The sequence below is a fragment of the Aeromonas sp. S18(2024) genome (genome assembly GCF_041402525.1).
Lineage (GTDB): Bacteria > Pseudomonadota > Gammaproteobacteria > Enterobacterales > Aeromonadaceae > Aeromonas > Aeromonas enteropelogenes.
This window is the reverse complement of sequence record NZ_JBGLQV010000003.1, coordinates 173,015-509,797: the sequence shown is the minus strand read 5'-3', so window position 1 is coordinate 509,797 and position 336,783 is coordinate 173,015. Positions and strand designations below refer to the sequence as shown.

The window sequence follows — 336,783 nt, the reverse complement described above, 5'->3', positions numbered from 1 at the left end:
GGTAACGGTGACCCAGTATGCGACGCTGGAGCACGGGGTGGATGGCAGCAGTGCCGCGGCCCATGACGACAGCGTCTCGCTGGCAGCGGCCGCAGCGATCAAGGTGGTGCAAACCGTGACGGACGGTGATGGGGACAGCACGAGCGCGACCAGTGCGAGCGGTCTGGACATCGTGTTCAAGGACGATGGTCCGAGTATGATTACCCCTAATACTGCCGTAATAATGAATGGTGTAGGCAGTGCTTCTTTCCTGCTCGATCTTGATGGCTCAGTGGCTAACAACTATGGGGCAGATGGCGGCAGTCTGCGCTTTAGCACAAGTCTTAATGGTGCCAATAGTGGCATGACAGCAGGCGGGTTGCCGATCACCTATTCCCTTTCGGAAGATGGATTAACCCTAACTGCTGCAACGGGAGCTGGCACTGTCTTTACCGTTGTACTGAACCCAGCCAACAGTACTTACGCAGTTAATATGGTGGGTTCGGTGGATGGTGGTAATACCACTGTTGATTTTAATAACGTGGGTTATGACTTTGTCGGTGGCAATACAGCATGGGCGGGATTTGTTACCGCTGCTAATGATGACAGTAAAGATCTCCTGCTGACCCCCATGGGGGATGGCACTGTCAATACCACGGCATCGACCGGTGGGATCGGCGGAGGTGCATCGGTCGGCACCGGTGAAGCAATGAGAGTGGACTTTGTCATCGACTTGGCAGGTTCACCTAGTAGTGGTGGTAGTGGCTACTTCAATCCAGCAACCCATAACCACAGTTTTGATGGCCACTATAACGTTAATGGTGGCTCAGCCCTGTTTACCTCTATCAAGGCGGAGGGCAGCTTGGTTAAGGTGATTGCTCGCCAGGATACCAGTTCGTCAAGCTCGGTAGATAATGTGATTGGTGACGGGGTTATGGAGTCATTGACGGCCATTGCTATCGCCTATGGGACAGGCACTAGAATTGTGAGTCTCTCCGGAGGTTTGATTCAGACCGTTTCTGTCGGAGGTCACAACTTTACCGTGACCTTTAGTGATGCAGATCCGGGGGCAGGGGTAACTTATGTGGCTACAGTGAGCGGCGTTGTGGATAACACCCGTATCTCGGCTTATACGGCAGATGGTTATAATAGCCTCGAGTTCCACTATGCGGGTGGCAGTGACTTTAAAATCGGTGATTTTGGCACCTCAATACCTACCCCGGGTGTGCCTGTAAACTTCGATCTTGACGTTACTCTGACCGATGGGGATGGTGATACTGCTAACTCGAACCTCAATATTAGCCTGATGCCGGATGTACCCTACACAGTCGATATGCACAGTGCAGGGAGTGATACGTTGATTACTTTGACAGCTGAACAGCTCAATGCCATCGGGTCTGCCCATAATGATACCCTGACAGGAAATTCGCTCAACAATATACTTTTTGGTGGTGATGGTGACGATGTTCTCTATGGCATGGGGGGGGCAGACAAGCTGGTTGGCGGTTCAGGTAATGACACCCTGATAGGTGGTATAGGTGCGGATATCCTGATTGGTGACAGTGGTAGTGATACTTTCAAGTGGCTTTCAAGTGATGCTGATAGTAGCACCGACACCATTACCGACTTCACGCTGGGTAGCACGGCTAGTGGTGGCGATGTACTGGATTTGTCAGATTTGTTGGTTGGCGTACCTACTGGCGGCACCAACGAGGATCTGGCGACGGTATTGGACAACTACCTGCAGTTTGATACTGCTGCCAACAAGCTGACCATAGATACTGATGGAACACCTGGTGGTGCCCAGTTGACCATCCAATTCCAGGGAGGATTGGACTTGGATCAAGGTGGCACGCTCACAACCAACCACGACATCATCAAGCAAATGCTGGATGACGGTAACCTCAAGGTTGATCCGTAGCCAGGAGTCGGGGCCAAGCTATGCTTGGCCCCTGTTTTTTATGACAGAGGATGGATAAGATAGCGGCGGTATAAAGGAGATACACCATGCAGTCATTCAACTGGGTCGACATTGATGGCATCCGCTATAGCTGGGATGGACAGGGTCAGATTACCTGTGCCGGCCAGTTTGGCTATCAAGCCTCGATCGCAGGTGATCGGCTGGATGCGGTGGAGATAGAGAATGATGCCGGTGATGTCGCAGGGACGCTTCATGTCGACTTTGCGGCTGCATCGATCAGCTACATCCCCGTCATGGATGCAGAAGCTTCCCATAACATGATTTTGGTTGGTCATGAGTTGGGTCAGCAGGAGTATCTATTGAATAGCTTTCATCCTGCATCCTTGCAGGAGTTGTTGGGGCCTTCTGAAACAATCGCTTGGACTGTAGTCGCAGATGACTTCAGTTCTCTCGGAACGGAATTACCTCCTCAAGGACATATCCTGTCGTGGGATTCATTCCATTTCGATGATGAGGTGTTGCTCGACAGTTCATTGCCGACGACAGCGCATGCAGAGATTCTTCCCGCTGCTGATGCGACAATCAGCATCAGTCTCGATTTGACCAATCAGGTACTGGATCAGATCCCGCCATTGCACGATATATAAATTCCCGTTTGCCAGGGGCATAATGACCTCAACTTTTCGATTGAGGTTTTTTATATGTGGCGTCCGCTTCTTACCCTTTCTGCGCTGGTTGTCAGTGTCTCCCTGTATGCTCTGGAAGTGCCTCAGGCACCCCATCTGGTGGTGAGTGGTTACGCCGAGCAGAAAGCGGAACCCGATATGCTGACCCTCAATGTGTCGGTCACCGCGTTGGAAAAACAGGGGTTCAAGGCCAAGCAACAGGTTGATACCAGAGTGGCTGCATTCTTTGGCCAGCTGGAAGGACTGGGTATCAAGCGCAGTGATGTGGAGGCGGGAAATCTGGTCATCTCTCCCGAGTATCAATATGGCGAGAACAAGAAGCCGACCTTGCTGGGGTATCGTGCCCAGCGTCAACTGGCGGTGAAGCTGTATCAACTCGACAAGCTGAGCCAGTTGATGGATACCGCACTCAAGGCAGGACTCGAGTCGGTGTCACATATCGAATATGGTCTGAAATCTCCGCAAACCATCAAGGAACAGGCACGCCTGGCTGCGGTCGAGGATGCGAAAAGCAAGGCCGAATCTCTGGCCAAGGCATTTGGCATGAAGCTTGGCAAGGTATACAGCGCTGAATATCGAAATTCATCGCCAGTTCCCGTCTATAGCCGCAATCTCAAGGCGCTGGCCATGTCCGCCGCACCTGCCGCAGATATGGTGGAAAACAGCTATCAACAGCAACAGATCACCATCACCGACAACATCGAGGCGGTTTTCCTCCTGGAATGATGGATAGCCAGTCTACTGCGCATTGATAATGCCAAAACCCGCTCTCGCAACGGGTTTTTAATGTCCAGCGCAACATCAGAATGAAAAAAGCCGACTCGAGAGAGTCGGCTTTTGTTTACTTGAATGGCGTTCAGACTGTGACGGCGTCAGCCTTGGCTGCTTCTGGTGCCGGATTACGGATGAGGTAATCGAAGGCCCCGAGTGCGGCGGTTGCACCAGCACCCATGGAGATGATGATCTGCTTGAACGGCACAGTAGTGGCGTCCCCTGCGGCGTACACGCCGGGCAGGGAGGTGGCGCCCTTGGTATCGATCTCGATCTCGCCGAAGCGGGTCATCGCTACCTCGCTCCCCTTGAGGAACTCGGTATTGGGCACCAGGCCGATCTGGACGAAGATACCCGCGACAGCCAGATGCTTGATTTCCCCGGTGGTGCGATCTTCGTAATCCATGCCGGTTACCTTGCTGCCATCACCGATCACTTCAGTGGTGCGGGCGCTCATGATGATGTCGATGTTGGCCATGGAGCGGGCCTTCTGCTGCAGCACTTCGTCGGCGCGCAGGGTGTCGGCGAACTCCACCACGGTAACGTGCTCGACGATGCCGGCCAGGTCGATGGCCGCCTCGATGCCGGAGTTACCGCCACCGATCACCGCCACCCGCTTGCCTTTGAAGAAGGGGCCGTCACAGTGCGGGCAGTAGGCCACGCCCTTGGTGCGGTACTCAAGCTCACCCGGCACGTTCAGGTCGCGCCAGCGGGCACCGGTTGCCAGGATCACGGAACGACTCTTCAGGGTTGCACCGGATGCAAGATCTACGTTGACATAGCCATCCTTGCTGATGGCGGCGGCGCGCTGCTCGGTGATCACTTCCACGCCGTATTGCTTGACGTGCTGCTCCAGGCTTGCAGCGAGCTTGGGGCCCTCGGTGTAGGGCACGGAGATAAAGTTCTCGATGCCGACGGTGTCCATCACCTGACCACCGAAACGCTCGGCGACGATGGCGGTGCGGATCCCCTTGCGGGCTGCATAGATGGCTGCCGCAGCGCCAGCCGGGCCACCACCCACCACCAGCACGTCGTAGGGATCTTTCTCATTCAGCTCAGCGGCTTTGCGTTCGGCAGCGCCGGTGTCGAGCTTGGCGACGATCTCTTCGAGCGAGATGCGACCCTGGCTGAACGACTGGCCATTCAGGTAGACGTTCGGTACCGCCATGATCTGGCGCTCGTTGACCTCGTCCTGGAACAGGGCGCCGTCGATCATGGTGTGGGTGATCCCCGGGTTCAGGGTAGCCATCAGGTTCAGTGCCTGAACCACGTCCGGACAGTTATGGCAGGAGAGGGAGATATAGGTCTCAAAGTGGAACTCACCCTTGAGGTTGCGGATCTGCTCCTGCACGGCTGCATCGGCCTTGGAGGGGTGACCGCCGCTTTGCAGCAGGGCCAGTACCAAAGAAGTAAATTCATGACCCATGGGAATGCCGGCAAAGTGAATGCGCGGAGTCTGGCCCTGGGTGGCCACACTCATGGAAGGCTTGCGAGCGGCAGTGCCAGAAGTCAGAGTAATCTTGGGTGACATCTCGCTGATCTCGGTGGCCAGTGCCAGCAGCTCTGCGGATTTGTCACTGTCATTGCCGGACACGCTGATCTCGATGGGATTGACGATGTACTGCAGATAGGTGTTCAGCTGTTGTTTGAGGTTGGTATCCAACATCTTCGAATTCCTTCTTGTGATTGCGGGTCGGCGCTATGCGTGGGCCAGAAAGCAGACCGGCCCTGAATCGGGCCGGTCTTTGGAGTGGGGAGGCTTAGATTTTGCCTACCAGATCCAGGGACGGGGCCAGAGTGGCTTCGCCTTCTTTCCATTTGGCCGGGCATACTTCACCCGGGTGAGCGGCAACGTACTGGGCAGCTTTGACTTTGCGCAGCAGCTCCAGCGCGTCACGGCCGATACCGCCGGCGTTGATCTCAACGATCTGGATGATGCCCTGCGGGTCGATAACGAAGGTGCCGCGGTCAGCCAGGCCAGCTTCTTCGATCATCACGCCGAAGTTGCGGGTGATGGTGCCGGTCGGGTCGCCGATCATCGGGTACTGGATTTTCTGGATGGTGTCAGAAGTGTCGTGCCAGGCTTTGTGGGTGAAGTGAGTGTCGGTAGAGACGGAGTAGATCTCGACACCCAGCTTCTGGAATTCGGCGTAGTTGTCAGCCAAGTCGCCCAGTTCGGTTGGGCAGACGAAGGTGAAATCAGCCGGGTAGAAGAAAACAACGGACCACTTGCCTTTCAGGTCAGCGTCAGACACCTGAACGAATTTGCCATTGTGGTAGGCGGTGGCGTTGAACGGCTTGATTTCAGTGTTGATGTAGGTAGACATGTATTGGCTCCTTGGTGATGTACATATGCCTGTCTGGTGTTGGTGAGTCGAGCCGGACAAGGCGTTTAACTTTCGATGGATTCATCTTAGGGTCTTTCGCTAATCGATAAAAGCCGCAATTTTGAATCGCTTAAATCTAATAATTAGATACTACTTCTCTGCTGTACCTAACATGAACATGGCGACCTAGATGCGCTAACTCCTTGTCTGAATTCCATATCTGTGGTGTTGCTCCCCTTGTGCGAGGGGAATGTGCGATCAAGCGAGAGGCCTGGAATAGAAACGTGGGGGGAGTAAATGGCGGTAAGGCGAGAGGGGAACGTGCAGATAAAAAAATCCCGGCGCTATCGTGAGACAGGGCCGGGTCATCAAACAAGGAATGGCTATATAAACAAATGCTTTACAGCAAAGACTAACTACGGGGTGTGCAAACTTGCAGACAAATGAGAGGAAGAAGGTGGGTGCACAATCCCTCGTCTCCCCCTCGGCAATCATTGCATGGGGGAGATAATAGTGTGATGAAGATCACAAAGCAAGTTTTTGGTGTAAGTTTTCATTCAAAATGAAAACCTTTCATTTTTATAGGCTCTTTTATCGCCTAAAAACGCTTTCGTTGTAATTTAATTACAAATCGGTGGTCAGAAATCGGTAGGGGGATCCTGCTCTTCCATCAACTCCAGCAGGTTGATGGCCACCGCGATAAAGTCAGACTCTGTCACTATGCCCACCAGTTTGCGCCCCTTGAGTACCGGCAAGCAGCCATATTTGTGGCGTTGCAAATAGAGGGCCGCCTCCTTGATGCCGGCGTGGGGATCCACGCTTGCCACCTGACGGGTCATGATCTCGTCGAGCTGGACACTATCGGTGAATTCGGCCTCCCGCTCCGGACTGATGAGCAGCAGTTTGGACTCGCGAGTCGCCAGAATGTCGGTGAGGGTGACCAGGCCCAGCAGATGATGATGCTCATCGACGATGGGGATATGACGGATCCGCTCCTGCTGCATCAGATCCATCGCCTGTTTGACGCTGTTCTCCGGACCCAGGGTGAAGGGCTGTTCTGTCATGATTTCGGCTAGGGTCATCATGGTGGGCCTCCTTATGTACCTGCTTTCACCCTAGCCCACCCCCATCGGGCAAGACATGATCAGGGTCAATACAGATCATTAAAGAATCATTAACCCATTGTCTGTCACAAAAATGGCCGCTATCCCTTGTCTCTCTTGGGTTTTTGGTCTTTTGGGTTGCCTTGCAAGAGGGGGATAACTAGACTAGCCGCCGATTCCCCCGAGGTGAAAGATGCAAGTATCCGATTTTCATTTTGATCTGCCAGACGAGCTGATTGCCCGCTACCCAATGGCAGAGCGTACCGCCAGCCGCCTGTTGCAGCTTGACGGTCAGACTGGTGCGCTGCGCCATGGTCAATTTGTCGATGTGCTGGACCAGCTCAACCCCGGTGATCTGCTGGTATTCAACAACACTCGCGTCATTCCTGCGCGCATGTTTGGCCAGAAGGCCAGCGGCGGCAAGCTGGAAGTGCTGGTCGAACGCATTCTGGACGAGCACAGCGTACTGGCGCACGTCCGTTCTTCCAAGTCGCCCAAGCCCGGTACCCGCCTTATCCTGGATGGCGGCCCAGATGGCGAGAAGGTCGAGGCCGAGATGCGGGCCCGCCACGACGCCCTGTTCGAGATCCACTTCCTTGATGCGCGCCCAGTGCTGGAGATCCTGGAGGCCATCGGTCACATGCCGCTGCCACCTTATATAGATCGTCCCGATGAAGATGCTGACAAGGAGCGTTACCAGACCGTCTACAACGCCAAACCGGGCGCGGTGGCGGCCCCAACTGCCGGTCTGCACTTCGATGAGCCTCTGCTCGAGAAGATCCGCGCCAAGGGGGTGGAAACGGCTTTCGTCACCCTGCACGTGGGGGCGGGGACCTTCCAGCCGGTGCGGGTGGACAAGATTGAAGATCACCACATGCACTCCGAATATGCCGAGGTGCCGCAGGAGGTGGTGGATGCTATCGCGGCAACCCGAGCTCGTGGCGGTCGCGTCATTGCGGTGGGTACCACCTCGGTGCGTTCTCTGGAGAGTGCCGCCAAGGTGACCCTGGCCCAGGGCAAGCCGCTGGCGCCGTTTTTCAGCGACACCGACATCTTCATCTTCCCGGGTTACGAGTTCCAGGTGGTGGATGCCATGGTCACCAACTTCCATCTACCGGAGTCGACCCTGATCATGCTGGTCAGCGCCTTTGCCGGGTATGACAACGTGATGGCGGCCTATCAGGCAGCCGTGGCCGAGCAGTACCGTTTCTTCAGCTACGGGGACGCCATGTTCGTCAGCCGTCGCCGGACGCAGGCTTAAGCTTCGTCCTTCAGGCGCCGTTCACGAGTTTGATGTGAGAATCGTGGGCGGCCCCAAAAATCGGGCCCATGAGGGCCTTCCATTGTCAGACTGTTTCTCTGACTGAAACCGAGGTAGCAATGAAATTTGAATTGAAAACCACTGACGGCCGTGCCCGTCGCGGTCAGCTGGTATTCGAACGCGGTACCGTACAGACTCCGGCCTTCATGCCGGTCGGTACCTATGGCACCGTCAAGGGGATGACCCCGGAAGAGGTAGCCGAGACCGGTGCCCAGATCCTGCTTGGCAATACCTTCCACCTCTGGCTGCGTCCGGGTCAGGAAGTGATGCGCGCTCACGGCGATCTGCACGACTTCATGAACTGGCAGGGACCGATCCTGACCGACTCCGGTGGTTTTCAGGTATTCAGCCTGGGGGATATTCGCAAGATCACCGAGGCGGGCGTGCATTTCCGTCACCCCATCAATGGCGAGAAGATCTTCCTCGACCCCGAGAAATCCATGGAAATCCAGTACGATCTGGGCTCCGACATCGTGATGATCTTCGACGAGTGCACCCCGTATCCGGCCACCTATGAAGAGGCGCGCAAGTCCATGGAGATGTCCCTGCGCTGGGCCAAACGTTCCCGTGACAAGTTCGATGCCCTCGGCAACAAGAACGCCCTGTTCGGCATCATCCAGGGTTCCGTCTACGAGCCGCTGCGGGATGTGTCGCTGGATGGCCTGCTGGAGATCGGCTTCGACGGTTATGCGGTCGGCGGTCTGGCAGTGGGTGAACCCAAAGAGGACATGCACCGCATCCTCGAGCACGTCTGCCCGAAAATCCCGGCTGACAAGCCGCGCTACCTGATGGGGGTGGGCAAGCCGGAAGATTTGGTGGAAGGGGTGCGCCGCGGTATCGACATGTTTGACTGCGTGATGCCGACCCGCAATGCCCGCAACGGCCATCTGTTCACTACCGATGGGGTGGTCAAGATCCGCAACGCCAAGCACCGTGACGACACCAGCACCCTGGATGCCGATTGCGATTGCTACACCTGCAAAAACTACAGCCGCAGCTATCTGCACCATCTGGACAAGTGCAACGAGATCCTCGGCGCCCGTCTGAATACCATCCATAACCTGCGTTATTACCAGCGTGTCATGCAGGGTTTGCGGGACGCGATCGAGCAGGGTAAATTAGACGACTTTGTAACTGAGTTTTACCGTCGGCAAGGGAAGCCTGTGCCTCCGCTCGCTGAAAATGACGTGAAATAACAACAGCGTATCAGCTCGTTATCTTTGTGAATCTACATCAATAAGAGGTTGTTAAATGAGCATTATCTCCAAGGCATATGCAGAAGGCGCAGCTCCGGCAGCACAGGGTGGTGGTATGGAAATGATCATCATGCTGGCCGTATTTGGTCTCATCTTCTACTTCATGATCTATCGTCCCCAGGCCAAGCGCGCCAAGGATCATCGCAACCTGATGAGCTCTCTCTCCAAGGGTGATGAAGTGCTGACTTCCGGTGGCCTGGTTGGCAAGATTGCCAAAGTGGCAGCTGACAGCGATTACCTGGTGATCGCCCTGAACGACCAGACTCAAGTCACCATCAAGAAGGACTTCGTTTCTGCCGTTCTGCCCAAGGGCTCTATCCAGTCCCTTTAATCTCCCGAGGAGCACAGCGTGTTAAATCGCTATCCGCTGTGGAAATACCTGATGGTGATCGTGGTGATCGCCATCGGTTTTCTATATGCAGCCCCCAATCTTTACGGCGAAGACCCGGCCTTGCAGGTTTCTGCCAGCCGTGGTGCCGAAGTCAAGCTGGAAACTCTTGACCTGGTGAAAGAGACGCTCGAGGCGGCCAAGATCCCGGTCAAACATGCGGCGTTCGAGCACGGGCTGATCCTGGTACGTTTCAAGAACACCGAAGATCAGCTCAAGGCGCGTGATATCGTCGCCAATAAATTGGGCGATGACTTCATTACCGCGCTCAACCTGGCCCCTTCCACTCCCGCCTGGCTCGAAGCTATCGGCGCGGCGCCACTGAAACTCGGTCTTGATTTGCGCGGTGGTGTGCACTTCCTGATGGAAGTGGACATGGCCGAGGCGCTGGCCAAGCAGCAAGAGCAGATGGTGCAGGATTTTCGCACCGAACTGCGTACCCAGAAGATCCGCTACTCCGGCGTGCGCCGGGTCGGTGATCAGGTACAAGTGGTGTTCCGCGATGAAGCGGATCAGGAGCGTGCCGTTTCCCACCTGCGTCGCCAGAACCCTGATTTGACCTTCACCACACAGCAGAAAGGGGATGAGTACATCCTGCTGGCTGGCTTGAGTGAAGCCAAGATCAAGGAGGTGAAGAAGTACGCGCTTGAGCAGAACATCACCATCATCCGCAACCGGGTGAACGAGCTGGGTGTGGCCGAGCCGCTGGTGCAACAGCAGGGTGCCGAGCGCATCGTGGTGGAGCTGCCTGGTATCCAGGACACTGCCCGTGCCAAGGAGATCTTGGGGGCGACTGCGACCCTGGAATTCCACATGGTCGACGAGACAGCTGATATCCAGGCTGCCGCCGCCGGTCGTGTCCCGCCGAGCTCCAAGGTGTATACCGATCGCAATGGTCGCCCGGTGGTATTGCACAAGCGGGTCATCCTGACCGGTGATCACATCGTGGGTGCCCAGTCCGGTTTCGATGAGTACAGTCGTCCCCAGGTCAACATCAAGCTTGATGGCCAGGGTGGCAACAAGATGGCCAACTTTACCAAGGACAACGTAGGTAAAGGCATGGCGACCGTCTTCATCGAGTACAAGCCGGTGGGTCAGCCCGGTCCGGATGGCAAGCGCAAGTTCCGCAAGCAGGAGGAGGTGATCAACGTTGCCACCATCCAGTCGCGCCTTGGCAGCCAGTTCCGCATCACAGGGATCGACAACGCCAACGAAGCCCATAACCTGGCGCTGCTGTTGCGTGCCGGTGCCCTGATCGCGCCCATCCAGATCGTCGAAGAGCGCACCATTGGTCCGAGCCTGGGTCAACAGAACATCGACAGCGGTATGGAAGCCATCGGCTGGGCCATGCTGGTTATCGTGCTGTTCATGGGGATCTACTACCGAGCCTTCGGTTGGGTTGCCAACCTGGCGCTGTGCATGAACCTGGTGCTGATCGTCGGCATCATGTCGATGATCCCGGGGGCCACCATGACCCTGCCAGGCATCGCCGGTATCGTGTTGACGCTCGGTATGGCGGTGGATGCCAACGTGCTGATCTACGAACGTATCCGGGAAGAGCTGCGCAACGGGCGCGGGGTTCAACAGGCTATCCACCTGGGCTTTGATCGTGCTTTCTCGACCATTGCCGACTCCAACGTCACCTCGCTCATCACCTGTGTGATCCTGTTCGGTATCGGCACTGGCCCCATCAAGGGCTTTGCCCTGACGCTGGGCATCGGTCTGACTGCCTCCATGTTTACTGCCATCACGGTATCTCGCGCCATTATCAACCTGGTATGGGGTGGACGGCGTATCGACAAGCTGCCCATCTGAGGAAGAGACATGTTTCAGATCCTACATTTTGAAAAACCCATCCCCTTTATGCGTTTCGCCAAACCGGGTGTGGTGTTCTCTTCCCTGCTGATGGTGATCTCCCTGTTCTTCCTGTTTGATCGTGGGTTGAACTGGGGTCTGGACTTCACCGGTGGTACCACCATAGAGGTGGGGTTCCAGCAGTCGATGAGCCTGGAGAAGATCCACGACGTTCTGGCCGAGCAGAAGATTGAAGGGGCAACCCTGCAACACTTCGGCTCCAGCCGTGACGTGCTGTTCCGCCTGACCCCGCAAGAGGGGGTCAAGGTCGAGCAGCAGGGTAACGAGGTGTTGGCTGCCGCCAAGCTGATCGACAAGGATGCCGTGCTCAAGCGCGTCGAGTTTGTCGGCCCTTCGGTGGGTGACGAGTTGGCGACGGATGGTGCGCTGGCGATGCTGGCCTCCATCCTCTGTATCCTTGCCTATGTGGCGGTACGTTTCGAATGGCGTCTGGCCATGGGGGGCATTCTCTCCCTGGTGCACGACGTGGTGATCACCCTCGGCGTCTTTGCCTACTTCCAGTACGAGTTTGACCTGACCGTGCTGGCAGCCCTGATGACGCTCGTGGGTTACTCCCTGAACGATACCATCGTCGTGTTCGACCGCCTGCGGGAGAACTTTCGCAAGGTGCGCAAGGGGGATACCGAGTACATCCTGGATCTCTCCATGACCGAGACCCTGAGCCGTACCATCATCACCTCCGGCCTCACCTTCGTGGTGGTGCTGGCGCTGTTGCTCAAGGGCGGCGCGCTGATCCACGGTTTTGCCGTGGCCATGGTGATCGGTGTGGCGTTCGGTACCTACTCTTCCATCTATGTGGCGAGTGCGTTTGCCATGTTCCTCGGCGTCAAGCGCGAGCACATGCTGCCAACCCAGGTAGAGAAAGAGGGAGCGGATCAACAGGAGATCCTGCCGTAACCGTGAAAAAGAGCGCCGCTGGCGCTCTTTTCTTTTGTCTGCCTGTCGTATGCTGACGCAGATGATTCAAGTCAGAGGAGTTTGCCATGCAACACAATCCCCGTTTTCTGGCGCTGGTTGAAGGGATACGCGCCCGGGTAGAGGAGACAGACGTTCACCAGATCCGGCGTTGGCAGGAGGAGGGACGTACCTTCATCCTGGTCGATGTGCGCGAGGAGAGCGAATGGGCCAACGGCCATTTGCCGGGGGCCGTCTATCTGGGGCGAGGGGTGATAGAGCGAGATATCGAGACTCGTTACCCGGATCCGGCGACCGAACTCTACCTCTATTGCGGGGGCGGATTTCGCTCGATCCTGGCGGCCGATAATTTGCGCCAGATGGGGTACAGTCGGGTTGTCAGTGTCGATGGCGGTTTTCGGGGATGGAAGGATGCCGGATACCCTGTCGAATCCTGATTTATTTGATGGAGAGGGGCTCAGCCACATGACAAAGTGGTTGTTGCCCTTTACCATATGCGAGGTCAAGAAGCGTCAGCGTCGGAGTGTTCATTGAACGTCAGGAAAGGGATTGGATGCCTCCTTGGTATCCTGTTGTTGCTTCCTATGTGGGGTTGCAGCAGTAGCAGTCAGATCAACACCCCGAAAGAGCCCAAGCCGCAGCCCGCGTCACTGGTTTTGGCGACCCCTCTGCAGGTCTCCTACCAGAGCGAGCTGGCACTGGCGCGCCTCGGGCAGATGCTGAGTGAAATGGAGCTTACCACAGAGCAGCGAGCAGAACTCTTCTATGAGCGTGCCGTCGTTTTCGATCGGGTGGGGCTGCGCTCCCTCGCGCGACTGGATTTCAACCGTGCCCTGCGGGAGAAACCGGATTTTGCCGAAGCCTACAACTTCATCGGTGTCTATTTGGTGCAGCAGCAGAACTATGACGAAGCCTACGAGGCATTTGATTCCGCCCTCGAACTGGCTCCCGATTATGATTATGCCTACCTCAACCGCGGCATCGCGCTCTATTACGGCAACCGCCCCGATCTCTCCGCCGCCGACATGAAGCGCTTCTATGAGGCGCAGCCGGAAGATCCCTATCGGGTGATCTGGCTCTATCTGGCCGAGCAGAAGCTCGATCCCGCCGCCGCCATGAGCCGGATGCGCGAGCGCCTGAACAAATATGACGACGATGCCTGGAACTGGGATCTGGTTCGCCTCTATACCGGCGAGATCAATGCCAGCAAACTGATGGCCAACGTGGTCAAAGGGGTGAAGGACAATCGCGAACTCGCCGAGCGCCTGTGCGAGACCTACTTCTATCTGGGCAAATTCGAACTGGGCAAGGGCAACCGCAAGGAGGCCATCAGCTACTTCAAGCTGGCGCTCTCCAACAACGTTTATGACTTCATCGAACACCGCTACGCCCTGCTCGAGCTGGAGCTGATGGCGCGCAAACCCTTGCCGCCGGGAGCCCAGAGTGCTCGCAGCAAAAGCGATCAACCATCCTGAGCTGGTGTCATCAGCTGTAAAAAAGGCCTCGCAATGAGGCCTTTTTGCTGGGCGAGAGCCGGCGTTATACCACCAGACTCATGCCGGGGATCTGGCGCCAGTACCCGTTGCAGTCACGGTCCTGCTGCAGGGGCAGGGGGGCCTCTCCCTGCTGGTTGGCCTTGAAGCGGGCCAGCATGTCCAGGGTATCCATGCCCTGGGGAGAGAGCCTGACCACATCCACCAGCTCCGCCATGCTCGCCAGATCGTTGCCCAAGTTGTAGCAGTAGCCGGACTGGGTCTGGATCCCGTTGAGGTTGAACACCCGCTGCCCCTCGCGACTGTTGGCCAGACGACCGGTAGGGTAGTGAATGCAGGCGAGCTCGCAGTTGTCCTTGGGTTTGTCGAGGGAGCGGGCGGTGAAGCAGCGAGCCGAGTAGGCCAGTGGCAGATGGCCGTAGGCAAACACCTCTACCTCAAACTGCTGGCGCATGGCGCCCAGATCCTGGTTGAGTTGCACCAGCCAGTCGCGCGACAGCTCCACCGGCATCACCCAGCGTTTCATCCCCTGTTTGAGCAGCATGCCGAGCACATCTGCGTTGTAGGCGTTGATGGCCGGACCGCATACAAACGGCAGACCCGCTTCCCGGGCAAGCTGGACAGTGCCGAGATCGTTGGCCTCGACCATCAGGCCGCCATTGTCGACCAGCCGCTTGACCTCTTTGAGCTCGGAAGGGGCCGAAATGAGCGCCAGGGTAGAGAGCACCACCTGCTTGCCAGAATCAGCCACCTGATGGGCAAGCGCGATCCAGTCATCCACCTTGAGTTCGCGACGCTTGCTGCAGACGGTTTCTCCCAGATAGATGATATCGGCGTCGCTCCTGGCCGCAGCCTGATAAAAAGCTTCGGTGTCGGCCTTGGGCCAGTAAAAGAGCAGGGGCCCTAAAGAGAATTGCATTAGTTGAGCTCCTTGTTGCCGCAAGAGAAAAGCAGGAAAGAGAAGGACATAGGGGACTCCTTATTGCCACTGGCGGTGATAGGCACCGAGCGTGGTCTGGCTTCCCTCGGAGACGCGGGCGAGCTGGGTATCCCATTCGCTCTTGACCTGGTAGGCATCTGGATTGGCCTGGTAGGCATCAATGGCGGCGCGCCAGACCCGGGTCACCTGCTCTACATAGGCAGGGCTGCGCTGGCGTCCCTCAATCTTGACCGACTGGATCCCGGTCTTGAAGAGCTCGGGCAAGAGGCCGAGGGTGTTGAGGCTGGTCGGCTCCTCCAGGGCGTGGTAAGTCTGGCCGTCCACCTCGAAGCGCCCCTTGCACAGGGTCGGATAGCCGGCGTTTTCACCCGGGCCGTAGCGGTCGATCAACACCTCGTTGAGGCGCGATTCGAGGCCGTTTGGTGTTTCTTCCCAACGCACAAACTTGGCCGGTGAGCAGGCGCCGACCGTGTTGGGACTCTCGCCCGTCATGTAGGAAGAGAGGTAGCAACGCCCTTCGGCCATGATGCAGAGACTGCCGAAGGCAAAGACTTCGAGGCCGACATCGGTCTCGCGGGCCAGTTGCTTGACCTGATGCATGGAGAGCACCCGGGGCAGAACGACCCGTTTGGCATTGAACTGTTGCTGATAGAAGCGGATGGCAGCGGCATTGGTGGCGCTGGCCTGTACCGAGACATGCAGTTCCATCTCCGGGTAGCGACGGCTGGCATAATCAAGCACAGCCAGATCGGCGATGATCAGGGCATCGGCGCCAAGCGCCACGCCGCGATCCACCGCCTGCTTCCACCTAGCATCGGCCCCCGGGTGGGCGAAGGTATTGATGGCGATATGCAGTTTCCGACCATGCTGGTGCACATAATCAACCGCCTTCTCAAGTTTGCTATCGGTGAAGTTCAGACCGGCAAAGTGGCGGGCATTGGTGTCGTCCTTGAAGCCGATATAAACGGCATCAGCCCCGTTATCTACGGCTGTTTTCAGTGCCGGCAAGCTGCCTGCCGGACAGAGTAATTCCATTAGTACGCTCCGAGGGTGCATATGAAGGGCAAATAGGCCCTGATTGTATTCATCGGCTAGGCGCTGCTTTTTGACCTGAGGCAGTTTTCGGTGGCTTTACCCTTCTAGAGGTAACTCGGCAGAAGTTTGATTTCCCACAGGATCTGATTGGGAGGCATATGGTTGAATGCGCAAAAAAGGGAGTCCATCGTGTTTCAAAAATTGCATCTTGGTCTGGTAGAGCAGGCCCCCCGTTTCTTGCGTCATCCCCTCAAACTGGTGCCCTTCAATCTGCAAAAGCAGGTAATGGAGAGCCTGTTGGCTCGGGTATTCAAGGAGGCCATTGAGGATGGCGACTTCGAATTTCTGGCTGGCAAGTGGCTTAAGGTGGAAGTATCCGATCTCGAGCTGTGCTGGTTCATCAGTGAGCAGAAGGGTCAACTGGTTGTGGCGCGCGACTGCGAAAAAGTGGATGTCTGCTTCAGCGGCACTACCAATGACCTCATCCTGATCGCCGGACGCAAGGAAGACCCGGATTCGCTCTTCTTTCAGCGCAAGCTGAAAATTGAAGGTGATACGGAATTGGGTCTGGAAGTGAAAAACCTGATGGATAGTCTGGATCTCGATGGTCTGCCGAGCCTGATGAAGTATCCTTTGATGGACTTGGCGACCTTTATCGAGCGAGCCCGCAACGGGTCAGTTCAGACTGCGATGCAGGCGACGCCGGGCGGGATCCCGTCTTAAGTGGGCTGTCGCCCCGCAGACGTGATGACGGTAGCGGTGCCGGGCCCAAAGACAACGGCATGCCCACAGACAGGGGAGTAATGCAAGCGGGGCAAAGGGGGCGGGTTGCTGCGATATCAGCAGCCCCAAGGCCAGCCAGATAAAGGGTTGTGCCTCGTAGAGCCACTCCGGTTGCAACCAGCGTTTGTCTGGAAAGATGATGAGATCGGTACGGCGATAGCTGGAGCGCATCATCCAGGTGATCGCCCCGACGATAAACAGCAGGCAACCTGCAAACCACAGCAGAGGCTGCTCGCTCAAAGTGATCATGGCAATGGCCATCAGCAAATAGAGGCTGGGCAGTCTCTCATAGATATACGGGGGCAGCATGGCTGTGGCACTCCTGCGCTGTTAATCGCTTATCCTTCAAGTTTAGTCATCTCTCACGTTTGCCTCATGCTGGTTTGTTATACAAACTGTCGCGTTAGTGCTGAAATGGCGTTCCTTTAACGGTGCCAAAATAGCGCTCTCTTATGTTATAATTGCGCGCCATTTTTCACCGAAGATTGACTGGGCATGTTGGATCAGATTCGTATTGTTTTGGTAAACACCTCTCATACCGGCAACATGGGCTCTGCGGCACGCGCCATGAAGACCATGGGGTTGACCCAGATGGTGCTGGTTGATCCGCAAACCTTGCCGGATGGCAATGCCAATGCATTGGCTGCCGGTGCCAGCGATATACTCGCCAATGCCCGAGTCGTCTCTACCCTGGATGAAGCCATCGCCGATTGTGGTCTGGTCATCGGTACCAGTGCCCGTTCTCGCACCCTGAGTTGGCCCATGCTGGACCCTCGCGAGGCGGGTGAAAAAACCGTGGCGGAAGGGGTTAGGCATCCGGTGGCGCTGGTATTTGGCCGTGAACGCACCGGCTTGACCAACGATGAGTTGCAAAAGTGTCACTACCATGTGGCGATCCCGGCCAACCCAGAGTACAGCTCCCTCAACCTGGCCATGGCGGTGCAGACCCTCTGCTATGAGGTGCGTATGCACTGGCTGCAGTCGCAGGAACAAGTCGCTGAAACTGACGGTGTGCAAGATTACCCGAGTGCGGCCCAGCTCGAAGGTTTCTACCAGCATCTGGAGCAGACCCTGCTCAAGACCGGCTTTATCACCGAAGATCACCCGGGGCACGTGATGAGCAAGTTGCGTCGTCTTTTCAATCGGGCCCGACCGGAAGCGGTGGAACTCAATATCCTGCGGGGAATTTTGACCTCGGTTCAGAAATCGGGCGTCATCGATTAATCCTGACTAATTTACTCAACCATATACTTGACTGATTTGGTCGGGTATGTGACCATGTGCCCATTAATTGCTTCGCAAGACGGTAAGGCACATGAGACTGACTTCAAAAGGACGTTACGCTGTAACCGCCATGCTCGACGTGGCGCTGCATGCTGAGCAGGGGCCCGTTCCCCTTGCCGATATTTCCGAGCGCCAGGGCATCTCCTTGTCCTATCTCGAGCAACTGTTTGCCCGCCTGCGCAAGCATGGCCTGGTGAGCAGCGTGCGTGGCCCGGGGGGCGGTTATCGCCTCGGTCTGTCGCCAGACGAGATCTCGGTTGGCCAGGTGATCACCGCAGTTGACGAGTCGGTCGACGCGACCAAATGCCTGGGCAAGGGTGGCTGCCACGGTGGTACCCAGTGCCTGACTCACTCCCTGTGGCGGGACTTGAGCGAGCGGATCTCCAGTTTCCTTGGGGATATCACCCTGGCTGAACTGGTTTGCCAGGCCGATGTGCGCCGGATTGCCGGCAAGCAAGATGAACAGATGAAAACTGCGTTGTCCCTGGTTGAACGGGCGGAACGCGGCGATGTGAGCTTGAAAGTCCAACTATAAACGTGCTTTCCACAGCGGGGCGATGTATGACCCGAACTGTGACGGAGAAAAACATGAAATTGCCTATTTACCTTGATTATTCGGCAACCTGTCCGGTGGACCCGCGTGTCGCAGAAAAAATGATGCAGTGTCTGACCATGGATGGCCTGTTTGGCAATCCGGCTTCCCGTTCTCACCGTTTTGGCTGGCAGGCCGAAGAGGCTGTGGATCTGGCCCGTAATCAAGTGGCAGAGCTGATCGGCGCCGACCCGCGCGAAATCGTCTTCACTTCCGGTGCGACCGAGTCTGACAACCTGGCCATCAAGGGCGTCGCCCACTTCTATGCCAGCAAGGGCAAGCACATCATCACCTCCAAGACCGAACACAAGGCGGTGCTGGACACCTGCCGCCAGCTGGAGCGCGAAGGGTTCGAGGTCACCTACCTCGAGCCGATGCCGAACGGCCTGTTCACCCTCGAGATGATCGAAAATGCCATGCGCGACGACACCATTCTGGTCAGCATGATGCACGTGAACAACGAGATTGGCGTCATCCAGGACATCAAGGGGCTGGGTGAGCTGTGCCGCTCCCGCAAGATCCTGCTGCATGTAGATGCCGCCCAGAGCGTGGGCAAGGTCGAGATCGACGTCGAAGCGATGAAGATCGATCTGCTCTCTCTCTCCGCTCACAAGATCTATGGCCCGAAAGGGATCGGTGCTCTGTACGTGCGCCGCAAGCCGCGTGTGCGTATCGAAGCCCAGATGCACGGTGGTGGTCACGAGCGTGGCATGCGTTCCGGCACCCTGGCAACTCACCAGATTGTCGGCATGGGCGAAGCCTTCCGTATCGCCAAGGAAGAGATGGCCAGCGAAGGTCAGCGTGTGATGGCTCTGCGTCAGCGCCTGTGGGATGGCCTCAAGGACATCGAAGCCGTCTACCCGAATGGTGATCTGGAGCAGCGTGTTTCCGGCAACCTTAACGTCAGCTTTGCCTATGTGGAAGGGGAATCCCTCATCATGGCGCTGAAAGATCTGGCGGTCTCTTCCGGTTCTGCCTGTACTTCCGCCAGCCTGGAGCCCTCCTATGTGCTGCGTGCCCTGGGTCTGAACGACGAGCTGGCTCACAGCTCCATCCGCTTCAGCATTGGTCGCTTCACCACAGAAGAAGAGATCGACTACGCGGTCAAGCTTATTCGTGACTCCATCGGTCGCCTGCGCGAGATGTCTCCCCTGTGGGAGATGTACAAGGACGGCGTCGATCTGAACACGGTCGAATGGGCTCATCACTGATCTCGATGATCGGTGAACAACAGAATTAGCAGGAGTGAGATATGGCTTACAGTGAAAAAGTAATCGACCACTACGAAAATCCCCGCAACGTAGGTGGCTTCGACAAGAACGACCCCAGCATCGCCACCGGCATGGTCGGTGCGCCGGCCTGTGGTGACGTGATGAAACTGCAGCTGAAGATCAGCGACGATGGCATCATCGAAGATGCCAAGTTCAAGACCTACGGTTGTGGCTCCGCTATCGCCTCCAGCTCCCTGGTGACCGAATGGGTTAAGGGCAAGACTCTGGACGAAGCGGCCGGCATCAAGAATACCGACATCGCGGAAGAGCTGGCCCTGCCGCCGGTGAAGATCCACTGCTCCATCTTGGCTGAGGACGCCATCAAGGCGGCCATCGCCGATTACAAGCAGAAGAAAGGTCTTTAAGCGCCGGAGAGCAGTATGGCTATTACCATGACAGATGCCGCAGCGGCACGGGTTTCTTCTTTCTTGGCAAACCGGGGCAAGGGCATTGGCCTGCGCCTCGGCGTCAAGACCACCGGCTGCTCCGGCCTTGCCTACGTGCTCGAGTTTGTTGATGAACTAGCTGATGAAGATCAGGTATTCGAGCAGCATGGCGTCAAGATTATTGTCGATGCCAAGAGCTTGATCCATCTGGATGGCACCGAGCTGGATTTCGTCAAGGAAGGCCTCAACGAAGGCTTCAAGTTCAACAACCCCAACGTCAAGGGCGAGTGTGGTTGTGGCGAAAGCTTCAGTGTCTAAGAGGTTGGCATGAACCATTTCGAGCTGTTTGGGCTGGTTGAAGGCTTCGAGCTCGATACCCGCCAGCTGGCAGACACCTATCGTCAGCTGCAAACCCAGTTTCACCCCGATCGTTTTGCCACTGCTCCCGAGCGGGAGCAGCTGGCTGCGGTGCAGCGTGCCGCCCAGATCAACGATGCCTTCACGACCCTCAAGACGCCTCTACGCCGTGCAGAATATCTGCTCTCCCTGCGTGGCACCGATATTCGCGGCGAACAGCAAACCCTGCAAGACACTGCCTTCCTGATGCAACAGCTGGAGTGGCGCGAGCGCCTGGCCGATCTGAAAGGCGAGGCCGACCCTGAGCGCGCCATCAAGGATTTTAGCCACGAGATCAGGCATGATCACCAGCTGCTGATGCAGCAGCTGACCCGCATGCTCGCCGATGGCGAGGATCTCGGGGCCGCAGATTGCGTTCGCAAACTCAAGTTTGTCGACAAGCTCCTTGAAGAGCTGGAACGATTCGAAGACTCGCTGCTCGAGTCTTGATCCCTTAACGCTGGAAGTTTGATTACCCATGGCATTACTGCAAATCGCCGAGCCCGGCCAGAGCGCCGTTCCTCATCAGCACAAGCGTGCCGTCGGCATCGACCTTGGAACCACGAACTCGCTGGTCGCCGCCGTGCGCAGCGGCCACGCCGATACCCTCAGTGACGAGCAAGGTCGCGATCTGCTCCCGTCCGTTGTGCACTATCAGGCCGACGGGATCCGGGTTGGCTTCGACGCCAAGCGCGAAGCGGCCCTCGATCCCCACAACACCATCGTCTCGGTCAAGCGGATGATGGGTAAGGCGCTGGCTGACATCGACACCCGCCAGCAGCCTTATGAATTTGTGGCTGCCGACAACGGCATGCCCCAGTTGCAGACCCGTCAGGGGTTGGTCAATCCGGTGCAGGTGTCGGCCGAGATCCTGAAAAAACTGGCCGAGCGCGGCGCCCAAACCCTGGGCGGCGATCTGGATGGGGTGGTGATCACTGTGCCCGCCTATTTCGACGATGCCCAGCGCCAGGGTACCAAGGATGCGGCCAGACTGGCCGGTCTGCACGTGTTGCGCCTGCTCAACGAGCCGACTGCGGCAGCCATTGCCTATGGCCTTGACTCCGGTCAGGAAGGGGTGATCGCCGTGTACGATCTCGGGGGCGGTACTTTCGATATCTCCATCCTGCGCTTGCACCGCGGCGTGTTTGAAGTGATGGCCACCGGTGGTGACTCTGCCCTCGGCGGCGATGACTTCGACCACCTGCTTGCTGACTGGATCAAGGGGCAGGCCGGTTTGTCCGGCGAGCTGGATGCCCGTTTGCAGCGGGAGCTGCTGGATGTGGCCGCTGCCGTCAAGCACGGTCTGACCGATGCTGATGCCGTGCCTTGCTCCTTTGCCGGCTGGCAGGGGGAGGTGACGCGCAGCCAGTTTGACGCGCTCATCACCCCGCTGGTCAAACGGACCCTGCTGGCCTGCCGCCGCGCGTTGCGCGATGCGGGGCTTGAGCAGGTGGAAGTGCTGGAGGTGGTGATGGTGGGGGGCTCCACCCGGGTTCCGCTGGTGCGCGAACTGGTGGGCGAGTTCTTCGAGCGTACCCCGCTGACCAGCATCGATCCTGACAAGGTGGTGGCCATCGGTGCCGCCATCCAGGCCGATATTCTGGTGGGCAACAAGCCGGATGCCGAGATGCTGCTGCTGGACGTCATCCCGCTATCTCTCGGTCTTGAGACCATGGGCGGCCTTGCCGAGAAGGTGATCCCGCGCAATACCACCATTCCGGTGGCACGCGCCCAGGAGTTCACCACCTTCAAGGATGGCCAGACCGCGATGGCAATTCACGTGGTGCAAGGGGAGCGCGAGCTGGTTGCCGATTGCCGCTCCCTGGCCCGTTTCACCCTGACCGGTATTCCGCCGATGGCGGCGGGGGCCGCCCACATTCGCGTCACCTTCCAGGTGGATGCGGATGGCCTGCTCTCGGTCAGCGCCATGGAGAAATCCTCCGGTGTGCAGGCCGAGATCCAGGTCAAGCCCTCCTACGGGCTGGCGGAAGAGGACATTCTCTCCATGCTGAGCGCCTCCATCGAGAATGCCCAGCAGGACATGGAAGCCCGCATGCTGGCCGAGCAGCAGGTTGAGGCAGATCGCGTTGTCGAGAGCCTCAATGCTGCCCTGGTTGCCGATGGTGAGGCGTTGCTGAACGCGGACGAGCGTGCCGATATCGACGGGGCCATTGCCCATCTGCTGGCCATGCGCCAGTCGGGTACCACCAATCAAATCAAAGAGGCCATTGAGGCGGCAGACGCTGCCAGTGGCGAATTTGCAGCCCGCCGGATGGATGCCTCCATCCGCAAGGTGCTGACCGGACAAAACGTCAACAAGGTGTAATATGCCAAAACTGATCATTCTTCCTCACCCCGTGCTCTGTCCGGATGGCGCTGCCCTCGAGGGGCAAAGCGGCGAGACCATCCTGGACGTGGCGCTGCGCAACGGCATCGAGATCGAGCACGCCTGCGAGAAATCCTGTGCCTGCACCACTTGCCACTGCGTGGTGCGGGAAGGTTTTGACTCCCTCGAGCCGAGTGACGAGCTGGAAGACGACATGCTGGACAAGGCGTGGGGACTGGAGCCGGAATCCCGTCTCAGTTGCCAGGCCAAGCTGGCGGACGAGGATCTGGTGGTAGAGCTGCCCAAGTACACCCTGAACCTCGCCTCTGAACGTCATTAATCGGACATGAGTGAATTGCACATGCAGCAACCTGTGGTGCATCAGTGATATGGTGAAGGTCGTGACCCGTGAGGGCACGGCCTTTTTTGTATTCGTGATTTCCCTTTGGCCATGACAAGCGCCAATAAAAACAGTGCCAGTGAAGAAGGAAGCAAGAAAAGATGGCTGACATGATGAAGGTAGGGTTGTCCACCCAGGCTGCGGCCGCTCACTGGGGCGAGGGTGCCCTGCTCAGTTTCAACGGTGATGGTGCGTTGATCCATCTCGATCCTGTGTGCCAGGAAAACGAGGTGCTGCGTGCCATTCAACGTGCCGCACGCCGCCTTGAATCGACCGGGATCAAGCGCATCACACTGGCCGGCGGTGGCTGGGATCTGGAACGTCGTTACGCGTTTGCCCAGGGTTTCTACGCCGCCAAGGGGGAGCGTGAGCTCGACTTTGGTGAGCAACCATCAGAAGAGGCTCGTGATCTGGAGGCCCTGCAGAAGGCGACCCGCTGGGTGCGTGACGTCACCAATGGCTGCCCGGAGGAGATCTATCCCATGAGCCTGGCGGAGTCGGCGCTGCTGCTCATTCGCGGCCTGGCTGGGGACAAGGTAACCGCGCGTCTCACTGCTGGCGAGGCATTGAAAGAGTCGGGTCATATCGGGATCTGGTCGGTGGGCCGTGGCAGCGAGCGGGAACCCGTGTTGCTCGAGCTCGACTATAACCCGACCGGTCGTGACGATGCACCAGTGGCAGCGGCCCTGGTGGGCAAGGGGATCACCTTTGACTCCGGCGGCTACTCCATGAAGTCCTCCGACAACATGTTGCCGATGAAATCCGACATGGGCGGCGCCGCCATGGTCACAGGGGCGCTGGCACTGGCCATCAGCCGGGGGCTCGACAAGCGGGTCAAACTCATCCTCTGCTGCGCCGAGAACCTGGTTTCCGGCCACGCCTTCAAGCTCGGTGACATCCTCACTTACCGCAACGGTGTCTCGGTCGAGATCCAGAACACAGATGCGGAAGGCCGCCTGGTGCTGGCCGACGGGTTGCTGGCCGCCAGCGAGAGCGGCGCCGCTCACATTCTCGATGCCGCTACCCTGACCGGCGCCGCCAAGATGGCGCTGGGCCGTGATTACAACGCCGTGTTTGCCCTGGACGAGGCCGAGCAGCTGCGTGCGCTGGCCGCCGCCAAAGCTGAAAACGAGAAGGCCTGGCCGTTGCCGCTGGAGTCCTGGCATGCAGGCCAGCTCACCTCGGCGTTTGCCGATCTGGGCAATGTCGCCTCGGCCGAAGGAACGGCCGGCGCCACCACGGCGGCGGCGTTTTTGTCGCGTTTCGTGCGTGACGAAGGCAAGGGTTGGGTGCACCTGGATCTGGCCGCCTCCTATCAAAAAGCGGGCAACGATCTCTGGGCAACCGGTGCCAAGGGGCATGGTCTGCGCACCATCGCCCGCTGGTTGCAGGAGGTGAGTGTATGAACGTCTGGTTATGCCGTGACTTTGCCCCGGCCGAATGGGGGGAGGGGGCACTGCTCTCCCACCGTGCCGATGGCATGGTGATCCACCTGGTGAGCACGAGCCCTCTGCTTGATATCCAGCAGGCGGCGCGCCGCCTCTGCCAGCAGGGGATCCAGAAAGTGGCTCTGGCCGGTCACTGGGAACGCGAACAGCAGTGGGCCTTTGCCCAGGGTTTGCAGACCCCCAAGGCCGAGGTGCAACTGCAGTGGGCCATGTCGTCGGAAGAGGACAGAGAGGAACTGGAGGCGCGCTGGCTGTGTGGTCGCTGGGTGCGCGAGATGACCAATGCTACCCCCGAGCAGCTGGGGCCACTGGAACTGGCGGTGGAGGCTGCAGCCTTCATCACCGAGCTGGCGCCGGACAAGGTGAGCCACCGGATCCTCAAGGGGGCCGCCTTGCAGCAGGCGGGCTGGGTTGGCCTTTATCAGGTGGGTCGTGGCAGCGAGCGCGAACCCGTGTTGCTCGAACTCGACTTCAACCCGGGTCGGGATCCCAAAGCGCCGGTGGCGGCGGCCCTAGTGGGCAAGGGGATCACCTTCGACTCCGGTGGCTACTCCATGAAGAGCTCCGAGGGGATGCTCACCATGAAGTGCGACATGGGCGGGGCGGCCATCGTCACCGGTGCCCTGGCGCTGGCCATGCTGCGTGGACTCGACAAGCGGGTGAAGCTGATCCTCTGCTGCGCCGAAAACCTGGTGTCGGGGCATGCCTACAAGCTGGGGGATATCCTCACCTACAAGAACGGCACCACGGTGGAAATCGTCAATACCGATGCCGAAGGGCGGCTGGTGCTGGCCGATGGCCTGCAGCTCGCGAGCGAGTCTGGAGCCCCGCTCATCATCGATGCGGCCACCCTGACCGGCGCCGCCGTGATGGCGCTGGGTGGGCGTTATAACGCCCTGTTTGGCCTGGACAAGCCGCTGGTGAGCCGGGCCATGGCCTATGCAGAGGCTGAACAGGAACCGGCCTGGCCGCTGCCGCTCGAGCCCTGGCATCGCCAGCAGTGTCCGTCTCATTACGCCGATACGGCCAACAGTCGTCCGGTCAAGGGGGGCGGGCCGGGTGGCGCCTCCAACGCGGCGGGTTTCCTCTCCCGCTTCGTGGCCAACGAGGGGACTGGCTGGCTCCATATCGATCTGGCCGCCTGCTTCAGCGACAACGGCGACGCCCTCTGGGCGCCGGGGGCCAATACTCTGGGGATGCGCACCATAGCGCACACCTTGCTGGCAGAGGCTGGCTAAACGAAAAGGGCGCCTTGGGCGCCCTTTTTCATGGTGCTGGAATAATGAGCAAAAGATGGCTTTTTAAGCGCTTCATAGGATTATCGTGCACAAGCGCACATATTTTCTGGCCTGGCTCGGCCAATATGGCCCTGATGTTGACTGCAAGAATGCTATTTTTAATAAAAAGTTGCCAAACTGTGTGTTTTTTGGGTTTTTGTTTACGTATAATCGCCAGCGAACATGGATTCTAACAATAAACCTCTGTAGTTAAGGAAAGATCTCAATGGCCATCGAACGTACTTTCTCTATCGTCAAGCCGGATGCTGTCAGCAAGAACTTGATCGGTGCCATCTACAACCGCTTCGAGAGCGCAGGCCTGAAAGTGGTTGCCGCCAAGATGCTGCATATGAGCAGCGAACAGGCCGCCGGTTTTTATGCCGAGCACCAGGGCAAGCCCTTCTATGACGGCCTGGTCAGCTTCATGACCTCGGGTCCTGTCATGGTGCAGGTGCTGGAAGGCGAAGATGCCATCCGCCGTCACCGTGAAATCATGGGCGCGACCAACCCGAAAGAGGCCCTGGCCGGTACCCTGCGTGCCTGCTATGCCGAAAGCATCGATCGCAACGCCGTTCACGGCTCCGATGCCCCGGCCTCTGCCGCCCGTGAAATTGCCTACTTCTTTTCCGATGACGAGATCTGCCCGCGCGGCTGACAAGGTCCGGGTGATATGACAAAGGGAGCCTCGGCTCCCTTTGTTGTTTTCGCCTCCGGCGCAATATCCCTCTATTCTCCAGGTAGAAAGCCAGACCCATAATTTGTACAATGCCGCCCCCTGACATCGTCAGCCAATAATTGATGAAGTGTTTGAACCGAGGCCATTGATGAGCGAAACAAAAATCAACCTGCTGGATCTTGATCGGGATGCCATGCGCGCTTTTTTCGTCGAACTGGGCGAGAAGCCATTCCGGGCAGATCAGGTCATGAAGTGGATCTATCACTTTGGTTGTGATGATTTCGATCAGATGACCAACGTCAACAAGGTGCTCAAGGAGCGCCTCAAGGCCATCGCCGAGATCAAGGCCCCCGAGATCAGCCGTGAGCAACGCTCCTCTGATGGCACCATCAAGTGGGCGCTGCAGGTAGGGGATCAGGAAGTGGAGACCGTCTACATTCCCGAAGACGATCGCGCCACCCTGTGTGTCTCCTCCCAGGTCGGTTGTGCGCTGGAATGCAAGTTCTGCTCCACCGCCCAGCAAGGCTTCAACCGCAACCTGAAAGTCTCCGAGATCATCGGCCAGGTGTGGCGTGCCGCCCGGGTTGTCGGTGGCAAACGCCCCATCACCAATGTGGTAATGATGGGGATGGGCGAGCCGCTGCTGAACCTGGCCAACGTGGTGCCCGCCATGCGTCTGATGATGGACGACTACGGCTTTGGCATCTCCAAGCGCCGGGTGACCATCTCCACTTCCGGTGTGGTGCCGGCGCTGGACATGCTGGGTGATCAGATCGACGTGGCCCTGGCCATCTCCCTGCATGCGCCCAATGACAAGCTGCGTTCCGAGATCATGCCGATCAACGACAAGTACAACATCGAAGACTTCCTCGCCGGGGTGCGCCGTTATCTGGCCAAATCCAATGCCAACGGCGGTCGGGTGACCGTGGAGTATGTGTTGCTCGATCATATCAATGACGACATGCAGCACGCCCACGAGCTGGCCAAGGTGCTGAAAGACACCCCGAGCAAGATCAACCTGATCCCGTTCAACCCCTTCCCTGGCAACCCCTACGGCAAGCCAAGCAACAGCCGTATCGATCGCTTCTCCAAGGTGCTGATGGAGTACGGTTTCACCGTGATCGTCCGCAAGACCCGGGGTGATGACATCGATGCCGCCTGTGGTCAGCTGGTGGGGGATGTGATCGACCGCACCAAGCGCACCATCAAAAATCGGATGCAACAGGATGGGATTTCCGTCAAAATGGTTTAATTGCTAAGCCATTGTATAGACAGGGAATGGATACACGTACATTGATCGTAGTGGCAGCGCTCTGTGCGCTGCCAGGCTGTGTGACCGAGACCACTTACGCTGGCCAGAATTCGACCCAGCGTGAAGTGGGCCCCGACCTCAAGGCGGCTGCCCAGACTCGCCTGGATTTGGGTATTCAATATCTGCGGCAAGGCAATGCCGAACAGGCCAAGTTCAACCTTGACCGCGCCCTCCAGTACGACCCCTCCAATCCCCAGGTTCAGATCGGCTTTGCCTACTTCTACCAGAAGGTGGGAGATTTCAAGGCGGCCGAAACCAGTTACAAGAATGCCCTGGCCATGGATCCGTCCAATGCTGACGCAATGAACAACTATGGCGCCTTCCTGTGCAACCGGGGGCGCTATGATGAGGCGGACAAGGCGTTCAACCAGGCGGTCACCCAGCCCGGGTACGTGAAAATAGCCGATACGTACGAGAATGCGGCGCTTTGTGCCCTGCAAAATCGCAGAAATGATAAAGCCGGCGAGTACTATCGTCTGGCCTTGGGGTATAATCCCCGCGATCCAAGGTTATTGCTGGACTTGGCCGAACTTTCCATGAAAGATGGCAAGCTACCTGACGTGCAGTCCTACCTCGCCCGTTTTGCCGATGTATCGGACGAAAACGAAGCGAGTCTCTGGTTGAGATTGCGGCTGGCGCAGGCCATGGACAAACCGGCATTACTTCACCAATTCGGGACTGAGCTGGTAAGGCAATATCCCACTTCGCAACAAGCCAAGCGTTACTTAGCCAATGACTACTGAACAGCAACACGATTTCCAAGACGATTCCCAGGCAGTGGGCCCAGGCCAGCTGCTGCGCAACGCCCGTGAACAGCTCGGATGGACACGAGAGCAGGTTGCGTCTCGCATTCATCTTCGTCTGACCCTGATTGCCGCCATTGAATCGGATACTTACGACAAGCACACGTCCCATACCTTTATCCGTGGCTATCTGCGTACCTATGCCAAGCTGGTCGGGATCCCCGAAGAGACCATATTGGCGGCTTACGACAAGCTGGGTCTGACGCCCCCCGACAACATCGACATGCAGAGCTTCTCCCGCCGTTCCCGCCAGCAAGCCAACGACAGTCGGCTCAAGGTGGTGACCTGGCTGGTGATCCTGGTGCTGATCGGCCTCTCCGTCGCCTGGTGGTGGCAGAGTACGGCCCGTCGCTCCGCAGGTGACGAAGCCCTCGCTGCTACCGAGATGAGCGCCTCAACCTCCGTCGCAGCCACGGACTCTGTGCCGGGAACCGAGAGCCTGGCGCCGGTGACCGATGCAACTGAGCCTGCCATCGACGCTGCAGCGCCCGCTGCCGTCTCCGATGCGACTGGCACCCTGGCGCCGGAGGCGGCGGTCCTGCCTGAGGAAAATCCCAGCGCCGCCGTCAGCACCCAGGCTGAGAGCAGCACATCTGATGTGGCCGCGACCGACGAGAGCGCTGCGAGCGAGCCGGCCAGCGCGCCCCAGCTCAAGATGAGTTTTACCGCCGATTGCTGGCTGGATGTCAAGGATGCCAATGGCAAGACCCTGTATAGCGGTCTGAAGAAGGCAAACGACGAACTGGTGCTGGAAGGTGCCGAGCCGCTGAAATTGATCATTGGCGCGCCCATGGCCGTCAAGCTCGAATACAAGGGCCAGTCGTTTGATATGAGTCGTTACAACAACGGCCGTACTGCCCGCTTCTCACTGCCGCAGGAGTAATCTCTCAGTCATGTCCGCTCACGAATCTCCCATTATTCGTCGTCAATCCCGGCAGATCATGGTCGGCAATGTGCCGGTTGGGGGCGATGCCCCCATCACGGTGCAGACCATGACCAACACCAAAACCACGGACGTGGCCGCCACCGTCGAGCAGATCCAGCGGATCGAACGGGTCGGTGCCGACATCGTCCGGGTCTCCGTGCCCACCATGGAGGCGGCGGAAGCCTTCAAACTCATCAAGCAGCAGACCCGCATTCCCATCGTTGCCGATATCCACTTCGACTACCGCATCGCCTTGAAAGTGGCCGAGTACGGTGCCGACTGCCTGCGTATCAACCCGGGCAACATCGGTAACGAGCAGCGGGTGCGCGCCGTGGTCGACTGCGCCCGCGACCTCAACATCCCGATCCGCATCGGGGTCAATGGCGGGTCGCTGGAGAAGGATATCCAGGAGAAGTACGGCGAACCGACCCCGGAGGCGCTGGTGGAATCCGCCATGCGTCACGTGGATTATCTGACCCGTCTCGACTTCCAGAATTTCAAGGTGAGCGTCAAGGCCTCCGATGTGTTCCTCGCGGTCGGCGCCTATCGTCTGCTGGCCAAGCAGATCGAGCAGCCGCTGCACCTTGGCATCACTGAGGCGGGCGGTTTCCGTGCCGGTGCGGTCAAATCCGCCATCGGCCTTGGCATGCTGCTGAGCGAGGGCATTGGCGATACCCTGCGCATCTCGCTTGCCGCCGATCCGGTGGAAGAGATCAAGGTGGGCTTCGATATCCTGAAATCCCTGCGTATCCGCTCCCGTGGCATCAACTTTATCGCCTGTCCCTCCTGCTCCCGCCAGGAGTTCGACGTCATCGGCACGGTCAACGAGCTCGAGCAGCGTCTCGAGGACATCATCACTCCGATGGATGTCTCCATCATCGGCTGCGTGGTGAATGGTCCGGGGGAGGCGCTGGTCTCCGATCTGGGGCTGGCCGGGGCGGCCAACAAGAGCGCCTTCTACGAGGGGGGCCAACGGGTCGATCGGCTCGACAACAAGGATCTGATCCCGACCCTTGAGCGTCGCATTCGCGCCCGGGCGGCCATGCTGGATCCCGCCAACCAGATCCTGCTGGACAAGGATTGAGCGAAACGGGGCCACATTCGGTGGCCCCGTGTCCAGGTGACTGATTTTACATCCCGCATCCGGATTCCCTGATTTTACCTCGGGGGTGAAAATCCCTATAATGCGGCCAAATTTTACCTCTTTTTCTCGAGTATCAACGTGGCAAAACAGATCCAAGCTATTCGCGGTATGAATGATTGCCTGCCGGAGCAGAGCCCGGTATGGCAGAAAGTTGAACAGATCCTGCGCCAGGTCGTTGCCAGTTATGGTTACAGCGAAGTGCGCATGCCCATCGTCGAGCAGACGCATTTGTTCAAGCGCGCCATCGGTGAAGTGACCGACGTGGTCGAAAAAGAGATGTACACCTTTGAAGATCGCAACGGCGACAGCCTGAGCCTGCGTCCGGAAGGGACCGCCAGCTGTGTGCGCGCCGGTATCGAACACGGCCTGCTCTACAACCAGGAACGCCGCATGTGGTACATGGGCCCCATGTTCCGCCACGAGCGCCCCCAGAAGGGCCGTTACCGTCAGTTCCACCAGTTTGGTGTCGAGCTGTTTGGCATAAACGGGCCGGATATCGACGCCGAGCTCATCATGTTGACTCACCGCCTGTGGCGTCTGTTCGGCATCCAGGATCACGTCACCCTGCAGCTCAATACCCTGGGCCAGAGCAGTGAGCGTGCGGCTTACCGTGATGCCCTGGTGGCCTACCTGGAGCAGTACAAGGATCAGCTGGACGAAGACAGCCAGCGTCGCATGTACAGCAACCCGCTGCGGGTGCTCGACTCCAAGGATGAAAAAGTCCAGGCTATCCTGGTCAATGCCCCGCGTCTGTTCGATCACCTGGGCGAGGAGAGCCTGGCTCACTTCGAGGGGCTCAAGCGCCTGCTCGAGTCTGCCGGTATCCAGTATGAAGTGAACGAGCGCCTGGTACGTGGTCTCGATTACTACAACCTCACCGTATTCGAGTGGGTGACCAACAGTCTGGGTGCCCAGGGCACCGTCTGTGCCGGTGGCCGTTACGACGGTCTGGTAGAGCAGCTGGGCGGCCAGCCGACCCCGGCCGTGGGCTTTGCCATGGGCATGGAGCGTCTGGTGCTGATGCTGGAAACGCTCGAGCTCAACGCCGATATCCGCCCGGCGGTGGATGTCTACCTCTGCATGGTGGGCGAGGGGACCGAGCAGGCTGGCTTCCAGCTGGCCGAGCGTCTGCGCGATGCGCTGCCAGATCTTCGCCTGATGAGCCACTGCGGCGGCGGCAACTTCAAGAAACAACTCAAGCGTGCCGACAAAAGCGGCGCGGCGATCGCCCTGATCCTCGGTGAAACCGAGGTGCAAAACGGGGAGATCACCATCAAATATCTGCGTGGTCAGGCCGAGCAACAGACCGTCACGGTCGATGCCGCCATTGCCCTGCTGGCAGCCAAAGGAGAGTAAGCTGTGGAAGTCTATACCACCGAAGAACAACAGGTTGAGGTTATCAAGGAGTGGTGGAAAGAGAACGGAACCTCGGTGATCGCCGGGACCGTGATCGGTCTGGTTGGTCTGTTCGGCTGGCGCTATTACAACCAGCATCAGCAAGAGACCATGGAGGCCGCTTCCCGCTCTTACAACCAGGTGCTGGAGCAGCTGGCAAAGGGCGAAGCTGCCGATCTTGAGCAGGCGCAGCAGTTTGTCACCGCCAACAAGGGCGATGCCTACGGCGATATGGCTGCACTGCAACTGGCCTCAGCCGCTGTGAAGGCGGGCAAGCTGGACCTGGCTGCCGAGCAGCTTGCGCTGGTGGCCTCCTCAGGTGACGAGAGCATTCGTCCGTTTGCTTCCCTGCGTCTGGCCCGGGTGCTGAACGGTCAGGGCAAGGCCGACGAGGCGCTGGCCCAGCTTGGCAAGATCAACAACGACGCTTTCAAGGCCCAGGTGGCGGAAGTGCGCGGCGATATCCTGCTGGGGCAGGGCAAGCTGGAAGAGGCGCGGGATGCCTATCAGGCGGCGGCGGATGCCGGCGGCCTGCAGGGCAGCCAGGAACTCAAATTGAAGATGGACGATCTGGCCTTGCCGGCCACGACCACAGGTGAGGCAGCGGATGCGTAATCTATTCAAGATGATGGCGTTGGGGGCGGCAGTCTCCTTCGCTTTGCAGGGGTGTTCCCTGTTCAGTTCGGAAGAGGATCTCACCCCGATGGCGCCCCTGCCGCAGGTGACCTCTTCCTTCACGGCGGATACCGTCTGGTCCTCCACCGTGGGTGACGGGATCGGCAACTTCTACTCCCAGCTCAAGCCGGTGGTGGAAGAGGAGCGTATCTATGCCGCCGCCCGTGACGGCGACGTCACCGCCTTCGACCGCGCCAGCGGCAAGGAGCTGTGGAGCGTCGATCTGGCGGATCTGCCGATCAATGCCGACAAGCGCAGCGCTCGTCTCTCCGGCGGTCTGGTTGCCCGTTATGGCAAGCTGTTCCTCGGCTCCGAGAACGGGGTGGTCTACGCCCTGAACGAGGAGAACGGCGAGGTGCTGTGGCAGACCTCGGTGCCCGGTGAAGTGGTGGCGAGCCCTGCGGTGGAAGATGGCCGTGTGGTGGTGCTGACCACCTCCGGTCGCCTGGTGGCGCTCGATACCGATGAAGGCAAGCTGCAGTGGTCGCTCTCCGAAGAGCAGCCGCCGCTGACCTTGCGCAGTACCGGTGCCCCCATCATCACCAACGGCGCCGTCATTTACGGCCGTGCCGATGGCAAGGTGGGTATTGCGCTGCTGAGCAACGGCCAGCCGGTGCGCCAGTCCAAGGTGGCCGACCCGCGCGGCGCCACCGAGCTGGATCGCATGGTGGACGTGGATGCCAGCCCGCTCATCGCCGGTGATGAACTCTATGCCATCGCCTACAACGGCCAGCTGATGGCCCGCAAGCTGATGAGCGGCGACGAAGTGTGGAAGCGCAAGTATTCCGGCTACCGCGATCTGGCGCTGACCGGCAATGCCATCGTGCTGACCGACAGCCGCAGCCATCTGTTTGCCATCGACCGTCGCAATGGTCTGGAGCTGTGGTCCAATACCCAGCTGGAGAATCGTACCGTTACCGCACCTGTCATCCTGGGTGACTATGTGGTGGTGGGTGATGTGGAAGGATACCTGTACTGGCTGGATCGTACCGACGGTACCATCCAGGCGATGCAGCAGCTCGACAGCAGTGGTCTCTATTCCGCCCCCCTGGTGGATGGTGACACCCTGTATGTGCAGAGCCGTGACGGCAAGTTGTACGCCATCAAGCGTCCCTGATCGTCCGAAAATGTGAATATCCGGCTCCTGGTCTTCGGACCCGGAGCCTTTGTCGTCTTGAGAATGAGGCTTTTATGACTCCTGTAGTAGCCCTGGTGGGCCGCCCCAATGTGGGGAAATCCACCCTGTTTAACCGCTTGACCCGTACTCGGGATGCCCTGGTTGCCGACTTCCCCGGTCTGACCCGGGACCGCAAATACGGTCAGGCGAAGTTGGGCGAGCTGGAATTTATCGTGGTCGATACCGGCGGTATCGATGGCACCGAAGAGGGCATCGAGCTGAAGATGGCCGAGCAGTCCCTGCTGGCCATCGATGAAGCGGACGTGGTGCTGTTCATGGTGGATGCCCGCGCCGGTCTGACCGCCGCGGATCAGGCCATCGCCGAGCACCTGCGCAAGTCCCACAAGAAGGTGTTCCTGGTGGCCAACAAGACCGACGGCATCGACGGTGATTCCGCCGTGTCCGAGTTCTACGGTCTGGCCCTGGGCGAGGTGTACCAGATGGCGGCGGCCCACGGCCGTGGTGTATTGAGCCTGCTTGAGCTGGCTCTGGCGCCCCACCTGGAGGAGCTGGTCGGTGCGGTAGCCGGGGAAGAAGCGCAGGATGAAGAGGAGGAGGACTTCGACGAAGAAGCCCTGCTGCGCATGGTGGCTGCCGGTGACCTGGATACCAAGGAAGACACCAAGGAGACCCCGTTTGCCGACCTGCCCATCAAGTTTGCCATCGTCGGTCGCCCCAACGTCGGCAAGTCGACCCTGACCAACCGCATGCTGGGTGAAGATCGGGTCATCGTCTATGACATGCCGGGCACCACCCGCGACTCCGTCTACATCCCGATGGAGCGCGACGATCAGAAGTACGTCATCATCGACACCGCCGGTGTGCGTCGTCGTGGCAAGGTGCACGAGACGGTGGAGAAGTTCTCCGTCATCAAGACCCTGAAGGCCATCGAGGATGCCAACGTCTGCCTGCTGGTGATCGACGCCCAGGAGACCATCACCGATCAGGACTTGAGCATCCTCGGTTTCGTGCTCAACACCGGCCGCTCCGTGGTACTGGTGGTGAACAAGTGGGACGGTCTGGATCAGAAGGTGAAAGAGGACGTCAAGAACGAGCTCGACCGTCGTCTGGGCTTCATCGACTTCGCCCGCGTGCACTTCATCTCAGCCCTGCACGGCAGCGGTGTCGGCCACCTGTTCGAATCCATTCAGGAGGCGTACCAGTCGGCGACCCGCCGTACCAGCACCGCCATGCTGACCCGCATCATGCAGATGGCCCAGGAAGATCACCAGCCGCCCATGGTGAACGGTCGCCGGGTCAAGCTGAAGTACGCCCACGCCGGTGGTTACAACCCGCCGCGCATCGTGATCCACGGCAACCAGCTCAACGACTTGCCGGATTCGTACAAGCGCTACCTCATCAACTACTTCCGCAAGTCCCTCAAGATCATGGGCACCCCGATCCGGGTCGAGTTCCAGGAATCGGTCAACCCGTTCGAGGGCAAGAAGAATACCCTGACCCTGAGTCAGGAGCGTCAGCGCAAACGCCTGTTGAAGATGAAGAAGAAATAAGCCATGGCGGCTGCCCTCACCGGCAGCCGCTTTGTTATGCTCTCCCGGATCCGCAAGGGAAGGGGAACCAGCCATGGGCCACCCCATGGCTGGTTCACTTTACGAGGAGTCGAAAATGGAAACCCCGCTTTGTCCATCCTGCCAGGCCGAACTGGATACCCGCAGCAAGGAACAGACCTGCGGCCAGTGTCAGGCCAACGTGCGCATCACGGCGCTATGCCCCGCCTGCCAGCAGGAGCTGGAGCGGCTGAAGGCGTGCGGCGCGGTGGATTACTTCTGCAACCACTGCAACAGTCTGGTCTCGAAACGCTCGGTGCAGTTCCAGGCGACCCTGTTGCCATGATGGTTGGTCAGCGAAAGAAGCGATAAAAAAACCCGGCAAATGCCGGGTTTATGCTGTGTGCTCAGCGATGAGCAGGGTAAATGAGCGGTTTCTGCGCCATATTTTGCGCTTCATGTCATTAAGCTTGAGTTTGCGTCTGGGGCTCCAGCTGCTCTTTGCTTTTCTGACCAGACTGATTTTTCTACGTTTTTGCATCTTGGTCTCCTCCCAATTGGGTGGCCATCCCGGCCTTGGGTCATTGGCGGAGCCCATCGGAAATTGCTGTTAGTGCATATCTCAACGCTATGAAAAACAATGCGATTTCAGATAGGCTCCGATGTGATCAGATGGTAGCAGAGAAATTTGGCCGAAAACAGCGGGATCCGCAGGTTAACTCTGGGTGATCCGGCTCACTACCTCGGCGATAATGGTCGGCCGCTCTACCGGCTCTGACGGACTGTCGTCATCCCGATCGAGACTTTCCCGCTGCTGATCCTTCTGCTGTTCGTTGTCGAGCCACAGCAGGCTCTGGTAATACTGGCGCACGTTGTTGACGTAGTTACGCGCCTCGCCGCCACGGGCATAGCCATAGCGTACCTTGCGATGCCAGCGCGCCTGCTGCAGCAGCGGCAGCACCTCTTTCACGTCGCCCCAGGCATCCGGGTTCTTGCCGAGTTCCTTGGTCAGGCGACGGGCATCCATCATGTGGCCGTAGCCGATGTTGTAGGCAGTGAGGGCAAACCACACCTTCTCATCCTCGGGCACAGAGTCGGGCACCTTCTCCATCATGTGTTGCAGATAGAGGGCGCCCCCCTTGATGCTCTCCTCCGGATGGGTCCGGTCGTTGACCCCCATCGCCTTGGCGGTGGGTTCGGTCAGCATCATCATGCCGCGCACCCCGGTATAGGAGCGGGCCTGGGGATCCCAGTGGGATTCCTGGTAGCTGATGGCGGCCAGCAAACGCCAGTCGATGTTCTTGGCATAGGCCTGGAACAGAGGCTGGTATTTCGGCAGCAGGCTCTTGGCGCGCTTCAGGAAGGTGCGGGTATCGACGAAGTCGAAGTTCTGCACGTGGCCGAAGTACTTCTCGTCCAGCTTGGCGATGGCGCCATCCATGAAACGCTGGCCGAAGAAGTCGATGACGCTGGCATAGAGGCTGTCATCGGGCAGCTTGGTCATGGCCCAGGCCACGGTTTGCTGCTGGGCCAGGGTCAGGCCATCGGTGAGTTCGGGGTAGTAGCGCTGGGTGCGAGCCAGCACGGTATCCTGCACTATCGTGTAGTCGATCTCTTCTTTTACGACCTGTTTGAGCAGATCTTCCACATCGGCATCGGTGCGGGTGCTCCAGTTGAGGTTGGGATAGTCCTTGCTGAGCTCCTTGAGCAGATCTTCGCCGCTGGAGCCTGCGGCCACCACTAGTTTGCCCTTGATGTCGTTCAGGGAAGCAGGCTTGGGCTTGCCGTTGCGATAAACCAGCTTGGGGGAGACCTGATAAAAGCCGGGACCAAAGCGCAGCAGTGCGCGCCGCTCCGGGGTGACCATGATGGCGGCGGCGGCGAGATCCAGCTTGTCTTTTTGCAGCAGGGCTACCAGCTCGTCGGCGGTGTTGACCGGTACTATGGTGAGCTTGACCCCCAGCCAGTCGGCATAATTCTTGGCCAGTTCGTAATCGAAGCCCTGGGCGATGTCGTCCCGCTGGTAATAGGAGGTGGGGCCGTAGAGGGTGCCAACCCGGATCTCGCCCCGTTGGCGGATCTGCTCCAGCTGGCTGGAGGGGGTATAGAAGTCACAGCCACCCAGGGCCAGCGTCAACATCAACCCGATAAACAGTCGAAAAATGCAGCGCAAGTAGGTGAGTACCTTTGTTGAAAAAATCGGCATTTGTCAAAAAAGAGGCACCTTTATACCAGAGAGTGTGCGTCGAGTCACACTGCATCAAATTAGAAAAACGTTTGTCCGCTGTGAGCCAGATCCCTATAATACGCGCGTCTCAATTCCCCCCCACTTTAAAACTTGGTGAGAAAGGTCATATGGATATCTTGCGTGGTGCCCCTGCACTGTCTGAGTTTCGAGTCCAAAAACTGCTGCAACGCTTCGCGCAGATAGCGGCAGAGAGTGAACCGGAGAGAGGAGTAGAGATAGAAGGGATCTATGCCGAATATGTGCACTTTGCCGAGCTGACCAGCCCGCTGTCGCCCCCCGAGCGAGCGACCTTGGGCCAGCTGCTGCGCTACGGCCCTACCATCCCCGAACACACCCCCAGCGGTCAGCTGTTTCTCGTTACCCCCCGCCCCGGCACTATCTCCCCCTGGTCTTCCAAAGCAACCGACATCGCCCACAACTGCGGCCTGACCCAGGTCAAGCGGCTCGAGCGCGGCATCGCCTATTACGTGCAGGCCAAGGGTGAACTGAGCGCCGCCCAGCGTGCCGACGTAGCGGCCGTGCTGCATGATCGCATGATGGAAGTGGTGTTTGGCGAGATGGAGCAGGCTGCAGCCCTGTTTGCCCATCACGAGCCGCGCCCCTTTACCCAGGTAGATGTGCTGGCCGGTGGCCGCGCGGCCCTGGTGGAGGCCAATGTGGCCCTGGGTCTGGCCCTGGCCGATGACGAAATCGACTATCTGGTGGAGAACTTCACCAGGCTTGGCCGCAACCCCAACGACATCGAGCTCTACATGTTTGCCCAGGCAAACTCGGAGCACTGCCGCCACAAGATCTTCAACGCCGACTGGACCATAGATGGTGAGCAGCAGCCCAAGTCGCTGTTCAAGATGATCAAGAACACCTTCGAGCAGACGCCGGATCATGTCCTGTCTGCCTATAAAGACAACGCTGCCGTGATGGAAGGGAGCCAGGCCGGCCGCTTCTTCCCGAGCCCGGCCAACGGTGAGTACCAGTACCATCAGGAGCAGGTCGACATCCTGATGAAGGTGGAGACCCACAACCACCCGACCGCCATCTCTCCGTTCCCGGGCGCTGCCACCGGTTCTGGCGGCGAAATTCGCGACGAGGGCGCCACCGGCCGCGGTGCCAAGCCCAAGGCGGGTCTGGTCGGCTTCTCCGTCTCCAACCTGCGCATCCCCGGCTTCGAGCAGCCCTGGGAGCAGGACTTCGGCAAGCCGAGCCGCATCGTCAGCGCCTTTGACATCATGCAGGAAGGGCCGCTCGGCGGGGCGGCGTTTAACAACGAGTTCGGTCGTCCAGCCATTCTCGGTTATTTCCGTACCTTCGAAGAGGAGGTGCCGAGCCACAATGGCGTCGAGGTGCGTGGCTACCACAAACCCATCATGCTGGCGGGCGGTATCGGCAACATCCGTACCGAGCACGTCCAGAAAGGGGAGATCCCGGTGGGGGCCGCCCTCATCGTGCTGGGTGGACCGGCCATGAACATCGGCCTGGGCGGCGGAGCGGCCTCTTCAATGGCCTCTGGTCAGTCGGCAGAAGATCTCGACTTTGCCTCGGTGCAGCGCGACAACCCCGAGATGGAGCGCCGTTGCCAGGAGGTGATCGACCGCTGCTGGCAACTGGGTGATGACAACCCCATTGTCTTTATTCACGACGTGGGCGCCGGTGGCCTCTCCAACGCCATGCCGGAGCTGGTGAGCGACGGCGATCGCGGTGGTCGCTTCGATTTGCGTGCCATCCCGAACGACGAGCCGGGCATGAGTCCGCTGGAGATCTGGTGCAACGAATCCCAGGAGCGTTACGTACTGGCCGTCGCCCAGGACAAGCTGCCGCTGTTCAAGGCCCTGTGCGAGCGCGAGCGCGCTCCCTATGCCGTCATCGGTACCGCCACTGAAGAGAAGCACCTGACTCTCTCCGATCAGCACTTTGACAACCACCCCATCGATCTGCCGCTCGATGTGCTGCTCGGCAAGACCCCCAAGATGCACCGCGAGGTGCAGAGTCTGCCCGCCCAGGGCAAGCCGCTGCAACTGGATGGCATCACCCTCGGCGACGCCGCCGAGCGGGTATTGCGTCTGCCCACCGTGGCGGAGAAATCCTTCCTCATCACCATCGGCGATCGCACTGTGACCGGTCTGGTCAACCGCGACCAGATGGTCGGCCCCTGGCAGATCCCGGTGGCCGACTGCGCCGTCACCGCCGCCACCTACGACAGCTACCATGGTGAAGCCATGTCCATGGGCGAGCGCACCCCGGTGGCGCTGCTGTCTCATGCGGCTTCCGCCCGTATGGCGGTGGCCGAGGCCCTGACCAACCTGGCGCCGGCCCACATCGGTTCGCTCAAGCGGGTCAAGCTCTCCGCCAACTGGATGGCCGCTGCTGGTCACCCGGGGGAAGATGCCGGTCTCTACGAGGCGGTCAAGGCAGTGGGTGAAGAGCTCTGCCCGGCCCTTGGCATCACCATTCCGGTGGGCAAGGATTCCATGTCCATGAAGACCCGCTGGCAGCAGGATGGCAAGGAGCAAAGCGTCACCTCGCCGCTCTCCCTGCTCATCTCCGCCTTTGCCCGGGTCGAAGACGTGCGCAACACCGTCACCCCGCAACTGCGTACCGATCTCGGTGAAACCGACCTTATCCTCATCGACCTTGGCAACGGCAAGCAGCGCCTCGGCGCCTCCGCCCTGGCTCAGGTCTATCGCCAGCTGGGTGACAAGGCGCCGGATCTGGACAACCCGGTCCAGCTCAAGGGCTTCTTCAACGCCATCCAGGCGCTGGTGGCCGATCGCAAGCTGATTGCCTACCACGATCGCTCCGATGGCGGCCTGTTCGTCACCCTGGTGGAGATGGCCTTCGCCGGTCACTGCGGCCTCGACCTGCAACTGGATCGCATCGGTGGCGACTTGCTGCCGGCCCTGTTCAACGAGGAGCTGGGTGCCGTCATCCAGGTGCGCCGTGAAGACAAGGAAGCGGTGATGACCCTGCTGGCCGGTCACGGTCTGGCGGCCTGCTCCCACGTGCTCGGCACGGTGCGTGAGGGGGATCTCATCACCCTGCAGCGGGCCGGTCAGGAGGTCTATCGCGCCAGCCGCACCGCCCTTCGCACCATCTGGGGCGAGACCAGCTGGCAGATGCAGCGCCTGCGCGACAACCCCGAGTGCGCGGATCAGGAGAATGCCGCCCGTCAGGACGCCACCGATCCTGGCCTGCAGGCCAGGCTTTGCTACAACCCGGTCGACGATGTGGCGGCGCCCTATATCGCCAAAGGTGTCTCGCCCCGTCTGGCGGTGCTGCGCGAGCAGGGGGTCAACTCCCACGTGGAGATGGCGGCGGCGTTTGACCGCGCCGGCTTCACCGCCGTCGACGTACATATGAGCGATATCCTCTCCGGTCGTATCAAGTTGGAGCAGTTCCAGACCCTGGTGGCCTGTGGTGGCTTCTCCTATGGCGACGTGCTGGGGGCGGGCGAGGGCTGGGCCAAGTCCATCCTGTTCAACGAGGGCGCCCGCGAGCAGTTCCAGCGCTTCTTCGAGCGCGGCGATACCCTGTCGCTCGGTGTCTGCAACGGCTGTCAGATGATGTCCAACCTGCGCGAGCTCATCCCGGGGGCCGATCTGTGGCCGCGCTTCGTGCGCAACCGCTCCGAGCGCTTCGAGGCCCGCTTCAGCCTGGTGGAAGTACAGGACTCTCCGTCCGCCTTCTTCGCAGGCATGGCAGGCTCGGTGATGCCGATCGCCGTCTCCCACGGGGAAGGGCGGGTGGAGGTGCGTGATGCCGCTCACCTGGCGGCGCTGCAAGCCAGCGGTCTGGTGGGGCTGCGTTTCGTGGATAACCGCGGTAACGTGACCGAACAGTACCCGGCCAACCCGAACGGTTCGCCGAACGGCATCACCGCCGTGACCACCACGGATGGTCGCGCCACCATCATGATGCCGCACCCGGAGCGGGTGTTCCGCACCGTGGCCAACTCCTGGCACCCGGACAACTGGGGCGAGGATGGCGCCTGGATGCGGATGTTCCGCAATGCCCGGGTTCGTCTGGGTTAATCCCGACACTGCCCATCAAAAGGCCGCTCAATGAGCGGCCTTTTTTTATCTTGATCGGGGGAGCTGCCATAAGGCTGGTAGTGCGGGATCGAAGGTGCTTTGTTGGCAACGGATTTACCCTGTGGTTGTCGTCGGGCTGGCAACGGCAAGAAAGGGAATAAGGAGAAGGGGCGCTTGTGACCTCAACGAGCGAGCGACAAGAGAAACAAGAGAAGAGGAACATAAAGAGATGCGGGGGGCCAGCTTGTCTGTTCCCCTGACATGAGGCAAAGCCTGAGTGTGCGGGCACTCTTCCATTAGTAGTCGGCGGCAGGCAGTAAAAAGGCGACCCCGAGGTCGCCTTTTGCATCTCTTTATCCAACCGGATATCTCGCGCTTAGAGCACCATGGCGGCAATCCAGCCGAAGATGATGAGCGGGATATTGTAGTGGATAAAGGTGGGCACCACGCTGTCCCAGATATGGTCGTGCTGACCATCGGCATTGAGGCCCGAGGTCGGGCCCAGGGTAGAGTCCGAGGCGGGGGAGCCTGCGTCGCCCAGCGCGCCGGCGGTGCCGACCAGGGCGATGATCGCCATGGGGGAGAAGCCCAGCTGCAGGCAGAGGGGCACATAAATGGTGGCGATGATGGGCACGGTGGAGAAGGAGGAGCCAATCCCCATGGTGATAAGCAGACCCACCAGCAACATCAGGAAGGCGGCGATGCCTTTGTGCTGGCCGATGCTGGAGGCAACGACCTGCACCAGGCTTTCGACCCCGTGGGTGGCCTTCATCACGGCGGCAAACCCGGCGGCGGAGATCATGATGAAGCCAATCAGCGACATCATGCGCACCCCCTGGGTGAAGGCATCCTGGCTCTCGCGGAACTTGATGACGCCACCACAGGTGAAGATGACGAAACCGGCCAGGGCACCCAGGACGATGCTGTTGGTCATCAGCTGCAGGCCGAGGGCCACGGCGATGGCCAGTAAGGCAACCCAGATGTGGGTGAGGTTGAGCTCGACGGCTTCCGGCTCGGCATCCAGGATCTTGGCCAGATCATACTGACGGGGCTTGCGGTAGCTAATAAAGACGGCCACCAGCAGACCCAGCACCATGCCGCCGACCGGGATGGCCATGGCAATCGGGATCTGGCTGGTGGTGATGGCGACGCCGTTGTCGATCAGGTTCTTGGCCAGAATGTTGTTCAGGAAGATGCCGCCAAAGCCGACCGGTAACAGCATATAGGTCGCGGTCAGGCCGAAGGTGATGACGCAAGCTACCTGGCGACGGTCTATCCGCATCTGTGCCATCACGTGCAACAGGGGCGGGATCAGGATCGGAATGAAGGCGATATGAACCGGGATCAGGTTCTGGGAAGAGATGGCGACGGCCAGGATGGAGCAAAGCAGCAGAGCCTTGACCCAGAGGATACGGGAGCTGCTGGCATCCTTGCCCAGTTGGCTGATCACCTTGCGCGCCAGCAGGTCGGTGATCCCGGAGCGGGAGATGGCGACGGCGAAGGCACCCAGCATGGCGTAGGAGAGGGCGATTTCGGCACCGCCACCCAGACCACCGCTGAAGGTGCTGAGGGTGTCGGTCAGCGAGAGCCCGCCGACCAGGCCGCCGGCAATGGCGCCCAGGGCGAGGGAGACCACCACATTGATCCGCAGCAGGCTGAGCACCAGCATCAGCCCCACTGCGACAACAACAGGATTCATTTGATTTCCTTATAGTTTGTGATTGCTGTCTGTCATATGAAAGAGAGCTAGTTTGCGAAAAATGTGACAAATGTCGAGAAAAAAATCAGGAGAGAGCGGCATCTGGCACAAAGTTGATCCTGTACGGGATTTATCTCCGCGGTTCGTCTCTGTGCTGGTCAGAATGGGGCCAGGAAGAGGCCCCGGCCTCATGGCCAAAAAGCAAAAAGGCTGCCCATGGCAGCCTTTGGTTTATGCATCCTGCGCATCGTCGTTGGCAGGGGCATCAGTGGTCTCTTCATCCACCTGGGCGGGAGGCCAGCCCCCCATGCTCTTCCAGCGGTTGACAATATGGCAGAAGAGATCCGTGGTGCGCTCCGTGTCATAGAGGGCGGAGTGGGCCTCTTTGTTGTCGAACGGGATGCGGGCCGCCTGACACGCCTTGGCCAGCACTGTCTGGCCGAGGGCCAGCCCGGACAGGGCGGCGGTATCGAAGGTGGCAAACGGGTGGAACGGATTGCGCTTGAGCCCGGCCCGCTCGGCGGCGGCCATGACGAAGCCATGATCGAAGGTGGCGTTGTGGGCCACTATGATGGCGCGGCCGCAATCCTGCTCCTTCATCCCCTTGCGAATGCCCTTGAAGATCTCGGTCAGCGCCTCTTTCTCTGAGACGGCCCCGCGCAGCGGGTTGTAGGGGTCGATGCCGGTGAACTCCAGTGCGGCCTTCTCCAGATTGGCCCCTTCGAACGGCTCGACATGAAAGTGGAAGATTTGGTCGGGCACGAGCCAGCCCTGCTCATCCATTTTCAGGGTATAAGCGGCGATTTCGAGCAGGGCATCGGTTTTGGCATTGAAACCTGCGGTCTCAACATCGATGACGACGGGGTAAAAACCACGAAAACGGCCCTTGAGGGTATGAACTGCGTCGGTCATGGGATCTCGGTCGGCGTAAAACAGGGCGGCATTATGGCAAAAAAGCCGGTGCTTGTCCCCCCGTCTGGCCAGAGGGGGCGACCTAGTAGCGGCGCAGCCACCAGCGCGCCGCAATGAGGGCGATGAAGGCGCCAAGCAGGGCGCTGGCCAGCACGTCAATGGGCCAGTGCATGCCGAGCAGCATCCGAGACAGACCAATTCCCAGTGCCCACAGGGGGAGCAGCCAGACTCCCTCGGGGGCTCGGGCCAGCCAGATCAGGCCGAAAAACTGGGCCAGCGCGATGGCGGCGATGCTGTGGCCGGAGGGGAAGGCGTAGTTCACCTCTGCCTGCCAGTGATGACCCAGCCAGTCGGGCAGGGCCAGCAACTGACTGGCGGCATGGACCTGTTCGCTGCGCAGCTCGGTGGCGCTGGTGTAGAAGGTCTTGATCGCCGGGATGAGGGATTGGCTCTCGAGCCAGAGCAGATAGGGCCTGGGCTCCTCGGTCAGGTGCTTGATGAGGCTCTTGAGGAGCCAGTCACAGGCCAGCAGGGCAAACAGGGCGCCGGCGAGGGCCACGAAGGCGGCGTGATCCAACTTGAGCTTGTGGCGGGTCAGCAGCAGCAACACAGCGCCTGTTACCGCGATACCGGGGAGATCGACCGTACGGGTAAGGGCGTAGAGCCACCATAGCCAGTCCTCATGCAGCAGCGCGGGAATAAAAGGTTGCCAGGGCAGGCAGACGAGCAGCAGCAGGGGAAGGATCAGCAGGGCGCTGAAACCGGCTACCTGACGGCGAGTGAGGGCGGTGGCGTGAAGCTGTGGCGACATAAAGAAAAGAAACAAGGGCGATGGCAAAAGAGGGTCATTGTGCCAGCGGGCAACCGGGAGGGCAAAGTCTGTTGCCTCCTTGTTACCTCTGCTTACACAATCGGCCACATAGCGCCCTCCATCTGGTTGTTGTGTGTACCGCCGCGCTGAAATCGGGACGCGCTGGCACTGTTATTGCGTAACGGGCTGAAATCCTGACTGGCTTTGGGCTAGAATGGCGCGCGCTGGCGGTATTGACCAAAGAGAGCCCGATGAAAATAGTCGTTGATGAGAATATGCCCCACGCCGTGGAGCTGTTTGCCGAATTCGGTGAGGTCGTCCCCCTGCCAGGGCGGCAGATGCAGGCGCAGGATCTGCAGGATGCCGACGTCCTCCTGGTGCGCTCCGTCACCCGGGTCGATGCCGCCCTGCTGGCGGATTGTCCCAAATTGCGCTTCGTCGGTACCGCCACCATAGGGACGGATCATGTGGACAAGGCGCTCCTGGCGAGTCGCCACATCCCCTTTTTCAGTGCCCCCGGCTGCAACAAGTATTCGGTCGGTGACTATGTGCTGAGCGCCTTGCTGGTGCTGGCCGAGCGCTACGAACTGGTGCTCGCCAACCTGACCCTGGCGGTGATCGGTGCCGGCAACACGGGCGAGTGCGTGGCCACCAAGGCCGAGGCGCTCGGCATGAAGGTGCTGCGCTGCGATCCGCCCAAGGCCCGCAGTGGCGCGGCGGGGGAGTATGTGGATTACCAGAGCGCCCTTGGCGCCGATATCATCAGCTTCCACGTGCCCATCACCCGCGAGGGGCCGGATGCCACCTTCCATTTGCTGGGGGAGCAGGAGATTGCCAGGCGGCCCGCAGGCCAGATCCTTATCAACGCCTCCCGCGGCGAGGTGTGGGACAACCGGGCGCTGCTTGCCCGCCAACAGGGGCCTGAACCGCTGCGGCTGGTAATGGATGTGTGGGAAGGGGAGCCCGAGCCGTTGCAGGCGCTGGTGCCTCATACCGAGATCGCCACGCCCCATATTGCGGGCTACAGCCTGGAGGGCAAGGCCCGTGGCACCTGGATGCTCTATGAGGCGCTCTGCCGCCAGCTGGGGCGCGAGCCGCGCCAGGATCTGCGCCGCCTCCTGCCGCCGCCCGATGTGCGGCTGGTCGAGCCGGGCCGGGCGCCGGATCAGGCGTTGATCAAGCAGCTGGTGCACCTTATTTATGACGTGCGCCGCGATGATGCCCGTTTTCGCAACCGGCTGGGGCAGCCCGGCAGTTTCGATGCCCAGCGCAAGCACTACCCGGAGCGCCGTGAACTATCCTCCCTGCAGATCGGGGGGGAGCATGCCAGCGCGGCGTTGGGGGCCTTGGGATTCGATATCTCCCGGCCCTGATCGGGTGGCCCAAAGCGGCCATTCGCGCGTGATTGCCAAGTTATTACCGAACCGGTGCCGAGTTCCTTGCACCGGTTCGGACGTTTCAGGCAGACATCAGTCTGCCGACCATGGCGCCTGTCGGCGCCATCGCACCTTTCTAGAGGAGAACAGAATGAGCCAGCAGTTTAACGTAGCGGTATTGGGCGCAAGCGGCGCCGTGGGTCAGGCGATGATCGAGATCCTGGAGGAGCGCGAGTTCCCGGTGGCGACCCTCTATCCGCTGGCCTCCAGCCGCAGCGCCGGGGAAACCGTGCGCTTTGATGGCAAGAACCTCGAGATCCAGGATGTCGAGGAGTTTGACTGGAGCCAGGTGCAGATCGCCCTTTTCTCCGCCGGTGCCGAGGCATCCGCCAAGTGGGCGCCGGTTGCCGCCGAGCACGGCTGCATCGTCATCGACAATACCTCCTGCTTCCGTTACGACGAAGATATTCCGCTGGTGATCCCGGAAGTGAACCCGGACGCCCTGGCGGATTTTCGCAACCGCAACATCATCGCCAACCCGAACTGCTCCACCATCCAGATGCTGGTGGCGCTCAAGCCCCTGCACGACGAGGTGGGCATCGCCCGCATCAACGTGGCGACCTACCAGTCCGTCTCCGGTTCCGGCAAGGAGGGGGTGAGCGAGCTGGCCGGCCAGACCGCCCAGCTGCTCAACGGCCGTCCGGTGGAACCGAGTCTCTATCCGCAGCAGATCGCCTTCAACCTCATTCCGCAGATCGACAGCTTCACCGACAATGGCTACACCCGTGAAGAGATGAAGATGGTATGGGAGACCCAGAAGATCCTGGGGGATGCCAGCATCGCCGTGAACCCTACCTGCGTGCGGGTGCCGGTGTTCTACGGCCATGCCGAGGCGGTCCACGTCGAGCTGCACCAGCCGCTGGATGCCGAGCAGGTCAAGGATCTGCTGCGCCATGCTCCCGGCGTGACCCTGTTTGACGAGGAAGAGGATTATCCGACCCCGGTGCGCGACGCAACCGGCAAGGATGAGGTGCTGGTGGGCCGGATCCGCCAGGATATTTCTCACCCTTGTGGTGTAAATATGTGGATCGTGGCCGATAACGTTCGTAAGGGCGCCGCCACCAACAGCGTACAGATTGCCGAATTGCTGGTGCGCGACTATCTGTAAGGGCTGAAGGCAGTATGGGGACGCGGCAGGGAGCGCCGCGTACCTGGGCACCCGATACCGGCGCTGGTGCACCTGATCCGGGTGTGACCGGGGCCGCACTACGTTGCATCCAGATTCTGTTGTGATATCAACTGATTAAGTTTTTTCCTACACTCAGGAACAAGTTGGGTGCTAAATGTGTCGGACTGCTGGCTTGCGATGCAAGCCTGATTTATATTGAACCGATTGTTTTGGGGTAACTATCCAGATTTTTCAATGTGATAGGGCCGTCATACGAAGGAACGAATATGGGACATTCCCGCATAACGTTGGCAACGCTACTCGCACTGGGCCTGCTGGGCCCGGCCCAGGCCGAAGATCCTGCGCGCGCGCCTTTTTTTGTCGAGCTGAAAGGCCCTGATCAGCCTGAAGCGCCTGCCGTCAATACCCAGCAGCAGGCCGAGCCGGCAGCAAGACCCGTGGCACAACCGGTGCGTGCCACCGCCCAGCCCGTGGTTCGTCAGGTCGCCACCGCCAATGCGGGCAGCTATGGCCCGATCCGTCCGACCGATACCCTCTGGAGCCTGGCGAACAAGTACCGCCCCTCCAGCCGGGTCAGCGTCTACCAGACCATGGTTGCCATCTACGAGAAAAACCCTCGCAGCTTCGCCGATGGCAACATCAACCATATCCTGGTGGGGTCCCGCATCTTGCTGCCCACTACGGCAGAAGCGAGTGTCATCACGGATGCCGAGGCCCGCGCCAAGTTCCGCAGTGACAACGCCAGCTGGAAGGGGCTGAGCCCCAAATATCTGGCTGACAAGCAGGCTCATACCGCCAAGCCCGTGGTGGCCAAGGCGGCCCCTGCCAAGCCTGAGCCGGTCAAACCCGAATCCGTGAAAGCGCCTGTGGCTCCCGCTCCGGTCGTCAAGCCGGCGCCCATTCCTGCACCTGTCGTCGAACCCAAGGCACAACCGCAGGAAGTGGCCAAGGTAAGCGAACCCGCCCCGAAAGAGGCGGTGGCCCCGGCCCCGAGTGCGGCAGCCGAAACGGCACCGACCCCGTTGCCGTCCGATCTCGACAAGCCGGTGGGCCAACCGGCGACCGAGATGGCGCTGGCGCTGGAAGATGCCAATGCCCAGCTCGGCCAGATGACCGAGATGAACCACAGGCTCAAGCTGCGTCTGCAATCCTTGACCGAGGAGGTGGAAACCCTCAAGGCCCAGTTGCAGGATCAGACCGCACTGCAAAAAGAGATTGCCGAACTCAAGGCCAAACCGGTACCGCCGGTGGCGGCCGAACCAGAACCCAAGCAGAACTGGCTGATGGACTTGCTCTCTTCGCCGCTCAACCTGGCCATGATCATCCTGCTGCCGGTCTTGCTGGTATTGGCGATGGTGACCCTGTGGTTGCGTGCTCGTGCCCGCCGTGAGCTGGAAGAGCAGGAGAAGAGCCTCTCCGAATCCACCGCCATGATGATGGATCAGGATCGCAACGAGTTTGACGACCTGCTCAGCGTCGATGTGACCGACAACGAACCGGTGCGCCCAGTGGTGCCGGATCTCAACACCCCGGACGGCTTTGCACCGGACGAGCCGGAAAAAGCGGATGTGGATCTGGTGTTCAGCGATGAGGGCGAGATGGAGCTGCAAGGCTTCGAGCCTGAGCGGATGCCGGCCCAGAGTGCGAGCCGCGATCCGGATCTGGTGCCCGACCTCGATCTGGAGCATGACGAACCGGTGGCGCTGGACAGTGAACCCGCCATGGATCTGGCCGGTGAGTTCAATCCCAAGCCGGATGCCGCCGACGAGATCATGAGCGAAGAGGAGCTGCAAGCGGCCCTGTTTGCCGAGCTGGATGCCGATCTTGCTGCAGATATCGAACCCGAACTGAACCAGCACGCCACCGATAAAGAGGCGGATGATGAGCTGGCAAGCTTCGATCTCAGCGATTTCGAGAGTGCCTTCGACGCTCCCGCCGATGAGGTGAAGAGTGAAGAGGCGAAGGGTGATGAGGCGATCGAACTGAGCGCCGACAGCAGTGCCGACGAGATGCTGGCCGAGCTTGGTCTGGAGCCTACCGGTGCCCAGGATGCCAAACCGGATCTGGAGTGGGATCCCAACGAACTGGCACTGGCCGATTTCGAAGATGCATTCACCGAGGTGGAGTCTCATCCGAGCGATGTGCAGCCGCGCGAGCAGGCCGAGGAGAACGGCTACGTCGAGATTGACAAGCTGCTGGCCGAAGCCGATGCCGGTGTGCCCGAGCAGGAGCCTTACCAGAACTTCTCCTTGGACGTGGGGCTGGACGGTTTCCCCGAAGTGTTGCCGGAGTCCACCGGGTTTGACGTGGACGCCGACGATGGCGGCGTGGGGGCCAAGCTGGATCTGGCCCGCGCCTACCTCGAGATCGACGACAAGGATAGCGCCCGCGAGCTGCTGCAAGAGGCGGTGGAGCAGGGAAGCGATCACCAGCGCGCCGAAGCCGAGAAGCTGCTCAAGCGCCTTGGCTAGACCAGCGCCTGCAAGACAATGACGACAGGGGCAGCCGGCAGGCTGCCCCTTTTCTTTCGGCTTTTTGGGATTTTTGAGACGAGGCGCGTATAATCCGCCAGTTTTCTTTCACCGTCCTTTTACAACAAGACAAGTTTATCCATGCGAATTGCCCTAGGTATTGAATATGACGGCAGCCGGTATTTTGGCTGGCAGCGTCAGCGCGAAGTGATCAGCGTGCAGGAAGAGCTGGAAAAAGCCCTCAGCCGCATCGCCAATCATCCGGTCTCCATCCAGTGTGCGGGCCGAACCGATGCCGGAGTCCATGCTACCGGTCAGGTGATCCACTTCGATACCCACGCGATCCGCAGCGAGTCCGCCTGGACCCTGGGGCTCAACTCCAACCTGCCGCCGGATATCGCCGTGCGCTGGGTCAAGGAGGTGGACGAGGCGTTCCACGCCCGCTTCAGCGCCACTGCCCGCCGCTACCGTTATGTCATCTACAACCACAACTATCGCCCGGCGATCCTCGGTAGCGGCGTCAGCCACTACCACGAGACCATCGATGCCGAGCTGATGCACCAGGCCGGCCAATATCTGCTTGGTGAGCAGGATTTCAGCTCGTTTCGGGCCATCGGTTGCCAGTCCAAGACCCCGTGGCGCAATGTGACCCACCTGTGCGTCAGCCGTCAGGGGCCCTATGTGGTGCTCGATATCCGCGCCAACGCCTTCTTGCACCACATGGTTCGCAACATCACAGGTTCACTGCTGCTGGTGGGGCAGGGACTCAAACCTGTGGAGTGGATCGCCGAGGTGTTGGCGGCTAAAGATCGCAACCTGGCAGGGCCGACCGCCAAGGCCGGTGGTCTCTATCTGGTGGACGTGGATTACCCGGCAGAGCTTGCCCTGCCGCGGGTGCCGCTCGGTCCACTGTGGCTGCCGGACTCGGCACCGGGTACGACCAGTTTTTAGTAACTGCGCCCGAAAAATTGTGGTTTAATGACCCGTCATTTGTTGCCATCGAGCTATTAAGTCATTGAACAACCAAGGCTCGATGCGTGTTGTCAGGCACAAAAGCATTAAGGAATTCCATGAGCTGGCTTGAGAAGATTCTTCCCAAGAGCAAGATCACTGCCCCTCGTCGTCACAACATTCCGGAAGGGGTGTGGACCAAGTGCAGTGCTTGTGAACAGGTGCTCTACCGGGCAGAACTGGAGCGCAACCTCGAAGTGTGCCCCAAGTGTGATCATCATATGCGCATCAGCGCCCGTGCCCGTCTCGAGAGCTTCCTCGACGAGCAGGATCGGACCGAAGTCGGTGCCGAGCTGGAGCCCCATGACGTATTGAAATTCAAGGATTCCAAGCGCTACAAGGATCGTTTGTCTGCCGCTCAGAAAGAGACGGGAGAGAAAGATGCGCTGGTGGTAATGAAAGGGACCCTCAAAGGGGTGCCGGTCGTTGCCTGTTCATTCGAATTCTCCTTCATCGGCGGCTCCATGTCCTCCGTGGTCGGTGCCCGTTTCGTGCGCGCCGTCGAGGAGTGCCTGAAGGATGGTCGCGGCCTGGTCTGCTTCTCCGCCTCTGGCGGTGCCCGCATGCAGGAGGCCCTGTTCTCCCTGATGCAGATGGCCAAGACCAGCGCGGCGCTGGATCGCCTCTCCAAGGCGGGCCTGCCCTATATCTCTGTATTGACCGACCCCACCATGGGTGGCGTTTCCGCCAGTCTCGCCATGCTGGGTGACGTCAACGTGGGCGAACCCAAGGCGTTGATCGGCTTTGCCGGTCCGCGAGTCATCGAGCAGACCGTGCGCGAGAAGTTGCCGGAAGGCTTCCAGCGCTCCGAGTTCCTGCTGGAGAAGGGCGCCATCGACCTCATCATCGACCGTCGCGAGATGCGCAATCGTCTGGCCAGCCTGCTTGCCAAACTGATGAATACGCACGTCATCGAAGAGTAAAGATGAGCTCAAACATGCAACAATCCCAAAGCCGGTCGCTGGTCGACTGGCTTTCTTATTTGGAGCAGATCCACCCGGTCAATATCGACATGGGGCTGGATCGGGTCGGTCTCGTCGCCCGTCGTATGGGGCTCACCGAGCTGCCGTTCAAGGTGATCACTGTGGCGGGCACCAACGGCAAGGGCTCCAGCTGCGCCATGGCGGCCAGCATCCTGATGGCGGCGGGCTATAAGGTCGGCGTCTACTCCTCCCCTCATCTGTTGCGTTTCACCGAGCGGGTGCGGATCAACGGTGAAGAGCTGGCCGATAACGATCACTGCGCCGCGTTTGCCGAAGTGGAAGCGGCCCGTGGCGAGACGGCCCTCACCTTCTTCGAGTTTGCCACCCTGGCTGGGCTCTGGCTGTTTCGCCGCGCCGCGCCGGACGTACTGCTGCTGGAAGTGGGGCTGGGCGGCCGGCTCGATGCCACCAATGTGGTGGAATCCGATGTGGCCCTGATCACCTCCATTGCGCTCGATCACTGCGACTGGCTGGGGGATACCCGGGAGGCGGTGGCCGTGGAAAAAGCGGGCGTCTATCGCGCCGGCAAACCCGCCATCAGCGGTGAGCCCAATCCGCCAGCCACCATTGCCAGCGAAGCACAGCGCATCGGTGCCAATTTGCGTCAGGTCGGCATCGACTTTCGTGGTGATGAGCACGACAGCGGTTGGGATTATCACGGTCTCAACCACTGGTGCGATCTGCCCAAACCGGCCCTGCCGCTGATGAACGCGGTGACCGTGCTGGCTGCGCTGGAATCCCTGGGTCTGCCGCTGCCGGAGTCTGCCATCCGCGAAGGGTTGGCGAATGCCCGCCTGGCCGGGCGGATGCAACAGCTGCAAACAGCGCCGTTGGTCATCGTCGATGTGGCCCACAATCCCCATTCGGCGACCTATCTGGCCAGCCAGCTGCGCCAGATCCCTTGCAAAGGCGTGCGCCGGGCCGTGGTCGGCATGCTCAAAGACAAGGACATGGCGGGGTCGCTGGCCGAGCTAGATGGCCTCATCGGCGAGTGGTATCTGGCGAGCTTGAGCGGCCCGCGGGCTGCGAGTGCGGCCCAGCTGGCGGCGGCCCTTGGCTACGAGCGGGGGCCGGCGACCCCCTTTGACGATGTGGGGCAGGCCTATGCTGCCGCGTTGGCCGCATCGAGTCCTGATGATATGGTCATTGTGTTTGGTTCGTTTTACACTGTCGCCGACATTCTGGCGGGTGTCGCCGTCTAGGTCACACCCCGGCTCCCCGGCCCTTTGGCGGGGAGCCAGATCGCATATTGAGTTACGCAAAGGTAGGATTCAACTTGGCCTCTAAGTTTCAAAACCGTCTGGTGGGTACCGTCATCCTGGTGGCCCTGGTCGTCATTTTCCTGCCGGATCTGCTGGATGGGCAGAAGCTGGCGCAAAAGGAGGAGGCATTCGCCAAGATCCCGCTGCGCCCTGAACTGGAGCCCGCTCGTCCCGAGCTGCAGGTTTCTGCGGCCAGCACCCTGCCTGCCGAGCATCAGGCCAGCCAGCAGCAGGCCTCGGCGGCCCAGCAGTGGCAGGTGGAAGAGATCGCCGATCCCATGACCCTGGCAAACCAGGGGCAGGGCAGCGCCGCTCAGCCAACGGCACCTGCACCAGTCGAACAACCCAAACCGCAACCCAAGCCCGAGGTGGTCGCCAAGAAACCGGTCGAGCCACCCAAGCCGGTGGTCAAGCCCGAGCCTGCCAAGCCGGCCGAAGTGGTCAAGACGCCGCCCAAGCCACAGGCTGGCCAGATCAAGTCCCTCGACGATTTGATCGAGAGCAAGATGAACACGCCGACCCAGCCAGCCCCCGCGCCGGCACAGGGCAGCTGGATCCTCCAGCTCGGGGCTTTCAAGAATGTCGACAGCGTCAATGCGCTGGTGAGCAAGCTGCGGGCGGCGGGCTACTCGGCCCACACCTCGCCGCGCACGCCGGTGCAGGGCCAACTCAACCGGGTCTTTATCGGTCCGGATGTCTCCAAGGCCAAGCTGCAGGGGATGCAGGGACGGATCGCCCAGATGACGGGCCTCAGTGGCTCGGTCGTCTCCTACAATCCGTAACGCCGGCCAACGACAAACACACCGCGCCCCGTGCGCGGTGTTTTTTTATCCGCAAGTGTGCGGCTGGCGTGCGGGTTGGGATTTGCGGCCACTTGGGGTAGGCTGGCTCCTCCGTTACCTGCAGGAGTACAAGATGATCCTCTCCACCACCCCCACCCTGGAAGGCAAGAGCATACGTGAATACCGCGGCATCGTAGTTGGCGAAGCCATTCTCGGGGCCAACGTGTTCAAGGATCTGTTCGCCGGGATCCGCGACATCATCGGCGGCCGCTCCGGTGCCTATGAAAAGGAGCTGGCCCGGGCCCGGGAGATCGCCTTTGATGAGCTCAAGGAGCGCGCCGCGGCGCTCGGCGCCAACGCCGTGGTCGGGATCGATATCGACTACGAAGTGGTGGGCCAGAGTGGCAGCATGCTGATGGTCAGCATCAGCGGTACCGCCGTGGTGGTGTAAGCGAGTGATGCTCCAGTCAATGCCGGAGCAATAGATCGCCGTTTTATGAAAGAGGCCGCAACTGCGGCCTCTTGTGTATTCAGCTGAAGGAGACTCAGGGCAGGGCGTCTGGCCGGAAACTGGCACGGATCTGGGGCACCAGGGGGGATACCTCGAACCCCTTCTCTTCTCCCAGTACCGGGTGGAGCAGGGGCCGGTCGGTGATGGGGGTGATATCCCCTGCCAGCAGCTGGCGGGTGGCCTGGCCCATCTGGTAAAGCTGGCGCACCGGGGCAAACTGCTGAGCCAACGAAAGGGGATCGTCGGCCCGGGCAAAGGCCATCATGGGGATCTGGTAGCTGGCATCGCGCGGCGGCTTGTCGCCGTGAATGCCCTTGCCCGCCGACATCAGGAAGGGCTGGTGATCGCCAAAGGCCACCACCAGGTAGCGCTTGCCCGATTGATCCAGGGTCTTGATCAGTCGCTCCAGGGATGCCATGGCATCCACCACCCCGGTGTAGTAGGTGTTGAGCAGCTGTTTGTCTGACTCGCTCTGGGTCGGGCAGGCGCCATTGAGTTCCTGTCCCTGATAGCGGGGGCCATCGAAGGGGCCGTGCCCCTGCATGGTGACCGCATAGGCAAACAGGGGTTGGCTGTCCTGCTCGCTGCGCTTGAGCAGATGGTCGATCAGCGCATCATCCGAGATATAGAGTCCCTTGTGCTCCAGGGTGGTGAAGCGGGTATCGAACCAGCGCTCCTCATAGCCAAGGGCCGGAATGGCCTTGGCGCGGCCCCAGAACTTCTCCACATAGGGGTGGGCGAACAGGGTTTTGTAACCGCTTTGCCTGGCGCTTTGGGCCAGCCCGGGCACCTGCTCAGAGAGGTAGTAGTAGGGCACCACCCCCTGTTTGAACAGGCCCACCGGCAGACCGGTATTCATCTCGAACTCCGCCAGCACCGTCATGCCCCCTGTGGTGGGGGAGTGGATGGTCTTGCGCCACTGCTGCACGCTGGCGGGCAGGTGCAAGGTGGGGGCAGGGGCGCAGATCCGTCCCTGCCAGTCGAGCATCAGTGATTCATATTGCAGCACGATCACCAGATCCCAGCGCGGCGCGATTCCTTGGGGAGGGTGGCTCAACTGCGGCGTCAGCTCGTTGATCTGCAGCGGATAGCGAAACACGCTGCCGCTTTGCAGCATCTCGTCCACCAGGTTGAACAGATAGAGGCCGGGGCCGGAGCGGATGATGTCCCTGTGATAGTTGACCGCCCTGTCCACGTAGCGAATGTTGGCTCCCAGCAGCTTGTTGCCGGTCTGGGTGGCAAATACGCACAGGGCAAAAAATGCGGCGGTGGCGGCGGCGGTGCGCAGCACCCAGCGTGACAGGGCGAAGCGCCAGCACAGAAACAGCGCCAGCAAAGTGGCTAATATTGGCAACACCGGGTGCTGATCGAGCAGGATCCGCACCAGGGCCAGCAGGTTGCCAAGGTCATCCCCGCCAAGGGGTACCCCATAGATGGCAATCTTCATGAAGTTGGCCAAGAGGCCGATGCCGGAGAGGGCGGTGAAGACCAGCCCCATATAGAGGTTGAACCCCGCCAGGGCGCACAGGCCCCAGCCCAGCACCATGCTGGCCCAGGCCAGATAGTAGTGTTCCGGTCGAAAACCGGACCAGAGCAGAAATTCCCCCAGCTTGAACACCACGAAGCCGTGCAGCAGCACGAAGGTGAGGTTGCCGAGCAGCAGGCTGCCGAGCACCCGCCAGCGCATGTTGCGCCTGAGTCTGGGCATCAGTACCCTGAGCACGACGGCGCTTAAGGCCAGCACCAGCACCAGGCTGGTGAACAGATAGGTGAGATTGAATCCCCGTTCCGGCAGGGTTTGCAGGATCTGGCTGAACTCGGCGCTCTCGGGGCGGTCTGCCAGCAGCAGGCCGATACGCAGCTGATAGCGGCTGGCGAGGGCATCGTCCGGTGCCCGCAAGGTACTGTTGAGGTCAAGGGTGCAGCGGGCCTGTCGGCAACGCTGACGCTTGTCGACCCGCTGGCTCAGCTGGTCGATCCGCTCCCCCTTGTCATTGAGCAGCTCGACCCGCACCCTGTCCTCGGGTTGCAGCGGTTTGAGCAGTTGCCACTGGCTGCGTACCACCAGATAGAGGCCACGGCTGTCGCTTTTATAGAGCAGCGAGTGGCGGGTGAGGGTCGCCAGGGGCTGATCGGCGGGCCCCAGCACCAGCGGTTGGCCACGGCCGAGCCAGCTGCCCGGATTGAGGAGGGGTAACACCAGGGTAAACAGCAGCAGTGCGCACAGCAGAGCGAGCAGCAGGGTGGGCAGACTCAGGATGCGGCCCGTCGGGCGGCCTGAGGAGGAGACGTTCATATGAGCTCGTCCTTTGAGCGAGTGAGAGAGAAAGCGTGTATCCGCATACTGTTTGACCCGATGGTGCTGACCTTGTTCCTGCTTGTCAATTTAATGACGGCTTGATGAATATTGGGTGACGATACATCCCTGCAAATTGTGATCCTGATCGAGAGGCTGCACGGATTCTGTGATGAAAGCGTCATCATGATGTTTTGCCGCTGGTTTGGGGAGAGTGGGCTGTTTAGTCTCTCAATAGAGCCGGGAGGTACATATATGAATCCTAAAGTGATGGCGCGTCAGGCCAGATTGCTGCGCATGCTGGAGAGCAAGGAAGAGGTGCGGATCGGGCGCGAGCGCGATTGCCCGCTGCCCGTGGGGCAACTGGTCAATCTCAAGGAGACGCATCCCGCCGTGCTCAAGGTCTATCGCCACGGCCTGACGGCCGAGGTGTTCCACCTCAAGGTCGATGGCCATCACTGGTGCCTGAAGCGGCGCCGCCAGGATTCACTGGTCGCCAATCTCGATGGCAAGACCGCCTTTCTGACTGAGCTGGAGCGCCGCCGGGAAATAGAAGCGCTGCGTGAGCTCCATCCCACCATCCTCTCCCACGTGGTCTGCACCAGCTATGGCTCGGCCCGGGCCGGCATCCTGGTCTCTCCCTGGCTGCGTGGCGTGCCGGTGCATAGCCTCAACGAGCGCAATCTGGCCCAGATGCTGGAGGTGGAGGGGGAGCTGGCTCGCTGGGGCTGGTTTGACTGGGATCCGAGCCCCGGCAACCTGCTCGATGACGGTGAGCAGATCAGCGTCTTCGATTTTGGCTACATGTGGACCTTCGATCCCCGCTTCGAATACAACTCCAACGGGCTGGTCGACCCCCAGTTTCATGTGCCGGAGCGGCTGGAGACCCGCACCCTCTCCGGACTCTGGCTCGATGAGCCCGATCCCTTGCCGCAGTTTCGCTACTGGCGCGAGCTCTGCCTTGCCTGGGTGAAGCAGGAGATCCTCCATCTCGGTCGCCAGGGGGCGAGCGCCCCCGTGCTGGCGCGGCTGCATGCCCTGCAGGGGGAGTGGAGCGCGGCGCTGGCCAGTGACGAGGCGCTTGCCGCCAACTGGTGGCGCGACATGTATCGCAGCCACAAGCTCGATGTAGCGGACGATCTGAGCGGCCAGAGCTGCGGCCCGCTCACCCTGCGCCGTCTCGACTGGCTGGAGCAGGCGGTCACCGATCACTATCCCCTGCTGGTGGATAACCTGCCTGGGCAGGAAGAGGGCACCAGCCGGGATGACATGCTGGCGCGCTTGCAGCGACAGCGCCGCGAGGCCATGGCCTGCCAGCTGCCGGTGGCGACGCCGGCCTGAAACAGGGTCAACCGTGAAGGCAAAAAAGAGGGCACCCCAAGGTGCCCTCTGCTATGGAAGCTGCTTAATCCAGCAGCTCCTGATGGAGGCAGTTGACTATGTTGCCGGCGTCCGACTCCTGTACCAGGAAGCAGAGGTTGTGGGCGCTGGCGCCGTAGCAGATCATCCGGATGTTGTGATCCCGCAGGGTCGAGAAGACCTGGCTGCCAACCCCGTTCACCTCGCTCATGCGGTTGCCGATGAGGGCTACCAGCGCAAGCCCCGTCTCCACTTCCACCTTGCACAGCTGCCCCAGCTCCGCCAGTACCTTGTCACTCAAGACGGGCTCGCCGTTGCTCTGGCTGCCGGTGTGATCCAGGGTGAGCGATACGCTCACCTCCGAGGTGGTGATGAGATCCACCGAGATGCGGTGGCGGGCCAGGATGCCAAACACCTCGGCCAGAAAGCCATAGGCGTGGAACATGTTGAGGCTGTGCAGGGTCACCAGCACCTGGTTGCGGCGCAGGGCCACGGCGCGAAACAGCGGGCTCGAATCCGTGCTGGAGCGGATCCAGGTTCCCCCCGCCGCCGGATCCTTGCTGGAGCCGACAAACACCGGAATGTTCTGGCGCACCGCAGGTTGCAGGGTCGCCGGATGCAGCACCTTGGCACCGAAGGTGGCCATCTCGGCCGCCTCGACGAAGCTGATCTCCGGGATGGGACGGGCGCGGGTGACGAGGCGCGGATCCGTGGTGTAGATGCCGGGCACGTCGGTCCAGATCTCTATGCTGCCAGCGTCCAGCGCCTCGGCGAGCAGGGCAGCGCTGTAATCGGAGCCGCCGCGACCCAGGGTAGTGGTGCGACCGTCGCCATCGGCGCCGATGAAGCCCTGGGTGATGACGAGGGTGTCCCCAAGCATAGGGGCCAGGGCTTGCTGGCAGAGGGTGCGGGTGGCAGCGATATCCACGGTGGCCTTGCCAAAGCGACTGTCGGTGCGCATCAGCTGGCGCACATCCTGCCAGTGGGCCTTGACGCCGCGCTGGTGCAACAGCTCGGTAAAGAGGCGGGTGGAGATGATCTCACCACAGGCGATGAGGCGATCGGCCAGCTCGGCGTCGGTCTGCTGGTTGGCCTGGCGCGCCATGGTGCGGATCTCGCCAAGCTGGGCCCGGATGAACTCGCTCACGTCGTCCGGGTTGCCCAGATCGGCCAAAATGGCGTGCTGGATCTCCGCCAGCTTGCCCAGTTGCGCCTCTTGGCCCGTCTCATCCAGCTCGCCCTGGGCCAGCGCTACCAAGAGATTGGTGACGCCGGCACTGGCGCTCAGCACCACCACCCGGGTGGTGGGGTTGGCCAGCACGATATCGGCGCAGTTGTTCATGGCCGCGGCGTTGGCGACACTGGTTCCGCCAAACTTGGCGACATTGATCGGGCTCATTGCGTACTCCTGTCTTAATATAAAAATCCGGTTCCATCGGGCAAAAAGAGAGGAGGAGGCTGAAAATGGCAGGAATGATCGAAGCTATCCCGGCCAGAAGCACTCCATCCGCAGAGCCCATCCCGTACCCGCCCTGTGAGAGCTCGGTGGGGGATGACCACTACCGATGACAACCCGGGGGATTCAGCCCCCGCAGCCGACAGCGAGGCATCCAGTTACCTCGTCCATCTCGGCGCTGCTCCCCCTGACCCAAGTTCACCGGACTCTGGCGTCCTCCCTTGGGCTGCCTGGGCAGCGCTCCTCTTCTGGCTCCACCGTGGCGGTGGAGTACAATTAGAAATAACCTGCGTTGGATTACACTGTCAATCGAGTTTGTGAAAAAGTTCAAATTAGTCTTCAACTAAACGCAGAATCAACAAGTTACGCAATGCTCTTTGACAAAACCTTGGAGCGGCGCTGCCAGTTGTAGAGGCGCTGGCGTGCCACCGGCAGCTCTTCCACCTCCAGCGGCTCGAAACCCCGTTCCCGGAACCAGTGGATGGAGCGGGTAGTGAGCACGAACAGGCTGCGGATCCCGAGCCGCTTGGCCCGCTCGGCCACCTTGGCCACCAGCTGATCCCCACGATTGGAGTTGCGGTAGTCGGGGTGGATAGCGACGCAGGCCATCTCGGCCATCGCCTCCTCGTGGAAGCAGTAGAGGGCGGCGCAGCCGATGATGAGGCCATCGCGATCTATGATGGTGAACTTGTCGATCTCCATCTCCAGCTGCTCGCGGGAGCGGCGCACCAGGATCCCTTCCTCCTCCAGCGGGCGGATGAGGTCGAGAATGCCGCCGATATCCTCTATGGTGGCGGCGCGGGCCTGCTCGGCGCTTTCGCGCACTATCTGGGTACCGAGACCGTCGCGGCTGAACAGCTCCTGCAACATGGCGCCGTCCTCCTTGTAGCTCACCAGGTGGGAGCGGGGCACGCCGCCACGGCAGGAGGCAATCGCCGCGCGCAGATAACGGGCGGTGCCGGACATCTCGGCCCCCGCCTGCTCCAGCTCCACCAATAGTTCCTCGGCCTGTTCGGGGAAGAGCTCCGAGATGGCCTCACCGTGTCTGTCCATCACCCCCTGGGTGCTGCTAAAACAGATGAGCTTGTCCGCTTTCAAATCCACTGCCACCCGGCGCGCCACCTCCTCGGAGCTGAGGTTAAAGCTCTCGCCGGTGACCGAGCAGCCGATGGGGGAAATGAGCACCAGGCTTTTCTGATCCAGCTGGCGGGAGATCCCCTCCACGTCGATGCGGCGTACCCGGCCGCTGTGGCAAAAATCGATGCCGTCATCCACTCCGAGCGGCTGGGCGGTGACGAAGTTGCCGCTCACCACGCTGATGCGGGCCCCCTGCATGGGGGTGTTGGCCAGTCCCATGGAGAGCTGGGCCGTGATGTCGTATTGCAGGCCGCCGCACACCTGTTTGATGAGGGCGAAGCTTTCGTCATCGGTAACCCGGGTTCGCTTGTGGTACTGGGCGTCGATGCCGGCGCGGGCCAGTGCCTCGTCATTTTGCGGACGTGAACCGAACACCAGCACCAGGCGTATCCCTAAGGTCTGCAGCAGGGCGATATCGCTGACGATATTGGCAAAGTTGGGGTGGGCGATGGCCTCGCCCCCGATCATCAAGACAAAGGTGGCACCCCGATGCACGTTGACGTAGGGGGTGGATTGCCGGAAAGCATTGACCAGACTGGGTTCGCGTTCACGCACTTGAGGGATCTTCCATAAAAAAACAGCGACTCGCTCAATATATGAAAATAAATTCACAAATCAAGACTAAATATTGATTTGTGGGGTTTCTGGTCCCGCCGTTGTTTCCCTTGTTCAGTTGCCTTGGCGACTGGTGTAGAGGAGGGGAGTGAGCCATCACAGGATTATGCAGGGGAGCTCTGGTTGATCCGGGGCGATAAACTGTTATCTTCGATATTCCTTTTCGTCAGCTGTGCGATGACACAGGGTTTTATACAAGGACAGGGTTCATGGAACAGATTATTTCGCCGGCAGATGCGCTGCCGGGCCGCCGCGAGGCGATGGTGATTGGCCAGCAACATGCGGTGAACGGTCACCCGACTCAGGGCCCCTGGCCTGAAGGGATGGAGATCGCCTGGTTTGGCATGGGGTGCTTCTGGGGTGTCGAGCGTCTGTTCTGGCAGCAGCCGGGAGTCTATTCCACTGCCGCCGGCTATCAGGGCGGGTTGACCCCCAATCCCACCTATAAAGAGGTCTGCAGCGGCCTGACCGGCCACGCCGAGACGGTGCAGGTGGTGTTTGATCCCAAGGTGATTAGCTACGGCGACCTGCTCAAGCTCTTTTGGGAGCAGCATGATCCGGCCCAGGGGATGCGCCAGGGGGGCGATATCGGTACCCAGTACCGGTCGGTTATCTTCCATGGTGACGAGAGCCAGCAGGCCATCGCCCAGCAGAGCCTGGCGGCGTTCCAGCAGGCCATGGTGGCCAGCGGCGACAGTCGCGCCATTACCACCCGCATCCTGCCCTATGCTCCCTTCTATTACGCCGAGGATTATCACCAGCAGTACCTGGAGAAGAACCCGGATGGCTATTGTGGCCTGGGGGGAATTGGGGTTTGCCTGCCGCCGTCGCTCAATCGTTGAGGCGAGCGGTAGCTGGTTTTTAAAAAAAGTAAAAATATCAGATCAAAGTCTGGAACTTACTGCGACGACCGCTGACTAACTGATTAGCGTCCAGGGATCGGATGCAAAGTCCAGACACATTTCATGCCTTGAGAACCACTCGATAAGTGAACGGTCGGGTGGGTTGAAAATGATAGCAAGCAGGGCTGCCTGACAAGGCGGCCCTTTTCATTTTCTGGCGAAGGAGAGTGAAACAGGCGCGGATCAGGCGATCGCGCTGTCAAACAGGTTCTTGATGAGATCGATGAACTCTTCGAGGAAGGCTTGCTGTTCCGGGGTCGGGGCGCGCAGCCAGACGGCAGAGAGGACCTCTTCCAGATCCGCTACCACGGCATCCGCTTCCTGCATGATGACGAAACGCACCTTGGGATCGAGCTCGGGATGCTGCTCGCAGATGGCCATCAGGTTGCTGGCCACGCGGCCGCTGACCAGATCCTCGATGGTCTCGCCCCCTTCACTCTGTTGTTGGGTCTCGAACAGTCCCAAACGCTCTACCAGATACTCGATCAGCGAGATATAGCCATCACTTTCTACCACCATGGGTGCAGCCTCAATACAGTAACAATACGAAAATCAGGCGTATTTTAGTGGCTTGACCTAGCTTGGCAAGCGGCAGAACAGGCGATATCGGGTAAAACTGACCCCGCCACGCTCCACACACTCCATCCCGGTCAGGGTAAAACCATGTCGTAAAAATAGCCCATAACTGAAGGCGCTGGCTTCGGTGGTCACCGCTTTGAGCCCGAGCAGGGGGGCGTTTGCCAACGCCGTGGTCAGCAGCAGGTTGCCAAGTCCCTGGCGCTGATGCTCGGCGCTCACATAAAGAAGGCTCAGCTGTCCGTCCTGGCTCAAGGTGACGAAACCCAGGGGCGTGTCGCCCCAGCAGGCGACCCAGCCGTGGTGCTCGCGAAGCTGATTGGCAAAGCCGGGATGATGGGCACCCAAAGCCCACTGCTCCACCTGCTCCGGGCTGTAGTGCTCGGGGCCTGCGCGGCGCACCGCCTGTTCGAACAGGGCGATGAGGGCGGGGATATGCTGCTCGCTCAGCGGGACGATATGAAGTTGCGACGTCATGACTTGGCCTGAGGAGTCTGCGGGCGTTTTGCCTTGGGCAAGCCGGCGACGACCCTCTCATAGGAGTGGTGCACCCAGCCCTGCCAGAGATCCTCGGCCAGGGTGTCGCTCAGGGTGACCGTGTTCCAGTGCTGTTTGTTCATGTGCCAGCCCGGTTTGACCTCGGGGTGAAGTTCTCGCAGCAGCAGAGCCAGCTCGGGCTCGCATTTGAGGTTGATGGAGAGGGGCTCCGCCTGCCAGTCCACCAGCGCAAACATCTTGCCGGCGATGCGGTAGACCAGGATCTCCGGACCAAAGGGCGTGTCTTCGGTGGCACCCGGCAGGGTGAGCAGAAACTGGCGCAAGTGAGTCAGATCCATGGTGGGTTCTCGCGTAAGGGGTGATCCTGGTCATGGTTTGCGCATATCTATCAGGGGCTTGCTTCTGTTACTATGCGCGCTGCCGAGTATACCCCCCATCACAGAAGGAGCCCATTGGATGTTGTACCACAAGACCTTCGAGCTGGGTCCCGAACGGGATTGGGTTGTGTTCGTGCACGGGGCGGGTGGCAGCTCTTCCATCTGGTTCAGACAGCTGCGTGCCTATCGCGAGCACTTCAACGTGCTGCTGCTGGATCTGCGCGGCCACGGTCAGTCCCACAAGCTGCAGCAGGTGATCCAGGGCCACTACAGCTTTCGCGCCGTGACCGAGGACATCGTTCGTCTGCTCGATCATCTGAATATCCGCCGTGCCCACTTCGTCGGCATCTCTCTGGGCACCATCCTTATTCGCCATCTGGCGGAGCTCTGCCCCGAGCGGGTCAAGAGCATGGTGCTGGGGGGCGCCATCCTGCGCCTCGACATCCGCTCCCGGGTGCTGGTGCAGCTCGGTCGCCTCGGCCAGCACATCCTGCCCTACATGTGGCTCTACCGCTTGTTCGCCTTCATCATCATGCCGCGCCAGCATCATCAGGAGTCCCGCAATCTCTTCGTGCGCGAGGCGCGCAAGCTCTGCCAGAAAGAGTTCAAGCGCTGGTTTCGCCTCGCCACCGAGGTCAATCCCCTGATGCGCTATTTTCGCGAGCGCGCCCTGCCCATTCCCACCCTCTATGTGATGGGGGAGGAGGATCACATGTTCTTGGCGCCGGTGCGCGAACAGGTGGCCCGCGATGCCAGCGCCTCCCTGATGGTGATCGAGCAGTGCGGTCACGTCTGCAACGTGGAGCAGCCCGAGCAGTTCAACCGCACCACCCTGGCCTTTCTCACCGCCCAGCGCCCCTGAATCGGGCGCCTTGCGGTTGCCGACCGCTGTGGTACTCCGCTACTACCCGGCGCGCCGTGCGCTTCGCTACCCTGTGGCTCCCATTGATAAGGAGCCAACATGACCAAACTCATCCACACCATGATCCGGGTTCGCGATCTGGATGCCTCCACCCGTTTCTACCGCGATGCCCTCGAACTGGAGGTGCGGGATCACTTCCCCTTCGACGGTTTCTCCCTCACCTATCTTGCCAATGCAAAGAGCGGCTTCGAGCTCGAACTCACCCACAATCACGGACAGGCCGAGCCCTACAGCCACGGCAGCGGCTACGGCCATCTGGCGGTAGCGGTGGAGGATATAGAGGCGGCCCATCAACGGCTGACGGCGCTTGGGCTCACGCCCGCGCCGGTCAAGGCGATGCAGCACGAGGGCAACCTGCTGGCCCGGTTCTTCTTCGTGACCGACCCTGACGGTTACAAGATTGAATTTATCGAGCGCAGCGGGCGCTTCGCCTGACGCTGAACTGGCAGCATGTACTTGACGGCCATAGGGGATCCTTCGGCCGTTTTTTCAGGCGGCGTTCCGAGCGGTCGCGGGGTTGGATTCGAGATAGATGAGGCAGGAGCAGCGCAGCAGGGAGGCAAAGTTGCCCATCTCCATGCCGTTGCCCTGCGCCTCCTGATAGAGCTCGGAGAGAAACTGTCCCATGGAGCGCCCCTGGGCGTGGCAGAGCTGCTCGAGAATATCCCAGAACTTGTTTTCCAGCCGGATGCTGGTGCTATGGCCGCAGATCCGCACCGAACGGGTGGTGCTGGTGTAGTTGTAGGGATCCTGGCCGGAGAAAACGGTGCACATGGGGCGCCTCTTGGGTAAACGGGGAGGCCATGGTAAGCAAGGCCTCCCGTCAGGTCAAAGTCGCCAACCCGTTCGCTCACACGAAGTAGTGGGCAATGTCGAGGTAGCGCTGGCGGATATGCTCGATCAGCAGCCTTATCTTGCGCGGCGGCTGGCGGGTGAAGGGGTAGACCGCGTAGATGCCGAGCTTCTTGCCCACCCGGTCCGGAAACAAGTCCACCAGCTCGCCGTTCATCAGGTCGTGATAGACGAGACAGCGCGGCACATAGACGATGCCGCGCCCCCCCAGTGCCGCCTTGCGCAGGGCGCTGGCGTTGTCGGTGGAGAAGTTCCCCGATACCGACAAGAGATAGTCCCCCTGTTCCCCCTTGAAGGCCCACTCCGAGGCCCCCGTACTCTGGTAGGCGTAGCGCAGGCAGTTGTGCTCAAGCAAGTCTGACGGCTCGCGCGGCGCCCCGAAGCGGCGCACGTAGGCGGGGGCAGCGCAGATCACCCACTGGGAGTCGAGGATGTGGCGGGCAATCAGGCTCGAGTCATCCAGATAGCCGGTGCGAATGACCAGGTCGAACCCCTCTTCCACCAGATTGACGAAGCGATTGTCGAGGGACATCTCCACCGTGAGCCCGGGGTGCTGCTGGCAAAAATCGGCCACGGCGTCGGCGAGCAGCAGCTCCCCCGAGATGGTGGGCACCGACATGCGCACATGACCGCTCACCTTTTCACCAAATCCCGCCACTGCATCGAAGGCGTCTAGTGCGGCGGCCTTCACATTTTTGGCACCCTGATAGAGCTCCTTGCCCGCCTCGCTCAGGGTGAGCCGGCGGGTGGTGCGATAGAGCAGCTGCACCCCGAGCTCCTCTTCCAGGCGCCCAATCCGCTTGCTAACCACTGAATTTGTCAGGGAATTTTGTTCGGCCACCTTGCTGAAGGAGCCGGCCTCCACCACCTGAGCGAAGAGAATGAGGTCGTCGGTACTGGCCATATTTGTCGATTTTAGGAATGAATGTTGTTCATTATTTCCATATATCGCGAAAAAGGAACAGGGTAAGGTCACGTTCGCTTAACAAAACAACAACAAGGTGCGCCCGTCGCACGACCTCTGGACAAGGATGCAATGATGACAGACACCCTGTTGGCCCTGGTGGCCTTCTCGCCGATCGTGGTGGCCGCCGTGCTGCTGGTCGGCCTCAACTGGCCCGCCAAGCGCGCCATGCCCATCGCCTTTATCCTGACCGTATTCATCGCCCTCTGGGGCTGGCAGATGAGCCCGACCCGGGTGCTCGCCTCCAGCCTGCAGGGGCTCATCATCACGGTGACCGTGCTCTGGATCGTGTTCGGCGCCATCCTGATGCTCAACACCCTCAAGCACACCGGCGCCATCAGCGCCATTCGCGGCGGCTTTACCAACATCTCGCCGGATCGGCGCATCCAGGCCATCATCATCGCCTGGTGCTTCGGCGCCTTTATCGAGGGAGCCTCAGGGTTTGGCACCCCGGCGGCCATCGCCGCCCCCCTGCTGGTGGCCATCGGCTTTCCGGCGCTCGCCGCCGTGCTGCTCGGCATGATGATCCAGTCCACTCCGGTATCCTTCGGCGCGGTGGGTACCCCCATCCTGGTGGGCATCAACAAGGGGCTGGATAACCAGGCCATCGGCCATACCCTGAGCGCCGGCGGCAGCAGCTGGGACATCTACCTGCAGCAGGTGACCACCAACGTGGCCCTCATTCACGCCGTGGTCGGCACCCTGATGCCGGTGCTGATGGTGATGATGCTGACCCGCTTCTTCGGCCGCAACCGCAGCTGGACCGAGGGGCTCTCCATCCTGCCCTTCGCGATTTTCGCCGGGCTCGCCTTCACCGTGCCCTATGCCCTGACCGGCATGCTGCTTGGTCCTGAGTTCCCGTCCCTCATCGGCGGGCTGGTGGGGCTGGCCCTGGTGGTGACGGCGGCGCGCCATGGTTTTCTGGTGCCCAAGAACTCCTGGGATTTCGCCCCCGAGAACGAGTGGCCCGCCGAGTGGCTGGGCTCCCTGAAGCTCGATCTCAAAGAGGCCGCCGGCCGTCCCATGTCCCTTCTGCTGGCCTGGCTCCCCTATGTGGCGCTGGCCCTCCTGCTGGTGGCGAGCCGGGTGAGCCCGGAGTTCAAGGCAAGCCTCCTGTCGGTGAGCCTCGCCTTCACCGATCTACTGGGGGAGAAGGGGGTGAGTGCCTCCATTGAGCCGCTCTACCTGCCGGGGGGCCTGCTGGTGCTCTGCGCCCTGATCGCCACCCTCATTCAGGCCCGCGCCCTGGCGCCCCTCGGCCGCGCCGTGAGCGAGTCGAGCCGCACCCTGATCGGCGCCGGCTTCGTGCTGATTTTCACCGTGCCCATGGTGCGCATCTTCATCAACTCCGGCGTCAACGGGGCGGATCTCGCCAGCATGCCGGTGACCACCGCGAATTTTGCCGCCGGCCTGGTGGGGGAGTTCTTCCCGGCCCTGAGCGCCACTATCGGCGCGCTGGGGGCCTTTATCGCCGGCTCCAACACGGTGTCGAACATGATGTTCAGCCAGTTCCAGTTCGAGGTGGCCCAGACCCTCGGCGTCTCCACCGCCGCCATGCTGGCACTGCAGGCGGTCGGCGCCGCGGCCGGCAACATGATTGCCATTCACAACGTGGTGGCGGCCTCGGCCACCGTGGGTCTCTTGGGCCGCGAGGGGGCGACGCTGCGCAAGACGGCGCTGCCGACCCTCTACTACCTGCTGGCCACCGGCCTTATCGGGTTGGCGCTCATGTACAGCTTCCACGTCTCGGACGCACTGCTGCAGTTGAAGTAAAGGAGAGCAAGTGATGAAGGTAATGCGGGTCTATCCGGCCAAGCCGGCCGATGTCTATCTCTACGCCACCTGTCTGGTGGACCTGTTCGACCCGGTGGCGGGGCTCGATGCCATCGCCCTGATCGAGCGGGAGGGGATAAGGGTGCACTTTGTCGAGAAGCAGACCTGCTGCGGCCAGCCGGCCTACACCTCGGGTCACGAGGAGGAAGCGCGCAAGGTGGCGAAAAGCCAGATGGCGCTCTTCCCCGAGCCCTGGCCCGTGGTGGTGCTGTCGGGCTCCTGCGGCGGCATGATGCACCATCACTATGCTCGCCTCTTCCCGGACAGCCCCGAGGTGACAGCGTTTTGCGAGCGGGTGTTCGAGCTGACCGAGTTTCTGGCCCGGGTCTGCCGGGTGCGCTGGCGCGCCGTGGGGGAGGCGAGCATCGTCATGCACACCTCCTGCTCGGCCCGGCGCGAGATGCAGGTGCACACCACGGCTCGCAGCCTGCTGGGGCAGCTCGAGGGCGTGACCCTGAACGAGCAGGCCTACGAGAGCGAGTGCTGCGGCTTTGGCGGCACCTTCTCGGTGCGCCACCCCCACATCAGTCAGGCCATGGTCGAAGACAAGACCCGCCATCTGCTGGCCACCGGCGCCGATACCCTGGTGAGCGCCGACTGGGGGTGCCTATTGAACATCAAGGGATCCCTGGCCTATCAGGGCAAAATCTTGCCCGCCACCCATCTGGCCAGCTTCCTGCTCGCCCATAGCGAGCCGGTGGCTCAGGGCTTACAAGCGCAAAAACAGGGGGCCCATCATGAGTGATCACGCCAAGTATTCGCCGCGCCGCTTCCACCCCCAGGCCGAGGCGGCCCTGGCCGACCCCGTGCTGCGCCAGAACTTTCGTGGCGCCATGGATTACCTGCGAGGCAAGCGGCGGGACGCCTTCGCCGATCCGCAGGAAGAAGCGGCGGTGCGCGATGCGGTGGAGCAGATCCGCCAGCGCTGCCTCTCGCGCCTGCCGGAGCTGCTGGAGCAGCTCGAAGCCAACTGTGAGCGCAACGGCATCAAGGTGCACTGGGCCCAGACGCCGGCCGAGGCCAACGCCATCATCCTCGGCATCGCCCAGCAACACGGGGTGAGCAGCATCGTCAAGGGCAAGTCCATGGTGAGCGAGGAGGTGGGCTTCAACCACGAGATGGCGCGCCACGGCATCCGTTGCCTTGAGAGCGACATGGGGGAGTTTATCGTCCAGCTCGACGGCGACACTCCGTCCCACATCATCATGCCCGCCATCCACAAGAACAAGCAGGAGGTGAGCGATACCTTCGCAAGCAACCTCGAAGGCTTTACCCCCACCACCGACGTGGACGCCCTGATCCAGACCGGGCGGCGGGCCCTGCGCGAAGAGTTTCGCCGCGCCGGCATGGGGCTCTCCGGCGTCAACTTCGCGGTGGCGGAGACCGGCAGCCTGTGCCTCGTCGAGAACGAGGGCAACGGGCGCATGTGCACGACTGTGCCCAAGGTCCACGTGGCCATCACCGGCATCGAGAAGGTGGTGGAGTTCCTCTCCGACGTGCCGCCCCTCTACAGTGCCCTGACCCGCTCGGCCACCGGCCAGGCCATCACCACCTATTTCAACGTCATCAGCGGCCCGCGCCGGGCAGGGGAGCTGGACGGCCCCGACGAGGTGCACCTGGTGCTGCTCGACAACGGTCGCAGCCAGGCCTATCGGGACGAAGAGCTGCGCAAGACCCTGCAGTGCATCCGCTGCGGCGCCTGCATGAACCACTGCCCGGTCTACACCCGCATCGGCGGCCACGCCTACGGCACCATCTACCCGGGCCCCATCGGCAAGATCATCTCCCCCCATCTGCTGGGGCTGGAAAGCACCCAGGATCTGGTGACGGCGTCCAGCCTGTGCGGCGCCTGCGGCGAGGTGTGCCCGGTGCGCATCCCCATTCCCGACATGTTGCAGCGCCTGCGCCGGGAGGCCAAACACGACGCAGAACCCGGCCACGAACCGCTGGCGGGGCAGGGAGCGGCCAGGAGCCGGCTCGAGACGCTTGCCATTCAAGGCTTTGCCTTCGCCGCCACCCACCCGCGCCTCTACCACGCCGCGACCGGTGTGGCCGGTCGCCTGCGGGGGCTGATGCCCAAACATCTGGGCCCCTGGACCCAGTGCCGCGAAGCCCCCAAACCCGCTCCCCAGAGCCTGCACGCCCTGCTGCGCCAGAAAAAGAAGGAGTCCTGAGATGTCGAGCAAAGAGGCTATCTTGAACCGCCTGCGCGGCGCCGCCACCCCCATTGCCCAGGCTCCCCATGGCTGGCAGCCCTGGCGCGGGGTAGATGACAACGCGCGGCGCGAGCGCTTTCTTGGCATGATCACCGCCAGCCACGCCGAGATCCTCACCGTCAAGGAGGCGACCCTTGCCCGGGATCTGACCGCCTGGCTGGATGAGGAAGGTGTGACGCATCTGGCCTGTGGCCAGGGCGGCCGCTGGCAAGATGAAGTCGCTGCTGCCTGCGCCGGGCGCTCGGTGCTGACCCCGGCGGGGGAGTTCGCCGGCTGGAAAGACGATCTGTTCGACGTCTGTCAGGCGGGCATCACCCACTGCGCGGGGGCCATCGCCGATACCGGCACCCTGGTGTTGCTGCCCGATGGCGGCGAGCCGCGCACCTTATCCCTGGTGCCTCCCTGCCATATCGCCCTGCTGGCGGCCTCCACCATCGCCGACAACCTGGCGGGGTTGGTGGAGGCCGGGCGCTGGCAGCAGGTCATGCCCACCAATCTGCTGCTGGTCTCCGGCCCCTCCAAGACCGCCGACATCCAGCAGACCCTGGCCTACGGCGCCCACGGCCCGAGCCGCCTCTTGGTGGTGCTGGTGGAGGATTGCTGATGCGCTGGAACCAGTTTGATGCCGCCGTGCTCTCGCGCATCCCACGCGAGCGGCTGGTGAGCGATCCGGATTTGCGCCTCGCCCACGGCACGGATGCCAGCTTCTACCGGCTGGTGCCAGAGCGCATCGTACGCCTCGACTCCTTGGATGAGGTGCGCTTCGTGCTGGGGGTGTGCCGCGAATTGCACCTGCCGTGCACCTTTCGCGCCGCCGGTACCAGCCTCTCGGGTCAGGCCCTGAGCGATTCGGTGCTCATTACCCTGACCGACAGCTGGCGCGGCCACCGCATTCTGGACAATGGCGCCCGCATTGCCCTGCAACCCGGGGTGATCGGCGCCGATGCCAACCGCTATCTGGCGCCTCTGGGGCGCAAGATTGGGCCGGATCCGGCCTCCATCAACGCCTGCAAGCTGGGCGGCATCGCCGCCAACAACGCGAGCGGCATGTGCTGCGGCACCGCCCACAACAGCTATCACACCCTGCACGCCATGACCCTGCTGCTGGCCGATGGCACCGTGCTGGACAGCGGCGATCCGCATAGTCGCGCCGCCTTGGCGGCCAGGCGCCCGGAGCTGATCACGGGGCTCGCCGCCCTGCGCGCCGAGGTGCTGGCCAATACCGAGCTTGCCGCCAAAATTCGCCACAAGTACCGGCTCAAGAATACCACGGGCTACGCCATCAATGCCCTGCTCGACCATGAGGAGCCCATCGATATCCTCACCCACCTGATGATCGGCTCGGAGGGGACCCTCGGCTTTATCGCCGAGGTGGTGCTCGATACCGTGCCTGAATACCCCCACAAGGCCTCGGCCCTGCTGGTGTTCCGGGATGCCGAACAGGCGTGTCTGGCCACCTCGCGCCTTAAAAGTGCGCCGGTGGCGGCGGTGGAGCTGATGGATGGACGCTCCCTTCGCTCGGTCGCGGACAAGCCCGGCCTGCCGGACTTTATCAAAGAGCTGGACCTGGCCGCCTGCGCCCTGCTTGTCGAGGTGCATGGGGAGTCGAAAGAGGAGCTGGTCGATCGTTGTGAGCAGGTGACGGCCATGGCCGCCGGGTTCGCTCAGGTCGCCTCTGTGCCCTTTACCGGCGACAGCGCCGGCCTCTGGGCTATTCGCAAGGGGCTCTTCCCGGCGGTGGGGGCGGTGCGCACCACCGGTACCACCGTCATCATCGAGGATGTCGCCTTTCCCATCGAACGTCTGGCGGAGGGGGTGGCGGGGCTGCAGCAACTGTTTGATCGCTTCGAATACGGTGAAGCCATCATCTTTGGCCACGCGCTGGAGGGGAACCTGCACTTCGTCTTTACCCAGGGCTTTGAGGATCCGGCCCAGGTGGCCCGCTACGGCGCCTTTATGGATGCGGTGGCGGAGCTGGTCGCCGTGCGCTTTGGCGGGTCCCTCAAGGCCGAGCACGGCACCGGCCGCAACATGGCCCCCTATGTGGAACTGGAGTGGGGGCCGGAGGGGATGGCGCTGATGCGCCGCATCAAGGCGCTGCTGGACCCCCATGGTCTGCTCAATCCCGGCGTCATCATCAACGACGACCCCAAGGCCCACCTGGCCCACCTCAAGCCCATGCCGGCGAGCGATGCCATCGTCGATCCGTGCATCGAGTGCGGCTTTTGCGAGGCGGTCTGCCCCTCGCGCACCCTGTCGCTCTCGCCGCGCCAACGCATCGTGCTTTACCGCGAACTGGCCCGCCGCAATCGTGCCGATGAGCCCTCCAACCAGCTGGCCCGGCTGTTTGACTATCAGGGTATCGACACCTGCGCCGCCACCGGGCTCTGCGCCGATCGCTGCCCGGTCGGCATCAATACCGGAGCGCTCATCAAGAAGCTGCGCACTGACAAGTACCAGCGCTTCGTGCCCATCGCCCGCTGGAGCGCCGATCACTTCGCCGGTGTCACCCGCACGGCGCGCAGTGCGCTGGGCCTCAAAGGGATTGCCGGCAAGCTGCTCGGAGACAAGGCGCTGGCAGGATTGGTGAACGGGGTTCGCCATCTGAGCGGCCAGCGCCCGCCCGCCTGGTTGCCGACCCTGCCGGGGCCAAGCCGCTACCAATTGCCGCCAGGGGAGGGGAGCAATGACGAAGCAAGGGATCGCGCTGTTGTTTATCTGCCCTCCTGCGCCAGCCGGGTATTCGGTCAGCAAGAGGATGCCCCGTCACTGCCGGACGTAGTGCTATCCCTGCTCAAGAAGGCAGGTTGCCGGGTAATCGTGCCGGCGAGAGTTGAGGGGCTCTGCTGCGGCATGCCCTATGACAGCAAAGGGATGGCCGAGGTGGCTGCCGCCAAGCGTATTGAGCTAGCCGAGGCATTGTGGCAGGCAAGCGAGCTGGGGCGCTGGCCCGTGCTGCTCGACACCAGCCCCTGCGTGCAGCGACTGCTCTCGGGGGCGCTTGGCAAGGGCCTTCGGGTGTTCGAACCCTCCGCCTTTGTGCTGGAACACCTGCTACCCCACCTTGAGCTGACCCCCATCGATGAGACAGTGATGCTCCATATCACCTGCAGCAGCCGGCGCATGGGGTTGGGGGATAAGATGCTGGCGGTGGCCCGCGCCTGCGCCCGCGAGGTGATCGTGCCAGAGCATATCCAGTGCTGCGGCTTTGCTGGCGACAAGGGGCTGATGACCCCGGAGCTCAACGCCGCCGCGCTCGCCAGCCTGCCCGCTCAGGTCCCCGCCAATTGCCGTCAGGGGTTCAGCAATAGCCGCACCTGCGAAATGGGGCTCAGCCAGCACGCCGGCATTCCCTATCACAGCATCCTCTATCTGGTGGATCAGGCGGCGAAATAAATAAAACCCCGGCAAATAATTATGCTGGGGTTACAGGTTGGTTTAATCGGTCAGAACTTATATTCTATTAATATATTTTTTATTATAACTCATCACGAACATTTTTAATCGCGCATATCATAAGCTTTCATAATGCTTAATAACTTTTACTATAGGGTCCAGTAATGGTTTTAGACTTCTAAAATCGATTTCTTTTTTTCGTTCCTTTATGATATGAGTTGCAAAGGCGTCTTTGCTGAGATCAGATTTCGCATCTCTTTTTTCAATGGTATTAAAACATTTCCCATTCACATGTTTCATCATTCTTGTTTTTCTATCAAAAAAGTGTTCTATATCAGTATCTTCATCATTTATTCCTCGAGGGGTAAATATTACATATAGATTTTTTATGATATGTATGAACTCTGATTTTCGAATTTCATTTGACTTGTCTAGACTGGATGGAAATAGATTTATCTTATCTTTAAAGTTTTTGCTTTGTAATAAGTATACGATATTGTTTGGCCCAGTATCATTATCCAAGAAAATTATAACTGGATTTTTAGGCTTTACATTTTCATACAGTTTCATATTTTTTTCGAAACTTTCAATGAACCCTTTCAGATAGTCTGTTCCACCATACAACCCTAATAAAAACCTTGTTCTTTTGGTATATTCAACAAATCGTACTAATAAATCATAATGCTCTCCTTTAGTGTCAACCAGTAAAGGATAATCAATTTTCAATTGACTAATTGCTGATTTTAAATAGATGTTGTCAGTTTTCCCTTCACAAAGAATAGTTGGCTTCTCATTTCCACAAAAGAGACGGTAATATAAAAACTGGCTAAATGTTTTTTCTCTTCCAGAGAGCAGTGTTTTTGTGTTTTTTCCAATATCTTTCAACGCATATTCAGGAACTAATGGTGATTTTTGTCTTAAGCGATTGTAGTGGTCTATATGATCAATAAAATTTAGTTGGCCTTCTAATTCGTTTAGATTGCCAGCAACCTCCACATTATCTTTAACAGATGTAAATGAACCGGTCTTGAATAGCGTATTACATTTAGCTCTGGCTAATCGCCAATATTCTTTTCTTGTATTAGGTTTCTTGTTGGCTACAAGCCCTGTAACATCATGACGAGAATCTTTTAATTGAACTCTTGTTTTACTGTCATTAATTGAAAACCCTGAACTTTTAATCGCTTGTAGCAGCCTATTTCCTAAAATGTAATTATTTCCGTCCATTGTTATTAATTGAGAGGGGAGTTTAGAACTTCTTGTAGAAAAAGTTATATCGTCAGCGTACCTTGTATATGTACATTTGTATTTCTTGGATAAAGATGCCAATTTGATATCTAAGCTGTGGGTTATTAAATTAGATAATACGGGTGAGCAGGGGCTTCCTTGAGGAAGAGCATTCTCATGACAAGCTATTTGTGCAATTACAGTTGCAATATGCTCATTCAATTTGAAATTTTCGTTTTTGATAAAAAAACCACGAATTCGCCCGAAGTTAAAACTATCAAAGAAATTTTCTAAATCAATGTTTAGAATGTTTTTCTTTCCAATATGCATCATTGCATTAGTTATAATCGAGCGATCTCTTGCAAATCCATGAGACAAAGATGGTTGCTTGGATTCTGATGTGGGAATTTTGACTTTTAAAACCTCTGCAGCATAGTCATTTTCTTTATTTTTTCTGAGCTTTGGTTTTGTTGATTGGGATGTAGGAAATTTCTTTGAGTTTATTTCATCAATGCAATCCAATAACAAAATAGATAGTCTTTTTTGTAAGCTTTTTAGCTCGTCTGATGGTGCATTTATGATTCTTATACCACCTGATTTTTTCTTTATAGTAAACTGATGATATTGTTTTTCAGGGCGAACGATATAAAGCGTTCTTGTTAAAAAAGCCGCATCTACGCCCAACAATTCAGCTAAATCAGGTTTGGTTGATATCTGTTTTAAAACATCAAGTTTTGACATATATACTTCCGTACATAAAGTGGCTTATGGGCACTCCTACGCACTTATCATATCCTGTAACACAGTGATACACTACCATAGGGCAATCCGAATGGACGATTTTTTCACTGCTCGCGAAACGCGAGCGAATAATCTGCCCATAAGCCAAGGCTGAATCTAATATGATAAAACAAATAAGTCAACTAGATTTTTAATTGTTCTATCGTCAATTTTTAAAATTTCTTCTTAGCTTTTTATATTTAAAACGGACATATAACACATTTAATGCCATTGACATGACAGAATTTAATATTTTTTAAAATAAAACAATAATATGTATTAATTATATATTCTCAATTCTGATAGCTACCGTACGGATTTCAGCTTCCGTTGTGCTGCCTTCAAGCTGAATTGAAGATGATTGAACCATCGCTACTCCATGGCTACCTTTGGGGCTCTGAGGTCCGGATGAGTAGCCTATCAAAGGCTGACCTCTCTGTTGAGTAAAAACACAGAAAATCCGTGGGATTTGAATGAAATCTTGATGGCGGTCAGATTTTGACGGGGATAGTCAGGATGGGGACGTGCAGATGGATAAGAATGTGACAGCTGAGGCGGCCGCTCAAATGTTGGTGATCAATAGCCGGTCATCTCCAGATAGCCGACGCCGTTGGCGTCCCCCGAGACGGAGACTGCCCCCTCCCAGTAGTCAAAGCGGCCCGTCATGGCCTGATTGGGCTGGCGTGCCTGGATGGTGAGTTTCATATCGGCGGCGTCAAGCTGCCACTCGATAGGGTAGGGCTGCCCCTTGGGGCCGCGCCAGGTCTTGCTGGGGGTGAGGCGGATCTGCGCAGGATTCAGCACCCGGCTGCTGCCATCGCGCTCAATCAGGATACCGTAGCGGTTTTCTGGCTTGTTTTCGGAATTGGCGCGTCCCGATTTGGTGCGCAGGCGAAACAGCATCAGCTCGCGGCCATCTTCAAATTGCAGCGAAAACCAGTCCCAGCCCGCTTGCCACTCGGCCAATATCGAGCTGCTCCATTCGTGATCAAACCAGCCCTCACCGCTGACGTTGCGGGTCTCGCCATCTAGGGTCAAGGTGCCGCTGATGGTCAGGCGCGGGTAGGAGTAGTAGAAGGAGGCGTTGCCCGGGCTCTTCTCGCTGTAACCCTGTTGGCCCTGCAGCACCGCCGGCTTGGCGGCGATCACCTTCAAATCAAGATTCCCCGCCTTGCTCTGAACCTTGAGGGTGGCGGGAAAGAGGGATTCCCCTTGGGAGGCCAACACCCACTCTTTCAGCCAATACTGGCCGCCGCTGGCGCCGGCCAGCCCCGGCCCCTGGCGGCTGGTGCGCTCATCCTGCTGGTGGCTGCCTTTACTCAAATCCGTGATGGCGAACTGGGCCAGCCAGAGCTGGGGAGTGAGCCAGGGGTTATCCGATTTGATGTTTTGCTCGATACCCTGGCGAAACAGGGTCCACTGCATGCCGTAGTCACGCCCCTGTTCGTCTTTCAGGTTGCCGGTGAGATACCACCACTCGGAGCGGTAGTCGGGGTGGGCACCGTGATCGGCGGGCAGCTGGATGGACTGACCAGGCAGAGCCTTTTTGAAGTGATCGCTGCCACCGCCGAGGATGGCCCCCAGATCGCTGGCACCGACAGCCCCGCCATACAGCGCCCAGAGCACCCCCAGTGCCAGCGGCCACGCGTTGATTTTTTTCATACCACTCTCCTTGCGGCGTACCAGGAGGCGAGCGCGCCACAGACGGGGGCGAGCAGGAGCGCCGTGACGGCGTGCAAGGGGGCGGCCTCGAAGGCCAGCCGCCAGCCGAAGGCGCGGGGGTTGACCACCTCAATCAGCACCCAGGCGAGGCCATAGCCCACCGGCAGGGCCAGGAGCGCCGTGAGCAGCCCCAATCCCGCCCCCTGCCACACCAGCAACCGGCGGCAGTGGCGGGGGCTTAGCCCCAAGCTCTGCAGGGTCTGCAGTTCGCCGCGTCGGGCCAACCCCAGCACCATAAAGGCCGAGCCGATACCGACAAAGGCGATCCCCAGGATCAGCAATTTCAATAGCTCGGTCACCACAAAGGTCTGGTCGAACACCTTGAGGGCTGCGGCGTGGATGGCGGGGGCGGGCAAGAGGTTCACCCGCTCGCCAAACTGCGCCCGCAGGCGATCGGCGAGGCGCTCCGGTTGGTTGCTAAAGAGGGCGAGGGATTGCACGGCCCCGCCCTCGAAGGCGTGCAGTATCTGCCCCTTGTCGCTGCCGTAATCCTGATAGATGCCGGTGACGGTAAGCCGCCTTGGCCCCTGCTCGCCCGTCACCTCGAGGCTCTGGCCCACTTTGACCCCGAGGCGCACCGTCAGCGGTTCGCTCGCCAGCACCTCGTCGGGGGTGGCGGGCCAGCGTCCGGCCAGCAGCGGGTAGGCGGCTTTAAGCTCGGGGATAAAGTCCATCTGCGCCCACTCGATGGGCTGACCCTGCCAGCGGGCGGGGCGCACCGAGCGGCGCGAGACGGCGCTCACGTCTGGCTGGGCGAGAATGGTGTTGAGGGGCTGCTCGCTCAGGGCGCCCTTGCTGCCTGCCACCCCTTTGGGGGCGGTGACGTAGAGATCGGCGGCCAGGCGCTGGCCGAGCCAGATCTCCACGCTTGAGCGAAAACTCGACACCATGACTCCGATGCCGATGGCCGCGGCGATGGCAAGTTGCAGCGCCATCACAGCGATGGTGGTGCGATCCAGGTGGTAGCGGGTCTCGGCTACCGCCAGTCGGGTGGTGAGGGAGCCGCCCGGCCGTGATCGCAGCCATCCCAGCACGGCGCGAAGGAGATCGGGCAGCCAGAGTGCCATGGCGAGCAGCCAGCCGCCGGCGATAAAGAGGGCGCCGGTGAGGCCGGTTTCTGGCCGCCACAGACAGAGCGCGCAGAGCAGCAGGATGGCGATGGCCAAGATGCGCCGGCGCCAGGGGTGGGTCGGCGGGCGGCTGTTGCCGTCCCGCAGTTCAAGGGGGGATTGGCGCAGCAGTTGCCACCAGCCGGGCAGGTTGGCGGTAAGCGTCCCCAGAAGGCCAATCACCAGCGCCTTGCCAAGGCTGGCGGGGGAGAGGCGCAGCAGATCGATGGGGTTGGGGCCATAGAGATCGGCTAGCGCCTGGGTGAGCTGCCCCATCAGGGCGAGGGCCAACAGGCTTCCCAGCAGCAGCCCGAGCAGGGTGCCGATGCTGGCGAGGATCAGGATCTCCAGGGTCAGCCAGCGCAGCAGCCGGCGTGGCGGCATGCCGAGGATGATGAGCTGGACCAGCTGGGGGCGGCGCACGCTCTGCACGAAGCGTTGGGCGTTGAACACCAGAAAGAGCCCCACCGCCATGGCGAGCAGGGAGAGGGCCGTGAGGTTGAGGGCCAGCGCATCGCCGAGCTGGCTGGCATCCAGCGCCGGGCTGATGGGGTCGAGCCAGAGGGGCTGCTTAGGGGCATAGGCTTGCAGGGCTGTTTGCAGGGTGTGAGCTTGCGTCTCGCTTAGCTTGAAGACGATACGATCGAGCCGCCCTTCCTTGCCAAGCAGGGGCTGGGCGAGGCCGATGTCGGTGACCAGCAGCCGCTCCATGGGCACGGCGCCGGGTTCGAAGGTGCCGGCCAGGGTGAGGGTCAGCGCTCGCTCACCCCGTTGGCCATGAGGCGAGGTTTCGCTTAGGAGAAACGTGCGGGGCTGACCCGGCTGCCAGCCAAGCCGTCTGGCCTCGGGGGCCGCCAGCCAGACGCTGTCGGCGCGGCTCAACGAGAAATCGGGTTGGCTGTCTTGCTCTGCGTCAAAGAGGCGGCGCAAGGGGCCGGGGTTGAAGAGATCCATCCCGAGCAGCTGGAAGCTGCGCCCCTGCTCGTCCTTGAGCCAGGCGTGCAGCTCTGGCATGGCGTTGAGGTCGGGCTGGCTTCGCACCAGCTTGACGTAGAGCTGCTCATCCAGCCCGCCGTCCGGCGCCAGCCGGTAGTTCGCTTCCCCCGCCAGCTGGCTGCGGGCGGCGACGAAGTTGGTGCGGGCGCTGTGGTTAAGAAGCTCGATGGCCACCACCAGAGAGACCCCCAACACCAGCCCGGTCAGGCTCATCAACAGCAGCCAGGGGTGAGTGCGATAGAGGCGCAGCAGCGCCTTTAGCGGCAGCATGGCAAGTCCTCGCTCACGGGGCGGACGTCACCCATGGGGAGCTCCGGTGCTGGGTGCACGCTTTAGCTCGACCAGCTGGCCCCCTTCGAGGCGCAGCACCCGATCCGCCAGGGCGCTGTAGGCTGGGTTGTGGCTCACCAGCAAGAGGCCGGCGCCGGTGCCCCGCACCGCCGTCATCATCAGTGCCATCACCTGCTCGGCGTTGTGTTCATCAAGACTGCCGGTGGGTTCGTCCGCGAGCAGCCACCGGGGCTTGTGAATGAGGGCGCGGGCCAGGGCGACCCGCTGGCGCTGGCCGCCGGAGAGCTGCTCCGGCCAGGCGTGGCGCTTGTGGGTGAGATCGAGCCGTGCCAGCAGGGTGTCAACCTCTGACTGCTGGCGCGGGATCTGGTTGATGGCGAGCGGCAGGCAGAGGTTCTCCTCCACCGTCAGTGTCGGCAGCAGGTTGAAGTCCTGATAGACGATGCCAAAATGGCGGCCGCGCAATCGGGCCCGCTCGTCCGCCGGCAATGTGTCGAGGCGGGTCTCCCCCAGCCAGATCTCCCCCTCATCAGGGGGAAGCAGGCCGGCGATAAGGCTCAGCAGGGTCGATTTGCCGCAGCCGCTTTGCCCCAGCAGCAGGGTGATCTCGCCGGGGGGGAGGGCAAGATCCAGGCGCTGGAACAGCGGAAGCCGTTCGCTGCCGTTATCGAAGCTCTTGCAGAGGTTGCGCAGGGTCAGCATGGGATAACCGGTTGATGGTCAATGGCTTTCAGTATGCCCGCTACTATGCCAGTTAGTGATCACGGCTGCAAAAGCGAAGCGGATCCTGGCTGGATCCTGCTCGCAAGAGGTGGTTAGAATAGAGGCTTCCATGGGTCACAGGATGCGCAAGGATGTTACACAAGCAAGTCAGTTTTATCGTCGACAGCAAGGGCAACAAGCAGGCTGCCGTGGTCCCCATCGATATCTACAACGAGCTGATGACCCTGCAAAAGGCGCTCTCCGACAACAAGCCGGGGGAGCGCGAGCTCTACCACTTCAACGGTAAGGGGGCTGAAGCCCACGGTTATCCGGTGGGCAAGCGGCAGAATCCCGGCTTCATGGTGCTGGCGGGCTCCACCGCCAACGGCGAGGACGCGGCATCCCTGCGCGAGGCGGTGATCGAGCTGCGCCAGGAGCTGCTGGGCAAGGGGATCCTTTCCCCCCGCAGCGAAGGGGGCTTCGTGTTTGTGGCCGATCAGCTGTTCAACAGCCCGAGCCTGGCCGCCAGCCTGGTGGCGGGCAACAACCGCAGCGGCCTCGATGCCTGGCAGAACAGTGCCGGCTACACCCTCAAGCAGTCGGGGTTTGGCAAGAAATAACGGTGAGTTCTCGTTGCCGATCAATTGATAATTGATTGACCTGGATGAAATTATTTTTTCATCCAGGTGCTAGCATGAAAGCCAGACGGTTCCCAAAGGAAGAGGCTCCATGTCTACGTTATCCCGCTTTGTCCCTCTGTTTTTGTTCTGTGTGTTTCCCGCCGAGGCCAGCAGTGGCCCCATTCCAATGACCTTCTCCACGGTCGGCCTGTTTTGTGTCGCCCTGTTCACCCTGGCCTATGCCCTGGTGATGGCAGAGGAGTATCTGCAACTGCGCAAGTCCAAACCCGTGCTGGTGGCTGCCGGGGTGATCTGGATCCTGATCGGCATCGTCTATGCCCAGGGGGGCATGAGTTCGGCTGCGGAGCAGGCATTTCGCCACAACCTGCTCGAATACGCCGAGCTGATGCTGTTTCTGCTGGTGGCGATGACTTACATCAATGCCATGGAGGACAGGATGCTGTTCGATGCGCTGCGGGCCTGGCTCATCCGCTCCGGCTTTCAGCTGCGCACCCTGTTCTGGCTGACCGGCGTGCTGGCGTTCTTCATCTCGCCGGTGGCGGACAACCTCACCACGGCGCTCCTGATGTGCGCCGTGGTGCTGAAGGTGGCCAACGGCGATCGGCGGTTCGTCAACCTCGCCTGCATCAATATCGTGGTGGCGGCCAACGCCGGCGGCGCCTTCAGCCCCTTTGGCGACATCACCACCCTGATGGTGTGGCAGGCCGGCAAGGTAGCGTTTGGCCAGTTTTTCGCGCTCTTTATCCCCTCTGTGCTCAACTTTCTGGTGCCGGCCCTGCTGATGAGCTTCATGGTGCCCAAGCATGCCCCCAAGGCGGTCAACGAGGTGGTGGATCTCAAACGCGGGGCCTTTGGCATAGTCGCGCTCTTTATCCTGACCATATTGACGGCGGTCGCCTGCCATAACTTCCTCCATCTTCCCCCTGTGCTCGGCATGATGATGGGGCTTGGCTATCTGCAGTTTTTCGGTTTCTATCTGCGCAAGACCCTGCCCACATCACTTGCCCGCAAGCGCGCCCTCTACGAGCGCAACGGCGATCAGGCACGTCTCAGACAGCTTGGCTCCGTGGTGCCCTTTGATGTGTTCAACAAGGTGGCGAAAGCGGAGTGGGATACCCTGCTGTTTTTCTACGGGGTGGTGATGTGCGTCGGCGGGCTGGGCTTTATGGGCTATCTGGAGCTGGTCTCCGCCTGGCTCTATGAAGGGGGTAATGCCACCCAGGCCAACATCGCCATCGGCCTGCTCTCCGCCATTGTCGACAACATCCCGGTGATGTTTGCGGTGCTCTCGATGAATCCGGACATGGCGCTCGGTCAGTGGCTGCTGGTCACCTTGACGGCCGGGGTGGGGGGCAGTCTGCTCTCCATCGGGTCGGCGGCCGGGGTGGCGCTGATGGGGCAGGCCCACGGCATGTATACCTTCTTCGGCCACCTCAAGTGGCTGCCCGCCATTCTGCTTGGCTATCTGGTGAGCATAGGGGCACATCTGTGGCTCAATAGCGCCCAGTTCTAAGGGCGATGAACATCCAGGGAAGGAAAGATGGGACAACTGTTCGAGGCGCTCTCGCCACAACATGTGGCTTTTATCGCGGCACAGAAGATCTACTTCGTCGCCACGGCGGCGGATCAGGGGACGGTCAACCTCTCCCCCAAGGGGGGCGACTCCTTGAGAGTCATCGATGCCCATACCCTGGCCTGGCTCAATCTGACCGGCAGCGGCAACGAGTCGGCGGCCCATGTGCTGCACAATCCGCGCATGACGGTGATGTTCTGTGCCTTCGAGGGGGCGCCGCTGATCCTGCGAGCCTATGGTCAGGCACGGGTGCTGCACCGTGGCGACACGGGGTGGGAGGCCGCGCTGGCCCGCTTTCCCGCAAGTATCGCGGCCCGCCAGATCTTCTTGCTGGATATCGAGCGGGTGCAGGCCTCCTGCGGTATGTCGGTGCCCCTGTTCGACTACCAAGGAGACAGGGAGGATCTGGCCAACTGGTCCGAGCGTCAGGGCAGGGAAGGGATCGAGGCCTACTGGCGCAAGAAGAACCAGCTGAGCCTGGATGGCCTGGAGAGCGAGATCCTGGCTCGCAGCGGGCTGGAGGCCACACCTTAGAGAAGGCGCGACGGTGAAAGAGGGAACTATGCCCCGTGATACACAAAGCCCTGCTGATACAAGCAGGGCTTTTTCATATGTCTCATGCGTGATGGCGACAAAAGCGTCAGGAGGCGGTGCGTTTGCCTGCCAGCAACCAGTAGCTCAGGGCCGATCCCGCCCCACAGCTGGCGATGGCGATAGCCATGGGCAGCGGTGATGCTGGCGGGTTGAGGTTCACCAGTATGCCCACCAGGGCGCCGATACCAAAACGCAGGGTGCCCGCCAGTGCCGAGGCGGTGCCTGCGGACTGCGGGAAGTGGCCCATCAGGCCGGTCATGGCGTTGGCCCCCACCAGGCTGATATGGCCGACGAACAGCACCACGGGGATGACGATGCCCCACAGACCCCCGGTCTGGCTCCAGGCGTTGTAGATGAGCAGGGCCCCGGCGCAGGGCAGCACCAGCAGGCCGTATTGCAGCATCCGCTCGGCGCCCACCCCCTTCACCAGCCGGCTGTTGACGAAGGTGACCACCATCATCAGCAGGATATTGAGGCCAAACAGCCAGCCGTAGTGCTCGGTCGGCACCTTGAAATACTCGATATAGACGTAAGGGGAACCGCTTAAGAAGGCGAACATGCCGGAGCTTGAGAGCGCCCCGCACAGCACATAACCCATGGCGCCACGATGGGTGAGCACCCCCCAGTAGTTGCGCAGCACCTGGCCTATCTTCAGGGGCTGCTTGTGCTCGGGCTTGAGGGTCTCCTGAATTTTCCACTGCATCACCACGCAGATAAGCAGGCTGATGACCACCAGCAGCCAGAAGATCACCCGCCAGTCGCTGTGGGCGCTGATGTAGCCGCCCACCACGGGGGCTACCAGGGGAGCGAGCGTCATCACCAGGATGACGAAGGACATGGCGCGGGAAAACGCATCCTTCTCGAAAAGATCCCGCAGCAAGGCGTTGACCACCACCGAGCCCGCCGCGCCACCGGCGGCCTGCAGCATCCGCCAAGCCAGCAGCTCGGGCAGCGAATCCGCCATGGCGCAGCCCACCGAGGCCACGGCGAACATCATCAATCCCGCCAGGATCACCGGTTTGCGGCCAAAACTGTCGGCGAGCGGCCCGTAGAACAGCTGGCCGATGGCAAAGCCGCCGAGAAAGGCGCTGATGGTGAGCTGGGCTCCGTCGATGCTGGTGGCCAGATCCCGGGCGATGGCCGGAATGGCGGGCAGGTACATGTCCACCGCGAGCGGCGTCAGGCCCGCCAGGGCACCGAGCAGAATAAAGAGAAAACGGGGAGAGAGGGCGGCGGCTTGGGGAACTGGGGCGTGGGGCATAGGGTGTCCGGTTGTCGACCTTGGTTGCGAATAAGAGGAAATAACGAGTCTACCAGCTTTAACCACGCCGGGCATGGCGTTCCTGTGCCAGCGGTTTGTCATGGTGACGGGCCGTGTCGGGCGATTGGTAACGGGTCTTGATGAAGGTGCCTGCCAGGGCCAGCCACCAGGCAAGCCAGGTCACCAGCGACAGGCCATAGCCGAGGCGCTCAGGCCAGCGGGCACTCAGGGTCACGGTCAGTCGGTAGTCGCCGGCGGGCACCTGAACCTGCAGCAGTCCGTTCTGGGTACTGCTGACGGGCAACTCGGTGCCATCGTCGCGCCAGGCCTGCCAGCCCGGATAGTAATACTGGTGCATCACCAGGGTGGCCGGGGTCTTGGCGTTCACGGTCAGCACTATGTTGCGGGGACGCCAGCCCTGGATCTGCCACTGGATGCCCGGCCGCTGTGTGGTGATCTCGGGCTGGAACTCATCCTTCCAGGCCAGCAGGGTGGGCGAGAAGTTGCCGCGGGGCACCTGCCTTGGCCGGTATTCCCGGGCGCTGCGCTTGCTGTCAAAGAGTGTATCGATCGCTGCCTTGTCAGGGCTCTGGGTGAGGGGGGATTCACGCACATAGAGCGCCTGCGAGGCCATGATAAGGGCGAGCAGCCCCCACCAGAGCCACTGCCATAACCGATGGACGGGAGGCGCCAGGGCCACCACGGCCACGGTGGCGATGACCAGGATCAGGTTGAAGCGCCAGGGAAATTGCACCAGTTGCAGCGGCGTGAGGAGCTGCCAGAGCGGCTCGCTCACGGAGAGGGTCATGAGAAAACAGAGGGTACCGATCACCCCCCAGCGCCGCAGTTCGGGATGATGGGGCTCGCGGGTGGCGGCCCAGGCCACCAGCAGCAGGGCGAGGGTCAGTATGGTCAGCCAGGTGAGGTGACCACGAAAACGCCAGTCATCCAGGCTCTGGGGCAGGCGATCGAGAAAATTGCGCTGGAATTCGAAGATGCCGGTGCGCATCTGCTCCATGGAGATGCCCCCCTGATCCAGCAGGGCGGGCAACAGCAGCAGACTCGCCATGGCCAGCCCCCATCCCTGTGCCAACAAGGTGGGCCAGATGGCGTCGCTTGTCTGGTTGCGCCAGGCCAGCAGCAGGCTGCGTACCGTCAGTAGCGCCAGGATGAGCAGCAGACTCGGCAGGTTGGAGAGGGCCAGCATGGCCACGGCAAACGCGAGCAGGAGCAGGCCGAAGGGGGCCTGTTTGCTGAGCCTGTCCTGCCCCAGCAGCGCCAGTGGTGCCCAGACGAAGGCCCAGCTTTCTGCCAGGGCGAAGCGGGCATAGATGTCGATAGCCAGATGATAGGGGAGCGCCATATAGAGCAGGCTGGCCCCCAGGGCCCGGCGGGGAGAGGCGAAGGTACGCAGCCACAGATAGGCAAACAGACCCGAGAGCCAGAGCGCCAGACTGCTGCTCCAGAGCAGGGGCGTCATGGCCTCGTGAGCGAGGGGCGTGGGGCCGGCGAAGAGGGCGTTGGCATAGTAGGGGAGCGGTGGGTAGAAGAAAAAAACCGGGCTGCCGAAGGAGCCATTCATGGCCATCAGCCAGCGGGGATAGAGTTCCCCCTGCCACAGTTGCACCGCAAAAAAGTGGCTGGAGAGCAGATGGTGAAAAAGATCATGCCCCTGACTGCCGCCGCGCAGCCAGAAGGGCAACAACATAATCGCTGTGGCTATCAGCAATACCAGAGGAATGCTGTAGCGCGTCCGCAATCCAACCATGTCGGGACTCGCTGGTTATGGCCGCAAGGAGAGTCTGGTCGAGTTGCCGGCTCCCTCTGCGTCCTGATCCTGCCGTCAGGGCCCAGCATCCGCTTGCCTGTCGGGAATGGCAAGCCAGAGGCCGGGCTCGGCGCGAAAGCGCGGAGCAAACCACCACTGTCGGTAGGGCGCGGGCAGGCTGCTCGCGTCGATAGGGCGCCGACTGAGACGACAGGCGCCCTGCGTCAGGACCAGACGCGCATCCCCCCCATACCAGCCATCGGTGATCGGAAGCTGCGTGGTCTCGCGCAGCAGCCTGACGCCCCATTGGGTGACCAGCGCAGAACAGCGCTGCTCTGCCAGGGTGGCCGCCTGAACCATGGCAGGTGGTCGGGGTGAAGTGAGGGTCGAACCAAGCAGCAGGAGCGCCGCCAGCACGGCGAGCGTCTCCCCCCGGTGCGGCAGCCTGCCTGCCAGCAGCACCAGACCGAGCAGGGTAAGCGGCGCCAGATGACGGGGATTGTCCGGGTTCTGGCCAAACAGGGTCCAGAGCAGCAGGGCGAGCCAACCCAGCGTCCAGACCAGCCTGCTCCCTCTCTCTTTTCGCCAGAGCGGCATCAGCAGCAGCCCGCATGCCAGGGGCCAGAGTGGCGTGAGCTGGGCGTGCAGGGTCTTGGCCCAGCTAAGCAACCGATCCCCGTGGGCCGCTGCCGTGTTGCCCCACAAGGTAAAGTGGCCGTTGGTAAAGCGCCGCCCTTCGCTGAAATAGGCCCAGCCATCGGCCTGCCAGACGAAGAGCAGGCAGGCGAATCCCACCAGGGCGATAGGGAGCACAAACCTGAGCCGCTCGCCTCGGTGTTGCAACCCCAGAGCGATCGGCAGCAGGGCCAGCACGAAATAGGAGGGGCGCAGGGCCAGCATGAGGCCCAGCAGCAGACCGGCCAGCGCCGGGTGGCGAGCCTGATGTCCGGATGCGGATTGAGTGGGTGACAGCGCCAGCAGGGCGCCAAGCCAGGCGGCGAGTGCCGGTCCGTCAGAGAGGCCGGAGAGGGCGAGCGTCGGGGTGAGCGGCAGGGCCAGCACCAGCAGCCAGACGGGGGCCAGGAGGCTTGGACGCTGCCACAGTCTGACTGCAAGCAAGGCTGCGAGCGGCGCCAGCAGGCCGGTGCCCAGCAGGCTGGCATACTGCACCGCGGCGGCGGGACTATCCACCACCAGATTGACAAGGCGGGCCAGCCAGATAAAGGCGGGATAACCCGGAAAGTGGGGCGCGAACTCCAGCACGCTAAAGCGCGTCACCCCGTGGGCAAAGTTCAGGGCATCGTCTGAATCGAGCGCCACCGGGAAAGCCAGCAGCCAGCCCAGCCAGGCCAACTGCAGCAGGATCAGCAGGTAGGGTCGATTAGCAAAGCGTAATCGGCCGTGGTGACCCCTCCCTTCTCCCACAAGAGAAGAAGGGGGCAAACCGGTGTCCGGGTGCATCTATCGGCAGGCCGTGCGTAGGGTGGGTAGAGCGAAGCGAAACCCACCGTTTGTCACTAGATGGAGCAATGATTGGCTGGTGGTCATCAGAGCGGTGCCAGCACGGCCATCAGCGCTTTTTCCGCCTCGGCAAAGGCGGTGGCATCGGCAGGCTTGGCGCCCACCCCGAATACCCCCGGGTTGCCGATGGCGTCGAGCACTCGGGTCAGCGCCTGATCCGCGGCCTGGCGATCCCCTTCACTCAGGGAGGGAAGGATCACATCCAGAAAGCGCTTGCTCTTGACCACCAGCACCTTGGCGGTCTGGTAGTCACCAAGGTTTTGCTTTGCCCCATCGAGGCGGCGCTCGATCTCCGCCTTGTAGGCGCGATTGAGCAGGGCGGCGGTGGCGGCAGCATCCTTGCTCTTGATAGCAGCGGCCAGCGGCGCCTGCAGTTCCACCTTGTGGTGCTGCTCCAGATAGCCGAGCTCATCGGCGAGCCCCTTGAGGGGCTCGCTGGCATCCTGGCCTTCACTGGCAGCCGTCAGCAGCTGCTCGCGGGCGTCGATCAGCGGCTCCTTGCCGGCCGCTGCATAGGAGTAAGCCTGAGCCTGTCCCATGCCAGTCAACACGGGGCCTGCCAGCAGGGTGAGGGCAATAAAACCGTGGCGTATGGTCATCCTGTTCTCCTTGGTTTGCTTATAGCGCGGACGTTACGCCACGCTCTGGGTCTCGATCACGGTATTTTCGTTGCGATGATTGAAGATGGCGTGGCGTCTGTCCACCCCGTCGATGACCATGTCGGCGGCCATCAGCCCCATCTCCATGGCGGTGTCGGTGAAGATGTAGCGAAACGTCCCCTGGCGGCCGGTCATGATGAGGTTGGTGATCGGCATCAGCGCCTGGATGGCGGCGTTGCGCCGGGCCTGATAGCCGAGATCCATCAGCGGATAGGCGTACTCGCTTCGCGCCTCAAACGTCTCGTCACCCAGCTTGGCGGTATCGACCCCCAGGCTCGCCAGATCCTGAGTGACCCGGCCGCGCAGATCGGCGAGCGGTGCCTGCCAGGTGGTATCCCCCGGATCGCAGGGGATCTCCAACATCACGGATGTTTGCCCCATCGGCGCCATAAAGGGGCTGCGCCGGCGCGGCTCCTGCAAACGGGTGGCCAGGATATGGGGATCGGAGAGGTACTGCCAGGTGTTGTCCGACAGGTTCTCCTGCTTGAGCGGCATATTGACGAAGCGCAGCGAACGGTAGTGCAGATCGCACGGCAAGCCCAGATGCTGGCAGGTGAGCGGCAGCGGCAGGGTGGAGATCACCTGATCGAAGCGTTCGCTTTGCTCAACGCCATTCTGACGCCAGTAGACCCGCTCAATCCGGCCATCGACCTGCTCGAGGCGAGTGATGGTGGCGCCGGTCTTGAGCGCCACCCCTTCTGCCAGCAGTCGCTCGCCCAGGGTGGTGAAGATCTGGCCGAAGCCATATTTGGGGTAGCGGTACTTGCGGGCGTAAGTGCGCACAGAAATGCTGCCGTTACGCCTTGGCAGCAGGCGGCGCGCCACATCTTTGAGGTCAATCAGGCTGATGCGCTGGCCGGCCCAGTCGGCGGAGAGCTTGTCCGGGTTGATGCCCCACAGCTTGGCGGTGTAGCCCTCGAAAAACTGGCGATAGAGGGTGCGGCCAAAGTGGCTCTGGATCCACTCGGCAAAGCTTGCCCTGGCAAAATCGGTGGGTTTCTTGGCAAAGGGCAACAGCAGCAGATCCTTCATCGCCCCGGCCATCAGGGACAGCGGCGCCGTCTTGAGCAGGTTCGGCAGGTTCAAGGGGTAGTCATAGGTGCGCCCGCCGAAGCGGATCACGCTCTTGCGCATCGCGTGGAGCAGATCGTCCCCCATCAGCTCGTCGATAAAGGCGAGCAGCTCGGGGTTCTTGGTGATGAAGCGGTGGCCACCGTAGTCGAAGCGATACTCGCCATCGCGCCCCTTGAAGGTCTGGGTGGCGCACATGCCGCCCACCACGCTCTCCTGCTCGAACAGGGTGACCGCAAAACCGGCCTGACGCAGGCGCCAGGCGGCCATCAGACCGGCAGGGCCGGCGCCCAGCACTGCAATGTTGTTCTTGTTGTTGTCGCTCATGACGGTGTTCCAAAACGGCTGGCAAAAGAGAAAAGGGACGGATGAACAAGCGGCTCACCCCGGTGAGCCGCCTTGCCATGTCGGGCCCTCAGCATATCAGGGCTTGGCGCCGGATCCCGCTGGCTGTGGCTGGGGGCGGTAGCTGCGTTGCCAGAGAGTAACGAAGACCACCAGATAAGCGGCCCAGGTCAGCAGCTGCAGGCCGGCCGGCGAGGCATTGTAGCCAAACAGGGCGCGCAGGAAGGTGCCGAAGATCCCCTGATCGTCGAGAATGTGGCTGATGTTGAACACCGGCTCGGTCCAGAGGGTAATGACCCCCGCCGCCTGTAGCATGTTGACGGCAGAGGAGAGCAATCCGGCGGCGATGATGATGATAAGCAGGCTGGTCCAGCGAAAGAAAGGGGCCAGGGCCACCTTGCGGGTGGAGCGCAGCAGCCCCCACACCAGCGCCACCGATACCAGCAGGCCTGCCAGCGCGCCGACAAGGCCGGATTGCAGATCGACTCCCTGACCCGAGTAGAGCAGGGCGGAGAAGAAGAGCACGGTTTCAAACCCTTCACGCATCACGGCGAGGAAGGCGAGCAGGGCCAGGCCAAACAGGTTGCCACTATCGAGCGCCGCGTCGATGCGCGCCGTCATGGCCCCCACCTGGGACTTGGCCTGCTTTTGCATCCAGATGGCCATGTAGCTCAGCACCAGAGTGGCAAAAATCAGGATCCCCGCCATCAAGAGGTGGTTGTAGCGCTCGCTCTCGAACTGGCTCACCACCACCTGGAACAGAAAGGCCACCACCAGCGAGGTGACGAGCCCAAGCCCGACCCCCAGATAGATGAACTTGTTGTAGCGGCTCGCCCCCAGCTTGGCGAGGTAGGAGAGGCAGATGCCCACCAGCAGAAAGGCTTCCAGCCCCTCGCGCAGGGTAATGAGAAAACTTGCAAACATCAGGTTTGAGGCTCCGTATCGGGCATGTTTGGGGTGGGCTGCAAGGTGAGTTGCAGCCGATTGAGTTGTAGCCGAGTGAGCAGCACTATGGGTGGCTCCGGCAAGCTCGGCTCGGCGGCGCGCACCGCATCACTGACCCACTTGGGGTAGGTGCGGAAATTGAGTTTGATATCGGCCTTGAATGGCCCTTTGGCATCCGTCGGCAGCGGCCAGGCTTCATCGCGCCAACCATCGGCCGGGATGCGGGTGTCTTCCAGCAGCTTGGCGTAGCGCCAGAACTTGAGCCCCACCGGCTTGCCCTCGGCATCGCCGAACACCTTCCTGAACAAGCGGGCATCCTCGGGCACGGCGCCATCCACCGGCTGGCCGCTTTTGAGCACGATTTTACCGGTGACATCGGTGACGATCAGCTCCAGCCAGAGCTCGCGAAAATCGGCGACCCCGGTGGGCAGGGCATGGCCCGCGCCGGTATTGGCGACCCGCACCACCAGCTCGGGCTGCTGGCCTGTCTTGGTTTCGATGCGGGCAGACAGCGTCGCGCTGGAGCGCAAGAGCGCCAGGCTCTCCTGCTCAAGCTCGGGACTGCGTAGCCCCACCAGCTGGTGCTGGGCACCGGTGAAGTTGTGGCGATAGAGGCGTTCTTTCACTGTGCCGTTCTCGGTAGACTGGCCGGCCACCGGCGCGCCGCCGTTACCGGGCTCCGGGTTCATATGGCAGTCGATGCAGGTGCGCCGTTTAGCGGGGTCCTCTGCTTTGGCGAAGCTGGAGTTCTCCCACTCGTCCCAGGTGTTGACGATATTGGCGCCGGTGCCCGGGGCGAACTCGTTGTGGCAGGATTTGCACAGGGCCGCATCCCGATAGAAATCCTTCTGGTAGGAGGCTTTGTGCATGGCGGGGCGGGCATTGATCTGCCGCTCGGCCAGCCAGTGCTGGAGGCTGCCGCCCGGGGCATCCTCGAACACATAGCTCTCGCGGTCTTTCAAATTCACGGTAAAGGCGCTGTTGCCGCCGGCATCTTCCACCTTGGTGATGCGATGGCAGAGCACGCAGCCGGTGCCTTCTTCCACCACTGGCTCGCTTTTCTGGTGGGCGGCAATCAGCGAGGCGCCCCCCTGCTCGAACATATTCGAACCCTTGGGCAGTTCCGTCTGGCCGGTCAGCACCTGCTGGGGCATGTGGCAGCCCTGGCACCACTGGCCGAATGCTTCCCCTTCGGTCTCCCGTGCCAGCGCCTGTACCACCTTGTAGTAGGGGTGGGAGTTGCCCATCAGTCGGTGATTGCTCTCGCTCCAATCTTTGAACGCCTGTTGGTGGCAGTTCTGGCAGGAGGCGGAGTTGAGCCACTCTTTCGGGTGGGTGGTCGGCGCTTTGGCGGGATCCGTGCGCGGGGCGTCGAGCCGCAGCCAGTTGGCGAGATAGGGGAGGTTGCCATCGGCGGTCACGAAGGCGTGCAGATCCTCCATCATCGCCTTTACCTCGGGTTGGGGTTTGACGGGATCGACTGTCTCGGCCCCATCGCGGGTGTCATGGCCCATGCCCCCCTGGGTCTGCTGGGTCATGCGCAGGTATTCGCCGACAAAATCCCCCGCCACCATGTTGGCGAGGTTGGCGTGGCCGTTGATGGCGTTGTCGCGGCTTTTCTGGCGATGGGCCGCCATCAGATAGCGGTTGGTGAAGTTGAACCCGTCCAGATGGCAGGAGTTGCAGCTCATCCAGTTGTCCCCCGCCATGGGGAAGCGGCTATTTGCCGCGGTGTTGCCGAGATTGAACAGCCGCTCGCCACGTTTGAGGGGCTCGGGGCGGGGATCGACTGCCACCAGTTTGGCGAAGTGGGGCACATCGACGGTGACCCGGGCGAAGGGGCCGCTGCCGCCGGTGTTGAGGCGGGTGAGATCTTGCCCCATGACGTTGTGCACCAGGATCTGGTCGCCGTCGATCAAAAGATCGCGCGGATTCTGGCCCGGCAGGTGGCGCAGCAGCTGGGTTGCCTTGGCGCCGCCCTGAAACTTCTTGCGGCGGTGGCGATTGCTGTTGGACTTGCCGCTGCGCGACAGATCAAACACCAGCAAGTCCTCGGAACCCGCCAGGGTCAGGTAGACCCGCTTGCCATCGGCGGCGAAGCGCGCTGCGAAGGGATTGGAGACGATTTGGCTGCGGTTGCCGACATTGGGCAAGTTGATCTGCAAGAAGAGCTGTTTGCGCTCGTCGACCTTTTCTTTCTCTTCCTCGAGATCGATGATGGAGACCGCCGGGAAAACGGTGCTCTGAAACTGGAAGGGATGGCTGAAGCTCCACAGCACATGGGGCAGCCAGGCTTCGCTGCCATCGGGGGAGAGGGCGATGCCGTCCAGCAGGCGCGGCAAGCCTTGAGAGTCGCTTGGGGTGGCGCTCTGGGTCTCGGCCAGGGTGATCAGGCGCGGTGTGGGCAGGGCAGCTTTTTTGGCGCCGCCCTCCAGCTTGGCGAGATCGTAGATGGCGAGCTGGCCGGTCATGGCGTGGGTGAGCAACAGGCGATCATCGTCGGTCAAGGCAAGTCCGCGCGGGGTTTCGGCGGTGACCATATCCAGCAGCAGCTTGCCATCCGTGTCATAGGCCTGCAGGCGGCCCGCCTCGAACAGGGTGACCCAGAACCAGCGCCGCTTGGGATCGTAGATGACGCCGTAGGGTTTATGGCCGGTGGGGATCGCCTTTTTTAGGTCGAGATCATCATCCAGCAGCAGCAGGCGATCGCCGCTGTAGTCGGTCACCAGCAGATTGCCACCCTCTGCGCGGGCCAGCTGGCGCAGATCGCCGCCAAAGCGGGCCTCCTTGAGACGCTTGCCACTTTCTCGCTCAAGCAGAGTGACCGAGCCTGCGCCCTGGTTGGCTACCAGCAGGTGAGGGGTTTTCCCCTCGTCATAGGCAATCATGGCCGCCCCCATCTCTTGGGCCGAGGCGTTCCCCGGCAACAGTATGGTGGCGAGCAGGGCCGAAAAGAGCGAAGAGAGAAGCAACTTCAACATGGGATCAGGAACGCCATCTGAGAATGGTCCAGCGCCAGGCGTGGCGCAGTACCAGGGGAGTCAATGCTAGAGCGCTCAGCCAGTGGGCCCAGCTGGCGAGGTTGCCAGTGGTATCGCCCGGGGTGCCGTGCAATACCAGCAGCAGCCCGCTGGCCAGACACACCAGCAGTAAGCCCTCAATGATACGCCCCGTGGTGCGCAAGAAGGGTTTGCGGCTTCTCTTCAGCAGGCTGCGATGGGAGAGCCAGAACGCCCCGAACAGCAACGGAAACAGGGTCAAGGAGAGCACTACATGGAGAAACAGGTTCCAGCGCGCCAGCGACCAGAGCGGAGTCAGAGGCTCCCACAGCAGCAGGCCTGAGAAGAACATCAGGTAGAGGGTGCCCTCGGCGGCCTGATGGTGATAGGCCAGCCATTGCCAGAAGGGGCGTGTTGAGAGGGAAAGGCTTGTCATGAATGCTCCGGCACCGATGGTCGGTTTGGGTGAAGCAGTCTATAACGCAGAAAAGGCAATGAAAAGAGTTATCAATTCCATTGGTGATGAATAAAGGCTGAATGATGTGTAGAACGGAAAAAGGATGAACGACAGATGTTGGGGATATCAACAAGTGCTGAACCGAAGCCGGAGAGGTGGGGGGCGTCAGGGGCTTGGGTTGCCGCGATGTGGTGGCGTACGGGATAAACCGGGAGGTATAAAACCAAAAAGCCCGGTCGATTGACCGGGCTTTTTGGTTTTGAAAATGGCTCCCCCGACAGGACTTGAACCTGTGACATACGGATTAACAGTCCGCCGTTCTACCGACTGAACTACGGGGGAATTGGCTCCTCCTACTGGACTTGAACCAGTGACATACGGATTAACAGTCCGCCGTTCTACCGACTGAACTAAGGAGGAATTGCCTGTCTCGTCGAGACGGGGCGGATATTAATGGCCAGGGTGGCGGGTGTCAACCCGCGATCTTTGTTAAAAACGGATTTTCGACCTGTTTGCCCAAAACTTGGTCTTTGCCGCTTATTTTGAGCACAATCAGTCTCTTGCACTTGCTTCACTGGTCACAAAGAGGGGCTAGAGGGGGTGTGCTGATGAGGGAAACTTCCCTTTATCGGCTGCGAACGTGCAAAATTGATGCAATGTCTCAAATGGCAATCTTTGCGGCTAACTGGGCTGGAGTCCGGATAAATATCGGGGATTTGGTGGCGAATGGGCAAAATGGTGGGCGAGTGTGTCATTCATTGATCCTGACCATCGAAAAAACGGCGCGGCAGGAGTAAGGTTACGCAGGATACCATCGCCGCGTCGACAGTTCTGCCGGCCCTTGATGATGATCGGGCGCCGGATTTATCCGGCCTTTATCTCCCTCTTCTGGTATTACGATATACATGCACAAGCAAGCACCTTTGAATAGCGTGAAGCTGGCCGTTGCTTTACGCCAATCCTGTATCGATGAACCCTATAATGTTGCCCGCTTTGGCCGCGATCTGATCGCCGGCATTACCGTGGGCATTATTGCCATTCCGCTGGCCATGGCGCTGGCGATTGCCAGTGGCGTGCCGCCACAACATGGCCTCTACACCGCAATTATCGCCGGTATCGTGATCGCGGTGACCGGTGGCTCCCGTTACTCCATCTCGGGGCCGACCGCCGCTTTTGTGGTGATCCTCTATCCGGTGGCCCAGCAATTTGGCGTGGGTGGCCTGTTGATGGCGACCCTGCTCTCCGGCTTCTTCCTGCTGGCCATGGGGATGGCGCGGCTCGGCCGCCTTATCGAGTACATCCCCCCCTCAGTGACTCTGGGCTTCACCGGTGGTATCGCCATCGTGATCGCGACCCTGCAGATCAAGGATTTCTTCGGCTTGCACGTGGCCGAGATGCCGGAAACCTATGTTGGCAAGGTGGAGGCGCTGGTACATGCCCTGCCCAGCTGGCAGTGGGGAGACACCCTCGTCGGGGTCGCGACCCTGGCGGTACTGCTGCTCTGGCCGCGACTGCGCCTGCCAGTGCCGGGCCATCTGCCTGCCGTGCTGGTGGGGGTGGGTCTGGGCTTTGGTCTGCATCAGTTCGGGGTGGATGTGGCCACCATCGGCAGCAAGTTCAGCTATACCCTGGCCGACGGGACCCAGGGGATGGGGATCCCGCCCATCGCGCCTAGCCTGGTGATGCCATGGGCCCTGCCCGGACCGGATGGTGCTCTTGTCGAATGGAACCTTGCCGCCATCGAGCGCCTGCTGCCGGCTGCGTTTTCCATGGCGATGCTGGGGGCCATTGAATCCCTGCTGTGCGCCGTGGTGCTGGATGGCATGACAGGTCGCAAGCACAGCTCCAACGCCGAACTGGTGGGGCAGGGGCTTGGCAATATACTGGCGCCCTTCTTTGGCGGTATCACCGCCACTGCCGCCATCGCCCGCTCTGCCGCCAACGTACGGGCGGGAGCGACCTCGCCTGTTTCCGGCATCGTCCATGCCCTGGTAGTGCTGGCGGCCATTCTGGTGCTGGCGCCCTGGCTCTCCTGGTTACCGCTGTCGGCCATGGCCGCGCTGCTGCTCATCGTCGCCTGGAACATGAGCGAAGCTCACAAGGTGGTGGAGCTGGTGCGCCGTGCCCCCAAATCCGATGTGCTGGTGCTGCTGGTCTGTCTGTCGCTCACCGTCATCTTCGACATGGTGATTGCCATTACCTTCGGGGTGATCCTGGCTTCCCTGCTCTTTATGCGCGAGATCGCCAAGATGACCCGTTTGCACGATTTGGCCGAGCATAAGCGCTATGTCAAGGAGCTGCCGGATAACAGTCTGGTCTACAAGATCAACGGCCCGCTCTTCTTCGCTGCGGCCGAGCGGGTCTTTGGTGAGCTGGAAGCCCAGGTGAAGGGGCATCGTCTGCTGGTGTTGCAGATGGAGGCGGTCTCCATCCTGGATGCGGGCGGGCTGTCGGCCTTCCTGCACTTTGGCAAGCAGATGGCCACCGCCGGGGTCGAGGTGCGTGTCGCCGAGCTGCAGTTCCAGCCGCTCAAGACGCTTGCCCGTGCCAAGGTGCGTCCTCAGCCCGGCAAGCTGGAATTCTACGGTTCGCTGGAAGAGGCCCTCAAAGGGGAACACTTGCACGAAGCGGCGGAAAATTGAGTAAAAGGGATACAAAACGGCATGTTTTTGGTCATTTTGTTCGACTATCAAGCGAACGAACGCAAAAAGTAAAAAATTGCATTGACCAAATGCCTGCGTATCCCGTACATTACGCCCCGTTCCAGCGCAACGGCGCAACGAACAGCGTGTTGGCTGAACACGTTAAACAACAGACCAAAATTTGGTGAGGTGTCCGAGTGGCTGAAGGAGCACGCCTGGAAAGTGTGTATACGGCAACGTATCGAGGGTTCGAATCCCTCCCTCACCGCCAAATTGCAAAGCCCGACCTGATGGTCGGGCTTTTTGCTTTTCCGGGCTTTCTCATTATCAATGACTGATGTGATCCCGGCATCCTCCTTCTCCCTGCCTGCGCCAGTGATCTTTCACTCCCGATAAGGGACCCAAGGCTCCCAGTTCCTTTATCCAATCAATGGTGGGAGGAGGGGAGATGGAACATCTTTTCATGGCGCTGTTTCAGGCGCCCCAACCAGATCCCCAGGCCTGCCGTCAGGCAGAGCACCAGCTCGATCCCCACCACCAGGCCCTCGAGCCTGCCTTGTTCCCAGAACGGGTGGAGGTAGAGCCCCCCGAGGCTGGCCCCCAGATAGTAGGTCACAAGATAGAGGGAGGAGGCGAGCGCCCGGTTGTGTTCGACGTGTTGACCCACCCAGGCGCTGGCGCAGGCGTGAGCCAGGAAAAAACCGAAGCTGGAGACAAGCAGGGCGGTGAGGATCCCGGAAAGGGTGCCCAGCAGCAGGCAGATACTCCCCAGCGCCATCAGGGCAATCCCCGCCAGCAACATGCGTTGGGCTCCCCAGCGATTGGCGCAGCGCCCGCTTAAGGAGGAGGCGACGGTGCCGGAGAGGTAGGTCAGAAACAGCATGCCAAGCCACTGGGTCGGCAGGGAAAATGGGGGGGCTGCCAGCAGGAAGGTGAGATAGCTGAACTGGTTCAGAAAGACCATGAAGTTGAGCCCGCCAATCAGATAGGCACCCACCAGCAGCGGATTGCTTAGATGTTGTTGCAAGGCGTGGGCAAACTGGCCCGGCACAGGGGAGGCCGCGACAAAGCGCGTTTGATGAGGCAGCAGCCAGAACACCAGCGGCAGCAAGGCAAGGCTGATCGCGCCAATGCCGAGGAAGGTGTGCTGCCAGTCGCCAAACCAGCCTGCCAGCAAGCCACCGACCACCCGACCCGCGATCCCCCCGAGGGAGTTGGCGGCGATATAGACCCCGACCGCCGAGAGCAGCGCCCGCTTGCTGAACTCCTCGCCCATGTAGGCGATGGCTGTGGCGGGCAGACCCGCCAACAGGGCGCCCTGCAGGATCCGCAGCAGCAGCAGGGCTTCAAATTGCTCGACCAGCGGAATGAGCAGGGAGAGTAGGATCGCCAGCGTGAGGGTACCCAGCATCACCTGGCGACGGCCATGGCGATCGGCCAGTCTGGCGCACAGGAGCAGGGAGGCGGCCAGCCCGGCGGTGCAGCCAGCCAGAGTCCAGCTGGCCGAGAGAGAGTTGACCGAGAACACCTCGGCGATCAGCGGCAACAGGGGATGGGTCTGGTAGAGATTGAGAAAGACCAGAAAAGAACCCAGGCTGAGCGCCAGGGTGGCGCGTATCCATTCGCGACTTCCAACTTCGATCATGCTTGCAATGTCCTGACAACTTTTCATCAGGGTAGAGCGCCATGACACATAAATATAATATATTTAAGTTATCTGTCTTATAAGATTAATTGATATGGATTTGAAACAGCTCACTTATCTGCTGGCGGTCAGGGATGCCGGTTCATTCACCAAGGCGGCCAGCGGGCTGCATGTTGCGCAGCCTGCCATCAGCATGGCCATCGCCAAGTTGGAGCAGCAACTGGAGCTGCGTCTGTTCGACAGGCAGGATCGGGCGGTGCGTCTCACCCCGGAGGGGGAGGTGCTCTGCCGCCATGCCGAGCGACTGCTGTTGCAGATGCACCAGGCCGAGGCTGAGATGGCCGAGCTAAAAGGGTTGGAGCGGGGGGAGGTGCGGATCGGCATTCCCTACATGATGGGCTCCTACTATTTTCCGCCGAGGTTGATGGCCTTCAAGCACCGCTATCCCGGGCTCAAGATCCGGGTGGAGGAGGCGGGAACCCGCGAGCTGCTTAGCCGCATGATGGACGGTACCCTGGATCTGGCCATCCTCATCACCAGCGATCTGCCCCCCACCATCGAGGGGGCTCACCTGCTGACCGAGGAGATGCTGATGGTGGTAGGGGAGGAACACCCGCTCCACGGCGCGCCCGGGGTGACGCTCGAGCAGTTCTTCCAGCAGGAGCTGGCCCTGTTTCGCCGCGGTTTTTACCACAGGGAGCATATGGAGGCCCTGGCCCAGACTCTGGGTGTCGAGCCCAATATCGCGTTTGAGAGCAACCTGATCCCCCTGCTCAAGGCGGTAGTGCGCCAGGGTTTTGCGGTGACCACCTTCCTGCGAATGGTGCTGGAAGAGGACGCCGATCTGGGGGGCGTGTCGTTTCAGCCCCCCATCTTCCTCGATCTTTGCGTGGCCTGGCGGCGTGGGGATCCGCTCTCCATGGCCAACCGTGCCCTGCGGGACTTTTTGCTGAGTGAACGTTCAGGGGCGCAGGACACCCAGGCCTAATTCGGGACTCGATGCGAGATTTGCCGAGGCCTGGTGGGGGATGCGCTCATGGAGAAATTGGCCTGGTGTCTGCTGGCTGGATGCAAGAAAGGGCATAGCGCCTGACTGCCGTGATGGAGACATAAAAAAACGCCTCATGGGAGGCGTTTTCATCAGCTGAAAAGTAGCAGACTCACTTTTTCAGCATGTGATCCAGCTTGTTGGCCTTGGTCGAGAGGTAAAACTCGTTGTGGGGATTGCGCCCCTCCTGCAGGGGAACCCGCTCGGCCACCGGAATGCCAAAACTCTCCATCGCCTTCATCTTGCGCGGGTTGTTGGTCATCAACTTGAGAGATTGAACCTCGAGCAGCTTGAGCATGTCGGCACAGATGGTGTAATCACGCATGTCGGCGGCAAAGCCCAGGGCCACGTTGGCCTCGACGGTATCGGCCCCCTGATCCTGCAGATGATAGGCCCGGATCTTGTTGAGCAGACCGATGCCACGCCCTTCCTGACGCACATACAACAAAACGCCGCGGCCCGCCTTGGCGATATTCTCGAGGGCGGCCTGCAACTGGAAGCCGCAATCACAACGCAGACTGAACAAGGCATCGCCGGTCAGGCATTCCGAGTGGATCCGGCCCAAAACGGGTTCCGTGCCGGTTATGTCGCCCATGACCAGGGCGGCGTGATCCTTACCCGTGCCGGTTTCCTGAAAACCTACCAGCGTGAAAGTGCCCCAGGGGGTTGGCAATTTGGATCTGGCCACGAGGGTAACGCTGCTCATAGGTTGCTCCTTACTACAACTGCTCAAAAAAAGGGGGCCAGTTTAGCGCGCCTTGTCGGTAACGACCATAAGAACAAGTCCCTGCATTGATTAATGAAATGTACCGACGGCAAATGGCGGAGCAGAGCGGGCTTTTGCGCCATTGTATGTATTGGTGACTGCCAGTGGCAGCACATTTGGGTATAATCGGCGCCCATTAACCCATTCCTTCGGGATGGGCGCAACACAGTGCAGGAGAGAAGTTATGCCTCAGATGGCCCCCGTAATGACAATTGATGGCCCCAGTGGTGCCGGCAAGGGCACCTTGTGTCTGTTGCTCGCCGAGAAGCTGGGTTGGCACTTGCTGGATTCGGGCGCCATCTACCGGGTGTTGTCCCTGGCCGCCTTGCATCATGATGTGGAGCTGGACAGTGAAGCTGCGCTGGTGCCCCTGGCCGCCCACCTGGACGTGCAATTTCAGGTTGAAGGGGAGCTGGTCAAGGTGATCCTGGAAGGGGAGGATGTCTCCCGTACCATCCGCACCGAAGAGGTTGGCAATGCTGCCAGTAAAATCGCAGCCTTCCCGCGGGTTCGGGAAGCCTTGTTGCGTCGTCAGCGTGCATTTCGTCAGGCCCCTGGTCTCATCGCCGATGGTCGTGACATGGGAACCGTGGTTTTCCCGGAGGCCGAGGTGAAGATTTTCCTCGACGCCAGCGCCGAAGAACGGGCCCAACGTCGCTATAAGCAGTTGCAAGATAAAGGCTTTGATGTTAACTTTGAGCGTCTTTTAACCGAGATTCGGGAGCGTGATGATCGCGATAGAAATCGCGCCACCGCCCCCCTGAAACCGGCAGAAGATGCTCTCGTGGTGGATTCAACCGCCATGACCATAGATGAAGTGCTGGCAACAGTGCTCGCCTATGCGGAGCAACAACTCGGAGATGCCAGCGCAAGCTGACATCCGGTCGTCTGCACCAAGGATGGCGCAGATTATTTAAAACAACCCCGCTTGTGCTGGATGACAAGTGGATGTTTCATTTGTGACATAAACAATGATCGAATCTTTTGCTCAACTCTTTGAAGAGTCCCTGAATGCCGTTGAAACCCGTCAAGGTTCCATCGTCAAGGGTACTGTCGTTGCTATCGAGAACGGTTTCGTACTGGTTGACGCCGGTCTGAAATCCGAGTCCGCTATCCCGGCTGAAGAATTTAAAAACGCCATGGGCGAGCTGGAAATCAACGTAGGTGACTCCGTTGACGTGGCTCTGGACTCTATCGAAGATGGTTTCGGCGAAACCAAGCTGTCCCGCGAAAAAGCCAAGCGCCACGAAGCCTGGCTGCAGCTTGAGAAAGCTTACGAAGAGCAAGCTACCGTTATCGGTATCATCAACGGCAAGGTCAAGGGTGGTTTCACCGTTGAACTGAACGGCATCCGTGCCTTCCTGCCGGGTTCTCTGGTTGACGTGCGTCCGATCCGTGACACCGCTCACCTGGAAAACAAAGAACTCGAGTTCAAAGTCATCAAGCTGGACCAGAAGCGCAACAACGTTGTTGTTTCCCGTCGTGCCGTGATCGAGACCGAGAACACCTCCGAGCGCGAAAGCCTGCTGGCTAACCTGCAAGAAGGTCAAGAAGTTAAGGGTATCGTCAAGAACCTGACCGACTACGGTGCATTCGTAGATCTGGGCGGTGTTGACGGCCTGCTGCACATCACCGACATGGCGTGGAAGCGCGTTAAGCATCCTTCCGAAATCGTCAACGTTGGCGACGAGATCTCCGTCAAGGTTCTGAAGTTCGACCGCGAGCGTACCCGTGTATCCCTGGGTCTGAAGCAGCTGGGCGAAGATCCGTGGGTTGCTATCGCCAAGCGTTACCCGGAGACCACCCGTCTGTCTGGCCGCGTGACCAACCTGACCGACTACGGCTGCTTCGTTGAAATCGAAGAAGGCGTTGAAGGCCTGGTACACGTATCCGAGATGGATTGGACCAACAAGAACATCCACCCGTCCAAAGTTGTTAACGTTGGCGACGTGGTTGACGTGATGGTTCTGGACATCGACGAAGAGCGTCGTCGTATCTCCCTGGGTCTGAAGCAGTGCAAATCCAACCCGTGGCAGCTGTTTGCCGAAACTCACGCCAAAGGCGACCGTGTTTCCGGCAAGATCAAGTCCATCACTGACTTCGGTATCTTCATCGGTCTGGATGGCGGCATCGACGGTCTGGTTCACCTGTCTGACATCTCCTGGAACAACCAGGGCGAAGAAGCCGTGCGTGAATTCAAGAAAGGCGACGAGATCGAAGCCGTTGTTCTGCAAGTGGATCCGGAGCGTGAGCGCATCTCCCTGGGCGTCAAGCAGATCGAAGAAGACCCGTTCAACAAGTACCTGGCTGACAACAAGAAAGGTGCTATCGTGAAGGGTAAGGTTACCGAGGTTGATGCCAAAGGTGCCGTTATCGAACTGGCTGACGGCGTAGAAGGCTACCTGCGTGCCTCCGACGCTGCGCGTGACCGCGTAGAAGACGCCACTCTGGTGCTGTCTGTTGGTGACGAAGTTGAAGCCAAATTCATGGGCGTTGATCGTAAGAACCGCACCGTAAGCCTGTCTGTCCGCGCTAAGGACGAGGCTGACGAGCGTGTCGCTATCGACAACCTGAACCAGCAAGAAGAAGTTGTGTTCAGCAACGCTATGGCTGAAGCGTTCAAAGCCGCCAAGGGTGAGTAATCCTTGATGCAAGAAAAGGGCGGCATTGCGCCGCCCTTTTTTATCCTGGCAAAATGAATATTGCATGTGATCGGGGAAGGAGATTTAACGTTATGACCAAATCAGATCTCATCGAACAACTGGCAGCCAGCCGCATGCATATGCCGGCCAAGGATGTCGAAGCGGCCATCAAGGAGATCCTTGAACAAATGGCATCGACCTTGCAAAACGGCGACCGGATTGAAATTCGCGGATTTGGCAGTTTTTCACTGCACTATCGTGCCCCCCGCGTGGGCCGTAACCCCAAGACCGGGGACAAGGTTGAACTGACCGGGAAATATGTCCCGCACTTCAAACCTGGCAAAGAGTTGCGCGAGCGCGTCAACACCATTGAATAATGCAAAAATGGGCATACTCGGGTATGCCTTTTTTGTTTTTGGCCTTTGAACCTGTGCCAATCATCTTGTTTCTTAAACTCTTTTCCCATTCACTCTAGAGTCTGCCTGTGATTTTAAGGATAATCAGCCTCTCACTCGATACTGACAGGGAGCTCTTATGAAGCGTATTTTGGCCCTTATCCCGCTGGTGCTGGTCTTTATTCTGACCCTGGCGCTGGGTTCACAAAACGGTCAGCTGGTTCAGTTCAACTACCTGATTGCGCAAGGAGAGTTCTCGCTCGCCATGCTGCTCGGGTTCTTCTTCGCTGGTGGCTTCCTCCTTGGTTGGCTGGTTTTCGGCCTGCTGTTCCTGCGTTTGAAGATGCAAAACCGCACCCTCAATCGCACCATGCGTCGTCAATCCCGCGAATTGGAGCTGGCCCGTACGGCGGGTAAGGAATAATGCTCCTCAATGCTTGAACTGCTTTTCCTGCTGTTGCCCATCGCCGCCGGTTATGGCTGGTACATGGGCCGCAGGAGTGTTCGCCAGGACACCCAAAAACAGAGTAACCAGTTTTCCCGCCAGTACGTGGCGGGTCTCAATTATTTGCTGTCCGATGAATCCGACAAGGCGGTGGATCTCTTTATCCAGCTGCTGGAGGTGGACAGCGAAACCATCGAAACTCACCTCTCCCTCGGCAACCTGTTTCGCCAGCGCGGCGAGGTCGATCGTGCCATCAAGATCCACCAGAATCTGGTCGCCCGCCAGTTGACCCGTGAGCAGCGCCAGCTGGCATTGCAGGAGCTGGCCCGCGATTTTCTCGCCGCCGGCTTGCTGGATCGCGCCGAAGCCATCTGGAAAGAGCTGTGCGAAGACAGCGATTTCGAAGAGACGGCGCTCGCCCAGTTGCTCATCATCCACCAGCAGTTGCGAGAGTGGGACAAGGCCATTGATGTGGCGGTGCGCCTGCAACAGTTCCAGGGCAAGAAGCTGGCCGAGCCCATCTCCCATTTTTATTGCGAGCAGGCTGAAAACGCCCTGCGCGAAGGCAATCAAGGGGAGGCGCTGGCCAAATTCAAACGGGCCCTTGGCATCAACCCCGCTTGTGCCCGTGCCAGTCTGCGGCTGGCTGAGCTGGCCATGGCCGAAGGGGAATATGAGCGGGCAAGCAAGGAGCTGCTGCGGGTATTTGAACAGGATATGGATTTTGCCTCCGAAGCCATCCCCAAATTGTTGCAGTGCTACCAGCAACTGGGGCGCAGCCAGGCGCTGATCCCCATCCTCGAGAAGGCGGTAGAGGAGCATGCCGGTGTCAGCGTGACCCTGGCACTTGCCAAGCTGGTGGAGGAGCGCAATGGCCTGAGCAAGGCCCGCGAACTGGTGTTGCGTCAGCTGCGTCGCCATCCCTCCATGAAGGGGTTCTATCAGCTGGTGGGATTTCAGCTGGCCAGTGCGGAGGAGGGGCCTGCCAAGGAGAGCCTCGAGCTGCTGCAGCAGCTGGTGGGCGAGCAGATAAAAATCAAATCGACCCACAAGTGCCGCCAGTGTGGTTTTGCTACGCACTCGCTGTTCTGGCAGTGCCCATCCTGCCGCCAGTGGGGCTCCATCAAGCCAATACGTGGCCTGGATGGGGAATAAAAGAAGCAATTGAACATCTGATGTGGCGCGAATTGAGCGCCACATCTATGTCAGCAAACGGAACCTGGATCAAGGCGATGAACGCGATCCAGGAGGGTGAATAACAACTAATAGGAAGTGAGATGCTAGATCCCAAAGTACTGGTAGCGCTGGATTATCAACACGAGGCAGATGCCTTGGCGTTCGTTGACCGTATCTCTCCGGCCCAGTGCCGTCTCAAGGTGGGCAAGGAGATGTTCACCCTGTTTGGCCCGCAGTTTGTGCGCCAACTGGTGGCCAAGGGGTTCGATGTCTTTCTGGATCTGAAATTTCACGATATTCCCAACACCGTTGCCAAGGCCGTGGCCGCCAGTGCCGAGTTGGGCGTCTGGATGGTCAACGTGCATGCCAGTGGGGGCGAACGCATGATGCGTGCCGCCGTCGAGGCGCTGGCACCTTATGGTGACAAGGCGCCGCTGCTGATCGGGGTGACCGTACTAACCAGCATGGAGCAGTCCGACATGGCGTCCATGGGGCTGGATGTGACGCCAGCCGAGCAGGTGATCCGCCTGGCCAAGCTGACCAAGGCGGCAGGGCTCGATGGTGTGGTGTGCTCCGCCAATGAAGCGCATGAGCTGAAAGCTTTGCTGGGGGCAGATTTCAAGCTGGTGACACCGGGGATCCGCCCAAGCGGCGCCGATGCCGGGGATCAGCGCCGGGTGATGACGCCGCGAGCGGCCGTCGAGGCGGGCTCCGATTATCTGGTCATCGGCCGTCCCATCACCCAGGCCGCCGATCCGGCAGCCATGCTGGCCAGCATCAATGCCGAGTTGAGTGCGTAATGGATACCGGGTGCAGGCCGAGCAAAAGGCCTGCACCTGCTCCTATCAGATGGGATTCTATATGGACTCTGGCACCGATCAGCGTGGCGATCGGGCTCTCGCCGGCATTGTAGAAGTCCACCGCCAGTTTGATCCCCATTCCTGCCAGCATCAGCCAGCCCGAGATCCGGCGCCCGTGCCGCAGATCCTGCATGGCGCCCCACATAAACAGACCATGCAGTGAGCCGGATAGCCCCATGTACCAGTGGGTCTGCGGGCACAACCACCAGATCCCCAATCCGACGGCGCACCAGAGCAACAGCATCAGCACAGGGAGTCTGGCGTACCCCAGGTAGTCGCGAAACAGGCTATACAGGATTGTGAGTCCACCCAGGTTGAGCAACAGGTGCCATTGATTGGTATGAACCAGATTGCCTGTTATGATCCGCCACCCTTCGCCCTGGGCGATCAGATCCCTGTCGAACGACAGCTGGAGATTGGGGACGGTAAAAAAGAGCAGCAAGCTGGCGAGAGAGAGTGTGATAACCCAGAGCCATCCGGATTTTTCTGACAACATGACACAGCCCAACAACAAGAAGAGTCGATACTGTACACGCTGCACCCGGGCCCTTAAAGCGTGCCTGTGCGATTATATCGTGCCGGTTGAAAACCAGACGCCGCTCTATATCCTGCAACACCCCAATGAAGTGGCGCATCCCAAGGGCACGGCTTCCCTGCTGGCGGCCTCTCTCAAAGGCGCCGAGCTGCATGTTGGCGAAGATTATTCGCAAGTGGATTGGCTCAATGAGTTGCTGGCCGATCCCGCACGCCGCTGCTATCTGTTGTGGCCGGATGAGGAGGCGTTGTCACTGGCTCAAGTGCGCCAGCAGTGCGAATCCGCATCGGGAGCGCATGTGCCGATTGCCTTTATCCTGCTCGATGGCACCTGGCGCAAGGCGTATCGCATGTTGCAGAGTAACCCCATGCTGGCCCGGCTGCCCCGCATCGGCCTGGAGGCGGTGGCAGGCCAGTACGCCATTCGCAAGAAACCCTTTCCCGACGCGTTGTCGACCCTGGAGGCGGGCTATCACCTCCTCGCCCAATGGGAAGGCACGCCCGAGCGCTATGCCCCACTGCTCACCCTGTTCCATCAGCTCAACAGCCAGTGGCTGGCTTTTGCCGAAGGGCGCCGTCGTTAAATATTCCGAGGAGTCATCAAGATGAAAAAAGCAGTTGTGGTTTTCAGCGGTGGGCAGGACAGCACCACCTGCCTGGTGCAGGCACTGGCCCGATATGACGAGGTGCACGCCATCACGTTTGACTATGGCCAGCGCCATCGGGAAGAGATCGACACGGCCCGTCGTCTGGCCAGCCAGTTGGGCGTCGCGGCCCACAAGGTGATGGATGTGACGCTACTCAACGAACTGGCCGTCTCGGCCCTGACTCGTGACGACATTCCGGTGAGCGGCGAGCTGCAGGATAACGGCCTGCCCAATACCTTCGTGCCGGGTCGCAACATCCTGTTTCTGACTCTGGCTTCCATCTATGCCTACCAGGTGGGAGCCGAGGCGGTGATCACCGGGGTGTGCGAGACCGATTTCTCCGGCTACCCGGATTGCCGTGACGAGTTCGTCAGGGCGCTCAATCAGGCGGTGTCCCTGGGGCTGGATCGCGGCATCCGCTTTGAAACTCCGCTGATGTGGCTCGACAAGGCCGAGACCTGGGCGCTGGCGGATCACTACGGCCATCTGGAGACGGTGCGCCAGCAGACGCTCACCTGCTACAACGGCATCCCCGGCGATGGGTGCGGCAGTTGCCCGGCTTGCGAATTGCGCAGCCGCGGGCTGAACCACTATCTCGCCGACAAGGCCGGCGTAACGACTCGCCTGCGCGAGAAAACCGGATTGTAAACCTGCCTCTTGCCTGTGCTTGAGGTATAATCCGCGACTTTTGCAACCAGCAGTGATCAAGATGCACTACCCAATCAACGAGATTTTCCAGACCATCCAGGGGGAGGGCATCTTCACCGGCCTGCCCGCCATCTTCGTACGCCTACAAGGCTGCCCCGTGGGCTGCCCTTGGTGCGATACCCGTCATACCTGGATTGTCGATCCCGAACGTGAGGTGGGTATGCAGGCGGTGCTGGATTGCTCCAACGAGTCGGATGGCTGGAGCAAGATGAGCACGGCAGAGATCCTGGCGAGTTTTCAGCAACTTGGCTATCAGGCTCGCCATGTGGTGATCACCGGGGGCGAGCCCTGCCTCTATGATCTGCATGAGCTCTCCACCGCCTTGCTGACGGCGGGTTATCAGGTGCAAATCGAAACCAGTGGCACCAGCGAGATCAAGACCCATGACGATACCTGGGTGACAGTGTCTCCCAAGATTGGCATGAAAGGGGGGCTACCCGTGCTGGTATCGGCGCTGGAGCGTGCCAACGAGATAAAGCATCCGGTGGCTACCGAACACCATATCGAAGAGCTGGATGAGCTGCTGGCCACTGCACACCTGCGGACCGATGTGGTGATTGCGCTGCAGCCTATCAGCCAGAAGCCCAGAGCCACCCAGTTGGCGATGACGACCTGTATTGCCCGTAATTGGCGACTCTCCATCCAGACCCATAAATATCTGGATATCGATTAATATGGAGTGGCTGTCCGACGAGCGGGCGCTGCTGACGCTGGCCAATAAAATGCCCTATGGCAAATATCAGGGGCGGCGGATCATTGATATTCCGGAACCTTATCTGGTGTGGCTGGCCCGCAATGGTTTTCCGGCCGGTAAATTGGGTCAGACACTGGCCCTGGCCTACGAGATCAAGCTAAACGGGCTGGAGTCCATGATTATTCCCATTATTAACAGGATGTCGGTATGAGAATATATACGAGGCAGGGCGACAAGGGCATGACTCGCCTGGCAGATGGTGTTCGTCTGGCCAAGGATCATTTGCGAGTCGAAACTTATGGTTATATCGATGAACTCAATTCCCATATCGGGGTATTGATTTGCGAGGTACCCGCGCAAGAGACAGCCTTATTGGCCGATTTGCAGTTGCTGCAGCAGGAGTTATTCGATTTGGGCGGCGAACTGGCATTTTCCAGTGCCGCCCAGAATGCTGCTATCTGGCAAGTCAATGCTGCCTGGACTGCCCGTCTGGAGCAACAGATAGACGCTTACAGCGAGCAGCTGACCCCGCTGCGTCAATTTATACTGCCCGGGGGATCGCGCGCTGCAGCCCAGGCCCATGTGGTGCGAACCCTAGTGCGCCATTGTGAACGGCTGCTGCTGACCCTGAGCAAGGAAGAGGCCATCAACCCCGAGACCCTGCCTTATCTGAACCGGATGAGCGACTGGTTCTTTACCATCGCCCGTTACCTCTTGAGCCGGGAAGGCAAGGGGGAGGTAGTGTGGCTCAAAGCTGCCGATCGCCAGCCCTCGAATGTTTGATGGGAAAATAATAAAAAACCTCGCCTTGGCGAGGTTTTTTTATTGGATGGGCATGTCATCAAATAGCGAAATCTTCCAGCGATTGGCCTGCTGCAATGGCATTGGCAATCACCGACGGCATGCGTCCCTGGCCAGTCCAGGTTTTCTCTACGCCGTTATCCTGATAACGATATTTGGCAGGACGGGGTGCCCGCTTGGTTTTTTCGGATTTAGCCGGGCTGGCTGCGACAACTTTGACCAAGTCGGCAGGATCAATACCGGCCGCTTTGAGCATTTCACTGTATTCTTCAATTTTCCGTTGATGCTCTTCGCGAGCCTGACGTTCAGCGGCCTCATCCTGCTGGCGTTCGGCTACGATAATCGAAAGTTTTTCCAAGCCCTCTTCCAGTTGTGCCAGGGATAGCTCGCGGCAAGTCGCGCGCAGGCTGCGGATATTAAGCAGTACTTTCAAGAAATCATGCATAGGATTTACCATGTAGCGTCACAAGGAAATATATATGTCGACTCTGATTCTTGCGTCTCAAATTAAATATGTCAAGGCAGTGGAAATATAACAGGAGCCTTATCCGGATAATGCTGGCAGCAATAATTGGTAGTCGGGACATTGTTCAACGGGATATCAATGGCGCCTGACTAGTTGAAAATAGCGCCAAAAAATTCAATAGCGCATCATTTGACTACCTTTTTGATGCTTGGTGATGTGTTTGTTATGGTTATTTAATCAAAAAACTTGCTATAAGCTGATGGCTGGATAAAATGTCCTGCGAATACCTTTAAGTAGAGGCGCGCTGCCTATGACTACTTGTGCGGAGGGTGATGCCGATGATGCACAAGGAAAGGAGTCAGCGCCGAAGTGGCCAGGCCATCATACCGGGCTGCTGGTTCTGCATCTAATAGGTGCAGGACTGCCATAGTCATCCACTATGGAGCGCTACCTGAAGGGGCTGAGGAGTATGACCTCCCCATGGGTTTTGTTTCTTTAGATCCTCTCGGTAGATCTCCACCTGTATCTTTAGGTGCAAAGAGATCATGGACATTAGTCATTTCGCCGACTCCGGTTGGTCTGTCGTTCCCCCCTTATTGGCTGTCGCCCTGGCGATCCTGACCCGCCGCGTCCTGCTGTCGCTCGGGGTCGGTATCCTGGCCGGCAGCCTGCTGCTCAACCAGTTTTCACCGCTCGATTCCCTGCACTACCTGCTAAACACAGTGCTCAAGATTTTCTGGGTTGATGGTGCCCTCAATAGCGACAACATTAATATGCTGTTGTTCATGCTGCTGCTGGGTGGCCTCATCAGCCTGATGAGCGTCTCCGGCGCGACCCGGGCCTTTGCCGAGTGGGCCGAACGTCGTGCCAAAACCCGCAAGGGGGCCAAGGCGCTCACCGGCATGATGGTCTTTGCCTTCTTCATCGACGACTTCTTCCACAGTCTGTCTGTGGGGGCCATCTGCCGTCCGGTGACCGACCGTTTCCAGATCTCCCGTGCCAAGCTGGCCTATCTGCTCGACTCCACCGCGGCGCCGGTGTGCGTGCTGATGCCCATCTCCTCCTGGGGGGCCTACATCATTGCCCTGGTGGGCGGCATTATGGCGGCCCATGGCCTGACCGAACAGAGCCCCATCGCCGCCTTTGTCGAGATGATCCCGATGAACCTCTATGCTGTCTTCACCCTGGTGATGGTGCTGGTGGTGATCGCATTCCAGCTCGATATCGGCCCGATGCGCCAGCATGAAGAGTGGGCGCTGGAAGGCAAGCTGTGGGATGAGTCCAAGGGCCGCCCCATCGGTCTGGACATGGAGAGCCCGGAAGAGAGCAACGGCGGCATGATCGACATGGTGCTGCCGATCCTGACCCTGACCGCCGCCACCATCTACTTCATGATTGACTCAGGTGCCGCCGTGCTGAGCGAGCAAGGGTTGCCGTTCAGCGTGCTCGGTTCGTTCGAGAACACCAACGTGGGCTCCTCCCTGGTGTACGGCGCCCTGTGCAGCCTGGTGGTCTCCATCGGTCTGGCCATGCGCCTCAAGCTGGGTGCCAAGAACTGGATCAAGGCCGCGCCGCAAGGGGTGATGGCCATGCTACCGGCCATCAACATCCTGCTGTTTGCCTGGACCATCGGCGCCGTGGTGCGCGACGTGGAGACCGGCAAGTACCTGGCTTCCCTGGCCAACGGCAACCTGCCTGTCGAAGTGCTGCCTGCCGTGGTGTTCGTGCTCTCCTGCGCCATGGCGTTTGCCACCGGTACCAGCTGGGGCACCTTTGGCATCATGCTGCCGCTGGCCGGCGACATGGCCGCAGCCAGCGATGCGGCGCTGATGCTGCCGATGCTGGCGGCGGTACTGGCCGGTTCTGTGTTCGGCGATCACAGCTCGCCCATCTCCAGCACCAGTATCCTCTCTGCAACCGGTGCCGGTTGCCATCACATCGATCACGTGATGACCCAGCTGCCCTATGCTCTTTCCATCGCGTTTGGCGCGGCGCTGGGTTACCTGGCCATGGGGTTCATGCACTCCGCCCTGGCCGGTTTCAGCATCAGTGCTCTCTGGTTTGCACTCTTTACCAGCTATCACTTGAGAAAGGCGAAAGCGCGGCCGGTGCTTGCCACTGCGTAACGTCAATAGTGCAAGGGGCCTGCGGGCCCCTTGGTTTTGTCTGGGGCTTTGGTTAGCATGCGCCCCATCAATTTAGTTTCGGAACAGTAACATGGCTTCATTGCACTACAAATTTGCCACCATGAATTCAGGCAAATCGACCCAGCTCATCCAGGCGCATTTCAACTATCTGGAGCGGGGCATGCATCCTCTGGCCATGACACCGGCGATCGACGATCGATTCGGGGTGGGCGTGATCAGCGCCCGGGTAGGGCTCGAATTGAAAGTGGAGGTGTTCAGCGATACCTGCGATCTGTTCGAGATGGTCAAGGCGCGCCATGCCGAGAAACGGATCGACGTCTTCATCGTCGACGAGGCCCAGTTCCTGACCAAGGAGCAAGTTTATCAGCTGGCGCGCATCGTCGATGAGCAGGATATTCCGGTCATCGCCTACGGCCTCAAGACCGATTTTCGCGGGGAGCTCTTCCCAGGCTCCTACCATTTGCTCTGCCTGGCGGACAAGTTTGAAGAGCTCAAAAGCATCTGCTGGTGCGGCAACAAGGCCCACATGAACTCGCGAGTGAGTGAGGCAGGGCAGGTGATGCGCGATGGCGAGCAGGTGGAGATCGGCGGCAACGATCGCTATGTGTCACTGTGCCGCAAGCACTATCTGGAAGGGCGGGCATTCAAGTAACCCCGCCTTGCGGATCCTTTGACAACAAACAGGGCGCCATGTCGGCGCCCTTTTGTTTGCCCGGAGCTCAGTCAATCTCGATATCCACCGGCGCTATGATGGGATCGGCCACCGGCAGGCGGTGGAACAGCTGGCGAAAATGATGCTGTACCCGGCCGATATCCACCAGCGACATGCCGGAGGCGAAGCCGAACCAGACGTAGAGGCCGGTGAGATCGCGAAACATGGGGGGCAGGTAGCGGGGGGCGGCGATCAGCCCCTCCAGATAGTGCTGGTAGAGCACGGGGATATCATCCAGGGTCACCTTGCCGACAAACAGCATGGGCAGGATCTCGGGGACCCCCTCCAGCACGGCGCTGCGGATGAAGTTGACCGTCTCCACATAACCGCGCACGTAGGAGAGATCCTTGGTAAAGCAGGCGCCCCCTTCGACCATGCCGCCGCGAAACACCCGCTGGGTGATCTTGTAGGCGTCGTGCTCGCTGGCCCCCCGTTGCACGAAATGCTGGAACACCTCGAGGAAGTTGGCTCCCCGCTCGGCCATGTCGATGGCCATCACCCGATCCGAGATGCGCTTGGCCCGATCCGGGAAGGAGCTGAAGGTGAGGGTCTCGATAAGCACGGCCAACCCCTCCTGGCAGGCGGTGATGCGGGGGGAGCCGGCGCTCAGCCAGGTGGCATAGGGTTGCTGACGGCCGTTGAGGGTGGTACCGACGTGCACCCAGCCCTCGTGGACCTCCAGTACCTGCAGATCGAGCTCCGAGAAACGGGCATGGGAGTTGAGCTTGATGTAATCCCCGCCAGCGGCGGCGTCCGAGACGATGCCATCGCTCAGCTTGACCTGCACGGTGCCGTCGCTGAAATAACTTGAGAGCTTGCCCTGCAGCCTGGCAACCGCGATGTCCCCCTCAAACTCCTTGGGGTAGGGGCGCACCAGATGGCGGGCGCCGGGCAGGGAGAAGATGTCGCACAACCGCTCCCCCAGCTCGCGCAGGGTCTTGCGATCCCCGCGCAGGTGATCGCTGGCCGAGCCATAGAGCAGCTGGCTGTAGCGCAGAAAGTCCGGTTGCCCGCGCTGGCGCAGCATCTCGATCACCACCATGTATTGATCGACGGTCTCCTGCAAAATGCGCCCGAGATCGTCCTGGGGCCCCAGCTTTCTGCGGATCCGGTCCCTGAGCTCTTTGAGCTCCAGATACTTGTTGCGGGGATCAAAGCCGAGGGGAAGCCCCTCGTAGAAGTGCCTGTCGATAGCAGGAAGCTGCCGGCCGCCACTGGCCAGAAAGCGCTCCTGCATCTGCCGTGGCCACTTGATGGCATCCAGAATGCGGATGGGCCTTTGCAGGGCGAGCAGCTCGTCCGACAGGGATTTCAGATGCAGTCGATATTTTTCTTGGATGGTCATAGGGCCCCCTGTGGGGCAAGCGTGGCCGTGGATTGGGCTGAGTATATGCATAGCACTTGCCAAAAAGAAGCCGGCCCCGCGCCGATTGGGCAGGTGCGCTTTTGGTTGCTGGCAAATTGGTTTAGACTGCGCCCCTCGATCCCAATCTTGTCGTGGAAATAATGAATATCCCCAGCTCTGAAATGATAATGCGTTGGTTGCAGCAGGCTCGTATCGAGCACTATGTGTGTGACCAATGCCATGGCATCCATATTGTCTCCCTGCAGTCCGTCGACGGTATTCAGGAGAGCCGGATCTTTGTCGAAGAGGAAGGGCTGCTGTTTTCATCCGAACTGGAAGTTCGTCCCTCGGCACTGCTGCCGCTGGTGGCTGAACTGGGGCGTCTCAACATGCAGTATCCCTCGCTCAAGGTGTTTCTCGATATCATCGACGACAACTTGCCACGGCTGGTGGTCGGTCACACCGTCTTCACCAAGGCGGGGCTCAGCGTCGAGCAGTTCCTCTTGTTCGTGCAGAGCACGATCGCGGCGACCCATGAACTGGTATCCGAATGCGAGCGTTCCGGCTTCCTCAACCTGCCGGAAATCCAGGTTGCACCGGAATCTGTTCATTAATTCCGCGAACGATTCGTTTTGCAAAAAAAGCCGTTGACGCGGGCGGGGCTTTCCCCTAAATTACGCCCCGTTCCAGCGCAACGGCGCAACGAACAAGGTGTTGGCTGAACACGTTAAACAACAGACCAAAATTTGGTGAGGTGTCCGAGTGGCTGAAGGAGCACGCCTGGAAAGTGTGTATACGGCAACGTATCGAGGGTTCGAATCCCTCCCTCACCGCCAAATTGCAAAGCCCGACCTGATGGTCGGGCTTTTTGCTTTCTGGCGTTTCTCGTACTGCGCAAATCCTGGCGGGAAAACGGACAGGTGCCGGTGAGTGCATGTCATCAGGCAACCCGCCTAGCCTCGACCAGTGAAGGGGCCTGTTCACCGGCGCGTCTGAGCTTGATAAAGACCCGCGCGGTGAGCCGGGTCAGCAGCTCGTAGGGGATAGTGCCTATCTTCTCGGCCACCTGTTCCACCGGCAGTCCTTCCCCCCACAAGGTTACCTCGTCACCACTCTTGTCGCGGGCCCCGGGGCCAAGATCGACCGTGACCATGTCCATGGAGACACGACCGACAACGGGCACCCGACGATCATTGACCAGCACAGGGGTGCCCTCGGGCGCCATGCGCGGATAACCGTCCCCATAGCCGACAGCGACCACACCAAGGATGGTGTCATGAGGGGCCACCCAGTGGCCGCCATAGCCGACGTTTTCTCCCTGCTTGCATGCCCGGGTGGCGATAAGCTGACTCTTGAGGGTCATCACCGGGCGCAGATCGTGCTCGCTGGCCAGTTGCCCACCAAACGGAGAGGCGCCATAGAGCATGAGTCCGGGTCGGATCCAGTCACTGCGTGAATCCGGCCAGGCCAGGATCCCTGCCGAGTTGGCCATGGCCCGCTCGCCCGGCAGATGGGCGGTGAGGCGGTTGAACTCCGCTATCTGCAACTGGGTGGCCGGCCCATCCTGCTCATCGGACTGGCTGAAGTGGGTCATGAGATTGAAAGGCTGTACCACATTCTTGCAACGGGTGAGCCGCTCGATAAAGGCGGGCAGCTCTTCGGCGCGCAGCCCCAGCCGGTTCATCCCGGTATCGAGCTTGAGCCAGACCTTGATGGGAGCGGGCAGGTGGGCCTGCTCGAGCAGCGCCAGCTGCTCGCGGGTGTGGATGGTGGTTTGCAGATCGTGGGCCGCCAGCAGGGGAAGTGCCTCTGCCGAGAAGAATCCCCCCAGCACCAGGATGGGCTTGGTGAAGCCGTTGGCGCGCAGTACCAGCGCCTCCTCGACCCTGGCCACCGCATAGGCATCGGCCTGAGCGAGGGCATGGGCGACCGGCAGCAGGCCATGGCCATAGGCATTGGCCTTGAGGACCGCGATGATCTTGCTGTGGGGGGCATGGCGCCGTACCACGGCAAAGTTGTGTTGCAAGGCATCCAGATCGATGCTGGCGGTAACAGTGTTCATGATGAGCCATTTCTTCCGTGAAATAGAGAAAAAGGGTTGCCCTCTATCAAGGGGCAAGGTCATTTGGCATCCCACATCCAGGGGATGTCCTGCGTGAATCTTAGTGTCGGGATAACATCCTTATTGGCAGCCGATAGCAACTTGGATACTGATCGGCGCCTGCTGTGATAAAGGGGTCTGTCTATCCAGGTCGGCCTGCGAGCCTTTATTTCCTCAGTCTCTTTTGCCAGTTCAGATAGCCATGAATGTCATTGCTGGTTTATCTGACTGCCTGTGTTTTATTTATGTTATCAGTTGGTCTATTGGTGGTAAATAAAGTGAGATATTAAATCGATCTTTATGGGTTTTACGGTTTTAAACTCCGCGTAAATTTCTCGATTGGTGGTTTGTGTCATGTTTAATGACATTGGCAGCGATTTCTATCCAGCGTATCGGGTTTATCCCAGCCAGCCTGATGGCGCTGTCGGTCTATGGCGTGACAACGTGCGCCATCGACCGCGCTACGACCCGGAATTAAAGTACGAATAACAAATACTGAATATCGGCGGCTGACTGACAAGAGCTGCGGGCATCACATGCTGACGAGCCGGCCCCCGCGCTCCGGTTCGGGGCGTTGCGCAGAGAGTTGGCACAGAGTGCTGCGCAAGGAGAGACTACGGCCAGGGCAATGGAGGCCAGAAGGTCATTGGCGCTCGGAGCCGGCTCGGGTATAGTCCTGCGCCAACAAGATTGGTTCGGCCGGGTAGTCAGGCTCCCTCGGGAGCAGAGCACAGCATCTCCAGCCGATACAGCCTCAAAGGATACTTAGCCCATGAAATTCAGTCCCCTGCTCGATGAGATGATGAAAGCCCTGCAGGTGCTCCCCGGGGTGGGCCCCAAGTCCGCCCAGCGCATGGCGTTCACCCTGCTCGAGCGCGAGCGCAGCGGTGGCTTGCGCTTGGCCCAGCTGCTCAGTCGGGCGCTGACCGAGATCGGGCACTGCAGCCACTGCCGCACCTTTACCGAAAATGATCGCTGCGATATCTGCGCCAATCCCAAGCGTGAAGAGAATGGTCTGCTGTGCGTGGTGGAGAGCCCGGCGGACGTCGCAGCCATCGAGCAGACCGGTCAGTTTTCCGGTCGCTACTTCGTGCTGATGGGCCACCTCTCGCCACTGGACGGCATTGGCCCCGAGGAGCTAGGGCTGGAGATCCTGGAGCGACGGTTGAAAGACGAGGCCATCAGCGAGCTTATCCTCGCCACCAACCCCACCATCGAAGGGGATGCCACCGCCTGGTATATCGCCGACATGGCTCGTGCGGCCGGTGTCGAGGTGAGCCGCATCGCCCACGGGGTGCCGGTGGGGGGCGAACTGGAGCTGGTGGATGGCACCACGCTCTCCCACTCCCTGATGGGGCGCCAGCGCCTGACTTAAGCCCGCTGGCCGCCTGTTGATGGCGACACGCATTGGCCGAAAAATCGGCAGTCGAACGGAAAAAGAGGGGCGAGTGAGGCAGATTGCACATTCGCCCCTTGATATTTGATCGGCCGTCCCCATCTAGGTTGGGCGTATGTTCAACCCGATGTTTCTGAGGATTGGTCCATGACCCAAAGTGTTCATGCCGAAACCCACGGCTTTCAAACTGAAGTCAAACAACTGCTGAGCCTGATGGCTCACAGCCTCTACTCCAACAAAGAAGTATTCCTGCGCGAGCTGATCTCCAACGCATCCGATGCGGCGGACAAGCTGCGATTCAAGGCGCTCTCCGATGCCTCTTTGTTCGAAAACGACGGCCAGTTGCGTGTGCGCCTGGTGGTGGACAAAGAGAAGCGTACCCTGACCATCTCCGATAACGGGATCGGCATGACCCGGGATCAGGTGATTGAGCACCTGGGTACCATCGCGAAATCCGGCACCGCCGAATTTTTCAAGAACCTCTCCGGTGATCAGGGCAAGGATTCCCAACTGATCGGTCAGTTCGGGGTGGGCTTCTACTCCGCCTTCATCGTCGCCGACAAGGTGACCGTGGTCTCTCGTGCCGCCGGCACCGAGCCGAGCCAGGGCGTACAGTGGGAATCGGAAGGGGAAGGCTCCTTTACCGTGGCTGACGTGGCCAAAGAGGGTCGCGGTACCGACGTCATCCTGCACCTGCGCGCCGAAGAGGACGAGTTCCTCGACGACTGGCGCCTGCGCTCCGTGGTAGGCAAGTATTCTGACCACATCAGCGTGCCGGTGGAGATGTATAAAGAGGGCACCCCGGATCGGGAAGAAGATGGCGAGACCATCGTCGGTACCCCGGGCGAATGGGAGCAGGTCAACCGTGCCACCGCTCTGTGGACTCGCAACCCGAAAGACATCAAGGATGAGGAGTATCAGGAGTTCTACAAGCACGTCGCCCACGACTTCGAAGATCCGCTGCTGTGGGGTCACAACCGGGTGGAAGGGGCCCAGGAGTACACCAGCCTGCTTTACGTGCCGGCCCGCGCACCGTTCGATCTTTACAACCGCGAGCAGAAGCATGGCTTGAAGCTCTACGTGCAGCGCGTCTTCATCATGGACGACGCCGAGCAGTTCATGCCGACCTACCTGCGCTTCGTCAAAGGGGTGCTGGATTCCAACGATCTGCCGCTCAACGTCAGCCGTGAAATTCTGCAGGACAACAAGGTGACCGCCTCCCTGCGCAAGGCCTGCTCCAAGCGGGTGCTGACCATGCTCTCCAAGCTGGCCAAGGATGATGCCGAGAAGTACGCCAAGTTCTGGAAAGAGTTCGGCAACGTGCTCAAAGAGGGCCCGGCCGAGGATTACGCCAACCGCGAAGAGATCGCCAAGCTGTTGCGCTTTGCCAGCACCGCCGGTGAAGGTGAAGCCCAGACCGTGTCCCTTGAGGATTACGTTGGCCGCATGAAGGAAGGCCAGCAGAAGATCTACTACATCACCGCCGACTCCTATGCCGCGGCCAAGAACAGCCCGCACCTCGAGATCTTCCGCAAGAAGGGCGTCGAAGTGCTGCTGATGTGGGAGCGGGTCGACGAGTGGCTGATGAGCCACCTGACCGAGTTCGACGGCAAGCAACTCATCTCCGTCACCCGTGGCGAGCTGGATCTGGGGGATCTGGAAGACGAAGCCTCCAAGCAGGCGCAGGAGGAGGCCGAGAAGGCCAACGCCGGCCTGGTTGAGCGGGTCAAGAAGAGCCTCGGGGATGCGGTGAAAGAGGTGCGTGTCACCCACCGTCTGACCGACTCCCCCTCCTGCATCGTTACCGACGCCTACGGCATGAGCACCCAGATGATCAAGCTGATGCGCGCGGCCGGTCAGCCGGTGCCGGAACAGAAGTACATTCTGGAGCTCAACCCCGACCACGCTCTGGTGAAGAAGCTCGACACCATCGAAGACGAGGCGCTGTTTGGCGAGTGGGTCACCCTGCTGCACGAACAGGCCCAGCTGGCCGAGCAGGGCGGACTGAACGATCCGGCGAGCTTCGTCTCCCGCGTCAACCGCCTGCTGCTGCAAGCCTAAGCGGCAAGCATCAACAAAAAGCCCACTGCATGCAGTGGGCTTTTTTTATCCGCAAGGGAAAAGGCTATCGACGGTATTCGTTGTCGTAGTTCTGAATGAGGCGGCGAGTCACCTCGTGCTGGGGATCGGCGAATACCTTGAGGGTCTTGCCACGCTCCACCACGCGTCCCTCGTGCATCACCAGCACCTCGTCACTGATGTGGCTCACCACCCCCAGATCGTTGGCCACCAGCACATAGCTGAGCCCCATGGTCTCCTGCATCTCCAGCAGCAGGTTGATGATCTGGGAGCGCACCGAGATATCCAGGGTGGAGAGCGCCTCGTCCGCCACCACGATTTTGGGGTTGAGGATGAGGGCCCGCGCCAGCGCCACTCGCTGCTGCTGACCGGCGGAGAGCATCTGGGGGTAGAAGAGGGCGTGATCCGGCAGCATGCCCACCATGCGCAGGGTCTGGATCACCTTGTCGCGGCGCTCCTCCTCGGTCATCTCGGTGTTGAGACGCAGCGGGGTCTCCAGGATCTGGCCGACCCGGATCTTGCGGTTGAGGGAGGAGTTGGGGTCCTGGAAGATCATCCGCAGCAGCTTGCAGCGGGTCTGGTAATCGCCGTGCACCATCCGCTGGCCATTGATGGCGATCTCGCCGCCGCTGGGTTCGATCATGCCCGCCAGAATGCGCGCCAGGGTGCTCTTGCCGGAGCCGGCCTCGCCGACGATGGCCAGGGTCTGGCCCACTTCAAGGTCAAACGAGAGGGGCTTGATGGCTTCCACCGCCTGGCGCCGGAACAGGCCGGTGCGGTTCTGATAGGTCTTGCACAGGCCCCTGACCTGCAGCAGGGAGGGTTCGAGTTCCTGTTGGGCCGCTTGCGGGGGAAGGTTGACGGTCAGGCTCATTTCTTGGGTTCTTCCATATTCAGCGGGAAGTGGCAACTGAACTGATGGCCCTTGATCTTGCTCATCAGCGGGGTCTGCACGCACTGCTTCTGGGCGTGGGGACAGCGGGGGCCGAGGCGACAGCCGATGGGCAGGTGCTGCAGCGGCGGAATGACCCCGGGCAGGGTTTCGAGTCGCGACTTGTGGCGCACCAGCTTGTCAAAGTCCGGGATGGATTTGAGCAGGGCGTCGGTATAGGGGTGGTGGGGGGTTTCCAGGATCTGCTCCCGGGTGCCCACCTCCACCATCTGGCCGCAGTACATCACGTTGATGGTGTCGGTCAGGTTGGCGATGGCGGCGATGTCGTTGCTGATGATAAGGATGGTGGTGTTGCCCAGCTTGTTCATCTTGTCCAGCAGCCGCAGGATCTGGGAGTGGGTGGTGGACTCCATGGCGCTGGTGGGCTCGTCGGCCACCAGCAGGCGCGGCTGGTTGGCAATCGCCATGGCGATCATCACCTTCTGGCACATGCCATCCGACAATTCGTGGGGGTAGGCGCGCATCACCTTACGGTGATCCTTGACGCCGACCCGGTGGAGCAAGGCGATGGCCTTCTTCTTGCGCCACTGGAAGCGCTGCCAGAACTGCCCCTCGAACGAGTCGGTCGGGATCGCCTCCTCAAGCTGGGTGCCTATCTCTTCGGAAGGATCGAGACAACTGATGGGGTCCTGGAAGATCATGGCTATTTCACGGCCCATGATGCGGCGCCGTTCCCGCGGGGCCATGGTCAGCAAGTCCATGTCGTTGAAGCGCATCCGGTCGGCGCGCACCGTCCAGTTGTCCTTCTGGATACCGACGATCACCTTGGCCACCAGACTCTTGCCGGAGCCGGATTCTCCCACCAGGCCGCGGATCTCCCCCTCGGCCAGAGTCAGGCTCACCTTGTCCACCGCCTTGACCTTGCCCTGAGGGGTGTCAATTTCGATGGTGAGATTGCGAATATCGAGCAGGGGCATCAGTGACCTTCCTCATGACGATGTGGCACTGGGCGCGCCATGGCGCCGGTGCTGATATTGGCTTTGTCGTACAGGGGCTGCATCAGTCATTCCCCTCCTTGAGTGCCTCACGAATGCCTTCTCCCACCAGGTTGGTCACCAGCACGCTGAACAGGATGGCGATGCCGGGCAGGGTCACGGTCCAGGGGGCGAGGTAGATGAGATCCCCCGAGTCGCCGAGCATGGCGCCCCATTCGGGTTGCGGCGACTGGGCGCCGAGACCGAGAAAGCCCACCGCCGAGATGTCGAGGATGGCGGCCGACAGGGTACGTGTGGTCTGGGTCACCAGGGTTTCGACGATATTGGGCAGGATGGCGAGGCGCATGATCCGGAAAGGGGGCGAACCATCGAGGCGGCTTGCGGTGATGTACTCCTTTTGCATCTCGGCGTGCACCGCGTTGTAGGTGGCGCGAATGAAAGGGGGGATCAGCGCCAGCGTGATGGCGATCAGGGTGTTGAACAGGCCCGGCCCCAGGATGGCGACCACCAGGATCGCCAGCAGCAGGGAGGGGATGGAGAGCAGGGTATCGAGCAGGTGGTGCAGTACGCTCGATTTGAGCCCCTTGCTCATGCCCCCCAGGATGCCGATGGCCGAGCCAACCACCAGGGCGATGACCACCACCACCAGCGCATAACCGAAGGTGAGGCGTGCGCCCACCACCAGGCGGGAGAGCATGTCACGGCCCAGATCGTCGGTGCCGAGGAAGTAGTCGATGTTGCCGTTGTTGGACCAGGAGGGGGCCAGCAACAGGTGGGTGGGGTGCTGCTCGTCAATGCCGTAGGGTACCAGCAGCGGCCCGAACAGGGTGATGGCGATCAGCAGCAGGAAGCACCAGAGCCCCGCCATCGCCAGGGGATTGCGGCGATAGGCAGCCCAGGTCTGCTCCATGGGGGAGAGGATCTTGAGCTCGGGATAGATGTTCGATTTATCTTGCATAGGATACCTGGCTCCGGGTTACGCCATGAGCGCGTTCAATCTTGTCTGGCATATAACTCTTTGCGCCTTGCCGGATAGATAAGGGTGGTCAGCAACTCGGTGCTGACGCTGATGAAAATCACGAAACTGGCCACTACCAGGGTGGCGCCGCGAATGGCGGCGTAGTCCTGCAGGGCGATGCTGCTGATGAGCCAGCGGCCAATGCCGTGCCACTCGAACACCACCTCGGTGATCATGGCAGAGGTGAGCACGCTGCCAAGCTGCAGGCCGAGCAGGGGCAGCACCGGGGGCAAGGCATTCTTCAGACCATGGCGCCAGACGATCTGGGCCCGGGAGAGGCCGCGGCTCGCCGCCGCCTTGATGTAGTTCTGCTTCATCACGTCGATGAGGGAGCTGCGCACGTGGCGGATCACCTCGGTGGTGGGCACTACCGCCAGCACCAGGGAGGGGAGGATGAGGTGGCGCAGGGCATCGTGCAGCGCCGCCTCCCGCCAGGGTTCGTGGCTCAGCAGCACATCGATCAGGGCGATGCCGGTGATGGTGGGCACGTCATAAAGCAGGCTGATCTGGCCGGAGGCAGGCAACCAGCCGAGATCCAGCGAGAAGAGCATCACCACCAAGAGGGCCAGCCAGAACACGGGGACGGCATAGCCGATCAGTCCCGCCGTCATGATGGAGAGATCGAGCCCCCGTCCCTGATAGAGGGCGGCCAGGGTACCAAGGGGAATCCCTACCAGCAGCGAGATGGCAAAGGCCGCGAAGCAGAGGATCAGGGTGGCGGGGAAGTAGTGGCGGATCTCATCCAGCACCGGCAGCCCGGAGACGCTGGAGAGCCCCAGATCGCCGGCCAGGATGCGGCGCAGGAAGTCGGTGTAACCGCGCCAGAAACTGAGCTCGTGGCCGATGAGGCGATACTCCAGCAGATAGGCGACCAGGGTTAGCGCCAGCAGGGTGATGAGCAGCAGGTTGATGCGACGCAAGGTGTAGAGAAACATGCTTACTCCCTGTAGGCCTGATTGAAGACGGTGCCACCAAAGGGCATCAGCTGCAGCCCTTCGATATCGCTGCGGCTGATCTGGGTGCGCAGGGCATGGGCCAGCGGAATGAGCGGCAACTGCTCGTTGAGCAGGGTCTGGGCGTAATAGTAGTTGCGCAGCCGAAACGCCAACTGGGGTGTGGTGACCGCATCGTCAAGCAACTGATCGAAGGCCGGGTTGCACCAGCGGCTGTAGTTATTGCCCCGCTCCACCGCCGAGCAGCTCAGCAGCTGGCGAAAGAAGTTGTCCGGGTCGGCGTTGTCGGCAATCCAGCCAGACAGCAGGCTGTCATACTGCCCCTTCATGAGGCGGCGCTCGATAACGGGCCAGGCCTGCTGCACTATCTTGAGCCTGATCCCCACCCTAGCGAGATCATTGCGCATCAGTTGGGCGGTCTTGATGGCATCCGGGTTGTAGGGGCGGGCGTCCGGCTGCACCAGCACCTGCATCTCGAAACCCTGCTCCAGACCCGCCTGTTTGAGCAGTAGGCGGGCCCGTTTCAGGTCCTGCTTGCGCTGGGGCAGGCTCGGGTTGTAACCCCAGGAGAGGGGCGGCAGCAGACTGTTGGCGGGCAAGCCTGTATCGAAATAGACCGCCTGCAGCAGATTGTCGACATTGATGGCGCTGGCGATGGCCTGGCGCACCTTGATGTCGTTGAACGGCGGCTTGCGGGTATTGAGGGCCAGGAAGGCGACGTTCATCCCGGACTGGACCGACAGGTTGAGATCCGGGTGCTGTTTGATCACTGACAGCTGGCTGGCAACCGGGGTGCTCATCACGTCGCACTCGCCGGTCAGCAGTTTGGCCAGTCGCTTGGAGGACCTGGGAGTGATGTCGTAGACCAGCTGTTCAATCCTGGCCTCGCCGCCCCAGTAGCCGGGGTGGCGCAGGTAGCGGATGAACTCGTTGTGGCGGTACTCCTTGAAGCGGAAGGGGCCAGTGCCGATGGGGCGGCTGTCGAGCAGCGCCGGGGTACCGGCTTTGAGCATCTGATCGGCATATTCGGCGGAGAGGATCACCGCATAGTCGCTGGCCAGAGTGGCGAGGAAGGAGGCATTGGGCTGGTTGAGCTCGAACACCACTGTCTGCGGATCTTTCGCGTAGACCCGCTTGATCAGCTGATCCTGCCCCAGGCTGTAGAAATAGGGATAGTCGCCGCCGGAAACCTGGTGATAGGGATGAAGGAGATCGAGCTGGCGCGCGTAGGTGAAGACCACATCCTCGGCGTTGAGGGTGCGGGTCGGCGTAAACCAGGGGGTCTGGTGAAACGTGACGCCCTGGCGCAGGGTCAGGGTATAGGTGAGGCCATCCTCGCTTATCTGCCACTTGCTCGCCAGGGCCGGCTCCAGCGTCAGGGTATTGGGGTTGACCTCCAGCAGGCGGTCATAGAGCGGACGGGCACTGGCATCCAGCGTCACCCCCGAATTGGAGACATGGGGATTGAAGGAGAGGGGAGAGCCCTCGGCGCAGTAAATGAGCCCGGTTTTTGAGGCCTCGGACTGCTTCTGGCAGCCGGTGACCAGCACCAGCAGGCCGAGCAGCAAGGGTTTGAGCATTCTCATTGTCTAACCATGTTTTTATACGAAGGTGCCAGCGTCGTGGCTGGCGTGTCGCGGGAGCCGGTCTCAACCGATCTCCGTCTGGTCCTGTTCTGCATCATTGTCACCATCTTGCAGCTGATACTTGCGTAGCATGCCACGGAACTGGTGATAGCTTAAGGCCAGCAGTTGGGCGGCTTTGCGCTGATTATACTGGGATTGCTGCATCGCTTGCTTGAGTAAATTAATCTCGTACTCCGCCACCGCCAGCTTCAGATCGAGCGGCAGGGCCTGGGGGGGCGTCATCCCGCCCGCAGGAACAGAGCGCTCTTCCGGCATGACTGGCGTTGTGGCGACCGCCGTCTGGCGGGGCCGCCAGGGGGAGTCGAAGGGATTGATCACCAGATCCGACAGCGGCAACTGGGGATTGCCCTGACGGTAGATGCTGCGCTCCACCACGTTTTTCAGCTCCCGCACATTGCCGGGCCAGGGGTAGTCCAGCAGCAGCTGGGTCGCTTTTCGCGAGAACCCGGCGAACAGCGGATAACCCAGCTCCCGGGTCATGCCGTGGGCAAAATGCTCCGCCAGCATCAGGATGTCTTCCCGGCGCTCGCGCAGCGGGGGGAGGGTGATGACGTCAAAGGCGAGCCGGTCCAGCAGATCGTGGCGAAATTGCCCCTTGGCCGCCAGCGCCGGTAGATCCTCGTTGGTGGCGCACACCAGCCGCACATCCACCTTGAGGGGCTTGGCACCACCGACCCGCTCGAACTCGCCATATTCGATGACCCGCAGCAGTTTCTCCTGCACCCGGGCGCTGGTGGTGGCCAGCTCGTCGAGAAACAGGGTGCCGCCGTCGGCCCGCTCGAAGCGCCCCTGGTGGCGCTTGGCCGCCCCGGTGAAGGAGCCCGCCTCGTGACCGAACAGCTCGGTTTCCAGCAGACTCTCGCTCAAGGTGGCGCAGTTGACGGTGACAAAGCTTTGATCCCAGCGCGTCGAGAGATAATGTAGACGGTGGGCGATGAGTTCCTTGCCCGTACCCCGCTCACCGATGATCAGCACGGGTTTGCGCAGCGGGGCGAGGCGTGAGGCCTGCTCAATGATCTCGAGAAACGCGTTGGATTCTCCCAGCAGGCTTTCCGTGGCCGTGGTCATAGTGATCCCTGTCGGTTATAAAAGCTGGTCAATCTTACCAAAAGTTGGTGATTTTTATCACCACTTGTACCGGACACCTTGAAACGCGATCATTCTGCCCCCATATAAATCAAAGAGTTAAATTTCGTTCCAGATTGGCACACAAGTTGCCATTGTCAATGGAGAAACAACGCCATGCCAATAACAGGAGTGCAATCATGAGTATTTTTTCCCGTCTGGCCGACATCATCAATTCCAACCTGACGGCCCTGCTCGACAAGGCAGAAGATCCCCAGAAGATGGTGCGCCTGATCATCCAGGAGATGGAAGACGAATTGGTGAAGGAGCGCTCCAACCTGGCCCGCTTCCTCGCCAGCCAGAAAGAGATCGGCCGCCAGGTCGCCCGTCATCAGGAGCGGGTGGACGAGTGGCAGGCCAAGGCCGAACTGGCCCTGACCAAGGGACGTGAGGATCTGGCCCGCGCCGCCCTCATCGAGAAGAAAAAGCAGACCGAGCTGGCCGACGCGCTCCTGCGCGAGCAGCAGGCGGTGGACAGCGGCATCGAGAAGCTGGGGGAGGAGATCCGTCAGCTGGAAGCCAAGCTTGAAGATGCCCGCGCCCGCCAAAAAGCGATGGCCATTCGCAGCGAAGCGGCCAGCAGCCGTCTCAACGTGCAGAGCCAGGTGGCCCGTGGTGACAGCCAGGCGGTGGTCAGCAAGTTCGAGCGCATGGAGCGTCGCATCGACGAGATGGAGGCCCGCGCCGATCTGGGACAGTCCGACAAGGCGCTGGATCAACAGTTTGCCGAGCTGGAGGTAGACGATCAGATAAGCCGCGAACTTGAGGCCATGCGTCAGAAGCTGGGCCAGGGCGACAGTGCGCCGAAACAGGGGGAGTAACAGATGGAAGATCTGCTGGGTGTATTGATGGTTCCCATGGTGGTCTTCATGGTGGTGGTGGCTCCCATCTGGCTGGTGCTGCACTACCGGGCAAAGGGACGGATCGGCGCCGGGTTGGCCGATAGCGAGCGGGAGCAGCTGCAAGGGCTGCTGGCCCGCGCCGAGAAGATGCAGGAGCGGGTCGGGGCACTCGAGTCGATTCTGGACGCTGAAGTCCCGGGCTGGAGGAACAAGGTATGAACAGCGCGTATCGTGAGGGACGCAATCTCTATCGCGATCCCCGCCAGGGCAAGATAGCGGGGGTCTGCGCCGGTCTTGCCGACTATTTCGGGGTGGAGACCTGGATCGTGCGCCTGCTGGCCATCAGTGGCCTCATCTTCGCCGGCTTCATCACCTTCACCGCCTATATGGCGGCCTGGTTCCTGCTCGACAAGAAGCCGGTCACCCTCTATGAGCAGGAGGAAGAGGCCTTTGCCGAGGTACGAATGAAGGCGCGCAGCTGGCAGGCGGGGATCACCCCCCATCAGGCTCTGGGGCGGATCAATCGCGAGCTCGATGCGCTGGAGCCCAGGTTGCAGCAGATCGAGAAGCTGGTGACCTCCAAGGAGTTCACCCTGCAGCGGGAGTTTCGCAAGCTGTAAGCCAGCCACCGGCCCTGTGCGAACCTCTCACCCCACAGACAGGCACCTGCAGCCACCAAGGTGGCGGCAGGTGCCCATCGGCAGAGGCGAGTGTTTGGACGGGGAGACTATCCAAGCCAATCAGCAACACCATCACCAACCCAATCACCAAGCTAGGGAGAACGGGATCAGCCTTGATACTCAATAAACTGGAACAGAAGTTGAATCGCCTGCAACACAAGGCGAACGACGTGGTGAACCGGGTTCGGGATCGCCACATCCGGCTGGCGGTGACCGGCCTCTCCCGCAGCGGCAAGACCGCCTTCATTACCGCCCTGGTCAACCAGCTGGAACATGCGGCCATCGACGGTCGTCTGCCCCTGTGGGATGCCCTGCGCCAGGGGCGCATTCTCGGTGCCCGCCGGGTGCCGCAGCAAAATCCCCATATTCCCACCTTTGCTTACGAGCGCGGCCTCGACTCCCTGTTTGGCGATCCGCCGGCCTGGCCCGAACCCACCCGCGGGGTAGCCGAGGTGCGCCTCGAAATCCGTTATCGCACCCGTCACCCCCTGCGCAAGCACCTAGGGGAGATCTCCACCCTCTACGTGGATCTGGTGGACTATCCGGGGGAGTGGCTGCTCGATCTGCCGTTACTCGAGATGAGTTATGAGCAGTGGAGCGAGCAAGTGCGTGATCAGCTGCGCCGCCCCGAGTTGCAAACCCTTGCCGCCGGCTGGCTGACGCCCGCCTGGCAAGCGGATCAAGGCTTCGAGGAGCGGCCGGTCGCCCAGCTTGCCGAGCGCTATACCGACTATCTGCACGCCTGCAAGCGGGAGCTGGGACTGCACCTTATCCAGCCCGGTCGCTTCGTGTTGCCGGGGGAGTATGCTGGTGCCCCCATGCTGCAGTTTGTGCCCTGGGTGTGGGACAAGCCTGCCGGCGAACCCGTTGATGGCACCCTCTACGCCACCCTCAAGCAGCGTTTTGAGCAGTACAAGCAGCACCTGGTGCAGGGTTTTTATGAGCAGCACTTCGCGGGCTTTGATCGCCAGATCGTGCTGGTGGACTGTTTGCAGCCCCTTAATGCCGGCGCCGCCAGCTTTGGCGACATGCAACAGGCCATTGCTCGCATCATGGAGAGCTTTGCCTACGGCAAGAGCAACTGGTGGCGCCGGCTCTTCTCGCCGCGTATCGACAAATTGCTGTTTGTGGCGAGCAAGGCGGATCACGTGACGCCGGAGCAGCACGGTCCCCTGGTCTCCCTGCTTCAGCATCTGGTGCGTAGTGGTCGCGGTCAGGCCCGCTTTGAGGGGATCGCCACAGAGTGCCTGGCGCTGGCCGCCATCAAGGCGACCGAAGTGGGCAAGGGGGTGGCCAATGGCCGCGAGTTTCCCGCTATCCGTGGCACCAGCCTCTCGGGTGAGCCGCTCTTGCTGTTCCCGGGCGAGGTGCCCTCCCATATTCCGCCCGCGCAATGGTGGAACACCCAGGGCTTTGATTTTCAGGCGTTTCGCCCCATGCCCATGAGTGCCCATCAGGCGCTGCCCCATATCCGGCTCGATGCGGCGCTGGAGTTTTTGCTCGGGGATCATCTCGAATGAGTCGTGCGCGCTGTCGTGCCGTACCGACACGCCGCGCACAGGAGAAAAAGTGATGAACGATCAGAGAAAACAGCACGGGGATGCCAATGCATCGCTGCAGGGCAAGGTGATCCTGGAGCCAGCCCTCAAAGTGGCGAGCGAGGAGCGACCGCCAGCCCCCGCCCAGCGTCTCGATGAGACCAGCTTCGAGCGCCTCGACGATCTCGATGCCCTCACCGAGGTGGAACCGGCTCTGACCCTGCGGCCGCGCCGGCGTCATCGGCTGCTCGCCTGGGGGCTGGGGGCGGTCGGCTTGCTCTCCCTGGGGCAGTATGGTGCCTTCCTCTACGATCAATTTCTCACCACTCCGCTCTGGGGCAGCGCCTGGCTGCTGGCCTCCGGTCTGGTGGCGGTGGGCACCGCCGGGGTGGTGGGGCGCGAGTGGTTGCGGCTGCGCACCCTCAAGAAGCGCCAGGATGTGCGCTCGCGGGCCGAAGACTTGCTGGCCCATCAGGGGGTCGGGCAGGGGCAGGCGTTCTGCGAACAGCTGGCCGAGCGCAGCGGTGACAAGGGGCGCGAAGGGTACCAGAGCTGGCTTGGCCAGCTCGACGAGAGCCACAGCGATCGGGAGGTGCTGACCCTCTACAGCCAGCTGGTGCTCGGCGAGCGCGACAAGCTGGCCCAGGCGCGGGTGGCCAAGTGGTCGGGGGAGGCCGCCGTGCTGGTGGCCCTGAGCCCGCTTGCCACCGTCGACATGATGCTGATGCTGTGGCGCAACCTGCGGATGATCGAGGACATCGCCGATGTCTACGCCATCGAGCTCGGTTACTGGAGCCGCATCCGTCTCATTCGCCAGGTGTTTCGCAACATGCTCTACGCCGGTGCCACCGAGCTGGTGACCGAGGTGGGGATGGACTTGCTGGGGGCCGAGCTCACCGCCAAGCTTTCGGCCCGCGCCGCGCAAGGGGTGGGGGCAGGGTTGCTCACTGCCCGCCTTGGTCTGCGCACCATAGAGGCGTGCCGCCCGCTGCCCTGGTGCGCGGATGAGAAACCCAAACTCGGTGAGCTGCGCAAGCGGCTGATCGGCCAGCTGGCGGGCTATCTCAACAAAGGCTGATCCTGCCTTTCGATGACATGAGGAGCATCGCATCCCCGCCGATCCTGTTTAAGGGTGGCGGGGATGCGTCGTGTTGGCCCTCCGGTTCGGCAACTGTGATCCCTGTGTGCATTGTTGTCCGGCGAGCATTGCGGGTAAGCTGGCCATTCGACCGATGCTCTACGGCAAGGATGCCAGATGAACTTTACCTTTCGCCAGATCCGCTATTTTGTGGCGGTGGCCGACAGCTTCTCAGTGAGCCGCGCCGCCGCCGAGTTGCATATTTCCCAGTCGGCTGTCACCAGCGCCATCCGCGAGCTGGAGACCGAGCTCGGTGCCCCCCTGTTCGATCGCAACCCGCGTGGGGTCAGCCTCACCACCCAAGGCCACCAGTTTTTACTGCACGCTCGCCGCATCCTCGGCGCCATGACCGAAGCCAGCCACTCCCTCAAGGCGGTGGCCCAGCAGGATCAGGGGCGGCTCACTATCGGCGTGACGACCTTGGTGGCCGGTTACTACCTGTCGGAGGCGCTCGGCCGCTTTCGCCGCGCCTTTCCGGCGGTGCAGATCGAGGTGAAGGAGGATGAGCAGCCTTATCTCGAGCACCAGATCGTCAACGGCGAGGTGGACGTGGGGATCCTGATGACCAACCGCACCATCCGCCAGGAGGCGTTCGATACCGAGCTGCTGACCCGCTCGCCGCTGCGGCTCTGGCTTGCCGCCAACCATCCGTTCTGCGCCGAGTCGACCCTTTCTCTCAAGGCGCTGGGGGAGGAGCCCATGATCTCCCTGACCGCCGACCAGCTGGATCAGATCATCGGCGGCGGGCTGCGTCGCTACGGCGTTGCGCCGCGCACCGTATTGCGCACTGCCTCGGTGGAAGCGGTGCGCAGCCTGGTGGCGAGCCAGCTCGGCGTCGCCCTGCTGCCGGATTTTGCCTATCGCCCCTGGTCGCTGGAGCAGGAGCGGGTCGAGGCTCGTGCCATCAAGGAGCCGATCCCCGCCATCGACATCGGCCTGGTGTGGCGACGTGGTTCCCGGCTGGAGTGGACCGCCCGCGAGTTTATCGATATCGCGCGGGATCAGAGCCGGCTGCGGGCTCGCCAGCAGGCTTCCCGCTAACCGAAGGGATGGGTCAACCATCAGGCGGGGTTGTCGCTAAAAATCAGATTCATCTGCACTCGATATCGATTTTTCAGATACCCAAGCCGTTAAAAATTGAAATTCTCATTGCTCCCGGCTTCTCCTACGCTCATGACTGGTTAACAGGATGTTAATGCCTACTGTGGCGCCGCCACGATTGCCAATCATGCAAGGAGAGCAAGATGAAATTGACCCCTCTGACCCTGGCCCTGATCCCCGCGCTGCTGGCTGGCCAGACTCAGGCCGCCCCCACCTCACTCGGCAAGGGGGAAGGCCAGCTCAACATTGTGGCCTGGGCTGGCTACGTGGAGCGTGGCGAGACCGACAAGAATTACGACTGGGTCACTGGATTTGAAAAAGAGACCGGCTGCAAGGTCAACGTCAAGACGGCCGCCACCTCGGACGAGATGGTGGCGCTGATGAACGAGGGGGGCTTCGATCTGGTGACCGCCTCGGGCGATGCCAGCCTGCGCCTCATCGCCGGTGGCAAGGTGCAGGCGCTCAATCTGGCGCTCATCCCGAGCTACAACAGGATAGATCCCCGCCTGCAAAATGCCCCCTGGCACACGGTGGATGGCAAGCACTACGGTGTGCCCTACCAGTGGGGCGGCAATATCCTGATGTACAACACCAAGGTGTTCCCCAAGGCGCCCGACTCCTGGAGCGTGGTGTTTGAGGAGCAGACTCTGGCGGACGGCAAGTCCAACAAGGGGAGGGTGCAGGCGTTTGACGGCCCCATCCACATCGCTGATGCGGCCCTCTATCTGATGACCCATCAGCCGGCCCTCGGTATCAAGGATCCGTATGAACTGAACGAGGATCAGTACAAGGCCTCCCTCGACCTGCTGCGCCAGCAACGCCAGCTGGTGGGGCGTTACTGGCACGACGCCTTCGTCCAGATCGATGACTTCAAGAACGAGGGGGTCGTGGCCTCCGGCTCCTGGCCGTTCCAGGCCAATACCCTGATCGCCGACAAGCAGCCCATCGCCACCACAGTGCCCAAGGAAGGGGTCACCGGCTGGGCCGACACCAGCATGGTGCACAGCGACGCCAAGAACCTCACTTGTGCCTATAAGTGGCTGGAGCACTCCCTCAACAACAAGCTGCAGGGGGATCTCGCCTCCTGGTTCGGCTCCGTGCCCGTGGTGCCGGCCGCCTGCGAGGGCAACGCCCTGCTGGGGAAGGAGGGGTGCAAGACCAACGGCATCGATAACTTCGATCGGGTGCACTTCTGGCGTACCCCCGTCTCCCAGTGCAAGAGCCAGGGGACCTGTGTGCCGTATTACCGCTGGGTCTCCGACTATATCGCCATCCTGGGTGGTCGCTAAGGCCGGCTAACCACAGGGCCGGACAGGAGTCCGGCCCGCTTCCCACGCAGACAAGGACGCCCCATGAACGCCGTACAATTTGACCGGGTCAGCCGCCACTATGGCGAGGTGGCCGCGGTTGACGACATCTCCTTCCAGATCCCGGCCGGCGAGTTCTTCACCCTGCTGGGGCCGAGCGGTTCCGGCAAGACCACCTGCCTGCGGATGATCGCGGGTTTCGAATACCCGAGCGAGGGGGAGATCCGCCTGTTCGGTGAACCCTGCTCGACGGTGCCGCCCTACGATCGCAACCTCAATACGGTGTTTCAGGACTACGCCCTGTTCCCCAACATGGATGTGCGCGACAACATCGGTTACGGCCTGATGCTCAAGGGCGTGGGCAAGGCGGAGCGCTACCGCAAGGTGGACGAGATGCTGGAGCTTGTACGCCTGCCCGGTGTCGGCAACCGCAAGCCCGGCCAGCTCTCCGGCGGCCAGCGCCAGCGCATCGCCATTGCCCGCGCGCTGATCAACCAGCCGCGTATCCTCTTGCTGGACGAGCCGCTGGGTGCGCTCGATCTCAAGCTGCGCGAGCAGATGCAGCTTGAGCTCAAAGCGCTGCAGCGCCAGCTCGGCATCACCTTCATCTTCGTCACCCACGATCAGCAGGAGGCGCTCTCCATGAGCGACCGCATCTGCATCTTCAATCAGGGCAAGATCGAGCAGATCGCCGCGCCGGACACCATCTACGACGCCCCCGCCACCCCCTTCGTCGCCCGCTTCGTCGGCACCGTCAACCTGTTCGAGGGGGAGCAGGCCAGGCGTCTGTGTGGCGATGCGCGTCAGATGATGGTGCGCCCGGAGCGGATCCGCCTCGCCGAAGCTGGCAGCCCCGGCTGGTCCGGGGAGGTGCGCGAGGTGGAGTACCTCGGTCCCTTCGTGCGCTACCGGGTCGATCTCGGCGAGCAGCTCGAGCTTATCGTCAACCACCCCAACGAGGGCCAGGCCCGCCTGCCCCGTGGCACTCGGGTCAGCCTCAGCTGGCCGGAGCAGGCGATCCACCGTCTGCACACCGCCCACCAGGGAGCTCAACCATGAGCGCCCCTCACAGTGCGAGCCTTGCCATGAGCCACGCTACCGACTCCGTTCGCGTCAGGCCGCTGCGGCGCCTCTCCACTCTGCTCTACGGCCGCTCCGGCCTGCTGCTGGCCATCCTGCTGGGGCCGCCGCTGCTCTGGCTCGGCATCATCTATGTCGGCTCCCTGCTGATGCTGCTCTCCAACGCCTTCTTCGGGCTGGACGAGTTCAGCGGCCAGATCCGCCACGAGCTGGGCCTGCAAAACTTCGTCGCCCTGCTGCGGGCGGAGAATCTGGACGTGATCCTGCGCACCGTCGGCATGTCCCTGCTGGTGACTTTGGCCTGCGCCCTGCTCGGTTTCCCGGTGGCCTACTACATGGCGCGCTACACCAGCGGCAAGACCCGGGCCCTGTTCTACGTCGGCATCATGTTGCCGCTCTGGTCCAGCTATCTGGTGCGGGTCTACGCCTGGAAGCTGATCCTGGCCAAGGAGGGGGTCATCAGCTGGCTGGCAGACACTCTGGGGCTGGACTGGCTGCTCGACGCCATCCTCTCGCTGCCGGTGATCGGCGGGCCGTCGCTGTCGTTCTCCCGCATCGGCACCTTCATCGTGTTCGTTTACGTCTGGCTGCCCTTCATGATCCTGCCCATCCAGGCGGCGGTGGAGCGGATCCCGCGCTCCCTGCTGGAGGCGAGCAGCGATCTCGGCGCCACCCCGGCCCAGACCTTTCGCACCCTGATCCTGCCGCTGGCTCTGCCCGGCGTGGTGGCGGGCTCCATCTTCACCTTCTCCCTGACGCTGGGGGACTACATCATCCCCGGCATCATCGGCAACTCCACCATGTACATCGGTCAGGTGGTCTACATGCAGCAGGGCACGGCGGGCAACCTGCCCTTTGCCGCCGCCTTCTCGCTGGTGCCGATCCTCATCATCGCCATCTATCTCACCATCGCGAAACGCCTGGGGGCCTTCGATGCGCTCTAATCCCTCTACGAATCAGCCTTCCGGTCTGCTCAAGTACGCAGCCATCGGCGGCCTCCTGTTCCTGCACTTTCCGATCCTGTTCATCTTCCTCTACGCCTTCACCAGCGAGAGCAAGAGCTACCAGTTCCCGCCGCCCGGGCTCACCCTCAAGTGGTTCGAGGTGACCCTCAACCGCCCCGACGTGTGGCGCGCCATTCAGCTGTCGCTGGAGGTGGCCGGGCTTGCCACCCTGGTGGCCATGGTGCTCGGCACCCTGGCGGCGGGGGCCATCGCCCGCAGCCGCTTTTTCGGCCAGGAGGTGGTGTCGCTCTTGCTGGTGCTGCCCATCGCCCTGCCCGGCATCGTCACCGGCATCGCGCTGCGCTCCGCCTATGGGGTGATGGAGATCCCCTTCAGCTTCTGGACCATCGTCATCGGTCACGCCACCTTCTGCGTGGTGGTGGTCTACAACAATGCCCTGGCGCGCTTTCGCCGTACCAACCAGAGCCTCATCGAGGCGTCGATGGATCTCGGCGCCGACGGCTTCCAGACCCTGCGCTACGTGATCCTGCCCAACCTCGCCACCGCCCTGCTGGCGGGTGGCATGCTGGCGTTCGCCCTCAGCTTTGACGAGGTGATCGTCACCACCTTCACCGCCGGCCAGCAGACCACGCTGCCGATCTGGATGTATCAGGAGCTGATCCGCCCTCGTGACAGACCGGTCACCAACGTGGTGGCACTCATCATAGTGGCCTTCACCACCATTCCCATTCTGCTTGCCTACTACCTCACCCGCGATGGCCAGGACGTCGCCGGCAGTGGCAAATAATGACTCAACGCGCGCGCAAGGATGCAACCATGAAACTCTCTACCCAACTCTTGATCGACGGCCAGTTCGTCACCGGTGACGGCCAGGCCGAGCCTATCCTCAACCCAGCCACCGGGGAACTGATCGCCTCGGTACCCGAAGCCTCGTTCGAACAGGTAAACCGGGCGGTGAACGGCGCCCAGCGCGCCTTCGCCCAGTGGAGCCGCACCACCCCGGCGAGCCGCAGTACCCTGCTGCTGCGCCTGGCCGATGCCATCGAGCGCCACGCCGAGGAGTTTGCGGCGCTCGAATCCCTCAACTGCGGCAAGCCCTATCTGGCGGTGCTCAATGACGAGCTGCCGGCGGTGGTGGACTGCTTCCGCTTCTTCGCCGGCGCGGCCCGCTGCCTGCAGGGGCCACTCGCCGGGGAGTATATCGAGGGGCACACCAGCATGATCCGCCGCGACCCCATCGGGGTGGTGGGCAGCATTGCCCCCTGGAACTACCCGTTGATGATGGCGGCCTGGAAGATGGCCCCCGTGCTCGCCGCCGGCAATACGGTGGTGCTCAAACCCTCAGAGCAGACCCCGCTCACCGCCCTGCGCCTGGCGGAACTCGCCAGCGAGCTCTTCCCCCGCGGCGTCATCAACATCGTCTGCGGCCGGGGCGAGAGTGTCGGGGCGCCGCTGGTGGAGCACCCGCTGGTGCGCATGGTGTCGCTCACCGGTGACATCGCCACCGGCCAGAAGATCCTGCAGAGCGCCGCCCGTACCATGAAGCGCACCCACCTGGAGCTGGGCGGCAAGGCGCCGGTCATTATCTTCGACGATGCAGATCTGGAAGCCGTGGTGGCGGGCATCCGCACCTTTGGCTTCTACAACGCCGGCCAGGACTGCACCGCCGCCTGCCGTATCTATGCCCAGGGCAAGATCTACGACAAGTTTGTCGCCGCCATGACCGAGGCGGTGGCCTCCATCAAGGTGGGCGGCCCACGCGAGGAGGGGGTGGAGATGGGGCCGCTCATCTCTGACCGGCAGCGCAACCGGGTGGCCAGCTTCGTGGAACGGGCCCAGAGCAGCGGTCACGTGGAGGTGACGGCGGGGGGCAAGATCCGCCCCGGCAACGGCTTCTTCTTCGAGCCGACCCTGATCGCCCATGCCCGCCAGGAGGATGAGATCGTGCGCCGGGAGGTGTTCGGCCCCGTGGTGTCGGTGACCCGCTTCAGCGACGCCGAGCAGGTGGTACAGTGGGCCAACGACTCGGACTACGGCCTCGCCAGCTCGGTCTGGACCCGGGATCTCGGCCTGGCCAGCAAGGTGGCCAGCCACCTGCAGTACGGTTGCACCTGGATCAACACCCACTTCATGCTCACCTCCGAGATGCCCCACGGCGGCATGAAGATGTCCGGCTACGGCAAGGATCTCTCCCTCTACGCCCTGGAGGACTACACTGTGCCGCGTCACATCATGGTCAAGCTCTAGCAGCCTAGTCAGAACGGTTGTCACAATTTATTTACATTTATTGCCGCCAGCCGACCCTCGGGTCGGCTGCTTTTTTGCGGGGCGAAACGTTACAGTGATCCAGAGAGTGTCAGGGAGCCCGCACCGGGCCGAGGGATGGAACCGCTATGACAACGCTTTACACCGCATATCAGCCGGATGCCCGGGGCGTCATTCACTACCCGGATGAAGATCATGGCACCTGGCAGATCCTGATCGACCGCCAACTCGGGGCGCTGGAGGGGAGGGCTTGCGATGAGTACCTGGCGGGGCTGGCCCGCCTCGGCCTGCCCCGGGATCGCATCCCCCAGCTGGCAGAGATCAACGCCGTGTTGCAAGAGGCCACCGGCTGGTCGGTGGCCGCGGTACCTGCCCTCATCTCGTTCGATCGCTTCTTCGCCCTGCTGGCCAATCGCCAGTTTCCGGTGGCGACCTTCATTCGCCATCGGGACGAGCTCGATTACCTGCAGGAGCCGGATATCTTTCACGAGATCTTCGGTCACTGCGCCATGCTGACCAATCCCGCTTTTGCTCACTTCACTCATCTCTATGGCCAGCTGGGGCAGAAGGCAAGCAAGGAGGAGCGGGTCTTTCTGGCGCGCCTTTACTGGTTCACCGTGGAGTTTGGCCTGATCGAAAGCCCGGCGGGGCTTAGGATCTACGGCGGCGGCATTCTCTCTTCCATCGGCGAGACCGCCTATGCCCTCTCGGGCCAGCCGCTGTTGCAACCCTTCGACCTGCTCGAGGTACTGCGCACCCCTTATCGCATCGATATCATGCAGCCCACCTATTTTGTGCTGCCAAGCCTCGATACCCTCTACCGGCTGACCGGGGAGGAGATCATGGCTGCGCTGGCCGAGGCCAAGCGCCTTGGCTTGCGTCCGCCACGCTTTGCCCCCGCCACGGGCAAGCAAGCGAGCTGAACGTCACCGGTTTTTCGTGATCCCCATCAAGAGAGCAACAAGGAGAGTCCCATGTCCGAACTGGCGAGCCAGCAGTGTGAAGCGTGCCGCGCCGATGCCCCCAAAGTCAGCGATCAGGAGCTGGCCGAGCTGATGCATCTCATCCCCGACTGGCAGCCGCTGGTCGTGGAGGGGGCGCTGCAGCTGAGGCGCGAATTCGTCTTTCGCAACTTCAAGGAGGCGCTGGCCTTCACCAACCGGCTCGGCGAGCTGGCGGAGGCGGAGTTTCACCATCCGGCCATTCTGACCGAGTGGGGCAAGGTCACCGTCAGCTGGTGGACCCACAAGATCGGCGGGTTGCACCGTAACGACTTCATCATGGCGGCACGCACGGATGAGCTGCTGAAATGAAGACGCCACCACTCATCGAGTGGGCGATATGGTGACCGTGAGTTGGTGGACCCACAAAATTGGGGGGGGGCTGCACCGCAACGATTTCATCATGGCGGCGCGTACCGATCAGCTGCTCAAATAAGCGTCATGGGTTGACCTGGGCCTGCCCGGCGAAAGCGGGGTAGGCCCGCATTTTTATGGGCTGGCGCTCGCACTGGGGGGGGCGAGTCTGTATTATCCCGTCATTCATAGAGTTAGCTAGGAAGTGTGTCCCGAATGCGTCTTGAAGTCAGCTGTGAAGACCGCCTGGGCCTGACCCGGGAACTGCTCGACCGCCTGGTGGAGCACAATATCGATCTGCGCGGCATCGAAATCGATACCTCAGGCATCATCTATCTCAACTTCCCCGAGCTGGAGTTTCGCGATTTCCAGCACCTGATGCCGGAGATCCGCCGCATTCCCGGCGTCTATGACGTCAAGACCATCCCCTACATGCCCTCCGAACGGGAACACCACGAGATCGAGGCGCTGCTCAAGGCGTTGCCGGATCTGGTCTTCTCCCTCGACAGCAAGGGCAAGGTGACCCAGGCCAACCAGTCGGCGCTCACCACCCTCGGCCTGCCGGTGGAGGAGGTGCGCGGCGTGGCGCTGGGCTCCCTGGTCAAGGGCTTCTCCTTCGGTCGCTGGCTGGAGGCGAGCGAGATCAAGCCCCAGACCTGCAAACTCACCATCCATGGCGAGGAGTATCTGGCGGATCTGATGCCGCTGTTCGTGGCCGAGGAGAAGGGCAAACAGGCCCTGGCCGGCGCCGTGGTAGTGCTCAAGTCCGCCCGTCGGGTCGGCATGCATTTCAGCGCCCTTCATGCGGTGGAGGTGGGGGGTTTTGAGCATCTGCAGGCCGAGAGCCCCAAGATGAAAGAGGTGCTGGCCCAGGCCCGCAAGCTGGCGATGCAGGATGCCCCGCTGCTCATCGTTGGCGAGACCGGCACCGGCAAAGAATTGTTGGCTCGCGCCTGTCACGGTGCCAGCCTGCGCTCCAGCCACCCCTTCATGGCCCTCAACTGTGCCGCCATGCCGGACAACGTGGCCGAGAGCGAGCTGTTTGGCTATGCCCCCGGTGCCTTTGGCAACAACACCGAGGGCAAGCGCGGCGTGCTGGAGCTGGCGAGCGGCGGCACCCTGATGCTGGACGAGATCGGCGACATGTCTCCCCATTTGCAGACCAAGTTTCTGCGGGTGCTGCAGGACGGGGTATTTCGCCGGGTGGGCGACGAGCAGGAGGTGAAGGTCAACGTGCGCTTCATCTGCACCACCCAAAAGCAACTGCTGGATCTGGTGCATGAAGGCAAGTTCCGGGAAGATCTCTACTATCGCCTCAACGTGCTGAGTCTGGGTCTGCCTCCCCTGCGCGAGCGCAAGGCGGACATCATGGCGCTGGCCCAGCAGTTTGTCTCCCGCTTTGCCAGCGAGTTGCAGCGCCCGCGTCCGCGCTTTACCCGCAACATGGCCGATTACCTGACCGCCTATCGCTGGCCCGGCAACGTGCGCCAGCTGCGCAACTGTCTTTATCGGGCCATGACCTTGCTGGAAGGGGATGAGCTGGGTCCCGAGCAGATCGATCTGCCGGTGGCCGCCGAGGCCATGCCGCTCATCGACGAGTGGTTCGAGGGGGATCTCGACGATGCGGTGAAGCGCTTCGAGAGCCAGTTGCTGGCACGGCTCTATCCAGCCTTCCCGTCGACCCGCCAGCTCGCCAAACGACTGGGTGTGTCGCATACCGCCATCGCCAACAAGTTGCGGGAATACGGGATCGGCAAGAAGTAATCTCCTCCCGCCCCTTGCATCCAACGGAGTCCATTGAAATATGGGCTCCGTTTTTATTTGTGCGACCTGACCATCGGGACCGGATCCGGACTTGTCAAGGGGTTGCCGGGCCCCTTACTCTCTCCAGTTCATGTACCGAAACCGCACGATGGCGGTGATAGAGAGAGGCGGTTTTATCCTGATGTTATTTCCTTCCCCCGGCGTTGTTGTCCGCCTGTCACTCCTGTTGCTGGTACTGGGGCTGGTGTTTCCTTCGGGGACCATCGCCGCGGCGAAGACGGCTGCCGAGGTGCGGGCGAGTGCCGTCAAGGAGCTGGTGCTCGATATCATGAGCTACACCCGCTGGCCGGTAGAGCCCGAGGTGCTGCGTCTGTGTGTGGTGGCGCCGACCGAATATGCCGGCGCTCTCTTCTCCATCACGGGGCAGAGCAATGGGAGAGCGGTAAGCGTCAATCGTTACGGGGTGACGGATCCTGCCATCCGCGATCACTGTGATGTCCTCTATCTGGGAGTGGTGGATGAGGCGACCCGGCTCGACCTCTTTTCCCGCCTGAAAGGCCGGGCCGTGCTCAGCATCAGTGAACAGAATGCCGAGTGCAGTGCCAGTGCGGTCTTCTGTTTACAGCCGGATCCCGCGAGCGAGCGGGTTCGCTTCGACGTCAACCTGGATGCGTTGGCCCTGAGCGGTGTGCGGGTCCATCCCGCCGTCCTCAAGCTTGCCAAGGCGAATAGGGGGGCTCCATGACGGCCTGGCCAGGCTCCCGTGATCAACGACTGACCCTGCACCAAAACCTCAGACGTACCCACCTGATGGCAGCCTTCACCTCGGCCTGCGTAGTGGGGATCTTCCTCACCCTGATCGCCTTGCTGGCCATGAGGTTCCATGCGGAGCACAATCTGGAGCTGGTGGCCCGAGCCATCAGCTATACCGCAGAGGCGGCTGTGGTGTTCCGGGATGAGGAGGCGGCCAATGAGGCGCTCAGAACCATCGCCGAGCGTGAAGAGGTTGCCGAAGCGCAGATCTATCTGCCCGATGGCACCCTGCTGGCAAACTGGCGTCGAGCCACGAATACCCCCCTGGCGGGGCTGGAGAACTACCTGGCCGAATGGATACTGCCGGGGCCTGCCCGGGAGTCCATGATGCGGGGCAAGGAAGTGATCGCCGAAGTGCGGGTCAGGGGACACGGACAGTCGCTGTTGCTGTTTTTGCTGGCGGTGTTGCTGGTGATGCTGGTCTGCCTGCTGCTCAGTGCCATGGGGGCGCTCTATGTGGCAGGACGAATGCAGGTGTCGATCATCGGGCCGCTGAGGGATCTGGCGCAGGTTGCCCACTCGGTGCGCCGCCAGCGCACCCTTGGGATGCGCGCCAGCCCCGCTGCCATCGTTGAGCTCAACGAGTTGGGGGAGGATTTCAACTCCCTGCTCGACGAGTTGCAGGAATGGCAGCAGCATCAGGCTCGCGAGAATGCCAGCCTGCTGCATCAGGCGACTCACGATGCCTTGACGGGGCTGCCCAATCGGGCACTGTTCGAGGCTCGTCTGGAGCAGGCCATTATAGAGGTGGAGCAGGAGGGTAGCTCCTTTGCACTGCTTTACCTTGATTGTGATCGCTTCAAGCAGATCAATGATTCCCTCGGGCACAATGCCGGCGATGATGTGCTGGTGACCTTGGCCAAGCGTGTGCAGCACCAGCTGCGGCCGCGGGATCTGGTGTGCCGCCTCGGGGGAGACGAATTCGCCATACTGTTGAGTCCCGCCCATCAGGCTATGGATGTGGAAGAGGTGATCACTCGTATTCAGCAGGCGATGAAGGATCCTGTGGTATTGCGGGATGGGCAGCAGCTGGTCGCCGGGATCAGCATAGGGTTTGCCATCCATCAGCCCGGGACAAGTGCCAGCGAGCTTTGTGCGCTGGCTGACAGTGCCATGTATCTGGCAAAACGCGCCCGTCGAGAGGAGGTTGATGCCGCCAGGACGGCGTGAATGGAAGTCGTTAAGGAGTCGTAACAATGAAGATGTCCCTCTCCCTCAAGGCCGCCGTGCTTGGCCTGCTGTTTTCCCTGCTGGCTGGCTGTCAGAGTCCGCCCAGGGGATTGACCGAAGAACAAGTGACGGTATTGAAGGAGCAAGGTTTTCATCTGACCGATGAAGGCTGGACGCTGGATTTTGCCAACCGGGTGTTGTTTGCCAACAACGTCGGGAAGCTTACACCACAGACCCGCCAGGCGGTGGAAACGCTGGGCAACTCCCTGCTGGAGGTGGGCCTCGACAAGGCCAGGATAGACGGTCATACCGACAACACGGGTAACGCCGCCTATAACCGCCAACTCTCGGTGAAACGGGCCCAGTCGGTGGCGGATGTGCTGGTCTCGGTGGGCATGAAGCCGGCCAACCTCGAGGTCCGCGGGCGTGGTGACACGGCCCCGGTAGCCGACAATCGCACCTCGGCCGGACGGGCAGACAATCGTCGGGTCGCCATCGTGATTGCCAACGAATAAGGCAAGAGCCAGCCAGACATGTCGTGTACATAGCAAAAGAGCGCCCCGGGAGGCGCTCTTTTTGATCCTGCGATCGTGATGGCTATTTCTGCCCGTTGGCAGCCGTGTGGCTGCGCAGGCGAATGTTGATCATCTCCACCACCAGCGAGAAGGCCATGGCGAAGTAGATGTACCCCTTCGGAATGTGCACATCCAGTCCTTCCGCCATCAGGGCGAAGCCCACCAGGGTGAGGAAGGAGAGCGCCAGCATCTTGATGGTGGGGTGGCTGTCGACAAAATCGCCGATGGCCTTGGCGGCGAACATCATGATGAAGACGGCGATCATGATGGCCAGTACCATGACGGGCACGTGATCCGCCATGCCGACCGCTGTGATGACGGAATCCAGGCTGAACACGATATCGAGGATGGCGATCTGGAGCAGGGTGCTGACAAAGCCGGAGGCGACGGCTGTCGTGTTCTCCGGCTCGGCCGCGCCCTCCAGAGTGGCGTGGATCTCGTGGGCGCTCTTGCCGATGAGAAACAGGCCCCCCAGCAACAGGATCAGATCGCGCCCCGAGATGGCCTCGCCCAGCACGGTGAAGAGCGGGCTGGTGAGGCGCATCACCCAGGCCAGGGAGAGCAGCAGCAGGATGCGGGTGCCCATGGCGAGCGCCAGTCCCAGAATGCGCGCCTTCTGGCGCTGGGCTTCGGGCAGGCGGCCGACCAGGATGGAGATGAAGATGATATTGTCAATGCCAAGTACGATTTCGAGCAGGGTAAGAGTAGCGAGAGCGACCCAGGCTGAGGGGTCAAGAACCCATTCCAACATAATTGCACCTTGATAGGGAAAAACGAAACGGAACATTTTAACAGGGGGAGACCGCTTGTCCCAGTGTGGCGAAAAGATAAGAATGGTCGCCATCGCAAGGGAGGGACACATGTTTCGATTAGGACTCATCATTAATCCGGTTGCCGGCATTGGCGGGGCAGTTGGTCTCAAGGGCAGTGATGGCGTGGTGGAAGAGGCGCTTGCTCGTGGCGCCGTGCCCAAGGCTCAAGAGCGGGTACGGCAGGCCCTGTTGCCGCTGTGCGAGCTGGCTGAGCGGTTCGAGTTGCTGACGGTCGCCGGCGAGATGGGGGAGGCGCTGGCCTATTCTCTTGGCTTGCCCTGCCGGATTGTCTACCACCCCGAAGGGGAGGCCACCAGCGCCACCGACACCCGTCAGGCGGCCGAGCGGATGCGTGACGCCGGGGTCGATTTGCTGCTGTTTGCCGGCGGCGATGGCACGGCGCGGGATATCTGTGCGGCGGTGGGGGAGTCGTGCCATGTGCTCGGCATTCCGGCGGGCTGCAAGATCCACTCGGGGGTCTACGGGGTGACCCCTGCCGCGACGGGCAGGGTGGCGGCACGGATGATCGCAGGGGAGCTGCTCAGCCTTATCGATGCCGAGGTGATGGACATAGATGAAGAGGCATTTCGAGCGGGCAAGGTGCGTGCCCGTCACTATGGCCAGCTGCTGGTGCCCGGCGATCTGCGTTACGTACAGGCGGTCAAGCAGGGGGGCAAGGAGTCCGAAGAGTTGGTGCTGGCGGATCTGGCCGCCGGTTTTGTGGAGCAAATGGAACCCGATATTCTCTACCTGATGGGGTCTGGCAGCACGGTGGCCGCCTGCATGGCGGAGCTTGGCCTGGAAAATACCTTGCTCGGTGTGGATCTGGTGGAAAATGGCCGGCTTATCGGGCAGGATCTGTCCGCCGCCGAGATCCTGACCCGGATCCGCGGCCGTCGCTGCCGTCTGATCATTACCCTGATAGGCGGTCAGGGACATTTGTTCGGGCGCGGAAATCAGCAATTGAGTCCAGAGGTGATTCGGTGTGTCGGGCTGGAAAATATCCAGGTGCTGGCGACCAAGAGCAAGTTGGCCGCGCTTGAGGGCCGACCGCTGCTGGTGGATACCGATGATCCCGAATTGAACCGGGCGTTGAGTGGTTATCTGCGGATCACCACGGGATACAAGGATCAGGTCATCTACCCGGTGGCCAACCCGGAATAGGACGTCAAGGAAGCCGCTGGCCTGGCGCCAGAGAGCCGCAATCAACCGGATTGCGGTTCCATACCCCCGAATTATTTTGCCGGCAACCCCGGAAATGAGGCTGCGTTACATGACGATTCACGATTTTGAGCACAAGTTGTTGGGACTGATCGACGACATGGTTGCCACCGCGACAGACGATGAGCTGTTTGCCGGAGGATACTTGCGGGGGCATATCTCGCTGGCGGTGGCCCGGGCCGAGCTGGAAGGCAAGACCCTGGTGCGCGACGTCAAGAGCTATGTGCTGCGCAGTCTCAACGAGGCCATCTTGCAGGGGGAGCTCTCCGAGCAGGATGAAGAGCTGGTGCAGACCATGTGGAAACGCCTGCAGCAACAAGCGGAAGCTTGATCAAAAACAAATTTCAAACGGAAGTATGAGTTTCTGCTTCCCTGATAGTTATCAAAAGGTTAATAATAAGTATCGCCTTTTGTTTCAGGGATTAAACTATGGCTTCCACATCACATATTGCCAAGAAACTGCCGCTCGAGATGCTCTATCACTGGGAGCGGCAGTGTCCTGATCGGATTTATCTGCGACAAACCATCAACCGCGAATATGTCGACTTCACCTGGGGTGAAGTAGCGGAAGAGGCGCGGCGCATGGTGACGGCCCTGCGTCATCTGGGGCTGGTTTCTGGTGACAAGGTGGCGCTGCTCTCCAAGAACTGCGCCCAGTGGTTCATCGCCGATCTCGCCATGCAGATGGGGCAGTATGTGAGTGTGCCCATCTATCCCACCGCCAACGTCGATACCATCGAATATGTGCTGCGCCACAGCGAAGCCAAGGCCATCTTCGTCGGCAAGCTGGATGACTGGAAGAGTCAGGAGGCCGGCGTCCCCACCGATCTGCTGCGTATCGCCTTTCCCTATGACACCATGCCGGCCAGCCACCAGTGGGACGACCTGCTGGAGGTGCACGAGCCCATTCCCGACAGCCCGGTGCAGGCGCCGGACGCCTTGCTGAGCCTGGTCTACACCTCTGGCAGCACCGGCAAGCCGAAAGGGGCCATGCTGAGCGTCGAGCGCTACGCCTGGTCCTGCGAGAAGCTGGTGGAAACGGTCGGCCTGACTCAGGCCGATCGCGGCTTCTCCTATCTGCCGCTCGCTCACATCACAGAGCGGGTCTACATCTATGGCGGTAGCCTGTTTGGCGGTGCCACCATCGCTTTCCCCGAATCCCTCGACACCTTTATTGAGGACGTCAAGCGCTGCCGTCCCACCGTGTTCATCTCGGTGCCGCGCCTGTGGGCCATGTTCCGCATCAAGATCCTCGAGAAACTGCCCCAGAAGAAACTGGATCTGCTGCTCAAAATCCCACTGGTTTCCAGCCTCATCAAGAGCAAGCTGCAAAAGGGGCTGGGGCTGGATCAGGCGCGTGTGCTGGGCTGTGGCTCGGCGCCAGTGTCACCGGCCCTGCTTGAGTGGTACCTGAGCATCGGCCTGAATGTCACCGAAGCCTGGGGCATGACCGAAAACCATGCCTACTCCACCATCAACTATCCGTTCAGGGCAGACAAGATTGGCACCGTCGGCAAGGCGGGGCTTGGCGTGACCATCAAGATCTCCGATGAAGGGGAGATCCTTTGTCGCTGCGAAGGCATGATGTTGGGCTACTACAAGGATCCCGAGCACAGCGCCGAGGCCATCGATGCGGATGGCTGGCTCCATACCGGCGACATGGGCAAGCTGGACAGGGAGGGGTATCTCACCATCACGGGGCGGATGAAGGATGTGTTCAAGACCGCCAAGGGCAAGTATGTGGCGCCTGTCCCCATCGAAGGGCTGCTTGGGCAGGAGTCCATCATAGAACAGCTGTGCGTGATTGGTTACGGCATGCCACAACCCATCGCCCTGGTGCAGCTCGCCGAAAGCGCCATGAAGGGGGACAGGGGAGCGGTCGAGGCCCAGCTGGAGGCGGCCCGCAACCGGGTCAACGATCAGCTGGAGGCTCATGCCAAGTTGCGTGGCATCCTGGTGGTGAAGACACCCTGGAATATCGAGAACGGCGTGCTCACTCCCACCATGAAGATCCGCCGCCACCTGCTGGAGCAAAAATATGCCGATATCGGCGAGCAGTGGCCTTCACGCTCCATCGTGTGGGAAGAGTAATGTCAGACATCGCCTGATCGCGTTGTGAAAACGGCGGCCATGATGGCCGCCGTTTTTGTGTTAGGTAAAAGAGTTAAAGGAGGGCGAGCGCCGCCGCCAGATCGGCGATGAGATCGTCCGCGTCCTCCACCCCTATGCTGAAGCGGATGAGATCGTCATTGACCCCGGCGGCGAGGCGGCTCGCCTCGTCCATGGCGGCATGGGTAGTGCTGGCCGGATGGCAGGCCAGGCTCTCGAGATCGCCGAGGCTCACCGCCTGCACGAACAGCTGCAAGTTGTCGAGCAAGGTGGCGCAGCGCTCAAACCCTCCTTCCAGCTCTATGCTCACCATGCCACCAAAGCCGCTGGCGAAGGCGCCAAGGGCAGGGTGGCCCGGATGGCTGGTCAGCCCCGGGTAGATCACCTTCTTCACCGCCGGGTGGGCGGCCAGGAAGTCGGCCACCTTCTGGGCATTGTACAGATGGGCATCCATGCGCAAGGGCAGGGTCTTGACCCCGCGCTGCAGCAGGTAGGCCTCCTGTGGGCCGATCGGGGAGCCGATATGTTTGAGTGCCACGGTGCGGATGGATTTCATCAGTGCGTGAGAGCCCGCCACCACCCCGGCGATGATGTCGCCGTGGCCGCCCAGGTACTTGGTGCCGCTGTGCATCACGATATCGACACCGAGCTCCAGTGGGCGCAGCAGATAGGGGGTGAGGAAGGTGTTGTCACACACACTGATGGCGCCCACCTTGCGGGCCGCCTCGACCACCACTCGCGGGTCCACCACTTTGAGGGTGGGGTTGGTCAGGGTTTCGAACAGTACCACCTTGGTGGCGGGGCGGATGTTGGCCAGCAGATCCTGATCGCTCTCGTAGGCGGTGACCTTGATGCCAGCGCGGCTGAAGGTCTGTTTGAGGAACGCATCTGTGCCACCGTAGAGAGGACCAACATAGGCCACTTCATCGCCGCTATCGGCCAGGGCATACATGATGGCGCTCACCGCCGCCATACCGCTTGCCACCACCAGCGCCTCGTCGGCTCCTTCGAGGGCTGCCAGCTTCTGCTCCAGCTCGGCGGTCGTGGGGTTGCCAAAGCGGCTGTAAATGAACCCGGGAGCCTGGCCGGCAAAGCGCTCCTTGCCCGCCTGGGCATTGAAGTAGCTGAAGGTACTGCTCTGGTAGAGCGGAGTGGTCAGTGCCCCGGTCTGGGGATCGATCCGCTGGCCGCTGTGCACGCTCATGGTCTTGAATTTCATTGTGTTACTCCGTGGTCGCCAGAAACTGGCACAGATATTCAGGTGTGATTATGGTTGGCAAGCCAAGTTGCTCGAAGTCCGTCTATGGTGGTTTGCTCCTCGCTCTATCCTGATTGGCAAGGTCAAGGACAACCAGTGCGGTTGGGCATAGTCATGGGGCTTGAATGCCTGGCCTTGATTGCGTGATGTTGCGAACTGCAGGAACATCAGTGCAGGTTCATGGGCTGCAGCAGTGCAGTTAGCGACGGGATAGCGAGTCCGGTAATAGGAAGTGGGTGAGAATGGGAGAGGTTACCGTTTGGCGTAATAAAACATAAACAACAAATTATTCTGAGTTATAAGCAAAAACGAAACAAGGTTCAGAGTATTGATGATTTTGTGTCTTTATGAGGTGGAATACATAGAGCAAAGAACGGGCTTAGTCCTTTGATTTTGCAGAAGGGCAAAAACAAAAAAACCGGCATAGGCCGGTTTTTTTGTTTCACTCTGGAGAGTGTTCTGCTCGCTATGAATTGCGAGAGCAGAGAGATAATGGGGTGGCTGATGGGGCTCGAACCCACGACAACCGGAATCACAATCCGGGACTCTACCAACTGAGCTACAGCCACCACTAAAACAGTCATTGATTTCCATTTATCTGATAAGAGAGGGAATCAATGGCGCGCCCTGCAGGATTCGAACCTGCGACCCACGGCTTAGAAGGCCGTTGCTCTATCCGACTGAGCTAAGGGCGCGTATCTCAACCCGCCATGCAGGCAAGTTGACAAACCTGGTCGGTGATAAAGGATTCGAACCTTTGACCCTCTGGTCCCAAACCAGATGCGCTACCGGGCTGCGCTAATCACCGAAATACCGCGTCCAGCATACTCGACAAGAGTCGTACTGGGCAACGGGCGGGCATCATACCCAAGCGTTGGAGCCAGCGTCAACGACTTTTTCCCCCAGTAAATTCAAGTGCCTACTTATTGCCCTCTGGTCATGCGACCTATCTGTGCCGCTAACATCCCGGCTAAAAAAATGCGACAATGCGCGGCAGTTGAACACATGGTGAGTGGAGTACGATGTCTGCCAAAATCATAGATGGAAAACAGGTTGCGCAAACGATTCGCAGCCAGGTCGCGGCGCAGGTCCAACAGCGGTTGGCAGCAGGGAAACGGGCGCCGGGGCTGGCCGTCATTCTGGTGGGGGCGGATCCTGCCTCTCAGGTCTATGTCGGCAGCAAGCGCCGGGCATGTGAAGAAGTCGGGTTTCTCTCCCGCTCTTATGACTTGAGTGCGACGGCCACTCAGGAAGAGTTGCTGGCGCTGATCGACCAACTGAATGACGATACTCATGTCGATGGCATTCTGGTTCAGTTGCCACTGCCGGCCCACTTCGATACGACCCTGGTACTGGAGCGGATCCGCCCCGACAAGGATGTCGATGGTTTTCACCCCTATAATGTCGGACGTCTGGCACAGCGTATTCCGGCACTGCGCCCCTGCACGCCGAAGGGGATCATGACGCTGATTGAAACCACAGGAGTTAAGACTCATGGTCTGCATGCGGTGGTGGTCGGAGCATCCAACATAGTGGGACGCCCCATGACCCTGGAGCTGCTGCTGGCGGGGTGCACGACCACCACTTGTCACCGTTTTACCCGCGATCTGGAAGAGCAGGTGCGCCGCGCTGATTTGCTGGTGGTAGCGGTCGGCAAGCCCAATTTCATTCCGGGGGAGTGGGTCAAGCCGGGGGCGCTGGTGATCGATGTGGGCATCAATCGTCTGGCGGATGGCTCTCTGGTAGGGGACGTTGAGTTTGAAACGGCGCGCAGTCATGCCTCTTTTATCACGCCTGTGCCAGGTGGTGTCGGACCGATGACAGTCGCCAGCCTGATGGAGAACACCCTGATCGCCTGTAACGACTATCACGACTGAAGGCAGCCGATGAGGTGTCCGTGATCAGAGCACTAGGCAGTCGTGGAGCACAGAAGTCGCAGGTATAGATAATAAAAAACCGGTTTCTCTGGGAGAAACCGGTTTTTTATTTATCCAACGCATGGTTTTAAATATTTTGTGCTTCGTTTGGCACAATAACAGAGGCATGATTTCCTTTCGGCCCCTGTTGCAGTTCAAAATTGACGGCCTGACCCGCTTTCAGGGTCTTGTAGCCCTCCATTTGAATCGTGGAGTAGTGCGCGAAGATATCTTCACCACCTCCTTCCGGACAGATAAACCCAAATCCTTTTGCGTTGTTGAACCACTTAACTGTGCCGGTTGCCATACTTCTACATCCTTTTATTGATTACCCAGAAGTCGTTGAGTAACCTGCGCCAGCCCATTATAACTAGGACATAAGCCCGTAGCAGACGGGCACAGATTAGCAAGTAACCAATCTAGTCCAACTTTTGAGCGAGTCAAGAAGTTGTTAACAGCTGATGTGATCTGGTTAACAAGTCTATTGACAAGCTTGTGTTAGACGGTAGTAATCTAGAGGTACCAAAGCGCGATTATGAGCAAGCAGAAAGAACTCTTTGCTAATGAAGAGATTGCAGAAGCAGAGAAGACAAAGCTGCAGTCGCCCCCCATGTACAAGGTCGTGTTGAACAATGATGACTACACACCGATGGAATTCGTGGTGGAGGTGCTGCAAAAGTTCTTTGGTATGGATTTGGACAAGGCGACTCAGGTCATGCTGAGCGTGCATTATAGTGGTAAGGGGATCTGTGGCACGTTTACCGCAGAGATCGCTGAAACCAAAGTAGTCCAGGTCAACACCTATTCACGTAACCACGAACATCCACTGCTATGTACTATGGAAAAGGCTTGAATCTGATGACTTGATGGCGAGTGTGACACCACATTGTAGCTGTACTAGGGGAGGTGCCTATGTTGAATAAAGATCTGGAAAAGACGCTGAACGAGGCGTTTAAACTGGCCCGTGACGAGCGCCACGAATTCATGACCGTCGAGCACCTGTTGTTAGCCCTGTTGGATAACAGCTCAGCCCATGAGGCGCTGAGTTCTTGTGGTGCCGATGTCGAGCAGATGCGCAAAGAGATCCGCGCATTCATCAATCAAACAACCCCTCTTATTCCCCGTGACGATGAAGATCGTGAAACCCAGCCGACGCTGGGATTCCAGCGAGTGCTTCAGCGTGCGGTATTCCATGTGCAATCTTCGGGCAACACCGAAGTCAGTGGTGCCAATGTCCTGGTCGCCATTTTCAGCGAGCAGGAGTCGCAAGCGGCTTACTTCCTGAAAAAAGCCGAGATCAGTCGCCTCGACGTGGTCAACTTCCTCTCCCATGGCGTACGTAAGGAGAGCAAGCCGGATTTGGGCAGCAATAGCAATCCGGAGTCTGATGACGACGTCTCTGCCGCCCAGATCGAGAGCTTTGCGACTAATTTGAACCAGCTGGTGCTGGAGGGGCGCATTGACCCTCTGATCGGTCGTGATCAGGAGTTGAATCGCACCATCCAGGTGTTGTGTCGTCGTCGCAAGAACAATCCTCTGCTGGTGGGGGAGGCCGGTGTCGGCAAGACCGCCATCGCCGAGGGGCTGGCCTACCGGATCGTCAAGGGGGATGTGCCCGAGGTGATTGCCGGTAGCACCATTTACTCGCTTGATATGGGCTCTTTGCTGGCGGGAACCAAATACCGCGGCGATTTCGAGAAACGCCTCAAAGTGCTACTCAAGCAGATTGAACGCCAGGAAGGGGCCATCCTGTTCATCGACGAGATCCACACAATCATAGGTGCCGGTGCAGCCTCCGGTGGCCAGCTGGATGCGGCCAACCTCATCAAACCGCTGCTCTCCAACGGTTTGCTGCGCTGTGTTGGTTCAACCACCTATCAGGAATATGCCCAGATCTTCGAGAAAGACCGTGCTCTGGCACGCCGCTTCCAGAAGATCGATATCGTCGAGCCGAGCGTTGACGATACCACACGTATCCTGATGGGGCTCAAGAGTCGTTACGAGGCACACCACGGGGTGCGTTATACCGTCAAAGCGATCCGTGCTGCGGTTGAGCTGTCGGCCAAATACATCAACGATCGTCATTTGCCGGATAAAGCCATCGATGTGATCGACGAGGCGGGGGCCGGGCAGCGGTTGTTGCCGGCGAGCAAGCGCAAGAAAGTGATCAATGTGCAGGAAATAGAAGCCATCGTGGCCAAGATTGCCCGTATCCCGGAAAAATCAGTCTCCTCCTCCGACAAGGAGGTGCTGAAAAATCTGGAGCGTAATCTCAAGATGGTGGTCTTCGGCCAGGACAAAGCCATCGAGGTGCTGACGGATGCGATCCGTTTGTCCCGTTCGGGATTGGGTAACGAGCGTCGCCCAGTGGGTTGTTTCCTCTTTGCCGGTCCGACCGGGGTGGGCAAGACAGAGGTGACCCAGCAACTGGGCAAGGCCCTCGGGGTGGAAATGCTGCGCTTTGACATGTCCGAATACATGGAGCGCCACACAGTCTCCCGTCTGATCGGTGCCCCTCCCGGCTATGTCGGGTTTGAGCAAGGTGGCCTGTTGACCGATGCGGTGATCAAGCACCCTCACTCAGTGGTGTTGCTCGACGAGATTGAGAAGGCACACCCGGATGTCTTCAACCTGTTGCTGCAGGTGATGGACAACGGGACCCTGACCGATAACAACGGGCGCAAGGCTGATTTTCGCAATGTGATCCTGGTGATGACCACCAATGCCGGGGTGCAGGAAACCCAACGCAAGTCCATCGGTTTCCAGCAGCAGGATCTGAGCCACGATGCCATGGCGGTGATCAACAAGACATTCAGCCCGGAGTTTCGCAACCGTCTCGACCACATCATTTGGTTCAACCATCTGGATATGACGGTGATCCACCAGGTCGTCGACAAGTTTATTGTCGAGTTGCAGGTTCAGCTGGATGCGAAAGGAGTCTCTCTCGAGGTGTCAGAACGTGCTCGTCACTGGTTGGCCGAGAAGGGATATGACAGAGCCATGGGGGCCAGACCGATGGGGAGGGTGATCCAGGAACACCTCAAGAAACCCCTGGCCAACGAGATCCTGTTTGGCTCATTGGTCGATGGTGGGGTTGTGAAGGTTGAGCTGGTTGATGACAGCCTCAGCTTTGACTTTCAGGTCGATGTTGAAGCTGTTTCCCACTAAGCATCTGTGATTAGAGAACGACAAAAAACCCCAACCGAAAGGTTGGGGTTTTTTGCTGAATTCCTGGCTTAGCGAGAGCGGAAAACAATACGTCCCTTGGAGAGATCGTAGGGAGTCAGTGCTACCGTTACTTTGTCTCCAGTCAGGATACGAATGTAGTTTTTGCGCATCTTGCCGGAAATATGAGCGATAACCACGTGACCATTCTCCAGTTCCACACGGAACATGGTATTGGGCAGGGTTTCGAGAATAGTGCCCTGCATCTCAATACTGTCTTCTTTAGCCATTGAATCCTCTTGATAAGCCACAACAAAAAACCGCTGGATCATGCCGGATTTAAGGCTATGTGTAAAGTTTACTCGGGCTTGCTGTCGATATTTTTCCATTCTCCCTGGATTAGCACCTCATGGGGCAGATAATTGCGCTTGTAATTCATCTTGCGACACGCTTCTACCAGATAGCCGAGATAGAGCCAGTTACGCCCCGTGCGTCTGGCGAGATCGAGCTGGCTCAGGATGGCAAAGGTGCCCAGAGAGCGGTCGGCGTAATCGGGGTCGAAAAAGGTATACATGGCGCTCAGGGAGTGAGGCAGCAGATCCGTAGTGGCTACCCCGATGAGCCGCCCTTCCTTGCGCATTTCCAGAAAAAGAGGGGGCATCCAGTCGCAGTGGAGAAAACCGCGATACTGGTTGCGATTGGGGGGATACATACTGCCATCGCGGTGGCGCTCCCGGATGTAGCGCTCGTAGAGCAGGTAATATTCGGGTTTGTCATCGTAGCTCAACACGATGTCGATATCCCTGTTGAGCTGGCGGATCCGCTTTTGCCCGCGGCTGGGGCGAAACAGCTCGCTGTGAATGCGAAGAGATTGGCAGGCATGGCAAGCGGGGCAGTGGGGGCGATAGATGTCGTTGCCACTGCGGCGAAATCCTGCGGTCAGCAGGCGTTCATAGCCGCTGGCATTGAGCAGGGAGTGGTCCATCAGCACCAGCAACTGTTCCTGTTCCTTGTCCAGATAACTGCAAGGGTGTTTCGGGGTGAGCCCTACTTTGAGGATCACTTCTTCCGTCATAGGCTGATCTCCCCCTTGTGCCAGCATGTCGCCGCCAATGTTTGTTGCCCCAGTACTGCCAGTGCTTTCAGAAAGCGGGCTCTTGGCCACTCTTCAATACCCAGGGTGGCGAGAAACGGGTTCTGCATCTGGCAATCGACAAGTTCACCCCCATGACGAGCAAAGTGACGACAGAGGGCCACCATGGCCAGTTTGGCGCCATTGTCGATGTGGCTGAACATGGACTCGCCACAGAACAGTCGGCCAATCGAGAGCCCGTACAATCCCGCCTGCAACCGTCCTTCTTGCCAGATCTCGATGGAGTGGGCATGACCCAGGCGATGGAGTTGCTGATAAGCCTCGATCATGGGCCTGCTGATCCAGGTCTCATCGGCAGTGCGCCGCGGTGCGGCGCAGGCGGTGATTACCTCATTAAAGGCGCGATTGACGGAAATATCGAATGACGTGCGGCGCAGCACTTTTTGCAGGGTGCGTCCTATGTGCAGTTGCTCTGGCCGGATCACCCCCCGGGGATCAGGTGACCACCAGAGCGTCGGCTGGTGGGGCTCATTCCAGGGGAAGATCCCCTTGTGGTAAGCTGCCAGCAAGCGCGTCGGGGAGAGATCGCCCCCAATCGCCAGCAGGCCGTTGGGCTCTTCCAGGGCATGCTTTGGGTCGGGAAACCAGCAGAGCTCATCATCCAGTTGGGTAAGATAGCGAGACATTAGGCAACGAGGTTCACAGATGAAGGGCATTATCCTGATAGTATCCAGCTTGATCTGGTTTGTCACTGCGCCAGCCTGGGCTGCTGTGTATGAGCGCAATACCGCCAGGCCCGTGAATCAGGTGGTATTTGGCGAAGTGGATACGGTGCGCAACATTACCCAGCGTCAGATCCTGGAATCCGCGCACTCCGGCTGGAAAACTCTGGGGGGCGCCGTGCTGGGTGGGCTGCTTGGCAACCAGTTTGGCGGCGGCCATGGCCGGGAAATTGCGACTGCAATGGGGGCGCTGGCGGGGGCCGCCATGGCGCAGCAGTATCAGTCGTCCGATGGCAGCGTGGTGGAAAACAAGCTGGTGGAGCTGCTCATTCGCAATGAACAGAATGGGCTGGTCAACGTGATCCAGGATTATGATCCCGCCATGGTGTTCATGAAGGGGGACAAGGTCCGCATTCTCTATTTCGATGACGGTGTGCGGGTCGACAAGACGTTTTGAGAGAGGGGCTGAAAAACAACCGACAGATTTTCGGGGTGAAAATCTGTCGGGCGGTAACACACGGGACTCACTGCTTGCCGGTCAGGCAGCTGGGTCCTGAGACACGATTTTATCGCGACCGGTATTTTTCGCCTGGTACAGCAGGCGATCCGCTTCGCTCAGTGCCTCGTCCATGGAACCCCGCCCGACATTGATCACGCCGTAACTGGCGCGAACGAACAGGGGATGCTCCTTGGAAAGGGGTTGTTGGCGTAATTGCTGACGCAGCCCTTCCAGCCGTTTGTTAAGGACGCTCACGGTGCAGTGCGGGACCATCAGAGCAAACTCTTCCCCCCCGAAACGGGCAATCATGGCATCGGGGAAGAACTGGGTCATCAAGCGGGTGAGGTGACAGAGCAGTTGATCGCCGATGGCATGGCCCCAGTGATCATTGACCTGTTTGAAGTGATCCACATCGAGTACACAGAGCGCGAGCTGGGTTTGTTGGCGCTGATGCTCTTCGAACCATTTCTGCCCTTCATTGAACCAGTAACGCCGGTTGTACAGGCCGGTCAGGTAGTCGCGATTGGCTGACTCCTGAATGCTGTTGAACTGCTCAAGCGCCTCCAGATTGTGGCTGACCCGGCACTGCAGCTCTTCAGGCTCGAACGGCTGGTTGAGGAAATCGTTGGCGCCCTGCTTGAGGTAGCGGGCTGACAGCCCCCGCTTGTCGGAGACCGAGATCCCTATGATGGCCAGTTGCTGCTTGCTGTAGCGCTCGCGCAGCATACGTACCAGGCTGATCCCGTCGATATCCGGCATATAGTAGTCAACCAGCGCCAAGCGAATGCCTGGGTGTTGCTCCAGCATGGTCAGCGCTTCACGGGCGTGGCTCGCCTCATGAACCTGCAGTAACTGTTTGCGCAGCTGAGTCATGGTGCGATGGCGGGAGGTGCGCGAATCATCGACGACCAGTACCTCGATGGCCTGGTTGAGATAGAGGCGATGCACCAGGCTGACCGCATATTGCAGCGAGTGGCGCGAATCCTTCATCACATAATCCAGCACCCCGGTTTCCAGCCAGGCGCTGCGTTTGTCCTCGCTGATGTCGGCGGTGAGGATCACCACCGGCAGGCCACGGGCCAGCAGTGCGCTGACGGCTTCTCCGCTTGGGGCATCCGGCAGCGTCAAGTCCACCAACGCCACCACATACTCTTCTCCCCGGCAATGACGGGCGCCTTCCAGGGTGTCGAAGGCATCAATCTCAAGACCGGTTTGCTGGGCAATGGCTTGAGTCAGCATGCGACGTATGGTCAGGCTGTCTTCGACTATCAATATCTTCTGCTTCATTAGACTCCTACATATGAAAAAGGCATACCCGAGGGTATGCCTTATATCACATCTGGAGCGCGTTTATTGTGCGTCGAGATAGCGTTCTGCATCGAGGGCTGCCATACAGCCGGTACCGGCGGAGGTGATGGCCTGACGGTAGTTATGGTCGGCCACGTCACCGGCGGCAAAGACCCCTTCGATGCTGGTCTGGGTGGCAAAGCCGTCTAGGCCGCCACGAACCTTGAGATAGCCGTTTTGCATCTCCAGCTGGCCGTCGAAGATCTGGGTGTTGGGCTGGTGACCGATGGCGATGAAGACGCCCATCAGTGCCAGTTCGGAAGTGGTGTCGTCCTGGGTGTTGCGCAGGCGCACGCCGGTGACCCCCATCTGATCGCCCAGCACTTCGTCCAGGGTCTGGTGGGTGTGCAGTACGATATTACCGCTGGCTACCTTGTCATGCAGGCGCTTGATCAGGATCTTCTCGGCACGGAACTCGTCGCGGCGGTGAATGAGGTGCACCTTCTTGGCGATGTTGGCCAGATAGAGCGCCTCTTCCACGGCAGTGTTGCCACCCCCGATCACCGCCACTTCCTGATTGCGATAGAAGAAACCGTCACAGGTGGCGCAAGCAGAGACGCCGCGCCCCTTGAACGCCTCTTCGGAGGGCAGGCCCAGATACTTGGCGGAGGCACCGGTGGCGATGATCAGGGCATCGCAGGTGTACTCGCCGTTGTCACCCTTGAGACGGAACGGGCGCTGGGTCAGCTCCACCTCGTTGATGTGATCAAACAGGATGCGGGTATCAAACTTCTCCGCATGCTCTTTCATGCGCTCCATCAGGGCAGGGCCAGTGAGGCCTTCGGGATCACCAGGCCAGTTCTCCACTTCTGTGGTGGTGGTCAGCTGACCGCCTTGCTGCATGCCGGTGATGAGCAGGGGATTGAGATTAGCGCGGGCGGCATAGACGGCAGCGGTGTAACCGGCCGGGCCGGAGCCCAGGATCAGCAGTTTGCTGTGAGTGACTTGGCTCATGATGTAATTTCCGAGACGTAATGAGTTTGCGCGATTGTAGGTAATTCGTGATAAGGGGTCAAAGGCCAGTGAGTCGATTGTTTTAATCGTGTACGTGTTAGTGGCGGGGCGGGTTTGGGAAATAAAAAAAACCGCCCATCGCGGGCGGATTCTCACTCATCGTCTCTTGGGCAAATCGAGCAGATCAGTTCAGCAGGGTCAGGGGATCCGTGTAGACAAGGCCATGGGCCATGGCGACCTCCTTGCAGGTCAGCTTGCCTTCCATCACGTTGAGACCATGCAGCAGATTGGAGTCTGCCAGCAGCGCTTGGCGATATCCTTGTTGCGCCAGCTTGATGATGAAGGGCAGGGTGGCATTGTTGAGGGCCACGGTCGAGGTTCGCGCCACGGCGCCCGGCATGTTGGCCACGCAGTAGTGCACCACGTCATCGACGATAAAGGTGGGATCTTCGTGAGTGGTGGGGTGGGAGGTCTCCACGCAGCCGCCCTGATCGATGGCCACGTCGACGATGGCCGAGCCAGGCTTCATGCGCGCAATGTGGTCACGGTTGACAAGTTTTGGCGCAGTAGCACCCGGCACCAACACGCCGCCAATGACCAGATCGGCGGCCAGCAGGTGACGTTCCAGGGTTTCGCTGTTGGAGTAGACCACCTTGGCTGATCCCTGGAACTCGTTGTCGAGTCGGCGCAGGGCATCAATGTTGTTGTCAAGAATGGTGACATCCGCGCGCAGGCCGATGGCCATGCGGGCTGCATTGGAACCCACCACGCCACCCCCGATGATCACCACCTTGGCCGGTTCTACGCCGGGCACGCCACCGAGCAGCACGCCGCTACCACCGCGGGATTTCTCCAGTGCCTGGGCACCCGCCTGAATGGACATGCGACCCGCGACTTCCGACATGGGGGCCAGCAGGGGCAAGCCACCACGACCATCGGTGACCGTCTCGTAAGCGATGCAGATGGCACCACTTTTCAGCAAGGCTTCGGTCTGTGGCAGATCCGGCGCCAGATGCAGGTAGGTAAAGAGGGTCTGACCCGGGCGCAACATGGCGCACTCGATTGGCTGGGGCTCCTTGACCTTGACGATCATCTCGGCCTTGGCGAAAACCTCGGCGGCAGTGGCCAAAATATCGGCGCCGGCAGCCATATAATCTGCATCGCTGAAGCCAATGCCGTTTCCGGCACCGCTTTGGACGAAAACAGTGTGGTTTCGTGCTGTCAGTTCACGTACACTGGCCGGAACCATGCCTACGCGATATTCATGGTTTTTTATCTCTTTCGGTACACCGATAATCATGCTATCCCTCGTCTATCGATTGGTGTTTTATGTTGCTTAAATGTTAATAACATTTGCGCCTAGTATATTCAGGTATTGACAGGATTTGTGACCATAATTATAAAATGACTGGTGATTCTTACCAAAAAATAGCCAAAGGATGGAATAAAATGATGGAAGCTAAGAGTCGGCTAAAGGATTTGGACAGGATTGACCGCAACATTCTGAATGAACTGCAAAAGGATGGCAGGATTTCGAACGTTGAGTTGTCCAAACGAGTTGGCCTGAGTCCCACACCGTGTCTGGAACGGGTTCGTCGCCTCGAGCGACAGGGTTATATCGAAGGATATGCCGCCATTCTGAACCCTCACTACCTGGATGCCTCTTTGCTGGTCTTCGTCGAGATCACCCTTAACCGCGGGGCGCCCGATGTATTCGAACAGTTCAACAAGGCCGTTCAGGTGCTCGAAGAGATCCAGGAGTGTCACCTGGTATCCGGTGATTTCGATTATCTGCTCAAGACCCGGGTGAGCGACATGTCGGCCTACCGCCGGCTGCTGGGGGAGACCCTGCTGCGCTTGCCCGGTGTCAACGACACCCGCACCTACGTGGTGATGGAAGAGGTCAAACAGAGCAGTCGTCTGGTGATCAGCACCCGATAAAGCAGGTTATGCCGTGGTATCTTGTCCATATGAGACACCATGACAGTCAGAAACGAGCGGCCGGTCCGCTCGTTTCTTCTTGTTGCGCGGCGTGCAAAGATGGCGTGCCCATAGCAGACACGGGCTGACAATCGGTGGGCTTTTCGGGGATACTAGCCCCCCTTATTTCCTGCATTACATGTTTTCAGAAAGGAGCCGGAGTTTGGCCGATAAAAAGCTGTTTACTCCTTTATCAGGTACACAACGGATCTTCGAAGCCGTCTTGATCGCCATCACCCTGATGGCTGCCTATCTTCTGCTTGCCCTGTTGTCCTACCACCCCGCCGATCCCGGCTGGTCCCAAACCTCCTGGCAAGGGGAGGTTAAAAACCTCGCCGGTAGCGCCGGGGCCTGGCTGGCCGATATCACCATGTTCACCTTCGGGGCCTTTTCCTACCTGGTTCCTCCTCTGGTTGTGCTGCTGGGCTGGAGCCTGTTGTGGCGCCCGAGTCGTCTGCTCGATGTGGATTACCTCACCCTGGGGGTGCGAGTCATCGGTTTCATCCTCACCGTGCTCGGCATGTCGGCCATTGCCAGCATGAATTTCAATGACATGCAGAATTTCTCCGCCGGTGGTCTGGTGGGGGATGTGATCGCCACCGCTGTGGTGCCGCTGTTTGGCGGCGTCGGGGCCAACCTGCTGTTGCTCTGTTTCGTGGCGACCGGCATCACCCTGTTTACCGGCTGGTCCTGGCTCACCATCGTGGAGCGGATCGGTGCCGCCTGCACCGGGTCGGTCGGCGCCATCTATCACTTCCCGACGACCCTGGGTCGCTGGTTGACCGGCGGCTGGCGCCAGCCTCGCAACGAGGGGCCGGATCCCCTGCTGGAAGGGAATGTCGGCAACATCGCCTTTGATGAGGAGGACGACGCCGAGCCGCACAGCAACTGGGGTCGCCGTCCCAAGGGGAAAAACCAGAAGGCGTCACAGGAAGAGTGGCTGCCGGAGCTCGATGACGACACCTTCGAGTTCGAACCCCGGTTTGATGATGAAGATGAACTTGCACCCAAGCCCAAGCGTAGCGTCGCCGCCAATGCCCGTCGTCAGCCCGCGCTGGCAATGGCCGATGGCGATGATGATCTCGACCTGCCCTGGGCGGAAGGGGATGACGAGGAGCCGGCCGCGCCGGTTGCCGCCACGCCCGGCAAAGCCAAGCGCCGCGTGCAGGCCAACCTGCCGCCGCTGCCGAGTCTCGAGCTGCTGGATCGTCCCCCGGCCAGAACCCAGATGATGAGCAAGGACGAGCTGGAGCGCATGGGCCGTCTGGTGGAGGCGAAACTCGCCGACTACAACGTCCAGGCCAAGGTGGTCGGCGTCTATCCGGGCCCCGTCATCACCCGTTTCGAACTGGATCTGGCCCCTGGCATGAAGGCGAGCAAGATCACCAACCTGTCTCGCGATCTGGCCCGCTCTCTGTCGGCCAGCAGCGTGCGGGTGGTCGAGGTGATCCCGGGCAAGACCTATGTGGGGATCGAACTGCCCAACCGGGTACGCCAGACCGTATACCTGCGCGAGACCCTCGATTGCGAAGCCTTCCGCGACAGCCACAATCCGCTGACCATGGGTCTTGGCCAGGACATCGCCGGCTCCCCCGTGGTGGTGAACCTTGCCAAGATGCCGCACCTGCTGGTGGCCGGTACTACCGGCTCGGGCAAGTCGGTGGGGGTGAACACCATGATCATCTCCATGCTCTACAAGTCATCGCCTGAAGATCTGCGTTTCATCATGATCGACCCCAAGATGCTGGAGCTGTCGGTCTACGAAGGCATTCCCCATCTGTTGACCGAAGTGGTCACCGACATGAAGGATGCCGCCAACGCCCTGCGCTGGTGCGTGGGCGAGATGGAGCGTCGCTACAAGCTGATGTCGGCGGTCGGGGTGCGCAACCTCAAGGGTTACAATGACAAGGTACTGGCGGCCATCGAGGCGGGCGATCCCCTGCTGGATCCGCTGTGGCGCCCGGGTGACTCCATGGACGAAACCCCGCCCGAGCTTGAAAAATTGCCCCATATCGTGGTGGTGGTGGACGAGTTTGCCGACATGATGATGATCGTCGGCAAGAAGGTGGAAGAGCTCATTGCCCGTATTGCCCAGAAGGCGCGGGCGGCCGGTATTCACCTCATCCTCGCGACCCAGCGTCCATCGGTGGATGTGATCACCGGTCTTATCAAGGCCAACATTCCGACCCGCATCTCGTTCCAGGTATCGAGCAAAATTGACTCGCGCACCATCCTGGATCAGGGGGGCGCCGAATCCCTGCTGGGCATGGGCGACATGCTCTACATGCCGGCAGGTACCTCCAACCCGACCCGGGTTCACGGCGCTTTCGTCGATGACCACGAGGTGCACAAGGTGGTGGCGGACTGGAAACTGCGCGGCGAGCCGGATTATATCGACGAGATCCTCTCCGGAGAGTCGGGCGGCGAGGGCGGCAGCGGCGAATATGGCGGTGGTGGCGACGAAGAGCTCGATCCCCTGTTCGACGAGGCGGTGGCCTTCGTGGTGGAGTCGCGTCGCGGTTCCACCTCCAGCGTGCAGCGCAAGTTCAAGATTGGTTACAACCGGGCGGCCCGTCTCATCGAGCAGATGGAGAACCAGGGCATCGTCAGCTCGCCGGGCGGCAATGGTCAGCGCGACGTGTTGGCGCCACCACCGGTGCGTGACTGAGTCTCATCCTACTATCCTGGCCATGCCCTCACCGGGCGTGGCCTTTTATCGAGAGCGTTTTATGAAAAGCCTGATGAAAAAACAACTGTTGATGGGAACCGTGCTGCTGGTGGCCAGCAGCCAGGCGTGGGCCGATGCGGCCAGCGATCTCAAGCAGAAACTGGCGGGGGTGAGCCTCTTCTCCGCCAAGTTTGCCCAGACCGTCTACGACAGCAAGGGCAAGGAGCTGCAAAAGGTCAGCGGCACCCTGCTGGTGCAGCGCCCCAATCGCTTCAACTGGCACACCACCTCACCGGACGAGAGCCTGATCGTGGCTGACGGCAAGGATGTGTGGGTCTATGACCCCTTCGTCGAGCAGGTCACCGCCCTCAAATTGCAAGATGCGGTGCTCAATACCCCCTTCATCCTGATCGCGGGCAATGACGACAAATTCTGGAAGAACTATGACGTGACCCGGCAGGGGGATGTCTATACCGTCACCAGCCGCAACCAGGATGAGCTGATCGCCTCCTTCCGCGTCACTTTCGATCGCCAGGACAACATCAGCCGCTTCGACGTGAAAGAGGCCCAGGGGCAGTGGAGCGAGTTCACTTTGAGCAGCTTCAACCGCAAGCCGGTGCTCAAGGGCAGCGAGTTCGTGTTCAAGATCCCGAAGGGGGTCGAGCTGGACGATCAACGCTGATGAGCAATCTGTCGCTGGATTTCTCGTCGGATTTTCGTCCGCTGGCGGCCCGGATGCGGCCGCAAAACCTCGACCAGTATATCGGCCAGCAGCATATCCTCGGGCCCGACAAGCCCCTGCGCAAGGCGATCCTGGCGGGCCACTGCCACTCCATGATCCTGTGGGGGCCGCCCGGGACCGGCAAGACCACGCTGGCGGAGCTGGTGGCCCACTACTGCCAGGCCGAGGTGGAGCGGGTTTCGGCCGTCACCTCCGGCATCAAGGAGATCCGCGCCGCCATCGACAAGGCGAAGGAGAACAGCTGGCGTGGCGTGCGTACCATCCTGTTTGTGGACGAGGTGCACCGCTTCAACAAGAGCCAGCAGGATGTGTTCCTGCCTCATATTGAAGATGGCACCATCACCTTCATCGGTGCCACCACCGAAAACCCCTCGTTCGAACTCAACAACGCACTGCTCTCCCGGGCCCGGGTCTATCTGCTCAAAAGGCTGGAAGAGGATGACATCCTCGCCATGATTGATCAGGCGATGACGGATCCCCGTGGCCTCAATGATCCGGCGCTCACCTTCGCCCCCGGGGTGAAGGAGGCACTGGCCAAGGCGGTGGATGGGGACGGGCGCAAGTCCCTCAACTATCTGGAGCTGTTGGCCGACATGGCCGAACAGGACGCTAGCGGCCACAAGCAGATCGACAGCGCTCTGCTCGCCGCCGTGGTGGGGGAGCACGTAGCGCGCTTTGACAACAAGGGCGACCACTTCTACGACCTCATCTCAGCGGTGCACAAATCGATCCGCGGTTCGGCCCCCGATGCGGCCCTCTACTGGTATGCCCGCATGGTGAGCGCCGGTTGCGATCCCCTCTACATCGCCCGCCGCCTGCTGGCGATTGCCTCAGAAGACGTGGGCAATGCCGATCCGCGCGCCATGCAGGTGGCCCTGTCCGCCTGGGATTGTTTTCATCGCGTGGGACCGGCGGAAGGGGAGCGGGCCATCGCCCAGGCGATCGTCTACCTCGCCTGCGCGCCCAAGAGCAATGCGGTCTACACCGCCTGGAAGGCGGCGCTGGTGGATGCCAGGAATCTGCCCGATTTCGAGGTGCCGGTGCACCTTCGCAACGCCCCGACCAAGCTGATGAGCGAGCTCGGCTATGGCGCCGAGTACCGTTATGCCCACGACGAGCCCGGTGCCTATGCCGCCGGCGAGGAGTATTTCCCGCCCGAGCTTGCCGGCAAACGGTACTATCAGCCCACCGATCGCGGCCTTGAGAAGCAGATCGCCCAGAAGCTCGATTATCTCCATGATCTGGACCGACAGAGTCCCAATAAACGGCGCCCCTGACCCCTGCGGGAGCATATTGCCTGAAAATTGGCCAACCCCTTGAATAATCTGGGTCCCTTGGCGTGATCCGTCGCGAAAACGAGGCAAATAGTCCCTGTTCGGGCAGGGGGGCGGTCTGCTACACTGCCCCTCTGACCCCGTTTGTCTTGGCCTGGTGCCATCTTCCTGATTTCGACGACCCGATCCTCCGGGTCCGATTCTGAAGACGATTGGGGTATGCCAACCGATGTTAACTTCCGGATCTGTTTCCAAGCCCGTCATGATGACTCAGGCCCAGATCCCATTTTAAAAAAGTAGGTAAACCATGCTGGATCCCAAATATCTGCGCAGCGACATTGAAGAAGCTGCCGCTCGTCTGGCGACACGTGGCTACGTTCTGGACGTAGCGGCTGTCAATGCTCTGGAAGAGAAACGCAAGGATCTGCAGTCCCGTACCCAGGAGCTGCAGGCCGAGCGCAATGCCCGCTCCAAATCCATCGGTGAAGCTGCCCGTCGTGGTGAAGATGTTGCCCCCCTCAAGGCCGAAGTGACCAAGATCAACGAAGAGCTGGAAACCAGCAAGGTCGAGCTGGAGGCCCTGCTGGCCGAGCTCAAGACCATCGCCGACATGATCCCCAACCTGCCGAGCGAGACCACCCCGGTCGGTCGCGACGAGAACGACAACGTGGAAGTGCGCCGTTGGGGCACCCCGCGCGAGTTTGATTTCCCGGTGCGCGATCATGTGGATTTGGGCGAAGCGGCCAAGGGCGTCGACTTCAAGAACGGCGTCAAGCTCTCCGGTGCCCGTTTCGTGGTGATGAAGGGGCAGATTGCCCGTCTGCACCGCGCCCTGGCCCAGTTCATGCTGGACTTGCATACCCAGCAGCACGGTTACACCGAGTGCTACGTGCCCTATCTGGTCAACCCGGACAGCCTGTACGGCACCGGTCAGCTGCCCAAGTTCTCCGAAGATCTGTTCAACACTGGCATCGGTGGGGAAGGGGAAGAAGAGGGCAAGGTGCGCAAGTTCTCCCTGATCCCGACCTCCGAAGTGCCGCTCACCAACATGGCCCGCGACGAGATCTTCGACGAGCAGGAACTGCCCATCAAAATGACCGCCCACAGCCCCTGCTTCCGCTCCGAAGCGGGCTCCTACGGTCGTGACACCCGCGGCCTCATCCGCATGCACCAGTTCGACAAGGTCGAGATGGTCCAGCTGGTTCACCCGGAAAAATCCTGGGATGCACTGGAAGAGATGGTCGGCCACGCCGAGAAGGTACTGCAGCTGCTGGAGCTGCCGTATCGCGTGATGGCTCTTTCCACCGGTGACATGGGCTTCTGCGCCGCCAAGACTTACGATCTGGAAGTGTGGCTGCCGGCCCAGAATACCTACCGTGAGATCTCCTCCGTCTCCAACTGCACCGACTTCCAGGCGCGCCGCATGCAGGCTCGCGTGCGTGTCGATGGCAAGCCGCAGCTGATCCACACCCTGAACGGCTCCGGCCTCGCGGTGGGCCGTACCCTGGTGGCGGTGCTCGAGAACTATCAGCAGGAAGACGGTCGCATCGCCATCCCGGCAGCGCTGCAATCCTACATGGGCGGTCTGACCCATATAGGTTAAGTTCACGCTGGTAACGACAACGCCATGGCCATGCCATGGCGTTGTGCATTTTGGCGCCGGTCAACCGTTTTTATCGTGAATAAATCTGCGCAACCGGCGCTTCTTTGAACATGTAACACAATTTTATCAAGCATTGCGCAATCGTTTTTGTTAGACTGCGCCGCAATTTCGCAGGACATCTTTTTCTATGGTCTGGATTGATTACGCCATCGTCGGTATCGTCGGTTTCTCTGCCCTCATCAGCCTGGTGCGCGGCTTCGTCAAGGAGGCCATGTCACTCGTCACCTGGTTTGTCGCCTTCTTCATTGCCAGCCATTTCTATCCTGATCTCGCCGTTTATTTCACCTCCTTTTCCGATGCCCTGGTGCGCAACGGTCTGGCCATCGCCGCCCTGTTCGTGGCGACCCTGATCCTCGGCAGCGTGGTGAACTATGTGGTGGGCCTGCTGGTGGACAAGACCGGCCTCTCGGGTACCGATCGGGTGCTGGGGGTCTGCTTCGGTGCAATTCGCGGGGTACTGATCGTCAGTGCCCTGCTTTTTTTCATGGATACCTTCACCAGCCTCTCCCAGAGCGACTGGTGGCAGGCCTCCAAACTGGTGCCCGAGTTCAAGCCGGTCATCCAGTGGTTTTTCGGGTTCATGCTGAACTCATCGAGTTTTCTTAAACAGGTATAGTGACTTCGAGGTAGCAAAGACATGTGTGGTATTGTCGGTATAGTAGGCACCACTCCGGTCAATCAGGCCCTCTACGACGCCTTGACGGTGTTGCAGCACAGGGGACAGGATGCCGCCGGGATCGTAACCATTGACAGTGGAAACTTCCGGCAACGCAAGGCCAATGGCCTGGTGAAGGACGTGTTTGAAGTGCGCCACATGCAGCGTCTGCAAGGGAACATCGGCATCGGTCATGTCAGATATCCCACCGCAGGCAGCTCCAGTGCGGCAGAAGCCCAACCTTTCTATGTGAACTCCCCCTATGGCATGGTGCTGGCCCATAACGGCAACCTCACCAATGCCAAGGAGCTCAAGGAGCAGCAGTTCAAGGTGGCCCGTCGCCACATCAACACCACCTCGGATTCCGAAGTGCTGCTGAACGTGCTGGCCCACGAGCTGGATCTGTGTGACAAGATGGCGCTGGCCCCGGCGGACATCTTCGCCGCGGTACGCAAGACCCATCAGCAGATCCGCGGTGCCTATGCGGTGGTCTCCCTGGTGATTGGCCACGGTCTCATCGGTTTTCGCGATCCGAACGGCATCCGCCCGCTGATCCTCGGCCGTCGTCAGGACGAACAGGGTCAGGTGGAGTACATGCTCGCCTCCGAGAGTGTGGCGCTCGACGCCATCGGTTTTGAAACCGTGCGTGACGTCGCCCCGGGCGAAGCCATCTACATCACCGAGCAGGGTCAGCTCTTCTCCGAGCAGTGCGCTGACAACCCGCAGATGAGCTCCTGCATCTTCGAATATGTCTACTTCGCCCGTCCCGACTCCTTCATCGACAAGGTCTCGGTCTACGCCGCCCGCCTCAACATGGGTCACAAGCTGGGCCAGAAGATTGCCCGCGAGTGGGAAGATCTCGACATCGATGTGGTCATCCCCATCCCCGAGACCTCCTGCGACGTGGCGCTGGAGATCGCCCACACCCTGGATCTGCCGTACCGTCAGGGCTTCGTGAAGAACCGCTATATCGGCCGTACCTTCATCATGCCGGGCCAGACCCAGCGCAAGAAGTCGGTGCGTCGCAAGCTCAATGCTATCAGCTCCGAGTTCAAGGGCAAGAAGGTGCTGCTGGTGGATGATTCCATCGTGCGGGGCACCACCTCCGAGCAGATCATCCAGATGGCGCGAGAAGCCGGTGCCGCCAAGGTTTACTTTGCCTCCGCCGCCCCCGAGATCCGCTTCCCCAACGTCTATGGCATCGACATGCCCACCGCCAACGAACTGATCGCCCATGGTCGGGAAGTGGAAGAGGTGTGTGCCCTGATCGGTGCTGACGGTCTGATTTTCCAGGATCTGGAAGATCTGGAAGCCGCGGTACGGGAGATCAACCCGGAGCTGCGCCACTTCGAGACCTCGGTGTTCAATGGCCACTATGTCACCGCCGACGTGGATCAATCCTATCTGGACCACCTGAACGCCCTGCGCAACGACGACAGCAAGGCGGTACGCGAGTGGCACGAAGGCACCAGCAACCTGGAAATTTTTAACGAAGGCAGTTAAACGTTTTCTCCGTTGCTAAAGATGATGATATGGGGGCCCTGGCCCCCATTGTTGTTTCCGTATGTGAGGAGGGCAGGGGATATCTGTTTGAAAAAGCGGCGCTTATGCGTGCAGGGGTGGGCTGTGACGGCGGGATCCGCTAGCATAGGCGCCTGCCATGTTTTCCGATCAGATGAGAGTTCAGATGGATGATCTGCTAGCCCCCGTGCGCCAGTTTTTGCACTGTGAGACCCCGGATGAGTGGGTGGAGATGGCGCGGGATCCCGCCCACCTGCCGACCCTGCTCATCGATCATGCCAACTGCGAGAACAAGGCTGCGCTCACCGCTCACAGCCTGGTGCGCCGCTACTGCCTGCCCAAGGGCAAGCGCCACCTGCTGCCCAAGCTGGAATTCTACCGCGAGCTGGACGCCATCCCCGAGAAGGCGGAGATCCTTGGCAAGCGTACTATGGGGGAGTCCGATCGCACCGTGTTCGAGGAGCTGGCGCGCAATCCGCTGCTGTTTCCCATGGTGCGCCTCATCCAGGAGGAGCTGCACCACTTCGAGCAGGTGCTGGAGATCATGGCGGCCCGCGACATCCCCTACGGGCCCGTGACCGCCTCCCGCTATGCCCGCAGCCTGATGCAACACGTGCGCACCCACGAGCCTGCCACCATAGTCGACAAAATGATCATCGGCGCCTACATAGAGGCCCGTTCCTGCGAGCGTTTCGCCAAGCTGGCCCCCCATCTGGACGAGGAGCTGGGTCGCTTCTATGTCTCCTTGCTGCGCTCCGAGGCGCGCCACTATCAGGATTATCTGGCGCTGGCCGAGCTCTATGCAGGAGAGGACATCAGCGAGCGGGTGGCCTTTTTCGGCAGGCTGGAGGCCGACCTTATCTGCTCTCCGGATCCCCAGTTCCGGTTTCATAGCGGTCTTCCTGTCACTTCTGACAGTTGTTGACGCAACGGGGGCCAACTACTATTGCCTCGTTCCTACTACGAGCGACAAGTAGTATTCTTTGAGCGCAATTCCCGGCCCCCTAGCCGGGATTTTTTTATCTGTTTTTTGCCTCTCCATCCAGCACCCATGGTGAATGTTTAATCACTTACCTTTCGGCCTACGGTTCAGCCTGGCGGCGTATGCCCTGCATTTTTAAGGCGATTAATTACTCATTCAGGCGGGGCACCCTTGTAGAAGCGGGCGAAACCGTGTACTTTTTTGCCTTCGCAAGATTTGAATAACCAATCAATAGGAGCGTGTATGCGCATTGTTCTGTTGGGGGCTCCGGGCGCCGGCAAAGGTACCCAGGCTCAATTCATCATGGAAAAACACGGTATTCCGCAGATCTCCACTGGCGACATGCTGCGTGCCGCAATCAAGGCGGGCACCGAGCTCGGCTTGAAAGCCAAGGCTGTGATGGATGCAGGTCAACTGGTCTCTGACGACATCATCATCGGTCTGGTCAAAGAGCGTATCGCCCAGGCCGATTGTGCCAAAGGCTTCCTGTTGGACGGTTTCCCGCGCACCATTCCTCAGGCGCAAGCCATGAAGGATGCCGGTGTGTCCGTTGATTTCGTGCTGGAGTTCGACGTGCCGGACGAAGAGATCGTCAAGCGCATGAGCGGTCGTCGCGTTCACTCCGGCTCCGGCCGTACTTACCACGTGGTGTTCAACCCGCCGAAAGTGGAAGGCAAGGATGACGTGACCGGCGAAGATCTGGTGATCCGTGCTGACGATGAAGAGACCACAGTGCGCAAGCGTCTGGATGTATACCATCAGCAGACTGCACCGCTCATCGGTTTCTACGGCAAAGAAGCGGAAGCGGGCAACACCCGTTACGTCAAGATCGACGGCACCCAGCCGGTTGATCTGGTGAGCCAGCAGCTCGCCGCCATCCTGGGCTGAGCCCGGTCGATGACACCCTGTACCATCAGGTAATTTAAGAGAAGGGCCCTGATGGGCCCTTTTTGCATCACGACAGATAGACAGGAAGCCAATGTGACCACGAAAACAGGCATCTTGCTGGTCAATCTGGGCACCCCAGCCGCCCCCACTACCGCCGCCGTCAAAGCTTTTCTCAGCCAGTTTCTCCATGACCCCAGGGTTGTCGATTTGCCTCGCTACCTCTGGTGCCCGCTGCTCCATTGCATCATCTTGCCGACCCGTTCGCCCAAGGTGGCCAAGTTGTACCAGCAGGTGTGGACCGATCAGGGCTCACCCCTGATGGTCATCAGCCAGCAGCAGCGCACCGCGCTGGAGCAGGAGCTCAAGCGGGAAGGGGTGGATGTACCGGTGGAGCTGGCCATGACCTATGGTTCTCCCTCCATGACGGATGGCTGGCAGGCGCTCAAGGCCAAGGGGGTCAACCGGGTGATCCTGTTGCCGCTCTATCCGCAATATTCGGTGAGCACCACGGCTTCCGTGTTCGATGCCTGGGCCAAGGCGATGAAAAAAGAACGCAACCTGCCGGTGGTGCGGCTCATCCGCGATTACCACGCCCACCCGGAATACATCCAGGCGCTGGCCATGAGCGTGCGCCGTCACTGGGAGCAGCACGGTCAGGGGGAACATCTGCTGATGTCCTTCCACGGCATCCCCGAGCGCTACGAGCAGGAAGGGGACCCTTACGGCCAGCAGTGCCGCACCACGGCCGCCCTGCTGGCGGAGGCGCTCGGGTTGGAGCAGGGGCAGTGGACGGCCAGCTTCCAGTCCCGTTTTGGCAAGGAGGAGTGGCTCAAGCCCTACACGGACGAAACCGTCGCCAGCCTGCCGGGTCGCGGCATCAAGCGGCTGGATGTGATCTGTCCGGCCTTTGCCGCCGACTGTCTCGAAACCCTGGAGGAGATCCAGGTGCAAAACCACGAGGCTTTCATGGAAGCCGGTGGCGAGCAGTTTGCCTATATTCCTGCCCTTAACAGTGATCAGGCCCATATCCGCATGATGGTCTCCCTCATCTGTCGCGAGCTGGCATAAGGAAGGTTGGTATTAGGATGCATCAACGAGGAGCGATCGCATGATCCATATCACTCTGCTCTATGCAGGCTTGCTGGGGCTCTTGTTTCTGCTGCTCTCCTTCTGGGTGGTCAAACGCCGGGCCCAGTTCAAGGTGATGATAGGGGAAGGGGAGGCGCCAGAGCTCCTGGCGGCGATCCGCACCCACGGCAATTTTGCCGAGTATGTTCCTTTGACCCTGCTGTTGATGGCCCTCTGCGAGCTGGCCGGGGCGGGGGCCTTGTGGCTTCATCTTGGCGGCGGCATGCTGCTGGCGGGTCGGGTGCTCCATGCCATCGGCATGCAGATCCCCAAGGCCCCCAATCTGCCGCGGTTGTTTGGCACCCTGCTGTTCTGGCTGTCCCTGGGACTCTTCTCGGTGCTGGCACTGCTGCTGTCGGCGGGTTGAAAAGAGCCTCCTTGGGTACACAAAAACCACCTCCCGGCGAGGTGGTTTTTTGTTGGGCGAAGAATAAACGTTTTCCCCTGCAGCCCTTGTCTATACTGACCCCATAATTTAATCAGAGCGACTTTTCGGGACGGCTGATTGTGTTAAAATCCCGCCCCTCTTTTCCCCAGAGCACAGAACATTGCCATGAAATTTCCCGGTCAGCGCAAGTCCAAACACTACTTCCCTGTCGATCGCCGTGATCCCCTGATCTCGCAAAGCGCCCAACTCACCGAACTGGGCAAAGCCTATGTCGTGGGTATCGATCAGACCCTGGTTGACATCGAAGCCCATGTGGATGATGACTTTCTGGCTCGCTATGGTCTGAGCAAGGGCCACTCTGTGGTGATCACCGACGAGGTGGCCGAGCGCATCTACGACGAGCTCAAGGCCAACAACATGGTGGTGAGCGAATTTGCCGGCGGTACCATCGGCAACACGGTCCACAACTACTCGGTACTGGCCGACTCCCACTCCATCCTGCTGGGGGTAATGAGCCAGGATATCCGGATCGGTTGCTATGCCTACCGTTATCTGTGCAACACCTCTTCTCGCGTCAACCTCGACTATCTGCAGCCGGTGGACGGCCCCATCGGTCGTTGCTTCACCTTCATCACCGAGTGTGGCGAGCGCAGCTTCGGCATCAATGCCGGCAAGATGAATCAGCTGGACGTGCGCCACATCCCCGAAGAGGTGATCAAGGGGGCCTCAGCTCTGGTGATCACTGCCTATCTGGTACGCGGTGACGATGGCGACCCCATGAAGGAAGCAGCCATGACGGCGGTGCGTTATGCCCGTGAGGCTGACATCCCCGTGGTACTGACCCTGGGTACCCGCTTCGTCATCGACGAGAATCCCCAGTGGTGGCGCGAATTCATCGCCGAGAACGTGACCGTGCTGGCGATGAACGAGGACGAGGGCGAGGCCCTGACCGGCATCGCCGATCCCCTTGGTGCCGCCGACAAGGCCCTCGACTGGGCTGACATGGTGCTCTGCACCGCCGGCCCCATCGGCCTCTACATGGCGAGCTACACCGACGAGGACTACAAGCGCGAGACCACTCATACCCTGCTGCCGGGGGTGATCCCCGAGTTCAACATGTATGAGTTCAGCCGCCCGATGGCACGCAGCAAATGCCGCAAGCCGATGCGGATCTACTCCCACATCTCCCCCTACATGGGTGGCCCGGAGAAGATCAAGAACACCAACGGTGCGGGGGACGGTGCCCTTTCCGCCGTGTTGCACGACATGGTAGCCAACTCCTACCACCGGATGAACGTGCCCAACTCCGCCAAGCACATCTCCGAGTTTCTCACCTACTCCTCCCTGGCCCAGGTGTGCAAATACGCCAACCGGGTCAGCTACGAGGTGCTTGCCCAGAGCAGCCCCCGTCTCTCCCGCGGTCTGCCGGAGAAAGAGGACAGTCTGGAAGAGGTGTACTGGGAGCGTTGATTTTCCCACCGTATTGAATGCAAAGGCGCCATCAGGCGCCTTTTGTTTTTTCGAGATGGATCAAGTTTTTAGATGTCGTTTGGTGATGACCATGGACATGGATGAAGCCGTCAGCATACCTTGTTAACAAAATGTATTTTGTCAGGATGACGATATGTTGAGGCAATGGAGTATTGGCCATCGCTTGATGCTGATGGTGTTGATGGTGGTCGCCGTGCTGGGCTTATTGCTGTTCGCTTGCCTGCGCGTCTATTACCAGGGGCTGATGGCGGAGAAGAGCAACCAGGCGCGTTCACAGGTGGAGACGGCCTATAGCCTGGTCGCCAGCTATGAAGAGCAGGTGCGCCAGGGCAGGCTGGACGAACAGAACGCCAAGCTACTGGCGCTGACCGCCGTACAAAAACTGCGTTATGGCCAGAACGACTATTTCTGGATCAATGACAGCCATCCCACCATGGTGATGCACCCCATGAAGCCCGAGCTCGATGGTCAGGATCTCTCGGGGGTGGAGGACAAGCAGGGGCTCAAGCTGTTTGTCGCCTTCGTCGAGCGGGTCAAGCAGCAAAACGGGAGCGGCGAGGTGGCCTACTACTGGCCCAAACCCGGCGTCGATGAGCCGGTGCGCAAGATCTCCTACGTCAAGCAGTTTGCCCCCTGGGACTGGATCATCGGCACCGGCATCTATGTGGATGATGTGGAGGCACAATACCAGCAGGTACTGCGTACCCTGATGGGCATAGGCGCCCTGCTGGCGGTGCTGCTGCTCGCGGCCGCGACCCTGATCCGGCGCAGCATAGTGATGCCCCTATCCCAGTCGGTGTCTGCCCTGGGTGACATGGCCAGGGGAGAGGGGGACCTGCGTTTTCGCCTGCCCGAGAGCGGTCGTGATGAACTCAGTCTGCTTTCGGCCAACTTCAATCAGTTTGCCAACCAGATGGCCCAGCTGATCGGTCGTGCCCAGCAGATCACCAGCCATAACAAGGATGCGGCCCGGCAGCTTGAGCAAGTAGTGGCACGCACCAGTGCCATCGTGACCGATCAGGAACAGGACACCCAGCGGGTGGCGGCGGCCATGGTGCAGATCACCGGCAGCAGCCGCGCCATCGGCCTCAATGCCGAGCAAGCAGCACAGGCGGCAGAATCGGCACGCCAGCTGGCCCAGCATGGCCGCGAGATTGTGGCCCAGACCATCACCACCATAGGACAGCTGGCGGACGAGATGGAGGAGACGGTACAGGCCGTGGCCCGCCTTGAGCAGGACTCGCAGCAGATTGGCTCCGTGCTTGACGTGATCCGCGGGGTGGCCGAGCAGACCAATCTGCTGGCCCTCAACGCGGCCATCGAGGCGGCCCGCGCCGGTGAGCAGGGAAGGGGCTTTGCGGTGGTGGCCGATGAGGTGCGTACCCTGGCCACTCGCACCCACAGCTCTACCGACGAGATCCGGCAGATGATCCAGCGCTTGCAGGAGGGTGCCGGCAAGGTGGCGACCGGCATCGAACAGTTGCAGCGACTGTCGCGCTCGACGGCACAGAAAGCCGGGGATGCGGAAGGAGCCATCGGCAATATTGACGAGGCAGTGAGCACCATATTGGCGATGAACAGCGAAATTGCCGGGGCGGCCGGTGAGCAGAGCAGTTCGACCGAGGAGATCACCCAGCGCCTGTCAGCCATTACCCAACTGGCCAGCGAGGCCCTGGTGGAGAACCGGCGTACCGGTCAGGCGGCCGGCTCCTTGTCGCAAACCAGCGATGAGTTGAGTACCCTGGTGGTGCGATATCGTACTTGATGGGGGTATCCCCCGTCTTTTTAGGGATTTGACTTGAGTCTGGGGGGCTTTTGCGACACCATCTGCCCCATTCTTGGTCCGTATTGGCCAGCCGCCTGTAAGAGAGAGCCCCATGAGCAAATTAACTGACAATCTTGACGCCAATTTCCAGCTGTTTGTTGAACAAGTCCGCGAGTCGGGTCAGGTCTGGGGTCTGCGCTACGGTGAAGACTGGGTGGTCTGCCGCTCTGCCGAATTCGAAGATGCCGATGTGATGCCGCTCTGGTCCGCCGAGGAAGATGCCCGTCTGCACTGTGTGGACGAGTGGGCCGACTATGAGCCGGAAGTGATCGACCTGGAAGAGTTTCTCGACATCTGGATCAACGATCTGGACGATGACGATGTGCTGGTGGGCCCGAACTGGAATGCCGATCTGGAAGGCCAGGAGTTGGAGCCCATCGAACTGGCCAAGGCGCTGGTTGAACTGGACGCCTGAAGGCGCCTCTATTGACGACGCCGACATCCGGTGTCGTAGCAAAGCAATGATGAGACCGGTATCCGCGAGGATGCCGGTCTTTTTTATGATCCTGTGGGCATAATGAGGGCCAAAGGGGGATTTGCCTTTGCACCCGCGCAGGCGATGGTCCATCATCAACCTTTTGCCAGGGGGGGATAGCCATGTTTTTGTTCGACGTCACAGGCATAGAGGGTGGGCGGGCCAGCATCCGGATACAGGCGCTGGACTGGACACAGACCGGGCCGGTGACGTTCCAGTGCGATGACGATCAGCTGGCACTGGTGCTGTTGAGAGATTGCCGCTGCGATGCAGTGGGCTTCTTTACCCTGCTCTCCGGATGCAAGCCCCTCCATCTCGAACAATGGCTCAGCTATTTGCAGGAGAGCGGCCGCATCGGCAAGTGGAGTCATCAGATTGAGAGCCCGGCCGATGACGACTATCTTGCCCGGGCCGGGCTACCCAGCGAGGAGCTCAATGCCCTGCTGGGCCAGGTCTATCATGTGGCGGGTTTCAATCGGCTGCAGATCAACCGGTACCTCAAGCACCGCCATAACCCCTCAAGCCTGGCGACCCGTTATGATCAGAAGGAGCTGGAGCGCTACCGCCAGCTCAACGACATCATTCTGACCCTTCTGAAGCTGAAGCATCCTCACTGAACAGGCCCAACTGGCTGATATCCGGTCGCAAAGGTTGCGGCCGGGCGATCAGATAACCCTGCAGGCCATCCACATACATCCCTTGCAACAGCTGCTTCTGGCCCAGCTGTTCTACCCCTTCCGCGATCACCTGGCACCCCATCCGGTGTGACACGTCGACAATCATCCGCACAAACTGCTGGTTGGTCTGATCCTGCTCCAGCCCGGTGATGAGAGCGGGATCGAGCTTGATGTAATCGGGTTTGAGCTCGCGAAACAGGCTGAAGGAGCCGATGCCCTTGCCAAAGTTGGCGATGGCAGAGCGGCTGCCATTGCGGCGCAGCAGCTCGAATACCCGCTTGGCACCGGTCGGATTGCGCTCCAGATGCTCCTCGTCCAGCTCGAACACCAGGTTGGCGCTGGTGTTGGGATCCTTGAGCAGCTGCCTGTCCAGCCAGATCAGCAGGGCGCTGTTTTGCAGCAGATTGGGGGAGAGGTTGATCCCCCAGCGACTCTGGTTGGAGCCAAATGCCCGGTACTGGCGCATCACGTGGACGATCACCAGCTGCTCCAGCCGCATCACCATATCGAGCCGCTGGGCCATGGCAAACAGGGTGTCTGTCGGCAGGGCCGTACCATCGCTGCCGCAAAAGCGGGTGTAGATCTCGTTGTAGGCCATCATGCTGCGATGCAGAGGCTGGATGGGTTGATAGGTAAAGGTGAGACGCTCCTGGGCCAGTACTTCCCCCAGCACCTCGCGCCAGTGGTGCTGGCCCTGCAGATCGGTGATGTTGTCCTCATGCTGGATGGCCCAGCCATTGATGGTTTCGGTCTGGGCCCGCGCCAGCGCCAGATCGGCTCTGGCAAGCACGGTTTCGATCTTCTGGCCGCTGCTAAGCCGGGTAAGGCCCGAGTAGGCGGCACTCTCCAGCTCGTGCTGCTCCTGGTAATTGTCGAAGGCCACCTTCAAATCCTGCCCCAGCAGGTGAGGCGGAATATTGACCACGGGTTGCACCAGTACGGCAAAGTCGGCCCCCGAGATGCGATAGACCTGGTTGCCTGGAAAGCGGCTCACCACCTGCTTGATGAGGTTCGCCATGTCCTTGATGTAGGCATCACCGGACTGAAAGCCGCGCTGGGTATTGATCTTGCCAAGTTCGGTGGCACGGATCAGCACCAGGGTGGCGGTCTGGGTGTCCTGATCCCGTTGCAGCAGCTCCGTCACGTCACGGCGAAAGGCGTGGCGATTGAGCAGCTGGGTCAGCTCATCCGTGGTGGCCAGATTGCTCAGCTCGGTCAGCTGGCGATGGGCATGCTGCGAATCACTCTCAAACTGGAGCAGTAACTGTTGCAGGGCTTCCCGGGAGGCGGGATCGTCCAGCAGTTCGGGGTCCCGCTCCGTGAGCGCCTTGACCCAGACCAGCTCCTGGTGTTGTTGCATGCCGGTCAGGGTACGCAATGCCAGCAGCAACAGCAGCCCCATGCCAAGCAGGGTGGTCGACAAAATGATGACCAGAGTCACCGGTGTGCTTTGAAGTGCCAACCAAAACCCTTGCAGGAGCAGCAAGGGTATGCTCACTATGGTGGCAATGAGAAAGAGGGAGCGTCCAAGCTTTTGAACCATCTTGTCATCCTTGAGGTGGCTGCGGTCACTTGGGGATTCTAACCGACCCCGTTCGGCAAACCATGCTGTTCCTCGCAACTTGGTGCAAATGTGTCGTTCGGGATTGAATAAATTGTGAGTGAAACCACTTTCACGGGCTTGAAATCCGGCGAAGATGAATTCGAAATGGATCAAACGAGGCAGAGGTGAATCATGTTGTTAGAGCCAGGGAATAGTGCCAAAGCACGGCAGTTGTTGAATCAGAGTATGGCGCTGGTACTGGCGGGAGGACGTGGCAGCCGCCTGAAGCAGCTGACCGACAACCGGGCCAAGCCTGCGGTGCATTTCGGAGGAAAGTTCCGGATCATCGATTTTGTGCTTTCCAACTGCATCAATTCGGGGATCCGTCGGGTGGGGGTGGTGACGCAATACAAATCCCACAGCCTGCTGCGACACCTGCAATCGGGTTGGTCTTTTTTGCGCTACCAGATGAACGAGTTTATCGACTTGCTGCCCGCTCAGCAGCGGGTGGACGAGGTGCACTGGTATCGCGGTACTGCCGACGCCATCTATCAGAACGTCGACATCATTCGTGACTATGGTCCCAAGTACATAGTGGTGCTGGCGGGGGATCACATCTACAAGATGGACTATGCCGCCATGTTGCTCGATCACGTGCGCCTTGGCGCCAAGGTGACGGTAGCCTGTATCGAGGTGCCCCGCTCGGAGGCCTCGGCCTTCGGCGTCATGGATATCGACGAGCAGCGCAAGATCCGCGCCTTCGTGGAGAAACCCGCCAATCCGCCGGCCATGCCGGGCTGCGAAGACAAGTCCCTTGCATCCATGGGGATCTATATCTTCGAGGCGGAGTATCTCTATCAGCTGCTGGAAGAGGACATCCTCAACCAGGAGTCCAAGCACGACTTCGGCATGGACGTCATTCCCCGCATCGTGGGGGAGGGCAAGGCGTTTGCCCACCCCTTCAGCATGTCCTGCGTCGGAGCCAAGGAGGGGCAGAAACCTTACTGGCGTGATGTGGGGACCCTGGACTCCTTCTGGGAGGCCAACATGGATCTCGCCTCCGTGGTACCGGAGCTCGACATCTATGACGAAAACTGGCCCATCTGGACCAGTCAGACCCTGACACCGCCCGCCAAGTTCGTGCAGGACCGAAACGGCCAGCATGGCATGACCATCAACTCCATGTTTTCCGGCGGAACCATCGTCAGCGGGTCGTTTGTGCTCAACTCTGTGCTGTTTACCAATGTGCGGGTTCACTCCTTCTGCACCCTGGATCAGGCGGTGATCTTCCCCGGGGTGGAAGTGGGGGCGGGCTGCCGTTTGCGCCGGGTGGTGGTGGACAAGGGGTGTGTGCTGCCCGATGGGCTGGTGGTGGGAGAGAATGCCGACGAGGATAGCCGTCGCTTCTACCGCTCAGAACAGGGCATAGTGCTGGTTACCAAGGGAATGCTGGAGAAGCTGGCGTAAGCCCGTACCTTGCCGACGTAATAATGAAAAGGGAGCCGTTGAGGCTCCCTTTTGCATGATGTGACCTGTGGCTTATTCGCTGATGGCGGCCTTGCCGGCCATCACCATGGCGGTGCCGTGCTTGCCACCGGCGGCGGTGACCTGCGGGACGCCATCTTCATCGGTATCGCTGCCGGCGCCGGCGATGATGTTCTCACCGGAGTCACCGATCCACTCGGCCATCTGCATGCCGCCGTTGACGGTGCCACGGAACCAGCTGACGTACTGGGTGGTCAGCTTGGCCAGCTCCAGTTCGGGCGCCTTCTCGGCCCCTTCGTTGCGCAGGTTCAGCATGGCAGAGCGCAGGGCGCCGGAGATGGCAGCCTGGGTCCAGGGAGTGTATTCAGCCTGCTTGCCAGCAAGCCAGGTACCTGCCTTCTGGTTGAAGTAGGCCTTGTCGGTGGCGATGAAGAGCTCGCGCGCAGCGGTGCGGTACTTCACGTCCTGAGTCGCCAGGAAGGCGGCGGTCAGGCCGCGAATGGCGGCAAACTGGGTCTCGACAGACTGGCCAGCGTCAACGGATCCACCCAGGGTCAGACCGTCGTGCACCAGACCATTGCTGCCTTTGAGTTTGGCGAGGATGAAGTCGGCCTGTTTGGTGATAAGCGCGAGCGCCTCCTGCCCTTGCTGGGTCTTGAGGTTCAGCTCGCCATTGTCACCGGCGGCGTAGCCCACTGGCAGGGCGTCCTGGGCGCGCTGGAAGATCTGCAGGGCGACCAGGGTGTAGGCGGCGTCGAAGGTGGTGACGTGCTTGGCCTGTTTGCCATCCTGCCAGCTGTCGACCAGGGTGCCGGCCTTGGGCTCGAAGTGCAGGGCGGCCAGGTTCTTGAAGGTCAGGTTGGAGAGGTTCAGGGCCAGGGAGAAGGCGTCGTCGCTTGCCACGGCTTTGGTCAGATCATTGGCCTTGTTGGCAGCCGGCGCGGCGGCAAACGGCGCACCGTCAAACACGGCGTGGAAGGCCGGGTTCTGGTTGGTGTTGGCGCTACGCTGATCGCTGAAGGCGTAGAACTCGGAGAGCGGCCACAGCATCATCCAGGCGTCGCGCAGCTGGGCCGAACCGTCGACCACTTCCAGCTTGCCGATGGCACCGACTTCGTTCTTGCTGGTCTCGGTCACCTTCACCTGATGGGGGAAGTAAATCACGCCCTTGGCCGGATCGTATTGTGGGGTGATCTTGGCGCCCAGGGCCTTGCCGTCAAAGCCGAGCTGGCTTTGCAGGATGGCCAGCTTGTCGATGGACTGTTCGGTCAGCATCATGCCATTGAAGCCATCGGCGGCGGAGACCCCCAGCTTGTGCTTGCCGTCCTGATCCATGGTGGCGGAGGCGGCCTCCACCTCTTCATCGCTCTCGGCCACGTGCATGCCGCCGAGGAAGTCCTGGGACCACATCACTTCCTTGAGCAGGATGCCACCCACGGCCGCCGGTACCAGCAGGTTGTCGCTGCCGCTCCAGCGCAGGGTGGCGTAGTCGCGGAAGTAGGCCGGCACCTGGGTCTTGACGGTTTTCTCGTTGCCCTTGGCGGTCTTGATGATGATCTCGTCGCCGTTGACCGGGGTAGTGTTGACGGCCTGGGCAAACTCCGGATTGGCAGAGGCATAGGGGAAGGAGAGGGGATACATGCCCTGGGGCACTTCATCGGCCGGGAAGCCGACGGCGTCGGCCATGGCCAGCACTCGCTTGCCGAGATCTGCCAAGGTGCCACCACGAGCCAGGTTCTGCGGCCCGTTCACCAGGTGCGGGCCCATGCCGGACTGGTAGTTGAGGGCGTACATCGCCTCTTCGGAGTATTCATAGGATTCGATGCCGGCGGCGAAGTCGAACGGAGTTGGCTCGTCGGCGCGGTTGGCGTCGAGTACGTCCAGATCCAGACCCAGGGCCTCGGCCAGCGGTTCGCCGGAGAGCTCGAATTCGGTGTAGGCCAGCATGTTGGCGGCGGTGTTGAATGTCTTGTCTTCCACCTTGACGGCAGCGTGCGCGGCGCTACCCAGCAGTGCGCAGGCGATTGCCTGTACCAGTACGGTTTTTCTCATGTCCCTTCTCACCATTGGTTTTATTATCAGGTTTATTGTGACGCTTCTCATGACGAATCTAAATGAGAATGGTGCGCATTATGTGTGATTTGAACGGCGTTGAGAAGTGAAAACCGCCCCGACCAGTGCAAACGACACAAGGCGGGACGGTGGGGGTGGTGATCACGGTTATCGCGCAGAGGGCGATGGCAAGGAGCGGGCTTAGAACACCTTGAAGGGGATCACCAGGCGGCCAGGCTCTACCTTGAGGGCCTCGACTTTCTCCTTGATCCTCGCCTCATTCTGGCGGCTTGCATCGAGCCGGTAGACGGGGGTCTGGGACAGGAACAGGGAGAGCGACTGGTTGAAGGTGGGCAGCAGCGGCGTGAGCGCCGCGCCTATGTCGGCAGGTTCGGTCTTGACCGAGAGCAGCTCCAGATCGCGCAGATAGATGGCACCCTGATCCGCCAGGTATTCCGGACGGGCCCGCAGAGCAAAGCGAACCTTCATCTGCTGGTTGCCAAGGGGGCTCAGCACCTGCAGATCGCCGGCGGCATCCAGCTCAATGCGATCCGGCTGGCTGCGGCCGATGCGGCTTTGCATCTCATCGAGGCGGATCTTGCTCGACATGATGCCGGGGATCCCCAGCTGTTTTTCAAAGGAGACCTGATCCTTGAGGTATTGGTTGATTTCGGCCTCGCTGACGTTGTACTGGGTGAGCGAGCAGGCACCCAGCAGCAGGACGAGGGGGAGCAATAACAACTGTTTCAACATGAAGGGATCCGCTTGGTAAAAAGATGTCGTTATCTTACGCGATAATCCGTGCTGGGCGGGAGCCCTGCTTACCCTTGTATTCGGGTGGGGCGAGGGGCCATCATCAGCAAAGATCAGGCTGCCATAGTGAAAGCGAGAGATGCGGGAGCGAGGAGAGAGCAATGAACAAGATGGACAAAGGCGGTCGCTGGCTGGGGATGCTGCTCTGCACTCTGGTCTGGCTCTGGAGTGGGCTGCTTCGCGCCGAAGTGAAGGTGATCCCGGTCTTTGATGCCGGCGCTGCGGTGCAGACTCTCAGGGAGATCTACCCGGCTCTCGGGGTAAGCGCCATGGGCAACCAGCTGGTGCTGAGTGGTACCCCGGCCCAGTTGCAGGAGGCCGAGACGACCCTGGCCCAGCTCAACAAGCCGCCCCAGAGCCTGCTCATCGAATGGCGGGTCGATGGCGCGTCCAGCGGCCAGCAGCTGGGTGTCGGGGTTGGCCGCGATGAGGTCAAACGGCAATGGTTGCTGGATGGTAACGCCCGGCAATACCAGCAGAGCCAAAACGACAACTGGCAGGTGCGCGGCCTGTCGGGGCGACCCGTATTGCTGCAGATGGGATCCTATCAACCAGTGACCTTCTATCAGTGGCGTGGCGGCCAGGTGGTGGGGCTGATGCCGCTGGTCAACGGCCTCTATGCCACCGCCACTATGATTGGAGACAGGGTGCAGATAGCGCTCAGCAGCGAGCAGGCCAGGCTGGAGCAGGGCATCATCAACAGAGGGCAGAGCGCCACCGAGGTGAGCGGTGCCCCGGGCCAGTGGCTGACGGTGGGGGAGCTTTCGACCAGCTCGGCCCGGCAAGGCAGTAGCCTGGGTACCCAACTGCAGGCCGGGGGTGGCAACCAGCACGATCGCCAGACCCTGCAGATCCGGGTCACCCGCCAATAGGCAGGAGCACTCCCTTAATGGGGCTGGTCGGCGGCGTATTCACGTAGCTGGCGACTGCGCAGCAGATACCAGAGGCTCCACAGGCTGGCGATCAGCACCAGGGCGGTGGGCCAGCTGAAGCTCCACTTCTGCAGATTGAGGCTGTGCAGCTGCATCACCAGGCCGCTTGCGGCAGAGCAGAGCAAGAGGCCCCGGCTGTGGCGCCTGAGCCATGCCCGTGCACTCTTGGTCTGTTGATAGGTGCCGCCACAGGCTAGCAGCGCCAGCATGGCGGGCACGTCGGTCAGCAGACTGAGATAGAGGCTGATCTTGTCCGGATAGAAGAGGGCGAGAATGTCGCTGCCGCTCTCCCGGCTGACCCCCGCCATCAGAAACAGCCAGACCGAGCGGGCCAGCAACAGGGCAATGGGCCAAAACCAGAGCGGGGGGCGCAATTGGCCGTGATCGTCATATCTGTGTTCGGGGTAGAGGGTCATAAGGCCCGTGATCCGCTTGGATGAAGGATGTGGCAGATATGGGGCGGGACAGGGCCCTTTGCAAGGTGCGGGGGAGAGAGGAATTAATCGGGGGGCCATGCCCCCCAATCCGCGTTTGTCATTCAAGGTGGCGTTACAGCCAGCCCTTGCGCTTGAAGAAGAGGCCGGTGCCGAGCGATGACATCACCATCAGCACTAGGGAGAGGGGATAGCCGTACTCCCAGGCGAGCTCCGGCATGCGGCCGAAGTTCATGCCGTAGATGCTGGCGATAAGCGTCGGTGGCAGGAAGATCACTGCTGCTACCGAGAAGATTTTGATCACCTTGTTCTGCTCCAGATTGGTCACCCCCATGGAGGCCTCCAGCTGGAAGTTGATCTTGTCGAACAGGAACTGGGTGTGGGGCAACAGAGACTCCACGTCGTGCAGCATCTCGTCGATCCACTTGTTCTGCTCCAGGCTCATGCGCTGGCGCAGGCTGCGCTTCAAAAAACGCAGGGCGCGCCGGGTATCGTGCAGGGAGAGACGGATCTGGCCGTTGGCCTCTTCCTGCGCCATCAACTCTTTAAGCATGGGGTTGATCTGATCCGGCTCGAAGATCTGGTCGGCGGTGTTTTCCAAGGTTTTGTAACCATCCTCGATAAGGTCGGAGAGGTACTCAACTTTCAGGTTCTGCACCTCCAGCAGGATGTCGAGGGCATCCTCCACCTCCAGCCTGTCCTGGCGCATATAGTGGCGCAGCAGGCGCACCAGACCGATATCATCCTCGCGGATGCTGATCAGCAGGTTGTTGCGCAGGGTAAAGGAGACGTGGACACCCTTGGTGTCACGACCGATCCGCTGGGGAAACAGGGAGTGAATGTGCAGACCGTCGGTGTCCCAGTAGAAACGGGCCGATGCCTCGATGTCGTCCAGCTCCTCCTTGTCGGGCACCTCTTCCAGGAACAGGCCCGTCAACCATTCTCGCTCCGCCGTGTCCGGTTTGTAGGCATCCAGCCAGACCGTGTTGTCAGGCACTATGTCGTCAGGCCCGAGCGTGACTATGTCCAGTACCTTGTTATTGAGAATGTAGGCGGTGATCATCTGTCCCCCCTTAAAAAGTCATGGGTAATCAGGGATGGTTGCACAGGTCATGCGGCCTTAGAGCGCGTAGAAAGCGATCCCGTGGACAAGCTGAACGGGCCGATGGAAAACCTGAATGCGGCGAACTATACAGGGGTGGGCCGCGCTTGTCAGGGCTTATTCATGCTGGGTTCAGCCTGTTCGCTCAAAAAAACAGCGAGGTCGGATCATCGGATCTGGCTGGAAAGTGGTCAGCCCGGAGGCATCTGCTTTGCCGCTTCCCGGGATGAGGGATAAGCCTCTTTCACCTGATGGGCAGTTGGGGCCATTTCCCCCTTGGGCAACAGCCGGGGGAGATGTTGAGGGGCTGGTTAGCCATGCCATCTCGGGTCTGCATGGCAATGATCCTGAACATCATGTCCCTCAAACATAAGGCTCCATCGTATAAAACCCTGTCACATATTGGGGTAGTTGGGCCCACTGCCCCCCTGCGGCGGTGTCCAGGTGATGTTCTGGCTGGGATCCTTGATGTCGCAGGTCTTGCAGTGAATGCAGTTGGCGGCGTTGATCTGCAGCCGTGGCTCGCGTTCAGCCTCAATGATCTCAAAGACGCCGGCCGGACAGTAACGCTGGGCGGGTTCGGCCCAGGTGGCCAGATTGACTTCGACCGGGATCTGTTCGTCCTGCAGTTTGAGGTGGCAGGGCTGATCCTCATCGTGGCTGGTGTTGGCCAGATAGACGGAAGAGAGCTTGTCGAAGCTGAGCTTGCCATCCGGCTTGGGATAGTCGATAGGCTCACAACGACTGGCCATGCGCAGCTGACGGTAGTCGGGCTCCCTGTCCAGCAGGGTAAAGGGCGAACCTTCCCTGAAGAGGCGGGAGTGAAAGAGTCGCTGCTCCAGCCAGTTGAAGGCGCCACCGAGCCAGGGGCCATAGCGATGCAGGGCTGCGCCGAAATTGCGCGCCGTTTTCAGCTCATGGGCCAGCCAGCTTTGCTGCAACGCATCGCCAAACTCGGCCAGATCCCGTCCCCCTTCATCCCCGCCCTTGAGACTCATGGCGACGGTCTTGGCCGCCAGCATCCCTGACTTCATGGCGGTGTGGATGCCCTTGATGCGGGAAAAATCCAGGGTGCCGGCATCGCAGCCAATCAGCAGACCGCCGGGGAAATGCATGTGGGGCAGGGAGTGCCAGCCCCCCTTGGTGATGGCGCGGGCGCCATAACTGATGCGCTCGCCTCCCTTGAGCACTTCGGCGATCAGCGGGTGGTGCTTGAGGCGCTGGAACTCGTCAAACGGGCTGAGCCAGGGGTTCTGGTAGTTGAGATCGACGATAAGGCCGACTGCCACCTGATCCCCTTCCATATGATAGAGGTAGAAGCCACCGTGGCTGTGATTGCTCCCTTCCTTGCCAAGGGGCCAGCCGCTGCCATGCAACACTCGGCCAGCACGGCTCTGGCCGGACGGCAGTTGCCACAGTTCCTTGAAGCCGATGGCGTAGTGTTGCGGCTGGGCGCTGTTTTCCAGCCCGAACTGGGTGATGAGCTGCTTGCCAAGATGGCCGCGGGCCCCTTCGGCAAACAGGGTGTAGCGACCGAGCAGTGCCATGCCGGGGACGTGATCCGCCTTGGGGTTACCGGCCCGATCCAGCCCGAGATCGCCGGTGAGCACGCCCTTGACCCGGCCATTTTCCATGATAAGTTCACTGGCGGTGAAGCCCGGGTATATTTCGACTCCCAGTGTTTCCGCCTGCCGGGCGAGCCAGCGGCAGAGGTTGCCAAGACTCAGGATATGGCAACCCGTGTTGTGCATCCGTGGCGGCACCGCCCAGTGGGGCAGTTGCAGCGCCCGGCTGTCGTTTTGCAGCAGGTGCACCTGATCGTCGCTGACAGGTACGCCGAGGGGAGCCTCCTGCCAGCTATCCGGCAGCAACTCCTTGAGGGCAACGGGATCGAACAGGGCGCCGGAGAGCAGGTGGGCGCCAATTTCGGCTCCCTTCTCCAACAAACAGACCGACAGGTCGGCGTTGTGCTGCTTCAGGGCGATGGCTGCGCTGAGCCCCGCCGGGCCGCCACCCACGATGACGACATCAAATTCCATTGCTTCCCGTTCCATCTTGCCTCTGCGCTCTAGTTGGCCTAGGGTAGTGCTGGTAGTTTACGTAAACGTAAAGCTCTTGTAAGTAAAAAATCAAACAAAAAAAGTGCAAGGACTGGTCAATGAATTCAACCCAAACAGATGAGGCATGACCCCATGAAGCTGCTGGTCGCGATCAAACGGGTAGTAGATTACAACGTCAAGATCCGGGTCAAGGGAGACGGCTCGGATGTTGAGCTCGCCAACGTGAAGATGGGTATCAACCCGTTTTGTGAAATAGCGGTGGAGGAGGGCGTCAGACTGCGGGAAGCCGGGGTGGCAAGCGAGCTGGTGGTGGTGACGTTCGGGCCAGAGGCCGCTGCCGAACAGCTGCGCCATACCCTGGCGCTGGGAGCGGATCGGGCCCGCCACTATGTGACGGACGAGACGCTCACGCCGCTCACCGTGGCCCGTGCCCTGCAACAGGTGCGCGAGCTGGAGCAACCGGATCTGGTGCTCCTTGGCAAGCAGTCCATCGATTCAGACAACAACCAGGTAGCCCAGATGCTGGCGGCCCTCAATGACTGGCCGCTGGCTACCTGTGCCAGCGCGATCAAGCTTGAGGGGGGGGAGCTGCTGGTGACCCGCGAGATAGACAGCGGCCTTGAGACCCTCGGCATGCCATTGCCCGCTGTCGTCAGTGTCGATCTGCGGCTCAACGAACCGCGCTTTGCTTCGCTCCCCAACATCATGAAGGCCAAGCGCAAACCGATCGAGAGCGCACCGTTTGCCGCCCTTGCCGTCGAGCCTGCCGGTCAGACCCGACTGCTCGGGGTGATGGCTCCCCCGGCGCGTACCGCCGGGATCCGGGTCGGCTCGGTGGACGAGCTGGTGGACAAACTCAAGAACGAAGCGAAGGTGCTGCCATGAGCGTGCTGATCATTGCCGAACATCATCAGGGCCACTTGGCCGACAACGCCGCACAGCTGGTCACGGCCGCAGGGCAACTGGGGAGCGACATCCATCTGCTGCTCTTCGGGCAGGGGCTGAGCGAGGCGGCGGCGCAGGCTGCGCAACTGGAAGGGGTCGACAAGGTATTGCTGGCCGAGCATCCCATGCTGGCAGACGGCTTGCTGGATGGGGTCGACAAGCTGCTGGCCACTCATGCCCGAGGGTATGAACACTGCCTGATGGCGGCCAGCAGCACGGGCAAGGCGCTGCTGCCCCAGGTGGCGGCCCGGCTCGGGGTGGAGATGATTGCCGAGGTGATCGGCATCGAGAGCGGCGATACCTTCCTGCGCCCCATCTATGCCGGCAATGCCATCGCCAGGGTGGCAAGCTCGGCCCCCGTCAAGGTGATGACGGTCCGTCCGACCGCCTTTGCCAAGGCGGGGCAGCAGGGGGCGTCCGCGCCCGTCGAAGCCTTGTCGGTGCCCGAGTTCAAGTGCCGTACCCGTCTGGTAGAGCGCCAGGCCATCCGTTCGGCCAGGCCCGATCTCGCGGCGGCGCGAGTGGTGGTATCCGGCGGGCGGGCACTGGGCTCCAAGGCGCAGTTTGCCCTCATTGAGGCGCTGGCGGACAAGCTGGGTGGCGCCGTGGGGGCATCGCGCGCCGCGGTGGATGCGGGGTTTGTGGCCAACGATCTGCAAGTGGGGCAGACCGGCAAGGTGGTCGCCCCCGAGCTCTACATCGCGGTCGGCATCTCGGGGGCCATCCAGCATCTGGCGGGGATGAAGGAGTCGAAGGTGATCGTGGCCATCAACAAGGATAGCGAGGCCCCCATCTTCCAGGTGGCGGACTATGGTCTGGTGGGGGATCTCTTCACCCTGCTGCCGGAACTTACCGCCAAGGTGTAAATTTGTCAGAAAAGGCGGTGACTCGCGTTTTATGCGGACTCGCGACCATTTCTGCGCATGTTCTCAGCAAGCCCTGACCCGTTCAGGGCTTTTTCTCTTCTGTCTGACGTTTCATCATGACCGAAAAGAGTGCGCCAGATCCCAAAAAGCCTTTGATCAGCAAGCCTCTCTTGTGTAAAACCTGACAAGTCATCGATCACTCTCATCCATTCACGGAAAGCGTCATGAGCAAACAGATTTACAACTTCTGCGCCGGCCCCGCCATGTTGCCGGTCGAAGTCATGGAGCGCGCCCAGCGCGAATTTTGTAATTTTCAGGGGCTGGGAGCCTCGGTCATGGAGCTGTCCCACCGCGGCAAGCCCTACATGGCGGTCGCCGAGAAGGCCGAAGCAGACTTGCGCGAGCTGCTGGCGGTGCCTGACAACTACAAGGTGCTGTTCATGCACGGCGGCGGTCGCGGTCAGTTCTCCGCCGTGCCCATGAATCTCTTGGGTGGTGCCAACAAGAAGGCTGACTTTCTGCTGACCGGCGTCTGGTCCCAGAGCGCCGTGGATGAGGCCAAAAAGTATGGCGACATCCAGACCTATCAAGGGGTTGCCAAGAATGAGCAGGGGATTAGCCAGCTGCTGCCGACCCCGGCGTTTCGCACCGATGCGGCCTATGTGCACTACTGCCCGAACGAAACCATCGATGGCATCGAGATGTTCGACATCCCGGCCACCGGCGACGTGCCCCTGGTAGCGGATCTCTCCTCCACCATCCTCTCCCGTCCTCTCAATGTGAGCCGTTTTGGCATCATCTATGCCGGCGCGCAGAAGAACATTGGCCCCTCTGGCCTGGCGATTGCCATCGTGCGCGACGATCTGCTGAGCCAGGCGCGCGCCGATGTGCCTTCGATTTTCGACTACCAGCTCACCGCCAAGAACGACTCCATGTTCAACACGCCACCCACCTATGCCTGGTATCTGGCCGGTCTGGTGTTCGAGTGGCTGAAAGAGCAGGGCGGCCTGGCGGCCATGGAAGCACGCAACAAGGAGAAGGCCGATTTCCTCTACGGCTATCTCGATCAGTCGAGCTTCTATGGCAACCAGGTGGATGCCAGCTGCCGCTCCCGCATGAACATCCCGTTCCAGCTGAAAAATGCCGAGCTGGACAAGCTGTTCCTGGCCGAATCGGAAGAGGCCGGTCTGCTGGCGCTCAAGGGGCACCGCATCGTCGGCGGCATGCGCGCCAGCCTCTACAACGCCATGCCGCTGGAAGGGGTCAAGGCGCTGGTCAGCTTTATGGACGGCTTTGCCAAGCGCCACGGCTGAGTTTTTCCCTGCTGATGTCAGACGCCGGGCCGAGCCCGGCGTCTTTTTCTGCTTGTCCTGAATGCGGCGCCCGCCGCCATATTTACCCCGAAAGTACCCTTGCCGAGCTGGGCGCGGGCTGTTAACGTCCGGACAGGTGTTTTTTTGAGATAGTACAGGAAGTCTATGAATTCGTTGCGTCTGGAACCCATTTCCCGTGTGGCTGGCGAGGTCAATCTGCCCGGCTCCAAGAGTGTCTCCAACCGGGCCCTGTTGCTGGCGGCGCTGGCTCGCGGCACCACCCGTCTGACCAATCTGCTCGACAGCGATGATATCCGCCACATGCTGGCGGCGCTGACCCAGCTCGGCGTCAAATACAAGCTCTCTGCCGACAAGACCGAGTGCACCGTACATGGTTTGGGTCGCAGCTTTGCGGTGAAGGAGCCGGTCAATCTGTTCCTCGGCAATGCAGGCACCGCCATGCGTCCCTTGTGTGCGGCCTTGTGCCTCGGTTCCGGTGAGTACACCCTGGGGGGCGAGCCGCGCATGGAAGAGCGTCCCATCGGCCATCTGGTGGATGCCCTGCGCGAGGCGGGCGCCCATATCCAGTACCTGAAAAAAGATGGCTATCCGCCCCTGGTGGTGGATGCCAAGGGACTCTGGGGCGGTGACGTGCACGTGGATGGCTCCGTCTCCAGTCAGTTCCTGACCGCCTTTTTGATGGCGGCGCCCATGGCGGCCGGCGACACCCGCATCCACATCAAGGGGGAGCTGGTCTCCAAACCCTACATCGACATCACCCTGCACATCATGAAGCAGTTCGGGGTGGTCATCGAACACGACAACTACAAGGTGTTCTACATCAAGGGCAACCAGACCTATGTCAGCCCGGGCGACTTCCTGGTGGAAGGGGATGCCTCCAGCGCCTCCTACTTCCTCGCGGCAGGCGCCATCAAGGGTAAGGTTCGGGTCACCGGCATCGGCAAGCACAGCATCCAGGGCGACATTCATTTTGCCGACGTGCTGGAGAAGATGGGGGCCCGCATCACCTGGGGTGATGACTTCATTGAGGCCGAGCAGGGGACGTTGCACGGGGTCGACATGGACATGAACCACATCCCGGATGCGGCCATGACCATCGCCGTGGCGGCGCTGTTTGCCGAGGGGCCCACTTCTATTCGCAACATCTACAACTGGCGGGTGAAGGAGACCGACCGTCTGCACGCCATGGCGACCGAGCTGCGTAAGCTGGGTGTCGATGTGGAGGAAGGGCACGACTTCATCACGGTGACCCCGGCGGCCCAACTCAACCATGCGGCGATCGATACCTACAACGATCACCGCATCGCCATGTGCTTCTCCCTGGTGGCGCTATCGGATACGCCGGTGACCATCAATGATCCCAAGTGCACCTCGAAGACCTTCCCGGATTACTTCGACAAGCTGGCCAGCATCAGTCAGCATGACTGATTGATTTGTACCCGTGAGGCCCGCCATTGTGCGGGCCTTGTTGTCTTTGGTACTCGCAATAGCATCATCTCAGTAACTTGCAAGATTGCTTGGTGAAATAGTTTTGCTGTCTATGTAATTTTCTATTTACACCGTCTCTATCGAGGGCTAGATTGAAGTTTCATTATCGCAGTCATCTAGCAGGAAGCCTTGTCATGCAGCATCAAACCGACGACGTTCGTATCAGTGAAATCAAAGAGTTATTGCCCCCGGTTGCGGTGCTTGAGAAGTTTCCGGCCACCGAGACCGCATCAAATACGGTGTTTGAATCCCGCCAGGCCATTCACCGCATTCTGACCGGTGACGATGATCGCCTGCTGGTGGTGATCGGTCCCTGCTCCATCCACGATCCGGTCGCGGCGCTGGAATACGGCAAGCGCCTCAAGGCGCTGCGTGACGAGCTCAAAGATCAGCTGGAGATCGTGATGCGGGTCTATTTCGAGAAGCCGCGCACCACTGTGGGCTGGAAGGGGCTGATCAACGACCCCTACCTCGACAACAGCTGCCAGATCAACGACGGCCTGCGCCTGGGGCGCAAGTTGCTGCTGGATCTCAACGACATGGGGCTGCCGACCGCCTCCGAGTTCCTCGACATGATCACTCCGCAATACGTGGCCGATCTGATGAGCTGGGGCGCCATCGGGGCGCGCACCACCGAATCCCAGGTGCACCGCGAGCTGGCCTCCGGGCTCTCCTGTCCGGTGGGCTTCAAGAACGGCACTGACGGCACCATCAAGGTGGCTATCGACGCCATCGGCGCCGCCAGTGCGCCGCACCACTTCCTGTCGGTGACCAAGTACGGTCACTCCGCCATCGTGGCGACCGCCGGTAACCCTGATTGCCACATCATTCTGCGTGGTGGCCGCGAGCCGAACTACAGCGCCGCCCACGTCAGCGAGGTAGTGAAGGGGCTGGAGAAGGCCGGTCTGCCGCAGAAGGTGATGATCGACTTCAGCCACGCCAACAGCAGCAAGCAGTTCAAGAACCAGATGCTGGTGGCCGAGGACGTGGCCGGTCAGCTGCGCGCCGGCAGCAAGGCGGTGTTCGGCGTCATGGTGGAGAGCCATCTGGTGGAAGGGCGCCAGGATCTGGTGGACGGGTGCGAGCTCACCTTCGGCCAGAGCATCACGGACGCCTGTATCGGCTGGGCCGACACCGAGAGCCTGTTGCGCAACCTGGCCGATGCGGTAGCCACCCGCAATGCAGGCTGATCTGTACCTCTGGCGCTTGCCGGCTCTATCCTGGCAAGCACCAAGGCAATAAAAAAGCGCGACCCGGGTCGCGCTTTTTGCTGCCTGCCATCGGGCTACCAGCGGTAGGTCTTGAGTAACTGCTCCAGCGTCTTGCACTGCTCGACCAGCTGGCGGCTGGCCAGGTTGGCGGCATGGGCCTGGCCCAGGGTATCGTTGGCGCTGTTGCGAATGTCACTCACCGAGCGATCGACCTCGCTGCAGACCCTGTCCTGCTCTTCGGCGGATTGCGCCATCTGGGCATTGAGATCATTGATGCTGGCGATGCGCCCAATGATGTTCTGCATGGCCGCCAGGGTGGCCTCGGTCTTGTGAATGCTCTCGTCTGCCTTGGCTTTTGCATCCCCGATCACCACAACGGCGCTCTGCGCCTCTTTTTGCAGGGCGGCGATCATCTGGGAGATCTCCTCGCTGGCGGCGCGGCTGCGGTTGGAGAGGGCCCGCACCTCGTCCGCCACCACCGCAAAGCCGCGACCCTGCTCGCCGGCACGGGCCGCCTCGATGGCGGCGTTGAGGGCCAGCAGATTGGTCTGATCGGCGATCCCTTTGATCACCTCCAGCACGCCGTCGACGGCGAGGCAGCGGTTGTCGAGCTGCTGGATCACTTTGTCGACCCGCTCTATCTCCTCCGACATCTCGTCCATATCGGTGATGGAGCGCTGGGCGAGACGGCTGGTCTCGGCGGCATCCTGATTGGTGAGGGCGGAGAGCTCGGCGCTCTTGCGGGCATGTTCGCGTACCTCATGGGAGCTGGCGGCCAGCTCGCTCACGGCGGCGGCTACCTGGGTGGTCATGCTCTCCTGCTGACGAGCCGCTCCTTCGGTGCGGGTCGCGACCTCACTTATCTGGTTTGACTCCTGATAGAGCTGATGGGTGGCACTCTCGACAGATTGCAGGCTGTGGCGAAACCCCTGCACCATGTCGCTGACGGCACGTGTCATTTGGCCCAGCTCATCCTGGCTGCGATTGATGAGGGGGAGGGAGAGATCCCGCTCCTTGGCCATTCGGGTCATATTGAGCTGCAGATGACGAACCGGGCGCTTGATGTAGCGCTGCAGCACCCACCAGAGCAGGCCAAAGCCGAGGCTGAACACGGCGGCCAGGCTGCCGCTCAGGATCAGGTTGTTGCGATGGATTTCACTGAAGGTATGACTGAGATCGTAACTGATCCGCACCGCCCCCATGACGGTTCCCTCCGCCACCTGGTGGCAGGTGGTGCACTGGGTACCGCGATACTCCTTGTAGGCCTTGAAGGGTTTTATCAGGGTGAGCTGGTTGCCCTGTTGCTCGAAGATGACCTCGCCCTGCTTGATGGCGCGCTCATCCAGCGCATCCGCGATTTTCTGATCCGGATGACCCGCCCCGAACAGATCGCTCACGGCGGGGGCGCGAATGACCCTGGCCTCGACGATACCCTGTTCGCTCTTGAGCTTGGTCTGCACTATTTGCCGGTTGGCCATGCCTCCCGTCATCATCAGGACGTTGAGCTGATCCATGTAGGTGTTGGCGGCGCTCTCCACCTTTTCGCCCGCCAGCCGGATGGCGAGATCCCGCTGCAACCAGGCGGAGAGTTCAAAACTGAGGGCAAATGTGCAGCCGATGACCAGGGTGAGGGGGAGGAACATTTTCCAGTTGAGAGACAGGTTTTGCATCGTTGGCAGAGTCCATGCACAGGTAAGCGATCGTCAATGATTGGCATCTTTCCCCGATGAATCATGGTCGAGAGGGGGAGATGACTTTCTATCGGCACACCCTACCTCATCTTGAGTAACTTATCTGTTAATTAGATCGACATTAGCAGTTAATGACAGGTAGCAAATCAGGGCTCTCTGACCCTGATTTGATCCAGCACAAACCCGAAGTTAATTGATAGTGGTTATCATTTGCGTTATTTCAGATGGTAATCCTGCAACGATGACAAGCGATCTGACGCCGACCATGATCGGCATGACGACTCCCGATCCCCTTAAATTTGCCTTCAGTGGCAAAACCTCGGCCCATGCCAGCCGGGGCGGTGTGCGCCCCCTGTCCCTCGACGAAGCCGCCTGGCAAGCCTGGTGGCAGCAAGAGAGCGAAGCCGACGAGCGGGCCCTTTACATCCACATCCCCTTTTGTCGCAAGCGCTGCAGCTTCTGCAATTTTTTTGAAAATGGCGCTAATCCGGCGCGCATGAGCCGTTACATGGAGGCCCTGTGTGCCAACCTGAACGCGGCTGCCGAGACCCCGTTGGGCCAAAGCAAACCCTTCTCTGCCGTCTATGTGGGCGGGGGAACCCCCACCGATATGGCGGTAGAGGATCTGGCCCGGCTGGCCAATGCCATTGGGCACTTTCCGTTGACCCCGGATGTGGAGGTGACCCTGGAGGGGCGTCTCAACGGGTTTGACGAGGCCAAGTGGCAGACCGCCCTGGCAGGGGGCTTCAACCGTTTCTCGTTTGGCGTACAGAGTTTTGATACCGGCGTGCGCCAGCAGGCTGCCCGTTTTGATGACAGGGAGACCCTGCTGACCCGGCTGGGGGAGCTGACTCGTCACAACGACGCCGTGATCGTGGCCGACCTTATCTTCGGCCTGCCCGGGCAGGATGATGCAGTGTGGCGTCAGGACATCACGGATGTGATGGCGAGTGGAGTGCACGGGGTGGATCTCTATCAGCTCATCGCCATGACGGGCACCAATCTCGAGCGAGCCGAGGCGAAGGGCAAGCTGGGCTGGTCGGCCGATGGCCAGCAGCGGGCCGCCATGTACGCCTATGGTGCCAGCCAACTGGAGCAACAGGGGGGGGAGCGCCTCTCCTGCAGCCACTGGCGACGCAGTAACGCAGAGCAGAGCCGCTACAACCAGATGGCCAAGCGCGGGGCCGAGATCCTCCCCTTTGGCGCGGGTGCGGGGGGCAGCATTCATGGTCACGGGGTGATGAATGGCCGCGATCTTGACGGTTGGCACGACGCACTGGCCAAGGGAGTGCGGGTCCCCGGCATGGTGATGAGCCGCAACCCCGACGCCCGGATAGACGGATTGCTGCGAGGCGCCCTCGACCGCGGTTGGCTGGCCCTGGCGAGCCTGCCTGCGCCGCTGCGTGCACATCTGCAGCCGCTGTTTGAGGGGTGGCAGCGAAACGGGCTGGCCAGCCTGACGGACGAGCGGTTGGCGCTGACTCTGGCCGGGCGCTTCTGGAACGTCAATTTGCAGGCGGGGCTGTTCGAGTTTTTGCAGCATCGCCCGCTCGATGGCGGCCAGCTTGCACGTCATCCTGGCAAGCATCCCGGTAGCGTACGCCATTCCCTGGTGTAGGGGCCTTTGCCCGATCGCCAGAAAGCACAAAGGGAGCCGCAATGGCTCCCTTTGATTGACTCAGCAGCATGGCAACGCGGAACGAATTATTCGTCGTCGCTCTCCTGATAGCTGTCCCGCTGGGCTTTGGGCAGGCGGCGCATGGGGGCGAACCCGACGTCCTCGCCCACAACTTCCCGCTTGCGAGACTTGTTTTGAGGAGACTGAGCCGGCTTCTTGTTGCCATCGCCCTTGGCTTTGCCTGCGGCGGGTTTGCCCTTGCCACCCTTGGCATTGGCGCCGCCACGGGCACGCGGCGGGTTTTGTACCGGCTTGCTGCCGGGCAGGGTCTGGCGGCTTGGTTTGCCACTGGGCTCATACCCGTCGAGGATTTCTACCGGCAGGGACTGGCCAATCAGGGATTCGATGGCCTTGAGCTGGCCCAGCTCGTCCTGGCTCACCAGAGAGATGGCCTCGCCGCCGCGACCGGCACGGCCGGTGCGACCGATGCGGTGGATGTAGTCCTCCGCCATCTGGGGCAGTTCAAAGTTGATCACATGGGGCAGTTGATCGATGTCGAGGCCACGGGCGGCGATGTCGGTGGCGACCAGCACCCGCACCTTGCCTTCACGAAAATCGGCCAGTGCCCGGTTACGGGCCCCCTGGCTCTTGTCGCCGTGGATGGCGACCGTATCCAGGCCATCTTTTTGCATCTGGTGGGCCAGGCGATCGGCGATCTGCTTGGTGCGCACGAACACCAGCACCCGCTGCCAGTTGCCACGACCGATCATGTGGGAGAGCAGCTCGCGGCGCCGTTCCCGGTCGACCTGGATAATGCGCTGGGTCACCTGCTCGGCGGCGGTGTTGCTGGGGTCGACCTCGATCAGGGTCGGGTCGTTCAACAGATCGTCTGCCAGCGCCTTGATGTCATCCGAGAAGGTGGCGGAGAAGAGCAGGGTCTGCCGCTCGGCGGGCAGTGCCTTCATGATGCGGCGGATGTCGTGGATAAAGCCCATGTCGAGCATGCGATCCGCTTCATCCAGCACCAGCACCTCCAGCTCGTTCAGAGTCAGAGCGCCCTGGGTCAGCAGATCCAGCAAGCGGCCCGGGGTAGCCACCAGAATATCGATGCCAAGCTTGATGGCGTCCAGATTGGGCTTGATGCTGACACCGCCGTAGGCGATCAGGGTACGAAACGGCAGGTGATGGGCATATTTGATGATGCTCTCGCCCACCTGGGCGGCGAGCTCGCGAGTCGGGGTCAGCACCAGGGCGCGTACCTGACGGCGGCCACGACCATGATTGGCCAGCAGGCGCTGGAGCATGGGCAGGGTGAAGCCGGCCGTTTTGCCTGTGCCTGTCTGGGCGCCGCCGAGAACATCCTGACCGGCCAGAATGGCCGGAATGGCTTGCTGCTGGATGGGGGTTGGCTGTTCGTAACCCAGCTCCTTGACGGCCCGCAGGATGTGCGGAGACAGACCCAGTTCATTGAATGACATGTTCGAGAGAAACTCCTCTGGTGAGCACCTGGCTCAACGGATGGCCGGTGCCTTGGCACCCGCCACAAGATAGAAACGATAACGGGGGCGCAATATAGCAGAAGTGCGGCCGCTGCGCAGTAGCTGTCGCACCGGCCGTCATGCCAAGCAGGCAGGTAGGCGTCAGAGCAGAGCGCGGATTTGCTCGGTCAGGCTCTCCGGCTTGGTGGTGGGGGCGAATCGCTCCACCACGTTTCCATCCCGGTCGATCAGGAACTTGGTGAAGTTCCACTTGATGTTTTCCAGCCCGAGCAAGCCCGGCTTTTCTTTCTTCAACCACTGGTAGAAGGGGTGGGCCTGCTCGCCGTTGACCTCGCACTTGGCCATGATGGGGAAGGTGACCGGATAGTCGAGAGAACAGAAGCGGGCGATCTCCTCGGCATCTCCCGGCTCCTGCTGGCCAAACTGGTTGCAGGGAAAGCCCAGGATCTCCAACCCGGCCGGGCCCAGATCCAGATAGAGGGCCTCGAGCCCGGTGTACTGGGGGGTAAAGCCGCAGCGACTGGCGACATTGACCACCAGGATCACCTTGCCCGCCAGCTGTGACAGCGGGTAGGGGCTGCCGTCGAGGCGTTGCAGAGTAAGGTCGGGCAGGGGCATGGCATCTTCCTTGTGTGGATTGCAAACCGGAATGGGGATTACGGTATCGGGCGACTCTGTCTGGGGCAAGTGGCTGCACCGGGCGGCGCCGAGGCATGCGGCCGTTATCACATTTTTGGCACTGGCTTTGGGTCAAGGCGGGGCGGGATCACAACCGGCGCGAAAAAGGCGCGCGAAATCCGGCAGATCACGTATTGATGATGGGACTTCTCAAGATAAGCAAACCGGTTTGTGCGCCAGCCGGGAAGTCGCTAAAAAGCGCTCTCTTTTCCACTTGTTGCGAGTCAATCTTGGACTATCAAGCCGTCATGGATGCCATTTACACCCGGGGGTGGGTGATAGTGGATGATTTTTTAACCGCCGCCGAGGTGGATGCCCTCAGGGCCTGTCTGCCAGACGAGTGGCAACCGGCGGGTATAGGGCGCGAGGCGCAGCATCAGGGCAACCGGGACATTCGCCGGGATCAGATCCACTGGCTGGAGTCTTCCCTTGGCGCGCCCGTGGCCGATTACCTCGCCCGGATGGAGTCCTTGCGTCTGGCTGCCAATCGCATGCTGATGCTGGGGCTGTTCGATTACGAGGCCCACTTTGCCCGCTATCGCAGCGGCGACTTCTATACCACCCATCGCGACGCCTTTGCCGGTCGCTCCAACCGGCGGCTCACCTCCGTCTTCTATCTCAACAACGACTGGCAGCCAGAGGCGGGCGGGGTACTGCGAATGTATGACAACGACGAGCAGTTGCTGATGGATGTCTCGCCCAAGGGGGGGCGGCTGGTGCTGTTTTTATCCGAAGAGTTCCCCCACGAGGTGCTGCCCGCCAATCGCGAGCGCTTCAGTATCGCTGGCTGGTTTCGGGTCAATGGCAACGGCGTGGGCCGGGTCGACCCGCCGCGTTGAGCTCTTTTTCCCCATTTTTGACATATGGTCGCTTTTTTGCGGCCAGAAAGGGGGCCGTGACGGCCCCATCAGCTGACAAGGCTTTGTCTCCCTTGTTACACTGGCGCGCACTTATGTTCGTATCTGGCTTCGTCCGGTTTTTAATGCGACTGGATTTTAAATGGTGATGGCGAAGCCGCTTTTCCCAAGGGATCACATCTAATGAAGAACATGCATGTCTTGCTGCTGTGCGGCGGCGGTGGCTCAGAGCACGAAGTCTCTCTGCGCAGCGCCAATTTCCTCGAAAAACAACTCGGCCTGTTGCCCGGTGTCGAAGTGACCCGGGTCGAGATGTTTGCCGACCGCTGGCTCAGCGCCGACGGTCGCGAGTGCAAGCTGGGGCTGGACAAGCTGCTCTCGTTTGACAGCGTGGCCCGTCCGGTGGATTACGTAGTGCCCTGCATTCACGGCTATCCTGGCGAGACCGGTGATCTGCAATCCTTCCTGGAGCTGGCTGGCCTCCCTTATCTGGGTTGCGATGCCGAGGCGAGCAAGATCTGCTTCAACAAGATCAGCACCAAGCTGTGGCTCTCCGCTCTCGGTATCCCCAATACCCCCTATCTGTTCCTGACCGAACAGAACGAGGCGAGCCTGGCCGAGGCCAAGGCAGCCCTGGCCAAGTGGGGCAAGGTCTTTATCAAGGCCGCTTCCCAAGGCTCTTCCGTGGGGTGCTACTCCGCCAGCAACGAAGCCGACCTGGTGCAGGGCATCAAGGACGCCTTCGGTTACTCCGAGCAGGTATTGATTGAAAAAGCGGTCAAGCCGCGGGAGTTGGAAGTGGCGGTGTACCAGTACGGTGACGAGCTGGTGGCCACCTATCCTGGCGAGATCTGCGTGCCGCAGGACAAGTTCTACACCTATGAAGAGAAGTACAGCAACGCGAGCCACACCGAGACGGCCCTGCGTGCCGAAGGGTTGACCCAGGCGCAGGCTGACGCCATCCACGAGTACGCCCTCAAGGCATTCCGTCAGCTCAACCTGACCCACCTCTCTCGCGTCGACTTCTTCCTGACCGAAGAGGGGGAGATCCTGCTCAACGAGATCAACACCTTCCCGGGCATGACCTCCATCTCCATGTTCCCGAAACTGCTGGAGCATCACGGTCACAATTTTGCCCACTACCTTGAGCAGATCCTGCGCAAGGCCGGCTAAGGCAAACGCCACGCTCACCAAAATAAAAATCCCCGCCAACCGGCGGGGATTTTTTTATCTGATAGCTGACGGTGCAAGCTTCGCGCGTAAATCTCGTCAGTGGCGAGGATTACCCCTCTATCTTTTCAACCAACACCTGCAAGCGGCCTTGTGCCAGGGTGGTGACCAGGCTATCCCCTGCGCTCACCTGGGCGGCGTTGCTAATCACCTCGCCGCGTGGGGTGCGGGTGATGGAGTAGCCGCGCCCCAGGGTGGCGAGCGGGCTCACCCCGTCGAGACGGGCAGTGAGCATGGCGAGGCGATGGCTCGCAAGATCCTGGCGCTTGGCGATCAGCGCATGGAGGCGTTCCTCGGCCAACTGGTGGCGGCGCTTGCCGGCGGCCAGCAGCCGCTCCGGGCTCTTGGCCTGCAGGCGCAGCTCGAGGCTGGCAAGCCGCCGTTCCCCCTGATGCAGCCGCTGGCGCAGCTGTTGCTGCAAACGGGCGGAGAGCTCGTCGAGGTGCTGGGATTGCTGCTCCAGCCGCCGCTTGGGATCCTGATGGTCGAGCCGCTTTTGCAGCAACACAAAACCGTGACGGGCCGCAGTCTGATGGCGGTTCATGGCCTGCAGCAGCCGCTGCCTGAGATGAACGAGGCGCTGGGCGCGGGCACTGTGATCGGGCGCCACCAGTTCGGCGGCGGCCGACGGAGTGGGGGCACGCAGGTCGGCGGCAAAGTCGCTGATGGTCACATCCACCTCGTGACCCACTGCGCTGATAACGGGAATGGTTGAGCGGGCGATCGCCCGGGCGACGGCTTCTTCGTTGAAGCACCAGAGATCTTCAAGGGATCCGCCGCCGCGACCGACGATCAGCACATCCACCTCGGCGCGGCGATTGGCCTGGGCAATCGCAGAGACGATCTGGCTGGTAGCGGCGCTCCCCTGAACCTGTGTCGGGTAGATAAAGACCGGCAGATCCGGCGCGCGGCGCTTCAAGACCGTCAGCATGTCGTGCAGGGCGGCGCCGGTGGCAGAGGTAACCAGCCCCACGGCGCGCGGCTCGCGGGGGAGTGACCGTTTGCGGCCCTCGTCAAACAGCCCCTCGGCGCCAAGGCGGCGCTTGAGCTCTTCAAAGCGCAGAGCCAGCACGCCATCTCCGGCGGGTTGCATCGATTCGATGATAAGCTGGTAGTCGCCGCGCGGCTCATAGAGGGAGACCCGTGCCTGCACCAGCACCTGCATGCCGTCTTGCGGGCGAAACGCCACCCGGCGGTTGTTGCCCTTGAACATGGCGCAGCGCACCTGGGCACTGAGATCCTTCAATGAAAAATACCAGTGGCCCGAGCTTGGCATCGCCAGGTTGGAGAGCTCCCCGGTCAGCCACACCAGCCCCAGATCCTGCTCCAGGATCATGCGCACGGCGCTGTTGAGGCGGGTAACGGTAAAGACCTGCTGCTCGCGGCCATTGGCCGCACTGGATGGGCTAAATCGGTTCAAGGGGGATCCTGTGATTGTCTCAGGCCGGGCCAGAGGGAAAACAATGGTGGCTATCTTAACCTGAAACGGCCGCCGGGAGGAGCAAGAGGGGCCTGGTGCCGTGCAAATCAAGGGGGATTGGTCGCCTGTTTGCCACTTGTTGAGCAAGGGGCATCGTGAACCATATTGGTAAACACGGCGCTGCGAAAGGTGGGAACAGGGTTTACCTCAGTGGGGGAGGGGGCAGAAGAGTTGAAGCGGCGTGTCAGCAGAGGCTGGCCACGCCGCCGGGTCTGGTGGCTCTTATATCGCCTCTGCAGTTTCACCCTGATGGTCGGGTACGCGCCATTTCAGCACTTCGTCCAGCGACATGGGCTTGGCAAACACATAACCCTGGATCAGATAGACTCCATGCTCGGTGAGATAGTCCAGTTGCGCCTGATTCTCGACCCCCTCGGCGATCATCTCCATTTTGGATTGATGGCCAAAGGCGATGATGGCGTCGAGCACATTGCGCTTGAGGTCCGAGGTGCCGATGGTATCGATAAACATCTTGTCTATCTTGATGCTGCGGATACCCAGTTGCTGCAAATAGGCAAAGCCGCCATAACCGGTGCCGAAATCATCGATCTTGAAGTGATACCCCCGCAGCCCCAGATTGGCCATTTCACGAGCCGCATGCTTGACGTCCGAAATGGGCAGGCGTTCGGTGAGCTCGAAGGTCAGGCGGTCTGGATCGGGCCAGCGCAATTGTTTGAGCATGTCCTGCAGATGGGTCTGCTGCTCGACATGAGCGGCAACCAGATTGACGCTGACCCAGTGGGAGTCGGGCAGTTTTTTGAGATCCTCCACGATCTGGCGCACCATCTGGGTCGTCATCGGCAGGATCAGCCCCTGGTTTTCCGAATATTCGATAAACATCCCGGGGGAAATAAAGGTATCGCCCCGGCGCCAGCGCAATAATGCCTCATAACCCACGACTTCATTATTCCGGCTATCGACGATGGGTTGATAGAAAGGAATAAATTCTCCTCTGGTCAGCCCCATTTTCAGCAATCCGTCGAGAGAGTTTCGATAATTTCTCAGGGTCCAGTAGCCACCTACCAGCAGAAGGCCAAAGAGCAACGAAAATATCAGGCCATAATAGTAAACCTGCTGGCTGGCATAATAACGAAGTTCGTTGCCCCCCCAGATAGTCTGTTTGACTTTGTTGTATTCGTCGTAATCGGTCAGCGAGAGCGGATTGGGCTGCTGGGTGATGGCTTTATTACCGCGAGGCAATAACAGCTGCTCCATTATTGCGTCATTATCGCGGCGAAATTCCACATAGAAGCAATCCTCGCAGGGGATTGCCAATAATTCATTGGCCCAGCTGTTGTTCAGAACCCAATAAGCCAGATTGCCGGCCTGCCTGGAATAGATCAGCACCTCGGGTTCACTGTTGGCAGAATGTTGGGTCGTTGCAAAATGAAGCGTTGCAGCCTGATCACTCTCCTGGACGTCGGTCAGCACGGGCAAATCAAACCCCAGGGTCGAACAGCCACCTCCCTGGCTCGGATGCAGGCCGGCGAGGCGGATATGGCGACTGTAATAATCAGGATTGCGCAGCAGGGCGACATCTTCCGGTCCACAGTCAAACTTGAAGTGGGAAAGCTGGGCCAGAATGTTCTGCTCCAGGTTCTTGTTGCGCTCCAGCTGGTATTCCAATAGCTCCTGGCTCTTGGTCTTCAGCAGATGATAGGAGACGAAGGAGGTCAACAGGGGATTGAGTAGCAATACGAGCAGGACCGGGGTGAGCAAGAGTCCAAGGCATATCCAGACAGACGTGAATCGCGACATACATAACCTTCCTGGTAATCGAGCCAAAACGAGATGGCACAGCAGTCATCACAGACCTAGTTGTATCACGTTGGATCATCGCCCGGCAGCGAATTTTTCCTGTGAATGTGATGCCGGGCGAAGAGAGAGTGGAAGCGCCGTAACGTAAGACTTTTTACCGCATGTTTATGTTGGTCCAATGAGGCTTAAAGGCCATCAAACTCATCGCTATTATGTTTATTGTCATATAGCGCCGTCGCCTATTTACTGCCTGACGAGCGCCATCTCGTTGAATGAAGTGATGTTGTGTCATTGGGGTTGGGAAGAGGGGGAGGGGCAACAATGGCAATTTGCATAAAACAGCAAACTGATCGCTCTTTTGTCCCGGGATGGTCATTTCCAGAGTGATAATCTTGGTTTTTTGGCCTCTTGGCGCACCAAAAGAGGGCTACGCCATAAAAAATTCAAAAAACTTCTTTACCAGTGACCAATCCGTGAGTAAACTTCGTCGGCAATATTTTACACCCCCACTTCCCTAACGGTGAGATATTGCCATGCTCAGGATTGCCAAAGAAGCGTTAACCTTCGACGATGTATTGTTGGTTCCCGCCCACTCCGAAGTTCTTCCCAATACTGCCGATCTGCGTACCAAGCTGACCTCTGCCATCAGCTTGAACATTCCCATGATCTCCGCTGCCATGGACACAGTGACCGAAGCCCGTCTGGCTATCGCACTGGCCCAGGAAGGCGGTATCGGCTTTATCCACAAGAACATGTCCATCGAGCAGCAGGCTGCCGAAGTGCGCAAGGTCAAGAAGTACGAGAGCGGTGTGGTCTCCGACCCCGTGACCGTGCGCCCCGACATGACCATCGCCCAGATCAAGGAGCTGAGCCACAAGAACGGTTTCGCCGGTTACCCCGTGGTGACTGACGGCAACCAGCTGGTGGGTATCATCACAGGTCGTGACGTGCGTTTTGTCACCGATCTCTCCCTGACCGTCGAACAGATCATGACCCAGAAAGAGCGCCTGGTGACCGTGCGTGAAGGAGCCCCTCGCGAAGAGGTGGTTGCCCTGATGCAAAAGCACCGTATCGAGAAGGTGCTGGTGGTCAACGCCGATTTCAAACTCAAGGGCATGATCACCGTCAAAGACTTCCAGAAAGCCGAGCGCAAGCCCAATGCCTGTAAAGACGACAAGGGTCGCCTGCGGGTCGGTGCCGCCGTCGGTGCCGGTGCCGGTAACGAAGAGCGCGTCGCCGCCCTGGTGGAAGCCGGTGTCGACGTGCTGCTGATCGACTCCTCCCACGGTCACTCCCAGGGCGTGCTTGAGCGCATCAAGGCGACCCGTGAAGCCTATCCTGATCTGCAAATCATCGGTGGCAACGTAGCGACCGCCGCTGGCGCCAAGGCGCTGGTCGCCGCCGGCGTCAACGCCGTCAAGGTCGGTATCGGCCCGGGCTCCATCTGTACTACCCGTATCGTGACCGGTGTGGGCGTGCCCCAGATCACCGCCATCTCCGACGCCGTTGACGCACTGGAAGGCACTGGCGTTCCGGTGATTGCCGATGGCGGTATCCGTTTCTCCGGCGATATCGCCAAGGCCATCGCCGCTGGCGCCAGCTGTGTCATGGTGGGCTCCATGTTCGCCGGTACCGAAGAGGCGCCGGGCGAGATCGAGCTCTATCAGGGCCGCTCCTTCAAATCCTACCGCGGCATGGGCTCTTTGGGCGCCATGTCCAAGGGCTCCAGCGATCGCTACTTCCAGACCGACAACGCCGCCGACAAGCTTGTGCCGGAAGGGATCGAAGGGCGCGTACCTTACAAGGGCCGCCTCAAAGAGATCATTCACCAGCAGATGGGCGGTCTGCGCTCCTCCATGGGCCTGACCGGCAGCGCCACCATCGACGATATGCGCACCAAGGCCGAATTCGTGCGCATCTCCGGCGCCGGGATGAAAGAGTCCCACGTCCACGACGTGACCATTACCAAAGAAGCCCCCAACTACCGGATGGGCTGATAAAAGACGGGGCTGCGGCCCCGTTTTGTCACCGTTTTTTATCCCCACACCAGCATGATGCAGGAATAAAATGACTAAAAATATTCACGCTCACCGTATCCTTATCCTGGATTTCGGTTCCCAGTACACCCAGCTGATCGCCCGCCGCGTGCGCGAGATCGGTGTCTACTGCGAACTGTGGGCCTGGGATGTGACCGAAGAGCAGATCCGCGAATTCAATCCGAACGGCATCATCCTCTCCGGCGGTCCCGAGTCCGTGACCGAAGCGGGCAGCCCGCGCGCCCCCGAGTACGTGTTCAATGCCGGCGTGCCGGTATTCGGTATCTGCTACGGCATGCAGACTATGGCCGAGCAGCTGGGTGGCAAGGTGCAATCCTCCAACCTGCGTGAATTCGGTTATGCCAAGGTGGAAGTGCTGGGCAACGCCGGCAAGACCAGCGCCCTGCTGCGCAATATCGAAGATGCCATTGCCGACAACGGTAACGCCCTGCTGGATGTCTGGATGAGCCACGGCGACAAGGTCAGCGAGATCCCGGCGGATTTCGTCACCATCGCCCAGACCGCGACCTGCCCCCACGCCGCCATGGCCAACGAGGCCAAGCGTTTCTACGGCGTCCAGTTCCACCCGGAAGTGACCCACACCCGTCAGGGTGCCCGCATGCTGGAGCACTTCGTCAAAGACATCTGCGGCTGCGAGTGCCTGTGGACCCCGGCCACCATCATCGACGACGCCGTTGCCCGCATCCGCGAGCAGGTAGGTGACGACGAGGTGATCCTGGGTCTCTCCGGCGGTGTCGACTCCTCCGTGGTGGCCATGCTGGTCCACCGCGCCATCGGCGATCGCCTCACCTGCGTCTTCGTTGACAACGGCCTGTTGCGCCTGAACGAAGGCGAGCAGGTGATGGAGATGTTTGGCGATCACTTTGGTCTGAACATCATCAAGGTGGATGCCGAAGAGCGCTTCCTCTCCGCCCTGGCCGGTGAAGACGAGCCGGAAGCCAAGCGCAAGATCATCGGCCGTGTCTTCGTCGAGGTGTTTGACGATGAAGCCAAGAAGCTGAAAAACGCCAAGTGGCTGGCGCAAGGCACCATCTATCCGGATGTGATCGAATCTGCCGCCAGCAAGACCGGCAAGGCCCACGTTATCAAGTCCCACCACAACGTCGGCGGCCTGCCGGAAGAGATGAAGATGGGTCTGGTCGAGCCGCTGCGCGAACTGTTCAAAGACGAAGTGCGCCGCGTTGGCCTCGAGCTGGGTCTGCCTTACGACATGCTCTACCGTCACCCGTTCCCGGGCCCGGGTCTGGGTGTGCGCGTGCTTGGCGAAGTGAAGAAAGAGTACTGCGATCTGCTGCGCAAGGCCGATGCCATCTTTATCGAAGAGCTGCGAAAGGCCGATCTCTACAACCAGGTCAGCCAGGCATTCGCCGTCTTCCTGCCGGTGCGCTCCGTTGGCGTGATGGGCGATGGTCGCAAATATGACTGGGTCATTGCGCTGCGCGCCGTCGAAACCATCGACTTTATGACCGCCCACTGGGCCCACCTGCCGTACGACTTCCTCGGCCACGTGTCGAATCGCATCATCAACGAGATCAACGGTATCTCCCGCGTGGTGTACGACGTTTCCGGCAAGCCGCCCGCAACCATCGAATGGGAATAAGCGGCGCGCGCCCTTCTGCCCTTCGAGTATAAAAATGAAGAAAAGACGCCCTTGCGGCGTCTTTTCTTTTTTTAATCGTTTGCGCTGCAATTTTCTGCCGCTAGCAGCTTTGGCCGGGCTCGCTCCTGTCACATCTAACAGGAGGCGATTTCTGGCATCGGCACTAGGCTCTTTCATGCCCATTGCGACCGGCCTCTTAGTGATAAAGCGCTAGCAAGCCTTATCAGACAATGCGGGTCTCAACAGGGCCGCGATTCGGCAAAGGGGAATCAGCGTGCCAACCGGCTGCTGCCCCCGGTGGAGACCGGAAACCACTTGAATCAACGGGGCGCAGCCCGAACAGCCAAACGAGTCGGGACCATAGAGCACGGAGAGTTTGATATGTCAGAACAAGCAGTGTTGGTGGGTGGATGGACCGCATATCACAAGCTGACCGCCGAGGATCAGGCGGTATTTGACCAGGCGCTGAAAGGATTTGTCGGGGTGCAGTACGTACCCTTTGAAGTCTCCACCCAGGTGGTGGCTGGCACCAACTACCGCTTCAAGTGCAAGAGCACAGTGCCACTTGCCAAACCGATCCACGGCGAAGCCGTGGTGCAGATCTTCAAATCACTGGACGGGGATGCCCATATCACCTCCATTACCCCGATCTGATCAGGTTGTGGGGGTAGGCGGGGGAAGGGAAATCTCCTAACCGATTGGCTCCAACAACCTGCAATAAGAAAGACGCCTGAGGGCGTCTTTTCTTTATCTACGATTCGGCACCGTTGATATGTGACCAGCATTGGTATTTATTTGTTGATCTTGCTCAGGAGACTAACATCATTCTCTTTTTCTTATCTGTCTCGCTCGTTAATCTCGTTGAGATTGCCGATTGGCAATCCCTCTCTTTGAATCACATATGTATCAGAGCAGAAAAGCATATAGTAGCGGCAAAAAGTAGAAGAGATGAAGTTGTTATCTAGGGGCAATGATAAGGGGGGAGCCATTCCATCTAATTACGCTAGGTGACACAGCCGAGTTCATAGTGAATGGAGATTAGATATGTCACGAAAGCAAAAAATTCTTGGTGTTGATGGTAAGTACCACAAGAAGGGATCGGTGCTTGGTGTAGATGGAAAGTACCATCCACAAGGCTCAGTGCTTGGTATGGACGGACAATATCATCCGCAGGGACACTTTCTTGGCGTTGATGGCCAGTACCATCCGTCAGGGAGCGTGTTGGGCGTTGACGGCAAGTATCATCCTCCTGGGTATTTTCTCGGAGTAGATGGGAAATATCACTCTCCTGGGGCAGAGTTTGGTATTGATGGGAAGTATCACTAGGTGGGAGCTACCGAACAAAATTTTATTTGTCATAGAGGGAAATATGCCAGACCCTAAACCATATAGGTACCTAAACACCCTGCTGGCGAAAGCCGAATATGGTGATACTGATTTCAGAGAGTTCCTGAGTACAGATGCTCGAGTCATTCCGTTAGAAGTTTCGGATCAACACGGTTTTGAAGGTATTTTATATATAAAAATTACGCAAGAGAAACGCCCATACTGGGCACCGCTGGCAGATGCAATTGTCGGTAGGGCAATAGACCAGTTGTCGAATAAATCTAGCTCTGCAGTTCTTCTTATTCGCGTAAATAGTAAGGTGCTTGCATTCACCTTTGGGTATGGTCGGTTTCTTCTTAATACTGGGTGTTTTTAACAGGATTTTGGTCTAAAAACGGCATTAAATACACTTAATCATCAGAGCTTACGCAGTGTTGAGCTTCATACACTTGAAGATCAACCTATCCAAAAGAAATCCCAAGCTACCCGAGATTCTGACGCCAGCGTTTTTGGAATTGATATATTTCGGGATGTACTCCGTGCTGTCACAGGTTCACCTAGAGTTGGTATCGGGTACAAGAACATTTCTGGTGGTGATGCGATTTATTCTTTTGGTATAGAAATGCTGGTGGAAGATATACCTGAAATCGCTGCAGACCTTCTTGGTTACTATAATCTAGACCTTTATAAAAAATCGTTCAGTTGGGTGGATAACATTAGGCGTGTAAAAGACACAGCGTCGATTTCAGCTTTAGACGATTTATTACTTGCAGCTGTGAAGGGGCGAGATGAGTCTATTGTTGTTACATTACCGGAGATCATTGAGTGGGATTCCGTGCTTGGTTTCAGTTTCACTCGGTCTAAACGCGATCTTTCGCCAACAATTGACACTGGTAAGTATCTTGATAATATTGTTCCTGACTCCATATCTGTTGAATCCATTCGTCGAGACCGACTTTACATCACTGATATACATGACAACGAATTTGCTCACTCACTCTACGAGTGCCTGTACTTCGAGTTAGATGGTATAAATTCAAAAAAAGTAATTTTCGGTGGTAATTGGTATGAGATCGATAAATCTTTCATGAATGGTATCGATGCCACGTTAGCTTTGATAGAACTCAGTGATATCCCATTCCCCTGTATTGAAGTTTGGGATGAAGGGGAGAAGAAAAAAATCGAGGCGGAGGGTGATTACAACGAGCGCGTAGCTGTTAGCTTAGATTGCTATTTATTGGATAAGAAACTTGTTAAATGTTCGAAGACTACGTCCCCTATCGAACTATGTGACCTTTTGACAAAAGACAAAAAACTAATTCATGTTAAGCACCGAAAAGGTGGTTCAGCTGGCCTAAGCCACTTATTCGCACAAGGTAGCGTATCGGCAGAGGTTATGCTCGGTGATAGGGCATTTAGGAAAGAAGCACGGAAAGTGTTACGTCGTATTTCCCATTCTGCACATGAACTCATTCCTATCGATGGATTGAAAAGTTCAGACTATGAGGTTGTATTTTTGATCTTGGGTGATACTAATTTAAGTGTCAAAGAGAACCTTCCTTTTTTCAGTAAGGTTAATTTAACCCTTGTATTCGAAAACCTTTCACAGAGAGGCTACGAGGTGAAGATTGCTGGAGCCGAAAAGGTTGTTCGAGATGGAACATAATAACATGTGCTTCAGAATTTATAGCATGATTAGTATTTATCTCGTGAAATACCTATCACCTCAAACGCACATGACATAAAAGTTTGTTATTAGGGAGTTTATGAAACATCCAAAATTTAAAGGAACAGGCACTTTAGATGCTGAGTTAGATATGTTTCAGAAAGATCTGTTAAGTAAGGAAATTGAATTTAACTGGATAGTCAATGAGTTAAAGAATGCAGATCCATCTGTTGATAATATTAACAAGCTCAGGCAGAAACTTAGAAGTAAGGAAAAACAGGTTATAAAGGCCCGACGACAGGTAAAAGCTATAAAAGATCAGCGAATTCGTAAAGTCAATGAGCGTCAGCATAGTAAGTTAGGTGGCCAAGCTAAGAAAAAGGAGCGATTAGCTTTAAATCGTGCAATCAATGAAGAAATGAAGAAGCAGGAGAATATTTTGTCACAGTTAAATAATGTGAGTATCAATTTCCCATCTCAAAAAAAGGAGCAACAGACTGGGACTGAGTTATTCATTTCACACGCATCAGAAGATAAGGCTGACTTTGTAAAACCACTCGCAGATGAGTTGATAGAACTTGGCGTGTCAGTATGGTATGACGAATATACATTGCGAATAGGTGACAGTTTACGTCGTTCAATTGATAAAGGTTTGGCAGAGTCTAAATATGGTTTGATTATTCTTTCGAAAGCCTTTTTTGAAAAGAACTGGACTCAATACGAGTTGAATGGACTTGTGGTGAAGGAAATGGAAGGGAGTAAGGTCATCTTACCTATTTGGCACAATATTACTAAAAATGAGATTATGCGTTTAAGTCCTTCTCTAGTTGATAAAGTAGCTCTAAATTCAGCAACGCTTACGGTGAGGGAAATTGCTGAGAAAATAGCAGATGCAGTGAAGCATGACTAATAATACCTCTAAAGAGAGGTTATGAAAGTCCGTAGGGTGCAATGAACAGCGTGAATTGCACCACTAATTTCGAGCATCTTACAATGCCAAAATCCTCTTTGAAAATGGTGCAATGCGCTGCGCTTATTGCACCCTACGTGGCTTCGTCAATCCGCTGGGGGGACGCTGAGCGCCATGCCTCGCCAAAGCAACAAAAAGGGCGATCTGCGCCCCGAATTCTTTATAATGCCCCCCTTTAAAACCGCTGGACGAAGGTCCGGCGCGATCTGATGGCCGGTTTGAGCCGTCAGACAGATCACCAGGATTGAGAAACGGTTATGCATACTCTGGAACAGCTGCGCTCAGGAGCCTTAAGCGGCGCTCGCCATCTGAAAATCTCTGAAAACCTCGCGGTTTTCCCACCCGAGATCCTGAGCCTGAAAGAGACGCTGGAGGTGCTGGATCTCACCGGCAACCAGCTAAGTACACTTCCGGACGAGCTGGCCGGGTTCAGCAAGCTGCGCATCATTTTCTGCTCAGAGAACCGCTTTACCGAGTTGCCCGAGGTGCTTGGGCGCTGCCCGGCGCTCACCATGGTGGGCTTCAAGGCCAACCGGATTGCTCGCGTGTCGGCCAAATCGCTGCCGGCGAGTTTGCGCTGGCTGATCCTGACCGACAACGCAATTGAAAGCCTGCCCGATGAGCTGGGCCAGTGCGACGGCCTGCGAAAGCTGATGCTGGCGGGCAATCGCCTTACTGCGCTCCCCGAGACCCTTGCCAACTGCCGCCGTCTGGAGCTGCTGCGTATCGCAGCCAACCGGCTCGAGGCGCTTCCCGAATGGCTGCTGTCGCTGCCGCGCCTCACCTGGCTCGCCTATTCCGGCAACCCCTTTAGCGATGCGCTGGAGTCGCGCATGGCGGCGAGTGCGCAGGTGGCAGATATCCGCTGGCATGAGCTGGCGCTGGGTGAGCCGTTAGGGCAGGGGGCCTCCGGCGTCATCCATGGTGCGAGCTGGAACGGGGGCGAGTGTCAGGCGGTGGCGGTCAAGCTCTTCAAGGGGGCCGTGACCAGCGATGGTTTGCCGCGCTGTGAGATGACGGCATCCCTGGCGGCGGGCAATCATCCCAATCTGGTCGAGGTGGTGGGGCGGGTGGCGGATCACCCCTCCGGCATTCCGGCGCTGGTGATGGGGCTTATCGATCCCGCGTTTGCCAATCTGGCGGGGCCGCCGAGCCTGGAATCCTGTACTCGCGATATCTATGCCGCCGACTTGCGTTTTACCTTGCCCGGGATGATGGCACTGCTGCGGGGGATCGCCTCGGTGGCGCGCCATCTGCACGGCATCGGCATCATGCACGGGGACCTCTATGGCCACAATATGCTCTATGCCGCAGGGCCATGTGGGGAGGTGCGGGTATTGCTCTCCGATTTTGGCGCGGCCTCTTTTTATGAGCGTGCCGAGCAGGCGCGGGCCTTCGGGCTGGAGCGGCTCGAGGTGCGGGCCTTTGGTTGCCTGCTCGAAGAGCTGCTCGCGCGCTGCGAGGCCGATGAGGCGAAGCTTGCCTCCCTGCATCGCCTCAAGGCCGCCTGTCTGGCAGAACAACCCCAGGTCAGGCCGGATTTTGCCCACATCTGTACCGTGCTGGATGAGGTTGAGCTCTAACGGGAAAAGGCGAGAGGATAAGCGCTGCGCCGACGGGAATATCGCCACAGGCGCTGTGCTTGTCATCTTCTCCCGGGTTTGCATTCCGGCGCCGCCAAACATCATGAAAACGTTGAAAAAGGGGCCTTGTTGCCTCTTTTGGTTTGGCGGCCGGCTATCAGGCAAAAAGGGGCGAGCAACCGTGCCCGGGCTTGCACCGCGCCGGTTAAGTTGTGATATTGAAGCATCTTTAAGTAACAAGGGTAATGAGGATGGAAGCTGCGTTTTGGCATCAACGTTGGGAAGAAAACCGGATTGGCTTTCATCAGGCAGATTTCAACCGCTGGCTGCAATCCTGGTGGTCGGCCCAGCAACCGGATGAGCCCGTGCTGGTTCCTTTGTGCGGCAAGTCCCGCGACATGCTCTGGCTCAAGGGGCAGGGGCACCCGGTCGATGGTTTCGAGCTCTCGGAGCTGGCCATCAGCCAGTTTTTCAGTGAAAACGGGCTTGCCGAAACGGTGAGTGAGGTGGGGCCCTATCAGTGCCATCAGCACGACACCCTGCGCATCTATCAGGGGGATTTTTTCGCCGCTCCGGAGCTCGGTCGCCGCTATCGGCTGGTCTATGACAGGGCGGCGCTGATCGCCCTGCCGACGGCCATGCGCCGCCAATATGCGGCCCTGATGAGCCGACTGGTGGAGGCAGGGGGCCAGATCCTGCTGGTGACTCTGGAGTATCAGCCCGAGCAGCAGGTGCAGCCACCCTTCTCGGTGGGGGAGCTGGAAGTGCGCTCCCTCTTTGAGCGGGAATTCAGGGTGGAGGTGCTGGGGCGGGCCGCCGAGCTGGATCACCCGCGGGTGCTCAGTGGCCAGCTCTCTTACTTCGATGAGGTGGCTTACCGGTTGATCCGTCGCGATTGAGGGTAAAAAAGAGGGGATGTGCGCCAACAAGGGAGACGGAGTTGGACTCTTTGATACCTCCTTTGACGTAGATCAACGTGAGCATGAGGGTGAGTGCCTAATATGAGGCTGTTTCTCAATCACTGTTGGCATTGCAAGGCGAGCCGAGGTTGATCCCGCTTGCCGACCATCAACTCAGTGTCTGATTTTCACGCTCATGTTCACTTTTGGCGGCTTTGGTCGCAATTGTTATGGTTTTTCCAGCCGACCCTGATGGGTCGGCTTTTTATTGCCCGCGATCTTGTCTGCAGGTGGGGGAGGAGGCCTGCTCAGGCCTCGAAGGTGGCGGCGTTGAGGCGAAATGCCTTGGGGTCGTCGATGAACTGGCCCGTGATGCGCTCGTCATGTTCGTGCCCCTGGCCATAGCTGCAGAGGATCAGTCGATCCGAGGTACGAGAGCGCAGCTGGGTGATAAAGCGCACCAGATCGGCGCGGCTTAACCTTCCCACCTCCTGACAGACCCGCTCCCGCTGATCAAAGCCGAGATCCTTGTTGCCGATGCTGACCCAGAGCCGCTGGCCGCGACTGCGCAGATTGGCATCTCGCTCGCTGAGTTGGGCCTGCAGCCCCGCCTTGCTGTCCTGCCACTGCTGCTCGGTGAGTTCGAGCATGGCGAGCGGGAAGAGATCGATAAACTCCTCCACCGCATCGAGCAGGATCTGCGGCCCCGCCACCGGCGACTGGATATAAAAGATGAGGCCGGGATGACGGTTGAGAGGCAGGTTGCCGGCGCCCACCACATAGCCCAGTTGCTGGCGGGTGCGCAGCTCGTGGAAGAAGGTGGAGGACATGATGTGGTTGGCCAGGGTAAAGCAGGCGAGATCCTGCGCCCGGGTGGTGCGGGACTGGTAGTAAACCAGCAGCGCCGAGTCTTCGTGTTCGCACCCCTGCTCGCGAATGAGGGAGCCCCTGTCCTGGATGGAGATAAGCGGGCGGCGGGTCTCGCTGCCGGGCTGGCTGTGGGGCGCCAGGTGGCGTTCCAGCAGGGCAGCCAGCGCCAAGGCTTCGGCCGCGGTCCAGTCACCGTGTACCAAGGTCTCCACATGGACTTCGCCAAACAGCCGGGCCACGAAATCCGGCATCTCGGTGAGCTCTACCGTGCGCAGATGGCGCAGCAGCTGCTCGAACGGCGGGTTGTTGGGCTGCAGCAAGCTGGTGAGCTGGTTGAATAGCTGGGAGATGGGGCGCGCCTTGGACTGGTTCTCCCAGTTGCGGATGAGCTGCTCTTTTATCTCGGCAAAGCGGCGCGGATCCGGGTACCCCAGGGTGCGGTTGCCGAGGATCATATCGAGCAGCAGGGGCTGTTTGTCGGCAAAGCCGCTCAGGTTGATGGTAAAGCCCCCCTGATGGGCATAAATCTGGTAGCCGAGCCCCGCCAGCTCCGCCGGATAGGTGAGGGCGTTGAGGTGATCCGTGAGCAGCTCTACTGCCAGACGTGCCATGGCGATGTTGCGCGGGTTTTTCACCGCATGCTCGCTGTCGATGGAGATATAGATGTTGCCCTTGGGCACACTGAACTGGTGCTCATGCAGGTGCCAGAGGCGAAAACCCGGCCGATCGATAAGGCAGGCCGGCATGTCGGCGGCAAGCTCGGGTGTGCGGGGATCGAGCCGCTCTGTGATAAAGGGGTTCGGTTTGGGCAGGGCGAGGGCCGGATCCGGCTCGCTCTGCTGCCAGTGCACTTTTTCTGATTCTGTAATGGTGGCGACGCTGTAAGGGGTCTGGTACCAGCGGGCCAGCCGATCGGTGGACTGCTCCGGCGCCGTGATGGTGATGCGCAGATTGTGGGGGGTGAGTTTGGCCAGCAGACGGCGGATCAGCCCCTCGTCATACTCGCGCATCATGTAATCGCCGTAGAGCAGATCCTCCGGGGCATAACTGAACAGGTTCAACACCAGCCCGGAGACGGTATCGAGCGCCCGGCCTCGCTCCTGAAAGCGAAACGCCGATTCGAGCACTGTGCGCTTCTCGTCGTAACGCCAGGCCTCCAGCCCCTCCCGTGCGATCAGCTTGAGGTAGCCAAACAGGGCGGCGACTATCTCGTCTACATGGGCCAGCCCGAGAGGCGTCAGGCCGAAGTTGACCCCGAAATCCTTGAAGTTGGCGCCACTGATGCCACCGCCGGCGGAGAGCTGATTGACCCAGCCCTTGCCCTTGAGCAGAGAGAGCAGGCTGCCATCCCCCTCATAACCGATGAGGTGGCTCAGGAAGGTGAGGGGCTTTTTGTCGTAGAACTCGTCCACATTGGGCAAAGGGAAGGTGAGCGCCAGTTTGCGCGTCTCCTTGACCGGCTTGATGCGGATGCGGATCCCCAGATCGTCGAGTCGGTAGAGGGGAGCCTCCAGAGTCGGTGTTCCCAGATTGCGATTCAAAATGGGAGCGAAATAGCGACGGCACCAGGCCAGCTGGGTGTCGATGGATTCGGGCGACATCATGACCAGGGCCATGCGATCTGCACTGTAATGGCTTTCGTAGAACTGGATAAGGTCGGATCGCAGATCCCGACCGGGCAGGTCGGCCAGGGTATCCAGGTTGCCCACCGAAAATTTGGAGAAGGGGTGTGCCTGGTTGACTGTCTCCTTGTGCACCTGATAGCTGCGCCTGATATCGTCTTGCAGCTTGAGCCGGTATTCGGAGTCGACCGCGTTGCGCTCCTTGTCCACCCACTCGGGATCGAAGGTGGGGCAGATGAAAAACTGGGAGAAGCGATCCAGCCCCGCTTCAAAGAAACCGTTGTCGATCTCGAAGAAGAAGTTGGTGAATTCGGTGCCGGTCCAGGCGTTGTTGCTGCCGCCGTGACGGCTCATGAACTGCTGGTACTCACCGGGTCTTGGGTAGGTGCAGGTACCAAGAAACAGCATGTGTTCGAGGAAGTGAGCCATCCCCTGCCGGTCCACCGGATCGTCAAAATGACCGGTGTTGACCGCCAGCGATGCTGCCGATTTGTCGGTTTCGGGATCGCAAATCAACAAGACCCTGAGCCGGTTTTCCAGCTCCAGATAGTGGTATTGCCGGTGGTCGTTGGGACTGGCATATGGGCTCATTAGGGTCGACTCTTGTAGGATTTATTTGAATTTAAACATGATTATCGACCTCGCTATCCCGTCAGGCAAACCCTTTTCTGAGAGGTCGCGCAATTGTTTCCCCCGGCACGGCGGGGTAAGATCCTCCGGCTATTAAAACAGGCCCGTTGGGCGAGGTAGTAATGAAGATCTATATCATGCGTCATGGCCAGGCTGGCATGAATGCGAAAACAGATGAACAGCGTCCATTGACCGAGCAGGGGATCGAAGAGTCACTTCAGATGGCTCGTTGGTTGTCGCCTCAGCTGGCCGGTCCGTTCGATCGGGTGATCCACAGCAACTACCTGCGTGCTCGTCAAACTTGGCAGACCATATGCAGTGAATTACCAGACGCCAAGGTGGTGGAAGAGAGTGGCGATATCACCCCCTACGGGGATCCCGCTTTCGTCGCCAGCTACCTGACCGCGCTGGCCGAACAGCATGAGCAGATCTTGCTGGTCAGCCACCTGCCGCTGGTGGGGTATCTGGTGCAGAGTCTCTCTCCGGCTGCGGGGGCGCCCATGTTTGCCACCTCGGGCATTGCCTGTATCGAATGGCGCGAGGGCAAAGGAAACTTGCTCTGGCTCGAAGGGCCGCATACAATACGCTAAAAGTTAACAAATAATTAACGAATGAATTTTTAGGGAAGAGAGAAGCGATTTTTCCGGATTTTTATAGTTAGTTAACGGAATTATTTCGCAGAAGCTGCTGTCATACGGATACAACTGCAAGAGGTTGCAAACGATGAGAGTGTTCAAGAAGTACCTGCCACTGATGGTGGCAAAGCACGTCAAAACCTTCTTTAAAGGTCGGATTTACATCCATGGTCGGGGGCGGTTTGATTTCCAGTCGGGGTTGTTGTTGATGCCGAGCCAGGCTGACATTCCCCATCGCCAGACTGTGACTGAAGTCAACGAGCTCATCTCCAGACTTCACATGGATGCGGCGTGACCCGCTTCTGAATAGGTTTCTGTGATCCCATGCCCGCACTCCTGCGGGCATGTTCGTTTTCGGGCCTTGCTTATCCCTTGTCGCACCCTATACTCCACACCCGACTTATCATCTCCATCCCGCCATTTCTGGATATTGTGATGCCCCTTGCCTTTGTATTTCCGTTCTCCTGCATTGCCATCTGGGCTGGCAATGGCATTGTCAGCAAACTGGCGGTTGGCGTGCTCTCGCCGGCTGCACTTGCCTGGTCTCGCTGGGTGGTGGCCGCCTGCATTTTGACGCCTTTTCTGGCGCGTCGGGTGTGGCGTGTCCGGGACCGCCTGCGCGCCGGTTGGTTGCAACTGGCGACGTTGGCTCTGCTTGGCATGGTGCTCAACCAGACCTTCGGCTACTACGCAGCGCAGACCCTGGGGGCCACCGAGATCGGCCTGATGATGGGATTGACCCCCTTGCTCACCGTATTGCTCAGCATCTGGCTGCTGCGCGAGCGTCCAACCTGGGGCGCGGTGCTGGGGGGAGTGCTCTCCCTCCTGGGCCTGGCGATCCTGCTGGGACACGGGGATCCTGCCCGGCTGTTTACCCAGGGCATCCATATCGGTTCCCTCTATATGTTGCTCTCGGCGGGCACCTATGCCCTTTACAGCGTGCTGCTGAAGAAGTGGGATCTGGGACTCGACAACTGGTCCATGCTTTACGGCCAGGTGCTCTGCAGCGTGGCGCTCCTGACGCCTTTCTATCTGCTGGTGGATGGCCAGTGGCCGGACAGTCAGGCCCTGTGGCTCATTCTCTACGCCGGTATCCCCACTTCGGCACTCTCGCCCTGGCTCTGGATGCAGGGGATCTCCCTGCTGGGGGCCAGCCGTACCGCCATCTTCATGAACCTGTTGCCCGTGATGACCGCGGGGCTTGCCATCACTCTGCTGGGGGAACACCTGACCAGTTATCACCTGATCGGCGGTGGTCTCACCCTGCTCGGGGTCTTGCTGGCGCAATTGTTGCTCAAACCCGTGGTGTTGAGGCGACGTGCTCCGCTGGCCATGGCGGCCTGTCAGGAAGATTGATCGTCAGGGCAAACACAGACTAAAAAAGAAACGCCTGCACAGCTGCAGGCGTTTTTGTCAGAAGAGAGATTACTGGGCTACCAGGTAGATATCCTTGCTGTAGACGATATCTTGCGGGTTCTGGTAGGGGTAGCCCTTGACGAACGGCTTGAGCAGCCGGGATTTGACGTAGAAGTAGACGGGCGCCAAGGGGGCCTCTGCCTCGATCAGGGCTTCTGCCTGCTGATAGAGACGGTTACGCTCGGCGCCATCCTGTGAGTCGTGCGCCTTGGCCAGCAGGGCGTCATACTCCTTGTTGACCCACTTGCCGCTATTGGCACTGCTGCTGGACGTCATGATGTCGAGGAAGGTCGAGGCATCGTTGTAATCCCCGTTCCACGAATAGCGGCTGACCCCGAAATCCCCCTCATTGAGCACCGACACCATGGTCTTCCACTCCATGTTGTTGAGCTTGGCCGTGACTCCCAGATTGTGTTTCCACATGGAGGAGATGGCCAGGGCAATCTTTTTGTGTCCCTCGTTGGTGTTGTAGAGGATATCCACCTCCAGCGGTTTGTCCGGTCCATAACCCGCTTCGGTCAGCAGTGTCTTGGCCTGCTTGATCCGCTCTTCCTTGCTCATCAGCTCGCTGGCCGGTTTTTTCAGCTCGAAGCCATCGACGATGGGGGGCGTCAGGCTAAAAGCCGGCAGCTGGCCCTGACCCAGGATCTTGTCGGTGATGGTCTCCCGATCGATGGCAAGGGACAGCGCCTTGCGTACTTTGGGGTTATCAAACGGTTTACGCTGGGTATTGAACACATAGTAATAGGTCGCGAGGATCGGGACGTTGACCAGCTCCTCCGGGCTCTGGCTCTTGATGTGCTTGTACTGTTCCAGCGGGTAGGTGGTGTAGTGCAACTCACCGGTGCGATAGCGGTTGTAGGCGGCGGTCTCCGAGACGATCTCCAGATAGATCACCTTGTTAAGGACGGTGTGCTGGTTGTCCCAGTAGTGGGGATTGCGCTCGGCGGTCAGGCGCTCGTTGGGGGTCCACTCCTTGAGCACGAATGCGCCGTTGGAGACGATATTGCTAGGTTTGACCCACTCCTTGCCATATTTGTCGATGGTGGCCCTGGGGGCCGGGAAGGTGGTGTAGTGGGAGAGGGTTTTCAGGAAGAAAGGAACCGGATTTTTCAGGGTAATTTGCAGGGTATGGGGATCCAGGGCCTTGATCCCCAGGGCGTCCGGCGTCTTCTTGCCCTGGATCACTTCGCTGGAGTTGGTGACACCGGTCAGCTCGATAAACCAGGCGTAGTTGGAGGCGGTCTTGGGATCCGCCGCCCGTTGCCAGCCATAGACATAGTCGGCCGCGGTGACGGGCTCGCCGTTGGACCATTTGGCTTCGGGCCTTAGCTGGAAGGTGTAGACAGTCCCCGTGCTGTCGAGCTCGTAGCCGAGCGCGCCAGCAGGCTGGGGTTTACCGTCGCCATCCAGGGTGTAGAGCCCCTCGAACAGATCGTTGACGATGGCACTGCCCGCACTCTCTTCCACCAGTTGGGGGTCTATGGTGGTGGGTTCGGTACCGATATTTGTCACGTAGATCTGCTGGGCATCGGGCAGCAGTTTGGTGCTGGCCGGGACGTGTGCAGCCAGCACAGGCTGGACCGCCAGGGTGAACAGACCGGCAACCATGCCGGCAATGAGAGTCCTTTTCATTGAATATCCTTATGTTTTTTGCTTCCAAAGCGCAGCCAGTGTGCGGGATTGAAGACGGGATCTCAAGAGGCAGGCCGATACGAGGCGCCATGATGGGAGTGAGTCAAAAGAGCCCTGCTTTATCGCGCCTGTGACGCGCACACTGACGGTTTTCTATCACGAATTAAGAGGCCGAAATTGGTCAGTTGACCTGGCTTTTTCGCACTTGCGACACTACTTCCTGTCAAGTTCTGGCGTTTTAATAGCCCGCTTAATTCGCTGCAAAAACAAAAAACAGACGTTACATTAGGTTACAAAACAACACGGCCGAGGATCGGCTTCTTTTTTTCTGATCTTTGCAAACGTTTTCAACGCCAACGGGAACGACCTTAAAGGACCAACAATGCGAAACATGATCACCATGGGCGAGTTCATCGTCAAAAAGCAGGCGGATTACCCAACCGCAACCGGCGAGCTGACGTCATTGCTCAGCTCCATCCGCCTGGCGGCCAAGGTGGTGAACCGGGAGATCAACAAGGCGGGGCTGGCGGATATCATTGGCTCCGTGGGTTCCGAGAACGTGCAGGGCGAGGTGCAGCAGAAGCTGGACGTGTATGCCAACGAGCGCTTCAAGGCTGCCCTCGAAGCCCGTGGCGAGGTGTGCGGCATGGCGTCGGAAGAAGAAGAGGACTTCGTCGCCTTCGATTCGCCGCTCTCCAAGAACTCCAAATATGTGGTGCTGATTGACCCGCTCGACGGCTCTTCCAACATTGATGTCAACGTCTCGGTCGGGACCATCTTCTCCATCTACCGTCGTGTCAGCCCGCAGGGCGGCCCGGTGACCCTGGAAGATTTCCTGCAGCCGGGCAACCGTCAAGTCGCTGCCGGTTACGTAGTCTACGGCTCCTCCACCATGCTGGTCTACACCACCGGTTTTGGTGTCAACGGCTTTACCTATGATCCCTCCATCGGTTGCTTCTGCCTCTCCCACGAGAACATTCGCATTCCGCAGGAAGGCAAGATCTACTCCATCAACGAGGGCAACTACATCAAGTTCCCGGACGGGGTGAAGAAGTACCTCAAATATTGCCAGGAACGGGACGAGGCGACCCACAGACCCTACACCTCCCGCTACATCGGCTCCCTGGTTTCCGATTTTCATCGTAACCTGCTCAAGGGCGGCATCTACATCTATCCGTCCGGCACCAACTCCCCGAACGGCAAGCTGCGCCTGCTCTATGAGTGCAACCCTATGGCGTTTCTGGTGGAGCAGGCCGGTGGCAAGGCCTCCGACGGTTTTGGCCGGATCATGGACATCAAGCCTACCGAGCTGCACCAGCGCACCCCTTATTTCGTCGGGTCCACCAAGATGGTTGAGCGGGCTGAGGCCTTCATGCGGGAGTTTTCCGCCCACGAGGATCCTGCCAATCAGGGCTGATGCGAGGCAAAGCGCAGATAATAAAAACGGGAGCCGCAAGGGCTCCCGTTTTTATTGGCCGAGTGGCCAGGTTACTGGCTGTGGCTGGCGAGATCGGCCAGCAAGCCATCCACCAGTTTTAGTCGCATGGCGCGATCCTGGGTCGGCACCTGGAAGCGCAGCCGGGTCGGTCCATCCATCTTGTAGATGCGTGGTTGCTCGGAGAGGAGTTTGACCAGATAGGTCGGGTTGACTCGGGTCTCCTGGGTGAAGTCGAGATAACCGCCGCGCTCGCTCATCTCCACCCGGCGAATGCCAAGGGCGGTGGCGCGCTGGCGGAAGGCCGCCAGCTCCATCAGGGTTTTGGTCGCCTCCGGCAACAGGCCAAAGCGGTCGATGATCTCCACCTTCAACTCCCGCAGCTCCTGTTCGTCCGCCGCGCTGGCGATGCGCTTGTACATGGAGAGGCGCATGTTGACGTCCGGGATGTAGTCGTCCGGCAACAGCGCAGGCAGGCGCAACTCTACCTCGGTGTGCTGGCTCATCAGTTGCTCGAGGGACGGCTCCTTGCCATTTTTCAGTGCCTCGACCGCCTGCTCCAGCATCTCCATGTAGAGAGTAAAGCCCACCGATTCTATCTGGCCGCTCTGATCGTCCCCCAAGAGCTCGCCGGCGCCGCGGATCTCCAGATCGTGGGTGGCCAGGGCAAAGCCGGCGCCGAGATCTTCCAGCGACGCGATGGCTTCGAGCCGCTTGGCCGCATCCTTGGTCATCAGCTTTGGATGGGGGGTGAGCAGATAGGCATAAGCCTGGTGGTGGGAACGCCCGACCCGGCCGCGCAGCTGGTGCAACTGGGCAAGCCCCAGATAGTCGGCTCTGTCCATGATGATGGTGTTGGCGCTCGGCACGTCGATGCCGGTCTCGATGATGGTGGTGCACACCAGCAGGTTGAAACGCTGGTGGTAGAAGTCAGACATCACCCGCTCGAGTTCGCGCTCTCGCATCTGGCCGTGGGCGATGCCGATGCGCGCCTCCGGCACCAGCTCGGCGAGATCCGCCGCGCACTTCTCGATGCTCTCCACGTCGTTGTGCAGGTAGTAGACTTGGCCGCCGCGTTTTAACTCCCGCAGCACAGCCTCACGCACCACCGCCGGCTCGTGTTGGCGCACGAAGGTCTTGATGGCGAGGCGCTTGGCGGGCGGGGTGGCAATGATCGAGAGATCCCGCATGCCGGACATGGCCATGTTGAGGGTGCGCGGAATGGGGGTCGCGGTGAGAGTGAGGATATCCACGTCCGCGCGCAGCGCCTTGATCTTCTCCTTCTGACGCACCCCGAAGCGATGCTCCTCGTCGACGATGAGCAGCCCCAGATCCTTGAAGGTGAGATCGGAGCCCAGTAGCTTGTGGGTGCCGATGATGATGTCCACCTTGCCGTCGGCCAGTTCCTTCATGACGGCGTTTTGCTCCTTGGCGGAGCGAAAGCGGCTCAACACCTCCACCCGCACCGGCCAGTTGGCGAAGCGATCGCGGAAGTTGTCGTAGTGCTGCTGGGCGAGCAGGGTGGTGGGCACCAGCACCGCCACCTGCTTGCCACCGTGCACGGCGACAAAGGCGGCGCGCATCGCGACTTCGGTTTTACCAAAGCCCACGTCGCCGCACACCAGTCGGTCCATGCTCTTGGCCTGGCACATGTCGCCAAGCACCGCATTGATGGCATTGAGCTGATCGTCGGTCTCCTCGAACGGGAAACCGGCGGCAAACTGGCGATAGGCCTCTTTATCGTGCTTGAAGGCAAAACCGGCGCGCGCGGCGCGATGGGCATAGACGTCGAGCAGTTCGGCGGCGACGTCGCGCACCTTCTCGGCGGCCTTGCGCCGCGCCTTGCTCCAGGCCTCTCCACCCAATTTATGGCTGGGCGGGTTATCCGATCCGGTATAACGGCTGATAAGGTGCAGGCTGGTGACCGGCACGAACAGCTTGTCGCCGCCGGCGTATTCCAGGGTCAAAAACTCGGTGGGCAGGCCGCCGGCATCGATGGTCTCCAGCCCCAGATAACGGCCGACACCGTGATCAAGATGCACCACCGGTTGGCCCTGGGTCAGCTCGCCCAGGTTTCGGATCACCGCATCCGAGCTTAAATTCTTGTTCTTCTCCCGCGCCCGTTTGCTGCGCACCTTGCCGCCCAGCAGCTCGCTCTCTGTGATAAGGGCCAGCTCTTCCTGGCCAGCTTCGCTGAGCAGGAAGCCACGCTCGAGTGGGGCCACCAGCAGGCCGTGGTGCTCCCGGCTCGCCACAAAGGAATCCAGAGACGCAAACTCTTTGGGCTGCGCATTGATGCGGGCCAGCAAGTCCCCCAGCACCTCACGCCGTCCCTCGGACTCCACCGCAAACAGGGTGCGACCGGCAAACCCTTGCAGGAACTGGCTGAGCGCCAGCAGGGGCTGCTCCTTGCTGTGATCGAGTTGCAGGTCGGGCAGGGGGGCGATGGGCAGATCCCGCTGGCCGGCTTCCCCACCGGTGGCAGCCTCCTGCAGCCGCACCGCGCCATATTGACCCAGCTCGGCGAACAGCTGCTCCACCGGCAGATAGATCTGCTGGGGGGGCAACAGGGGGCGGGTGTTGTCCCAGCGCCGCTCCTCATAACGCTGGCCGATGTCGTTCCAGAAGCGCTGGGCGGCGGGGTAAATATCCCCCACGGTGAGCAGCAAGGTGCTCTGTGGCAGGTAATCGAACAGGCTGGCGGTTTCCTGGAAAAAGAGCGGCAGATAGTATTCGATGCCGGCGGGCCAGCGTCCCTTGCTCACCTCCTGATAGACGGAGCCCTCGGCGCGGGAGATCTCGAACTGTTCGCGATAGTGACCGCGAAAGAGCTCGATGGCGCTCTCGTCGGTGGGGAACTCCCGGGCCGGCAACAGGCTGACCGATTTGACCGGCTCGCTGGAGCGCTGGGTCTCGGGATCAAACGGGCGGATGGAGTCCACCTCGTCATCGAAAAAGTCGATGCGATAGGGGGTGTTGCTGCCCATGGGGAAGAGATCGAGCAATGAGCCGCGGGCGGCAAACGCGCCGTGTTCCAGCACCTGATCCACCGCCACGTAGCCCGCCTCGGCAAGACGTCCGCGCAGCTGCTGCAGGTTGAGGCGCTGGCCGCTTGTCACCATCAGGCTGTACTTGTCGAGATAGGCGCGGGGCGCGCAGCGCAGCATCAGGGTCGAGATGGGCACGATCAGCACCCCCTTGCTCATCTGCGGCAGCTTGTAGAGGGTCTCGAGGCGCTGGGAGATGATGTCCTGATGGGGAGAGAAGGTGTCGTAGGGCAGGGTTTCCCAGTCGGGAAACAGCAGCACGGGACATCCCTCATCTGCCAGCAGGTATTGCAGTTCCTGTTCGAGGCGCAGGGCACTCGGGGTATCGGCGGTGACCAGCAGGACGGGACGGTCTGCCGCCCCCGTGATGCGGGCGGCGAACAGCGAGAGGCTGCTGCCGACCAGCTGGCCAAGCGTGATTTTTTGGCCCGCTTTGGCGGGCAAGGCGGGTAGAGTCATTGGCATCATTCGATTCTTTTAACGTTGGCGGTTGTTAGCGCTGACGTTCGTTGTGGTTAACGCTGACGCTCCTGAGCGCGCAGCTTGAGTTGTTTTGATTGCACATGCAGGCTGGCGCGTACCAGCAGCTCACGGTCATCTTCACGGATCCGCACATAGTCGAGCACCACATGGTTGCCGTGCTCGCCCCCCTCGACCTGCTTGACCTGACCATAGCAGTAGATGGCGGCCGCCTCGTCGCGCAAGAAGATCTTGAGGCGCACTATCTGGTGTGGCTGAGGGACATCGCCATGGCCGTGGTAGGGGTGCAGATAGGTGAGCTGGCCGGCACCGAAACGCAGGGTGTGGAAGCGCTGCTCGGGATGATCCTGCAAGGAGAGGACATAGCTCATGATCATGTCGATCTTGCGGGATTGCTGATTGACGATCTCGAGGAGGTCGTGCATCGAATCATTCTGGTTGCGCAGCAAGCGGGTGGTCACCAGATCGATGGAGGTGATGGCCGAGGCGATCCGAAAGGGCTCCGGCAGCTCAGCGTCCAGCTCCTCCAGTGAAGGCAGCTGAAAGTCGGCCGGCATGGGGATCACATTGACCGGCGTGGCATGAGTGACGCTGAAGAACTGTTCCTGCATGGAGGCTATCCCTTGTTGTCATAGACGGTTTCCCTTTATTATCCGGTATCTTATTTTGTTGGCAACGTACATATCCTTGAAGACCGGACTTTTTCAGCCCCTTTCGCTGGCCATCGGCCTGCGTTATGCAGGCTCGAAGCGCAGCAACCGCTTCGTCTCATTTATCTCCCTGTTTTCCACCTTTGGCATCGCCATCGGAGTCGCGGCTCTGATGGTGGTTATTTCGGTGATGAACGGTTTCGAAGGCCAGCTCAAGGGGCGCATCCTCGGGGTGATCCCCCACGTGGTGGTCACCAATCAGGCCGGCCGCATCGATGCAGCGCCCCAGGGCCTGCCGGATCTCGCCAAGCTGCCCCATGTGGTGGCCACGGCCCCCATGCTCGACAGCGAAGGGATGCTGCAAAGCCCCGGCCAGTTGACCGGGGTGAGTGTGCAGGGGATCGATCCCGCCCGCTGGCCCAAGGGGGATATCCTTCACAGCCAGATGCTGGGGGGGCGCCTCGATACCCTGCAGGCCGGTCAATACCGGATCGTGCTGGGGCAGGGGGTGGCTCGTCGCCTCAACGTCTCCATCGGTGACCAGGTTCGTCTGATCCTGACCGAGGGAACCCGCTTCACCCCGTTTGGTCGTGTCCCGGCCCAGCGCCTCTTCACCGTCTCCGGTATCTTCGGGGTCGGGGCCGACGTGGACAACCAGATCGCCCTGATCGCGCTGGGGGATGCCCAGCGCCTGTTGCGGCTGCCGATAGAAACGGTCGGTGGCATTCGCCTCTGGCTCGATGATCCTTTCGCTGCCGATCAGGTGATCAAGACCCCGCTGCCCGACGGTCTGCAGTGGCAGGATTGGCGCCGTGAGCGGGGCGAGCTGTTCCAGGCGGTAGCTATGGAAAAACGGATGATGGGGCTGATGCTGGTGCTGATCATCGCGGTCGCCACCTTCAACATCCTCTCCGCCCTGGTGATGGTGGTCACCGACAAGGAAGGGGAGGTGGCCATTTTGCGCACCATGGGCATGAGCGAGACAGGGATAGTCAAGATCTTCATGGTGCTTGGCGCCTCCAGCGGGGTGATCGGCGCCCTGTTTGGCGCGCTGGCTGGATTGGCCCTGACCCTGGGACTCAACCCGCTGCTCAATGCCCTCGGGCTCAACCTCTATATGGCGGCGGGCGGCAGTGGCCTGCCGGTGATCGTGGAGCCTGCCCAGGTCATCACTATTTTGCTTGGGGCTGTACTGCTCAGTTTCAGCGCCACCCTCTATCCTGCAGCCCGTGCGGCCAGAGTGAAGCCGGCCGAGGCGCTGCGTTATGAATGATTCATCTTCTATTGTGATTGCCGGTGTGGTCACTGGTGTAAGTGGAGCCCCGTTTATGAATGAAGCCCTGTCCTGTGAGCCTCTGCTGCGTTGCCAGGCCCTCAACCATGTCTATAAAGAGGGCGAGCTGGAGACCCAGGTCCTCAAAGGGATTGATCTCTGTGTTGCCCCCGGCGAGATGCTGGCGGTGGTGGGCAGCTCGGGGTCGGGCAAGACCACCTTGCTGCATTTGATGGGAGCGCTCGACAACCCCTCCAGCGGCGCCGTGCTGTTCAAGGGGGAGGATATTCACCGCTGGGACAGCCGTACCCAGGCGAGATTTCGCAACCGCGAGCTGGGGTTCGTCTATCAGTTCCACCACCTGCTCTCCGAATTCAGCGCGCTGGAAAATGCCGCCATGCCGCTGCTCATCGCCGGCGAGTCGGTGGCGGTGGCCACCGAAAAAGCGACCCGCATGCTGGGTCGGGTGGGGCTCTCCCACCGTCTGCACCATCGCCCCTCCGAGCTCTCCGGCGGCGAGCGCCAGCGGGTGGCCATAGCCCGCGCCCTGGTCAACGAACCGAGTCTGGTGTTGGCGGACGAGCCCACCGGCAACCTAGATCACGCCAGTGCCACCGCCGTTTATGAGTTGCTCTGTGAACTCAACCGCGAGCTTGGCACCGCGTTTGTGGTGGTGACCCACGATTTGAGCCTGGCGGCCAAACTCCATCGCCGGGTGACCCTGGTGAGCGGCGTGATGGCGGAGGTTGCCTGATGTTCAAACCGCTGCCCCTCTTTCTGGGCCTGCGCTACAGTCGCTCCCGTCGTCGCAACGGGTTTATCGCCTTTATTTCGGCCTCGTCTCTCATCGGTATCGCCCTCGGGGTGATGGCGCTGATCCTGGGGCTCTCGGCCATGAACGGTTTCGAGCGCGAGCTCAAGAACCGGGTGCTCTCCGTGGTGCCGCAGGGGGAGCTGGATGCCGTCGAGCGGCCGTTGCCGGACTGGCCCCGTCTGCGCGATTACCTGCTGGCTCAGCCAGGCGTCGAGGCTGCGGCACCGGTGATCCGCATGAACGGCCTGCTGGAGCACGGCACTGCCCTTAAAGGGGTGCAACTGCGCGCCGTGCTGCCGGAGCTTGAGGCCAATTTGTCGGATGCGGGCAAATACATGACGGGACGAGGCCTTCGCGATCTGCAGCCCGGCGAGCGAGGGGTCATTCTCGGCAAGACCATCGCCGACAAGCTGGGGGTTAACATTGGTGACTCGGTCGCCCTGCTGTTGCCCCAGGGCGGGGATGATGCGGGCATCAAGAATCCCAGACGGGAAGCCCTGACGGTGGTGGGACTGCTCGAAATCGGCGGCCAGCTCGATGGCCTGCTCGGTTTCATGCATCTGGAAGATGCCCAGGCCATCACCGACATGGGGAGCGGCGTGGAGGGGTTCAGCCTGCGGGTGAGCGACGTGCTCAAGGCGCAGTCCATCACGGTGGCCGCCGCCCAGCAGTTCCCCTACCACGTCTACATTCGCAGCTGGATGAACAGCCAGGGTTACCTCTATCAGGACATCCAGATGGTGCGCACCGTCATGTATGTGGTGATGCTGATGGTAGTGGCGGTGGCCTGCTTCAATATCGTCTCCACCCTGGTGATGGCGGTGAACGAGAAGCGCAGCGAAATCGCCATCCTGAAGACCATGGGGGCCAGTCCCGGTCAGATCCGGCTCACCTTCGTGATTCAGGGCATGGTCAATGGGGTGGCGGGGGCCTTGCTGGGGGCACTGCTTGGCGGCCTGCTCTCCAGCAAGCTGACCCAGATCATGAGGGTCATCGAGAGCGTGATCGGCCATCGTTTCCTCAACCCCGACATCTACTTCATCGACTTCCTGCCCACCGAGCTGCATATGCAGGATCTGGTGATCGTGACCAGTGCCGCCATTCTGATGAGCCTGGTGGCGACCCTCTATCCCGCCTGGCGGGCGAGTGGACTGGTGCCGTCCCGCGAGCTGGGCCACTGATCCCAAGCCTGTGTGAACGAAAGTGAAAAGAGAAGGGCCCGCCGGTGCAAACCGGCGGGCCCTTTGTCTATCGGGGTGTTTGATGCTCAGTGGGCGTTCAGCTCATCGAGCGGCAGGGAAAAGCTGGCCACGAAGGTGTCGATAAAGTAGCGCATCTCCTCGCTCATCCGCGCCTCCAGCATGGCCTCGAGGCGTTTTCTGGCCGGTTCGAACTCCCGGTTGCCAGCGTTGATCTCCTCCAGACACTTGGTATAGGCGCAGAGGGTATCGGCATCTTTCACCAGTCTGGTAAGCTCGCCGTCCTGGGCACCCGAGTCCAGCAGGGGGCGAAAATCCTCCACCAGTTCCGGGGGCAGCATGGCGAGCAGGCGCTGTTCGGCGGCCAGTTCTATCTTCTTGTATTCGCGGGCGATCTCGGGATTGAAATATTTGACCGGGGTGGGCAGATCGCCGGTCAACACCTCGCTGCTATCGTGATAGAGCGCCATCACTGCGGCGCGATCCGCATCCACCTGGCCGCCAAACAGGCGGTTTTTGATGAGCCCCAGGGCGTGGGCCACCATGGCCACCTGCAGGCTGTGCTCGGCGATATTTTCGGACTGGATATTGCGCATCAATGGCCAGCGGTAGATGAGCTTCATGCGGGCGAGATTGGCGAAAAAATGGCTGGGTAACATGATGAGCCTCGGCAACGGACAATGAAAAAGGGCAGACCCTAGTCTGCCCTTTTTTTCGCTGGCAGGCATCGCCTGCTCCTGCTTTTTACCAGCTTCAGCGGATATAACGGCCCGATTCGGCCTCCTGGTTGGTCACTATCATCTGGCCGATGGGGGCCAGGCTGATCAGGGCCAGCTTGAGGTGCTGGATCCCGAACGGGATGCCGATGATGGTGACGAAACAGGCCAGCGCCGAGGCGATGTGGCCGATGGCCAACCAGACGCCGATCAGCACGAACCAAAGGATGTTGCCAATCAGGCCCATGGTCCCGGTACCGATGTCACTTAGTCCCGTCATGGTCTTGCGGTTGACCGCCTGCTTGCCAAACGGGAAGAAGGTGAAGGTGCCGATGACGAAACAGGCGCGTCCCCAGGGGATACCGATGAGCGATACGAAACAGAGCAATCCGGCCAGCCACCAGGCCAGTCCCATAAAGATGCCCCCCAGTACAAACCAGAGCAGATTGAACAAGAAGCGGAAAAAGGCCATGTGGTCACTCCAGATACATCAATTTGGCAGCCACCATAGCGAGGGAGGGCAGGGGACGCAATCATTGATTGGTTTCATCCTTATTTGACCGGACAATCCGGGTCGTGACTGTGGCAATCATCGGTTGGCGGTTTTCTATTTCCTAGAAAATGTGCAACAAATCGGCATTCGAATGAAAAAAGGTGAGCAAACGCAAAATTATTGCCACTTGCCGGTTGAAGTCGGGCCAGGTTCTCCCCATATAAAGGGCAGTTTTGCACGAATTGTGCTTGCACTCAGCCCAATCCGGGGGATGTGTGGCTCGACTCGACCAAAGTGCGCCGCTATAATGCCGCGTCATATTTTCTCATCACAAAGACATATCGTTGTCTTTATAAACAGGAAGACTCCGGGCTTTGCCCAGGGGCAATAAAGGGTCAGCACACAGTGCTGAGTTGAACGAGGTAGAAGAATGCAAGTTTCTGTAGAGACAACCCAGGGTCTGGAACGCCGTCTTACCATCACCGTACCGGCCGCTACCGTTGACGCCGCCGTGCGCAAAGAATTGAATGGCCTGGCCAAAACTCGTCGCATCGACGGTTTCCGTCCTGGCAAGGCTCCGGTTGCCATCATCAAGAAGATGTTTGGCGCCATGGCTAACGCCCGCGTTGCCGATGAAATGATGCAGAGCAACTTCATCAAGGCCATCATCGAGAACAAACTGAGCCCGGCCGGTGCCCCGACCATGGATCCGAAAGAGATCAAAGAAGGTCAGGATTTCGAGTTCACCGCCACTTTCGAAGTGTACCCGGAGTTTGAAGTTGCAGGCCTCGAGTCCATCAAGGTAGAGAAGCCGGTTGCCTCCGTGAAGGATGAAGATCTGGCCAACATGATCGATACCCTGCGCAAGCAGCACGCCACCTGGTCCGAAGTTGATGCCGCTGCCGCCAACGGCATGCGTGTCACCATGGACTTCGTGGGCTCCATTGACGGTGAAGAATTCGACGGCGGCAAGGCCGAAGGCTTCAACCTGGTACTGGGCGCCGGTCGCATGATCCCAGGCTTCGAAGACGCCATCATGGGCAAGAAAGCGGGCGACGAGTTCACCATCGACGTGACCTTCCCGGCTGACTACCACGCCGAAAACCTGAAAGGCAAGGCCGCCAAGTTCGCGTCCAAGCTGCACAAGGTTGAAGAGCAGATCCTGCCCGAGCTGACCGAAGAGTTCGTCAAGCGTTTCGGCATCGAAAGCGGCAACGTTGAAGAGCTGAAAGCCGAAGTGCGCAAGAACATGGAGCGCGAACTGGCTCAGGCTCTGAAAAACAGCGTGAAAGAGCAGGTACTGAACGGTCTGGTTGAAGCCAACCAAATCGATCTGCCGAAAGCTGCCGTTGCCCAGGAAATCGACACCCTGCGTCAACAAGCTCTGCAGCGTTTCGGTGGCTTCCAGGGCGGCAACGCGCCGGAACTGCCGGCCGAGCTGTTCCAGGCTCAGGCCGAGCGTCGTGTACGCGTAGGCCTGCTGCTGGGTGACGTGATCCGCACCAACGAGATCAAGGCTGACGACGCTCGCGTCAACAGCATCATCGAATCCATGGCGACCGCCTACGAAGATCCGAAGGAAGTGATCGAGTACTACCAGAAGAACGAGCAGATGCTGAACGGCGTTCGTAACCTGGCTATCGAAGATCAAGCCATCGACCTGATCCTGTCCAAAGCGCAAGTGACCGAGAAAGAAGTTGCCTTTGACGAAGTGATCAACAAGTCTGGTGCCGCTGCCTAAGAACATTTGACTTAAGGTCAAGACTGTTAAGTATAATGGCTCGTGTGATCTCCACTCGGGCCATTTTATTTTAGGGACAATGCCTTATGTACAAGAACTATAACGATGTGACCGATTCTCCCAGCAATGCGCTGGTGCCCATCGTGGTCGAACAGACCGCCAAGGGTGAACGTTCCTACGATATTTACTCCCGTCTGTTGAAAGAGCGGGTGATCTTCCTGACCGGTCAGGTCGAAGATCAGATGGCCAATCTGGTGGTGGCGCAGTTGTTGTTCCTTGAGTCCGAAAATCCGGACAAGGATATCTACATCTACATCAACTCTCCGGGTGGCTCGGTGACTGCCGGCATGTCCATCTATGACACCATGCAGTTCATCAAACCGGACGTCAGCACTGTCTGCATGGGCCAGGCCTGCTCCATGGGGGCCTTCCTGCTGGCAGGTGGTGCCAAGGGCAAACGCTTCTGTCTGCCCAACGCCCGCGTGATGATCCACCAACCGCTCGGCGGCTTCCAGGGCCAGGCGTCTGACATTCAGATCCATGCCCAGGAGATCCTGAAGATCAAGAATACCCTGAACGAACGACTGGCCTTCCATACCGGTCAGGACATGGCTACCATCGAACGTGACACCGATCGTGACAACTTCATGTCTGCCGAGCAGGCGGTGGCCTACGGTCTGGTTGACGGTGTCCTGAGCCAGCGCGGCTGAGCAGGGAATTCCGGTATGTTGTAAACTCAACAGGCCGTCCTCTATTGATAAAACGAGGTTGCTGAATGACAGAGAAACGCAAGGGTGAGGGTGATAAGCTGCTCTACTGCTCTTTTTGCGGCAAAAGCCAGCATGAAGTGCGCAAGCTGATCGCTGGCCCTTCCGTCTATATATGTGATGAGTGTGTCGAGTTGTGCAACGACATCATCCGCGAGGAGATCCGCGAGATCTCTCCCAAGCGCGATGGTAACGAGCTGCCAACCCCTCATCAGATCCGTGCTCATCTCGATGACTATGTGATCGGGCAGGAGTACGCCAAGAAGGTGTTGGCAGTTGCCGTCTACAACCACTACAAGCGTCTGCGCAACAGCGGCGAAAACAGTGGTGTAGAGCTTGGCAAGTCCAACATCCTGCTGATCGGCCCGACCGGTAGCGGCAAGACCCTGCTGGCTGAAACCCTGGCTCGTCTGCTGGATGTCCCCTTCACCATGGCCGATGCCACCACCTTGACCGAAGCCGGTTACGTGGGTGAGGACGTGGAGAACATCATCCAGAAGCTGCTGCAAAAGTGCGACTACGATGTGGAAAAAGCCCAGCGTGGCATCGTCTACATCGACGAGATCGACAAGATCTCCCGCAAGTCAGACAACCCCTCCATTACCCGCGACGTGTCCGGGGAAGGGGTACAGCAGGCCCTGCTCAAGCTGATCGAAGGGACCATCGCTTCCGTGCCGCCCCAGGGTGGTCGCAAGCATCCGCAGCAGGAGTTCTTGCAGGTCGATACCTCCAAGATCCTCTTCATCTGCGGCGGTGCCTTTGCCGGTCTGGACAAGGTGATCGAGCAGCGCTCCGTCAAGGGAACCGGGATCGGTTTTGGTGCCGAGGTGAAATCCAAGGATGCCAAGGCTACTTTAAGCGAGACCTTTGCCAAGGTGGAGCCGGAAGATCTGATCAAGTATGGTCTGATCCCCGAGTTCATCGGCCGTCTGCCGGTGGTCGCGACCCTGACCGAGCTGGACGAGGCTGCCCTCATCCAAATCCTGCAGGAGCCGAAGAACGCGTTGACCAAGCAGTACGCAGCCCTGTTCGATCTGGAAGGGGTCGAGCTCGAGTTCCGTGAAGATGCACTCCACGCCATTGCCCGCAAGGCGATGGAGCGCAAAACCGGTGCCCGTGGTCTGCGTTCCATCGTGGAAGCCGTGCTGCTCGATACCATGTATGACCTGCCTTCCCTGGAAGGGGTCAGCAAGGTGGTCATCGACGAGACCGTGATCAAGGGGGATTCTGCGCCCCTGATGATCTACGAAAATCCCGAGACCCAGGCAGCCGCATCAGAATAACTGTCTGATTTTTAATCAAATGAAAGGGGCTTTTTGCCCCTTTCATGCTTTTTACGGTTTCGGCGATTGAATCTCGTCTAAGCGCCCCCATATACTCAGCCAAGCGCTTTGCCAACGGTATAACAAGCCGAGAGGACATATATGAACCTAGAGCGTTCAGAACGCATCGAGATTCCCGTCCTGCCTCTTCGTGACGTGGTGGTTTACCCCCACATGGTCATTCCACTCTTTGTGGGGCGGGAAAAATCCATTCGCTGTCTGGAAGCGGCCATGGAGCAGGACAAGAAAGTCCTGCTGGTGGCCCAGAAGGATGCGTCAACCGATGAGCCGACGGTGGAGGAGATTTTCTCCGTCGGGACAGTGGCCAATATTCTGCAGATGCTCAAGCTGCCCGACGGCACCGTCAAGGTGCTGGTAGAGGGGGGCCAGCGTGCTCGCCTGGAGCGGATGATCGACGACAAGAATTTCTTTGTCTGCGAGGCCCAGTACATTCCCTCAAAAGCCATTGACGACAAGGATCAGGAAGTCCTGGTTCGCTCGGCCATCGGTCAGTTTGAAGGTTATATCAAGCTCAACAAGAAGATCCCGCCCGAGGTGCTCACCTCGATTTCGGCGATCGATGATGCGGCGCGCCTGGCTGATACCATGGCCGCCCACATGCCGCTCAAGCTCGAAGACAAGCAGAAGGTGCTGGAAATCGTCTCCGTCTCCGAGCGCATCGAATTCCTGATGGCGATGATGGAGTCGGAGATTGACCTCTTGCAGGTCGAGAAACGCATCCGTACCCGCGTCAAGAAGCAGATGGAGAAGAGCCAGCGAGAGTACTATCTCAACGAGCAGATGAAGGCCATCCAGAAAGAGCTGGGTGAGCTGGAAGACAGCCCGGATGAATTCGAAGCCCTCAATCGCAAGATTGAAGAGGCCGGCATGCCCGCCGACGCCCGCGAGAAGGCTCAGGCCGAGCTTGCCAAGCTGAAGATGATGTCACCCATGTCGGCGGAAGCCACCGTCGTGCGTAGCTACGTCGACTGGATGGTGCAGGTGCCCTGGAAGGCGCGCTCCAAGGTCAAAAAAGATCTTGGCAAGGCGCAGGAGGTGCTGGACGCCGATCACTATGGCCTTGAGAAGGTCAAGGATCGGATCCTCGAGTATCTGGCGGTACAGGCGCGGGTGAACAAGCTCAAGGGCCCGATCCTCTGTCTGGTTGGCCCTCCCGGTGTCGGCAAGACCTCCCTGGGTCAGTCCATCGCCAAGGCGACCGGTCGCAAATACGTGCGTATGGCCTTAGGGGGCGTGCGTGACGAGGCGGAGATCCGCGGTCACCGTCGTACCTACATCGGCTCCATGCCCGGCAAGCTCATCCAGAAAATGGCAAAAGTTGGCGTGAAGAACCCGCTGTTCCTGCTCGACGAGATCGACAAGATGAGCTCGGACATGCGCGGCGATCCCGCCTCTGCGCTGCTGGAAGTGCTGGATCCGGAGCAGAACAACAGCTTCAACGATCACTATCTGGAAGTGGATTATGACCTGTCGGACGTGATGTTCGTGGCCACCTCCAACTCCATGAACATCCCGGGTCCGCTGCTGGACCGGATGGAGGTGATCCGTCTCTCCGGTTACACCGAAGACGAGAAGCTCAACATCGCCAAGCAGCACCTGGTGGCCAAGCAGATCCAGCGCAACGGCCTGAAAGAGTCCGAGATTACCATCGAGGATTCCGCTCTGATTGGCGTTATTCGTTATTACACCCGCGAGGCGGGGGTACGTAGCCTGGAGCGCGAAATCTCCAAGATCTGTCGCAAGGCGGTCAAACGCATCCTGCTGGACAAGAGCATCAAACATGTTCTGGTCAACCAGGAGAACCTCAAGGAGTTCCTCGGGGTTCAGCGCTTTGACTACGGCAAGGCGACCGATCAGAACCAGATTGGTCAAGTCTGTGGCTTGGCGTGGACTGAAGTGGGGGGCGATCTGCTCACCATCGAAACCACCAATATGCCGGGCAAGGGCAAGCTCACCTACACGGGGTCTCTTGGGGACGTGATGCAGGAGTCCATCCAGGCGGCCATGACGGTGGTGCGGGCTCGCGCCGAGAAGCTCCGCATCAATGCAGACTTCTACGAGAAGCGCGACATCCACGTGCACGTGCCAGAAGGGGCGACCCCGAAAGATGGCCCGAGCGCAGGTATCGCCATGTGTACCGCCCTGGTCTCCAGCTTGACCGGCAATCCGGTTCGTGCCGATGTGGCCATGACTGGGGAGATCACCCTGCGGGGTGAGGTACTGCCTATCGGTGGTCTCAAGGAGAAGCTGCTGGCAGCCCATCGTGGTGGCATCAAGCGCGTGCTGATCCCCAAAGAGAACGAACGGGACCTCGAGGAGATCCCGGCAAACGTCAAACAAGACCTTGAAATTTATCCGGTTCGCTGGATTGACGAGGTGTTGGAACTGGCATTGCAGGACAATCCGCAAGGGTTTGAACGGGTTTCTACCCTGTAAATGTTGATGCGCCGCAAATTTGGCGCATTCAGGCGGTGGTTAAGGCTTGCATGCGTCCGGCAACGGAAGTAGCCTTGACCACCGATCGGGTACTCGTGATGAGTCGCAATGCGTTATGTGGCGCGGGTTTGCGCCAGATTGTCACTTGCAACTGGTCAGGAGGCTTGCTATAAAACCTCCACTTGTTGTGGCCAGGGAAATCAGCGCCGCAGCGGTGTTCGATAATAGGGGAAAATAAGAGTGAATAAATCTCAACTGATTGACAAGATTGCAGACGGTGCCGATATCTCCAAAGCTGCTGCTGGCCGTGCGTTGGATGCCTTCATTGATGCTGTTGGTGAAGCCCTGAAAGAGGGTGACCAGGTTGCCCTGGTTGGCTTCGGTACTTTTGCTGTTCGCGAGCGTGCTGCCCGTTCCGGCCGTAACCCGCAAACTGGCGCGACCATCGAAATCGCTGCTGGTAAAGTTCCTGCCTTCAAAGCCGGTAAGGCACTGAAAGACGCTGTTAACTAAGCCGGACGCTGATATACGTCGGCTACCGTCCTTGGTCGCAGACCAGACAAGTTAGAGAGTCTTCTCTCATACTGATTGACCAAGGCGCATCGCAATCGGTGCGCCTTTTTATTATTTACGCCCATCGAGTTCGGGAGCATAAGTACAAACATGATGTTGGATAAACTACGCGAAGGGGCGCAGGGCAAGGTAGCCAAGGTTATCTTGGGCCTGATCATTCTCTCCTTTGCCTTGGCTGGTGTAGGCAGCTACCTGAACGGCCCGGCCCGTACCGCCCCCGCTACCGTCAATGGCACGGATATCAGTGCTGCCGCACTGGAAAATGCCTACCGCAACGAGCGCGCCCGCATGGAATCCCAGATGGGAGAAGCCTTCAGCCAGCTGGCCGCCAACCCCGAGTACATGAAACAGTTCCGCCGCGGCGTGCTGGACCGTCTGATCGATCAGGCGCTGCTGGACAGCAAGGCCCATGAACTGGGTCTGCGAGTCAGTGACGAGCAGATCAAGCAGGCTATCGTCGCCATGCCCGAGTTTGCCGAAGATGGCAAGTTCAACAATGACCGCTACCTGCAACTCATCCGCCGCGCCGGCATGACCCCGGAGATGTTCAGCGAGTCCCTGCGCCAGGACATGGTGCGCCAACAGTTGATGGGTGCCCTGGTCGGGACCGAATTTACCCTCAAGGGGGAAGCCGAGCAGATCGACAAGCTCTACAACCAGACCCGTGATCTGCGTCTGGTGCGTCTGGCTGCCGCCAACTACATGGGTGATGTCCAGGTCTCCGACAACGAGCTGGAGCAGTTCTACAAGACCAATAGCGCCCGTTTCATGAACGACGAGCAGGTCAAGGTGGACTATTTGCTGCTGGATGCTGCCAACCTCGGCAAAAACATCAAAGTGTCCGAGCAGGATGCCCAGGATTACTACGATCAGCACCAGGATCTGTTCCAGCGTCCCGAGCGTCGCCAGGTTGCCCACATCCTGATCCCGTTTGGCAAGGATGAGAAGGCGGCCGAGAAGCAGGCCGACGAGCTCCTGGCCAAGGCCAAGAGTGGAGAAGACTTTGCCGCGCTGGCCAAGGCCAACTCCTCCGACACCTTCTCCGCCAAGAAGGGCGGTGAACTGGACTGGTTCGAAAAAGGGGTGATGGATCCGGCGTTTGAACAGGCTGCCTTTGCGCTGACCAAGGCAGGCGATCTCTCTGGCGTGGTGAAGAGCCCGTTCGGTTTCCACATCATCAAGCTGCTGGCGGTTGAACCGGCCCAGACCAAGCCGTTTGCCGATGTGAAAGAAGAGACCATCGCCCGTCTGCAAACCGACAAGGCCAAGGAGCAGTTCTTCGCCGAGCAGCAGAAGATGGCTGACAGCAGCTTCGAGAACCCGGACTCGCTGGATCTGACCGCCGACGCCATGGGCATGAAGGTGGTGTCTTCCGACTATTTCAGCCAGGTCAATGCCCCGGCTCCGCTGAACGATCCCAAGGTGCTCTCCGTGGCCTTCTCCGAACAGCTGCGCGATGACAACACCAACTCCGACGTGATCGAACTCTCCGATGGCAAGGCGCTGGTGCTGCATATCACCGGTTATCAGCCGAAAGCGGCCAAGCCGCTGGCCGAGGTGAAAGATCAGGTGATTGCCGCCATCAAGCACGACAAGGCGAGCGAAGTGGCCCGTGGCAAGGCACAGAGCCTGCTGGAGAAACTGAAAGCCGGCGACGACATCAAGGCTGATCTGGCGGCGCTTGATCTGAAGGTCGAGACCCACAAGGGGATTGCCCGCTTCGATCGCCAGCTGGATCAGAACCTGGTTGCCCAGGTGTTCATGCTGCCCCATCCGAAAGATGGCAAGCCGAGCGTGGCGCTGGTTACCGAGACCAACGGCGATCGCGTGGTCGTCGCACTGGACAAGGTGAATGTCCCGGCGGCGCCGTCCCAGATGGTCAGTCTGCTGCAAGGCCAGCTGGGTCAGGGTCGGGCACAGGCCGATTACAAGTCCCTGATCGAAGAGCTGCGCAAATCAGCCAAGATCGAGTACTTCACCAGCGTGGAAGCGACCGTCGAGTAATCGACAAGATACTCCCCATATTGCAAACGGCTCCTTGATGGAGCCGTTTTGTTATCTGCCATTCACCAATTGATGCAATCGGCCTACAGGCCAGCATAAAAAAACCGGCATCGAGTGCCGGTTTTGACTTTTATCTGCCGAGCAGAGGAGGGGATTATTGTACGCCCTGAGTGCGCAGGTAATCCTCGTAGGTACCGCCAAAGTCGCGGATGCCATCCTCGGTCAGTTCCAGGATGCGAGTCGCCAGGGAGGAGACGAACTCACGGTCGTGGGAGACGAAGATGAGAGTCCCTTGATAGAGCTCCAGCGCCATGTTCAGCGATTCGATTGATTCCATGTCCAGGTGGTTGGTCGGCTCATCCATGATCAGGATGTTGGGGCGCTGCATCATCAGCTTGCCAAACAGCATGCGGCCCTGCTCACCACCGGAGAGTACCTTGACCGGCTTCTTGATGTCGTCCTGGGAGAACAGCAGACGACCGAGCACGGAGCGCACTGCCTGTTCGTCTTCGTTCTCCTGTTTCCACTGGGCCATCCAGTCGAACACGTTGAGATCGGTGTCGAAGTCTTCGGCGTGATCCTGCGCGTAGTAACCGATCTGGGCGTTTTCAGACCATTTGACGGTGCCGCTGTCCGGCGCCAGATCGCCTACCAGGGTTTTTATCAGGGTGGATTTACCGATACCGTTGGTACCCAGGATGGCGACCTTCTCGCCCACTTCCAGCATCATGTTGAGGCCCTTGAACAGGGGATCCTCGCCATAACCCTTGGAGACGCCTTCCACTTCCAGAATATTGCGATAGAGCTTTTTGTCCTGCTCGAAGCGGATAAAGGGGTTCTGGCGGCTGGAGACCTTGACGTCCTCAATCTTGATCTTGTCGATCTGCTTGAGGCGGGAGGTCGCCTGACGGGACTTGGAGGCGTTGGCGCTGAAGCGTGACACGAAGGACTGCAGATCGGCGATCTGGGCTTTCTTCTTGGCGTTGTCGGCCAGCAGGCGCTCGCGCGCCTGGGTGGCGGCCAACATGTAGTCGTCGTAGTTGCCCGGGTAGACCCGCAGCTCGCCGTAATCCAGATCCGCCATGTGGGTGCAGACGGAGTTCAGGAAGTGACGGTCGTGAGAGATGATGATCATGGTGCTCTCGCGCTCGTTCAGTACCTGCTCCAGCCAGCGAATGGTGTTGATGTCCAGGTTGTTGGTCGGTTCGTCCAGCAGCAAGATATCGGGATTGGAGAAGAGGGCCTGGGCCAGCAGCACCCGCAGCTTCCAGCCCGGCGCCACGGCGCTCATGGGGCCGTTGTGCTGCTCCAGCGGAATGCCGACACCCAGCAGCAGCTCGCCGGCGCGGGCTTCGGCGGTGTAGCCGTCATATTCGGCGACCAGCCCTTCCAGCTCGGCAGCCTTCATGTAGTCTTCGTCGGTGGCCTCCAGGTTGGCGTAGATGGCATCGCGCTCGGCGATGGCGGCCCACAGCTCGGTGTGGCCCATCATGACCACGTCCAGTACGCGCATCTCTTCGTAGGCGAACTGATCCTGACGCAGCTTACCGATACGCTCGTTGACGTCCAGGCTCACATTACCGCCGCTGGGCTCCAGATCGCCGCCGAGGATCTTCATAAAGGTGGACTTGCCACAGCCGTTGGCGCCGATAAGGCCATAGCGGTTGCCGCCGCCAAACTTGACGTTGATGTTCTCAAACAGCGGCTTGGCGCCAAACTGCATGGTGATGTTATTGCTGCTTAACAAGGTAGGTGTCCCGGTTGGTCTGTCAAATGGCGCGCATTATGGCACAAATCCCTCGAAAGTTTTAGCAGGAACTGTGATCTTGATCGGTCTGGAGAGGGGCGAGGCGACATGATGTCAGCATAACGCCGCTGTCGGTCTTGGACAGATGCAGATGGCCACACATATTGTGTCGCCAGGGACTTCCCCTCATGGCCGGATTATTAATGACAACTCCCGCGTATGCATGTTTAACGCAGATATCCTACCGAGAAGCAAATTCAACCTGTTTCAGGGGGAAAGTAATGCTCATTTGAAAATAGTCAAAAGTTGTCGCGTCTCAAATCATAGTTTTTTTTCAGCGTATTGCAAAATCAAATAATGCTATTCGAGTCACAGGATTGTGCGTTATCTCTTTGACTATTATTATCTCGAACATATGGTTGCTCGAAATATAATTAAGTGAGTTTTTTGGGGGTATATGAACTATACGGCTAATAGCCAGTCGATATATTCATCCATCTTTGCATGAGAAGCGGATGTGATACGTCCTGCAATTATGGCGTTTTAACTGGCGATGGTAGATGTTGACGAGTGATGAAAACTAGTGATAGAGGGAGAAGAGTGGCATGTCAAAAATATTGCTATTTATCATGATCATTATAACGATGCTTTATGGTTGCAAGACTGACATCAGGTATGTCGATGAAAAACCGAGTTCGATTGAACTACCAGAGGCTATTGCCGGGCCTGATGTGATAACAACACCGCGTAATATTGTGTACCTGTCAATTGGCCGTTATGAAAAGACATTTATGCAGAATATACAGGCCAGAGGAAAGGAGATAACTGATTATGTGGTCGCCTTTGTTAATCCACGAGATGCCGCTACGGGTGAGTTGGAGTCATTGACGCCAGCCCAGAAACAAGATCTGGATAAGCTGGTTGCCTATAGAAAGGAATCCAATCCGAATGCCAGGATATATATCGCGATAGGCGGTTGGAGAGGAGATGATGACGGTTTCGATCTGGTGTTTGAAGAGATAGCGCGCAATGTTGAAAAACGAAAGCTATTTATCTCTGACATAATGGCACTTGTTGAAGAGTATGGTGCTGATGGTATTGATATTGACTGGGAATACCCTAGGGTGCAATTTGCAGACGAATACGCTTTATTTGTCAGAGAGCTTGCCAATGAATTACATAGACGGAATAAATATTTTTCGTCAGCAGTCATTGGTACCAGAGATAAGATGACAGATAGCGGGAATGCCGACGCATATCTGGATTCAACGTTAAAAGATTTTGATAGTATCAATCTCATGGCATACGACATGGAATTTGAAAATCACAGTACCTTTCAACATGCGATAGACAGTATTGATTACTGGGTAAACGAAAGAAAAGTACCACCGCAGAAAGTGATGTTGGGGTTGCCCGTCTATAGCCGAAACAATTGGCAAGATTGGAGCTACATCACATTACAACATCCGGATCAGGAAAATGAAGATACGTCGAGTTGGAACCAGAATGAATTTGGCGAGCTTGTCTCTCCGCAGGGCTACAGCGTTGTGAATGCGTGCAGAAATAGCTTTGAATTTATACCTGATGTGGCCAAGCCAGCCGAAAACAAAACCAATTATTATAATGGTCTCTCCCTTATTATTAAGAAAACCGAGCTTGCATTATCAACGAAACTGGGTGGCGTCATGTTTTGGGAGGCGCCTCTCGATGCGATGAAACCCGAGTATTCGCTGATCCATGCGGCCTACCAGGTCATGAGCGGCATGACGGTTGATAATATTTGCACGCAAAATCCAGCCTGGGTTGCAGACCAGACGTCAGTGAGGGTTGGGAAACGAGTTTATGAACGGCAATGACAAAAGGAAAAGAAAAAGCCGGCACTGGGCCGGCTTGTCTCAAGACCTTGACTGTTAGTGGGAGGTCGCACCGGAGGCGCCGAGCCCGGTCTGGGAGCGGACGAACTGCGGCAGGAACTTGGCGTGTTCGTCGGCGGCAGCCTGGGACTTGTCGGTAACAGAGAAGAACCAGATCCCGACAAATGCCAGCCCCATGGAGAAGAGCGCCGGGTACTCGTAGGGGAAGATGGCCTGGGCATGACCCAACACCTTCACCCACACGGTCGGGCCCAGCACCATCAGGGTGACTGCGCTCGCCAGACCCAGCCAGCCACCGTAGACGGCGCCACGGGTGGTCAGACGGGACCAGAACATGGAGAGGAACAGCACCGGGAAGTTGCAACTTGCCGCGATGGAGAAGGCCAGACCCACCATGAAGGCGATGTTCTGCTTCTCGAACAGGATCCCCAGACCGATGGCGACCACGCCCAGCACCAGGGTCGTCATCTTGGAGACGCGCAGCTCGTCTGCTTCGTTGGCCTTGCCCTTCTTCAGCACGCTGGCATAGAGGTCATGGGAGACTGCAGAGGCACCCGCCAGAGTCAGGCCTGCCACAACCGCCAGGATGGTGGCAAAGGCGACGGCAGAGATGAAGCCCAGGAACAGGCTGCCACCCACGGCGTCGGCCAGGTGGACTGCGGCCATGTTGGTGCCGCCGAGCAGGGCCCCGGTGGCGTCCTTGAAGGCCGGGTTGGTGCTGACCAGCAGGATGGCACCAAAGCCGATGATAAAGGTCAGGATGTAGAAGTAGCCGATGAAGCCGGTGGCGTAGAACACGGATTTACGCGCTTCCTTGGCGTCACTCACGGTGAAGAAACGCATCAGGATATGGGGCAGACCGGCGGTACCGAACATCAATGCCAATCCGAGCGAGATGGCGGAGACGGGGTCGGAGACCAGACCGCCCGGGCTCATGATGGCGGCGCCATTGGCGTGCACCTTGACCGCCTCGGAGAACAGGGTGCCGAAATCGAAGTTGACCGACTTCATCACCATCAGCGCCATGAAGCTGGCACCGGAGAGCAGCATCACTGCCTTGATGATCTGTACCCAGGTGGTGGCCAGCATGCCGCCAAACAGCACGTAGAGCACCATCAGGATGCCGACCAGCACCACGGCGATGTGGTATTGCAGGCCGAACAACAGTTCGATGAGCTTGCCGGCACCCACCATCTGGGCGATCAGGTAGAGGGAGACCACCACCAGAGAGCCGCAGGCGGAGAGGGTACGCACCTCGGTCTGCTTGAGGCGGTAGGAGGCCACATCGGCAAAGGTGTACTTGCCAAGGTTGCGCAGCCGCTCCGCGATCAGGAACAGGATGATGGGCCAGCCCACCAGGAAGCCGATGGAGTAAATGAGGCCGTCATAGCCCGAGGTATAAACCAGGGCGGAGATGCCGAGGAAGGAGGCGGCGGACATATAGTCACCGGCGATGGCCAGACCGTTCTGGAAGCCGGTGATACGCCCGCCTGCCGCATAGTAGTCGGAGGCCGAGCGGTTGCGCTTGGAGGCCCAGTAGGTAATGAACAGGGTCGCCGCCACGAACGCCACAAACATCACGATGGCCGGGATGTTGAGGGGCTGGCGCTGGACGTCGCCAGTCAGCGCATCGGCTGCCAGCAGGGGGGAAGAGGCCAGAGAGGCCAACAGCAGCAAAGACTTGCCTTTCATGATTGCACTCCCTTGAGGATCTTCTGGTTCAGCTCGTCAAACTCGCCGTTGGCACGAAACACATAGATGCCGGTCAGCAGGAAGGAGGCGAGGATCAGCCCCACCCCGACCGGGATGCCACGGGTAATATTGGAGCCTTCGCTCAGCGGGGTGCCGAGCCAGGCAGGGTCAAAGGCGATGAGCAGGATAAACGCCAGGTAGAGCCCCAGCATCAAGGCCGAGAGGGCCCAGGCAAAACGCTGGCGTTTGGCGACCAGCTCCTGGAAGTTGGGATCTTGCTGGATCCTCAGATAGCTTTGCTGTTCCATTGCAGTTCTCCATGACATGAGTGTCAGCGGTGGATAAAGGGGGTTGCCCTGACGAGCAGCTTGGCTGCTCATGTAATCAAAATGTGAATTAAATGTTATTTGCGGACAATTAGACTTTGGGATAAGCCAGTGGCCCGCCCCGGGTGAGGCGCAGGTAGATGAGCGCCGCCGTGATGGCGTCGGCAAGGGCATCGTGGGCGGGCAGGGCAGGCAGGGCCAGATGATGGCAGATGGCGGCCAGGTGCAGATCGATGACTGCATCCGGGTAACGCCGATAGAGGCTGTCGTGATAGAGACGGCTCACCTCTATGCCCCGTTGGGGCAGGGTCAAGCCCCATTGTTTCTGGCAGGCCAGGTTGAGGATGCGCAGATCATAGGCGATGTGATAACCCACCAGTTCGCGTGGCCCGATAAAGGCCAGCAGCTGGCGCAGCGCGGCTTCCAGCGGCATGCCCTGCTGCAGATCCTGGTGGCGCAAGCCGTGGATGGTCACGGACTGGGCGGTCAGGCTGGCGGGGGGAAGCACCTTGATGGCAAGCGCCTCGCCGGTCAGCAGCCGGTTACTCTGGAGCCGTACTGCGCCGATGGCAACGATCTCGGCGCGGGCGGGATCCAGGCTGGTGGTCTCGAAATCGAGGGCAACCAGCTCATCTTGCGGCGGCGCGGCAAAGAGCGGGGCAAACTCCCCATTTCGAAAGGGGCGGCCATACCAGTAGCGTCGCAGGCAGTCCAGCATGCTCATTGCCTCAGACGAAAGTGCAAGGTGAGCCACTGCTGGAATTTTTTCACCTGATGCAGGGCATGGCGCAGCAGATCCCGCTCGCTGTGGCTGAGCTCATTGGCCTGCACCCGGCTGTCGCCATTTTTGAGCTGGCTGCGCAAGCGCAGGCGGATAAACAGCCGGAATGCCTCCGCCAGGTTGCTGCCATACTCGGCGCTGATGCGCTCGGCCGCCACCAGGGCATCGATGCGTGCCAGGGTAGCGGTTTCCAGTATGCCGGCCTCCAGCGCCAGCATGCGGATCCCGTGCACCAGCGGGAAGAGTCCGCCCCGCTTGAGATCCAACCCCTCGGCCGAACGCTCCAGCCGGCCAAACAGGGTGAGGGGAGCATGAAAGGCTACCGCCGGCCTCACCATCTCCGCCAACAGATCCCGCCTGTCTCCCAGTTGCTCCCGCAAGGTGCGGGCAATGGGGGAGAGCAGAGTGCGATCCCCGGCAATGGGATGGGCATCGGCCAGGGTGGCAAGCCAGAGCAGCTCTGCCTCACTGGCCATGGTGCAGGCGCGGGTGATGGCGCTTTGCCACTGCTCCCCCGTTTTGACCCACTCCGGGTTGTTGACCATCACCTGGCCGGGGCAGAGAGGATAGCCGAGGCGCTCCAGCAGGGCGCTGAAGGCGGCCAGATCTGCTTCTTGGCCGGGCCAGTGCAGATCGGCAGGCAGGATCAGGGCATTGTCCTGATCGGTCTTGAGGATCTGTTCGCCGCGCCCCTCCGAGCCCAGCATCAGCAGGCACACCTTCTCCTGCACTTCGGGCGGGATCACCAGGGCGAACGCCTTGGCGATCAGCTGCTCGTTGACGGTGGCGATGAGCCTCATCAAAAAGGCGGTGTGAATGCCCTGAGCAAACAGGGAACGGGTCAGTTGCAGCTGCTCGCGGGCCACCGCCTCCAGCGCAGGGAGTGTATCGGCGCGGGCGATGCGCAGGGTCAGCACATGGGAGTGGGTGGAGAAGAGCCCCAGTACTTGCGTGAGCTGCAGGATCCCGGCGACCTCTCCTTGATGCCAGATCACCAGCCGCTTGATGCGATGACGGGTCATCAGCAGCAGCGCATCGAACAGATAGCTCTCCTGCGGCAGGCCGATCAGAGGGGCTGGTGTCAGCAGGGAGAGCGGCGCCGTCAGGGGCAGCCCCTTGAGAGTCAGGGCGTGCAGCAGGGTCTTGCGGGTGGCAAGGCTCAGGCTGCCGTCCCGGGCGGGATAGATGAGGCAGTCGGTGCCCTTGGCCACCATGGCTTCGGTGGCCGCCAGCAGCGATAGGCGATTGTCGACGACAAGGGGCGGCTGCAGGTGTTCGGGGGCGATCCGGGTCAGGATAAACTCCGCCAGGTTCTTCTGGCCCAGCTGCTCACGCTGCTCCTGCTGGCGCTGACGCTCTGCCAGGTTGGCGGTGAAGTAGCCGGCAAAGGCGGGATCTTGCTCGCACAGGGCCAGAAAGGTTTGCCTAGGGATCAGCTGGCAGAGGGTATCTTCCAGAGCGGTGAAGGTGTGGCGGCAGTGGCCATCAAACTGGGCCCGCACATCGAACAGATCATCGCAACCATAGTCACCAAATTGATGATGGGGGGCGGACTCTTCCACCGCGCCCTTGATGATGAGATAGAGGCCGGGGGGCGTGTCGCCTGCGCTGAGTACCGTCTCGCCGGCGCGAAAGTAGCAGATTGAGAGGCTCTGCTCGAGCCGCTGGCGGGCGTCGGCGGCTAGATTGTCAAACGGCGGGCGGGCGAAGTTGAAGAGTGTGGTCATGGCGATCCCTGGCCAGTGATATGGACTCAGTCTGACAAAGTGACCGGGGGGCAGCCAGCCGACTTTAGTCGCACTGGGCGTTCGCACGCACTCCCGGGCAGGAAAATGGCGGGCTCCCTATACCTGCCGGTAACACTCTGATAACGTTGTGGTATGACCAGTTGATACTCAGGAGAGGCAGAGGAAAATGGATAAACCAAGGGTCAAGTGCGAGATTCGGGACGGCATCGCCGAGGTGATGTTGACGCGAGGAGACAAACTCAATGCGCTGGACAGGGCCATGTTCAGTGCCATCGACGAGACGCTCGGCCAGTTGCAACGGCACAAGGGCTTGCGGGCAGTGATCCTCCATGGTGAGGGGCGGGCATTTTGTGCCGGGCTTGATGTGAAGTCCATGCTCAAGCAGCCGGTGGCGGCCCTCGAGATCCTCAGGCGCGAGGCGGACGAAGCCACCAACCTGGCCCAGCGGGTGGCCTATGGCTGGCATCAGTTACCTGTGCCTGTCATCGCGGTGACTAAGGGGGTCTGTTTCGGTGGCGGCCTGCAGATCGCGCTCGGTGCCGATTTTCGCTTCAGCACGCCGGATTGCCGCTTCTCGGTGATGGAGATCAAGTGGGGCATCATCCCCGACATGAGCGGCAGCGTCACCATGCGTAACCTGATGGGAGTGGACAGCGCCATGGAGCTGGCCATGACGGGCCGCGAGCTGCTAGCCCCGGAGGCGAAAACCCTCGGTCTGGTCAGCCGGGTTTGCCCGGATCCGCTGGGGGAGGCGCGAGAGTTTGCCAGAACGCTCATCACCAAGTCCCCTGATGCACTGGCGGGGATCAAGCAGCTCTACAGTCAGGCGTGGGCGCGCAGCGACGAAGCGATGCTCAAGGAGGAGACCCGCTTGCAAAAGCAGATCCTGGGACGCCCCAACCAGTGGCGCGCCACCCTCAACAGCCTGCTGCGCTGGCGCTTGCCGTTCGGGCCCAGACGCAATGCCCTGTGACGCAGCGACTTTCAAATAGGAAAAAGTACAAAAGAAAAATGGCAGCCTGGGCTGCCATTTTGTTGTGTCATGTCTGCGCTTACTTGGCGACGGTATCCACGTCCGCTTCGAACGGGTGGCCGGTATTCTCGCGCATCAGGTTGACTTCGGCGCGGTTGTCGATCCAGTAGTCTGCATTCTTGATCCCCAGTTTTTCGGGGTGGAATACCGGGTCGATCCCTTGTGCCAGCTGGGCTTCATAGTCCTTCAGGCAGATGAAGGCGGTTTTTTGCAGCAGCAGGATGGCGATGATGTTGAGCCAGGCCATCAGACCCACACCGATATCACCCAGACCCCAGGCGAGATCCGCCGTCTTGACGGTGCCGTAGACGGTCGCCGCCATCAGGCCGATCTTCAACAGGAAGGTGAGCCAGGGACGGTTAATCTTGCGATTGACGAACGCGATGTTGGTCTCGGCGATGTAGTAGTAGGCGACGATGGTGGTAAAGGCAAAGAAGAACAGTGCGATGGCGACAAAGTAGTTGCCAAAGCCCGGCATCATGCTCTCCATGGCGGTCTGCACGTAACCCGGGCCAGCGGCCACGCCGGCGATCCCGGTGTAGAGGGCGGCACCTTCCGGACCCTGTACGTTGTACAGGCCGGTGATGAGCAGCATGAAGCCGGTGGCGGAGCAGACGAACAGGGTGTCGATGTAGACGGAGAACGCCTGCACCAGGCCCTGCTTGGCCGGGTGGCTCACCGCGGCGGCGGAGGAGGCGTGCGGGCCTGTTCCTTGGGCGGCTTCGTTGGAGTAGACGCCACGTTTTACCCCCCACATGATGGCCAGACCCAGGATGGCGCCGAAGCCGGCGTCCAGACCGAAGGCGCTCTTCCAGATCAGCAGGATGATGGAGGGCAGTTGGCCGATGTTGAGGGCGATGATGACGCAGGCAACGATGATGTAGCCGAGCGCCATGAAGGGCACCACGGTACTGGCAAAGTTGGCGATCCGCTTCACGCCGCCAAAGATGATGAAACCGAGCAGCAGCGCCAGCGCGGCAGCCGTCACGTTCGGATCGATGGCGAAGGCGGTCTGCAGGCTGGAGCCGATGGAGTTGGCCTGTACGCCCGGCAGCAGGACACCACAGGCAAAGATGGTGGCGATGGCAAAGATCCAGGCGAACCAGCTCATGCCAAGCCCTTTATCGATGTAGAAGGCCGGACCACCGCGATACTCGCCGTTGAGCTTCTCTTTGTAGACCTGACCCAGGGTGGACTCTACGAAGGCGGAGCTGGCGCCGAGGAAGGCCACCATCCACATCCAGAACAGGGCACCCGGACCACCGAAGGTGATGGCGGTGGCGACACCGGCGATGTTACCGGTACCGACCCGACCTGCCAGGGTCATGGAGAGCGCCTGGAAGGAGGAGACGCCCGCTTCGTTGCCCTTGCCCTGGAACATCAGACGGATCATGCCTTTGATGTGACGCACTTGCAAAAAACGGCTGCGCAGGGAGAAGTAGAGGCCGACCCCGAGACACAGATAGATGAGCGCAGGGCTCCAGATTACGCCATTGATGGCATTGACGATTTCATTCATGTACAACAACTCCTTTGTTGCGCTGTCTTGGCGAGGTCTCTGCCTCGCTCCCTGTCGTTATTATGTCCAGTTTGTTAACAAGCTAGTTAGCAAACGGGATAGAGTGACACTCTGTCAGACGGTGGAAAAAAACCACGGTCTGCGTGGGATGTAACATATCTATTTGTCGCATTTCTGCCCAGCAAAAAAATCTGCCTTGTTGCAAATTTGTGAATTGACACCAGTGGCCGGATGATGGCAGGCAGTGATTTATGTGAGTAAAGATGACGCTCTCCTTGTTGATATGTGTAGTGAGAGCCAGACATAAGCAAACATAAGGCCAACCATGACAAATCATGTCGAAAACCTGCAATTTCGGACGGCGCAGCCCGCTGATGGCGCAGCCCTTGCCCCCTTGTTCGTGCAATTGGGGTATCCTGCCGACGGTGATCAGCTGGTGGCGCGCCTGCTGCATCCGGACTCGGCCACTTCTGTCCTGTTGGCCATCCTGGCAGACAGTGTGGTCGGCGTGCTGGTGTGGCACCGGCTGCAACCCCTGCATGTTGCACCAGCATGGGGCCTGATCTCGGCGCTGGTTGTCGAAGAGAGGGCAAGGGGAGAGGGGGTTGGGGCCGGCTTGCTGGCGCACGCCGAGGCCCAGGCCCGGGTGGCGGGATGCAGCCAGCTGGAGCTATCCAGCAGTCTGAAACGGGAGGGGGCCCACCGTTTCTATCTGGCGCAGAATTATCAGGAACGACCCAAGCGGTTCGTCAAGCAGTTGTAACGCAAAGAGAAGGAGCAGGCGTGCTGGGATTGTTCAAATGGTTGCGTCGCCCGGCAGGGACGCAACACCATGAAGATGCGGAGATCTGGGAGCAGGCGCTGGCAGCCGTCCCCATCTTGCAAGGGTTACGTGATGAGGAGCAGGCGAGGCTCATCAGGCTGGGGCGCCAGTTACTCAAGCGCAAGACCCTGACCCAGATTGGGGTTGAGCTCACGGCGCGCCAGCAGGCGGTGCTGGCGCTGCAGGCGGTGCTGCCCATCCTGCATCTGGGCCTTGACTGGTATCGCGGCTTTCACGAAATCATTCTGATCCCGGAACCGGTCACCCGCCGCCAGGAGGTGCAGGACGAGTTTGGCCTGGTGAGTGAGGTGGAAGAAGAGAACGCTGGTGAGTCCTGGCCCCAGGGGCCGCTGGTACTGGCCTGGAGCGAGCTGCAGCAGGATGGGGACTGGGATGGCTTCAACCTCGTTATTCACGAGCTGGCCCACAAAATCGACATGCTGGGTGGGGAGGCCGACGGGGCGCCGCCATTGCCGGGCAAGATGAGTCATCAGCAGTGGCAGCGGGCCTTTCAGGGGGCGTTTGATGCATTGAACAGGCAGCTGGACGCGGGAGAAGAGGCGGCCATCGATCCCTATGCCGCCGAGCATCCTGCCGAATTTTTTGCCGTCTGCTGCGAAAGCTTCTTTACCGATCCGCTGCGCTTGCGCAGCGTCTATCCGGCTGTCTATCAACAGCTGGAACAGCTCTTTGGTCAGGATCCCGCGGCGCGTTTTCCGGCCACGCGCCTGTTGGCGGGAAGCCACGAAGGGGAATCGCCCGTCTGAGCTAGGCAAATGCGACGACGTACAGATAGCAAAAAGGCACCCGAAGGTGCCTTTTTCAATTCAAGCTGCGCGCAATCAGGCGGCGGCTTTGAGCTGCACGGCAGCGGCTTTCTTGTGATCGCCGATGGGCAGGATGGTGCGGCCATACTGCTCGTTCAGTACGGTGGCCATGGCCAGGTAGATGGCGCTGGCGCCGCAGATGATGCCTTCGAAACCGGCGATGGTGCCGATCAGCTCGCTGCCGGTGAAGTCACGGGCGGCCAGCAGGAAGAACAGCACGGTCAGGGAGGCGAACACGAACTGCTTCACGCGCGGGTAGTTGACGGTGCCGATCAGCATAAACAGGGTGAACACACCCCACATCAGCAGGTACCAGCCCATGTAGGCGTGCGGAGTGGCTTCGGCCAGACCCATGGTCGGCATCACCATCAGGAACACCAGGCTCCACCAGAAGGTGCCGTAGGAGATGAAAGCAGTGACACCGAAGGTGTTGCCACGCTTGTACTCCATGATGCCGGCAATGATCTGGGCCAGACCGCCATAGCACAGGCCCATGGCCAGGATCATGGCACTGATGGGGAAGAAACCTGCGTTATGGATGTTCAGCAGAATGGTGGTCATACCGAAACCCATCAGACCCAGGGGGGCAGGGTTGGCCAATTTTTCGCTCACGTAGCGTTCTCCAAAAAATAGAGGTGGGGGTTAACAAAAGACGCGCGATTTTAGGCAGGCTGGCAGCCCATCGCAAGGGGGAAAAGAAGATAAACAGTAAAAAAATTACGTGTTTTTTTGCATGTCGGCACAATTGCTCACCAGGCTAGCCCGTTTTGTGAGCAAAAGGTGTCAAAATAGTTGATTGGCTGTATTTTTCTTACGCACTGGTCTCTTGCATGCCCGGCTTACTCATCCAGGGTCAGCACTACCTTGGCCTCCTTGTCCTCCTCCTTGACCTGGCTGTCGAGCACGAACAACCGCTCCGGTGCTATGCCCTGGTTATCGACCAGAAACTCCTTGGTATTCTGGGCGCGGCGCATGGCCAGATTGCGCAGGGATTTGGCGGTGATCAGTTGCTGATCCCGCAGCAGGATCACCGCCTGGGCCCGCAGGGGGGCACTCTCTTCGTCCATATGGAGGCGATCGGCCAGCTCCCCCAGATCTTCGTCAAAGCGCGCCTCGTAGGCATCGGCCAGCGCGGCCTGCATGGCGGGGTCTTGCTCCAGCAGATTGAGGTCGACCGGGTTGCCGGTGATCTTGGCCAGCACCCGCTCCAGCTTCTGGCGCTGCAATATGGGACGCTCTTCATTGAAATTGACCCTGCCACGAATGTTCAGGCTGAGCTTGGGACGCTCCTTGAGGGCCTGGGCCAGTTTGGCCAGCTTCGCTTGCTGGGTGGGGGTCAGCTCGGGGCTGCCGGGCAGGAAGGGAAGCTCGTCCAGATCTTTCGTGCCCCCCGCCAGGGAAGCCAGCAGGGAGAAGGGGGAGGTAATGGCCTTGCTCAGGGTGTTGCCGAGCACGTTCCAGAAGATGTTGCCGAGGCTGAAGTCGGGCTGATCCAGATCCCCTTTGACTTTCAGGTTCATCTGAATGACGCCGTTGGCGTCGCTCAGCAGGGCGACGGCCAGCCCCAGCGGCAGATCTTTGGCCTGCTCGCTTTTCACCTTTTCACCCAGTTGCAGCTTCTTGATGGTGATGTCGTTGTCACCCTCCAGCTTGCTGCCCTGCAACTTGTAGTTGAGCTTCATGGAGAGTTGACCCTTGTCGATGGCGTAACCGGCATAGGTGGTGGAGTAGGGGCTGAAGGTGGTGAGTTCCAGATTGGTGAAGGTGACGGCCACATCCAGCACCGGGTGCTCGATGAGCAGGTTGGTACCCCCGCGAATGGTGACAGGTGCGTAGCGATCCACCTTGCCGTTAAAAGAGAGCTCCGAACGTTGGCCCGGGATATTGCTGATATGGCGGCTCTGGCCGTTGAGGGAGGCAATATCTGCCACAAAATCCGAGCTCAGGCTGCGATCGGCAAAGCGCAGGTTGCCCTGCTCGGTGCGGATCTGGCCTATGGTGACGCGAGGGGCCGGGCCGCTGTCGGGCTTGTCGCCGGCCGGTTGTGGCAGCAGCAGCTGCTGGAGGTTGGTGACGCGATTCTCGTTGATCTCGATGCGAGCGAAGGGCTTGCGCAGCAGGATATCCTCAATATTCACCTGCTGGCGGATGCCGTCATAGTGCAGGCCGCTCAGTTGCAGGCGTTCAATCTGCAGCAGACGCTGGTTGTCGGCCCGATCCAGCACGTTGAGCCTCTCGATGTCGAGCCCGCCGCTCACCTCAAGCTTGCTGAGATCTCCCTTGGCATCGGTGGCCAGGGCAAGCTTGGTGCGACTGGCGAGCAGGCCGTCACGTACGCTGATGCGCAGCAGATCCTGCAGATAAGGCTGGGCCCATTTGAGGGGTAGTCCTTGTTGCTTGAGCTCCCCGTCGAGGCTGAAGGGGGCAAGGGTCAGGGCACCGTCAAATCCCAGCGAGCTCGGGTTTTTGGTGCCTTGGCTATTGAAGGTTGCCTGCAGGGTGAGGGGGCTGCGCTGAGCGCGCTTGCTGCCCAACGGGCCCAAGGTGAGATCAAGGTTTGCGAGCTCCCGCTGCAAGGGTTTGCCGCTGCTCGACTCGGTCAATTTGAAGTTGCCCTGGGTGATCTTGCTCTGTTTGAGCGTCCACTGCCAGGGCTTGCCACCTTCGGCCTGCTTGCTTGCCTTTTTGCCTGCCGGTTTGGCGGCAGGCTGCGGGATCAGCAACGCGGCCAGATCCAGCTCCTGTTTGGCATTGAGATTTGCGGTGAGGGACGGGGCGCTCAAGGCAAGCCGCTCGGCCTTGAACGACTGCCTGGTGCCATCCAGCGCGATCCCGCTCAGGGCCAGCCGCTTGAAGCGGGCAAATTCGGCCCCTTTCGGGTGTTGCAACTGCCAGTTGTCCAGCTGCAGCTTGCCCTTGCTCAGCTGCCAGTCCAGTCCCTGTTTGCTCTGGTCGAGGCGGTAATCAAATTCGGTACTGGTGCTCCCTTTGGCCAGATTGACCTTGAGATAGGGAGCCCAGAGCGGGGCGAAGGGGGCCAGCGCCAGCTTGCCGAGGCTGACGCTGCCCTTGCCGGCCCCGGTCAAGAGATCGAACTGGCCGCTCGCCTTGAGCGGGCTCTGTTTGTTGAGGGTAGCGCTCAGCTGAAAGTGGTTGGCGCCCCCCGTTGCCGTCGTGAAGCCTGGCAACTGCAAGTCAATGCCACCAAGCGCAAGGGTGGGCACCCAGCCTGGCGCGCTGGACTTGCGGCTGTCCTGGTAAACGACATGTCCCTCGTGTGCCGCCAGCTTGGTTATCTGCAGGACGAGCGGAGTGTCGCCGCTGTCAGCGGTCGTTTCGCTGGGACTCAGGACCCGGGCGAGGGCGTCGGTCAGGTTGAAGCGGACTCCCTCTTTGTTGTCGGCAAGGCGCACCAGGGTGATGGTTGGCTTGGTGAGGGTGGCATCGCTCAGGATGATGGCGCGCTGGCGCCAGCTTTCGCCTAAGGCCGGTATGACCTGCAATCGCTCGAAGGCGACGATGGGTTGCTGCTTGTCATCGAGCAGGGCCGAGGGGCCTATGGTGAGTGACGGGGAGCGCAGGGTGACGTCAATTTCCCCCAAGGTGAGGTTCAGGCCGTAGTGGGTGGCCAGCCAGTCAGGCAAGTAACGCTGGGTGAGGGTCGGCGCCTGCCAAAGCAGGATGCCAAGGGCGATGAACAGGGCGGCGCACAGATAGAAGGCGTAGCGTAGAAGGCGGGTGCGCAGGGGCTTGGGCATGGTGGTCTCCAATTGATGCGCACAGGATAACAAATTGTCGGGGCTCAATCATGGTGCCACTTGATGCTGCACGCCGTACTTTGTCCAGAGTCGGGTCAATTGTCCATTTTTCTCGAGTTTGTTCAGCCAGGTTTCCAGTTGATCCGTAGTGATGCTCGCAGTGGGGCTCAGCAGGGCCCTGAGCAGGTAGTGCTGATCCCATTTGTCGGAATAGAAAAGCTGCGCCGCCTGCTCCGGGTACTGGATACGGAACTGGTTCAGGTAGGAGAAATTGAGAATGACCACCTCACCGCGCCCCTTGAACAGCCCTTGCAGGGCGCTGATGTTGTCCTTGACCAGGGTGATGTTGAAGCGGCGTTTGAGCTCTTCCGGCGAGGCATTCCAATCGGCGATGCCGTAGTGATAACCGCTGACACCGATCAGCTGGCGCCTGGCGATATCCTTGAAAAAGGATTGATCCCGGTTGGGTTCCCTCAGGGCGACATACTTCTCGCCGCCCAGGAGCAGTGGCCGGGTCATGCGCACCGCGCCGGCATCCCAACCCCAGCGGATCTCTTCAAACAGGATGAGGGAGTAGCGACCAAGGGCCATGGCCCGGCTGCGGTGGACGGCGGAAGTGGGGACGAAGACGAAATGCACTTCCTGCTGGGCCTTGTTGAGCAGTGCGATGAGATCCAGCGTCAGTCCGCTGTAGCGGTTTTCTCCCTCCTTGACCACGAAGGGCGCGTAGGGGTAGCCACCGACCCGGATCAGGGGATGGCCCCATGCCGTAGAGCAGAGCAACAGCAGTAACCAGCACCAGCGTGTCATGGGATGTCCCGAAAGGGGGAAATGATCCCAGATTCGGTTAATCTGCGCTGGTTTTCAAGCCGTTAAGGGAATTAACGCAGCGCTGCTCGGCCGCGTCCAGCTCGGCCATCACCATCTGGATATCTTCGAGCTGCTGGCGCAGCACCTGGCGCCTGGAATCGATCAGCTGGATCATGGAGTGGAGCTGGTTTTTGCTCGAGCGGTCGGTGTCATACATGTCGAACAGCTCGCGGATCTCCGCCAGCGTAAAGCCCAGCCGCTTGCCACGCAGGGTCAACTTCAGGCGGATCTTGTCCTTGTGGCGGTAGATGCGGGCTTGTCCCTCCCGGGTCGGGGTGAGCAGCCCTTCATCTTCGTAGTAGCGGATGGTGCGCGGCGTAATGTCAAATTCGTGGGCCAGCTCGGAGATGCTGTAGGTGATCTCCTTGCCGGGCAGGGCATTGGCCATGGTGATGGACTCCAGTTAGTGAGGGGATGGCTGGCAAAGCCGTGCTCGCAACCGCTCGGCATTGGCATGGAGGGCCTGACCGACCCGGGAGCCGTTGGGGCGACCAAGCCGCTCGCTCACCCACTGACCGGTGGCGGCCAGCTTGTCGAGATCCACCCCGGTACTCATGCCAAGGCCGTGCAGCAGATAGACCACCTCCTCCGAGGCGACATTGCCGGAGGCCCCCGGTGCATAGGGGCAACCGCCGAGCCCGGCTACCGAGCAGTCGATGGTGCGGATGCCGCGCTCCAGCGCAGGCAGCAGGTTGGCCAGCCCCTGACCATAGGTATCGTGAAAATGCACCGCGAGCCGGCCAGCCGGGATCTCGTGCAGTACCGCATCCAGCATGGGGGCAACCGTGCCCGGGGTGCCGACGCCTATGGTGTCGCCCAGGGATATCTCGTGACAGCCAAGATCCAGCAGGCGTTCGGCCATGGCCGCGACCCGCTTTGGTCGAGTGGGGCCGTCGAACGGGCAGGCGATCACGGTGGAGAGATAACCGCGCACCTTGATGCCAAGCTGGCGCGCCTCCTGCACCAGGGGCGCGAAGCGCACCAGCGACTCCTCGACGCTGATGCCGATATTGGCTCGGGTAAATCCATCCGAGCAGGCAGTGAAGAGGCCAATCTCGTCGGCGCGGGCGGCAATGGCCGCCTGCAATCCCTGCAGGTTGGGTACCAGGGCGCCATAGCGGGTCGGGCCCTTGCGGGGCAGCGCCGCAAACAGGGCGGCGGAATCCGCCATCTGGGGCACCTTCTTCGGGGAGACGAAGGCCCCCACCTCGATCCGTTGCAGGCCGCTCTCGGCCAGCCGCTGGATAAGCTCCAGCCGCTGCACCAGGGACAGGGTATTGGCTTCATTCTGCAGGCCGTCCCGCGGCCCCATCTCCACCAGGCTGACCCTGTCGTCCCTCACGTCATGTTCCCTCGTCATCGACTGCTCTCCTGACTGTCCGTTGACTGATCCCCGGCAAATCGCACCAGCATGGCTCCCTGGCTCACCTGCTCCCCCTGCCTGCACTGCAGGGCCTCGATCATCCCGTCCCTATCTGCTCGCAAGACATGCTCCATCTTCATTGCCTCCAGTACCAGCAGGGGTTGCCCCTTATTGACGTGCTGGCCTGCCTCGACTTGCAGCGCAACCACGATGCCGTGCATGGGGGCAATTGCGCCCCTGGCGGCGTCCGCATTCTGATCATGGTGGTGCTGATGGCGTTGATCATCGGCCGAGAAGCGAATGCGTTGACCGGCCAGCTGCAGCACATAATCGCCCTCGGCCAGCGAGTGGATGGGATAACGCTGCCAGCTCCCCCCTTGCTGCAGACGGATATGATCGGCGCCCACCTCATAGGCGTGTGGTTCCTCTTGCCAGAACAAGGTGCCCGCACGTTCATGCAGGGTCACGACCTTGGCCTCCTCGCCAATTCGCACCGCCGCCGTAAAGCTTTTGGTCTGTCCCAGACGAAAGCCGACGGCCTGTTGCCAGGGAGAGGGGCCGGTGGGGCGACTGGCGAGCCAGAGAGTGGCGAGCGGCCAGGCGAGCTCTGGAATGACCCTTGACTCGGTCGGAATGGGCCACTGGGTGTGGTGGCACATTGTCAGCACCTCGGGCTCTTCACACAGGCGCAGCAGCAGAGAGCCATTGTGCACCAGAGGGCCCAGCTCCAGCGCCGCCAGGGCGTCGGCCAGGCTGGCAAAGGCCTCGCTTCGGCTCTGGCCGTGGGCGATCAGCTTGGCGATCATGGGGTCGTAATAGGGGCTCACCGCATCGCCGGCGGCAACGCCGGTGTCGATGCGTACCCCGTCCGGCCAGTTGAGCCACTCGATGGGGCCGCTGGCGGGCAAAAAACCGGCAGCCACATCCTCGGCGTAGAGGCGCGCCTCCACCGCGTGGCCTTGCAAGCGCACCTCCTCCTGGGTGAGCGGCAGCGCTTTCCCCTCGGCTACCGCCAGTTGCCAGGCCACCAGATCCTGGCCGGTGATGCACTCGGTCACCGGATGCTCTACCTGCAATCGGGTGTTCATCTCCATAAAGAAGAACTCCTCCCCGCACAGCAGAAACTCGATGGTGCCGGCGCCCCGGTAATCGATGGCCCGGGCGGCAGCCACGGCCGCCTCGCCCATGGCGCGGCGCAGGGAAGGGGAAATGTCGGGGGCGGGAGCCTCTTCAATGACTTTCTGGTGGCGGCGCTGCAAGGAGCAGTCCCTGTCCCCCAGATAGATGGCATTGCCAAGGCTGTCGGCAAACACCTGCACCTCCACATGGCGGGCCCTGGCCAGATAGCGCTCAAGGAGCACGGTATCATCGCCGAAGGCGGCCAATGCTTCCCGTTTCACCGTCGCCAGCGACTCGTCAAAGGTCTCTATTTGCTCGACCCGACGCATTCCCTTGCCGCCGCCGCCGTTGGCCGCCTTGATAAGGAGCGGAAAGCCGGTCAGTCGCGCCTGCTCGCGCAACACCTCGGGTGACTGGTCCGCACCGTGGTAGCCCGGCAACACGGGCACGCCTGCCGCCTGCATCAGCGCCTTGGCGCCGGATTTGTCCCCCATGGCGAGGATGGCTGCGCCGCTTGGTCCTATAAAGCGCAGGTTTTGCTGCTCGCAGGCGTGGGCAAAGTCGCTGTTCTCCGACAAAAAACCGTAGCCCGGATGAATGGCATCAGCGTTGGCCTCTTTGGCGATGCGCAGCACCTTGGCGGTGTCGAGGTAGCTTTCGCGCGCGGGGGCGGGCCCCATATGCCAGGCTTCGTCGGCTTCGCGCACATGCATGGCGCAGGCGTCCGCATCCGAGTAGAGGGCGATGGTATGGATGCCGAGTCGGCGGGCGGTCTTGATGATGCGCACTGCGATTTCACCGCGATTGGCGATGAGCAGTCGTTTGATGGGGCTGATATGAGTCATGTTTCATCCTTGAAACGGGGACGCCAGGCGGGGGGGCGTTTGTCGAAGAAGGCTTGCATCCCCTCCTGGGCTTCGAGACCGACCCGCACCCGGGCGATGGTCTCGACGGTTCTCTCTTCATGAAGCGCGGGCGCGTGATGTTCGATGGCGGCCAGCAGTCGCTTGGTCTCCTTCATCGCCTCCGGGCCGTTGCGACACAGTCGCAGGGCCAGAGCCCGCCCGTCGTGCAACAGTTGTTCCGGTTTGCTGAGCCGGTGTACCACATTGAGCCTGCAGGCGGTGATGGCATCGAACGGTTCGGCACTCAGCATGTAGGCGCGGGCCTGGCGCATCCCCATGGCACGTACCACATAGGGGCTGATCACCGCAGGCACCAGCCCCAGGCTTACCTCGGAGAGGCAAAAGCGGGCATCGTCGCTCGCCAGCACCAGATCGCAGGCGCAGATAAGGCCGAGCGCCCCGCCGTAGGCGGCACCCTGCACCAGGGCGATGGTGGGGAAGGGGAGCTCGTCTAGGGTTTGCATCAGCCGCGCCAGCACCCGGGCATCCTCCCGGTTGTGCTCGAAATCCGCGTGGGCCAGATTGCGCATCCAGTTGAGATCGGCGCCGGCGCAAAAATGTTTGCCCTCCGCCCGCAGGATCAGGGCGTGAGGTCGCTCGGCGAGGGATTGCCCGTGGCGATGGGCCAGATCGTCGAGGCAATCGAGCAGACCCAGCATGAGATCGTCATCGAAGGCGTTGTGGCGGGCCGGACGCGCCAGGATCAGCTCGATCAGCGGGCCGTGTCGCTCCAGGCGAAAACCGGCCAGGGGGTCATTGCAGATTGGGTCGGACATGTCGAACTCCTTACATCCGGAAGATGCCGTACTGTTCCGGGCCCGTCCCGGCCCCCTGGCAGGCAGCCAGTGCCAGCGCCAGCACGGTGCGGCTCTGGGCGGGGTCGATGACGCCGTCATCCCACAGGCGGGCGCTGGCGTAATAGGGGTGGCCCTGTCGTTCATACTGATCGATCACCGGGGCGCGGATGGCGGCAGCCTCCTGCTCGCTCAATATTTTTCCTTCCGCGGCCAGCTTGTCCCGGCGCACCTGCACCAGCACCCCGGCGGCCTGCTCGCCCCCCATCACCGAAATGCGACTGTTGGGCCAGCTAAAGAGAAAGTCTGGCTCATAGGCGCGACCACACATGCCATAGTTGCCGGCGCCAAAGCTGCCGCCGACGATCAGGGTGATCTTGGGCACCCGGCTGCAGGCCACGGCGGTGACCAGCTTGGCGCCATGTTTGGCGATCCCCTCTTTTTCCGCTGTGCTCCCTACCATAAACCCGGTGATGTTCTGCAGGAAGAGCAGCGGGATGGCGCGCCGGTTGCAAAGCTGGATGAAGTGGGCCCCTTTCTGGGCGCTATCGCTGTGCAGGACTCCGTTGTTGGCGAGGATCCCCACCTTCATGCCCGCAATCCGGGCAAAGCCGGTCACCAGGGTTGTGCCGAACAGTGCCTTGAACTCGTCAAACTCGGAGCCATCCACCAGGCGGGCAATGAGCTCGCGGGCATCGTAAGGACGCTTGAGGCTGGTGCCCACCAGGCCGTATAGCTCCTCAACCGGATAGCCGGGTTCTTCAAAGGTCGGGGAGCGCGAAGCGACACCCGACACCGGAAACGGGTCTTCGCCCGGATCGCTCGCTCCCAGGTTGCTAACCAGGGTGCGGGCGATGGCCAAGGCATGGGCATCATCGCGGGCCAGGTGATCGGCCACCCCTGAGTGGGCGCAGTGCACCTCGGCGCCGCCGAGGGCTTCTGCGCTGATCTCCTCGCCGGTCGCCGCCTTGACCAGCGGCGGGCCCGCCAGAAAGATGGTGGCCTGTTCCTTGACCATGATGGACTCGTCCGCCATGGCGGGCACATAGGCGCCGCCTGCGGTGCAGAGCCCCATCACCACCGCCAGCTGGGGGATGTTCTGGGCGGACATGCGGGCCTGGTTGTAGAAGATGCGACCAAAATGATCGCGGTCGGGAAAGACCTCGTCCTGCATCGGCAGAAAGGCGCCGCCGGAATCCACCAGATAGAGGCAGGGTAGGCGCAGCCGTTCGGCGATCGCCTGGGCCCTCAGGTGCTTTTTCACTGTGAGCGGGTAGTAGGTGCCACCCTTCACGGTGGCATCGTTCACCACCAGCATGCAGAGCCTGCCCGAGATGAGCCCGATGCCGGTGATGACGCCGGCGGCGGGCACCGGCTCGTCATAGACCTGCCAGGCGGCCAGCGCCGAGAGTTCGAGAAAGGGGGAGCCCGGGTCCAGCAATTGATTGATTCGCTCGCGGGGCAGCAGTTTGCCGCGGGCCTGATGACGGGCATTGTTGGTGGCGCCGCCGCCCTGGGCTATCTCGTCCAGGCGGGCATTGAGATCGTCGACCAGCGCCTGCATGGCGGTCCGATTGGCCGCATATTCCGGGCTTGCGGTATCGAGGCGGGAGTGAAGTCTGCTCATGCGTCTGCTCCCAGTTGCAAGTGGCTGCCGATGGCTGTGGCTGGAGCGAGGCGGTTCATGCGTTGTCTCCCATCAGCTCGCGGCCAATGAGCCAGCGGCGAATTTCCGAGGTGCCGGCGCCAATTTCATAGAGCTTGGCGTCCCGCAGCAGGCGGCCGGTGGGGTATTCATTGATGTAACCGTTGCCACCCAGCAGCTGGATGGCATCGAGCGCCATCTGGGTGGCGTTTTCGGCGGCAAACAGGATGGCGGCGGCGCAATCCTTGCGGCTGGTGCGGCCCTTGTCGCAGGCGCTCGCCACCGAATAGACCAGAGCCCGACTGCTGGCCAGACGAGTGTACATATCAGCGAGCTTGCCCTGCACCAGCTGGAACTCGCCGATGGGCTGGCCGAACTGTTTGCGCTCGCGCACATAGGGCAGTACCACGTCCATGCAGGCCTGCATGATGCCAAGGGGGCCGGCCGCCAGCACCACCCGCTCGTAATCGAGGCCGCTCATCAGCACCTTGACGCCACCGTGCAATGGGCCAAGCAGGCTCTCTTGCGGAATGCGGCAGTTGTCGAACACCAGCTCACAGGTGCTGGAGCCGCGCATGCCGAGCTTGTCGAGTTTCTGGGCGGTGGTGAAGCCCTTTGTGCCCGCTTCGACGATAAAGGCGGAGATCCCCTTGGGCCCGGCGCTGGCATCCGTTTTGGCATAGATGACGAAGGTGTCGGCATCCGGGCCGTTGGTGATCCACATCTTGTTGCCATTGAGCACGAAGTGATCGCCATCGCGCTCGGCTGTGAGGCGCATGCTGACCACGTCGGAGCCGGCTCCCGGCTCGCTCATGGCGAGTGCCCCCACATGCTTGCCGCTGACCAGATCAGGCAGGTAGCGCGCCTTCTGATCAGGGGTGCCGTGGCGGTGGATCTGGTTGATGCAGAGGTTGGAGTGAGCGCCGTAGGAGAGGCCGACCGAGGCGCTGGCGCGGCTCACCTGCTCCATTACCAGCACATGGGCGAGATAGCCGAGGTTCACCCCGTCATACTCCTCTGCCACCGTGATGCCGTGCAGCCCCAGCTCCCCCATCAGGGGCCAGAGATCGCGCGGAAAGGCGTTGCTCTGATCGATCTCGCCGGCCCGCGGCGCGATCACTTTCTGGCAGAAGGCCGCGACCTGCTCGGTCAGGGCGCAGAGGGTCTCATCCATCACTGCATGCATCCTTGCTCTCCTTCGGTGGGTAAACTGGTCTGCTGGTGTGGCTCCCCGGGAGTGGCAGCGCCAGACTGGTCAGTCCATTTGCGTCTAAGTTTACGTTAGCGTAAACGTAAATCAATTGTTAGTCTAAGGTAAAATCCAATCCGGGCGACGGCAAACCTGCTGGCCTTTCTGGTCGGGAGCGCGTGCCGGATGGATGAACGGATAGTGGCGGGCCATGCCGGTCGTGCCCATCAAGAACGTGAAAGGGAGTGCAAACAGCAGATGGACTTTACCCTGACAGACGATCAGCAGGCCTATGTCGAGGCGGCGACCGCCTTTGCCAACGAGGCGCTCAAACCCCATGCCGCCTGCTGGGATCGGGAGCACGAATTCCCCATCCCCACCATCAAGCAGGCGGCGGAGCTGGGTTTTTGCGGCCTCTACACTCAGGAGCAATATGGCGGTCTCGCGCTCTCACGGCTCGATGCCAGCCTTATTTTCGAGCGTCTCGCCATGGGGTGCACCTCCACCACGGCTTATCTCACCATCCACAACATGGTGAGCTGGATGCTGGGCTGCTGGCTACCAGCCGATGTCGCCGAGGTGTGGGTACCCAGGCTCGCCAGCGGCGAGCTGCTGGGCTCTTATTGTCTCACCGAGCCGGGGGCGGGCTCCGATGCCGCGGCCCTCAAGACCCGCGCCATGCGCGATGGGGATTGCTATCTCATTGAGGGCAACAAGGTGTTTATCTCGGGGGCGGGCAGCACGGATGTGCTGGTGGTGATGGCGCGCACCGGCGGCGAGGGGGCGGGGGGGATCTCCGCCTTTATGGTGCCGGCTGACACGCCCGGGGTAAGTTATGGCAAGGCAGAAGAGAAGATGGGCTGGAACAGCCAGCCGACCCGTGAGGTGGCCTTCAACGGCGTGCGCATCCCCGCCAGCTACCGGCTGGGCCAAGAGGGGGAAGGCTTCAGGTTTGCCATGCAGGCCCTTGATGGCGGGCGCATCAATATCGCCACCTGTTCGGTGGGCACCGCCCAGCAGGCCCTCGATGACGCATTGGCCTATGTCCAGCAGCGCCAGCAATTCGGGCGTCCGATCAGCGAATTTCAGAGCGTGCAGTTTCGTCTGGCCGACATGGCCACCGAGCTGGCCGCCGCCCGCTTGATGGTGCGCCAGGCCGCCGACAAGCTGGATCGGGGCAGTCCGGACAAGAGCGCTTGGTGCGCCATGGCCAAGCGCTTTGCCACCGATGTGGGCTACCGGGTCTGCGACGAGGCTCTGCAACTCTTTGGCGGCTATGGTTATATCCGCGAGTATCCGCTGGAACGCTACCTGCGCGATACCCGGGTACACCGCATTCTGGAAGGGACCAACGAAGTGATGCGGCTCATCATCGCCCGCCGTCTGCTGGCAGACGCCGGTCTGGCGCTGGGGTGACGGGCATGCTTCCGGTGTGCGGGATCGCTTTGTGAACCAGACCCGGTTTGGTGCCATGCAACCCTGTCATCATGGGACAGGCTTTTTGACAAGGACAACGCAATGACAAGGATCAGGCTCGAATATCATGGCCACGTCGCCTACATCACCCTGGATCACCCCCCCGCCAACACCTGGACTCTCGCCAGCCTGCAGGCCTTCTTGCAGATGATGGTGGAGCTCGATAGCCGTCCCGATGTGGTAGCCCTGGTGATCCGCGGGGCGGGGGACAAGTTTTTCTGCGCCGGTGCCGATCTCAAGATGTTTGCCGACGGCAATGTGGAGCATGCCCGCGAGGTGGCCGAGGCGTTTGGCAAGGCGTTTGAGGCACTGACCCGGTTCCACGGCGTCAGCATCGCCGCCATCAATGGCTATGCCATGGGGGGCGGGCTGGAGGTGGCGCTGGCCTGCGACATCCGCATCGCCGAGCAGCAGGCCCTGCTGGGGTTGCCAGAGGCCTCGGTGGGCTTGTTGCCCTGCGCCGGCGGCACTCAGAGGCTCACCGAGCTGGTGGGGCCGGGCTGGGCCAAGCGGATGATCCTGTGCGGCGAAAAGGTCAATGCCACCCTGGCCTACGAGATGGGGCTGGTGGAGGAGGTGGTGAAAACCGGCCACGCCTGGGAAGCCGCCCACCAGATGGCGCAGCTGGTGGAACGTCAGAGCCCGAGCGCCTTGCGCGCCTGCAAGACCCTCATCAATCAGGGGCGCAGCGGCCCCCGGGATGCAGCCTTGCCCCTTGAGCGCAGCCTGTTTCTCGAGCTGTTTGCCGACGCCAACCAGCGTGAGGGGGTTGTTGCCTTCCTGGAGAAACGGCCACCCCGTTGGCACTACGGCGCCTCTGCCGGCGTTTCACCCAATGCCCAAGATGGAGCCCTTCATGAGTGAACCGGTCAAGGTCAGTTGTTATCCCACTAGCGATGGTCGGCAGATTGGTGTGTTGACCCTCGACAGTCCCGCCTCGCTCAATGCGTTAAGTCTTGAGATGATCCAGATCCTGCAGCGTACTCTCGTAGAGTGGCAGCAGGATCCCGCCATCGTCTGCGTCCTGCTGCAGGGGGCGGGTGAGAAGGCCTTCTGCGCCGGCGGCGATATTCGCTCTTTTTATTACCGCAAGCAGGAGGCGAGCGAGTCGGCACTGTTTGGCTATGCCCGCGATTTTTTTGAGCAGGAGTATCGGCTCGATCACCTGATCCACTGCTATGACAAGCCACTCGTCTGCGTGGCGGATGGCATCTGCATGGGGGGCGGTATTGGCCTCTTTGCCGGCGCCGATTTTCGGGTGGTGACCGAGAAGAGCCTGTTCGCCATGCCGGAGGTGACCATCGGCCTCTATCCGGATGTGGGGGCCAGCTGGTTCTTGAGCCGGATGCCGGGGCGCCTCGGGCTCTGGCTCGGCCTCACCGGCGCCCGCTTCAATGGCCAGGATGCCATTGCTCTGGGGCTCGCGGATCACGCCATCGCCAGCCGTGAGCGGGAGGCGCTACTGCCCCGGCTCGCGGCCCTCGACTGGTCCCAAGCCAGGGATCCCCGCGAGCAGATCGATCAACTGCTGCAAGGGCTGCATCGCGAGGTGCTTGCCGCACTGCCTGAGCCAGTGGTTTTGCCCCATCAAGCCAGAATTGATGCCCTGCTGGCGGGGCGCTCCCTGCAAGGGGTACTGGATCGCCTGTTCGATGCCCGCTTCGATCTCGAGTCCGGTGAGGGGAGCCTGGCGAAGGCCCGCGATACCTGTCGCAGCGGCAGCCCCATCAGTCGCGCCATCCTGTGGCGCCAATATTGGCAGGCCCGCCGCCAGTCGCTCGCCGAGGTGTTTGCCGATGAGTTGATCCTCTCGGTCAACTGCGTGCTCAAGGGAGATTTTGTGGAAGGGGTGCGGGCGCTACTTATCGACAAGGACAAATCCCCCCGCTGGCAGCCAGCCCAAACGGGGGAGGCGTGGCTGGATGCCTTCTATCGCTGGCCAGAAGGGACCAATCCCCTGCTGCCTTAAGAGAGTGGGAAGGCGCGCCGGACAAGGGACAACGCAAGGAGCAAAGGATGACAAGGATTGGATTTATCGGACTTGGCAACATGGGGGGCCCCATGGCTGCCAACCTGGCCCGGGCGGGTCACAGGGTGCAGGTGTTTGATCTGGTGCACGAAAGCGTGACCCGGGCGATCGCCGCCGGTTGCATCGCCGCCACAGATGCCCGGGAGGCGGTGAGCGACTGCGAGGTGGTCATCAGCATGCTGCCTGCTGGGGAACATGTGCGGGCCCTCTGGCTTGGCGAAGATGCCGGAAAGGGGGGCGGTCAGGATCTGCTGGCGGCCTTGCCGGCAGGCACCCTGGTCATCGACTGCTCCACCATAGATGTGGCCTCTGCCCGCCAGGTAGGGGAAGCGGCCAGGGCGCGCGGCATCCGCTTTATCGATGCCCCTGTATCGGGGGGCGTGGCAGGCGCGGCAGCCGGAACGCTGACCTTTATCGTGGGGGGCGAGTTTGCCGATTTTGAGGCCGCCAAACCCGTGCTCGCCCACATGGGGCAGAACCTGCTCTATGCCGGTGCCCTCGGGGCGGGGCAGATCGCCAAGATGTGCAACAACATGCTGCTCGCCATCCACATGGCGGGCACCGCCGAGGCCCTTGCCCTCGGGGTGAAGGAGGGGCTGGACCCTAGCGTGCTTTCCACCATCATGGGCAAGAGTTCTGGCAACAACTGGAGTCTGGAGCGCTACAACCCCTGGCCCGGGGTGATGGAGAACGCACCGGCCTCCCGCAACTATCAGGGGGGCTTTATGACCCGGCTGATGGTGAAGGACCTGGGGCTGGCCATGGCCCTGGCCGAACATGCCCATAGCGCCGTGCCCATGGGGGCGCTCGCTCGCAACCTGTTCAACCTGCATGCGACGCAGGGGCAGGATACGCGAGATTTTTCCAGCATCGTCGAGCTTTATCTGGATAAAAAACAAGACAGCTAGCGGCGCCGTTGCCATCACCCGAATAACCCAGTGACAACACAAGGAGCATGCATGGACATCAAGCAGAAGGTCATCGCCATCACGGGGGCAGGACGGGGACTTGGCCGGGCCATCGCCCTGAGTCTGGTAGAGCAAGGTGCCCAGTTGGCGCTTATCGACGTCAACCGCGCCGATCTGGAGGTGACCGAGGCCGAACTGCGCAGCCGGGATGGCCAGTGTGGCCTGTTCGTCTGCAACGTGGCGAGCGAACCCGAGGTGGAGGCGACCTTTGCCGCGATCAAGGAGCAATACGGCGCCTTGCATGGCCTCATCAACTGCGCCGGCATCCTGCGGGACGGCATGCTGATCAAGGTAAAGGAGGGAGTACTGCAAGAGAAGATGAGTCTGAGCCAGTGGCAGAGCGTCATCGACGTCAACCTGACCGGCACCTTCCTGTGCGGGCGAGAGGGGGCTGCCCTGATGGCGCAAGGGGGGCAGGGGGGCGTCATCATCAACGTCTCGTCCATCGCCCGCGCCGGCAATATCGGCCAGAGCAACTATGCCGCCAGCAAGGCGGGGGTGGCCTCGCTGGTGGTGACCTGGGCACGGGAACTCTCCCGTCACGGCATCCGGGTGATGGGGATCGCCCCCGGGGTATTTGCCACCGACATGACGGCTGCGATGAAACCGGAGGCGATGGCCCGCATGCAGCAGGCCATACCTGTTGGGGTGCTGGGGGAGGCGCGCCAGCTGGCCGAGACGGTGCAGTTCATCCTCGCCAATGACTACTTGTCGGGGCGGATGATCGAGCTCGACGGCGGCCTGCGTTTGTAACGGCGAGCAGAAAAATCCCCGGTCTGGTAGCCGGGGATTTTTTATGCAGCCAGGTCGAAACCGAGGCGACTGCATACTGCTGAATAGATAAGTTCGAGTCCCTTTTGTTTTGCCAAATTATCATAAATATCAATGGGTCTTGCTTAATTTGACTCAGCTCACAGGCACTCATGGTCAGTGCTGTAAAATTGCGCGCGGTCAAGGTGGCGCATGATTGATGGCACGAAGGATTGCGGCCGGAATAATCATGCAATATAGTTGCCGCCTTTTTCACGGGGTATGGATTTCTCGCCCCTCCCATATCGCGTGCAGTATGAATAGGGACGCTCTGCCGCCGCCTAATTAAACAGGATTGAGATGGACAAGAAACTAGGGCTGGGCGCCCTCATTTCGCTGGTGATCGGCTCCATGGTCGGCGCCGGGGTTTTCAGTCTGCCACAAAACATCGCCGCCCACGCCAGTGCCGGGGCCGTCGCCCTGGGTTGGACCATCACGGGCATCGGCATGATCTGTCTTGCGCTGGTCTATCAGAACCTCTCCATGCGCCGCCCGGATCTCGATGGCGGTATCTTCAGCTACGCCAAGGCGGGTTTCGGTGATTTCATCGGCTTCAACGCAGCCTGGGGCTACTGGCTCTGCCAGCTGCTGGCCAACGTCTCCTACGCCATCGTGGTATTCAGTGCGCTCGGTTACTTCTTCGATACGCCGGACAACGTCATCTTCGGTGACGGCAACACGCCGCTGGCCATCACGCTCGCCTCCATCCTGATCTGGTCGGTGCATGCTCTGGTGCTGCGCGGGATCCAGGTTGCCGCGCTGGTCAATATCGTGACCACCATCGCCAAGATGGTACCCCTCATCGTCTTCTGCGTCGCCATTTTGCTGGCTTTCAATCTGGATACCTTCAACCTGGATATCTGGGGGCAGGGCAATCCCGAGCTGGGCTCAGTGATGGAGCAGGTCAAATCGACCATGAAGGTCACCCTCTGGGTCTTCATCGGGATCGAGGGGGCCGTGGTGGTCTCTGCTCGTGCCCGTCATCGCAAGGATGTGGGGCGCGCCACCGTGCTGGCGCTGCTTGGTGCCCTGGCGCTCTACGTGATGGTGACCCTGTTCTCCCTGGGGGTGATGAACCAGCCCCAACTGGCCCAGCTCAAGAACCCGTCCACTGCCATGATCCTGGAAGCAGTTGTCGGTCCCTGGGGGGCCTGGCTCATCAATATCGGTTTGGTGATATCCGTGATGGGGGCGCTGCTGAGCTGGACCGTGCTGGCGGCCGAAGTGCCCTACATCGCGGGCAAGACCGGCGTGTTCCCGGCCTGGTTTGCCAAGGAGAACAAAAACGGCTCACCCCAGGTGTCGCTCTGGTGCTCCACCTGTCTGGTGCAGATCTTCCTCATCATCATCTACTTCCAGAGCAGTACCTATCTGGCGCTGGTCAACATCGCCACGTCGGCCGCTCTGGTGCCTTATGTCTTCTCCGGTGCCTATGGCCTCAAGCTGGCACTCAAGGGCGAGACCTACGAGGGCCAGCCTCATCAGCGCAATCGTGACATGTTGCTGGCGCTGGTCGCTACCGTATACGGCTGCTGGCTGGTCTATGCCGCCGGGGTGGAGTACCTGCTGCTGGTGGCGCTGCTCTACAGCCCGGGTATCTTCATCTACTGGAAAGCCCGTCAGCACCATGCCCTGCGCAGCCTCAACCGGCTGGAGCAGGGGATGACGGCGGCCCTGCTCGGGTTTGCCGTGCTGGCCTTCTACAAGGTGATGGACGGTACCATTCCCCTCAATTAAACGGCACAATGAAGAGATGGCCTGATGGCCATCTCTTTTTTTATGCGCAGCATGAGCCAGTGCGTAGCTGCGCCGTTTCGTAAGGAATCGTTATGCTGTTTATGGGTTATCTGCTGCTGGGGGCGTTTGCTGGCATGCTGGCGGGGCTGTTCGGCATCGGTGGCGGTCTCATCATAGTGCCCGTGCTGGTACTCAGTTTTCATGCCCAGGGGGTGGCGCCCGACATCGTGACCCACCTGGCTCTCGGTACCTCGCTGCCCACCATGATTTTCACCGGCTTCAGTTCGCTTCGGGCGCATCAGGAGGCGGGGGCAGTGGACTGGGTGATGATCCGCCGCCTCGCCGTCGGCATGCTGCTGGGGGCCTGGCTTGGCGGCATGACAGCCAACCTACTCAGTGCCAGCACCCTCAACATCATCATCGGCTGCTTCGCCTGGACCATGGCGCTACAGATGGGGCTCAATCTAAAGCCCAAAGCTGAGCGTCAAATGCCGGGGCCGGTGGGCACCGGCATTGCGGGCTCCATTATCGGCTGGATGTCAGCGCTGTTTGGCATCGGTGGCGGCTCGCTCACCGTGCCTTATTTGAGCTGGAACTCGGTGCCGATGCGCAACGCAGTGGCAGCGTCTGCGGCTTGCAGCATGCCCATCGCCTTTGCAGGTAGTCTCAGTTATCTCTATGCCGGTTGGGGCAACCCCGATCTGCCCGAGTGGAGTCTGGGTTACATCTATCTGCCGGCCCTCGTCGGTATCGTGCTCACCAGTACCCAGTTTGCCCGGGTGGGAGCCAGGTTGGCGCACCGCCTTTCGCCCCAGCGCCTCAAGCAGGCATTTGCCCTGTTGATGCTGCTGGTGGGGGCGAAATTTATGCTGTTTAGCTGATCTGTTCGGCAGATTGTTGAAAAATAAGGCAAACGAACTGCCGTGGTGCAGAAAGCCGTTGCATTGATACGCCAGTTTGCCTATTCTCCTCGCCGGTGGTCCTATTGGTCCTCTCGCATTGATAACCCGTCGACCTGGTCAGGACCGGAAGGTAGCAGCCAAGGCGGGGGACTCGAGTGCCGGGATGTGGCTGGTAGGGCCACCACTTGTTTCTGCCATTCAATAAGTTAGCTTCCTAAAGCCCTTGGTCATCCACTTTGTGTGGACGACGAGGAGCTCATCGATGAATCTCTGGCTCAGTCCCCATGGCATCTGGTATTACCGGAAAGTCACCACGCTCCCCTGTGGTCGCCGTAAAGAGATCAAAAAATCCCTGCATACCCGAGACAAACTTTGTGCACGTCACAAGGTGACTCAGCTGCTTGCCTGCGTACGTTCCAGACCCAAGCCAGTTGTGCAACCCACAAGCGAGCCAGAGAACCCGCAACCTCAGCCGAATATCAAGCCTGCTGTTCCGGCGGCCAAACCGGTTGCTCCGCTGTTGTCGGTCTTGAGTGACCGCTATCTGAAAGAGAAGGCCCTCTCTTGGGCACCGAAAGAACTCAGCAACCAGAAGAACTACATCGGCTGCTTCATCAAGGCACTGGGTGATAGACCGGTCGTTGACTATGGCAAAGCGGACGTGGTCAAGTTCAAGGAGGGTCTGCTGAACTCCGGCAAGAGCCCGACCACCATCAACAAATATCTTCAGAAGCTCTCCCTGCTGTTTAACTGGCTGGTTAACCATCAGGAGGGGATCGTCAATCACTTCGCCGGATTGAAGCTGCAGCGAGCCAAGGAGGTGAACTCACGAAGTGGATACACAGCGGAAGAACGTCGCAAGTTTATCGGGTGGGCTGAGCAGCAAGAGCCCCACCGTAGGTGGATTGCTCTGCTGGGTCTGTTCACCGGAGCTCGTGCCAACGAAATCTGTCAGCTCTATGCCGATGATGTGCAACAGGTTGACGGTATATGGTGCCTGAATATTCGCAATGGACGGCCAGACCAGAAACTCAAGACGGTCAACAGTGCTCGTCTCGTTCCTCTCCATCGACACCTCATCCAGAGCGGTTTCATCGAGTTTGTGAAGGGGAGGGCAGGGGGACGCCTCTTCCCTGAACTGCCCCATCGCCAGGATGGATACAGCCACTTGTGGGGGCAGTGGTTTAGCCGCCATCGCCCTGTAGATAAGGACTTCCACAGCCTGCGGCATACCGTGGGAACAGCCCTCAAAGATCACGGAGTGCCATTGCAGTATGCGGCGGCGATCTTGGGTCACACCAACGGGGCGATCAGCTATGACCGATATGGAGGGGATGTCTCACTGGAGAAGCTCAAAGAGGTGATAGAGGCGGCCCTCTCATCCTTTGCTGATGCCGGATAAAGGGAAGGGTGGGTCTGCCGAGATGCTGAAATTTTGGCATTTTCAAGAACTTTTTCTACGAAGCCTCGTATAGAAAAAGTTCTATAAATAGCTGAAATTTCGGCAGATTGACTGCTTGGTTTGGACCCTTTCCCTTTGTTGGCGGGCAAAACGGGAAAGTCAAAAACGGCAGAGGGGCCCGCAGGCCCCCCATTCGTCATACTGTGTAGTTCGCTCCTGTCTCCGGCTGCTCTCGGTGGGTTGAGACCGTCATGTCCGCCATCTCGCTATCGAGCAGGGTCAACCCGATGACGGTTGCCTTGCTGTTGTAGCGGGGGACAGCAAAGCCCTTCTCAATCAGCTTCTTCTTGAGGGCCAACTGCTTCATGGCCCATTCACCGTTCTGCTGTGTCCAGCGGCTGTAGACTGCGTAGACCTCGCTCATGGGCACTTTGGCCCCTGCTCTGGTCTGTGTGCACTCTTCCAGGAAGCAGCCTACCATATCCGACTCGGCACGGTAGGTCTCGACATCCTGCTTGAGGCGAGCAGGAATCGATGCCTTGAGTCTCTGCTCTTGCCACATCTGGCAGCCCTGGATGGCCCAGTTCAGAATGCCGGGCATCTCGGCCCGTAGCTTCTCCATCAGCATTGGGTCCAGCTGTGCCTTCGTGAAGGAGGCATTGAATGGCAGCATCAGCATCCGACGCCACATACCATTGCTGGTATCGCGGATCTCGGGCTTGTGGTTGCCCACCATCACCAGAGAGAAGGATGGGCGGAACTCCATCTCCTTCTTGGCGTAGGGAGCACGAGCGACAATCACGTCATCCCCTGTCATGGCCTTTACCAAGTTCTCATCCATGCGAGAGCCCTCTGGCAGCTCGTTGGCGACCACGAGGCGTGCATCCACCAGCTTGGTCAGGGACGGGTTCGGACCGGTATTGCCGTTGCGGTTGAACAGCAAGACGTTACTGCTGATCTGCCGACTGAACTCTCCCAGCAACTGCTGAATGACCGACATGAAGGTACTCTTGCCGTTGCAGCCGCCCCCGTGAAGGAAGAACAGGAGCTGTTCTTCGGTGCGGCCGGTGATCCAGTAGCCCACACAACGTTGCAGGAAGGCGGCATACTCGGCATCGTCACAGGTGATCTCGCCGATGAACTGTTCCCATCGCGGGCAGACAGCGGCTGGGTCATAGGCCACCGGACTATGGTGGGTAATCATGAATGCCCGTCTCGGTGCCAACAGGCGACCCGACTTCAGGTCGATGACACCGTTCGCCGTGCCCAACAGCATCGGATTGGCGTTTAGCTCGTGCAGTCTTGCCGTCATCATCGGCTTGGCCAGTTCCAGCATGTTCTGAATGCCAGCCCGGTTAAGGCTGCTAGAACCGTGTCTGAGCACTGCATAGGCCCAAGACAGCTCCTCTTTCTTGCACGCCTGCTTGATCAACATCTGTCCGATTTCCTGGATCTCTTTGCCCACGGTTTGAGCAAGGATCATGGGCGTCAAGTCATTCTGGGTCCAGTGCGTACCATCGAAGTAGATAAAGCCACCTAACTCAGGGACGAACTTCAGGTTATGCCCGTGCATCTGCACGAACCGTTCAGCGTTGGCCGAATCGTTGAGCTCGTTTTCAAAGATGGCAGTACGTGGCATGACCTTGACTACTTCCGGCTGCTGATCATCGTCCTGAACTGCTTCGGCTTCGGCTTCGGCTTCGGCTTCGACCTCAGCCACAGGCTCAACTAGGGTGAATGCCGCCACCAGTTCGGTCAGAGGCAAGGGGTTGTCGCCATGCAGGTATTCGTCAATGTCCTTCACGCAATCTGGCAGCTTGACTTGTGTCAACTTGAGGCCGAGTTGGGCCACCTTGGAGCGGTACTTGTCACCCGCCTCGTCGGTGTCGAAGAAGGTCACGACATCACGGTCAGCCAGCTCACGCTTCAGCCACTCCAGCTGGGTCTGTGACAGCGTGCCAATGGTAGCCAGCACAGGGCCCGGCCAACCGGCATCTACCAGTGACAGTCGGTCATTCTCCCCCTCTACCAAGGCGACAGGGCCGGGGGCATTCAGGCTCTCTTCTCCGTAGAACTGGACCCCGTTAAGCCAATGACGGCTCGGCAGTTGGTACGGCTGACCCTTGTTTGGATCCTTGAAGGTGAAGCGACTGACTTGTCCGTTGCGGTCGAAGTGCGGGAACACATAGACACCATGCGGGAAGAAGTCACGCAGGAGGTCTGGGCTCTCCTGGCTGGCCTTGACCAGACCGGAGGCCAGCCGCTCCTCTTGGCTGAACCCGGCATCCTTCAGTGCCTTGTTCAGGCCACCGGAGAAGCCGATATCCAGCCCCACCAGCACCTCCTCAGAGTGGCCACGCAGCTCCATCAGTTCGTCTAAATTCAGACGGGACTGATAGTGACTAGCTGCGAGATTGAAGAGTTCCTGCAGGCGAGCGGGTGGGGCTGTGTAGATTGGTTGCTCCAGCTTCACCACCTTGCGAACTGTTGGGGTCACCTCCAGCTTGTTCAGCAAGAGCAGGCGAGCAGCGTTACTTGCACTATCTGCTTGCTCGCACTTAACGATAAGCTCGAACACGTCCCCTCTCTCTTCACAGCTATAGCAGTGGAATCTATCGTCGTCGGGATAGAGGGTAAAGCAGTCGTTATGACCGCACAGTGGGCAACTGGCATCGTCCAGTCGATAGGTGTTGGAGCCGACTTTCTTGACGTCTTGCCCAGTCAGAGCCGAAGCGACATCCATGATGGGGAACTGCTCTTTGATGGCAGCAAAGTCGAGAGTCAGGGAGTGGCCTGCATCGGCCAGGGCAAATTCAAGGTCAACTTGTTGTTTTTGAGACATGGTGTCTCTCCTTCGATGACCGCTGCTGTGGAACTAAAATTAGGTTGAGTGTGTTCCAAGCGGCGGTAATCAGGTCGGGTAACAGCGCCCCCCGTGGGCCTATGGCGTGAGCCAAGGTGCGATGTGCGGGGGCGTCTGCCCGCCGACAACCCCGACTATACGGATCGGCAGAAGCAATACAACCCCTCTTTTTTCCTCCCCAAGGTCTCATTTCGAGTTTTCGTTGTGAACAACGCAAAATCCACGATCAAAGATTTTTTCATGTGATCTCGATAGTGGGATCAAGTTCACAATATTGCTGCTTCCCTTGTCGGCTCCACGGACGGGACGCCCCCATCAGCAGGTCAAAATCGATCCGCTTGAAAATGCGACATGTACGTCCATTCAGGGAGTTAAGTGCAACCTATATCACCCCCATGACTGGCTTCCCGTGGTAGAATCCCTGCCATTTCGTCTGTCTCAGACCGCAAGGCGGTCCCACGGGGTTTCCATGACTACCAATATCTCATCCCTTGCCAATCTTATCTGGTCGGTGGCTGACCTCCTGCGAGGTGATTTCAAGCAGTCCCAGTATGGCCGCATCATTTTGCCGTTCACCGTCCTGCGTCGTCTGGAGTGCGTGCTGGCCCCGACCCGTGACAAGGTGCTGACCACCGCAGAGAGCACCAAGGCGCTGCCCGAGCTGGCCCGCCATAAGCTGCTGCTCAATGCCGCCGGGCAGAGCTTCTACAATACCGCCAAGCTCACCCTCGACAACCTTGGCGAGAAGCAGATTGGCGATAACCTGGATGCTTATGTGCGGGGCTTTTCCCGTGAGGCATTCGAGGTGTTCGAGCACTTCAACTTTGCCGCCAGCATCGATCTGCTGGAAGATGCCGACCTGCTTTACAAGGTGGTCCGCAATTTCGCCAACGTCGATCTCTCCCCCGAGACCGTAGACAACTACCACATGGGTCTGGTGTTCGAGGAGCTGATCCGCAAGTTTGCCGAGAGCTCCAACGAGACTGCCGGTGAGCACTTCACTCCCCGTGACATCGTGCGTTTGACTACTTCTCTGGTGTTTGCTGCCGATGACGAGGCCCTGACGACGGCAGGGGTGGTGCGGACCATCTATGACCCCACGGCGGGCACCGGCGGCTTCCTCTCATGCGGCATGGAGTACCTGCATGAGCTCAACCCCGCTGCCCGTCTGGCCACTTTTGGACAAGAGCTCAACCCCGAGTCATTTGCCATCTGTAAGGCCGACATGCTGATCAAGGGTCAGGACATCAGCAACATCAAGTTGGGCAATACCCTATCCGACGACCAGCTGCCGCTGGAGAAGTTCGATTACTGCCTCTCCAACCCGCCATTCGGGGTGGACTGGAAGAAGGTCGAGAAGCAAGTAAGGGACGAACACCTGCTAAAGGGCCACAGTGGCCGCTTTGGGGCGGGTCTGCCCCGTGTTTCAGACGGCTCACTCTTGTTTCTGCAACATCTGATCGCCAAGATGAAGCCGGAGGGTGCTCGTATCGGCATCATCCTCAACGGCTCGCCGCTCTTTACCGGTGGGGCGGGTAGCGGCGAGAGCGAGATCCGCCGCTATATCCTCGAGCACGACCTGCTCGATACCCTGGTGGCCTTGCCCACCGACATGTTCTACAACACCGGCATCGCCACCTATATCTGGGTGCTGTCGAACCACAAACCGGCCGAGCGTAAGGGCAAGGTGCTGCTGATCAACGCCAGCGACATGCACAGCCCCATGCGTAAGTCGTTGGGCTCCAAGCGTAAGCAACTGAGCGACGAAGCCATCGAGGAAGTAGTGCGTCTCGCCAGCCGTTTCGAGGCGAGCCCGATCGCCAAGATCTTCCCCACCACCGCCTTCGGTTATCGCCGTATTACCGTGGAGCGGCCGCTGAAACTGGCGTTCACCCCGCACGATGCCGAGCGCCTTGCCAGCCTCACTGCCGATAAGGGCTGGGCCAAGCTCGATGGCACCCTGCAGTCCGCCATCCTGACTGCCTTGGGTCAGTTCGCTGAGGCCAAGTTGCTCTCTCGCGACAAGTTTAAAAAGCAGCTGACCAAGTTGCTGGGGGAGGTAAAGCTGCCAGCCCCGGCCTTTAAGCTGTTGGTGAGCCATCTGGGTGAGCAGGACGACGCCGCCGAAGTGTGTAAAACAAAGGGCGAGCAGGAGGCTAATGCGGATCTGCGGGATAACGAAAATGTGCCGCTGGGGGAAGACATTCATGAATATCTGAAGCGTGAGGTGCTGCCCCATGTGCCGGATGCCTGGATAGACACCAGTAAAACCGACCCACTCGATGGCCAGGTGGGTATCGTTGGCTACGAGATCCCCTTTAACCGCCACTTCTACCAGTACCAGCCCCCCCGCGAGCTGGCAGCCATCGATGCCGATCTCGATGCGGTCGCCAAGGAGATTATGCAGTTGCTGGCGGAGGTGCACTCATGAGTGAGGCAGTAGCAACACAGCAAGGGCTGGTGGGCAAGTATCGTCCCTATCCGGAATATAACGATTCGGGAGTGGCATGGTTGGGTCATATTCCTGCACAATGGTCGTTAAAAAAATTAAAGTATCTATGTAGCATACAGACTGGAAACAAAGATACGGTAAATGCAGAGGATGATGGGGAATATCCATTCTTTGTCCGGTCACAAACAGTGGAAAGAATAGGTACTTATACTGCTGATTGTGAGGCTGTACTGACAGCAGGTGATGGCGTTGGTGTTGGGAAAGTTTACCATTATTATAATGGTAAGTTTGATTACCATCAGCGAGTATATATGCTGAGTGATTTCACCGGAGTTACTGGTCGATTTGTATATTACTATCTGTCATCAAACTTTTATAAGGTCGCCTTAGAGGGAAATGCAAAGTCTACAGTGGACTCGTTGCGGCTACCTCAGTTTTTAAATTTTGAGTTTTCTATACCACCTCTCGATACTCAAGATGTAATAGTTGCCTTTCTCGACTACGAAACTGCCCGGATTGATCGGCTGATTGCCCAGCAGCAGCGGCTGATCGAGCTGCTGAAAGAGAAGCGGCAGGCGGTGATCTCCCACGCCGTCACCAAGGGCCTCAACCCCAACGCCCCCATGAAAGACTCCTGCGTCGAGTGGCTCGGCCAAGTGCCGGAGCATTGGATTGTAACACGCTTGAAATATATAGGTGATGCAAAGAATGGCCTGACCTATTCTCCAGATGATGTTGTTTCCGAAGGCGACGGTATCTTAGTGCTTCGATCATCAAATATTCAGAATGCCAAGCTGAGTTTTACTGACAATGTATATGTCAATATGGATATACCAGGGCGAATCAGAACCAAGAAAAATGACCTATTAATTTGCTCTAGGAACGGCAGCAGAAAACTAATCGGAAAAAATGCACTGATTACAGAGGAAGCAATCGGGATGGCTTTTGGTGCTTTCATGGTTCTGTATCGAAGCAACCTGAATTCGTACTTGTATTGGGTGCTAAACTCCCCTTTATTTGAGTATCAATCAGGCTCTTTTTTAACTTCAACAATAAATCAACTTACGATTGGCAATCTTGGCAGTATGGAAATCCCTTTGCCTCCATGTGAAGAGCGAGAGATGATAGAGAGGTCTTTAAAAGAAAAAGATTCTTACTTTGAACGGCTGGTTCAACTATCTAATCGCAAAGTTGAACTACTCCAAGAACGCCGCACCGCCCTGATCTCCGCCGCCGTCACTGGCAAGATCGATCTGCGGGGTTGGACGCCGCCTGCCGAAGAGGTGGCCGCATGACACTTTTTAGTGCTTTGCAATACCCTGAGCTTGCCAGCTATGCAGTCCTTTCTGAGTGTCGTTGTTACCGTTACGCCTTAAGTCGGGTATGGGACAGCAGCAAACCTTATGCCCTGTTTATCGGACTGAACCCATCCACTGCAGATGAGACAGAGGATGATCCCACTATTCGCCGTTGCATTAGTTTTGCAAAAAGTTGGGGCTATGGTGGCTTGGTGATGGCCAACCTCTTCGCTTATAGGGCTACCGACCCTGATGATATGAAAGTAGCCGCAGAGCCGATAGGTATTAACAATAATGACTGGCTTAGCGAGCTCGCTAATCATGCTGGGGTGGTAGTGGCCGCATGGGGTAATCATGGGGCTTTTAAGCAACGTTCATCCCACGTTCGAGGCTTGTTAACTGAACTGCATTATCTGCAACTCAATCAATCGGGGGAACCAGCTCACCCTCTTTATCTCAAAAGTACCCTCACCCCAATCAGGTGGACTAAATAGGGTACGTTGTCGATTAAACGGATGTGAAGTCACAATGGATAACAAAGCACGGGAAAAAGCCTTTCAGGATCATATCATCGAGCAATTGGCCGCATCAGGTTGGTTGGTGGGCGAGTCGGTACACTATGACAAAGAGCGAGCCCTCTACCCCGAAGATTTGATCGCCTATGTGCAGGAGAGCCAGCCAGAGGGGTGGCAGAAATACTGCAAGACCTACGGTGAGGAGCCAGAGCGTCATCTGCTCAACGCCGTGGTTCGATCCCTTGAGAGCGATGAGCGGGGCACCTTGTGGTTACTCCGTCATCAGGTTGAGGACAGAGGGCACCGGCTGGCGGTGGCCACCTTCAAGCCTGACCATGATCTTAACCCTGAGCTGGTCGAGCGGTATGCCAAGAACCGACTGCGGGTGGTGCCAGAGCTGGTTTACAGCCCTCACGGCTATGATGGGCGACTCGATCTCACTCTGTTTCTCAACGGCATCCCGGTGGCAACGCTGGAGCTCAAGTCTTGCTTCAAACAGAGCCTGGAGAACGCCAAGCAGCAGTACCGCTTCGACCGCCCACTGGTGACGGCGGGCAAGCGTGAGCCGCTGCTGGCTTTCCGTCGCGGGGCGCTGGTGCACTTTGCCGTCAATCAGTTTGAGGTGGCGATGACCACGCGGCTGGCCGGAGCAGATACCTTCTTCTTGCCGTTCAACCGTGGCACCGCCAAGGGCGGGGCAGGGAACGATCAGCCTGAGACCGGCTATGCCAGCGAGTACCTATGGCAGGAGATTTTCGTGCCCGAGACCTTCCTCAATATTCTGGGTCGCTATCTGCATCTGCAGGTGAAGCACGAAGAGGACGCTCTGGGCCGCATCAAGAAAAAAGAGACGATGATCTTCCCCCGCTATCACCAGTGGAAGGTGGTGGAGACGCTGCTTGCAACGCTGAGCCAAGAAGGGAGCGGGCAGAAGTACCTGATCCAGCACTCGGCGGGCTCTGGCAAATCGAACTCTATCGCCTGGTTGACCCATCAGCTCGCGTCGCTGCGGCGTGACACCGATGCCGGAGAGAGTGAGAAGCTATTCAATTCCGTCATCGTCGTCACCGACCGTACCGTGCTCGATAGCCAGTTGCAGGAGACCATCGCTCAGTTCGATCACGCATCCGGGGTGATCTCCCGGATCAATCGGGAAGAGGGGGATGGCAGCAAATCTGCTCAGTTGGCCGAGGCACTGACCAGCGGCACTCCCATCATTATCGTCACCATTCAGACCTTCCCCCATGTGCTCAAGGCCATTCAGGAGAGTACCAGCCTGAAGGCCAGCCGCTTTGCGGTGGTGGCCGACGAGGCTCACTCCAGCCAGACCGGCAAGACTGCCCGTCAGCTGCGTGAGGTGTTGATGGCCGAGCAGTTGAATGATGAAGAAGAGCTCTCGGCCGAGGATGTGATGAACCTGACTTTGGCTGCCCGTGGCGGCAGTCAGAACATCAGCTACTTCGCCTTCACTGCTACTCCAAAGGCTAAGACGCTGGAGCTGTTCGGTCGCCCGCCCAAGCCCCATCTGCCCATTTCGGATGAGAACAAACCCGAGCCATTCCATGTCTACACCATGCGCCAGGCGATCGAGGAGGGGTTCATCCTTGACGTGTTGCGGAACTACACCAACTACCAGTTGGCGTTCAAGCTGGCGATGGATAGCGAAGCGGCTGATGCAGAAGTGGACAGCAAGAAGGCCAAGCGCAAGCTATCCCAGTGGGTCCGGCTGCACCCGCACAACATTGGCCAGAAAGTGCAGGTGATAGTCGAGCACTTCCGCCAGCATGTTGGCAAACTCTTGGGCGGACAAGCCAAGGCGATGGTGGTAACCAGCAGCCGGATGGAGGCGGTCCGCTACAAGCTGGCCTTCGACAAGTACGTTAAGGACCAGGGTTATCAAGCCATTCGGGCCATGGTGGCTTTCTCGGGCGACATAGAGGACGAGGGGCAGACGTGGAACGAGCGGAACATGAACCCGGAGCTGAAGGGCCGGGACATGCGTAAGGCGTTCGATACTGCTGACTATCAGGTGATGCTGGTGGCCAACAAGTTCCAGACTGGGTTCGATCAGCCCAAGCTGTGTGCCATGTATGTGGACAAACGCTTAACCGGGGTGGACTGCATCCAGACCCTCTCGCGGCTCAATCGCACCTATCCGGGCAAGGAGAGTACCTATGTACTCGACTTCGTGAACGACCCGCAGGATGTGCTGGAAGAGTTCCAGAAGTATTACGAAACCGCCACGCTGGACTCAGTGTCGGATCCCAACTTGATCTATGACCTGTTCCACAAGCTCAAGGGGGAGGGGATCTTTACCTGGCCCGAGGTGGTGGCCTTTACCGATGCCTACTTCGACCCCAAACGGGGTGCCGATGCCTTCTTGCGGCACGCCGTTCCGGCCAGAGATCGCTTCGCCAAGCGTTACCGGCTGGCCATCGATGCTATTCGGGAGTGTCGGACCCAGCTCAAATGGCTGATGGAACAGGGCGGTTCAGGTAGCGATCAGGTCAATGCCGAACGTCGCCTGAAGGAGGCTGGGGAAGCCCGTTCGGTGCTGGAGCTGTTCAAGAAGAACCTCAACGGCTATGTGCGGTTTTATGAGTTTGTCTCCCAGATCACCCCCTTCGACGATTATGACATGGAGCGGCTGTGTGTCTTTGCACGCCACCTGCTGCCTCTGCTGCGGGAAGAGGTGCTGGATGAAGAGCAAGTAGACCTTTCCTCGGTGATGCTGAGCCACTACCACCTCAAGGCCAAGCGGACCCAGGATCTGCAACTCAAAGAGAATGCTGCCGGTTATGGGCTGGAGGGCATCGCATCCCTCGGCAGTGCCAAGCCGAAAGAGGAGAAGAAGGATTTCCTCTCCGAGCTGCTGGCTCGGATGAACGATCTGTTTGGCCTGGAAGTGACTGATGGGGACAAGCTCGACTGGGTGCAGGGGATGGTGACCAAGCTGAGTGAAAACGGTCCCCTGATGGAACAGGTCCGCAATAACCCACGGGAATCGATTCTGCATGGCGATTTCCCGAATGCGGTGGATGAAGCCGTCATCGGGCGAATGGAAACCCAGCAGGGCATGTCGCTGACGTACCTCTCTCACCCCGATAAGGCCAAGGCTTTGCAGAATATGCTGCTGGACTTGCTGCTCGAGGGGTTGGCTGGCCATCAGTCATTACGGACACAGAGCCAGTAGGCGTTTGCTGGAGAGGCATGCCTGGGCTGACGTGCACCTTCAGCCTTTACAAGCAGGGGCAACGCCACCGAACAAAAGAAGTGGGAGCAGGTACGGGAAAGCCATCTGGGACAGGTTGAGTAGGTCTGCCGATCTGCTGAAATTTTGGCATTTTTAAGAACTTTTTCTACGAGATTTCATACAGAAAAAGTTCTATAAATAGCTGAAATTTCAGCAGATTGAACATCAGAAATGGCCCCTTTGCCTTTGATGGCGGGCAAAAGGGCCCGATCCAAAATCAGCAGATGTTAGCTTTGTGGATTCCGTAGAGGCCGCCATACATACTTGGATAGCTCCTTAGCATTTGCCGGGGGAAGTGTATGCAGATCATCTGCTTCGAAACCGAAAAGATTCATCATCTCTGACAGGGAGTGACAGAGGTACTCACCATCAGCTCGGCTGAAGGTGCCGTCATAGCGCTGGATGAAGTTCGGGGTGAAGCTCTCACCTGTTGTGCAGACTGGCAGTGTCTGTATCTTGAGATCATCTGACCCACCTTCTGTAATCTTGACGGCGTACCCGAGCAATGGGTAACGCTCAAGGGTCGCTTCTCCGTTGTCATTTGGTTCTACAATGATGTAACCGTACTCACTGGGCTGAGCGGGGATAAAATGAGTAGTTGCCACTGGTGTTCTCCTTCACACAAAACGAGACGATATTGCTAATAATTGGTCTCAAGTGGGTTTTAATCCCTCTTTTTTGACCGCGAGTGGAAACATATCGCGTCATGAAAGGGAAAACCGTGAAATCCGTCTAAAAATTTTTAAGAGGGCTCGTAGGTGAATGTGGGCCCCGAACTCCTTATACCAGCCCCGCTCGGATTCAATAACAACCAGGCCCCTTGGCATAAGTAACTCGTGTACCCAAACGACGCGAGGTTACTGTTATGACACATCACTACGATGATCATCCTGCACAGGACGATCACATCATCAATCAGGCATTGGCCATTCTGGAGAGCCGACAGCGGCATCTGGGCCACGCTTTCACTCAGCCCAAAGCGGCAGCAGACTTCCTTCGGCTCAAGATGGGGGAGTACGAGCGGGAAGTGTTCGCCGTCATGCTGCTCGATAATCAACACCGGTTGCTCGATTACCAGGAGCTGTTCTTCGGCACCATCAATGCGGGCACCATTCACCCCCGTGAGGTGGTCAAGGCGGCCCTCAACAGAAACGCCGCAGCGGTCATACTGGCCCACAACCACCCCTCCGGCATGGTCGACCCCTCGGATGCCGACAAGGCTGTTACCACTCGTCTCAAGGATCTGCTCGAGATGGTAGACGTGCGAGTGCTCGACCACTTTGTGGTGGGACAGCACGACATCGTTTCGTTTGCCGACAGGGGGCTGCTATGACCCCATCCAAACCGCTACAGGCCCTGTTCGCCAAGTTAATCGACCTCCACCCCGATGCCACTGCCCTGACCCTCAACTTCCGCAGTCCCGATTATTCCGCTGACACGGGCGGTTACCGTCCGGTCGAAATCCGTCTGGAAAAACGGGCTGGTAGCTGGGGGATGGCCTACGTCACCGAGTTCACTTACCTCGGTGGCGAGCTGGTCAAGGATCTCGATTTTGACTTCAACGCCGGGCTGGCCTCACAGCTCTGGTGTGGAGAGCGGCCGCTGGCCACCACCATGGACCTCTACCGGCTCTGGGAGAGGAACTTTCTCGACTATCACCGGATGGAGGTCTACCGCCTGAAGATAACCCCTGAGTAATCGCTATGAATGACTTCATGAAAACCTTGCTGCTGGACGCCTTGAAGGCAGCCCTGACGGCGTTCGCGTCTGTCATCGTCAACGCGATGATGGCTCGCTACATGCCGCCACACTTCTACAACATGAACGAAGAGGACTACCCATGAACAAAATGATCCTGACCTCGGTGACTCTGGTTGCCATTGCAGGGGGAACCCTGATGATCCGCCTCATCGCCCGTGACAAGGCTCATGCCGAGGAGCTGGCCAAGGTATTGCGGATGCCGGGCGGGGCGACGCGTCATTGAGATCCCTCGGTCGGCACCCTGCATGACCAATAGATAAAGCAGCCAGAGCTATCTGGCTGACAACCCTTGCGGGCCCTCCATCACGGAGCGGCCCGCTTTCATTTGTATCACTGGCACAGGTCAATAGACCAAGCCCGTGTGACGCGAGCGAAAGTGCCACTTTTTGCCGGTCATATGGGTTCCTTTCGACCTTCTGACCGGTCGCGTCAGTGTACCTTGCCCTATTGACCAGGAGGAGACCATGGCACTGGTGGGATATGCACGTGTCAGCACTGTGGGGCAGAGCCTGGATGCCCAGCTTCAGGCACTGGCCGAGTGCAGCAAGATATTTCAGGAGAAGGTGAGCGGGGCCAAGGATGATCGCCCGCAGCTCTCGTTGATGCTGGATTTTGTTCGTGAGGGAGACGTGGTGATGGTGACCAAGCTGGATCGCTTGGCTCGCAACACTCGCCACCTGTTGGAGATCTCGGAGTACCTGCACGCTAAACGGGTTGCTCTGAGGATTTTGAATCTGGGTATCGATACCTCGACACCGACCGGAAAACTGATGCTAACCATGATCGGTGCCATCGCCACGTTTGAGCGGGAGCTGATGCTGGAGCGACAGGCAGAAGGGATTGAGCTGGCTAGGCAGCGTGGGGTCTATAAGGGCCGCAAACCGACAGCCATGGCGAAGGGAGACGAGGTGCAAGCATTGGCAGCAAGGGGGCTCGCCAAGGCCGAAATCGCACGCAGGACGGGGATCAGTCTCTCCAGCGTGCAGCGTATCTTACGTGGTGGGGGATAAATTCAATGAAATCATGATTATAGAAAGAAAAAATATCATGAAATCGGTATCAATCACAAAAATCAATTCCCAGACTCTTTAGTATCCCGCTTTTGTATAGGCTATTGAGTCGCGTTGAGTCAATAGAGAACAAGGAGAAACTGATGACAGTTCGTTCGTTAATTAGTGTAGGGGTAAGTCTGGCTCTGGTAGCTTGTGGCGGCGGTGGAGGTGATGGTGGGTCTGATACCCAACCCGTCACCAAGACGGCTATTCAGGGCAAGGCCATCGACGGCTATGTGCAAGGGGCAACCGCCTATCTGGATTTGAACTTCAACCGCCAGTTGGATGAGGGGGAACCCAACGCGGTGACTTCTAACACCGGCGATTATCGGCTAGAACTCACCGAAGCTCAGGAGGAGTGTGCCCAATACGTACCCTTAGTGGTCGATGTTCCGGTGGGAGCGGTTGATTTGGATCTGGGGCCGGTCGAGCAGGCTTACCAGATGGTATTGCCGCCGAAGTTCACGCCTATCACGCAAGACGATTTCTATCATGTAACTCCACTGACCACGGTTTTGTGGAGTGCTGTCGAGAAAGAGCTGGCTGCGGGGGGATCTCTGACTTGCCAGAGTGTGATGGCCGATCAGCTAAAGCGTGAGCAGCTGATGAACTCGTTGAAACAATCGGTTGATCGGGTTGTGTCCCACTACAACATTCCTGAGCAGAAGCTGTTTGATGACTTCATCGCTACCGGTGATAGTGCGACAGCCACCAAGGCTCAAGAGATCGTCCGTGGTTTGCAGAAATCGTTCAGTGCCAGCGAAGAGTTAAAACGTGCTCATCCTGATGCGTTCTATGCCTATGTGGATTACCACCAAGGGGACTATAGAGACCACAATAATGCCTATCCGCAGGCTTGGTATCGTGATCAGGGGATCTATTGGGCCAACAAGAGCCGGACTGAGCTGGTCAAGGTCAGCGATGATTTCAGTGAAGACGTCAGAACCATCATCTATGGCGAAAAGACCAATGTTGCAGGCAAGGGATACAGCTACAGCAATAGCTACGAGTTTGAATCTCGTGGTGGTGATGATGCCCCCTACTCCTGTGACATTAAGGAAACCATTTCCACGACGGCAGATGGGAAGGAGTATGAGCTGGTGAACTTGGCCGGAGGTGAGGCAGGCATCTTTGCCGACTGCATCCCTGAGAGTTTGGCTGGAGCGATTACTGGCCGCTATGCGACGGTCGGTTACAAGGATGCCGAAGCTGACTATGGCAGCCAGTTTGTCTATTTCCTCGGTGGCTCTAACAGCTTCCCCTTCCTGAACGATTGGGTAGGGATGGCGGATGATCATGCAACCCGCAACATGAGCGAACTGGTCGCTGCCTTTGAGAAACTACCGTACCGCTATGATGACAAGACGCCGGAGCCGGATGCTGGTGCTTGGTTCAAGAAGCAGACCGTGACTGACAGCAACAAGGTCACCACCACTATCAGCTATGACAACCAAGGGCGTTACCGCAAGTTCACCGTCTTTGCTGATGGGACGCACAAAGAAGAGTGCGGCACTGATGGTATTGCGTGGGGATCATGTGGCAACTAATGATCCAAAAGGAGCCTGCGACCGGGCTCCTTTTTACTGACATCTGACACGATTATTTTTTACTTTCATCGCTACCTTTATCTTTATCCTCATCTAGGTGATGGCCCAAGGCACCACCGACACCACCGCCAATACTTCCTCCAATTACAGCGCCCGGAAGTCCCGCAAGTACGCTACCTAGTACAGCAAACAAACCTGCTCCAGCCCCGGCAAACTTCCCAACATTAGCATGGTCAGATGATCTTTTGGCCATATTGCACTCCCTAAATGCTTGATGTTTGACCGATGGTTAGTCTAGCAGGGTTTTGGCTAAGTCCAATTTGGGGTATGAGAAGATGATTAAATGCTCTTTCCGAATTGATTTATCTAGGGGCGGGCGGGTAGGATTACCCCCGTTTGTTACCAATTTAAGCATGTCCACTTGATGTGGATGACCGTACTTCCGGCGGGTTCTCGCTTGTTGAGGTTTCAGAACACTGTGATGGAAATCAGTTCCATCCCTAAGTGCCTGATTTATTTGGGCTCGCATTGATAACCCGTCGACCTGGTCAGGACCGGAAGGTAGCAGCCAAGGCGGGGGACTCGAGTGCCGGGATGTGGCTGGTAGGGCCACCACTTGTTTCTGCAATTCCCGTTTAAGATCAGTAACTTAGCTTGTTGAAGGCAAGCTGTTTGTGTATCACTGTCACACAAACTGGCACACAATCCTCATAGGAGGTGCCATGTACTTACTGAATAGAAACGGAATTTACTACTACCAACGAGTGACCATATGCAATGGTCGTCGTCAGACCTTCCGTAAATCCCTCAAAACAAGAGACAAGGCACAAGCCCAGCTCTTGGCACTTCAAATTCACTTCAATCATTCCAGCCCTGATGTGCAGCAAGCTGTATGCATCTCCGATGCTGCTTGCCGTGATGTCATGTCTAAACCCGTTGGGTTTGAAGCTGAAGCCTCAACGACACAACATCCCCCGCTAAACGGGCACGTTCACATCCCTACAAGCACCAGCAGCGAAGCTGTATGCCCCTTTGGGGTCGAGCCCCCCGCTGTACCTTCCGAAAACACATCACCAGACCAAGAAGAAAAGCTTTCCGGGCACGTCGAGTCATACATTGCTGAAAAGCAATTGTCATGGGCACCGAAAGAGACCAAGAACCAACAAAACTACATCAACACCTTTATTGAACACGTTGGTGATAAGGGTCTGTCTGAGTACACAAAGGCCGATGCTGTATCGTTCAAAACTTGGCTGTTGGGTTCTGGCAAGTCACCGACCACAATCAATAAATACATTCAGAAACTGAGTTTGTTGTTTAGTTGGCTATCAGATCACACTGAGCAAACAACGGACATATTCAAGGGGCTGAAGCTCAAGCGGGTCAAAGAGGTCAATGTTAGAACTGGCTACACAGATCCAGAGTTGAAACTGTTCGATTCGTGGGCCAAGGAGCAAGAGCCGTGGCGCATGTTCATTGCCATGATAGGGCGATACCATGGATTGCGTTCTAATGAAGCCTGCCAGCTCTACAGTGACGATATAGAGCAAGTTAATGGTGTCTGGTGCTTCAACATCAGAGCTACACGTGATGATCAGAGCCTCAAGACAGAGGCAAGCCAACGGCTTGTGCCCATACACAGCAAATTGTTGGCGGCTGGATTCCTGGACTTTGTAGCAAGTAGGAAAGGGGGTAGGTTGTTCAAGGAGCTGCCATATCGGAACAACTGCTATAGCCATCTGTTTGGGCAGTGGTTCAGTCGCAATCGTCCAGTTAACAAAGATTTCCATAGCCTTCGCCACACAGTAGCAAGCAAGCTAAAAGCTGCGGGCATTCCCTTGCAGTATGCGGCTGCCATTCTGGGCCACACAAACAAAGCTATCAGTTATGATCGCTATGGTGGTGATGTTCCATTAGACAAACTCAAAGAAGCCTTGGAGATTGCACTATGAACACAAAATTACTCTTATTGTTTATTGAGCCCATGATAAAGGGCTCGGCATCTTTGATGCTGTTGTTATCTCTCACACTATCATCATTTGTTTATGGTGCAGCCTATGACACATATCGCCTTGAGTCACAGGAGATAAAAGGAAAGAATCGTATTTGTTACTATGAAAACAGTAGAGGTGATGGGCACACAGTCACTTTGCCTAAAGCCAAACGATGCAAGAATTATATTAAATTGAATTAAATAATAGATAGAGGCGTTTTTAATTATATTAAATTCATTTGATTTGTAATTTTTAAACTCGTTGACACACAACACAATTATATATTAGTCTCTTGGAGTCCTTCGGGGCTCCCTGTTTCATGTTGAGCAGGGGGACATACACTATGAGGTGGTTATGTCTCTTCAGGATGTTGAAGTAGTAAAATCTTTTTTAGCAGAGAAATTCAAAGAGAATTTTGAATGGGTCAAAACAAACACTAGGGAAAGTTATTATGTATCTGCCAGCTATAAATTTTATCTTAGAACATCATTCATAGATAATACAGTTGTTTTTAAAGATGACATATTATCTAGACTGCAATCTGCATTTAAAAATATAGTAATTGAAAAAAATAAAAATTACTTGATGGAACGGAGCGTCAAGGGCTCATATGTTGTCATTCCTTACATTGAAATAGAAGTTTAGGGAGCATTATGCAACAAGTCACAGTCACAATACATTTTAATGGTGAAAAACCTAATAAGCTTATCATTGAACCTTATTGGTATATAGATAATACTGATATTTATGACAGCATTTTTGATGCAATGGGTTGGGTCAGGCCTAACCCATCTGTGATTTCACAGAGTCATAGAAACGCTAGCGTTCCAGGCACATTTGGGTCAACGGTTGATGCCTACCACAAGGCGATAAAGATACAAGCACCTGATGTATTAAAAATTGATCTCTATTTAGACAGCGATCAATCAAACAGAAAAGTAATATACACTTCATAATAATGATATCACAGTATTTTTTCGGCAGGGTTTGATTATATTAAATTCACATGGAAGGCAAATAATATGATTAAAAAGTTAGTTGTTTGTGTTTTTGGATTGGCGGCATTGTCAGTCAATGCGGACACAGTAGAATCTGCATTTAATCTCTGTGCTGCTTTGGATAGTACCGGGGTATTGAGCCAAGAGTGTGAAGTTGACGGTGGAGAAAGCACGGTAAAAGCTACGCTGGACATGTCTAGTTCTGAGGCCAGAAAATTGTGTGCAGGTACAGTCGAGCTAGCTAGGCAAAATGGAATGTATTTTAATGGCGAATGGAAACTGAAATTATATTCGCCTTACAGCAATGGAAACTCAATAGCTGTATGCAAACTAGACTAGCTGTAAAGGTTCATATGTAACGAGTTATGGCGATCTCTATGGTCGCCTATCTTCCAACACAAACAAAAAGGGCTGACTTTACCCCTTACAGTAAATAGGGTGTCCTAGAAACTGGGACAGTAGGTAACGCAGGCGTATGCGAGACTAGGTAACGCAGACGTATGCGTAGGTAGTGACGCACCCGTGTGCGTAGGGGTGACGCAGATATGTGCGTCGTAAAAGAATAGATATAATAAAAGAATAAAAGAAAAGATATTAAAAGAATAATAGGGCTCGCCCTTGTCTGTTGTCGCTTATGCTCAACATCCAATGTCGTCACCGCTTCGCTTGTGGTCGCCCTAAACACAGTCATGGAATGATAATGTAATGATTGTGTTATTTCTTGTTTTATATATTTATTTAGATAAGACAAATAACCACTAACAATACATTCGCTATCACTCATTCCTTGTTGTGGTTTATAAGAATAGATAACACAAATATTATGTTAGTGTGCCACTCACTCCATACTTGTGTTTAAGGAACACATGGAATGAAAATGTAATGGGTTTCTTATTGTTCTTATAATATACAGAAGAATATATAACAAACTCAATACGCTAACGCTTCATGAGTCTGTTATGCACTGTCAACACAAAAATATAATATGTTTGTTGTGTTATAAATTATATGTTGTGTTCAATATGGCAATGCCATTATATAAACGGTATGTGTTGTATGATACATGCATGACAACATGCTATATAACTTCATAGGACGCGCTCTAAGAGCTTCTATTGTGTTGGGTAGTGCTGCGGTAGCCAAAGAGGGCGAGCATTGAGATTAGAGCAATACAGCATGATTTATATTGATGATGGTGTGAAGCCTCAGATGCAAATTGTCATGGATAGCTTGCCATGTATTTTGTGGCATCATGAAATGTAAGAAAAAGCATTATATTTTTTCATGAAAGCTTGAATTTTTTAAATTTAAATGATAATATATGTATTATGAAGTGAAAAAAGAAAGCATTTTCTTGTAACTCCTTCATATCCCTACAAAATAAACTTTATGCTTTGTGCCTTCTTGCACAACGGCAGATTTTTTATATTCAAAAACAAAAGAGGAATAATGGCTTATTACGACACACCTGATAACACAGCAAAAGAGTTAGCAAACAAATACGGTATTACTAAAGCATTGGCGAGGGCTTCAGCCAATCGCTGCCGTGCAGTTGATGAGTTGAGATTTGATTATTGGGATTCTGTTTTAGATGTCCTGAAATCAATGAAACCTAAGAAGAAATTCAAGACCTAAGAGGACGTATTAAATGCGGATCAATCTAGCCATCCCCGCACACTTAACAGCTTTTGTTAATAGCCAGCGCGGCACAAAATCAGTGCAGTCTTACCTAATCGAATTGATTGCAGAGAAAAAAGAACTATCCCCGAACTATGAGGAACTAAATGAATCAGAAGAAAACCGAATCTAACTTTTTCCGTGCCTTTGACGAAATCTATAAGATCAAGAAAATCAATGGAATAACCTTCAATCTAAACCACAAATCAGTTTACTGTTTTCTTCTTAATTATCAAATGATGAGCGGTAAAGTCTTTCCATCATACAAGCATATTCAAGATAATTTGGGTATTGGTAGTGATAACACAGTTAAAAAATATCTTGATGAGCTTGAAGAAATGGGATTAGTAAAAGCCACAAGTCGGAAAGGAACCTCAAAGATTTATGAGCTTGTGACGCTGGCAGATTTCAATGCATTAGATACAGAAGAACAGCAGACAAGAAAACAGCCAAACAAGAATCTACACATCAAGCCAGTTCAACAGAAAGAGACTCAGCCTATTGCTAACCCAGTCAACCAACATCCTGTGAGTGTTGAGCTAGATGAACTCTATGACCCATTCCTTGATGATTGCATGGTGTCTCATGATTCCGCATTCGAGGAGTACACCCAGCCCAAACCCATAAAATCCGTCAAGCAATCACCCCATCACGAACCTGGAAGATTGTGTGATAAATGCTTCAAGGACTCCAAGGGCGATTGGGATTGTCGTGATAGTTATTGTGATAACTGTATACCCTTTTAAATAGAGGAACGAAATGGATAATCAAGAAGTCATCGAATATTATCACAATGATAAAAAGTTAATCAATCGCTATTTTCTAATCAAACAAATCGCAAATAAATTAAAAGAAGGAAATGAATAATGTCTATTACTACCGAAAACCTAAACTATCTCGGAACCCTTATTGCAAACAGCAGTGCAGAACAACCAGAGAAACATGAGATGTTATCATTCCTTGCAGATATGGAACAAGCCCAGAAAGAAATGGATAAGCTGTTGTTGACTCTCGCTGTTATGTTTGACCAAAACGACATGCAATCAATGGGTGTAGAAATCCGTAAATTTGTATTTAAATAAGAGGTGTAATGTCATTTAAAACTAAAGAATTCCATAAAAATAATAAAGGTTATGTGTACTGCTGTTTAGTGTCCCCATTAGAATCAGCCCCATATCTCAAGATTGGTTATTCCTGTCAGCCTGACCAGCGAGCCGAGCAACTCGAATCAAACTCAAAGTTATCCTGCAAGCTATTGGATGTTTGGGAGGCACAAAGCCAACAAGCAGCTAAAGCTATGGAATATGAAATCCATCAAGCTCTTAAAGAATACTCTCTTGTCGGTGGTTATTGGAAGCGTGAGAGTTTTAGGCGTGGCGCTTACCGCTCTCTTCAAGAATACATGTTGCATTCTGGTTTTTCTCGGGTCTACAAGAATACGAAAATTATAATCGAATCCTAAAATCCAACACAGTCTAAACCCCCCTTAAATATAGCCTTAAAAACCTCCTGTATCGCTCTATATTGCATTTCTTTGATATTGCCCAAGCAACCCTATTGCTTATGGTGAACTATTTAAAATAACGCATTCTAGGAGGTTTTATAAATCCAATTAATTATAGCATCGAAGGTGCTGGAGCCCCAGGGCTCAATTAACGAGGAACAATATGACAACATTTTACCAAGAAAACGACGGTTTGCCAGAGGTTACAACAAAGTCAGGTGGCAAGGCGGTAATCCCTCGACAATCGGGGCACCTTGATCATCCATTGGATTACTACGTACACCGAGAGTTACCAATCGTTATAGGAATTTATAGTTATACAGTTAATAAGAATAGGAGTTTCAATACTTATTCAGCATGTGAAGTTATATGTTTAGAAACAGGGATTGTGTTACCAGCACACCATAAATATAGCTTGCTCGCTAAACGTCTTGTTATCTCTGGAAAGTTGTATTTTAATTCCTATTATCTCGGTTCGTATAAACCTTTAGATTCAGAGCTTCAAGAGAAAATTAATAATAAACGTAAAAGCAGAGCTAAGAATAAATGAGTGATAAAGAATTAACTAAACGTGAACAGGATATGTTATCCCCGACCTTTGTTACGCTTATCGAATTCGGGACTAAATGGTTTGGGAGTGATTTGATGTTAGCCTCAATGGATGAATTTTATGATCACTGTTGGGATTCATGGCATTCGACAGACGATTACAAACAACAACGCCAAAAACTAAAGATTAGTTTGTTTCGGCTTCTCTCGGGAAAGGCTGCTTATCTTGGACGGTCTGCAAGCATTATCAAAAAACTAAATAATATTAAAATTTAATAGAGGAACAATGTCGTCAGAAATTCTAGTTTCAAAAATCACAAACGTTATTGATTTCAAAATTCACGAGTCAAATTATAAGAAATCAGTACAGCGTATTAAAAAAATGGCGGGCATGTGGGGTAAAGTTACCTCGCAGTATGATAAGGCCGTGCAGGCAGGACGAAGGGCGGCAGGAACAGAGCAGAAAGCCCATAAGCGGACAGAGCTAGCACTAATCCGCCAACAGAAATCAAAGAAAGAGACTTTACGAGCCGACAACATTCGGCATGCACAGGCCATTAAACAATCATTGCAGTTTAGGCAACAGTTGCAAAAAACGAACATGTCCTTTTTACAAGGTAACATTAGTGTCAAAGAACGCGCCGCCAGCATTTCACAATTAACAAAACAATATAAGCAACTTAATAGCGCCGCAGGCCAGTACAACAAGCACAGTCGAAGCATGGGCGCGATCAAAGGGGTTAGCAGGGGCCTAGGTGCAGTGACCCGCCTCGGCGTAGCTGGTGCGGCTGCTGGGGTCTTCGGCGGTTCATTGGTTGCACACAGTCAGTTTAATAAGGTCAAGGGAGAAGGGCAGCAGCTTGAATCATTAATCATCCAGCTACAAAACACCTTCGGGGATAGGGCACAAGAGATCAGTACGATTATGCGGAACATGGCTGACGCTAATGGTGCTCCGATCTTAGAGTTTGGCAACAACCTTATTGAATTCGTCAGCCTCATGAGGCCGTTAGGTGTTTCGGTTGATGATGCTATCAAGAAATTTCAGCAGACACAGGATGCCATGCAATCTTATGGGATTGGTGGTGAGCGAGCCGCAGGGTTCCAACAACAGCTAACCCAAGCCCTTGACCAAGGCACACTGGATTCATTTAAAGAGGCTTTTGCCTGGGCTCCGCAATTGCGCGCTGATTTATTGCAGTATGTCCAAAAAGAAATGAATGTATCCCAGAAACAATTTCTCGGCGGCTTAACTAACGGCAAATACTCACTGAAAGATACTTGGTTCAAATTCCTTAATGCTAATAGCAATAAATATGCGGGTATGTCAGCCAAATTTAAATCTTCAAGCACGGCTAATGATGAACGAGTTGGAAATGAGTTAAGTATTGCTATTTACAGAATCTTTGAATCTTCAGGTTTTAAAACTGCTATGCAAGCAGGGGCTAAAATTGTTTCAGATTGGGCAAAACTATTAGAATCAAATGCCTCAAAAATTGGAGAGATTTTTGGAAATCTCTATAGTATTGTTGGTGAATTGAGCAAGCAGGGCTTTGAAGATCTTTCGAAGTGGCTTCAAGAGCTGACAGCGAATGATATTAAAACCTATTTTAAAGATATGAAATCAAGTGTCTCTGAATTTTTGCAGGCACTTAAATCATTGGCTGCATTCATTAATGACGTCTTACCAGATCGCTTTGTTGGAAACAAACAATCTACATCTGTACCTGAATCCCAACGCAAAAATTATGATGCTGATAAGTATGGTAAGCTTTATGTGCAGAAGGAAAAAGAGCTATTGAATAGTGGTTTAGACCCCAATGCGGCAGCAAGGCAAGCAGAACAATTTGCATTACAGCAGGCTCTGAAGATCCCACAACCAACAATTCCGCAGAGTGCTATCTCTTTCAATGCTCGGGGTTCAAGCTTTAATGGTAGTGGTAACATTCCTTCTAGTTTTTCCGGTAAGTTAGATTTAAAAATCAATGCAGAAGTAAACGAGCAAGGCTTTAGTAAGTTTGTTGACTACCGAATCGACAATAATATGCAGCAGACTATAAATTTAATTGCGGAATAAATGGGCGCATCATAATTAATAAGCCAAATATGGTTGTTAACTATTGAATAATTTATGTTTTTATGATAATATAGTCATATAAAGTTGAATATCGAAAAGCCTTTTTTAGTTGCATTTAAAAGACCTCTGACGATTCATATTTTATAACTCCGAACAATTAACATGTGGCTATCCTTCAGCAAGATAGTCACTATGTTTCTTTAAATGTTTTAGTTTTAGAATATTTAAAGAAGAATAGAGATTGAGTCCCTTTGTTCCTCCGATAAAACTAATTGCTTTTGTTGCGATTTTAGTAATTAGCCTCTGTAAGGCCGAGCGTAAAACCTCGGCTTTATTTTTATCTGCTAACAACCAATGTTGGCTAATTTCAATGGTTAATTATCAATTAAATATTTAATTAAATTTAATATCTGGCTGAATCCTTGATACACAAGGGTTTAGCACACGTATTTATTTTAATAATTCAGGGGTCAAAAATGAATAAAAATAAAATAATTGAAGCTATGGAGACTGAGCGAAAATCTCAGGGCATTCAAAGCAACAATAACTCTGTTAAACCAGAGATTACAAAGAAAAGCCCGCACCTTGCTGTTTGTCTTGATTCTAACCCCTCAGCTAATAACCGCCATGAGCCCTTGATGCTCAAGTCTAAAAGTCTTGTTAGCTTGGTTAAATCAGACAATGAAGCCAAAGAGTTTGAAGCATTCTGTAAGACGCTGACAAACCCTGACGTTCTTTTAGATCTTTATCTATTTTGCAAGAAATCAGGTGAAGATAATTTTATCGAGTCACTTATCAATTTTAATAAGGAATAACAATGAAACTCGGAACACAACAGAAAACCCGCACTGATGTAATGCAATACTGCATTGATGGTCAGTTTGCTGTCAAAACTATTGAACTCCCCAGTGCACTGACTGCTGATCTTAAAGCAGGCGACTGTATCGACCCTGCAACAGGTGCTTTGCTTACTGGCACTGCAACAGAGGTTGCTGTAGTTGCAGATCTGACCCTAAAGGGCTCTAAGACTGTGGTCGTATTCAATAAGCACGTAATTCTCTTTAAAAACTCCCTGACTGCTGCCAGTGGGGCAGGTGTCACCAAAGCTATTGAACTGATTGAAGCTGATCCCTTTATTCAATTCTCTAAATAACAAATAGTGCAAAGCACCGAGCCCCATGGCTCAATTAACAATAATAACGAGGAACACAATGGATTTTAATTACGTTAGTTATACCGAAGCGTTTGAACAACATGCCTTCCCTCTGAATCGTCTGATGCTGTCTCTTGGCATCTTCGATGTTGCCCCCACCAGTGAATTTAAGGTCAACTTTGATTATCTGGTTTCTGGCGATCAAGACCTAGCGGAACAAGTAGCAATCAATGCCCGTGAATTCGGCGGCACTATCAAGCCAAAAACATCAAACATGCAGTACGAGCTGATTGGCTATGCCCTTGAAGATGCTGTTACTACGCAAGATTGGAAAGGCCTTCGTAAACCAGGAAGCAAAGACGCGGCCATGACTGCTGTCGATGTGGTGGGTGACCTTCTTTTTGAGCAACGCAAGAAATATGATCGCACTATGAATAAACAGCTTGCTGATTGTATTGTTCGTGGTCTGCAATTTAACAAACATGGTTCTCAACAAAATATTGTAATGGCCGATGAGTTTGGTTCTGCTGCTGTTACTAAAAACATTGATCTAAACAATGCTGCTACTCTTGTAGACATTGAGCTTGATAGCATTCAAACAACCATTCGAAAAAATCTTGGTAGCAAGGTTGATTATCTGAAAGGTTTTGTTGCCCTGTGCTCACCTGAATACTTCCGAGCAGTTAAGAGCAATCAATCTGTACGTGACACTTTCAAATATTCTCAGGGTCAAAGCGCATACAACATTGAAAACCTGATTGATTATAAGAACGAGTATCCAAGCATTCAAACATTCTTCTATAATAACGTCACATTCATTATGGTCGATGATGCAGACATTGGCATTGCAGCTAACAAGGCGGTATTCCTTCCACTGCTATTTAAAGGCTCTGGTGTTTTTAAGTGGCATTGTGGCCCAGTATCCAAACATCAAGAACTGGCAGCACAATCCAGTGGCGCACCAGTTCATCACTATCAAATCAAGGATAGTAAGTTTGGTGATCTATTTGCTATTACCGAATGGTGTGCTCTCGCGATCAATGCGCTGCCTTCTGTTATTGTTCACTCCGAGAATGCAGCCTAATATCTATTGATATCTGCATGGTTATTGAGGGCGTAAAACCCTCTATGCAGTCGGCACAACTGGTTCTATTATTCACTAACAGAATTTAAAGGGAGGGTTATTGCTTTTATTTAAGCTTTCCCTTTATGTCACTACAATTTTATTCTGTATATGGTTGTGGTTAGGTATCTTTAAGATATTTGGTTTTATATTGCCACCTGTAACATTATGGATAATTTATAGTATGTGGGTTAGTGATAATTGAGGGCCTAAGCCCTCTGGCATCTTTGATGCTATTTGATAATTGAGACCTAAGCCTCTGTGCCTTTATGGCTAAATTAACAATGGTCATTAATAAATAATTGACAACCTGAGTTGTCCGAGCCTTATGGCTCAATAAATAGGGAGTTGCTGGCCTCCCTTATCTATCTAAATTTTATGTGAGGTCAGATTATGATTCGTATTACAATTGAAGAATACACCCCGTCAGGATGGGAAGTAAAACAGAAAACAACAGACCTAGACGATATGAAAAAGTATCTTAGTTTGTCTGGACTTGCTAAGCTACTCGGATTGACACGTGGACAATTTCGCTATAAATACAAAAAGTAAACACCCTTAAGGCTATCTGTTTATCAGGTGGCCTTTTTCTTTGTCTTTATTAAGACATATAAAATGGCATTAAAATCAATTAATTCGATTTAATTGTAAAATTTCCAATTGAGTCTTATTGTGTCTATTTAATTATAACACGATACATAACAAGAGCCCAACCCCCTCTGCAAGCCTTATATATCAAGGGTTGCGCCATCCATGGTTGTATCAATAAATATCAATCTGGTGATCCACCAATATATTATTTGCTGCTAAATATGCCCTCTGTAAGGCCATTTATATACCGAAAAAAGATTTTAATTCAGGTCTATATTTTATCCACTTGACACCAGCTGCCAGCTCTAACTATTTGCTCGAATGACTTTAAAATATCATAAGCATAAATAATCATTGTATTGATGCAATAGTGCCTTACGGCAATTGTTATCCACAACAATAGACTTATCCACAATCACCCATCATTCATGGCTTTCAGTCTGTTCTGTCCTGCTTCTTCTCCTGCATGATCCCTCTATCAATCCATGTGTGCCACTAAACATACTGTAAACCATTGTTGTTATTGCTGTTTGTCTGTCTATGTGTGACACAGTGCAATCAAGGTGGCTCAATGAGCCACTACACATCCAGCAATGTCCTTGCTTCTTCCTGTTATCTCTAACAAGTGAACACCTCATAAAGTTGTGGGGTACAACCATATTGTTCATTCAATAACTATTCGGTTTTGTAGCACGTCTGTAGCTCACGTGTAGCACGTCAATTCCCCTGTGAGAGGGTACTTTTGTAACTTGTGAAACCATTAGGGGGTTGAAAAGTGGATATTGTCTAACACCACATAAATCGACGGTGTTTAGCCATTGTTGGCTCAAGTCGCATCACGTAAGGCTTGCAGGGGTAGGGGACTGATTAAGTAAGAGTGCGCTGTGACTTTATATTCGCTTTCTGTGTCTTTTTAGTCGTCTGATTAAACGGTGTTTTAGATGGATTATTGGGGTAATTAGCGATATAATTCAGTTCATTACATGTGGTTTAAACCCATGTTGAAGGTGCTAAGTTACGTCTTATAGTGGAATAAATAGGCTGGTAGGGCCACCACTTGTTTCTGCCATTCAATAAGTTAGCTCCCAGCACCCCTTCAGATCTCTTGGTTATCCACTTTGTGTGGATAGTTAAGCACGCTTCCTGGCGACTCTACCGTTCCCTTTGCATGATCTCTGGCAACTACCGCAAGCTGATCCAGTGGCTTCATTGTGCTCGTCGTGGTGCGTATTTGTACTTATCCAGCCGTCATTCTCCCCATTGCCCATTGCCGCGGTCAGTAGCACTCGCTCAACCTGGATAGTAGTCAGAACTCAGCGATCTCTGGTTGAACGAGAAAGCGTTGCTCAGGGAACCGAAAGCACTGGGCAATCAAAAAAGCCATCGACTTGGTAAAGTATCCGGATTGAATGGCACGCGAAGGAGCAAAAAAAGAGTAAAACCGCCCATCGGGGGCGGTTTTATATGCGTGAGGTTTAGAACTTCACTTGATAGTTCAATGTGTAGGTTCGGCCACGACCCTTGTAGTCGTAGGCGGCCGGTTCATAGTGAGCCGAGTAGACAATCTGGGCTCGTTGTCCCCAGATGGTGGTGTAGTCCCGGTCAAACAGGTTCTGGACGCCAAAACCCAGGCTCCCGATCGGAAGTTGGTAGCTGCCCAACAAGTCAAACATAGTGTAACCATTCAACTTGTTCTGTTCGCTGTCTTCGTAGTCAAACATGGTTTGGCTCTGGACCTTAAGCGAGAGGGCTGAACCATACCAGCCTGCCCAGGCGCTGGCTTTTGAGGTACTGGCTTCACCGGCGGTCATATCTTGCCAGCCGTTACCTCCCTTGATTTCAGAGACAACATAGTGGCCAGCTGCCCCCAGCTGGATGTTGTCATGCACCCAGTAGGAAGCCATGCCTTCCAGGCCATACACGCGTTTCTTGTCTTCCAGCTCTTCGATAAGCAGGGTCTTTTTGTTGTACTCCACTGACTTGTCCGAGTGAGAGTAGTAGGCAGCAGTCTGGAAATTGAAACCACCCTGATCAAGGCGATAGCCAAGTTCAACGCTATTGGTCTTTATGCCGGACATTTTGGAGTCGTTGACGTTGATGCTCTTGTTGAGCTTCCAGTGATCGCCGACCCGGGTATATTCCCCCTGACCATAGTACTTGGCCGGATCGGCAAGATCGAAACCTTGCGAGAAGTTTGCCCATACCTGCGAGCTATCGTTCAGATGATAAATGGTGCCGAGGTTGAACAAGCCAACACTGTAGTCTGTCTCGCCCCCGGGCACGGCGTCTGCGGAAGAGCCTTTACCTGCGGCGATCCTCTGCTGCTGCTGATAACCGACAAAATCATCGATTTTATTGGTCATGTATTGATAGCGAAAGCCGCCTTCCACGATCCAGTCATCAGTGATGGCGTAGTCTGCCTGCACAAACCCGGCCACCGAGCCCACTTCAATGCCCGGATAGCGGCCGACTTGTGCGTAGGTGCGGTTGAGAAGGCTCCCCGTATTATTTGCAAGGACAGGATCATAGAGTGCCTGATTGCTTTCCAGTTTGTCCTGGTATGCATCAAGGCCATATACCAGGTTGAGTTTGTCAAATTTTTTCGCCAGCGCAGCCTTTACCGAAAAAACGTCGCTAATTTGCTGACCCGATGAGCTGAAATAAGGGGTATAGGTCTGATCTTCCTTGCGATAGGACGCTTCGGTGATCAGCTGGTGACCCAAAAACTTATCGTCAATATAAGATGTGCTGAGCATTACCCGCGTCGTGCCATGTTCGCGATCCGAGTCGAAGCCTTTTCTTACGTCGATAAAGTCGCCATTTTCAATATATAGGCCATAAGGGGAGTCCTGTTGGCTGTCATAGTATTGGGCCAGCAGGTTGAGGTGTTTGGTATCTGACAGGTTGATACCCACAGTGGTCAAGAAATCAACGGTCTGATTGAACTGCAGTGAACCTTGCGAAATATCCGGCGTAATGATCTCGCCATCGGCATCAAAAAAGCCTTGTGATTCCGAGTAAACGACAGAGGTGCGTGCTTTTACCTTGTCATTTCCTCCAGAAATAGATTGGGCGAGCTTGTAGTCAAGGTCTTCACCCGAGTTAAAGCCGGAGGTGGTGCCGACATAGGATTCAAACTCGAGTTTTTCATTCGTGGCTTTTTTGGTGACGATGTTGATCACCCCGCCAGACGCGCCGGCACCATAGATAGAGGTGGCTCCTGACAACACTTCAATGCGCTCAATGTTGAATGGATCAATAGAGTCCATATAACGGCTGATTTGACGGGATGATTGCAGGGAAATGCCATCAATCATGACCAGCATCTTGCGCCCGCGCAGGTTTTGGCCGTAATTGGTTCGTGCTCCGCTGCTGATATCCAGGGAAGGAATCGATGATGCCAGAATTTCTCCTAAGGATTTACCACCACGGTACTCCTGTTCGATGCGTTCTGAATCGATATACCAGACTGTGCCGGGAATATCGCTGATGGCTTTTGGCGTGCGACTTGAGACGACGACCATTTCATCGAACGAGGTGGACTCTGATGCTAGAGCAGGAGTCGTTAGGAGTGCACTTGCTACCGCTAATGCGGCTGTGGACAAGCGCAATTTTTCATTATTGACTTTCATTTCCTTCCCTATTTTATAGTAATAAATCCGTAAAAATCAGTTTTACAATGATGATAAACAGTGTGCTTATATAAAATAATTTTTGGCAGTGCCAACTCAGAGCCGTTTAAATTACCCATTCGGTTGTATTTTTAAGTTCAGGCGTTAGGTAAATAACAGACTCTATATGGGCAATGGATACCCGTCTGTTTTGCAAGGTGATTATTCACAAATACGTGTTTTATAAATATCCTTCCATGTCATTTGTAGGTGATTCAAAGCAAGCACATCAAACTGATTTCGAGTGAGCACTAATGCATATGAAGAGTCTTCATGAGTGCCAAATACCGGACAGCCACTCGGCGGAATATGAATATCTCGAGCGATCGGCAAACACACATGGATAAAAGTGACTGTCATCATTGCTGCGCATAACCGGTGCCGACTGGCGCTCCATAACTAAAATGGAGAGCAGGCGCAATCACAGATAAGGCGAAGCTAACCACGTGGGTGCATGATCCGTGTCGAGCCGGTTGCTATCAGGATCCATCCTCTTTCTCATTCTTTTGTAAACGAATAAATGATATTAATTATCATTTGAGCTTTCAACGGTTTTTTGCAATTTGGTGAACGCCATCAACAAAGCATTAACTGCTCTATCTATCAGCAAGTTGGGTAGCTCCCGCAGCTGGCAGGAAACGGGGTTGTTTGATTTCAGCCCTCCTGAAAGGGACACTGGAGGTGGGATAGATCCTGCTCTCGAGGGCACAAATGCCGTGTGCTGTGGAGGAAGGGGACCACGGTTATTCACCGCAGCCATCAAAGCACCGGTCATCTCGTCAATCCCTTGTCGGCGACTCTTCGTATGGCAAGGCCGTGCCGACCCGGTGGGCCAGCTCCAGTTCATCCAGGTCGAGCACATAGTCGCGGTTGTCCGCGAGGCTGGCTATTGCGAGATCGATGAAATGGCGCACCCGGGCGGGCTGGGCGGCGCGACTGCCGTAATAGAGAAACAGGCCGTGCATCTGGGTCATGTGCTCGAGCAGCAGGGGCACCAGGCGGCCGGCGCGGATATGCGCCGCCGCCGTCGGCCCGGCCAGCTGGCCGATGACATCGCCAGCCAGCACGGCCCCCAGCTCCACCATCTCGTCGTTGGTGGAGAGTGCCGGGCGCACCGGATGCTCCTGCAGTTCGTCCCCCATCTTGACGTACCAGGGGATCAGGCGTCCGTTGCCGGCGTGGCGAAAGGCACTGCAGCGATGCAGGGCAAGATCGTGCAGGGTGAGGGGCACGCCATATTTGCGCAGATACGCGGGGGCGGCGCAGATGATGAGCTGCATGGGGAACAGGCGGCGCGCGATCAGCCCCTCCTGGGGCGAGATGCCGATGCGTAGCCCCACATCGACCCGCTCCTCCACCCAGTTGCCGACCCTGTCATCGAGCTGGATATCCGGCTGCACATCGGGATATCGCCGGCAGTACTCCTCCAGCAGCGGCCCTATGACCGTCTGCACCACGGAGCGCGGGCCCACTATTCGCAGCGGGCCGGCGAACTCTTCACGGGTCTGGCGCGCCGCCGTCAGGGCTTGCTGCAGGCCGAGCAGGGCAGGCTGCGCCGCCTCCAGAAATCGTTGCCCCTCTTCGGTCAGCGACATGCTGCGGGTGGTGCGATGAAACAGGCGCACCCCCAGATAGCTTTCCAGCTGCCCGAGCGCCTTGCTGGCGGCCTGGGGAGAGATTTGCTGGGCTTCGGCCGCCTTGCTGAGGCTGCCCAGCTCGGCCGTGTGTACGAAGGTGGTGATGGAACGCAATTCGTTGATCATGGTCTGGCTCATGGATTTACATCATTTGGTTGTAACTGATTCCGCCATTTACCGTCTAGTTCGATGTTTATCCCGTCTCTATAGTTCGTCCATCGACCGCGCCAGCCTTTAGCGCTTGACTCCCCTTCGGGTTGGTTGAGACAAGGGGCTGTGCATCCATGGTTACCAGGGCAGTTCCGGCTGCATTGTGAGAAAAGGAGCAAGCATGCAAACACGTCAATTGGGTAACAGCGGGCTGACGGTATCCGCCATCGGTCTGGGCTGCATGGGTTTGAGCTTTGGCTATGGCCCCGCCACCGACAAGGGGGAGGCGATCGCCCTGATCCGGCGCGCCCATGAGCTCGGGGTCACCTTTTTCGATACCGCCGAAGCCTATGGCCCGGGCGACAACGAGTTGCTGCTGGGGGAGGCGTTGGCCCCGTTTCGCGACAAGGTGGTGATAGCCACCAAGTTCGGCTTCAAGAACGGCAAGGTACCCGATGGGCTGGACAGCCGGCCGGAGAATATCCGCGCCGTGGCCGAGGCCTCCCTGCGACGGCTCAACACGGATGTCATCGATCTCTTCTATCAGCACCGCGTCGATCCCGAGGTGCCGATGGAGGAGGTGGCCGGCACCGTACAGGACCTGATCCGCGAGGGGAAAGTGCGCCACTTCGGTCTGTCCGAGGCCGGCGTCGATTCCATCCGCCGTGCCCACAAGGTGCAGCCGGTGGCGGCGCTGCAGAGCGAATATTCCCTCTGGTGGCGTGAGCCCGAGCAGACGATCCTGCCGCTGCTCGACGAGCTGGGGATAGGTTTCGTGCCGTTCAGTCCGCTCGGCAAGGGCTTTCTGACCGGGGCCATCAAGGCCGATACCCGCTTCGAGGCGAACGATTTTCGCAGCATAGTGCCGCGCTTTGCCGAGGAGGCCCGCGCCGCCAACCTGCGCCTGGTGGAGGTGCTGGGGGATCTGGCCGCCAGTAAGGGGGTGACGCCGGCCCAGATTGCGCTTGCCTGGCTGCTGGCCCAGCGGCCCTGGATCGTGCCCATTCCGGGCACCACCAAGCTGCGCCGGCTGGAAGAGAACCTGGGGGCCGCTGCCACCAGGCTCGGCAGCCACGAGCTGGCCGACATAGACGCCGCCGTGGCAGGCATCGAGCTGGAAGGGGGGCGCTACCCGGCGCACCTGGGAAAACTGGTGGGGCGCTGAGGCGCCCTGTTTGAAAGCGAGCCGTGCAAGGCACCCGGCCAATGCCGCGTGTCTGGGCAACGCTCGCGTCGCCCCGGTTCGCCGGGGCCGTTATGTTGTTATGACTCACAGGAGCCGCGATGGCCGGTATTATCTCGTCTGTATTGCAATCGGGTCTGCCCGAACACCAGGACTCCACCCAGTATCGGGCAGGCCGGTTTCACAATCTGGTGGCGCCTCCGGAGCGCAGTTTCTGGGAAGGGGTCGGGATCTGGCGTGACTTCCTGTTTGGCAAGCCTGCCGGCACCCTGCCTGATCGCGCCATCCCGGTGCAGGCCATGACCCTTGCAGGTGTCATGGCGGCTCCGGATTTCAGCGTCTGGCGGCTGGGTCACTCCAGCCTGCTGCTCAAATTGCGCGGCCAGTTCTGGTTGACTGATCTCGTCTTCAGCGAGCGCGCCTCACCGCTCTCATGGCTTGGCCCCAGGCGCTGGCACGCCCCGCCCATGGCCCTTGAGGATCTGCCGCCCCTGGCCGGGGTGATCCTCTCCCACGATCACTATGACCACCTGGATCACGCCACCATAGTGGCGCTGCAGGGCAGGGTGGCGCACTTCATCACCCCGCTCGGCGTCGGGGCCAGGCTCCGCGCCTGGGGCGTGCCGGCACACAAGATCAGGGAGCTGGACTGGTGGCAGCAGACCCGGGTCGATGGCATTGAGCTCATCGCCACGCCGGCCCAGCACTTCTCCGGCCGGGGCCTGAGCGATGGCAACCAGACTCTGTGGGCCTCCTGGGTCATTCGCAGCGATGAGTGCAAGCTGTTCTTCAGCGGCGACAGCGGCTATTTCGCCGGCTTCAAGGAGATAGGGGAGCGCCATGGCCCGTTCGATATGGCCTTCCTCGAGACGGGGGCCTACAACGATCGCTGGGCCCATGTGCACATGTTTCCGGCCCAGACCGCACAGGCGTTTCATGATCTGCGCGCCGCCTGGCTCTATCCCATCCACAACGGCACCTTCGATCTTGCCATGCACCCATGGGATGAGCCGCTGGAGCAGATCACCCGGCTGGCGGCCGAGCAGCAGATCCCGCTGACCACCCCCATGATGGGGGAACCGCTAACCTTGCAGGCTCCCCATGGCGGCAGTCACTGGTGGCGGGATTGAGGCATGGCCGGCTCCAGAGTGAAAACGGGCGCCCCAGCAAGGCGCCCGTCTTGTCGAACCAAATACTGAACCATCAAGCCGCATCATTCAGGCGCTGAACCTGGCGCAGCGGCGCTTCCTCAGGCCGGGTTGCCGATGGACATGGCGCGCTGGCGCTGGTCGCGCGCCACATATTTGTTTATCTCACCCAGCAGCGTCTCTTTGTTGATGGGCTTGGTGATATAGCCGTTCATCCCGTGGGACAAATAGTACTGCTTCGATTCGGGCATGGCGTCGGCGGTCAGGGCGATGATGGGAATGTTGGCCCAGTGCTGGCGTGAGGCGCGAATATGGGTGGTGGCCGCCAGCCCGTCCATGACCGGCATCTGCACATCCATCAGCACCAGATCGAAAGTGGCTTGTGCCAGTTTGGCCAGGGCCTCTTCCCCCTGAACCGCCAGAGTGACCTGATGGCCGACGGAGTTGAGCATGGCGCCGATCACCTTGCGATTGGTGGCATTGTCATCCACCAGCAGGATGCGATAGCTCTCCTGCACCACGGGTTTGGCGGGGAGGCAGACGATGGAGGGGGTGGTGGCTTGGGCCGGCCAGGTATAGGTAAAGGTGCTGCCGCATCCCTCCCGGCTCTCGACCGAGATGTCCCCTCCCATCAGGCGGGCGAGGTTGCGGGAGATCTCGAGGCCCAGGCCCGAGCCGCCATATTGACGAGTGATGGAGGCATCGGCCTGGGAGAAGCGTTGAAACAGGTTCTCTATCTGGTGCTGGCTCATGCCGATCCCCGTGTCCTGAATGGCAATGCGGATGGCGTGGCGATCCTTGTCCAGCGGCTGGCTGTCCACCCTGACATTGACCTCGCCCTGGTGGGTGAACTTGATGGCATTGCTCAGCAGGTTGAACAGGATCTGGCGCACCCGCAGGGGATCAATCATCAGCCACTCCGGTGTATCCGGGGCCAGGGTCAGATTGAGGCGGATCCCTTTCTCGTCACAACTGCTCTGCATCAGTGCCCGGCTGTCTTCCAGCAGTTGGGGCAGATGGTGGGGGGCCAGTAACAGCTCAATTCGTCCCTCTTCGAGCTTGGAGATATCCAGAATGTCGTTGAGCAGCCCCAGCAGGTGGTTGGCCGATTCACGGGCCGTGTCCAGATAGTCCCGCTCCCTGGGATCCATCTCGCGATCGGCCAGCAGGGAGAGCATGCCGAGGATGCCGTTCATCGGGGTGCGGATCTCGTGGCTCATGTTGGCCAAAAAGCTGCTTTTCGCCCGCTTGCCCGCTTCGGCCTCGCGGTTGGCCCGGATCAGCTTCTCGTTGAGCTGCTGCATCATCTTGTGCTGCAGGAACGAAATATTCATCTGCCGCCAGATGAGCAGGGCAAGCACGAACAGCAAGGCAAACTGCAGGGTGGCGATCAGGGTGGTGGTGATGATCTGCTTGCGAACCCCATCGCGACGGGCAACGTCAAACAGGGTTGCCTGCTCGTTGACCTCCAGGGTCAGTTGATGGAGCTGCGGGATCAGCTGTTCCAGTTGCTGGTTCAGCTGCAAACGTGCGGCCTGATCCAGCGGTTTGTCCTGACCCGGCCCGAGCCAGAGATCGGCGAGGGCGATATAACGGCGGATCCCCTTGCTGGCCTGCTGGTAAATCGGGGTCTGCTGCAACAGGTTGCGGTCCTTGCTCTCCAGCACCAACTCCATCCGGCTGACCAGGATGTCATATCTGAGCTGGAATTTGGCTTGCGAGTCATGGCGCAGCGCGTTTTGAAAGCGCAGCGCCTCGTTGTAGAGCTGGAAATAGTTCCACATGACGTTGTCTTCACCCTGGCTGGTGCTGCGCTGCAGATCCTGGAATTGCCGGTACTGGATGGTACCTATACCGGCAAAGGCCAACAGCAGGACGCAGAGCACCACGAACAGGGAGCGCTGGCTCGCAGCCATGGATCGCATGGGGTTACTCCACCTTGATCTGGCTGATCTGCCAGATGGCCCGGCCGTAATAGAGCTTGTTGCGAAGCTCCGGGTACTGATCGAACGGATAGATCAGAAACAGCGGCCCCTTGTCACGCACCGACAGCGGTTTGCCATCTATGCTGCGAGCCAGGATCACCTCGTATTGCCTGGCATCGCTGGTGGGGACCTGGACCGAATAGTCGTTGAGGGCGGTGATGGTCAGCTGCTTGCCGCTGGCGCCGACTTTGGCCAGCAGATCGCTCAGGCGCGGGCCGCGGAAGGTCTTCTCTTCGTCATACCAGGGGGTGTGGGTCCTGATCTCGTATTCGGGCAGTTGATCCAGCATGGCGCTGTCCCACAGGGCCAGCTGCTGGTAGTTGGGTTGGGTGATGGCGCCTTCCACCTTGAGCAGGGCGCTGTCGGGAGAGGGGGTGGCCTGCGCGGCCCCGCAGAGGGCGACCAGAAGCGGTGCCACATACAAAGTGAATCTCATACCTTCCTCCATGAATCCGTTCGAAGCTGACACCAGGGCAACGGCAAGCACCGGCAGAGAGGGTAAAGCAAGAAGCGGGCCGAACGGTCAGATCCCCTATTGGCGGGCCTTGCGAGCGAAAAGGGCGCTCATCAAACCCATTTTCATTGCACTTTGCAATGGGCCGGTCGGGTCAAGTTGCAAATTGGCAACGAAATCCGGTGCAAGGTGCTTCAAATGGAGAGGCTAACGAGGGATAACTGGGAATCTTATGGGGCCGATTTGTCCAGGCATGGCCCTTGCATTGTCCCCACTGTCGTGACAAGTGAGCCGTCCCGGCATATCTGGCAGAGACAAGGAGCGTAACCATGGAAAGCATGACCTACACCATCAACGATACCCAGGTCGTCGTTCTGGAGAGTGAACTCGATGCGATGGCCGTCACCGAACTGCGTCCCCTGTTCGAGAAACTGTCGCTGCACGGGGGCAATGTGCTCGCCGACATCAGCGATGTCCACTTCATCGATTCGTCCGGGATCGGGGCGCTGGTCTTTCTCTACAAGCGATTGATCATGAATGGGCATCAGCTGGCGCTGATTTGTGGGCCGGGTCAACCCCATGATCTGCTGGAAATGTTACATATAGACAAGGTTATCCCCTGCCATGATAGCGTGAAAGCCTATATGCGCACTCGCGGCATGATGGCGGCCGCATCATGAAGGGGTGGGGCCTGTTGCTGACCTGCCTGCTGCTCGCCGGTTGTACCCAGTGGCCGCCACAAGGGTATGGCGGGCTGGCCGAGGTCAGGCCCACCCGTTTGCCGGTGAACGAGGATGAACGTCGCCTCTGGTCAGGGTATGATGAGCGTCAACAGGAGCTCGATCAGCAACTGGCTACCCTGCAGCAAGCCCATTTGCGCGACTGTATGCCTGCCGGGCTGAAACTACTACAATCTCAACGAGTTGACATCGTACGGGATATGCATGGTCGGCTCTGGTCAGAGGTCGCCTGGCGTCAGGCCATGCTGGCACAATCATTACAACAGGTACGTTTGCAGCTGGAGCAGACAAGCCGTGAGGGCTGTCGCGCCGACTGGTCGGGACTCCCCTTGCGCCAGTGGGGGCAAACGTAGCGAACAAAAAGGATCTCTATGAATCGGGGCGCTATCAACGGATTGATTGGTCTTGTTTTCTTGCTGTTTACCTGCCCTCTGCTGGCCAGTACCCTGCTGGCGCCCGGGGATCGACTGGCGATAGTGCAACCGGGGGAGGCGGCCTTCGATCAGCCCTTCCAGATCAACAAGCAGGGGGAGATCAAACTGCCCGAGGTGGGGGACGTGGTGGTCGGGGGCAAGACGCTCCCAGAGGCCGACGCCATCATCCGTACCGCCCTCAAACCCGTCTACAACAACCTCTCCCAACTGACCGTCACGCTTCTGGAAAAACGCCTGCTCATCAGCGTCATGGGTTATGTGAAAAAGCCCGGCAGCTATGATCTCGCCCCCGACGGCAACATCCAGATGGCGCTCGATGCCGCCGGCGGCCTGGTACCGGGGGCCCAGCTCAACAATATGCAGGTGCGCCGTGGCGACAGCGTCTCCAGCTTTGACTACAAGCGCTATCTCGATACCGGCGACGCCAGCCTGCTGCCTCCGCTGCAATCCCTTGATGTGGTGTTCGTGCCCGCATCCCCCCTCATCGGTAACGTCCAGATTGATTTCGATGCCGCCACCCTGGCGGCCGGGGGCGATGGCGACACCGGCAAGGCGATCAAGGTGTTTGGCGAAGTGAACAGTCCGGGGGCCTTCAGCTTCAAGAGCGGCAACTCCATCGTGGATCTGCTGATGCGGGCCGGTGGCGTGACCCGTTTTGCCGGGGTGGAGCGGATCCGGGTGATCAACGGCGATGCCCCCGAGCTGTTTGATCTCAAGGCCTATCTCGATTCGGGCAACAACAAGCTACTGCCCACGCTGGCTCCCGGGGCTACCATCTTCGTGCCCAAGGACGAGGAGCAGATCAAACGGGGGGCGCGCACCATCTACATCATGGGGGAGGTGTTCAAACCCGGCGCCTACGAGGGGCGGGAGGGGGACTCCTTCCTCGACATCCTGGCCAACGCCGGCGGTCCGACTCGTTATGCCGAGAGCCGCCAGATCCGCTTGCTGCGCACCGATGGCACCGTCGAACCCATCGATCTGCAGGCCTATACCGAGGGGATGCAGAAGGCGCTGCCCCAGATAAAACCGGGCGATGCCATCTTTATCCCCGAGAAGACCGACATCAACGAGAAGTCCTGGCTCAAGGTGGCGCCGGGGCGGGCGGTGATGGTGATGGGGGCGGTGCGCATTCCCGGCCGCTATGAATGGTCTGACGAGATGTCCCTGCTCGATCTCATCGCCCACGCCGGCGGCCCGAGCGAGCGGGCCGATATCGCCAAGGTGCAGATCCTGACCTCGGACGGGGGAATGGCGACGCCCACACTCTTCGATCTCGACAAGTTCCTCCATCAGGGGGGGGCCCTTGGCAGCCTGCCGAAGATCCACGCCGGTTTCACCATCATGATCCCCGAGTTGCCCACCGATCCCAGCGACAACAAGTCCCAGTGGGTGCGCCAGTCGCCGGAGAGCTCCATCTACATCTTCGGCCAGGTCGGTGCCCCGGGTCGCTATGCCTTCAACGATCAGATGGGTTTTATCGACATCCTCTCCGCCGCCGATGGCCCCACCGCCGCCGCGGATTTGCGCAACGTGCGCATCGCCCATCGCAACGGCAGCACGGCGCGGGTAAGCAAGCTGGATCTCGCCCTCTACTTCGAGACCGGCGACGAGACACTCTTGCCAAAAGTGTTGCCGGGGGACTCCATCTACCTGCCGGAGAAGAACCGCCCCTGGCTCGACGAGCCCAAGGAGAACACCATACGGGTGCTGGGGGCCATCGCCCGGCCCGGCCGCTATCGCTTCAACTCCTCCATGACGTTGCTGGATCTGCTGGCAGAAGCCGGCGGGCCGACCAGCTCGGCCTACATCAAGAAAATCGTGGTGATCAACATGGCGGCCAGCGGCCAGGGGGATCAGGCGCGCACCTTCGATCTGGACGGTTTTGCCAAGGAGCCTGATTTCAGCCAGTTGCCGGTGCTCAGGGCAGGGGACACCGTCTTTATCCCCGACAGCAAAAGCAGCAACTGGGCCATCTTCATGGACGGGATGCGGGACATCCTCACCACCATCTCGGTGGTCGCCCTGATAGGAACCCTGTGAGATGAGCATCCCAATCCAGTACCTGGAACTGGAGTCGCTCTACGCCTCGACCCTGGCGCGGGGGATCCGCTCCCTGGCGGTGACCTCGGCCGAGGGGGGCGAGGGGGTCAGTACCATCTGCGAGGCGCTGGCCAGGCGCGCCGAGGCGGACGGCCTCAAGACCCTGCTGGTGGATCTCAATCTCTACCACCCGGGCCGGCCCGCCCCCCTGGCCTGGGGCCCGAACGATGTGCCCGAGCCCCTGAGCCAAGGCCATGCCCTGGCGGTGCTGCCGGCGCCCGGCAAGGATCTGATGGCCTTTCGCAACAAGGAGACCCTGCGCCAGCTGCTGGTGCGCTGGCTCGAGCACTATGATGTGGTGCTGTTCGATACCTCCCCCCTCAATGCCCTCAACCGGGGCAATATCCCGGCGGATCTGGTGTGCGCCGCCTGCGAGGGGGCCCTGCTGGTGGTGCTGGCCGGGGTGACGCCGACCACCATGGTGCAAAGCGCGGTGGAGAAGCTGACCCGGGCCGAGGCCAACCTGCTGGGGGCCGTGTTCAACGACAGAGTCAATCCGGGGCTGGCCAGCGAGATCCTGCGCGAACTCAACCGGCTGCCGAGCAATCGACTGACCGAGTGGCTCAAGCGCTGGTGCCGGCGCAGTGCCCTGCTCAATTTCCGGATCTGAAGGAGACGCGATGGAAGAGTGGCTGCGATCTGCCCCCGCCACCCTGCAGTCGGTGCGCGACTTGCGCGCCCGCCTGGCCCAGGGGTTGGCGCTGTTTCAGGTGCCTCCCCGGGAGCAGGCCAACTGGCTGCTCTGTTTCAGCGAACTCGCCACCAATATCGTGCGCCATGGTTCGCCGCCGGCGAGCCAGCTCTGGCTCACCCTGCAGCAGGATGAATCCGGCTTGAGCCTGCTGCTTGATGATGACGGCGGGCCCCAGCCCGCACTGGCGGCGACGCCCCTGCCGGACGAGCCGCAGGAGGGGGGCTATGGCCTGGCGCTGGTGCACCAGCTGTTTGACGAAGTGAACTTCAGCCGAGAGGGGGATCGCAACCGGGTGATGCTGCGGGCCCGCGGCTGTGCCAGACAGGCGCCTGTGGTGGCGGTGATCGACGATGACAAGGTGATGCGCACCCTGCTCACCGGCTATCTGCACGACAACTATCGGATCGAGAGCTATGCCGACCCCTGCGCCGCCCTGCAGGCGCTCGGTCGTCAGCCGCCGGCCCTGGTGCTCTCCGATATCGAGATGGAGGGGATCGACGGCTTCGCCCTGCGCCAGCAGCTGATGAAGGATCCCAAGATGCGCGGCGTCCCCTTTATCTTCCTGACCGGCCATCAGGATCAATGGACCCAGAGCCGGGCCGGTGCCCTCGGTATCGATGATTTTCTGGTCAAGCCCATCACCAAGCAGGCGCTGCAGCTGGCGGTCTCCCGGGTGCTGCAACGCTCGGCCCAGCTCAAGGCCCAGTGGGGGGATCAGCTGGATCAGCGGATGACCTCGGCCCTGCGTCCCCTGCTGCCGGCAGACCAGTTGCACGGCTATCAACTGGCGCTGCAGACCCGCGCCGCCGCCGTGGGCGGGGGGGATTTTTTACTGGTCAGGGATCGGGTGCTCTGGCTGGGGGATGTGATGGGGCACGACGCCGAGGCCAAGTTCTTCGCCCACGCCTATGCGGGGTATCTGCGCGGCCTGCTGACCGCCCAGAGCGAGCAGCGATCGCCTGCCAGCCTGCTGACCACCCTCTCCACCGCCGTGCACAGCGATCCCCTGCTGGGGGCGACCCTGCTCACTACCCTCTGCATCGAGCTGGGGGAGGGCGGACGGATCCGCTGGGCCAGCGCGGGGCATCCGGCGCCCTGGCTGATCGGGGCGGACGAGATGCGCCAGCTCGGCGTCACCGGGCCCTTGCCCGGCCTGCGACCGGATCCCCAATTCGAAACCTGCGAGCATCAGCTTCAGCCGGGTGAGCGCCTGCTGTTCTGGACCGATGGCCTGCTGGAGAGCCGGGAGCCCGCCGAGCGCCAGTTGTGGGAGGCGCAATTGCAGCAGATCTGTCTTGCCCCCGAGCCCGACCTTGCCCGGTTGGCCCAGCGCATCGCCAACTGGTTTGACGAACGAGCCGACAGCGCCCCGGACGACATGACCCTACTGCTGGTGGCCTTTCCCGCCTCCTGATCGTGCGAAGCCATGCCCTGGCTGGCCCGCTCTATGCAACATCCCGCTGCACCTGGTCTGGTGCCACGAGAGGAGGTTGCCCATGTTGCCCACACATCAGGTCTGGCTCGCCATCGATGCCCGCCAGGTCGGCGGGATCGAGGTTCACATCACCCACCTCGCCAGCGATCTGCTGGCCAGAGGGCTGGAGGTCACCATAGTGCTGGTGGCTGATCACGGCATGACCCCCTTTGTCGCCCTGCTAAAGCAGCAGGGGCTGCCGTATCGGGTCTGTCGCAACAGCCGGGACTTTGTGCGAGTGCTGGCGCGCCAGCCCGGCTTCGTGCTGCTGCACACCCACGGCTACAAGGCCGGGATCCTGGGGCGCCTCACCGCCTGGTGCAGCGGCAAGCCGGTGGTCTCGACCTTTCACAGCGGTGACGAGGGGGAGGGGTGGCTGAAGTTCTACAGCTGGCTCGACCGGATCACGGCGCGCTTTGCGAAGTGCATTGCAGTGAGCGAGCCCATCGCTCGCAGATTGCCAGTGCCGAGCACCGTCATCAGCAACTTCGTGCCCATGCCCACCGCCCCCGCAACGGTGACGGGCAACCGCATCGCCTTCGTCGGTCGCCTCTCCCCCGAGAAGGGGCCGCAGGCGTTCTGCCAGCTGGCCGCCCTCTGCCCCGAGGGAGATTTTCATCTCTATGGCGAGGGCCCCCTCATGGGGGATCTCAGCGTGCAATACGGGGACAGGGTGGCATTTCACGGCTTTCGCAAGATGGCAGATGAGTGGCAGCAGATAGACCTGCTCTGCATCACCTCCCGCTTCGAAGGCTTGCCCCTGGTGGCCCTGGAGGCCATGGCCCACGGCATCCCGGTCTGCACTTTCGCGGTAGGGGGGCTGGTTTCCCTTATCGACAACAAGTCCAACGGTTGGCTGGTGGCGCCAGGCCAGGTGCACGACATGGCGGATATCGTCAATTACTGGCTGCACAGTGACGAGCGGGTGCGCGGGGCCATGAGTCGGGCGGCTCGCCAGACCATCGCCCGGGGCTACAGCGTCAACCACAGGGTGAGCGATATCCTGGCGGTCTATACCGCCTGAATCTCCATCCTCTGCCAAGCAAGCAAGCAAGCAAGCAAGCGAGTGGCCAGGCCACTCGCTTTTTTTATGGCCTTGGGGTTGTCATTCAAGTGCAATCCCTGCTGCGGCTCACCCTCGTCCACGGTATTTGGCAATAGCCTGAGCAACCAGGCTGCCGGATATGCTCCGTCTTGTCCGTGATGGGCCTGATGGTTTGTGGCCGTACCGGGCAGCCGCGAAAGGATTACAGAAGAGAACCTTGGAAATGAAGAGGTCTGTGAAGCGTTGTTATCTGCTTGGTCTGGGGCAAACAGATCTTGCCTATCTGCTGATATCAGCAGCAGTACCCTGATATAAACGGCGGCTTGGTGAAAGGGAAATTTCTGCAAGGCCTCCTGTTGGCCAGCATTATGGGCGGCCTATTAGCGGCAATTGAAACAAGGGGAGGGCGTTTTGGCGGCGGGATCAACTGAGGGAAGAAAAGCATCGGGCCACTGCCCTGGCTGTGGCCCGAGAGACGGCAGAAGGTGAGGATCAGCGTCCCTTCTTGCCCACCATGATGGCGACCGTCTTGCCGATGATGTGCACGTCCTGCAGCAGCCAGCGCCAGGGGTGGAGCAGGGCGACCGAGTAGGCCAGATCGAAGGCGAGCTTGCTGCGCACATCGTCAAGCGACTCGTCATAGCCCTGATTGACCTGGGCCAGCCCTGTGATGCCGGGGGCGATTTCATAGGTGCGCTCGATAAAGAAGGGGACCGCATCCTCCAGCCGGTTGGCGATGCCGGGGCGCTCCGGCCGCGGCCCGATGAGCGACATCTCCCCCTTGAGCACATTGAGGAACTGGGGCAGCTCGTCGAGCCGGGTCTTGCGCAAAAAGTTGCCGCAACGGGTGATCCGGCTGTCGGCCTTGCCGCACCAGACCGGCCCTGTGCCTGCCTCGGCATCGGATCGCATGGTGCGAAACTTGATCATGAAGAAGAGCTCGGTGTGGCTGGCGTGGCTGCGGCCAATGCGCAGCTGGCGAAAGAACACCGGGCCCGGACTGTCGAGCCGTATGGCCAGCATGATGAGTGGCCACAGGGGCAGGGTCAGCAGCAGGCCGAGGCTGGCGCCGACTAGATCCATGGTGCGCTTGATCACCAGGGTCGCTTTGGGGATGGGGTGTTTCATGCTGCTCTCTCCTGTGCGGTGGGGCGCGCCAGCATCCGCAGGCCGTAGCGCAGGGTGCCGATGCCGTTGTACCAGTGTCCGAGGACCAGATAGTGGATCTTGCGAAACAGCGAGGGCCAGGGATGCACCGGGGTGAGCTGGATCAGCATCACCAGGGCATAGCCCAGCAGTTGGCCGGCCAGCAGCGCCACGAACAGGGGCGAGTGGATGGCGAGCGGAATGGCGCACAGCCAGAGCAGGGTCAGGCACAGGGGCATGAGTACCCGCAAGCCCTTGCCGCTGGCAAAGTTGAACGCCACCCAGCCAAATTTGGGATGGAGCAGGGGCAGCAGACGCAGCAGCTGCTGGGTGTTGCCCGCGCCGATGCGCTGGCGCCGCTTCGCTTCCAGCAGGGCATCGGAAACTTCCAGCTCCAGCGCCGCGCAGCGATTGTCATAGACCGCCTTGTAGCCCTTGGCGATGGCCTGCATCGGCAGGATGAAGTCATCGTTGATGGTGTCTGATGGCAGCGGGGCCAGGCAGTCGCGGCGCATCACGTAGAAGGCGCCATGGGCCCCCAGCATGCTGCCAAGGGCGGATTCGCACAGCTTGATCTGGCTCTGGTAGTGCCAGTAGCTCTCTTCCCCCTGGGAGCCCGGCTGCCAGAAGCGATAGGCCTCGCCCACCACGCCGACCTCGGGATCCTGAAAATGGGCGACGGCCAGCAGCAGGCTGTCGATGGGCAGCAGGGCGGAGACATCGGTCAGGGCCACCAGGTCGCTCTCGACACGGGCCATCGCCTCGTTGAGCACCGCCACCTTGCCGCGATTGCGCGGGTGGTCGAACAGCTGGATCTGCAGCTGTTGCAGGGCCGGATCCCCCAGCTGGCACAGCGCGATGGGGTAGCTGTCATCGGTGCAGCCATCGAAATGGAGATGCACCGCCAGCCGGTCAGCCGGGTAGTCGAGACTGGCCAGATTCTGCAGCTTGGCTGCCAGGGTCGCCGCCTCGTTGTAGATGGGCATCACCAGGGTGATGGTGGGAAGCTGGACGTCGCCGGCCTCCTCCCGAAAACCGCGCTGGCGCGGCGCCGGCTGGTGAAGTTGTGCGCGTACCCGCTTGCCGAAGTACTTGAGCAGCAGGGGATAGCCGACATGGTGGTACACCACCAGGGCTGCGCACAACCAGAACACGATCATGATCCATTCCATGGGAGGCTCCTTTTTGCTGTCTCTTCGCGTGTCGGTGGCATCGCCTCAGCGGGCGTACAGCGCCTGATAGGCTTGAGCCATCTGGCTCAGGCTGCCCTGCTCGCAGACAAAGGCACGGGTGACGGCGCGCAGGCCATGGGACTTGAGCAACCCCTGTGCCAAAAGTTGCGCCAGGAGGGCGGGATCCCGCTCCTCAAGCAGCTGGCCGCTGGCCGGACAGACTACTTCAGCGGCGGCCCCCACGGCGCTCATCACCACGGGCACACCGCAGGCCTGGGCCTCCAGCACGCACAGGGGCATTCCTTCCGCCAGTGACGGCAGGCAGAAGAGATCCAGCCCCTGATAGAAGCGGGGCATCTGTTCCACCAGGCCGAGAAAGTGGACCCGATGGGCAATCCCCAGCTGCTGGCACTGCTGCTGCAACGCATTTTGCAAACTGCCCACCCCGGCCAGTGCAAGATGCACCCCGGGGGAGAGGCGCGCCATGGCCTCCAGCAGCAGGCTGTGCCCCTTGACTGTCTCAAGGCGTGCGGCGCAGCCGATGAGCCTGACCCCGAGGGGCAAGCCCAGCGCCTGGCGCGCCAGCTCGGCTGGGCCGGGGACAAAGCGCCCCTCGTCGATGCCGTTGGGGATCACTTTGGCCGAGAGGGCGCCGAGCCTCACCTGCAACTGGTTCGCCACCGGCGTGGCATCCGCCACCAGGGTGGGCTTGAAGGTGCGCAGCCCCAGCCCCGCCAGCTTGCGCTGGCGGGGATCGTCGAGATACCAGGCATCGTGCTCCGTGTGCACCAGGGTCGGCACCCGGGCCAGCCTGGCGGCGAGCCCGCCATAGAGCAGCGGGCCAAGATGGTGGGTGTGCACCGCCGCCGGGCGCAGTTGGCGCAGCAGGCGGATCAGACGATAGAGGGTGCCCAGTGACCAGCCGGCGGGCTTGTCCAGACAGTGGATCCGCGCGGCGAACGGGCCCAGGGCCGGCCAGGCGGCGAGCAGCGCCTCCTTGCTCCCCTCCAGCGAGACGATGTGCATGGGCTGGTGGCACTCGTTGGCCTGGCTGAGGTTGAGCACCATGGTCTCCAGCCCCCCTGGCTGCAGGTGCTGGACGATTTGCACGATGGCGGTGCTGGCTGACCGGGCGGTGGCGGGCATGGCGCTCTCCTCACAGTTGTCGGCCCTTCCCGGGCCCCCTTGGCGGGACTATGCGAATCCTGTACCACAACGTCTGCCATGTTGGCCCGTTTGCTGGCATTACCCTTGCATTTCCCCATCCATTCGTGGAATGCCATACCTGCCTTGAGGGGAGTGACGCCATGCCGGTCCAGTTCTACTACAACCTCTACATCATCCTCTTCGCCGCCTGGCGGCGCCGTTATCTCATCCTGATGCCGGCTCTGGTCATGCCGCTGGTGGGGGTGGGGATAGGCGTGCTCAGCCCCAAGGTATACGAGAGCCGCACCACCTTCATGGTGCCGCAGGATTCCAACCAGACGCCGACCCTCAAGGATCTGATCACCCAGGAGAGCCTCAAGGATCGCTTCGCGGTGCTGGAGGCCATGCTGCGCAGCCGCTACGTGATGGACGGGGTGGCGCGGGACCGCAAGTTGGTGGATGACAACACCCCGCCCGCCAAGCGCGACGCCATCATGGACTGGCTCTCGGCGTCCGTCTCCATCCGTCTCATCGGGGACGAGGTGATCGAGCTGAAGGTGAAGGCCGATTCGGCAGAGAGCAGCGCCGGCCTGCTGGAAGCCGTCTCGCGCCGCTTCTTCTTTAACCTCTTGAACAAGGGGCGTCAGTCGGCCGAGTCCTCCGAGCGCTTCCTGCAAAGCCAGCTCGACAGCCGGCGCAGCGAGCTGCAAGGGGCCGAACAGCTGCTGGCGGATTTCAAGCGCGAGCATGCCAGCGCCCTGCCGGATCAGCAAAATGCCAACGCCGCCCGGCTCTACGGCCTGAAAGATCGCCACGCCGAGAGCCTGCTCCAGCTGCAGCAGGCCAAGACTCGGGTCGAGCAGCTCTCCCACGGCCAGGAGGGGGCCACGGCCCGCAGCCTGGAGGAGAAGTTGCAGCAGATGCAAACCGAGCTGGCCCTGCTGCGGGTGCGCTACAGCGATCAGCACAGCGAGGTGCAGAGCCTGCGCTACCAAATTGAGCAACTGCAGCAGGAGCTGGAACAGCAGAAGAGCCAACCCGGCGTGGCGGTCGGGCCCGAATGGGATCAGGCAAGGGCACAGCTGGCCGAGGCCGAGCAGAATGCCGCCGCGCTGCAGGCCCAGCTCGACGATCTGAACAGGGTGGTGGCCTCCCAGGGCGAAACGGAGAGCCAGCTGGCGGAGCTGGAGCGCGATCTCGAGGTCAAGCGCTCCCTCTATCAGGATCTGCTGCTGCGCTACGAGAAGGCCAAGGTGACCGGGGCGCTCGGCAGTTTTGAGCCCGGCGAGCGGATCAAGGTGATCGACAGGCCCTTCGCCCCGAGCAAACCCAGCAATTACCCGCTCTGGCTGTTTCTGATTGCCGGCATGGTGGGGGGCTTCGGGCTCGGCTGCGGCCTGGCGCTGTTGATTGAACTCGCCGACACCAGCCTGCGCCGCACCGATCAGCTGGCAGCCCTTATCAAGGCGCCGGTGCTAAGCCGCATTCCCTATTGCGAACCCGTGCACGCACACACCGGCCAGGCGGCCCATGTCCAGGCGCCACTGGTGGAGGTGCCGGGTTGATAGTTGCAGGCCTCACAGGGAGGGGCAACCGGCGCATTGGCTTTGCCCCGTTGTCCCTCTTCCCGCTGTCAATACCAGCCTGATATGGCGCGCTTCGATTGTTGTCCTGATTAGTTCATAAAGGTGATGCTAGGTGGCACTTTCCATAGCCGTGCCTTGATTGTAATTTTTTGCAGTGGTACAAGTGGAGCCGAAGGTTGGGGACGAGCGAAGACGTCTAAACACTGGATGCTGGTTGGTAATTATATGATTTTAAAATCATTTTTCTGTATCGATGATGGTTGTAGGGACGGCGTTATACGGAAGGCTTTGTTATCGGATTAATACCGCTTTCCATCTAATCACTGTCAGCTAGAATTCGAATCCTCATCGAGGTTAAATATGATCGATAAATTGTTGTACTTAGATAAAGATTATATTTCAAGTCAATACGAAGAGATAACTAGTACATCGCCTTCGGTGAAAATAACTAAGACTGAGGGATTAAATGCAGGTGTAAAAATCCCTCTTTTTTCAGCAGGAGCTAGCGCGGTAGAAACTAAATCGTATAAGCTCTCTACAAATTTAATGCTTCATGACGTACTCAATAAGCTGAAAGAATTTCCGGAGTTTGATGCATCACAACATGATTTAGGAAAACCGTCATGTTATCGCTGGATAAATGGAAATATGTCAGTTAGCAAGGTGGTTTTGAAAAGGAATAAATACACGTTGACCCTTATAGGAAAATCTAGAGAAGGTGACAAGTCAACGGAAGAAGTGATCTCTGAGGAAATGTACTTTGTAATTATGGATGGTAATGGAAATAAATTCGCATTATTGGCAACCGGAGATTATTTTTCGTCGGGGATTAAATCTGTTGTGGAACTCTCAGCGACGATTACTAGTGAAGTTCTATTTCCGGTTCGGGCATTGGTTAGAGTTCTGCCCGTGAAAAGCAGCTTCAGTGAATGGGCTTCAATACCATTAATCATACATGAACACTGTTGTTAAAAGACAAGTACAGTGGAGCAGTTTACGTTTCGTTCCACAGCCCTATTAATTAGGCGTTAGGCATAAAAAATGGATAACATAGAGCGAATTATAGATATTCTGGCATGGCCATTTACCATAATAGTAGTGGTGATGATGCTTCGGTCACCTCTTTCTTCCTTGGTCCCAACACTTAAAAGGTTTAAGTACAAAGATCTTGAGTTAGAGTTTGAGAAAGAAGCAAACAAAATTCTCGCTGAAGCAGAGCGTGATTTACCTGATCCACCAAAGCCAAGTAAACATAAAAACACCAGCATAAGGTTTAGTCAGGCGCGCCTAGAACCAGCAGATGACATAATGGAATCTTGGCGTGATCTTGAATTAAAACTTAGAGGGATTTCAGGTGAGGGAATGGCTAGGCGCAGTACAGGTCAAATGATTCGGGAACTGACTCAATCAGGAGCAATTACTGTTGAAATGTCTAAGTTAATCCTAGACCTTTCATCCCTACGAAACAGGGTCGCTCACACAGATGAAGAGGCCATTACCTATAAAGTTTCATCATCATTTAGAGAGTCGGTAAATCGTGTATTGTCGGCCTTGGAGGTTTAAACTGCCTAACAAGGCCAACTAATACACGCCTTTCTGGCGCCGGGATCGTTAGCTCGTAGGTTCGATTAGTGAAGCGTAATCGGACGCTCGCAGTGACACTCTTCGCCAATGTGGTAAGTACATTGCAGCCTATGCCATTTCGAGAGTAAATTTAGGGGGGGCGGAGAAGTAGAAAATAGGAGAGTTTTGGCGAGTTAAAGAGACATGTTACATAAAATGCCGCGAGCGTCCTACGGACCTACGGCGGGTTAATTCAAGCGTTAGGTGTTTATGCATCCTGATATAGTAAAACTGTTGAAATGCATGAATGAAGCTATCGAGTTGCTTCAATCAGTAAAAGAAAAACATTGGAGCACATGGCTTGCTCATGATGCTGCGCTTGTAGAAAAACGGGATCTCCGAGGCATTGAGCATTTACTCTCAGCCTTCGGAGGTATGGGAAGCCTAAATGATCTCGTTATTCATCCTATTAACGGACATGAGGTGCAAGACTTTGCCATAGATAAAGCAAACAGAAAGTTACAAAAAATACTTGGTGAAATCTGGTCGTTGGCTAAGCAACTGTACAATGATGAATTACAGGCAAAATAAAACCTAATCCCTATTCAATATGGCCGGCGTATTCGCCTGTTTTCGGCCTTGCTGCCTGCCGGTTAAATTGAACGTTCAGGTCATAGCACCAGCAAAAAATCAGGGAGCCATGGCTCCCTAATCGCTGCACACGGGGTGACAAACTAGCCGACGGCTGGTATCGGTTGCCAGCCGGCGTGCTGCTGGTTCCACTGATTACGACCTTGAGTGCGGCGTTGATAGCGCCAGGCCAGCAGCAAGGGCATGCCGAGCAGCAGCTGGGCTGCCAGCGGGATCTCTTCGATGGGGGCCGCCAGTGCACCCTCCGGGATAATACCCCCCTCAATTTCTGCCGCGAGTTTCAGCTCCAGGGCGCTGCCAAAATCGGCGAAGGTGGTGGCGTTGATGACAAAAGCATCCTCGCCGCCGGCGATATTGTTCAGATACCAATCCTGCAGCACCCCATCGGGGTAGTCCTGGCCTATGGTGATGCCGTTGATGGTGTCGATGCCGGAGGCGAGCAGCTGATCCCGCACCGTGGCGGTGTCGAGCCCGGCATTCTGGATCCCGTCACCTGAGACATCCATCACCTGGCGCGTGGCGGTAAAGTCGTTGGTATCGAACTGCAGGGCACCGAATTGCATGGCCGAGCCCGGCGCCGTCATCCCCGAGTAGGGGCGTGTCAGGGCGTCCAGGGTGGCGGCAAACTCGTTGATGGAGGTCATGTCATAGAGGTAGAACCAGTCGGTCATCACCGCCTGCTGGGTCGAGCCGCTCCACATCACCATCTGCACGGCGATGGTGCCCAGCTTGCCATCGCTGGTATCCAGGATGGCGTCTTGCACCGCCTGGCTGTAAAACGCATCCACATAGCCCTGCAACTGCAGGTTGAATTCTGACGCGCTGACGCTGCCCGACACATCCATCAGCAGTTGCAGCTCGGTATCCACTTCGGTCAAAGCGTAGGCGGGGGCGCTGACCAGCAGCATCCCCACCAGCCCTGCCAACGGTTTTAGTCTCATAACTCACTCCTTCTCCTTGAGGCCTGGCCCTGATCCTCAGTGCCGATGGGGAGGATGAATAAAGCGTGCCACTTTGCAGGGATCAGCAGCGGGCATGAAATTTGCGGTCTTCGCACAGGATGAAAACGAACAAGTGCGGGGTGAGGCGATGGAGATCCGTCCCTGGCAGTGGGCGCCCAACTGGTTGCTGTTGGGGCTGCTCAATCAGTGGGCCATGGTGTGGCTCAATACGGGCTACTTCAACCTGCTGGTGGTGTTGCTGATTGCCATCTGGTGGCAAATTGCATCGCGGGTTGCGCCAGCCTGGCAACCTGGCCGCACCGCTCTGCTGCTCTTCTCGCTGCTGCTGTTGATCCCGAGCGCCAGTTGCAAGGCGCTGGCCTGCCTGCTGCTGGCCGCGAGCCTGTGGCGGCGCCAGCAGCCTTGGGACGAGCGCGCCGCGCTGCACATAGTGGTGGCCTTCACCCTGGCCGTGCTGTGGGGGCAGCAACTCTTTGCCCTCTGCTCCGGCCCCGTGCTGGCGCTCGATGCCTGGGGAGTGGGCCAGTGGCTGCAACTGCTGGGGTGGGAGACGGTGCAAAGCGGCAATCGCATCGAGCGGGTGGGGGGTCATGCCCTGATCGTGCTCAAGGGTTGCTCTTCGTTCTCCCAGCTCTATCTGGTGGCGCTGGCCTGGCTGGTCTCCTCCTGCTGGCTCGCCCCGGGGCGGGCGCTGCGCCGTCAGCTGCCCCTGCTGGGGCTGGTCTTGCTGCTCTACATCGGCAGCAACCAGCTGCGGCTGGTGCTGATGAGCCTGGATCTGCGCTGGTACGGCTGGCTGCATACCGGCACGCTCGCCCAGCTCTACCAGTGGCTGGTGCTGTTGTTGCTGATGACACTGCTGTTTAGTCGGAGGCGCCATGTCACCACCGATTAGGGGCTATCTCTGGCTGGTGCTGCTGGCACTGGCCTCCGCCGGCGCCATGGGGTGGCGCTATCAGCACCGCCAACCGGTGGATGGCACGCGCCAGATGCTGCAGGAGCTCCGCCAGCTCGGCTGGCAGCGGCAGGGGGCCAGCCCCTTGCTGGGGGGCACCTATGTGGGCTACCGGCTGCGCCACCCCGATTGTGACGGGGTCTTGCAGGCGATGGCGGTGGCCCCGGATCGGGAGGCCATGTCGGTAAGACTCGCAGGTGCTGGCCAGCTGCAGGGGGTGATGTTTCAGGGCCAGTGGCACCCGGAGCCGCCACTGCTGGCCTATCGGCTCAATCAGGGCTGGTACAAGCTGTGGGGCGACGCACCGGCCCCCCTCTATCGGGTCGCGCTGCCTGCGGCCTGTCTTGCCCTTATTGCGCCTGGCGAGCCTCGCTGAGGGGGCTGGCCGCATTGGCCGGCAACACCCGGATCAGCAGGCTGTTCGGGGCCAGCATGGGGTCGTAGCGCGGTTCGAGCTCGATGGCGCGGGCACTGAGCAGGCTGGCCAGCTTGCCAAGGCGGCTGCTGGCAAGGCGCGCACTCTCCAGCATGTCGGTCTGCGGCCCGGGGCCGCTGATAAGGGCTATCTTCGCCGGATCCCGCTGGCCGAGAAACTGGTGCAACTGCTGCTCCTGATCCGCCGCCAACATCACCGCTTCCTCCTGATAAGTCAGCGACAGCTGGGCCTGCTCGGCCAGTTGCTGCTGGCGCAGTTGCGCCAGCATGGGGAAGGGATCCTCGGTGGGCGTCTGGCGGGCACAGCCAGTGAGTAGCAAAGAGGGCAGCAAGGAGAGCAGCAAGGCAGGCAACAAGCCTGCGGCAAGCCCGCTCTGGCTCCCGGAAGCCTTTATGTTGGTGACGTTCTGATGCGGCATAAGCTGGCCAGTCAGGGGGATGAATTGGCTCCAGTTTGCAATGTTTTCAAGCGCTTGGCCAGTTGTTCAATCTCGTCGCGAAAGCTGGCCCAGCGGTTGGCGGGGAGTGCTTCGGCCTGCTGCCAGCGGGTGGGCACCGCCTCGCGCAGTCGCTGCAGCAGCAGGGCCGCCTCCACTTGTTGGCGCGCCGCCTGCTCGAGCCAGGCGAGCCAGCGCAGATCCTCGATGCCCTGTTGCAGCAGCAGCAGATCGTAGGAGAGGCGATGGGCCTCGCAGGCCTGGGGGCCCAGCAGCAGAAAGTCGCTCTCGCGCCCGTCGGTGGGGTCATAGGGCAAGGCGGTGGGCATGCGCCCGTGCCACTGCAGGTAACCCTCGGCCCCGCTCTGCCAGAGGTAGAAGCCGGCTGCGCGCGGGGTGCCGAGGTTGTAAAACCAGGGGGTGGCCCCGGCGGCCCTCACCCGTTCCACATCGGCCTTGTCGGCGCCAAAGCCTGCGTTGACCAGGGCTATCTCCACCTCGCCAAGCAAAGGCGCCTGGGCGGGATGGTTGAAGTGACCGGCCCGCACCACGGCGGGATCCCGCCGCTTCATCTCGCGGGCCATGGCTTGAATGGCGGGCAGGGCGCCGAGATCGGGCTCGTCAAACAGGCTCCAGGCCAGGGGCGGCAGCCCCTGGGCGCGAAAGGCCGCCTGGCGCTGCTGCCAGGCATCGAGCCGGCTGTTGGCGTCACTGCCCCAGCGCTTGAGGGAGGCGTAGGCCAGCAGCGGCATGTGAAAACCAAGGCCGATGGCCTCCTCCTGGGTGGTGCGCATCCCGGCTTCATCCTGGGGCAGGGCGGGGGCCACGCCGCTTATCCCAAGCCCGGCGAGCCGCGCCAGATCGCAGCGACTGGCGGCCAGCTGGGCGTTGGCCAGCTCCGGGCCCTGACCGAACCAGCCAAGGTAGGGGGGCGTGTCGAGGTAGATACCGACCGGTTTGCTGGCAGCGGGCAGGATCAGGGGCAGCACCTCGACGTCCAATGGCAGCTGCACCAGCTGCTGGTGGCTGAGCAGCTGGATATTGCCCTGATAGCGCCCCGCCGGCGCATCCCGCGGGATGGGAAGATGCAGCACCAGGCGCCTTGGCACCCCGCGCTTGAGGGTGAGCCCAGCCACCCCCTCCACCAGCTCCTGATCCGAGGGGAGCAGCAGGGTGCCGCTCGCCTGGGGGCGCACCAGATGCCACTGGCCGTGGTAGGGGGTCAGCGGCAGGGTGACGCCATTGGCTGCCGGCGGCTGGATCACCAGCAAGGGGGCGGCGTCATCCTCGGGCGTCTCGATGACGAACTCCAGCAGCAGCTGGCTGCCTTGGGCGGCCAGTACGGGAGTGGCGGGGGCTGCCGGGCTGACCCTGGCACTCAAAGTCGGTTGCCCCGGCGCGATGGGGGTCAGGGTGAGGCGAGCGGGGGGCTCTGGCAGCGAATAGGGGGCCAGGGCCCACTTTTCCGTAAAGAGCTGGCGCTGCTTGGCCAGCACCAGTCGGGTGGCCTCGGCTAGGGGATGAGGGTTAGCTTTGGCGTCAGCCTGTTTGTCCGCCGCCGGATAGGGGGCCAGCAGCAGGCCGGCGAGGAATTTCGCATCCGGCGAATTGCCCCCCAGGGTGAGAGTGAGCGGGCCGCCCGGGTGCTCGAGCACCAGGCTGACCGGCCCCCCCTGGCGGGCACCAAACAGCAGCCAGGGATCGGGATTGGGCAACGCCTCCTGCTGCTGGCCGGCGAGATAGCGCTGGGCCAGCCACTCGCCCGGCTGCAACCGCTCGGCCCAAACCGGTTCCCCATCGATCAGCACGCTGCGCTCGAGGGGGTGGGGCAGGTACTCCCACTCGCCCGGATCGTCGAGCCAGAGGGTGAGCTGGTAGCGCCCCTTGGGAACGTTCAGCCTGACGCCGTCGAGGTTGCGCAGCCCGTCGCGGATCAGCGCATCGCCGGAGGGGCGCAAGATGGGGCTGGGGTGGCCAAGCAGACGCGGATCCCCCGGCGCCAGGGACTCGAAACCGGTGAAACGGGGGGCATCGCTCGCCCCCAGATCGAGGGCAATGGTGCCGGCGGGCAGGGTCAGCCCGGGGGACCAGTACCAGCGTGTCAGGGTGAGCGGTGTCGCCCCGTCAGCCATAAAGAGATAGAGCCTGGTGAGCTGGTCGAGGGCCAGGGCCCTGGGCTGGGCGGTGCGCCAGTCGCTTAAGGAGAAGCGCAGGGTAAAAGGGCCCGGGGGGATGATCCGCTCCAGATTGACCCGGCTGCGGTAGTTGACCGAGGCGGCGTCATCGACCCGCAGGATCAGGGTCTGGGGGCCAGCTGCGGGATTGTGACCCTCGATCACCAGTTCGTCATCCGCCCCGACGGGCCAGGGCAGGCGCTCGAAGGTGAGCCGCTGGGGCGTCTGCTCGCCGCTCAGCGGCAAGGGGGTGGGGCCATCAAGGCGGCTCGCCGCCAGCACAGTGCTTCCTGTTAGCAAGCTGAGGGTGAGCAGGCCGAGTAGCTGCAGCCAGAGCGTCTTGTGCAAACGCGCCGCCAGCCAGCTCATCAGAGCAGCCCCGCCAGCCAGTTTTTCAGCTCATCGGCCCTGTGATCCCAGCTCTGCTGCGCCACTGCCTGCTGGCGACTCTGGCGCCCTTCGCTGCGAGTCAGCGCTTCCCACTCATAGCGCTGGAACCAGCCCGGATTGGGGGCATCGAGGGCGGCGCGCTGGATGGCCTGGGCCAGGCTGTCGCCCGGGCGGGGCAGATGCACCAGCTGCCGATAGCCGTCCAGCGCCGGAAAATCGGTGCTGACCACGGGCCGGCCGGTCGCCAGATACTCGCGCAGTTTAAGCGGATTGCAGGCCCTGATCTGGGCGTTGTCGACGAAGGGCAGCAGGCTCACCTGCCAGTGCTGGGCGTAGGCGGCCAGGGTGTGGTGTGGCCTTGGGCCGAGCAGGTGCACGTTCGGCAATCCGGCGAGCGGGCTCAGGTCCGTCTGCCTAGGCCCTATCAGCACCAGATCCCAGTGGGGCAGGGCGCGGGCGGTGTCAGCCAGCAGGGGGACGTCTATCCAGTCGCTCAGGCTGCCGTAAAAACCGGCGATGGGGCGCCCGCTCGGCAGATCCGCCGGCCTGGGTTGGGGGGGCATGAAGAGGCCGAGATCCACCCCGTGGCTCAGCAGCCGGGTCTTGTGGGGGGGGAAGCGGCTGGCCAGCGCCGGACTGGCGGCGAGAATCAGGTCCGCTTTTTCTACCAGCCTGGCCTCGCAGCGGGCGATGGCGGCGTGATCTACCCCCGCCAGGGCCGAGAAGTCGTCGCCGCAGTAGTAGATCACCGCCCGCTCGCCGAGCTTGCCCACCAGATCCACCGCGCTTGGCAGGGAGATCCAGAGCAGCGGCTTGTCGAGCTCGGGCAGCTGGCGGCGGATCTGGGCCGCCAGCCAGTGGCCATTGATCCGCCCCGCCAGCGGGCTGCCGGGCAGGGGCAGCGCCAGCGGTGGCATCACCTGGGGCGTCGGCCCGCTCTGGATGGCGGGTTCCTGCGCCTCGCCTTTGGCCGGGCGGCGCAGCACGGCACCCAGCTTGCGGCCGAGCCGGCCGAGGTCGCGCACATTGAGGCGGGGGCGGCGCAGGCCGATGGAGTTGACCCAGAGCACCCGATAGTCCGGCAGCAGGCGCTTGATGAGGTGCTGGGTGCTGGAGGGGTGCTGACCCCAATCCTCCCCCAACACCACCAGCTGGGGCTGTGCGTTAGACGGCTTCATGGCTGCTTCTCCTCACTCAGGCGGCTGGCGGTACTCTCTGTCAGCACGTCGCGGCAATCTTGTGCATCGAGGGGGCGCAGCACCCGGGCCGGCACCCCCGCGGCCAGCACCCCGGCGGGCAGGCTATGGGTCACGATACTGCCAGCGGCGACCACGGTGCCCGCGCCTATGGTGACTCCCGCCATCACCATGGCGCCGGTGCCGAGCCAGACGTCGTGTTCGAGCACGATGTCGCCGACCTGCTCGTCCCGATCCGGCAGCCCCCGGGCCCGATCCTGGGCATCCAGGGGGTGGCCCGGGTAGCCTGCGAGGAAGGCGCGCCCGGCGATGCGCACGTTGTCCCCGAGCACCACCTGGCTGCCCACGGCGATGGTGGTCTGCCAGCCGATGCCGACGTTGTTGCCAATCCTGAGTGCGGGGGCCTTGCTTGAGGGGCGGCCGCTGATGGTCATGGCGGCGCTGAGGCGACAATCCGCCCCCACCTCGATCGACACGGGCCCGCTGATAAAGGGGATGCCGCCATAGAGATAGAGGCGGGGGGCGGGGGCGCGCAGGCGGGACTGGAACAGTGGCGTCCACCAGAGGGTGCGGGTCAGGGTCGCGAGAGTCTGGCTTGCCAGCCGATAGAGACGATAGAGCAGACCGTGCAGGGGCGGAATGAGCGGGAAGCTCCAGCTGCGGGCCCCCTTGGCGAGGCGCCACACGAGGCGGGCCTGGGCTGACTCCCCCTGCTTGGCCCAGGCTTTCATCCGATACAGGCTGATGCTGTTCATGGCGTCCTCTCCTCTGGCTCTGCTGTCGTGATGGCCGAGCGTCACTGTCGGCGACTAGCCGGGATCTAGCAGGGATCGGGCCAACCGGCTCTCTGCATGCGCCGGCCACCCGCAGGGGCGTCTTGCGGCGGTGCGCGGTGCAAATTGCGCCGACGGGGCTGCAAAACGCAAAAAAGAGTCTCATTCTGAACCTTGATTCTTGCCGTGCAAGCGCCGCAGGTGCAAAGCGCGGGGCGGCACGAACGCCGTGCCTGGTATCTCCCCTGGCTGGCGTGCCCCTTGCATTGACGGGTAACAGAGTAAGCACGATCCGTTGCCCGGTGGCTGGGAGGCCCTATGAGACTCGGAGTGAACCAGATAGCCATGCTCTATTACGCCGCCGGCCTCTTGCTGATGAAGGGGATCTCCCTGCTGATGCTGCCGGTGCTGACCCACCTGCTGGCGCCCCGGGAGTATGGCCAGCTGGAGGTCTTGCTGACCATCATCAACCTGGGCTCCCTCATCCTGGGGTTCGGGCTGGTGGATGCCCTCTATCGCTTCGCCGGGATGGCGGCAGATGAGGGCGAGCGCAAGCAGGTGGTGGCGCGGGTGTTCGGCCTGGTCTGGATCATCGCGCTGGCGAGCCTGGTGCTGCTCTGGTGGCTGGCGCCCCTGGTGCAGCGGCTGCTGCCAACCGAAACCCGCCTTGCCGATGTGCGCTGGGTGCTCTGCGCCCTGCCGTTCGAGGGGGTGATCGGGGTGCCGCTGGCCTGGCTGCGGATGCGCAATCAGGCCCGTCTCTTCTTCGTGGCCACCGCCGGCAAGGCGGTGATCCAGTCCCTGCTGACCGCCTGGTGGCTCTGGCTCGGCTGGGGCGTGAGCGGGGTGCTCGCCTCCGGCACCCTCACCTGCGTCGCGCTGGCGCTGCTGCTGAGCCTCTGGCAGTGGCGCGATGGCGGCATCCGCTTTGACTGGCAATACTATCGCCCCCTGCTGCGCTACGGCCTGCCACTGGTGGTGAGCGGGCTGGCCGGCTTTGCCCTGAGCGGGCTGGATCGCTGGCTGCTGGCCGAGCACGTCGGCGAGGCCCTGCTGGCCTACTACGCAGTCGCAGGCAAGCTGGCGCTGGCGGTGGGGCTATTGCTGCAACCCTTCGCCCTCTGGTGGTATCCGCGCCGCTTCATGTTGCTCAAGGAGCCGGACGGCCTGCGACTCAACGCCCACTACAGCGTGCTGGGCTCCGTGCTGGGGTTTGCCACCGCCGGGGTGGTGGGGCTCACCGCGCCCCTGCTCATTCGCTGGCTTACTCCCGAGAGCTATCACGGGGCCATCGCCTATATCCCGCTGCTGGTGCTGGGGATGGCGGTGCGCAACGTCTCTGATCTGCTCAACGTCGGCTGCTTCAGCGGCGAGGAGAGCAAGGCCCAGATGATTATCAATCTGGGATGCAGTCTGCTCGGCGTCATTGGCTTTTTGCTCGCCATTCCGCACTTCGGGGTGGCCGGGGTGATCTGGACCCTGCTGCTGGTCTACCTGGTACGGGCGCTCGCCTTCTATCTGGTGAGCCAGCGGTTGCTGCCGCTGCCTTACCGTCTCTCCATGCTGTGGGCGAGCAGTGCCGGCTCCCTTGCCATGATGTGGCTCGGCCAGTGGTGGGCAGGGCAATGGGCCGCCTGAGCCACGCCCTCTGGGGGCTGGCCGCCACCCTGGTGGTGGCCGGACTCTGGTGGCGGCTGCCGCACCCGCTGCTGCTGCCGGTGCTGGGGCTGGTCATTCCCGCCATCTGGTTTGCCCTGCGCTGGCCGTTTCTGATGGTGCTGGGGTTCGTCACCTTCTCGTTTTTCCGGCTGCACGAGGTGTTTCCCCAGCTCTATCCCCTCAAGATCCCGCTGCTCTTCTCGCTGGCGGCGATCGGCGCCCTGATCTGGCACACCCTGCTGACCGGCCGCATCAAGCCCTACTGGAGCCAGCCCCTCAGCTGGTTGACCGCCTTCTTCGTGATGGTCTCCATCGGGGTGCTGTTTGCCAGCAACCGGGGGGAGGCGATCGCCACCTGGACCGGCAGCTACAGCAAGATCTACCTGATGACGCTGGCCACCGCCTGGCTGGTACGCAGGCCGGAGGACTTCGCCCTGGCGGTGCGGGTCTTTGTGGTGGCCGGCTGCATGGTGGCCCTGGTGGCGCTCTACAACAAGAGCAGCGGCATCGGGCTGGTGGAGGGGACCCGGGTCACCATAGGGCGCGAGCTCGGCTCTGTGCTGGGGGATCCCAACGATCTGGCGCTGGTGCTGCTGTTTCCCGCCGGCTTCTCCCTGAGCCTGCTGCTCAACCGGGGCAACGGCCTGGGAGGGCGCATCCTGGGGGCGGTGGGGTTCGTGCTGGTGGCCGCCGCCATCATCGCCACCCAGAGCCGCGGCGGCCTGCTCGGGATCTGCGCGGTGAGCGGCCTCTTTGCCTGGCAGCGGGTGCAGTCGAAAACCCTGCTGATCCTGTGCGGCACCCTGGCGCTGCTGGTGCTGTTTGCCGCCGCAGGGATAAGCGACAGGGCCTCCGGCGGGGCGGCGGAGAGCGGGGTGGATGCCTCGGCCATGGGCCGCCTCTATGCCTGGCAGGCCGCCTGGGGCATGGCGCTGGCCCATCCGCTGATCGGGGTGGGGCTCTCCAACTTCTACTACAACTACTTCTTCTACAGCCCCCACTGGGACGGCCTCAACCACGCGGTGCACTCCACCTGGTTCGGGGTGCTGGCGGAGACCGGCTTCGTGGGGCTGACCCTGTTTGTCGGCATGGTGGCGGTGACCCTCTACCGGGCGTGTCACTGCCGCCTGGATGGCATGCCTCCTGCAGTAGTCACAGCCATGCAGGGGGTGATGGCGAGCATGGTGGGGTTCGTCATCTCGGGGTCCTTCCTGACCCAGGGCTTTACCTGGCCCATCTATCTGGAGCTGTCGCTGGCGGTGGCAGCCATCAAATATGTCCGGCAGGCCAGGGAAGCGGAAATGGCCATGGCCGGGGCGGAGCGGGATAAACAGGAAAAGGGAGCAGAGTCATGAGCGCAACCCCCATTTTGCTGGTGCATTACGGCGAGAACTGGATCCGTGGCAGCGAGCGCTGCCTGCTGGATCTGCTGGCCCACCTCGATCGCAGCCGCTTTGCCCCCCTGCTCTGGTGCAATAGCCAGCAGCTGGCAGAGGAGGCCGCCCTGCTCGGGGTGAAGGCGGTGGTCGAGCCTTTTACCCTGCTGCTGGGCTGGCAGGCTCCCCGCTTCGATCTGGGCGCCCATCGGGCCCTGTGCCAGCGGGCGAGGGCGCTGATCAGCGAGCATGGCATTACCCTGGTGCATGCCAACAGCGCCGCCCCCTGCCAGTGGCTGGCCGGGGTGTGCCGCAAGATGAAGGTGCCGCTGGTGTGCCATCTGCACGCCCGTTATCAGCCCAGAGACAGGTTCAGCCTGCGGGTGCATCAGGCCAACGTGCTGATCGGGGTGAGCCAGCCGGTGCTGGCCCCCTGGCGGGAGGATGGCTGCGAGCATGGCCGGCTGGTTCATATCGCCAACGGGGTGGACGGCGCGCGCCTGAGCGAGGGGCGCCACTGGCCCGTGCTCGGCATGCTGGATTTGCCGGCGGGGGATCTGATCCTGGCCACCATAGGGTCGCTGATCAAGCGCAAGGGGGTAGACCTGCTGATCCGCTCCCTGGCCGAGCTGACCCGACAGGGGGAGGAGGCGCAGTTGCTGGTGATCGGCAGCGGCCCCGAGCTGGCCGCGCTCACTGCATTGGCAGCAGACCTGGGAGTGGCCGGGCGGGTGCACTTTCTCGGCGAGCGTCCCGACAGCGCCGCCATCCTGCGCGGCGGGGTGGATCTGCTGGTCTCCGGCGCCCGCGAGGAGGTGTTTGGTTTGACGTTGGCCGAAGCGGGCATGCTGGGGCTGCCGGTCAGCGCCTATCGGGTGGGGGGGATCCCCGAGGTGGTGGAACACACGGTGACCGGTCTTCTGGCCGATCCCGGTGACTGGCGCCAGATGGCCGCTCATTGGCAGCGATTGGGCGATCCGGCCCTGCGCAGCCGATTGGGGTGGGCAGGGCAGAAGCGGGCTAACCAGCTGTTCACGGTCAAACGCTATGTGGAGAAGGTGAGCGAGCTCTGGTCGGCGGCGCTGGCGGGGCGCTGGGACAATCCCGAGCTCCCTCCCTATGGGCGAATGGTGCGCTGGCTCGGCCAGCGGCTGCTGGCCAGGGTGGGTCTCGCGGGGGAAGGCCTGCTGGCCGGGGTCCGGGCTGCGGCCATCCAATCGGACGAAGGAGTGCAATCATGACTCAGAACCATCAGTCGGCTGCCGGGAAGGCAGAGCAAAAAGGCGGAGCTCGGAAGGGAGGAAAGCTGGTGCTGGTGGATCCCATCTCCTTTCGCGGCGGCTCCAAGGTGGCCACCGAGGTGATGCTGGACGAGCTGGCCGGGCGGTTTTCTGAGCTGGCCTGCCATGTGCTGACCCAGGATCCCGACTCCTGGCCCCGTTGCCGGCACCACAGGCTCTGGCTCCCTTCCTGGCTGCGGGGGCGCGAATCCGGGGCCGGCTACTTGCTCAAACAGGGTTGGCAGACCCTGATGATCCTGGTGCTCTGCTGGCGATTGGGGCAGGTGCGCTGCCTGCTGGCTGCCTCCGGCCCCGGGGTGGATCTGTGCAGCTACTGGGCGGCCCGGGTGCTCGGCATTCCCGTAGTGCAGCTTATCCACGGCCCGGTTGGCTGCTCCGGCCTCTCGGCGCGCGCGTTGCGACGGGCCAGCCAGGTCTGTTATCTCGAGAGCTGCCGTCCCTCCCTTGGCGCCCTGTTGAACCGGCTCGGCGAGTCGGCGTTTCCCGCCCACTGGCAACCTTTCACCAATGGCCTCGGTGATGAGCAGTGGCCGACGGCCACCCGGGGTGGCACCCGCATCCTGTGGGCGGCCTCCCTGCTGCGCTGGAAGGGGCTCGAGACCATGCTGGCGGCCCATCAGGCCATGAGCGGGCCGCGCTCCGAGCTGGAGGTCTGCTACCTGCAGCCAAAGGGAACCTTGCAGCCCTGCAGCCAGCCGAGACCGGATCTGCCCGATACCCGCTGGCATGCCAACCCCGCCAATCTGGACGAGATCCGCGCCCGCTGCGGCATCTTCGTCTCGACCAGCCATCAGGAACCGTTCGGTCTCTCCATTCTGGAGGCGATGGCTGCCGGCCTGTGCGTGGTGATCCCCGCCGACGGGGCCTGGTGGGACAGGCAGCTTGGCGATGGCATCCATTGCTGCAAATACCTGCCGGGAGATGCGGAGGATCTGGCCCGGGTTCTTGGTGCCCTGCAGGCGGATCCGGCGCGGGTCAGCGCGCTTGGTGCCAACGCTCGCCAGCTGGCAAGCACCGGTTATCGCGCGGGACAGGCTTATGCCTGCGTGGTGGACGGTTGGGAGAGGCTGCTTCGTTGAGCGAATAAACGGTCTGGGCTTGTTGCGCAACATATTTAAAGGGGGCGCAAGTGCAACCCAATAATAATGCGCGCTTCCATGAAACAAGAATTATTATCAATGACATGAGGGGCGTTCTATCTATTTACGCCCTGGTCAATTCGGCAAGGTGACGTGAAGGTAAATGTTTCTGTTTCAGGTGTTAACATCAGTGTTTTTCAACGGTTAACAGCCAGGTTATAAATCAGTTTAAATGATAGTCTGCTCCCCCACAGGCCAGCCTTTATTCACACTGAAAATTTGAATGCTGATGCATTTTATGGCCGATGAGAT

The 336,783-nt window shown here is 59.2% G+C and carries 294 protein-coding genes, 7 tRNA genes, 2 other RNA genes, 1 pseudogene and 2 riboswitches; of the genes and pseudogenes, 199 read left to right on the top strand and 105 right to left on the bottom strand.

The features are described from left to right. The 3 genes from ACB034_RS08530 to ACB034_RS08520 form a co-directional block, all read left to right on the top strand. Positions 1–1,900 (top strand): DUF5801 repeats-in-toxin domain-containing protein (locus ACB034_RS08530; RefSeq protein WP_371172584.1); only part of this gene is annotated, 1,900 nt, incomplete at its 5' end. An 86-nt stretch (positions 1,901–1,986) separates the two neighbouring features. Next, a complete protein-coding gene (locus ACB034_RS08525; RefSeq protein ID WP_061475437.1) occupies positions 1,987–2,547 on the top strand; it encodes a hypothetical protein in 561 nt (186 codons plus the stop codon). Between the two features lie 54 nt (positions 2,548–2,601). After that, positions 2,602–3,312 (top strand): SIMPL domain-containing protein, encoded by a 711-nt coding sequence (locus tag ACB034_RS08520; RefSeq protein WP_371172583.1) that lies wholly within the window; start codon positions 2,602–2,604, stop codon positions 3,310–3,312. A 130-nt stretch (positions 3,313–3,442) separates the two neighbouring features. On the opposite strand, the gene ahpF is transcribed toward ACB034_RS08520, so the two are convergent. The 3 genes from ahpF to ACB034_RS08505 all read right to left on the bottom strand — a co-directional run bounded on the left by ahpF (position 3,443) and on the right by ACB034_RS08505 (position 6,769). Then, on the bottom strand, positions 3,443–5,023 hold the full coding sequence (ahpF, locus tag ACB034_RS08515; RefSeq protein ID WP_371172582.1) for an alkyl hydroperoxide reductase subunit F: 1,581 nt from the start codon (positions 5,021–5,023) through the stop codon (positions 3,443–3,445). Between the two features lie 94 nt (positions 5,024–5,117). After that, the gene (ahpC, locus tag ACB034_RS08510) at positions 5,118–5,684 is read right to left on the bottom strand and encodes an alkyl hydroperoxide reductase subunit C (protein ID WP_026456610.1); all 567 of its coding nucleotides are present in this window, start codon (positions 5,682–5,684) and stop codon (positions 5,118–5,120) included. 638 nt (positions 5,685–6,322) lie between these two features. Further along, positions 6,323–6,769, bottom strand: a complete 447-nt coding sequence (locus tag ACB034_RS08505) for a CBS domain-containing protein (RefSeq protein WP_042024955.1) — start codon at positions 6,767–6,769, stop codon at positions 6,323–6,325. Positions 6,770–6,980: 211 nt separating this feature from the next. On the opposite strand from ACB034_RS08505, the gene queA reads away from it, so the two are divergent. The 7 genes from queA to nlpI all read left to right on the top strand — a co-directional run bounded on the left by queA (position 6,981) and on the right by nlpI (position 14,017). After that, complete coding sequence (gene queA, locus ACB034_RS08500) at positions 6,981–8,048, top strand: tRNA preQ1(34) S-adenosylmethionine ribosyltransferase-isomerase QueA (RefSeq protein WP_371172581.1); 1,068 nt, start codon at positions 6,981–6,983, stop codon at positions 8,046–8,048. A gap of 119 nt (positions 8,049–8,167) precedes the next feature. Next, positions 8,168–9,304, top strand: a complete 1,137-nt coding sequence (tgt, locus tag ACB034_RS08495; protein WP_026456613.1) for a tRNA guanosine(34) transglycosylase Tgt — start codon at positions 8,168–8,170, stop codon at positions 9,302–9,304. Between the two features lie 55 nt (positions 9,305–9,359). After that, the gene (yajC, locus tag ACB034_RS08490) at positions 9,360–9,695 is read left to right on the top strand and encodes a preprotein translocase subunit YajC (protein ID WP_026456614.1); all 336 of its coding nucleotides are present in this window, start codon (positions 9,360–9,362) and stop codon (positions 9,693–9,695) included. 18 nt (positions 9,696–9,713) lie between these two features. Continuing rightward, entirely contained in the window at positions 9,714–11,567 is a 1,854-nt protein-coding gene (secD, locus tag ACB034_RS08485) for a protein translocase subunit SecD (protein ID WP_371172580.1), read from the top strand. A 9-nt stretch (positions 11,568–11,576) separates the two neighbouring features. Further along, positions 11,577–12,524: a protein translocase subunit SecF gene (secF, locus tag ACB034_RS08480; RefSeq protein WP_371172579.1), complete on the top strand. Its 948-nt coding sequence runs from the start codon at positions 11,577–11,579 to the stop codon at positions 12,522–12,524. Between the two features lie 86 nt (positions 12,525–12,610). After that, positions 12,611–12,979 (top strand): rhodanese-like domain-containing protein, encoded by a 369-nt coding sequence (locus ACB034_RS08475; RefSeq protein ID WP_061475435.1) that lies wholly within the window; start codon positions 12,611–12,613, stop codon positions 12,977–12,979. A gap of 93 nt (positions 12,980–13,072) precedes the next feature. Then, entirely contained in the window at positions 13,073–14,017 is a 945-nt protein-coding gene (gene nlpI / locus ACB034_RS08470) for a lipoprotein NlpI (protein ID WP_311388828.1), read from the top strand. Between the two features lie 64 nt (positions 14,018–14,081). Here nlpI and ACB034_RS08465 read toward each other — a convergent pair whose 3' ends face one another. Together ACB034_RS08465 and ACB034_RS08460 are read right to left on the bottom strand one after the other, a co-directional pair. Next, positions 14,082–14,954 (bottom strand): U32 family peptidase, encoded by an 873-nt coding sequence (locus tag ACB034_RS08465; RefSeq protein WP_371172578.1) that lies wholly within the window; start codon positions 14,952–14,954, stop codon positions 14,082–14,084. A gap of 60 nt (positions 14,955–15,014) precedes the next feature. Beyond that, a complete protein-coding gene (locus tag ACB034_RS08460) occupies positions 15,015–16,010 on the bottom strand; it encodes a peptidase U32 family protein (RefSeq protein ID WP_042071754.1) in 996 nt (331 codons plus the stop codon). A 189-nt stretch (positions 16,011–16,199) separates the two neighbouring features. On the opposite strand from ACB034_RS08460, the gene ACB034_RS08455 reads away from it, so the two are divergent. Then, positions 16,200–16,733 (top strand): SCP2 domain-containing protein, encoded by a 534-nt coding sequence (locus ACB034_RS08455; protein ID WP_042025951.1) that lies wholly within the window; start codon positions 16,200–16,202, stop codon positions 16,731–16,733. Here the strand turns inward: ACB034_RS08455 and ACB034_RS08450 are convergent. Then, a complete protein-coding gene (locus tag ACB034_RS08450) occupies positions 16,686–17,102 on the bottom strand; it encodes a hypothetical protein (protein WP_042071752.1) in 417 nt (138 codons plus the stop codon). The two genes, ACB034_RS08455 and ACB034_RS08450, sit on opposite strands and share 48 nt — an antisense overlap. Before the next feature lie 186 nt (positions 17,103–17,288). Between ACB034_RS08450 and trmJ the strand changes: the two genes are divergently transcribed. The 20 genes from trmJ to ACB034_RS08350 all read left to right on the top strand — a co-directional run bounded on the left by trmJ (position 17,289) and on the right by ACB034_RS08350 (position 36,134). Next, entirely contained in the window at positions 17,289–18,017 is a 729-nt protein-coding gene (gene trmJ, locus ACB034_RS08445) for a tRNA (cytosine(32)/uridine(32)-2'-O)-methyltransferase TrmJ (protein ID WP_371172577.1), read from the top strand. A gap of 91 nt (positions 18,018–18,108) precedes the next feature. Then, positions 18,109–18,612: a Fe-S cluster assembly transcriptional regulator IscR gene (iscR, locus tag ACB034_RS08440; protein WP_371172576.1), complete on the top strand. Its 504-nt coding sequence runs from the start codon at positions 18,109–18,111 to the stop codon at positions 18,610–18,612. A gap of 53 nt (positions 18,613–18,665) precedes the next feature. Then, on the top strand, positions 18,666–19,880 hold the full coding sequence (locus tag ACB034_RS08435) for an IscS subfamily cysteine desulfurase (RefSeq protein WP_371172575.1): 1,215 nt from the start codon (positions 18,666–18,668) through the stop codon (positions 19,878–19,880). A 41-nt stretch (positions 19,881–19,921) separates the two neighbouring features. After that, positions 19,922–20,305, top strand: coding sequence for a Fe-S cluster assembly scaffold IscU (gene iscU, locus ACB034_RS08430; RefSeq protein ID WP_005299770.1), 384 nt, complete (start codon positions 19,922–19,924; stop codon positions 20,303–20,305). 15 nt (positions 20,306–20,320) lie between these two features. Further along, on the top strand, positions 20,321–20,644 hold the full coding sequence (gene iscA, locus ACB034_RS08425) for an iron-sulfur cluster assembly protein IscA (RefSeq protein WP_026457929.1): 324 nt from the start codon (positions 20,321–20,323) through the stop codon (positions 20,642–20,644). Positions 20,645–20,653: 9 nt separating this feature from the next. Beyond that, the gene (gene hscB / locus ACB034_RS08420) at positions 20,654–21,172 is read left to right on the top strand and encodes a co-chaperone HscB (protein WP_371172574.1); all 519 of its coding nucleotides are present in this window, start codon (positions 20,654–20,656) and stop codon (positions 21,170–21,172) included. Between the two features lie 28 nt (positions 21,173–21,200). After that, positions 21,201–23,048: a Fe-S protein assembly chaperone HscA gene (gene hscA, locus ACB034_RS08415; protein ID WP_371172573.1), complete on the top strand. Its 1,848-nt coding sequence runs from the start codon at positions 21,201–21,203 to the stop codon at positions 23,046–23,048. A 1-nt stretch (position 23,049) separates the two neighbouring features. Further along, complete coding sequence (gene fdx, locus ACB034_RS08410) at positions 23,050–23,388, top strand: ISC system 2Fe-2S type ferredoxin (RefSeq protein WP_005333808.1); 339 nt, start codon at positions 23,050–23,052, stop codon at positions 23,386–23,388. A 161-nt stretch (positions 23,389–23,549) separates the two neighbouring features. After that, positions 23,550–24,854, top strand: a complete 1,305-nt coding sequence (gene pepB / locus ACB034_RS08405) for an aminopeptidase PepB (RefSeq protein ID WP_371172572.1) — start codon at positions 23,550–23,552, stop codon at positions 24,852–24,854. After that, a complete protein-coding gene (gene pepB / locus ACB034_RS08400; protein WP_371172571.1) occupies positions 24,851–26,134 on the top strand; it encodes an aminopeptidase PepB in 1,284 nt (427 codons plus the stop codon). The genes pepB (ACB034_RS08405) and pepB (ACB034_RS08400) overlap by 4 nt, the downstream gene beginning before the upstream one ends. 265 nt (positions 26,135–26,399) lie before the next feature. Then, the gene (gene ndk, locus ACB034_RS08395) at positions 26,400–26,828 is read left to right on the top strand and encodes a nucleoside-diphosphate kinase (protein WP_026457648.1); all 429 of its coding nucleotides are present in this window, start codon (positions 26,400–26,402) and stop codon (positions 26,826–26,828) included. Positions 26,829–26,997: 169 nt separating this feature from the next. Further along, the gene (locus tag ACB034_RS08390; RefSeq protein WP_042025961.1) at positions 26,998–28,101 is read left to right on the top strand and encodes a bifunctional tRNA (adenosine(37)-C2)-methyltransferase TrmG/ribosomal RNA large subunit methyltransferase RlmN; all 1,104 of its coding nucleotides are present in this window, start codon (positions 26,998–27,000) and stop codon (positions 28,099–28,101) included. A gap of 11 nt (positions 28,102–28,112) precedes the next feature. Then, complete coding sequence (gene tapF, locus ACB034_RS08385) at positions 28,113–28,904, top strand: PilW family type IVa pilus biogenesis/stability lipoprotein TapF (RefSeq protein WP_156130408.1); 792 nt, start codon at positions 28,113–28,115, stop codon at positions 28,902–28,904. After that, a complete protein-coding gene (gene rodZ, locus ACB034_RS08380) occupies positions 28,894–29,847 on the top strand; it encodes a cytoskeleton protein RodZ (protein ID WP_223377261.1) in 954 nt (317 codons plus the stop codon). The genes tapF and rodZ overlap by 11 nt, the downstream gene beginning before the upstream one ends. Before the next feature lie 10 nt (positions 29,848–29,857). Beyond that, the gene (gene ispG / locus ACB034_RS08375) at positions 29,858–30,973 is read left to right on the top strand and encodes a flavodoxin-dependent (E)-4-hydroxy-3-methylbut-2-enyl-diphosphate synthase (RefSeq protein WP_042025965.1); all 1,116 of its coding nucleotides are present in this window, start codon (positions 29,858–29,860) and stop codon (positions 30,971–30,973) included. Between the two features lie 138 nt (positions 30,974–31,111). Next, positions 31,112–32,389, top strand: coding sequence for a histidine--tRNA ligase (gene hisS / locus ACB034_RS08370; RefSeq protein ID WP_026456143.1), 1,278 nt, complete (start codon positions 31,112–31,114; stop codon positions 32,387–32,389). A gap of 3 nt (positions 32,390–32,392) precedes the next feature. Then, positions 32,393–33,043: a tetratricopeptide repeat protein gene (locus ACB034_RS08365; RefSeq protein WP_042025969.1), complete on the top strand. Its 651-nt coding sequence runs from the start codon at positions 32,393–32,395 to the stop codon at positions 33,041–33,043. After that, positions 33,036–34,220 (top strand): outer membrane protein assembly factor BamB, encoded by a 1,185-nt coding sequence (bamB, locus tag ACB034_RS08360; RefSeq protein ID WP_371172570.1) that lies wholly within the window; start codon positions 33,036–33,038, stop codon positions 34,218–34,220. The genes ACB034_RS08365 and bamB overlap by 8 nt, the downstream gene beginning before the upstream one ends. A 74-nt stretch (positions 34,221–34,294) precedes the next feature. Next, positions 34,295–35,791 (top strand): ribosome biogenesis GTPase Der, encoded by a 1,497-nt coding sequence (gene der / locus ACB034_RS08355; protein WP_042025972.1) that lies wholly within the window; start codon positions 34,295–34,297, stop codon positions 35,789–35,791. A 115-nt stretch (positions 35,792–35,906) separates the two neighbouring features. After that, positions 35,907–36,134: a zinc ribbon domain-containing protein gene (locus tag ACB034_RS08350; protein WP_026456141.1), complete on the top strand. Its 228-nt coding sequence runs from the start codon at positions 35,907–35,909 to the stop codon at positions 36,132–36,134. Between the two features lie 48 nt (positions 36,135–36,182). On the opposite strand, the gene ACB034_RS08345 is transcribed toward ACB034_RS08350, so the two are convergent. Together ACB034_RS08345 and mltF are read right to left on the bottom strand one after the other, a co-directional pair. After that, the gene (locus ACB034_RS08345) at positions 36,183–36,329 is read right to left on the bottom strand and encodes a hypothetical protein (RefSeq protein ID WP_167335329.1); all 147 of its coding nucleotides are present in this window, start codon (positions 36,327–36,329) and stop codon (positions 36,183–36,185) included. 174 nt (positions 36,330–36,503) lie between these two features. After that, the gene (mltF, locus tag ACB034_RS08340) at positions 36,504–37,994 is read right to left on the bottom strand and encodes a membrane-bound lytic murein transglycosylase MltF (protein WP_026456140.1); all 1,491 of its coding nucleotides are present in this window, start codon (positions 37,992–37,994) and stop codon (positions 36,504–36,506) included. A 149-nt stretch (positions 37,995–38,143) separates the two neighbouring features. On the opposite strand from mltF, the gene purL reads away from it, so the two are divergent. Further along, positions 38,144–42,061, top strand: a complete 3,918-nt coding sequence (gene purL, locus ACB034_RS08335) for a phosphoribosylformylglycinamidine synthase (RefSeq protein ID WP_371172569.1) — start codon at positions 38,144–38,146, stop codon at positions 42,059–42,061. Between the two features lie 376 nt (positions 42,062–42,437). Here purL and ACB034_RS08330 read toward each other — a convergent pair whose 3' ends face one another. From ACB034_RS08330 to ACB034_RS08320, 3 genes are all read right to left on the bottom strand, one after another. After that, on the bottom strand, positions 42,438–43,760 hold the full coding sequence (locus ACB034_RS08330; protein WP_371172568.1) for a Na+/H+ antiporter family protein: 1,323 nt from the start codon (positions 43,758–43,760) through the stop codon (positions 42,438–42,440). A gap of 231 nt (positions 43,761–43,991) precedes the next feature. Next, on the bottom strand, positions 43,992–44,672 hold the full coding sequence (rnt, locus tag ACB034_RS08325; RefSeq protein ID WP_342012532.1) for a ribonuclease T: 681 nt from the start codon (positions 44,670–44,672) through the stop codon (positions 43,992–43,994). A gap of 82 nt (positions 44,673–44,754) precedes the next feature. Further along, positions 44,755–45,483, bottom strand: a complete 729-nt coding sequence (locus ACB034_RS08320; protein WP_371172567.1) for a phosphatase PAP2 family protein — start codon at positions 45,481–45,483, stop codon at positions 44,755–44,757. A 251-nt stretch (positions 45,484–45,734) separates the two neighbouring features. Here ACB034_RS08320 and ACB034_RS08315 point away from each other — a divergent pair, with 251 nt between their 5' ends. The 8 genes from ACB034_RS08315 (at position 45,735) to ACB034_RS08280 (ending at position 55,008) form a co-directional block, all read left to right on the top strand. Continuing rightward, entirely contained in the window at positions 45,735–46,856 is a 1,122-nt protein-coding gene (locus ACB034_RS08315) for a 4-phosphoerythronate dehydrogenase (protein ID WP_371172566.1), read from the top strand. A 154-nt stretch (positions 46,857–47,010) separates the two neighbouring features. Beyond that, positions 47,011–48,027, top strand: coding sequence for an aspartate-semialdehyde dehydrogenase (locus tag ACB034_RS08310; protein ID WP_026458493.1), 1,017 nt, complete (start codon positions 47,011–47,013; stop codon positions 48,025–48,027). A 287-nt stretch (positions 48,028–48,314) separates the two neighbouring features. Next, on the top strand, positions 48,315–50,519 hold the full coding sequence (locus tag ACB034_RS08305) for a FimV/HubP family polar landmark protein (RefSeq protein ID WP_042071712.1): 2,205 nt from the start codon (positions 48,315–48,317) through the stop codon (positions 50,517–50,519). Between the two features lie 141 nt (positions 50,520–50,660). Further along, positions 50,661–51,470 (top strand): tRNA pseudouridine(38-40) synthase TruA, encoded by an 810-nt coding sequence (truA, locus tag ACB034_RS08300; RefSeq protein WP_223377276.1) that lies wholly within the window; start codon positions 50,661–50,663, stop codon positions 51,468–51,470. Positions 51,471–51,589: 119 nt separating this feature from the next. After that, a complete protein-coding gene (accD, locus tag ACB034_RS08295; RefSeq protein WP_026458562.1) occupies positions 51,590–52,453 on the top strand; it encodes an acetyl-CoA carboxylase, carboxyltransferase subunit beta in 864 nt (287 codons plus the stop codon). Positions 52,454–52,455: 2 nt separating this feature from the next. Next, on the top strand, positions 52,456–53,715 hold the full coding sequence (gene folC / locus ACB034_RS08290; protein ID WP_371172565.1) for a bifunctional tetrahydrofolate synthase/dihydrofolate synthase: 1,260 nt from the start codon (positions 52,456–52,458) through the stop codon (positions 53,713–53,715). Positions 53,716–53,789: 74 nt separating this feature from the next. Next, positions 53,790–54,557 carry a cell division protein DedD gene (gene dedD, locus ACB034_RS08285; RefSeq protein ID WP_042025986.1) on the top strand — a complete coding sequence of 256 codons (768 nt, stop codon included), beginning with the start codon at positions 53,790–53,792 and terminating at the stop codon, positions 54,555–54,557. A gap of 133 nt (positions 54,558–54,690) precedes the next feature. Beyond that, the gene (locus ACB034_RS08280; protein ID WP_042025987.1) at positions 54,691–55,008 is read left to right on the top strand and encodes a heavy metal-binding domain-containing protein; all 318 of its coding nucleotides are present in this window, start codon (positions 54,691–54,693) and stop codon (positions 55,006–55,008) included. A 94-nt stretch (positions 55,009–55,102) separates the two neighbouring features. On the opposite strand, the gene ACB034_RS08275 is transcribed toward ACB034_RS08280, so the two are convergent. Continuing rightward, entirely contained in the window at positions 55,103–57,364 is a 2,262-nt protein-coding gene (locus ACB034_RS08275; RefSeq protein WP_371172564.1) for an LTA synthase family protein, read from the bottom strand. 255 nt (positions 57,365–57,619) lie between these two features. Between ACB034_RS08275 and ACB034_RS08270 the strand changes: the two genes are divergently transcribed. Beyond that, on the top strand, positions 57,620–58,705 hold the full coding sequence (locus tag ACB034_RS08270; protein ID WP_342017103.1) for a hypothetical protein: 1,086 nt from the start codon (positions 57,620–57,622) through the stop codon (positions 58,703–58,705). A 64-nt stretch (positions 58,706–58,769) separates the two neighbouring features. Here the strand turns inward: ACB034_RS08270 and lysC are convergent, their stop codons facing one another. Beyond that, positions 58,770–60,122 carry a lysine-sensitive aspartokinase 3 gene (lysC, locus tag ACB034_RS08265; protein ID WP_371172563.1) on the bottom strand — a complete coding sequence of 451 codons (1,353 nt, stop codon included), beginning with the start codon at positions 60,120–60,122 and terminating at the stop codon, positions 58,770–58,772. Between the two features lie 89 nt (positions 60,123–60,211). Next, a riboswitch (Lysine riboswitch) is annotated at positions 60,212–60,435 on the bottom strand. A gap of 107 nt (positions 60,436–60,542) precedes the next feature. Then, a complete protein-coding gene (gene argA, locus ACB034_RS08260) occupies positions 60,543–61,871 on the bottom strand; it encodes an amino-acid N-acetyltransferase (protein ID WP_042071699.1) in 1,329 nt (442 codons plus the stop codon). A 269-nt stretch (positions 61,872–62,140) separates the two neighbouring features. Here argA and msrA point away from each other — a divergent pair, with 269 nt between their 5' ends. After that, entirely contained in the window at positions 62,141–62,773 is a 633-nt protein-coding gene (gene msrA / locus ACB034_RS08255) for a peptide-methionine (S)-S-oxide reductase MsrA (RefSeq protein WP_026456505.1), read from the top strand. Positions 62,774–63,016: 243 nt separating this feature from the next. On the opposite strand, the gene ACB034_RS08250 is transcribed toward msrA, so the two are convergent. The 3 genes from ACB034_RS08250 to ACB034_RS08240 are packed head-to-tail and all read right to left on the bottom strand — an operon-like array spanning position 63,017 to position 64,245. Further along, entirely contained in the window at positions 63,017–63,352 is a 336-nt protein-coding gene (locus ACB034_RS08250) for a DUF3802 family protein (RefSeq protein WP_201939978.1), read from the bottom strand. Between the two features lie 57 nt (positions 63,353–63,409). Further along, positions 63,410–63,886: a GNAT family N-acetyltransferase gene (locus ACB034_RS08245; RefSeq protein WP_223377290.1), complete on the bottom strand. Its 477-nt coding sequence runs from the start codon at positions 63,884–63,886 to the stop codon at positions 63,410–63,412. Continuing rightward, on the bottom strand, positions 63,883–64,245 hold the full coding sequence (locus ACB034_RS08240) for an MmcQ/YjbR family DNA-binding protein (protein WP_223377292.1): 363 nt from the start codon (positions 64,243–64,245) through the stop codon (positions 63,883–63,885). Before ACB034_RS08240 ends, ACB034_RS08245 begins: the two co-directional genes overlap by 4 nt. 118 nt (positions 64,246–64,363) lie before the next feature. On the opposite strand from ACB034_RS08240, the gene ACB034_RS08235 reads away from it, so the two are divergent. Both ACB034_RS08235 and ACB034_RS08230 read left to right on the top strand, forming a co-directional pair. After that, positions 64,364–65,146, top strand: a complete 783-nt coding sequence (locus tag ACB034_RS08235) for an alpha/beta fold hydrolase (RefSeq protein ID WP_026456517.1) — start codon at positions 64,364–64,366, stop codon at positions 65,144–65,146. Between the two features lie 99 nt (positions 65,147–65,245). After that, entirely contained in the window at positions 65,246–65,641 is a 396-nt protein-coding gene (locus ACB034_RS08230; protein WP_371172562.1) for a glyoxalase superfamily protein, read from the top strand. A gap of 54 nt (positions 65,642–65,695) precedes the next feature. Here ACB034_RS08230 and ACB034_RS08225 read toward each other — a convergent pair whose 3' ends face one another. Together ACB034_RS08225 and ACB034_RS08220 are read right to left on the bottom strand one after the other, a co-directional pair. Next, positions 65,696–65,980, bottom strand: coding sequence for a ribbon-helix-helix domain-containing protein (locus tag ACB034_RS08225; RefSeq protein ID WP_042025999.1), 285 nt, complete (start codon positions 65,978–65,980; stop codon positions 65,696–65,698). A gap of 76 nt (positions 65,981–66,056) precedes the next feature. Then, positions 66,057–67,034: a LysR family transcriptional regulator gene (locus ACB034_RS08220; protein ID WP_371172561.1), complete on the bottom strand. Its 978-nt coding sequence runs from the start codon at positions 67,032–67,034 to the stop codon at positions 66,057–66,059. Positions 67,035–67,097: 63 nt separating this feature from the next. Here ACB034_RS08220 and ACB034_RS08215 point away from each other — a divergent pair, with 63 nt between their 5' ends. Genes ACB034_RS08215 through ACB034_RS08195 form a run of 5 tightly spaced genes read left to right on the top strand, consistent with a single transcriptional unit; the run spans position 67,098 to position 74,467 of the window. Beyond that, a complete protein-coding gene (locus tag ACB034_RS08215; protein WP_371172560.1) occupies positions 67,098–68,795 on the top strand; it encodes an L-lactate permease in 1,698 nt (565 codons plus the stop codon). 13 nt (positions 68,796–68,808) lie between these two features. Continuing rightward, positions 68,809–69,600, top strand: a complete 792-nt coding sequence (locus tag ACB034_RS08210; protein WP_201979155.1) for a (Fe-S)-binding protein — start codon at positions 68,809–68,811, stop codon at positions 69,598–69,600. Then, positions 69,593–71,029, top strand: coding sequence for a LutB/LldF family L-lactate oxidation iron-sulfur protein (locus tag ACB034_RS08205; protein WP_371172559.1), 1,437 nt, complete (start codon positions 69,593–69,595; stop codon positions 71,027–71,029). The genes ACB034_RS08210 and ACB034_RS08205 overlap by 8 nt, the downstream gene beginning before the upstream one ends. A 1-nt stretch (position 71,030) precedes the next feature. Next, entirely contained in the window at positions 71,031–71,675 is a 645-nt protein-coding gene (locus ACB034_RS08200; protein ID WP_371172558.1) for a lactate utilization protein C, read from the top strand. Then, positions 71,675–74,467: an FAD-binding and (Fe-S)-binding domain-containing protein gene (locus ACB034_RS08195; RefSeq protein ID WP_371172557.1), complete on the top strand. Its 2,793-nt coding sequence runs from the start codon at positions 71,675–71,677 to the stop codon at positions 74,465–74,467. Before ACB034_RS08200 ends, ACB034_RS08195 begins: the two co-directional genes overlap by 1 nt. A gap of 117 nt (positions 74,468–74,584) precedes the next feature. On the opposite strand, the gene ACB034_RS08190 is transcribed toward ACB034_RS08195, so the two are convergent. From ACB034_RS08190 to ACB034_RS08175, 4 genes are all read right to left on the bottom strand, one after another. Further along, a complete protein-coding gene (locus tag ACB034_RS08190; protein WP_371172556.1) occupies positions 74,585–76,435 on the bottom strand; it encodes a retron Ec67 family RNA-directed DNA polymerase/endonuclease in 1,851 nt (616 codons plus the stop codon). Between the two features lie 615 nt (positions 76,436–77,050). Then, entirely contained in the window at positions 77,051–78,136 is a 1,086-nt protein-coding gene (locus ACB034_RS08185) for a lipocalin-like domain-containing protein (protein WP_371172555.1), read from the bottom strand. Further along, the gene (locus tag ACB034_RS08180; protein WP_371172554.1) at positions 78,133–80,571 is read right to left on the bottom strand and encodes an FtsX-like permease family protein; all 2,439 of its coding nucleotides are present in this window, start codon (positions 80,569–80,571) and stop codon (positions 78,133–78,135) included. The genes ACB034_RS08185 and ACB034_RS08180 overlap by 4 nt, the downstream gene beginning before the upstream one ends. A gap of 27 nt (positions 80,572–80,598) precedes the next feature. Continuing rightward, the gene (locus ACB034_RS08175) at positions 80,599–81,294 is read right to left on the bottom strand and encodes an ABC transporter ATP-binding protein (RefSeq protein ID WP_371172553.1); all 696 of its coding nucleotides are present in this window, start codon (positions 81,292–81,294) and stop codon (positions 80,599–80,601) included. A gap of 152 nt (positions 81,295–81,446) precedes the next feature. Between ACB034_RS08175 and ACB034_RS08170 the strand changes: the two genes are divergently transcribed. From ACB034_RS08170 to ACB034_RS08160, 3 genes are all read left to right on the top strand, one after another. Further along, positions 81,447–81,914, top strand: a complete 468-nt coding sequence (locus ACB034_RS08170) for a DUF4357 domain-containing protein (protein WP_026457061.1) — start codon at positions 81,447–81,449, stop codon at positions 81,912–81,914. 109 nt (positions 81,915–82,023) lie between these two features. After that, positions 82,024–83,448, top strand: a complete 1,425-nt coding sequence (gene nhaD / locus ACB034_RS08165) for a sodium:proton antiporter NhaD (RefSeq protein ID WP_371144381.1) — start codon at positions 82,024–82,026, stop codon at positions 83,446–83,448. Positions 83,449–83,475: 27 nt separating this feature from the next. Beyond that, a complete protein-coding gene (locus tag ACB034_RS08160) occupies positions 83,476–84,042 on the top strand; it encodes a pyridoxamine 5'-phosphate oxidase family protein (RefSeq protein ID WP_371172552.1) in 567 nt (188 codons plus the stop codon). A 106-nt stretch (positions 84,043–84,148) separates the two neighbouring features. On the opposite strand, the gene ACB034_RS08155 is transcribed toward ACB034_RS08160, so the two are convergent. From ACB034_RS08155 to ACB034_RS08110, 10 genes are all read right to left on the bottom strand, one after another. Further along, positions 84,149–85,363, bottom strand: coding sequence for a Bcr/CflA family multidrug efflux MFS transporter (locus ACB034_RS08155; protein ID WP_371172551.1), 1,215 nt, complete (start codon positions 85,361–85,363; stop codon positions 84,149–84,151). A 58-nt stretch (positions 85,364–85,421) separates the two neighbouring features. Beyond that, a complete protein-coding gene (locus tag ACB034_RS08150) occupies positions 85,422–87,131 on the bottom strand; it encodes a 6-pyruvoyl-tetrahydropterin synthase-related protein (RefSeq protein WP_371172550.1) in 1,710 nt (569 codons plus the stop codon). A 75-nt stretch (positions 87,132–87,206) separates the two neighbouring features. Beyond that, positions 87,207–88,502 carry a hypothetical protein gene (locus ACB034_RS08145; RefSeq protein WP_042026030.1) on the bottom strand — a complete coding sequence of 432 codons (1,296 nt, stop codon included), beginning with the start codon at positions 88,500–88,502 and terminating at the stop codon, positions 87,207–87,209. 176 nt (positions 88,503–88,678) lie between these two features. Then, positions 88,679–89,251 (bottom strand): hypothetical protein, encoded by a 573-nt coding sequence (locus tag ACB034_RS08140; RefSeq protein ID WP_371172549.1) that lies wholly within the window; start codon positions 89,249–89,251, stop codon positions 88,679–88,681. A gap of 33 nt (positions 89,252–89,284) precedes the next feature. Beyond that, positions 89,285–90,709, bottom strand: coding sequence for an FAD-dependent oxidoreductase (locus ACB034_RS08135; protein ID WP_371172548.1), 1,425 nt, complete (start codon positions 90,707–90,709; stop codon positions 89,285–89,287). A 96-nt stretch (positions 90,710–90,805) separates the two neighbouring features. Beyond that, the gene (locus ACB034_RS08130) at positions 90,806–91,651 is read right to left on the bottom strand and encodes an FTR1 family protein (RefSeq protein ID WP_026457378.1); all 846 of its coding nucleotides are present in this window, start codon (positions 91,649–91,651) and stop codon (positions 90,806–90,808) included. Continuing rightward, on the bottom strand, positions 91,651–94,653 hold the full coding sequence (locus ACB034_RS08125) for a YncE family protein (RefSeq protein ID WP_371172547.1): 3,003 nt from the start codon (positions 94,651–94,653) through the stop codon (positions 91,651–91,653). Before ACB034_RS08125 ends, ACB034_RS08130 begins: the two co-directional genes overlap by 1 nt. Before the next feature lie 4 nt (positions 94,654–94,657). Then, the gene (locus tag ACB034_RS08120) at positions 94,658–95,107 is read right to left on the bottom strand and encodes a hypothetical protein (protein WP_371172546.1); all 450 of its coding nucleotides are present in this window, start codon (positions 95,105–95,107) and stop codon (positions 94,658–94,660) included. Between the two features lie 287 nt (positions 95,108–95,394). Continuing rightward, positions 95,395–95,470, bottom strand: a tRNA-Asn gene (locus ACB034_RS08115). Positions 95,471–95,472: 2 nt separating this feature from the next. After that, positions 95,473–95,548, bottom strand: a tRNA-Asn gene (locus ACB034_RS08110). A 485-nt stretch (positions 95,549–96,033) separates the two neighbouring features. Between ACB034_RS08110 and dauA the strand changes: the two genes are divergently transcribed. Further along, positions 96,034–97,770: a C4-dicarboxylic acid transporter DauA gene (gene dauA, locus ACB034_RS08105; RefSeq protein ID WP_371172545.1), complete on the top strand. Its 1,737-nt coding sequence runs from the start codon at positions 96,034–96,036 to the stop codon at positions 97,768–97,770. Positions 97,771–97,953: 183 nt separating this feature from the next. Next, a tRNA-Ser gene (locus ACB034_RS08100) sits at positions 97,954–98,041 on the top strand. Positions 98,042–98,197: 156 nt separating this feature from the next. Here ACB034_RS08100 and ACB034_RS08095 read toward each other — a convergent pair. Continuing rightward, entirely contained in the window at positions 98,198–99,415 is a 1,218-nt protein-coding gene (locus tag ACB034_RS08095) for an MFS transporter (protein ID WP_371172544.1), read from the bottom strand. A gap of 94 nt (positions 99,416–99,509) precedes the next feature. On the opposite strand from ACB034_RS08095, the gene ACB034_RS08090 reads away from it, so the two are divergent. Then, positions 99,510–100,403 carry a LysR family transcriptional regulator gene (locus ACB034_RS08090; protein WP_371172543.1) on the top strand — a complete coding sequence of 298 codons (894 nt, stop codon included), beginning with the start codon at positions 99,510–99,512 and terminating at the stop codon, positions 100,401–100,403. A 172-nt stretch (positions 100,404–100,575) separates the two neighbouring features. Here the strand turns inward: ACB034_RS08090 and ribA are convergent, their stop codons facing one another. Continuing rightward, the gene (ribA, locus tag ACB034_RS08085; protein WP_042029267.1) at positions 100,576–101,169 is read right to left on the bottom strand and encodes a GTP cyclohydrolase II; all 594 of its coding nucleotides are present in this window, start codon (positions 101,167–101,169) and stop codon (positions 100,576–100,578) included. A gap of 244 nt (positions 101,170–101,413) precedes the next feature. Here ribA and cmk point away from each other — a divergent pair, with 244 nt between their 5' ends. From cmk to pyrF, 6 genes are all read left to right on the top strand, one after another. Beyond that, positions 101,414–102,106, top strand: a complete 693-nt coding sequence (gene cmk / locus ACB034_RS08080) for a (d)CMP kinase (RefSeq protein ID WP_371172542.1) — start codon at positions 101,414–101,416, stop codon at positions 102,104–102,106. Positions 102,107–102,200: 94 nt separating this feature from the next. Continuing rightward, positions 102,201–103,871 (top strand): 30S ribosomal protein S1, encoded by a 1,671-nt coding sequence (rpsA, locus tag ACB034_RS08075; protein WP_026457387.1) that lies wholly within the window; start codon positions 102,201–102,203, stop codon positions 103,869–103,871. A gap of 92 nt (positions 103,872–103,963) precedes the next feature. After that, positions 103,964–104,248: an integration host factor subunit beta gene (gene ihfB, locus ACB034_RS08070; RefSeq protein ID WP_026457386.1), complete on the top strand. Its 285-nt coding sequence runs from the start codon at positions 103,964–103,966 to the stop codon at positions 104,246–104,248. Between the two features lie 157 nt (positions 104,249–104,405). Beyond that, positions 104,406–104,690 carry a LapA family protein gene (locus tag ACB034_RS08065; RefSeq protein WP_026457385.1) on the top strand — a complete coding sequence of 95 codons (285 nt, stop codon included), beginning with the start codon at positions 104,406–104,408 and terminating at the stop codon, positions 104,688–104,690. Positions 104,691–104,699: 9 nt separating this feature from the next. After that, positions 104,700–105,866, top strand: a complete 1,167-nt coding sequence (gene lapB / locus ACB034_RS08060) for a lipopolysaccharide assembly protein LapB (RefSeq protein ID WP_371172541.1) — start codon at positions 104,700–104,702, stop codon at positions 105,864–105,866. Positions 105,867–105,988: 122 nt separating this feature from the next. After that, positions 105,989–106,687: an orotidine-5'-phosphate decarboxylase gene (gene pyrF, locus ACB034_RS08055; protein WP_371172540.1), complete on the top strand. Its 699-nt coding sequence runs from the start codon at positions 105,989–105,991 to the stop codon at positions 106,685–106,687. On the opposite strand, the gene rrtA is transcribed toward pyrF, so the two are convergent. Continuing rightward, positions 106,665–107,243: a rhombosortase gene (gene rrtA, locus ACB034_RS08050; RefSeq protein ID WP_061475390.1), complete on the bottom strand. Its 579-nt coding sequence runs from the start codon at positions 107,241–107,243 to the stop codon at positions 106,665–106,667. The two genes, pyrF and rrtA, sit on opposite strands and share 23 nt — an antisense overlap. Here rrtA and ACB034_RS08045 point away from each other — a divergent pair. The 5 genes from ACB034_RS08045 to ACB034_RS08025 all read left to right on the top strand — a co-directional run bounded on the left by ACB034_RS08045 (position 107,242) and on the right by ACB034_RS08025 (position 110,113). Next, positions 107,242–107,865 carry a tRNA-uridine aminocarboxypropyltransferase gene (locus ACB034_RS08045; protein WP_216992152.1) on the top strand — a complete coding sequence of 208 codons (624 nt, stop codon included), beginning with the start codon at positions 107,242–107,244 and terminating at the stop codon, positions 107,863–107,865. The two genes, rrtA and ACB034_RS08045, sit on opposite strands and share 2 nt — an antisense overlap. Positions 107,866–107,886: 21 nt before the next feature. Then, positions 107,887–108,576, top strand: a complete 690-nt coding sequence (gene queC / locus ACB034_RS08040) for a 7-cyano-7-deazaguanine synthase QueC (protein ID WP_224209412.1) — start codon at positions 107,887–107,889, stop codon at positions 108,574–108,576. Positions 108,577–108,637: 61 nt separating this feature from the next. Continuing rightward, a complete protein-coding gene (gene queE, locus ACB034_RS08035; protein WP_371172539.1) occupies positions 108,638–109,309 on the top strand; it encodes a 7-carboxy-7-deazaguanine synthase QueE in 672 nt (223 codons plus the stop codon). A 1-nt stretch (position 109,310) separates the two neighbouring features. Beyond that, positions 109,311–109,541: a DUF3820 family protein gene (locus ACB034_RS08030; protein ID WP_042069662.1), complete on the top strand. Its 231-nt coding sequence runs from the start codon at positions 109,311–109,313 to the stop codon at positions 109,539–109,541. After that, positions 109,538–110,113, top strand: a complete 576-nt coding sequence (locus ACB034_RS08025; protein ID WP_225632066.1) for a cob(I)yrinic acid a,c-diamide adenosyltransferase — start codon at positions 109,538–109,540, stop codon at positions 110,111–110,113. Before ACB034_RS08030 ends, ACB034_RS08025 begins: the two co-directional genes overlap by 4 nt. Before the next feature lie 58 nt (positions 110,114–110,171). Here ACB034_RS08025 and ACB034_RS08020 read toward each other — a convergent pair whose 3' ends face one another. Further along, positions 110,172–110,576 carry an H-NS family nucleoid-associated regulatory protein gene (locus ACB034_RS08020; RefSeq protein WP_042029258.1) on the bottom strand — a complete coding sequence of 135 codons (405 nt, stop codon included), beginning with the start codon at positions 110,574–110,576 and terminating at the stop codon, positions 110,172–110,174. Positions 110,577–110,883: 307 nt separating this feature from the next. Then, positions 110,884–111,055, top strand: a riboswitch (Lysine riboswitch). A gap of 87 nt (positions 111,056–111,142) precedes the next feature. On the opposite strand from ACB034_RS08020, the gene ACB034_RS08015 reads away from it, so the two are divergent. Further along, positions 111,143–112,723 (top strand): Na+/H+ antiporter NhaC family protein, encoded by a 1,581-nt coding sequence (locus ACB034_RS08015; RefSeq protein ID WP_042029257.1) that lies wholly within the window; start codon positions 111,143–111,145, stop codon positions 112,721–112,723. Positions 112,724–112,814: 91 nt separating this feature from the next. Beyond that, positions 112,815–113,396 carry a thymidine kinase gene (locus tag ACB034_RS08010; RefSeq protein WP_042069658.1) on the top strand — a complete coding sequence of 194 codons (582 nt, stop codon included), beginning with the start codon at positions 112,815–112,817 and terminating at the stop codon, positions 113,394–113,396. A 67-nt stretch (positions 113,397–113,463) separates the two neighbouring features. On the opposite strand, the gene ACB034_RS08005 is transcribed toward ACB034_RS08010, so the two are convergent. Further along, a complete protein-coding gene (locus ACB034_RS08005) occupies positions 113,464–114,801 on the bottom strand; it encodes a flavohemoglobin expression-modulating QEGLA motif protein (RefSeq protein WP_026457232.1) in 1,338 nt (445 codons plus the stop codon). A 188-nt stretch (positions 114,802–114,989) separates the two neighbouring features. Between ACB034_RS08005 and ACB034_RS08000 the strand changes: the two genes are divergently transcribed. Together ACB034_RS08000 and ACB034_RS07995 are read left to right on the top strand one after the other, a co-directional pair. Then, positions 114,990–115,415 (top strand): YbjN domain-containing protein, encoded by a 426-nt coding sequence (locus ACB034_RS08000; protein WP_042029255.1) that lies wholly within the window; start codon positions 114,990–114,992, stop codon positions 115,413–115,415. 134 nt (positions 115,416–115,549) lie between these two features. Beyond that, positions 115,550–115,637, top strand: a tRNA-Ser gene (locus ACB034_RS07995). A gap of 104 nt (positions 115,638–115,741) precedes the next feature. Here ACB034_RS07995 and alr read toward each other — a convergent pair. Beyond that, positions 115,742–116,863 carry an alanine racemase gene (gene alr, locus ACB034_RS07990; protein ID WP_371172538.1) on the bottom strand — a complete coding sequence of 374 codons (1,122 nt, stop codon included), beginning with the start codon at positions 116,861–116,863 and terminating at the stop codon, positions 115,742–115,744. A gap of 811 nt (positions 116,864–117,674) precedes the next feature. Here alr and recR point away from each other — a divergent pair. Together recR and htpG are read left to right on the top strand one after the other, a co-directional pair. Next, positions 117,675–118,277 carry a recombination mediator RecR gene (recR, locus tag ACB034_RS07985; protein ID WP_061475381.1) on the top strand — a complete coding sequence of 201 codons (603 nt, stop codon included), beginning with the start codon at positions 117,675–117,677 and terminating at the stop codon, positions 118,275–118,277. A 168-nt stretch (positions 118,278–118,445) separates the two neighbouring features. Then, complete coding sequence (gene htpG, locus ACB034_RS07980) at positions 118,446–120,359, top strand: molecular chaperone HtpG (RefSeq protein ID WP_371172537.1); 1,914 nt, start codon at positions 118,446–118,448, stop codon at positions 120,357–120,359. Between the two features lie 64 nt (positions 120,360–120,423). Here the strand turns inward: htpG and ACB034_RS07975 are convergent, their stop codons facing one another. The 6 genes from ACB034_RS07975 to pspF form a co-directional block, all read right to left on the bottom strand. Continuing rightward, complete coding sequence (locus tag ACB034_RS07975; RefSeq protein ID WP_061475377.1) at positions 120,424–121,251, bottom strand: ATP-binding cassette domain-containing protein; 828 nt, start codon at positions 121,249–121,251, stop codon at positions 120,424–120,426. Continuing rightward, entirely contained in the window at positions 121,248–122,246 is a 999-nt protein-coding gene (locus ACB034_RS07970) for an oligopeptide/dipeptide ABC transporter ATP-binding protein (RefSeq protein WP_042029245.1), read from the bottom strand. Before ACB034_RS07970 ends, ACB034_RS07975 begins: the two co-directional genes overlap by 4 nt. 82 nt (positions 122,247–122,328) lie before the next feature. After that, complete coding sequence (locus ACB034_RS07965) at positions 122,329–123,222, bottom strand: ABC transporter permease subunit (protein ID WP_042029244.1); 894 nt, start codon at positions 123,220–123,222, stop codon at positions 122,329–122,331. Positions 123,223–123,257: 35 nt separating this feature from the next. After that, positions 123,258–124,217: an ABC transporter permease gene (locus ACB034_RS07960; RefSeq protein WP_371172536.1), complete on the bottom strand. Its 960-nt coding sequence runs from the start codon at positions 124,215–124,217 to the stop codon at positions 123,258–123,260. 2 nt (positions 124,218–124,219) lie between these two features. Next, positions 124,220–125,815 (bottom strand): ABC transporter substrate-binding protein SapA, encoded by a 1,596-nt coding sequence (gene sapA / locus ACB034_RS07955; RefSeq protein ID WP_223380445.1) that lies wholly within the window; start codon positions 125,813–125,815, stop codon positions 124,220–124,222. A 69-nt stretch (positions 125,816–125,884) separates the two neighbouring features. Continuing rightward, positions 125,885–126,949: a phage shock protein operon transcriptional activator gene (pspF, locus tag ACB034_RS07950; protein ID WP_371172535.1), complete on the bottom strand. Its 1,065-nt coding sequence runs from the start codon at positions 126,947–126,949 to the stop codon at positions 125,885–125,887. A 197-nt stretch (positions 126,950–127,146) separates the two neighbouring features. On the opposite strand from pspF, the gene pspA reads away from it, so the two are divergent. The 18 genes from pspA to ACB034_RS07860 all read left to right on the top strand — a co-directional run bounded on the left by pspA (position 127,147) and on the right by ACB034_RS07860 (position 143,539). Next, complete coding sequence (pspA, locus tag ACB034_RS07945; RefSeq protein WP_026456297.1) at positions 127,147–127,827, top strand: phage shock protein PspA; 681 nt, start codon at positions 127,147–127,149, stop codon at positions 127,825–127,827. Positions 127,828–127,830: 3 nt separating this feature from the next. Then, on the top strand, positions 127,831–128,067 hold the full coding sequence (gene pspB, locus ACB034_RS07940) for an envelope stress response membrane protein PspB (RefSeq protein ID WP_025326779.1): 237 nt from the start codon (positions 127,831–127,833) through the stop codon (positions 128,065–128,067). Next, on the top strand, positions 128,064–128,468 hold the full coding sequence (gene pspC, locus ACB034_RS07935; RefSeq protein ID WP_026456298.1) for an envelope stress response membrane protein PspC: 405 nt from the start codon (positions 128,064–128,066) through the stop codon (positions 128,466–128,468). Before pspB ends, pspC begins: the two co-directional genes overlap by 4 nt. Before the next feature lie 173 nt (positions 128,469–128,641). Further along, complete coding sequence (locus ACB034_RS07930; protein WP_371172534.1) at positions 128,642–130,048, top strand: YcjX family protein; 1,407 nt, start codon at positions 128,642–128,644, stop codon at positions 130,046–130,048. 52 nt (positions 130,049–130,100) lie between these two features. Continuing rightward, entirely contained in the window at positions 130,101–131,144 is a 1,044-nt protein-coding gene (locus ACB034_RS07925; RefSeq protein WP_371172533.1) for a YcjF family protein, read from the top strand. Positions 131,145–131,321: 177 nt separating this feature from the next. Further along, positions 131,322–132,245 carry a LysR family transcriptional regulator gene (locus ACB034_RS07920; RefSeq protein WP_042029238.1) on the top strand — a complete coding sequence of 308 codons (924 nt, stop codon included), beginning with the start codon at positions 131,322–131,324 and terminating at the stop codon, positions 132,243–132,245. Between the two features lie 203 nt (positions 132,246–132,448). Continuing rightward, positions 132,449–133,594: an ABC transporter substrate-binding protein gene (locus tag ACB034_RS07915; RefSeq protein WP_371172532.1), complete on the top strand. Its 1,146-nt coding sequence runs from the start codon at positions 132,449–132,451 to the stop codon at positions 133,592–133,594. Positions 133,595–133,657: 63 nt separating this feature from the next. Further along, positions 133,658–134,671, top strand: a complete 1,014-nt coding sequence (locus ACB034_RS07910; protein ID WP_371172531.1) for an ABC transporter ATP-binding protein — start codon at positions 133,658–133,660, stop codon at positions 134,669–134,671. Continuing rightward, on the top strand, positions 134,668–135,636 hold the full coding sequence (locus ACB034_RS07905) for an ABC transporter permease (RefSeq protein WP_017788200.1): 969 nt from the start codon (positions 134,668–134,670) through the stop codon (positions 135,634–135,636). The genes ACB034_RS07910 and ACB034_RS07905 overlap by 4 nt, the downstream gene beginning before the upstream one ends. After that, the gene (locus ACB034_RS07900) at positions 135,626–136,444 is read left to right on the top strand and encodes an ABC transporter permease (RefSeq protein WP_017779087.1); all 819 of its coding nucleotides are present in this window, start codon (positions 135,626–135,628) and stop codon (positions 136,442–136,444) included. The genes ACB034_RS07905 and ACB034_RS07900 overlap by 11 nt, the downstream gene beginning before the upstream one ends. A 29-nt stretch (positions 136,445–136,473) precedes the next feature. After that, on the top strand, positions 136,474–137,904 hold the full coding sequence (locus tag ACB034_RS07895; RefSeq protein ID WP_224209425.1) for a gamma-aminobutyraldehyde dehydrogenase: 1,431 nt from the start codon (positions 136,474–136,476) through the stop codon (positions 137,902–137,904). A gap of 146 nt (positions 137,905–138,050) precedes the next feature. Further along, complete coding sequence (phhA, locus tag ACB034_RS07890) at positions 138,051–138,845, top strand: phenylalanine 4-monooxygenase (RefSeq protein ID WP_371172530.1); 795 nt, start codon at positions 138,051–138,053, stop codon at positions 138,843–138,845. 51 nt (positions 138,846–138,896) lie between these two features. Beyond that, positions 138,897–139,235 carry a 4a-hydroxytetrahydrobiopterin dehydratase gene (locus tag ACB034_RS07885; protein WP_042069638.1) on the top strand — a complete coding sequence of 113 codons (339 nt, stop codon included), beginning with the start codon at positions 138,897–138,899 and terminating at the stop codon, positions 139,233–139,235. 19 nt (positions 139,236–139,254) lie between these two features. Continuing rightward, the gene (locus ACB034_RS07880; protein ID WP_371172529.1) at positions 139,255–139,359 is read left to right on the top strand and encodes a 4a-hydroxytetrahydrobiopterin dehydratase; all 105 of its coding nucleotides are present in this window, start codon (positions 139,255–139,257) and stop codon (positions 139,357–139,359) included. Between the two features lie 134 nt (positions 139,360–139,493). Next, positions 139,494–141,041 carry a transcriptional regulator TyrR gene (gene tyrR, locus ACB034_RS07875; RefSeq protein ID WP_042029231.1) on the top strand — a complete coding sequence of 516 codons (1,548 nt, stop codon included), beginning with the start codon at positions 139,494–139,496 and terminating at the stop codon, positions 141,039–141,041. A gap of 175 nt (positions 141,042–141,216) precedes the next feature. Continuing rightward, positions 141,217–141,786, top strand: coding sequence for a YfiR family protein (locus tag ACB034_RS07870; protein ID WP_327786561.1), 570 nt, complete (start codon positions 141,217–141,219; stop codon positions 141,784–141,786). Next, positions 141,783–143,024: a diguanylate cyclase domain-containing protein gene (locus ACB034_RS07865; protein WP_371172528.1), complete on the top strand. Its 1,242-nt coding sequence runs from the start codon at positions 141,783–141,785 to the stop codon at positions 143,022–143,024. The genes ACB034_RS07870 and ACB034_RS07865 overlap by 4 nt, the downstream gene beginning before the upstream one ends. A gap of 26 nt (positions 143,025–143,050) precedes the next feature. Beyond that, positions 143,051–143,539: an OmpA family protein gene (locus ACB034_RS07860; protein ID WP_225632095.1), complete on the top strand. Its 489-nt coding sequence runs from the start codon at positions 143,051–143,053 to the stop codon at positions 143,537–143,539. Between the two features lie 82 nt (positions 143,540–143,621). Here ACB034_RS07860 and ACB034_RS07855 read toward each other — a convergent pair whose 3' ends face one another. Further along, positions 143,622–144,350: a TerC family protein gene (locus ACB034_RS07855; protein ID WP_371172527.1), complete on the bottom strand. Its 729-nt coding sequence runs from the start codon at positions 144,348–144,350 to the stop codon at positions 143,622–143,624. A gap of 109 nt (positions 144,351–144,459) precedes the next feature. Here ACB034_RS07855 and ACB034_RS07850 point away from each other — a divergent pair, with 109 nt between their 5' ends. The 3 genes from ACB034_RS07850 (at position 144,460) to ACB034_RS07840 (ending at position 147,723) form a co-directional block, all read left to right on the top strand. Next, positions 144,460–145,575, top strand: a complete 1,116-nt coding sequence (locus ACB034_RS07850; protein ID WP_371172526.1) for an ATP-NAD kinase family protein — start codon at positions 144,460–144,462, stop codon at positions 145,573–145,575. Positions 145,576–145,684: 109 nt separating this feature from the next. Continuing rightward, positions 145,685–145,963 carry a YfcL family protein gene (locus tag ACB034_RS07845; protein WP_042029226.1) on the top strand — a complete coding sequence of 93 codons (279 nt, stop codon included), beginning with the start codon at positions 145,685–145,687 and terminating at the stop codon, positions 145,961–145,963. A gap of 98 nt (positions 145,964–146,061) precedes the next feature. After that, positions 146,062–147,723: an AMP-binding protein gene (locus tag ACB034_RS07840; protein WP_371172525.1), complete on the top strand. Its 1,662-nt coding sequence runs from the start codon at positions 146,062–146,064 to the stop codon at positions 147,721–147,723. A gap of 73 nt (positions 147,724–147,796) precedes the next feature. Here ACB034_RS07840 and ACB034_RS07835 read toward each other — a convergent pair whose 3' ends face one another. From ACB034_RS07835 to ACB034_RS07820, 4 genes are all read right to left on the bottom strand, one after another. Further along, complete coding sequence (locus ACB034_RS07835) at positions 147,797–148,960, bottom strand: PLP-dependent aspartate aminotransferase family protein (protein WP_371172524.1); 1,164 nt, start codon at positions 148,958–148,960, stop codon at positions 147,797–147,799. Positions 148,961–149,492: 532 nt separating this feature from the next. Then, positions 149,493–149,568: transfer RNA gene (locus ACB034_RS07830), tRNA-His, on the bottom strand. A gap of 49 nt (positions 149,569–149,617) precedes the next feature. Further along, positions 149,618–149,694 (bottom strand) — tRNA-Arg (locus ACB034_RS07825). Positions 149,695–149,730: 36 nt separating this feature from the next. Continuing rightward, positions 149,731–149,807 (bottom strand) — tRNA-Pro (locus tag ACB034_RS07820). A gap of 214 nt (positions 149,808–150,021) precedes the next feature. Between ACB034_RS07820 and folD the strand changes: the two genes are divergently transcribed. After that, a complete protein-coding gene (gene folD, locus ACB034_RS07815; protein ID WP_124240541.1) occupies positions 150,022–150,876 on the top strand; it encodes a bifunctional methylenetetrahydrofolate dehydrogenase/methenyltetrahydrofolate cyclohydrolase FolD in 855 nt (284 codons plus the stop codon). A 127-nt stretch (positions 150,877–151,003) separates the two neighbouring features. On the opposite strand, the gene cspD is transcribed toward folD, so the two are convergent. After that, positions 151,004–151,222 carry a cold shock-like protein CspD gene (gene cspD / locus ACB034_RS07810; RefSeq protein ID WP_010674510.1) on the bottom strand — a complete coding sequence of 73 codons (219 nt, stop codon included), beginning with the start codon at positions 151,220–151,222 and terminating at the stop codon, positions 151,004–151,006. Between the two features lie 228 nt (positions 151,223–151,450). Between cspD and clpS the strand changes: the two genes are divergently transcribed. Together clpS and clpA are read left to right on the top strand one after the other, a co-directional pair. Beyond that, positions 151,451–151,768 (top strand): ATP-dependent Clp protease adapter ClpS, encoded by a 318-nt coding sequence (gene clpS / locus ACB034_RS07805; protein WP_042069619.1) that lies wholly within the window; start codon positions 151,451–151,453, stop codon positions 151,766–151,768. Between the two features lie 59 nt (positions 151,769–151,827). After that, positions 151,828–154,083, top strand: coding sequence for an ATP-dependent Clp protease ATP-binding subunit ClpA (clpA, locus tag ACB034_RS07800; RefSeq protein WP_042029222.1), 2,256 nt, complete (start codon positions 151,828–151,830; stop codon positions 154,081–154,083). Positions 154,084–154,151: 68 nt separating this feature from the next. Here the strand turns inward: clpA and infA are convergent, their stop codons facing one another. From infA to aat, 3 genes are all read right to left on the bottom strand, one after another. Next, positions 154,152–154,370: a translation initiation factor IF-1 gene (gene infA / locus ACB034_RS07795; protein WP_005300033.1), complete on the bottom strand. Its 219-nt coding sequence runs from the start codon at positions 154,368–154,370 to the stop codon at positions 154,152–154,154. 68 nt (positions 154,371–154,438) lie between these two features. Further along, entirely contained in the window at positions 154,439–155,155 is a 717-nt protein-coding gene (locus ACB034_RS07790) for an arginyltransferase (protein WP_042029221.1), read from the bottom strand. Beyond that, entirely contained in the window at positions 155,152–155,859 is a 708-nt protein-coding gene (gene aat, locus ACB034_RS07785) for a leucyl/phenylalanyl-tRNA--protein transferase (protein ID WP_124240543.1), read from the bottom strand. Before aat ends, ACB034_RS07790 begins: the two co-directional genes overlap by 4 nt. 19 nt (positions 155,860–155,878) lie before the next feature. On the opposite strand from aat, the gene ACB034_RS07780 reads away from it, so the two are divergent. After that, a complete protein-coding gene (locus ACB034_RS07780; RefSeq protein ID WP_225632106.1) occupies positions 155,879–156,352 on the top strand; it encodes a glycine zipper 2TM domain-containing protein in 474 nt (157 codons plus the stop codon). An 81-nt stretch (positions 156,353–156,433) separates the two neighbouring features. On the opposite strand, the gene ACB034_RS07775 is transcribed toward ACB034_RS07780, so the two are convergent. The 3 genes from ACB034_RS07775 to ald form a co-directional block, all read right to left on the bottom strand. Next, positions 156,434–157,681 (bottom strand): diguanylate cyclase domain-containing protein, encoded by a 1,248-nt coding sequence (locus ACB034_RS07775; RefSeq protein ID WP_371172523.1) that lies wholly within the window; start codon positions 157,679–157,681, stop codon positions 156,434–156,436. Between the two features lie 63 nt (positions 157,682–157,744). After that, the gene (gene trxB / locus ACB034_RS07770; protein ID WP_042029217.1) at positions 157,745–158,695 is read right to left on the bottom strand and encodes a thioredoxin-disulfide reductase; all 951 of its coding nucleotides are present in this window, start codon (positions 158,693–158,695) and stop codon (positions 157,745–157,747) included. A gap of 184 nt (positions 158,696–158,879) precedes the next feature. Then, the gene (gene ald / locus ACB034_RS07765; protein WP_026456808.1) at positions 158,880–159,995 is read right to left on the bottom strand and encodes an alanine dehydrogenase; all 1,116 of its coding nucleotides are present in this window, start codon (positions 159,993–159,995) and stop codon (positions 158,880–158,882) included. 149 nt (positions 159,996–160,144) lie between these two features. Between ald and lrp the strand changes: the two genes are divergently transcribed. From lrp to ACB034_RS07690, 15 genes are all read left to right on the top strand, one after another. Beyond that, complete coding sequence (gene lrp, locus ACB034_RS07760) at positions 160,145–160,636, top strand: leucine-responsive transcriptional regulator Lrp (protein ID WP_005300047.1); 492 nt, start codon at positions 160,145–160,147, stop codon at positions 160,634–160,636. Between the two features lie 202 nt (positions 160,637–160,838). After that, positions 160,839–163,343 (top strand): DNA translocase FtsK 4TM domain-containing protein, encoded by a 2,505-nt coding sequence (locus ACB034_RS07755; protein ID WP_371172522.1) that lies wholly within the window; start codon positions 160,839–160,841, stop codon positions 163,341–163,343. A 73-nt stretch (positions 163,344–163,416) separates the two neighbouring features. Further along, positions 163,417–164,025 (top strand): outer membrane lipoprotein chaperone LolA, encoded by a 609-nt coding sequence (gene lolA, locus ACB034_RS07750; RefSeq protein WP_371172521.1) that lies wholly within the window; start codon positions 163,417–163,419, stop codon positions 164,023–164,025. Beyond that, a complete protein-coding gene (locus tag ACB034_RS07745; RefSeq protein WP_371172520.1) occupies positions 164,025–165,362 on the top strand; it encodes a replication-associated recombination protein A in 1,338 nt (445 codons plus the stop codon). Before lolA ends, ACB034_RS07745 begins: the two co-directional genes overlap by 1 nt. Before the next feature lie 304 nt (positions 165,363–165,666). Next, on the top strand, positions 165,667–166,962 hold the full coding sequence (gene serS, locus ACB034_RS07740; RefSeq protein ID WP_371172519.1) for a serine--tRNA ligase: 1,296 nt from the start codon (positions 165,667–165,669) through the stop codon (positions 166,960–166,962). Between the two features lie 187 nt (positions 166,963–167,149). Beyond that, positions 167,150–167,638, top strand: coding sequence for a CvpA family protein (locus ACB034_RS07735; RefSeq protein WP_042069609.1), 489 nt, complete (start codon positions 167,150–167,152; stop codon positions 167,636–167,638). A gap of 21 nt (positions 167,639–167,659) precedes the next feature. Then, the gene (gene purF / locus ACB034_RS07730; protein ID WP_371172518.1) at positions 167,660–169,180 is read left to right on the top strand and encodes an amidophosphoribosyltransferase; all 1,521 of its coding nucleotides are present in this window, start codon (positions 167,660–167,662) and stop codon (positions 169,178–169,180) included. 184 nt (positions 169,181–169,364) lie between these two features. Further along, positions 169,365–170,123 carry a tRNA-(ms[2]io[6]A)-hydroxylase gene (locus tag ACB034_RS07725; protein ID WP_042029277.1) on the top strand — a complete coding sequence of 253 codons (759 nt, stop codon included), beginning with the start codon at positions 169,365–169,367 and terminating at the stop codon, positions 170,121–170,123. 300 nt (positions 170,124–170,423) lie between these two features. Continuing rightward, positions 170,424–171,068 (top strand): adenylate kinase, encoded by a 645-nt coding sequence (adk, locus tag ACB034_RS07720; protein WP_042029209.1) that lies wholly within the window; start codon positions 170,424–170,426, stop codon positions 171,066–171,068. A gap of 93 nt (positions 171,069–171,161) precedes the next feature. Then, a complete protein-coding gene (gene hemH / locus ACB034_RS07715; protein WP_042069607.1) occupies positions 171,162–172,136 on the top strand; it encodes a ferrochelatase in 975 nt (324 codons plus the stop codon). A 40-nt stretch (positions 172,137–172,176) separates the two neighbouring features. Then, entirely contained in the window at positions 172,177–172,563 is a 387-nt protein-coding gene (locus ACB034_RS07710; protein WP_371172517.1) for an MAPEG family protein, read from the top strand. Positions 172,564–172,749: 186 nt separating this feature from the next. After that, positions 172,750–174,054, top strand: coding sequence for an inosine/guanosine kinase (locus tag ACB034_RS07705; protein WP_026456414.1), 1,305 nt, complete (start codon positions 172,750–172,752; stop codon positions 174,052–174,054). 154 nt (positions 174,055–174,208) lie between these two features. Beyond that, positions 174,209–175,840 carry a methyl-accepting chemotaxis protein gene (locus ACB034_RS07700; RefSeq protein ID WP_371172516.1) on the top strand — a complete coding sequence of 544 codons (1,632 nt, stop codon included), beginning with the start codon at positions 174,209–174,211 and terminating at the stop codon, positions 175,838–175,840. Positions 175,841–175,952: 112 nt separating this feature from the next. After that, positions 175,953–176,315 (top strand): DUF2750 domain-containing protein, encoded by a 363-nt coding sequence (locus ACB034_RS07695; RefSeq protein ID WP_026456412.1) that lies wholly within the window; start codon positions 175,953–175,955, stop codon positions 176,313–176,315. Positions 176,316–176,497: 182 nt separating this feature from the next. Further along, positions 176,498–176,992: a hypothetical protein gene (locus tag ACB034_RS07690; RefSeq protein ID WP_026456411.1), complete on the top strand. Its 495-nt coding sequence runs from the start codon at positions 176,498–176,500 to the stop codon at positions 176,990–176,992. On the opposite strand, the gene ACB034_RS07685 is transcribed toward ACB034_RS07690, so the two are convergent. After that, positions 176,955–178,595, bottom strand: coding sequence for an EAL domain-containing protein (locus ACB034_RS07685; RefSeq protein ID WP_042069604.1), 1,641 nt, complete (start codon positions 178,593–178,595; stop codon positions 176,955–176,957). The two genes, ACB034_RS07690 and ACB034_RS07685, sit on opposite strands and share 38 nt — an antisense overlap. A gap of 192 nt (positions 178,596–178,787) precedes the next feature. On the opposite strand from ACB034_RS07685, the gene glgC reads away from it, so the two are divergent. After that, a complete protein-coding gene (gene glgC, locus ACB034_RS07680; protein WP_061475333.1) occupies positions 178,788–180,062 on the top strand; it encodes a glucose-1-phosphate adenylyltransferase in 1,275 nt (424 codons plus the stop codon). Positions 180,063–180,134: 72 nt separating this feature from the next. On the opposite strand, the gene ACB034_RS07675 is transcribed toward glgC, so the two are convergent. Further along, on the bottom strand, positions 180,135–182,132 hold the full coding sequence (locus tag ACB034_RS07675) for a hypothetical protein (RefSeq protein ID WP_371172515.1): 1,998 nt from the start codon (positions 182,130–182,132) through the stop codon (positions 180,135–180,137). Positions 182,133–182,333: 201 nt separating this feature from the next. Further along, a complete protein-coding gene (locus ACB034_RS07670; protein ID WP_124240555.1) occupies positions 182,334–182,885 on the bottom strand; it encodes a lipoprotein in 552 nt (183 codons plus the stop codon). Between the two features lie 170 nt (positions 182,886–183,055). On the opposite strand from ACB034_RS07670, the gene ACB034_RS07665 reads away from it, so the two are divergent. Beyond that, positions 183,056–183,817: a hypothetical protein gene (locus ACB034_RS07665; protein ID WP_371172590.1), complete on the top strand. Its 762-nt coding sequence runs from the start codon at positions 183,056–183,058 to the stop codon at positions 183,815–183,817. Positions 183,818–183,831: 14 nt separating this feature from the next. Here ACB034_RS07665 and ACB034_RS07660 read toward each other — a convergent pair whose 3' ends face one another. The 3 genes from ACB034_RS07660 to ACB034_RS07650 all read right to left on the bottom strand — a co-directional run bounded on the left by ACB034_RS07660 (position 183,832) and on the right by ACB034_RS07650 (position 187,467). Continuing rightward, complete coding sequence (locus ACB034_RS07660; protein WP_371172514.1) at positions 183,832–184,293, bottom strand: DUF2919 domain-containing protein; 462 nt, start codon at positions 184,291–184,293, stop codon at positions 183,832–183,834. Positions 184,294–184,426: 133 nt separating this feature from the next. Then, entirely contained in the window at positions 184,427–185,374 is a 948-nt protein-coding gene (corA, locus tag ACB034_RS07655) for a magnesium/cobalt transporter CorA (protein ID WP_026456618.1), read from the bottom strand. A gap of 434 nt (positions 185,375–185,808) precedes the next feature. Then, positions 185,809–187,467 carry an electron transfer flavoprotein-ubiquinone oxidoreductase gene (locus ACB034_RS07650; RefSeq protein ID WP_371172513.1) on the bottom strand — a complete coding sequence of 553 codons (1,659 nt, stop codon included), beginning with the start codon at positions 187,465–187,467 and terminating at the stop codon, positions 185,809–185,811. A gap of 138 nt (positions 187,468–187,605) precedes the next feature. Between ACB034_RS07650 and ACB034_RS07645 the strand changes: the two genes are divergently transcribed. From ACB034_RS07645 to aroG, 5 genes are all read left to right on the top strand, one after another. After that, on the top strand, positions 187,606–188,358 hold the full coding sequence (locus tag ACB034_RS07645; RefSeq protein ID WP_371172512.1) for an electron transfer flavoprotein subunit beta/FixA family protein: 753 nt from the start codon (positions 187,606–187,608) through the stop codon (positions 188,356–188,358). Beyond that, positions 188,355–189,284: an electron transfer flavoprotein subunit alpha/FixB family protein gene (locus ACB034_RS07640; RefSeq protein WP_201941210.1), complete on the top strand. Its 930-nt coding sequence runs from the start codon at positions 188,355–188,357 to the stop codon at positions 189,282–189,284. The genes ACB034_RS07645 and ACB034_RS07640 overlap by 4 nt, the downstream gene beginning before the upstream one ends. Positions 189,285–189,508: 224 nt before the next feature. Further along, a complete protein-coding gene (gene serC, locus ACB034_RS07635) occupies positions 189,509–190,597 on the top strand; it encodes a 3-phosphoserine/phosphohydroxythreonine transaminase (protein WP_371172511.1) in 1,089 nt (362 codons plus the stop codon). Between the two features lie 165 nt (positions 190,598–190,762). Next, the gene (gene aroA, locus ACB034_RS07630) at positions 190,763–192,046 is read left to right on the top strand and encodes a 3-phosphoshikimate 1-carboxyvinyltransferase (RefSeq protein ID WP_216992184.1); all 1,284 of its coding nucleotides are present in this window, start codon (positions 190,763–190,765) and stop codon (positions 192,044–192,046) included. 194 nt (positions 192,047–192,240) lie between these two features. Then, on the top strand, positions 192,241–193,296 hold the full coding sequence (aroG, locus tag ACB034_RS07625; protein ID WP_042029191.1) for a 3-deoxy-7-phosphoheptulonate synthase AroG: 1,056 nt from the start codon (positions 192,241–192,243) through the stop codon (positions 193,294–193,296). Between the two features lie 95 nt (positions 193,297–193,391). Here the strand turns inward: aroG and ACB034_RS07620 are convergent, their stop codons facing one another. Then, positions 193,392–194,987, bottom strand: a complete 1,596-nt coding sequence (locus tag ACB034_RS07620) for a methyl-accepting chemotaxis protein (protein ID WP_124240561.1) — start codon at positions 194,985–194,987, stop codon at positions 193,392–193,394. A 262-nt stretch (positions 194,988–195,249) separates the two neighbouring features. Between ACB034_RS07620 and hutW the strand changes: the two genes are divergently transcribed. After that, positions 195,250–196,626, top strand: a complete 1,377-nt coding sequence (gene hutW, locus ACB034_RS07615; protein ID WP_371172510.1) for a heme anaerobic degradation radical SAM methyltransferase ChuW/HutW — start codon at positions 195,250–195,252, stop codon at positions 196,624–196,626. A gap of 86 nt (positions 196,627–196,712) precedes the next feature. Here hutW and ACB034_RS07610 read toward each other — a convergent pair whose 3' ends face one another. Next, positions 196,713–198,104 (bottom strand): DEAD/DEAH box helicase, encoded by a 1,392-nt coding sequence (locus ACB034_RS07610; RefSeq protein WP_371172509.1) that lies wholly within the window; start codon positions 198,102–198,104, stop codon positions 196,713–196,715. 162 nt (positions 198,105–198,266) lie between these two features. Next, entirely contained in the window at positions 198,267–198,743 is a 477-nt protein-coding gene (locus tag ACB034_RS07605; protein WP_371172508.1) for a glutathione peroxidase, read from the bottom strand. A gap of 290 nt (positions 198,744–199,033) precedes the next feature. Between ACB034_RS07605 and ACB034_RS07600 the strand changes: the two genes are divergently transcribed. Both ACB034_RS07600 and ACB034_RS07595 read left to right on the top strand, forming a co-directional pair. Then, positions 199,034–199,642 (top strand): 2OG-Fe(II) oxygenase, encoded by a 609-nt coding sequence (locus tag ACB034_RS07600; protein ID WP_371172507.1) that lies wholly within the window; start codon positions 199,034–199,036, stop codon positions 199,640–199,642. Between the two features lie 201 nt (positions 199,643–199,843). Further along, positions 199,844–200,833: a D-alanine--D-alanine ligase gene (locus tag ACB034_RS07595; RefSeq protein WP_042069586.1), complete on the top strand. Its 990-nt coding sequence runs from the start codon at positions 199,844–199,846 to the stop codon at positions 200,831–200,833. A 109-nt stretch (positions 200,834–200,942) separates the two neighbouring features. Here ACB034_RS07595 and xseA read toward each other — a convergent pair whose 3' ends face one another. Beyond that, positions 200,943–202,310, bottom strand: a complete 1,368-nt coding sequence (xseA, locus tag ACB034_RS07590; RefSeq protein WP_371172506.1) for an exodeoxyribonuclease VII large subunit — start codon at positions 202,308–202,310, stop codon at positions 200,943–200,945. A 282-nt stretch (positions 202,311–202,592) separates the two neighbouring features. Beyond that, entirely contained in the window at positions 202,593–204,128 is a 1,536-nt protein-coding gene (locus tag ACB034_RS07585) for an EAL domain-containing protein (protein WP_026456762.1), read from the bottom strand. A gap of 533 nt (positions 204,129–204,661) precedes the next feature. On the opposite strand from ACB034_RS07585, the gene guaB reads away from it, so the two are divergent. The 8 genes and pseudogenes from guaB to ACB034_RS07545 all read left to right on the top strand — a co-directional run bounded on the left by guaB (position 204,662) and on the right by ACB034_RS07545 (position 214,229). Next, positions 204,662–206,125 carry an IMP dehydrogenase gene (guaB, locus tag ACB034_RS07580; protein ID WP_342012079.1) on the top strand — a complete coding sequence of 488 codons (1,464 nt, stop codon included), beginning with the start codon at positions 204,662–204,664 and terminating at the stop codon, positions 206,123–206,125. Between the two features lie 70 nt (positions 206,126–206,195). After that, positions 206,196–207,785 carry a glutamine-hydrolyzing GMP synthase gene (gene guaA / locus ACB034_RS07575; RefSeq protein WP_042029181.1) on the top strand — a complete coding sequence of 530 codons (1,590 nt, stop codon included), beginning with the start codon at positions 206,196–206,198 and terminating at the stop codon, positions 207,783–207,785. Between the two features lie 381 nt (positions 207,786–208,166). Continuing rightward, positions 208,167–208,439 carry a hypothetical protein gene (locus tag ACB034_RS07570; RefSeq protein ID WP_005337011.1) on the top strand — a complete coding sequence of 91 codons (273 nt, stop codon included), beginning with the start codon at positions 208,167–208,169 and terminating at the stop codon, positions 208,437–208,439. A 390-nt stretch (positions 208,440–208,829) separates the two neighbouring features. Then, positions 208,830–209,111: a hypothetical protein gene (locus ACB034_RS07565; RefSeq protein WP_371172505.1), complete on the top strand. Its 282-nt coding sequence runs from the start codon at positions 208,830–208,832 to the stop codon at positions 209,109–209,111. After that, positions 209,056–210,777 (top strand): annotated as a pseudogene (locus ACB034_RS07560) (TIGR04141 family sporadically distributed protein). Before ACB034_RS07565 ends, ACB034_RS07560 begins: the two are co-directional and overlap by 56 nt. Before the next feature lie 100 nt (positions 210,778–210,877). Continuing rightward, positions 210,878–211,687, top strand: coding sequence for a toll/interleukin-1 receptor domain-containing protein (locus ACB034_RS07555; protein ID WP_371172504.1), 810 nt, complete (start codon positions 210,878–210,880; stop codon positions 211,685–211,687). Positions 211,688–212,004: 317 nt separating this feature from the next. Then, positions 212,005–213,330, top strand: a complete 1,326-nt coding sequence (locus tag ACB034_RS07550; protein ID WP_371172503.1) for a leucine-rich repeat-containing protein kinase family protein — start codon at positions 212,005–212,007, stop codon at positions 213,328–213,330. Between the two features lie 251 nt (positions 213,331–213,581). After that, positions 213,582–214,229 carry a thiopurine S-methyltransferase gene (locus ACB034_RS07545; protein ID WP_371172502.1) on the top strand — a complete coding sequence of 216 codons (648 nt, stop codon included), beginning with the start codon at positions 213,582–213,584 and terminating at the stop codon, positions 214,227–214,229. Between the two features lie 308 nt (positions 214,230–214,537). Here ACB034_RS07545 and ACB034_RS07540 read toward each other — a convergent pair whose 3' ends face one another. Next, positions 214,538–217,312, bottom strand: a complete 2,775-nt coding sequence (locus tag ACB034_RS07540; RefSeq protein ID WP_371172501.1) for an insulinase family protein — start codon at positions 217,310–217,312, stop codon at positions 214,538–214,540. A gap of 161 nt (positions 217,313–217,473) precedes the next feature. On the opposite strand from ACB034_RS07540, the gene sixA reads away from it, so the two are divergent. The 3 genes from sixA to ACB034_RS07525 all read left to right on the top strand — a co-directional run bounded on the left by sixA (position 217,474) and on the right by ACB034_RS07525 (position 219,342). Beyond that, positions 217,474–217,941: a phosphohistidine phosphatase SixA gene (sixA, locus tag ACB034_RS07535; protein WP_042069574.1), complete on the top strand. Its 468-nt coding sequence runs from the start codon at positions 217,474–217,476 to the stop codon at positions 217,939–217,941. 133 nt (positions 217,942–218,074) lie between these two features. Further along, positions 218,075–218,281: a DUF1107 domain-containing protein gene (locus tag ACB034_RS07530; RefSeq protein ID WP_026457339.1), complete on the top strand. Its 207-nt coding sequence runs from the start codon at positions 218,075–218,077 to the stop codon at positions 218,279–218,281. A 140-nt stretch (positions 218,282–218,421) separates the two neighbouring features. Continuing rightward, on the top strand, positions 218,422–219,342 hold the full coding sequence (locus tag ACB034_RS07525) for a DMT family transporter (RefSeq protein ID WP_216992200.1): 921 nt from the start codon (positions 218,422–218,424) through the stop codon (positions 219,340–219,342). A 69-nt stretch (positions 219,343–219,411) separates the two neighbouring features. Here ACB034_RS07525 and ACB034_RS07520 read toward each other — a convergent pair whose 3' ends face one another. Further along, positions 219,412–221,037, bottom strand: a complete 1,626-nt coding sequence (locus tag ACB034_RS07520) for a peptide ABC transporter substrate-binding protein (RefSeq protein WP_371172500.1) — start codon at positions 221,035–221,037, stop codon at positions 219,412–219,414. Positions 221,038–221,419: 382 nt separating this feature from the next. On the opposite strand from ACB034_RS07520, the gene fbp reads away from it, so the two are divergent. Next, positions 221,420–222,454 carry a class 1 fructose-bisphosphatase gene (gene fbp, locus ACB034_RS07515; RefSeq protein ID WP_042069570.1) on the top strand — a complete coding sequence of 345 codons (1,035 nt, stop codon included), beginning with the start codon at positions 221,420–221,422 and terminating at the stop codon, positions 222,452–222,454. Positions 222,455–222,525: 71 nt separating this feature from the next. On the opposite strand, the gene mfd is transcribed toward fbp, so the two are convergent. Together mfd and ACB034_RS07505 are read right to left on the bottom strand one after the other, a co-directional pair. Continuing rightward, a complete protein-coding gene (mfd, locus tag ACB034_RS07510; RefSeq protein ID WP_371172499.1) occupies positions 222,526–225,987 on the bottom strand; it encodes a transcription-repair coupling factor in 3,462 nt (1,153 codons plus the stop codon). 47 nt (positions 225,988–226,034) lie between these two features. Continuing rightward, complete coding sequence (locus ACB034_RS07505) at positions 226,035–226,610, bottom strand: PilZ domain-containing protein (RefSeq protein ID WP_026458638.1); 576 nt, start codon at positions 226,608–226,610, stop codon at positions 226,035–226,037. 76 nt (positions 226,611–226,686) lie between these two features. Here ACB034_RS07505 and ACB034_RS07500 point away from each other — a divergent pair, with 76 nt between their 5' ends. Genes ACB034_RS07500 through lolE form a run of 3 tightly spaced genes read left to right on the top strand, consistent with a single transcriptional unit; the run spans position 226,687 to position 229,917 of the window. Next, on the top strand, positions 226,687–227,922 hold the full coding sequence (locus ACB034_RS07500) for a lipoprotein-releasing ABC transporter permease subunit (protein ID WP_216992203.1): 1,236 nt from the start codon (positions 226,687–226,689) through the stop codon (positions 227,920–227,922). A gap of 55 nt (positions 227,923–227,977) precedes the next feature. Next, positions 227,978–228,676, top strand: a complete 699-nt coding sequence (gene lolD / locus ACB034_RS07495) for a lipoprotein-releasing ABC transporter ATP-binding protein LolD (protein ID WP_042029164.1) — start codon at positions 227,978–227,980, stop codon at positions 228,674–228,676. Beyond that, positions 228,676–229,917, top strand: coding sequence for a lipoprotein-releasing ABC transporter permease subunit LolE (lolE, locus tag ACB034_RS07490; RefSeq protein WP_216992204.1), 1,242 nt, complete (start codon positions 228,676–228,678; stop codon positions 229,915–229,917). The genes lolD and lolE overlap by 1 nt, the downstream gene beginning before the upstream one ends. 86 nt (positions 229,918–230,003) lie before the next feature. On the opposite strand, the gene yfbR is transcribed toward lolE, so the two are convergent. Together yfbR and ACB034_RS07480 are read right to left on the bottom strand one after the other, a co-directional pair. Then, positions 230,004–230,594 (bottom strand): 5'-deoxynucleotidase, encoded by a 591-nt coding sequence (gene yfbR / locus ACB034_RS07485; protein WP_216992205.1) that lies wholly within the window; start codon positions 230,592–230,594, stop codon positions 230,004–230,006. Positions 230,595–230,688: 94 nt separating this feature from the next. After that, positions 230,689–231,123: a YccF domain-containing protein gene (locus ACB034_RS07480; RefSeq protein ID WP_026457099.1), complete on the bottom strand. Its 435-nt coding sequence runs from the start codon at positions 231,121–231,123 to the stop codon at positions 230,689–230,691. 451 nt (positions 231,124–231,574) lie between these two features. Here ACB034_RS07480 and tig point away from each other — a divergent pair, with 451 nt between their 5' ends. The 6 genes from tig (at position 231,575) to ppiD (ending at position 240,008) form a co-directional block, all read left to right on the top strand. Beyond that, complete coding sequence (gene tig, locus ACB034_RS07475) at positions 231,575–232,885, top strand: trigger factor (RefSeq protein WP_026457098.1); 1,311 nt, start codon at positions 231,575–231,577, stop codon at positions 232,883–232,885. An 86-nt stretch (positions 232,886–232,971) separates the two neighbouring features. Then, positions 232,972–233,595, top strand: a complete 624-nt coding sequence (gene clpP, locus ACB034_RS07470) for an ATP-dependent Clp endopeptidase proteolytic subunit ClpP (protein ID WP_042029161.1) — start codon at positions 232,972–232,974, stop codon at positions 233,593–233,595. A gap of 65 nt (positions 233,596–233,660) precedes the next feature. Beyond that, complete coding sequence (gene clpX / locus ACB034_RS07465; RefSeq protein WP_026457097.1) at positions 233,661–234,935, top strand: ATP-dependent protease ATP-binding subunit ClpX; 1,275 nt, start codon at positions 233,661–233,663, stop codon at positions 234,933–234,935. 141 nt (positions 234,936–235,076) lie between these two features. After that, positions 235,077–237,431, top strand: coding sequence for an endopeptidase La (gene lon / locus ACB034_RS07460; RefSeq protein WP_371172498.1), 2,355 nt, complete (start codon positions 235,077–235,079; stop codon positions 237,429–237,431). A 240-nt stretch (positions 237,432–237,671) separates the two neighbouring features. After that, positions 237,672–237,944 (top strand): nucleoid-associated protein HU-beta, encoded by a 273-nt coding sequence (hupB, locus tag ACB034_RS07455; protein ID WP_005315375.1) that lies wholly within the window; start codon positions 237,672–237,674, stop codon positions 237,942–237,944. Between the two features lie 150 nt (positions 237,945–238,094). Further along, positions 238,095–240,008, top strand: a complete 1,914-nt coding sequence (ppiD, locus tag ACB034_RS07450; protein ID WP_042069563.1) for a peptidylprolyl isomerase — start codon at positions 238,095–238,097, stop codon at positions 240,006–240,008. Positions 240,009–240,162: 154 nt separating this feature from the next. On the opposite strand, the gene ACB034_RS07445 is transcribed toward ppiD, so the two are convergent. Beyond that, positions 240,163–241,755, bottom strand: coding sequence for an ABC-F family ATPase (locus tag ACB034_RS07445; protein ID WP_371172497.1), 1,593 nt, complete (start codon positions 241,753–241,755; stop codon positions 240,163–240,165). Between the two features lie 605 nt (positions 241,756–242,360). On the opposite strand from ACB034_RS07445, the gene ACB034_RS07440 reads away from it, so the two are divergent. Next, complete coding sequence (locus ACB034_RS07440; RefSeq protein WP_371172496.1) at positions 242,361–243,611, top strand: glycoside hydrolase family 18 protein; 1,251 nt, start codon at positions 242,361–242,363, stop codon at positions 243,609–243,611. Between the two features lie 54 nt (positions 243,612–243,665). Here the strand turns inward: ACB034_RS07440 and ACB034_RS07435 are convergent, their stop codons facing one another. The 4 genes from ACB034_RS07435 to ACB034_RS07420 form a co-directional block, all read right to left on the bottom strand. After that, complete coding sequence (locus ACB034_RS07435; protein WP_042069558.1) at positions 243,666–245,321, bottom strand: cation acetate symporter; 1,656 nt, start codon at positions 245,319–245,321, stop codon at positions 243,666–243,668. Further along, positions 245,318–245,629, bottom strand: coding sequence for a DUF485 domain-containing protein (locus ACB034_RS07430; protein ID WP_026458310.1), 312 nt, complete (start codon positions 245,627–245,629; stop codon positions 245,318–245,320). Before ACB034_RS07430 ends, ACB034_RS07435 begins: the two co-directional genes overlap by 4 nt. Positions 245,630–245,738: 109 nt before the next feature. Beyond that, a complete protein-coding gene (locus tag ACB034_RS07425; RefSeq protein WP_268854277.1) occupies positions 245,739–246,365 on the bottom strand; it encodes a 3'-5' exonuclease in 627 nt (208 codons plus the stop codon). Positions 246,366–246,367: 2 nt separating this feature from the next. Then, the gene (locus ACB034_RS07420; RefSeq protein WP_371172495.1) at positions 246,368–248,155 is read right to left on the bottom strand and encodes a putative nucleotidyltransferase substrate binding domain-containing protein; all 1,788 of its coding nucleotides are present in this window, start codon (positions 248,153–248,155) and stop codon (positions 246,368–246,370) included. A gap of 187 nt (positions 248,156–248,342) precedes the next feature. Here ACB034_RS07420 and ACB034_RS07415 point away from each other — a divergent pair, with 187 nt between their 5' ends. After that, entirely contained in the window at positions 248,343–249,149 is an 807-nt protein-coding gene (locus ACB034_RS07415) for a crotonase/enoyl-CoA hydratase family protein (protein WP_371172494.1), read from the top strand. Positions 249,150–249,228: 79 nt separating this feature from the next. Here the strand turns inward: ACB034_RS07415 and ACB034_RS07410 are convergent, their stop codons facing one another. Then, positions 249,229–250,728 carry a sodium:alanine symporter family protein gene (locus ACB034_RS07410; protein WP_042069553.1) on the bottom strand — a complete coding sequence of 500 codons (1,500 nt, stop codon included), beginning with the start codon at positions 250,726–250,728 and terminating at the stop codon, positions 249,229–249,231. A 325-nt stretch (positions 250,729–251,053) separates the two neighbouring features. Between ACB034_RS07410 and ACB034_RS07405 the strand changes: the two genes are divergently transcribed. Next, positions 251,054–251,491 (top strand): GNAT family N-acetyltransferase, encoded by a 438-nt coding sequence (locus ACB034_RS07405; protein ID WP_371172493.1) that lies wholly within the window; start codon positions 251,054–251,056, stop codon positions 251,489–251,491. Between the two features lie 20 nt (positions 251,492–251,511). Further along, a complete protein-coding gene (locus ACB034_RS07400; protein WP_371172492.1) occupies positions 251,512–252,318 on the top strand; it encodes a zinc-dependent peptidase in 807 nt (268 codons plus the stop codon). Between the two features lie 75 nt (positions 252,319–252,393). On the opposite strand, the gene ACB034_RS07395 is transcribed toward ACB034_RS07400, so the two are convergent. The 9 genes from ACB034_RS07395 to ACB034_RS07355 form a co-directional block, all read right to left on the bottom strand. Further along, the gene (locus tag ACB034_RS07395; protein WP_026457598.1) at positions 252,394–252,990 is read right to left on the bottom strand and encodes a GPR1/FUN34/YaaH family transporter; all 597 of its coding nucleotides are present in this window, start codon (positions 252,988–252,990) and stop codon (positions 252,394–252,396) included. Positions 252,991–253,217: 227 nt separating this feature from the next. Next, positions 253,218–256,136, bottom strand: coding sequence for a DUF748 domain-containing protein (locus tag ACB034_RS07390; protein WP_371172491.1), 2,919 nt, complete (start codon positions 256,134–256,136; stop codon positions 253,218–253,220). 48 nt (positions 256,137–256,184) lie between these two features. Next, entirely contained in the window at positions 256,185–256,946 is a 762-nt protein-coding gene (locus ACB034_RS07385; protein ID WP_042069547.1) for an ABC transporter substrate-binding protein, read from the bottom strand. 37 nt (positions 256,947–256,983) lie between these two features. Beyond that, the gene (locus ACB034_RS07380; protein ID WP_042029143.1) at positions 256,984–257,394 is read right to left on the bottom strand and encodes a MerR family DNA-binding transcriptional regulator; all 411 of its coding nucleotides are present in this window, start codon (positions 257,392–257,394) and stop codon (positions 256,984–256,986) included. 15 nt (positions 257,395–257,409) lie between these two features. Beyond that, complete coding sequence (locus ACB034_RS07375) at positions 257,410–258,366, bottom strand: hydroxymethylglutaryl-CoA lyase (RefSeq protein ID WP_026457923.1); 957 nt, start codon at positions 258,364–258,366, stop codon at positions 257,410–257,412. After that, a complete protein-coding gene (locus ACB034_RS07370) occupies positions 258,363–260,333 on the bottom strand; it encodes a biotin carboxylase N-terminal domain-containing protein (RefSeq protein WP_371172490.1) in 1,971 nt (656 codons plus the stop codon). The genes ACB034_RS07375 and ACB034_RS07370 overlap by 4 nt, the downstream gene beginning before the upstream one ends. Further along, positions 260,330–261,169 carry an enoyl-CoA hydratase-related protein gene (locus ACB034_RS07365; protein ID WP_042029139.1) on the bottom strand — a complete coding sequence of 280 codons (840 nt, stop codon included), beginning with the start codon at positions 261,167–261,169 and terminating at the stop codon, positions 260,330–260,332. Before ACB034_RS07365 ends, ACB034_RS07370 begins: the two co-directional genes overlap by 4 nt. Before the next feature lie 10 nt (positions 261,170–261,179). After that, positions 261,180–262,814, bottom strand: a complete 1,635-nt coding sequence (locus ACB034_RS07360; RefSeq protein ID WP_371172489.1) for a carboxyl transferase domain-containing protein — start codon at positions 262,812–262,814, stop codon at positions 261,180–261,182. Positions 262,815–262,869: 55 nt separating this feature from the next. Beyond that, the gene (locus tag ACB034_RS07355) at positions 262,870–264,018 is read right to left on the bottom strand and encodes an isovaleryl-CoA dehydrogenase (protein WP_371172488.1); all 1,149 of its coding nucleotides are present in this window, start codon (positions 264,016–264,018) and stop codon (positions 262,870–262,872) included. A 261-nt stretch (positions 264,019–264,279) separates the two neighbouring features. Between ACB034_RS07355 and ACB034_RS07350 the strand changes: the two genes are divergently transcribed. The 9 genes from ACB034_RS07350 to ACB034_RS07310 all read left to right on the top strand — a co-directional run bounded on the left by ACB034_RS07350 (position 264,280) and on the right by ACB034_RS07310 (position 273,345). Next, positions 264,280–265,437, top strand: coding sequence for an acyl-CoA dehydrogenase family protein (locus ACB034_RS07350; protein WP_371172589.1), 1,158 nt, complete (start codon positions 264,280–264,282; stop codon positions 265,435–265,437). Positions 265,438–265,539: 102 nt separating this feature from the next. After that, complete coding sequence (locus ACB034_RS07345) at positions 265,540–266,361, top strand: enoyl-CoA hydratase (RefSeq protein ID WP_342016630.1); 822 nt, start codon at positions 265,540–265,542, stop codon at positions 266,359–266,361. Then, positions 266,354–267,466 (top strand): enoyl-CoA hydratase/isomerase family protein, encoded by a 1,113-nt coding sequence (locus ACB034_RS07340; RefSeq protein ID WP_216992227.1) that lies wholly within the window; start codon positions 266,354–266,356, stop codon positions 267,464–267,466. The genes ACB034_RS07345 and ACB034_RS07340 overlap by 8 nt, the downstream gene beginning before the upstream one ends. Positions 267,467–267,513: 47 nt before the next feature. After that, positions 267,514–268,434: a 3-hydroxyisobutyrate dehydrogenase gene (mmsB, locus tag ACB034_RS07335; RefSeq protein ID WP_371172487.1), complete on the top strand. Its 921-nt coding sequence runs from the start codon at positions 267,514–267,516 to the stop codon at positions 268,432–268,434. A gap of 51 nt (positions 268,435–268,485) precedes the next feature. Further along, entirely contained in the window at positions 268,486–269,247 is a 762-nt protein-coding gene (locus tag ACB034_RS07330; protein ID WP_371172486.1) for an SDR family oxidoreductase, read from the top strand. A gap of 357 nt (positions 269,248–269,604) precedes the next feature. Further along, positions 269,605–271,041, top strand: a complete 1,437-nt coding sequence (arcD, locus tag ACB034_RS07325) for an arginine-ornithine antiporter (protein WP_026458072.1) — start codon at positions 269,605–269,607, stop codon at positions 271,039–271,041. Between the two features lie 92 nt (positions 271,042–271,133). Continuing rightward, positions 271,134–271,922, top strand: a complete 789-nt coding sequence (locus ACB034_RS07320) for a sulfite exporter TauE/SafE family protein (RefSeq protein WP_042029128.1) — start codon at positions 271,134–271,136, stop codon at positions 271,920–271,922. 102 nt (positions 271,923–272,024) lie between these two features. Beyond that, positions 272,025–272,121: signal recognition particle sRNA small type (ffs, locus tag ACB034_RS07315), an RNA gene on the top strand. Positions 272,122–272,205: 84 nt separating this feature from the next. Next, positions 272,206–273,345, top strand: a complete 1,140-nt coding sequence (locus ACB034_RS07310; protein ID WP_198506214.1) for a site-specific integrase — start codon at positions 272,206–272,208, stop codon at positions 273,343–273,345. A 196-nt stretch (positions 273,346–273,541) separates the two neighbouring features. On the opposite strand, the gene ACB034_RS07305 is transcribed toward ACB034_RS07310, so the two are convergent. Further along, positions 273,542–276,187, bottom strand: coding sequence for a phage/plasmid primase, P4 family (locus tag ACB034_RS07305; RefSeq protein ID WP_247141191.1), 2,646 nt, complete (start codon positions 276,185–276,187; stop codon positions 273,542–273,544). 490 nt (positions 276,188–276,677) lie between these two features. On the opposite strand from ACB034_RS07305, the gene ACB034_RS07300 reads away from it, so the two are divergent. From ACB034_RS07300 to ACB034_RS07285, 4 genes are read left to right on the top strand one after another with little or no spacing between them, the layout of a single operon-like run. Then, positions 276,678–278,639 (top strand): class I SAM-dependent DNA methyltransferase, encoded by a 1,962-nt coding sequence (locus tag ACB034_RS07300; protein ID WP_335861626.1) that lies wholly within the window; start codon positions 276,678–276,680, stop codon positions 278,637–278,639. After that, a complete protein-coding gene (locus tag ACB034_RS07295; RefSeq protein ID WP_335861625.1) occupies positions 278,636–279,955 on the top strand; it encodes a restriction endonuclease subunit S in 1,320 nt (439 codons plus the stop codon). The genes ACB034_RS07300 and ACB034_RS07295 overlap by 4 nt, the downstream gene beginning before the upstream one ends. Further along, the gene (locus ACB034_RS07290; RefSeq protein ID WP_335861624.1) at positions 279,952–280,452 is read left to right on the top strand and encodes a DUF1643 domain-containing protein; all 501 of its coding nucleotides are present in this window, start codon (positions 279,952–279,954) and stop codon (positions 280,450–280,452) included. The genes ACB034_RS07295 and ACB034_RS07290 overlap by 4 nt, the downstream gene beginning before the upstream one ends. A 34-nt stretch (positions 280,453–280,486) precedes the next feature. After that, a complete protein-coding gene (locus ACB034_RS07285) occupies positions 280,487–283,666 on the top strand; it encodes a DEAD/DEAH box helicase family protein (RefSeq protein ID WP_335861623.1) in 3,180 nt (1,059 codons plus the stop codon). Between the two features lie 287 nt (positions 283,667–283,953). Here ACB034_RS07285 and ACB034_RS07280 read toward each other — a convergent pair whose 3' ends face one another. After that, a complete protein-coding gene (locus ACB034_RS07280) occupies positions 283,954–284,331 on the bottom strand; it encodes a hypothetical protein (RefSeq protein WP_219144165.1) in 378 nt (125 codons plus the stop codon). A 260-nt stretch (positions 284,332–284,591) separates the two neighbouring features. Here ACB034_RS07280 and radC point away from each other — a divergent pair, with 260 nt between their 5' ends. The 6 genes from radC to ACB034_RS07250 all read left to right on the top strand — a co-directional run bounded on the left by radC (position 284,592) and on the right by ACB034_RS07250 (position 288,086). Beyond that, on the top strand, positions 284,592–285,059 hold the full coding sequence (gene radC / locus ACB034_RS07275) for a DNA repair protein RadC (RefSeq protein ID WP_219144166.1): 468 nt from the start codon (positions 284,592–284,594) through the stop codon (positions 285,057–285,059). Then, entirely contained in the window at positions 285,056–285,424 is a 369-nt protein-coding gene (locus ACB034_RS07270) for a DUF2787 family protein (RefSeq protein ID WP_005345165.1), read from the top strand. Before radC ends, ACB034_RS07270 begins: the two co-directional genes overlap by 4 nt. Positions 285,425–285,441: 17 nt before the next feature. After that, complete coding sequence (locus ACB034_RS07265) at positions 285,442–285,570, top strand: hypothetical protein (RefSeq protein ID WP_254902196.1); 129 nt, start codon at positions 285,442–285,444, stop codon at positions 285,568–285,570. Beyond that, positions 285,567–285,710 (top strand): hypothetical protein, encoded by a 144-nt coding sequence (locus ACB034_RS07260; protein ID WP_005345168.1) that lies wholly within the window; start codon positions 285,567–285,569, stop codon positions 285,708–285,710. The genes ACB034_RS07265 and ACB034_RS07260 overlap by 4 nt, the downstream gene beginning before the upstream one ends. A 241-nt stretch (positions 285,711–285,951) precedes the next feature. Further along, the gene (locus ACB034_RS07255) at positions 285,952–286,497 is read left to right on the top strand and encodes a recombinase family protein (protein ID WP_236766823.1); all 546 of its coding nucleotides are present in this window, start codon (positions 285,952–285,954) and stop codon (positions 286,495–286,497) included. 143 nt (positions 286,498–286,640) lie between these two features. After that, entirely contained in the window at positions 286,641–288,086 is a 1,446-nt protein-coding gene (locus ACB034_RS07250) for a hypothetical protein (RefSeq protein WP_005345170.1), read from the top strand. A gap of 52 nt (positions 288,087–288,138) precedes the next feature. Here the strand turns inward: ACB034_RS07250 and ACB034_RS07245 are convergent, their stop codons facing one another. Next, complete coding sequence (locus ACB034_RS07245) at positions 288,139–288,339, bottom strand: hypothetical protein (RefSeq protein WP_144406139.1); 201 nt, start codon at positions 288,337–288,339, stop codon at positions 288,139–288,141. A 262-nt stretch (positions 288,340–288,601) separates the two neighbouring features. Here ACB034_RS07245 and ffs (ACB034_RS07240) point away from each other — a divergent pair. The 15 genes from ffs (ACB034_RS07240) (at position 288,602) to ACB034_RS07170 (ending at position 299,122) form a co-directional block, all read left to right on the top strand. Further along, positions 288,602–288,695, top strand: an RNA gene (gene ffs, locus ACB034_RS07240) — signal recognition particle sRNA small type. A gap of 113 nt (positions 288,696–288,808) precedes the next feature. After that, on the top strand, positions 288,809–290,038 hold the full coding sequence (locus ACB034_RS07235) for a tyrosine-type recombinase/integrase (RefSeq protein WP_371172485.1): 1,230 nt from the start codon (positions 288,809–288,811) through the stop codon (positions 290,036–290,038). Positions 290,039–290,434: 396 nt separating this feature from the next. Continuing rightward, entirely contained in the window at positions 290,435–290,725 is a 291-nt protein-coding gene (locus tag ACB034_RS07230) for a hypothetical protein (protein WP_371172484.1), read from the top strand. 8 nt (positions 290,726–290,733) lie between these two features. After that, positions 290,734–291,036, top strand: coding sequence for a hypothetical protein (locus tag ACB034_RS07225; RefSeq protein WP_200164757.1), 303 nt, complete (start codon positions 290,734–290,736; stop codon positions 291,034–291,036). A 66-nt stretch (positions 291,037–291,102) separates the two neighbouring features. After that, entirely contained in the window at positions 291,103–291,417 is a 315-nt protein-coding gene (locus ACB034_RS07220) for a hypothetical protein (protein WP_155395924.1), read from the top strand. Between the two features lie 1,110 nt (positions 291,418–292,527). Further along, a complete protein-coding gene (locus ACB034_RS07215) occupies positions 292,528–292,713 on the top strand; it encodes a hypothetical protein (protein WP_100653802.1) in 186 nt (61 codons plus the stop codon). A 149-nt stretch (positions 292,714–292,862) separates the two neighbouring features. Beyond that, positions 292,863–293,501: a helix-turn-helix domain-containing protein gene (locus ACB034_RS07210; RefSeq protein ID WP_041211375.1), complete on the top strand. Its 639-nt coding sequence runs from the start codon at positions 292,863–292,865 to the stop codon at positions 293,499–293,501. Between the two features lie 120 nt (positions 293,502–293,621). Next, positions 293,622–293,837: a hypothetical protein gene (locus tag ACB034_RS07205; protein ID WP_100653800.1), complete on the top strand. Its 216-nt coding sequence runs from the start codon at positions 293,622–293,624 to the stop codon at positions 293,835–293,837. An 8-nt stretch (positions 293,838–293,845) separates the two neighbouring features. After that, positions 293,846–294,217, top strand: a complete 372-nt coding sequence (locus ACB034_RS07200; protein ID WP_104455869.1) for a GIY-YIG nuclease family protein — start codon at positions 293,846–293,848, stop codon at positions 294,215–294,217. A gap of 205 nt (positions 294,218–294,422) precedes the next feature. Further along, positions 294,423–294,809: a hypothetical protein gene (locus ACB034_RS07195; RefSeq protein ID WP_371172483.1), complete on the top strand. Its 387-nt coding sequence runs from the start codon at positions 294,423–294,425 to the stop codon at positions 294,807–294,809. Next, positions 294,806–295,084, top strand: a complete 279-nt coding sequence (locus tag ACB034_RS07190; protein WP_371172482.1) for a hypothetical protein — start codon at positions 294,806–294,808, stop codon at positions 295,082–295,084. The genes ACB034_RS07195 and ACB034_RS07190 overlap by 4 nt, the downstream gene beginning before the upstream one ends. Positions 295,085–295,094: 10 nt before the next feature. Next, positions 295,095–296,885 (top strand): hypothetical protein, encoded by a 1,791-nt coding sequence (locus tag ACB034_RS07185; protein WP_371172481.1) that lies wholly within the window; start codon positions 295,095–295,097, stop codon positions 296,883–296,885. A gap of 476 nt (positions 296,886–297,361) precedes the next feature. Continuing rightward, positions 297,362–297,700, top strand: a complete 339-nt coding sequence (locus ACB034_RS07180; protein WP_104455871.1) for a hypothetical protein — start codon at positions 297,362–297,364, stop codon at positions 297,698–297,700. 2 nt (positions 297,701–297,702) lie between these two features. After that, the gene (locus ACB034_RS07175; RefSeq protein ID WP_254196839.1) at positions 297,703–298,038 is read left to right on the top strand and encodes a hypothetical protein; all 336 of its coding nucleotides are present in this window, start codon (positions 297,703–297,705) and stop codon (positions 298,036–298,038) included. Between the two features lie 58 nt (positions 298,039–298,096). After that, the gene (locus tag ACB034_RS07170) at positions 298,097–299,122 is read left to right on the top strand and encodes a major capsid protein (RefSeq protein WP_371172480.1); all 1,026 of its coding nucleotides are present in this window, start codon (positions 298,097–298,099) and stop codon (positions 299,120–299,122) included. A gap of 2,105 nt (positions 299,123–301,227) precedes the next feature. Here the strand turns inward: ACB034_RS07170 and ACB034_RS07165 are convergent. Both ACB034_RS07165 and ACB034_RS07160 read right to left on the bottom strand, forming a co-directional pair. After that, a complete protein-coding gene (locus ACB034_RS07165) occupies positions 301,228–303,384 on the bottom strand; it encodes a TonB-dependent receptor (RefSeq protein WP_371172479.1) in 2,157 nt (718 codons plus the stop codon). 818 nt (positions 303,385–304,202) lie between these two features. Beyond that, positions 304,203–305,198: a LysR substrate-binding domain-containing protein gene (locus tag ACB034_RS07160; RefSeq protein ID WP_371172478.1), complete on the bottom strand. Its 996-nt coding sequence runs from the start codon at positions 305,196–305,198 to the stop codon at positions 304,203–304,205. 193 nt (positions 305,199–305,391) lie between these two features. Here ACB034_RS07160 and ACB034_RS07155 point away from each other — a divergent pair, with 193 nt between their 5' ends. Together ACB034_RS07155 and ACB034_RS07150 are read left to right on the top strand one after the other, a co-directional pair. After that, a complete protein-coding gene (locus tag ACB034_RS07155; RefSeq protein WP_225632217.1) occupies positions 305,392–306,375 on the top strand; it encodes an aldo/keto reductase in 984 nt (327 codons plus the stop codon). Between the two features lie 119 nt (positions 306,376–306,494). Then, the gene (locus ACB034_RS07150) at positions 306,495–307,523 is read left to right on the top strand and encodes an MBL fold metallo-hydrolase (RefSeq protein ID WP_371172477.1); all 1,029 of its coding nucleotides are present in this window, start codon (positions 306,495–306,497) and stop codon (positions 307,521–307,523) included. 119 nt (positions 307,524–307,642) lie between these two features. On the opposite strand, the gene ACB034_RS07145 is transcribed toward ACB034_RS07150, so the two are convergent. After that, a complete protein-coding gene (locus ACB034_RS07145) occupies positions 307,643–309,466 on the bottom strand; it encodes an ATP-binding protein (RefSeq protein ID WP_042069530.1) in 1,824 nt (607 codons plus the stop codon). Positions 309,467–309,470: 4 nt separating this feature from the next. Beyond that, positions 309,471–309,962: a molybdopterin-dependent oxidoreductase gene (locus tag ACB034_RS07140; RefSeq protein ID WP_342009771.1), complete on the bottom strand. Its 492-nt coding sequence runs from the start codon at positions 309,960–309,962 to the stop codon at positions 309,471–309,473. Between the two features lie 347 nt (positions 309,963–310,309). On the opposite strand from ACB034_RS07140, the gene ACB034_RS07135 reads away from it, so the two are divergent. From ACB034_RS07135 to ACB034_RS07110, 6 genes are all read left to right on the top strand, one after another. Further along, a complete protein-coding gene (locus ACB034_RS07135) occupies positions 310,310–310,660 on the top strand; it encodes an STAS domain-containing protein (RefSeq protein ID WP_042029120.1) in 351 nt (116 codons plus the stop codon). Then, entirely contained in the window at positions 310,657–311,073 is a 417-nt protein-coding gene (locus ACB034_RS07130) for a hypothetical protein (protein WP_042029119.1), read from the top strand. The genes ACB034_RS07135 and ACB034_RS07130 overlap by 4 nt, the downstream gene beginning before the upstream one ends. An 18-nt stretch (positions 311,074–311,091) precedes the next feature. Continuing rightward, positions 311,092–313,197, top strand: a complete 2,106-nt coding sequence (locus tag ACB034_RS07125) for an SLBB domain-containing protein (protein ID WP_371172476.1) — start codon at positions 311,092–311,094, stop codon at positions 313,195–313,197. Position 313,198: 1 nt separating this feature from the next. Further along, entirely contained in the window at positions 313,199–313,867 is a 669-nt protein-coding gene (locus tag ACB034_RS07120) for a CpsD/CapB family tyrosine-protein kinase (RefSeq protein WP_338612267.1), read from the top strand. 10 nt (positions 313,868–313,877) lie between these two features. Next, entirely contained in the window at positions 313,878–315,365 is a 1,488-nt protein-coding gene (locus ACB034_RS07115) for a SpoIIE family protein phosphatase (protein WP_371172475.1), read from the top strand. Positions 315,366–315,447: 82 nt separating this feature from the next. Beyond that, the gene (locus ACB034_RS07110) at positions 315,448–316,449 is read left to right on the top strand and encodes a glycosyltransferase family 4 protein (protein WP_371172474.1); all 1,002 of its coding nucleotides are present in this window, start codon (positions 315,448–315,450) and stop codon (positions 316,447–316,449) included. Here ACB034_RS07110 and ACB034_RS07105 read toward each other — a convergent pair. From ACB034_RS07105 to ACB034_RS07090, 4 genes are all read right to left on the bottom strand, one after another. Next, complete coding sequence (locus ACB034_RS07105) at positions 316,437–316,817, bottom strand: hypothetical protein (protein ID WP_371172473.1); 381 nt, start codon at positions 316,815–316,817, stop codon at positions 316,437–316,439. The genes ACB034_RS07110 and ACB034_RS07105 overlap by 13 nt on opposite strands. A gap of 145 nt (positions 316,818–316,962) precedes the next feature. Continuing rightward, complete coding sequence (locus tag ACB034_RS07100) at positions 316,963–317,598, bottom strand: sugar transferase (RefSeq protein ID WP_026457958.1); 636 nt, start codon at positions 317,596–317,598, stop codon at positions 316,963–316,965. Beyond that, a complete protein-coding gene (locus tag ACB034_RS07095) occupies positions 317,595–318,788 on the bottom strand; it encodes a glycosyltransferase family 2 protein (RefSeq protein WP_371172471.1) in 1,194 nt (397 codons plus the stop codon). The genes ACB034_RS07100 and ACB034_RS07095 overlap by 4 nt, the downstream gene beginning before the upstream one ends. A 45-nt stretch (positions 318,789–318,833) precedes the next feature. Next, the gene (locus ACB034_RS07090; protein WP_371172470.1) at positions 318,834–319,934 is read right to left on the bottom strand and encodes a glycosyltransferase; all 1,101 of its coding nucleotides are present in this window, start codon (positions 319,932–319,934) and stop codon (positions 318,834–318,836) included. Positions 319,935–320,095: 161 nt separating this feature from the next. Between ACB034_RS07090 and ACB034_RS07085 the strand changes: the two genes are divergently transcribed. From ACB034_RS07085 to ACB034_RS07070, 4 genes are all read left to right on the top strand, one after another. Further along, positions 320,096–321,499: a GumC family protein gene (locus ACB034_RS07085; RefSeq protein ID WP_371172469.1), complete on the top strand. Its 1,404-nt coding sequence runs from the start codon at positions 320,096–320,098 to the stop codon at positions 321,497–321,499. A 381-nt stretch (positions 321,500–321,880) separates the two neighbouring features. Further along, positions 321,881–322,492 (top strand): hypothetical protein, encoded by a 612-nt coding sequence (locus ACB034_RS07080; protein WP_371172468.1) that lies wholly within the window; start codon positions 321,881–321,883, stop codon positions 322,490–322,492. 69 nt (positions 322,493–322,561) lie between these two features. Continuing rightward, positions 322,562–323,083: a hypothetical protein gene (locus ACB034_RS07075; protein ID WP_371172467.1), complete on the top strand. Its 522-nt coding sequence runs from the start codon at positions 322,562–322,564 to the stop codon at positions 323,081–323,083. A gap of 303 nt (positions 323,084–323,386) precedes the next feature. After that, positions 323,387–323,674 (top strand): hypothetical protein, encoded by a 288-nt coding sequence (locus ACB034_RS07070; RefSeq protein ID WP_061477384.1) that lies wholly within the window; start codon positions 323,387–323,389, stop codon positions 323,672–323,674. A 143-nt stretch (positions 323,675–323,817) separates the two neighbouring features. On the opposite strand, the gene ACB034_RS07065 is transcribed toward ACB034_RS07070, so the two are convergent. After that, positions 323,818–324,675 (bottom strand): DUF1194 domain-containing protein, encoded by an 858-nt coding sequence (locus ACB034_RS07065; RefSeq protein ID WP_371172466.1) that lies wholly within the window; start codon positions 324,673–324,675, stop codon positions 323,818–323,820. A 94-nt stretch (positions 324,676–324,769) separates the two neighbouring features. On the opposite strand from ACB034_RS07065, the gene ACB034_RS07060 reads away from it, so the two are divergent. Further along, positions 324,770–325,591, top strand: a complete 822-nt coding sequence (locus tag ACB034_RS07060; RefSeq protein ID WP_371172465.1) for a hypothetical protein — start codon at positions 324,770–324,772, stop codon at positions 325,589–325,591. Then, positions 325,575–326,027 carry a hypothetical protein gene (locus tag ACB034_RS07055; RefSeq protein WP_371172464.1) on the top strand — a complete coding sequence of 151 codons (453 nt, stop codon included), beginning with the start codon at positions 325,575–325,577 and terminating at the stop codon, positions 326,025–326,027. The genes ACB034_RS07060 and ACB034_RS07055 overlap by 17 nt, the downstream gene beginning before the upstream one ends. Here the strand turns inward: ACB034_RS07055 and ACB034_RS07050 are convergent. Genes ACB034_RS07050 through ACB034_RS07035 form a run of 4 tightly spaced genes read right to left on the bottom strand, consistent with a single transcriptional unit; the run spans position 326,002 to position 331,038 of the window. Then, positions 326,002–326,505: a hypothetical protein gene (locus ACB034_RS07050; protein WP_371172463.1), complete on the bottom strand. Its 504-nt coding sequence runs from the start codon at positions 326,503–326,505 to the stop codon at positions 326,002–326,004. The two genes, ACB034_RS07055 and ACB034_RS07050, sit on opposite strands and share 26 nt — an antisense overlap. An 11-nt stretch (positions 326,506–326,516) precedes the next feature. Continuing rightward, on the bottom strand, positions 326,517–329,066 hold the full coding sequence (locus ACB034_RS07045) for a hypothetical protein (RefSeq protein ID WP_371172462.1): 2,550 nt from the start codon (positions 329,064–329,066) through the stop codon (positions 326,517–326,519). Further along, complete coding sequence (locus ACB034_RS07040) at positions 329,066–330,265, bottom strand: glycosyltransferase (protein WP_371172461.1); 1,200 nt, start codon at positions 330,263–330,265, stop codon at positions 329,066–329,068. The genes ACB034_RS07045 and ACB034_RS07040 overlap by 1 nt, the downstream gene beginning before the upstream one ends. Next, positions 330,262–331,038, bottom strand: a complete 777-nt coding sequence (locus ACB034_RS07035; protein ID WP_371172460.1) for a DapH/DapD/GlmU-related protein — start codon at positions 331,036–331,038, stop codon at positions 330,262–330,264. Before ACB034_RS07035 ends, ACB034_RS07040 begins: the two co-directional genes overlap by 4 nt. A gap of 336 nt (positions 331,039–331,374) precedes the next feature. On the opposite strand from ACB034_RS07035, the gene ACB034_RS07030 reads away from it, so the two are divergent. From ACB034_RS07030 to ACB034_RS07015, 4 genes are read left to right on the top strand one after another with little or no spacing between them, the layout of a single operon-like run. Then, positions 331,375–332,694, top strand: coding sequence for a lipopolysaccharide biosynthesis protein (locus ACB034_RS07030; RefSeq protein WP_371172459.1), 1,320 nt, complete (start codon positions 331,375–331,377; stop codon positions 332,692–332,694). Beyond that, positions 332,682–334,070 (top strand): O-antigen ligase family protein, encoded by a 1,389-nt coding sequence (locus ACB034_RS07025; protein ID WP_371172458.1) that lies wholly within the window; start codon positions 332,682–332,684, stop codon positions 334,068–334,070. The genes ACB034_RS07030 and ACB034_RS07025 overlap by 13 nt, the downstream gene beginning before the upstream one ends. Continuing rightward, complete coding sequence (locus ACB034_RS07020; RefSeq protein ID WP_371172457.1) at positions 334,067–335,332, top strand: glycosyltransferase family 4 protein; 1,266 nt, start codon at positions 334,067–334,069, stop codon at positions 335,330–335,332. The genes ACB034_RS07025 and ACB034_RS07020 overlap by 4 nt, the downstream gene beginning before the upstream one ends. Next, entirely contained in the window at positions 335,329–336,471 is a 1,143-nt protein-coding gene (locus ACB034_RS07015) for a glycosyltransferase family 4 protein (protein WP_371172456.1), read from the top strand. The genes ACB034_RS07020 and ACB034_RS07015 overlap by 4 nt, the downstream gene beginning before the upstream one ends. Positions 336,472–336,783 lie beyond the last annotated feature (312 nt).

Excerpts from the sequence above, each read along its gene's own strand:
- ACB034_RS08525 (WP_061475437.1), top strand. The coding sequence starts at position 1,987 with ATGCAGTCATTCAACTGGGTCGACATTGATGGCATCCGCTATAGCTGG.
- ACB034_RS08520 (WP_371172583.1), top strand. The coding sequence starts at position 2,602 with ATGTGGCGTCCGCTTCTTACCCTTTCTGCGCTGGTTGTCAGTGTCTCC.
- ahpF (WP_371172582.1), bottom strand. The coding sequence starts at position 5,023 with ATGTTGGATACCAACCTCAAACAACAGCTGAACACCTATCTGCAGTAC.
- ahpC (WP_026456610.1), bottom strand. The coding sequence starts at position 5,684 with ATGTCTACCTACATCAACACTGAAATCAAGCCGTTCAACGCCACCGCC.
- ACB034_RS08505 (WP_042024955.1), bottom strand. The coding sequence starts at position 6,769 with ATGATGACCCTAGCCGAAATCATGACAGAACAGCCCTTCACCCTGGGT.
- queA (WP_371172581.1), top strand. The coding sequence starts at position 6,981 with ATGCAAGTATCCGATTTTCATTTTGATCTGCCAGACGAGCTGATTGCC.
- tgt (WP_026456613.1), top strand. The coding sequence starts at position 8,168 with ATGAAATTTGAATTGAAAACCACTGACGGCCGTGCCCGTCGCGGTCAG.
- yajC (WP_026456614.1), top strand. The coding sequence starts at position 9,360 with ATGAGCATTATCTCCAAGGCATATGCAGAAGGCGCAGCTCCGGCAGCA.
- secF (WP_371172579.1), top strand. The coding sequence starts at position 11,577 with ATGTTTCAGATCCTACATTTTGAAAAACCCATCCCCTTTATGCGTTTC.
- ACB034_RS08475 (WP_061475435.1), top strand. The coding sequence starts at position 12,611 with ATGCAACACAATCCCCGTTTTCTGGCGCTGGTTGAAGGGATACGCGCC.
- ACB034_RS08465 (WP_371172578.1), bottom strand. The coding sequence starts at position 14,954 with ATGCAATTCTCTTTAGGGCCCCTGCTCTTTTACTGGCCCAAGGCCGAC.
- ACB034_RS08460 (WP_042071754.1), bottom strand. The coding sequence starts at position 16,010 with ATGGAATTACTCTGTCCGGCAGGCAGCTTGCCGGCACTGAAAACAGCC.
- ACB034_RS08450 (WP_042071752.1), bottom strand. The coding sequence starts at position 17,102 with ATGCTGCCCCCGTATATCTATGAGAGACTGCCCAGCCTCTATTTGCTG.
- trmJ (WP_371172577.1), top strand. The coding sequence starts at position 17,289 with ATGTTGGATCAGATTCGTATTGTTTTGGTAAACACCTCTCATACCGGC.
- iscR (WP_371172576.1), top strand. The coding sequence starts at position 18,109 with ATGAGACTGACTTCAAAAGGACGTTACGCTGTAACCGCCATGCTCGAC.
- ACB034_RS08435 (WP_371172575.1), top strand. The coding sequence starts at position 18,666 with ATGAAATTGCCTATTTACCTTGATTATTCGGCAACCTGTCCGGTGGAC.
- iscU (WP_005299770.1), top strand. The coding sequence starts at position 19,922 with ATGGCTTACAGTGAAAAAGTAATCGACCACTACGAAAATCCCCGCAAC.
- iscA (WP_026457929.1), top strand. The coding sequence starts at position 20,321 with ATGGCTATTACCATGACAGATGCCGCAGCGGCACGGGTTTCTTCTTTC.
- hscB (WP_371172574.1), top strand. The coding sequence starts at position 20,654 with ATGAACCATTTCGAGCTGTTTGGGCTGGTTGAAGGCTTCGAGCTCGAT.
- hscA (WP_371172573.1), top strand. The coding sequence starts at position 21,201 with ATGGCATTACTGCAAATCGCCGAGCCCGGCCAGAGCGCCGTTCCTCAT.
- fdx (WP_005333808.1), top strand. The coding sequence starts at position 23,050 with ATGCCAAAACTGATCATTCTTCCTCACCCCGTGCTCTGTCCGGATGGC.
- pepB (WP_371172572.1), top strand. The coding sequence starts at position 23,550 with ATGGCTGACATGATGAAGGTAGGGTTGTCCACCCAGGCTGCGGCCGCT.
- pepB (WP_371172571.1), top strand. The coding sequence starts at position 24,851 with ATGAACGTCTGGTTATGCCGTGACTTTGCCCCGGCCGAATGGGGGGAG.
- ndk (WP_026457648.1), top strand. The coding sequence starts at position 26,400 with ATGGCCATCGAACGTACTTTCTCTATCGTCAAGCCGGATGCTGTCAGC.
- ACB034_RS08390 (WP_042025961.1), top strand. The coding sequence starts at position 26,998 with ATGAGCGAAACAAAAATCAACCTGCTGGATCTTGATCGGGATGCCATG.
- rodZ (WP_223377261.1), top strand. The coding sequence starts at position 28,894 with ATGACTACTGAACAGCAACACGATTTCCAAGACGATTCCCAGGCAGTG.
- ispG (WP_042025965.1), top strand. The coding sequence starts at position 29,858 with ATGTCCGCTCACGAATCTCCCATTATTCGTCGTCAATCCCGGCAGATC.
- bamB (WP_371172570.1), top strand. The coding sequence starts at position 33,036 with ATGCGTAATCTATTCAAGATGATGGCGTTGGGGGCGGCAGTCTCCTTC.
- der (WP_042025972.1), top strand. The coding sequence starts at position 34,295 with ATGACTCCTGTAGTAGCCCTGGTGGGCCGCCCCAATGTGGGGAAATCC.
- ACB034_RS08350 (WP_026456141.1), top strand. The coding sequence starts at position 35,907 with ATGGAAACCCCGCTTTGTCCATCCTGCCAGGCCGAACTGGATACCCGC.
- ACB034_RS08345 (WP_167335329.1), bottom strand. The coding sequence starts at position 36,329 with ATGCAAAAACGTAGAAAAATCAGTCTGGTCAGAAAAGCAAAGAGCAGC.
- mltF (WP_026456140.1), bottom strand. The coding sequence starts at position 37,994 with ATGCCGATTTTTTCAACAAAGGTACTCACCTACTTGCGCTGCATTTTT.
- purL (WP_371172569.1), top strand. The coding sequence starts at position 38,144 with ATGGATATCTTGCGTGGTGCCCCTGCACTGTCTGAGTTTCGAGTCCAA.
- ACB034_RS08330 (WP_371172568.1), bottom strand. The coding sequence starts at position 43,760 with ATGAATCCTGTTGTTGTCGCAGTGGGGCTGATGCTGGTGCTCAGCCTG.
- rnt (WP_342012532.1), bottom strand. The coding sequence starts at position 44,672 with ATGACCGACGCAGTTCATACCCTCAAGGGCCGTTTTCGTGGTTTTTAC.
- ACB034_RS08320 (WP_371172567.1), bottom strand. The coding sequence starts at position 45,483 with ATGTCGCCACAGCTTCACGCCACCGCCCTCACTCGCCGTCAGGTAGCC.
- ACB034_RS08315 (WP_371172566.1), top strand. The coding sequence starts at position 45,735 with ATGAAAATAGTCGTTGATGAGAATATGCCCCACGCCGTGGAGCTGTTT.
- ACB034_RS08310 (WP_026458493.1), top strand. The coding sequence starts at position 47,011 with ATGAGCCAGCAGTTTAACGTAGCGGTATTGGGCGCAAGCGGCGCCGTG.
- ACB034_RS08305 (WP_042071712.1), top strand. The coding sequence starts at position 48,315 with ATGGGACATTCCCGCATAACGTTGGCAACGCTACTCGCACTGGGCCTG.
- truA (WP_223377276.1), top strand. The coding sequence starts at position 50,661 with ATGCGAATTGCCCTAGGTATTGAATATGACGGCAGCCGGTATTTTGGC.
- accD (WP_026458562.1), top strand. The coding sequence starts at position 51,590 with ATGAGCTGGCTTGAGAAGATTCTTCCCAAGAGCAAGATCACTGCCCCT.
- folC (WP_371172565.1), top strand. The coding sequence starts at position 52,456 with ATGAGCTCAAACATGCAACAATCCCAAAGCCGGTCGCTGGTCGACTGG.
- ACB034_RS08280 (WP_042025987.1), top strand. The coding sequence starts at position 54,691 with ATGATCCTCTCCACCACCCCCACCCTGGAAGGCAAGAGCATACGTGAA.
- ACB034_RS08275 (WP_371172564.1), bottom strand. The coding sequence starts at position 57,364 with ATGAACGTCTCCTCCTCAGGCCGCCCGACGGGCCGCATCCTGAGTCTG.
- ACB034_RS08270 (WP_342017103.1), top strand. The coding sequence starts at position 57,620 with ATGAATCCTAAAGTGATGGCGCGTCAGGCCAGATTGCTGCGCATGCTG.
- lysC (WP_371172563.1), bottom strand. The coding sequence starts at position 60,122 with ATGAGCCCGATCAATGTCGCCAAGTTTGGCGGAACCAGTGTCGCCAAC.
- msrA (WP_026456505.1), top strand. The coding sequence starts at position 62,141 with ATGGAACAGATTATTTCGCCGGCAGATGCGCTGCCGGGCCGCCGCGAG.
- ACB034_RS08250 (WP_201939978.1), bottom strand. The coding sequence starts at position 63,352 with ATGGTGGTAGAAAGTGATGGCTATATCTCGCTGATCGAGTATCTGGTA.
- ACB034_RS08245 (WP_223377290.1), bottom strand. The coding sequence starts at position 63,886 with ATGACGTCGCAACTTCATATCGTCCCGCTGAGCGAGCAGCATATCCCC.
- ACB034_RS08240 (WP_223377292.1), bottom strand. The coding sequence starts at position 64,245 with ATGGATCTGACTCACTTGCGCCAGTTTCTGCTCACCCTGCCGGGTGCC.
- ACB034_RS08235 (WP_026456517.1), top strand. The coding sequence starts at position 64,364 with ATGTTGTACCACAAGACCTTCGAGCTGGGTCCCGAACGGGATTGGGTT.
- ACB034_RS08230 (WP_371172562.1), top strand. The coding sequence starts at position 65,246 with ATGACCAAACTCATCCACACCATGATCCGGGTTCGCGATCTGGATGCC.
- ACB034_RS08225 (WP_042025999.1), bottom strand. The coding sequence starts at position 65,980 with ATGTGCACCGTTTTCTCCGGCCAGGATCCCTACAACTACACCAGCACC.
- ACB034_RS08215 (WP_371172560.1), top strand. The coding sequence starts at position 67,098 with ATGACAGACACCCTGTTGGCCCTGGTGGCCTTCTCGCCGATCGTGGTG.
- ACB034_RS08210 (WP_201979155.1), top strand. The coding sequence starts at position 68,809 with ATGAAGGTAATGCGGGTCTATCCGGCCAAGCCGGCCGATGTCTATCTC.
- ACB034_RS08205 (WP_371172559.1), top strand. The coding sequence starts at position 69,593 with ATGAGTGATCACGCCAAGTATTCGCCGCGCCGCTTCCACCCCCAGGCC.
- ACB034_RS08200 (WP_371172558.1), top strand. The coding sequence starts at position 71,031 with ATGTCGAGCAAAGAGGCTATCTTGAACCGCCTGCGCGGCGCCGCCACC.
- ACB034_RS08195 (WP_371172557.1), top strand. The coding sequence starts at position 71,675 with ATGCGCTGGAACCAGTTTGATGCCGCCGTGCTCTCGCGCATCCCACGC.
- ACB034_RS08190 (WP_371172556.1), bottom strand. The coding sequence starts at position 76,435 with ATGTCAAAACTTGATGTTTTAAAACAGATATCAACCAAACCTGATTTA.
- ACB034_RS08185 (WP_371172555.1), bottom strand. The coding sequence starts at position 78,136 with ATGAAAAAAATCAACGCGTGGCCGCTGGCACTGGGGGTGCTCTGGGCG.
- ACB034_RS08180 (WP_371172554.1), bottom strand. The coding sequence starts at position 80,571 with ATGCTGCCGCTAAAGGCGCTGCTGCGCCTCTATCGCACTCACCCCTGG.
- ACB034_RS08175 (WP_371172553.1), bottom strand. The coding sequence starts at position 81,294 with ATGCTGACCCTGCGCAACCTCTGCAAGAGCTTCGATAACGGCAGCGAA.
- ACB034_RS08170 (WP_026457061.1), top strand. The coding sequence starts at position 81,447 with ATGTTACACAAGCAAGTCAGTTTTATCGTCGACAGCAAGGGCAACAAG.
- nhaD (WP_371144381.1), top strand. The coding sequence starts at position 82,024 with ATGTCTACGTTATCCCGCTTTGTCCCTCTGTTTTTGTTCTGTGTGTTT.
- ACB034_RS08160 (WP_371172552.1), top strand. The coding sequence starts at position 83,476 with ATGGGACAACTGTTCGAGGCGCTCTCGCCACAACATGTGGCTTTTATC.
- ACB034_RS08155 (WP_371172551.1), bottom strand. The coding sequence starts at position 85,363 with ATGCCCCACGCCCCAGTTCCCCAAGCCGCCGCCCTCTCTCCCCGTTTT.
- ACB034_RS08150 (WP_371172550.1), bottom strand. The coding sequence starts at position 87,131 with ATGGTTGGATTGCGGACGCGCTACAGCATTCCTCTGGTATTGCTGATA.
- ACB034_RS08140 (WP_371172549.1), bottom strand. The coding sequence starts at position 89,251 with ATGACCATACGCCACGGTTTTATTGCCCTCACCCTGCTGGCAGGCCCC.
- ACB034_RS08135 (WP_371172548.1), bottom strand. The coding sequence starts at position 90,709 with ATGAGCGACAACAACAAGAACAACATTGCAGTGCTGGGCGCCGGCCCT.
- ACB034_RS08130 (WP_026457378.1), bottom strand. The coding sequence starts at position 91,651 with ATGTTTGCAAGTTTTCTCATTACCCTGCGCGAGGGGCTGGAAGCCTTT.
- ACB034_RS08125 (WP_371172547.1), bottom strand. The coding sequence starts at position 94,653 with ATGTTGAAGTTGCTTCTCTCTTCGCTCTTTTCGGCCCTGCTCGCCACC.
- ACB034_RS08120 (WP_371172546.1), bottom strand. The coding sequence starts at position 95,107 with ATGACAAGCCTTTCCCTCTCAACACGCCCCTTCTGGCAATGGCTGGCC.
- dauA (WP_371172545.1), top strand. The coding sequence starts at position 96,034 with ATGCACAAGCAAGCACCTTTGAATAGCGTGAAGCTGGCCGTTGCTTTA.
- ACB034_RS08095 (WP_371172544.1), bottom strand. The coding sequence starts at position 99,415 with ATGATCGAAGTTGGAAGTCGCGAATGGATACGCGCCACCCTGGCGCTC.
- ACB034_RS08090 (WP_371172543.1), top strand. The coding sequence starts at position 99,510 with ATGGATTTGAAACAGCTCACTTATCTGCTGGCGGTCAGGGATGCCGGT.
- ribA (WP_042029267.1), bottom strand. The coding sequence starts at position 101,169 with ATGAGCAGCGTTACCCTCGTGGCCAGATCCAAATTGCCAACCCCCTGG.
- cmk (WP_371172542.1), top strand. The coding sequence starts at position 101,414 with ATGCCTCAGATGGCCCCCGTAATGACAATTGATGGCCCCAGTGGTGCC.
- rpsA (WP_026457387.1), top strand. The coding sequence starts at position 102,201 with ATGATCGAATCTTTTGCTCAACTCTTTGAAGAGTCCCTGAATGCCGTT.
- ihfB (WP_026457386.1), top strand. The coding sequence starts at position 103,964 with ATGACCAAATCAGATCTCATCGAACAACTGGCAGCCAGCCGCATGCAT.
- ACB034_RS08065 (WP_026457385.1), top strand. The coding sequence starts at position 104,406 with ATGAAGCGTATTTTGGCCCTTATCCCGCTGGTGCTGGTCTTTATTCTG.
- lapB (WP_371172541.1), top strand. The coding sequence starts at position 104,700 with ATGCTTGAACTGCTTTTCCTGCTGTTGCCCATCGCCGCCGGTTATGGC.
- pyrF (WP_371172540.1), top strand. The coding sequence starts at position 105,989 with ATGCTAGATCCCAAAGTACTGGTAGCGCTGGATTATCAACACGAGGCA.
- ACB034_RS08045 (WP_216992152.1), top strand. The coding sequence starts at position 107,242 with ATGACACAGCCCAACAACAAGAAGAGTCGATACTGTACACGCTGCACC.
- rrtA (WP_061475390.1), bottom strand. The coding sequence starts at position 107,243 with ATGTTGTCAGAAAAATCCGGATGGCTCTGGGTTATCACACTCTCTCTC.
- queC (WP_224209412.1), top strand. The coding sequence starts at position 107,887 with ATGAAAAAAGCAGTTGTGGTTTTCAGCGGTGGGCAGGACAGCACCACC.
- queE (WP_371172539.1), top strand. The coding sequence starts at position 108,638 with ATGCACTACCCAATCAACGAGATTTTCCAGACCATCCAGGGGGAGGGC.
- ACB034_RS08030 (WP_042069662.1), top strand. The coding sequence starts at position 109,311 with ATGGAGTGGCTGTCCGACGAGCGGGCGCTGCTGACGCTGGCCAATAAA.
- ACB034_RS08025 (WP_225632066.1), top strand. The coding sequence starts at position 109,538 with ATGAGAATATATACGAGGCAGGGCGACAAGGGCATGACTCGCCTGGCA.
- ACB034_RS08020 (WP_042029258.1), bottom strand. The coding sequence starts at position 110,576 with ATGCATGATTTCTTGAAAGTACTGCTTAATATCCGCAGCCTGCGCGCG.
- ACB034_RS08015 (WP_042029257.1), top strand. The coding sequence starts at position 111,143 with ATGGACATTAGTCATTTCGCCGACTCCGGTTGGTCTGTCGTTCCCCCC.
- ACB034_RS08010 (WP_042069658.1), top strand. The coding sequence starts at position 112,815 with ATGGCTTCATTGCACTACAAATTTGCCACCATGAATTCAGGCAAATCG.
- ACB034_RS08005 (WP_026457232.1), bottom strand. The coding sequence starts at position 114,801 with ATGACCATCCAAGAAAAATATCGACTGCATCTGAAATCCCTGTCGGAC.
- ACB034_RS08000 (WP_042029255.1), top strand. The coding sequence starts at position 114,990 with ATGCGTTGGTTGCAGCAGGCTCGTATCGAGCACTATGTGTGTGACCAA.
- alr (WP_371172538.1), bottom strand. The coding sequence starts at position 116,863 with ATGAACACTGTTACCGCCAGCATCGATCTGGATGCCTTGCAACACAAC.
- recR (WP_061475381.1), top strand. The coding sequence starts at position 117,675 with ATGAAATTCAGTCCCCTGCTCGATGAGATGATGAAAGCCCTGCAGGTG.
- htpG (WP_371172537.1), top strand. The coding sequence starts at position 118,446 with ATGACCCAAAGTGTTCATGCCGAAACCCACGGCTTTCAAACTGAAGTC.
- ACB034_RS07975 (WP_061475377.1), bottom strand. The coding sequence starts at position 121,251 with ATGAGCCTGACCGTCAACCTTCCCCCGCAAGCGGCCCAACAGGAACTC.
- ACB034_RS07970 (WP_042029245.1), bottom strand. The coding sequence starts at position 122,246 with ATGCCCCTGCTCGATATTCGCAATCTCACCATCGAAATTGACACCCCT.
- ACB034_RS07965 (WP_042029244.1), bottom strand. The coding sequence starts at position 123,222 with ATGCAAGATAAATCGAACATCTATCCCGAGCTCAAGATCCTCTCCCCC.
- ACB034_RS07960 (WP_371172536.1), bottom strand. The coding sequence starts at position 124,217 with ATGTTTCTCTACACCTTGCGTCGCATCAACCTGCTGCTCATCACCCTG.
- sapA (WP_223380445.1), bottom strand. The coding sequence starts at position 125,815 with ATGCTCAAACCCTTGCTGCTCGGCCTGCTGGTGCTGGTCACCGGCTGC.
- pspF (WP_371172535.1), bottom strand. The coding sequence starts at position 126,949 with ATGACCACGGCCACGGAAAGCCTGCTGGGAGAATCCAACGCGTTTCTC.
- pspA (WP_026456297.1), top strand. The coding sequence starts at position 127,147 with ATGAGTATTTTTTCCCGTCTGGCCGACATCATCAATTCCAACCTGACG.
- pspB (WP_025326779.1), top strand. The coding sequence starts at position 127,831 with ATGGAAGATCTGCTGGGTGTATTGATGGTTCCCATGGTGGTCTTCATG.
- pspC (WP_026456298.1), top strand. The coding sequence starts at position 128,064 with ATGAACAGCGCGTATCGTGAGGGACGCAATCTCTATCGCGATCCCCGC.
- ACB034_RS07925 (WP_371172533.1), top strand. The coding sequence starts at position 130,101 with ATGAACGATCAGAGAAAACAGCACGGGGATGCCAATGCATCGCTGCAG.
- ACB034_RS07920 (WP_042029238.1), top strand. The coding sequence starts at position 131,322 with ATGAACTTTACCTTTCGCCAGATCCGCTATTTTGTGGCGGTGGCCGAC.
- ACB034_RS07915 (WP_371172532.1), top strand. The coding sequence starts at position 132,449 with ATGAAATTGACCCCTCTGACCCTGGCCCTGATCCCCGCGCTGCTGGCT.
- ACB034_RS07910 (WP_371172531.1), top strand. The coding sequence starts at position 133,658 with ATGAACGCCGTACAATTTGACCGGGTCAGCCGCCACTATGGCGAGGTG.
- ACB034_RS07905 (WP_017788200.1), top strand. The coding sequence starts at position 134,668 with ATGAGCGCCCCTCACAGTGCGAGCCTTGCCATGAGCCACGCTACCGAC.
- ACB034_RS07900 (WP_017779087.1), top strand. The coding sequence starts at position 135,626 with ATGCGCTCTAATCCCTCTACGAATCAGCCTTCCGGTCTGCTCAAGTAC.
- ACB034_RS07895 (WP_224209425.1), top strand. The coding sequence starts at position 136,474 with ATGAAACTCTCTACCCAACTCTTGATCGACGGCCAGTTCGTCACCGGT.
- phhA (WP_371172530.1), top strand. The coding sequence starts at position 138,051 with ATGACAACGCTTTACACCGCATATCAGCCGGATGCCCGGGGCGTCATT.
- ACB034_RS07885 (WP_042069638.1), top strand. The coding sequence starts at position 138,897 with ATGTCCGAACTGGCGAGCCAGCAGTGTGAAGCGTGCCGCGCCGATGCC.
- tyrR (WP_042029231.1), top strand. The coding sequence starts at position 139,494 with ATGCGTCTTGAAGTCAGCTGTGAAGACCGCCTGGGCCTGACCCGGGAA.
- ACB034_RS07865 (WP_371172528.1), top strand. The coding sequence starts at position 141,783 with ATGACGGCCTGGCCAGGCTCCCGTGATCAACGACTGACCCTGCACCAA.
- ACB034_RS07860 (WP_225632095.1), top strand. The coding sequence starts at position 143,051 with ATGAAGATGTCCCTCTCCCTCAAGGCCGCCGTGCTTGGCCTGCTGTTT.
- ACB034_RS07855 (WP_371172527.1), bottom strand. The coding sequence starts at position 144,350 with ATGTTGGAATGGGTTCTTGACCCCTCAGCCTGGGTCGCTCTCGCTACT.
- ACB034_RS07850 (WP_371172526.1), top strand. The coding sequence starts at position 144,460 with ATGTTTCGATTAGGACTCATCATTAATCCGGTTGCCGGCATTGGCGGG.
- ACB034_RS07845 (WP_042029226.1), top strand. The coding sequence starts at position 145,685 with ATGACGATTCACGATTTTGAGCACAAGTTGTTGGGACTGATCGACGAC.
- ACB034_RS07840 (WP_371172525.1), top strand. The coding sequence starts at position 146,062 with ATGGCTTCCACATCACATATTGCCAAGAAACTGCCGCTCGAGATGCTC.
- ACB034_RS07835 (WP_371172524.1), bottom strand. The coding sequence starts at position 148,960 with ATGAAATTCAAGACCATGAGCGTGCACAGCGGCCAGCGGATCGATCCC.
- folD (WP_124240541.1), top strand. The coding sequence starts at position 150,022 with ATGTCTGCCAAAATCATAGATGGAAAACAGGTTGCGCAAACGATTCGC.
- cspD (WP_010674510.1), bottom strand. The coding sequence starts at position 151,222 with ATGGCAACCGGCACAGTTAAGTGGTTCAACAACGCAAAAGGATTTGGG.
- clpS (WP_042069619.1), top strand. The coding sequence starts at position 151,451 with ATGAGCAAGCAGAAAGAACTCTTTGCTAATGAAGAGATTGCAGAAGCA.
- clpA (WP_042029222.1), top strand. The coding sequence starts at position 151,828 with ATGTTGAATAAAGATCTGGAAAAGACGCTGAACGAGGCGTTTAAACTG.
- infA (WP_005300033.1), bottom strand. The coding sequence starts at position 154,370 with ATGGCTAAAGAAGACAGTATTGAGATGCAGGGCACTATTCTCGAAACC.
- ACB034_RS07790 (WP_042029221.1), bottom strand. The coding sequence starts at position 155,155 with ATGACGGAAGAAGTGATCCTCAAAGTAGGGCTCACCCCGAAACACCCT.
- aat (WP_124240543.1), bottom strand. The coding sequence starts at position 155,859 with ATGTCTCGCTATCTTACCCAACTGGATGATGAGCTCTGCTGGTTTCCC.
- ACB034_RS07780 (WP_225632106.1), top strand. The coding sequence starts at position 155,879 with ATGAAGGGCATTATCCTGATAGTATCCAGCTTGATCTGGTTTGTCACT.
- ACB034_RS07775 (WP_371172523.1), bottom strand. The coding sequence starts at position 157,681 with ATGAAGCAGAAGATATTGATAGTCGAAGACAGCCTGACCATACGTCGC.
- trxB (WP_042029217.1), bottom strand. The coding sequence starts at position 158,695 with ATGAGCCAAGTCACTCACAGCAAACTGCTGATCCTGGGCTCCGGCCCG.
- ald (WP_026456808.1), bottom strand. The coding sequence starts at position 159,995 with ATGATTATCGGTGTACCGAAAGAGATAAAAAACCATGAATATCGCGTA.
- lrp (WP_005300047.1), top strand. The coding sequence starts at position 160,145 with ATGATGGAAGCTAAGAGTCGGCTAAAGGATTTGGACAGGATTGACCGC.
- lolA (WP_371172521.1), top strand. The coding sequence starts at position 163,417 with ATGAAAAAACAACTGTTGATGGGAACCGTGCTGCTGGTGGCCAGCAGC.
- ACB034_RS07745 (WP_371172520.1), top strand. The coding sequence starts at position 164,025 with ATGAGCAATCTGTCGCTGGATTTCTCGTCGGATTTTCGTCCGCTGGCG.
- serS (WP_371172519.1), top strand. The coding sequence starts at position 165,667 with ATGCTGGATCCCAAATATCTGCGCAGCGACATTGAAGAAGCTGCCGCT.
- ACB034_RS07735 (WP_042069609.1), top strand. The coding sequence starts at position 167,150 with ATGGTCTGGATTGATTACGCCATCGTCGGTATCGTCGGTTTCTCTGCC.
- purF (WP_371172518.1), top strand. The coding sequence starts at position 167,660 with ATGTGTGGTATTGTCGGTATAGTAGGCACCACTCCGGTCAATCAGGCC.
- ACB034_RS07725 (WP_042029277.1), top strand. The coding sequence starts at position 169,365 with ATGGATGATCTGCTAGCCCCCGTGCGCCAGTTTTTGCACTGTGAGACC.
- adk (WP_042029209.1), top strand. The coding sequence starts at position 170,424 with ATGCGCATTGTTCTGTTGGGGGCTCCGGGCGCCGGCAAAGGTACCCAG.
- ACB034_RS07710 (WP_371172517.1), top strand. The coding sequence starts at position 172,177 with ATGATCCATATCACTCTGCTCTATGCAGGCTTGCTGGGGCTCTTGTTT.
- ACB034_RS07705 (WP_026456414.1), top strand. The coding sequence starts at position 172,750 with ATGAAATTTCCCGGTCAGCGCAAGTCCAAACACTACTTCCCTGTCGAT.
- ACB034_RS07700 (WP_371172516.1), top strand. The coding sequence starts at position 174,209 with ATGTTGAGGCAATGGAGTATTGGCCATCGCTTGATGCTGATGGTGTTG.
- ACB034_RS07695 (WP_026456412.1), top strand. The coding sequence starts at position 175,953 with ATGAGCAAATTAACTGACAATCTTGACGCCAATTTCCAGCTGTTTGTT.
- ACB034_RS07690 (WP_026456411.1), top strand. The coding sequence starts at position 176,498 with ATGTTTTTGTTCGACGTCACAGGCATAGAGGGTGGGCGGGCCAGCATC.
- ACB034_RS07685 (WP_042069604.1), bottom strand. The coding sequence starts at position 178,595 with ATGGTTCAAAAGCTTGGACGCTCCCTCTTTCTCATTGCCACCATAGTG.
- glgC (WP_061475333.1), top strand. The coding sequence starts at position 178,788 with ATGTTGTTAGAGCCAGGGAATAGTGCCAAAGCACGGCAGTTGTTGAAT.
- ACB034_RS07675 (WP_371172515.1), bottom strand. The coding sequence starts at position 182,132 with ATGAGAAAAACCGTACTGGTACAGGCAATCGCCTGCGCACTGCTGGGT.
- ACB034_RS07670 (WP_124240555.1), bottom strand. The coding sequence starts at position 182,885 with ATGTTGAAACAGTTGTTATTGCTCCCCCTCGTCCTGCTGCTGGGTGCC.
- ACB034_RS07665 (WP_371172590.1), top strand. The coding sequence starts at position 183,056 with ATGGACAAAGGCGGTCGCTGGCTGGGGATGCTGCTCTGCACTCTGGTC.
- ACB034_RS07660 (WP_371172514.1), bottom strand. The coding sequence starts at position 184,293 with ATGACCCTCTACCCCGAACACAGATATGACGATCACGGCCAATTGCGC.
- corA (WP_026456618.1), bottom strand. The coding sequence starts at position 185,374 with ATGATCACCGCCTACATTCTCAATAACAAGGTACTGGACATAGTCACG.
- ACB034_RS07650 (WP_371172513.1), bottom strand. The coding sequence starts at position 187,467 with ATGGAACGGGAAGCAATGGAATTTGATGTCGTCATCGTGGGTGGCGGC.
- ACB034_RS07645 (WP_371172512.1), top strand. The coding sequence starts at position 187,606 with ATGAAGCTGCTGGTCGCGATCAAACGGGTAGTAGATTACAACGTCAAG.
- ACB034_RS07640 (WP_201941210.1), top strand. The coding sequence starts at position 188,355 with ATGAGCGTGCTGATCATTGCCGAACATCATCAGGGCCACTTGGCCGAC.
- serC (WP_371172511.1), top strand. The coding sequence starts at position 189,509 with ATGAGCAAACAGATTTACAACTTCTGCGCCGGCCCCGCCATGTTGCCG.
- aroA (WP_216992184.1), top strand. The coding sequence starts at position 190,763 with ATGAATTCGTTGCGTCTGGAACCCATTTCCCGTGTGGCTGGCGAGGTC.
- aroG (WP_042029191.1), top strand. The coding sequence starts at position 192,241 with ATGCAGCATCAAACCGACGACGTTCGTATCAGTGAAATCAAAGAGTTA.
- ACB034_RS07620 (WP_124240561.1), bottom strand. The coding sequence starts at position 194,987 with ATGCAAAACCTGTCTCTCAACTGGAAAATGTTCCTCCCCCTCACCCTG.
- hutW (WP_371172510.1), top strand. The coding sequence starts at position 195,250 with ATGACAAGCGATCTGACGCCGACCATGATCGGCATGACGACTCCCGAT.
- ACB034_RS07610 (WP_371172509.1), bottom strand. The coding sequence starts at position 198,104 with ATGTCATTCAATGAACTGGGTCTGTCTCCGCACATCCTGCGGGCCGTC.
- ACB034_RS07605 (WP_371172508.1), bottom strand. The coding sequence starts at position 198,743 with ATGCCCCTGCCCGACCTTACTCTGCAACGCCTCGACGGCAGCCCCTAC.
- ACB034_RS07595 (WP_042069586.1), top strand. The coding sequence starts at position 199,844 with ATGAAGAACATGCATGTCTTGCTGCTGTGCGGCGGCGGTGGCTCAGAG.
- ACB034_RS07585 (WP_026456762.1), bottom strand. The coding sequence starts at position 204,128 with ATGTCGCGATTCACGTCTGTCTGGATATGCCTTGGACTCTTGCTCACC.
- guaB (WP_342012079.1), top strand. The coding sequence starts at position 204,662 with ATGCTCAGGATTGCCAAAGAAGCGTTAACCTTCGACGATGTATTGTTG.
- guaA (WP_042029181.1), top strand. The coding sequence starts at position 206,196 with ATGACTAAAAATATTCACGCTCACCGTATCCTTATCCTGGATTTCGGT.
- ACB034_RS07570 (WP_005337011.1), top strand. The coding sequence starts at position 208,167 with ATGTCAGAACAAGCAGTGTTGGTGGGTGGATGGACCGCATATCACAAG.
- ACB034_RS07565 (WP_371172505.1), top strand. The coding sequence starts at position 208,830 with ATGTCACGAAAGCAAAAAATTCTTGGTGTTGATGGTAAGTACCACAAG.
- ACB034_RS07555 (WP_371172504.1), top strand. The coding sequence starts at position 210,878 with ATGAAACATCCAAAATTTAAAGGAACAGGCACTTTAGATGCTGAGTTA.
- ACB034_RS07550 (WP_371172503.1), top strand. The coding sequence starts at position 212,005 with ATGCATACTCTGGAACAGCTGCGCTCAGGAGCCTTAAGCGGCGCTCGC.
- ACB034_RS07545 (WP_371172502.1), top strand. The coding sequence starts at position 213,582 with ATGGAAGCTGCGTTTTGGCATCAACGTTGGGAAGAAAACCGGATTGGC.
- ACB034_RS07540 (WP_371172501.1), bottom strand. The coding sequence starts at position 217,312 with ATGAGCCCATATGCCAGTCCCAACGACCACCGGCAATACCACTATCTG.
- sixA (WP_042069574.1), top strand. The coding sequence starts at position 217,474 with ATGAAGATCTATATCATGCGTCATGGCCAGGCTGGCATGAATGCGAAA.
- ACB034_RS07530 (WP_026457339.1), top strand. The coding sequence starts at position 218,075 with ATGAGAGTGTTCAAGAAGTACCTGCCACTGATGGTGGCAAAGCACGTC.
- ACB034_RS07525 (WP_216992200.1), top strand. The coding sequence starts at position 218,422 with ATGCCCCTTGCCTTTGTATTTCCGTTCTCCTGCATTGCCATCTGGGCT.
- ACB034_RS07520 (WP_371172500.1), bottom strand. The coding sequence starts at position 221,037 with ATGAAAAGGACTCTCATTGCCGGCATGGTTGCCGGTCTGTTCACCCTG.
- fbp (WP_042069570.1), top strand. The coding sequence starts at position 221,420 with ATGCGAAACATGATCACCATGGGCGAGTTCATCGTCAAAAAGCAGGCG.
- mfd (WP_371172499.1), bottom strand. The coding sequence starts at position 225,987 with ATGATGCCAATGACTCTACCCGCCTTGCCCGCCAAAGCGGGCCAAAAA.
- ACB034_RS07505 (WP_026458638.1), bottom strand. The coding sequence starts at position 226,610 with ATGCAGGAACAGTTCTTCAGCGTCACTCATGCCACGCCGGTCAATGTG.
- lolD (WP_042029164.1), top strand. The coding sequence starts at position 227,978 with ATGAATGAAGCCCTGTCCTGTGAGCCTCTGCTGCGTTGCCAGGCCCTC.
- lolE (WP_216992204.1), top strand. The coding sequence starts at position 228,676 with ATGTTCAAACCGCTGCCCCTCTTTCTGGGCCTGCGCTACAGTCGCTCC.
- yfbR (WP_216992205.1), bottom strand. The coding sequence starts at position 230,594 with ATGTTACCCAGCCATTTTTTCGCCAATCTCGCCCGCATGAAGCTCATC.
- ACB034_RS07480 (WP_026457099.1), bottom strand. The coding sequence starts at position 231,123 with ATGGCCTTTTTCCGCTTCTTGTTCAATCTGCTCTGGTTTGTACTGGGG.
- tig (WP_026457098.1), top strand. The coding sequence starts at position 231,575 with ATGCAAGTTTCTGTAGAGACAACCCAGGGTCTGGAACGCCGTCTTACC.
- clpP (WP_042029161.1), top strand. The coding sequence starts at position 232,972 with ATGTACAAGAACTATAACGATGTGACCGATTCTCCCAGCAATGCGCTG.
- clpX (WP_026457097.1), top strand. The coding sequence starts at position 233,661 with ATGACAGAGAAACGCAAGGGTGAGGGTGATAAGCTGCTCTACTGCTCT.
- lon (WP_371172498.1), top strand. The coding sequence starts at position 235,077 with ATGAACCTAGAGCGTTCAGAACGCATCGAGATTCCCGTCCTGCCTCTT.
- ppiD (WP_042069563.1), top strand. The coding sequence starts at position 238,095 with ATGATGTTGGATAAACTACGCGAAGGGGCGCAGGGCAAGGTAGCCAAG.
- ACB034_RS07440 (WP_371172496.1), top strand. The coding sequence starts at position 242,361 with ATGTCAAAAATATTGCTATTTATCATGATCATTATAACGATGCTTTAT.
- ACB034_RS07435 (WP_042069558.1), bottom strand. The coding sequence starts at position 245,321 with ATGAAAGGCAAGTCTTTGCTGCTGTTGGCCTCTCTGGCCTCTTCCCCC.
- ACB034_RS07430 (WP_026458310.1), bottom strand. The coding sequence starts at position 245,629 with ATGGAACAGCAAAGCTATCTGAGGATCCAGCAAGATCCCAACTTCCAG.
- ACB034_RS07425 (WP_268854277.1), bottom strand. The coding sequence starts at position 246,365 with ATGCTGGACTGCCTGCGACGCTACTGGTATGGCCGCCCCTTTCGAAAT.
- ACB034_RS07420 (WP_371172495.1), bottom strand. The coding sequence starts at position 248,155 with ATGACCACACTCTTCAACTTCGCCCGCCCGCCGTTTGACAATCTAGCC.
- ACB034_RS07415 (WP_371172494.1), top strand. The coding sequence starts at position 248,343 with ATGGATAAACCAAGGGTCAAGTGCGAGATTCGGGACGGCATCGCCGAG.
- ACB034_RS07410 (WP_042069553.1), bottom strand. The coding sequence starts at position 250,728 with ATGAATGAAATCGTCAATGCCATCAATGGCGTAATCTGGAGCCCTGCG.
- ACB034_RS07405 (WP_371172493.1), top strand. The coding sequence starts at position 251,054 with ATGACAAATCATGTCGAAAACCTGCAATTTCGGACGGCGCAGCCCGCT.
- ACB034_RS07390 (WP_371172491.1), bottom strand. The coding sequence starts at position 256,136 with ATGCCCAAGCCCCTGCGCACCCGCCTTCTACGCTACGCCTTCTATCTG.
- ACB034_RS07385 (WP_042069547.1), bottom strand. The coding sequence starts at position 256,946 with ATGACACGCTGGTGCTGGTTACTGCTGTTGCTCTGCTCTACGGCATGG.
- ACB034_RS07380 (WP_042029143.1), bottom strand. The coding sequence starts at position 257,394 with ATGGCCAATGCCCTGCCCGGCAAGGAGATCACCTACAGCATCTCCGAG.
- ACB034_RS07375 (WP_026457923.1), bottom strand. The coding sequence starts at position 258,366 with ATGACGAGGGAACATGACGTGAGGGACGACAGGGTCAGCCTGGTGGAG.
- ACB034_RS07370 (WP_371172490.1), bottom strand. The coding sequence starts at position 260,333 with ATGACTCATATCAGCCCCATCAAACGACTGCTCATCGCCAATCGCGGT.
- ACB034_RS07365 (WP_042029139.1), bottom strand. The coding sequence starts at position 261,169 with ATGTCCGACCCAATCTGCAATGACCCCCTGGCCGGTTTTCGCCTGGAG.
- ACB034_RS07360 (WP_371172489.1), bottom strand. The coding sequence starts at position 262,814 with ATGAGCAGACTTCACTCCCGCCTCGATACCGCAAGCCCGGAATATGCG.
- ACB034_RS07355 (WP_371172488.1), bottom strand. The coding sequence starts at position 264,018 with ATGCATGCAGTGATGGATGAGACCCTCTGCGCCCTGACCGAGCAGGTC.
- ACB034_RS07350 (WP_371172589.1), top strand. The coding sequence starts at position 264,280 with ATGGACTTTACCCTGACAGACGATCAGCAGGCCTATGTCGAGGCGGCG.
- ACB034_RS07345 (WP_342016630.1), top strand. The coding sequence starts at position 265,540 with ATGACAAGGATCAGGCTCGAATATCATGGCCACGTCGCCTACATCACC.
- ACB034_RS07340 (WP_216992227.1), top strand. The coding sequence starts at position 266,354 with ATGAGTGAACCGGTCAAGGTCAGTTGTTATCCCACTAGCGATGGTCGG.
- mmsB (WP_371172487.1), top strand. The coding sequence starts at position 267,514 with ATGACAAGGATTGGATTTATCGGACTTGGCAACATGGGGGGCCCCATG.
- ACB034_RS07330 (WP_371172486.1), top strand. The coding sequence starts at position 268,486 with ATGGACATCAAGCAGAAGGTCATCGCCATCACGGGGGCAGGACGGGGA.
- arcD (WP_026458072.1), top strand. The coding sequence starts at position 269,605 with ATGGACAAGAAACTAGGGCTGGGCGCCCTCATTTCGCTGGTGATCGGC.
- ACB034_RS07320 (WP_042029128.1), top strand. The coding sequence starts at position 271,134 with ATGCTGTTTATGGGTTATCTGCTGCTGGGGGCGTTTGCTGGCATGCTG.
- ACB034_RS07310 (WP_198506214.1), top strand. The coding sequence starts at position 272,206 with ATGAATCTCTGGCTCAGTCCCCATGGCATCTGGTATTACCGGAAAGTC.
- ACB034_RS07305 (WP_247141191.1), bottom strand. The coding sequence starts at position 276,187 with ATGTCTCAAAAACAACAAGTTGACCTTGAATTTGCCCTGGCCGATGCA.
- ACB034_RS07300 (WP_335861626.1), top strand. The coding sequence starts at position 276,678 with ATGACTACCAATATCTCATCCCTTGCCAATCTTATCTGGTCGGTGGCT.
- ACB034_RS07295 (WP_335861625.1), top strand. The coding sequence starts at position 278,636 with ATGAGTGAGGCAGTAGCAACACAGCAAGGGCTGGTGGGCAAGTATCGT.
- ACB034_RS07290 (WP_335861624.1), top strand. The coding sequence starts at position 279,952 with ATGACACTTTTTAGTGCTTTGCAATACCCTGAGCTTGCCAGCTATGCA.
- ACB034_RS07285 (WP_335861623.1), top strand. The coding sequence starts at position 280,487 with ATGGATAACAAAGCACGGGAAAAAGCCTTTCAGGATCATATCATCGAG.
- radC (WP_219144166.1), top strand. The coding sequence starts at position 284,592 with ATGACACATCACTACGATGATCATCCTGCACAGGACGATCACATCATC.
- ACB034_RS07270 (WP_005345165.1), top strand. The coding sequence starts at position 285,056 with ATGACCCCATCCAAACCGCTACAGGCCCTGTTCGCCAAGTTAATCGAC.
- ACB034_RS07265 (WP_254902196.1), top strand. The coding sequence starts at position 285,442 with ATGAAAACCTTGCTGCTGGACGCCTTGAAGGCAGCCCTGACGGCGTTC.
- ACB034_RS07260 (WP_005345168.1), top strand. The coding sequence starts at position 285,567 with ATGAACAAAATGATCCTGACCTCGGTGACTCTGGTTGCCATTGCAGGG.
- ACB034_RS07255 (WP_236766823.1), top strand. The coding sequence starts at position 285,952 with ATGGCACTGGTGGGATATGCACGTGTCAGCACTGTGGGGCAGAGCCTG.
- ACB034_RS07250 (WP_005345170.1), top strand. The coding sequence starts at position 286,641 with ATGACAGTTCGTTCGTTAATTAGTGTAGGGGTAAGTCTGGCTCTGGTA.
- ACB034_RS07245 (WP_144406139.1), bottom strand. The coding sequence starts at position 288,339 with ATGGCCAAAAGATCATCTGACCATGCTAATGTTGGGAAGTTTGCCGGG.
- ACB034_RS07235 (WP_371172485.1), top strand. The coding sequence starts at position 288,809 with ATGTACTTACTGAATAGAAACGGAATTTACTACTACCAACGAGTGACC.
- ACB034_RS07230 (WP_371172484.1), top strand. The coding sequence starts at position 290,435 with ATGTCTCTTCAGGATGTTGAAGTAGTAAAATCTTTTTTAGCAGAGAAA.
- ACB034_RS07225 (WP_200164757.1), top strand. The coding sequence starts at position 290,734 with ATGCAACAAGTCACAGTCACAATACATTTTAATGGTGAAAAACCTAAT.
- ACB034_RS07220 (WP_155395924.1), top strand. The coding sequence starts at position 291,103 with ATGATTAAAAAGTTAGTTGTTTGTGTTTTTGGATTGGCGGCATTGTCA.
- ACB034_RS07215 (WP_100653802.1), top strand. The coding sequence starts at position 292,528 with ATGGCTTATTACGACACACCTGATAACACAGCAAAAGAGTTAGCAAAC.
- ACB034_RS07210 (WP_041211375.1), top strand. The coding sequence starts at position 292,863 with ATGAATCAGAAGAAAACCGAATCTAACTTTTTCCGTGCCTTTGACGAA.
- ACB034_RS07205 (WP_100653800.1), top strand. The coding sequence starts at position 293,622 with ATGTCTATTACTACCGAAAACCTAAACTATCTCGGAACCCTTATTGCA.
- ACB034_RS07200 (WP_104455869.1), top strand. The coding sequence starts at position 293,846 with ATGTCATTTAAAACTAAAGAATTCCATAAAAATAATAAAGGTTATGTG.
- ACB034_RS07195 (WP_371172483.1), top strand. The coding sequence starts at position 294,423 with ATGACAACATTTTACCAAGAAAACGACGGTTTGCCAGAGGTTACAACA.
- ACB034_RS07190 (WP_371172482.1), top strand. The coding sequence starts at position 294,806 with ATGAGTGATAAAGAATTAACTAAACGTGAACAGGATATGTTATCCCCG.
- ACB034_RS07185 (WP_371172481.1), top strand. The coding sequence starts at position 295,095 with ATGTCGTCAGAAATTCTAGTTTCAAAAATCACAAACGTTATTGATTTC.
- ACB034_RS07180 (WP_104455871.1), top strand. The coding sequence starts at position 297,362 with ATGAATAAAAATAAAATAATTGAAGCTATGGAGACTGAGCGAAAATCT.
- ACB034_RS07175 (WP_254196839.1), top strand. The coding sequence starts at position 297,703 with ATGAAACTCGGAACACAACAGAAAACCCGCACTGATGTAATGCAATAC.
- ACB034_RS07170 (WP_371172480.1), top strand. The coding sequence starts at position 298,097 with ATGGATTTTAATTACGTTAGTTATACCGAAGCGTTTGAACAACATGCC.
- ACB034_RS07165 (WP_371172479.1), bottom strand. The coding sequence starts at position 303,384 with ATGAAAGTCAATAATGAAAAATTGCGCTTGTCCACAGCCGCATTAGCG.
- ACB034_RS07160 (WP_371172478.1), bottom strand. The coding sequence starts at position 305,198 with ATGAGCCAGACCATGATCAACGAATTGCGTTCCATCACCACCTTCGTA.
- ACB034_RS07155 (WP_225632217.1), top strand. The coding sequence starts at position 305,392 with ATGCAAACACGTCAATTGGGTAACAGCGGGCTGACGGTATCCGCCATC.
- ACB034_RS07150 (WP_371172477.1), top strand. The coding sequence starts at position 306,495 with ATGGCCGGTATTATCTCGTCTGTATTGCAATCGGGTCTGCCCGAACAC.
- ACB034_RS07145 (WP_042069530.1), bottom strand. The coding sequence starts at position 309,466 with ATGCGATCCATGGCTGCGAGCCAGCGCTCCCTGTTCGTGGTGCTCTGC.
- ACB034_RS07140 (WP_342009771.1), bottom strand. The coding sequence starts at position 309,962 with ATGAGATTCACTTTGTATGTGGCACCGCTTCTGGTCGCCCTCTGCGGG.
- ACB034_RS07135 (WP_042029120.1), top strand. The coding sequence starts at position 310,310 with ATGGAAAGCATGACCTACACCATCAACGATACCCAGGTCGTCGTTCTG.
- ACB034_RS07130 (WP_042029119.1), top strand. The coding sequence starts at position 310,657 with ATGAAGGGGTGGGGCCTGTTGCTGACCTGCCTGCTGCTCGCCGGTTGT.
- ACB034_RS07125 (WP_371172476.1), top strand. The coding sequence starts at position 311,092 with ATGAATCGGGGCGCTATCAACGGATTGATTGGTCTTGTTTTCTTGCTG.
- ACB034_RS07120 (WP_338612267.1), top strand. The coding sequence starts at position 313,199 with ATGAGCATCCCAATCCAGTACCTGGAACTGGAGTCGCTCTACGCCTCG.
- ACB034_RS07115 (WP_371172475.1), top strand. The coding sequence starts at position 313,878 with ATGGAAGAGTGGCTGCGATCTGCCCCCGCCACCCTGCAGTCGGTGCGC.
- ACB034_RS07110 (WP_371172474.1), top strand. The coding sequence starts at position 315,448 with ATGTTGCCCACACATCAGGTCTGGCTCGCCATCGATGCCCGCCAGGTC.
- ACB034_RS07100 (WP_026457958.1), bottom strand. The coding sequence starts at position 317,598 with ATGAAACACCCCATCCCCAAAGCGACCCTGGTGATCAAGCGCACCATG.
- ACB034_RS07095 (WP_371172471.1), bottom strand. The coding sequence starts at position 318,788 with ATGGAATGGATCATGATCGTGTTCTGGTTGTGCGCAGCCCTGGTGGTG.
- ACB034_RS07090 (WP_371172470.1), bottom strand. The coding sequence starts at position 319,934 with ATGCCCGCCACCGCCCGGTCAGCCAGCACCGCCATCGTGCAAATCGTC.
- ACB034_RS07085 (WP_371172469.1), top strand. The coding sequence starts at position 320,096 with ATGCCGGTCCAGTTCTACTACAACCTCTACATCATCCTCTTCGCCGCC.
- ACB034_RS07080 (WP_371172468.1), top strand. The coding sequence starts at position 321,881 with ATGATCGATAAATTGTTGTACTTAGATAAAGATTATATTTCAAGTCAA.
- ACB034_RS07075 (WP_371172467.1), top strand. The coding sequence starts at position 322,562 with ATGGATAACATAGAGCGAATTATAGATATTCTGGCATGGCCATTTACC.
- ACB034_RS07070 (WP_061477384.1), top strand. The coding sequence starts at position 323,387 with ATGAATGAAGCTATCGAGTTGCTTCAATCAGTAAAAGAAAAACATTGG.
- ACB034_RS07065 (WP_371172466.1), bottom strand. The coding sequence starts at position 324,675 with ATGAGACTAAAACCGTTGGCAGGGCTGGTGGGGATGCTGCTGGTCAGC.
- ACB034_RS07060 (WP_371172465.1), top strand. The coding sequence starts at position 324,770 with ATGAAATTTGCGGTCTTCGCACAGGATGAAAACGAACAAGTGCGGGGT.
- ACB034_RS07055 (WP_371172464.1), top strand. The coding sequence starts at position 325,575 with ATGTCACCACCGATTAGGGGCTATCTCTGGCTGGTGCTGCTGGCACTG.
- ACB034_RS07050 (WP_371172463.1), bottom strand. The coding sequence starts at position 326,505 with ATGCCGCATCAGAACGTCACCAACATAAAGGCTTCCGGGAGCCAGAGC.
- ACB034_RS07045 (WP_371172462.1), bottom strand. The coding sequence starts at position 329,066 with ATGAGCTGGCTGGCGGCGCGTTTGCACAAGACGCTCTGGCTGCAGCTA.
- ACB034_RS07040 (WP_371172461.1), bottom strand. The coding sequence starts at position 330,265 with ATGAAGCCGTCTAACGCACAGCCCCAGCTGGTGGTGTTGGGGGAGGAT.
- ACB034_RS07035 (WP_371172460.1), bottom strand. The coding sequence starts at position 331,038 with ATGAACAGCATCAGCCTGTATCGGATGAAAGCCTGGGCCAAGCAGGGG.
- ACB034_RS07030 (WP_371172459.1), top strand. The coding sequence starts at position 331,375 with ATGAGACTCGGAGTGAACCAGATAGCCATGCTCTATTACGCCGCCGGC.
- ACB034_RS07025 (WP_371172458.1), top strand. The coding sequence starts at position 332,682 with ATGGGCCGCCTGAGCCACGCCCTCTGGGGGCTGGCCGCCACCCTGGTG.
- ACB034_RS07020 (WP_371172457.1), top strand. The coding sequence starts at position 334,067 with ATGAGCGCAACCCCCATTTTGCTGGTGCATTACGGCGAGAACTGGATC.
- ACB034_RS07015 (WP_371172456.1), top strand. The coding sequence starts at position 335,329 with ATGACTCAGAACCATCAGTCGGCTGCCGGGAAGGCAGAGCAAAAAGGC.